The sequence below is a fragment of the Litorilinea aerophila genome (assembly GCF_006569185.2).
GTDB lineage: Bacteria > Chloroflexota > Anaerolineae > Caldilineales > Caldilineaceae > Litorilinea > Litorilinea aerophila.
This window is the reverse complement of record NZ_VIGC02000001.1, coordinates 1-341,248: the sequence shown is the minus strand read 5'-3', so window position 1 is coordinate 341,248 and position 341,248 is coordinate 1. Positions and strand designations below refer to the sequence as shown.

Here is a 341,248-nt window from a genome sequence, read left to right as displayed (position 1 = left end):
TCTGGCGTAAATAGCACGGCAGAGCGGCACTACCTCTGGTGGAGACGATCGGCGAAGCCGCGGGCCAGAGGCCCGATCGGCGAAGCCGCAGGCCAGAGGCCTGATCGGCGAATTTCTGCCGGGATTTTCTAGATCGGCTGTTGGATACCAACGTATGGATAGCGACAACTCCGTTTTCGGCCATGGTGTAGGTGGTTTGGCCATCGCTAGCTGCCGGCAATTTGCGAGCCGTCGGATCGCAAATTGTGAACGGCACTCAACCGACAACGCAGGGGACGCCTGGCCCTGTGCCGGTGCTTCCCTGCCCGTCTATCGAGCTGGCATGGAACCACAAGCCCTGATTCTCAAAGGCCAGGGAGGCCAACCACCTTATGAACAACCATCTTACCCAATCGATCACGACGCCAGAGACCCCGTCTCTGTTAGTACAAAACGGGACCCATTCCACCCGATGGAACAACCGCCTGAGCAAACGGGTCCAGGCGGTCCCGCCATCGGGAATTCGCCGCTACTTCGACATTGCGGCCACCATGGACGACGTCATCAGCCTGGGCATCGGCGAGCCGGACTTTGTGACGCCGGCGCCCATCCTGCAGGGGGGCATCGCCAGCCTGCAGAAGGGGCACACGGCCTATACCTCCAACGCCGGCATGCTGGAACTGCGGGAGGCCATCGTCCGCAAGCTGGGCGCGCTCTACGGCGCACCGGCCTATGACCCCGAACGGGAGGTGCTGATCACCGTCGGCGTCAGCGAGGCCATGTCCCTGATCATGCAGGCCATCCTGGACCCCGGCGACGAAGTGATCGTGCCCCAGCCCTGCTTTGTGAGCTACACCGCCAGCGTGCTGCTGGCCGGCGGCACCGTCGTCGACATCCCCACCTGTGCAGCCGACGATTTTCAGGTCCGGCCCGAGGCCATCGAGGCAGCCATCACGCCCCGCACCAAGGCCCTGCTGATCGGCTTCCCCAACAACCCCACCGGCGCGGTGATGGATCGGGAAGGGCTGCTGGCCATCGCCCGCATCGCCGAGCGCCACGACCTGATCGTTATCTCCGACGAGATTTACGACCGGCTGGTCTATAGCGGCCACCAGCACGTCATGTTCGCCACCCTCCCCGGCATGGCCGAACGCACCGTCCACCTGGGTGGCATGAGCAAGGACTACGCCATGACCGGCTGGCGCATCGGCTACGCCCTGGGACCGGCGGACCTGATCGGCGCCATGCGCAAGATCCACCAATATCTCATCATGTCGGCCCCCACCATGGGGCAGGAGGCGGCCCTGGTGGCCCTGACTGACCCCCGGGTGGAGGAGTACGTGCAGGAGATGGTGGCCAGTTACGACGCCCGGCGGCGCTTCATCGTCCAGGGGCTCAACGAAATTGGGCTGGATTGTTTCGAGCCCAAGGGAGCGTTCTACGCGTTTCCCAGCGTGAAGCGGACGGGGATGGACGAGTACGAATTTGCCGAGCGGCTGCTGCTGGAGGAGCACGTGGCCGTCATTCCGGGCAGCGCCTTTGGCGTAGGCGGCGAGGGACATGTGCGCTGCGCCTACGCGGCCAGCATGGAAAACATCGAAAAAGCCCTGGAGCGGATGTATCGCTTCATGCGGCGCCACGGCTGAGGCCACGGCGGCGGGTCACCCGGGAACTCCGCTGGCGGCGTGCTTCCTCAGGAAAAAGTATGCCGGGACACGCCCAGGCGGGCCAGCTCTTCATCCAGGATTAGCTTGAAGACCTCCAGATGGGCGACAGGCTGCTGCAAATTGAGGGTGGTGATGCGCCGGTTTAGCTCCAGAATCTCCGCTTCCCAGATGGCGACCTGTCGTTCCCACCGCTGCCGGAGGTAGGTCCGCTCTGCGCCGCCTGGCCGGGCCTCGGCCTGCACTTCCGCCACCTGCTGGCGCAGTTGGACGCGCCAGGATTCAATTTTGCGCAGAACTTCCTGGCGCTCGCCGATCCAGGCGGGCGCCAGGTTGTTGTTTTGCAACAACTGATAGGCCAGCTGCTGATCTTCCGGCACGAAGGGATTGCGGCGCAGATTCAGGCGTTTGCCCCGACCGGGCAGGTTGTCGAAGGCGCCGTCCCGCATGGCCTCTTCGATGCGCTGCCCCACCAGATCCTGCCATTCGCCCAGGGGACGCACGGCCCGCTGCCGTCCGCCGGTCGTGGCCGGCTCTTCGGGCTGCTCCTGGCGCTTCTCCAGATATTCGGAGGCCTTTTCCCGGGCCTTCCGCAGGCGTTCTTCCACCCGTTCCGGACGCTCTTGTTTCGGGTTGGGGAGCATCGGGTCTAGCGGTTTTTTCATCCTACCCCCTCATCTGGCAATGGCAACTTTTCCCCGCCCTGGCGAATTTCTGGCGCGGTATTTGCGCTTGTGCCAAACCTTCGTTGGCCATTGTAGCAGGCCCCCTGCCGCTTGCCAATGGCTGAACGGCTGAGGCACAGGGTTTCCCCGGGTAGACCGCCTACTTTTCATGTGACCCATTCAAGGCTACAATATGCCCGATTTCGGTGTACCAAACCCGATTGAGGTCACTTTCAATGAACTGGCTGGTCAGGCCACTTTGGAACAGCAAGGAAGGGCGTCTGCGTGCCGGCTGGCGGGTCCTCCTCTACATCGCCCTCTGGCTTGTGGGGCCTGCCCTGGCCCATCTCTGGGTGGGGCGCCCCCTGGCGGAATGGCTTTGGTGGCTCTTCCCCCAACTGACCATCTTTCCGGAGCGGGTACTCTTTTCCCTGCTGACCCTCGCCACCATGCTGGTGGGCACCTGGCTGATGGTCCGCTATGTGGACCATCGCCCCCTGCGGGACTTGGGACTGGGCCTGGACCGGCACTGGTGGTGCGATCTCTGCTTTGGCCTGATCCTGGGGGCGGGGCTGATGCTGTTTGTCTTTACCGTGGAGTGGCTGGCCGGGTGGGTTACCGTCCGGGCCCTTTTCTGGTCGGCGCCGGGGTCTGGCCCCTTTTTGCTGGCCATCTTCGGCCCCCTGGTGGTGTTCGTGGTGGTGGGCATCAGCGAAGAGTTGTTGACCCGGGGATACCAGATGCGGAATCTGGCAGAAGGGCTCTACCTTCCCCCGCTCTCGCCCCGGCTGGCGTTGCTGGCCGCCTGGCTGCTCTCTTCCCTCTTCTTCGGCCTGCTCCACATTCGCAACCCCAACAGCTCCTGGATCAGCACCTCCTACCTGGTGCTGGCCGGCCTGCTCTTCGGTCTGGGCACCATGCTCACGGGCCGGCTGGGTTTGCCCATCGGGCTCCACATCACCTGGAACTTCTTTCAGGGCAACGTCTTCGGCTTTCCAGTGAGCGGCAACAACTATGCCAGCGTGACCTTCATCGCCATCGAACAGCAGGGGCCCATCCTGTGGACGGGCGGCGCCTTCGGCCCAGAGGCCGGTTTGATCGGCATCGTGGCCCTGTTGTTGGGCGGCGTGGCCACCGTGATCTGGGTGCGCCACCGTTACAGGGTGTTACGGCTCTGCGATCACTGGGCGATCTATCGCCCATGGCGCACCCGGCCGGTGGCGCTGGATCCCCTGCGCCCCACGCCCTGAGGCTGCCATGGCCCTGGTCAACCCAGGCAGAACTCAGCCAGAGCGAACTGGTGGAGAAATAACTCAATGGTTTTCGGCAGGTTTTCGGTGTGGCGGGGGCCATCGCCCCCTCAACCGGAAACAGCCCAAACCCGCTAGAAAGCACATGGGACGATGACAAGCAAACTTTGGGGAGGACGTTTTACTGGCTCAACCGATCCGCTGATGGAAGCGTTCAACGCCTCCATCCCCTTCGACCGGCGCCTGTGGCGGGCGGACATCCAGGGCAGCCAGGCCTATGCCCGGGCCCTGGCCCGGGCCGGGCTCATCACGGAGGACGAGGCCCGGCAGATCGTAGCGGGCCTGGACCAGGTGGCGTCCGAGTGGGCCGAGGGCCGGTTCCAGCTCCAGCCCACCGATGAAGACATCCACACGGCCAACGAGCGACGCCTGACGGAGCTCATCGGCCCGGTGGCGGGCAAACTGCACACCGGCCGCAGCCGCAACGATCAGGTGGCCACCGATGTGCGCCTGTGGCTACGGGAGGAGATCGACCGGCTCCAGGAGCATCTGCGCGCGCTGATCGCCGTCACCGTGGAGCGGGCCGCCGCCGAAATCGACTGGCTGATGCCCGGCTACACCCATCTCCAGCCGGCTCAGCCGGTGCGCTGGAGCCACTGGCTCCTGAGCCATGCCTGGGCCTGGCAGCGGGACGCGTCCCGCCTGGCCGACCTGGCCGTTCGGGTCAATCTGTTGCCCCTGGGCAGCGGTGCCCTGGCCGGCAACCCCTTTTCCATCGACCGCCGCCAGCTCGCCGAGGACTTGGGCTTCGCGGGGATCACGCCCAACAGCCTGGACGGTGTGAGCGACCGGGACTTCATCGTGGAGTTTTTGAGTTGGGCCGCCCTGACCATGGTCCACCTGAGCCGCCTGGCCGAGGACCTGATCATCTACAGCAGCCGGGAATTCGGCTTCGTCACCCTGGCGGACGCCTACAGCACGGGCAGCAGCCTCATGCCCCAAAAGAAGAACCCCGACGCCCTGGAGCTTCTGCGGGGCAAGACAGGGCGGGTGGTGGGCGCCCTGAACAGCCTGCTGGTGGTGCTCAAAGGCCTCCCCAGCACCTACAACAAAGATCTACAGGAGGACAAAGAGCCCCTTTTCGACACGGTGGACACGTTGCAAGCCTGCCTGCAGATCGCCTGTGGCGTCCTCTCGACCCTGGAAGCCCACCCAGAGCGTATGGCTGCGGCGCTGGTGCCGGAGATGCTGGCCACCGACCTGGCCGAGTACCTGGTTCGCCGGGGTGTTCCCTTCCGGGAGACCCACCACATCGCGGGAGCAGCCGTGCAGCTGGCCGAGCAACGGGGAGTGCCCCTTTCCGCACTGACCGTGGAGGACCTGAAGGGCCTGCACCCCGCCTTCCAGGAGGACGTGGCCCAGGTGTGGGACTATGAGGCCAGTGTGGAGCGCCGGGATGTGGAAGGAGGCACCAGCCGGCGGGCTGTCCAGGCCCAGATCCAGCAGTTGCGGCAGTGGCTGCAGGGGTAGGGCAGACGGCGGTGCCGGCTGTCTCCCGCTCTGGGACTGGATGAGGCGCCATGGGCAACTGAGGAAGCATGCCGAGATTTTGGCAAAATGGTTTGACAAGCCCTTTAAACTTTGCTAGGATTGCGTTCTAGTGGATCCCGGCAGCGATCTGCCGGCTGTTCAGAGAGCAACTCACAGAATCTGCTTCTGACCGGTTTGAACACGCCCAGATTACCCCGCGTGGTTCTTACCAGCCTGCAGGCGATTCAACCGCTTCGCTTGGACGTGGCTACGGAAGCGCAGTATTTACGATACTTGCCTCAAGATCGTCTACCTGCTGGATATCGGCTTGATTGAAGAGGGCTTCTTCCCCCAACGCCGGTCGCCGGCCGACCCTTTCCCATGGCCAGCAATGACTGGGTGGCGGGAATCCGGTGAACCGGCCTCTGTCGCCGCCCGAGGCAGACACTGGATCCATCGACAACTTTTGCGGAGGAGCGTAACTTCATGGCAACGTTGCTAGAAGTGAAGAACCTGAAGACCCAGTTCTTCACCCAGGATGGCGTCGTCCACGCGGTCAACGGCATCTCCTACACAGTGAACAAAGGGGAGACCGTGGCCATCGTGGGCGAGTCCGGGAGTGGCAAAAGCGTGGGGGTGATGTCCCTGATTCGCCTCATCCCCCAGCCGCCGGGCAAAATCGTCGACGGCGAGGTCTGGTTTGATGGCCAGGACCTGCTGAAGCTGAGCGAAGAAGAGCTGCGCCAGATCCGCGGCAATCGCATTGCCATGATCTTCCAGGACCCCATGACCTCTCTGAACCCGGTGCTGACCATTGGTCGTCAGATTACCGAGGCCCTGGAACTGCATCTGCGCATGAGCCGGGAGCAGGCCCGTCGGCGGGCTGTGGAGCTGCTGGAAATGGTGGGCATCCCTGGGGCGGAGTCTCGATTGGATGACTACCCCCACCAGTTCTCGGGCGGTATGCGGCAGCGGGTGATGATCGCCATGGGGCTGAGCTGCAACCCCCAACTCCTCATCGCCGACGAGCCCACCACCGCGCTGGATGTGACCATCCAGGCCCAAATCGTGGATCTGGTCACCCGCCTGAAGAAGGAACTGGGCATGGCCATCATCTGGATCACCCACGATCTGGGCGTGGTGGCTGGCATGGCAGAACGGGTCATCGTCATGTATTCGGGCTTCATCATTGAGGAAGCCCCGGTAGACGAGATCTACACCAGGCCCCGCCATCCCTACACCCTCGGGCTCCTGCGCTCCATCCCCCGCCTGGACCTGGGCCGCCAAAAGAGATTGATACCCATCGAAGGGCTTCCCCCGGACCTGTTGGAGCTGCCCAACCAGTGCCCGTTCGCACCTCGTTGTTCTTTTGTCATGGACAAATGCTGGCAGGAAAATCCTCCGCTGGAAGAGGTGGGACCGGGCCACAAGGCAGCCTGTTGGGCCGACATCTCAGATGTGAAAGTGCAAGTCATCGAAAATGAGGAGACGGCGTAAATGAGCAACGGCAACGGCGTCGGTAAAGGCGAGCCTTTGTTGACCGTCAAAGACTTAAAAATGCACTTCCCCATCACCCGGGGGATTATCTTTCAGCGTCAGGTCGGTGCCATCAAGGCCGTGGATGGCATCAGCTTCCAGATGTATCGGGGTGAAACCCTGGGCCTGGTGGGCGAATCGGGCTGTGGCAAATCCACCACTGGCCGGGCCATTCTCCAGCTCTACCGGCCCACGGGCGGCCAGGTCATCTTCGAGGGCAAAGACTTGACCGCCACCAAGGGCGAAGAATTGCGCCGCATGCGACGCCGCATGCAAATGATCTTCCAGGATCCCTACGCCTCGCTGAACCCCCGCATGACCGTGGGCAGCATCGTCGGTGAACCCCTGGAGGTCCACGGCATTGGCAGCTCCAGGAAAGAACGCCAGGAACGGGTCCAGGAGCTGTTGAAGATCGTGGGGCTAAACCCCTATTTCGTCAACCGCTATCCCCACGAGTTCTCCGGCGGCCAGCGCCAGCGCATCGGCGTGGCCCGGGCCCTGGCGGTCAACCCGGCGTTCATCGTCTGCGATGAGCCCATCTCGGCGCTGGATGTTTCCATCCAGGCCCAGATCATCAACCTGCTGGAAGATCTGCAGGATGAACTGAACCTGACCTACCTCTTCATCGCCCACGACCTGTCGGTGGTACGCCACATCTCCGACCGGATCGCGGTGATGTACCTGGGCAAAATTGTGGAGCTGGCGGACCGGGACGAGCTGTACGAGAACCCCTTGCATCCCTACACCCAGGCACTCCTGTCGGCCGTCCCTATTCCTGACCCGGCCATCGAACGGCGGCGCAAGCGCATCATCCTGGAGGGGGATGTACCCAGCCCGGCCAATCCGCCTAAGGGCTGCAACTTCTGCACCCGTTGTCCCCGGGTGATGGACATCTGCCGGGAAAAAGAGCCTGCCTTCACTGATCTGGGCAACAACCACTACGTGGCCTGCTTCCTCTATGACGAAGTAAAACCGGTCGAAGAAGCAGCCTGATCCCAACCAGATCTTGAATCAGGCACAATGAATGGGCATTGTGCCGCCAGCGTCACAGCGTCGTGTCGGACTGGATAACGTTTTACGGGAAAAGTGCAACTTGTATCCGCTCACGAACATGTACTGCGTTCCTGCGCAGACAGCGAAGGAGAACAAGCTGCGCTTTTCTTTTGGAAAATTTTTTCTCGTTGATACCGGGGCCAGGGGCCGGTCGACGGATCTGGCCGGCCGTTGTCCCAGACAGACGGCGTGGCAAGTGCGCCCCCCCATGCACCTGTCTTGACAATCCCGGGACATCTGTCACTGGCATCACCTGGCCCGTTGGCGTACTTTCTGTTCTATCTGTTTTGTTAGACTGACCCATAAGGAGACAGCGTATGTATCCAAGATACAGAATTTGGCTCTGGTTCAGCCTGCTGGCACTGGTGACCCTGGTCGCCGGGGCCTGTGTGGCGCCCCAGACGACAGCACCACCTGCCGAGGCACCGGCCCAGGAAGCCCCGGCCGCCCCAGCCGATGAGGAAATCGTCCTGGACACCGTCTTCGGCACAGAGCCCCCCACCCTGGACCCGGCCCTGGCCACCGACAGCCAATCCATCTGGTCCATCCGTCAGATGTTCGTCGGCCTGACCGGCTTCGACGAGCAGGCCCAGGTGGTACCGTCCCTGGCTACCGAGTGGAGCGCCTCCGAGGATGGCCTGGTCTGGACCTATACCATGCGGGATGACGTCCACTGGGTGCGGCTCAACCCGGACACAGGCGAATTCGAGGACCTGGGGCCGGTCACTGCCCATGACGTGGAATACGGCGTCAAGCGGACCCTGGACCCCAACACGGCGTCGGATTATGCCTACGTACTCTACATCATCCAGGGGGCGGAAGAGTTCAACACGGCGGATCCCAACGCCGAGAACTTTGAAGAGCTGCGGGATGCCGTCGGCGTGCGGGCCATCGACGACACCACGGTGGAATTCACCCTGACGGCGCCTGCCGGCTACTTCCCCTCCATCACCGGCCTGTGGGTCACTTTCCCGCAGCCCCAGGAAGCCATCGAGGCCAACCCGGATGGCTGGGCCGACGCCGGCAGCATCGTCACCAATGGCCCGTACACCCTGGCCCAGTGGGACCATGGCGCCTACATTCGTCTGGTGAAGAACCCCCTGTGGGTGGATGCCGACAACGTTCAGATCGAGGCCATCCAGGGCCCCATCATCGAGTCCGCCTCCACGGCCATGGCCATGTACGAGGCCAACGAGATCGACATGATGGCCGATCCGGGCTGGCCCCCGCCGCTGCCGGACATGGACCGCATCAAGGCGGACCCGGAACTGAGCCAGCAGCTCTTCATTGCGCCTCGCCTGTGCACCTACTACTACGGCTTCGTCAACACCAAGCCGCCCTTCGACAATCCCCTGGTGCGCAAGGCCTTCGCCGCGGCCATCGACCGCAAGAGCCTGATCAACAACCTGACCAAGGGTGAAGAGCGTCCCGCCCACAGCTTTGCCCCGCCGGGCGTCTTCGGCAACGTGGCTGACGACATGAGCATTGGCGGCTGGATGGTCCAGGATGACTACGCGGCCCAGCTGGCGCAGGCCCAGGAGTGGCTGGCCGAGGCCGGCTATCCAGAAGGAGCGGGCATCAACGTCACCCTGATGCACAACACCTCGGAAGCCCATGCCCAGATCGCCCAGGCCATCCAGGCCATGTGGGCCGAGGCATTCCCCCAGGCCACCGTCACCATCGAGAACCAGGAGTGGCAGGTCTACCTGAAGACCCTGGTCCCGGATGCTCCGGACGAGGAAAAGCCGGAGATCTATCGCCTGGGCTGGTGCGCCGACTACCCGGACCAGAACAACTGGGTCAACGAGGTCTTTAACTCCAAGTCCGGCCAGAACTACGCCAAGTACAACAACCCCGAGTTCGACGCAGTGGTGGAGCAGGCGGCGCGGGAGAGCGATCCAGCGGTTCGCCAGGAGCTCTACAAAGAGGCCGAGCGGCTGCTGATCGATCAAGACACAGCCATCTCCCCCATCTACTACTACACCTATGTCCGGCTCTACAAGCCGTGGCTGACCAAGGTGGTCATCAGCCCGGTAACCGGTGATCCGGTAGCCGAGTGGGAAATCGACTGGGAGGCCAAGAAGGCCGCACGAGGCCAGTAAGTCTTTCCACCAAATCGGGTGGTGCCGGGCATACCCGGTACCACCCGATTCCCATTGGCCCTCCCGTAGTAGGGCGATCTGCGGGTCGCCCACCCGGGTCCATGTGATTGAATCTGGCGAGTGAGATTTCGACCATGTACCGTTACATTATCCGGCGCATTATCTGGTCCATCCCGGTGCTACTGCTGTTGACTTTCACCGTTTTTGCGCTGATGCGCATCATCCCGGGTGGTCCCTTTGACTTTGCCGGCGACAAAGCATTACCGAGAGCTGTTACCGAAAATCTGGAGCGACGCCACCACCTGGACTGGCCACTTTTGTGGCAGTTTACGTCCTACCTGCTGGGCGACGATGTGGCCGGCTTCATCTGCGAAGGCATGCCCGTCATCCCCGGCTGCGACGCCGTGTTGCAAAGCTACCAGCTGGGTGTATCCCGGGGCCTGATCCGGGGCGACCTGGGTATCTCCATGCGACAGCGGGGGCGAAGCATCAACGAAATCGTGGGGGAATCCTTCCCCATTTCCCTCCAGTTGGGCATCCTCTCCATGGGGCTGGCCTTGATCATCGGCATCCCTCTGGGAACGCTGGCCGCGCTGCGTCAGAACACGTGGCTGGACTACACCAGCAGTTTCTTCGCCATTATCGGCCTGTCCATTCCCAACCTGGTCTTGGGCCCCCTGCTGATCTGGATCTTCGCGCTGAAGCTGAACTGGTTCCCCGTCTCCACCTGGGGCGCCAAGCCGCCCTTCCTGCTGGGCTTCATACCCATCCCCGACCTGAAGTTCTGGGCCCATGCCACCCTGCCCACCATTGCCCTGGGCACTGCCCTCTCAGCCAGCATCGCCCGGCTGACCCGGGCCAGTCTGCTCCAGGTGATCCGGGAAGATTACATCCGCACGGCCCGGGCCAAAGGGCTGGCGGAGAACGTGGTGGTGGTCCGCCACGCCCTGAAAAACAGCCTGATCCCGGTGGTGACCATCCTGGGGCCGCTGACCATCGCCGTGGTGACGGGTTCCTTTGTCACCGAATTCATCTTTGGGATTCCGGGCATGGGCAAGCACTTCATCACCAGCATCGGCAACCGGGATTACCCGCTGATCACCGGCGTCACAGTGGTCTATGCCACCTTGTTGGTGGTAGCCAACCTGGTGGTGGACATTCTGTACGCCTGGCTGGATCCTCGCATCCGGTACGATTGACGGTTCGCCCTATGAGCCTTTGACGCGCAAGAGGAGCAAGTCTTTTGGCTGTCGCAGAACAGAGCTTAAAACCGAACGTGGCTGCGCTGCAGGGCAAGTCCCGCAGCCCATGGAGCGATGCCTGGCGCAGCCTTCTCCATAACCGGGCGGCCACCATCGCAGGGGCCTTCATCATCCTGTTGACCCTGCTGGCCCTGCTGGCCGACTACATCAACCCCTACACCCTGCAAGGCTTCAGCGCCGAGCTGGCCCGCACCAACCAGCCCGCCTACGCCAAACAGACCCTGCAGGACAACAACGCGCCACCGGGCGCGCTTTCCAAGAACCCGAACCTGGAAGGATTTGTCTACGTCCTGGGGGCTGACCAGCTGGGCCGGGATCTTCTGACCCGCACCTTGTATGGGACCCGCATCTCCCTGGCGGTGGCTGTGGTGGCTGCCACGGTGAGCCTGGTCATCGGCCTCACCTACGGCCTCATCTCTGGCTATGCCGGGGGACGCATCGACGAATTGATGATGCGCATCGTGGACTTTCTCTACGGTCTGCCCATCATCATCGTCGTGATCCTGATGCAGGTCTACTTCAAGGCGGTGGCCCGCCGTGGGGATGCCACGGGCTTCGTGGGCTTTATCCTGGACATCAACCAGGCCCTGGGCGGGTTGCTCTTCGTCTTCATCGCCATCGGCGCGCTGAACTGGATCGGCATGGCCCGGATCGCCCGGGGGCAGACCCTGGCCTACAAGGAAAAGGAATTTGTGGAAGCAGCCCGGGCCATCGGCGACCGGCCGCACCACATCCTTTTCCGCCACCTCCTGCCCAACATTTTGGGTCCCTGTATCGTCCAGGAAACCCTGCAGATCCCGGGCTACATTCTGACCGAGGCGTTTCTGAGCTTCATTGGCCTGGGCGTGGACGCGCCCACACCTAGCTGGGGCATCATGCTCAACGAGGGGTATCAGTCCATCCGCTCGTCACCCCACATCACCTTTGTGCCGGCGGTGGCGCTGACGCTGACGGTCCTGGCTTTTAACTTCCTGGGAGATGGGCTGCGGGATGCGTTCGATCCCCGACAGCGGAGTGAATGAGGCAGAAGCCTCGTGACTGAGCACGCCCGGAGGGATTCGAACCCCCGACACCTGGTTCCGAAGACCAGTGCTCTATCCGCTGAGCTACGGGCGCATAGATGATCAGCCTCAAGTGTAGCACCATTGGCTTTTTTCGTCCAGAAAAATGGGCGGCTGGATACATTCCGTGTAGGTCCAGTTCCGTCAGCTTCCATGGCGCTGGCGGAACTGGACCAGGTAGGTGCGCAGGGCATCCTCTGGGTTGATGCCATGTTGGCGGGCAAAGGCCACCAGCGCCCACAGCCGCTCGCCCACCGCCTGGGCGTCGGGATTGGGGCTGAAGAGGGCTGCCACTTCGGATGCCACCGTGTCCGGGGCCAGTAGCCCGGCCCGCTCGGCCCGGGACTGGAGCTTGCGGGCCTTTTCCAGGGCGGGCAGGTGGGCCGGGATGCCGTCCAGGGGCCCGCTGCGGATTTCGCCCCTGGCGGCCCGCTCCGCCGCCTTGATCTGCTCCCAGTTGGTCAACACCTGATCCACCGCATCCACCCCGGCGTCGCCCAGGACGGTGTCGCCGAAGACGTGGGGATGGCGGCGAATCAGCTTCTCCAGCAGGGGACGGATCACGTCGGCCATCTTAAAGCGGCCCTCCTCTGTAGCGATCTGCACCATCATGGTGGCCACCAGCAGCACATCGCCCAACTCCTCGGCGATATGGGCGCCATTCTCCTCGCCCGCTGCCTCCATGTCGATGGCCTCCAATACCTCGGCACATTCCCCCAACAGGTCCTGGCGCAGGCTCTCCAGGGTCTGTTCCTGATCCCAGGGGCAGCCCTCCGGCGCCCGCAGGTGGGCCACGATCTCCTGCAGGGCGGTAAAACTCCCGTGATGGAGAGGCGGCAGGTAGAGGCTGGTCAGATGGTCGAAATCCTCGTGCTGGTCCAGGGCATGGAGGGGCATGGTGGCGGTCCGCTGCTCCCGGGTGCCGGCCCGGTAGATCAGGGTCACCGGATGATCGTCGGGGTAGGCATTCATCAGGGTCAGCTTCACGTCGGAAGCCAGCCAGCGGGCATAGATCTGCCCCACCAGGAGCGGCAGGCCTACCTCCACCTGGGGATGGTGCTGCCGGGCCAAGATCATGGCATCCACCACCTGGCCGCCATCCATGATGTCCACGCCGACGGCCGCCAGGGAGGGGACGACGAAACTTTCCGCGCCCAGAACCTGGACCGAGCGTCCCTGTTCCTGGGCCGCAGCCAGAATGCGGGGCGTGGTGGCTTCACCAACCCAGGGATGGCCCGGCACCGCGTAGACCACGCGCTCGCCCGGACGGGCTGCGGACAGCACCCGTTCCACGATGGCCGAGTAAATGTCCGCAAAGTCCTCGTGGGTCTCGTAGAGGTCGTCGCAGCTTTCCAAAGAAAAGTGGGCTGCCAGGAAATCGACACAGGGATGCTGACGGGTCCGCAGCAGGATCCGGGCGGCCTGCTGCAGGGCCTGCCACCCTGCCAGGGTGAGACCACCTGGATCACCGGGGCCCAGCCCCAGGATGGTGATCTCAGCCTGGGTGAATTCCGGCAACGCCGGGCCAGTTGGTGAGGTGAATGGTGACGGCATTGACTGCTCCTTTCCGCCTGTACTAGGATCTCCCTGAATTTTTACCCCATCCCCAGCCCTTTGCCAATTTCCAGCCTTAGCCAGGTCCGCTTTCCCCTTCCACTCCCTTTGCAGATCCGAGCCACAGATTTCGCGGCTGGCGACAGCGGGCCTCCGTGCCCGCCTGCTGTCGCTGTCGATCCAGCTACCCACGGCGGGCCAGAGACCCGCCCTACACACGTATTGCACCCAATCCGGACAGGTGAGGGACGGCGACGCCTGCGCAGTATGTAGGGGCGAATCATGATTCGCCTTGCCTACGACAGGGTACCGGTTTCGTAGGGGCGGGCCGCCGTGCCCGCCCGCTGTCGCCAGCCGCGAAAGGACCCGGTTTGTAGGTCCTTGCTATCTGTGAAATCTGTGTCATATGAGACAGTCCGGCCCCGTGGAATTTGGACATTCCATCAATTGCCAGTACTCTACTACGGCAGCGGCGCGCTGTCGCCGGGACGTATCCCGATGGAAGATGAACAGACAAGTGAGTGGCGGACTGACGTGACAACCCGGTTGCCCCAGTGGTATCATCAGGCCACCCGGCCCCGAGAAGTGCAGCGTATCGGGCCGGACGGCAAACACTACACCATTTCAGTCATCGTGCCCACCCGCAATGAAGCGGCCAACCTCCTGCCGGTGCTGGTGCGGGCAGCCCCCCACGCCGACGAGCTGCTGGTGGTGGACGGCCACAGCAGCGATGGAACCCGGGAAATCGCCCAGGCCTGCGGCGCCCGGGTCATCCTGGACGACGGACGGGGCAAAGGGGCGGCCATCCGCTGTGGCATTCGGGAAGCCCGGGGAGATATCCTGGTCTTCATGGACGCGGACGGCTCCCACAACCCGGATGACATTCCAGCCCTGATCCAGCCCATTGTCGAAGGCCGGGCCGACCACGTCTCTGGCTCACGCATGCTGGGCGGCAGCGATGAACTTCACGCCACTATCCACCAATTTGTCCGCCTCTTTGGCAGCCAGGTCATCACCCTGAGCATCAACTACACCCAGAACGTGCGCCTGACCGACTGTCAGAACGGGTTTCGGGCCCTGCGCCGGGAAGTCGCCCTGGACCTGGATCTGCAGGAGGACATCACCACCATCGAGCAGGAGATGATCATCAAAACCCTGCGCCGGGGCTATCGCCTGGTGGAGGTGGCCACCCACGAGTATGTGCGCGCCAACGGCGAATCCAACTTCCGGGTCATCGACGTGTGGCAGCGCTATCTCTACAGCCTGTTCTACTACCTCTTCGTGTGGCGTCCGCCCAAGCACAACGGACGGGCACCCGCGCCCCGCTCCCAGCCATAAACCACCATGGCCGGTTCCCAATCCATGCGTCCAACCATGCCGCCCACGCCACCCCAATCTGGCCGGGGGATCGGTGTGCTCCTGGCGATCTTTGTGCTGCTGGCCGGCTGGACCAGTGTGGTGGTTCCCCCCTTTGAGACGCCAGATGAGATCTGGCATTTCGCCTTCATCCACCACCTGGCCACTGGCCAGGGGCTGCCCGTTTCCGAGCCCAACACCCAGGCCCTCTGGCGACAACAGGGCGTCCAGGCGCCGGGGTACTACCTGGTGGCCGCGGCCTTGACCAGTTGGATAGACCAGAGCGACTTCCCCGCGATCTATCGGCGGGCCAATCCCCACGCCGCCATCGGCCGGCCGGACGCAGAGGCCAATCGCAATTACCTGATTCACCACCGGGATGAGGAATGGCCCTGGCGAGGGGCCATCCTGGCCCTGCATCTGGCTCGATTTTTCTCGGTGGCCCTGGGCGCGGTCACCATATGGGCCGTCTATCGAACCCTTGCCCTGCTCCTGGATGGCCGGCAGGCTCTGTTGGGTGCCGCCCTGGTGGCTTTCATCCCCCAGTTTGTTTTCATCAGCGCCGCTGCCAGCAACGACGGGGCCGTTAACGCGCTGGCAGCCCTGGTCCTTTGGCGGCTGACCAGCCTCATCATCGCTCCCATTCCCGGCGGAGAAAGGGCCATCCCCCGTCGAGAGCTGGCCGTCCTGGGCGTTCTGCTGGGGCTGGCCGTGCTCAGCAAGTTGAGCGTGTTGGGCCTGTTGGGGTTGACGGCCCTGGCCGTGATCGGCCTGAGCTGGCGGGCGCGCTCCTGGCGTCTCTTTTGGGAAGGCGCCTGGTGGACGGCGGCGCCAGCCCTGGCCATCGGCGGCTGGTGGTATGTGCGCAACTGGCAACTCTACGGCGATCCCCTGGCCTGGAACATTTGGCAGGCCAACATCCTGCTCCGGGTGGAGCCGGCCGACTGGCGCACCATCTTCGGGGAGCTGGAAAGCCTGGAACGTTCCTTCTGGGGCCTGTTCGGCTGGTTCAATGTCCCCTACCCGGCGCCGGTCTATCTGCTGTTCCGAGGGCTGGAACTGCTGATCGCTGGTGGACTCCTGTGGGCGGCTATCGGGCGCTGGCGACGGGGCATCCGGCTAAGGGAGCGGGATTGGGCCATGCTCCTGCTGGGGCTGTGGGGGGTGGTACTCCTGATCTCCTGGCTGCGCTTCATGCGCATTGCGCCAGCGGCCCAGGGGCGGTACTTCTTTCCCGCAGCGCCGACCCTGGCCCTGGGCATGGTCATCGGTCTGGGACGCTGGCCGCTCCCGGGACTGGGCTGGGGAGTGGCGACGCTCCTGGCCGGCTTGAGCCTGCTCACGCCGCCACTGGTCATCGCGCCGGCCTACCGGCCGCCTCCTGCCCAGGCGCACCTGGCCGCAGAGTTGACGCCCATCACGGCACGGCTGGGGGATGCCTTCATCGTACAGGGCGTGGCCACCCAGCCCGACCGGCTCCTGCCGGGCCAGACCGCGACGGTGACCGTGGCGTGGAAGGCCCGCCAGGTCCCCGCCGAGGATTACTCCATTTTTGTTCATCTGGTGGATGAGGACGGCCTGATCGTGGCCCAGTATGACACCATGCCCGGCGGCGGCCTCTACCCCACCAGCCAGTGGCATCCAGGGGAACTCCGGGTGGAGCGATACCTGGTCCGGATCCCCCCCACGGCCTACACGCCCAACCAGGCCCACTGGGCCATCGGCATGTACCTTCCGGGGGATTCGGCCACGGGCGTCACAGCCGGCCATCGTCTGCCAGTGCAGGTGGAGGCCGCTTCACCCGACCTGCAGGCGACAGCCGTTGATGATGCGCTCCGTTTTGGCCGGGTGGAAATCGCCACGCCGCCTGGCCTCACGCCCAATCCCCTGGAGATTGCCTTCGATGACAACATCACCCTGGCGGGCTACACCCTATCCCGGCGTCGCCTGCGCCCTGGTGAGCCCCTGACCGTGACCCTGTACTGGCGGGCCCGGGGGCCCATCCACGGCGACTACACCACCTTCGTCCATCTGCTGGATGTCGGCGGCCAGATGCACGGCGGCCACGACGGCCGTCCGGTGTCCCCCACCCAGGCGTGGTCGCCGGGCCAGGTGGTGGAGGATATCCATGAGCTGGTGGTCTCTCCCCAGGCGCCGCCCGGCATCTACCAGTTGGAGCTGGGCCTGTACACCTGGCCGGATCTGGACCGCCTTTCTTTGCTGGCCAGTCCTGGGGCCGAAGGGGCCGACCGCTTCCTGCTGGGCCCCATCCAGGTGGAAGAAGCCCGAAGGGATTAGCTTTTCTATCGCCCCCGGCTCTGCAGGAAGGCCTCCAGAAGCCCCACCAGGAGAAATGTCACCAGGACGAAAACCACGTCCAGAAACTGGAAGAAGGCCAGGAGGGCCAGCGCCAAAACGGCCACGGCCAGCAACACGCCCTGACGCAACGCCACGCCCGGTGCCGGCCTGGCACGCCTGCTGCGGACGCCGGCCAGGGTGGGCCAGCGGCTGTGGAGCGCCAGCGCGATGAGGCTGGCCAGGCCGCCACTGAGCAGAAAAAGGCCCAGGAAGAAGAGGGTCACAGCCGGGATATTCAAGCGATTGTCGGCCAGGGTAGGCGGCACCGACCCCAGCAGATAGGCGAGCAGGCTGCCGCCGACCATCAAAGCCAGGGCCGCCCAGGCCACAGCAGCCAGACGCGAAGGAACCATGCCCCCAGTGTATCACCGGTGTTCCCATGGACCAAGCAGAGAGCTCACTTTGGAGGCGTACTGCCTGTTGGAGCCCACAGCGGCGAGTCAGCTTTGCGCCGCCGTCCGCCGGTAGCGGGGACGTATGGTATAATCCCTTCTGGCTGGCGCTCTCCGCGCGTTCTGGCGTAGCTTCGATGGCCCCGAATGGCAGAGGGAATGGGAGCGTCCGGCCGTTCCAATTGACCATTCACAGAGGAGTTTTCAGGCAACCATGAGTCCCAAAAAACGTTACAGCCGCAACGAAAAGATCTTTTACGCGTTGAGCCTGCTGATCGTCATCAGCATGGTGCTCAGCCTCATCTACGTGGCCATCACCCCCGGCAGCTTCTAAACCGTCGTGGGCACGCGACTTTCCGGCATCCAATCCCAGCGTGGCCACCGGGCTCTCACCGCCGACGAGCGGCAGGGCATCCTCTACGTGGTCATCGCCGTCTTCTTCTTCAGCACCAGCCCGGTGTTGGTCCGCTGGGCGGCGGCCAGCCTGAGCAGCTATGAGATCACGGCTGGCCGCATGCTCTGCGCAGGCGGGGTGGTGTTGCTGTTGGCCTGGCGCCTCCGCCAGCGGTTGCCCGGCCGCCAGGACTGGCCCCGCTTCGCCGGGTACGGCCTGATCGCCGCGCTGCACTTTGGCTTTTACATTGCCTCCCTGGAATACACCACCATCGCCCACAGCCTGGCCATCGTCTACACGGCGCCCATCTTTGTAGCCCTCTTTTCCTGGCTCTTTCTCAACGAACGCCTCAACCGGCGCCAATGGGGCGGGACGTTGCTCACCGTGGCAGGTGTGGCCTTTCTGACCGGCTTCGAGCCCACCTTCGATCGCCGCATGTGGATCGGCGATCTGCTGGCCCTGGGCAGCGCCATCTGCTTCGGGCTATACAGCGTGGCCGGCCGCAGCCAGCGGGATCGCTATCCCCTCTTTGCCTATGCCGGCACGGTCTACGCCCTGGCCGGACTGTGGTTGCTGCCGGCGGCCACCCTCCACTTCACGCCCGGTGGCTATACCTGGCAGGCGGTGGCCAGTGTGGTGGCCCTGGGCCTCTTCCCCCTGGGGCTGGGCCATACCCTGTACAACGCGGCCCTGCGTCGAGTGCCGGCCACGGCCGCCAACCTCATCGCCACCCAGGAGGTCACCGGCGGGATCTTGCTGGGCGTTCTCCTGCTCCACGAGATCCCCAGCATGACGAGCATCTTGGGCGTGCTGATCACCCTGGCGGGCATTGTGCTGGTGATCCTATGAACCACCGACGCCTGGAGCTTTTTCCGGAAACGACCACGGTCATCACCCCGGACGATGGCCTGCCCACCCTGGCCGTCGCCGGCTGTAATCTGGCAGAGCTGGCCGACCGCTACGGCACACCCCTCTACGTGTTGGACCAGACCACCATGGATCGAGCGGCCGCCGCTTATGGGGCAGCCCTGAAGGCCCACTACCCCGGCCCCAGCGGCATCACCTTTGCCGGAAAGGCGTTGCTCTGCCTGGCGGTGGCCCAGTGGGTGCAGCGCCAGGGCCTCTGGCTGGATTGTACGGGCGCGGGCGAGTTACACATCGCCGGGGCGGCCGGCGTGGCACGGGAGCGTCTGCTGGTTCACGGCGTCAACAAGAGCCAGGAGGACCTGGCCATGGCCCTGGCCCGGGCGGGTGTGGTGGTGGTGGACAACCTGACCGAGCTGACCCGCATTGTCACCCTGGCCCGGCAGGCTACGTCCCCCCTGCCCGACCTGTGGCTGCGGGTTCGCCCGGGCGTGGCGGTGGAGACCCATGCCTATCGCCAGACCGGACAGGAAGACAGCAAATTTGGCATGGACGGCGATGAGGTGATGGAGGCGGTGGCGCTGTGCCAGCGCCATGGCCTTCCCCTGACGGGCATCCACTTTCACCAGGGTTCCCAATTCCGGGATCCGGCCCCCATTGGCCCGGCCCTGGAGCGGGTGCTGGATCTGGTGGACCTGCTCCGAGAGCGACAGGGGTGGACGCCCCAGGTGATCTGTCCGGGGGGCGGTTGGGGCGTGGCCTACCACGAGGACGAGCTGCCCCATCCGGCCATCGTTGATTACGTGGCCTTCATCGCCCAGGCGCTGGTCCATGGCTGTCAGAAGCGTTCCCTGCCACTGCCCCGGCTTCACCTGGAGCCAGGCCGCAGTCTGGTGGCCCGGGCCGGCGTGGCCGTCTATCGGGTGGGAACGGTCAAGCGAACGGCCCACCGCCGCTGGCTGCTCCTGGACGGCGGCATGGCCGACAATCCCCGGCCCGCCCTTTACGGCGCGCGCTACTCGGCGCTGCCGGTCCAGGAGCCCTGGCGGCCGCCGGCGGACCTCGCCTGGCTGGCCGGCCCCTATTGCGAGAGCGGGGATGTCCTGATTGAAGGCTTGCCCCTGCCAGAGCTGGCCCCGGGCGAGCTGGTGGCGGTGCCGGTCAGCGGCGCCTACCACCTGGCCATGGGCAGCAACTACAACGGCGCCCGGCGCCCGGCCGTGGTGTGGGTGCACCAGGGCCAGGCCCATTTGATCCAGCGGCGTGAAAGCCTGGAGGATCTACTCCGCAGGGATCTTCCCCTCCCGTAGACGACTGGGGGAGGGGACAGCCTTGGGAAAAGGGTACTTTGAACGCAAAGGCGCAAGGAGGCAACAGCGGTTGGGGCCGAGTCTTTCCGGGCAGGGCTGGCGAGGAGACAGGCCCACTTGTTCCCAAATGATGAGGAGGGAATATATGGCAACCCGATCCCGCACCATTTCCTATGGCAAATGCTTCCTATGCGGCAAACCATTTGCCAAAAACACCATCTCCCGCCATTTGAAGAAGTGTGTCCACGAGCATGACAGCAGCCCGGACCGCCCGGTACGTCTCTTCCATCTTTCCGTCCAGGGGCGCTATGCCCCCGCGTACTGGATGCATCTGGAGATCCCGGCCAGTACGACTCTGGCGAAGCTGGACAACTTCTTACGGGCCACCTGGCTGGAATGCTGCGGCCATTTGAGTGCCTTCACCATCGATAACGTCTCCTATGAATTGGACACCGGCATGGTGGATGCCATGTGGAAGGACATCTTTGGCGCCGCCCGCCCCACCGCAAGCATGAAAACCAGGCTGGACAGGGTGCTCTCGGTGGGCAAGACCTTTCTCTATGAATACGACTTCGGCACCACTACAGAACTACAGCTCAAGGTCGTGGGTGAACGGAAGGGCAGCCCGCCCCAGAAAGAGGTGCGGGTGTTGGCCCGCAATTATGCGCCGGTCTACCCCTGCATCAAGTGCCAGCAGCCGGGAAGGTGGTTGAACGTCTGGAGTGGAGGATACGAGACCTACTGCGATACCCATGCAAAGAAGCACAAAGATTGGGACGAGGCTTTTCTACCGGTGGTCAACTCACCCCGGGTGGGGGAGTGTGGTTACATCGGCCCTCGGGACGAGTCGCTCTTGTTTGAAGAGATCGCACCTGAACGCTGAGGATACGTCCGGCATTTACATTTAAAGGTTTGAGGGAGAGCCCCAGGATCCCATCTGAAGAGAGGCAGCATCCATGGATGCCCGCCCTGGGGCAAAATGGGGTGGGATATGAAATGACAAGAGGAGAGCCGGTCCTGGACATCCCTGGACCGGCCGGGCAGATCTTTACTTGGTCACGATGCGGTCATCGTTGACCCGTAACAGCTCCCGAACCACGTCGTCGATGCGCCGTTTGTACCGCAGGAGCTCCCGGCGACACTCCACTTCGGCCGGTGTTTCGGCCTTGAAGGAGCGCAGCGCCTCTTCCAACTCCGTATCAATGACCAGCTTGTGGCGGTTGATGGGATTGCCGCGCAAATACTCGCGCATTTGGTTGGCAATGACCGTGTCGTAGTGAATCAAATCGTTGTGCAAATCGACCAGGCGATCCGATGCGATGGCAGGCACCGGCATGGACCGCAATGTTTCCCAGGCTCGGTTTAGCTTACGTCGATACACGTTTCTCTAATCCAGTGGTTGCTGATCCAGTGGTATGACAACCCCGAGTCAATCCTGACAAAAATCCATCGATAGTCTCGGCTGGGGAGAAAGCTGCTGGATTTCTGCCAGGGTACTTACGCCAGAGTGTGCGAGGCATCAACGACGGATGGGCCTTGGCGTGAGTGTAAAGCAGTCGGCCTTGCGAAGAGCTCCTCTTTTAAAGTGCCAGACAAATTCTGCATCGGACGGATCAACACCAACGTCCGAAAGCACTTTCATGAAACAGCCTTCGACCTTCATTATAACAGGCGAGGGCCCCAACCTTAAAATGGCCGGGGCCCTCGAAAGCGCCCTTGACATTCAACTACAGATGACACAGATAGGGGCGAAAAAATCTGTGTTCATCTGTGAAACCCATGGCTCCCCATTCACGCCCCTTCTGCCAGCTGCAAGAAACGACCGAAGGCCTCCTCCCAGCCGGCGACCGGCCCCGGCTCGAAGCGTTCCTGGGCCACCGAGGCCGCAATGGCGCTCCGCCCTTCGGCCACGTTGGCCAGGTGACCGGCGGCGATGGCCTGGACCATAACGTTGCCCAACGCCGTGGCCTCCACCGGCCCCGTCACCACCGGCCGCTGGCAGGCATCCGCGGCAAACTGGCTGAGCAGCCGGTTCTGGCTGCCGCCTCCCACGATGCGTACTACCTCCAGACGACGTCCCGTCAACTGCTCCAGGGCGTCCAACACCCAGCGATAGCGCAGGGCCAGGCTTTCCAGGCAACAGCGCACCACGCTGCCCACATCCTCGGGTACCGGCTGCCCGCTGCGCCGGCAGTAGCGCCGGATGGCCTCCACCATGTTGTCCGGGTTCAGGAAGTCGGGCGCATCCGGATCCACCAGGGAGCGGAAGGGGGGCGCCTGTTCGGCCAGGGCCAGGAGCTCCTCCCAACTGTACTCCCGGCCTTCCCGCTGCCACTGACGGCGACACTCCTGCAACAGCCACAGGCCGGCGATATTCTTGAGCAGGCGGATGGTGCCAGCCACGCCGCCCTCGTTGGTGAAGTTGAGCGCCCGGGCGGTGGGGGTGATGATGGGCTCTGGGATCTCCACCCCCATCAGGCTCCAGGTGCCGCTGCTGATGTAGACGCTGCGCTCGTCCAGGCCGGGGATGGCCGCCACCGCGCTGGCCGTGTCGTGGCTGCCGGGCGCAATGACCGGCACCGGTCCCTGCAGGCCTGTCTCTGCCAGCACGTCCGGCACCACCGAACCCAGCACGGTACCCGGCTCTACGATGGGGGGCAGGATCTGGGTGGGCAGGCGCAGCCGCGCGGCCAGCCCGGTGGCCCAACGCCGCTCCACCGCGTGGAGGAGCTGGCTGGTGGAGGCGATGGTGTACTCGGCCACCCGCTCTCCCGTCAGCCAGTAGTGGAACAGATCCGGCATCATCAGGAGGGTCTCCGCCTGGTCCAGCAGAGGGTCCCCGTGGTGCCGCATGCTGAAGAGCTGGAAGAGGGTGTTGATCTGCATGAACTGGATGCCGGTCTGCTGGAAAATTTCGTCGCTGGGGACCGTGGCGAAGGCCACTTCGGGGATGCCGTTGGTGCGGGCATCCCGGTAGTGGACCGGATTGCCCAGCAGATGGCCGTGGGCATCCAACAGCGCGAAGTCCACGCCCCAGGTGTCGATCCCCACGCCGGCCGGCGCCTCATGGAAGCGGGCGGCATAGCGGGCCAGACCCTGCTGGATCTCCTGCCATAGGCCCAGGGCATTCCAGTACTGGCGGCCTCGAACCTGAACCGGCCCGTTGGCGAAGCGATGTAACTCCTGCAGGTGAAATCGGCGGCCATCCCATTCGGCCAGCAAGACCCGTCCGTTGGATGCACCCAGATCTACAGCCAGAAATTTCGCCGTCGCAGCCATGTCTCCTTCTCGCTTTCTGTGTTGCACAGGGTGCGTGCCCTGCTACACCAGTTCCAGGGGAATGCCGGCCGCCTCCAGCGCGGCCTGATCCTCCGGGGCCAGTCCACTGTCCACCAGCAGGCAATCGATCTCCTCCGGCAGGACCGAACTGGCGATATAGACGTTGCCGAATTTGGAGTGATCCACCAGGGCGATCACCTTCTGCGCGGCCTGGGCCATGGCCCGTTTCAACTGGGCCTCCCGCAGGTCCGACTCCATCAACCCGTGCTCCAGGGTAAAGCCCCGGCAACTCAAAAAGGCCAGGTCCACATGCAGCCGGCGCAGCAGTTCCGGCGTGAGCAGATCCACCAGGCTGCTGGACTGCCGGCGCAGGATGCCGCCCACCACAATCGTGGTGACATCGGGGGCGAAGCTCAGCTCCAGGGCAGCGTAGAGCCCGTTGGTGACTACGGTCAGCCCCTGCACCTGGCGCAGCAGGCGGGTCATCTGAAAGACGGTGCTGCTGCCATCCAGGAAGATGGTGGCGCCGGGGCGGATGAACTGGGCCGCCCGGGCAGCTATGCGCCGCTTCTCCTCCAGGCAGATCTGCTGGCGGGCAGCAAAACGGAGCTCCAGCTGCCCTCTCCCGGAAAAGACCGCGCCGCCCCGTACCCGGGTCAGGTAGCCCTGGTCCTCCAGTTGCTGCAAATCCTTGCGGATGGTGACATCCGAGACCCCCAGCCGCGCGCTCAGGTCGGCAACGGTCACCTCATCCTGCTGGCGCAGCTCCTGGATGATCCGTTCCCGCCGGGCTTCGCTGGAGAGGGTACCGGCTGAGCCGCCATCCGCCTCATTTTTACTCCGCTGCTGTTCCGCCATGGGCTGTTTCCCCTTCTTGCCCCTCATTGTGCTCCAGAGAGCCCTGTGTTGGTGAGCTGACGACGGCGGTAATGCTCATCCAACCGGTTGTCGATCCGCTCGGCCTGGTGATCCGGCAGGAAATTCGGCCCCCCCAGGGCATAGGTTCCCACGATGATGCGGGCCCATTTGTCGGCCATCAGGGTGATGTTCAGCGCCTCCTGGGCAGTCTGACCCAGGGCCACCAACCCATGGTTGACCATGAGCAGCAGCTTGGGAGGATGCCCATGCTCGTCCTGGTAGCGCCGCAGTTCGGCGCGCACCGCGTGGGCCAGTTGGAACCCCGGGTCCACGTAGGGAACCACGGCCGGGTGGCGGCCACAGACCACGATGCCATCCGGAAAGAGATGGTGCAAAAAGGGCGCAGCGCCCTGCTGGCTACACAGGATCTGGTTGACGGCCACCGCATGGGTATGGGCCACCCAGCGGGCTCCCCCTTCGGCCAGACAGAGGGCATGGAGAAAGGTCTCCACCGAAGGCCGCCGATACTTGGGGTCCACCCGGGCGGCCTGCAGCCCCTCGTTGACGGCCACGTCATCCATCTGGGGCGCATCCAACAGGGACAACACCGCATCCAGTCGCACCCGGCTGAACCCCTCCTCGGTGATGTTGGCCAGCTGGCTGCCAGAAGCTTTCACCCAAAAGGTGCCGTCGCCACAGCTTGCGCCGGTGTTGCCTTCCCCTAGGATCACCAGTTGTCGTTCTTCTCGCCCCAGTTCATGGGAGAGCCAGATCAGTTGTTGCAAAATCGATTCATCCGCCATGATCACCCATTCGCTTCCTCGATTTGAAACATCGTTTCCAGGTCCGAAAAGCCCTGGGCCCGCCAACGGGCCAGTTGCTGTTGTCCTTCCCCAATCAGGTCCAGGATGGGTCGGACCTGATCCGCCGGCGCAACATCCCCCCACAGGGTCGACAGCGCCGTGGCAGCCGCTGCCCCGGGTGCCCACAGGGCCAGGGCGGCGGCCGCGCCCAGGGCATAGCGCCGGGGCATGATGCCGGCGGCCAACGCCCGGCGCATGGTGCCGATCAGCCGGTCGTCCCAGCCCAGCTTGCGGGCCGGATCCCGGGCCACCCGGGCCACACTATCCCGCAGATGGGGGTTCAGGATGCGCTCCAGCAAATCCTCTGTCGCTGCGGCCCAATCGTCCGGCGCCAGAAGCCCCGGCACCGGGCCATGTCGGGCCCGCAGAGCCGGCCCCGACTCATGCAGCAGGGCGGCCCGCAAAAAGGGTACCATGCCAGGCCGTTCCCGCAATTCTGCCATGCGGGTCAGGCCACAGGCGGCGCCGAGATAGGCCGCCAGCGCGTGGACCGCATTGTGGCCGTACAGCTTGGCCTCCTGGTAGGGGATGAGGTTCGCCTGCTCTTCAAATGCCGCCAGCCCCCGCACAAAAGGCTGGCCGTCCCCAAAGTCAACCGGGGAGATGTAGATCCGGTTGAACGCCTCCACCAGGAAAGCCTGCGGGCTGTTGGGCGTGACGGGCGCCAACCCGGCCAGATCCCCGGTGACGCCACACATCTTGCCGATGACCGTGTCCACGAAGCGGACCGGCCGGCAGAGGGCGGCCTGTTCCAGGGGCAACACGGCCGAGCGAACCCGGGCTTCCAACAGGGAGGCCGCCCCTTGGGGGTGGTTCTCCGCGGCGTAGATCACCGCCCGGGGCCCACCCTGCCGCGCCTTGCGTCGCAGGCCCAAGGCCAGCAGTCGATGGGGGCTGGCCGGGCCGGCGCCGGCGTAGTAGGCCACGCCGGGCAACGCGGTGGCCAGCTCTTCCGCCCCGGCGATGGCCTCCACCAGGGCTTCCCGGTGGGCGGGCAGCTGCGGGTTGTAGATCTCCACCGGCCCCACCTGGACCTGCTCGATGCCGTGGGCGTGGGCGATGTTGAGGTGGTAGTATCCACCTGCTTCCCGCACGGCAGCCACCAACTCCGGCCGAATCTCTGCCACCACCAGGCGGCCAAAGGCGCCGGAGGCCCAGGCCTCGTAGAGGAAGAGGCCGGCCTGGATGGCCCCAAAGCCCAAGCCGACGAAGGTTCGGGCACCGCGCAGGGACATGGCACGCCCTCCCGTCTGTGGACCTCAGTGCATCTCCTGGCCACCGGTGACGTTGATGGCCTGGCCGGTCATGTAGCTGGACTGATCCGAGGCCAGGAAGACCACCACGTTGCACACGTCCTGGTAGGTGCAGGGACGCTTCATGGGCACCTGGTCGATGTAGCGCTGGCGCACTTCCTCTTCGCTGATGCCCAGCCGCTCCGCGTACTGCTTGTACAGGGAGTTCACCCATAAGGGCGAATCCAGCAGGTTGCCCGGGCAGACCGCGTTGACCCGCACGCCAAATTCGGCCAGCTCCAGGGCGATGCTCTGGGTCAGGCCGATGCCGCCGAATTTACTGGCGGCGTAGGCCGAGTTCTTGAAGCTGCCCCGCTTGCCGGACTTGGAGTTGATCTGGATGATGACGCCGCTGCGCTGGGCCTTCATGACCCGGGCGGCGTGCTTGGCACAGAGGAAATAGCCCACCAGGTTCACGTCGATCACCTTGCGCCAGCGCTCCAGCTCGAATTCCTCCACCGGGCCGGACAAGACGATGCCCGCGTTGGCCACCAAAATGTCCAGGCGGCCGAATTCCTCCAGCGTGCGGTCGATCATGCGGGCGACCTGCTCCTCATCGGTGACGTCCACGGCCACGGCCAGGGTGCGGCGGTCGGTCTCGGCCTGGATCTGGTCGGCCAGGGCCTGGGCACCTTCCAGGTTCAGGTCGGCCACCACCACGTGCGCGCCCTCCTGGGCCAGGCGCTGGCAGATGGCGGCTCCCAATCCCTGGGCGCCGCCGGTGACTACGGCAATGCGATCAAGTAAAGGTTTCGGATCCATGGACTCCACTCACAGCAATTGGCGGAACAATTCTTCCTCGGCTTTCACAGTCCAGGTTTCGCCTTCGGCCAGCCTGGCATAGACTGTGGGCAGACTCTCCTTCAGGGCAGGCAGGGGCGTCAGGGGCAGGGGCTTGTTCAGGTTGGGATAGATGACCACCTTGCCGGGGAAGCGCCCCTCGGCCACGGCCCGCAGCCCGTCGGCCACCCCCTCCAGCCCGGCAATGGCCGCCACCGCTCCGTTGGGCGAGAGGACCCGGCGCTCGGTCAGATCCAGCATGTGGCGCAGGTCTTCGATGGAGGAGCCGCTGGTTCCGGTGAAACGGACGCCCCGGCGGACGATGTCGTTCATGTCGAAGCGGGCCATGGTGCCCCGGGGCAGGCCGGCGAAGACGTTCATCACGCCGCTATCGGCCAGGTGGGGCATGGCCATTTCAATCGCGGCCACGCTGGGCGCCATGACCACAATATCGTCGAAGCCCTGGCCCTGGGTGTCGGCCCGGAGCTGGTCGGCCAGGGCCTCTTCCGAGCCGAAGCTCTCCTGGGAATGGCAGATCAGGGTCACGCCGGCCTTGTGCGCCGGACCGCGGAACTTTTCTTCCACCGCGCGCAGCCGGGCCAGGTGCAGGTTGGTGGCCACGATGGTGGCCGGGCGTTCGGCTATTTCCAGCGCCCGCTGCAGGTGCATGTGGCCCATGGGGCCGCCGGCGCCTAAAACCCAGAGCCGGCCGCCCGGTTTGAGCTGGGTGCGGATGGGCGTGTAGGCGGCGGAGAGGTCCGGGGTTGGGGTGCCGACCACGGCCAGGTGGTCGTAGTGAAGGCGGCCGATGTCCAGGGAGACAGGCCGGGGGATGGGCTCCGACGCCACCACGTTGAAGACGCCGCCCCGGGCCAGCCGGGCGAAGGCCCGCTCGATCAGCTCCGGATCGGGGCCCAGGACCACAATGTCGTCAAAGGCTTCGGCCGCATCGGCCTCGATGATGGCCACGCCGTTCGCTTCAGCCCACTGGCGCGCCTGCGCGGCGAACTCGGGATCCCGGACGTCCACAGCCACCTGGGCCGGTCGCCAGTCGGCAGCCCGTCCCAGGCGGACTCCGCGCCCGTCGCCCACCAGCCAGACCCGGCCGCCCTCCTGCCATTGGGTGCGGTAGACCACGTTGTAGGAGGCCTCCACGCAGGCCCACGGCTCGTTGAGCGCAGCCTCTGCGTAGCCGGTGGTAGGCTTCACCGGGATCAGGTAGTTGCCGCCGTCGCCGTTGAGCACCCGCTGGTCAATGACGTTGTACTGGGAAAAGCCGCCCTGGATCTCGTAGCCGTAGGCATAGCCCACGCCGTTGACGTAAATGTCGGCCTGGACGATGAAGCGATCCCCCACGTGGTACTCGTCCTGCAACGCCTCGCCCACGCCTACCACGGTCAGGCTGACCTCGTGGCCCAACACCACCGGATCCTCGGCCATGTTGCGGTAGATGCGGGGATGGTTCTGGCCGGCCCGGATCACTTTGATGTCGGAGAAGCAGATGCCGCAGGCGTCGTGGCGTACCAGCAGTTCATCTGGTCCGGGCACGGGCATGGGCACTTCGATCATCTGGCCATTGCGCCCCAGGTTCTCGAAGCCGGCGCCATAGAGGGGCCAGAGACGGTTGCGATCCGGCAGAGGCCCGCTGGCCCGCTTGTATGCGTTCAATTTGTCAGACATTCGCCGTTACTCCTGAAAAGGTTGACTCGTGTTGCCCGAAGCGCCAGATGACGCCGGCGGGTCCAGGTCAGGTGGCCAGCTGCTGCAACAGCTCTCGGGGGGTCATTTCCGGCGTGATCCCTGCCAGCTGGCGTCGTCCGGCCTCGCCAGGCTCGACGGCGCGCCCGACCTGGGTGTAAAAGGCGTTGCGCTCCCGGCGGCCGGGGAGCTGATCCCGGGCCCAGGCACTCTGATAGCCCAGGCCCAGCAGGCGCTGCAGCACCGTGTGGCCATAGATGAAATAGGCGCCGTCCAGGAAGGCCTGGCGCACCGGTGCCAGGGCCGGTGCGTCAAAATCGTCCACCAGCTTTTGGCCGTAGCTATTCATTTCCGTGCCCACGTTTAGGGGCAGATCCATTTCCTGGGCCAGTTCCACCACCCGGTAGAGGTTTTGCACCTTCACCTGGCGTTCGTCCGGATCCGCGATGTTCCAGTTGCGGTCGGGGATGATGTTCAGGGCCACCGCCCCCTTGTCCACCAGCAAGGCCAGGAGCTCGTCCATGCGCTGCTCGCCAGAGGTGGTGCCGTCCAGCCAGGCGGCGCAGGGCAGGGCGTCACAGGCCAGGATCAGCCGGTGGAGCTTGTCGATGGGCGGGAAGGTGTCGTGGCCCGGCTGGACATAGCCGACGCCACCCCGCTTCATGAGTTTGGAGCGGATCTGATTCTGAAAGGCTGGGGCATCTGCCATCAGACGGGCCACTCGTTCGGCAGGCAGATCCAGCCGATCCGCCCAGAAGCGCTGGCGGGCTGCCTCGTCGGGGTAGTGCCGTTCCGCCTGGCGGACATAAGCCACCACGATGTGACGCTCGGTGGCGTTGCCCTTGGGCGTGAGGGGCAGTACATCCCGCTCGTAGTCCACCTGGACCGGATCCAGGTAGGCGTTGACCCGCTGGATGAGGCCCTGGTTACGCTGGGCCGACTGGGTGCGCAGCTCGTCCAGGATGGCCGCGGCTTCCGGAGAGACGTCGGTGGTGGTGAAGCCGATGCCCATGTGGTAGAGGACACCAGGCTCTCCGGGCGAGTTCATCTCATGTTGGGCAAATTCGGGCAGGTAGACCCGGGTTTCGATGCCGGCGCTCCCCCGCACGCCAGTCAGGGCGCAGGCGTCCAGGAATTCATCCACGCCGTCGAGCACGTCGAAGTCCACAATGCCCATCAGCTTGAAGCCCTGCTGGCGGCCCAGCCAGGCCAGGGAAGTGGGCGAGTGGCCGTAGGCGTTGAAGGAGAAAAAGGTGTGGCAGTGCATGTTGGCCACTTCAGCCGGCGGCCGGGGCGGTTGGGGCTGCAGGGCCAGGAGTCGCTCCAGGGCCTGGCGTCGCACGGCCGGATCGAAGTCGTTGAGCTGTTCTTGCAGGAGGTCAAGTTCTGTCGTCTGGGTCATCACCAACCCCTATCGCTAGCTGCACGTTGGAGGCGAGCAGCAGCTACTGATAGCCACCACTGGTGGCTGTAATTCCCCGCTCCTTGCGGATTTTTTCTTCATACCCGCTGGCCCAGTAGGCGGCCAGGGGGTCTACGGGCACGCCCATCTCCTCCCGCACCTGGGCCAGCAGGGGCCGCACATCGGTGCGGTAGGCCTCGGTCAAGAGGTGGTGCGCGGCCAGGACATCGCCGGCGGCCCGGGCTTCGGCCAGTTGCTGTCGGGGCACCAGCTGCGCCTTGGCGTAGGCCTCCTGGCAGTTGAGCACCGACAGGATCATGGGTGCCATCTTTCCTTCCACGTTGTGGGACTGGTCGATCATGTAGGCCACGTTGCGGGCGGTCTCCCGCAGGTGGGGCTCACTGCTCTGCTCCGCATCCACCAGCTCGTTGTAAATCAGGAAGAGCTCGTAGGGGTTGACGCTCCCCACAATCAGGTCGTCGTCCGCGTACTTGCGATTGTTGAAGTGGAAGCCGCCCAGCTTCCCTTCGTCCAGCAAGAAGGCCACGATCTGCTCGATGTTGACGCCCTGGGCGTGGTGGCCCAGATCCACCAACACCTGGGCCTGGTCGCCCAGCTTGAGGGACCAGGCGTAGGCTGTGCCCCAGTCCGGAATGTCGGTGCTGTAGAAGGCGGGCTCGAAAAACTTGTACTCAATGAGCATACGGCCGCCGGCGGGCAGGTGCTGGTACACCGTTTCCAGGGCCTGCTCAAAGCGGCGCTTGCGCTCCCGCAGGCTGTCCTGCCCTGCGTAGTTGGTGCCGTCGGCGAACCAGAGGCTGAGGATGTCGCTGTGGACCTTGGTCATGATCTCACAGCATTCCAGGACGTGGTCCAGCGCCTGCTCCCGGACGGCCGGGTCCGGGTTGCCGAAGGAGCCCAGGCGGTACTCGTCGTCCTGGAAGACGTTGGGGTTGACGGCGCCGATGCGGATGCCCTGCTCTTCCGCGTACTGGCGCATGGCGTCGTAGTCGCCGTCCTCGGGCTTGTCCCAGGGGATGTGGATGGCCACCGTGGGCGCGATGCCGGTCATCTTGTGGACCATGGCGGCGTCATCCAGCTTCTGGCGGGTGGTCACCGCGGCGCCTGGCCAGGGAAAGGCCTTGAAACGGGTACCGCTGTTGGCGTAGCCCCAGCTAGGGGTCTCGATGTGGTGGTTCTTGATGGCCTCTTTGACGCGCTCCACGTCGATGCCCTGGGCCGTGAGCCGCTCGGCCAGCAGCTCGTAGGCAGCATGATGGTCTTGCATAGGGTGCTCTCCTCCTCAGAGCAGCCGGCGGGATCTCCCGCCGGCTGCCGTCCATCGGTGGTTAGAAGTTGAAGTCGTCGATGTTTTCCGCGGTGTAGATGAAGGGATCGCCCAGCAGAATCTGGCTGCCCTGGACCTGCAGGGTGCCCAGGCGGCCGGCCTCGAACTCGGTGTCACCCGGCTTGAGGGTCCCGTCGATCACGGCACGCACGGCGTAGATGGTGGCGTAGCCCAGATCCACCGGGTTCCACAGAACCACATCCTTGACACACCCCTCCTTGACGTAGGAGCGCATGACGTTGGGGGTGCTCAGGCCCACCACCGCCACCTGGCCACATTTCCCCGCCTGCTTGACGGCCTCGGCCGCGCCGGGGAAGGCCACCGAGCTCAGGCCGAAGACACCGGCCAGATCCGGATAGGCCAGCAGCAGGTCATTGGTCACGGAGAAGGCCAGGTTCTGGTCTTCCTCGCTGGGGCGGATGTCCACGAACTCCAGGTTGGGATAGTTGGCATCCCGATACTTGGTCATCTCCTCGATCCAGGCGTTCTGGTTGGGCGCGGTCAGGCTGCTGGTGACGATGGCCACCTGGGCGTCCTCACCCACCTGGGCCACCATGGACTCCACCAGCGCCTTGCCGATGGCCTCGAAGGTGGCCTGGTTCACGAAGAACTGGCGGGCCTGGGGCTCGGCGTCCGCGTCATAGCCGATGACCCGGATACCCTGGGAGAGGGCCTTCTCCAGGACGGGTGCAATGGCGACGGGGTCATTGCTGGCGAAGACGATGGCATCCGCGCCCTGGGTGATGAAGTTCTCGATAAACTCAATCTGGCGGTCCACCCGCCCCTCGGTGGGGCCATCCTGGGTTACGGTGACGTTGCCCAGCTCTTCGGCCGCCTCCTGCATGCCCTTGTAAGTGGCGTTGAAGTAGTCGATGCCGATGAGCTTGGGAATGTCGTAGACCTGGATGGGCTGGCCGGCCAGGTCCGGCGCGTTCACCGTCCAGCCGCCGTCCCAACCTTCCGGCAGCTCCACGTCGGTGACCACAGTGGCCTCTTCCGCGTGCTCCTCGGCGGTCGGTTCAGCGGTGGCCTCCTCGTGGGCTTCCTCGGTGGCGGCCGGTTCCGGCTGGGATGGTGCCGCGCCCGGCTGGGCCGGCGCCGGACAGGCAGTCAGTACCAGGGCCAGTGCCAGAAGCAGGCCCACCAGGGCGTACAGTTTGGTGTGTCGCATTGTTAACCTCCTCGTTGAACTCGTTCACGACAGGCGAAAAATATCCATCAGCGGCAGCGGGCGCCTGCCGAGCAGGCTCGCTGCCAACCGAAGGCATCCCTAACGAGCGTCCCCCTTCTCCCCCCGCAAGACCCGGTTCAGGAAGACGGCCAGGATCAGGGTGGCACCGATGACCACCACGGTGGCATCCCCCCGCACGCCAGCCAGGCTCAGGCCGTTGCGCAAGAGAGCGATGATAACCAGCCCCAGGATGGTGCCCAGGATGGACCCCTGGCCACCATAGATGCTGGTGCCGCCCAGCACCACCGCGGCGATGACATCCAGCTCCAGGCCGGTGCCGGCGTCGGCCCGGGTGGTAGTCACCCGGCTGACGAAGATGAAGGCGGCCAGGCTGGCCATGAAGCCGCTGAAGGTGTAGATGGCCATCAACATCCGGGCCACGGGGATACCGGAAAAGAGGGACGCCTCGGCGTTGTGGCCGATGGCGTAGATGTAGCGTCCCCAGGGCGTGCGGGCCAGAAAAATGGCCACCACCACGGTAAAGAGGATCAGCACCACAAACTGGGTGGGCAGAGGGCCGATGCTGCCCTGGCCGAAGAACTCGAACCAGTCCGGATAGCCGCTGATGGGGCGGGCCTGGCTGATGCCCAGGGCCATGCCCCGGTAGATGGCCAGGGTGGCCAGGGTGGCAATGAGGGGGGGCACCTTGATGTGGGCCACCAGCCAGCCGTTCAACAGGCCGGCCACCACGCCGGTCACCAGGCAGATGACGATGGCCACAGGCAGGGGAAAGCCCCAGACCTGCCAGGCAAATCCCAGCATGACCGCGCTCCAGCCAAAGATGCTCCCCACCGAGAGGTCGATCCCGGCGCTGATGATGATGAGGGTCATGGGCAGGGCCATCAGGCCAATCTCAGCGAAGAACCGGGTCAGGTTGAGGAGATTGCCCGCGGTCAGGAAGCGGTCGCTGAGCCGGGAAAGGACCAGCACAATGACCAGCAGAATGACCAGCAGGATACTCTCCTGGCTGATCCAGGTGCGGGAAAGTTTCCCCGGCCTGGCGGTGGGCAGGGCCGTTTCGGCCATGGCAGGTTCTTTGACCATTGGATCGCTCATAGTTCACCCAGACGTCGTTTGCGCACAATATCAAAGACCACGGCCAACAGGATCAAGGTCCCCTGCACCGCCTGGAACCAGTAGGCGCTCACCCGCAAGAAGACCAGCCCGCTGCCGATGACATTGAGCAGGAGCACGCCCAGCAGCGCGCCCCACACCGTGCCGCTGCCGCCCATGATGCTAACGCCTCCCACCACCGCCGCGGTGATGACCAGAAGCTCGAAGCCGACGCCGCTGTTGGTCTGGATGGCGCTGAAGCGTGTGGCAAAGATGAGGGCGGCCACGCCGATGAGGGTCCCGTTGAGGATGAAGCTGGCCATCTGAATCCGCTTCACCGGAATGCCGGTCAGGCGGGCGGCTTCCCGGTTGGCCCCCACGGCATAGAAGTAGCGCCCCAAGGGGGCATAGCGCAGCCAGAGGGCGGCAGCCAATACCACCACCGCCGCCACCAGGATGGGCACCGGAATTCCAGCCAGCCGCGCCTGGCCGATGTAGAATCCTGGCGGCAGATTGCGGATCCAGGATCCGCCGGTGACCAGCACCACCGCGCCCCGCAGGATGCTCAGCATGCCCAGGGTGACGATGATGGAGGGAATCCCGCCCCACACCACCAGCGCGCCGTTGATAAAGCCGATCACCGTCCCACTCAGGACAATGGCAGCCAGGGCCACCGGGATGGGCACACCCGCCTGGGCCAGCAGCCCGCCCACCACCGCGCATACGGCCAGCATGGAGCCCACCGAAATGTCGATTCCGCCGGCCACGATGACCAGGGTCATGCCCACCACGGCCACGGCCACGTGGCTGCTGTCCAACAGGATGGAGAGCACATTCCGCGACTGTAGGAAGTCGGGGCGAATGAATGATAAAACAGCGATCAGGACTATCAGAAAGATGGCCAACACCGTTTCCTGGGTGAATCGTTCCAGGGAAAACCAGCCCACGGTGTCCGGCCGGACATCTGCACGTTGTCGAATCATGGCGCACTACCTGCACTCTCGGCTACCGGGCGATCCGAAATCGCCCAGGCAATGATTTTCTCCTGGGTAGCTTCGGCCCGGGGGAACTCGGCCACGATGCGGCCCCGGCGCATGACCAGCACCCGGTCGCTCATGCCCAAAATTTCCGGCAGCTCGCTGGAGATCATGATGATGCCGATCCCCTGGCTGGCCAGCTCGCTCATCAGACGGTGGATCTCGGCCTTGGCGCCCACGTCGATGCCCCGGGTGGGCTCATCCAGGATCAGCACCTGGGGCCGACAGAGAAGCCATTTGGCCAGCACCACCTTCTGTTGATTCCCGCCCGACAGATTGGCGACCCGTTGGTGAATGCTGGGCGTACGCACCTGGAGCTTCTCCACCACCTCCTGCACCAGACGCTCTTCCTGGCGCACCCGCACGAAGCCAAAACGGGCCAGCTGGGTGAGGATGGCCAGGCTGCTGTTCTCCTTGACCGTCATGGGCAAAATCAGGCCCAGGCGCTGCCGGTCTTCGGAGACATAGGCGATGCCCATCTGCATGGCGGCCTGGGGCGAGCCGATGCGCACCGGCCGGCCATTGATCCGGATCTCGCCGGCATCCGGTGGGTGGACGCCAAAGAGGATCTGGGCCAGGTCGCTGCGCCCGGACCCCACCAGACCACTCAACCCCAGGATCTCTCCCTGATGGAGCGTCAGGTTGATGTCCTCCACCACGCCTGCCCGGGTCAACCCCTGCACCTCCAGGATGGGTTCGCCCCTGGGAACCTCCACCTTGGGGAAGAGGGTGTCCAGGCTACGGCCCACCATCATGCTGATCAACCGGGCCGGGGTGGCATCAGCCACATCCAGGGTGTCCACATACTTGCCGTCCCGCAGTACCGTGACCCGGTCGGCCAGCTCGAAGACCTCCTCCAGGCGGTGGCTGATGTAGATGATCCCCACCCCCTGCTCCCGCAGTCGCCGCACGATCTGGAAGAGGGTCTCGACGTCCCGGGCGGTGAGGGCGGCGGTGGGCTCGTCCATGATGAGGACCCGAGCCTGTTGACTCAGGGCCTTGGCAATTTCCACCCGCTGCCGGTTGCCCACGGTCAGTTGCCCCACCTTGCGCCCCACGTCGATCTCCACCTCCATGGCCTGGAAGATGGCTTCGGCCTCCCGGGCCATGCGCTTCCAGTCCACCCTGCCCAGGGCCCCCCGTGGGTGGCGCCCCATGAAGATGTTCTCGGCCACGGTCAGCTCGGGGTAGAGGCTGGTTTCCTGATAGATCACCGCCACGCCCAGCTCGGCCGCGGTGCGCGGGCTGTCGATGGTCACCGGGCGGCCCTGGAAGAAGATTTCTCCCTGGTCGGGCTGGTAGGCGCCGGCGATGAGCTTGATCAGGGTGGATTTGCCGGCACCGTTTTCGCCCAACAGGGCGTGGACCTCGCCGGCGCGCACATCGAACTGGACATGGTCCAGGGCCACCACGCCAGGAAAGGTCTTGGTAATGTTGCGCAGGCTGAGGAGTGGCTGCGAACGAGAATCGTTCATCCGATAGCAAACCCCAATGTTGTTTTAGAAAGCGATTGCAGGTTGAAGAGATGTTACAGAGACAACACGTGGACCTGGGGCAGCAGTGTCTCCACCTGTTGTCGTGTGCAGACGGCGGTGCCTTCGTTCATCACCACGGCAGCGGCAGCAGCCGTGCCCAGCGCCAGGGCTTCATCCCACGGCTTCCCCTGGCTGCGAGCCAACAGGATGCCCGCGCTGACGGCATCCCCGGCGCCGGCCGGGCTGACCACCGGCACATCCAGCGCCGGCACGTGGTAGCGGCCCTGGTGGGTGAAGGCCACCAAACCCTGGCTCCCCAGGGTCACCACCAGGGCCTGGGTGGCCAGGATGGGCCACTGCCCCGCCAGCAAACGGGCTAGTGCCTCCAGGCGAGCAGGAAAATCGGCGGCCTGCTCCTTCGTCATCAGCGCCTGACGCCATGCCCCCACCTCCGGCACAAGCTCGGCCAGCTCCCGCAGGTTGACCTTGAGGATATCCGGCTGGCTGGCGACGCCGGCCCGAAGCCCTGGCCCGGACGCGTCCAGCAGGGTCACCAGGCCATGGCGGCGACCAGCGAGGATCAACGTCCTGTAGCTGTCCGCCGGGAGGCCCGGCGGGATGCTGCCGGCGCAGGCCACCCCCCAGGCGGCGGGCGCCAGTGCCTCCAGGCGGGCCACCACCTGGGTCAGATGGGCCGGCTCGCCCACCAGCGTGGGCGCCAGAATGGTGGACTGGCGGCCGGTGGCCTGCTCCGTCAGGAGGCAGGCCATCCGGGTGTGGCCATGAGCCGGCACGAAGTCGCAGGGAAGTTGCCGCTCTGCCAACAGGGCGGCCAAAATCTGGCCGCTGTAGCCGGCGTTGAGGGCGATGGCCCGGGTCACGCCGCCCAACTCCTGAACGATCAGGGAGACGTCGATCCCCTTGCCGCTGGGCGAAACCACTTCCCGCTCCGCCCGGACCACATCCCCCAGGGCAAAATCCTGGATGAACAGAACCCGGTCGATGGTGGGGTTCAGGGTGACCGTCAGAATCATGGACCGCTACGGCCTCAACTCCAGGTTGCAGGCCCGGGCCCACAGCAACGTCTGGGCGCTCCACTCCAGCCGCTCCAGGGTGTCGTAGGCGTCGTCCAGGTCTCGGCCTACGGTTACCACCCCGTGCCAGGCCAGGATCAGGCCCAGGCCATTTTTGGCCAGGGTTTCTGCCCGGGGCTGAAGCTTGGCCACCACGGCATCCGCCAGCTCCTGGCTGTGGGAGGGCAGGTTGGGGACCACCTCGACCGGGTCGAATTTTTCCGTGTACTGGTTGGTGGGCGTGACCGGTTTGCCCGCCGCCGCGAAGACATTCAGGTAGCGGGGGTGGGCGTGGATCACGCCGTTGATCTGGGGAAAGTGGCGGTAACAGCCGAAATGCATCCGACTTTCCCGGCTCACCAGGGCCGGATCCCCCTCCAAAATATTGAAATCCCGGTCGAAGACCAGGATCATCTCCTCCCGCAGCTTCCAGCGGTGCTTGCTGCCTAGATACCGGGGTGTGATATAGATGTGATCGCCCACACGACAGCTCAAGTTGCCGCCTGCACTGTTGGTCAGGTGGCGCTCGTAGAGAAGGCCGGCAATCTCGACCATCTTGCTGCGGGGATCGACAGAATCATGCATGGTTTAGCCTCTTGTCGGCGTACAGTTTGTGGGCGCGCGTCAGGCGCACGTAGGAGGTTAATGCTGTACATGGCGCACGCGGATGTCGGTGCACGCAGGCTACTGGAGCCGTCTGGACGTATCCCGGTCGCAATTCGGTCCCGTCGTGGGCCCAAAGCTGCACGCCCACCCGAAACCGATCCAGCGGGGGAAACATGGATTTCCAGCCGGGAACCGGGCAGATAATGGAAGATTCGATATCGGAAGTAAATCGTAAGACATTAGTAAATTTATCACAATATTACATCTTTTGCAACCCACCTGAGTTTCAACTTTGCCTTAATTTCAAAAGCCTTCGACAAGAAATCTGTCCGATCGTTTGCCATTGGTTTGGGGCAATGTTATACTCAAGCCAGCTTCACCGCACCAGACAGGACCGGACGTGCAGAGGAGTCGCGGTTTCGGCTGCCTGAGGTTGGGCCCTCGCGGGGCCACTCGTTGATCGACCCTTTCCCGGAACCAACGGCACCTCAAGACAGATTGACCCGTACCGATTTACCAGACAGATTTACCAGGCAAATTTACGAAGAGATTGCAAAAGGACCATGGTTGAAAAGCGGCTGATCCTGGCCCATGACCTGGGCACTACCGGCAACAAAGCCAGTCTCTTCGACAGGGACGGCTCTCTGCTGGGTAGTGCCTTCCATGCTTATCCCACCGCCTATCCTCGCCCCAACTGGGCTGAACAAGATCCGCAGGAGTGGTGGCAGGCCCTCTGCCAGACCACCCAACGCCTGCTGGCCGAGGCGGGTGCAAAGCCCGAAGCGGTGGCCGCCGTCAGCTTCAGCGGCCACATGATGGGCTGCCTGCCGGTGGATCAGGCCGGCCATCCCCTCCGCTCCTGCATCATCTGGGCCGATCAACGGGCCCAGGATGAGGCCCACCACATGGCCGCGCTCCTGGGCGCGGACACCATCTATCAGGTCACCGGCCATCGGGTCAGCCCGGCCTATACCGGGGCCAAAATCTTGTGGATTCGGCACCACCAGCCCGAGATCTTTCAGGCCACGGCGACCTTCCTGCAGCCCAAGGATTACCTGGCCTTTCGCCTGACAGGACAGCGGGCGACAGACTACTCGGACGCTTCGGGAACGTTGCTCTTCGACCTGGAAGAGCGCTGCTGGAACGAAGCCTGGCTGGCACAGTTGGAGATCCCGCCCGACACCTTGCCTCCCCTCTACCCGTCTACCGCCATCATCGGCCATGTCACCCCGGAGGCAGCCCAAGCCACGGGCCTGGCCGAGGGCACGCCGGTGGTCATCGGCGGCGGCGATGGCGCCTGTGCGGGCGTGGGCGCAGGGGTGGTGGAGCCCGGGGCCGCCTATGCCTACATCGGCTCGTCGGCCTGGATCAGCGTCAGCACCCCACGCCCCATCCTGGATCCTCAACAGCGCACCTTTACCTTTCACCATCTCCACCCGGAACGCTACTGCCCCATGGGCACCATGCAGGCCGCGGGCGGCGCCCGGGACTGGGCCTGGCAGCGACTTGCGGGAGAGTCGGATCAGCTGGACAGGTTGGCAGCCCAAGCCCCTGTCGGCGCCGATGGAGTTCTTTTCCTTCCCCACCTGTTGGGCGAACGCAGCCCCTTTTGGAACCCCCAGGCCCGGGGCGCCTTTGTGGGCCTGACCATGGGCCACGGGGAGGCTGAGATGGCCCGGGCCGTCCTGGAGGGCGTCGCCTTCAACCTGCGCCTGATTTTTGATGCGCTGCGGCCCCAGCTTCCCCACGTTTCAGCCCTCCGCCTCATTGGCGGGGGCAGCCGGAGTGGGCTGTGGTGCCAAATCCTGGCCAACTGCCTGAACTTGCCCGTTCAGACCCTGTCCCTCAAGAGTGAGGCCACCAGTTGGGGGGCAGCCGTGGCCGGGGGCGTGGCTGTGGGCCTGTTTGACTGGTCCATGGCGGCGGCCCATAGCCAGGTGGTGGAGACCTTCCATCCACAGCCAGAAGCGGTGCCGCTCTATGACGGGCTGGTCCAAATCTACACAGATGCCTACAGGGCATTGGCGCCCATTCACGCCCGGCTCGCCGCCTTCCAGAAGGACCGACCAGAATAGGACACGATATCAACACGGCGACCCATCGTCGAACCATCGCCGGGAGATAGGCGGACGTCAACAGGACTTGATAGAAAACAGACGAGGTTAGCTCCCATGCCACCCTATAAAAACGTACTGATGGACATGGACGGCGTACTGGTCAAAGGGCGCACGGCCATCCCAGGTGCCGGCGATTTCATCGCCCATCTGAACGAGACGGGCATCCCCTACCTGGTGCTCACCAACAACCCCCTCTACACGCCCCGGGACCTGGCCCATCGCCTCCACACCGCGGGCCTGGAAGTCCCCGCCGAACGAATCTTTACCTCGGCCATGGCGACGGCCCGCTTTCTCCATGCCCAGCGTCCCAGGGGAAAGGCCTTTGTCATCGGCGAAAGTGGCCTCACCCAGGCCCTCCACGACATCGAGTATGTGCTCACCGACTACGAGCCGGACTACGTGGTGCTGGGAGAGACCCACAGCTACAACCTCAACCACATCACCAAGGCCATCCGCCTGATTCTGGACGGCGCCCGCTTTGTGGCCACCAACCCCGATCCGGCCGGCCCGTCAGAGCAAGGCATCGTGCCTGCCTGTGGCGCCATGGCTGCGCTTATCGAGAAGGTAACAGGTGTCAGCCCGTTTTTCATCGGCAAGCCCAACCCCTTGATGATGCGTACGGCTTTGAATTACCTGGGCGCCCATTCCGAGGAGACGGTCATGATCGGCGACCGGATGGACACTGACATCGTGGCGGGCCTCAGCAGCGGCATGGACACCATCCTGGTGCTAACAGGGGTCACCCAAAGGGAAGACGTAGACCGCTTTCCCTATCAGCCATCCCGGGTGGTGGCGTCGATCGCCGGGGTCGACCTGGCGGCTTTTCAAGGGGCATGACAGGGACATCACATCGGACACGACAGGATTCTAGGCCCAAGGGAAACGTAGAGAAACGGCTGAAAGGTCCACGGCCAGCCCCACCACCCCGGAAAAGATAAGCCTTCAACAGAACGTAGGAGCGATAAAGATACCATGGCAACTCCAGTAGTGATGCCCAAACAGGGGCAATCGGTGGAAAGCTGCATTATTGTCGAGTGGAAAAAAGAAGAAGGCGATCCTGTCCAGGAAGGCGACGTGCTCTGCGAAGTGGAGACAGACAAGGCGGTGATGGAGGTGGAAAGCCCCGTTTCCGGGACGCTCCTGGCCCGTTTCTACCCGGAAGGAGAATTGGTTCCTGTCCTGACCAACATCGCAGCCATCGGCACACCTGGCGAAGACATCAGCCACCTGCGCCCCCAGGAAGGGGGTTCGGCAAGCCAGACAGAGGCCGCCCCTCCTGCCCCTTCAGAAGAAGCACCAGTTCAAGAAGCCCCGGCGGAAGGGATGGATCAGGCATCCGCCGCTCCCGCTGCCCCTCCCCAAGCCATCTCGCCCCGGGCTCGCAACCTGGCCGCCCGGCGCCAGATTGACCTGACCGGCGTGCAGGGTACCGGCCCTGGCGGGCGCATCATCGAACGGGATGTGGAAGCGGCCCTGGCCGCCCAGCCCCGCCTGAGCCCCGTGGCCAAGGCCATGGTGGAGACGGGCGGCTACCGAGCGCCTGGCCGGGGTACCGGTCCCGGCGGCAGGGTGATGTCCAGGGACCTGGAGGCCGTGGTGTCCCCCGCACCGTCCCCGGCAGCGGCCGGTGCCGAGGACGACGTGCTGGAACGGATCCCGGTACGGGGCATTCGCAAAGTGATTGCCGAGCGGATGCTCCACTCCCTGCAGAGCACCGCCCAGTTGACCCTCCATGCCTCAGCCGATGCCCGGGCCCTGCTGGCCTATCGGCGACGGCTCAAGGAGAGCGAACCGGCGTTGGAACTGCAAGGGGTGACCATCAACGATCTGGTCCTCTTCGCCGTTTCCCGGGTTTTGCTCCAATTCCCCGACCTCAACGCCTGGTACGATGGCGAGACCATCACCCGCTACCGGGCTGTGCACCTGGGTTTCGCCGTGGATACGCCCCGAGGGCTCATGGTGCCGGTCATTCGTCGGGCCCATGTTCTCTCCCTGCGAGAGCTGAGCCGGGCCAGCAAGCGCCTCTCCACCGCCTGCCAGGAAGGTTCCATCACGCCGGATGAGCTGAACGGCGGGACCTTCACGGTGACCAATCTGGGCAGTTTGGGCATCGAACGCTTCACCCCCATCCTCAATCCCCCCCAGGTGGCCATTCTGGGCGTCGGCAGTATCGAGCTGAAAGCGGTGGAAGTGGAGGGCGAGGTCCAGTTCATTCCCCATCTGGGCCTGTCGTTAACGTTGAACCACCAGGCCGTGGACGGGGCCCCGGGCGCCCGCTTCCTGCAGGCACTGGCTCGAGGCATCGCCGGGCTGGAAACCTTGCTGGCCCTGTAGGAGCAGCATCCTTTCTGCTGGAGGACCATCTGGGACTTCTCTGCAAAAAGGGCATTTTTTAACGCAAAGGCGCAAGGACACAAAGAAACACAGGAGAGCATGGTCGAATCGGCGTTCATCTGCGTGGGTCAGCGTCCTATTTGGCCTTTTCGCAGCAGAACCATCTGTGGTTTCGACAGCAGGAAATTGGAAATCAAACAGGCACGCGAAGTGATTTGTGGGCAGAAATTACGAGTAGAGGGAACCCATGACCAAAGCAATTACCATTGATCCGGCCGAAGTGCGTAAACCAGGCGTCCTCCGTGCACCGGAGATACCGATCAACGCCTACGTGTCCGACCCCAAAGCTGAGGCCGAGAAGTATGGCTCTGAAAACCTGGTACGCATGTACCGGGACATGGTCTTCATCCGCGAGTTCGAGACCATGTTGGATCGCATCAAACGGGAAGGCAACTACCACGGCATCGAGTACAATCACCGGGGGCCTGCCCACCTATCCATCGGCCAGGAGTCGGCGGCGGTTGGCCAATGCTACCACCTCACGCCGGACGATTTCATCTTTGGTTCCCATCGCAGCCATGGGGAGATCCTGGCCAAGAGCTTCTCGGCCATCCAGAAGCTGGACGAGGTGGAGCTGCTGAGCATCATGGAGTCGTACATGGGCGGCGCCGCCCTGCGGGTGGTGGAGGGCCTGGGCAACGGCCACGGCGATGTCAGGGATTTGGCCATCAACTACGTCCTCTACGGCGCCATGGCCGAGATCTTCGGCCGGGAAAACGGCTTCAACAAGGGGATGGGCGGCTCCATGCACGCCTTTTTCCCACCCTTCGGCGTGATGCCCAATAACGCCATCGTAGGCGGTTCGGCCGACATCGCCACCGGCGCCGCCCTCTTCAAGCGCATCAACCGGCGCCCCGGCATCGTGATCGCCAACATCGGGGACGCCTCCATGGGCTGTGGGCCCGTCTGGGAGGCCATGATGCTGGCGGCCATGGACCAGTATCGTACCCTGTGGGATCCGGAAATCGGGGGTGCGCCGCCCATGCTCTTCAACTTTGTCAACAACTTCTACGGCATGGGTGGCCAGCCCAAGGGCGAAACCATGGGCTTTGAAATCCTGGCCCGGGTGGGCCTGGGCGTCAACCCGGAAGCCATGCACGCCGAACGGATCGACGGCTACAATCCGCTGGCTGTGGCCGACGCCATCGAGCGCAAGCGCAAGATCCTGGAGGAAGGGCGTGGCCCGGTGCTGTTGGATACGGTCACCTACCGTTTCTCCGGCCATTCTCCTTCAGATGCCTCCGCGTACCGTACCAAGGAAGAGATCGATCTCTGGATGCAGCAGGACGCGCTTCAGGGCTTTCGGCACTACCTGTTGGAGTATGGCCACGCCGACGAGGGCCAGCTGGATGCCTACCACGAAGAGATCGTGGAACGGCTGGTGCACATCCTGCCAGCGGCCATTTCGGACGAGATTTCTCCCCGCATCAGCGTACAAAGTGACGCTATCGGCGAGCTCATGTTCTCGAACCAGGTGCGGGACCGGTTGGCAGAGGGCACACCGGAGGTACTGCTGCCCAAGGAGGAGACCCGGCTCAAGGTGTTGCAGGCCAAAAGCCGTTTTGGCCTGGATGAGAACGGCCGGCCCCTGCCCAAGCTGCGCTGCCTCACCTACGCTGAAGCCCTCTTCGAGGCCATGATCCACCGCTTCTACGAGGACCCCACCATGATCGCCTTTGGCGAGGAAAACCGGGATTGGGGCGGCGCCTTTGGCGTGTACCGGGGCCTGACCGAATGTCTGCCCTACCATCGTCTCTTCAACACCCCCATCTCTGAGGCGGCTATCGTGGGGGCAGCGGTGGGCTATGCCATCAGCGGCGGCCGGGTGGTGGCCGAGCTCATGTACTGTGACTTCATGGGGCGGGCTGGCGATGAGATCTTCAACCAGATGGCCAAATGGCAGGGCATGTCCGGTGGGCTGCTGACCATGCCCATGGTGCTGCGGGTCTCGGTGGGCTCCAAATATGGCGCCCAGCACTCCCAGGATTGGAGCTCCCTGGTGGCCCACATTCCAGGGCTCAAGGTCATGTTCCCGGCTACCCCGTACGACGCCAAGGGCATGTTAAACCTGGCCCTGCGAGGCACCGATCCGGTGGTCTTCTTCGAGAGCCAGCGCCTCTACCCGGAGCCGGAAATCCTGGTGCCGGGCGGTGTACCGGTGGAGTATTACGAGGTGGAGATGGGTGAGCCGGCCATCCGGCGAGAGGGTACCGACCTCACCATTGTGACCATCGGCGCTACCCTCTACCGGGCCCTGGAGGCGGCCGATGAGCTGGCCGAGCGCTACGATCTCTCAGCGGAGGTGATTGACGCCCGCTTCATCAATCCGTTGAACTACGAGAAAATCGTGGACTCGGTCAAGAAGACGGGGAAGGTGGTGCTGGCCTCTGACGCCTGTGAACGGGGATCGTTCCTGCACACCATGGCCTCCAACATCAGCCAACTGGCCTTTGACTATCTGGATGGGCCGGTGGCTGTGGTGGGCGCCCGGAATTGGATCACGCCGCCGGCCGAGCTGGAGGAAGCTTTCTTTCCCCAGAAGGAGTGGATCATCGACACCATCCACGAGCGCATCCTGCCCCTGCCCGGCCACCAGGTCACCACGGCCCAGGCCACGGCGGAAATCCTCCGGCGCAACCGGCTGGGCATCTGACCCCAATCACCCACAGTTGCACCCAATAAAAACAGAGGGGGCGGCCCGTATCGGGCCGCCCCCTCTGTTTCACGTGAAACATTGGTCAGGCACGAATTAGAGATAGTCCCGCAGTTTGCGGCTGCGGCTGGGATGGCGCAGCCGGCTCAAGGCCTGGGCTTCAATCTGGCGGATGCGCTCTCGGGTGACACCGAACTTCTTACCCACCTCTTCCAGGGTGTAGCAGTAGCCATCCACCAGGCCGAAGCGAAGCTGGAGGATGCGCACCTCCCGGGGGGTGAGGCTCTGGAAGATTTCGTCGATCACCTCCCGCAGGAGCTGCTGGCCGGCAGCCTCGCCGGGCGCATCGGCGTCCTCATCCTCAATGAAGTCGCCCAGATAGCTGTCCTCTTCCTCACCCACGGGCATCTCCAGGCTCAAGGGGCGCTGGCTCACCCGCATGATGTGTTCCACCTTGCGGGGCGTCACACCCAGCTCGTCGGCGATCTCCTCAGTGGTAGGATCCCGGCCCAGCTCCTGGACCAGCTGCCGGCTGGTACGGGTCAGACGGTTGATCTGCTCGTACATGTGTACCGGCACCCGGATGGTGCGCCCCTGATCGGCGATGGCCCGGGTTACCGCCTGGCGGATCCACCAGGTGGCATAGGTGCTGAACTTATAGCCCCGGCGATAGTCGAACTTCTTGACCGCCCGGATGAGGCCGATGTTGCCCTCCTGGATCAGGTCCAGGAAGGGGACACCACGGCCCACATATTTCTTGGCCACGCTGACCACCAGACGGCTGTTGGCCTTGATCAGGTGCTCCTGGGCCGCCTGCCCATCCCGGACATACCAGAGCAGCCGCTCCCGCTCCTCCCAGTCGTCGACGCCCTGGGCCAGGGCCTTGCGTGCCTCCCGGCCCTTTTCCATGCGCTTGGCCAGGGCCACTTCTTCCTCCGCGGTGAGCAGGGGGACCCGGCCAATCTCCTTGAGGTAGAGGCTGATGGAATCGTCGATCTCGATCTGGCTCAGGTCAAACGCGTCATCCTCACCGGCATCGCCATCGCCATCGCTCAGGTCGTCCGGCTCATCCTCGCGCGCCTGACCCACTTCGATCCCCTGCTCAAAGAGGGCCGCGAAGATATCCTCCAGCTGATCCATGTTGTTCTCGGCCTCGGGCATGACCTGCAGGACATCGTCATAGGTGACGTATCCCTGGGTGCGCCCCAGATTGAGCAAATACTCCAGGGCTGCCTCGGGGCTGAGCGCAGAAAGCTCCTCACCGGCCTCCGCCACGTCGTCCAGCCCCAGGTCCGCTTCGTCGCCCAGGCGCCTGACCTCCTCATCGGCGTCCAGATCCGCCTCCGAGGTCAGCGCGGAGTCCAGCTCCATCTCGTCATCTACAGAGACATTGAGTCGTCTTTGCTTGGCCATTGCTGTTTTTATTTCCCCCATTTAGCAATCAGACAGGTCGTTGCACAAGCCACAATTCAAGCCCCGAACAAGAGATAATAAAGGGATTCCAACGAAAATGTGGTGGCAACAATTCCAAACAGAGTACGATGATGATTTTTCGCAGTAAATACAGCTATCCACTTCCCACTAACATCCCCTAAAGGGGGCACCTCCTACTTGAAGAACGAATCTGAGCCGAAATAGTTTCCCTCTCCAACCGACTGGATTGCCATCCGATCTGGCTCGTACAGTCTGGCGTAAATACCACGGCAGAACTTCGGCGGCGCTACCGCTGGTAGAAACCATCGGCGAATTTCTACCGGGATTTACTAAAGAGAATCTACCGGCTCCTTGAAATCCCAGATGCCATCCCGCCGGGCATAGCCGGTTCCACAGGAACGGCAGAAAAGGCGATCCTCCTGGGTCAGGACAAAGTTCCCTTCCATGCCACAGAATGGGCAGGCCAGGAGGTCGTTGACGGCCTGGACGCCAGCATACCGGGGGGCTTCGGCCCCCTGGGGACGCACCTGGACGAAGACACTGGGCGACAGGGGATAACGCCCACCTACGGTAAAAAGCAGCCGATCCAGACGGGCCAGGGACCTGGCAGGCACCCAGCGTTTGAGCCAGGGAACCCGGAAATGGGAGACAGCCAGCTGACGCGCCGGAACCAGCCGGGCGCGCGCAAATTGCTCCCACATCCAGGCAGGATGAAAGTCGAAATTCAGCTTTACAAACTCCACCGGGCTGGGGTCCATGGGTGACCAGCGCTGTCGGCCGGTCAGCCAGCGCAACAGGGCCTTCAGATGACGCTTGTTGGCATACTCCAGGACGGCCACACTCTCCCGATGGAGTACCCGGTAAATCTGGGCCAGGGCACGGGGCACATCGGCCAGGTGGTGCATGACCCGAACCATCACCAGGGCATCAGCCACCCCGCTGGCCAGCGGCAGCTGGTACAGGTTGCCGGCCACGAAGAGAAAGCGGGGATCGTGTCCCCACCGCCGAACCGCCTCCTGTAGCAAGGTACGGCTGTAATCGAACAGGATCACCTGGTCATAGCCCAGGTAGAGGTCCGCAAGCCGGCCAAACCCGGCCCCCACCTCCACCAACCGGCCACCCGACGATGGTAGGAGGGCCTGGAGGGCGAGGCGCTCAACCGCGTCCTCGTATTCCCGCCCCTGGCCTTCCCAAAACTCAGTCCGATAGGGGCTGCCCTCATAATCCATCACGGGGGGATTGACCTGGGCCCCGGCGCCCGATCCCTCAAACACGCCCATCATCCTCACCGGTAACGTTACCAGTCCCTGGGGCCACCACTTCCCCATGGTCATCAGCCGCGCCCCTGCTTGCCGGGGATGTTTCACGTGAAACACCCCACAGCATCCTGGTGCCGGCACAACCCCTGCCGTCCCTCGCTATCACCGAATGCATCCATCCTGTGGCAGGCAGGACACACCTGGGGAGTGGCCCTGGCTGATAAAAAAAGGGCGGGAGGGAGCCTCCCACCTCGGCAACTTTCAGTCGTATTATATCAGCTTCAACCATCAATTTCAACACCCAATTTAGCTTCAATCAACATGTTTTGTTGACAGACTGACCTTTGGTCGTCCTGTTCCCAGGGAACAGCGCCTGCCGCCACCTTAATGGTACCGTCACCATCCAGCGGGCTTTGCCCACGGGATTGGGGCGTACGCGGCCGTAAAAGGAAGGCTTCAGCCCGGCTGATGAAGCGTTGAAGTCCCTACACCGTGAGGCAAGTGGCCGGTAGGGTGTCGGCGAGCGACGCTCAGCGGAATTCATCGCCGTTGATGGTAAACTCATCGTCGATGGCTTCCGGCGGGAGATGCCCAATGTCGTTGACAAAGACAGCCTTCCAGATGTCTCCCTCCCGCACCAACATGGTGATGGCGCAGTTGTGGGGATCCCAGCGCCGCCAATCCTCAGGACCATCCCCGATCCAGTTGGCCAGGGCGTTGCAGATGATGCCGCCATGGGTCACCACCAGGATCACCTGGCCTGGATGACGCTTAGCCAGGCGCTCCACCACGGCTGTGGCCCGTCGGTTGAAGGAACGGGGGGATTCCCCTTGGGGCGGAGCAAAGTCTGGATCCTGCGCCCACCGCCCCCAGAGATCCTCAACCTCCCGTAACTCCTGGAAGCTGCGTCCTTCCCACGCCCCCAGATCAAACTCCCGTAAATCCGCCTCCACCTCCGGATCCTGCCCTAACGCCCGGGCAATGGCGGCCGCGGTGCTCTGGGCCCGGGGCAGGGGAGACACATAAAAAGCCTGGATGGGATAGCGGCGGGCCAACTCCACCACGCGCCGGGCCGTGGCAGCCACCTGCATCTCGCCCCGCGGGGTCAACGGCGCGTCCATGGAGCCGTGCCACACCCGCTGCACATTCCCTTCCGTCTCCCCATGCCGAACCAGAAAGACGATGGTTCGGCGCCGATGGGCCCCTGGGCCCTGGGCTACCTGTTGATCTGCCATGACCTTCCCTTCTATGCGCGTTTGAAGATGGATTGCCAATCGATGAATTCTAAACCATCAAACAAAATGGCCGGTTATTGACACCGACCCGGCGACATGTTAAACTTCCAAAATCATGAAGACTGGCATGATTGGGTCCAAAACCACTCAAAAACAGCTTCGCTCCAGGCGCCGCCTGTCTGTTGCCGGATGAATAATCTGGAACTTTGCGCGCGGACGTCCACGGTACACCAAAGCAAAGCTCTCCAGATGGAGAGCTTTTTTATTTGAAGGCAGAGCTCCCTCTCTGCTGCCAGCGACATGGAGGAACAACGCCCAACATGTACAGAGCAGGAATCGCCGGTGCCACCGGGTACACCGGCATCGAACTGGTTCAACTGATCCACCGCCATCCCCAGATGGAAGTGGGCTGGATCACCAGCCAGAGCAGCCCCGGCAAGCGCCTTTCCGACGTCCATGCCGTCCCCTGGGATTACCCCCTGATCACCCTGGAGGAAGCGCTGGAGCGGGCCGACGAGGTGGATGTGGTCTTCCTGTGTCTGCCCCACGCCGCCTCCATTGAGCCGGTACGCGCGGTCAAGGCCACTGGGGTGCGGGTGATCGATCTGAGCGCCGACTTCCGCCTGAAAGATGCCCGGGCCTATGAACGCTGGTATGGCGTCCCCCACACCGCGCCGGACCTGCTGACGGAGTTCGTCTACGGCCTGTGCGAGATCAACCGCGCCCAGATCCGGAACGCCCAGCTCATCGCCAACCCCGGCTGCTACCCCACCAGCGTCAACCTGGCCCTCTATCCCCTGGCCAAGGCTGGCTGGCTGAGCCCCCTGGTCATTGTGGACAGCAAGAGCGGCGTCAGCGGCGCAGGGCGGCAGACCAAGCTTCTGTACAGCTTCACAGAAGCCAACGAGAACATGACACCCTACAACATCGGCCATCGCCACCGTCACATCGCCGAAATGGAGCTGATCCTGAACGGCGCTCGCGCCAATGGCCAGCCCTATCGCTTCCTCTTCTCGCCCCACCTGTTGCCCGTAAATCGAGGCATCCTCAGCACCATCTACGTAACGGTGCCAGAAGGGGTGACCGAGGCAGATATCCGCCAGCTCTACCACGAGACCTACGCCGGCGAACCGTTCATCCACCTGCTGCCGCCCGGCCAGATTGCCACCCTGCGCCATACGGTCCACAGCAACCGCTGCGCCATCAGCATTACGCCGGCCGACCCAGACCGACCCGATGGTACAGAATACATCATCGTGGCCACTCTGGACAACCTGGTGAAGGGGGCGAGCGGACAGGCCATCCAGAATTTCAACATCGCCGTGGGCCTGGACGAGACGTTGGGGTTGCTCTGAGGCCCGGCCGTAACGGTTGGCATGGGTCTGGCTCTCGGACCGGCTCGGGCAGAAACAGGCCGGCGTAGATGAAAGCGGGATTGAAGCGAATGAAACCCTTGGTGCACAACAGCAACGCAAACCCAGAGGATGTGGACGAGAAGTACATCGTCGTGGTCAAGGTGGGGGGCAACGAACTGGACGACGACGCCTTCCTGGAGGGGCTGGTCCTGGCCGTGCGCCGCATCCTGGAGGCCGGCCATTTCCCGGTGATCGTCCACGGCGGCGGCAAGACCATTGCCCAGTACCAGCAGCGCCTGGGGCTGGAACCCCGCTTCCTGGAAGGCCTGCGGATCACCGACGAAGCCAGCATGGACGTGGCTGAAATGGTGCTCAGCGGACTCATGAACAAGCGGGTGGTCCGGGCTCTGGTGAACGCAGGCATCCGCGCGGCGGGCATCAGCGGCGTGGACGATGGCACCATCTACGTGGAAAAGATGTGGCACCCCCTGGGCGATTTGGGTCGGGTGGGCGACATTCAGGACGTGGATCCCTACCTGCTCCGCAGCCTGATCGCGGCCAACATCGTCCCGGTGGTGAGCCCCATCAGCTTTGGTGCGCTGGACGGCCTGAGCTACAACGTCAACGCGGATCACGCGGCCACGGCCATTGCCGCCAAACTGGGCGCCATCAAGCTGATCTTCGTGAGCAACGTGCCCGGCGTTCTGGTGGCGGGCCGGGTGGTCCGGGCCATCACCGCGGATCAGGCCGAGCAGTGGATCGCGGAGGGCATCATCACAGGCGGCATGATCCCCAAAGTGCGCAGCGCCATCGGCGCGGTCCACGGCGGAGTGGCCCAGGCGGTCATCACCAACCTGGCCGGCATCCAGGAGGACGGCGGCACAGGCATCATCGGGGCCCAGTAGGTGGGCCGGCCAACCCAAAGGTCCTGCGGCCGCTGCCCGGCCGTGGGGTCCAACTCGACCAAAGGAGAAGGTCATGGATAAGCAAGAAATCATCGAGATGGAACAATCCTACGTCCTCGGCGTCTACAGCCGGCCCCCTTTTGTGCTGGAACGGGGGGAGGGCTGCACCCTGTACGACACCGACGGCAAGGCCTACCTGGATTGCGTCTCCGGGATCGCGGTGAACGCCCTGGGCTACGGGGATGCCGGGATCAACCAGGCCATCGCCGAGGCCGCGGCCACGGGCATCCTGCACGTGAGTAACCTCTACCACACGGCACCCCACGCCCGGCTGGCCAAGCTCCTCTGCGAGACCAGCTTTGCGGATAAGGTGCACTTCAGCCTGAGCGGGGCTGATGCCAACGAAGGAGCCTTCAAGTTTGCCCGCCGCTACGCCCGGGAGAAGGGGCACCAGGACAAGTATCACATCCTGGCCTTCAGCAACGCCTTCCATGGCCGACTGTTCGGCAGCCTGGCGGCGACCCCTCGTCCCAAATACCAGGAGCCCTTCGAGCCCCTGATGCCAGGCGTCCGCTTTGCCGAATTCAACAACCTGGAGAGCGCCCGAGCCCAGATGGACGAACAGGTCTGCGCTATCATCGTGGAGCCCATCCAGGGCGAGGGGGGCATCCACCCGGCCACGCCGGAATTTCTGCGGGGATTGCGGGCCCTGGCGGATGAGTACGACGCACTGCTCATCTACGACGAGGTCCAGTGCGGCGTGGGGCGCACCGGCACCCTCTGGGCCTACCAGGGCTACGCCGACGGCGACGAGGCGGCCGTGGCGCCGGACATCCTGACGGCGGCCAAGCCCCTGGCTGGCGGCCTGCCCATTGGCGCCATCCTCATGCGCCAAAAGGTGGCCGATGCCATGCACAAGGGGGACCACGCCAGCACCTTTGCCGGCAACCCCTTCACCACCCACGTGGCCCACCACGTGGTCAGCCGCATCGCCGATCCCCAATTCCTGGCTGGGGTGCAGCGCAAGGGGAAACTGTTCGTGGACCTGCTGGAAGAGCTGAACAGCCCCCACATCCAGGAGATCCGGGGCAAAGGGCTCCTCATCGGCGTGGAGATGGACATGGATGTGACGCCCCTCATCAGTCAGGCCTATGAAGAAGGGTTGATCCTGGTCAACGCCGGCCCCACCGTCCTCCGCTTCATCCCGCCCCTGATCATCAGCGAAGCCGAGATCCAGCGGGCAGTGGAGACAGTGGGCAAGCTGTTACAGCGCCTGTAGGCAGGCGCTACCCCGGTGGAGGAGAAGGCTGGCCCGGTGGCCGGTCTGGATGGTCGGAGGAAGAACCTCCAGAGGACAGCGGGAGAAATGCCCATCACTGTGCGCCCTGCACAAGAACATGAAGTGGAAGCCATTGCCGCGCTGGTCAATCACTTTGCCGCGCGCAATCTGATGTTGCCCCGGAGCGAAGCCGCCATCCGCCATACTCTGGCAGACTGGCTGGTGGCCGTGGATGAAGCGCAGAGGGACCGGGTGGTGGGCTGCGGCTCCCTGGTCCCCCTCACCGAAACATTGGTGGAGATCCGCTCCCTGGCCATCCATGAGGAGTACCAGGGGCAGGGCATCGGCGCACAGTTGGTCAACCGGCTCATCGCCCTGGCCCGGGAGCGGGAATACGAACAGATCTGTGCATTGACCTTGCAGGAGAAATTTTTCCTGCGGCTGGGCTTTCAACTGGTGGACCGCTGGAGCATCAGTCCGAAAGTGTGGCAGGCCTGTATCTACTGCCCCAAATTCCACCGCTGCGACGAGGTCGCCGTCTTAATGGACCTGGTCCAGCCCCGTGCGCCGGCTAAAGAGCCGCCCCAACGATTGCCGGCCTGGAACAACCTGCTTAAGTGGGGGGAGTGGCAGCCCCTGCGGCTGGCATATCAGCAAAAGTCAGGGGAGAGCCGGGAACAGGAGCAGGAAGTGCGCAGAGGCTAACGGGAGAAAACCACAGATGGCACAGATGAACATAGATTTTTATCCAACCCCATCTGTGTCCCCCATCTGTGTCCTCTGTGGACCGAATCAAAATTGCAGGTCATAGTGCCTAGAGGCTATGAGTCTATTTTCGGTCGGAATTGGTTGGAATCGGAATTGGTTGGAAAAAGGAGTTACAACATCGTGAATGCACTGCTTGTCCTGGAAGATGGCACCATTTTTCAAGGGCAGGGTTTTGGCGCCGCGACCACAGTTGTGGGCGAGGTCGTCTTCAATACCAGCCTCACCGGCTATCAGGAGGTGATCACCGATCCCTCCTACCGGGGGCAGATGGTCTGTATGACCGTCTCCCACGTGGGCAATACCGGGATCAACCCGGAAGATGTGGAAAGCGACCGCCCTCAGATCACGGCCTTCATCGTGCGGGAGGTGAGCCCCGTAGTCTCCAACTGGCGAGCCAATGAGACTCTGCCAGATTACCTGGCCCGCCACGGGATCCCGGGGATCAGCCAGGTGGACACCCGGGCCCTCACCCGCCGCATCCGAGAAAAAGGTGTGCTCCACGCCGCCCTCAGCACCGACGGCCAGCATTCGGCGGAAGAGTTGCTGGCCATGGCCCGAAGCTGGGAAGGGCTGGACGGCCGGGATCTGGTGCAGGAGGTCACCTGCCAGGAGCCGTACAACTGGGTGGATGGCACCCGCTCCGAGTGGACACCGGTGCCCGCCGGCAAGGAGATCGCGGATCCCCGCCACGGCCAGGCCAGCAGCGATGCGCCCCTGGTGGTGGCCTACGATTTCGGCATCAAGCACAACATTCTGCGCCGCCTGACCAGCCACGGCCTGCGGGTCACGGTGGTACCGGCCCACACACCAGCCAGTACGGTCCTGGCCATGAAGCCCGACGGCATCTTCCTGAGCAATGGGCCCGGCGATCCGGCGGCTGTGACCTACGCGGCCCAGGCGGTGAAGGAGCTGCTGGAGAGCAACCTGCCCACCTTCGGCATCTGCCTGGGACACCAGATCATCGGCCTGGCCCTGGGAGGCCAGACCTACAAGCTCAAGTTTGGCCACCACGGAAGCAACCAACCCGTGAGTGACGTGGATTCCACCAACGTCCAAATCACGGCCCAGAACCACAACTACGCCCTGCAGGAGGAAGGTCTGCCGGAGAACGTGGAGATCACCCACCGCAATCTGAACGATCAGACGGTGGAAGGGTTGCGGCTGAAAGACAAACCCGTCTTCTGCGTCCAGTACCATCCCGAGGCAAGCCCCGGACCCCATGATGCGGACCTGCTCTTTGCTCGCTTTGCCCGGCTGGTGAAAGAACACGCCGGCAAGGCGTAAAGGATGACCATGCACGTGGATTTGGGCCTGATTGGCCTGGGCCATGTGGGCCAACAGGTGTTGCGCATCCTGGAGACGCGGGGAGATCGCCTGCAGCGCCGCTACGGGGTGCACTTGCGGGTGGTCTGTGTGGCCGACAGCAGCGGGGTGGCGGTTAACCCGGCCGGCTACGACCCGGCCGAAGTACGGCATTGGAAAGAAGCTGGCGGCCAGGTGGCCGGGCTGACCGGGTTCCGACCCGGTCAGCGCCCGGCCCAGGCGCTGGTCGAAGGTCCATGCCAGATGGTGCTGGAAGCCACGCCGGTCAACTTGCAGGACGGCGAACCAGGCCTGGGCGTGGTCCGGAGTGCCCTGGCCCAGGGCATCCATGTGGTGCTGGCCAACAAGGGGCCGCTGGTCCTGGCCTACCAGGAATTGCACCGGCTGGCCGCGGCCCACGGCGCCGGCCTGGCCTTCAGCGCCACGGTGTGTGGCGGCCTGCCGGTCATCAACACCGGCCAGCGGGACCTGATCGGGGCCGAGATTCTCGCCCTGCGGGGCATCTTCAACAGCACCAGCAACTTCATCTTGAGCGAGATGGCCGCCGGGCGAGCCTTCGACGAAGCCCTGGCAGAGGCACAACGCCGTGGCATCGCCGAGGCGGATCCGTCCCTGGATGTGGAGGGCTGGGACACGGCCAACAAGCTGGTCATCCTCGCCAACAGCGTCTTGGGGATTCCGGCCACCCTCCAGGAAATCTCGGTCACGGGGATCACCGGCATCACCACTCAGGACCTGGAGCAAAGCCAACGTCGGGATCGAACCATCAAACTGGTGGCCCAGGCAATTCGGGAAGAAACTGGATACCGCCTGTCGGTGATGCCCATGGAGCTGGACCAGGATGAGTTCCTGGCCCAGTGCCAAAGCTGGGAGATGGGCATTGAGATCCAGACTGATCTGTACGGCACCCTCTACCAGAAGATCTGGGAGCAAGATCCCCTGCCCACGGCGGCTGCCATGATCCGGGACGCGGTTCACCTGAGCCAGCAATTCATTTCCAGGGCGTAACAGGCTGGTTATCCCGGTTCCTCCGCCAGGGTGACGTCCAGGGTCAACCGCTCCCCGTCCCGCAGCAGCTCCACCCTCACCGTGTCGCCCACCTGAAACTGCTCTTCCAACAAGATTTCCAGCTCTTCCAGGCGGCTGATGGGCTGGCCGGCCACCGCAACCAGGATGTCACCGCCCACGTAAATCCGCTGGTTGCCCAGGATAACCTCCCGCTGGGCCCCGCGCACGCCTGCCCGCTCCAGGGGCGATCCCGGGTAGAGCTGGACGATGAGGAGCCCCTGATTGACGGGAAGGCCCAGCCGCTCGGCCAGCCCTGGGGTGAGGGCATAGGCGTAGCGGATCCCCAGCCAGGGGTGCCGATAGCGCCCCAAGGTAAGCAGATCTGGCAGCAGCCGCCGTATAGTGTCAATGGGCACGGCAAAGCCTACGCCGGCGTTAGTACCGGTGGGGCTGAAAATGGCCGTGTTGATGCCGATGACCCGCCCGCTGCTGTCCAGCAGGGGCCCACCGGAATTGCCCCGGTTGATGGCTGCGTCTGTCTGGATGATGCCGGAAATGGTGCGGCCATCCTGGCCTTCCAGAGTGCGCCCCAGCGCGCTGATGACACCAGTGGTTAGCGTGCGCTCGAATTGGCCGAAGGGGTTGCCGATGGCTATGGCTCGCTGGCCCACCTTCAGGTTGGCCGATGTGCCCAGCTCCACGGGCACCAGCAGCTCAGGCGCCACGTCCACCTGGAGCACGGCGATGTCGTTGCGGGGATCGACACCTACTACTTGGGCCGACACCACCGCGTCGTTGCCAAAGCTGACCTCGATATGTTCCGCGCCGCTGATGACGTGATAGTTGGTCAGGATGTGCCCCTCGGTGTCCAGGACAAAGCCGGAGCCCGCCCCTTCCTCGGGGATGACGTTGAAGAAAAAGCCCCGACGCAGCACCCGGGTGGTGATGTTCACCACCGACGGGGCCACCCGGGCGTAGACGTCGATGACCCGGCGTTCCGCGATGTCAAAGCCTTCGGCGTCGATCAGGGGAATTGCGCCTGCCGGGCTGGCCACGGAAAGGGGGGTCGGCGTGGGCGGTGGCAAGGTGGGTGTGGGGGGTGGCGTGGGCGTGGGGAACAGGGGCAAGCCCTGACAGGCGGCCATCAGCAGTGCTGCTCCTCCCCACAGCCACCACCGTCGTTGCCAAAAGCTCAAGATTCTACCAGCCATCCAGAACCGGGATTTCATTGTTCGCTCCCCCGTACATACTGACCCACCATGTCCCATGGGGCGTTTGAAGACAGAGACTTGCCGCCCCTTGTTACACCGGCATTTTAGCACAGAAGGAGCACATGGGAACCAACGCGGTCGGGCCGAACCCGGTCAGGTTCGGCCCGATTTGGGGATAAGTTGGGGAAAAATGAGGAATTTTGGGTAAAAGTCAAACAAAGTGCAGCTCGACGCTGCTGTTGTGTCAGCTCTGCCGTATCCGCTTACGAGGGCGACGGCAACCGCAGCGGGCGTCGGCGGGAATCGTCGCCCAGGCTGGCCCGGGACGTTGGCCGCAATTCCTGTCCCCGTCGGCGGCTGCCCGCCTGGTAGCTTCCAGATGTCAGGGGACCAGGTGCCGGGGGGGCATGGACGCAGAACTTATAGCCCACGCCTCGTACGGTGACCAGCCGCTGGGGTTGAGAGGGATCTTCCTCTAATTTCTTCCGCAGGCGTCGAATGGCCAGCTCCACCAGGTTGGAGTTGATCCCATCGGCGGATTCGTATCCCCAGACGTTCTCCAACAGATCTTGCTTGCTGACGGGCCGGTTGGCGTTGGCCATCAGGTACTGGAGAAGCCGAAATTCGGTGCGGGTCAGCGAAATCATTCGGCCGGCCACCGAGACCGTGCGTTGTTCGCTGTTGAGACGCACATCGCCAAGCTCAATGACCTGGAAGGCCTGCTCATCCAGCTTGTTGCTGGTACGCCGCAGGATGGCCCGGATGCGGGCTTCCACCTCCTTGAAGGTAAAGGGCTTGGTCACATAGTTGTCGGCCCCCAACTCCAACCCCCGCACGATGTCATCGGGGCGGTTGAGGGCGGTCAGCATCAGGATGGGGACTGCCGATATCTTGCGCAACTGCTTGCAAACGGCAAAGCCATCCAGGTCGGGCATGATCACATCGAGCAGCACCAGATCAAAGTCATGCTGTTCGAACAATTCCAGGGCCTCTCGCCCATTTGCAGCCATCACTACCTGGTACCCCAGACGCTGCAGGGAAATACTCAGCAGGCTGCGTACCATTTTTTCGTCGTCGACGACCAGAACCCGTACCACATCTTCCGTATCTAGACTGCTGGAAGGGAGTTCCGCGTCCTCCTGCACTGGGGGCGGGGCCTGATCCCGCTCACTGCCCTGCGCCTTCTGTCCCATCAGATTCCACTCCCAAACTGTCTTCCAAAGCGCCGCCATATTCTTGTCTGCATGTTTCTGTCTATTCGTGAACCCCAGGTGCAGATATCTATTTCACGCCAGATTGTGGGGCTTCAAGGGGAAATGCACCGTCAAATGGTTCAATCATCGATATTAGCACACTCCGACATTGGACACATCATGCAAAAGCTGTAGATTGGTCACCGATTTGCAGAAGGATTCCGGTGACGCGACTGCAATAAAGAGGCTATCTGCCCAGAGGCCACCGAAAGGCTCCAGGGCAAAGAGGGGAATCTGGATCATCGGTAGATGAAAACTCGGCAGATAAAAACTAAAAACAAAGTGCGAAACGGGTGTATAACGCGTGGTTTGTGCACGAGCGCAGCACGCCTCGCCAGAATCCATGGGGCCATGTTCGTGGGACTGTGGAGCGCCGGTAGATCGAGAAGGCTCCTGGAAATTCGCTCGGAGTTCCAGGAGCCTTCTCAACCGTTTGCTTGTGCCCTTTGTCCAGATGGCTCCAGTATCGTGGGCCATGTGCGCCCGGTGTGGTGTGTCGACCTCATGAGCCAATGTCGTCCAGGGTAGTCAAGCCTTCTTTCAGGGCGTAGAGGGCTGCCTGGGTCCGATTGGCCAGGTGAAGCTTACTGAGGATGTTGCTCACGTGGGTACGCACCGTGCGCTCGCTGATCACCAGCCTGTCGGCGATGTCCTGGTTGGACAGGCCGCGTGCCACCAGGACCAGCACTTCGGCTTCCCGTTCCGTCAACGGCTCATCCGAAGGAGGCAAGGTGGTGGGCCTGTTCAGCTCGCGGATCAACTTGCGGGCAATGGCCGGATGCAGCGAAGATTCCCCATGGTAGACATCCCGGATGGCGTGCACCAGATCGTCCGGCGATGTTTCCTTCAACAGGTAGCCCAGGGCCCCGGCCTTGATGGCGGAGAAGACCTTGTCGTCGTCGGAGAAACTGGTCAGGACGAGGATGCGGGCCTGGGGATTTTCACGTTTGATCTCTTCGATGGCCTCGATGCCCGTCTTGCGGGGCATCATTAAATCCATCAGGATAACATCTGGTTTCATGGCGCGCACCTTCAGCACGGCCTCCACACCATCGGCAGCTTCCGCCACCACCTCGATGTCCGGCACGTCCTCCAGCAGGGCGCATAGCCCCCCGCGCACCACTGTATGATCGTCGGCGATTAACACACGTATAGTCTCAGTCACAACTCCCTCCCAAACCGGCACTTTTCAACAATTTGCCGAAGTTATCCACAGCTTATCCCAACCCCAAACTGTCTGAATGTGGTACCATCCTGTCTGAATCTGCCTTGCACCCATCTGATGACTCCATGGGCAAGCCCCAGTTCTCATAGATGGGCAGTGCCTTTCGGGTTTTCTCTCCGGCAATTCGCGCTGCAGGCCGGGTTTCTGTGGTGCATTCCCCCTTTACTGTGGAAATATCTGGGGATTTTCTATGGATAACCCCTGGCATAAGTATGCGGATAAATCGGGGATAAATTATCCCCACCATTGGCAAGTTATCAACACAATTGGGCTTGGATCATAAGCAGACACTACCTGTAGGGGGTCTCGGTAGTACCGCCGGAAAGTTATCCGTCTTATTCGCGAGTTACTCCCCAAGTTTTCCCCAATAGGGTGGGAGTCTTTACCGACAACCTTCTACTATATCTAGGGGATTTCAGTCCAGCCAGCGCAGATGTAGGGGGGAGAGTGCCTGGCATGTTTACTTATCCCCGTTATCCCCAGCCCATACTATGAATACTAATTCTGATAAGTATTTTTCACAAGAAAAATATGCGATCAACCTTCCCGCTCTTGATGCGTTTTGTCTCCATAACGGAATACATCAAGGACGTCGCATGCCCGGTTCCTCTACGGCCATGGGATGAAGCACATCCAACACAACCGGTTCTTCGTCCAGGGTGTCGACCGCTGCTGGATCCAGGAAGGGCAGGGGATCGGTGAAGCCTCCCCACCCGTCGAAGCGGTTGTAGGGTTGAATCCGAATGGCAAAGTGAAAGAGCACATGGGCCTCCGATTCGGATTCAGCCGCATGGGCCAGGAGCTGCCCACACGGGACTCGCTGGCCGGCTTCAACCACGATTTCCCCCAGCAGGGCGTACAGGGATTCTCCCCACCGGTGTTCCAGCTTCAGGTACCGCCCCAACCCCTCCGCTTCGTAGCTAATCTCGGTCACCCGCCCATCGTCCACAGCCAGCAGGGCCAGCCCGCCGGCCACCGCAAAATCGACGCCCGGGTGTCCCTTGAGGGGGACGCCGTTGTAGCGGTATTGGCCGTAGAACGACGCTGCCTCTCCCCAGCGCTGAACCAATCGCTGGGGATGGGGAAATGGTGAGCTCAAATAGATGCCTTCTGGCTCATAGAGGCCAGACACTAGAGGTTGCTTAATGAATTGGTATGTCATTGGTATGGAACGACCGGCTAGAACGGGCTGGTTCCGTGTCGGTTGGATTTTTTTACACGTCTATTGAAAAATTCGACAAGGTGTTCGTGGATGATTATACTGCTAAAGTTGTAATTTGGATAGCCCTGGGAAGAAGCCTGGAGAGGTACCTGTTTAGTATAGTCGGTTGCGGCATGAAGCGCAAGCAGGCTTTTCTTCCCGGGGGGCAGTGGTAAGTGGTCACGTGGAGCCATGTTCACGGAGGTTGTGGAAGTTTAGCAGCGTTGAATGTCGTGGATATGGAGTGGCGTAACATTTCCGGTGTCGTCTGTTCATGGAGTTCGTGAAGGAGCAGGTAGCCGTGCCAATCTACGAATTTGTCTGTCAAGAATGCGGTTACGAATTTGAACGCATCCAGTCCTTCTCCGACAACAGCCTGCCACGCTGTGGCCAGTGCGACAGCGAGCACGTGCAACGGCGGCTGAGTCCGCCCGCCATCCATTTTAAGGGGAGCGGCTGGTACATCACCGACAGCAAGAACGACAATAAGCGGGCAGACAAGTCCACCGCCAGGGCAAACGGTTCGGGTACCTCCAGCGAAAACGGGACAGGCAGCGACAAGGCCAAGCAGGAGAGCAGCGCCAAGGTGACCGAGCGTTCTGATTCCTGATTTATCCAACGTTTATTCCATGACATGCCCGGGGAGCACACCCTCGTGGATGCATCGGGCTGGCCCGCCGGATTCGCCGGCGGGTTTTTTATTGGTGGCCCAGGCGCACCCGCCTCTGCTCACCCGGCCCTGGCGAATGTGGATATAGGGCGGCCGCCATATGGTAGGCGCAGCTCGTCCCTGCGCATCGGTCGCTGTCCCTTCACTGGCCTGGGGTTGCCCATCGGACGCCCCTGTCCAATGGGCCAACGCCGAAGAGGATGAACGATGCCCGACTATCGTGACTGTGGTCAGCACCTAGTCGGAATCGACTATTTCGTGTACAATGACAGCGTTTGGCCGGGTCAACACGACTCCCGGAGGCGCCTGTCAGTAGATCCCGGCAGAAACTCGCCCATGGCTCCCACCAGAGGGTGCGCGCCCAGAGGGCGTCCAGAATTTCTGCCGTGGCATTGACGCCAGACTGTACCAGTTCCATCATCGAATCGATACATTCAAATTCTTCATCGCCATCATACAAGGAGGGGAGCATGACTGTACCCAAACGTTTTGGCGTGCTGCGCTTTTTCGGCACTCTGCTCAAGGTGTTGGCCTGGATCGTCCTGGTGCTGTCGGTGTTGGGCGCGATTGGGGTCGCCGTGGCCGGCAATATGATGACCAACCTGATAGGAGGTGCAGCCACCGGAGATGCGGGAAATCTGCTCACGGCCGGCGGCGGCATTGTGGGCGGGCTGCTATTGCTGGTCGGAGGCTTGTTCTACTTTCTGGTCTTGTACGTGAGCGGAGAGAGCATCCATCTGCAGCTGGCGGTGGAGGAAAATACCCGTCTCACAGCCGCCCTTTTGCTCAAGATGCACCAGGAAGGCCAGACCGAGTCCACTTCCACCTACGGGGGCGGTGCCGGCTTCGCCAACGAACCGTACGAAAGCTGACGGTTCGCCCGCCGGCCTCATCCATCTGGCCAGCCGGCAACCGAACCAGCTCCCCGATGGTCACCACACAAATGGATGGGCAGTTCAGCGGGGAACGGCCTCCAGCTTGTCGCGCACCAGCGCGACGAGGAACGTTCGTTCCTGTTCCGCATCGAAGAGGATGGTGACCGTGGCCTCCTCTCCATCCCCCTGGAGTCCTGTGATGATCCCTTCGCCGTAGCGTTCGTGGCGGACTCGCTGGTGAAGGGATAGATTCTCCAGGCCCGGACCGGAGGGGGAAGGGACGGGTCTGGTAGACGCTTGGAGGGTCGAGGCCAGTCCAGCCTCCCGATCCCGCCAGCTTTCAGCCAGGTTGGCCATCATCTGCTCCGGTGCCCTGGCCACGCGGCTGCGCAGCTCCGCGGCGCGGGAGCGGGCCTCGGCCAGACGCGGCATCCACCTGGCCTTCTCCGCCTCTTCCCGGTCGCCCTGGGCCATCTGACGGCTCGCCCGGGCCAGGATGCGCAGCAAGTTGTCCATCTGTTTGACCGGATCCTGGGTTGGATCGATGCGGGCCAGGGCGACACCGTGGAGGCGGCAGAGTTCATCCCGGGTCTGGTCCCGTTGCTCATCCTCGAGAACTTCCCAGTCGCTGCGTCGGCGCTGGCCTTTGGCCGTCAAGCCGACAAAACGAATGGCGATCCCGATCTCCGGGTAATATCGATCCAGTTTCAGACGGCGGCGGGTGGCGGGATTGACCAGCCAGTCCGGGCTGATGTTGTCCTCCCCGTGGAAGCCCTCGAACACGCGGGCCAGGATCTCCCGCCAGCCGTTCATGGCCAGGTATAGGTTGTTCATCGATCCCCTTCTACATCCGTTGTATACTGGCGTTTTTGTGCTGGCATGTACTGGGCTCGTGGGCCACATGCCCCGTGCAATTTAGCACACCTGTTCCGTTTTGGCAATCATTTGGCAATCAAAGGCCTCGCTCCGGTGGGGCACCCCTCGTTTCGTCGCCGCCTGGTATCTCCATTCGGTGGGGGGCTGTGCTATAATCCCCGGCCATGAATGGGGAATTGCCAGAGCACGGCGGAACGTCCGCCACAGTGGAAGCAGGGGGGCACTCCTCCCCCGGGACGGCTGTGCGCCGGGGAGGGCAATTGGCCAGCGCCGCGCTGGTGGTGATGGTCTTTTTTGTCCTCAGTCGGGTGGCCGGGTTGGCCCGGGAAATGGTGATCGGTGCCCGTTTCGGCACCAGCGCTGACCTGGACGCATACCTGGCGGCTTTTCGAGTGCCAGACCTCCTTTTTCAGCTGGTCGCCGGGGGGGCGCTGGGCAGCGCCTTCATCCCCACCTTTGCCAGCTACTGGGTTCAAGGTGATGAGGGCGGCGCCTGGCTCCTCTTCAGTCGGGTCCTGAACCTGCTGGTGCTTTGTCTGAGTCTCCTCTCGGCGCTGGCAGCCCTCTTTGCCCTCCCCCTGATGACCCATGTGATCGCTCCTGGTTTTTCCCCCGCCCAACAACAGATGGCGGCCCAGCTCATGCGCTGGATGCTGGTGAGCACCGTGGTGTTCGGCGTCAGCGGACTGGTGATGGGCACCCTGAATGCCACCCAACATTTTCTCCTGCCGGCAGCCGCGCCGCTGTTTTACAACCTGGCCATCATCGCCGGGGCCTGGTGGCTGGCTCCCCATTGGGGGGTCTATGGCCTGGTGGCTGGGGTGGTGGCCGGTGCCTTTGCCCATCTGCTGGTACAGCTGCCGGGCCTCTGGCGGTATCAGGCCCGGTATCGGTGGAGCCTGGGCCTGGCTGATGCCGGGGTCCGGGAGGTCCTGCGGTTGATGGGGCCCCGGGTGTTGGGCTTGCTTTTTGTACAGCTACATTTCCTGGTCAATACCATTCTGGCCAGCAACCTCCAGGCGGGCAGCTTAAGCGCCTTGAACTATGCCTGGTTGCTCATGCTTCTGCCCCAGGGGATCTTTGCCCAGGCCCTGGCCACGGCTGCCTTTCCCACGTTCTCGGCCCAGGTGGCTGCTGGCCGCCGAGATGAGTTGCGGGAAACCTTTGGCCAGATTTTGCGGGTGGTCCTCTTTCTCACCATTCCGGCGGCGGCCGGGCTCTACGTGCTGCGGCAGCCTCTCATCCAGCTGCTGTTGGAGCGGCGGGAGTTTGATGCCCGGAGCACGGCCATGGTGGCCTATGCCCTGCAGTTTTACGCCCTGGGGCTGGTGGCCCACGCGGGCGTGGAGATCGCGGTGCGGGCCTTTTATGCCCTCCACGACACGGCCACGCCCGTCTGGATAGGCGTGGCCGCCATGGTTCTGAACATCGTGTTGAGCCTGTGGTGGGTTCGGTATCTCTCCTACGGGGGCCTGGCCCTGGCCAACAGCACCGCCACGACGCTGGAGTTTCTCTGCCTGCTGGGGCTGCTGCGACGCCGGCTGGGCGGGCTGGCGCTGCGATCTGTGGTGGCTACCCTGGGCCGTTGCGGCGGTGCAACCTTGATCATGGCCGCGGCGGTGGTCGGCTGGCTACGGCTGATGAACAGCCTGGGGCCGGTACTGGGCGTGGGTGTTGCCGGCTGGCTGCCGGCCGTGGGCGGTATGGTGCTGGCCGCGGCGGTCTACCTGGGTGGCAGCCTGGCCCTGGGGAGCGCGGAGCTTTCTCCCCTGTTGCGAATGGTACAGCGCCGCCGTCTGGGGGCCCTGTAGCCTGGGCAGATGCTAACAGAAAACTAATCATCTGCTAACCCCCATCTGGTGCAACTTGTGGTACAGTAGGCACGTATAATTAGGAAAGTTAACTGGGAAAATTGCAGCACCTTTAGGTGACTGATTTTAGGTGACTGATTTCAGCAAGTTCCGGGGGAACAGGAGAAAGAAGTATGTTTTTCTTCGATCCACTTTACCTGCTCTTTGCATTGCCGGCCCTGATTCTGGGCCTCTATGCCCAGATGAAGGTCCAATCCGCCTTTGGGCGCTATTCCCGGGTTCGGGTATCCACCGGGATAACCGGTGCCCGGGCGGCCCGTCGTATTTTGGATGCCAACGGGCTGACCCATGTGACCGTGGAACGGGTCGGCGGGTTCCTGTCGGACCACTATGATCCGCGCACCCGAACCCTGCGGCTGAGCCCGGACGTCTACGACGGTCCGACCCTGGCGGCGGTGGGGGTGGCCGCCCACGAAGCCGGCCATGCCCTGCAGCATCAGCAGAACTACGCGCCGCTCCAGCTGCGCACGGCCATGGTGCCCAGCGTCCAGATCGGGAGCTGGCTGGGGCCCATCCTCTTCGTCATCGGCCTGATCATGTCCGGTGCGGTGGGCCAGAGCATTGCCTGGTTCGGCCTGTTGCTCTTTGGCGCGACAGCCCTGTTCGCCCTGGTGACCCTGCCGGTGGAGTTTGACGCCAGCCGGCGGGCCAAGCAGTTGCTGGTCTCCCAGGGGATTCTGACACCCCAGGAGCTGCAAGGGGTTAACAGCGTGCTGGATGCAGCCGCGCTGACCTACGTGGCGGCGGCGCTGCAGGCCATCATGACCCTGCTCTACTACGCCTCCCTGTTGATGGGGCGTCGGGAGTAAGGTGACATTCAGGAGAAAAACCATGTTTACCCGTTCACCCATTTTCATTCGATTCCAGCACTACGGCCGCCAGATCGCCGACCGGAGCTGGTGGCTGGTGATGGCTCCTGGCCTGGCCCTCATGGCACTGGCCCTGGCCATTCTGATCTGGCCGGAGCTTCTGGCCTATCTGGTTGCCTTTGGCCTGCTCTTCGTGGGCACCAGCCTGACCCTTTGGGGCTGGACCCTGCGCCAGGCCGAACGCCGGGCCCGGCGCTACCGGGAGGAATTCCGGGAACAGCGGACCGTCTACTATGACGTCTACTGATACTGATGATATTGATATGATGTCTCCTGTGGAGAGCCTTTTTCGCTGATACGGCGCCCTGGCATGCGGGGCGCCGTACCCACAACCGCAGAGTCGGCCTGAATCCCACGGGTGGCCCGTCCCTTTGGCGGCCACCCGTCTTTTGTTGGGCTGGTGTTTGCTCTGCCAGGGCAGGCCTGCTTTTTGGGGCGGGGGCTGGGGGTCCGTTTATAATGAACATGTTGTCGTCACGACAGAATGGAGGTGTGCATGACCCAAGTGACCACACAGCTGCAAAAGTTGGCCCAACAGCGCATCTTGTTGCTGGATGGCGCCATGGGGACCATGATCCAGCGCTACCAGTTGGATGAGGCGGCCTTCCGCGGGGACCGTTTTCAGGATCATCCGGTCAGCCTCAAGGGCAACAACGACTTGCTTTGCCTCACCCAGCCGGATATCATCGCCGAGATCCACCACGCCTACCTGGCGGCCGGGGCCGACATCATCGAAACCAACACGTTCAACGCCAACGCCATCTCCCAGGCCGACTATCGAACCGAGGGGCTGGCCTACGAAATTAACCGGGCCGCGGCCGCCATCGCCCGCCAGGTGGCGGACGAATGGACCGCCAGAACGCCCGATAAACCCCGCTTTGTGGCCGGGGCCCTGGGACCCACCAACCGGACCGCCTCCCTCTCCCCGGACGTGAACAATCCCGGCGCCCGGAACGTCACCTTCGACCAGCTCAAGGAGGCGTACCAGGAGCAGGCCCGGGGTCTGCTGGACGGCGGCGTGGATCTGCTGCTGGTGGAGACCATCTTCGACACCCTCAACGCCAAGGCGGCCATCTACGCCATCGATGAGCTGTGCGCGCAGCGGGGCATTCAGGTGCCCATCATGCTCTCGGGCACCATCACCGATGCCAGCGGGCGGACCCTCTCCGGTCAGACCACGGAAGCTTTCTGGTACTCGGTCATGCACGCCAGGCCTTTCAGCGTGGGGCTCAACTGTGCCCTGGGCGCCAAGGAGATGCGCCCGTACATGGAGATCCTCTCCAACATCGCCGACACCCTGGTCAGTTGCTACCCCAACGCGGGGCTGCCCAATGAATTTGGCGAATACGACCAGACGCCCGAGGAGATCGCCGCCTACCTGCGGGAATTCGCCCAGAGTGGATTCATCAACATCGTGGGCGGCTGCTGCGGCACCACGCCGGACCACATTCGGGCCATCGCCGCCGCCGTCTCGGATCTCCCCCCGCGCCAGATCCCGGAGATCGAGCGTTATTCCTGCTTCAGCGGCCTGGAGCCCCTGGTGATCACGCCCTACACCAATTTTGTCAACATCGGCGAGCGCACCAACGTCACCGGCTCGGCCCGCTTCCGCCGCCTCATCATGGAAGGTAACTTCGAGGAGGCCGTGCGGGTGGCTGCCCAGCAGGTGGAAAACGGCGCCCAGATGATCGACGTGAACTTCGATGACGGCATGCTGGACGGCGAGGCCAGCATGGTGCGCTTCCTCAACCTGATCGCCAGCGAGCCCGACATTGCCCGGGTGCCTGTGGTCATTGATTCGTCCAAATGGTCGGTGATCGAGGCCGGCTTGAAGTGTGTCCAGGGCAAGTCGGTGGTCAACTCCATCAGCCTGAAGGAGGGCGAGGAGGTCTTCAAGGAGCAGGCCCGCCAGATCCGGCGCTACGGCGCCGCCGTCATCGTCATGGCCTTCGACGAGCAGGGCCAGGCCGACACGGTGGAGCGCAAGGTGGAGATCTGCACCCGGGCCTACAAGATCCTCACTGAGGAGGTGGGCTTCCCGCCGGAAGATATCATCTTCGACCCCAATATCCTGGCCATCGCCACCGGCATCGAAGAGCACAACGACTACGCCATCAACTTCATCGAGGCCACCCGCATCATCAAGCAGACCCTGCCCGGCTGCAAGGTGAGCGGCGGCGTTAGCAACCTCTCCTTCTCCTTCCGGGGCAACAACGTGGTGCGGGAGGCTATGCATTCCGCCTTCCTCTATCACGCCATCCAGGCCGGCATGGACATGGGCATCGTCAACGCCGGACAACTGGTGGTCTATGAGGAGATTCCCAAAGACTTGTTGGAGATGGTGGAGGATGTGATCTTCAACCGCCGGCCGGACGCCACCGAGCGCCTGGTGGCCTTTGCCGAGACGGTCAAGGGGAATGGCAAGAAGAAGACCGAGGACCTGGCCTGGCGACAACAGCCGGTGGAGAAGCGCCTGGCCCATGCCCTGGTCAAGGGCATCGCCGACTACGTGGAAGAGGACGTGGAAGAGGCCCGGCAACAGTATCCCGACCCCATCCAGGTTATCGAAGGTCCCCTGATGGACGGCATGAACATCGTGGGCGACCTCTTCGGGGCCGGCAAGATGTTCCTGCCCCAGGTGGTCAAGAGCGCCCGGGTCATGAAGAAGGCCGTGGCCTACCTGCTCCCGTACATTGAGGCTTCCCGCCGCCAGAACGGCGACAGCCGGACGGCCGGCAAGGTGGTGCTGGCCACGGTCAAGGGGGATGTCCACGACATCGGCAAGAACATCGTGGGCGTGGTCCTGGCCTGCAACAACTACGAGATCATCGACCTGGGCGTCATGGTACCCGCGGAGAAGATCCTCCAGACGGCCATCGAGCAGAATGCCGACATCGTGGGCCTCAGCGGCCTCATCACCCCGTCCCTGGATGAGATGGTCCACGTGGCCAAGGAGATGACCCGCCTGGGCATGGACAAGCCCCTGCTCATCGGCGGCGCCACCACCTCCCGCATCCACTCCGCGGTCAAGATCGACCCGGCCTACACCGGGCCGGTCATCCACGTGCAGGATGCCTCCCGCAGCGTGGGCGTAGTGGAAAAGCTGCTCAACCCCCAAAGCCGGGACCAGTTCATCCAGGAGATCCAGGCCGAATACGAGCAGTTACGCCGTCACCACCGGAATCGCCAGGCCGGCAAATCTCTCCTGGATCTGGCCACGGCTCGGGCCCGGCGCTTTGCCCCAGATTGGGCCGAGGCCGACATTGTGCGGCCAGCCCAGTTGGGTACCCAGGTCTTTGACTCCATCAACCTGGGCACCCTGGCCGAGAAGATCGACTGGACGCCCTTCTTCCATACCTGGGAGATGAAAGGCGCCTATCCGGCCATCCTCAACGACCCGGCCAAGGGGGCGGAGGCCCGCAAGCTCTTTGCCGATGCCCAGGCCATGCTGGACGACATCATCGCCCACGAGCGTCTGATCGCCCGGGCCGTCATCGGCCTCTTCCCGGCCAACAGTCGGGGCGACGACGTGGTGCTGTATCGCGACGATAGCCGCACCCAGGAGCTAACCACTTTCCACATGCTGCGCCAGCAGACCGACCGGGGCGCCGATCGTCCTTGTTACTGCCTGGCCGACTTTGTGGCACCGGAGGAAGGCGGCGTCCACGACTACATGGGCACCTTTGCCGTGACGGCGGGCATCGGCGTGGACGAGCTGGTGGCCCACTATGAGCGACGCCACGACGACTACAATAGCATCATGGTCAAGGCCCTGGCTGACCGCCTGGCCGAGGCCCTGGCCGAGTGGATGCACGAGGAGGTGCGCAAGCACTTCTGGGGCTACGCGCCGGATGAGAACCTGAGCAACGAGGAGCTCATCAAGGAAAAATATCGGGGCATCCGGCCGGCGCCGGGCTACCCGGCCTGCCCCGACCACACCGAAAAGCGCATCCTCTTCGACCTGCTCCAGGTGGAAGAGCGCATCGACCTGCACCTGACCGAGCACTTCGCCATGATGCCCACGGCCGCGGTCAGCGGCTACTATTTCGCCCACCCCCAGTCCACCTACTTCACCGTGGGCAAGATTGGCAAAGATCAGGTGGAGGATTATGCCCGGCGCAAGGGGATGACGGTGGAAGAGGTGGAGCGCTGGCTCCGCCCCAACCTGGCCTATGAATAATTGTCCTTTTGGAACAGGGGGCCTTTCTGAACTGGCCTTGTGCCGGCAGCGGAAAGGCCCTCAGAAGAGCCCTACCACCCGGCCGGTCTCCAGGTCGATGTCTACCCGCTCGGCCGCGGGGTGGCTGGGCAGGCCGGGCATGGTGCGCATTTCGCCCACCAACGGATAGATGAACCCCGCGCCCACGCTGGCCCGCACCTCCCGGATGGGCAGGGTGAAGCCAGTGGGCGCCCCCTTGACGCTCGGATCCGCGGTCAGGCTCAGGTGGGTCTTGGCCATGCAAATGGGCAGATGGCCGAAGCCGTTGCGCTCATATTCCCGGATCTGCCGCTCTGCCACCCGGTCGTAGGTGACCTCGCCCGCCCCGTAGATCTCCCGGGCGATGGTTTCGATCTTCTCCTTGATGGGCCGCTCCAGCTCATACAAAAAGTGAAAGTCCGACGGCTCGTCCGCCGCTTCGGCCACGGCCCGGGCCAAATCCACCGCGCCGGCGCCCCCTTCGGCCCAGTGGTTGGAGAGCGCACAGCGCACCCCCAGCTCCCGGGCCACGGTGAAGATGGCTTCCACCTCGCTTTCATAGTCGGTGGCGAAGTGGTTGATGCAGATCACCGGCGTCACCCCATGTTTGCGCACGTTTTCAACCTGTTTGCGCAGGTTGGACGCGCCCTGGTAGACATCGTCCGGATTCTCCTGCAGCATCTCCTCGGGCAGGGGGCGGCCCGGCGTCACCCGATACTTGCCCGTGTGCAGCTTCAACGCCCGCACGGTGGCCACCACCACGGCGGCGTCCGGGCGCAGGCCGCTGGTCCGGCACTTGATGTTGAAGAACTTTTCGGCGCCGATGTCCGCGCCAAAGCCGGCTTCGGTGACCAGGAAGTCGGCTGCTTTGATGCCGATCCGATCGGCCAGGACGGAGCTGTTGCCGTGGGCGATGTTGGCAAAGGGGCCCGCGTGGACCAGGGCCGGAGTCCTTTCCAGGGTCTGCAGGAGGTTGGGCTTGATGGCTTCCTTCATGAGTACGGTCATGGCGCCAGCAGCCCGCAGCTCCTCTGCTGTGACCGGTTTTTTGTCGTAGGTATGGCCGATCACAATGCGCCCGAAGCGCTCCCGCATGTCCCGCAGGCTGGTAGTCAGGGCCAGGATGGCCATCACTTCGCTGGCCACGGTGATGTCGAAGCCGGTCTGGCGGGGGCGTCCGTCGCTGCGGGCGCCCAGGCCAGCCACGATGTTGCGCAGCTCCCGGTCGCTCACATCCAGCACCCGCCGCCAGGTGATGCTGTAGGGGTCGATGCCCAGGGCGTTGCCGTGATAGATGTGGTTGTCGATCATGGCGGCCAGCAGGTTGTTGGCCGCGGTGATGGCATGGATGTCGCCGGTCAGGTGGAGGTTGAACTGCTCCATGGGGACCACCTGGCTGTAGCCCCCACCGGCGGCGCCTCCCTTGATGCCGAAGGTCGGCCCTTGGGAAGGCTGGCGGATGGCGATGACGGCCGTCTTGCCCATGTGGTGGAACGCCTGTCCCAGGCCGACCGTCGTGGTGGACTTGCCCTCTCCCAGGGGCGTGGGCGTGACCGCGGTGACCACCACGTAGCGGGCGTTGGGACGATCCTGCAGGCGCTCAATGGCTTCCAGTTTGATCTTGGCCATGTAGTCGCCGTAGAGCTCGATGTCGTCCCGGCCCAGGCCCATCTTTTCAGCGATGGCTTCGATGGGTTCCAGTCTGGCAGCCTGGGCAATTTCAATGTCACTGGGGATGGTTTTTTCAACGGCCATGATGGGTGGATCCTATCTTCTTGGATGGTTTCTGTGGTCGTGTTTTGCTGTTGTCTTTTGAACGGGTTTTGAACAAGGCGCGCCCGGGATCGCCCATGTCGCCCTAAAAATAGGAGACCAGATCCTGGTGGAGATGGGCCAGGTAGGTGCGGGCCAGGGCAGCGGCTTCCTGGGGCATCCTCTCCTGGACGGCCTGGAGAAGCCGGGCCAGCTCAGCCGTCCGGGCATCCAGGGAAGCCTGGAGGGTGTCAGCGGCCAGGTTGGACAGCCGTATGGTGTGGCCGAACTGCCAGGACAGGGTTTCTGCCAGGAACTCGTTGTGGCTGGCTGCGGTCAACAGCTCGTGGAGCTGTTGCTGGTGCCAGAGCCAGTCGGCGATCTGGTCGGTTTTCTCCTGCATGGCCTGGCAGATCTGGACCATGCGTTGAATTTCGGTCGGCGTGGCCCGCTGGGCGGCCAGGCTGGCAGCCAGGCTGAAGAGCTCCAATTGCATCTCAAAGAGCTTGCGCAGGTCGGAGAGGTTGACGTCGGCCACCATGGTGCCCCGGCGGGGCATGATCACCACCAGCTTCTCCCAGGCCAGCCGGCGCAGGGCGTGGCGCACCGGGGTCAGGCCGATGCCCAGGGCGGTGGCCAGGTCCGTCTCGTCCAGCAGGGAAGCGGGGGGCAGTTCCAGGTGGAGGATCTGGTGGCGGATCTGTCGATAGGCCAGTTCGTTCAGGGATTCGTTGGTGCCGCGTTGGCGAGTCGAAGCCGCCAGCAGAGTAGTTGGGAGCATCTGTCCAAATGATTTGAAAGATCCTGGTGTGTGTGACCCTGACATTGGCGTTCACTATATCAAATCCACCTGGAAAGTCAACACGGCTACAATCCGTCACAAACGGGGATTTTTCGATTTTCTTTGCCCCAATGCTACAAATATGGTATACTTTGTTTCGTCATGTTTGAATTGTGCCGTACAACACCTCAACAATCATCGCGACGCCTGTCGGAAATCAGTAGTTTGCTCTGGCACCTGGACATGTGGTGACCAGGTAGATCAGGCACGGTCCTGCTCGGGATCCGCTGTTGCCCGCTGGCCCACGGCCAACACTCCTGCGGGCTTTGTCTCTGCCCATGATTCCGTCCACCATGGTAGTGGTGGATTACCCAGATTCCTGTTCCCGGCAGTGTTACAGGTTGCTGTCCCTGGCTGCTCGTCGTGGCCCTGGTTTCTGGCACTCTGTAAAATTTTATTAATATTTCAGTAACAATCCTGTGCCAATATCAGTAGATGCCAGAGCCGTGCGAAGCGTGGGTCGTGCAAAGCGTGTAAAAGCGTGTAAAGAGGTGGGCAACGAAAAACGCGGAAGCAACGCGAGAAGTCAGGTAGTGAGATTGGATTAGTAAACAAGGAGGTTGACAGACAGATGAAGAAACAGCCAAGAATTCATCCCGCGGTTCTGGATGCGGCCAGCGATCTGCAGAAGGGGAAATTCACCCGCCGCGAGTTTTTGCGCTTTGCGACCCTGCTGGGCACTTCGGTCCCCATGGCCTACGCCCTGGCCGCCTGTGGTCCCGATGCCCAGCCCGGCGCTGCGGGCCCGGCTGCGCCGGCGGCCACCGAGGCGGGCCAGGAAGCGGCCGCCGCCACCGGTGCCATCAAACGGGGCGGCACCCTGCGCAAGGCCATGCAGCTACAGCGCCTGGACCACCCGGCCCGCCTCTCCTGGATCGAGGGCGCCAACGTGGTACGCCAGGTCTGCGAGTATCTGACTGAAACCGGCCCGGACAACATCACCCGCCCCTACCTCCTGGAGCGCTGGGAGGCCAACGACGACGTCACCGAGTGGACCCTCTACCTGCGCCAGGGTGTCACCTTCAACAACGGCGACGAGCTCACTGCGGACGATGTGCTCTTTACCTTCAGCCAGTGGCTGGACCCCGAGGTGGGCTCCTCCATGTTGGGGCTGCTGACCTACCTGGACGGCATGGAGAGCGTGGAGAAGGTGGACGACTACACCATCAAGCTGCACTTGAACTCGCCCAACATCGGTGTGCCGGAGCACCTCTTCCACTATCCCGCCGTGATCCTGCACCGCAATTTCGAGGGCGACATTGTCCGACAGCCGGTGGGGACCGGGGCCTTCCTGCTGGAAGAGTATGCCGAAGGCGAACGGGCTGTCCTGCGGCGGCGGGAAGATTACTGGCGCAACGGCGAGGACGGTCAGCCCCTCCCCTACCTGGACGAGATCATCTACGTCTCCATTGACAAGGACGCGGCTGTGGCCGCCCTCCAGAGTGGCCAGGTGGACTCCATGTACCAGCCCCGTCCCAGCGACTGGCAGGCGTTGCGGGATGTGCCGGGGCTCAGCGTCTACGATGCCAGCACTTCCCAGTGTTATCTGGTGCGCATGCGGGTGGACCTGGAGCCCTGGAACGACAATCGGGTGCGCACTGCCCTCAAACTCTGCCAGGATCGGGAGAAGATCCTCCAGCTCTCCTACTACGGCGAGGGAGATCTCTCCATCGACGCCCATGTGGCGCCAGTGCATCCAGCCTACGCGCCCAAGCCCATTCCCGAATATGACCCGGAAACGGCCCGCTCCCTGTTGGAAGAGTACGCCGCCGAGAAGGGCATTGAACTGCCCCTGCGGGTGACCCTGGCCACCAAGAACGACGAAGCCGAGCCAGAGATCGCCCAGGCGTTGAAGGAGCTGGCCGCGCCTGCCGGCTTCGACATCAGCCTGGACATCACCGAACCCAGCGGCTATTGGGATCGCTGGACCGAGGTAGACCTGGGCATTACTGCCTGGACCCACCGGCCCCTGGCCACCATGGTCCTTCCCCTGGCCTACATCGCCGACGAAGAGGGCAACCCGGTCCCCTGGAACGAGACCCGCTGGACCGATGAGGAGTTCACCCAGCTCCTGCGCCAGGCGGAGGCCACCCTGGATGTGGAGGCTCGCCGGGAGATCATGAGCCAGATCGAGGACATCATGCAGGAGCGAGGCCCCATCGGCAACAGCTACTGGAAGAAGGTCTGGAACATTACCCGGTCGGAGTTCAAAAACGTAACCGCTCACCCCACCAGCTACGACCTGCTCTACGAGGTCTGGAAGGACGCTTAAGGCCTCGCCAGCCGTTTGTCTTGCCCTGGATCCGAGGTCGGCTCCGAGCTGGTCAGGCTCATGCAGGGGGGACAGGGCAGATCCTGTCCCCCCTTCTCTATGGATGGCCATGGAAGCGGATGGCTGCGTCTCCTGGGGAGATGCTGGCCGACCACCCCGGATCGAAGGTTCAGGTTGACGAGACTGTTGGGGTGCTGAAGGAGTAAACATGACACGGTTCATTTTACGGAGCGTGCTGTCGACCATCGTCACCATGTTGTTGGTTTCGATCGTCCTGTTCATGCTCCTGGAAGTGGGCAGCGGTGACATCACCGTCAAGATCCTGGGCGTCTTCGCCACGCCGGAGCAGCGGGCCTCCTACCGCCTGCAGTTGGGCCTGGATCAGCCGGCCTGGCTGCGCTATCTGGACTGGTTGATCGGCAACGACTGGCGCGCCGAGCGGCTGGTGGGCCATGATCTGGTGGCCGTGCCCAACCCCCAGAGCGGCGAGAAGGAGTGGTGGGCCCGGGTGGACGGGGAACTGCTGCGCTGGCGCATGCAGGAGGGCGAGCTGGTGGAGCTGGTGCGCCAGCCGGATGGCTCCAGCGTCCAGCGTCCTGCGCCCGAAGAACGCTGGCAGACCGATGAAGAGGGGCGCCAGATCTTCTGGGGCGTGGACACCAACAACAACGCGGTCAAGTGGGTACGCGGGGAAGGGGCCGTGGTCTACATCCTCACCAAGGCCGGCATGCGCCGGGAAGGGGATGGCCCCCAGCGCTACATCCCCCTGCGCAAGGGGTTGCTGCGGGGCGACCCGGGCATCTCCTTGCAGACGGGGCGACCGGTGGCCGTCACCCTGGGACCCCGGGTGCGGAACACCCTGGTGTTGGCCGGCGTGGCCTTCGTGGTGATCATGCCCCTGGCCCTCTTTTTGGGGATCCTGGCCGGCATCAACGAAGGGAAGCCCCTGGACCGCGTCATCTCCATCGTCAGCCTGGGCGCCACGGCCACCCCAGAGTTCGTCAGCGGCATCTTCCTGATCCTGATCTTCGGCGTGTGGCTGAAAGTCTTGCCCGCGGTGGCCATCTTCCTCAGCCCGGACGCCGTTTTCGAAGATCCCAAGTTGCTGATCCTGCCGGTGCTCACCCTCACGGCCGTGGAGCTGGGCTACGTGATCCGCATGACCCGGGCCAGCATGGTGGAGGTGATGGACTCCCCCTACATCCGGACGGCCATCATCAAAGGGCTGCCCTACTGGCGGGTGGTCCTGCGCCATGCCGTGCGCAACGCGTTGATGGCCCCCATCACGGTCATCATGCTCCACGTCAACTGGCTGGTAGGGGGCCTGGTGGTGGTGGAAGTGATCTTCGGGTACCCGGGGCTGGGCAAGTACATCTACGACGCGGCCATCTTTGGCGATTTCAACGCCGTGGAAGCGGCCGCCATGTTGACCGTGGCCATCGCCGTCGCCACCCGGCTGATAGGCGACCTGGCGTATACCTTCTTGAACCCTCGCATTCGCTACTCGTAGTAAATTCCGGCAGAAGTTCGCCGATGGTTTCCACCAGAGGGAGTGCGCCCAGAGGGCACCCGGAATTTCTGCCGGGATATTGACGCCAGACTGTACCCGGTCTTCTATCGGGACTGGTTCCAGCTGGTGCGGGTGGCGGGATGGGCCCAGGTGGGTGGTCACAGCGAGGCAATGGGTGGAGATAAGACAAAGGGAGAAATTGCAAACGATGTTGGCCGAATCGGGTCTCTGCTATCAACATGCCGTGCAGCGGGGAGACTACAATCGCTACGTCGGCAATTTATTCGGCAAGTACGACAACGTCCGTCTATATTGGGAAGATCAGTTGACGCGCAAGATGTTGCGGCCCCACCTGGCGGAGCTGGTGCAACAGCGCCGCAGCCAGGGCCGCCGCATCCGCATTGTGGATCTGGGCTGTGGCGCGGGTCAGGGCTACGACCTGTTGACCCGCATCAGCCAGAACGAGCAGGATCTGAGCCTGGCCCACCACCGGGTTCTGGAAGAGCAGGATATCGAGTGCTACCTGGGGCTGGACATCAACCCGGCCATGGTAGAAAAGGGGAGCGAGCTCTACGCGGATGTGCCCCACGTCCACTTTCGCCAGGCAGACCTGCGGGAAGGGCTGCCCATCGAGCAGGTGGGAGAGGAGCCGTATGACCTGTACTTTTCCTCTTACGCCTCCCTGTCCCACCTGGATCGCCCCCATCTGCAGCGGCTGCTGGCGGAGATCGCCCGCCACGGGCGGCCCGGCAGCCTGGTGGTCATGGACCTGTTGGGCCGCAATTCTGTGGAGTGGCCCTGCTATTGGGCTGCCCGCAGCGACGCAGAAAAGTTCCAGAATTACACCATGAACTACCTGGCGGATCCCCAGGCCGATGGCGATGAGGGCGCGGTGGTGGAGCATTTCCCCATGCGCTACTGGAACGGCCAGGAGGTGCGGGCGTTGGGCGAGGAGGTGACCCGCCGGACGGGGCGTGGGCTTCAGGTGGTGGGGCTCTTCGATCGCTCCATCCTGGTGGGGCGCCATGTGGACACCCGCCAGTACAACCCCCGCCTGAAACCCCTGCGCCGGGCCGTCAACCGGCTCCACGAGGACTGCATGCGCACCGATCTGGAGGAGCTGATCATCCCGGACGGAAGCTGGCCGACCCATCCTGAGCCGGCGGTGGACGCTTTCCTCAACGAGCTGGCCAGGAGCTGGAATGCCCTGGTGCGCTTCTGCCAGCAGCGCCTCCAGACCCGCCTCTCCCTGGGCGAGCTGGAAGGCTGGGATGAATTCTCGGCCCCGCTCCAGCTGGCCCTGGTGACCATGGACCGGGTCATCAGCAGCGCGGAAGGGCTCTGGCACAGCGATCCCCGGGCCAATATCATCGAGCCCCAGTTGGGCTTCGCCCTGCGCAGCCTGGAATTCGGCCTGCAGAAGGGCATGGGCTGCGGTCACGGGTTGGTGGCCATTCTGAGGTTGACCTGATCAAGGTAGTATAGACTGTCGGCATGACTCAAACAGTCAGGGAGCGCGATTTTTTATGTGTGGCATTGCAGGCATGTGGGGAGACGTGGACGAAACGCTCCTCCAGGCCATGTTGAGCAAGATCGCCCACCGGGGGCCGGATGGCCAGGGAATCGCCCTGGAGTCGAGCCAGGGCGCCCTGGCCCACTGTCGGCTGGCCATTATGGACCCCGCCGGTGGGGATCAGCCCATTTACAACGAAGATCGATCCCGGGTCCTGGTGGCCAACGGCGAGATCTACAACTTTCCTGCCCTGCGGACGGCCCTGTCCAACCGGCATCGCTTCCGCAGCCGCAGCGACAGCGAGGCCATCGTCCACCTGTGGGAAGACGAACGGTCTGACGCGGTGCGGGCACTGGACGGAATGTTCGCCTTCGTGGCCATGGATGACCGGTCCCTCTTCCTGGCCCGGGATCCCATCGGCATCAAGCCCCTGTACTGGGGCATCCATCAGCCAGGGGCGGGCCGGGAGATCCTCTGCTTCGCTTCGGAGGTGAAGTCCCTGGCCAACTGGGTGGACGAAGTGGCGGAAGTGCCGCCGGGCACCTACTACGACTCCGAGACTGGATGGGGCGAATATTATCAGATCCCGGAACCCTCTCCCCTGGAGGACCTCTCTCCAGAGGAGCACGCAGGGCGGCTGCGCGCGGCCCTGGAGCGGGCGGTGACCAAGCGCCTCATGAGCGACGTCCCCGTGGGCGCGTTCCTTTCCGGCGGGTTGGACAGCAGCATCATCGCCGCCCTGGCCCGGCAGCAGGTGGAGGAACTTCACACCTTCTCCGTGGGCATCGAGGGTTCCCCGGATATCGAGGCGGCCCGGCGGGTGGCTCGCCATATCGGCTCCATCCACCACGAATACCTCTACACCGGGGAGGAAGTGCTGGCGCACCTGCCCGCCATCCTCTACCACCTGGAATCTTTCGACCAGGACCTGGTGCGGAGCGCCATCCCCTGCTACTTCTGTGCCCGCCTGGCCTCCGACTATGTCAAGGTGATCCTGACTGGGGAAGGGGCAGATGAACTCTTCGCCGGCTATCGCTACTACAAAGAGATCCAGGATCCAGACCTGTTGCAGGAAGAACTGCGCCGCTCCGTCTCTTCCCTGCACAACATCAACCTGCAGCGGGTAGACCGCATGACCATGTGTCACGGCATCGAAGGCCGGGTACCCTTCCTGGACACGGACCTGATCGCGCTGGCCCAGACCATTCCGCCCCAGCTCAAGCTGAAGACGCTGGCGGATGGCCGCCAGGTGGAGAAGTGGATTTTGCGCCTGGCCTGCCAGGACCTGCTGCCGGACGACATCGTCTGGCGGGACAAGGAGCAGTTCGACGAGGGCAGCGGCACGGTGGATCTGCTCGCCGACCTGCTGCAGCCCCTGCTGGCGGGGCTGGACGTGCCCGCCTATCGAGCCGCCCACGCCGACCTGCCCCTGCGCTCCGCGGAAGAGTGTCTCTATCACAAGTTGCTGGCCGAGGCCTTCCCTCGACCTGAGCCGGTTATGCGGACCGTCGCCCACTGGACGGCGGACCGGCTGGCCGGATAAGGAGGTACGGCGGCTGGCATGTTGAAGTCATCTGGAGTGTAAGCCCATGGCCGTTGCACAACCGGCCGCCGGCAGGATGGCCCGTCCATCCCGCCTGCGGCGTCTTTGGGACAACCTGTCCATCGTCTTCGAATCCCGGGTAGCCACCGTTGGCCTGTCCATCGTGATGTTCTGGCTGCTGGTTGGGGTGGTCTCCCTGTTTTGGACCCCCTACCCGCCCAACGCCACCGAATTCCAGCAGAACCTGCCGCCCAATTCGGTGAACTGGCTGGGCACGGACCACCTGGGGCGGGACATCCTCTCCCGCCTCATGCAGGGGACCCAGGTCATTCTGCTGAAGACCCGTCTGCCGGGTGACACCGACCTGGTCCTGCCGGGTGGGGTCGCCATCTGGGGCGTGTTGGGTTCGCTGGTGGTGGGCTCCATCCTGGGCCTGAACGCGGGCTACCGGGGAGGCTGGTGGGATCAGGGCATCATGCAGGTGTTGGACGCCCTGATCGCCTTCCCCCGCATCGTCCTCTACCTGGTGGCCATCGCCGCCCTGGGCCAGGGCGACCTGGTGGTCATCCTGGCCATCACCGTCACCGGCGCGCCGGGCGTGGCCCGCCTGGTGCGCAGCCTGACCCTGGACATCAAGACCCGGGACTACATTCGCGCTGCCGAAACCCGGGGTGAAAGTCCCTGGTACATCATGTTCCGGGAGATCCTGCCCAACGCGCGGGGGCCCCTGCTGGTGGATGCCATGTTGCGGGTGGGCTATGCCATCTTCGCCATCGGGACCCTGGGCTTCCTGGGGATCGGCCTCCCACCGCCCGACCCGGACTGGGGGAACATGGTCAACGAAGCCCGGCGCAACATCTTTGTAAACCAGTGGGGGGTGATCTGGCCGTCGGTGGCCATCGCCAGCCTGGTGATCGGCCTCAACCTGTTTGCCGACGGCCTGCGGGAAGAGTTGAGCCGCTATCAAAAATAGCATCAAAACGAAGGAGAAGAGATGGCAAATGAACTCGTCAGGCGCGAGAAAAGAGATTCCAAAGCACGTGGGGGCACATCGGCGCCCGTCCTGAAAGTGGAAGATCTGGCCGTGGCCTACAAAGTGCGCCGCGGCGAGGTGGAAGCGGTGCAAAACGTTTCCTTTGAAATTTACCGGGGCGAGTCCTACGGCATTGTCGGCGAGTCCGGCTGTGGCAAGAGCACCGTGGCCTGGTCCATCGTCAACTTCCTGGGCGCCAACGGCTACGTCAAGCGGGGCAGCATCAAGTTCATGGGCCAGGACCTGGTGGGCAAGAGCGGCGAAGAGCTGCGTCGCCTCCGGGGCGACCAGATCGCCATGGTCTACCAGGATCCCATGCAGGCCCTGAACCCGTCCATGCGCATCGGCGACCAGATGACGGAAGTGCTGACCGTCCACCGGAACATGGGCAAAGAGGAGGCCGAGGAGCGCTGCATCCAGATGTTGAAGCGGGTCTATATGCCCGACCCGGAAAACGTGATGCGCCGCTACCCCCACCAGATTTCCGGCGGCCAGCAGCAGCGGGTGGTCATCGGCATGGCCTTGCTCAACAACCCGGCCCTGCTGATCATGGACGAGCCCACCACCGCGCTGGACGTGACGGTGGAGGCGGCTGTGCTGGACCTGATCGCCGAATTGCGCCGGGAATTCGACACGGCCATCATGTACATCACCCACAATTTGGGCGTGGTGGCCCGGGTCTGTGACCGGGTGGGCGTCATGTACGCCGGCGAGATGGTGGAGCGGGCCACGGTGGAAGATCTCTTCGAGGATCCCCAACATCCCTACACCCAGGGGCTGCTCCGCTGTGTACCCAAGCTGGGCACCACCAAGGCCAGCAGCGTCCTCTACCCCATTCCGGGTCGGGTGCCCGCGCCCAACAATCGGCCGGCGGGGTGTGTCTTCGCCCCCCGCTGCGACTACGTCCGGGAGCGCTGTTGGGAAGAGCGGCCCTTGCTGCGGGAGCTGCCCGGTGGCACCTGGGTCCGCTGCCATTTTGCCGAAGAGATCGACCCCAGCACCTGGACACCCCCCGAAGAGATGGAGCTGCCCGCCCTCCGATCCAATGGCGAACCCGGCGAGCCCATCCTGGAAGTGGAAAATTTGAAAAAATATTACCCCGTTCAAGGCCAGTCCTTGAAGGAGATCTTGGGTTTTGGCGAGAAAAAGTATGTGAAAGCCGTGGAAGACGCCACCTTCAACGTGCGGCGAGGCAGCACCCTGGGCATCGTGGGCGAGTCCGGCTGTGGCAAGAGCACCCTGGTGAAGACCCTCATCGGCCTGGAGGAGGCCACCTCGGGCCGGGCGGAGTTCCTGGGCTTCGACCTGACCCAGGATCTGTCCAAACGGGATGAGGCCCTGATCAAAGAGCTCCAGATGGTCTTCCAAAACCCCGACTCCACCATGAACCCGGCCTATACTGTGGGCCAGCAGATCGCCCGGCCCATGCAGCGTTTCAAGACGGTGCCCAAGGAGCAGATCCGGGAGGAGGTGATCCGGCTGCTGAAAGCCATGCGCCTGGACGAATCCTACTACGACCGCCTGCCCCGGCAGCTCAGCGGCGGGGAGAAGCAGCGGGTGGGCATCGCCCGGGCCCTGGCCAGCCGGCCGGACCTGGTCCTGTGCGACGAGCCGGTGAGCGCGCTGGACGTTTCAGTCCAGGCGGCCATTCTCAACCTGCTCCTCAACGTCCAGCAGGAGTATGGCACCACCCTCATCTTCATCGCCCACGACCTGAGCGTGGTCCGCTTCTTCTCGGATTACGTGGCGGTGATGTACCTGGGCCAGGTGATGGAGATCGGCCCGGCCGAGGCCATCTACGCGCCGCCCTACCATCCCTACACGGAAGCGTTGCTCTCGGCGGTGCCCATTCCGGATCCCAAGGCCAAGCAGAAGCACATCCGCCTGGAAGGGTCGGTGCCCAGCGCCATGAACCCGCCTTCCGGCTGCCGCTTCCACACCCGTTGTCCCCGCCGCCACCTCCTGCCGGATGGCGGGAAAATCTGCGAGACGGAGATTCCGCCGTGGCGGGAAACCGAGGACGGCCACCGGATCTTCTGCCACATTCCGCTGGAGACCCTGAGCACGTTTGAACCTGTCATCGAGCCGGCGGCAACAGACAGGCCGGCCCTGGCCACCGAAGGACAATAGCCATGCTTGTGAAAGACTGTATGACCCGGCACCCGGTGATGGTGTCGCCCACCACCTCGGCGGCGGAGGCCCAGCGCATCATGGCCGAGAACCAGATTCGGCATTTGCCTGTGGTGGGCGATGGGAAGCGCTTTTTGGGCCTGATCACCCGGCAGCGCCTGGCACTGAAAACCGACGCCATCGGCAGCCTGAACATCTGGGAGATCAGCCGCTACCTGAGCGACCTCAAGGTGCGCCAGGTGATGCTCAAAGCGCCACAGGTGTACACGGTGACGCCCGACGTCAGCGTGGAGCGGGCCGCGGCCATCATGAGCGAGCACAAGATCGGCTGTCTGCCTGTGCTGGAGGACGACGTGGTGGTGGGCATCGCCACCCAGATGGACATCCTCCGCAGTTTCCAGGAGATGCTGGGGCTGCCCCACGAGGGGGTGCGGGTCACCGTGCGCTTCCCCGACCAGCCGGGCCAGTTCATCAAGCTGATGAACGTCCTGGCCGAGCACCGCTGGGGGGTGATGGGCATTGGCACCTTTCCCAGCCGCCGTCGTCCCGGCTTTTATGACGCGGTGCTCAAAATTCCCCATGTCACACCCCAGGAAGTGGAAACCGCCTTCCGTGCCATCCCGGAGCATGAGATCGTGGACATCCGCACCGAGGTATGAGCGGGGGATAGGCAGGCCGGCCAGGGGCTCACGCCCCGTCCATCCCCAGTTTACATTCTCCCCTTCTACCGCTATACTTACCCCAGTTGAGCGGGATCGACCCATCCCGCTCAACTGTTCCATTTGCGCCACCGGATCGTCCGGGTTTGCAGGCATTTTCTGGCTGGCGATGCCCCATGGGCGCGCCGGTGTCAGTTTCCTTTCCCGCAGAAGGGCATAGAACACCTCCATGGACGATACAAGCCGGGCCCAGCCCAATGGGACGCCCGAACGCCCCCTTACCGATGCGGGCGACCCTCGGGGGAGGCCCGACCAAGGGGATGATCGGCAACGCCCCGCAGGGAAACGTCGGACGACCACCTCCTCCTTTGGCACCGGCCGGCGTGAATCCCACGACGCGACCCCTTTTTACAGCCGCAACCTGCACCGCGGTCCAGCCGCGCCCGGACGAATCCTTCTCCAGGCGCTGATGGCTGCATCCTCCGGCGTGCCCCCGGGAGGCGGCCCCGATGGCTCGGCCCAGGCCTGTCCTGCTGCAAGCGAGCTCCCCCTGGATGGCTCCCCCTGGGTGGATCGCATCTACTGCCACTCGGCCGAGGACATGAGCGTTATCCCAGACGGGGAGGTGGGCCTGGCCTTCACATCGCCGCCCTACAACGTGGGCAAGGAGTACGACGACGATTTGCACCTGGCCGCTTACCTGGATCTCATCCAGGCCGTGGGTCAGGAGGTCTACCGGGTATTGCGGCCGGGGGGGCGCTACGTCATCAACATTGCCAACCTGGGGCGCAAGCCCTACATTCCGCTCCACATGTTCTTCTACGAGCTCCACATGCGCATTGGCTTCCTGCCCATGGGCGAGATCATCTGGCGCAAGGCCCGGGGGGCCAGCGGAAGCTGCGCCTGGGGAAGCTGGATGAGTGCCAAGGCGCCGCGGCTGCGAGACGTCCACGAGTATCTGCTGGTCTTCGCCAAGGGCGATTATAGCCGGCCGGATAAAGGCATTTCGGACATCAGCCGGGATGAATTCCTGGAAAGCACCCTCTCGGTCTGGGAGATCCTGCCAGAGTCGGCGAAACGGGTGGGCCATCCGGCGCCCTTTCCTGTGGAACTGGCTGAACGGGTGATCCGTCTGTACTCCTATGTGGGCGACGTGGTGCTGGATCCTTTCATGGGGTCGGGCACCACCTGTGTCGCGGCCCTGCGCACCGGCCGCCACTACGTGGGGTTCGACGTGGAGCCGGACTACTGCGCCCTGGCCGAAGCGCGGCTGGCCGAGGCGTCCCGCCAGGGGGATCCTGGAGCGTCTTCGACAACGGACCCGCGGCAATAGGTCCAAAATTTTTCATCGATTGCATCTGGAAAGAGGTTGACTATGCCGACTGTCGTCGCCGACAAGCCGGCGTCGATGGTGGCGCCGCCGGCCGTGGGGAGGGCAACGCCTGGACAAAGCCCCATCTCCCAGCAAGCCCGCAACCGTGGCTGGGTCTTGGCCCTCTTCGCCACCCTCTGTTTCAGCGTGGCGGCGCCGGTGGCCCGGGCGGCCATCCTGGCGGGTTTTGACGCCACCTCCCTGCTGGCTGCGCGCATGGTGCTGGCCACTTTTCTCCTGGCGGCCGCCATTGCCGCGGTCAATCCCGCCCGGTTGAAGATCGACGGGCCGGGCCTGCGCATGGCCTTCCTGGTGGGGCTCCTCAACGGCGTGGGGATGCTCTGCTTCTTTTGGGCGCTCAATTTTGTGGAAGCATCCCTCATCTCCATGATCATTTCCCTGAGCCCCCTGTTCGTGCTCAGCCTCCTGGCCCTGCGCGGGGAGCGGGTCACCTACCGCCATGGCGTGCGGCTGGTGCTGGCCCTGAGCGGCGTTTACCTGCTCATCGGTCCCAGCGGCCATATCCATTGGACTGGCTTTGGCCTGGCTTTCTTTGCCGTCATGCTCTTTTCCCTCCAGATGGCCCTGATCCAGTGGTATCTGCCGGCCTACGACTCCCGCACCGTCGTCTTCTACGTCACCGGCTCCATGACCCTGGTGGTGCTGGCCGGCTGGTGGCTCATGGGAGCCCATTGGGCCGCGCCGGGATGGGGCGGATGGCTGGCGGTGGCGGTGCTGGCAGTGGTCAGCACCTTCCTCTCCCGGCTGGCCTACTTTGCGGCCGTGGCCATCCTGGGCAGCGGCCAGTTGGCGCTCTTGGGCCCCCTGGAGACGCTACTGACCATCGTGTGGTCCACCCTGTTTCTCCACGAACAGTTGACCTGGCTCCAGATGGTGGGGGGCCTCCTTATCCTGCTGAGCGCGGCCCTGGCCATCCAGCGGCTGGGCCGGGCCCGGCAACGCCCCCGCTGGCGCCTCCGCCCCCGGCCATAGGGCGCTGGGCAGATCCGCGGACGATGGGACAAGAGGTTTGAGCTTCAGCCTCGAAGTAGTACAATGGCTGTAGCAGTATCTTGTTTTGGGGAGCCACGGGCGGACTGTGGATGCCCGGCGCTGGGTGAGGCCGAGCCGGCAGCTGCGGAGCTGGTGGCATTTATCCAGCGGGTCTGTCCCATGGCGGAGGAGGCTTCCTGAAAGTAGCCTTCAGGCCGCCGGGGCATCCCCTCCAACGGGGCATGGGCCCCATCAGGACAAAGATGGCTGAGCCATGACCGAGCAGCGTCTGCGGGTGGAGATCCATGGGGCGGTGCAGGGCGTCGGCTTTCGCCCCTACGTGTATCGCCTGGCCGTGGCAATGGGCCTGCGCGGTTGGGTCATCAACGACACCCAGGGCGTGTTCATCGAAGTGGAAGGGAACCGGTCCACCCTGGAGGACTTCCTGGCACGCCTGTCGGCCGATAAGCCGCCACGGGCCCGGATCGACAGCCTGGACGCTGTCTGGCTGGCGCCCGTGGGCTATGGGGACTTCGAAATTCGCCACAGCCAGGAACAGGGCGTCAAGACGGTCCTGGTATTGCCGGACATCGCCACCTGCGCCGACTGTCTGGCCGAGGTGGCCGATCCTGCCGATCGGCGCTACCGCTATCCCTTCACCAACTGCACCAACTGTGGACCCCGGTTTACCATCATTCAGGCCCTTCCCTACGACCGGCCCCACACCACCATGGCCCATTTCGCCATGTGCCCCCAGTGCCGGGCCGAGTATGAAAACCCGCTGGATCGGCGCTTCCATGCCCAGCCCATCGCCTGCCCGGCCTGTGGCCCCCAGCTGGCCCTGTACGGCGCCTCGGCCGGGGCTGTCTTCGGGGACGTCTCCGGAGGCCGGCCCGGGACGACTGCCCGGGAAAGTGGCCGCTGGCCCCGGTCGGCGGGCGGATGGCACCTGATGGCGGAAGGGGAGGGTGCCCTGCGGAGTGCTGCGGACGCCCTGAAGGCGGGGGCCATCGTGGCGGTGAAAGGGCTCGGCGGCTTTCACCTGATGGTGGACGCCGGCAACCCCCAGGCCGTCGCCCGGCTGCGGGAACGCAAACCCCGGCGGGATAAACCCTTCGCCCTGATGGCCCGGGACCTGGACCAGGCGCGGACCCTTTGCCGGGTCTCTCCCCAGGCGGCCGAAGCCCTCACCGGCCCCGAGGCGCCCATCCTGCTTCTGCCCCGCCGCGCCGGGGCACCCGTGGCCGACAACGTGGCCCCCGGCAGCCCCAATCTGGGGGTGATGTTGCCCTACACACCCCTGCATCACCTGTTGCTGCAGGAGCTGGACTTTCCCGTGGTGGCCACCAGCGGTAACCTGACCGATGAGCCCATCTGCACCGACGAGTGGGAGGCCATGGAGCGCCTGGGCCATGTGGCCGGCTGCTTCCTGATTCATGACCGGCCCATCGCCCGCCACGTGGACGACAGCGTGGCCTGGATCCTGGACGGGGAGGTGCGCCTGCTTCGGCGAGCCCGGGGGTACGCTCCCCTGCCGGTGCGCATGGCCCGCCCGCTGCCCACCCTGTTAGGTGTGGGGGCCCATTTGAAGAACACCGTCGCCCTGAGCGTGGGCGAGCAGGTCTTCATCAGCCAGCACATCGGCGACCTGGAGACCGCCGAGGCCCTGGCCGCCTTCGAACGGGTCATCGCCGACTTCCTGCGCCTGTACGAAGCCAGGCCGGTGGCCATTGCCCACGACCTGCATCCTGACTACCTCTCCACCCGCTGGGCCCAACAGCAGCTGGAACAGAGCGGGCCGGGCGCAGGGCTGACCCTGATTCCGGTGCAACATCACCATGCCCACCTGGCTGCCTGCCTGGCCGAAAATCAGGCGGAAGGCCCAGCCCTGGGCGTGACCTGGGATGGCACCGGCTATGGGCCCGATGGTACCGTGTGGGGTGGGGAGTTTCTCCTGGGCGACGCCACCGGCTTTACCCGGGTGGCCCATTTGCGCCCCTTCCGCCTGCCGGGGGGCGAGGCGGCCATCCAGGAGCCCAGGCGGGTGGCCCTGGCGTTGCTGTGGGAACTCGATGGAGAGAGGGCACTGCTGCGGGAGGATCTGGTGCCGGTGCAGGCCCTGAGCCCCACCGAGCGCCGGGTGTTGGCCCAGATGCTCGACCGGGGCATCCACGCGCCGTGGACCACCAGCGCCGGCCGCCTCTTTGACGGCGTAGCCGCCTTGCTCGGCCTCCATCCCCGGGTGACCTTTGAAGGGCAGGCGGCCATGGCCCTGGAGTTTGTGGCCGATCCCGATGTGCGCGATGCCTATCCCGTGGCCCTGGTGGCGCAGCCCTGTGGCGACCCCTCGGCGAACCATGCTCCGTGGGCCGGGGTCTGGGACTGGGGCCCCCTGGTGGAGGCGCTGCTGGACGACCTGGCCCGGGGCACAGAGGTGGGCGTCATGGCGGCCCGTTTTCACAACGCTGCCGCGGCGGCCATCCTGGCCATTGCCCAGGCTGTGGGTGAGCCCCGGGTAGCTCTCACCGGGGGCTGTTTCCAGAACCGGCTGTTGACCGAGAGGGCAGTGGTACAGCTGCGACAGGCCGGTTTTCAGGTCCTGCTGCACCGTCAGGTTCCCCCCAACGATGGGGGCATCAGCCTGGGGCAGGTGGCAGTGGCCGCCGCACGCTGGGCCGGAGGAGGGTAGCCATGGGCATGCATTTTGTAACCGGCAGGGTGATGGCTCTCTACCAGGAGAACGGCCTCTCCATGGGCAAGGTCTGGGTGGATGGGGCTATCACCCGGATCTCACTGGACCTCCTCCCGGGGGTGGCGGTGGGCGACGTGGTGTTGATTCATGCCGGGGTGGCCCTGAGCAAGGTGGAGCCGTCGGCGCCATCCTCAACAGGCCAGCCAGCGAACCAAACGACAAGCGGGAGGTAAGATCATGTGTCTCGGTGTTCCGGGCCAGGTAGTACGAATCGAGGAATCCGCCCAGGGCATCCCCATGGGCAAGGTCAGTTTCGGCGGCATCACCAAGGACGTCTGCCTGGCCTATGTCCCCGATGCCCAGGTGGGGGATTTCGTGGTGGTCCACGTGGGCTTTGCCATCAGCAAGCTGGATGAAGAGGAGGCCAGGCAGGTTTTCGAGTTCCTGCGCCAGATGGAAGAGCTGGCCGAGCTGGAGATCCCCCAGCCCGAATATGCCTCCGAGGACGGACCACCGGCGGGAACAGACCCTGGCCATCCATCGGAAGAGGGGAAGCAGATATGAAATTTGTGGATGAATATCGCAATGAGGCGGACGCCCAAAAGCTGGTCCAGGCCATCCGCCGGGTGGTGACCCGCCCCTGGACCCTCATGGAGATCTGTGGGGGCCAGACCCATACCCTGATCAAGTTCGGCATTGACCACATGCTGCCGCCGGAGGTGACCCTGGTCCATGGCCCCGGCTGCCCGGTGTGCGTCACCCCGCTGGAACTGATCGACAAGGCCATGGCCATCGCCCGACGTCCAGAGGTCATTTTCACGTCCTTTGGGGATATGCTGCGGGTGCCGGGTTCCCAGGCGGACCTGCTCAGCGTCAAGGCGGAGGGGGGCGACGTGCGCATGGTCTATTCCCCCCTGGACGCCGTCAAGCTGGCCCAGAAGCACCCGGACCGGGAGGTGGTCTTCTTCGCCGTGGGCTTCGAGACCACCGCGCCCGCCAACGCCATGGCCGTCTGGCAGGCCAGGCAACTGGGGCTGACCAACTTCTCCATCCTCTGTTCCCATGTACTGGTGCCGCCGGCCATGGAGGCCATCCTGGGCTCACCCAGCAATCAGGTGCAGGGCTTTCTGGCGGCCGGCCACGTCTGCACGGTGATGGGCTACTGGGAATACGAGCCCATCGCCGAGAAATATCGGGTGCCCATTGTGGTGACCGGCTTCGAGCCGCTGGATCTGCTCCAGGGCATTTACATGACCCTCAAAGCCCTGGAAGAGGGCCGCTGGGGCGTGGAGAACCAGTACACCCGTTCCGTCTCGCGTTCGGGCAATGAGGTGGCCCAACGCCTTTTGCAGCAGGTTTTTCAGCCCTGTGACCGCCAGTGGCGCGGCATCGGCCTGATTCCCAACAGCGGCTACTGCCTGCGCCCGGAGTTCGCCGCCTTCGACGCCGAGAAGCGGTTCCAGGTGGAGGATGTCACCGCCCAGGAGTCGCCCCTGTGCATCGCGGGGCAGATCATGCAGGGGCTGAAGAAACCCCACGAGTGCAGCGTCTTCGGCACCCGGTGCACGCCGGAACATCCCCTGGGCGCCCCCATGGTCTCTTCCGAAGGCGCCTGCGCCGCCTACTACCAGTATGGGAGGGTCACCGTATGACGGCAGACACACACCCCGATTTTCTGGCCAATCTCCAGTGCCCCATCCCCATCAGCGACTACCCCGCGGTCTCCCTGGCCCACGGCGGCGGCGGACGGCTGATGCAAATGCTCATTGAGAAGATGTTCCTGCCCGCCTTTGCCAACCCGACCCTGGAGCTCCTCCACGATGGCGCAGTGCTGGCCGTGAACGGCGCGCGGCTGGCCTTCTCCACCGATTCCTTTGTGGTCAGTCCCCTCTTCTTCCCTGGCGGTGACATCGGTTCGCTGGCTGTGCACGGCACAGTCAACGACCTGGCCATGTGTGGCGCCCGGCCCCTGGCCCTCTCCATGGGCTTCATCCTGGAGGAAGGGCTGCCCATGGAGGAGCTCTGGCGGGTGGTGCAATCCATCCAACAGGCGGCCCAGGCTGTGGGCGTGCCCATCGCCACCGGGGATACCAAGGTGGTGGACCGGGGGAAGGGCGACGGTATTTTCATCAACACCACGGGGATTGGGCTGATCCCGGCGGGGGTGGAGATTTCGCCCCGGCGGGCGCAGCCTGGAGACGTGGTGTTGATCAGTGGGGCCATCGCCGTCCATGGCATTGCCATCATGTCCGTGCGGGAGGGGCTGGAGTTCGAGACCGCGCTGGAGAGCGACAGCGCGCCCCTGCACGAATTGGTCGCGCAGATCCTGGAGGCGGGCCAGGATCGGATCCACGTGTTGCGGGATCCCACCCGGGGCGGCGTGGCCAGCGCCCTGAACGAAATTGCCGCCGGGGCTCGGGTGGGCATCCGCCTGGAGGAAAGCCGCATCCCCATCTGGGAAGAAGTCCGGGGCGCCTGTGAGATTCTGGGGCTGGATCCCCTCTACGTGGCCAACGAGGGGAAGTGCCTGGCCATCGTGGCCCCGGACGTGGCCGAAGAGGTGCTGGCGGCCATGCGGGAGCATCCCCTGGGCCGGGAGGCCGCCATCATCGGCCAGGTGGTGGCAGAGCACCCGGGCAAGGTGTTCCTGCGCAGCCGCATCGGCGGCATGCGGGTGGTGGACATGCTCAGCGGCGAGCAGTTGCCGCGCATCTGTTGAACGAGGGCTACGGAACAGATGCGTCCTAAGGAGGAAACCATGTCCACCCCAACCCTGCGCACGGTGATGGCGACCCGCTACATCCAGCCCCTGCGGGAGGGCGGTTCCTTGCCTGCCCTGGTGGAGGCCGACGACGGTGAGCTCTATGTCATGAAGTTCCGGGGAGCCGGCCAGGGGGTGCGCGCCCTGATCGCGGAATTGGTGGCCGGGGAGATCGCCCGCCTGTTGGGGCTGCGGGTGCCGGAGATTGTGTTCATCCACCTGGAGCCGGGCTTCGGCCGTTCGGAGCCAGATCCCGAGATCCAGGATCTGCTGCAGGCCAGCTATGGCCTCAACCTGGGCATGCGCTATCTACCCAGCGCCTTCGCTTTCAACCAGCTGCTGAAGCCACCCCCGTCCACGGAACTGGCATCGGCGATCGTCTGGTTCGACGCCCTGGTGACCAACGTGGATCGGACGCCCCGCAACGTCAACCTGCTCATCTGGCAGAAACAGCTCTGGCTCATCGACCACGGGGCTTCCCTCTACTTCCACCACGACTGGAACAACTATCTGGAGCGCAGCCAGACGCCCTTCCCCCTGATCCGCCAGCATACGCTGCTGCCCTTTGCCGCCAGCATCCCAGAGGCGGATGCCCGGCTGCGCCCCATCCTGACCGAGGAGCGGCTGTTGGCCATCCTCTCCCTGATTCCGGAGGAATGGTTGGGGGACGAGCCCCAGTTCCGCTCCCCGGCGGAGCATCGGCACGCCTATCTGGCCTACCTGATGAGCCGGCTCAACGCATCCACCCGTTTCGTGGAGGAGGCCGTCCATGCCCACGCTCAGCTCCTATGACTACGCCTTCATCCGCGTGGTGCCCCGCCTGGAACGGGACGAATTTCTGACCGTGGGCGTGATCCTCTTCTGCCGCACCCGTCGCTTTCTGGGCGCCTGCATCGAGCTGGACCGGGCGCGGCTGCGGGCCATGGCCCCCGATCTGGATGCGGATGAAGTCCAGGCCCACCTGGATCTGATCCTCCGTATCTGTGCTGGCGAGGGGCCCATCGGCGCGCTGGGGCAGGCGGAGAGTTTCCACTGGTTGGTGGCGCCCCACAACACCGTCATTCAGACCTCGCCGGTTCACTGTGGCCTGTGCCACGACCCGGCCCAGGCGCTGGAGGCGCTCATGGCCCGGTGGGTGCGGCGCGAGCACCGTCCTACCTGAATTCACCAGCGGGAAGGAATGGCCATCCCGGGTACATCCCGGGCCGTCCGGATTCAAATCTGGTCGATGAGTCGCTGTTGACGGGGGGCGTAGTAGTGGGTGCCGCTGCTCAGCACGTGGGCAATAGGGTCGTCCCGCTGGATTCGATAGGTGGAGATGCCGGCGGCCTCCAGCTCGCTGAGCAGTTCCCCATAGCTGGTTTCCCGACCAAATGAAGATCCATCGATCACCACAGCCACGCTGTTGACGCCCCGGCGCTGGATGTGCTGCAACGCCACGGCCCAGTCTGGGCTGGGGTCCGCGCTGACGGCCAGCACCGTGTCATGGCGGTTGAGGCGAATGCCGTCGCTGGCGATGAGGTGGGCAAAGGGCATGTTGCCGCCTGCAGATACGACGGCCAGGGCCTCCAGGATCTTGTTGAGCTGCCGTTCTCCCCGGTCCGGCTGGAGATAGTGCCGGGTTCGCCCCTGGCAGCTCAGCCCCACAGCTCGATTGCGCATGAGGAAATAGCGGGCCAGGCTGGCCACCACCGTGATGCTGTATTCGGTGGTCACCGGCGGCAACTCCGGCTGCTCGGCCCGTCGCCTGCGGCTGTGGAGGGCGAAGATGGGCGGCTCGGGCGGTTCGGGCGTCCACGGCAGCCCTACCTCCGTATTCCGGTGCAGATCCAGAAAGAGCCAGATGTCCGCGGTGGGATCCAGCTCGAACTCCTTGGCCATGAGGCGGCGGGCCCGGGCGGTGGTGGGCCAGTGGATGCGGTTGAAGCTGTCGCCCGCCACATACTCCCGGACGCCGGCCACGTTGGTGGTGATCTGGTTGGTGCGCCGGTAGCGGGCTTCGCCGCCGGAGAGGTTGGCCACCGACGGCTCGAACGAGGCCAGGTCGACGGTCAGGGGATAGACAATGAGGTAGCTGGTGGTCTCGATGGGTTGGACCACGTGGAAGATGCCCAGGGGATCGCCGCTGTGCAGCTCCATGGGGCCCAGGCGAAAACGTCCCCGTTGGGTGCAGAGGGTTTTCACCTGCCAGCGCTGGCTGCTGCCCCGGCCCAGGTTGCTGACCACCCGGCTGGCTTCGTGCCAGGGCAGGGTGGAGTAATCCTTGACCTCCAGCCAGAGCTTGGGCCAGCGGCTGCGGTTGGTGATCTCGAACTGCTCTTCCGCATACTGACCCACCTGGCTGCGGCGGGCCCGGGTCACCCGGCGCAGGGTGATGGCCCGCAGGCTATGCCAGGCCCAGGCGGCGCTGAAGAGCAGGACGCTGGACAGCAGGTAGGCCAGGTTATAGGCCAGCTCCCGGCCGCTGTTGAAGGCCAGCACCCAGGCCACGATGGTGGCAATGATCAGGAAAATCGCGCGCGACGACATGATCTACCCAGACAGGGCCGGTAGGGTCACCATCGGTGCCATTATCGAACTCGGGCCCGGGCACCGGGCACCGGTGTGTGGCGCAGGGCGTCCTCGATCACCTGGCGGGGCGTGACGTTTTTGATGCGAGCCGATGGGCTGATGATCAGGCGATGGGCCAGGGTCGCCTCGGCCAGCCGCTTGACGTCATCCGGCAAAACAAAGTCCCGACCTTCCAGGGCAGCCCAGGCCCGGGCAGCCATGAACAGGGCCAGGCTCCCCCGGGGACTGGCCCCCAGGTAGACGTCCGGATGATCCCGGGTGGTGGTCACCAGGTCGACGATGTAGGCTTTGACCAGGTCATCCACGTAGACCTCGCGGATGGCTTGTTGAGCCTCCAGCAGCTCGTCGGCGGAGACCACCTGTTCCAGATCCTGGATGGGGTGATGGTCCGTCTGGCGGGTCAGCACGTCGATTTCGTGGTTCCGGTTGGGGTAACCCAGCCGGATGCGCATCATGAAGCGGTCCACCTGGGCTTCAGGCAGGGGGAAGGTCCCTTCGTACTCGATGGGGTTTTGGGTGGCCAGGACCATGAACGGCCGCTCCATGGGGTAGGTCTGGCCGTCAACGGTGACCTGGCGTTCCTCCATGGCTTCCAGTAGCGCCGACTGGGTCTTGGGGGTGGCCCGGTTGATCTCGTCGGTGAGGACGATCTGGGCCATGATGGGGCCGGGCCGGAACTCAAACTCCATGGTTTTTTGGTTAAAAATACTGACGCCGGTCACATCGCTGGGGAGCATGTCCGGCGTAAACTGGATCCGGCGGAACGAACAGCCGATACTTCGGGCGATGGAGCGCGCCAGCATGGTCTTGCCCACGCCCGGCACGTCCTCGATAAGGAGGTGACCTTCGCAAAGGAGGCTGACCAGCGTCAGGCGGATCTCCTCGTCTTTGCCCACGATCACCTTTTGAACATTGCGTAATACGCGGTCACCGATGGTTTGTACAATCTGCATCCTGGTACCCTATGGCAAAGTGGATCACTGTATCTTTAAGCTTCAATATCCAAATGGGCGCCCCTGTTGACGCCCAGCCGCGCTGAATTTTCACTGCTGGATTTTCACAATAGAGGATTTTTCACCAAATTGGTGTACGCTCTCGTACATAGTGGGCAAACTGGGCCGGGATCGCGCCCGGCCAGGGTAACCCCGGGCAGGAACTGCCCACAAGCTGCTGGTACAGGTGGAGTGCCGGCGGCGGGTTCGATGTCAGTGGGCAAGGTGTACCCCAATGGGCCATACCGCTGTGCAGCCGTGGCCTTGCCGCCAGCCAACCTGATGTTCGCAACGGAGCAGCCAATGATTTCAGGGGGAACTGGGGGCTGGCTGGAACGGCTTACCATAACAATACCGTATTTATCGCCGGTAGGCAAACTCCTGTGCTACAATGGTGTTGTGAGTTCCGGAGCAGCAAGAGGCGCAACGAAGGGCGAACTCATGCGTATTCCCTTGCAGGGGGTCGGCCCATGTCGCGCCGTCCAGACGTCTAGCCGGAGTCGCCGGCCAGCCGGGTAGTAAATCCCGGCAGAAATTCGCCGATAGTGCTCACCAGAGGGAGCGCGCCCAGAGGGACCCGGAATTTCTGCCGTGGTATTTACGCCAGACTGTAGTAGAGGCTGGCGCTCCAGTCCAGGGTGGAGAACGGCTTTGCAGCGGATATTGAACCAGGAATACGACCAGTTGATCCGGCGGGAGCGCGCGCTGTTGGAAAACCTGCGCGTCCTGCTGGCCCGCATTGACGCGCCCGACGAGGATCTGGACCTCCTGAAACGCAGCCTCCAGCAACTGGAAGAGCTCTTCCTGCTGGTGGTCGTGGGCGAGTTCAACGCCGGCAAGACGGCGTTCATCAACGCTTTGTTGGGCAAACGCCTGTTGGAGGAAGGCGTCACGCCCACCACCAGCCGCATCCATCTGCTGCGCTACGGCGATCCCCCCGGACAGGAGCCTTCGGGCGACGATTACCTGATCGTCCACGTGCCGGTGGAATGGCTGCGGGAGATCAACGTGGTGGACACGCCGGGCACCAATGCCGTCATCCAGCGCCACCAACAGATCACCGAGCACTTCATCCCCCGCAGCGACCTGGTGCTCTTCGTCACCAGCGCCGACCGCCCCTTCAGCGAGAGCGAGCGGCTCTTCCTGGAGCGGATCCGCCAGTGGGGCAAGAAGGTGGTCATCGTCGTCAACAAGATCGACCTGATCGAGGAGCCGGCCGACCGGGAGCAGATCCTGGCCTTCGTCCGGGAAAATGCCCGGGAACTGTTGGGGACAGAGCCCGAGATCTTTGCCGTCAGTGCCAGGCTGGCCCTCCAGGCCCGGAATGGCGCCGACGCTCCCGACCCCCGGCTCTGGCAGGCCAGCCAGTTCGGCCCGTTGGAGGAGTACATCCTGCGGCGCCTGGATGCCGGCGAGCGGCTACGCCTGAAGCTGGAAAACCCCATCGGCGTCGCCGCACACCTCATCGACCGCTACAGCGAGCTGGTACGCCGGCGCCAGGAGCTCCTCCGGGGCGATTTTGAAACGCTGGATGTCATCGAAGAGCAACTGGCCGCCTACCAGGAGGACATGCGCCGGGATTTCAAGTACCAGTCCAGCCGGGTGGACAATGTGCTGTACGCCATGGCGGAACGGGGCGACCGCTTCTTCGACGAAACCCTGCGGCTGGGCCGCATCCTGGATTTGGTGAATGCCGAAAAGGTCCGGGGCGAGTTCGAGCGCCAGGTGGTGGGCGACACTAGCCGGGAGATCGAGCGCCACGTCAACGAGCTGATCGACTGGCTGGTGGACCGGGACTACCGCCAGTGGCGGGACATCATGGAGTACCTCAACCGCCGCGCCACCCAGCACGCGGATCGTATTGTGGGGCAGATGGGCAGCGATTTTGAGTTCAACCGACAGGCCATGATCGCCAGCGTGGGTCGGGCTGCCCAACAGGTGGTGGAAGGCTACGACCGGGAAGCCGAGTCCCTCAAGCTGGCCCAGGAGGTGCAACGAGCCATCATCCAGACGGCCGCGGTGGAGGCCGGGGCTCTCGGGTTGGGCGCGCTCCTGGTGGCTCTGCTCCAGACCACCCTGCTGGACATCACCGGCATCCTGGGGGCCAGCGCGGTGGCGGCCCTGGGCCTCTATGTCCTGCCCTACCGTCGCTCCAAGGTGAAGGCGGCCCTGCGGGAGCGCATCAACGAGCTGCGGGCCCAGTTGAACGCCGCCCTTACCCGCCAGTTCGAGGATGAACTGGGGCGCAGCGTCCAGCGCATCCGGGAGGCCATCGCCCCCTACACCCGCTTCGTGCGGGTCGAGCGGGAAAAACTGGAACGCCTGGAGCGGGACCTGCAGGCGGCCCGTCAAGAACTGGCCGAGATCCGGCGGCTGCTCCAGGCTGCGGCGCCGGCTTCCGCTTCGTCAGCACCCCGTTGAGCCCTGGAACCATGGCTGACAAGCGCATCACCCCATCGCCCATTTCCCTCCTCCCCCTGAGCCTGGAGCACCATGCAGCGGCGTTGCAGCAGGTCTACCGGGCCACGCCAGGATACTGGCAGATGTATGGGTTGCCCAGCAGCCCTGCCGGCCAGGCCGAGCACGACCTGCGGGAGGCGGCGGAGATGCCCGACCGCTATCTGCTGGGGATCGTCCGCCGCCTGGTGGCCGACGATCCCCAGGCCGGGGGCGAGCTCATCGGGCTGGTGGATTTTCGTCTCCACTGGCCCCGCCCGAAGACGGTCTACCTGGGCATGATCATGGTGGCCGAGCCCTATCAGCGCCAGGGCATTGGCACCCAGGCATGGCTGCTGCTGCGGCCCTGGCTGGTAGAGACGGCCCACATGAGCCGGGCCCGGGTAGGCGTTGCCCAGTTTAACATCCCCGCTTTGAAGTTTTTCCAAAGCCTGGGATTCACCCTCACCGGCGAGAGCAACCGTATCCGCTCGGGTACCAAATGGGTGCGCCTGCTCTACATGGAGCAGGCGCTGGAGGAAGAAAGCGGGGGAGAGTCAGGGGGCCTGTAGGCTGGTCCTTCAGGAATCGGCCCTTCAAGAATCGGTGTGCCAGCGGTATTTCGGCTGCCAGCCGAGCACGGCTTTGGCCCGGCTATTGTCCACCAGCGCCTTGAACGGATTCTCCTCGTATTCTGCCCCACCCCGCCAGGGCACATCCGGATGTAGCCGGGCTGCTATCTCCCGGCTGGGCGTGTCCGAGTTGATGTCATCCGCGCAAAGCAGCAAGGTCACGTGGCCTGGATCCGGACAGGTGAGGCCACAGACAGCCGCGGCGGCCACATCCCGCACATCGCAGAAGGCGCCGTATTCCCAGATGGGCCGCCACTCGTTTTCCGGGTTTTCCTGACGACGGGCCCGCACCCACTGGTAGGTCTGGGGCATCCAGACGGCAGGCGGCCGCAGGCAGATGGTGGCGATGCCAGTCTCCGCGGTGAAATGGCGGCACATCTCTTCGGCCAGCCGCTTGGCGATCCCGTAGGGACTGCCGGGTCGGGCCGGATGGTCGTCGTCGATGGGGAAGTAGTCCGGCGGTTTCTGGCCCATGAAGATGCCCAGGGCGTTGACGCTGCTGAAGTAGACGACCCGGTCCATGCCCGCTTCCCGGGCAGCCATGAGCACATGCCAGGTGCCCTGGAGGCCAATGGCCATGGTCTCGTCGGGATCATCGTCTGGGCGGCCCAACAGGGAGGCCAGGTGGATGGCGGCGTCGCAGCCTCGGGCGGCAGCCCGCACGGCCTGGCCGTCCAGGATGTCCTGCCCGTCGGCCCGGTCATAGCCCACTACCTGGTGGCCGGCTGCTTCCAACTGGGCCATAATTTCTGAACCAATTCGGCCCCGATGGCCGGTGACAAAGACGCGCATGGGTGGATTGCTCCTTTGCTGTGTGAGCTGCTGTGTGGGTGGTTGATGCATGCAGCCTTCAGTGTATGCCCAGGGCCGTCGGGGCGCAAAATATGCCTGGTTCTACTGTCCAGCGGCGGTCACGGGCCATGAGACCGTCTACGAATGGCGCTGTACCGATGGCAGCCCCACCATCGTCCGCCAGGTCCTGGAGGTGGACGAAGAGGGCTACCCGGTGAACTTCTGGTACGAAATCCAGCCGAACTGACCGGCTCCAGCAGCTTTGTGGCGCTGACTACGAACGGGCGACGTGGAAATTTCCACGTCGCCCGTTTTTTACAGGGCCGAGCCCAGGCGCCAAAGCGTTCCCCGTGCCCCACCGATCCTTTTGGCGCAACAGAGCGCGTTTAGATTCGCCACAAGGTGGCGGCGATGTAGCGCTCCTGATCTGGCCTGTCGTTCCAGTAGTAGACCGTCACCAGGGTGCCGTCCGGCCGCTGGACCGTGCGCGGGTAGCCGATGTCGTGGTTGCCGGCGCCGCTGCGCAAGGTGATGGCCGGCCCCCAACTGCGCCCCCCGTCCTCGCTGAGGACCGCCTGCATGGCGAAGGGGGGGGTGCGGAAGCCGTAGGTCAGGCAGAGGTGCGTCCCGGCGGCTTCCCCCTGGAGCAGGGTCAGGGTGGGCGGGTTGCCACCGCGCCCGGCATCTGGCACCGGCGTGCTCAACCGATGCCAGCTGACGCCGTCATCGTCGGACGCGTACAGGTCGATCCAGCAGTGGGGCGAGGTGGTGGTGCTGGACCCTTCGCTGCAGCGCACCGCGGTCAGGATGCGGCCCGAGGGGAGGCGCACACTGGCCGGCATGATGGTGTAGCCCTTCGGCTCGGGCGTCACCCACGAAACGAAGGAGAAGGTGCGGCCGCCGTCCGTGGTGCGGGCACAGAAGACCCGTCCCTCCTGGCCGTCGGGCTTGGCTGCGGTTAGAAAGAGGGTGCAGCGCTCGGGGCCGTCCACCAGATAGTCGGTGCGGGCGGCGATGCCGGTCTGGCCGAAGTCGGGCAGCCAGTAGGGTCCCTGCCAGCTTCGGCAACGGTCGTACGAGATGTAGAACCAGGAGCGGGCGCCGGCCCGCAGGCCGGTGCGGGCGCACATGAGCGCAAAGTCCGGATGGGTGAATTGGATGCCGCCGGGGCAGTCCACGGGTGCGTCCGGCCCATCCAGGGCGTTGGCCACCCAGAGGTCCGGGTTCATGTGTTCGTCGGCCGACAGCCCCCGCCCCCCTGGCGTAGTCCCTGGGAACGGCTGCACCGTCCATGTCGCGCCGCCGTCCAGGCTGCGGGCCTGCAGGGGGTCGAAGGGCCGATCCCGGTCCCGCGCGTGGAAGTGGGCGCTCTCCTGGTAGTAGCCCCGGGTGAAGCCCACCACAATTTCATCACCCCAATGCCAGATGCCGTAGTTGGCCGGCCAGCCGGCGTAACGGCCCGCTTCCCGGTATACGGTCACGTGTTCCATGGTTTTCTCCTGGGTAAGCATGGTTGTGCAAATCGGTAGGACCACATTTCACCGTGGTACGTCCATCGGCCCGATGACGAAGCATGGAGATGCCTCGCTGGGGCAGGAAATCCGTTGGAAACGGATTCAAGCCGGGTGCCATCTGCCCCGTGGAGTGCGTTTCAACGCACTTGGGGAGTGTCAGCCGATGATTGAAATCATCGGCCCAAGGCCGGCCACGGGCTCATGGCAGCGCTACCCCCTCTGCTCTTTGACAGGGGGGTCAAGACCCGGTCGGATGGGAATCCAGCCCCATGGCTCATGGGCCCTGGAGGAAAGCCTCCAGGGGGATGGGCTGGCCCGTCTCCGCGGAACGCTGGCAGGCCAGGGTAACGGCCAGGGTGCGCAGCGCGTCGTCGTAGGGGCTGCGGATGCCGGCCTGGTTCCCAGTGCCCACGGCCTGGATGAAGGTGCGGTTCATCTCCAGGTTGTCGTCCACCTGGGACTGAATCTCCTCGCTTTCGCCGTCGGCGTGGCGGATCACGGTGCGGCTCTCGTTGACGCTGAGGACCATCTCCCGGGCCACCACATGGACCAGGTGGGGCGGAAAGACGGCCGCGCCCGCCGGCGCCGCACAGGAGTTGCCGATGATGCCCGGCGCGCCGTTGACGAAACGGACGGTGCAGGCGTTGACGTCGAAGATATCCAGGTTGGGCACCTCCCGAGAAAGCTGGATCCCGCCCACGGCGTAGACGTGCTCGATTTCGCCGCACAGGTAACGCATGAGATCCACCGCGTGGGTGTGCTGCTCGGTGAGCATGCCGCCGGACTGGGCCTGGACCCGCCACCAGGGCTGGCCGGGCAGGCCGCTCAGGCGGATGGAGATGACCATGCCGATGTCGACGCCGTGCAGCCGTCCCACCGCGTGCTGGACGGCCGGGCTGTAGCGCTTCTGGTAGCCCACGGCGTTGACGATGCTCTGCTCCCGGATGTGGGCGGCAATTTCCCGGGCCAGGCCCATGTCCAGGGCGATGGGCTTTTCGATGAGCATGGGACGCCCGTAGTCGATGAGGTCATGGTCGATCTGGCCGTGGGCAAAGGGCGGCAGGCAGAGGTAGAGGCAGTCCGGCGTCACGGCGTCCAGCATGGCCCGGTAGTCGGTGAAGATGGCCGCCTGGATGGGCCGCGATCCCGGCGGGCGGCGGTCGTTGGCCCGGGCCTGGGCGGCCTGGGCCCGGGCCGGATCCAGGTCTACCAGGGCGGCAATCTCCACCTCTTCCATCTGGCTGAGCGCGGTCATGTGGGAGACGGAACGCTGGCCGGCGCCGATCAGGGCAACGCGGATCATGCTGTGCCTCCCTTCGGAAGCTGGCCGAGGAGGGCCTGGAGGCTGGCGAAGGTCTGGCGGGTATTCTCGGCCCGGTCCTGGCCTTCGGGGTGCCAGTGGGTTTCGATGGTGTAGGTCTCCACTGGTTCCTGGGCCAGCAGGGCCAGCTGTTGGGGCCAGTTGGTGCCGCCAGCGCCGATGCGCGCCCACGCGGTGAGGCCGGTGGCCTCGTCCACCACCACCGCGTCCTTGCAGTGGACATCCACGATGTGGCCACGGACGGCCTGGAAGCCCTGGGCCGGGTCCTCGCCGGCCACGAAGGCGTTGGCCGGGTCCCAGATGATCTTCAAGTTGGGATGGTCCACGGCATCCAGCACCCGGCGCAGGTTGCCGCCGGTGTTGGCGTAGAGGGAACGGGCATTTTCCAGCGCCAGGGTCAGCCCTTCTTGCGCCACCCGCTGGCAGGCGATGCGCAGCCCCTTGGCGATCTTGGCCAGGGTCTCCTCATCCACGCCGCCGCCGTCCGGCGAACGGGGCGAGGGGTTGGCGCCGCCCACATCCCGGGTGAAGCCGAAGGTGCGGATGTAGGGGGCCTGCAGCCGGTGGGCGAGCTGGATGAAACGCTCGAGCTTGACCAGGTGGGCCTGGAAGCGGGGATGCTCCTCCAGGGTGGCCAGCTCCACATCGGCCAGGGAGAAGGGGCGGAAGAGCAGGCCACAGATCAGGTGGGTGCCCAGGCCATGTTCCTCCAGGATCTGGGCCACCTGCTCCACTTCCTCGTCGCTGAGCTCGTCCACATTTTTGCCCCACAGGGTGTGGATCTCCACATAGCTCATGCCCAGCTCCCGGGCCACCTGGCAGGCCCGGGCAAAGTCCTGGTCGATCTCGTCGGTGATCACACCGAAGCGATAGGGTTTGGTCGATGTCATAGGGATCCTTCCCGGTTGTGGTTGTACTTTCTTGGCATTGTTGTACAGCCCGGCAGAAATAGGCCAATGGATGCGGAATGGTGCGTAGTACGTAGGTCACGAATCCTTGCGTGACAGAGGTACAGGGACCCCTGTCCGGCCAGGAGGCCGGACCTACGACGTGGTGCGTGACCCCGTTTACGCGTCAATGTGTAGGACGGGCCTCCTGGCCCGTCGAGGGGGGCTAGCTCTGCGGGAATCCCGGCGTCCGTGTGGGTCCGGCGAAACCGTGCGGCCGGAGGCCACGTCTACGGCTGAATTATCCCCTGTCCCCCAGCCCGAAGAGCGTGGCCGCGGTGCCCCCGCAGATCTGGGCCTTTTCCTCGTCGGAGAGGTAGGGGTTGTCAGTGACCTCGGCTACCGGGTTGGCCGGCCCCATGTCGAAGGGGTAGTCGCTGCCGATGAGCACATGGTCCGCGCCCACCAGATCCACCAGGAAGCGCAGGGTGCGGGGCTGGAAGGTGATGCAGTCGAAGTAGAGCTGGCGCATGTAGGTGCTGGGCGGCCGGGGAATGGCTGCGGTGCATTCCCGGGTGCGCACCCGGTAGCCATGATCCATGCGCCCGTGGATGTAGGGGAAGACGCCGCCGGCATGGGCGAAGATGAGCTTGAGGTTGGGCCAGCGCTCCAGGACGCCCCCGTAGATGAGGGTGGCGATGGCCAGGCCGGTCTCGCTCACCATGCCCAGCAGGTTGTGCAGGTAGTAGTCCTGCATGCGTTCTTCGCCGGCCGGAATGTAGGGGTGGACGAAGATGGGCACGTCCAGTTCGGCCAGGGTGGCGAAGAGGGGCGCGAAGTCCGGGTGATCCAGATGCTTGCCGTTGACGTGGGAGCCGATCTGAAAGCCGGCCAGGCCCAGCTGATGGATGGCCCGCCGCGCCTCCCGCACAGAAGCCTCCACATCCTGCAGGGGCAGGGTGGCCAGGCCCACGAAGCGGTCCGGATGGGCGCGCACCCGTTGGGCGATGCTCTCGTTCATGCTGGCGGCCAGCTCCACCGCAGCGGCCGGATCGGCCCAGTAGGAGAGGGTAGGCGGCGCGGCCGAGATGGCCGCCATCTCCATGCCCACCGCGTCCATGTCCTGCAGCATCTGCTCCGCGGTGTAGAAGTCCGGCGTCAGCGGGTGGTCGAAGTTGCCCGCGCAGACCAGGTGTTCCTGACCATCGGCCCGCCGCTGGATGGAAGCCTGAAAGGAATTGCCCGGCTGGCGGGCAATGTCGAGGAACGCCTGGGGAAAGAAGTGGCAGTGAATGTCAAAGGTTAACATGTTATGATCTTCATCATTCGGTTTGTATCTGTCGGCGCAGGAAGGCCAGGCTCTCCTGGGCCAGGGCTTCCGGGCTTTCGGCCAGGGGTCGCCAGATGCAGGTGGCGCCGGCCAGCTCCGGGATAACAGCGTTGAAGGACTCCACCACCACCCAGCCCCCGTAGTCGATTTCTGCCAGCGCGCGGAACACTTCCGCCCACGCCACCTGGCCCGTGCCCACCGTCCCCCGGTCGTTTTCGCTGGCGTGGAAGTGGTACAGGCGGGGGCCGGCCAGGCGGATGGCCGCGGGCGTGGACTTTTCTTCGATGTGCATGTGGAAGGTGTCCAGCAGGAGGCCCACCGCCGGGTGGTCCACCTCCGCCACCAGGCGTACGCCATCGGCGACGGTGTTGAGAAAGAAGGTCTCGAAGCGATTGAGGGGCTCGAAAGCCAGGCGCACGCCCAGCTCTCCGGCCACGTCGCCCACGGCCCGCAGGGCCTGGACCGCGTTCTCCCATTCGGACGCGGTGTAGCCCCGGCCCCGCAGGGCGCCCACCGGCACGGCCAGGGGACCGCAGAGCACCGACGCCCCCAGCGCGGCCGCACAGCGCACCACCCCCTGCAGCCAGGCCACGCTTTCGGCGCGGCGGGGCGAGTCGATGAGGCTGACCTCCGCCGGCAGCGCGGTGGAGGCGGTACAGCGGAGGCCGGCTGCCTCCACCCCGGCCCGGACCCGGCTGGGGTCCAGGGCATCCGGCGCGAAGATGGGGATCTCCACGCCGTCGTAGCCCATCTTCCGGATGGCCGGCAGCAGGGCCAGCTCGGCCTCCCCTACCTGGCCACCCCACACCATGAGATGCACACCCAGGCCTGTGATCATGGACAACTCCTCTTCATCCCTTGAGCCCTGTCAACACGATCCCCTCCACAAAGGCCCGTTGGGCCAGGAAATAGACCACCACCACCGGCAGCACCATGAAGGTCGCCATCACCATGACGTAGTGGGTCCAGTCCAGGCCGCCCTCGAAGTACTGGAGGGCGTTCAGGCCCAGGGCCAGGGTGTACAGGTCCCGCTTCTGCAGATAGATCAGGGGCGCCAGGAAATCGTTCCAGTTGTGCAGGAAGGCGAGGACCACCACTACCGTCAGCGCGGGGCGAGCCAGGGGCAGGATGATGGTGAAGAAGATGCGGGGCCGGCTGGCCCCGTCGATGCGGGCTGCGTCCTCCAGCTCCATGGGGATGGTGCGGAAGAACTGGCGCAACAGGAAGATGGTGATGGGGCCGCCGAACCAGGCCGGCACGATCAGGGGCAGGAAGGTCCCCACCCAGCCCAGCTTGGTGAACAGGATGTAGACCGGGATCATGGTGGCGGCAAAGGGCAACATCACCGTGGACAGGATGATGCTGAAGACCAGGTCCCGCCCTTTGAAGCGCAGGCGGGCGAAGCTGTAGGCGGCCATGGAGGAGCTGATGACGATGCCCAGGGTGGCAAAGAAGGTGATGATCATCGTGTTCAGGGTGTAGCGGAAGACCGGCACCACCTGGAACACCTCGGCGTAGTTCTCCCAGCGGGGTGGATCGGGGATCCACTTGGGCGGGAAGACGTAGATCTCGTACGGCGCCTTGAGGGACGACGAGATGAGCCAGAAGAAGGGCATGAGCATCAGCACGCCGCCCCCCATGAGGACCAGGTGGGTGAAGGCCCGGCCCAGGAAGCGGGGCCAGGGGGCCCTCGCCGGCCGTCGCGACAGGGATCCGGCACTCATTCCCCCCCTCCTTCCGTCTCGTAGTAGACCCAATGCTTCTGGGAATAGAAGAGCAGCCAGGTCAGCAGCATGATGACCACGAAGAGTACCCAGGCCATGGCCGAGGCGTAGCCGTTGCGGAAGTAGCCGAAGGCGTTACGGAACATGTAGAGCACATAGAAGAGCGCGGCGTTGTCCGGCCCGGCCGAGGAGGCCGAAGGCTGGGTCACGAAGAGGACGTAGGCCACGCCGAAGACCTGGAAGCTGCTGATCACGTTGACGATGAGCTGGTAGAAGATGATGGACGACGTCATGGGAATGGTGATGTGGCGGAAGCGGGCCCAGCTGTTGGCGCCGTCCACCTCGGCAGCCTCGTAGAGGCTGCGGGGCACGCCGGTGATGGCCGCCAGGAAGATGAGCACCGTGTTGCCCAGGCCCCACAGGCTGATGAAGACGATGGACGGGATGATCCAGTCCGGGTCGGTCAGCCAGCGGGGCGCGGGCAACCCCAGCACCTTCAGAGGATAGTTGATGGGGCCGAACTCGGGGTTCAGGCCCCATCGCCAGATGACCGCGCTGGCCACCACCGGCACCACCGAGGGCAGGTACCAGATGGTGCGGTAGAGGGCGATGCCCCGGATGTTCCGGCTCATCAACAGGGCGATGGCATAGGCCGTGACCAGGGCACTGGGCACGAAGAGGATCACGTACTTCAGGGTCACCTGGACCGACTTGAACCAGAGGTCGTCGGAGAGGAGACGCTGGTAGTTGTCCAGCCCGATCCAGCGGGGCGGCGTGATGATCTCATAGCGGGTGAAGCTGAGCACCAGGCTGGCCAGGACCGGCCCCAGGTGAAACAGCAGGAATCCCAGCACCGCAGGGGTGATGAAGAGCCAGCCGAACAGGGTTTCCTCGAAGTTCAGCCGCTGCCAGAAGCGCCGCCGCGGGGCCGAGGCCGCTGTGCCGGAAACTGCTTGGGTCTGCATGGGGATATCCTTACGGCATTTCGCCTGTCTGCAGGATGTGCTCCGAGCCCTGGCGCACCTCGGTGGCCACGTCCTCCCAGCGCACCTGGCCCAGCCACAACTGATCCAGGTACGGTCCCCAGAAGTCGATCAGGGTCTGGTACCAGCCGCCGTAGTAGGAGCCGATGGTGTCGCCCGGCCAGCGGAAGGTCTCCTGGTTTTCGAAGGCGTCATAGAAGACCTGGCGATATTCCTTGGCCGGCGGCGCCTCGTTGTTCAGGAAATCCTCCCGCAGGTCCTTGCGGATGGGCTGCTGCATGCCCATGTCCACCAGGATCTTCTCCCCTTCCCGGCTGCAGCAGGCAAAGAAGACGAAGTCGTACGCCTCCTGGGGGTGCTCCGTCTGGCGGTAGATGCAGAGGGGCGAGTAGTGGCCGTAGGAGACCCGGGTCTTGCTGTAGGGAACCTGGAAGGTGCCCCAGTTGATGCCCGCCTGGTTGATCCGCCCCAACAGCCAGACGCCGATGTGCTGCATGGCCACCGTCTGGGCCTGGAGGCTCACCTCGCCGGCGGCTTCATAGGCGGGCGACGGGCTGACGAAGTGTTTGAGGCCCAGGTCCGCCAGCCAGTTCATGGCCTCGATGAACTCGGGCGTGTCCATGGGCATGGTGCCGTCCGCGGCGATGATCTCCGCGTTGTTGGACCAGATGTAGGTCGGGCGGCCGTGGCCTGTGTCGGCCATCAGGCCGTATTGCTTGACCCGGGCGGGGTCGAAGCCCGGATCGTTGGGCGTGTTGCCGTCCAGGTCGAAGGTGAGCTGCTTGGCCAGCTCGATGATTTCGTCCCAGGTCATCCAGCGTTGGGGATCGGGGTACTCCAGGCCGACCTGGTCGAACAGGTCCATGTTGAAGGCCATGCACATGGCGCCGCTGTCCCAGGGCAACCCCCAGCGGGCGCCGTCGTAGGTCTGGGCGATCCAGACGTTTTCCACGTAGTCGTCTTCGTTGAAGTTCGGGTCTGCCTCCAGGAAGGGTTCCAGGTTGAGGGTGAGCCCTTTGCGGGTCAGGGGGCCGGTGGTCCGGTTGGCGTCAAACCAGATGTCCGGCGCCGTGCCGGAGGAGACCATGAGCAGGAGCTGTTCCTGATGGTTGGCGCCGGCCACGGCGTTGATCTCGAATTCGATCTCCGGGTGGCTTTCCCGGTACAGGGACATCTGCTTGTTCATCACGTCTTCGATGAACTGGCCACCCCGGTTGAAGAAGCTGAGTTTGACCGTCTCGCCGGCCGGGGCGCCGGCCTGGCCGGCTTCGCCGGAGCCCGTGGGTTGGACCGCGCAGGCGGCCAGGGCGGTCATGGTGGCGGTGCTGGCGGCCATCTGCAGGAAGCGCCGACGGCTCAGGTGGGTTGCAGCCATGGTGGTTCTCTCCTTTGTACGTGAAAACTTTTGTACGTGAAACGTTGGGTGCTGATGGAATTCGGGTGTACGTGCCATTTCCAGCAAGCATTCAGGGGGAGCGCAGGGTGAATCGAATCTGGTGGGCCTCCTTTCCTCGGGCCTTGGGGCGTCGATGCCCGATTTTTACTCTCGACAGGTTGGATCGGAGAACGTATGTTCCGGACGGCTGAACGATAAACGGAGCTGCCGAAAACTCAGGCACCCAGGGGGCCGTGGTTGGTGTGGATCATAGCGCTGCGGGAGGGCAGATAGCCCTGGTAGCGGCCGATTTCCTGGGCCACGTAGAGGACCCGGGCCGCCAGGTCAGGCAGCCGCTCCCCCAGGATGGCCGGATCCGTGCCGGAGACGCTGCAAGCCGCGATCACCTGGCCCCGGCGGTCGAAGATAGGCGCCCCCACGCAGTAGTTGTGGGCTTCATGCTCGCCCCGGTCCAGTGCGAAGCCCCGCTGCCGGGTCTCGGCCAGCTCCTGCAGCAGCGCCTCCGGGTCGGTCAGGGTGCGGTCGGTGAAGCGGGGCAGGCCCACCTCCCGGATGATCGCCCGGACCTGTGCTTCGGGCAGGGCGCTGAGCATGGCCTTGCCCACCGAGGTGCAATGCAGGTGGGCCCGGTCGCCCACCGCGGTGCGGGCCCGCAGCCGGGCCGACGACTCCACCGCGTAGATGTACAGGGCGAAGGTGCCGTCCAGCACGGCCAGATAGACCGACTCCCGGGCGGTTTCGGCCAGCTCCCGCAGGAGGGGCGCGGCCACATCCCGCAGCTCCACGTTGATGCGCACGGCCTGGGTCAGCGCGATGATCGCCGGCCCCAGGGCATAACGTCCGTCCTCCTGCTGTTCGATGAAATGGCGTGCAGCCAGGGTGTTGACCAGGTTGTGGGCCGTGCTTTTGGGCAGGTTCAGGCGCCGGCTGATCTCGCCCAGGGAGAGGCGGGGTTCATCCGGGCTGAAAAGATGCAGGATGTCGATGGCCTTGAGAACAGACTGGATGACGGTGCCCATGGGTTGAGCCCTTGCTGCCGGGACGGAACCGGATGGGGGAGCAAATGAAATTCCAGTATATGGAAAGGGATTCCATTCATCATCATACCTGGTTTTGCAGATCCCGTCAACCCCTTTTTTGGGGCCCGGACACGCCCCCGATTGGGCATCTTTTCGGCCTTCTGCTGGCGTCCGGGGCCTCCTTGAACCCCCATGGCTTGCATGCTATACTGCCCGTAAATCAGGCGCCGGCCCGACACCCCAACCCTGGGGCACTGCGCACCGTCCACGCCGTGGCCATGGATCGCCGTCGGGACCCACCCGGTGAGAAGGTAGCGGCATCGGCTGAAGGCGAGCTTCCGAACAGGTTGATTGGAATGGAATCGAGGGAGCCCATGCAACCCTATCGTAGTAAAGTGAACGCGCCAGAATTTCCGGCCCACCTGGATTGGATCAACGTGGAGCAGCCCCTCACCCTGCGGGCACTGCGGGGCAAGTTCGTGTTGCTGGAGTTCTGGACCTTCTGTTGAATTAATTGCCATCACAACGTCGCGCAGTTGCGTCGACTTCAAGCCCGTTATCCCGAGGAGCTGGTGGTGATCGGCGTCCACTCGGCCAAGTTCCCCGCGGAGAAACAGACGGAAAACATCCGCCAGGCGGTCCAGCGCCACGGCATCCACCACCCGGTGGTCAACGATGCCGACTTCCAGATCTGGAGCCGCTACGGCGTGCGCGCCTGGCCTACCCTGATCCTCATCGACCCGGCCGGCAAGGTGGTGGCCCAGCACGCCGGCGAGGTGGAGGCGTCCGACCTCTACCCCCTGCTGGATGAGCTCATCGCGGAGGCGGAGAGCCAGGGCCTGCTGGATCGCACCCCCGTGCCCGGGCTGCGCCGGGAGCTGGCGACAGAGCCCAGGCCGCTCCATTACCCATCCAAGGTGCTGTACGCGGCGGGCGACCGCCTCTTCGTGGCCGACACAGGCCACCACCGGATCCTGGAGGTGCAGCTGGACCTGGAGGGCCGGTCCGGCGAAATCGTGCGGGTGTTCGGCCGGGGGGAACCAGGCCTGGCGGATGGACCCATCGCCCAGGCCGCCCTCCACGATCCCCACGGCCTGGCCCTGCGAGGCACCACCCTCTACGTGGCCGATACCGAAAACCACGCCATCCGGGCCATCGACCTGGTGCGGGAAACGGTGCGCACCGTGGCCGGCACCGGTCGGAAGGGGCGGGGGCCCCAGCCCCAAACCACCGAGCCCACGGCCATCGACCTGCGCTCGCCCTGGGCCCTGGCCCCGCTGGAGAACGTCCTCTTCATCGCCATGGCCGGCTCCCACCAGATCTGGGTGCTCATCGACGAGGAGCGGCTGGGCGTCTTTGCCGGCAACGGCCGGGAAGCCCTGGTGGATGGCCCCCGGGATCGGGCCAGCTTCAACCAGCCCAGCGACCTGGCCCTGGCCATGGGCCACCTCTTCGTGGCCGACGCCGAGGCCAGCGCCATCCGGGCCATCACCCTGGATGAGCAGATGCAGGTGATGACCCTGGTGGGGCAGGGGCTGTTTGAATTCGGCGACGTGGACGGCGTGGGCGCGGCCGTGCGCCTGCAACATCCCACCGGCCTGGCCACCGACGGCGAGCTGCTCTACATCGCCGACAGCTACAACCACAAGATCAAGACCCTGGATCCCACCACCGGCAAGGTAGCCACCCTCGTGGGCACAGGTACAGCCGGTGCCGTGGACGGCCCCTTTGCCCAGGCCCAACTCTACGAGCCCGAAGGCGTGGCCGTGGCCAACGGCCGCCTCTACATGGCGGATACCAACAACCACTGCATCCGGGTGGGCGACCTGGCCCGCCGGGAGCTGTGGACCCTGGCACTATGAAGCGGGGAAGGTGACCGATATGGCGATTTTGCAAGAATATCATCGACCCAAGACCCTGCAGGAGGCCCTGGCCCTGTTGCAGGAGCCGGGGCGGCGGGTGCCCCTGGCCGGCGGTACCGACCTGGTCGGCCGGCTGGAGACCCGGGCGATCCGGGATGTGGACGGCGTGGTGGATCTGCGCGCCCTGGGCTTAAACTACGTCCAGGGCGACGAGTCCGTTCTGCGCCTGGGCGCCATGGCCACCCTGAGCGACGTCTGCGAACACCCGGTGGCCGGCAGCCTGGCCCATGGCCTGTTGCGTCGGGCCGCCCGGGGCGAAGGACCCATCAACCTGCGCAACGCCGCCACCGTGGGCGGCGTGGTGGCCGTCGCTGCTTACGACAGCGAATTCTACGCCGGGCTGCTGGCCCTGGGCGCCACGGTGGTGCTCCACGAAGCCGACGGCGTCGTCGAGATCCCCCTGGAGCAGCTCACCCAGATCCACGGTCTGATCACCGAAGTGCGGATTCCCCTGCCCGGTCCCCCACGGGGCGGACTGGCCCGGGTGGCCCGCACCCCGTCGGACCGGCCCATCGTGGCCGCGGTGGCCGTGGTGGACGACGAGGGGCGCTCCCGGGTGGCCCTCTGCGGCGTGGCGGCCCGGCCCGTGCTCCAGGGCTCGCCCCTGGACCCACCCGATAACTTCAAGGGCAGCGCCGACTACCGCCGGGCCATGGTGCCAGTGTTGACCAGGCGCGCATTGGCAGAAGCACAGGGGGGATTGGGGATCGGGTGATTCGGTGATTGGGCAGTTAGGTGAGGAGGACCGGATGGTGATGACGGCAACCAGAATGGCGTATGGAAAGCAGGACGCTGTGCCGGGCCTGGAGAACGGCGACCACCTGACCCAGGTGGAGTTCCATCGACGCTACGCAGCCCTGGGAGAGGAAATCAAAGCTGAACTCGTGGAAGGGATCGTGCATATGCCCTCACCGACTCGTATGAACCATGCCCGCGCGCATGCAGCGATCATCGGCTGGCTGAGTTTCTACTCGGCGTACACTTCCGGAACGGAATTGGCCGACAACGCCACGGTCATTTTGGACGGGGACAACGAGGTGCAGCCGGATGTGTTGCTGCGCAAGGTGGAGGGCGGCTCTTCCCGGGTAAACGACGAAGACTACGTGGTGGGGCCGCCGGAGCTGATCGTGGAAATCGCGAGCAGCAGCGCGGCATACGATCTCTATGAGAAGCGCAACGCCTACCGGCGCAACGGCGTGCAGGAATACATGGTGTGGACCTTGCACGAGAATGCAATCCACTGGTTTCGCCTTCATGAGGGCCGCTATGTCCAGGTGGAACCGGACGATACAGGCGTCATCCGCAGCCAGGTCTTCCCGGGCCTGTGGCTGAACGTCCCAGCCCTGCTGCGCCATGACTTGCCCACGGTGCTGGCCACGCTGCAGGCCGGAATGGACGCCCAACAGCGCCCTGGGCCGGGCGGGCCCGGCGCCGCGGCTGCCTCAACCGAGGACGCGGCAGAATAGCGGAACCCGGCAATCCTCTGCGCCTTTGCGTCTTTGCGTTGAAAAATGTCCTTCTTGCAGGGAAGTCATTTCGATTGCGATTTCAACCGGCGATGGCCGCCGATCGTAGCGACGACTGGAAGGAGCAAGCCATGCAGATTGCCCTGACCGTCAACGGCACTTTCCACCAGGTGGACGTCCACCCTGGGGAGCTGTTGCGCACCGCCCTGCGCCGCCTGCGCTACTACAGCGTCAAACACGGCGACGAGACTGGCGAGAGCGGCGCGGACGCGGTCCTGCTCACCTGGACGCCGGAGCAGCCCACTTCCTACCGGCTGGTCAACAGCGGGGTGATGCTGGCCGCCCAGGCCGACGGCGCATCCATTATCACGGTGGAGGGCCTGGGGGACAAAGGGACCAGCGCCCCAATCTCCCAATCCCCCAATCTTCCCCTCCACCCCCTCCAGGAGCAATTCATCCGCTGTGGGGCCATCCAGTGTGGCTACTGTACCCCGGCCCAGCTCCTGGCCGCCAAGAAACTCCTGGACGAGAACCCCGCGCCCACCGAAGCCCAGGTGCGGGAGGCCATCGCCGGCGTCCTCTGCCGCTGCACCGGCTACCTGAAGCCCGTCCAGGCCATCCTGCGGGCCGCGGCCCAATTGCGGGGCGAGGAGCCGCCCCCCCTGGACGTGGCCATCGTCGATGCGGTGGAGGAAGGCGAGTGGCCCACCGGCGATGGCGACGCCGGCATCGACCCTGGCCCGGATCCCTCGGGCGTGGACACCCAGACCCGCACCCGCACCGTGCCGGCTAAGGTCGCGCCGCCCCAGACCGCGGTGGTCAACAAGCCCGAACCCAAGGTGGATGCGGTCAAGCTGGCCAAAGGCCGGCCCGTCTTCGCCGACGACCTGGAGATGCCCGGCATGCTTTACGGCGGCCTCCTCACCAGCCCCCACGCCCACGCCCGCATCGTCCGCATCGACAAATCCAGGGCCCTGGCCCTGCCGGGCGTCCACGCAGTGCTCACCTACGAGGATGTGCCCCGGGTGGTCTACGCCTCCGGCGGCCAGAGCTACCCCAACCCACCGCCCTACGACCAGGTGAGCCTGGACAACAAGGTGCGCCATGTGGGCGACCGGGTGGCCGTCGTCGCGGCGGAAACGCCGGAGCTGGTGCAGCAGGCCCTGGAGCTGATCGAAGTGGAATACGAGCCCCTGCCTGCGGTCTTCGACCCGGAGGAAGCCATGCGAGAGGGTGCGCCGGTCATCCACGATGAGCCCGACGCAGTGGACATCCACGATCCCCAGCGCAACATCGCGGTCCACATCCACGTGGAGCACGGCGACGTGGACCGGGCCCTGGCCCAGGCCGCCCACGTCTACGAGAGCGAGTACCGGGTCCACCAGGTGCAGCAGGCCAGCATCGAGCCCCACGTGGTCTGGACCTGGTGGGATGAAGACGACCGGCTGGTGATCCGGACCAGCACCCAGGTGCCCTTCCACGTGCGGCGCATGGTCGCGCCCCTCATCGGCCTGCCCGTGCGGCGCATCCGGGTGGTCAAGCCCCGCATCGGCGGCGGTTTCGGCGGCAAGCAGGAGATGCTCATCGAGGATCTCTGCGCCCACCTGACCCTTGCCACCGGCCGGCCGGTGCGCTTCGAGTACACCCGCGCCCAGGAATTCACCAGCGCGCGCACCCGCCACCCCCAGATTTTGCGCTTCCGCTCTGGCGTGGACGAGCGGGGCAAGCTGGTGGCTATGGACGTGCGGGTGGTGGGGGACACGGGCGCGTACGGCACCCACGGCCTGACGGTGCAGATGGTCACCGGCTTCCGGGCCCTGAGCACCTACTGGCTGCCCAACGCCCGCTACGACTGTGACGTGGTCTACACCAACAAGCCGGTGCCGGGTGCATTTCGGGGCTACGGCGCGCCCCAGGCCCTCTTCGCCCTGGAACAGCACATGGAGGAGTTCGCCGAAGCCATCGGCATGGATCAGGTGGAATTCAAGCGGCTCAACTGGATCAAGGTAGGCCAGGAGTTGCCCATGGCCGAGGCCATGGGAGAGGGCCGGGAAGGCTTTGCCCAGACGGTGCGCAGCAGCGGCCTGGAGGAGTGCGTCCAGCAGGGGGCCCAGGCCATCGGCTGGGAGCGGCGCAACGACCCGGCCTGGCGCCAGGATCCGACGCGACCCCACATTCGGCGGGGGCTGGGGCTGGCCATCTGCATGCACGGCACCGGCATCGCCGGGTTGGACATGGGTGCAGCCAGCATCAAGCTTAACGACGACGGCAGCTTCAACCTCCTGGTGGGCGCCACCGACCTGGGCACCGGCTCCGACACGGTCCTGGCCCAGATTGCGGCCGAGACCCTGGGCGTCCCACTGGAGCAGATCATCATCTACTCCAGTGACACCGACTTCACCCCCTTCGACACCGGCGCCTACGCCAGCAGCACCACCTACATCTCCGGCGGCGCGGTGATGAAGGCCGCGGAGGAGGTGGCCCGCCAGATCCGGGAGCATGCGGCCCGCCACTTCTTCGACGGCATGGATCCGGACCGGCTGCGCCTGGAGGAGAGCCAGGTCAAGGCGCCAGATGGCCGCGCCGTCTCCCTGGCCCAGGTGGCCCTCCACGCCACCCACCAGGCCGACCAGCACCAGATCATGGCCACGGCCAGCCACATGAGCTATCTGAGTCCGCCGCCTTTTGCCGCCCAGTACGCAGAAGTGGAGGTGGATACCGAGACGGGCCAGGTGACGGTGAAGAAGCTGGTCATGGCGGTGGACTGTGGCATCGCCATCAACCCCATCACCGCCACCGGGCAGGTGGAAGGCGGCATGGTTCAGGCGTTGGGCTATGCCGTGAGCGAGGAGATGGCCTACGACCCGGCGGGTCGGGTGGTCAACCCCCGTTTTGGCGACTACCGCATCTTCGCCGCAGACGAGACGCCGGAGCTCCAGGCCATCCTGGTGCAGACCTACGAGCCGTCGGGGCCCTATGGGGCCAAAGCCATTGCGGAAATCCCCATGGACGGGGTGGCGCCGGCGGTGGCCTCGGCCATCCACCACGCGGTGGGCGTGCGCATCCGCCAGATCCCCTTCACGCCCGAGCGGGTGTGGCGGGCGCTGCGGGGGTGAGGGGGGGCTTGCTGCATCAGCGGGTCTTCGATCTCCTCCACCCGCACGCCACAGATCACCCCTTGTACTGACCTGGAGCTACCGGGACGGTTGGCGATGGTTGGCGCACATGCTCGAACCATCGACGCCCAGTGGGCACTGAATTCGGGTGCGCGGCCACGAGTTGTGCGAATGGAAAGGGGCTTTGACCTACCCACTGCCCAGTCTCTAGTGCAGTTTGGCGTAAATCCCCCGGCAGAAATCCGGCGGCACCACCTCTGGTGGAAACGATCGGCTAAGCCGCGGGCCAGAGGCCTGATCGGCGAATTTCTGCCGGGATTTACGCGTAGATGCGCTAGATCATTGACTCCTCAGCCAGCGCCGCCCGGGCCGCGTGGAAGCCGCACATGCCGTGCACACCGCCGCCGGGGGGCGTGGAGGAGGAGCAGAGGAAGACGCCGGGGAGGGGCGTGGCGTAGGGCGGCCAGCGCAGCACAGGCCGGGTCCACAGTTGGCGGATGTCCTGGACGCCGCCGTTGATGTCGCCACCCACGTAGTTGGGGTTGTAACGCTCGTAGTCCGCGCTGTTGTGCACGGCCCGGGCCAGGATCACGTCCCGGAAGCCGGGGGCGAAACGCTCGATCTGGCCCTCGATGGCCTCGGTCCGGTCTGCGGTGGAGCCGTGGGGAACGTGGCAGTAGGCCCACAGGGTATGCTGGCCCGCAGGCGCCCGGGTCTCGTCGAAGAGGCTCTGCTGGGCGACTAACACGAAGGGCCGCTCACTCAGCTTCCCCCGGTTGACGTCCCGCTCGGACGCTGCGATCTCCGCCAACGTCCCGCCCACGTGGACCGTCCCGGCCCGGCGGCAGGCTCCAGACCGCCAGGGGACAGGCTCACTCAGGGCGTAGTCGATCTTGAAGACCCCCGGCCCGTAGCGGTAGCGCTCCAGTTTGCGCCGGTAGCCCGCGGGGAGTTTTTCCCCGGCCAGCTTCAGGAATTGCCGGGGGGTCACGTCCAGCAACTGGATCCGGCTCTCCGGCAATTCGTCCAGGGACTCCACCTCCCAGCCGCAGACCATGTCCCCGCCCAGGGATTGCAGGTAGCGGGCCATGCCGTCCACGATGGCCTGGGAGCCCCCCCGGGGAATCGGCCAGCCCACCGCATGGCCCAGCAGCCCCAGGGTCAACCCGAAGGCGCTGGAGAAGGGCTGATTGAAGTCCAGGAAGGAGTGGGCGGCCAGCCCCGCGAAGAGGGCCCGGGCCCGCTCCCCCCGAAAGGCCAGCCGGGGAAGCAGGTTCGCGGGCATGGCCGCGGGAATGCCGAAGCGGGCCAGCAGGTCCACCCGGGGCGAAAGGGGGTGGGGCCCCAGGAGGATCGGCCCCAACCGCTCCCAGTGGGCGGCCAGCGGCTCGAAGAGCCGACGCCAGGCCGGGCCGTCCCGGCCGAGGGATGCGGCCGTCTCCTCGGGCGAACGGTGCAGCGCGGCCGCGCCGTCATCCAGGGGATGGGCCAGGGGAATGTCCGGCTGAATCCATTCCACGCCCAACTCTTTCCAGGGCAGGGTGCGCATGAAGGGCGAGCCCAGCCCCAGGGGATGGATGGCGGAACAGATGTCGTGGCGGAAGCCGGGCAGGGTCAGTTCACCGGTGCGGGCGCCCCCGCCGATGGTCCCCCTGGCTTCGATGACCAGGACGGAGCGGCCGGCTCGGGCCAGGGTGATGGCCGCAGCCAGTCCGTTGGGTCCTGCGCCGACGACCACTGCGTCGTAGTTGCCCAATCTTTCAGCCTCCAGTCCCCATCTCTACTCTGTAAGCCTCACCGCAAAGACGTAGAGAACGCAAAGAAAAGAAAAGAAGGAATCTGCTCGATAAATCCAACGCAAAGACGCAAGGCCGCCAAGACGCCAAGAAATCTGCGTGCGAAAGCCTGCGTGCATCTGCGTCCCGATCTTTGTGCCTGGATGTGCACTCCGTTCAGGAAGTCTGTGAGATGAGCGCTCAATGACTCAATATCTGTCGTACCCAGCGCCCCGGGAGGGCCAAGGCGGTGCGAATGACCGCGTTGTGCCAGATGTTCTTGGCCTGGCTCCACTGGAGTCTTGGATCCACACAGATTTTCTGCACGGTGACTTCCCCGGCCCCATGAAAGTGGCTGGCCAGGCCGGTGAGCACGTGGCGCCAGATGCGTTCCTGCTGCGCGCCGCCCCCCATCCAGCGAAAGCCGAACTCGTAGATGGGATCGTTGGCCCGAGCCAGGGACTGGATCTGGCAGACGGTGACACCGCCGTCGTCGTAGCTGCTGAAGGTGTTGAAGCCCGACTCCGGATGGCCGTCCGGCGTCATCACCGAGAAGGACTCATCGTCCGCGTAGAGGATCAGCACGCCGGTGGATACGGGCATACCGCCGGGGATGCCGGGCAGGGTGGCGTTGATCAGCAGCACCTCGCCGGGCGCGACGCCGCTCAGGGATGGATAGAAGCGGCTGTCGTCGGGCATGAGTTCGGGGAGATGGGCCTTCCACCAGGACACAACCGTCTCCGGCGCCACCTCGACGCCTTCCAGCCGCACCCGGTACGTCTTCTGCCAGAGCTGGCCAAAGCCCTGCACCGGACCGGTCAGTCGACGTCCATCCACGTTCAGGTTCAGCGCGTCCCCAGAGACCTCATTCACATTCAGCCGCTCGACCGATCTGGCCCAGTGAGCTGTGTCATCTCTCGACTTCCGCGTTCCTTGTTCCATTTCCCCCTCCTCCTTTCCCGAAAGTTGTCGACTGCCCGGGCTAAATGCCCCCAATCATCCCCCTCACACAGCCCCCAGGGCTTCTCCTTCACTGGCGTAGATCCCAATTGCCTCATCCAGCCGGGTCAGTTGAAAGATCTGCCGGTAGTGGTCGCTCAGGCCGCAGGCCAACAGCTTCTGCTTCTGGCGCTGGGCGCGAATGAGCAGGGTGACCAGCAGGCCAATGCCGGAGCTGTTCATATACTCCAGCCCACTGAAGTTGAGGATGACCGCCTGGACGCCGGTGCTGGCGTCGGCAAAGGCCGCGGCCAGGGCGTCCTCGCTCTTGGCGGTCACCTCGCCGTTGATGTCGATGACTGCGGTCCGGCCATTCAGCCGACGCACGGGAAGGGAAGGGGTGGTCATGGCAATTCTCCTGGAATCATCCGGTGGTTTTGGTTGTCTGGCGGTCCGGCGACTGGATGATTGGGCGGGCCAGCAACCCAATTACCCAGCCACCGAGTCACCTGTCCCGCTGCAACGCGCTTGCCTCATCCGCATACATCCCCATGAAGTCCGACAGGCGGGTGATGCGAAAGATCTCCTGGTAGTGGTCGCTCAGACCGTAGGTGACCAGCTGGCGATGGCGTTTGCGGGCCTGGGCCAGCAGACCGACGATGAGGGCGATGCCTGTGCTGTTGATGTAGCCGACATCGCTGAAATTCAGCAGCACCGGGTCCGCGCCGGCGGCCTCTGCCTGGGCGTAGGCCGCGTTCAGGGCCTCCTCGGCCGCGGCGTCGATGTCGCCCGACAAGTCGATGATGACGCTGTCACCCATTGGGCGCAGGTTTGCACCGAATGTTTTGTGTTCCATTTCGCTCTCCTGCTGTGAACATAAAGACGGAAGACGAAGGACGGAAGCCAGCTCTGCCCACAAGAACAGCCGCCGCGGCGTCAACCCAGTTACGGATTACGCATCACGAATGAAACAGATTGCATCCGCAGGAATCCGCCCAATCTGCGTCATCTGCGTTCTATGTCTTATCCAAATTGACCACCAATTCGACGGTGTGATGTTCATCGTCGGTGTGCACGTTCATCTCGTCCACCATGCTTTTGATGAGAAAGAGTCCCCAGCCTCGGGGCGATTCCAGCCCGGCCAGCTTCAGGTCGATGTCGGGCGTGGTCGCTTCGGGAATCTGTGCGCCGCCCCCGTGATCGGTGATCGACACCCGCAGCCGCGTCCCCTCCACTTCCGCCCGGATGTGAACGGGCAGATCTTCCCGATACTGGTTGCCGTGCTCCATGGCGTTCATGGTGGCTTCGGCCACGGCGGTCTTCAGCTTTTCCAGGCAGTCCGGCGGTAGATCCAGGGAGGCCACGGCTTCGGCAATCTGGTTCATGGCCCGGCGTTCGTTGCCCGGCGCACTGGGTACTTCGAAATTCGCCAACAAGGCGACCTCCCCTTTCTGGACAGGATCTTCTCTCTGCACACTCGACGGGCCATCGTAGCGTACGGTGACCAGGGTCACATCGTCCTCCTGCTCCCAGCCGGGACCGGTGAACGCGTGCAGGGTGTCCAGCAGGTAGGTCACCAGGTCGTCGCCCTCGAATCCGGCCAGCTCCTCCCGCAGTTTGGGAAAACCGTACATCTCCCGCTCGGGATCGTGGGCCTCCACCAACCCGTCGCTGTAAAAGAGCACGGTGTCGCCGGGCGCCAGGGTGACTTCCTTCTCCTCGTAGTGCATCCCAGGCATCAACCCCAGGGGCATGCCTCGGGCTTCCAGTTCAATCACGCCGCTGGGTCCGGTGGTGTAGGGCAGATCGTGACCGGCGTTGGCGTAGACCAGATGACCTGTGGCCGGGTCCAGCACTGCGTAGAGGCAGGTGACGAACATGCGGGCCGGGATGTCCGGGTGGAGCAGGTCGTTGACTCGTTCCAACACAGCGCCGGGGGAGACCAGCCGTTCCGATGCGGCCCGGAGCAGGGTGCGGGTGGTGGCCATCACCAGGGCGGCGGGCACGCCTTTGTCGGTCACGTCGCCGATGATGATCGCCAGGCGGCCGTCGGGCAGGGTGCGGAAGTCGTAGAAGTCGCCGCCCACGGCCCGGGCTGGCTGGTAGTAGGCGGCCACCTGCCAACCGTCGATTTCCGGCAGGCTCTGGGGCAGGAGCGTCTGTTGGATCAGCCGGGCCACCTTCAGTTCCTGGGCGACCCGCTCCCGCTCTGCGGCTTCGAGCTTCTGTTGGCGCACCAGTTGGGCAACCCGGACGGCCGGCGCGGCCTGGGTGGCCAGGTCTGCCAGCAGCTTGCGGTCGTCGCTGGAATACTCCTGGTCGCTGCGCCGGGAGCCCAGGTTGAGGACGCCGATCAGTTCTCCCTGGCTTACCAAAGGGACAAGCAAGCGTGTGCCCGCAGCCTTCAGGCTCTCCAGGGCAGGGGAGTCCAGCTTCAAACGCTCCACCTCCACCGGCCCGTTGACGTGAAGTAGATAGGCCAGGAGCGGGTCGTTGGGCGCAATGTCCACAGGGGGCAGCACGGCAGCCGGCGGCGTCGAGTCGGAAGTTGCCACCACCGGCTCGCCGGCCTGCTCGCTGTTGTTGGTCGTAAATCGTTGCCAAAGGGCTGTTATCTGAGCTATCATCGTCATTGTCTCCTGGTTCCAGGATACACATGTTGCGTCACGGGATCGTTACGGCGCGGCGTTACGGTCTCTTCAACCATACCCCCACACCCTCCGGCTGCAAGGTCTCCCCCACCACCCGTTCCAACTCGGCCAGCAGCGCGTCCAGGTCGGTCTCATCCCGGGCCGGGGCGTTTTTCAAACGCTCGGCGAAGGCGGCCAGCACCTGCTGGGCGTCGTACTTCTGGCGGAAAAAACGGCGGTCGATGCCATCCTGCACACGACGGCGCAGGGGCGTGAACAGGGCGGCGATGAGCAGGGTGGAGATCACGATGACCACCGGGGATTGTTCGCCGGTCAGCGAGCCGAAGATGGCCTGCAGCAGGACCACACTGCCGAAATAGACCAGCGCCAGCAGCCCGGTGACCACCGTGTACTGTAACGTCTTGCGGATGATGATGTCAATGTCATACAGCCGGTAGCGCAGGATGGCGACCGCGAAACCGACGCCGATGACCCCGAAACCCAGACTGCTCAACCCGCTGAGCAGAGCGACCAGGATTGGCTCGGTGATGAGGCGAAAGGCCAGGGGAAAGACCAGCAGGAAGAGCGCCAGACCCAGCACAAACCCGCCGATGGCCCAGCGCAACTGGGCCCGGCTCACCGCATCTCGCTGGGTAAAGCCAGAATGGACAAAACTGATGATGGTGGCCAGGACCATGGACAGGGTGGCGAACCAGCCCCAGATGGCCTGGCGGAGCAGGACAACCGCCACGAACACCAGCACGCTCAACAGCGCCGGCGTCAGGCCGAGGAGAGGCCGGCGCTGAATCGCCCGTTTGGGCCGCGGAAAGAGCAGCGAAAAAGCCAGCAGGGAGGGTCCAAGCACGATGCCCCAGATGGCATAGCTGAAGAAGTAGGTCAGGGCGAAGGCGATGGCGCTGAACTGCACGGATAGACCGTCGGGAAGCAGGCCGCTGATGGCAGAAGCGCCAATGGCTGTGCCCAGAAACAGCAGCGCCTGGGCGCTGGGCGTGGCCGGACGCCGCCAGAAGGTGAACCAGGCCAGGGCCAGGAAGAGCAGATTGCTCAGCAGATCGAAGACCCTGGCCAGTGGTCTGGTGTTGTACCGCCAAAGAGCCGTCGGCGTCCAATGCACGACCGGCACACGCACGTCCAGCGTTTGCCCGGCTCGCACCACAGTCATGGTCACCTGGTTGCCCGCCAGCCAGCCGGGAGGCGGCTCCACGTGCGCGGTAGTGGCCGTGTCGCGCACAGAGCGCCCATCCACAGACGCCAGTTCATCGCCCACCAGCAGCCCGGACTCGGCTCCGACCAGGTTGATGGCGTACACCCAATTGCCGATCGGTCCCCCGCTGGTGTCCACCGCCCAGCCGTCCGTGGGCAGGGTGGCGCGATAGACCAGGTTGGCGGCGCTCAGCAGCAGGAGGACGGCCGCTGCAGCCAGCACGGCCCATCCGCTGCGGTTGAGTCGTTCTCGCTCAGGCTCCGCGCTCATGGAACCTCTCTCCTTTCTTCTCGCGGTCGGCCTTCCAGGACGGCGCTCCAGTCACCCCAGGGCACCTTGGGACGGGGCAGGCCCCGGGCCGCCAGGTAGCGGCGAGTGTTGCGCCGGCCTGTGAGCACGAACCGTACATAGCCCCACAGACCGCCGATGCCCATGCCGGGGATAAACTTCTCCGGCGTGAACGCCCACCCCTCCTTATCATGGAGCAGCCGTCCCCGCACCACGAAGCTCTTCAGGTTCCACAGGCGCTCGTCGTGCCGGTGGCAGAGGAGGCAGGCCGGGCCAGGCTCCAGCCCCAGATCATCAGGCGGCGCGGGGATCCACAGCACCCGGCGCCCGGCATCCAACGTGGGACGGCAACGGAAGCTGGCCGGGCGTCCCGCAGCGTCCACAGCGGAGAGTACCGCGCTGTTGAACTCGGGTAGATGGCGCTCGATCTGATTCCACATAGGTTGCCTCCAAGAGGTGGGCGGGGCGGGAGAAGTCTCCCTCGTCCCAACAGTGTATGCGCTGGGGCGTGATGGTGATGATCAGCCGCATGAAATACCAGTCCATGAGATAGCGGGTGACGGGGTTGCGCATGTACAGCCCCATGGCAGGCTGCTTCTGCACCAATTTCAGCGCCTGGGCGGTCATGGCTTCGATGATTTCCGGCTCCGCGTCCTCCTGGCCCACGATCACCTGCTCCCCCACCTGGGCCTGGCCCTGCACCAGCACGGCCGGCGAACTGCTCAATTCGCTGCCGGTGGGCTCCGAGTAGAGCAGAGAGACCTGGGGATTGCGCCGGATGTTGAACGCCTTTTGGGGCAGACCAATGGAAGTGGCCACGATGAACAGGCCCCGCTTCTCCCAGAAGATGGGCAGCACCGGCCAGGTGACCGGTGCGCCGCCCCGCCCCAGGGTGGTCAGCTCTGCGGTGTAGAAGCAGCGGAAGACCGCGGTCACGTGGGCTGGCAATTTTTCCATGAGCGACCTGTTCACAGTGCCCCCTTTCGCGCCAGGAGCGCTTCGATCTCGTCTGAAGGGTTGACGTAGCCGTGGCCGGGGACATTGAAGAAAAGGGCTTTGGGAGTCATGGCATCATCCGCGTTTTGCATCACTTTGGGTGGGTTTCAACCATACGTTCACGCCCTCCGGCTGCAACGTGTCCCCCACCACCCGTTCCAGCTCGGCCAGCAGTTCGTCCAGGTCGGTCTCATCCCGGGCCGGGGCGTTTTTCAAGCGCTCGGCGAAACCGGCCAACACCTGCTGGGCGTCGTACTTCTGGCGGAAGAAGTGGCGGTCGATGCCCTCCTGCACCCGGCGGCGCAGGGGCGTGAACAGGGCGGCGATGAGCAGGGTTGAGATCACGATGACCACCGGGGATTGTTCGCCGGTCAGCGAGCCGAAGATGGTCTGCAGCAGGACCACACTGCCGAAATAGACCAGCGCCAGCAGCCCGGTGACCACCGCGTATTGCACCGTCTTGCGGATGATGATGTCGATGTCGTAGAGCCGGTAGCGCAGGATGGCGATGGCGATGGCGAACGGCAGCCCCAAAATGGCGAAGGTGAGCGCCAGATTTCCCCAGGCGTCGCTGCTGGCGCCGGCGGGGGTGAGAAAGAAGGTCAGGCCGTAGGCCACGGCGAAGAACGCGCCGGCATAGAGCAGCCATTTGATCTGCTCCCGCTCCACCGACGCGGCCCGGCGATAGCGCACGAACAGGGAAGCGACGCTGCCCAGAACAACGGTCATCAACCCGATGCCCCAGAAGATCAGAAAGGGCCCGTTGACCAGCTCCATGGGGACGAATCCGATCGGATTGGGCAACTGCCAGGACTCATCGAAGGGGCCGACGGTGGTGGTCAAGGAAATGAGAAGGATGAAGAACAGTCCCAGTCCCAGGGCCAGCCAGTTCACCCAGCGCCAGCCCGGCGAGGGCGGCCGGCCTGTGGGAAAGTGGAGGGGGATCAGAAAAACGGCGAAGATCAGCGGAACCCACTCCCAGTTGTTGATCACCGCCAACAGCCACAGGCCTGGCGTCAGGGTTGACGGCGTTGACAGTAACCACAGAACAACGTCGGTGGGGCTGACGCTGGCCAGGGCCGTGATCATCAGCAGCCAGCCCACGCGGTTGCCCGGCCGCCGGTGCACGATCAGCGCCCCCAGCACGGCGAAGACTGCCGGGATCGCCAGCCCCCAGATCAGATCGGAAATCCAGCCGGCCAAGGAAGCCGGCGGCGCCTGCCGCAAATCCAGGGGCAGGACAATCAGGGCCAGGACGACGACCAGCCCGGCCAGCAGCCAAGCGACGCGTCCAAGTCTCTGCTCAGAAAATGACAGGTTCATGGGTTTGGTTCCTCTGGGCAGTCGTCCCCGCGAGACTCGGCCTGGTTGGGCGCTGCCATGGCGTACAGTTGAAACGGCCCCACATCGTCTTCCCCGTTTTTCTCGAAAGCCATTCCAATCTTCTCCGCCACACGGATGGAAGCCTGGTTCTGTTCATCGATCAGACAGACCAGGCGCGTCAGGCCCAGGCGACCAAAGGCGTAGTCTCGATACAAGGCGAACAGGTCGTTCAAGTCGGCCGCTTCCAGATGTCGGAAGGTCAAGCGTCGTGTTTGCAAGATTTCCATCGTGACGGTCTTTCTCCCTGTTCAGGTGTCGTTGCTGCGCCTGTGGCGAAACCCGATGCCGAGAAAGCATCGGGCCTCGCCGCAGGTCGGGTCGAAACGGCGTACCTTACTCTTTCACGGTAAACATGCGGATCATCCCGTGCTCGTAGTGGGGCAGGGGCGGTCCGCCGGCGGCGATGGCCTCCATGTCGGGCAGGGGGCAGGCCGCCACGTACTCGCCCGGCTCCAGGGAAGCTTTCACCCACACCCGCTCCCCTTCGCTGATGGGCGCCAGGCCGCCGTTCTCCACGAATTCGAAGGGCGGAGGACCGTTTAGCTCGCCACTTTCCATGGCCGCAAACGCCGTCTTCAGCTCATCGAGGGTGACGCCGGGGTTGGGTTTCACCAGTATCATCATGTGGAACTGGTCGCCCTCGTTCTTGAACTCCCACAATTGTTCGCCGGCCTTGATTTCGTCGGGCATGGCATAGGCGAAGTCGTGCAGGCCCACCACCACATCCGCCTGGGGCTCGACAGTGCCCACCAGCTCCTTGGCCGCAAATGAGCCGAAACGATAGGACGCTCCGGGAATGGGAGGTCCGTCGGAATGTTCGGTCGCATATATCAGGAACCTGCCGGTGCGGAAGTCCATGACCAGATCCTGTTCACCGCCGGCCGGCAGCGGATTGAAGCTGCCCATGTCCGAGAGCATCTGGCCCAGGGCGTCGAAGTTCGTCGTGACATCCTCCAACAAGGGTGCGGCGTCGGCTTCCGTAACGCCCTCACGCAGGCGCTCGAAACCCACATCCAGGTCCTGGCTGTCGTTGTTCTTCACGGTCACGGAGACGATGCCGCCGGGGAAATCTGCGGGCACGACGATCCCGTCGGCGTTGATCTCGATGCGGGCCTCTGGAATGGCCGGCGCCGCAGCAGCGGGAGCAGATGGCGGCGGCAGGGTCTGGCAAGCGGCCAGTACGAATCCAACCAGAACAAAAAGAAACGGAGTCACCATTTGCCATGTTGGCTGATATTTGATTTGCATAAGAGATTTCCCTTGTTGGGTAGTGTACATCAATGAACCGGTTCACGAAACAGATGAAAAACATGTCAGTGCATCCTCATCCCCCTCTCTGCTTGGCCAACCCCAAGGTCAACCCATAGACGCCATGTGCGATCAGAAACTGCATGGGGGGGATCCCGGCCAGCGGCGTGGGCGCGGTCAAAAGGAGACCCTGGGCCACCAGGTAGAGCAGCAGACCGTAGGCCAGCCCCAGCAACCAGGCTGGCGCGGGCAAAAAACGGCGCATGATATGGATGAGAATGCCCCAGACCAGGCCGTAGATGCCCGACACGGCCAGGTGCGTGAGCAGACCGGCCACAGGCATCGCGCCCTCCCCAGCCCCGAAGCGGGCCAGCACGTCGGCCACGGAGCTGCCCCCGGCAAAGCCCGCCGCGGCCAGAAACGCCACCATCACCACCCCGGCCAAAATGCCTGCCAACAACCCGCTCACCGCAGCGTCGCTTCTCGTCTCCTTGTTTGCCACTTCCGTATTGCCGTTCATAGGCTTCCCATCCTTCTCGCTAGTACAGCTTGGCGGAACTACCCCAATCGTTCCTGGCGTAGTGTGTAATGTGTGTACTGGTTCACGAACCACGCATAACAATATCCGCAGACTTATTCACGCCGCAGCGTACCAGATATTTCCAATCCGCCGCGTCCAAAGTCAGCATACGCGCCCGGCGTCACGGATCCGTCACGAGGAGCGTTACGAAGATTCATCCGTGGCGCAACTCGTTGCGCCGAGCCAATCCAGGATGTATAATCGCCCCATGCGTTTACTTCTATTTGGCCCGCCCCGTCTGGAGACCAGTGCAGGACAACCTGTGGCCGTGGACACGCGCAAGGCCGTCGCTCTGGCCGCTTACCTGGCCGCGGCAGAAACACCCCACAGCCGGGACCACCTGGCCACGCTCTTTTGGCCGGAATCCGACGGCAGCCGGGCCAAGGGCGCGCTGCGCCGCACCCTCTCCACGCTGAAACAGGCCCTGGGCGGGCGCGGGCTGGAAGCCGACAGCGAGACGATTATCCTTCGCCCTGACGATGACCTGTGGGTGGATCTGTGGGCCTTCCGCGCCGCACTGGCTGCCTGCGCCGGCCACGGCCACCCGCAGGATCAGCCTTGCCCCCTCTGCGTGGAACCCTTGCGCCAGGCCGTGACCCTCTACACCGGCGACTTTCTGGCCGGTTTCAGCCTGAAGGACAGCGCCGAGTTCGACGACTGGCACTACTTTCAGGCGGAATCCCTGCGCCGGGCCTTCGTGAGCGCGCTGGACCGACTGGTGACCTGGGAGAGCAGCCAGCAGCGTTGGGACGCGGCCATCGCCCACGCCCGCCGTCGCCTGGCTGTGGACACCCTGCACGAACCGGCTCACCGGACGCTCATGCGCCTCTACGCCCTGGCCGGTCAGCCCGCCGCGGCTCTGCGCCAGTACCGGGAATGTGTGCGCATTTTGGACGCAGAGCTGGGCGTACCGCCCCTGGACGAGACCACCGCGCTCTATGACGCCTTGCTCGCCAACCGGTTTGCGCCCGCCGACGCGCCGGATGTCCTGTCCCAGCCACCGTCCCCACCGCCTTCGTTGTCGTCTTCACCACCGCCGGATCTGCGCCTGCCGCTGGTGGGCCGAGATAAAAGCTGGAGAACGATCCAGTCCACCTGGCGGCAGGCGAACCGGGGCGGGCTGGTCGCGCTCAGTGGCGAAGCCGGCGCAGGCAAGAGTCGCCTGCTGGACGAGTTGCAGACCTGCGCCCGATCCCAGGGGGCAACCACGGCCCTGGCCCGTTGCTTTCCCGGCGAAGAAGGCCTGGCCTTTGGTCCCCTGCTGGAGGCCTTGCAGCCCCTGCTGGGGACCAAACAGGGGCGCGAGGCCGTGGCTGCATTGCCCGTCTGGCAACGGAAAGAGGTCGCCCGCCTCTTCCCCACCGTGTTGGCGGATGCAAGCGATCTGTCCCCCACACCCCCCCTGGATAGTCCGGGCGGTCAGGCCCGTTTCTTTCAGGCTCTGGCCGATCTGCTGGCCGCCCTGCTGCGCGGTCCCGCGCCGGGCGTCCTGGCCTTCGATGACCTGCACTGGGCCGACAGCGCGACAATGGAGCTGCTCGCCTGGCTGGTCCGTCGCCTGCAGGGCCTACCCTTCTGCCTGGCCCTGACCTGGCGCAGCGGGGAAAGCGACCGGGAGCCTCTGCTGCACCAACTTGTCCAGTCCGCCCAGCGCAACGGCCAGGGGGTCCTGCTCACCCTGGAGCGGCTGGAATTGGCCGACGTGGCGCAACTGCTTCAGGCCGGCCCCTGGGATGAGTCCCTGGTCCCGCGGCTCTACGCAGAGACCGAGGGCATCCCTTTTCTGCTGGCCGAGCAACTGGCCGCCCTGCCCGAGACGCTGGACGCTGCGCAGGAGGTTCACCTGGCCCCGGCCAGTGTGCGCGAGCTCTTCGCCACCCGGCTGGAAAGCCTGGACGGCATGGCGGGCCAGGTGCTTTCCGCGGCCGCGGTCATCGGGCGTTCCTTCGATCTGGAAACAGTGCAGGCCGCTGCTGGACGCAGCGAGGAAGAGACCGTCCAGGGCTTGGAGACGCTGGTGCGGCGTCGCCTGGTGGTGGAGCAAGCCGGAAACGGCCCGGGGGGCCAGCCTCGTTACGATTTCAGCCACGAGAAGCTGCGGGAGCTGGTCTACGCCGAGACTGCCCTGGCTCGACGGCGTCTGCTGCACCGGCGGGTGGGCGAAAGTCTGGCCCGGCGGCGGGGATTGGGCTTCGCGGGCCAGGCGGCCTTCCACTTCCGCTGGGCCGGCCTGGAGGAGGAAGCAGCCCAGCTCTACGCCCAGGCCGGCGACGAGGCCCGCCAGCTCTACGCCAACGCCCAGGCCCTGGCCCACTACCGGTTGGCCCTGGCCTTGGGACACCCAGACACAATCCGGTTGCGCGCAGCCGAGGGTGAGCTGTTGACCCGACAAGGGAACTATGGGGCCGCGTTGCTGGCTCTACAACAGGCCGCAGCGGGCGCGGAAGGGCGGGCCCTGGCCCAGGTGGAAGAACAGATTGCCGGGGTGCACCAGCGATTAGGAGAATGGAAGCTGGCCGCGGTCCATGGGCAAGCCGGGCTGGCTGCGCTGGCCGGGAACGAGCATTCGGAACTGCGGGCCCGTTTGCTGGCTGGGTTGAGCCTGTCCATGCACCGTTTGAACGACGACGATCGGTCCCTGGCCCTGGCAGAGGAGGCGGCCCAGGCGGCAGAGGTGGCCGGCGACACCCAGGCCCAGGCCGAGGTGTGGAATCTATTGGGGCTGCTGGCCCGCAGTCGAGGCGACCAGGAATCCGCTCTTCGCTACCTGCAAAAGAGCCTGGCCGCAGCTGCCACTCTACCCGATCCCGGCGCGGAGATCGCGGCGCGCAACAATCTGGCCCTGGCCCTGGCGGATCAGGGTGACTTCGCCGCCGCGCAGGCGCATCTGCTCTCCGCGCGGGAACGCTGCGCCGCCTGGGGCGACCGCCACCGGGAAGCTGCGATCCAGAACAACCTGGCCGATCTCCTACACCGGGCCGGGGACGACGAGCAAGCCATGGCTCATCTCAAACAGGCGGTGATCCTTTTCGCCGAGATCGGCGAGCCGGGCGCCTTGCCCACCAACCCGGAGATCTGGAAGCTGGCGGAGTGGTGAGGCGGGGAGACAAGGTGGCGAAACAACAAGGCGGCGCCCCACCCTGTCTTCAGGGATTTTCTGCAGTTGCTTTAAAGTGAGGCACGCCCAACACCGGTCGCAGCGGACAGCGGCGATGCTGCTCGCGAACCTGGGCGCGATTTGCCTGCGATGGTGCTGGTTGGCAAACGGGACAGCAACTCCTAATGCTGAACCGTCCCCAGGCGCCAGGGTATCTTTGCCGTCTCCCTGGCGGGCGTAGCCGCCTCATTCCTCCTCGAAGCCGTAGTTGTTGAACTTCAAGGTGCGGGCGTTCTCCGTGACCGTACGGACGACGTGTTCCGGTGCGCCATCCGGAATGTGGGCCTGGATCTCCAGGGTGACCCGGATCTCGGCATCGGGCAGGGCGGCCAGGTGGCGGAGGATCTCGTCGACGAGGGTGGCCGCATCCCGACTTGCCCGGAGGGGGTCCAGATCCACGCTGCCGTAGAAACGTCGGGCCTTTCGCTCCCGGGTGACGGTCCCCGTTCCGGGCATCGGTTGGAGGCCGGGCGCGCCATGTCCATCCCCTTCGCGGAGCACCTCCCCCCTTGGGTAGGGCCCGCCTTCCAGCGGACGAGGCGAGGGCAGCGGCGCTGCAGCTTGCTCTGCCTCCATCTGGCGCTGGGCCGCCTCGGGCTTCACCAGCAGCCCGTCCAGATAGATCGACGCAGTGGACCCGGCCTGGAGACCCAGATAACGTCCCCTGGCTTCGTCCCATCCTTCTGCGTAGGCGAAGAAGTCGTTCCAGGTGTGGCTTCGTCGGCCAGACGGCGCAGGCCGTCGCCGAAGGTGGCCACTGTCTCGCCGGGCTGGACGTCGACACGGGGGCGGTCCCTACCGGGATGGGGATGCGATGTGGCCGGGGACATCTGGCTGACGAAGGGATACCGCCCTGCCCCATGATTTTTTCCTTGACCAGCCGTAGATACGGCTGTATATTGGCGGCAAGCTGGTTGGGCCATATGGCGCACACCCTGCACAAGACCTCAGCCGACAAGCGGACCGCCCAACTATCGATTTCACGCCGCCCCCCATATCCGTGGCGTCCGCTCTGCGCGGATGGCGGCTCCTGTCGTAGGTGCGGTCTCCGGCCGCACGGTGGTGCCCGGAAGGGCGCCCGTTCCCGTAGGGGCGGGCCGCCGTGCCCGCCCGCTGTCGCGGTCGAACCAGCCACCCACGGCGGGCCAGAGACCCGCCCTACGCACGTGTTGCACCCAATCCGGACAGGTGCAGGGACGGCAACGGCTGCGCAGCGACTGGGTCGGCATCTGAGGATGCCAACTCCGCGTGGCGGTGGTGATCCTTTCGAGGAGTGCGCATCCTCAGATGCGCACTCGCCCCATGCGGCGTTGTCTGTGTAATCCGTGTTATCTGTGCAATCTGTGGCTGAAAATACAGTGCAAAGATAGTGGGAAGAAGTGATGGTGCAGGACATCGACAAGAAAAATTCATAGGAGGAAACCCATGCATCCCATCCGTGATCCAGAGCTGGCGGCCGGACTGGCCGCGTTTGAACAACTGGTGCCCGGTGGCATCAACCTGGATGACATCCCTGCCGCTCGGCGCTTTCTGGCCGAGATGAACGCAGCCATGGCGGCCGAAGCGCCACCTATCCCCGGCGTGGTGAGCCGCGATGAACACGCCCCTGGCCCGGCGGGCGCGCCCGATGTGATGGTCCGGGTCTACGAGCCGGAAGACCGGCCCGAAATCTTGCCTGCCCTGCTGTGGATCCACGGGGGCGGTTATGTGCTGGGCAGCGTCGAACAGGATGACCTCAAGGCAAAGAGCCTGGCCCTTTCGTTGAACTGCGTGGTAGCTTCAGTGGAGTATCGTTTGGCGCCGGAACATCCGTTCCCCGCGCCCCTGGAAGATTGCTACGCCGCCCTCAAATGGCTGGCTGCCAGTGCGGATCAACTTGGCGTCAACCCGAAGCGCATTGCCATCGGCGGGGCCAGCGCCGGCGGCGGACTGGCCGCGGGGCTGGGGCTGCTGGCCCGGGATCGGGGCGAGGTAGACGTCTGCTACCAGCTGCTCATCTACCCCATGCTCGATGACACCAATGTGAAACCGGCCGGGCCGGGGACGCCCGACGCCCCCCTCTGGACCCGGGCCAACAACCTGATCGGATGGCGTTCGTACCTGGGGCAGGAGCCCGGCAGTGAGGGGATTTCGACATACGCTGCGCCCTTCCGTGCCCAGGATGTGAGCGGCCTGCCGCCCACCTTCGTCGGCGTGGGCACACCCGACCTCTTCCGGGACGAGGATATCGCGTACGCCCAGCGGCTGATGCAGGCCGGCGTCCCCACCGAGCTTCACGTCTATGCAGACGGCTTTCACGCCTTTGACCTCTTTGCCCCCGAGTCCGACGCCGCCCAGCGCTTTACCGCGGAGTACACCCGGCTTCTCAAGCGCGCGCTGCACAGCTAGTACAGCCCGGCAGAAATCGGGCGGCACTCCCTCTGGTGGATACTATCGGCGAATTTCTGCCGTGGTATTGACGCCAGACTGTACTGGTGCAGCCCGACAGATGGAGAGAATTTCACCTGTTCGTCATGATCACTGTTCGACTCTTTCATCCTGTGGACTGGCCCGACGTCTGGCGTATCCTGGAGCCGGTCTTCCGCGCCGGCGAAACCTACAGCTTTGCCAGGGATATTTCTGAGGAAGAAGCGCACAGGCACTGGGTAGAGATCCCTGCTGCCACCTTTGTGGCCCAAGATGAAGACGGCCAGATTCTTGGCACCTACTACATCAAACCCAATCAACCAGGACAGGGATCCCACGTCTGCAACTGTGGCTATGTGGTAGGTCAGCATGCCCGGGGTCGGGGCATCGCGTCCACCATGTGTCAGCATTCGCAGGAGGAAGCCCGTCGCCGTGGCTTTCGGGCCATGCAGTTCAACCTGGTTGTGTCCACCAACCAGGGCGCTGTGCGTCTCTGGCAAAAGCTCGGTTTCGAGATCGTCGGTACCCTGCCGGAAGCTTTCCGGCACCCAACATATGGCTATGTAGATGCCTATGTCATGTACAAGCTGCTTGTCCCCTCAGTACGCAGGTCACACAAGGATATGTGACAACGGGCAAGCAGCCCTGTCCGGCCGGGGAGCGAGGCGTCCCCATCCATCGGAATCAATTCATGCAGGGCGGGCTACCAGCCCGCCCTGTCGGTTTCAAACAGGCATCATATCGCGCGACGGGGATCATTCCAACCGTTGGGGGAAAACAGATATCGGGCTGTACGCTCCGAACCTGTGCACTCACGGGTTCGGGGTGCGTCTGCCTTCGTGCACAAAGGCGATAATCTCGTCGGCGTTGAGATTCAGCTCTATTCCCTCCACATCCAGGGGCGAATTCTGTGGGCTTTGGGGTTTTACGACGAAAACCTGTCCGTCCTTGCGCTTGATGAGAACCGCCCCTTCCTGCAAGGCTTTGTCCAGCAGGGTGGCCAATTTCTGACGAGCTTCGCTGTACGTGTAGACATTCATGGCTCCACCTCTATCACGTTCACTCCTTGCATCTGTGCCAGTCGAACCAAATTTTGATCCAGAGAAAGTAGGGGAGCGTTGTATTTCAAGGCACAGCAGATCAAGTAAGCATCGTAAGCATAGATGTTCAACTCAGCAGCGATTTTTAGCGATTTCTCCAATTCGATTTCGGCAAAACGTATCGGGATGTTTTGGTAGATCGCAATGGCCCGAATCGCTTGATGCAAGGTGATTCGTCCCTTCTTGAGGATTGCGGAGAACGCATTCCCGATTTCCCAATGGATTGAAAAAGGGGCGATTAAGTCTGCGCCAGTGGTGAGAGTGATAAGTCTTTGTTTTTGAGGTTCATTGGCGATAACGGCGATGATGACTGATGCGTCGACCACGACTTCCATAACTGGCGCCCCCTTTTCACTCCATTATGTACAATTGTGGCTCTACTGCACAAAGGTCAAGTCAGGACGCGGACCCACGCAGATGAACGCTGATTCGGGTTACTCTTTCCTGCGTTTCTTTGCGCCTCTGCGCCTTTGCGTTTAAAAATGCCCTTTTTGCAGGGGAGTCATGTACAATTGTACCACTATTGTGCATGTACATAAATGTTGCTGCAAATCCGGCACAGCCGACGTGACGTAGCTGCCTGATCCTTTCCCTCCCTATTTCCGCTCCTCCAACAGAACCCGCCTGGGCACGTGGACGCATCCACACAGTGCGCCACTATGGAGGACGGCTGTCAAAGGATTCGTGGGAAATGTCACAGCGCCGACCTTTTAGGTCGGCGCTGTGTTTGTGGCCGGTGATTTGATGGCGGTCCGTCAGGCGGAGCGTCCTTTGCCGGAGTCGTTCAGATCCACCAGCGGGGTGGGGAAGGGGTGAAAGAGGGCCTGGCCGGCCAGGTAGGGATCCTGAAAGCGGACCACCCAGGCCCGCAACACCCCCACCGGCGTGCTCAGGGGCAACCGCCCCTCCCGATATTCGTTCAACATCTCCAAAAAGTAGCCTTTTTCCCTGGGGTGGAGCTGGCGAGAGAAGTAGCCCAGGGCGTGCATCAGTACATTCACCATGGCCGGGCGGGCCGGTGGCTGCTGAAACGCCCATTGCAGGGCCGTGCGATAGCGGGCCACCACCACAGGGAAGGAGAGGCGAGCGTGGTTGGCTACGATGCGGCCCAATTCCCGCGTCCGGAGCTGGTCCAGCCCCATGAGGAGCAGCTTGTAGCGGCTGTGGAACTCCACCAGCGCGGCCATCTTCCCGCTTGCCTCCACCTGGCGCAGGCGGGCCAGGGCGAAGATGACGGTGAAGAAATGCTCCCGGATGGCCCGGTTGGTCAGCCGGCCTTCATCCTCCACCGGCAGCAGAGGGAAGCGTGCCAGCACCGCGGCGCCGAAGAGCCCCGGGCGTCGGCCTGGGGCGCCACCCCTGGCCCCTGCTTCCACATGGACCCGGGCGTCCTGAATGGCGCAGGAGGGCGAGCGGTTCTTCAGGATGAAACCATCCACCGGCGGCAGGCTGCCCAGGAAGGTGGTGCTGAACTCCGCCATGGCCTGGGTCAGATCCCGGCCGGTGTCGGGCTGGACCAGCCGGATCTCCCCTTCGCCTTGCACCAGGCGGACGGGCGGCCGGGGCACACCCAGGCCGATCTCCACCTCCGGGCAGATGGGCACGAACTCCACATAGTCCTGCAGGGATGCGATGATGCTGTTGGGAATGAGGCTGCCGTCGTAGCGGCAGTGGTGAAAATTCAGGCAGCGGCTGACCACCAGCCTGGGACGGGGGAAGGACCAGGCCGTACTCTCGGTTGTGGCTGCCGGCCTGGGGCGGCCGGATACCGGGGAAGCAGGGGGCAACGTCTCCGGCGGCTGGGACTCGGGACGTGGGTCGGTTTGCATGGGATTTCCCTATTTGTGAAGAAGCCAGAGACGGGCCACCCGCCGCACCTTGGCCCATGTGCCGATGTGGGCGCGACGGCTGAACACGTCGTAATCGTGGGCCTCGATGTCGTCCAGGATGGCCCGGTAGAGGTCGGCGGCCGCAGCTATGGCCAGGCGTCCATCGGGGTTCAGCAGGCGAATCCCCGGCCAGGCCTCGGCGTAGAGGCGACGGTTGCGGGCAATCTGCATCTGCATGAAGGCCCGCCAGGCTGGCGTCACCACCCCCCGGGCCAGGTCGGTTTCATCCAGGCCAAAGGCCGCCAGTTCTGCCTGGGGCAGGTAAATCCGGCCGTTGCGGTAGTCCTCGGCCACATCCCGCAGGATGTTGGTGAGCTGGAGGGCCACCCCCAGCTTCACCGCGTAGGGGACAGCTTCGGGGCCGGCGAAGCCGACGATGTGCATGCTCATCAACCCCACGGTGGATGCCACCCCATAGCAGTAGACGGCCAGGTCGGCGAAGGTCTCGTAGCGGTGCTGGTAGAGATCCCGGGAGACGCCGTGGATGAGCTGGCGGGCGTAGGCGTCCGGCACGGCGTGGCGCACCCGGGTATCGGCCCAGGCCCAGGGCACGGGGTCGTCGGGATCGGGGTGGGCCAGGCGCTGTTCCCAGGCTTCCAGTTGCCGGGTGGGCTCGCCCTGGGGCCGGTCCACCAGGTCGTCGGTGGTGCGACAGAAGGCGTAGAGGGCGCGGATGGCCTGCCGCTTCGCCGGGGGCAGGAGGGCCGAAGCCCAGGTAAAGGAGCGGCTGTGTCGGGCGGCGATCCGGGCACAGTGGCGGTAGGCCCGGCGCAGGGTCGGGTCCGACGGGATGGGCTGGCTCGACCGGGGCAGGTGAAGGGCCAGGTGGGGCAGGGCCTGCTGGAGCAGACGCTCCTCCCAGGCGGAAGTTTGGGCAGTCACGGTTTCCCCCTGCTTTGAAGAGAACGTGGAACTTGACGGCAAGGATCGGCAACTGTTTCCCGTGGGGGCATCCCATGGCGGACTGGAAACTCCCTGTACCTGCTGCATCTTGGGGTGCCATGGCGGATCTGGCCGTCGAGTTCCGTGATTCGGTCACGTGGCCCTATCTTAGCACGTTGTTATGGTTTTGTCAATGTTTTGAAATGGTTTTGGGTGAGCCCTGCCAAACTGGACCATGGAGAGCGTGGCATGGGCCCTGATGGCCGAAAGCAGGCGCCCGCTTGACGGGCCGCTGCGTAGGCAAATGGTCTGAATTTGGTCCAACATGCCGGGGAGGCCTTCCTATAATGGTTGCAGGCATCTGCATGCCCGTGGATCGCCATGCCCCATCGGTCTCCCACCGCTTATCCCTCTGCGTTTCTTTTTCCCTGAAGGAGGAAAAAACATGGTACGTCGAATGAGGGGTGCCGTGTTGCTCGCCCTGATTTTCTTGATCTGTCAGGTGGGGAGACCTGTCTCTGCCCAGGAGGATATCCACCTGCCCGCTTTCGTCACCAATGCCTACCTGGACCCAGGCTGGCCGGAACCGCGGCGCCCGAAGCTGTACGTCACCTTCGACCGGCCCATGGATCCGGCCAGCGTGGCGGCTGCCCTGGGCACGGAGCCGGCCTCGACCCTGTCCCTGCACTGGCAAAATCTCACCCTGATCGCGTCGGTGGATTCTCCCCTCATCCCCGGCGTGGAGTACCATTTCCGTTTAGCCGGTACGGCTGCTGACCTCCAGGGGGATCGCATGGGCGATGGTCTGGCGCTCTCGTACACCCCGCCAGAGGTTCTCTCCTACGCCAGCTATCCCACCCTGTTGGCCCGGGATGCGCCCGTGGTCCTGGTCTTTAACTACGCCATGGATCCCGAGAGCGTCCGGCAGAGCCTGTCCACCGAGCCGCCCATGGACTTCGACTGGAGCTGGAGCGACGACGGCCACATGCTCACTCTGACGCCGGTGGCGCCCCTTCCGCCTGAGCTGGATTTTGTTCTCCGCTTTCAACACGGCCTCCAGGACAGCCAGGGGGAGCCCATGCCCGCTCCGCCGGCCATCTCCTTTACCACACCGCCCCCCATCCTGCGCACCTACCCACTGGATGGCGAATGGGTTCACCCGGCTGCGGCGGTGGAAATGGAGTTCGAGGGAGCCATGGATCCCGCCAGCACCGAAGCGGCTTTTCATATTACTCCTGCTGTCCCCGGCGGCTTCTCCTGGCAGGACAATACCTTGATCTTCCGCCCTGAACAGGACTATCTGGCCGAACACACCACCTACACCGTCACCCTGGCCACGACGGCCCTGACAGCAGACAGCCAGCCCCTCCTGCGCCGCCCCTTTTCCTGGTCGTTCAACACCACCGGGCGGGACAATGTGGCCCATTTTGGCTGGGGCGCCAATGCCCAGGTGGTGGATGCAGATGGCCGTCGGGCGATCCAGTTCTCTGTGCTCAATCAACTGCCTATCCCTGTTCAGTTCGAGCTGTACCGGTTGGAGCTTCCCCAATTCCTGGATCGCTACGCTTCCGGGTTTCGGGGCGTGGCCGGATACGAAGATCTCCTGATCGATTTCGCAGATCTGCCCCTGGAAACCCGTTGGGAGCAATCTGTCGCCCGCCGGTCCACCGCCCAGTACGCAGACTTCGCCCAGGAAACCCAGATCCCGCCCACTGTGGCGCCCGGCCTGTACCTCCTGAACCTGACGGCTGGCCAGGTGAACGATCAGCTCCTGGTGATCCTGAGCCGGCATGTCCTGGTGATCAAACAGGCCGAAGGCCAGATGGTGGCTTGGGTGACGGATATCAACGGGGCGCCAGCGGCAAACGCCGACGTGGAAATCTACGCCCGGGATGGGTCCCGGCTGGCCCAGGGCAGGGCCGACGCCCACGGCCTCTATCGGACGGCCCTGGCGCAAGATCCCCAGCCCCTCATGGTGATTGCCCGGGTGGCCGATGACGTGACCGCCATCGGCCTGAGCCCCGAGTGGCAGAGCCGAGGGGATCTGGGGTGGGGATGGTGGGAGCCGGCACCGGCCGCGCAGCGCTACGCTGTCCATACCTACACCGAGCGCCCCATCTATCGCCCGGGACAGACGGTGTTTTTTAAGACCATTGTCCGACAGGATGACGACGCGGTCATCGGCCTGCCACCTGGCGGCACGCCCCTCATCGCCCGCCTGCGGGACGCCCGCAACAACCTGGTCCAGAGCCTGGAGCTGACCACAAATGGCTTCGGGACTGCCCATGGCGCCTTCCAGCTGGCCGAGGGGGCCATGCTGGGCGACTACCAGGTGGAGATCGCCCTGGATGGCGAAAACCACCGCCAGACATTCAAGGTCCAGGATTACCGCAAGCCGGACTACGCCGTGGCGGTGGAAACCCATGCCGGCCAGCTGGTGGTGGGTGAGATGGTTACGGTGACCCTCTCCGCGGCCTATCTGTTTGGCGAGCCGGTGGCCGATGCTCAGGTGGTCCTCCACCAGTTTGAGCTGGCCCCTCGCCAGTGGTGGGACCCGGACACCCGGGAAGCGTACACGTGGTATGAGTCGTCCCAGCCGCCCGTGCACGCGCGTACCGATGCCCAGGGCCGTCTCACCATCACCTTCACTGCCCAGATGGGCAACACAGGGCATCCTGTCTCCTGGCAGGCAGACCTGCTCCAGACCATCTGGGGCGTGGAAGCCAGCGTGGATGACGGCAGCCATCAGACCGGGAGCAGTCTGGCCGTTTTCCATGTCTACAGCGCTGCCGAAGCCCTGACGTTGGAGACGGATGGCTACTTCAAGCAACCCGGCGTGCCCTTCACGGTTACCCTGACGGCGGCAGGCATTGACGGAACGCCGGTGAGCGACCGTGGGGTGGAACTCGCGCTGATCCCCTACGGCCGACCTGGCGCGGAACAGAGGGCATTGACGCCCCAGGCTGGCCTCAATACCGACGGCGAGGGCAAGGTCCAGTTGCCACTGACGGTGGATGAGCCGGGCTATTACGAGTTGCGAGCAGACGCCACCGACAGCCTGGGGAACGCCATCGGCTACAGCACCTGGCTCTATGTCTTCGACCAGACCAGCCCGTGGATCACGTCGAACCAGGGCGACCTGCGCATCCGGGCCCAGCAGGATACCTTCGCACCGGGTGATGTGGCCCGCCTGGTGGTGGAGTCCGCTACCGACGGTCCCGCCCTCTTGACCGTGGAAAGGGGCACCACCCGTCGGGAGCAACTGGTCCAGCTCCACAGCCCGCTCACCGTCGTCGAACTGCCCGTTCAGGCCGACGACGCCCCCAACATCTTTGTCACCATCAGCACCTGGGAGGCCCAGGATACCCGCCTCACCGACGCCACCTGGACCAACTTGCCCGACAGCCGGCTACGCCAGGACCAGGTGGAGCTGCATGTGCCGGTCACCGACAAGACGCTGCGCGTGGCCATCCTGTCCGACGGGGAGCGTTACGGGCCCCGGGAGGAGGCCACCTTCGCTGTCCAGGTGACGGACGAGGCCGGCCAGCCTGTGGTAGCAGAGCTCTCCCTGGCGCTGGTGGATGAGGCCATCTTTGCCCTGAGTGAGGATCTGGCGGGGCCAATTTTCGATGCCTTCTACGCAGAGCGGGAACATGGGGTGCGCACCTACGACGGCATGGCGCTGATACGCTGGCTGGGCGGTGGGGGCGGCGGCGGCGGGGACGGCGGGCTGCTGGCCTCGCCTCGGCGGGATTTCGCCGACACGGCCCTGTGGCTGCCGGCGATTCAGACCGACGCCACAGGCAGGGCCACGGTGACCGTGACCCTGCCGGACAATCTGACCCGCTGGCGCATGACGGTCAAAGCCACGACCGGCCCGGAGACCCAGGTCGGTGAGGCGTACACCCACATCACCACCTGGCAGCCCATTGTGGTCCGCCCCTTGTTGCCTCGTGGGCTGACTGCCGGCGACGAGCTGGCCATCTCCGCCCTCGTCCAGAACCATGACGACCAGGTGCGCCAACTGGCCGTGGGCCTCCAGGGCGACGATGCCCTCCTGGCTCTCCAGGACGCCGTCACCCAGACCCTCCGCCTGGAGCCGGGGGAGGTGAAGGTGGTGGGCTGGCCTGCCCAAGCGCTCATACCCGGCCAGGTGGAGCTGACGGTCTGGGCTGTGGACGAGGCCTCCACCTTGGGCGACAGCGTCGAGCTGCCGCTGGAGATTCGCCCCCTGGCCGTGCCCGAGGTCATCAACCAGGTGGGCCTGGTCGAGGGGGCATTCACGGCGACCGTGCAGCTTCCGCCAGGGGCCCTTGCCATGAGCCAGGTCCGGATCGAGCTGAGTCGCTCCATCGCCGGGAGCATGCTCCAGGGCCTGGAATATCTGACGGGCTTTCCCTATGGCTGTGTCGAACAGACCATGAGCCGGGCCTTGCCGAATGCGGTGGTCGGCCGGGCCCTTCACCAGATCGGCATCGACCATTCAACCCTGGCGGTCGATCTGCCTCTGCTCATCGACGCCGGCGTGCAGCGGCTGTACGGCTACCAGCACAACGACGGCGGTTGGGGCTGGTGGTATGACGACAGCAGCCAGGACTATCAGACGGCCTGGGTGGTCTTTGGGCTGGCCGTCACGGCCGAGGCGGGGTATCCGGTAGATCCCCAGGTGATCGACCGGGGTGTGTCTTGGCTGGCTGCCCATCTGGCGGAAATGGATCTGCGCACCCGTGCCTTTGCCCTGTACAGCATGGCCATGGCCGGCCAGGGGGATCTGGAAGCCACCCGGTCCCTGGCGGCGGAGATGGAACAGCCTGGCTCGCCCCAGGATGCCTTCAGCCAGGCCGCGCTGGCCCTTTCCCTGTATCGACTGGGCCTGGAACCCCTGGCCCAGGAGTGGTTGGATGCCCTCGCGGCGGCCGCCACGGTGGAGGAAGACCATGTCTACTGGTTGAATCCGGCGGAGGACGGCCACTACTACCAGAAGAACATGGCCTCCAGCGTACGCAGCACTGCCCTGGCCCTCAGCGCCTTCGTCCAGATTCGGCCGGGTCATCCCCTGGAAGCTGGCATCGTGCGCTGGCTGATGGCCCAACGCCGGGGCGAGGGATGGGGCAGCACCAATGAGACGGCTTTCACCCTCCTGGCGCTGACGGATCATCTGCTGGCCAATCAGGAAGCGATCCCGGATGCCGGCTACACGGTTCAGTTGAATGGGGAGTCCATAGCCGGCGGGGCGTTGGGGCTCGGTGAACTGACCGGCACGGTGATCATCCCGGCTGGACAGATGGCACCTGGCGACAATCAGGTGGTCCTCCTGGCCACGGCCGGCCCCCTGTACTACACCATTCAGCAGCGCCTGTATCTGCCCCAGGCCGAGATTGGGCCGGCGGGCAATGTGGAAATCCGCCGTCTTTACCTGGACCCGGTCAGCGGTCAGGAAGTGGCGTGGGTGGCCGCGGGGCAGTTGGTGCAGGTTCTGTTAAGTGTGCGGGTGTCGGAGCGGGCCTTTTACCTTCTGGTAGAGGATCGGCTGCCCGGTGGGCTGGAGGCACTGAATGAAGGGCTCAACACAACCAGCCACGTGGCTGCTGATTTCTTGGAGCCGGTTCTGTACTGGCAGGAATATGGGTACAACCACAAGGAGATTTGGGGCGATCGGGTGAGCTTCTTCATCACAGAGCTGAGCCCGGGGTTACACACCTACTCCTACCTGGCCCGGGCCACCCAGGAGGGGCACTTCCTGTCCCTGCCGGCAGAGGCGGCCGCCATGTACGACACGACGACCTGGGGCCGTTCTGCCAGTTCGGTCCTCCGCATCGGGGCCAGCGAGTAGGTCGGAGGGCCCTGCGGGGGATGTTGTTGCGGGGCAATGAATGAGGTTGTTGATCGACGTCGTGAAGGGGCAATACATGGGTGGTGCAGGGAGCGTTCGAAAGGGAACGCTCCCTGCGTCGTTTGTGGGGAAATCTAGCTCTGTCTAGAACGCAAAGTGGATAGCCTGGCTGGCGACTACAATCCAGGTGATGAGCACAGCACTCAGAAAAGCGCCCACGTAAATATGGCCCGTCTTGCGGAAGAAATAGGTTTTGACCAATGCTACGATGGTCATCAATGGCAAGAACTGAAAGGCAATGATCGTCCACAACGGCTCTGCCGGGTTTGCCAATGTGTGACCAGCCAGGAGCGGGATGTACTGGTAGAGCAAGAGGCCGATATAGCCGATCACCATCAACACCCAATTTAGCAGCATCTCCCGACCCATCCCCATATGTTCACGGCGTAATTGACCATGGAGAATCGTACCGGCGACCAAAAAGAAAAATATGAACGGAATCAGATACGAGAGGGAAATGCGAAATTGCAGGGCATTCATCGGTTTAACGGCAAAGACCCAGAACCGATAATCTGTTTTGAAGAAGAAGGCCACCAGCAGTAAAGAGACATACCCGGCCAGCGCAACCAAAAAGGCCAGCAGGAAAGACTTACCGACCTTACGCCACAGAATTTTCCTCCCCCAAGTTATCCCGTAATGGTCTCCGTTGGGGTTTGTAGCGCGGTTTAGGGCGAAATGCCACAACAGGAATAGTACCAGGGAAATAACCCCCAAAAGCGTGGTCCAAATGATAACTTGGGTGGTGATGTTCTGTGGAAAGAGGGCACTGGCCTGCCACCCCAGCACTTCAAACAACCCCTTAAACGGAAACAGGGTCAAGGGCGGCAGAATGACAAAGATGAGCGCGGCTACCCACCAGCCAATCCCCTTGGCGGCTTTGGCGGGCGCCGGCTGCTCGAGCAGTTCGGAAAAGAAACGTGTTTGGAGCAAGATCATGCCGGCGGCGAACAACAGCAGGACCATACCTATCAGGGCCACCAGGTTGCCGATTTCTTTCCAGTACCAGATTTGGTTGGAAGGGGGAATAGGCTGGCCTCCGTCCAGCGTCCTCTGAAACCAGTCAATGGCATGGCCAATGGCCTGAGTCGATAGATGGTCGCCAGGGTGGGTAACCGGTGGTTGATACAGGATACGCGCGGTGCCATCTTCAATGGAGCCGTAAAGTTGGCCTGGAACAACGTTTTCGTCGGTGCCAAAGAGGGTCTTCAGCTTGTCCGTGGCAACAATATCGACCGGAACTGGAGCGCCCCACATCAAGGCCGAAAATTCGTCATATTTGGAGAAGACCACGGCCAAATTGCGGGGAAAGGTCGGCGTACCGTCCGGGGCGCCAAAGGTGCCGGTGGACGAACCTTCCAACACGATGGATTTGTATCCATCTGGATAGGTTGCTGCGGCAATGAGCGACGCCCAACCACCCATGGAGTGCCCTTCCAGGCCAATGTTGTTTTGATCGACAATGTCAAGGGTATGCATGAACGCGAGAGCCGGTGGCCCGCCAAACCCATTGGCGAAAGCAGGCGGATCTGAGTATCCATGACCAGTTTGATCCACTGCCAGGACCACATAACCACGTCGTGCAAATTCGATGGCGAATCCAGCTTGGGTCTCATTGGTGTTAATGTAGCCATGGATGGCAACGATGCCGGGAGCCGGATTCTCTTTCGTGACACCCTTGGGAATGTACAGGGTCGCGTTTTGTACGATGCCGTTCGACCCGGCAAAACGAACATTTTTGATTGCTACCTGACCTCCGTTTGTTTGAACCAGCCAGGCCGTTGTACTGCCGATCAGGATCAAAGCCAAAGCAAGAATCAAGATCTTGGTACTGAGCTTCACAAGGCCTTTCCTTTCGCGTCATGATTTCCATATTGGCATCAGCGTGGACAGAGCAACTGCTCCTCTTCGGGTATTTGCCAGGGGGCAAGAATTTCAGCAGTCCCAACGAGCAGCCGTCTTGCCCGAAATTTTATCATAGCCCTGCCACAGGTGGCGGAGCAAGTGTCGAATATGATGATGAAATAATGAAATTGCCGGTCAACTAGTTGGGGCAGGATGTGGTAAACTGGTAGCCATGGGCTCCATGAACGCGATGATGCTCCTGGCAGGGATTCTGCTTCTTCTTGGTATCGCGTCCAGCAAGTTCTCGGCGCGGCTGGGGATGCCCATGCTGGTGTTGTTTCTAGCCGTGGGGATGTTGGCCGGCTCCGAGGGGCTGGGTGGAATTCCGTTCGAAGATTACAGCCTTGCCAACAGCGTAGGAAGCGTGGCGCTTGCGCTCATCCTTTTCGACGGTGGGCTCCGCACGTCGCTGGCCTCCCTCCGTTTAGCATGGCGCCCGGCCCTCTCGCTGGCCACAGTGGGTGTCCTCCTGACCTCGGTGTTAACGGGCCTCGCGGCCATGTGGATATTAGATGTGCCGCTGCTCTATGGGATGCTCCTGGGCGGCATCATCAGCTCCACCGACGCTGCGGCGGTCTTCTCCATCCTCCGCACAAGTGGGGTCAAGTTGCCGGAGCGGTTGGCGGCCACCCTCGAAGTGGAGAGCGGCTCCAATGACCCCATGGCCATTTTTCTGACCCTGGGCCTGGTGGGAATTATCACCGGCACGGCCAGTTCGGCAGCGGCCCTCTTTCTCTTGTTTCTCCTCCAGTTTGGTGTTGGCGCGGCTGTAGGAATCGGCATGGGCCGTGTCGCAGCATGGGCCATCAACTACATGAATCTCGACTACCCGGGACTCTATCCGCTCCTCGCGCTGGCTTTCAGCTTGCTCGTCTTTGGCCTGGCGGCCGTGCTGGGCGGAAGTGGCTTTCTCGCCGTATACCTGGCCGGGATCGTGCTGGGCAATAGCCCTATCGTATTTCGGCGTGGCATTCGGTTTTTCCACGACGCAGCCGCGTGGTTGGGGCAGATTGTGCTGTTCGTGATGTTGGGGCTGCTGAGCTTTCCGAGCCGTTTGCTCGCCGTCGCAGGCAGTGGGTTGCTGATCGCCCTCGTGCTGATCCTGGTTGCCCGCCCCCTGGCCGTGACCATCTCTGTCTTCCCCTTCGGCTTCCGGCTGCGCGAACTGGCTTTTATCTCGTGGGTAGGTTTGAAAGGGGCCGTCCCCATCACCCTGGCCACCTTCCCCCTCATGGCAGGCATACCGGGGAGCGAAGCCCTTTTCAATGTCGTCTTCTTCGTCGTGCTCGTCTCTGCCATCACCCAGGGGTGGTCGCTGACCCTCGTGGCGCGCTGGCTCAAGCTCGCCCGCCCGGCAGATCCGGCACCGCCGGTTTCCGTGGAGATCAACGCACTGCGGCACGTGGACGGCGAGATTGTAGAATACACGGTGGCCCCTACGGCGCGCGTGGCTGGTCAACTCCTCCGCAACCTGGCCCTGCCAGACGAGGTCGTCGTCACCCTCATCGTCCGGGGCGAAAAGGTGATCATCCCGCGTGGAGCCACGGTCCTTCAACCGGGCGACCACGTGTTCGTCGCCATGCGGACCCGGATCAAGCCGCTGATGGATCAACTCTTCGACCCCGAAGCCGGGGCGTTGTCCTTCGCCCCTGACCTCCAGCTCAGCTTCCATGCCGAGAGCACGGTCGGGCAGATCTGCCGCTTTTTCGGCTTGCCCTGCCCCATGGAATCCACCGTGCCGGTGGGTTCGCTGTTGCCGCCAGACGGCACAGGCCGCCGTGCCCGGCTGGGCCCCTTCCTGATCGCACCGGGCGATGAGCCGGACCGCGTGACCCTCATCTACGCCCCCGATGCGGAGACTGTCGGTGCCGGAAATTCCCACTCGCCGGCATTGCCGGGAGACATCGGGGCGACCCTTCGGTAGGTACTGTCCCCTACCGATGGCCGGTTATGGATTCACCCCAACGGTGTGGACCCCTTCCCCACTCTTGCATCGACTCAAGACGCCTCTTCCTGCAGGGCCGCGCGCACCCGCTCCGGCGTGAAGGGCATGTGACGCAACCGGACTCCCACCGCATGGAAGACCGCGTTGGCGATGGCCGCGGCCGTCGGCCCCACGGTGGCTTCCCCGGCCCCCAGGGGGGGCTCCCCAGGCCGGTCGATGAGGAGTACGTCCACCTCGGGCGCTTCGTCAAAGGTCAGGATGGGATAGGTCTGCCAGTCGCGGCTGGCCAGCCCCTCGGGGCCAAAGCGGACTGCCTCTTTCAGCGCCCAGCTGGCGGCCTGGATGGCGCCGCCTTCGAGCTGGTTGCGCAAGCCATCCGGGTTGATGATCTGGCCCGCGTCCGCGGCGATGGTGATGCGCTGAAGCCGGATCGCCCCGCTCTCCCGCTCCACCTCCAGATCCACCACCACCGCGGCGTAACACTTTTCGTTCTTGTACTGGGCAAAGGCAATGCCCCGGCCGCGGCCCTGGCCTTCGCCGCCGGCCCGGACGCCCGGCTGCCAGCCCACCCGTTCCGCGGCCGCCTGGAGCACCTGCCCGGCTCGGGAGTCGCCCAGATGACGCAGGCGGAACGCCACCGGATCCGCCTGCGCGGCCCGCGCGAGCTCATCCATGAACGATTCAATGGCGAACACGTTGGCGAAGGCCCCCAGACTACGCAGGGAGGAGGTGCGCAGGGGGCTATCCGCCACAAAGTGCTTGACGATGCGCCGCCGGGGGAAGGTGTAGAGCGGGTCGGCGTTGCGGTGGCTGCCGCCATGACGGCCCCGGCCCGGCCGGGGCGGCGGCGGCAGGATGGGCCGGGCCAGATGCCGGGCTGCCAACAGGGTAGAGCCATCGGCGCGGGGCCTGGGGCGGCCTGAATGGGAGTAGCTCCAGACGTCGTGGTTCCAGTCCACGACCCTCCCCTGGGCGTCCAGGCTGGCCTGGATCTGAATGGCCATGGCCGGTCCGTAAGGCTCCCAGCGATGTTCATCCTCCCGGCTCCACTTGAGCAGGACCGGCCGTCCCGGGGTGGCCCGGGCCAGCAGCGCGGCGTCCAGCGCGGCGTCGTCGGCGCCGTTGTGGCCATAGCAGCCTGGGCCCTCCACGTGGATCACCCGAATGTCCTCCGGCGCCATCTCCAGAACCTGGGCCAGCGCCCCCCGCAGCGGGTAGACGCCCTGGCTGTGGGTCCAGATGGTGAGGCGGCCGTCCTGCCACTGGGCCAGGGCCGAGGAGGGCCCCAGCGCGGCATGCATGAGGAAAGGCCGGTAGTACGTGGCCGTCAGGGTTTGGGCAGCCTCCGCCGGCGGCACTACCGGTGGGATGGGATCGTCCACCGGCGTGCCGTCCACCACCAGCAGGCTCTGGGCCGGCGCGGCGCGGAGGTGGTCGAAGATCTCCTCGTGGGAAGGCAGGACGGTCTCCCCCTGCCAGCGGGCTGCCTGCCGCAGAGCCTCCGCAGCCCGCACGGCCTGTTCCTCCCGGCGGGCCACCACGCCCAGGAAGCTGCCATCCTGGACCACAGCCAGCACCCCCGGCAGCCGTTCCACCCCGGTCCGGTCCACGGCTGCCAGGGTGGCGTTGACGGCTGGTGGCCGCACCACCCGGCCGTGCACCATGCCGGGTAGCTCCATGTCATCCACGAAGACAGGCTGGCCCACCACCTTGGCCGGGATGTCCAGGCGGGGGATGGGCTGGCCCACCAGGGTGTACTGGCCGGGATCTTTGGGACGGGTGCGGCCGGTGACCTGGCGGCGGAAGGGACGTCCCCCCATGAGCTCCCAGTAGCTTACGTAGTTTTCGGTCACCGGATCCACGATGATGCCGTCGTGGACAGTCAGGCGCTCCAGGGGCGCGGCCAGATGTTCCGCCGCCAGTTCCAGGAGCACCTGGCGGGCCTCAGCCGCGGCAAAGCGTACGGCCCCGCCGCTGCCCTGGGTGGAATTGCTGCCGGCGGTGTAGCCTTCGTCCGGGGTGCGCCCGGTGTCGGCCAGCACCACCTGGATGCGTTCCAGGGAGACGTCCAGCTCCTCGGCGGCTATCTGGGCGATGACCGTGCGGATGCCCTGGCCGATTTCCACTTTCCCGCTGAACACGACGATGGTGCCATCCTCCTGGATCTGGATCCAGGCGTCCAGTTCCGGGTAGCGGCGGAGGGCATCGGGCAGGTCAACGGTGGGTGCGTTCATGGGTTCACCTCCTGGGCTGCCCGGCGGATGGCCCGGCGGATCCGGTCATAGCTGCCACAGCGGCAGAGGTGCCGGGCCATGGCCGCACGGATGGTCGCGTCGTCGGGGTGGGGATGTTCGTCCAGCAGGGCAATGGCCGCCAGCACCATGCCCGCGGTGCAGTAGCCGCATTGGGCGGCCTGCTCCGCGATGAAGGCCCGCTGGACCGGGTGCAGTTTTCCCGGCGGGTTGATGCCTTCCAGGGTGACGATCTGGCTGTGGGCCACCTGGACAACGGGGAGCCGGCAGGACGGAACGGCCCGGCCGTCCACCAGCACCTTGCAGGCGCCGCACTGCTCCAGGCCACAGGCCAGCTTGGCGGCCTTCAGTCCCAGGTCGTTGCGCAGGACGAAGAGCAGGGGCGTTTCAGGCTCCGTCTCCACCCGGTGGGTGCGACCGTTAACGTGCAGATTGTAGCGTGGCATGGTGGTCCCTCATCGTTCGTCCGGGCATTCAGGCTGTGGTTCCCACCTTGAACACCGTGGTCTCCTGGTAGACCTGGCCCGGTTCCAGCACGGTAGACGGGAAGTTGGGGTGGTTGGGCGAGTCTGGGAAGTGCTGGGTTTCCAGACAGAGGCCCGACCGTTTGGTGTAGACCTGGCCGCCCCGGCCGGGCAGGGAGTCGGGCATCATGTTGCCACTGTAGAACTGCATGCCGGGCTGGGTGGTGTGGACCTCCAGGCGGCGGCCGCTGGTGGGCTCTGTCAGCACGGCCGCGGGGCGCAGGGTGCCCGCCGGTCCGTTGATCACCCAGTTGTGGTCATAGCCGCCGCCGTAGCGGAGCTGTTCGTCGTCCTGGTCGATGCGCTCTCCGATGCGGGTGGGCTGGCGGAAGTCCAGGGGAGTGCCCGCCACCGAGCGGATTTCCCCGGTGGGGATCAGGGTGGCGTCGATGGGCGTGAAGTGGTCGGCGAAGATCTGGAGCACATGGTCCAGGATGGTGCCGTGGCCGGCCAGGTTGAAATAGGCGTGGTTGGTGAGGTTCAGAATGGTGGCCTGGTCGGTGGTGGCCCGGTAGTCGATGCGCAGTTCGTCCTGGGGAGTGAGGGTGTAGGTGACGGTGACCGAGAGGTTGCCGGGATAGCCTTCCTCGCCGTCGGGGCTGAGGTAGTCCAGCCGTACACCGACACCGGCGTCGTTCTGGAAGGGCTGCGCCTGCCAGACGACCTTGTCGAATCCCTTCACCCCGCCGTGGAGATGATGTTCGCCGTCGTTTTGGGCCAGCCGGTACTCCTTGCCGTGGAGCTGGAAGCGGGCTTTGGCGATGCGGTTGCCGAAGCGCCCCACGATACAGCCAAAGTAGGGGCTCCGGGTCAGGTAGTCCTCCAGCCTGTCGAAGCCCAGGTTGATTTCGCCCAGTTCGCCCCGGGCATCCGGCGCCAGGAAGGAGGTGATGGTGCCGCCGTAGTTGGTCAACTGGACCTGGACCCCATGGTCGTTGGTGAGGGTGAAGAGGTCCACCCCGATGCCATCGCTGGTGGTGCCGAAGGGAACTTGTGTCAGGTTCATGGTCAATCACTCCATTGGTGGTACGGTTGGTTGGTAGTTCATGTTGGGGATACGCCCCCGCTCGCGCTTGCCGTTGCGCGGCCCTCACAGGGCGATGTCCTGCCCTACGCCCTGGGCCAGGGCCAACTGGTAGACCCGGGCGACGGTCACCGCGTCCTGGACGGCCAGGCCCACCGACTTGAAGAGGGTGATCTCGTTATCATCCGTGCGGCCAGGGACGCGCCCCAGCAGGACGTCCCCCAGTTCGCCAGCCACGTGGTCGTAGCCGATCTCGCCGTTGGCCACCGGGATCATGATGTCGCCGGCTTCCGCCTGGGCGGCGGGGTGGTGATCCACGAAGACCCGGCTGCGGCGCACCGTGGTGGTGTCCAGCTCCCGCATGGCGGTGGTGTAGGCGCCCACCGCGTTGATGTGGGTACCGTTGACCAGCCAGTTGCCGTTGAAGAGGGGGATGGCGGAGTTGGTGGCGGTGCAGATGATGTCGGCCGATTCCACCGCGGCCCGGGCATCGTGACAGGGTAACACCTCGATGCCCAGCCGCCGGGCCATGCGGGTGCAAAACGCCGCGTTGCGCCGGCCGGTGCGGGTGATGACGAAGGCCCGCTCGATGGGCCGCACCGCGCACATGGCTTCCAGCTGGGCTGCGGCCTGGGGCCCGGCGCCGAAGATGGCCACGTGGCGCGCATCCTGGCGGGCCAGGTAACGGGTGGCCACCCCGCTGGCCGCGCCGGTGCGCATGGCGGTCAGATGCTCCGCGTCCACCAGGGCCAGGATCTGGCCTGTGTGGGCGTCGTGGAGCAGGATCACGCCCTGGATGGTGGGCAGGCCGAAGCGGGCCGGATTTTCCGGGTAGACGGTGACGAGCTTGACGCTCAACGCGTCCACCGGGCCGCCCACGTAGGCCGGCATGGAGAGGTGCAGGCCCTGGTGTGGCTCCACGGGCGTGGCCGCGCGTTGGGGCATGGTCACCTGTCCCAGGGCCAGCTGTCGGAACCCTTCTTCCACGGCAGCGATGGCCTCCTCCATGGACAGGAGGGCTTCCACATGGGAACGCGAGAGGATTAGCATGGTGTGCTCCCCCGGATAGGAACCTGAATCGGCATGGATATCCTGGCTACGCGGCGGTCCAGCCCAGGTCCACGGTCCAGGCGGCGCCGGTGATCGCGCCGGCCTGCTCCGAACAGAGGTAGGCGACCAAAGATGCCACTTCGTGGGGCTCAATGAGGCGCTTGATGGCAGCTGGTGCCAGCATCACTTCCTCCACCACTGCGTCCGGCGGGATGCCGTGGATGCGGGCCTGGTCAACGATCTGGCGCTCCACCAGGGGCGTGCGCACATAGGCGGGCAAAATCGCGTTGACGGTAATGCCATATGGGCCACCTTCCCGGGCCGCAGTCCGGGTCAGGCCCAACAAACCATGTTTGGCCGTGATATAGCCGACCTTGAAGGGGGATGCCACGACGCTGTGGATGGAGCCAATATTGACGATCCGTCCCCAGTTTCGCTCCTTCATGGATGGCCAGACGGCCTGGGTCAAAAGAAACGGCGCGGTCAGCATGACGTCCAGCATGGTGCGCCAGACCGTCTCTGGAAATTCGTCGATAGGCGCCACGTGCTGGAAGCCGGCGTTGTTGACGAGAATGTCTGCTCGGCCGAAGTGGGCGAGCGTTTTCTCCACCAGGCGCCGACAGGCAGCTCCGTCGGCCAGGTCCACGGCCAGGAAGAGCCCCTTCACGGCGTTGGCCACGGCCTCACCGGCGTCGACGTCCCTGTCGGCCAATACAACCTGGTGACCGACCTGGGCTAAACCCTCGGCGATCGCCCTGCCGATGCCGCTGGCCGCACCGGTGACAATAGCCACACGCGCCTCCATGGCATCCTCCCATGAACACACAAATCGTTTAAGTATGGGTTTTGTTTCACGTTGACAGCATTGTACATCCGGGATCCCACGGGAGCAAGCACTCTATCTGGCTTTGGCTCATCTACCACAAATGTGCGCTACCCACCCCGGTTTCGCAGCGAACCCAACAGGTTCGCACACATTTGGGAGATGAGCCTTGGCTTTAAACCGACGATCTCGAACGATATCTCCGGCCCTGCAACACCTTGTCGGCGCCTGATTTGTTCTGCTATACTCACCCAGGTCGCTTTGGCAGCGTGGCAGGTGCGTGGGACGTAACGTACCGGGTGGCATGGCGGAATGATCCGAAAAACACAGTGTAGATTACCGTGGCGGATGGACAAGGACCGCCGATTGGGACAGGCGTGGAGCCGTTATGGCCCAACGTGGCGGGGCATTCTGGTGCTGGTGGGGCTGGCACTCTTGACCGGCTGTGCCGCGACGGCCAGGCCAGACGCGCCACAGAACCTCCCGCCCTCCCTGTCCCCCTGGCCCGTCTCGCTGCCCACAGTCACCCCCGCGCCCACGGCGACGCCCCTGGCGTTGGATGGGCCGCTGACGGTGGCCCTGGCCCCCAACCTGCCGGACTCCTTCGCCGCCCCCCTCCGCCAGGCCCTGAGCCAGCCCATGACCGTGACCACCAGCAGCGGCGCCGTGCTCCCGGTCGCCCTGGGGCCCTCCATGACAGAGGCCCACGCGCGGGTGGAGCTGACGCCCTGGTGGCTGGCCGGCACCCACCTGGCCGTGCGGATCTATGCCGCTGTGGTGCCCTTCGCCACCCTGCGGGATGAGATCTCCCTGGACGCCCTGCAACAGGGGTGGCAAGGGCAGGGCGAGGTGCCCGTCCTGGCCGCCCCAGAGACCGTGGCCATGCTGACGCCCCTGCTGGGTCCCTATGCCGGGCCGTTCCTGGCGCCGGAAGAGTTAATGGCCGCGCTGGAGGCACAGCCGGCCGCGGTGGGGATCCTGCCCTTCGACCGGCTCCACCCCCGCTGGAAGGTGCTGCGGGTGAACGGCGCCAACCCCCTGGACAACCGCTTTGATCCGGCCACATACCCCCTGACCGTGGTCCTCAGCGTACGGGGTGCGGCCGCGGCTCCCCTGGCCGAGGCGCTGCAGCCGGCCATCCAGCCCCGCACCAATCGCCAGGCCGACCGGCTGACCACCCTGCTCATGACCGGCGTCACGGCCATGAGCAGGGGCACGGCCGCAGTCATGGAGCGCCGGGGCGTCCTCTTCCCCACCGTGCACATCTCGGACACCCTGGCTGCAGCCGACATCACCCACATCAGCAACGAGGTGCCCTTCCTGGACGATTGCGTGGTCAACAACACCGAAAACAATCTGATCCTCTGCAGCCACACCAGCTACTGGGCGGCGCTGGAGGCCCTGGGTACGGACATCGTGGGGCTGAGCGGCAACCACGTCAACGACTTCGGCCGGGAGGGCGCGCGGCGCTCCCTCCAGTTCTACCGGGAAAGGGGTATCCCCATCTACGGCAGCGGGCTGAATGTGGAAGAGGCCTGTGCCCCCCTCCTCTGGGAGCACAACGGCAACACCTTCGCCTTCCTGGCGGTGCTGGCCTTCGGGCCGGACACGGCCTGGGCCACCGAGGACGAGCCCGGCGCCTGTTACTACTACGACCACAAAGGGGAGATCCTGGAGCGGGTGGCCCAGCTCTCCCAGCAGGTGGATATCGTGTCGGTGGAGCTCCAGTACCTGGAGATCTACGAGCCCACGCCTACCCGCCAGCAGGTGGAGGAATTTCGGGAGCTGCGCGCGGCCGGTGCGGACATCGTCACCGGCGTCCAGAGCCATGTGCCCCAGGCCCTGGAGCCCTACGGCCCAGACGATCCCCACGGGCCGGGCATCATTGTCTACGGGCTGGGCAACCTCTTTTTCGACCAGATGTGGAGCTGGGAGACCCGCACGGAGCTGATGGTCCGCCACACCATCTACGAGGGGCGCCTGCTGGGCACCGAGATCCTCACCGCGGTGCTGGAGGACTACGCCCAGCCCCGCTGGGCCACGCCGGAGGAGCGGGCCGAGATCCTGGGCCGCATCTTCGCGGCTGCCCCGCCCCGGCCCACTCCCCCCACGCCCACCCCCTGAACCCGGCCGGTAGGTCACGCATCCCTGCGTGACATGGGCTCCTGTCCCGTTGGGTGCGGATGTCCGGCCAGGAGACCGGACCTACCCATCCGTGTTCCATTTTTTCTGGGCATCCTCCCATGCGGCGGCGCCCTATTTGTCCCAACGCCGGTCCGGCTGCCAGAAGCCCAGCTTGGGCGTGTTCCATTCGTCGGTGGGCTCGAAGAGGCCCGGGAAGCGCAGGTTGGCCTCGATGCCCTCGTAGTTGAGGTCAACGCCCAGGCCGGGTTTGTCCGGCACCTCCACGTAGCCATCTTGCAGATAGTTCTCCGGCAGGCCCGTGACCAGGTCCGTCCAGAAAGGCAGGTCCAGGCCATGGTGCTCCAGGGCCACGAAGCTGGGGATGGCCGCGGCGCAGTGGACGTTGGCCATGAAGGCGATGGGGGAGCCGGCGAAGTGGAGCGCGGTGGGCAGGCCGTACCGTTCGGCGTAGTCCGCGATCTTCTTGGTCTCCAACATGCCACCGGAGGTAAGCAGGTCCGGGTGGATGATGTCCACCGCCCGCTTTTCAATCATTTCCCGGAAGCCATCCCACAGGTAGAGTTCCTCGCCGGCCGCGGTGGGGATGTTGATGGCGTCGGTCACCGCCTTGTGGCCGTCGATGTCCCACCAGGGCATGGGATCCTCGAACCAGGCCAGGCGGAAGGGCTCCAGGGCCTTGCCCAGCCGGATCACGTCCTTGAGGGTCATGTGGCCGTGGCCGAAGTGATCGGTGCACAGCTCCACGTCCCAGCCCACGGCCTCGCGGATGGCGGCGACCACCTCCACCGCCCGGGCAATGCCCTGGTCGGTGACCTTGATGCTGGCGCCGGTGCCGGGTGCCCGCCAGCGCCGCCCCATGGGATACTCGCCCTCCACCGGGCGCCCCACCAGGCCATTTTCCACCTCGCCGAAGAGCTGGGGGCGGATGTCGAACTTGATGAAGGTCAGCCCCAGCTCCTTGCGCCCCTTGACCCGGGCCGCGTAGCCTTCCGGCGTGGGTTCCTCGGGCGCGGGGGTGTCGGCGTAGATGCGTACCTTGTCCCGGTACTTCCCGCCCAGGAACTGGTAGCAGGGCACGCCGTACACCTTGCCGATCAGGTCCCAGAGGGCGATCTCGATGCCCGAGACGCCGCCGCCCTCCCGGCCCCAGTTGCCGAAGTGCTTGATGTGTCGGAAGATCATGTCGATGTTGCAGGGGTTCTGGCCCAGGAGCATGCTCTTGAACTGGAGCGCGTTCTCCTTGTGGCCGGCGTCCCGGACCTCGCCGATGCCGTAGACGCCCTGGTTGGTGTCGATGCGGATGATGGGGTAGTCGTAGTTGCTGCAGACCACCGCCACCCGCATGTCCGTGATTTTGAGCTGGGATGGGCGGGAGTAGGTGTTGATGGCATCCTCCACCTTGCCCAGGGCTTCTTCATCCTGCTTCTGGTGGGCCATGGCTGTTTCCTCCTTTTGCGAAACTTCAGATTTGGCGGAAATGGTGGGAAAATAGAAAAGGTGGAGCCATCCTCCAGTGTATCACGGACAACAGACAGGACAAAAAGGGTGCGCTGTCGGCCAACCCGGTGGCGGGGACCGATTGAACGCGACAGACAGGAGGTTCTATGCACAAGGGTGTTTCAGCCTGGGCCGAAACCATCACCATCCCCACCTACCCCGTCGGTGAGCCGGAGAAGAACCCCCTCTTCCTGGAAAAACGGGTCTATCAGGGGAGCAGCGGCGCGGTCTACCCCTACCCGGTCATCGAGCGGGTCTTTGACGAGAAGGTGGACAAGACCTACACCGCGCTCTTTCTGGAAAACGAGTACCTCAAGATCATGATCCTGCCCGAGTTGGGCGGCCGGGTTCAGATGGCCCTGGACAAGACCAACGGTTACCACTTCGTCTACTACAACCGGGTGATCAAGCCCGCCCTGGTGGGCCTGGCCGGCCCGTGGATCTCCGGCGGCATCGAGTTCAACTGGCCCCAACACCACCGCCCCACCACCTTCTCCCCGGTGGACTGGCGCATCGTGGCCAACCCCGACGGCAGCCGGACCATCTGGTGTGCCGAGATCGAGCCCATGTACAACACCAAGGGCATGCACGGCTTCACCCTCTACCCGGAGCGGGCCTACCTGGAGATCTCGGTCCAGCTCGCCAACCGCACCGGCGAACCCCAGACCTTCCTCTGGTGGGCCAACCCGGCGGTCCACGTCAACGACGACTACCAGTCGGTCTTCCCGCCGGACGTCCACGCGGTGATGGACCACGGCAAGCGGGATGTGTCCGATTTCCCCATCGCCACCGGCGTCTACTACAAAGTGAACTACGCGCCGGGCACCGACATCTCCCGCTACAAGAACATCCCGAAAGTGAACTACGCGCCGGGCACCGACATCTCCCGCTACAAGAACATCCCGGTGCCCACCTCTTTCATGGCCTACCACTCGGACTTCGACTTCATCGGCTGCTACGACCACGGCCGCCAGGCGGGCATGATGCACGTGGCCAATCACCACGTGGTGCCGGGCAAGAAGCAGTGGACCTGGGGCAACGGCGATTTCGGCCAGGCGTGGGACCGCCAGCTCACCGACGAGGATGGGCCGTACATCGAGCTCATGTGCGGCGCGTACACCGACAACCAGCCCGATTTCTCCTGGCTCCAGCCAGGCGAAGAGAAGCGCTTCACCCAGATCTTCATGCCCTACAAGGGCATCGGTCCGGCCAAGAACGCCTCCAAGGAGGTGGTGCTTAACCTGGAGGTGGCAGGCCAGGAGGCCTGTATCGGCGTCTATGTCACCTGGCCCCGCACCGTGCGGGTGGAGCTCCTGCACCAGGGTATGCCCCTCTTTGACCGGGAGGAAGCCCTGTCGCCCACCCGGGTCCTCCGGGAACGGGTGCCCCTGCCCGCCACGCCCCAGGGGCCGCCGGCGCCCCAGTCCCTGACCCTGCGGGTGCTGGACGGCGACCGGGAGCTGCTCTCCTTCACGCCCCTGCCCGATGAGAAGCCGGAGATCCCGCCTCCGGCCACGCCGGCGCGGCCGCCGGCCGACATCGAGTCCAACGAGGAGCTCTACCTGAACGGCCTGCACCTGGAGCAGTATCGCCACGCCACCTACGCGCCCGAGCCCTACTATCAGGAAGCCCTGCGCCGGGATCCCCTGGACAGCCGCTGCAACAACGCCATGGGGCTGCTCCTCTATCGCCGGGGCCAATTCGCGGCAGCCGAGCCCTACTTCCGCCGAGCCATCGAGAGCCTCACCCGCCGCAATCCCAACCCCTACGACGGCGAGCCCTTCTACAACCTGGGCCTCTGCCTGAAGATGCAGGGCCGCTACCGGGAGGCCTTCGACGCCTTCTACAAGGCCGTCTGGAACGCGGCCTGGCAGGATGCCGGCTACTTCGAGCTGGCCCGGCTGGCTGCCCGCCAGGGAGATCTGGAGGAGGCCCTGGATCTGGCCACCCGCGCCCTGGACCGCAACTGGCGCCACCACCAGGCCCGCCACCTCAAGACGGCCATCCTGCGCCGGCTGGACCGGGCCGAGGAGGCGATCCAGGAGACGGAGCTGGCCCTCGCCCTGGACGCCATGGAGTACGGCGCGCTGTGGGAGCGCCACCTGCTGCTGGACGACCGGGCCTTCTTCCAGCACGCCCGGCAGACGGCCACCACTTACATCGCCCTGGCCCTGGACTATGCCCACGCCGGTTTCTTCGCCGAGGCCCTGGCGCTGCTCCAGCATGTCCCCCAGGAGGATCCCATGGGCCACTATTACGCGGGCTGGTGTCGCCTGCAGATGGGGGACTCCACGGGCGCCCTGGCCGACTTCCAGGCCGCAGCTGCCGCGCCGCCCGACTTCTGCTTCCCCAACCGGCTGGAGAGTGTGCTGGCCCTGGAGGCGGCCATGGCCCACAACCCGACCGACGCCCGGGCCCCCTACTACCTGGGCAACTTCTGGTACGCCCACCGTCGCTACGAAGAGGCCATCCAGTGCTGGGAACGCTCTCGAGAGCTGGACGACGCCTTCCCCACCGTCCACCGCAACCTGGGCCTGGCCTACTTCAACAAGCGCCACGACCCGGTCCAGGCCCGGGCCGCGTACGAGCGGGCCTTCGCCCTGGATCCCACCGACGCCCGGGTCTTCTTCGAGCTGGACCAGCTCTACAAGCGGCTCAACCGTCCGCCGGCGGAGCGCCTGGCCCTGTTGGAGGAGCACGCCGAACTGGTCGCCGCGCGGGATGACCTGACCCTGGAGCGCATCAGCCTGCTCAACCTGCTGGGACGCCACCGGGAGGCTTACGACCTGCTGATGCAGCGCACCTTCCACCCCTGGGAGGGGGGCGAGGGCAAGGTCACCGGCCAGTACGTGTGGAGCCTGGTGGAGCAGGCCCGGGAGCTGCTGGCCCAGGGCGCTTACGCCGAGGCCATCGATTGCCTCACCCGGGCCCAGACCTACCCGCCCAACCTGGGCGAGGGCAAGCTTTTCGGCACCCAGGAGAACCACATCTTCTACTACCTGGGCTGCGCCTACGAGGGCCTGGGGGATGGCGAGCAAGCTCAGGCGTACTGGCGCCAGGCGGCCACCGGCCTCAGCGAGCCCACCTCGCCCATGTACTACAACGACCAGCCGCCGGAGATGATCTTCTACCAGGGGCTGGCCCAGCGGAAACTGGGCCGGGAAGAGCAGGCCCAGAACATCTTCCACAGGCTGGTGGACTACGGGCGCACCCACCTGGACGACCAGGTGCAGATGGACTACTTCGCCGTCTCCCTGCCCGATTTCCTGGTCTTCGACGATGACCTGAACCGGCGCAACCGCATCCACTGTCACTTCATGATGGCCCTGGGCTACCTGGGCCTGGGCGAGGTCGACGCGGCCCAGGAGCACTTCGACCAGGTGCTTGCCCTGGATGCCAGCCACGTGGGCGCCGCCATCCACCGCCGGCTGCTGGCCGAGACCGCGACCCTGTGAATCACGAACTGCCACCAGAAAGCGACATCAACCATGACCGCTTCCCACATGGATCTGGCCGGTCCCTGGGCCTTCCGCCTGGATCCGGAAGATCGGGGCCTGGATGAGGGGTGGTACGCCCACCCCCTGCCCCACTCGCTTCAGCTGCCCGGTTCCCTCCAGGCCCAGGGCTACGGCAACGACATCACCGTGGATACCCCCTGGACCGGCGATATCTTCGACCGTTCCTGGTTCGAAAGCCCCCGCTATGCGCCCTACCGCCAGCCGGGCAACATCAAGGTCCCTTTCTGGCTGCAGCCGGAGAAACACTATGTGGGGCCGGCCTGGTATCAGCGCATGGTGGAGATCCCGCCCCACTGGCAGGGGCAGCGGGTGCGTCTCTTCCTAGAGCGTCCCCACTGGGAGACCCGGGTCTGGTTGGACGACGTGGAGCTGGGCGCACAGCAGAGCCTGTCCACCCCCCACTGCTACGAGCTGGGCACCCACCTCGCCCCCGGCCCCCATCGACTCACCATCCGGGTGGACAATCGTCTCATCGTCAACGTGGGACCCAACGCCCACAGCGTGTCGGACCACACCCAGGGCAACTGGAACGGCATCGTGGGCCGGCTGGCCCTGGAGGCCGCCAGCCCGGTCTGGATCGAAGAGGTCCAGGTCTTTCCCAACGTGGCCCGCCGGACGGCTCTGGTGCGGGTGCATGTGGGCAACGCCCTGGGGCGGCCCGGCACCGGGCAGATCCGCCTGCAGGCCAGCGCCTACAACACCCCGACGCCCCACACGCCGCCTCCCGTCGCGGCGGATTTCGTCCTGACCGGCCCGGAGACCGTCGTCCATCTGGAGTATCCCCTGGGCGAGGAGGCCCAACCCTGGGACGAGTTTTCACCGGCCCTCTACCGTCTGGCGGCGGACCTGACTTGCCGGCTTTCGGGCGCCCAGGGCGAGCCCCTCACCCATGGCTTCACCACCAGCTTTGGCCTGCGGGAGGTGGCGGTGGCGGGCACCCAACTGGCCGTCAACGGGCGGCGGATCTTCCTGCGGGGCACCCTGGAGTGCTGCATCTTCCCCCGGACGGGCTATCCGCCCACCGACGTGGATTCCTGGCGGCGCATCATCCAGATCTGCCAGGCCCACGGCCTCAACCACATCCGCTTCCATTCCTGGTGCCCGCCGGAGGCCGCCTTTGTGGCCGCGGATGAGCTGGGCTTCTACTTCCAGGTGGAGTGTGCAGCCTGGGCCAACCAGGGCGCCACCATCGGCGAAGGAAAGCCCCTGGACTCGTGGCTCTACGCCGAGGGGGAGCGCATTGTGGCCGCCTACGGCAACCACCCTTCCTTCCTCATGATGGCCTATGGCAACGAGCCGGCCGGCCGCCACGAAGAATACCTGGGCACCTGGCTCACTTACTGGAAGGGGCGAGATGGCCGGCGGGTCTACACCGGCGGCGCCGGCTGGCCTGCCATCCCCGAAAACCACTACCACAACATCCCCCAGCCCCGCATCCAGGCCTGGGGTGAAGGGCTGAATTCTCGCATCAACGCCCGGCCACCCGAGACCCGCACCGACTACCGGGAACACGTGGCCCGGCTGCAGAAACCCATCGTCAGCCATGAGATCGGCCAGTGGTGCGTCTACCCCAATTTCCAGGAGATCGAGAAGTACACCGGCCACCTCAAGGCCCGCAACTTCGAGATCTTCCGGGACTTCCTGGTGGCCAACCACATGGGCGACCAGGCCCAGGACTTCCTCATGGCATCCGGCAAGCTCCAGGCCCTCTGCTACAAAGAGGAGATTGAGTCGGCCCTGCGCACCCCGGGCTTCGCCGGCTTCCAGCTCCTGGATCTGCACGATTTTCCCGGCCAGGGCACCGCGCTGGTGGGAGTGCTGGATGCCTTTTGGGACGAGAAGGGATACATTACCGCGGCGGAGTTCCGGCGCTTCTGCAACAGCACCGTGCCCCTGGCCCGCATGGATCGGCGTATCTGGCACACAGGGGAGACCTTCCTGGCCGACGTCGAGCTGGCCCACTTCGGCCCCACGCCCCTGGCCGACGCGGTGGTGTCCTGGCGGCTGATGGAAGCCGACGGCCAGACAGTGGCCCAGGGGCAGATGGGACCCCTGGCCGTGCCCACCGGTGGACTCACCCCGTGCGGCACTGTCCAGGTGGAGCTGGCCGCGGCAGCACCGGCTCGCAAGTATCGCCTGGTGGCAGGCGTGGATGGGACAGCCTTTGAGAACGACTGGGAGATCTGGGTCTTTCCCCAGCACCTGGAGACACCCCTGCCTGCCGACCTTCACGTTGCTGAAGAACTGGACGAGGCCGCGCTGGATCACCTGGCGGGCGGGGGCACGGTGTTGCTCATGCCCCAGCAGCCTGCCGCGTCTGTGCGCGGGGATGTGGCCCTGGGCTTCTCCAGCGTCTTCTGGAACACCGCGTGGACCAACGGTCAGCCGCCCCACACCCTGGGCATCCTCTGCGATCCGGCGCACCCGGTCTTTGCCCACTTCCCCACCGAATACCACAGCAACTGGCAATGGTGGGAGCTGATCCACGGCGCGGGAGCCATGGTGCTGGACGGCCTGCCGCCGGCGCTGCGCCCCCTGATCCAGCCCATCGACACCTGGTTCGAAGCCCGGCGCCTGGGGCTGCTCTTCGAGGCCCGGGTCCACGGCGGCCGGCTCATGGTCTGCTCCATGGACCTGCGCCACGACCTGGAGAAGCGGCTGGTGGCCCGCCAGATGTGGCACAGCCTGGTGGTCTACCTGGGCAGCCCGGCCTTCGACCCGCAGGTGGAGGTCCCGGCAGACGCCATCCGCGGCCTGTTCCGGGAGCCGCCGGCGGGTTGAGCGCCCGCCCCCTGGAGCCTGCTCCGGGTGTAGGAAAGGGCGCGTCGGTGCGGTTCTCATACCGCACCGGTGCTGGACCCAGGCGGTCCCGTATGGAAACGGGACCTGCGAATGACCCTCTGTTGAAATTTACTGCCGAATCAGGTATGAGCTGCCCGTGTAGCCTCCCAGGCGCACGGGCAGCCTGCCCTGGGGATCCAACTGGCCGATGGACTGGCCGCTCAGCATGTCCGTTACCTCGCCAGCCTGGACGCTGGCCAGGGGAACGGCTTCCTCCAGGGGGCGGCTGCCAAAGTTGAGCGCGGTCACCTGGATGGCCGGGTCGTCGGGCAGCTCGTGGACCATCACCAGCAGGGAGGGATGCTGCACCTCCGGGATCTCCACCTGGCGGGCGGCGAAGAGGCGATACTGCTGGCGTACGGCCAGCAACCGCTGAAGCTGGCTGGCGAATGAATCCGGCCTCTGGAGCTGCTCGGGCAGGGAGCCGTAGAGGGCAGGCGCCTTGGGCAGGCCGGCCGACGAATGGATGGCCCCGGGATTGGCGTCCATGAGGTCATAGGCGCCCCGGTTGATCCAGCGGGTGTCGCCATCGGCCAGGAGAGGGGCCACTGCCTCTCGGGGCAGGGGCAACGCGCCCACCAGATCCCAGCCGGAGAGGGCGAAGACCCCCGGCTGGAAGGCGTTGTACATGGCCAGCAACAGGTGGGCCTGCTGGATCTGTCGCTGCTGGGCCGGGGTGAGCCGGGTGAGGTCCCGGATGCCCAGGGCGGCCGCGATCACGCTGGCCGTAGTAGAGGCGACGCCGTTGGTCACAAAGGGCAGGTTGTAGGGGGCCTGTTCGCCGGTCAGCCGCCGGTACATCTCCTGCCGGATCGCCTCCCGCAGCTCGCCGCCGCGCCATTCACGACCCTGCAGGGTGTACCGGTCGTCCCGGTGACGGGTCCAGAAGTGGACCAGCTCCAGGGTGAGCTCGTCGTGGTTCTGCAGGGCGTGGATGAGGGAGGCCGGGTCGATGGCGTACTGGTGCATGGTGTGGAGCATCAGGCGCAGGAAGCCGATGTCGCCGGTGACCAGGGCGTGGTGATAGGCGGGCCGGGTGATGAAGTCGTAGGAGAGGTCGGCGCCGCCCTGGGACATGGCCGCGATGTCGTCCACGGTCAGGTTCAGCTCCTGGAAGGTGAAGCCACCCATCTTGCGCACCAGGCCGGCGATGAGCTGATTGGCGATGATGGAGAGGGGATGTCCCTCGGACCAGGCGGGGCCATCGGGCCGCCGTTCAATGCCCAGGAAGCCATTGGCGTCCAGCCGCAGCATGGACGCGCCCAGCACGCCCAGGGAGTGGAGGGCGTCCCCCAGAACCAGGCGGGGCGCGGCGAAGGAGGGATCCAGCCAGTTGAGGGTGGGCTGGCCCTCTTTGAAGTAGTGCAGGTAGACCCAGCGTCGCTCCACACCGTCCACGCCCCGGACCACGTCGGTGGCGCTCCAGTTGGTCTCTTTGACGCCTGGCTCGTAGAAGATCACCCGGGGCAGGCGGCCCACGATGTACCCCCGCTCCTGGAGCCGGTCCACCGTTTCCGGACGCAGGTTGACCGAGTCCCGGCCCGCCGGCACCGGAGGCAGGAGCGCCCAATCTGCCGGCTCGATCTCCACCATGTGGTAGAGGCCCGGGTAGTCCTGGTAGCGGCGTTCGGCCAGGCGGAAGTCTGGCCCCTTGCCCGTATGGCCGGGGATGATGTCATCCACGATGACGGCGCCGTGGGCCTGGGCCGTCTGGGCCATGGCGATGAACTCCTCCTGGGTGCCGAAGACCGGGTCGATGGCCAGGCCGATGCGGTCGAAGTGGCCGTCCACCGTGGGGGTAAACTCCCGGCCCCGCAGGCCGCCGGCCTGTTTCATGGGGCCCGTGTGGAGGGCCTGGATGCCGATGGCCTGGAAGGTGGCCCAGAGGGCTTCGTCCCCCAGGGTCCGGAGGACACTTTCGCCCTCTCGGGTGATGATGGCGGGTGGGTAGGCGGTGAACCAGACCGAAGCCAGGGAGGCGGCTGCTCGGGGACGGGCCTGGGCATAGGGATGCCGCCACAGCGCTCCCCGACCGCTGTAGCGGGTGGCCAGCTCTCCGGCCTGGCGCAGCATGGAATGCTGAAGAAGCCAATCAACGTCCGGGTCCATGGCTTCCTGTGGGCGCGTGGACATGGTTCCCCCTTTCTCTGGCACATGGGTACCGCGAGGGCCGGCCTGGAACCGGCCCATTTGACAGCCTTGGAACGCATTATCGACCAGGGGTGGGGGCGTGTCAACCGTCCCCGTACGAAAACCGTCGCCATGTCGTAGGCGCAGCTCGCAGCTGCGCATCCGTCCAGGGCCTGGTGACACCGTGCGGCCAGAGACCACACCTGTGGCAAGGGCTGCCATCTGCGCGGATCGGGCGCGATGGCACGTAGGGCGGGCCTCTGGCCCGCCGAAGGCGGCCAGATCGACGGGGTACCGGCGTCCGTGTAGGTTTGACGACAGCGGGCGGGCACGGGGGCCCGCCCCTACAAGAACGGGTACGCCGTTGTAGGCGCAGCTCGCAGCTGCGCATCCGCCCAGGGCCTGGCGACACCGTGCGGCCAGAGACCGCACCTACCGCAAGGGCTGCCATCCGCCGCACCACGGCGCACCGGAAATTATTTGTAAATTGGTATGATCTTTTGATATGATCAATACAGTTCTCTAAAAATTCGCGTATGAGATGACATGGCCGCCCAGTTGCCCGGAGTGCGGGGCAATTGGGCGTGTTCTTTGCCCGGATTTTCGGTTGACAGGAATGGGAGTGTAAAGGAGGAACCTTGCAAAAGACAGGCTTACGTTTCCTACTCCCCTACATGCGCCCCTACCGTCGCGCGCTGATCATCGGCACCCTGTATGCCTTCATCGGTGCGGGCGCGAGCGCGTACAGCCCCACCTGGCTGGGGCAGGCGGTGGACGCGCTGAACCGGGGCGCGCCCCCCCGCACCCTGGCCCTCTACGCCCTGGGGCTGCTGGGCCTTTCGGCGACCCTGGCGCTCTTCCGCTACCTGCTGCGGATGCTCACCGGGAACATCGCAGCCGGCATCACCTACCGCATGAGCCAGGATCTCTTCCACCGGCTCCTGCTCTTCGACCGGGAGACTCGTCAGCGCTACGGCACCGGCGACCTGCTGGCCCGCAGCACCAACGACTTCATCTACATCTGGCGCTTCTACAGTGCCGGCTTCCAGATGTTCATGCACGCCCTCTTTCTGCTCCTCATCGGCTGTCTGCTCATGAGCCGCACCAGCCCTGCCCTGGCGGTGATGGTGGTGGTGATGCTGACCGTGAGCATCGCCGTGCAGGTGCGTTTGGGACGCATCCTGGAGCGTTCCTTTGTCCAGGTTCAGCAGGAGATCGCGAAGCTCTCTGCCTTTGCCCAGGAGCATCTGAACGCAGCCCGCATGTTGACCGCCTATGTGCAGGAGAGCGCGGTGGGTGAGGCCTTCCGCAAGGCCAACCAGCGCTACGTGGAGCGCAACCTGAAGTTCGTGCTCCAGTCGGGCGCCATCTCCCCCTTTCCCAGCCTGATGGTGCGCATTGCGGCCACGGTGGTGGTCTTCGTGGGCGGCATGATGATCATCCGCCAGCAGCTCACGGTGGGCCAGTATGTCCAGTTCATCGTCTACCTGGGGCTCCTCAACAGCGGCGCCCAGCAGATCACCGGAGCCTTCGAGCGGCTGCAGCAGGGGAGCGCCGCGGCCGCCCGCATCGGCGAACTGTTGCAGCGCTGGCCCAAGATCACCGACTCACCCAACGCCAAAGATGTGGAACTCCAGGGCCATATCCGCCTGGAGGATGTGGGCGTCTGGGCCGAGGATCAAAAGCGGTGGGTCTTGCGCCACATCAACCTGGACATCCCCGCCGGTTCCAGCCTGGGCATCGTGGGGCCCACCGGCTCCGGCAAGAGCATGCTCATCAGCCTGCTGGGCCGCATCTACGACCCGGACGAAGGCCGGGTCCTCATCGATGGCTACGACCTGCGGGAGCTGAAGCTTTCCACCCTGCGGCGCACGGTGGTCTACGTGCCCCAGGAGTCCCTCCTCTTCAGCATGCCCCTGCGCAACAACATTGCCCTGGGCATTCCCTACGTGCCCGACGCCCGCATCTACCAGGCCATGGAGCAGGCCCGCCTCTCCAACGACCTTTCCCAGTTGCCCCGGGGGCTGGACAGCATGGTGGGCGAGCGGGGAGCCACCCTCTCCGGCGGGCAGAAGCAGCGGGCGGCCATCGCCCGGGCCCTGGTGCGCAACCCCAAGGTGCTGCTGCTGGATGACGCCCTGGCCAGCGTGGATATGAAGACCGCGGCCGAGATCCTGCACGAGCTGCGCCACAGCCAGACCCAATGCACCCGGATCATCGTCTCCCAGCGGCTGGCCGCAGTTCAGGACGCCGACCAGATCATCGTGTTGGATCACGGCCGGATTGTGGAGCAGGGAACCCACGAAAGTCTGCTGGCCCAAGGTGGCTTCTACGCGGAGATGTACCGCCGAGAGGTGGAACAGGCGAGTGAGGAGAGAGCCCATGCCAAAGCCTAAACCCGATTCAAACGGACGTGCCCGGGAAAACGAACCGCCCGACGACCGATTCCAGGTGGAAGACCCGGCGGCCGAGGAGCTGGAACAGCGCTCCTTGACCGAAGTGGCCGACCAGGATTCGGCCCTGTTCAAGCTGTTGGGCAGCTCTCTGGCGCCCTACAAGCGCTGGCTGATCATGGCCCTGGTCCTCATGCTGGGGACGTCGGCCTTGAACGTGGTGCCGCCCTACCTGCTCCAGCAGGCCATCGACGGCCCCATCGCCCGGGGCGAGATGCGCTCCCTGTGGTGGATCACCGCGCTCTACGGCGCCACAGCCCTGGGGCTCTACGGCCTCACCTTCGCCTTCACCTATTTCCTGCAGCAGGCCGGGCAGCGGGCCCTGGCCGACCTGCGCAGCCGCCTTTTCGACCACATCCTGCGCCAGGACCACGGCTTCCTGACCCAGACCTCCACCGGTGAGCTGGTCTCTCGCCTGACCAACGACATCGACCAGCTCAACGCGGTGCTCTCCCGCAGCATCGTCATCGTCCTGGTGGAGGGGGTCACCCTGATCGTTGTCGTGGTGGTCATGTTTATGGTGAACTGGCGGCTGGCGCTCCTCTCCCTGGCTGTCCTGCCGGTGGTGGCCGTGGTGACCCGCTACTTCCGGGCCCGCATCCGCAGGTCCTCCAGCGGCGAGCGTTCGGCCCAGGCCCGCATCAGCGCCTTTTTGAACGAGCACCTCCATGGCATGACAGTGGTGCAGCTCTTCAACCGGGAGGATGAGAGCGAGCGGGAATTCGAGGCCTACAACAAGCGCTACCGGGAGGCCCTCATCGAGCTGCGCTGGCACAGCGCCCTCTTCCTCTCGGTGCAGGAGATCCTCTCCTCGGTGGGGCTGGGGCTGATCCTCTACGGCGGCGGGCAGGGGGTGCTGGCCGGCTGGGCCACCCTGGGGACGCTGGTGGCCTTTGTCCAGTACACCGAGCGGGCCTTCCAGCCGGTCCTGCGCCTCTCCCAGGAGTACAACACCGTCCAGGTGGCCCTGGGCGCGGCGGAGCGCATCTACGCCATGTTGAACACCAGGCCCAAGGTGCAGGACCCGCCCGACCCGGTGCCCCTGACCCGGGTGCGGGGAGAGATCGAGTTCCGCAACGTTCACTTTTGGTACGTCCCCGACGAGCCGGTCCTGCGGGGGATCGACCTCCACATTCCGCCTGGCCAGTCGGTGGCGGTGGTGGGCCCCACCGGCGCCGGCAAGTCCAGCCTGGTCAGCCTGCTGGCCCGCCACTATGACCCCCGCCGGGGGCAGATCCTGCTGGACGGCGTAGACCTGCGGCGCTATCGCCTCACCGACCTGCGCCGGGCCGTGGCGGTGGTGCCCCAGGATCCCGTCTGCCTGGCCGGCACCATCGCCTTCAACATTCGCCTCTACCGGGACGACCTGAGCGACGAGGACGTGCGGCGGGCGGCCGAGTTCAGCAACGCGGCCCGCTTCATCGAGGAACTGCCCGGCGGCTACGACTTCCAGGTCCTGCCCAACGGCGAAAATCTCTCCCAGGGGCAGCGCCAGCTCCTGGCCCTGGCCCGGGCATTGGCCCTGAACCCAGAGGGGGTCCTGGTGCTGGATGAGGCCACCAGCAGCATCGACACCGCCACCGAGGCCCTGATCCAGGAGGCATTGGAGCGCATCCTGCGCACCCGGACCAGCCTGGTCATCGCCCACCGCTTGAGTACCATCCGCAACGCCGACCGCATCATCGTCATGGAGCGGGGGCGCATCGTGGAGGACGGCGACCATGCCTCCCTGCTGGCCCGGGGTGGCCACTACGCCCGCCTCCACCAACATCAGCTCATGGGGGTGGAGACGAAGCTGGCGGGTTGAGCCTGCCCGTAAACCGGCGTCCCCAACCGCGCCACCGTTCGATGGCCTTCACTGCTCGAGGATGGGGCAGGAGCAGGCAGGACGGGTGCGCGGCGCCGTCAACTTCGCACATTGGTCATCGTCCAGTTCAGTTGTGCCCGACGACAGGGTGGGGGATGTAGGGCTCTTCCAGATACGCGATCTCTTCCGGAGTCAGCTCGATGGAGACCGCTCCCACCGCGGTTTCCACATGGGACACCTTGGTGGCGCCGATGACGGGCGCGACCACCGGCTTCTTGTGCAGGAGCCAGGCCAGGGCGATCTGGGCCCGGGGCACGCCGTGCTTCCCGGCCACCTCCGCCAGCCGTTCCACCACCCGGCGGTCCGCCTCGGCCATGGCGTCGTACTTCTGTTTGGCGATGGGATCCGTCTCGTAGCGCGTGGTGGTCTCGCTCCAATCTCGGGCCAGCCGCCCCGACGCCAGGGGGCTGTAGGGCGTGGAGGCGATCCCTTCAGCCCGGCACAGGGGCATCATCTCCCGCTCCTCTTCCCGGTAGATGAGGTTGTAGTGGTTCTGCATGGAGACGAAGCGGGTCCAGCCATGTTTTTCGGCCACGTACAACGCTTTCTGGAATTGCCATGTCCACATGGCCGATGCGCCGATGTAGCGGACCTTACCGGCCTTGACCACGTCGTGGAGCGCCTCCATGGTCTCCTCGATGGGCGTGTTGTAGTCCCAGCGATGGATGATGTAGAGGTCCACGTAGTCCATGTCCAGCCGCTGCAGGCTCTTGTCCAGCTGGCTCAGGATGGCCTTGCGGGAGAGCCCCTCGCCGTTGGGGCCCTCGTGCATGCGCCCACGCACCTTGGTGGCGATGACCACTTCATCCCGGTTGGCGAAGTCCCGGATGGCCCGGCCCAGGATCTCCTCGCTGACGCCCCGGGCATAGACGTTGGCCGTGTCGAAGAAGTTGATGCCCAGCTCCAGCGCGCGCTTGATGATAGTGCGGCTCTCCTCCTCGTTCAGGGCCCAGGGGTTGTGGACCCACCCCTCCGCCGAGCCGAAGCTCATGCAGCCCAGGCAGATGGGGGAGACGTCCAGGCCGGTGTTGCCGAGTTTGACGTAGTTCATTTCAATCCTCCTGAATGATCAATGATCAGCGGGGCGCCAACTTGAGCGTAGTCGCCCGCACTTCGGGCGTCACCATGGGCGCCACGTACTGGGGATAGCGTCCGTATTTGGCCCGGTAGGCGGCGTCGATCTGGTCGTTGAGCCCGGGGTCGGTCTCCTCCACGAAGACCACGTCCTTTTCCACGCCGCCGGCCCGGATGCGACCTTCGTGGGTCGCCAGCGCGGCGCGGTACCAGGCGCCGGCACGCCCGCGATAGGAGCGCACATAGAGGTCGTCCCCCACGCGCACCACCCAGATGGGCAGTGGCGTGCGCAGCTGGCCGTTGGGACGCCGCGGCGCGATTTCGAGCTCCTCGGCATTACCGATCCGGTTCAGTTCTTCGTCTGTCCATGGGGTCATCGTTCCCTCCGCATGAATGCAAACTCTCCTGTAGGCGCAGTTTATGGCTGTATATCTGTCGCTCTTCCTTCATCCGCCGGGGCGTGGCGCCAGCGGGCGGGCACGGCGACTGGAAGCCGATCTACGCCGGCAACGGGACCCCTGTGAGCGTTTCGCAAATATCCAGAAATCGCTCCTGCAGGGGGACGTCGCCGGCCTGGGGATTGTAGGCCCGCTCCTGCTGGTGGTAGAAGTACTTGCCGCTCACTTTTGCGGCAGGATCGTCGCTGACCGCCAGCCACACCTGGGTCTCGTAGCCCTTCTGCAGGTCATCCGGCGCGCCGGGGCCGCCCATCCTGGTGGGCACCCAGCCCGGATCCACGGCGTTGGTGTAGACGTCCCGCCATTTGCGGGCCACGGCCATGCAGAGCATGGTGACGTACAGCTTCGAATCGGAATAGCTGACCCGGCTTTGGTCCCTGGCGAGCTCTTCAAGGTTGGCACGTCCTTGCAGATGCATGTCGGAACTCAGGTAGATCAGGCGCTTGGGCCGTTGTATCAGGCAGGTGAGCAGATAGGGCGCCAGGGCGTTGACCACGAAGACCTCCCGCGAGGGAGAGCGGTAGATGCCGGCATTGTGGATCACCGCATCAAAGGTGCCCCACCGGTTGGCCGCCTCGGCCACATGCTTGATTTCTTCCACGCTGGACAGATCGCCCGGGATGGCGCCCACGGCGCCCGGTGTCCGACCAAGGGCGTCCTGGACCCGGTCCGGGTTGCGTGCGTGAAGGACGACTTCGTGTCCCTGGGCGACCAGGGCCTGGGCCGCCAGTTGGCCCAGGCCGTCCGCCGAGCCGGTGATGAAGATTTTTGCCATGGTCCACAAGCCTCAAGAATCAGTTCGCAAGTTCAATCGTTGCGACGAAGTCGCTGCTCTGGCTGATGAGGGCGTTGATGGCATCCGCGCCGCCGTCGAACTGGCCGAGCCGCACGGTGCCGTAGAGACGCAGAGCACGTTGAGTTTTCTCTGAGCTCTCTGGGCTTCCTCCGCGCCCTCTCTGTCTCGGCGGTGATGAACCCCTTTTTGCTGACGGATGATCAATACCGGTCGCCCACCACCTGGATCTGACTCATCGCCTCGCGGATCTCATCCAGGTCTTGTGCCGTCAACTGCACATTCAACGCGCCCAGGTTCTCCTCCAGCCGTTCCAGCTTGCGGGTGCCGGGGATGGGCACGATCCAGGGCTTCTGGGCCAGGAGCCAGGCCAGGGCAATCTGGGCCGGCGTGGCGTCCTTTTCCTTGCCGATGCGCTCCAGCAATTCCACCACCACCCGGTTGGCCCGGATGGCTTCTTTGGTGAAGCGGGGGTTACGGCTGCGGATGTCGTTGGGCGCAAAGGTGGTGTTTTCGTCGATCTTGCCGGTCAGGTAGCCGCGGCCCAAGGGGCTGTAGGGTACCAGGCCGATGCCCAGCTCCTCGCAGGTGGCAAGCACGCCGTTCTCTTCGATGGCCCGCCACCAGATGGAGTACTCGCTTTGCAGGGCCGTCACCGGCTGCACTGCATGGGCCCGGCGGATCTGCTCCGCGTTGGCTTCGGAGAGGCCAAAATGCTTGACCTTGCCTTCCCGGATCAAGTCCTGCACCGCGCCGGCCACATCTTCCATGGGCACATTCGGGTCGGGACGGTGCTGGTAGAAGAGGTCGATGGCCTCCACCCGCAGCCGCTTGAGGGAGGCCTCGGCCACCCGCTTGATCTGCTCCGGCCGGCTGTCCAGCCCCACCGTCGGGTGTGGACCGTTGGGGCCATGCTTGAAGCCGAACTTGGTCGCGATCACCACCTGCCCCTTGAAGGGCTCCAGGGCTTCGCCCACCAGCTCCTCGTTGGTGAAGGGGCCGTAGACCTCCGCCGTGTCGAAAAAGGTGATGCCCCGGTCGACCGCCGCGTGGATCAGCTCGATCATCTCCTGTTTGTCGGTGGGCGTGTCGCCGAAGCTCATCCGCATACAGCCCAGGCCCAGGGCCGAAACCTGCAAGCCGCTCTTACCTAGCACGCGCATTTGCATGGGTCTCCTCCTTTCCCAAACCGTTCGCTGTTCAGCTGATGAGCAGCGAACTTGATTCTCGTTTCATACTGGATTCTAGCGGATTGCTCCACGAAAAGGTATGCTATTTCTCCAGTATTTTTGTCTAATCCTCCAAACTTGACCGATGACGGAGGCATTGGCGCTACAGCTCCTGGCGTGTGGGGCGGAACAGAATCTCATTCACATCCACTTCCTCCGGCTGGCTGATGGCAAAGGCCACCATCCGGGCGAAAGAGTCGGCGGGAATGGCAAATTCTGCATAGAGGCGTCGCACGTTCTCTGCCACATCCGGCTCGGTCACACTTTCCGGCAGTTCCGTGGCGACGGCGCCGGGTGAGATGACGGTGGTGCGAATATTGTAGGGCTTGACTTCCATGCGCAGCCCTTCCGAGATCACGCGCACCGCCGTCTTGGTGGCGGCGTAGACCACCGCACCTGGGCGCACCTTGTGTCCCGCCACCGACGACACGTTGATGATGTGGCCGGATTTCTGTTGCTGCATGTACGGCAATACAGCGGCGATGCCATAGAGCACGCCTTTGATATTCACATCGATCATCCGGTCCCAATCGTTGACCTTGAGCCGCTCTAGAGAAGAATGGGGCATCACCCCGGCGTTGTTGATCATGACGTCAAGCCGTCCGAAGGTTTGCACGGCGGCGTCAACCAGTCGCTTGACCTGGCCGTAGTCGGTGACGTCGGTTGGGATGGCGAGTGCCTTGCCGCCGTTAGCAACCAGCTCCTCCGCCAACGCCTGGATGCGCTCTGCGCGCCGTGCCCCCAACACAACGCACGCTCCCTCTGCAGCCAGCAGGCGGGCGGTCGCTTCGCCCAGCCCGCTGCTTGCCCCTGTGATCACAGTGACTTTCCCTTGAATGTTATTACTCATGGTGAGATGATCCTTATCGGTTGAAGACCTCGCGCGCCACCCGGACGGCCGACATCGCCCGGGGCCAACCGGCATAGAAGGCCAGGTGAATGATGACCTCGGCCAGCTCGCTTTCCGTGAGACCGTTCTCCCTGGCTCGGAGCAGGTGGCCGGAGAGCTGCTCGGTGTTGCCGTTGGCGATCAGCGCGGCCACGGTCACCAGGCTGCGGTCGCGGGGGGAAAGCTCCGGCCGCGCCCACACGTCGCCAAACAACACTTCATCGGTCAATTCCGCCAACTTGGGCGCAAAATCGCCCACCAACTGCTGCGCACGGGAAGGTTGCTTTGGTTCAGACATTTCTTGCTCCTTGAGATGCGCCTGAATACTCAGCGCCTGACTGCCATGCAAAGCCTTACGTAGACCGTTTCAGCTCGCACAGCCGCTTCACGACCGCCGGGTCCCGGTGGTCGAAGAATGCGCTGGTCTTCGTGTCCAGCGTCGCAATGGCTGCCATGTCCTCGGCATCCAGCTCAAAGTCGAACACGTTGAAGTTCTCCTCCATGCGCTCCCTGCGCACCGTCTTAGGGATCGCTACGACCCGGCGCTGGATCAGCCAGCGCAAGATGACCTGCGCCACAGTCTTGTGGTGCTTCTCCCCAATCGAACGCAGCACGTCGTTTTGGAAGATGTTGTTTCTGCCTTCGGCAAACGGCCCCCACGATTCGATCTGTACGTTGTTTTCCGACAGGAAAGCCTGGGTCTCGATCTGTTGATGGAAGGGATGACATTCGATCTGGTTCACTGCCGGGACCACTTCGTTGTACATGATGAGATCCATCACCCGGTCGGGATAAAAGTTGCTGACGCCGATGGCGCGGATGCGTCCCTCCCGGTACAGCTCCTCCATGGCGCGCCAGGAGCCGTGGACATCGCCGTAGGGCTGGTGGATCAGATAGAGATCGAGGTAGTCCAGTTGCAGCCGTTGCATCGACCGCTCGAACGCCCGTTTGGTCTTTTCGTAGCCGGTGTCCTGAAGCCAGAGCTTGGTTGTCACGAAAATCTCCTCGCGGGGCACGCCGCTGCGCTTGATGGCAGCGCCGACTGCCGCTTCATTGCCATACGACGCGGCGGTGTCGATCAGCCGATAGCCGACCTCCAGCGCATCCAGCACGCAACGTTCACATTCTGCGAGATCGGGAATTTGAAAGACCCCATAGCCCAAAATCGGCATTTTGACGCCGTTGTTGAGGGTTACAGTTGGAATAATCGACACTCTTATGCTCCTCTTCGATGTCCAATAGGTTTAACCGTTCGTGATTCCACCTGAAATCTGAGTCAGACAAGGCGAAGTGGGATATACGATTCCCGATGGATACGCTTATCCGAGGTACTCCTCATCGCTGACTTGTTCCATCCACTCCACCGTCTTGCCCTCCAGCGCCTCTTGAATAGCGATATGCGCCATCGCCGTCGTCGGTGACGCACCGTGCCAGTGCTTCTCCCCCGGCTCGAACCAGACCACATCGCCGGCGCGGATCTCCTCCACCGGGCCGCCCCAGCGCTGCACCCGGCCGCGGCCGGCCGTCACGATCAGGGTTTGCCCCAGTGGATGGGTATGCCAGGCGGTGCGCGCGCCCGGCTCGAAGGTGACGCTGGCACAGCGCACCCGGGCCGGCTCCGGTGCCTGGAAGAGCGGGTCGACGCGCACCGCGCCGGTGAACCACTCGGCGGATCCCCGGGCTGAGGGCTGTGAACCGTTGCGGATGATTTGCATGGGAGTCTCCTTCCTGTTGGTTTCCATCTGGGCTAACACAAAGCGGTGTAAATACATCGATGGATTGCGTGGTGCGTAGTGCGTGAACGACTGCACGGACTACGCACCGCGTACCACGCAGGAATCACTGGTTGATTGACGCTGTCGTTTTCATCATTTCACAGGTATTATAGAGCGCTGGGATGGAAGGGGATAGGACAATCATCCAGAATGATTGGACGATCCTGCAAGGTTTGCTTCCGGATCTACAATGGCTCCATTCCCGAAGCCACAGATTTCATAGATGAATACAGATGGATGTCCTGGTTACGTAGGGCGGGCACGGCGGCCCGCCCCTACGGAAATGGGCATCCCATCTGGATTTGGTGAAATCGTGCGGCCGGAGACCGCACCTACGGCAAGTGCCCCTATTCCCCCGGATTGGGTGCCCTGGGTACGTAGGGGGGCTGGAGGCCCGCCGAAGGTGGCCAGCTCTATGGGGGGCCGGGATCTGTGTGGGCTTGGTGACATGGGGCGGCTGGGAGCCGTGCTCAGAGCGCCCTTTTGAGCCCGCTCCCAGGTCTGTTTCTTGAACCTTCTCTCTTGACTTTTACGAGAGAATCTACGGCAAACCGGCGCCCTTTCTTGTAGGCGCAGCTACGAGCTGCGCCTACAGGGGGGAAACAAGCTGTGGAGGATGGGACTTCCAGTCGTCCATACCTGGGGGCGTGCATCCATAGGGTACATGGAACGGCTATAGAACAAACTGATATGACCGCATCCCTGTGGTTTTGGCGTCAAGCGCTTTCAGGGCGATTTTATCCTGATCGCGACACGCTCAACAATTCGCAGTCGACACCCAACCGGTTGGCGTTGCGCGCCAATTGCCGATCTGCCGTAACCAGTGGGGCCTGGGCCAACGCGGCAGCTGCCAGGTGCAGCGCATCGGGTGCTTTGAGAGCCAGATCGAAGCGCCTGATGTAAGTTTGCGCCTCCTGATAGACAACGCTGTGCAGATGAAGAGGAATGTACAGTCCCTGGGCCAGATGACTGGCAAAGAGTGTGGTAACTTGCTGCGCGGCTGTCCATGATAGATCGCCGAGTCGTAGCCGCTGTGCCAAAGCTCTGACAAATTCGATCTGGGCCAGCTCACTCACTATGACAGCCGAAGCGGCCATCAATCGTTGTTGCGCCAGGTCGCTCAGGGGTTCCGGCACATAATAGGCAACCAGAACGCTGGTGTCAAGGTAAATCATGCATTAATAGCGCGCATCTTGACGTTCGGCGATGATGGTTTCGCTCATGGCTTCCCCGCGCAGCGCGATGCTGGCTCGAAACTCGGTTAGATCGGGGAACTGTGGCCGTGGACGTACCGGCGCCGTCAGTCTGGCAACAGCTTTTCCATGCCGGGTAACGACGATTTCTTCACCTGCTTCCGCACGGGCAATATATGCGGCCAGTTGTTTTCGTAGCTCTCTAATGTTCACTTCTACCATGGATGATTCTCATTCTTGGATTGATTTCAGCTATCACCCCTTCATGTACACATCAAGTGTACATGAAGGGGCAACACTTCGCAAGTGTTTGGATCCTCCACAGGTGGTTACTGCACCTTTGTCATTGTCCGGATCCCCTAATCTCTACCTTTGCAGATTCGACCCGCAGGTTTCACAGATAGACATAGATTTCACCCAATTGCTCTCTGGAAGCCCTCTGCGCCTTTGTAGTGATACGACCCGTTTTGCCGGGAAATCTGCTATGCCACGGGCACGCCCACGGTGAGTCGGGCCAGGAAGCCCTCCTCCACCGAGCCGGTTACCGCCGCCATTTGGGACTCCCATCCGTCCCGGAAGATGCCGTCCTGGTCCAGGGAGAGCCGGGACAGGTTGTTCATGCTGCTGCCGTAGCGGTCATCGGCGTAGACCGACCGGCACACGTCCTCCGGCAGGGCAATCTGGGACGTGTGGACCACGTTTCCGGCGCCGGTGGCCTCCTCCACCGAGGCATAGACTTCGAAATGAAAATGGGGCCAGCGGCCAGAGTAGCAGCCGGGGAAAACGGTGAGGAAGGAGACCACGCCGTTCTCGTCCGCCGCCTGGACGCCCCGCAGGTAGTCCTCGGCTTCGGCGCCGGGGCTGTACATGGAATAGCGGCCCTGGGCGTCGCAGTGCCACAGATAGATGGCGTAACCGGGCAGGGGGGCGCAGTCGCCGCCGGCCTGGACCAGCGTCAGCTCCAGGCGAAGGGGAACCCCTGCCGCGGTGTTGCCGGTGCCCAGGCTGGTGCGGATGTCGGGCCGCACCACGCCGGACTGGATCAACACGTTGAGATTGGGGCCCTGGGAGCCATTGCCCGGGAAGGGGCCGGCCGTCTCCCGGGGGATGGGCGAGACACATTCTGCCGCTGTGGCCTCCTCCGGGGTGCTGGGCTGGCCGCCGGTGGCCGCCGGCGTGGGTGTCCCAATGGGCGCGCATCCCGCCAGCAGCGCGCCAATGCCCATGAGGCCCATGCTGAGCACCCGGCGCCGGGTCATGGGCGACTGGCTCAGCATCACCAGGTCGGTCTTCAGGCCCAGGTCGTAGAGGTCCTGGGGCGAATCTGGGTGAAGATGGGTTTGGGGATGCATGGGTTGTTCCTCCGTTATCTCTCCGTCCTTCACGATTGTTGCCCATGGGCGGCGTGAGCATCCTGAGATGAAGCTCCCTCCCGCTGGGACCATCCTATCATCCTGGGATAAAATTCTGATGTAAGGATTGTTTAAAAGAGATGAAGGGAGCAACCCAATGAGACGCATCCGCTACCAGGTGGCCTGCAGCCTGGACGGCTACATCGCCGGCCCCAACGGCGAAGTGGATTGGATTCCCCCGGAGCCGGATATCGACTTCGAGGCCTTCTTTGCCCAGTTCGATACCCTGCTCATGGGGCGCAAGACCTATGAAATCCTGTCGCTGGATGATCCCACCTACGGCCACCTCTACGCAGACAAGGCCCTCATCGTAGCCTCCCGTACCCTGCGGCCCGAGGCGCACCCCCGTGCCACGGTGGTCGCCGAGCTCACGCCGGCCTATCTGGAGCAACTGCGCCGCCAGCCCGGGAAGGACATCTGGCTGTTTGGCGGGGGCGAACTGTTCAGGACGCTGCTGGCCATGGGCCATGTGGATACCGTGGAGCTGGCAATGGTGCCCATACTCCTGGGAAGCGGCGTGCCCTTCCTGCCACCACCTGCGTCCCGGCACCGCCTTAAGCCGCTTGACCAGCAGCTCTTCCCCCAATCCGGCATCATCCTCTTGAACTATGCGGTAGCGCCGAACGGTGCGCCGTCTTCAGAATGAGGATCTAGGAGGAATCAAAATGGCGCACCGGCAGCTCATCTCCAGCGGCAGCCCCTATGAGCCCCGCATCGGCTTTTCCCGGGCCGTGCGGGTAGGCCCCCATGTCTTCGTCTCCGGCACGGCGCCCATCGCACCCGACGGCACGCCCGCTGCGCCCGGCGATCCGGCCGGCCAGGCCCGGCGTTGTTTCGAGATTATCCAGGCCGCGCTGGAAGAGGCGGGCGCCTCCCTGGCCCATGTGGTGCGCACCCGCATTTTCCTCAGACGCATTGAAGACTGGGCGCAGGTGGCTCAGGTTCACGGGGAGTTCTTCGGCGCTGTGCGGCCTGCATCCACTGTGGTCGAGGTGAGCCGTTTCATCGATCCGGCCTGGCTGATCGAGGTGGAGGCCGACGCCTTCATCGACCTGGAAAGCTGAAGGCTGGCCGGGACCTACTACCACCCGGCTTTGCGGCGCCAGGCGGTGGAACGGAAGGCCTTTTCGTCGTCCACCTGACCCGGCGGGGCCAACCCGAGGGGGGCAGGGAGAATCGGGTAGGAAAAATCGAAGGGGGCGCACAGTCTGTGCGCCCCCTTTTGGGCTGTCGTCTATGGTTGTGGCAATGGTTGATGGCGACCGTCTGAACGCCTGACGGGGCTCAGGCCGCCTGCTGCTGCAGCCCCTTGGCCTGGAGCTTGGCCTCCAGGCGCTGCCGGGCCAGGTCGAAGCGGTCCAGGCTCATCACCTTGTGCCAGGCCGCCACGAAGTCGTGGACGAACTTTTCGGCGGCGTCGTCGCAGGCGTAGACCTCGGCGATGGCCCGGAGCTGGGAGTTGGCGCCGAAGATGAGGTCGAAGCGGCTGGCGATCCACTTGTGCTCGCCGGTGGCGCGATCGCGGCCCTCAAAGAGCTGCCCATCCTCGGAAAGGGCCTTCCACTCCGTGCCCATGTCCAGCAGGTTCACGAAGAAATCGTTGGTGAGCAGGCCGGGACGATTGGTCAGAATGCCCAGGTTGGAGCCGTCGTAGTTGGCATTCAGGGCCCGCATGCCACCCACCAGCACCGTCATCTCGGGCGCGGTCAGGTTCAGCAGCTGGGCCTTGTCCACCAGCAGCTCCTCGGCTGGCCGGCTCGCCTTTTGGCTCAGGTAGTTGCGGAAGCCGTCGGCCTTGGGCTCCAGCCACTGGAAGGACTCCACGTCCGTCTGCTCCTGGGAGGCGTCCGTCCGGCCTGGCTCGAAGGGGACGGTGACGTCATAGCCGGCATCCCGGGCCGCCTTTTCCACGGCCGCGCAGCCACCCAACACGATCAGGTCGGCCAGGGAGACCCGGACGTTGTCGGTGCGGGAGCGGTTGAACTCCTGCTGGATCTGCTCCAACACGCCCAGGACGTGGGCCAGCTCCGCCGGGTTGTTGACGGGCCAGTCCTTCTGGGGCGCCAGGCGGATGCGGGCACCGTTGGCCCCACCCCGCTTGTCACTGTGCCGGTAGGTCGAGGCCGAGGCCCAGGCCGTGCGGACGAGCTGGGGCACGGTCAGGCCGGAAGCCAGGATGCGCTGCTTCAGCTCGGCGATCTCCGCGGGGCCGATCAGCTCGTGGTCCACCTCTGGGATGGGGTCCTGCCACAGGAGCTCTTCCTCGGGCACCTCGGGGCCGAGCAGGCGGACGCGCGGGCCCATGTCGCGATGGGTCAGCTTGTACCAGGCCTTGGCGAAGGCTTTCTGGAACTCCTCCGGGTTTTCATGGAAGCGCTTGGAGATCTCCCGGTAGATGGGATCTTCCTTCAGGGCCAGGTCGGTGGTGAGCATCACCGGGGCGTGCCGCTTGGACGGGTCATGGGCATCGGGCACGGTGTTCTGGGCTTCGGGATTCTTGGCCCGCCACTGCCAGGCACCGCCCGGGCTCTTTTCCAGCTCCCACTCGTAGTTGAAGAGATTGTCGAAGAAACTGTTGTCCCACTGGGTCGGCGTGGCCGTCCAGGCGCCCTCCAGGCCGCTGGTGATGGTGTCGTTGCCCTTGCCGGTGCCGAAGCTGTTCTGCCAGCCCAGGCCCTGGGCCTCGATGGGCGCGGCCTCGGGGTCCGGGCCGAGGTAGCTGGAAGGCGCGGCCCCGTGGGTCTTGCCGAAGGTGTGGCCGCCGGCGATGAGGGCCACCGTCTCCTCGTCGTTCATGGCCATGCGGGCGAAGGACTGGCGGATGAAGCGGGCGGCCGCTTTGGGATCCGGCTTGCCGCCGGGCCCTTCGGGATTGACGTAGATGAGGCCCATATGATCCGCGGCCAGGTCCTCTCGCAGGAGGCCCTCCTCGTCATGGCGCTCGTCGCCCAGCCACTCGCCTTCCGGCCCCCAGTCGACGGACTCATCCGGCTCCCAGACGTCTTCCCGGCCGCCGCCGAAGCCAAAGGTCTGGAAGCCCATGGATTCCAGCGCCACGTTGCCGGCCAGGATCATCAGGTCGGCCCAGGAGAGCTTGCGGCCGTACTTCTTCTTGACGGGCCAGAGGAGGCGGCGGGCTCGATCCAGGTTGATGTTATCGGGCCAGCTGTTGAGGGGGGCGAAGCGCTGGGTGCCGTCGGAGGCGCCGCCCCGACCGTCGCTGACCCGGTAGGTGCCGGCGCTGTGCCACGCCATGCGGATGATGAGGGGGCCATAGTGGCCGTAGTCGGCCGGCCACCAGTCCTGGGAGGTGGTCAGCACCTGTTCGATGTCCTTCTTGACGGCCGCCAGGTCCAGGGTCGAGAAGGCCTCGGCGTAGTCGAAGTCTTCGCCCAGGGGATTGCCGGCGGGCGGGTTCTGGTGGAGGACCTTCAGGTTCAACTGATTCGGCCACCAGTCCCGGTTGGTCCGGCGCTGGGTGCGATAGGCCTGGGTGTCGTGTACCGGGCATTTGCCGTTTTCGCTCATACTGTATTCCTCCGTATGCGATAGATGTGAAACGGTGACATGAAGCGTATGTGGTGTGAAATAGATACCGGAAATCGCAGGTAGTGTGAAAGGGTGCTGGGCAAGGTACCGCCGCTCATCCAGGGGGGTGGGACTCGCCTTCGGGCTGCGCCCGGCATGAGGGGCAGCGACCCCAGTAGATGACCTCGGCCTCGTCGATCTCGTAACCCATGGTGTCGGAGGGCGTGAGGCACGGGGCCAGGCCGACCGCGCACTCCACATCCACCACACGGCCACAGTTGCGGCAGATCAGGTGGTGGTGGTTGTCGCCCACCCGGTCCTCGTAGCGGGCCGGTGAGCCCATGGGCTGGATGCGCCGGATGAGCCCTTTGTCGGCCAGGGTGTTGAGGGCGTCGTAGATGGCCTGGCGGGAGATAGCCCCCAGCTCGGCCTGGGCCAATTCCAGGACGCGGTCGGCGGTGATATGGGGATGCGCCGCTACCGCCCGCAGGACGGCCAGGCGCTGGGCGGTGACGTGGAGGCCATGTTGGCGCAGGAGAGCTGCCGGATCGTTCTTCATGGCCGGAGCATACCAAATATTCTGGATTAAATCAAGATTTGGATGGTGTATGGATATAGTTCAAGATCGTCGGGGTTCGCCCATCGGACGCCGCTGTAGGGGCGCTGCTTGCTGCGCCTGCCTACGACGGACAGGGCGGCGCCCAAAGGCGCGCCCGGGGGGCACTCGCCTAGGCGCGCCTTCGCCTTTTGCCCCCCCTTGCTGGGCAGGCTCTGTTAGGGCATAATATCTGGGTGGAGTCCATAGCATGCCTCTTCGTAGATACCTACCGTCCCAGGGGGCGTTGCGATAAGCCCCCACATGGGGTACGCGCCCCTCGCTCTATCGATTTGGTCAAGTGCAAAGGGAGTGAGATGGACATCACCGTACGCCTCAGCGCTGGCCTGGCCCAGGAGATCGGGCAGGCGCGCCTGCAGCTGACCCTCCCGGAAACGGCCACCGTGGCCGATCTCTACGCCTCTGGCTGCGGACCCGTTATCCGGCCCAGAGCGCCCAGATCGACACGGCCATCCCTGTTATTGCCGGCCGCCATGTCCCTATGACTGCCCCCTTGACCGCCAACGCAGAAGTCGCCCTGTTGCTGCCTGTGTCTGGCGGCCTGTGACACCCCCCCTGGCCACATTCATCCATCAGCATCCATCAAGTCACGTGTAGCGGTTTCTTTATGTACTTCAGGAAGGATGGTTTCTATGGCAACCCAATATCAGGTTGAACCGACTTCGTCTACTGCCAACGGGGAAACGACAGGCTACGAGACGGTCTTCGTCAACGAATTCACCAACGGCATCCTGGACCCCAATCAGCCCATGCTCGGCCCGGTGCGGGACGGTGGCCACATCGTGGCCAATACCGCGCCCGGCTGCTGGGGGCCCATGATTACGCCGGAGATCCGGGGCGGCCACGAGGTGACCCGGCCGGTGGCCGTGGCCGGCGCCGAACCCGGCGACGCCATCGTGCTGCGCATCCAGGACATCACCGTCACCTCCCTGGCCACGGCCTCGGGCAACGACCAGCACATGCAGGGACGCTTCCTGGGCGATCCGTACGTGGCCGGTCGCTGCCCGGAATGTGGCACCCTCTATCCCAAGACGGTGATCCGGGGCATCGGCCAGGAGGCCGTGCGCTGTGCCAACTGCGGCGCCGATGCCACCCCCTTCACCTTCACCAACGGCTACACCATCGCCTTCGACGGCAATCATCAGGTCGGCGTGACCCTCCACCAGGAGGCCGCCGAGGAGATCGCCCGCCAGGCAAAGCGCTACGCCGCCCTGCCGGACAACTCCATCCAGAACCCCATCCTGACCTTCGCCCCCCACGACCTGGTGGGGCTGGTGGCCCGGCTGCGGCCTTTCATGGGACAACTGGGCACCACGCCCTCCATGCCCATCCCCGATTCCCACAACGCAGGGGACTTCGGCGCCTTCCTCATCGGCGCGCCCCACGAATACGCCATCACCAGCGAGCAGCTGGAGGAGCACCGGACCGACGGCCACATGGACATCGACGCGGTGCGGGCCGGCGCCATCCTCATCTGTCCGGTGAAGGCGCCGGGTGGGGGCGTCTACCTGGGCGACATGCACGCCCTCCAGGGCGACGGTGAGATCGCCGGCCACACCTGTGACGTCTCCGGTACGGTGACCCTGCAGGTTCACCTGCTCAAGGGGTTGCACATCGATGGCCCCATCCTGCTGCCGGTGCTGGAGGATCTCCCCTTCCTGGCCCGGCCATTGACGGCCGAGGAGCGGGAGCGGGCCCTGCAGGTGGCCCGGGCCTGGGGCGTGGAGCGCCTGGAAGAGTCGGCCCCCATTTCGGTCATCGGGACGGGTCCCGACCTGAACGCGGCAACCGACAACGGCCTGGCCCGGGCGGCGAAGCTCCTGGGCATGACCGTGCCGGAGGTGAAGAACCGGGCCACCATCACCGGCGCCATCGAAATCGGCCGCCATCCGGGCGTGGTGCAGGTGACCTTCCGGGCGCCCCTGGAGCGGCTGGAACCCCTGGGGCTGCTGCCCTTCATCCGCGACCAATACGGCATCGGGTAAGGCCCTGGGAAAGGGCGCGCGGCCAGGTGCGGATGAGCCTGCGCTTCCCCTGCCGTGGCCAGCACCGCCGCCAGAAGGCCAATACCACGAAACCAGCACAGAAGCCGGGGAAACTTCCCCGGCTTCTGTGCTTTGTTCCTCGTTCGCCTCTCCAGCGCTGTGGGCCTGGGATAGGCTCAGACGGCCAGCTCCAGTTCCCGGGCCCGGTGACAGCTCACCAGTCGGCCGGGCGCGATCTCTTCCAGTTGGGGCGTCTCCTGCCGGCACCGTTCCACGGCGAAGGGGCAGCGGGGGTGGAAGTAGCAGCCGGACGGCGGGTTGGCCGGGTTGGCCACTTCGCCTTCGGGGATGATGCGCTCCTTGCGCTGGAACGGGTCGGGCCTGGGGACCGAGGCGATCAGGGCGGCGGTGTAGGGGTGCTTGGGCGCCTTGAAGAGCTCCTGGGGTGGTCCCACCTCCACCACCCGGCCCACGTACATCACCAACACCTTGTTGCTGATCTGGTTCACCACGCTGAGGTCGTGGGCCACGAACAGGTAGGTCAACTTGAACTCGTCCTGCAGGTCCATCATCAGGTTGAGCACCTGGGCCTGGACCGACACATCCAGCGCGGAGACGGGTTCGTCGGCCACGATCAGGCGGGGGTTGGCGGCCAGGGCCCGGGCAATGCCGATGCGCTGGCGTTGCCCGCCGCTGAAGGCATGGGGAAAGCGGCGCATGTACTCGGCCCGCAGGCCCACCCGGCGCAGCAGGTCGGCCACCCGCTCCTCCCGCTCTTGGCGGGTGCCGATATTGTGCACCCGCAAGGGCTCGCTGACGATCTCGTAGATGGTCATCCGGGGATTGAGGGAGGAGAAAGGATCCTGGAAGACCATCTGGATCCCCCGGCGCAGGGGGCGAATCTCGGCCTGGCTCATCCGGGCCAGGTCCACCACGTTGCCCTCATAGGTCCGGTAGAGGATTTCGCCGTCGGTCGGGTCCAGGGCCCGGACGATACAGCGGGAAGTGGTGGTCTTGCCACAGCCACTCTCGCCCACCAGGCTGACCGTCTCCCCTTCCCGGATGGTAAAGCTCACATCGTCCACGGCCCGCACTACGCCCACCCTGCGCCGAAAGAAGCCACTTTCCAGGGGGAAGTATTTCTTGAGATGGCGGACCTGGAGCACGATCTCGGGGTTCTGGTAGATATCGTCCGGCTGGGTGGCTCCAGCGGTGACCGGCTGACTCAAACGTTCTGTCATGGCTGGCTAGCATCCTGGGTAGAGAAAGCAACTGGCTTCGTGATGATCGCCCACGGCAGCGAGCCGGGGCTCCCGCTGGTCGCAGACGCCGGGCATAAAGTCCGGGCAGCGGGGATGGAATGGGCAGCCCGGCGGCCGGTTCTGGGGGTGGGGGATGGAGCCCTCGATGGAGGGCAGCCGCTCCCGGGGCCGGGCATCCAGGCGGGGGATGGACTGGAGCAGGGCCCGGGTGTAGGGGTGTTTGGGGTTGCGGAAGAGTTCGTAGACCGGTGCCCGCTCCACCACCCGGCCCAGGTACATCACCGCCACCTCGTCGGCCAGCTCGGCAATGACCCCCAGGTCGTGGGTGATGAAGATCATGGCCATGCCCTGTTCGGCCTGGAGGCGGCGAAGCAGGTTCAGGATCTGGGCCTGGGTGGTGACGTCCAGCGCAGTGGTGGGCTCGTCGGCGATGAGGATGCGGGGGTTGGTGGCCAGGGCCATGGCGATCATGGCCCGCTGGCATTGGCCGCCGCTGAGCCGGTAGGGGTATTCGTGCATGCGCTGGCTCGGGTTGGGGATGCCCACATGGTGGAGCCATTCCCGAGCCGTTTCCCAGGCCGTGGCCTTGTCCACCCGGTTGTGGAGCCGGATGGCCTCCACAATCTGGTCGCCCACGGTATGGACGGGGCTGAAGGAAGACATGGGCTCCTGGAAGATCATGGAGATTTCCCCGCCCCGGATGGCGCGCATCTCCGGGCTGTCCGCGGGGAAGGAAAGCAGGTTGACCTGGCGGATCTGCCCGGGGCCCGCCGGGTAGTTGTACAGGATCTCTCCCCCCACGATGCGGCCCGGCCGGTCGACGATCTGGAGGATGGACTTGGCGGCCACGCTTTTGCCGCAGCCGCTTTCCCCCACAATCCCCAGGGTTCTCCCCGGCAATACGTCAAAGCTGGCGCCGTCCACCGCGTGGACGACCCCTTCCTCGGTGAAAAAGTAGGTCTGCAGGTTCCTGACCTGGAGCAGGGGTTCTGCCTGGGTCGTGGGGGGCGGTTTGGGTTGGGTGAGGGTGCGTTGGGTCATAGGGTCAGACTTTCCCGGGTTACCAGCCTTTAGCTGTACGGATCTGCTGCATCCCGCAGGCCGTCGCCCATGAAGTTCAGGGCCAGGATGGCCACAATCACCGGGACGGCCGGAAACATGAGCCAGGGGGTGAGGGCGATGGCCTGGACATTTTGGGTGGCCTGCAAGAGGACGCCCCAGCTGATGGCCGGCGGCCGCAGGCCCAGCCCCAGGAAGCTCAGGGCTGTCTCGCTGATGATCATGAACGGAATGGCCAGGGTGGCCGAGGCGATGAGGTGGCTGTAGAAGGAGGGCACCATGTGGCGGAAGATGATGGCCTGCCAGGTGGCGCCGGTCACCAGGGCGGCGGTGACGAAGTCCTCTTCGCGCATGGCCAGAAAACGGCCCCGCACCACCCGGGCCAGGTCCGTCCAGGCAAACAGGGAGACGATGATGGTGATGGCAAAGTAGATCTGCAGCACCGACCAGTCGGGCGGCAGGGCGGCGGCCAGCCCCATCCACAGGGGGATGGTGGGGATGGAGCGGATGATCTCGATGGTCCGCTGGATGATGTTGTCGATGACACCCCCAAAGAAGCCTGAAATACCGCCCAGGACAATCCCCAGGGCCAGGCTCAAGGCCACCCCGATGAGGCCGATGGTCATGGAGGTGCGGGTCCCGTAGATGATGCGGGAGTAGAGGTCGCGTCCCTGGATGTCGGTGCCCAACAGGAAGAGGGTCTCCTCGGCCGTGTAGGTCTCTGGATCTCGGACGCCCAACAGGTGAATGTTGGCCGGGATCAGGCCCAGGAATTTGTACTCGAATCCCCGGGCGAAGAATTTCAAGTCGATTTTGCGGGAGCAATCTCGCTTGTAAATTTTCTGCATGGTGTAGGGATCCCGGCTGCCTTCCACGCCACAGACGTGGAGGCGAAACCGGCCGTTGTCGAAGAGGTAGATGGGCTGGGGCGGGACGACCGCCCGGGCGGAGCGGCCCAGGGTGGGATCGCTGGTGGCCAGAAATTCAGCCCCCAGCGCTGCCAGGTAGAACAGCAGGACGATCACAGTGGCCACCAACGCCAGACGATGGCGCTTAAAGCGCATCCACATCAACTGGCGCTGGGACGCCACGCTGAGGCGTTCCTCCAGCTCGTTGGCCTGGTCGCGCTCCGCCTGCTGGACGGGGGGCTTCTGGATGGGGGGCAGAACGGTGCTTTCTTGACTCATCCTTCCAAACCTTTGTCCATCTTCTTTCTTATCTCGACAGATTTTCGGTGCCTACTGGAGCCGGACCCGGGGGTCGATGAGGGCCAGCAGGATGTCCGACAGCAGGGTGCCGATGACCGTCATGACCCCGATGAGCAGGATGATGGCCCCGGCCAGGAACATGTCCTGGGAAAGGAGGGAGCGCAGCAACACCGGCCCGACGGTGGGCAGGCTCAACACCACCGAGACGATGACGCTGCCCGAGACCAAAAACGGCAGAATGTAGGCCGTCAGGCTGATGATGGGGTTGAGGGCCAGGCGTACCGGATATTTGAGGATGAGCTGCCATTCGGACAGTCCCTTGGCCCGGGCCGCCACCACGTAGGGCTTGCGCAATTCGTCCAACAGGTTGGCCCGGGTGATGCGGATCAGGGAGGCCGTCCCCGAGGTGCCCAGCACAATCACCGGGATGATCATGTGCTTCAGCAGGTCGATCACCCGGTCGACGCCCCATGGCGCCGTCACGTACTCGGGCGAGAAGAGGCCGCCGATGCTGAAATCGTACAGATCCCAGGCGAAGTACATGAGCACCAGGGCCAGCAGAAAATCCGGCACGGCCAGGCCCGTGAAGCCCAGGAATGTGGCCAGATAGTCAGGGATGGAATATTGACGCACGGCCGAGTAGATGCCGATGGGAATGGCCACCACCCAGATGAAGACCACCGTCCCCAGGGCCAGGAGCACCGTGAGCAAGAGCCGCTCGCCGATCACCTCAGTGACCGGCACCCGATACTGGAAGGACATGCCGAAGTTTCCATGCAGGATCTGCCAGATCCACTTGCCATATTGGACATAGGCCGGCTGCCCCAGCCCGAAATATTCCCGCAGGGCAGCGGCCTCTTCGGCCGAAACTTCATCGCCCTGGGCCTCCAGGGAGGCGATGTAGGAGGTCACATAGTCGCCGGGGGGAAGTTGGATGATGAGGAAAGAGAGGACCGACACGGCAAAAATGGTCAACAGCCCATAGAAGACACGCCGGATCAGATAGGCTACCATCGGGTTTCCTCTTGGGTATCAGCCAGTTTCACTACTTCACGATTGTTGCCCGTTTACGGAGAGTTGCCCGTTTGCGGAGAGAGGATGCCGACTCCGCGGCGTAATTGGGAACGACCGGGTTTGTCTGTGTGGGCCGGGATGGGATACCCACTGGCAGGCCCCATCCCGGCTAAAAATCTCTGGGGGCTCTCCGCTCTGCGCGGTTCTTGCCGCAGCGTCACTCCTGGATCATGAAGAACTGTTCGGGGTACCCGTTACCGGGGGTCTGGGCATAGACCACCCACTCCATGGGCTTGGGCACGTTGCGCACGTTCTTCTTGATCAGGGTGGTGTAGACGGGGACGTTGACGACGACGCCCAACAAGGGCTGGTTGTCACACATGATCTCCGTGCCTTCGATGTAGAGGGCCCGCCGCTTTTCCGGATCCGGCTCCTGGATGGCCTCCCAGTGTTTCAGGATCTGGGCCTTGATCCATTCTGGCCCGTCATACTCGGCCGGATCGGGGTTGGGTGTATTGCCCCAGGCTGTGGCCAGGGGTGCCCAGCGAGTGCCCGGGATCAGGCGCGGGAGTACCTCTGGATTCCATTCGCCCGTCTCGAAGAGGCTCATCATGGGCTCGTTGGCTTCCGACCGCTCGATCCAGAGGCTGCGCTCTACGGGGTTGATCAGAAGCTGAATGCCGATGTTCTGGGCCCACATCTGGGCGATCCGCTCGCCGATCTCCGGGTAGGGCAGGAAGGCGCCACTCACCGCGTCGATGCGCAGGGTCAGCCGCTTGCCGCTGGGCAACAGGCGGAAGCCCTCGCTGTCCCGCTGATCCAGGCCGATGCTGTCCAGGATCTGGTTGGCCTCATCCGGATCAAAGCGGCCGAACTCCCGATCCCAGCGGTCGCTGTTGAAGAAAGGTGGGGTGTTGGCCGGGCAGAGGGAGGCCTCGGTGCCCACGCCCAGGAAGAAGGTCTCGTTGAGCTCCGAGCGCTCGATGGCCAGGGAGAGGGCCTTGCGGAACTCCAGGCTGCCCACCGTGTATTCGGCAATCTCCGGATCGCCTTGCCAGTCCATGTTAATGTAGACAGCCACGGGATGGCGGGTGCTGCTGCCCCAGAAGTCCACGAAGTAGCCGCCGGCTTCCTCGTTTTCCCGGATCACGGGCAACTTGGCGAAGTCGATATGGCGGCCCTGCACCGTGTAGTTGCCGGCGATGGCCCGCAGATTCAACACCTCCAGCTCCTCCACCAGTTCCAGGGAGATGCGGTCGAAGTAGGGAAGCTGGTTGCCTTCCGTGTCCACGCCGATGTAGTAGGGGTTCCGTTCCAGGATGTACTCGCTGTCGGCGATGCGGGTGACCGGCTTCCAGGGGGTGATGACCGGCAGCTCGGGGTTCATGGCCGCGTCATTTTTGGCCAGGAAGTGGAGGTGCCAGTTCTCGTAGCCGGCGTCCTGGGCAATCTGGTTGGCTTCCTCTTCGCCCACAAAATCGGGGTGGAACTGCTCCAGGTAGTGGCGGGGCGCCACCAGGCCGCCGCCGTTTCGACCCTGGTGGAAGTGGCCGGCCACGCTGGAGGTGGACATGGTCTCCAGCCACGAGGGGAAGGGCTGGGCGAACTTGATCTTAAAGGTGTAACCGTCCACCTTCTCGAAGACGGCCGTCTCCCCGCCCCAGCGCATGTACCAGGGCTGGGTGGGGACCAACAGCTCGTTGGTCAGAATGTGTTCATACCAGAACAGGTAGTCGTCGGCGGTGTACGGGGCACCGTCGGACCACTTCATGCCTTCCCGCAGGTAGAAGGTCCACTCGCTGGCATCTTCATTGGCCTCCCAGGATTTGATGACCCGGGGCCGCAGTTCATTGGCGCCGGTATTCCAGAAGATGCCATAGTCATTGACCCAGCGCTCCACATTCTGGCGGTCGCCCGGGCCGGTGAAGGCGCGGCGCAGGGTGCCGCCGTATTGGCCGATCATCTCTGCCGGCTGGATGACCAGGGGCTCCTTGGGCAGGCGCTCCTCCACTGGCGGCAGCTCGCCGGCCTGGACCCGCTCGGCCAGCATGGGCGCTTCCTGGAAGGAGGTGGGGATGGTGTCCACAATTTCAGGCCAGCAGGGGGTATCCCAGGTACACTGTTCCCGTTGGGCCAGGTAGTCGTCCACGCTGGCCGGCTGCTGGGCTGCCTGGGGCTCTGCCGCTGCGGGGGCAGCCGGCGCTTCGGCCGCAGGCGCCTCTGCCGGCGCAGGTTCGGAAGAAGGCTCCGAAGACGAGTCACAGGCCGTGAACAGCAAGGTCAAGACGAGCAGAACAGGGGGGAGAAATCGGTACCAGGTCTTGGACGAAGGCCAGCTGGGCCACGTCCGGTGCGCATACGACATGGGGTTCCTCCTCAGGTCAATCTTGCGGAATGGGATGGACGGGAATGATTGTGTAACAGACGTCTGGCCGGTTTTGCTGGCCCTGCCTTGCGGAGGGGGCGCGCAGGTGCCAGTATCGTCGGCCAGGGTCAGCCGTTACCGTGCGGCAGATGGCCATGGGCAAACCCAGGCACCAGGTCGGATGAAAACGTTTTACTGCGCTGTGAAGACCAACGAAAAGCCAGTTTCCCGTAGGGCGGCCAGGATAGCCGTGTGAAAAATGCGCACCCAATTTTTCACGGCATTTTTCACGGGAGGGGAGCTGACTCACCCGGGCGCCGATCCAACAGGGTCAGTGTGTCATCGCCAGGAGTGCCCGACATGGTTCGATAACACCCTTTGCGAGTGAACGGAGCAGGCTGTAATGGAAGCTGGTAAACGGGTAAAAAGGGCTGGAAAATTTGGATGGAAAGGCGAGGAAATCCCCCCTTTCACGCTCCATGGTATCAAATCGTATTGGCCCTGTCAAACAAGATTTTCGAGGTGCAGGTTCTGCGCACCTTCTTGTTCAGACCCGCACGACAGGGTATACTTGGCTTGACTGCCACGCCCATGTGTACCCCATCTACGTCCCTATCTACGGCGTTATCGCCCTGTTGCAGAAAGGGACGCTGCATCCTATCTCGCACCTTATCATGTACCACGACTCATGTACCACGACATGGACCACATGTACTGCGGAATTCACCAAGGAGGCATCATGTACCAGACGGACATGTATGAAGGCATGTTGGCAGAGACCGTGACCATCCACGGCGCCAACGGCGATGTCATCAACGCCTACTTTGCCCGTCCCCTGGGGCCAGGACCTTTCCCCGGCATGGTGGTCATCCACCACATGCCCGGCTGGGACGAATGGTACCGGGAGGCGACCCGTAAATTCGCCCACCACGGCTACGCCGCCATCTCCCCCAACCTCTACTACCGGGCCGGCCATGGCACGCCCGAGGACGTGGCTGCCCGGGTGCGGGCCGAGGGGGGCGTCCCCGACGACCAGGCCGTGGGCGACATCGAGGGCGCGATGAAGTTCCTGCGCTCCCTGCCCTACATCAACGGCAAGGTCGGCGTCTTCGGAACCTGCTCCGGCGGCCGCCATGCCTATCTGGCTGCCTGCCGCACCCAGGGCTTCGACGCGGCGGTGGATTGCTGGGGCGGCCGGGTGGTCATGTCCCCAGAGGAATTGACCCCCAAACAGCCTGTTGCGCCCATCGACTATACGCCGAACCTCTCCTGTCCCCTGTTGGGCCTCTTCGGGGAGGAAGACCGGAATCCCACGCCGGAACAGGTGGCCCGGCACGAGGAGGAGCTGAAAAAATACAACAAGGTCTACGAGTTTCACATGTACCCCGGCGCGGGCCACGGCTTCTTCTACTACGACCGCCCCAACTATCGGCAGGCCCAGGCGGTGGACGGCTGGAAGAAGATCTTTGCCTTCCTGGAGAAGTACCTGAGCACGCCGACTTCGTCTGCCTGATGGGGAGCGGCATGGCAGGCCATCGGTGTAAACCCGGGGGCCGTCCCTACGGGGCCTGGCCGCTCCTTCGTAGGCGCAGCTCGCAGCTGCGCATGCGTCGCCGCCCTTTTATCCGCCCGGGTGTGGCGGCATCGGGCGGGCACGGGGGCCCGCCCCTACGAGGACTGGCAAAATCTGTGTTCATCTGTGGAATCTGTGGATCGAATCCGCCGGGGCAGCGGTATTGCCGTCAAACCGGCATCATGAGAAAGAGAGAGATGGCTATGTGCACCATGATCGCCGAGCAGATCCAGATCGCAGGCAGCGGCAAGGGCCGGCAGGACTGGTTTGAACTGGCCCAGGCCTACGTCTCCTACGACCATCCCTTCCATGCGCCCCTGGAGCACGCCCTGAACATCGACTTTGTGAACGAAGCGCAGGGACCGGGCGCCCGGGTGGCGGTGGAGCTCAGCGTGGCGTCCGCCCGGGCGCTGGTGGACGCCATCCAGCGGGTGCTGGCCCAGGCCGAGGCCCGGGGACACCTGGAGGAGGAAGATGTGACCGGGGAAGCGACGGTACCGCTCTCTTCTAGCGCAGGGTGAACACGCGAACCTGTCCGTAGAGCGCCTCCACGGATGCACGGCTGCCCACGCCCACGCCTGGCTCCTGGGCGGCAGCCGTGCCCGCGGCGACTCCCCACCGCGCCACATCGGCCAAGGTTGCCCCTCGCACCAGGGCCCAGAGGATGCCGGCCAGCAGGGCATCCCCCACGCCGACCACCGTCTGCACTGTCACGGCCGGCGGCACCGCCTGCACCACCTCGCTCCGGCTCCCCAACACCAGCCCCTCCGCGCCCAGGGACAGGGCCACCAACTCTACACCCTGCTCCAGAAAAAACGCCACCGTGTCCAGCCGGTCGGCCTGGGTGCGGAGCGGCCGCCCCAGCAATTCGGCGGCCTCTTCCTGGTTGGGCTTGACCAGAAACGGCCCCGCAGCACAGCCCAGGCGCAGGGCCTCACCGCTGGTATCCAACATGGGCCGTGCTCCCCGTTCCCGCAGCACAGCGATCAGCTCCCCGTAGCAGGTGGACGGGACGCCCGGCGGTAGGCTGCCCGCCAGTACCCAATAGCTCCCCGGCGTGGCCAGGTCCATCAACCGGGCCCGCAGCCCGGCCAGCTCGGCCGGCGTCACCGTGGGGCCGGCCTCGTTCACCTTGATGTAGCGGCCGCTGTGGGCTTCCGCAATGACCGTGTTGGTGCGGGTTTCCCCCTGGATGTGCACAAAATCGGTGGCGATGCCCAGACCTGACAGGCCCCGCTCCAGCAGCTGGCCGGTGGCGCCGCCCACAAAACCCAGGGCCGTGCTGGGTACCCCCAAGGCCTGCAGGGCCCGGGAGACATTGAAGCCCTTTCCGCCCCAGTCCAGGCGACTCTCCACGGCCCGCAAGACCACATTCTCCTGAAGCCGGGGAACCACCAAGGTGCGGTCCAGGCCCGGGTTCAGGGTGACGGTGAACACAGGCAGCAATGGTTCCGTCATGATCTGCCTCTCCACAGAAGATAAGGAGGGATCCACAGATTTCACAGCTTTACACAGATTTTTACCTGGCACTATCTTTGCCGATCCGATCCACAGAACCCAGGCGGATGAAAGGATGACGACGCCTACGACCTGGTGCCCGTTTCCGTAGGGGCGGGCCTCCGTGCCCACCCACTGTCGCCAATCGCGAAAGGGCGCCGGTTTGCTTGCCGTAGGGACGGCTCCCAGCCGCCCCATGGTGCCGGACCCAGGCGGATGAAAGGATGACGACGGCTGCGCAGCGACTGGGTCGGCATCTGAGGATGCCCACGCCGCAGATGGATCGCCATCGGGAAGGACTACATCCGTGCTCATCTGTGGAATCTGTGGCTCAAATCTGTAAAGGTAGTGTATCTGTGCAAATCTGTGGAATCCGTTGATCCTGTTGAATGTGTGTCTGTGTGTGAAATTTGTGGTTTCTGTAAGTGGATCCGCGTGTGAATTCCACAAAAATTGGTGTGAATCTGTGTTGTCTGTGGATCAAAACCGACTACGATGACCTACTGCTCCGGATCGTGTCCAGGGCGTGGTGCAGGGGGCGCAGTGTCTCGTAGACATGGCTGTAGACTTCCCGGTAGATCCGGCTGTAGAGGCGGGCTTCCTCTGGCACGGGATGAACCGGCGTGGCTGTGAGGGCCAGCCGGGCCAGGGCATCGGCCACGTCGGCGTAGACGCCGGCCCCCATGCCGGCCAGCACGGCCGCGCCCAGGGCGGTGGATTCGGCCACGCTGACCACATGGACGGGCCGGTCCAGGACGCCCGCCTTGATGCGTATCCAGAGCTCATTGCGGGTGCCGCCGCCGGTAGCCATGACCCGTTGCAGGGTGGCCTGCGCGTGGCCCAATAGCGGCTCCAGGGTGCTGCGCATCTCCAAGGACAGGCCCTCCAGCAGCGCCCGAAAGAGGACGCCCCGCCGGGCTTCGGTGCTGAGGCCGATGAAGGCGCCCCGGGAGCGGGGATCCAGATGGGGCGGATTGGCCAGCCGCAGATGGGGCAGGAAGCAGACGCCCAGGCTGCCCGGGGGAACGTCGGCCGCCTCCTGGATCAGGGTGGCGTAGGGGGCGCCATCGGCGATGGCCTCGCGAAACCACTCCACGCTGGCGCCGGACGTGTAGAGCCCACCCAGCGCGTAATAGTGGCGCCCATCCACGTGGGTTCCCTGGGAATAGCCCTGCTGGCCGAAGGCCGGGTCGGTGAGGGGGCGGGTGACAGGCAAGAAGACCGCTTCCGCCGTGCCCAGGGAATTGAGCACGGTGCCCGGGTCGGTTACTCCCAGGGCCAGGGCCCCACAGACGTGGTCATGGCCGCCCACGGCCACCTGGGCATGGGATGGCAGGCCGGTGGCCGCAGCCACCTCCGGCAGGACGGGGCCCAGGGGCGTGCCGCTGGCCGTCAGCGGGGCAAACAGGTCCGGGGGAAGGCCCAGCTCGGCCAGGAGTTCGGTGGCCCAGCGCAGGCGGTGTAGATCCAGGGCCAGGGTGCGGGAGGCCAGGGAGAAGTCGGTGGCCATCTGGCCGCTCAGGCGATAGGCGATGTAGTCGGCCACGTTGAGCCAGCGGGCCGTGCGCGCCCAGGCCTCGGGCTCATGCTGGCGCAGCCAGAGCACTTTGCACAGGCCGAAGATGGGCTGCAAGGCCAGGCCGGAAATGGCAAACAGCCGCTCCCAGCCGATCTGGGCATCCAGCCAGGCGGCCTGCTCGGTGGTGCGCCGGTCGAACCAGGCGATGGCTTCCCCGGTGGGGCGACCTGCCCGGTCCAGGGGGATGCCGGTCTCCCCCACGCTGGCCACGGCCACCCCCACCACCCGTCCGGGCTCTGTCAGGCCGGCGGTTACCTGGCGCAGGGCTCGGGCCGTCGTTTCCCACAGCTCCTCGGGATGGTAGTAGGCCCAACCCTGGCGGCTGGGCTCTGGGTGGTAGTGGGTTGGCGTGGGGACAGTGGCCTGGGCCACGGCCTGGCCTGCAGGGTCAAATGCAATGGCTTTGATGTTGGTGGTGCCCACATCCAGGCCCACCAGCAGCGGTGTCGATTCCATGGTGCCTCTGGGATCTGAAGATGCCCGGGTTGGCGGTGACGGGCCCCGGGGGCGGGCCCGGGGTGAAGGTCATCCTTTGACGGCGCCCAGGGTGAGGCCGCGGATAATGTAGCGCTGGGCCAGCAGGGCCAGGATGGTGGGCGGCAACATGGTGAGCATGACCCGCACGCCCACAAACCAGAACTGGACCCCTCGGGTGTGTTCGGCGCCGGCGATGATGACGGGCATGGGGATGGCGTTCTTGGTGGTCAGCGCCAGGGCGAAGAGGAACTCGTTCCAACTGAAGGCCATGCAGATGATCCAGGTGGCCACCAATCCAGGGACGACCAGAGGCAGCGCCACCCGATAGAAGGCCTGGAAGCGGGAGGCGCCGTCCACCAGGGCCGCTTCCTCCAGCTCCACCGGCAGCTCCCGGAACATCTGGCTCAGGATGATGACGGGGAAGGGCAGGGTGAAGGTGGCGTTGAGCATCACCAGCGCCCAGACGGAGTCCAGCAGACGGAGTTGCCGCATGAGCAGGAAGAAGGGGATGACCACCACCACCGGCGGCAACACCCGCTGAGAGAGGAACCAGGTGGTGATGGTGCCGTTCTGGGGGCGGTGGAAGCGGAAGCGGGCCAGGGCGTAGGCGGCCAGGGTCCCCAGGGCCACGGCCAGGGTCGCCGCGCCGATGGAGATGACGGTGCTGTTCCAGAGGGCCCGGCGAATTTCCCGGATGGCCAACTCGGCGCGCCAGTGTTCCAGGGTGGGCTGGAACTGGAGGAACGGGATCCAGCTGTTCTCGAAGGTGTCCGCCGGATGTTTGATGGAGTTGAGGAACGCCCAGTAGAACGGGAAGAGCACCCAGAGCACCATGATGACCAGGACGGCGGCCAGGATCAGGTTGGTGAGCAGCTGGCGTGTGCGAAGGGTCATGGGTTACCTGCCTTCCTCATACAGCTCGCGGATCTGGCCGAAGAGCAGGGAGACGATTAACATCACGATGAAGAGCAGCAGAAACCCCTGGGCCGCGGCATAGCCATGGTCGAAGAAGCGCAGCGCGGTGCGATAGGTGAAGAGGCTGTACACCTCGGTGGCGCGGCCAGGGCCGCCCAGGGTCAGGCTGGTGGGAATGTCGAAGACCTTGAAGGCCTCCACCAGGCGCAGCAACAGGATCAGCCAGAGGGTGGGCGCCATCAGGGGGAGGGTGATGTGGCGGAAGAGCTGCCAGCCCGACGCCCCGTCCACTTCAGCCGCCTCGTAGAGATCGGGCGAAAGACTCTGGAGTGCGGCCAGCGAAACCAGGAAGACGAAGGGCGTCCACTGCCAGACGTCCAGGATGATGACCGCGATCAGCGCCCAGCGGGGGCTGGAGAGCCAGGGGATACCCTGGCCGCCCAGGAAGCGAATGAATTCGTTGATGGGGCCGTTTTGCTCGTAGTAGAGGGTGATGCCCAGGTAGCCCATGGCCACCGGCGTGGCAAAGAGGGGCAGGGTCATGAGCGCACGCAGGATATTTTTGCCCCGCAGCTCCCGGTTGAGCAGGAGGGCCAACAGGAAGCCCAGGATCATCTCCACGGTCACCGTGGCGACCACGAAGATCAGGGTCACCCGCAGGCCGGAGTGGAGGTTTTGGTCGATGAAGAGGCGCTCGAAATTGGCCAGCCCCACAAATTGATTCCGCTGGCCGAAGCGGAAGCTGTAAAAGCTGGTAAACAGGGCGTAGAGCAGCGGGAAGAGGGTGAAGAGCAGGATCCAGACCACGGCAGGCAACAAAAAGAAAAGCGACGTCCGGTCCCGTCGCCTGCGGCGGGCTGGCAGGGCTGCGGTTTTGGATAGTTGACCGGTCACCTGTGTCAACGCTTATCTCCTTTACGCCAGGTTGCATACCGGGCTCTGCCCGTGGAACACCCAGGATGGTCGCGGAAGCGGTGGAGCCAGGCGCGCAAGGGGACAGGGAAGGTCGGCGGGTCGGGAGTTCGCACCGCCCCGGCCCGCCGACCTTGGACATGTGTTACTCAAGCCCCAGGGAGGTCCGGTAGATCTCCAGTTGCGTCTCCCGGCCCAGCCGGTCGGTGATCTGTTCGAAGTCGGCTGCAGTGGCCCGCAGGGCCTCTTCGGGCGTCACCTGACCGGTAGCCGCCTCGGACAGGTGGATGTCCAGGGCCGTCCAGTATTCGAAGGTGCCCGGAATGCGGAGGTATGGGAACTGCAACGGCGCGTTGAAGTTCTCGAAGTAGGCGTTGGTGTAGTCCCGGATGTCCGCCTCATCCCAGCCGGCCGCCAGGTAGTCGTCGATGGTGGCGGTGCCGTTGGGCTCCAGGAAATGACTGTACCGGCCCGGATCCACGCCATCCCAGCCGCGGGCGGCATAGATCAGGGACTTCTCCTTGGTGGCCATCAGGGCCAGCAGGTAGTAGGTGGCCTCCGGCGCGTCGGAGAATTTGGAGATCACGCCGGCCCAGGAGCCGCCGGTGGTGTTGCCCACCATGTTGGGCTCCTCGGTCTGCACCCATTCGCCGGTTTGGATGTTGTAGTACTCGTGGGTGCCGGGAATGGGCGCGGCGCCGGTCTTGCCCTTGACCTGACTGCCCTCCTGCTGGGCCAGCGCGCCCAGGTCACCCCAGGTGAAGGTGAGCGCGGCCTCGCCCCGCAGGAAGTGATCCCAGCTCTCGCCCAGGCTCCAGGCTAGCATGGCCTCGGGACCGAACTGGAGCAGGTCGATGAGGGTTTCCATGGCCCGCAGGTGGCCGGGGCTGTCGATCAGGGGCTCCATGGTCTCAGGGTCGAACCAGTAGAGCTTGGGGTTTTCCGGCCCGATGACGAAGGGCGCGGAGAAGGACATGAAGTGGAACATGCCCTGGCCGCCCACCTTCAGGTGGAGGGTCAGGCCATTGTCCGGCGTCCCATCCCCGTTGAGATCCTTGCCGTTGAAGTACTCGGCCACATCCCGGAACTGGTCCCAGGTCTGGGGGACGCCCAGGTCATAGCCGTATTGCTCCCGGAAGGCGGCCTGGTGCTCGGGATCTTCCAGCAGGTCCCGCCGGTAGTACATGACCTGGCCGTCGTGGTCGTTGGCCACCATGTACTTCTTGCCGCCGTACATGAGCAGCTCCCGGGGGCCGGGCAGGACGTCCTCGATGTCCCACTGGGGGAAGCGGGGATCGTTGTACCAGTCGTCGTAGGGGAGGATGAAGTCGCCGCCCACCAGGTCGCCCAGCCACCAGGCGCCGGCGATGGAGGTGTCATATTGGCCGGTGCCGGTGGTGAGGTCAGTCATCAGCTTGGGGAAGTGTTCGGCGAAGGGCACTTCCACGATCTCCAGGGTGGCGCCGGTGGCCTGTTCGAACTCATCCCGCACCTCGTAGAAGGGGCCGGAGATGGGGCCCTTTTCGCCGGCGGTGTTGACGATGACCGTCACCGTCTGGCCTTCAAAGGGGCAGGAGCCGGGCTCGCAGGGGGTGGCCACCACGGGCGGCGCCAGTTCGCCGGCTTCCACCACTGTGGCCGCCTGGCCCTCCTCCACCACGGGGCCTACCGTCCCTTCCTCTTCCTGAGCAGCCTCTGGCGTTGGTGTGGCTGCGGCCTCGGCGGGCGCTTCCGCAGGGGCTTCCGCCCCGCCACCGCCACCACCGCCACAGGCAGCCAGGAGCAACAGGGCGGCCAGTAGGGTTACCATCAGCCGCCAGGATTTCCAGGATGTCCTTGTCTTTTGCATCGGTGTCGTTCTCCTTCCCTTTCACAAAAGAAAGTTCCTTGAATAAAGCTGGACTTCGGCTGTCAGCTGTCCCGGCTCCGTTGAGATGTTCAAGGATGGGGCGCTGCCTGGCAGCCGAAGAGAACTCACAGAAACGAAAAGGGCGTGTTGGACCCAACAGGAGCGGGCGATGGAGGTGGTGGCTATTGCCCCTCCAGCATAGCCAGGGCAGAGGCCACATCGCCCCCGTCGTGGATGATGTGGCGAAGGGCGCCCACCACCGCGGCCGGGTCCGGATGTTGCCAGATGTTGCGTCCAAAGACCACGCCAGCCGCACCGGCTGTCACCGCGCCATGGACCACCTGCAACATGGCTTCGCTGCTGTCCATGCGGGGGCCGCCAGCGATCAGGGTGGGGACAGGGCAGTTGGTCACCACCTGTCGAAACGATTCGGGCGTGCCGGTGTAGTACGTCTTGATGTAGTCCGCGCCATGTTCAAAGGCCAGCCGCGCGGCCGAAGCCATGGCATCCGCCGCCAGGGGATCGGGGATCCGCTCGCTGCGGCAGGGGAGGGCCTCCACCATCAGGGGCAGGTTGGCCTGCAGACATTCGCCGGCCACCCGGGCGACGATGCGGTAGGTTTCCAGTTCCACGGGGATACCGACGAAGGTCATGAGCACCACGCCGTCCACGCCCAGGTTGAGGGCATCCTCCACCGAATGCAACAGGCTCCACTCGGTGTAGGCCAGCCAGTCCTCCCGATAAATGCTGGGGCCGCCATCCAGGCGCAGCAAGGTGGGGATGCGGCCGATCAATCGTTCCCGATATCGCTTAACCACCCCGAAGGTGGTCATGATGCCATCGGCGCCCGCCTCTGCGACGGCGTCGATGACCCGGCCTGGATCCTCCAGGCCCTGGATGACGCCGTTGGTGCGTCCATGATCCATGGCAACGATGAGGGCGCGGTTGTCTGGTTTTAAAATTGCCATCGATGATCCTGTCCGTTTTGGTGTGATTGGCTATTTGGGCCGGGTATTTCAACCGGGTTTGATCCATTGTGCCCGGGGCAAAGGCTATGGCCGCGTGGCCTGGCTGTCGTGGAAAGGGTACCCGGGCAATCAACCTTGCTGAACGCTCCAAAGCAGGACCGGTACAGTCTGGCGTCAATACCACGGCAGAAATTCCGGGTGCCCTCTGGGCGCGCTCCCTCTGGTGGAAACGCTCGGCTAAGCCGCGGGCCAGAGGCCTGATCGGCTATGCCGCAGGCCAGAGGCCTGATCGGCGAATTTCTGCCGGGATTTACTAGACGTAGGCGATGTTGGTCACTGCCGAACGAGAAGAGGAGCTGGTTGTCTGACCTCAGGAAAACGTTTTTCTGCTTGCAATGTAGCAGAATCCAGGGGCTTTGTCAACGTGAAGAAAAGTTTGGTCCTGGGCGCACCTTGACAATCCCTGGGACATCCTCTATACACCCTATGCACCCTTTTCCATTTATCATTCCACAGGGAGCCACTATGTCACTACCGAACGACTACACGGAACGGGTCTACGCCGGCGTGCTGGGCAAGATCATCGGGGTCTACCTGGGCCGCCCCTTTGAAGGCTGGACCTACGACCGCATCATGGCCGAGCTGGGCGAAATCTGGTACTACGTTCATGAACGGCGCAATGTCCCCCTGATCGTCACCGACGACGACATCTCGGGCACCTTCACTTTCGTGCGGGCCCTGGCCGACTACGGCTACCGCCGGGACCTGACGCCGGCCCAGATCGGCCAGACCTGGCTCAACTACATCATCGAAGAGCGGACCATCCTCTGGTGGGGCGGCCTGGGCAATTCGACGGAGCACACCGCCTTCCTGCGCCTGAAGCAGGGCATCCCCGCGCCCCAGAGCGGTTCCATGGCCCTCAACGGCAAGGTCGTCGCCGAGCAGATCGGCGCCCAGATTTTCATCGACGGCTGGGCCATGGTGGCGCCGGGGGATCCCGAACTGGCCGCGGAGCTGGCCCGTCGGGCCGCCAGCGTCAGCCACGACGGGGAGGCCATTTACGGCGCCCAGGTGGTGGCGGCCATGGAAGCCCAGGCCTTCGTGGAGTCCGACATCAACCGCCTGATCGACACCGCCGTCTCCCTGATCCCCCGCGATTCCATCATCTACCGCCTGATCCAGGACATCCGGGAGTGGCATGCCCAGGAGAAGGACTGGCGCAAGACCCGGGAGCGCATCGCCGCCCACTACGGCTACGACAAGTACGGCGGCAATTGTCACATGGTGCCCAACCACGCCCTCATCATCCATGCCCTCCTCCACGGCGAGGATGACTTCCAGAAGACCCTCATGATCGCCAACACCTCGGGCTGGGACACCGATTGTAATTCCGGCAACGTGGGCTGCCTGATGGGCATCAAAAACGGGCTGGCCGGCATCGACGCGGGCCCGGATTGGCGTGGTCCTGTGGCCGACCGTCTGTACCTGCCCACCGCGGACGGCGGCCGCGCCATCACCGACGCGGTGACCGAGGCCATCCACCTGGTCAACAGTGGTCGCGCCCTGGCCGGCCTGGCGCCCATCACGCCCAAGGGTGGCGCCCGTTTCCATTTCTCCCTGCCTGGCTCGGTGCAGGGCTTCCAGCCGGAAACGGAGGTGGAAAGCCGGGACACTGTGACGGTGGAAAACGTGCTCCTGCCCCAGGAGTTGGCCGACGAGCCGGGGCGGCGGGGTCTGGCCCTGCGCTATCGGCACCTGGCCCCAGGGCGGGTCGCCCGGGTCTCCACACCCACCTTCATCCCCTCCCTGGCCGTTGCCGAGTATTTTGAACGCCGAGGCTATGCCCTCCTGGCCTCGCCCACCCTCTACCCCGGTCAGACGGTGCGGGCTGCGGTGGCTGCCGATGCCGGGAATGCCACGCCGGTCCGCTGTGCCCTGTACCTGCGCTACTATGGTCCCCAGGATGAGCTGGTCCTGCGCCGGGGGCCGTGGGTCGAGCTGGCGCCGGGTGCTCGCCATGAATTCGCCTGGCCGGTGGAAGAGACCGACGGCGCGCCCATCGCGGCCATCGGCGTGGAGCTGAGCCAGGACTACCGGGCCGATGGCACAGTCTATCTGGATTTCTTGACGTGGGAGGGTACCCCCCGGGTGACCTTCCGGCGGCCGGATTTCGAGGGTAGCATGTGGCGTCGGGCATGGGTTAATGCCATCAGCGTATACGGCCAGCGCTGGCCCGAGGCCTACCGCCTGATCCAAAACCAGGGCCGGGGCCTGCTGATCCAGGGCACCCGGGAATGGCAGGACTACCGGGTGACCGCCCCCCTTACTCCCCACATGGTCAAAGCGACGGGCATTGCCGCGCGTGTCCAGGGCCTGCAGCGCTACTACGCCTTGCTGCTGGCCCCGGAGAACAAAGCGCGCCTGGTCAAAGTATTGGACGGCGAGACCGTGTTGGCGGAAGTGGACTTCCCATGGCGCTATCAGCGCACCTACGAACTCAGCCTGACGGTGCAAGGCTCCCGCCTGGAGGCGTCTATCGACGGGCAGCTCCTCTTCCAGGTACAGGATCCAGATCCTTCCCTGGCTAGCGGTGGAGTGGCCTTTGTCTGTGAGGAAGGCCGGGTCGCCAGCGAGTGGATGCGGGTGGAGGGGATGGACGTAAAATCCTCCAGCGCCCATGGCGGATGAGACTATTCGTCTTGGGCAGAGATATCCCCCTCACGGTCCTTCCGCCTGCACCGTGAAGGTGATGGGAATGGCCGGCCCCACGTAGCGGTTGTCCATCCACACCCGCCAGGTACTGGTGTAGGTATGGCTAGCCTCGCCGCTGGGCAGTGCCGGCGCTACGAAAAGGTTGTCGTAGTCTGTGAAGGTGAAGGGTTGTCCCGGCTCCACCACCCCGCGCACGGCCATGTGGGGGTAGGCGCCAAAGCGTAGTTCGTCCGCTTCGTCCATGTGGGCCAGGAAATCCCCCTCCTCCAGCCGGTAGGGCGCACGGGGAACCACCGTGATCGCCGGTCGGAAGGCCTGGCCGGGCCGCACCACCCGGGGCACCTGGACCGCCACCACGTCGATGGCCGGCTCCGGCAGGGGAAGGCCGGAATGGGTCAGACCGCTGCCGCTGGCCGCCGTCCAGACATCATCGTCGTCAAAGGGGCAGGCGCTGCAGGGGGGACCCATGGCCACCGCCTGGGCCGGCAGGGTGGTGTACGGCTGCCAGGCCTGCCCATCGAAGACGGCTATACCCCGCTGTTCCATCCCCACCCAGACCCGCCCCTGGGGATCGATGGCCAGGGCGTTGACCCGCTCCACCGGGAAACCGGCCCCGGCCGTGCAGTCCGCCCATCCCTCTTTGTCATAGAATCCCACCCCGCCCGGCTCCGTAAAATAGCCGATCCACAGCCCTCTGGCGTCGATGGCCAGGGTCCGAACCCCGTTACTGCGCAGGCCCCCCTCCGTGTTCTCCGCTGAATAGAGACTGACGCCCTGGGCGCGCATAAAACGATTCCAGGTCTGTTTGCATGCAACGCAAAGGATTGTTGCGCAGGTTGCAACAACCCCATGTTAGCCTGGATGTTAGAAGCTGCGCAGACTTCTGTACGTTCAGGGATGCACGTTCACCACCCGTAGAACGCGCACGGCTTTCACGTTGAGGGGAGCACGCGTGCCGCCCCCAGGCGGGAGATCTCCTCACCTCAACGTGTCCTTCCTGCCCGAAAGGAGGCACGTTGAGGATGAAAGCACCAGTCTATCGCAAGCGTTGGCGTGGTTGGATCGCCGCCATCCTGGTGGCGGCCGCGCTGGTCGGTCTGGGAATCGTTCCGGACGCCACTGCTGAGCCCGGCCTGCCGCCGTCCGCACCCTACCTGGCGGATGGTGGCGGCGGCCAACACGGCGGTTAGGCCAGTGACATGACCGGGGAAGTACAGGGAGCCCGAGACGCATGACAGTCTGGCGTAAATACCACGGCAGAAATTCGGCGGTATTACTTCTGGTGGAAACTATCGACGAAATTTCTGCCGGGATTTACTCATGGGAACGCTCTGGGGTTTCCTGTGCCTCCCCGGCATGGAGGCCTTCCTGGGCACGGTGCCACTTTTCGGTCACCGTCCGTTTGAGATCCGGGTAGGCCGGGTCGTCGGCCATCTGGGGCAGCCGGTCCAGCGCCTCCTGCAGAACTTCCAGCGCTTCCTGGTGGCGTCCCTGGGCGCTCAAGACAAAGCCCAGGTTGTCCAGGGTGTTGACCAGCCCGGCCAGGTGATCCACCTGGGACCAGCAGGAGAGGCTGAGTCGGTAGGCGGCTTCGGCCTCTTCCCAGTGTTGCTGGTATCGGTAGACTTCGCCCACGTTGTTGTAGATGCGGGCCAGGCGCAGGCTGTCGTTCAGCCGTTGAAAGACCTGCTCTGCCCGGCGGTAGCAGGTCAGGGCTTCTCGATAGCGGGCCTGATTGGCATGGAGCAGGCCCAGATTCAACTGGGCCGTGGCCCAGCCGGCGATATCCCCCAGGGCCTGAAAGCGGTCCAGGGCCTGCTGGTATACGGAGATCGCCACCTCGGGCTGGCCCATGTGTTGCAGGATCAGGGCCTGGTTCATCAGGGCCATGGTCGCCAGGCGAGAGGTGCCGGTCTGTTCCCAAAGGGTGTAGGCGGCCACCTCTTCCCGGTAGGCTTCTTCCCATTCCTGCCGCTCGTAGGCCACCGCTGCCCGCACCAGGTGGCAATAGGCCAGGGTCTCGTCGTCGGGAGAGTGGGCCAGCTCGGCCTGGGCCTCGGCCACCAGTTGAAGGGCGCGGGTAAACTCGCGCCGTTCCCAGGCCAGATAGGCGTGGTGGGCCCGAACCCGGGCCCAGCCCCGGCGGTCGCCCAGGGCTTCGTAGCGGGCCGCGCTGGCCTGGAAGGCCGCTTCCGATTCCTGGTGGCGGACCTGCATGCGCAAAATCACGGCCAGATGGAAGAGGATCAGGGCCTCGGTGGCCCCGTCGGCTTCTGTCTGGCAGCGGACCAGGGCTATCTGGAGGAGCTCCAGCCACTCCTGGCGATGGCCGCTGCGCTCCATGACCGGCGCCCAGCGGGCGATAAAGGCGCGCACCATGGGCCAGGCCTGGGGCAGGCGCAGGGCATATTGCAGGCTGTGGAGCGCGCGGGCACAGGTCTCCTCGGAGAAGCCGGCCTGTTCCAGTTGGGGGAGCAGATGGGCGAGGCTTCGTCGCGCGCAGAGGCTCAACCAGTCATGGCTGTTGGCGGTGTCGATTCGGTCCATTGCAGGATCTGGGTATGCAGGAAGTTGCGGGTGAGGCTGTGGATGCTGTAGACGCTTTGGTCCAGCGCGTTGCGCCGATGCTCCACCAGGCTCAGGTCAACCAGATGGAACAGCCCGGCGCGCACGGCAGACTCCGGCAGCTCGCTGATCACCGCAATGTACTCCAGATCGGCACCGGCGGGGGGAACCAGCACCATTGACAACAGAAGTTTTCGCTCCAGGGTTTCCAGGTGTTCCCAGGCCTGGGCGTACAGGTATTCGTACAGCTGTTCGGCTGCCTCTCCCTGGACATCGGCCAGGCCTTGAAGGACAGCCTCCAGGTGTTGGTAGCGACATTGGCCCACCAGCAGGCGCAGAGCCAGGGGATTGCCCCCCACCACGGCATAGATGGGCTCAAAATGGCTGGGGGAGAGGTCGGCCAGTTCGGGGATGCCGGCCACTCTGGCCTGGTAGCGCACCAGGGCCAGCGCATCCCGGGACCCCAACTCGGTCAGGTGCAGCACGTGGTACGGGGTGTCCGTGGGGGGGTGGAAGCGGCTGGTGAGGAGGATGCGGGTGGGGCCTGCCAGGGCTCGCAGCACCGGCAGGAGGCTCTGCACCTCGTCGATGGTCTCCAGATTGTCCACCACTACCACGCCGGGGTTCTCGTCCAACCGGGCCCGGAGCGGGGCCAGGGCCCGTTCCAGGGTGAAGGGCACGGGATGCTCGTCGGGTGGCAGGAGTTGATCCACCAGCGCGGCCATCACGGCCTCCACCGTCACAGTGGGGTTGGGAACCGTCTCCAGATGCCCATCCAGGCGCAGGCGCTGCTGTTGAGCCGTCACCCAGGCCAGCATCTGCAGGTGGCCGTCGGCCAGGAGTTGGCGCACCGCCGCCGCGGCCAGGGCCGTCTTGCCGATGCCACCGATGCCCTCGATGAGGTAGAGGTAGGGGGGATCCGGCTGTTGCAGTTGCCGAAGCAGGGTGCGGAGGGGCACCTCCACCCCAAAGAGCCGTTCTCGGCCCACGATCAGGTCCAGGCGCAATTGGGCCATGGTTCGCACGTCCTCTGGTGCGGCGCGGGGTAGATCCGGCTGCCGGGCCAACTGTTCCCGTTCCATCTCCTCGGCCAGCATTACCAGCTTTTCGATGGCCTGACGCTGGAGCCGATCCAGGTGAGAGAGGGAGAGGGTGTAGCGGCGGCTCAGGATTTGTCGCGATAGGCCTTTCTGGAAGCGATCTCGGATGAGCCGGGCGGCCCGTCCATCCACCCGTTCCAGCCGCTGCAAGAGCTGCTCCAGCAGGTGGTCGGTCACTTCCCTGGCGGCCGTGCCCGGGGCCAGGCTGGCCTGGATCTGGCCATAGAGGGGCCAGTCCTGGAGAGGGGAGTCGTGGTACAGGTTCCCCTGCCATCCGCGCAGGGCTACCAACAACTGCTGGTATCGGTTTCCGGGGCTGAACGTGGACATGGTGGCAGGTGTCAACGGGTGGTTTTCAGATTTGAACTTGTATCTCCACTATAGCAGACTAGCTCATCTATCACAAATGTGTGCTATCCACCCCCGGTTTCGCAGGGAACCAAACAGATTCGCACACATTTGGGAGATGAGCCAACAGGTTTTGCCTGGGATAGCAACGGGATAGGACATGGAGGGGAAGGGGATAGGCCGGGGATAGCAGGGCTATGATAGGCTGTCCCTGGACCCGAGTGGCCGCAAGCGGGCTTCGGGCCGGACACGAGGGGGTGTCCCGGACCGAATGATATGGACTCAGGACGCCACACGGCGAGCCACCGGGTCCGCATAGGCCCTTTTCGGGGCCGGTGGGTGAATCGTTTCCACAGTTGGGGCTGGAATGGTTCGCCCACAGACCGATGCAGGATCCGCCCCCGTCCCCCCGAGGGGCGGATCCTGCGCGTTTGGGCTCGGTTGGATGGAAAAGTCGGTTTGACAGCCGGCCATCGACATCCTATAATGGGCTCGCCAGCCACGTATGGCTCACAACGCTGCCTCTTCCAGAAAACTTAAAGTCAAAATTCATCTTAATCGGCAACCGCTTATAGCGGCTCCCCTCGATCCTACGCTGGATAACCGTCTTGGCGAGCGGAGTGCTGCTGAGGTCGTGTCCACCCTTTCCCCCTGTCCGCTGAGGCGGGCATGGCCATGAGGGCGGGTACACGTGTGCCATATTAATCTGTCACCCCCGGATCCAGCCCCCATCGACCTGCCTGCTGCCTAACTAGGTGGCGAAAGAGCGATGGGCAAGGGTCCGTTCTGGTGAATTGTTGTGCACGCAGCCTGCGCCCTTTGGGGTGCAGAATGCACCTTTCTATCTATGACTCACCTTTCGAAGGAGGAAGCCAATGGGTAAGATGCGATTGTCCTGGATATTTGCCCTGCTTGTGATACTCTCCCTGGTGCTGGCGGCCTGTCCAGCACAGCAGCCGGCGCCGGCTGCCCCGGCCCAGGAGCAGGCTGCCGCTCCGGCGGAGGCCGAGTCGGCCTCCGGCGCCACCGAAGCCGCGACGGAAGAAGCCCCCGCGGCCAGCCCGGAAGACTACATCAATGCCTCGCGAGAGGAGACGGTGATTTTCGACATCGACGGTGGCCGGGTTACCGATCCCGAGCTGTGGAATCCCTTTGTGCCTGGCAACCGGCGGGATCACGGCTACCATCAGGCCATCCTGGAGCCCCTTTTCATCCTCAACTACCAGACGGGCGAGTTCATCCCCTGGCTGGGGGAGAGCTTCGAAGCCAACGAGACCAACGACGTCTGGGTGTTGAAGCTCCGGGAAGGGGTGGAGTGGAGCGACGGCACCCCCTTCACCGCGGACGATGTGGTCTTTACCATCCAGATGCTGATCGACAACGCGCCCGAGTTGGGCGATTCGGCGGCCATGAAGGACTGGGTGGCCAGCATCGAGAAAGTCGACGATCTCACGGTCCAGTTCAATCTGACCCGACCGAACCCTCGCTTCCAGCTTGACTATTTCTCGGTCAAGATCTGGGGCAGTGTGAACATCATGCCCAAACACATCTGGGAAGGGCAGGATCCACTGACCTTCAAGTTCTACGATCCCGAGAAAGGATGGCCGGTGGGCACCGGTCCCTACACCCTGGCCAGCGTGAGCCAGACCGAGTTCGTCTACGTGCGCAATGACAACTGGTGGGGGGCCAAGACTGGCTGGAAGCCCCTCCCTGCGCCCAAGAAGTTGGTCTGGACCTGGGCCGGGCCAGAGGAGACCCGGGCTGCGCTCATGGCCGACCGGCAGTTGGACAGCCTGATGGACATCACCCTGGGTGCGCTGCAGGCCCTTCAGGCCCGCAATCCCAACGTCATCACCTGGTTCCGGGAAATGCCCAAGGCGTGGGTGCCGGATCCCTGCTCCCGCACCTTCGAGCTGAACCACGCGGTGGAGCCGTGGAACGATCCGGATATGCGCTGGGCCTTGAACTACGCCATCGACCGGGATCAGATCGTCCAGATCGCCTACGAGGGTACGACGCTGAAGTCGCGGCACTTCTTCCCGGCCTATCCACCCCTGGATGCCCTGGTGGATAAGGCCATCGAGGCCGGTGTCTACGACCTGGATCAGCTCTGGACCCACGACCCAGATCGGGCCCGGGAGATCATCGAATCCAAGGGGTATACCCTGAACAGCAACGGCTACTACGAAAAGGATGGCCAGGAACTGCGTCTGGACATCACCACCCACGAGGCCTTCATCGAGAAGCAGCGCATCGCCCAGGTGATTGTGGAGCAGTTGCAGGCCGTGGGCATCAACGCCACCACCCGCAACGAAGCCGGCGGCACCTGGGGTGAGAACTTCGCCTTTGGCCGCTTCGAGGCCCGGGTGGGCTGGCAGACCTGCGGCTCTGTGAATGAGCCCTGGGCTTCCCTGGATACCTTCAACGTCCGCTGGCTCAAACCCGTGGGCGAGCGAGCCGACAACGACGAATGGCGCTGGCAGGGTGAACAGGCCACCCTCTACAGCAACCTGGTGGATGAGATGGGCACCCTGCCCCTGGGCGATCCCAAGGTGGAGGAGCTCTTCATCCAGGCCATGGATATCTGGTTTGACGAGCTGCCGGTCATCCCCATCACCCAGGCTAAGAAGATCATCCCCTTCGATACCACCTACTGGACCGGTTGGCCCACCGCTGACAACGACTATATCCATCCGCCCACGTGGTGGCAGCACACCCATGTGATCATTCACAACCTGCAGCCGGCAGGTCAGTGAAGTCGCTGAGGTGGCAGGGAAGTGGGCGCCGATGCAACCGGCGCCCACACCCTGCCCCTTCCAGATAGAAAGGAACGTGTGCATGGCTGGGCTGACGCCCGCATATGTTCTCCGCCGGGTGGGGATGTGGCTGCTCACCATCTGGCTGGGGGCGACCATCATCTTCGTCATTCCGCGGCTGGCGCCCGGTGACCCGGTGGCGGCCATGGTCAGCCGCCTCTCTGCCCAGTCGGGCTACATTGAAAACAGCGCGGAGATGATTGAGGCCTGGCGAGAGCGATTTGGCCTCAATGGCCCCTGGTATGTCCAATATCTCAGCTACCTGCGCAGTGTCCTCACCTTTGATTTGGGCTATTCCCTGGCCTCCTTCCCCAGCCAGGTCCGGGACATGATCGCCCAGGCGGTGCCATGGACCATCGGCCTGTTGACCCTGGCCACCCTGATCTCCTTCGTTCTGGGCAATCTCATCGGCGCCCTGATGGCCTGGCGCCGTACCCCCCGCCTGGTCCGGTCCCTGCTGCCGGTGACCCTGACTTTCACGTCCATCCCCTTCTTCATGCTGGGGATTCTGCTCATCTATGTCTTTGCTTTTGGGCTGCGCTGGTTTCCACCCTCGGGCGCCTACGACAGCACCCTCACCGTGGGCTGGAACTGGGAGTTCATCGTGGACGTCATCCACCACGGCACCCTGCCGGCTCTCTCCATCGTGGTCACCTCCATGGGCTTTTGGGCCCTGGGCATGCGGGGGATGATGATCACCAACGAAGGCGAGGATTACATGATCCTGGCCGATGCCAAAGGGCTGTCCCCCCGGCGAGTCTTCTGGTTCTACGGCGTGCGTAACTCGGTGTTGCCCCAGGTCACGGCCCTGGCCCTGAACCTGGGTGGTATCGCCGGCGGCTCGACGCTGGTGGAGTATATTTTTGCCTACCCCGGGATGGGCTATTTGCTCTACCTGGGCATTGTGAACACCGATTACACCCTCATCCAGGGCATCGTCTTCATGTTGATCGTGGGGACGGCCACGGCTGTGTTGATTTTGGATCTGCTTTATCCCCTGATCGATCCGCGGATTACCTACGAAAAAGGATAGACGATGACTGCATCCACCGTCGATACCGTGGAAAGCACCCCTTCCCTGCGCCGGACGGGCCTCAATCGGTGGGATTCTCCCTGGTTGAATGGGAAGTTTTTGGTGGGGCTGGCCATGGTAACCCTGGTTGCCCTGATGGGCATCATCGGTCCCCTCTTTTGGGATACCAGCCTGGCCCGGGTAGCCAGCTCTCCCCAAAACCTACCGCCCCCGTGGGCACCCGGCTACCGGCATCTGGTGCAGGAAAGCCCACCGCCTGCTGCGGATGCTTCCCCCGCCCAACAGGCCGGTCCAGAGGGAGAGCGGTCGTCTGGCGGCTCCATCACCGGTGGCAATCCCCTGGCCCGGGCTACGCCGGCCTCCTCGGGAGGCTCCATCACCGGCGGCAATCCCCTGGCCACGGCCCAGCCGGGCGGCTCGTCGGTCACCGGCGGCAATCCCTTCCAGTCCCAGACCCAGGCTGAGGTCACACCCCAGCCCCAGACCACGAACCCCTACGGCTTCGGGGTGCCCACCTGGAAGCACCCCCTGGGGACGGAGAGCAACGGCCGGGACATGTTGGCCGTGCTCATTGTCGGTGCGCCCCGCTCCCTTCGGGTCGGGTTGATTGCCGCGGGCATCGGCATGTTGGTGGGCATTGCCCTGGGCTTCACCGCCGGCTTCCTGGGCGGCTGGGTGGACAACGTGATCCGAACCATCTCCGACGCGGTGATCACGATCCCGTCCCTGGCCGTGCTCATCGTGATCTCCGCCTATGTGCGCACCGTCAGCGTGGAGAACATGGCTCTGCTGCTGGCCCTGTTCGCCTGGCCGGGCCCCACCCGGCTGATCCGTGCCCAGGTGCTCACCTTGCGAGAGCGGGGCTATGTACAGATGGCCCGCCTCTCTGGTGCATCCACATTCGACATCATGTTCAAGGAGATGATGCCCAACCTGTTGCCGTATCTGGCCGCCAGCTTCACGGGGAATGTTTCCGGGGCGATCCTGGCGGCTACCGGCCTGGAGGCCCTGGGCTTGGGTCCCACCCGTATCCCGACCCTGGGCATGACCATCTTCTACGCCATTCGGGCCGCCGCTATCCTGCGGGGGATGTGGTGGTGGTGGGGCCTGCCCATCGCCCTGCTGGTGATCATCTTCACCGGCCTTTTCCTGATGACCATCGGCCTGGATGAAATTGCCAATCCCCGCCTGAGAGGAGCCCAGTCCCAATGATGGTTTCTGTCATGCATACGGTCCAGGAGCAGGAGAAGCAGAGCTCCAATCGCGTGGTACTGGACGTGCGCAATCTGCGGGTCTATTATGCCACGCCCCTGGGAGATGTGCGGGCCGTGGACGATGTGAGCTTCCAGGTGTACGACGGTGAAATCGTGGGGCTGGTGGGGGAGTCTGGCTGTGGCAAGACCACCACCGCCATGGCCATCCTACGCCTGGTGCAGCCGCCCGGCCGCATCGTGGGCGGCCAGATCATCCTGGACGGCATCGATCTGGCCACCCTCCACGGCCAGGCGCTGCGGGACATCCGCTGGCGGAAGCTGGCCCTGATTCCCCAGGGGGCCATGAACTCCCTGAATCCGGTGATGAAGATTCACCGCCAGATCGCCGACGCCATCGAAACCCACGAGGGACGTCAGCCCCGGGGCGAACTTAAGGAGCGCATCCTGAACCTGCTGAGCACCGTCGGCCTGCCCTCCCGGGTCTATGACATGTATCCCCACGAGCTGAGTGGCGGCATGAAACAGCGGGTCTGTATCGCCATGGCCATTGCCCTGCACCCGGACCTGGTGATTGCCGACGAGCCCACCAGCGCTCTGGACGTGGTGGTGCAGCGCAAGGTGGGCGAGACCCTGCTGGACGTCAAAGAGCGTCTGGGTGTCTCCATGATCATCATTGGCCATGACATGGGTCTGATGGCCCAACTGGTCGATCGCCTGGCCGTGATGTATGCCGGGCGCATGGTGGAGATTGCGCCGGTAGAGACGGTCTTCGAGGAGCCACTGCATCCGTACACCCAGCTGCTCATCGAGTCCATCCCCTCTATCAAAGAGCGAAAACCCCTGAAACTCACCGAAGGGTTGACCCACGATCTGCGCAACCCGCTGCCGGGCTGTATCTTCCAGTTCCGCTGCCCCCATGTGACCGATCATTGTCGGGCGGTAAATCCGCCCCTGCGGGAAGTGCGTCCCCGCCATCAGGTGGCCTGCCATCTGTATGAATGATGCGAGATCGCTATCCGAGGACAGAAGACATGAGCACACCGCTTCTTGAGATTCGAAATGCGACGAAAATTTATGGCGGCGGCTTCCTGAAACAGGGGCGGGTCACCGTCGCCCTGCAGGACTTCAACATGACCATCGAGGAGTCCCCGGCGACCATCACCACCATCGCCGGGGAGAGCGGCAGCGGCAAGACAACCCTGGCCAACCTGGTGTTGGGCTTCGTCAAGTTGACTTCGGGGCAGATCCTCTACAGGGGCGTGGACATTGGCGCCATGAACCGGCAGCAGTTGATGGCCTATCGCCGGGAAGTGCAGGCCGTGTTTCAGGATCCCTACGCCGTTTACAACCCGTTCTACCGGGTCAAACACGTTTTCGATCTGGTGATCAAAAACTTCAAGCTGGCCTCCAACAAGCGGGAAGCCCGAGAGCTGATCGAAGAGGCCTTGAACGTGGTCGGCATGCGGGGTGAGGAGGTGTTGGAAAAGTATCCCCACCAGCTCAGCGGTGGCCAGCGCCAGCGCATGATGGTGGCCCGGGCCTACCTGCTCAAGCCCCGGCTGATCGTGGCCGACGAGCCCGTCTCCATGGTGGATGCCTCCCTGCGGGCCATGATCCTGGACATCATGTTGCGCCTGCGGGATGAACACGGCATCTCGTTCCTGTACATCACCCACGACCTGAGCACCGCCTACCAGATCGGCGACCGCATCTACCTGCTCTACCAGGGAACCATTGCCGAGCGAGGTGACACGGTCCAGGTGATCGAGAACCCGAAACATCCCTACGTCCAGTTGCTCATCCACTCTATCCCTGTGCCTGATCCGAAGGTCAAGTGGGGCGGCGATATGGACGCCACCACCATCGACGATGAAGAGATGCGGGCCAGTGTCCTCAGCGGTTGCCGCTTCTATCCCCGCTGCAACCAGCGCATGCCCCGCTGCCTGGAAAAGCGGCCGCCCCTCTACGAGGTGGGTCCTGGGGGGCATCAGGCCGCCTGCTACCTGTACGAGGATCCGTCGTCCCTGGAGGTCGCCTCGCCGGTCGGCGCCCAGGTAAGCCACAAGGCCCCCTGAGCAGAATCGTCTGGCTCACCGTCGGAAAACATCCCCCTCGTGCAGGTCAAAGGGAGTCCATTATGCGAAAACCCATCTTTCGGGGCTTTCGGCCGGAGCTTTATCGGTTTTGACAAAGAATAAACCAACGATTGATCCTACTGAAGGAGCCTACCATGTTGGCCCAGTCCCAACTTGACTTCTACCAGGAGAACGGATACCTGCTGGTGGAAGGGATGTTCACGTCTGAAGAAGCAGCCCGCTTCCGCCAGGAGGCCCATGACCTCATCGCCCGGCTCCAGGCGGTCACCAACGTGGAAGCCACCTGGGGCAGCGCACGCAAGGTGGCCATGGCGCCCACATCGCTGCTCCACTGCCACAATGTCCAGTTCCAGTCTGCCCTGTTCACCCGCCTGTTGGTGGACGAGCGACTTACCGAAGCGGCCGCCCAGATCATCGGCTCGCCCAATGTTCAGCTCCATCACAACAAATTGTTCATCAAGCCGCCGGAAAAGGGTTCGCCTTTTCCCATGCACCAGGACTATCCCTTCTTCCCCCACACCCGCCATACCATGATTGCGGCCATCATCCATTTCGATGACGCGCCGGAGGAGAAAGGCTGTGTGCGGGTGGTACCGGGCAGCCACAAGTTGGGGCCCATCGAACATGAGCGGGAAGGGGGCTGGCACCTGCCCCTGGAGCAGTACCCCCTGGAGGCGGCCGTGGCGTGCCCCGCCCGGGCTGGGGATGTCCTCTTCTTCAGCTACCTGACCATCCACGGATCTGGAGTCAACGTAAGCCACGAACCCCGGACAACGTTGCTGGTGCAAATGCGAGACCCCACCGATCCACCCACCGAGCTGGTTCATCTATCCCGGGGGCAAGGGATGATGCTCCGGGGTGTGGACCCCAGTGCGGGCACGGCGACGCCGCCAGGGCAGGGTTAGTTCAGGTGACGGCACGCCGGCTCATATCGGCGTGTCGTCCAGAAAGCGTACGGCAGCCGCGCAGTTCCCCGCGGCACTTCCGGGTTATACTGAGCTACCCGCTTCCACAGAGAGGCAGCGCGGGGTCTGGTTCCGGCGGCAGGCGACCCGGCCATGAACGCCCATCGCCAGGACGGCGCCCGCGCCCATGCCTGCCGATTGTGTCAACCGGGGAGGGATGTCGCCGGCGGGTCAGGCGGCGCCCTTCCCCCCGCCACAGGAAGTTGCCCGGTGCCCTATCGAACCCTTGCTTTATCACTGGCATTTCTGGCCTTGGGACTGTTTTGTAGCCTCGCGCCGTCCATGGTCCTCTCCCATGGATCCATGTCCTATCCCCTCAGCCGGATCTACGCCTGTTACCTGGAAGGGCCCGAATCGCCCGATACCCTGGCCTGTCGGGATGCCATCGCCGCAGGCGGCACCCAGCCCCTCTACGATTGGAACGAGGTGAATCTGCCCGATGTGAATGGCCAGCACCGGGATCGGATCCCCGACGGTCGGCTCTGCAGCGCGGGGCGGGACAAATACGCCGCCTTTGACCAGCCCCGGACAGATTGGTATCGTACGGTGCTCTCGCCGGCCTCCAGCTACACCTTCCGCTATGCGGCCACCGCGCCCCATAACCAGGGGTATTTCGAGATTTATCTGACCCGGCCAGGCTATGACCCCACCCAGCCCTTGACCTGGACCGACCTGGAGCAAATCGCCCGCATCGACGAACCGCCCCTGGTGGCAGGTTACTACCTCCTGGAGGGTGTTACCCTGCCGGCTGATCGGGTGGGCCATCACCTCCTGTACACCATCTGGCAGCGTACCGACAGCCCGGAGGCCTTCTACGCCTGCTCCGACGTCTGGCTGGGCACCGAGCCAACCCCCACGCCCACGCCGGCGCCTCCCTGCAGCGAACCGGCCTGGCAGCCGGGCCAGCTGTATGAGGCCGGCAGCCGGGTCAGCCACCAGGGCCGCGTCTGGCAGGCCCGCTGGACGAACCTGGATGTGGAGCCGGACAGCGAGCCCGCATCAGGGCCGTGGGAGATAGTGGGCTATTGCACGGCAGGGGAAGCCGGGACTCCGACCCCGCCTCCTGCGACGCCTGCCGCCACGCCGACACCCACGCCGACGGCGGAGGCCTCCCCGGCCCCGTCCCAGGGCTACACAGTGCAGGGCAACCAGATCCTGGATCCTGCCGGAACACCTCTGCTCCTGCGGGGGGTGAGTTGGTTCGGCTTCGAGACCCACGAGCACGTGGTGCACGGCCTGTGGGCTCGCAACTGGCAGGCGATGATCACCCAGATGGCCGATTTGGGCTTCAACGCGGTGCGCATTCCCGTCTGTCCCGCCACCCTGCAGGACAGCTCGGTCAGCAGCATCGGCTACAGCCGGAACCCAGACCTCCAGGGGCTGACCAGCCTGGCCATCCTGGATCGGCTGCTCCAGGCGTTCGACCAACAGGGGTTTTACATCCTCCTGGACCATCACCGGCCGGACTGCAACGCCATCTCTGAGCTCTGGTACACGGAGAGCTACAGCGAAGAGCAGTGGATCGACGACCTGGTCTTCATGGCCCAGCGCTACAGCCACCTGGCGCACTTTCTGGGCATCGACCTCAAAAACGAGCCCCACGGTGCTGCCACCTGGGGCACGGGAAATCCGGCCACGGATTGGGACCTGGCCGCGGCCCGGGCTGCTGCGGCCGTTTTGGCGGCCAACCCCAATCTGCTGATTTTCGTGGAGGGCATTCAAGAGAATCCCACCTGCAGTGGCGACCAGAACCACTGGTGGGGCGGCAACCTGGAGCCGCTGGCCTGCACGCCCCTGGCCATCCCCCGGGAGAAGCTGGTCCTCAGTCCCCATGTCTACGGGCCCGACGTCTACGTCCAGCCCTACTTCAACCACGCCGACTTCCCGGCCAACCTGCCTGCCATCTGGGAGGCCCACTTTGGCCAATTCGCGGACGACTACCCGGTGGTGATCGGGGAATTCGGCGGGCGATATGGCCACGGCGGCGATCCGCGGGATCGAACCTGGCAGGATGCGCTGGTGGACTACCTGGTGCAGAAGGGGATACGGAGCAGCTTCTACTGGTCCTGGAACGCCAACAGCGGCGATACGGGAGGAATTCTCCAGGACGATTGGAACCAGGTGTGGTCCGACAAGGTGGCGTTGCTGCACCGGCTGTGGGGGCTGGACGGAACGCCGCTGCCCTCGCCGAGCCCCTCGCCTTCAGCGACGGCTTCTCCACCGGCGAGTACGGCTACCCCCGTTCCCCCGTCTACGCCCACAGGGGCACCGCCGGCCCTCTGCCGGGTGCACTATCAGGTGGAAAGTGTCTGGGAAGGTGGTTTCGTGGCCAACGTGGCCTGGACCTACCTGGGGAGCCAGCGGCTCTCGGGGTGGGAGCTCGCCTGGACCTTCCCCGCCGGGCAGCGGATTTCTCAGATCTGGAATGGGGTGGTCAGCCAGGAGGGGGACCAGGTGCGGGTCCGCCATGCGGACTGGAACGCCGCGGTGGAGCCCAATGGCCAGGTGACCTTCGGCTTTTTGGGGACATGGGCCGGGGAGAATCCAGCACCCACCCAATTTCGCCTCAACGGCCAGCCGTGTCTGGCCAACGCGGCCCAGGCGGATGCCCCGCGACTCTTTCTCCCGGCCGTGATGGGCGGCACCGACGACTCCTCATGAAGCCAACACGTTGGCAATCTCCTCCACGATCTGGAGCGTCGAACGGGGGTTGCCCAGTTCCCGGGCCCGGGCGGCCATGGCCGCCAGCTCTTCCCGCTCCTCTCCGAACCAGCGGGTGACCAGGCGTGCGATCTCCTCCGGGTCGGTGCTGAAGGCGCCCACCCGATTGTCCACCACGTAGGGGATGTTCCCTTCCTCCTGACCCGGGATGAACCCGCTCAGGATCACCGGCAGCCCCCGGATCATGGCTTCGGCGATAGTGCCGGGGCCCGCCTTGGTGATCACGCAGTCGCAGGCGGCCATCCAGTCGGACATGTTATGGACGAAGCCATTGACGATGGTGGGCACCGGCCAGCGGCGGTTTTTCAGCCGGGTGAGGAGGATGCGGTTGCGGCCACAGACGATCACCAGCTGGCCGATGGGCGTCCCCTGTCCATGGAGCCCCTCGGCCACACAGCGGGCGATGCGCGCCACCGGCCCGATGCCCTCGCCGCCGCCCAACAGGAGCGCGGCAGGCAACTCGGGATCCATGCCTAGCTCCCGGCGTAGAACCTCCCGGGCCCGGGGCGTCTCGGCGAAGGCTGGCCGGATGGGCAGCCCAAATTGGCGCAACTGTTCGGGACGCATGCCGGCCCGCAGGGCGCGCCGGCGGGCTTCCTCGCTGGCCACAAAGCAGAGCCGGGCGTCCGGGTGAAACCAGAGGGGGTGGGCCGTGGAGAGATCGGTCACCACGATCACGTAGGGGCGCTGCCGCCCCTCCTGGTTCAGCGCGTACAGCGTCATCTCCTGGACCAGGGGATGGACCGAGATGATCAGGTCGGGCTCATAGGTGCGCAGGACGCGTCGGATGGAAGGTGCCGCCCAGCGGGCCGCCAGGGTCATCAGGGGGCTGGCGATGATCTGCCGTTCGCCCGTCTTCCAGAGGAGGCGCCACAGCCAGGGCAGGTAGTTGGCCAGCAGGGCATAGCTCTTAGGCAGTTGGTTGAGGGGCCAGGGCAGGTGGTCGATGAGCAGGTCGATGATCTCCACCTGAAAGCGGTCGCCGAAACGCCGGGCAAAGCCGGCCTGGAGGGCTTCGGCGCTGGCCCGATGGCCGCCCCCGGTGTTGCTCATGAGGATCAGAATTTTTTGGGAAGTCATGCGCGCTGTTGGTGGCGAGGGTCGGTCATGTCGTCTGGTCTGGGCCATCAATAGGCGCCACGGGCGCGTACAATGGCCGGCAGTGAGCGGAGCATAATGGCCAGATCCAGGGTCAGGCTCCAGTTTTCCACGTAGTAGATGTCCAGCAGCACCATCTCGTCGAAGGTGAGGTCGCTGCGGCCACTCACCTGCCAGAGACCGGTGATGCCCGGACTTACGGTGAGCCGCTTTTTGTGCCACTCTTCGTACTGTTCCACTTCCTCCGGCAGGTTGGGGCGAGGGCCAACGATGCTCATTTCGCCCCGCAGCACGTTGATGAGCTGGGGCAGTTCGTCCAGGCTCCAGCGGCGCAGGAAGCGGCCCACCCGGGTTCGGCGCGGGTCGTTGCGGATCTTGAAGAGGGGCCCGCTGGACTCGTTTTGGGCTCGGAGCTCCTGTCGCAGTTCCTCTGCGCCCACCACCATGGAGCGGAATTTGTAGCAGCGGAAGGGCTGGCCGTTGCGGCCGATGCGGGTCTGGGAATAGATCACCGGCCCGGGGGAATCCAGCTTGATGGCCACGGCGATCAGCGCCGCCAGGGGGAGCGCCACCAGGCTTCCCACGCCCGCCAACACCAGATCCGACGCCCGCTTCACGACTCGATTCCAGCCCCGGATGGAGACGTCCCGGGTGCTGATCAGGGGAATGCCGTTGAGCTCCTCCACCTCCATCTGGTTCTTGGTGAGCTGAAAGAGATCTGGCACCACCTGAGCCCGGACGCCGTGGCGTTCACAAGTGCGCAGTAGCCGCTGGATCATGCGGTGGCTCTGCCAGGGCAGGCAGATGATGACCCGGTCCACCGGCCTGTAGGTGTCCAGCACCTGGTGGAGGTTGTCCACCGGCCCCAAGGCTTTGAAGGGGCCGATGTCGGTCTTGCCCTTCAGGGGGTTGTCGTCCAGGAAGCCAACCAGGTGATAGCCCAGGTCGGGCCGGGCGGCCACCGTGCGCATGACCATACGCCCCACGTCACCGGCGCCCACCAGCAACATGCGCTCCACGCCCACCCCGTAGGCCCGCAGATGGCTCCGCAACAGGGCGATGGTAAAGCGGCTCAGGCCCAGGAAGAGGGTGACCAGGAGGGCAGTGTACAGGAAGATCAGGCGGCTGTAGAGGAGGGGGCTGAAGAACAGGCTGGCGGTGATCAGGACCACCACGCCGCCGGTGGTGGCCGTGCCGATGGTGTAGACCTCTTCCAGCAGGCTGCGGCCCCGCCGGTAGGGGTAGACGCCGGAAAAGCGGAAAGCCAGGGGCAGGACGACGACCAGGGCCAGGGCAAAGGGTACGTAGGTCCACAGATCCACCTGGAAGGCCGGATCCACAGCCCGGAACCACTGCAAGTGGTAGCGCACATAGTAGGCGCCGCCGAAGGCCAGCAGGATCAACAACATGTCGGAGGCAACCAGCAGATAGGGCCACCACGAGGCAGGGACGCGGCGCACAAGGGCTGCCAGCCTGCTGGGCCGGGGGCGGGATCGATGGAGATGGGTGTTGAATCCCGGTTCCGTTATGTTCACCCTGTCGATCGTTGCCATCGGGCTTCGCTTCATCCACTCCGTGCCGGTTGCCAGATGTTGTCCCGGCGGCTCTCTCCGAAGGTCACGCTGCCAGATTGGGCCATGACCGGCCAGATATCGCACCCGAACGTGAAAAGTCGTAAATGCCGGCAGCTCTTCGCTGATGGTGTCCACCAGAGGTAGTGTCACCGGACTTCTGCCGTGATGTTTGGCTCATCTACCCCAAATGGGCGCTACTTACCCCGGTTTCGTAAGGAACCAAACAGGTTGGTACCCATTTGGGGGACGAGCCCCATGTTTATGTCAGACGGCCATAGTGTATCACAAATCGGGGCGATCTGCCCCACTTTGAACCTGCTCTCCACATACGCAGCCCCTCAGCGCCCGTGTACGGCCTGATAGACCTCCAGGGTGGCCAGGGCTGTAGCCTCCCAGCTGAACTTCTGGGCCTGGGCCAGGCCACGGCGTGACAGCTCCTGCCGTAGTTGGGGCTGCCGGGCCAGGAGCGCCATGGCCGCCATCCACCCATCCTCCGCCGTGGGAGGGACGGTCAAGGCGGCCTCCCCCACAATTTCTGTCAGGCTGCCGATGCGGCTGCACAGGACCGGGGTGCCACAGGCCATGGCTTCCAGCACGGGCAATCCAAATCCTTCAAACAGGCTGGGGTAGACGAAGGCCTCGGCCGCCTGGTACCACAGGGGCAGCTCGGCATCGGGCACGAAACCCGGGAAGAGCACCCTGTCCTGCAGCCCCAGCTCCGATACCAGCCGGAAGATCTCGGCATAAAACCAGCCCTGGGCCCCGGCCAGAACCAGCTTCACCTGGTGTGCTTCCGGATCTCCGCTGGCGCGCCAGCGGGCAAAGGCCCGGATGAGGGTCGGCAGATTTTTGCGTGGTTCCAGGGTGCCCACATACAAAAAGTAGCGAGAAGGCAGGCCACAGCCTGCCCGAAAGGCTTCGATGTCTGCCGGGTTGCCCGGCGAAAAAACTCTGTCGACGCCGTTGTGGATCACGGTGATCCTGGCGGCCGCCGTGCCAAAGAAGCGCATCAGATCCTCGGCAGTCTGCCGGCTGACGGCGATGACGTGTCGTGCTCGGTCCACGCTGGCCTGGCAGAGTCGGGTCAGGTAGAGGCGCTTGGCCCGGGGGAATTTCCGGGGCAGGCGCAGGAAACTCAGGTCGTGGACGGTGACCACACCGGGTGTGGACGTGGCCAGGGGCAGCACGTTGACCAGGCCGTGCACCAGGTCGACCTGACGCCGCCGGAGCTCTCGGGGCAGGAGCAGTTGCTCCCAGGCGATGCGCACGGGCGGGCGGGCCAGCAGCCCGGGACCCACCGCCAGCTCCACGCCCGGCGCGACAAAATCGGCCGCGTTGACGAACGCGGTGAAACGGGGACTTCCGTCGGCCGTTGCCAGCTGCCCCAGGGCCTGCAGAAGGTGACGGCAGTAATGGCTCACACCGGCCCCCCGGTACGAAGATTGGGTGCTGAGGAGCTGGGCATTCAGGGCGACGTGCATGGTGCCTCGTTGGAAGCCCGGGCCGGAGCCAACAGGGCCGCGTAGTGGGCCACCGTCCGGGCTGCGATCTGGGCCATGGTGAACCGCTCCAGGACCCGCTGTCGTCCCGCCTCGGCCAGCTCCCGGCGCCGCTGGGGCGCGTCCAGGAGGGTTTGAAGGCAGTCCCGCAGGCCGGCCACATCACCTTCGGGGAAGATCAGCCCGGCATCGCCGATCACGTGGGGGATCTCGCCGCAGTCGCTGCCGATGACGGCCACGCCGCAGGCCATGGCCTCGATCAGAACCCGGCCGAACTGCTCCTTCCAGGTGGGGGTGGAGCGGCTGGGCAACACGAACAGATCCAGCCGACGGTAGTACTGCGGCATGGCGCTGCTGGCCAGCCGGGACTCGAAATGGACCCGGCCGTCGATGCCCAGGCGGCGAGCCAGGGCCTGAAGACCGGGCTGTGCGTGGCCCTCGCCCACCAGGAACAGCTCCCAGGCGCCCCGCAGCCCGGCGCAGGCATGGAGCAGCAGGTCCACGCCCTTTTCGGGGAGCAGGCCGCCGGCGTAGCCGATGCGTAGTGGCCGGTTGCCTGTCGGCTGTGTCGGGCCAGGGGCCGGCCGGAACAGCTCCGGGTCCACGCCGAACTGGGGGATGATGGAGATGGCGCCCTGGTAACCCTTACGGCGCAGGACCTCAGCAGCTTCCTGGTTGCCGGCGATGGCGGCTGGCGTGCGGCGGTAGTTGGCCTGTTCGAACCATCGAAAAGGCGGGGGATAACGACGATAGAGATTTTGCCAGGTAAAAAAAGTGCCGACGCCGCCCTGACGGTGGGCGGCCCGCAAGCCCAGCCAGGTGGCCAGGTTGTAGGGTTCTTCGTCCATATGCAACAACTGGGGACGGATCGCGGCCAGCTCCCGGGCCAGGGTGGGGTAGAAGTGCAGGTGGAAGTTTCCGTTGAAGCGGAGGGGGACCACTTTCAGTCGATAGCCGGCCACGTATTGGAACTCCACCGGTTGTCGGCCCCGGCGATCGGCCCAAAACGGGGGGACCAGGACGGTCAAATCCACCCCGAGACGGGCCATCTCTTCCGCCTTACGCTGATAGGCACCCATCACCAGTGCCTTGCTGACCATCATCACACGCATTGCGGCTATTATAGTCGGATGGAGAATCTTCTGACAAACGGATCGGCCATTGGGTGCCCTGCCCCAGGACAGATTTCACGTTTATCCGTCAGACCTCCCTGGCTGCGTTATGCTGTTATGGTATAGGATGTAGGGACAGGGCTTGCCCTGTCCGTGCCTGCCCTGTCCGTGGCGGGCACAGCAAGCAACGTCCCGACGGCAGCGGCGTCCGCTGGGTGGATTCCGTTTTACCCCGGGGGCTAGGTCGTCGTTGTGGCTCCCGTGTGTTACGATACCAGGCTGGAAAGATGGGGCTGTTGAAATTAAGAGCGAATGAACTAATTCCGGGGCCGGAATGGCCCCTTGTTGCCATGGGGAGTCAATGGACTTGAGTGGAGAAGTTGCCAAGATGCGAGAAGAATATCGCGGTGTCCGCCTGCTGGAGGAGGAGGCGGGAACGGATCCGCTGGCGCTCTTTGCCCGCTGGCTGGCCGATGCCATGGCGGCGGAGCTCCATGAACCCAATGCCATGACCCTGGCCACGGCCAGTGCGGACGGCCGTCCCTCGGCGCGCATGGTGCTGTTGAAAGGGTTTGACGGGCGAGGTTTCTGTTTCTACACCAATTACGAAAGCCGCAAGGGGCAGGAGCTGGCCGAAAACCCGTGGGCAGCCCTGGTCTTCTGGTGGGGGCCACTGGCCCGCCAGGTGCGGGTGGAAGGCCGGGTGGAGAAACTGACCGCCGAGGAGTCCGACGCCTACTTTCGGACCCGCCCATTGGGCAGTCGCCTCAGCGCGTGGGCATCGCCCCAGAGCCGGGTGATCCCGGATCGGGCGACATTGGAGGCCTGGCTGCGGGAGGTGGAAGAGCGTTTTGCCGGGCAAGAGCCGCCCCGTCCACCTTACTGGGGCGGCTACCGGGTCATCCCCCAGTCGATTGAGTTCTGGCAGGGCGGTCCCGACCGTCTACATGACCGGCTGCGCTACACCCGGGAGGGAGATACCTGGCGTCTGGAGCGGCTGGCACCGTGAGGAGGGGGATCCCGTTTGGGGAGAAGGTGTTTCGCACCCGGCAAGGGATGCAGAAAAGCGCTGGCCCCGCTTGCCAGGCGGGGCCAGCACCGCACAGCGCCAACACACAGAAAGGAGAAACCCAAAGGAGGACGATCCTCAACCGCCGCTTCTGGTATTTTCAAGCCAAATCTAGCTATAGGATAGCCGTCGCCAGGGTCAAATGGCAGGGTCGGATGTCCCTGGCTGCGGGGGACAGATGACCCTTGGTCGCTCTTCCTTTGGCTCCAGCCCCTGGAACCTGATCATGGCCGTCTCCATCGGCGCGGCTATTCCGCCCATTCTGCTCTTCTTTTTCGGCCAACGCTACCTGTTAGAGGGGATTGTGGTCACCGAAAAGTAGTACCATTCCAACCCACCAGCTTTCTCGAGGAAGCCCATCATGCCATCACGTCCCAATATCCTCATCTTCATGACCGACCAGGAACAGGCCGATGTGGTCCATCCGGATCACCCCTGCCTCACCCCCCACGCGCAACGGCTGGCCCAGGATGGGATTCGCTTTACCCGGGCCTACTGCCCCACGGCCCACTGTTGCCCCTCCCGGGCCACCTTCATGACCGGCCTCTACCCTAGCCGCCACGGTATCTTCAACAACGTCCGCACCCGCACGGCTATCCACACCGGTCTGAACCCCGGGGTGATCACCTTCTCCGAGCAGCTGCGGGATGCTGGCTATCGCCTCACCCTCTGCGGCAAGTGGCACGTTACCGCCGAGGAGGAACCGGCCGACCGGGGCTGGGAAGAACGGGAAGTCACGGCTGCCGGCAACACCTTCCACTCCCGGACCATCGACCAGTGGCGCCAGGGGACCCGGGAGCCCGATACCAGCGCCAGCGGCATCCGACCCCGGGGCCACCTGCATCGCCCGGGCTGGGGAGATTACCTGGTCTATGAAACCGTGCCCGATGGCGGGCCCAAGGGCTACGAAGAGCTCCACGACTACCGGGTCATTCAGGCTGCCTGCCAGGCCCTCCAGGATTTCGCCGCCCAGGACGAGCCCTGGTGCCTCTTTGTCGGCCCCATCGGCCCCCATGATCCCTATGTGGTGCCCGAGAAGTTTGTCCGCATGTACGACCCGGCTCAGATTGACCTGCCGGCCAGCTATCGGGATACCCTGGAGGACAAGCCCCGCATCTACCAGCGCCATCGTCGCCAGCTCTGGGACCAGCTTAGCGAGGAGGAGGTGCGGGAGTCCATCGCCCACTACTGGGCCTACTGTACTCTGGAAGATGCCCTCCTGGGCGAGGTGCTGGACGCCCTGGACGCCACCGGCCAGGCCGACAATACCCTGGTCATCTTCCTCTCCGACCACGGCGACTACGTGGGCGCCCATGGGCTCTATCTCAAAGGCGTGCCCGCCTTCCGGGAGGCCTACCACGTCCCCTGCATCATGCGCTGGCCCCAGGGCATCCGGCACCCCGGCCGGGTGGTGGATGAGTTCATCACCCTGGCCGACTTCGCGCCCACTTTCCTGGAGCTGGCCGGCGTCCAGCCAGCCCAGCCCATGACCGGGCGCAGCCTGCTGCCGTTTCTCCACGGGGAGACACCGGTGGATTGGCCCGATGCGGTGTTCAGCCAGTTCAACGGGGTGGAACTCTACTACACCCAGCGCGCCGTGACCACCCGGGAATACAAATACGTGTACAACGGCTTCGATTTCGACGAACTTTACGACCTGCGCCAGGACCCCCTGGAGCTGGTCAACCGGGCCGATGACCCTGCCTATCGGGAGATTAAACATGACCTGGTGCGGCGCATGTGGCGTTTTGCCGCCCAGGAAGAGGACATCATCTTTAACCCCTACGGCACGGTGGCCCTGGCCCCCTGGGGACCAGCCGATGCTTTAGCGACGCCAGGATGATGGTGCCTTCAGGATCTACCTGGCTCCCCGGGCCGTCTCCGCTCATCCAGGCTGTTGAGCAGGGCCACCAGCTGCCCTTCGGGGAGTGCATCATGCTCCTGGCGATAGGCGCGTGGGGAGCGCCCGCAGATCTTCTTGAAGGCTGCGTAGAAGCGGCTCGACGAAGCGAAGCCACAGGCCAGCACAATCTCCAGCACCGACAGGTGGGTGGTGATCGGCGGGCGCTGAGCATGGGCCACCCGATATGGGGTCAGGTAATCCAGGATGGTCATGTGGAGGTACCGACGGAAGATATGGTATGCTGAGGGCGTTCCGTCAACATTCAACCCAGATCCCGGCGTCCTCCAGGGGGGGCGCCGCCACGCCCATGCAAAGGAGTTCTGACCCATGAAGATCGCCATGATCGGTGCCGGCTCCATCGGCTTTACCCGCAAGCTGATGTACGACATCCTGGCCGTTCCCGAGTTCGCGGACACCCACTTCGCACTGATGGACATCTCCCAGCGCAACCTGGACATGGTCACCCAGTTGGTGAAGCGGGACATTGCCGCCAACGGCCTGCCCGCCACCATCACGGCCACCACCAACCGGCGAGAGGCCATCGAGGGGGCCGACTACATCATCTGCATGATCCGGCAGGGTGGGCTGGAGGCCTTCCAGCTGGACATCGACATCCCTCTCAAGTACGGGGTGGATCAATGTGTAGGGGATACCCTCTGTGCCGGGGGGATCATGTACGGCCAGCGCACCATCCCCGCCATGCTGGAAATCTGCCAGGACATCCGGGAGGTGGCCCAGCCCGACGCGCTCTTCCTGAACTATTCCAACCCCATGGCTATGAACGTCTGGGCTTGCAACAAATATGGCGGCGTCAACACCGTCGGCCTTTGTCACGGCGTCCAGGGCGGACACTGGCAGATCACCCGCTGCATCGAGCTGTGGGCGAAGAAGGAGGGCCTTTTGGCCGAGGACGAAACCCTCCATCGCCGGGATGTGGACATCGTCTGCGCCGGGATCAACCACCAGACCTGGTACATCAAGGTCCAGTGGCGGGGCATGGACATGATCCCGCGCATGCTGGAGCTGTTCGAAGCTCATCCCGAGTACAGCCGGACGGAGAAGGTGCGCATCGACATCCTGCGGCGGTTCGGCTACTACACCACCGAGTCCAACGGCCATGTGAGCGAGTACGTGCCCTGGTACCGCAAACGGCCGGAGGAAATTCCCCAGTGGATCGACCTTTCCCGCTGGATCCACGGCGAGACCGGCGGCTACCTGCGGGTCTGCACCGAGGGGCGCAACTGGTTCGAGACCGACTTCCCCAACTGGCTCAAGGAAGAGCCGCCCACCATCGGTCCGGAGCGGCGCAGCGAGGAGCACGGTTCGTACATCATCGAGGCGCTGGAGACCGGACGCCTCTATCGGGGCCATTTCAACGTCATCAATCGGGGCCACATCACCAACCTGCCCGACGGCTGCGTGGTGGAGATCCCCGGCTACGTGGATCGCAACGGCATCAACATGCCCGTGGTGGGCGATCTGCCCCTGGCCTGTGCTGCCACCTGTGCCGCCAGCGTCCGGGTGCAGGAGATGGCCGTGGAGGCCGCGGTCCACGGCGACGTCATGCTGCTGAAGCAGGCCATGCTCCACGATCCCCTGGTGAGCGCGGTCTGCAACCCGGAAGAGGTGTGGCAGATGGTGGACGAGATGCTGGTGGCCCAGGCCCGCTGGCTGCCCCAATATCGAGATGAGATCCCCAGGGCGGCCGAACGCCTGGCCCAGGCCGAACGCAACGGCACCCGGGTCAAGTTGCGGGAGGGGTGGCAGGGAGCGGCCCGGCTCCACACCAAGACCGTGGAGGAGATGGCCCGGGACAAGGCGGCTGCCCGCGCCAACGCCGCCGCAGCCGACAAAGGCCAGATGACCCAGGAGCCGGCCTGATCCCAGGATTCTTGCCGAAGACTCAGGCTCCCACTTTAGTGCGGTACAGATCCTCGCGTCTCAACGATAGATCCTCAGGCCATGGGCCTGGATCGTCGATGGGGAAGTTATCCAGCGATGGAGAGCCGTTGTGGGTGGTTTCCTCGATCATGAGGATGACCCGATGTTCGCCCGGCGGTACATCCAGCGGGGCTTTCAGGACCATGGTGCCATCTGCCTGAACCGTGGCCGTTGTGTGAATGGTTTTCATGCCGTTGCCTCCTGCCTCTTTTGCAGCATACGCCAGTTCTTCCTATTGTATCTCCAGACGCCATGCTGCTCAAGCCAGGCCAGGATGGTCTTCGGACATAAACTTACCCATGAGTCCGTTAGTGAAGTCACCCATTTCCTGAAAAGGAGCCAGACGTGACTAACACCAGATCCAACATTCTCTGGATCTCCTTCGAAGATACCAACCCGTTCTATGGTTGTTACGGAGACCCGGTGGCCCGCACGCCCCACGTGGATCGGCTGGCCGCAGAGGGATGCCGCTGGCCCAACGCCTTCTCCACCGCCGGCGTCTGCGCCCCGGCCCGTTCGGCCATCATCACCGGCATGTACGCCATCTCCATCGGCACCCACCACATGCGCACCACCCACAGCAACCGCTACACGGCCGGCATGCCCACCCCCTACGACGCGGTGCCACCCCACTATGTGAAGTGCTTCACCGAGTACCTGCGTGCGGCGGGGTACTACTGCACCAACAACGTCAAGACCGACTACCAGTTCACCCCGCCCCGAACCGCCTGGGACGAGCTCAGCACCGAGGCCCACTGGCGCAACCGGCCAGATCCAGATCAGCCCTTCTTCGCCGTCTTCAACCTGACCCGCAGCCACGAGAGCGGCATGTGGCCGGAAAACTGTCCCGAAATCACCGTCGATCCCGCGGCCATCCAGCTCCCCCCCTACTTCCCCGACACGCCCAAGGTGCGGGAGGCCATGGCCCGCATGTACACCCACATCGAGTACAATGATCGGATCCTGGGGGAGCTGCTCCAACAGCTGGAGGAGGACGGCCTGGCCGACAACACGGTGGTCTTCCACTGGAGCGATCACGGACCCCTGCCCCGGGGCAAGCGCTGGCCCTACGATTCCGGCATCCACGTCCCCCTGATCGTGCGCTGGCCGGGGGTGCTGGCGCCGGGCAGCGTGAACGAGCAGCTGGTCAGCACCATCGACCTGGGGCCCACTGCGCTTTCCGTGGCCGGCGTGGCCATTCCGGGCCACATGCAGGGGCAGGCCTTCCTGGGAGATCAGGCGGCGCCCCCGCGCGAGTACATCTACGCCAGCCGGGATCGCCACGATGAGGCCTACGACATGGTGCGGGCCGTGCGGGACAAGCGCTTCAAGTACATCCGCCACTTCTGCCCGGAAAAGCCCTACCTCCTCTGGATTCCCTACCGCAACCATCACCCTATTCTCCAGGAGATGTGGCGGCTCCACCGGGAAGGGGCACTCACCGACCCGCAGCAGCTGCTCTTCCAGTCCAGCCGCCCCGTGGAAGAGCTCTACGACACCCAGGCCGATCCCTGGGAGATTCACAACCTGGCAGATGACCTCGCCTACCGGCCGGAGCTGGAACGGCTGCGGGCCGCGCTGGAACGCTGGCGTCAGGAGGTGGGCGATCTGGGGGAGGTGGACGAGGCGGAGATGGTGCGGCGCTGGTATCCGGACGGTGTCCAGCCCCAGACGGCGCCTCCTCTCTTCATCCCCATCGACGAGGCCAATCCAGGCCAGGAGCCGGTGGAGGGCACCGTCAACCTGACCGGGCCGTCCCTTTTGCAGATCCACTGCGCCACCCAGGGCGCGTCCATCGCCTACACCCTGGAGGCTGGGGCAGATGTCCGCTGGCGACTCTACACCGGTCCCATCGCCTTGCCGCCGGGCCAGAGCACCGTCCGCGCCAGGGCTGTGCGCATCGGCTACGCCGAGAGCGAGGAACGATCTGTGAGGGTGACGGTGACTGCGGGAGATTAACCGAGCAGGCGGCGCCCCTCGTCGCAGGCGTGGAGGTAGCCACAGCCCCGGCAGCGGGCCGGTTCATCGTGCTGCTGGTGGACATCCGGCGCGGAACGGGCCCGGCGGATGGCGTCGCTGGCGGCCAGGACCTGCCGGCGCAGTTCGTCGGTGAAGGGGATCTGGAAGGTGCGGTCGGCGTAGTGGAGCAGACCGTGGGGTGGCCGCTGGCCGTAGACGTCCTCCACCAGGAGGCAGTAGGCGGCCAGCTGAAGGACGTGGCTGGGGTAGGGGGTGTCCGGGCAGGCGCGGCTTTTGACCTCCACCGGAATGACCGTGGTCCGCCCCCCTACCCGATGCTGGACCAGGTAATCGGGCCGGCCCACCAGCCCATGGCGGCGGCTGACCAGCGGCGCCGTCACCGCTTCCCAGGCGCCGGTGTCGCTGTAGATGACCTGCCCGGGGGGAAGGCCGGCCTGCTCCCGGGTGCGGCGCCCCAGCCAGAGTAGCGCCCCACCCAACATCAGGAGCAGAAGGGCGAATCCAAAGAGATAAGCCATAAGACAGCTGCAGGTCCCGTTCCCATACGGGACAGCCCCGGTCCAGCACCTGTGCGGTCTGGAAACCGCACTGCCCCTTCCTGTTCAAAATCCGGGAGACATCCTCAAGACGGCCGCGCCTTGACCAGCATTTCCCAGGTCCCCCGCTGGCAGACTTCATCCCGCTGGTTGAGGACTTCCACCTTGAAATTGACCAGCCCACCCCCCAGGCGGGGCATGGCCTTGGTCTCCTCAACGGTCAGGCGCACGTGAATCGTGTCGCCGATGAAAACGGGCCGCTGCATCCGCCATTCGCTGATGCTGCGGAAGGCCAGGGTCGTCTCCTCCAGAAAGCCCAGGCGCACGGCCAGGCCGCTGGCCACACTCAGGATCAGCAGCCCGTGGGCCACCCGTTGCCCAAACATCTGCCCCTGGCTGTATTCGGCGTCGGTGTGGATCAGGTTCCAGTCGCCGGAGAGGGCCGCAAAGTTCACCACGTCGGTCTCGGTGATGGTGCGGCCGACGCTCTCCACCTGGTCACCCACGGCGAATTCTTCGAAATAGAGCCCCCGGGAACGTGTCAATTTTCGTTCGTTCATGAATGGCTTGCCTTTCCAGATGGTTGGATCTGGGCCGGATTGGATCGGGACGGAGCAGGGCCAAGGCTGCCCCGGCTCCCGGGCTATCATACCCCAAGGCCTGCAGAATGGACAACAATCTGTGGACTCATCCGAGATCTGGCGGCGAGTTTGTGGATTGGGGCTTTGGGGGTACAATGCCAACTAGTAAATCCCGGCAGAAATTCGCCGATGGTTTCCACCAGAGGTAATACCGCCGAATTTCTGCCGTGGTATTTACGCCAGACTGTACTAGCAGGGTTTGCCTGCTTATCCTCACCCAGCCTCCCCCAACTTGGGGAGAGCCGTGAACGGGGCTTGGTGTCCTCGGTTCTCTCCCGGGGAGCGTCGGACGCAGGAGGGTGGGGGAATGGCTATCGTCTCTTCTTTCGCCCTGGTGCAGGGCATCCTTGCCATCATGCAGTGGGAGCAGGAGAACTACCATGCAGACCGATCTACGTGGCCGTGACTTCATTTCAGACATGGACTTCAGCAAGGAAGAGGTGGAAACTGTCCTGGACGTGGCCTTCAAGCTGAAGCGGGACAGGGCCCTGGGCAATCCCCACCCGTTGCTGCGGGATAAGACGCTGGCGTTGCTCTTCTTCTTCACCAGCACCCGTACCCGTTCCAGCTTCGAGGTGGGGATGGCCCAGCTGGGCGGCCACGCGGCCTTCATCGACTCCACCACCACCCAGATTAGCCACGGCGACACGGCCAAGGAGATCGGCCAGATCTACGGCCGCTACTACGACGGCATCGCCATCCGCCAGTGTGACTGGGGCGTGGGCAACCGCTACATCAACGACGTGGCCGCGGCCAGCCGGGTGCCGGTGCTCAACATGCAGTGTGACATCTATCACCCCTTCCAGATCCTGGCCGACCTCATGACCATCATCGAAAAAGTGGGCGACCCCCGGGGCAAGACCATCAACGTCAGCTGGGCCTACGCCAGCAGCTACCAGAAGCCCATCTCCGTGCCCCAGAGCCTGATCCTGCAGATGACCCGCTTCGGCATGAACGTGCGCCTGACCCACCCGCCGGAGTACAAGCTGATGCCCGACATCGTGCAGCAGGCCAAGGACAACGCCCGGCGCTCCGGCGGCAGCTTCGAGATCCTGGACGACTTTGACGCCGGCTTCAAAGACGCGGACATCGTCTACCCCAAGAGCTGGGGCGCGCTGCTGACCACCTCCGACAACGAGGAGAGCGCCCGCATCGGCCAGAAGTACACCGACTGGATCACCGACGAGCGGCGGATGGCCCTGGCCAAACCGGACGCCATCTACATGCACTGCCTGCCCGCCGACCGGGGCATCGAGGTGACCGACGCCGTCATCGACGGCCCCCAGTCCGTGGTCTACGACGAGGCGGAGAACCGGCTCCACGTCCAGAAGGCGGTGATGGCCCTCACCATGCGTTGAGATGTTGTTCGTGGTGCGTGGATTCGATACACGCACCACGAACCACCATCTGGTTTACGTCGACGGGACGGTTCCCGAGGGATCGTCCATTGCCCGAGGAGGCGATGATGCGCCTGGAAAATCCCTTCAAAAAAGTGGAACGGCTGAAGCGGGTCACCAATGTACCCAAGACCGGCCAGGGCGAGCGGGTGCCGCCCGGCCAGTTCTTGACCGACCGCTTCCCCGTCCTGACTTACGGTCCCACACCCCACTACGACAGCCTGGACCAGTGGGACCTGCGGGTCTTCGGCCTGGTGGGCGAAGAGAAAACCTTCTCCTGGGCCGACCTGATGGCCATGCCAACCCAGACCCAGACGGTAGACATCCACTGCGTGACCCGCTGGAGCAAGCTGGATACCACCTGGACGGGCATCCCCTGGCGGGAGTTCCTGCGCCACATCGACGTCCGGCCGGAGGCCACCCACGTCCTGGTCCACTGCGAACATGGCTACACCACCAACATCGGGCTGGACGTGCTGGACGACGACGACACCATGTTGGCCTACCTCTACGAGGGCAAGCCCCTGACGCCGGAACACGGCTACCCCATGCGCCTGCTGGTGCCCAAGAAATATTTTTGGAAGAGTGCCAAGTGGATCCGGGGCTTCGAGTTCATGGCGGGCGACCGACCTGGTTTCTGGGAGCGCTACGGATACCACATGGAGGGGGATCCGTGGAAGGAAGAGCGCTTCGGCTGACCGGTGTCACCCGTTTTGTCGGCCCAATTGGCCGTCTCGGGCCGGCCGTGCTACAATCTGCCCTTCGGGTAAACGAGGGCTGAATTCATGCCCACAGTCAACGGGGCTATGGAAGCGGTGAGCGAATCCATTCGCCAGTGGACCGACCCGGTCGCGACAGAGATCGCACTGACGGTGGTCATCCCAACCTACAACGAAGCTGACAACCTCCCCGCCATGGCCGAGGCGCTCTTCGCCCTGCCGTTTCGCCGGCTCCAGCTCCTGGTGGTGGACGATAACTCGCCCGACGGGACCGGCGCGGTGGCAGACCAGCTGGCTGCCCGCTACAATGCGCCGGAGAACAACCCCGGCCTCGAGGCGGGGGGCAACCAGCCTGGGGAACGGCGGCCGCGCATGGTGGTCTTGCACCGCCGGCGCAAAGCCGGCCTGGGCACTGCCTACGTGGTCGGCATGCAACGAGCCCTGGCCGACGGCGCCGAGTACGTGGTGCAAATGGACGCGGATTTCAGCCATTCGCCTCGCTACATCCCCCAGATGGTCGGCGTTATGCTGGCCACCGGCGCCGACGTGGTCATCGGCAGCCGCTACGTCCCCGGCGGTACCCTGGACGAGGGATGGGGCTGGTGGCGGCGCTTCATGAGCTGGTGGGCCAACCTCTACAGCCGCATGATCCTGGGGCTGCGCATCCGGGACATGACCGCGGGCTTCAAACTGTGGCGGCGGGAGGCCCTCCTGGGCATCGGCCTGGAGAACATCCGCAGCAACGGCTACAGCTTCCAGGTGGAGATGGCCTACCTCTGTGAGAAGCTGGGCTACCGCATCATCGAGATTCCCATCCACTTTGAAGACCGGCGGATCGGCCAGAGCAAGCTGGACGTGCCCGTCAAGCTGGAATCTGCCTGGCGCACGTGGCAGATCCGCTGGCGCTACCGTCACATCCAGCGGGAGCCCCTCCCGCTTCTGGAATCCGTCCCGGGCGCTGTGGCCGACCCGGCCCAGCCCCTGTCCGATTCCCGCACGCCCTTTGCCTCCCGTTGATCGCCATGGCTCGTCTTCGCCCCTATCGCCGGGATCTGTGGGCCTGGATGGCGCTGTTTGGCCTGGCCCTGCTCTGGTTTGGGCCGGTCCTGCTGCCCGCCGTCAGCGGCGTTACCCTGTTGCCCTACGACAACCTGGCGGGCTTTGAGCCCTGGCGCTCCATGCACCCGGGGCTGGTGCCCCACAACGAACTCCTCAGCGACCTGATCCTGGAAAACGCAGTCTGGAAGCTGCACATCCGGCGCACCCTGGCCGACGGCCAACTGCCCCTGTGGAATCCCCAAATCTTGACCGGGTTGCCCTTTTTTGCCGCCGGCCAGGCCAGCACCTTCTACCCCCTGAGCCTGCTCTTCTATCTGTTGCCCCTGGAGGCCGCGTACGGTTGGTTCACCGCCCTGCAGATCGGGCTGGCCGGCGCCAACATGTATGTCCTGGCCCGCACCCTGCGCCTGGGGAGGTGGGCAGCCTTTTTCAGCGGGCTCGTCTACATGTTCAGCGGCTTCCTCATCGTCAGCGTGGTCTTCACCATGTTCGTTGCTGCGGTGGCCTGGCTGCCCCTGTTGCTGGCCGTCATCGAGATCATCGTCCACAAGCAGGAGCAAAAGGGCGTTGCCGGCTACAGCCCCATCCCCTATGTGGTGGCCGGCGCGGTCGCCGTGGGATTCGTGGTGTTGGCCGGCCATCCGGAGTTGATCTACTACACCCTGCTGGTGGCGGGCCTCTATACGCTGGTGCGGCTGGGTGTGGCCTGGCGCTGGGTTCGTCATGGACCGGCATTTCCCCCCGCGGCGGGCACCCGCTGGCTGCGGCGGCTCTTCCGGCTGGCCCTCTGGCTGCTCTCCCTGGCGATCCTGGGTGTGGGCCTGGGCGCGGTCCAGCTCATTCCCCTGGTTGAGCTTCTGCCCCTGAACTTCCGGGAGGGATCGGCCACCTTTGCCCAGGTGGTGGGCTGGGCCTGGCCTACCCGCCATGTGCTGACCTTCTTCCTGCCCAACGTCTTCGGCAACCCCAGCCATCACGCCTGGTTTGACATCTGGCGCTGGACATGGGTGCCCGCCACCACCAACGCCCTGGGCGAGGAAACCCACACCATCTTCTGGGGTATCAAAAATTACGTGGAGGGGGGCAACTACCTGGGCGTGGTCACCTGGCTGCTGGCCGCAGTGGCCCTCCTCCACGCGGGAATGGGACGCCGGCGCGCCGATTCCCTGGAGCAGCCCCGCCCCTTCGTCACCTGGTTTTTTGCCGCGCTGGCCCTCCTTTCTCTGCTCTTTGCCTTCGGCACGCCCCTCTACGCTCTGCTCTTCTACGGCCTGCCCGGCTGGAACCAGCTCCATAGCCCTTTCCGCTGGGTCTTTCCCTTCACCTTGAGCATGGCCCTGTTGGGAGGCGTGGGGTTACAGCACTTGCTGGATGGAGGCCGGCTGACCCTGGTCGGGCGGCCCTGGCCGATTCGGATCAGCGCCTGGCTTTCCCTGGCCGCGGCGCTGGTTGGGCTCGGCACGCTGCTGACGGTGGCGGTGAGCGTGGCCATGCCGGGGCCCTTCGTGGCCCTGGGCGAACGGGTGTTGGCCGCCAGCGACCTGGCCCGGATGGCCTTCGCCGACGGCCGCATGTTCTGGAGCTACCAGAGCATGAACCTGATCCACTTCGGCGTCTTCTCGCTCCTCAGTGGCGCCGTCCTGTGGATCTTGACCCGTCCCCACTCTTCTCATCATCGGCTCCTCCGCTCGCCCCATCTCGCCCTCCTCCTGGTCCTCATCGTCTTCCTGGACCTCTACGTGGCCCACGGCCGCTTCAACCCCGCGACCGACGTGGCGCTGTCTCCGCTGGCGCCGGGCAATCGGCCACCGGTGGTGGACTTTATCGAGCAGCGGGAGGCGGAGCGGGCGGCGCAGGAAGGGGTGCCGGCCACCTACTGGCGCTTCACCACCTTCAACCTGCCCGGCGAAAAGACCTTCAACGCCAATGTGGGCATGTACTACGGCTGGCACGACATCCGGGGCTACGACTCCATCATCCTGCGCCAGTACGTGGCCTTCATGGAGCGCATCGCGCCCCAGGCCAACGAGCTGCTCTACAACCGCATCGCGCCTCTGTACAGCAACGTGACGCCGGATCCCTACGCAGTGGTGGACAACCCACTCCTGGACCTGCTCAACGTGCGCTACATCCTCACCCAGCATCACCTGCCCAACCCAGGCTGGCAGGAGATCTACCGGGACGACGCCATCGCCGTCTACGAGAACACCGAGGCCATGCCCCGGGCCTTCATCGCGGCCGAGGCTCGGGTGGCCCCGCCCGAGGAGCAGCCCCTGCTGGAAACGGACCTGCGTCGGGTGGTCTTTGTGGAGACGACACCCACCGAGTCCCATGCCCTGGTGCCGGCAGGGCCCCAGGTGGCAGAGGCCCGCATCAGCCGCTACACGGCCAACGACGTCTTCGTGGACGTCAACCTGAGCGACCGGGGCTGGCTGGTGTTGACGGATGCCTATTTCCCCGGCTGGAAGGCCTTCCTGCGTCCCTTCGGCGGCGATGAGAGCCAGGAGCAGGAGCTCACCCTCTATCGGGCTGACGGCGCCTTTCGGGCCGTCTACCTGCCCCAGGCCGGCCAGTGGACGGTGCGCTTTGTCTATTCGCCCATGAGCTTCAAGCTGGGACTCTACGTCTCCTTTCTGGCGGCCATGGCCCTGCTGATGCTCCTCCTCTACTGGGCGTGGGGGCGCTACTACCGGCCGGAAAGCAGCGAGGGCGAGGTGCGCACCGTGGCCAAGAACTCCCTGGTGCCCATGATGCTGAGCCTCATGAACAAGGGCATCGACTTCGCCTTCGCCATGCTCTACGTGCGCCTGCTTGGCCCGGAGGGCACGGGCAAGTATGCCTTCGTGGTGGCCATCTACGGCTTTTTCGAGATCATCAGCCGCTATGGGCTGGGTACCCTCTTGACCCGGGATGTGGCCGCGGACAAGAACCAGTCCAGCCGCTACCTGACCAACGTGCTGGCCCTGCGCACCCTCCTCTGGCTGGCCAGCCTGCCCCTGCTGGCCCTGGTGACCTGGGGCTTCTGGGTGGTAGGTCGGGTGGATTTCCTGGACGCCAGCGGCATTGGCCCCCAGGAGATCCAGGCCATCGCCATCTTTGCCCTCTCCATGCTTTTCGCCAACTGGGCCGACGCCCTGAGCAGCATGTTCTACGCCTTCGAAAAGATGGAGTATCCGGCCGGCCTGACCAACGCGGTTGCCCTGTTGAAGGTGACCCTGGGCGCCCTGGTCCTGCTGTTGGGCTGGGGCTTTGTGGGCCTGGCCGCGGTCAGCCTGGTCATCAACGTGCTCCAGCTGTTCTGGCTCTACGGCCTGCTGCGTAGCACCCTCTTTCCGCCGGAATGGCACTGGGACTGGCCGCTCCAGAAGTGGATGTTCCGTACCAGCGGCCCCCTGATGATCAACCACCTGCTGGCCACCATCTTCTGGCGCATCGACCTCTGGATCCTGCGGCCTCTGGCTGGCGCTGCCAGCGTGGGGCTCTACAGCGTGGGGCTGAAGTACCTGGACGGCCTCAATATCGTCCCCAGCGTCTTCACCATGGCCGTCTTTCCCCTGATGAGTCGCTACGCCCGCCACAACGGCAGCAACCTGCTGCGCTCCTATGTGCTCAGCCTGCGCCTGCTGGTCATGGTCAGCCTGCCCATCGCCATGAGCGTCACCTTCCTGGCCGAACCCCTGGTCTATCTGGTGGGCGGCGTCCAATACCTGCGGGTGCCGGAGACCATCACCCTGCTGGGCCGGGAGATCTCCTTCCTGGGCGGCTCGGCCCTGGCGCTGCAGGTCATCATCTGGAGCATCCCCATCGGCTTTGTGAACAGCGTCACCCAGTACGTGCTCATCGCGGTGGATCAACAGCGCTATCTCACCAAAGCCTTCATCATCGGCGTGGTCTTCAATGTGGTCGGGAACCTGTTGGCCATCCCCAGTTTTGGCTACCTGGGCGCGGCGGTGGTGACCATTTTGAGCGAGTTCAGTCTGCTTTTCCCGTTCTACTACAGTGTCAAACGGAATGTGGGGACGGTACCGTGGCTCTCCATCTTTGCCGGGCCGGTGGCCGCGGTGACGGTGATGGGCGGCGGGACCGCGGCGCTGATGGCCGGCGGCCTCAACCCGTGGATCGCCGTGGCCCTGGGCTGGGTGCTCTATCTGGTGGTCCTGGTGGGAGCCGGCGTCTTCCGCCACGACGACATGGCCGTCCTCCTGCGGGCACTGCCCGTCGGCCCCTGGCGTTCCCGCCTTCCCGCTGCTTGAGTAAATCCCGGCAGAAATTCGCCGATGGTTTCCACAAGAGGTAGGGCCGCCGAATTTCTGCCGTGGTATTTACGCCAGACTGTATTGAGGCCATTGGGGCAGTCGTCCTGTCTGTCTGAAAATGCGTAGACTCACTTTCCTTGCCATCGCCGTGGCCCTGGCCTGGCTGGGCCACCACATCCTGGCCACATCCCAGGGGCTCCCGACACCGGGCGCGGGGGAGGTGGCGCCGGGAGCACTGGCCGCGCGCCTGCGGGATGGCCTCCTGCTCCTGGCCGCGGCTGCGGTGCTGGCCGGCCTGGTGGCGGCCCCATATTTCCCGCCGATCTCCCCCGGCGTGCTTCGACGGTGGGCCGGCAGGGGCGCCCTCTGGCCCCGGACCCTGCTGGCGGCCGGGCTCTGCTCGCTGGCCGTGGCCGGAGCTGCCCATGGCTGGGCCGGAATGCCCGGCTGGCTGCGGGTCGGCCTGCTGGACGTCCTCTGGTGGCTGGGTCTACTCTTCCTGGTGGTGGCCACGGCATGGCCTGGCGAGATCGCCGCCTACCCCCGGCCCGCCTATCGCTGGACCGTGGACGCCGCCGGGCGCTTTGTCCGCACCGCCCTGGGCGCCCGGAACACCCAGGCCATTGCTCTGTCCCACGAATCGGATCGCCCGGCCCTGGGCTGGGTGGGACTCGTCACCCTGGGGCTCCTGGCGGGGGCTGTGGCCCTGCGCTTCTGGCGGCTGGCTTCCCTGCCGCCCGGCTGTGGGGATGGCCCGGGCCTGGCCGAATGTGACCTGGCGCTGCAACTGGCAGCCGGACAGCCCCTGGGGCCTGCCCCGGAGCTGCCCGGGGACCTCTTCGCCCTGCTGGCCCGCCTGTTCTGGCGTGCCCAGGGGGCTCCCGGCCAGGAGAGCCTCTGGAGCCTGCGCCTGGCCGCTGCCACCATCGGCAGCCTCACCCTGCCCGCCTTCTGGCTGGCCGCCCGCCGCTACGTGGGCGGGGCGAGCGCAACCCTGGCCACCCTCCTGCTGGCCTTCAGCCCCTGGCACTTGGGCGTCAGCCGCCTGGCCGCGACCCAGGCGGTTGCCTGGCCCCTCTGGATCTGCCTGGGCCTCTGGGCCTGGCCTCGCTGCCGGGACATCCGCTGGGCGGTGTGGTCCGGCGTGGCCTGGGGGCTTCTGCTCCAGGTGGCCGGCGGCCTGGGACCCGCCCTGGTCCTCTGGGTGCTGGCCCTGGCCCTGCTGGGGGGCGGTCGGATTCTCCCCTGGCGGCAGGAGAGCAACGAGCCCGAAGGCAACATGGGCTTCTGGCTGATGGCCCTGGTGGCCCTGGCCGTGGGCCTGCCTGGCTGGACCTCGGGCCACTGGCAGGGGGCGGCGGAGGGCGCCGGATGGTTCCCGCTGCTTACCGCGCTGTTGGCCTGGGGCGGGATGCCCGCCCTCCCCTACTTCACGGAGGCGCCCCTGCTGGATGGAATCAGCCTGGTGCTGGCCACCGTGGGCCTGGGTGTTCTGGCCCGCTATGGCACCCACCCGCCGGCAGCCGGCCTCCTGATTGGGTTGACCCTGTTGGCCCTGTGGACACCCTTCGCCCCGGCGTCGGCCGCGCCGGCGGGTGGGTTACTGGCCTGGCTGCCCCTTCTGGTCCTGGCTGCAGCCGTCGGGCTGGAGCAGATCCTGGTCACCGGCATCCAGACCTGGCGTCCCGTCTTTCGCCCCCAGTCCGTCCTGGCCGCGGCCCTGGTCGTGCTGGTGCTGGCCGCGGTGCCCGGCAGCCTGCGCCTGGTGGGCCAGCTGGAACAGGTGGGCCGGTCGGGCTCCGACTCGGTGGCGGTGGCCATGGCCCGTTATGTGGCTGACTGTCTGCAGGGGGAAGCGGCCCCTGGCCGCGGTAACCCCTGCAGACCCCAGGGCGGACAGGACGCCGCGGACGAATCCTTTGTGCTGCTGGTGCCCCCTTCCCTCCTGGCGGGGGAGTCCCAGGCTGCAACCCTGCATCTCATGGCCGCCCATGCCCTGGACGATCCCCGGGTGCGTCCCCTGGACCCGGCGGAGGTGTTGCCCTTCCCTGGCGTGCCCGAGGGGGACCTGATCTACCTGGTGGCCATGGAGGATCAGCCCCTCATCGATCTGCTCCGGCTCTTTTACCCGGGCGGCGAGATCCAGGCCGAACCCGGGGCGTCCAACCAGGAGGTCGCCGGCCCCAGCCTCTTCGTTACCTACCGGGTGCCACGGGACCTTCTCGACCGCCGTCAGGGGCTCCAGGGCTTTTACTTTTCTGGACCGGCGGTGGGCCTGCCCGAAGAGGCCGCTTTGGTCCATCAGGATGGCCCCCTGGCCTTTCCCTGGGGTGAGGAGCCGCCGCTGCCGCCGCCCTTCAGCGTCCAGTGGGAGGGGAGCCTGCGGGTGCCGGTGGACGGCGTCTACCGCTTCGTCGTGGACCTGGGCGCGGTGGGCAGTCCGGCTCTCTTCAGCCTGCAGCTGGACCGAACCATCGTGTTGGATACGTCCCTGGGCCTGACGGAACAGCGGATCTCCCTGGCCCGGGGCCTCTACCACCTGACCATGCGCTACCGTTCCGGCGACCAGCCTGCCGACCTGGCCCTCCGCTGGGAGCCGCCCGGCGGCAGCCTGACTGCCATTCCCCGGCCCTTCCTTTATGGGCCGCCCTTCCCCAACGTGGGCCTGGTGGGCAGCTACTTCGCCGGCAGCCGACTGGAAGGCCCGCTCCTCAGCCTGCGCAAAGATCCCCTGCCCGGCCTCCCCGTGGAGCTGCCCCAGCCCTACAGCGTGCGGTGGGAAGGCAAGCTGGCTGCGCCCCGGGCTGGTGAGTACCTGCTGGCCAGCGTGAGCGACGGTTTTGTCCAGGTGCTGGTGGACGGCCAGACGGTGGTGGATAGCCAGTTCGCCCAGGATGACGCCCCAGCCTACGCACAGGGCAGCATCTACCTGGAGCCGGGCTGGCATCCCCTGGAGATCCGCCACGTGCCCGATCCACGGGCGCCGGGGCTCCGGTTGCTCTGGCAGCCCCCGGGCAGCAGTCCGGCGCCCCTGTCCAGCCGCTACCTCTCGCCCGTGTTGGCCCAAGTGCAGCCAGGGGACCTGGCCCTGCCCGACGCTCCAACGCTCCTGGATCCTCGTCTGGGGGAGCCTTCCGGGCGCGGCGACTTCGCCCTTTCCTACACCTTTGACCTCTACCAGCCCCGGCTGGCCATCCCGCCGGGGGACCTGCCGACCCTGTTGGCGGAGCCCCTGTGGCAGGTAGGGGGTAACTGTGGCGCCGCGCCCGTGCTGACGCCCCGGGGGGTGGCCCTGGACCTGGCCCGGGGGCAGCTCTATGTGGCCGACAGCGGGAACCAGGATGTGGCCCTCTTTGACCTGGCCGGCAACCTGGTGCGCCGCTTCTCGAGTGAACTGTTCCAGGAGCCGGTGGACCTGGCCGTGGCCGACGGGGTGGTCTGGGTGCTGGACGCCGGCAGCCAGCAGGTGATCCGGCTGGATCCCGCCACCGGGCAGGTCCAGGCCCTGGCCGGGCAGGTCGGCTTCTACCGGCCCCGGGGCATCGCCGTGGATGCCGCCGGCCATCTCCTGGTGGCGGATACGGGCGGCGCGCGGGTGGCGCTGCTGGATGCCGCCGGAAATCTGCTGGGCCAGTACGGAGGCCGGGATACACAGCTGGGGCGAGGGCAGCCGGTGGATACCCTGGCCGTGGGCGAGACCGCCTGGGCGGTGACCGCCGAGGATGGGCGGCTCTGGCGTCTGGACGATCTGGCCAGCGTGGTGGCCCTGCCCCGCAGCACCACCCTGGATGGGCCCCACCTGGCCGGCCTGCCGGATGGTAGCTTCTTTCTTTCCGACCCGGTGCGCCACCGGATCCAGTACCACACGGCGGGGGGGCGACCCTGGCGCCAGTTGGTGGATCCGGCCCTGTTGCACACGCCGGTGGGGGTGGATGCGGCCCTCCAGGGGGATGAGGTGCTTCTGGCCGTGGCCGACAGCGGTGCCTGTCGGCTCACCCTCTGGCGGCTACCGGCCGCGGGGCTGGTGCCATGAGCCCGGAGGCGCATCCGTGGCCCTGTCTGGACTTGGTCCTGGCGGGATTGTCTGGTTAAATAGCGGCTGTATCGTGTGGCGATGGCAGGCGGAGGGAAGTGGATGGTGAACGTGAAACGACGACTCCTGGGGCTGGTGGTGGGCCTGTTGTGGCTCCCCCTGTTGGCCTGCTCTTTTAGCTGGCAGGTGGGGGAGATCCCCCGGCGCGCAGAGCGACCTTCTGCCACGTCCACGCCGGCGCCTGCTCCCCAGCCTGGCAAGCGCCCCGCCGGCCTGCTGGCCCTGACGCCGGAACCGGCGCCCCCCCTCAGCACCGAGGCGCAGCTGGCCCAGGTCATCGTCCCCACCCGCGATCTGCGGGATCTGGCCATGCGTTTCAAGCCGGAGGTGGGCGAAATTCCCCTGGTGGCCGTGGAGACGCCCGTGACTTACCAGGTGGGGGATCACCTGGCGTTCTGGGTGCACGACGTCACTGCGAATCGCAACTTTCAGATTACCGCGGAATTGGTGGCTCGAACCGATGTGGCCTACGCCTGGGTGGAGGTGGGCCGTCCGGTGGAGCGGCTGGACCTGATCCGGTCTGTGGAGCATTTCAGCACCGACATCTATCCCAAGCTGGTGGAATTCTTCGGCCCCGAGTGGAACCCTGGCGTGGATGGGGATCCCCGTCTCCACATCCTCCACGCCTACGGGCTGGGCGACGGCATTGCCGGCTATTTCAGCAGCATCGACGAGTACAGCCGGCTGGCCCACCCCTTCTCCAACGAGAAGGAGATGTTCTACATCAGCCTGGAATGGCTGAACCGGACCCGAGACTTCGAGTACTACGAGACGGTGCTGGCCCACGAGTTCCAGCACATGATCCACTGGTACAACGACCGCAACGAGGAGACCTGGGTCAACGAGGGCCTCAGCGAGTATGCCCAGGAAGTGGTGGGCTATGCGCCCGACCTGGGCTTTGTGCGTAGTTTTGCCAACAACCCGGACACCCAGCTCACCACCTGGAGCCCGGACATGGGTTTCAACGATGCCCATTACGGCGCCGCCTATCTGTTTATCTCCTATTTTGCCCAGCGCTTTGGCGCCGAGGTGACCCAGGCAGTGGTGGCCAACCCCGCCAACGGTACCCGCGGCTTTGACGCCGCCCTGGCTCCCCTGGGCCTGAACTTCGATGCCGTCTTTGCCGATTGGGTGGTGGCCAACTACCTGGACGACCCCAATGCCCTGGACGGCCAGGGACGCCTGGGGTACTTCGAGATCCAGCCGCCCGCCCCGGTGCTGGACCAGGTGCACAGCGAGTACCCCACGGAACTGCGCCGCTCCACCGTCCACAACTACGCGACCGACTACATCCTGCTGGAAGGCCAGGGCGACGTGACCCTCTACTTCCAGGGGCAGACCGAGACCCGCCTGGCTCGCGCAGAGCCCTTCAGTGGCCACTACGCCTGGTGGAGCAACCGGGGCGACGACACCAACAGCCGCCTGACCCGCCGTTTCGACCTGAGCGCCCTGGCCGCCGGCACGCCGGTGGAGATGCAGGTGGCCATGTGGTGGGATATCGAGAAGGACTACGACTACGGCTATGTGAGCGTCAGCCGGGATGGACACCACTGGGAGCTCCTCTCCGGCCAGTACACCCAGCCGCCCGATGCCGACCACAACGCCCTGGGCCCGGCCTACACGGGCACCAGCCCCGGGGAAGGGGACGCGCCCGGCTGGGTGCAGGAAACCTTTGACCTGAGCCCCTATGCGGGCCAGGAAATTTGGGTGCGCTTCGAATACATCACCGATGACGCGGTCAACAACAGCGGCTGGCTGATCGATGACGTCCAGATTCCGGCCCTGGACTACACCGCCGATTTTGAGAACGGCGCCGACGGCTGGGAAAGCGAGGGGTGGCTGTTGACCGACGGCCGCCTGCGTCAGCGCTGGCTCCTCCAGATCCTCCATCTGCAGGACAATCGGCTCCAGGAGCTGGAGCGCTTTACCGTGGATGAAGCCGGCCGCGCCACCATCCCGGTGGACGGCCTGGGCGGGGGCAGAACCGCGGTGCTGGCCATCAGCGCCCTGGCGCCCATCACTACCGAGCCGGCCGCCTACGAGTACAGGATAGAACCTCGTGATGAACCATCAGACCATCGCCGTCCTTGACTACGGCAGCCAGTACAGCCAACTCATCTGTCGTCGCGTGCGAGAGGCCCAGGTCTACGCCGAGCTGATCTCGTGGGACCAGGCCGCCGAGCGCCTGCCCCAGCTGCGCCCGGCCGGGATCATCCTCTCCGGCGGCCCCAACAGCGTCTACGAACCGGGCGCGCCCACCCTGCCGGAGGTGGTGTTGGAGCTGGGCGTGCCGGTGTTGGGCATTTGCTACGGCCTGCAGCTTCTGGCCCACACCCTGGGCGGCCGGGTGTCGCCCAGCCGGGAGCGGGAATACGGCCCGGCCACCCTCACCGTGGCGGGCGGGGAAGCGGGAACCCGTAGCCCCCTCTTTGCCGGATTGCCCTCCACCCTGCAGGTCTGGATGAGCCACGGCGACCGGGTGGAGCAGCTTCCGCCGGGCTTCGTCGCCATCGGCCGCAGCGACAACTCCCCCTTTGCCGCCATCGCCCATGAAGGCCGGCGCATCTACGGCCTGCAGTTCCACCCCGAAGTGCGCCACACCCCCCAGGGCATGGCCATTCTGACCAATTTCGTCAAGGGAATCTGCGGCTGCACCGGCGACTGGACGCCCGGGAACTTCATCCAGGAGACGGTGGCCCAGATCCAGGAGCGGGTGGGCCCAGAGGGGCACGTCATCTGTGGCCTGAGCGGCGGCGTGGACAGCGCCGTGGCCGCAACCCTGGTCCACCGGGCCATCGGCGATCGCCTGACCTGCGTCTTCGTGGATCACGGCCTCCTGCGCCAGGGGGAAGCGGAGCAGGTGGTGGAGACCTTCCAGCGCCATCAGGGCATGCGCCTGGTGGCCGTGGACGCCAAGGAGGAGTTCCTCAGCGACCTGGCCGGTGTCACCGATCCCGAGGAGAAGCGCAAACGCATCGGCGCTCGCTTCATCCGGGTCTTCGAGGCCGAGGCCGCCCGCCTGGCCGCCCAGTGGGGAACCGACACGCCCGCCTTCCTGGCCCAGGGGACCCTCTACCCGGACGTGATTGAGTCGGCCAGCAACGACGACACCCGCAACGCCCGCACCATCAAGACCCACCACAACGTGGGGGGGCTGCCCGCGGACATGACCTTCCAGCTCATCGAGCCCCTGCGCATGCTCTTCAAGGACGAGGTGCGCGCCGTGGGCGAGGTGCTGGGCCTGCCCGAGGAGATCGTCTGGCGGCATCCCTTCCCGGGGCCAGGGTTGGCCATCCGCATCCTGGGCGAGGTCACCTGGGAGCGGCTGGAGACCCTGCGTCAGGCCGACGCCATCTTCCTGGAAGAGCTGCGCCGGGCCGGCCTCTACCGCCAGACCAGCCAGGTCTTTGCCGTGCTCCTGCCGGTGCGCAGTGTGGGCGTCATGGGGGACGGCCGCACCTATGCCCACGTGGTGGCCCTGCGGGCCGTCACCACCGACGACTTCATGACGGCCGATTGGGCCCGCCTGCCCTATGAGCTGCTGGCCCGGGTCAGCAACCGCATTGTCAATGAGGTGGACGGCGTCAACCGGGTGGTGTATGATATCAGCAGCAAGCCACCGGCCACCATTGAGTGGGAGTGACTGAGTGGAAGTGACTGAGGGGGAATGACTGCGTGGGAATGACGAATGCGTAGATTTATCACGTTCGTCGCAGTTCTCGTCGCCGTACTCGCCATCTTTCCCGTTTATACTCGCTTCAAAGTTTCTGCCGCGCCCATCCCCCCTGGGGTCTACCTGGGCGGGCTGGATCTGAGCGGGCTCAAGGATACCCAGGAGATCCGGCAGCATCTGGAGTACGTCTACCGCCAGCCCATCGCCGTTTACTTCGCCGGGGAGCGGCTGGTGCTGCGGCCCGAGACCATCGACTTCCACGTGGACGTGGAGCAGATGGTGGCCGAAGCCAGCCAGTATCTGGAGGGGCCGACCTTCGTGGACATTGCCGTGCGGGCGGCTTTGGGGTTGGAACAGCGGCGGCGGGATGTGCCCGTGCGCTTCACCCTCAACGGCGAGAAGCTGCGGGCGTGGCTGGCTACGGTGGCCGCCGACTACAACCGGGGCCCCCAGCCGGCCCGGGTCCTGCCCCCCACCAGCCGCTGGAGTGAAGGCGGTACCGGAGAGGCCGATCTGCCCGGCGGCTACGTGGGTACCTACAGCCGAGACTGGACCTGGATCCCCGGCACACCCGGCTACCAACTGGATGTGGAAGCCAGCGTCCCCCGGGTGGTGGCAGCCCTCACCGATGATCGCACCCGCACGGCCGAGCTGGCCCTGACCGAGATCCCGCCGCCGGCGCCCTCCCTGGCGGACCTGGCCCGGGAGCTGGATCGCTATCTCTCCAATTTCCCCGGCTTTGCCGCGGTCTACGTCCAGGATCTGACCAGCGGCCAGGAAGGAGCGGTGGACGCGGATGTCTCCTTCTCCGGCATGTCCACCCTGAAGATTGCCATCGCCGCGGCCGTGATGCACAAGTTGGACAACGGCATCGACGGGGATGACGCCACAGCCGTGCAGGTGGGGCAGTGGATAGACTACGCGCTGGGCGAAAGCAACAACTACGCAGCCAACATGCTGCTCCAGTTCCTGGGGGACGGCGATGTGACGACCGGTGCCCGGCGCTTCACCGAGTTCATGCGCTCCCTGGGCTTCGTCAACACCTACATGCAGTCCGGCTACGACGCCCAGGTTGCCCTGCCGGAGATCCCCACGCCGGGCAATCAGCGGACCGACTGGAACACCAACCCGGATCCCAACCTCCAGTCCACGCCCGCGGAGATGGGGCGCATCCTGGCGGCCATTTACGACTGTACCCAGGGCCGGGGCCTCCTGCTGGAAGTGTACCCCGACCGCTTTACCCCTGAGGAGTGCCTCTCCATCCTCTTTTACATGACCCACGACGAGTTCCAGGAGATGGTGTGGGCCGGGCTGCCCCGTCCCAACGCCACCTGGATCATCCACAAGCATGGCTTTGCCTTCGAAAGCCACAGCGATGTGGCGCTGGTGTGGGGGCCGGCTGGCCCGTATGTCATCAGCATCTTCCTCTATCGCCGGGGGTGGATGGACTGGGCCACCAGCAACGGCACCATGAAAGTGGTGAGCCGCATCACCTGGAATTTCTTCGACTTTCTGCAGCGCCAGGAAGCCCGTACGCCAGCGCCGCCTCTGCTGCTGACACCCCCCTCGGGTTACATCAAGATCAAGGACTACATCCCCACGGTGGCCACCGAAGGCCAGCGCTGACCGGCCCGCAGGCGCCTGTCTACAGGCTGCGCAGGAGGACCAGCCCGCTCTCGTCGTCGTACAGGGCGTAGCGAAGCTGGGGGCCGTCCTGGGGCTGTCCGGCGCTGCCCACGCCGATCAGGTAGCGGGTTGGTCCCTGCGCATCCAGCGTCAGTTCGGCCGGGCCGGCGATGGAACGCAGCCGCTGGCGGCCATTGCGCTCCCAGATCCAGGCCTGTTGGATGTGGGTGTGGCCGTGGAAGGCTGCACACCAGCCACCCTCCTCCAGGGCGGCGAAGGCCCGCCAGCGGGCCTCCTCGTCCCGGTGCAGCCGTGGGAAGAGCTGGCTCCAGCCCACGCCGCCGGCCATGTAGCGGGCAGCGGCTGCGGTGGTGGTGGCTTCCTCGGGCATGTCCGGCGTGGCGTGGCAACAGACCACCTGGCCCAGGGGGAGGCGGGCCGGCCAATCCCGCACCCAGGTGGCCACGTCGGCCGGCAACCGCCGCAGACCGCTCACCTCCCAGTTGCCAAAGGTGCACCGGCTGCAGCGGCCCTGGAGTTCCCGGTAGAGGGCCGGGTTGTGGCCCACATCGCCCAGGCAGATCCAGGCGTCGGCCTGTTGCCGCTCTGCATCCCGGAGGACCCGGGTGAGGGCCGGCCCGTTATCGTGGAGATCTGAGAAGATGGCAAAACGCATGGGTATGGCTCCTGGGGGACAGCTTCGGAGGGTTTTTGACAGGTTTCTGACAGGTTCGCTCCCCGCCGTCCGTGTTATGATACAGGCGTGGTCAGAGATTGACCCCCTGCCCACAAGGGCAGATTCCAGCTTGCTATTTTACCTCCCTCCATACCAAACTGTCTGTCTTGTCTGCAGAGAACCCGCCACCTGGCGGGTTCTCTGCATTGGTCATAAATGGACAGATGCACGACGCGTGACAGGTTCCCCTCGCGCTGGGATCCCCTACGCCTGCTGGGCGGCCAGCATGGCCTGGAGCGGCGAGTCGTCGATGGTCAGGGGGAGATCCACCCGGCCGCGGCGGCGGCTGGATTCATAGGTGGCGAAGATGAGCTCGGTGGCCCGCAGAGCTCGCCGGGCCGACAGCTCCGGCTCCCGGCCTGTCTTGAGCGCGTCGATGAGATCCAGCACGCCCCGCTGGACGAACTCCTGGCCGTGGAGCCCTTCGGACACGGGCACCGGCTGCCAGCCCCGGCTTTCCGGGTTGAAGTAGCGGAGGGGGACCTCCTGGCTGTGTCCCACTTCGATCAGGCCTTCGCTGCCCACCAGGCGGTTGGTGAGCCCGTTGGTATCGTGGCCGGTGATGAGCTGGCCAAAGACGCCATTCTGGGCCTTAAAGTAGCTGAGCCCCTGGCCCTCTACCTTCACCCCGAAGATCTCCCGGCTGTCCCGGGTGTCCACCTGGCCGATGACCCACTCCACCGGCGTTTCGTCGTTGTAGAAGAAAAGCATGTCGAACCAATGGGTGCCCCAGTCGAACAGGTTGGGGCAGGTCGCCTCCATGCGCTCCAGGGTGCCGATGGCGCCGCTCTTGAGTAGCTCCTTGGCCTTGCGATAGGGTTCGCCGAAACGCCGCTGGTGGTTGAAGGTGAGCTGGACGCCATGGCGCTCGCAGACTTCCACCATGCGCCGGGATTCGCCGTAGGTGGGCGCCATGGGCTTTTCGCAGTGGATGGCCTTGACGCCGGCCTCGGCCGCCGCGATGACCATCTCCGCGTGGAGGTGGGGCCAGGTGCTGATGCTGACAATGTCCAGAGCCTCTTTCTCCAGCATCTCCCGGTAGTCGGTGTAGATGCGCTCGCCGCCATGTTGCTCCTGGAAGGCGCGGGCATTCTCCAGGTTAATGTCGGCCAGGGCCACGATTTCTGCGTCGGGCGATGCCTTGTAGCCCAGCGCATGGGCGTGGGACATGCCGAAGCCCGTGGCTCCCTCGGAACGCCAGGGACGTCCGCAGCCGATGATGCCTACTCGAAACAGTGCCATGGTTTTCACTCCATTCGTACAGTGGGATGGGTCAGCTCCTGAGGGCGTGGCTTCGCCCGCGTGAAGTCTTGTTGATGAGGGCTTGTTGATGAGGTCTCGTTGGCATCCCCGCCGGGTCACAGCCCCAGGCTGCGCAGGTAGGCCCGGCTGACCTGGGCGCTCTCCAGGGGCGTGGGGAGCTGGGTGACGTCGGTTTCCACGATCAGCCAGCCCTGGAAGCCGGCCTCTTCCAGGATTTGGAATACGGCGGGGAAGTCCACAAAGCCCTGTCCCAGCTCGGTGAAGATGCCATGTTGCACAAAGGTCATGTAATCCCACTCCTGGCGTCGTCCCTCTTCCAGGACGTGGGGATTGATGTCTTTGATGTGCATGGTTTTGATGCGGTCGGCGTAGTCCCGGCAGAAGGCCACCACATCCGCGCCGCCCCACGCCAGGTGTCCCGTGTCCGGCCCCAGGAAGATCAGGTTGGGATCCACCATGGACAGGAGGCGGTCGATCTCTTCCCGGGTCTCGATGACGCTGCCCACGTGGTTGTGAAAGCAGCTGTAGACTCCCTCGTTCAGGGTGATCTCGCCCACCTGGTTAAGCACCTGGGCAAATTGCTCATACTCGGCGTCGGTCATGGCATCCTCCGGGCGGACATGCCCCGCGACCTGCATGCGGGTCAGGCCCCGGCGGGTGACGTAGCTGTTGAATCCGCCCGGCGCTACGTACAGTTCGGTACAGCCCACTGCCTGGGCAAACCGGGCGTACGCCCTGGCCCGCTCCAGGATCTGGGCTTCTTCCTCCTTGTTCCAGAAGTCGGCGCCCAGGTAGCCCGGCGCCGGCTTCAGCCCGTGTCGGGAGAATTCTTCCAGGGCTTCCTGGGCCGATCGGCCGCCGTGGGGGCCGGCCGGTGCTCCGGCATAACCGGCCTGGGCAATTTCAGCCAGCACCTGTGCTTCGGGCACATTTCTCCAGGTGATCTGGCCACATCCGATGAGTACATTTTTCATGGGCCTATCCATCCTTTTCTGCTCTGGGTGGGTTTGACCTGGCTTCCCTGCGCGGCCGCTCCAGCCATCCCATGGGCTGCGACGCCCGGGGTCCCCTGTGGGCGGCGGCCGGATGTGCTGAATCGGCGGGGAGGGTGAAGGGTTGAGGTTGTTCTTCTGCAGTATACATCGATGGGGAAGCGCCCTCAAGTTAGCCAGGGGAGGGGTAATCGTTTGGGATGGCCAGCATTCGCCCATTGAAGGATGCTGTCGGGGGGCTGCTTGCTGCACCCACCTGGTGCGCCATGTTTATTGAGATCTGATCTCAAACTGAACTTGGCGCCGGCCGTCCCTGTGGTACAATGAACCATCATGGCCCAGGCGTTCGGCGGCTCCATCGAACTGGCCTGGACGGAGACAGGCCTGGTAAATCCCGGCAGAAATTTGCCGCTCGTATCCCCCAGAGGTCGCGCGCCCAGAGGGCACCCGGAATTTCTGTCGTGGTATTGACGCCAGACTGTACTAGTAAATCCCGACAGAAATTCGCCGAGGGTTCCCACTAGAGGTCGTGCGCCCAGAGGGCACCCGGAATTTCTGTCGTGGTATTTACGCCAGACTATACGAGTGTAAAGGATCAGAACATGAACGGCGTGGCGGAACAGTCTACCTGGCTCCCGCAGGACCAGGCGCCTCTCTTGTTGGAACTGATCGGGGTGAGCGCCCACTATGATGGGGTGTTGGCCCTGGAAGATGTGACCTTTCAGGTGCGGCGCGGGGATCGGGTGGCGATTGTCGGGCCCAACGGCGCCGGCAAGAGCACCCTCTTCAACGTGATCGCCGGTATTTTGAAGCCGGCCCAGGGCCAGGTGGTGATGCACGGCAGCGGGCCCAATGGACGCCTCAACGTGGGCTATGTACCCCAGCGCAACCGCATCGACTGGCGTTTCCCCGTCACCGTGGCCGATGTGGTGATGATGGGACGGGTGGGCCGGATTGGGCTCCTGCGTCGGCCCGGGCGCCGGGACCGAGAGGCAGTGGCCAGCGCCCTGGAACAGGTCGACATGGCCCACCTGGCCCATCGCCAGATCGGCGAGCTCTCCGGCGGCCAGCAGCAGCGGGTCTTCCTGGCCCGGGCCCTGGCCCAGGAGGCAGAGCTTCTGCTCCTGGACGAGCCGTTCACCGGGTTGGACCTGCCCAGCCAGGAGGCCCTGCTGGAGATTCTGGAGCGCCTGCACGGGCAGGGCATCACCATGCTGGTGGCCACCCATGATCTGACCCAGGCGGCCCAGTTTTTCCCCCAGATTTTGCTCCTCAACCGCCGGGTGATTGCCTATGGCACGCCGGAACAGGTGTTAACCTCGGAGATGCTGGGGCAGGCCTACGGCAGCCAGATGCATGCGGTCTCCAGCCATGCCGGCGAACTCTTACTGGCCGATACCTGCTGTGGTGGCGGACTGCCGCCGGTGGAAAAGTTGCTGGGCACCCGGGAACGCCCTCAGCGGGTATGGCCCATCCGAACGGGGAGGGACTGATGGGTTGGCTGGACTGGATCCTGGATCCCCTGGCGTATGGTTTCATGTGGCGCGGCCTGCTGGCAGCGCTCATGGTGGGTGTTCTCTGTTCGGTGCTGGGCACCTACGTGATCTTGCAGGGGATGGCCTTTTTCGGAGACGCCCTGGCCCATGCCATCCTGCCGGGCGTGGTCATCGCCTACCTGGCCGGCTGGCCCCTGGCCCTGGGGGCCCTGGTCTTCGGTGTGATCACGGCGGTGGGCATTGGGGCGCTGAGCCACCGGGGGCAGATCCGGGAGGATACGGCCATCGGCATCATCTTTGCGGGCAGTTTTGCCCTGGGGGTAGCCCTGCTTAGCACTGTGCGTAGCTACGCGGTGGACCTGGCCCACATTCTCTTCGGGGATGTGTTGGGCGTTTCACCTACGGACCTCTGGTTCACCTTTGGCCTGGGCGCTCTGGTGTTGTTGATCGTCTTTGCCCTATACAAAGAAATTTTGGTGCTGGCCTTCGACCCCACCCTGGCCGTGGTCTTGCGGCTGCCCGCCACATTCCTGCGCTATCTCATGCTGGTCCTGATCGCGGTCACCATCGTGGTCTCTTTGCAGACGGTGGGGGTGGCCCTGGTGCTGGCCATGCTGGTGACGCCGGCGGCCGCGGCCCAGCTCCTCACCCGCCGCCTGCCCTCCATGATGGCGGTAGCTGCCCTCATTGGGGCCTTTTCCAACGTCACGGGCCTCTACCTGAGCTACTACGTCAACGTGGCTTCCGGGCCGGCCATGGTGCTGGTGGCCACGGCTATTTTCCTCCTGGCCTTCACCTTCGCACCCCGGCGGGGTCTCCTCTGGCAGATGGCGCGCAGGCGGAGAGCCCTTGGTACGGCCCTCTCTTCTCAATCGTCGTGACCCTCCGGGTAGATCCAAAACAGGAAAAATCTACGGAAAACAGAAATGTCCATCAAACCGGATCATTGGATTCGCCGCATGGCGCTGGAACACCGGATGATCGAACCCTTTGTGGACCGTCAGGTCAGCGAGGGGACCATTTCCTACGGCCTGAGCAGCTTCGGGTATGACATCCGGGTTGCGGACGAGTTTCGCATCTTCACGCCCACCACAGGCCAGTTGACGGTCGTCGATCCCAAGGCCATCGACGAAAGCGCTATGGTCCCCTATCGCGGGGACGTCTGCATCATTCCGCCCAATAGCTTTGCCCTGGCCCGCACGGTGGAATACTTCCGCATCCCCCGCAACGTGCTCACCATCTGCCTGGGCAAGTCCACCTATGCCCGCTGTGGCATCATCGTGAACGTGACCCCATTCGAGCCCGAGTGGGAAGGCTATGTCACCATCGAAATTTCCAATACCACGCCCCTGCCGGCCAAAATCTACGCCAACGAAGGCATCGCCCAGGTGATCTTCTTTGAAGGCGAGCCGCCTGAGATCTCCTATGCCGATCGCAAGGGGAAGTACCAGGGGCAGGTGGGCATCACTTTGCCGCGCCTGAAGGGACCCCGATAGGCGCCTGGTCCAGCCGGGCGTGAATTCCGTTCAGCCATTCACGATTTCGACGCGGAGTCGGCATCGTCAGATGCCAACTCCGCCCGAACTTTTACCCCAATTTACCAGGCATCCCCGCCTCCGTCCGGGGGAAACCCGCCGGGGATAGGGCTAGGAGTGGGTGCGACGAGTGGTGGCGCTGGAGGCGAGCCAGTGGCGATGCCCGGGGGTGTCGGCGTTGCCGGTTCTGGCGTCGCCGTGGCCGTGGGTGTCCAGGTTGGCGTGGCCGTCGCCGTCGCCGTAGCCGTAGCCGTGGCTGTCGCCGTGGGTGGCATGGGCGTTGCCGTGGCAGTGGCTGTAGCGGTCGCCGGAACCGTGGCTGTCTCCGTCGCTGTTTCCGTCGCGGTGGCCGTGGCTGTTCCGGTGACGGTTGGCGTCAGGGTAGCTGTGGGCGTCAGGGTGGGCAAGGCCGGCACTTCCGGCGTCACCAGGGTGAGGACCACTTCCGGCACACCCGGCAGGGCGATGGGCGGCGCCGAAGTGATGGGCGTATCGGTTGCCACCACCGGCATCTGTTCCACCACGGTGTCATCTTCCAGGTCTTCCGTGTCGGGGCGGGCCTCTGGCGTGCCTTCACCCTGAACGGTCGGCGCCGTCAGGGGCGCGCTTCCCCCAGGGGCGGCAGGGGCCGCTGTGGCCTGCTCGGCCACCGATTCTGCCGTTTCCACGGGGCCCCTGGTGGGTGTCGTGGGCGAGGCCGGGGGGCTAGCCGGTTCCCCCTGGGCAGGGCGGGGCGTCCAGGTGGGCGTATGGCTGGCCGTGGGCTCTGGCAGGCTGGACGGCGTGTCTGAGGCGGCATCGGGCTCGACGGCGCTGGGCGGTCGAGGCGTCGCTGTGGGGGGTGGGGGCATCGCCTGGGCGATGACCGGGGTGGGTGTGGCCGTGGCTCCACGCTGGGTGGGCCGGAGCGTGGAGACCGGTTGGGTGGGCCCGACGAGCGAAGGCGCGTCCGCGGGCAGCAGGGAGGTGGCGGTGGGCGTGGGACGGGGGACTGCCGGCGTGCTCCCTGGGGATTCCTGCTGGCCGGGAGCCATGCCCGGCAACCCGGTGAAGGGCTCGGTAGGCGTCGGGCCAGGGGTCGCCGTGGGGGGCAGGGCTGCCACGGCCGTCGGCGCCAGGATGCCGTCCACGGTGGCCATCAGGTCATTCACGGCCTGGGCCAGGGGGGCGGCCGTCTCCTGGGTAGGGTCAAACCGGGTCCGGAAGGCCAGGAGGTTTTCCTGCCATGCAGCCAGCAGCCGATGACGTTCAGCCTGAGGCAGGGATGCCGCGGCATCCAGGGCGGCCTGGGCTTCTCGTTCCATCTCCCGCAGCAGTGTAGCCGGGATGGGCCGTGCCTGGCGTTGGAGGGTCAGGGCTTCCTGCAGGCGGCGGTTGGCCAGGACCATGTGCCAGGCGGCTTCTTCGCCGGCAGCGGCCATCAAGAGGCCCTGGGCTGCTTCCACCTGTAATTTGAGGCCATAGAGGGAACTTCCCGGCAGGCTGGCGTTGGCCTGGCTGGCCAGGAAGAGGAGGCCCAAGATCAGGCTGGCGGCCACCAGGGGCAGGCACCAGCGGGGCCATCGGCTCGTGGCGCGTCGGGCTCGGCGGCCGTTGGACCCCAGGTCCTGGGACTTTCCAAGTACCGGAGCCGGCGTCGCCGGTGCCAGCAGCGCCTCTGGGAGAAGTTCGGCGTTGTGGTGGCCGGCTACCTGGCGGGCGTGGGCTGCCTCCAGGAGCTGTTGGCGCCCCCGTTGAAAGGCGACGTCGGAGAGGGACGGAGGAGGCATGTCACGTAATTCCACGGCCAGGCGAAGCAGGGGGGCCAGTTCGGCCGCCTGCTGTGGGTACTGCGCCAGACATGCTTCAACCGTCTCGCCCCGCTCAATGGCTTCCAGACAGTCGGCAAGAATTTCTTCGAAAGACATGCCGTCCTAACTTTGTAAGTAGCGCCGGAGGGTCTCCAGCGCCCGATGTTGGAGTGCCTTCACGGCGCCTTCACTCTTCTGCATCACCTGCGCCGTTTCGGCAATGCTTAGCTCTTCCACGAAGCGCAGTACCAGCACCTCTCGCTGCTGTTCGTTCAAAAGCTGGAGCTTCTCCAGCAGCCATTCGAAGTCCAGGCGGGCGTGGACCCGCTCCAACAGGTGGCCGGTGGTCACGTGGGCCGCCTTCTCCAGGGCTACCCGGTGCAGACGGCGCTCCTGGCGGTAGACGTCGATCAGCTTGTTGTATGCCATCCGGTAGAGCCAGGCCGAGAAGATGGCCACGTTGTCCCTGGGGCCGATGCGATACATGTCGATTTTTTCGATCAGGCGCAGGAAAACCTGGGATGTCACTTCCTCGGCCAGATCGGCATCCCCCACCCGCGCCAGCAGATACCGAAACACGCGGTCGGCGAACAGCAGATACAGGCCATCGAAAGCCTCCGGGTCGGAGTCGCGCTGGGCCCGCTGAATGAGTTCGACGAGCACATTCTCTTCAACGGGAGCACCACGTTGGATTGGTTTCATGCGCCGGTTAAAAACGACATAAAGGATACGCAGCGACGGATGGTCAGGATACGCACTCCTGGCCCAGGGAGACCGCCCTGTGGGGAAAGGCGCGCCGCCGGCGTTATCCGCTGCGGCCCCGCAGACGCGCCTTCAGGCTCTGCCACGGCGTGGTCTGGAGCGCCTCTGGGGGAATCTCTTCCTCTTCCTCGGCCTGGAAGAGGATGTTCAGCCGGTCGGCCTCGTAGCGGGCACCGGCCACCTCCAATTTGGCCAGGCCGTAGGGAAGCGCGATATTGCGCTTCCAGTTGCCGATGCGGATCACCAGTTCGTCAAAAATGCTGCGATGGAGGTGGACCTCCTCCCGCTCGACCAGGGGAAGCGGGATGCTGAGGATGTAGTAGCCGTCCTGGCGAAAGATTTCCTGGGGCTTGCCCATGTAAAAGTGCCGGGTTGGATCCCCATCGCCACCCCGGACGGCCTTCTCGCCGAAGAGGGTGGTGGCCATGCGCTGGAGCATCTCCACGCCGGCCACCTCCTGGGGGAAGAAGGGAATTTCGAAAATGGGCAGGGGGTGGAAGCATTCCCGCACCAGTTCCATGTTGGCCTGTTGGGCTTTCTTCCAGGTATCGAAGTATTGGTCGGTGATGGACGGGGGAAAGAGGCGGTTGGCAATGACGCTGTCCACCGAGTAGCCGTAGAGATTCAGGTAGGTGTAGGCCCGCTGAGCTTCCTTGACCACCATCTTTTCCGGGTTGAGAACCACCCGCACGCTGCTGACCTGGGGGTCACTCAGGAGGCCGCTCATCCGCTCCAGGTAACTGACCAGCTCTTCGATACTGTCGAAGACATCGTCGTCGGGCAGGGGCATGTCGCTGAGCCGGCGCATCACCGGGCGGGCAATCTGGATGGTTTTGCGCTGGAAGGGGAAGATCTTTTCGATGTACCAGCGGGCCATGTCCGGGAAGCTCAGGAGCTGGAGGGTGGCGCCGGTGGGTGCAGCGTCGATGACAATGACGTCGAAGTCGCCTGTGTCGGCCAGGTAGGTGATCTGCATCAGGCTGGCCAGCTCCTCCATGCCCGGCAACACCGAGGCCTCTTCGGCGACCAGCTCGTCCATCCCCTGCCAGGCGAACAGGGCGTTGAGGTACGCCTGGACCCGGCCCCAGTACTTGTCCATCTGGTTGAGGAGGTCGATCTCCTGGCCCCAGAGGTTGGGGGCCAGCTGGGTCAACTCGTTGCCGATGGGGGTCTCGAAGCTATCCCCCAGGCTGTGGGCCGGGTCTGTGCTGAGGACAGCCGTCCGATACCCCAGTTCGGCGCAGCGCAGGGCGGTGGCGCCGCTGACGCTGGTCTTGCCTACTCCGCCTTTGCCTGTGTACAGTAAGATGCGCATCTTTACCTCACCTTACCTTGACCTGACACACCTTGACCTGACACTTTGCCTTGACCTGACTTCATCGTTATCGTTGCACCGTGCATGCGCCCATGGATGACAACCACGGGTGACAACCGCGTAGCTTCATGAACTCCACCGGGGCGAGACGGGTTCCCGCAGGGTATGGTGTTGTTCATGGCCCAGAGGGGCCGTCCGGGGGGCGGGCATCAGGATGACCTGCCCTTGTGAAGGTCCACCGCATGAGTATACCATAGCGCAGCTACGGAGGCTGGAAGCAGGCGCCCCCGGGGACCGGTGCGCCCGGTGGAGGGAGCAAGTCGAAGACCTGCCGTGGAGGAAACGGCAGGTCTTCGACCGGATGAAATGGAGTTGCAGAGGGCCCCTCTCAGAGGGCGGCCAACGCCTTGGGCGCGCTTTCCTGCGGCTTGACGTTGTACTGGGCATCCACAATGCGGCCCTCTTCGTCGATCACGAAATGGCTGCGGATCACGCCCATGTACTTCCGGCCGTACATGGACTTCTCGCCCCAGACGCCATAGGCTTCGGCGATGGCGTGATCTTCATCCACCAGAAGGGTGAAGGGCAGGTTGTACTTGGTCTTAAAATTCTGGTGGGAGGCGACGCCATCCGGGCTGACGCCCAGCACCACCGCGTTCTTCTCCTCGATGGTGGGATAGTGATCCCGAAAGCTGCACGCCTGGGTGGTACAGCCGCTGGTGTCGTCCTTGGGGTAGAAGTACAGGATCACCCGTTTGCCACGGTAATCGCTCAGTTTCACGGTTTGGCCCTGATCGGTGGTCGCGGTAAAATCAGGCGCCAAATCGCCGGCTTTGAGTTGGGACATGGTGGGAAGCTCCTCTTCTATTGATTCCAAAACTCATTCGGCCCAATCTTACCGCAGCTTTGGCCGGGGAACAACTGGTAGCCGGCCCCAAGGGTTCGCCATCTACGCTTCGCCATTCGCTATGCAACACTGGTATCGCTGTCTCCTGGGCTTCTGCCTGTTCTTGAACCTCTTCCTTTCCGGTGCGAGGCCTGTGTACGGCCAGGCGGGAAGTCCGGGGCCGGCTGGAGCCGCCGTCAGTCCCCACCTCCAGGAGCGACTGGCTGCGGCCGATGATCCCATCTCCTTTCTGGTGCTCCTGGAAGAGCAGGTGGATGCCACGAGCCTGGCCGTCGGCGCATCCGGAGCGCAATTCGTAGGCCAGGATGGCGACCCGGTGGGCCGGCGGATTGCCCTGTACAAAGCGCTCACGGCCACCGCGCGGCGCAGCCAGGCGCCCCTGCGGGCCTGGCTGGAAGCCCACCACATTCCCTACCGCGCCTTTTATCTGGTCAACATGCTGGAAATCTGGGGAACGGCGGAGACGGTCGCTGCCCTGCAGACCTTCCCGGGGGTGGCCCGCATCGTCGACAACCCGGCCCTGCGCCAGCCTCGGCCCATGCCGGCGGCAGGCGATGGCACCCTGCTCCCGCTCTCTATCCGGGGCCAGACCCTGGGCGCGACGGACGTTCTTACCGATGTCATGGTACCCTACGGTGTTGCCTACACCCACGCGCCCCAGGTGTGGGAGCAGGGCTATCGAGGGCAAAGCGTGGTGGTGGCCAGCGCAGACACGGGCGTCCAGTGGGATCATCCGGCCCTGTTGAGCCAGTATCGCGGCTGGGATAGCGTAACCGGCCAGGTGGACCATACCTACAACTGGCATACGGCAAGCTGGCCGGCAGACTGGCCGCTCTCCATCTGCGACAACGATCCGGCCGTGCCCTGTGACGATAACGGCCACGGTACCCACACGGTGGGCACCATGCTGGGCCAGGCGCCGGACGGGCTCACGGTATGGGGCATGGCGCCGGACGCCCGCTGGATGGGCTGCCGCAACATGCAGAACGGCGTGGGGTATCCGGCTTCCTACATCGACTGCTTCCAGTTTTTCCTGGCGCCCTATCCGCCCGGCGGCGATCCCATGGTGGACGGCCGGCCGGAGCTGGCGCCCCACATCGTCAACAACTCCTGGGCCTGCCCACCCAGCGAAGGATGCGATGTGGACAGCCTCCGTCAGGCTGTGGAGACCCTGCGGGCGGCGGGCATCTTTGTGGTGTCATCCGCCGGCAACTCCGGCCCCGACTGTAAGAGCGTCAGTAACCCCATCGCCATCTACGACGCCGCGTTCACCGTGGGGGCCCACGATGCCGTCGGCAGCCTGGCCAGCTTCAGCAGCCGGGGGCCGGTCATCGTGGACGGCAGCGGCCGCCTGAAGCCGGAGATCACCGCGCCGGGCGTGGGGGTCATGTCCACCTATCGGGGCAACAGCTACCGCTCCCTCTCGGGCACCAGCATGGCGGCCCCCCACGTGGCAGGCGCCGTGGCCCTCCTCTGGTCCGCGCAGCCGGCGCTGGTTGGGGATGTGGACCGCACCCAGGACGTGCTCCTGAAGAGCGCGGATCCGGTGGCCCTGGGAGAATGCGGCGATGCGTCGTCGCCCACCGTTCCCAATCCCAGCTACGGCTACGGCCGTCTGGACGTGGCCGCCGCGGTGGAGATGGCCCGACACCCGGCCACGGTGGTGATCACGGTCACCGATCGCTTTGAGACACCCCTACCCGGCCTCCAGGTGATCCTGGAGGATGGCTTTACCGGCGTCCGCTACCGGGCCCAGAGCCAGGCAGATGGCCAGGCCGTGGTGACCCATGTCTACCCGGGGGATTATCGTATTACGGTGGACGCCGGAACTCGCATCTTCCCCATCCAGTGGCTGCGGGTAGAAGCGGATGGCGAACACCATCTCCTGTTGGCTGAGGCCCGCACCTATTTCTTCCCGCTGGTGCTCGTGGGCTCCCTGGAGGTTTGTGAAGCGCCGTGTCCCACTCCGTGAACCCGGGCAGACCGTTGCCCACGGCCTCCAGCTGGGGTGAGGCCGCGGTGGTGACCGTGATGGTGCCCGGCTTTGCCGATGACGAGCGTTGCCTGACCGCGCTGCAGGCCGCGCTGGCGCAGGCCGGCCTGCCCGCCGTGGCCATCTCCCCCCAGCCCAGCACCGGCGAGGTGGCCCTTGAACAGCTGGCCGGGCAGCTGGCCGAGGCCATCGTCGCCCGTTTTGGGGAAAGCCGCCCCCTGAACCTGTTTGGCTTCAGCATGGGCGGCCTCATCGTCCGCTACTACCTGCAGATTCTGGGCGGTGTGGAGCGGGTGCAGCGGCTGGTCACCCTGGCCACGCCCCATCGAGGCACCTGGTTGGGCTGGCTCTTTCGCCGGGAGGCCTCCCGACAGATGCGGCCGGGCAGCGCCTTCCTCCAGGAACTAAACCGGGACCTCTCTCCGCTGGAGCGAGTCCAGTTCACCTCCATCTGGACACCCCTGGACCTGACCATCGTGCCGGCCTGGAGCTCCCGGCTTCCTGTGGGACGCAGCCAGATCGTCTGGGCGCCTTTCCACGGCACTTTGTTGCAAAATCCCCGGGTCCATCGGGCCGTGGTCCAGGCCCTCGGGGGAAGGGGTTGATGGGCTCCACAGATACAGCTGTTACACAGAGACAGCTATGGCCGTGCTGCATGAAACCGTGGCCAGCCTTGGGCCGATGATTTCAATCATCGGCTGGCACACCCCAAGTCATTCGTGGACGATGACCAGCGTCCCCGGATTGTCCTTGCTGCTGTTCATCCAGATGGACTTCCCATCCCAGACCGGGCCGGCCCAATCGAAGAGCCACTTGGCGTCGGCATTGGTCATGTTGATGCAGCCGTGGCTCATGGGCTGGCCGAAATTGTTGTGCCAGTAGGTACCGTGGAATGCGTACTCGGCATAGAAATATTGGACCCACTCCACATTGGGCAGACTGTAGTAAGTCCCCAGCTCTGGGCTGCCGCCGGACATGGTCTGGGAGCGCACCTTGGTGCGGATGCGGAAGGTGCCGGTGACGGTGGGGGTACGGGGCAAGCCGGATGAAATGATGAATCCCCGGACCGGCTTGCGGCCTTCGTAGGCAATCACCGTCTGTTCGCTGAGATCCACCCGGATCCACTTTTCATCCGTGTCCGGCATTTCAATCGGGGTTAGATGATCTAATGAGCGCGGAATAAAAGCCGTGGTGCGCCGATCCACATCGTCCTGGAAGCCCCGCTTGATGACCGGTCCAATCTGCGGGCGGGAGAAGGGAAGCGGCGGCAACAGTGCCTGGGGCGCAACCGATTGGCTGGCCCGCTCCAGGGGGGGCTGGCTGGCCTGGGCCTGGACCACTGGCTCCGGAAAGAGCCAGCAAAGGCCCGTCAGGGTGATGACCAAAATGGCCGTCCGCCGATACCAGGCGGCCAGATGGCGTATGACGTGTCGATCGTTCAAATTCTGCTCCTCTCTATGACTGGCAATCCACACACCCGATCCCTCCGTTGTCTGCCGCGACGCTGAATCGCGGCCAGCACCTGGGTCGCTGTCGCGTGCTATTCTACTCCATGGGCTCTGCCAGAGGCAAAGGGATTGCCACTGAAGGCGCTATTCCAGGTGCCGCCGCATCGGGCGGGCACGGCGGTCCGCTCCGACGGGAACCGACGCCCTTTCGCGGCTGGCGCTATCGGGCGGCACGGAGGCCCGCCACGACGGGCCTGTTGGCCGCGTCGCTCCACGCGGCCAGATGCACAAGGGGAAAAAATCGGGTACAATGCTCCCATCCCTACAGACGAAGAAGATTGGCGTCGGTTACGCCCGTTTGGCTTCCTGGATCCGCGGCCATAGACACCATGCCTTGTATCTCAACCCCACGTAATTTTTCAGGGAGGATCGGACCGTGACGCACCTATTGGGAATCGACGTTTCCACCACCGCTACCAAGGCCCTGCTCATCGACCCGGCAGGGGAAGTGGTGGGGGTAGCGGCCACCGAGTATGACTTTGACACGCCCCAGCCCCTCTGGAGCGAACAGGATCCCGCCGTCTGGTGGTATGCCACCGCCCAAAGCATTCGCACCCTCTTGAAACAGACCGGCATCTCCGGCGCCGACGTGGCAGCCGTCGGCCTGACCGGGCAGATGCATGGCCTGGTCCTGGTCGATCAAGAAGGCCACGTGCTCCGGCCGGCCATTCTCTGGAACGACCAGCGCACAGGCCGCCAGTGCGACGAAATCCGGGAGCGGGTGGGCAAGCAGCGGCTGATCGAGATCACCGGCAACGACGCGCTGACCGGCTTCACGGCGCCCAAGATCCTCTGGGTGCGGGAACACGAGCCGGAGATCTACCGGCAGGCCCACCAGATCCTGCTGCCCAAGGATTACATCCGCTTCCGCCTGACCGGGCGCTACGCCACCGACAAGGCCGGCGCAGCCGGTACCCTGCTCATGGATCTGCGCCGCCGGGACTGGTCGCCGGAGATCCTGGCCGCCCTGGAGATCGACCCGGATCTGCTGCCCCCCACCCACGAAGGACCCCAGGTCACCGGTACCATCCAGGAGTCCGTCGCGGAACAGCTGGGCCTCCAGGCCGGCACTCCCGTGGTGGCCGGTGGCGGGGATCAGGCCGCCCAGGCGGTCGGCGTCGGCGCCGTCCAGGAAGGGATCGTGGCCCTCACCCTGGGCACCTCCGGCGTGGTCTTTGCCACCGCCAACCAGCCCTACTACGAGCCGGAAGGCCGCCTGCACGCCTTCTGCCATTCCGTCCCGGGGCGCTGGCACCTGATGGGCGTCATGCTCAGCGCTGCCGGTAGCCTGCGCTGGTACCGGGACACCCTGGCGCCGGGCACGGACTACGACACCCTCCTGGCGCCCGCGGCCGACATCCCGGCGGGCAGCGAAGGCCTCCTCTTCTTGCCCTACCTCACCGGCGAGCGCACGCCCCACCCCGATCCCCTGGCCCGGGGCGCTTTCGTGGGGCTGACTGTCCGCCACAGCCAGCCCCACATGACCCGAGCCGTGCTGGAAGGAGTAGCCTTTGGCCTGCGGGACAGCTTCGAGCTGATGAAGGGCGCGGGCCTGCCGCCCATCCAGCAGGTGCGGGTCTCGGGCGGCGGCGCCCGCAGCGCCCTCTGGCGTCAGATCCTGGCTGATGTCCTGGACACAGAGCTGGTCACCGTGAACACCACGGAAGGTGCCGCCTACGGGGCTGCCCTCCTGGCCGGGGTGGGGGCTGGCGTGTGGCCGGATGTGGACGCCGCCTGTGGGGCCGCCATCCAGGTCACCGGCTCCACCACGCCGAACCCGCAGACGGTGGCCCAATACGGCCGCTACTACCAGGCCTACCGAGACCTCTATCCCGCGCTCAAGGCCACCTTCACCGCCCTGGCGCCCCAATCCTGAGGCTTCCCGCGCAGTTCATGCCGGCATCCTGATTTCCCCACCAGCAACAGGATGCCGGCACCCTTCACCTGCCCTGCCACCACCCAATCGATCCATCGATCCATTTTCCCCGTTGACGGCCATTTGAGATTCTGCTAAAATAGGCCCAGCCAGAACATTTGTTCTGATTGAGCCGGCACCAATCGTATGATCTGGCGTGTGCCGGTGGATACGGCAGCCCGCCCTGCGCGTCCCCCGCTGCCGTTGAACGCCAATCCGATGACGACAACCCGTGTGTGATGCAGGCATGCCCGTTGGCATTCCCCAGGAGGTGGTTCCATGGCCTATCGGAAGCGGACCCTGGACATGCAGGCCGACCGCATCGAGGCGGTCCTGGCCAGGCACAAAGTCGCTGCCCGAGTGCAAGGCGGCGCGGTAACCCCCCGGTACGTCCAATTCGAGCTGGTGACAGGTCTGGGCACCAAGGTCAGCAAAGTGGCCTCCCTGGCCGAGGAGATCGCCCTGGCCCTGGGCAAGCGAGAGGCCCGGGTCTACCGCCGGGATGGCTGCATCCGGGTGGAGGTCCCCCGCCAGGGGGCCGATCCCATCCGGCTCCTGAAGCTCTGCAGCCGGCTGGCTACCGTGCCGCCAGGGACCGCCGTCTTGGGCGTGGACGAGGCTGGCGTACCCCTTCTCCTCCGTTTGCCCGCTCCGGACGTGGCCCACGTGCTCATCGCCGGCACCACCGGCTCCGGCAAGACGGCCCTGGCCCGGAGCCTGCTCACCTCCCTGGCCATGTACAACCGTCAGGCGGAGGTACAGCTGGTGCTCATCGATCCCAAAGGCCGGGGCTTCGGTCCGTTACAGCGGCTTCCCCACGTGTTGGGTGGGATGGCTGCCACGTCAGAGGAGGCCCTGGCTCGGCTCCGCTGGCTGGTGGAGGAGATGGAACGGCGGGATCGGTTGGGCCAGCGCCGGCCCCTCCTGGTGGTAGCCATCGACGAACTGGCGGACCTGATCCAGACGGCCGGGCGCAGCGCGGAGGCCATGATCACCCGTATCAGCCAGCGGGGCCGGGAGGCGGGCATTCACCTGGTCGCGTGCACTCAAAAGCCCACGGCCAGCCTCATCGGCAGCGCGGTCAAGGCCAATTTCCCGGTGCGGCTGGTGGGTGCGGTGGCCAGCCGGGATGAGGCCCGCTACGCCACCGGCCTGAGCGATTCGGGCGCGGAGAAGCTGGAAGGTAAGGGGGATTTCCTGCTGGTGGCCAAGGCGGAGACAGTGCGCTTCCAGGCGGCCTGGCTGGGGCCCCAGGACCTGGAGACGGTGCTGCAGGCATTGGCCGCAGGACCTCGCCCCGGCAGTCGCTGGCGCACTGCAGGCGAGGCTTGCCAGGAGCCGCCCGCCCCGGAAGGACTTATCCGGCGCCTGGTGAAGCGACTGCCCGGGCCCAAACAGGATGGGCGCTAAGGGCAGCTGGCGGGCCCCGTGGGCCGGGTCACGGGCGCGGCGGCAGGATCGCGGCCCGAGCTGCCTGGAGCAGTACTTCATGCAGACGTTCCTCCTGCCCGGCCGGCGTCGCAGCGGTCAGGAGCAGCAGTTCCTCCCCGATGGGCACCGTGAGCTGGAGGGCCACCATCCCGTGAGACTGGACCGGATAGGTGAGGAGGAGCACGGGCTGTCGGTCGAGGGGCCCGGTGTAGGTCAGGGTGCTGGTGGGCTGGATCTCGGGAGTGGTACGGCCCAGTTGCTCCTGGATCTGGCCCACGTATGTTTCCGGGGTCAGGCCGGCGGACGGCACCCGGGCGATGGCCAGTGGATAGGTGGCTCCGTCTTCCGGGCCGATCAGCCAGCCGGCGTTATCCAGCTGGCTGTGGGGAAGGGGCAGCTGCGGCCCGATGGGCGCCGGCTGGAAGGACCAGCCCTCCGGCAGGGGCAGGTGATAGCTGCCATCTGGCCCGTTGAGGAAGGGCTGGGGTGGACTCTGGGGCTCAGGGGGGCGGGTGGTCGCTGCCTGGGTGCGGGTGGGTGTGGGGCTGGGCTCGGCGGGGCGTGCGGCATCGCGGTTGCCCCGGCAGGATGCGGCCATGGCCAGGAGCAGGCACAGGGCCAGCAGCCAGGGTCGGATGGGGCGGCGGGTCTCGGGGGATGGGAACACGGGATCGCCTCCGGTTTTGGGACAGGACGTTCGGTTGGTTGACGCCTCCGGGCGTGTGGCCAGTACAGTCTGGCGTCAATACCGCGGCAGAAATTGCGGGTGCCCTCTGGGCGCGCTCCCTCTGGTGCAAACCATCGGCTAAGCCGCGGGCCAGAGGCCTGATCGGCTATGCCGCAGGCCAGAGGCCTGATCGGCGAATTTCTGCCGGGGTTTACTAGACCTGGGCGGATGGACAGAGGTCGTTCAGGACGCAGGCCGCGCAGCGAGGCTTGCGGGCACTGCAGACCTGCCGGCCGTGGAAGATGAGCAGGTGCGAGATGTCGATCCACTCCTCCCGGGGGACCAGGGCTTGCAGGTCCCGCTCGATTTTTTCTGGGTTGGACTCCTGGGTCAGGCCCAGGCGGTTGGCCAGGCGTTTCACGTGGGTATCTACCACGATGCCGTCGGCAATGCCGAAGGCGGTTCCCAGGACCACGTTGGCCGTCTTGCGGGCCACGCCGGGCAGGGTGAGGAGCTCTTCCATGGTGTCCGGTACCTGGCCGCCGTACTCGGCCACAATGCGCCGGCAGGCCTGCTGGATGTTGCGGGCCTTGTTGCGGTAGAAGCCAGTGGAACGGACGGCCTGCTCCAGTTCTTCCAGGTCGGCCTGGGCGAAGGCCTCCGCGGTGGGATAGCGGGCGAAGAGCTCGGGCGTCACCTGGTTGACCCGTTCGTCGGTGCACTGGGCCGAGAGGATGGTGGCCACCAGGAGCTGCAGGGGATTCTCGTGGTGGAGCGCGCAGCGCGCGTCGGGGTACTCCTGATGCAGTCGCTCCAGGATCACGGGGATCCGGTCGGCGGCGGGAGCGTCGGGCGTAAGGTTGGCTGCTGAAGTCATGCTATCTTTCTTGGTGATGTTCCAGGCGTTGATCCGGGCGATGGCGGTCGGGTGTTGACTCAGGACAGGGGCATGATGGGGTGGGCCCGGATGCGGTAGTCCGAGTCGTCGATCCGCTGCCATGGATAGTGGATGAAGTCTTCGGTGATCTCCGCGTAGTAGTCGGGCTGCTCGTCCGGGAAGTAGCTGCTCTGTTTCTTCCAATGGATGACGGCCAGCTCCGGGTAGCCGCCGGCCGTCTCAATGCGCCCTTTGACGGCCATGATGGTGCGTCCCTGGTACCAGAGGTTGTCCACCACCAGGATCTTGCGCCCGGAGAGGAGCGTGTCCGTCGGGAATTGCTGGAAGCGGGGCCAGCTCAGCTTGCTGCGCTGGCTGGGATCTTCTGGGAAGTAGACGGCTGCCGTCAGGACGTCCTTCATGCCCAGGGCCTCGGCGATCATCCCGCCGGGGATGATGCCACCCCGGGTGATGACCAGGATGGCGTCGTAGGGGGTGTTCAGTTTGAAGATCAGCTTGCTGACCAGTTCTTCCAGGTCATGCCAGGTCAGGTAGACGTGTTTCATGGGCGAGTCCTTGATTAGCCTGCGGTTGCCAGGGACGGTCTTTGCACTGGGGATATCATACCACGTTCAGTGGGGTTTTATCCATCCCCTGATGAACCACCGCGGGCGTTCATTTTTATCTGGATATTCCTTGGATTTCGGCGCGCGCATTCAGACTCCACAGGAGCAGTGTCGCGGCTGTCTCGATGGCCTGGTGGCGCACCTGGGCCGGTGGGGCTTGCTGAAAGCCTACCGTCAGCGCCACCGGTTGGTCCGGCGGCGTCACCTGGATGCCAGCCGGTGGCGCATACGCCAGGGTGTAGGTGCCCGGCTGCAGGTTCCAGAAGCGAAAATCCCCATCGGCGTCTGTCCGGGCGGTGGCCAGAACATCCCCGTCTTCATTCCTCAAAGTGATGCCAATGTCCGGGTAGATCAGGTTGCCGGCCAGGTTGGCTGCCCCGCCCGGCCGCAGCCGTAGCAGCACGGGGTCATGGTCGCTGACGTGGCGGAGATCGTCCGGGCGCTCCTGGGCCGGAGTTGGGTAGTCGGCATTCATGTGAATGACCTGGATGCCGGCGAAGTCCTCCAGCAGGGAAGGGGAGATGAGAATGTGGTCCAGCACCTGGCTGGCGCCGTTGTAAATGTAGGTGTATCGGTCCTGGCGCGGCAAAAAGTCATAGGCATGGACCAGCGATGGGCGACTTTCCGCCTGGACCAGGCGAACGGGGGCGCTGTCGTAGTAGTCGTTGAGATCCCCCAGGACGACTACCCGGGCTCCAGGCTCGTCCGCCGTGATTTCCTGGACCAGCCGGGCCACGTGGCGGGCCTGCTCCAGCCGCCAGGCCGCGTTCAGGGTCTCATCCCCTGCTTTACTCTTCCAGTGGTTGTTGATGACATAGAGTTCATATGGCTCCGGCCACTGGCCATGGATGGCCAGGTGGACCACCAGGGGCGGTCGGCTGAAGAGTGGGTAGAGGCCGGCCGGGCAGGGCGAGTCCACCGTCGAGACCTGGAAGTCTGTGGGTGAGCAGCCCTGGGCCGAACGGGCAGCCTGCACCGACACCCGGCTCTGGCGGGTCAGGAAGCCCAGGGTCAGGGGAAACTCGGGGTCGCTGCTGTCGGGGCCGGGGAGGGCGGTGGCCTGATAGTCCAGCCCGTGGGCCACGGCCAGCAGCTCTGTCAGCCGCCGGCCATCCTCCGGGTTGCCCAGCTCCTGCAGCCCGATGACCGTGCACCCCTGCAAGCCTTCGGCGATGGCCAGGGCCCGGCGTCGCAGCTGCCGCACATAGCTGGCCTCGTCTGGATACTGGGCAGTTCCCTGGCCGAAGCCGTAGAGGTTGAACGTGCAGAGGGAGATCTCGTCCGCCGTGGTGGGAGTGGCCCGACCCGGCGGACGGGGATTGGCTTCCACGGCAAAAGATTGGCCGGGCAGGGGCAGGAACTGGTACTTGCCGAAATTGTAGTCGACGATGGCCGCGACCATGGCTGTGGCCTGGCCGGGGACGGGGATGATGCGGTCGCCCCAGGCGGCGTCTGGCAGCGGTGTACCCAGGATGCCGCTCCAGTACAGGAGGGGCGGGTGGATTTCCCCCTGGAAGGCGCGGCGAGGCGCGCCAAACGCCACCATCCATGCCGGGCTCCATGCAATTTCCACATCCCCGTTGCGGAAGCGTTTGGTCGGCCCGTGGACCACCCCCGGCTGACCGGGAATGGCTACCAGCATGCCTTCATATGGCTCCAGCCAGGAGGGGTGGTCCATGCCGGGTAGTAGCTCCGGCAGGGGCACCGGGGTCACGGTGGTGGTCTGGCAGTGGGTGGAGGGACGCACGGCCCGGATGCGGGAGAGTTCGGTTTTGTCGTAAAATTCGTCCACATAGCCCCGCTGGACCCAAACGCACTGGCCGGGGACGACAGGGGGGCGATCCCGGGTGTAGACAAAGATGCCGTCGCTGGTTTGCAGGTTGCCGTCGCCGGTGGGGTCCTGCAGGTAGAAGCCGGTGGGGGTAATGCCCGTCACAACGCCATGGGTGTCGTGCCATTCGCCTTGATGGGGCGAGGTGAACCCCGTGCCCTGGAGCTCGTAGATGGGGGTCCAGTCGGCTGGCGACGCACCGGTCTCCTGGGCGCGGACAATAGCGGGGGATGCCAACCATCCCCAGAGGAGGATCAGGCTGCTCAATCGGAGGAGATGAAACAGCGTCTGATGCATAGAGGGCGCTCCCTGAAGCATGTTTTTTTACGGCGGTGCGCATTTGCGATGCCGTGCAGCATCTGTTATACTCTAGACAGTTGTTGTCGGGGCGTAGCGCAGCTTGGTAGCGCGCTTCAATGGGGTTGAAGAGGTCGGAGGTTCAAATCCTCTCGCCCCGACCAGGAACCGCACCACGAGAAAGTGGTGCGGTTCTTCGTTTTCTAGAAATCACGCCGCAGGTTGCTGGCATTATACCATACCCCGGCCATGCATCTCCCTTGGTCGATTGCCTGCAGCAATGGTACTATTTAGCCGGGAAAGCACTTCCACAGGAACGCCCGTGTCCTCCTGGCTTTCTGCTCCGCCTCCCCCGCTGTGGCCTGTTTCTGGAAAGCCGTCGATGGCTGACACTTCCTGCAAGTGCGTCTGGTGAGACGGTAATTTTATCTGACAAGGAATGGTTTATGCGTAAACGACTGTATACCCTGACCCTTTTCCTGCTCGTCGTCGCCCTGGCCGTTGGTGGCTGTGTCCAGCCGGAGCCCATCGTGCCGGAGTCGGCGGGCGAGAGCGCAGCCTCGGAGGCGGCGCCGGCTGCCGAGGCTGAAGCGGCCGCCCCGGAGACCATCGTGCCCGGCGGCGTCTGGACCCGGGCCACCTCGGCCGATGCCTCCATCCTCAACCCCATCCTCTCGTCCGATTCCGCCAGCTCCGATGTGATCACCATGCTCTTCCCGGGCCTGATCAACGCCGACCCCTTCACCGGCGCGCCCACCTCCCAGGGCGCCATGGCGGAAAGCTGGGAGGTTTCGGAAGATGGGCTGGTCTGGACCTTCCACCTGCGGGATGGCGTGACCTGGAGCGACGGCGAGCCGGTGGATGCCTACGATTTCCAGTACACCTACCAGGCCATCGCCAGTGACCTGGTGGAGACCCCCCGCAAGAGCAACGTGGAGAACATCGCCAGCATCGAGGTGGTGGACCCGCTGACCCTCCGGGTCACCTTTAGCACCGTCAAGTGTGACGGTCTGTTTGACCTGGGGTTGGGCTGGCTGCCCAGCCACCGCTTCGCCGAGGATTTTAGCGACATCATGACCAGCGCCGAAAACGAGGCCCCCAGCGTCAGCGCCGGACCCTTCCGTTTCCAGAGCTGGACTCGAGACGACAACACGGTCCTGGTGCGCAATGAAACCTACTGGGAGGGTGCCCCCTACATGGAGGGCATGATCTACAAGGTCATCCCCGATCCCGGCACCCGGCTGGCCCAGCTCCAGAGCGGCGAGGTGGATGTGATCCCGGTACAGCCCGAGCAGATCGCTGCGGTGGATGCCGACGCCAACCTGAAGCGGTACCGCTTCCAGGATGACGGCTATTCCTACATCGGCCTCAACCTGGCCAATCCGGCCAATCCCCAGCCGGGCCGGGATGAAGCCGGTAACCTGATCCCGCAGGATCCCCATCCCATCCTGAGCGACCGGGCGGTGCGCCTGGCCATGGCCCACGCCCTGGACTACCAGACCATCATCGACAACGTCTACCTGGGCCAGGGCTACCCCATTGCAGCCAACGTGCTGCCGGCCATTGAGTGGGCCCACGACGACACCCTGGAACCCTACGCCTACGACCCGGAGTTGGCCCAGCAGATCCTGGATGAAGCCGGCTGGGTGGACAGCGACGGCGACGGCGTGCGGGAGAAGGACGGCCAGCGCCTTTCCCTCTCCCTGAAGACCAACGCCGGCAATACCACCCGAGAAGACCTGGGCGTGCTGGTGCAGGATCAGCTCAACGCCATTGGTTTCGACATTCAGTTTGAGGCCATTGACTTCGGGACCCTGGTGGATCAGTTGTTGGGCCAGACCTTCGACATGGTGATCATCGGCTGGACGGGCCTGGGCACCGATCCCAACGACGACGCTTTCTGGTCCAGCCGGTTCGACACGCCGGGCAGCGGCTTCAACTTTGTCAGCTATCAGAACCCCCGCGTCGACGAGTTGCTGGAGGCGGGCTACTCGGTGCCTGGCTGTGCGCCAGAGGATCGGGCGCCCATCTACAAGGAGATCCAGCAGATCATCCACGATGACATCCCGTACATCTTCATCAGCGGCGGCGTCGGCAATGTGGGCTACAACGCCAAATGGGCCGGACTGAACCCTGGCCCCTGGTCCTTCTACTGGAACGTCCACCAGTGGTATGACACCAGCCTGCAGCCCTGAGCGGTCCCTGCAGTTCTGACGTGTTTTTCGGGCAATGCTCCTGTGGTGACGCAAGACGTGGCCAGGTGAGACGGGACGAGGTCGACCTTCCCTGTGGGCTGGGTATCTGCACCGGATACCCAGCCCAGATGTCCGGCGTCGAGGGCCGGCGGGAGGTCGACTTCGTCGCGCCGGGCGCCATGTTGTTCCGGCTCCTGCTCGGCTGGCCTTTGTGTACATGGAGTGACCTCTTCCACCATGACCCGCTACATCATCCGACGCCTGTTGCAGGCCATCCCCACCCTCCTGGGTGTCAGCCTGATCAGCTTCTTCCTGGTGAATGCTGCCCCGGGCGATCCCATCCTGATCCGCACCTTCGATCCCAATATCGATGAGGAGGCGCGGGCCACCCTCCGACGTCAGCTGGGTCTAGACCAGTCCTTGCCCATCCAGTACATCCGCTGGTTAACGGGTCTCTCCCTGCGCCAGGGGGATGTGGTGGACGAACTGAGCGGAGACGGCGTGCGCTGCTGGTATCTGGCCTGGCCCGGCTATACCCTCTGTGACAGCGGCGGCGGGATTCTGCGGGGGGACCTGGGGACCAGCCTCCAGACGAATCAGCCGGTCTGGGATCGTCTGGTGGAGCGGATGCCGGCCACCCTGGAGCTGGGCATCACCAGCCTGTTGCTCTCCCTGCTGATCGGCGTGCCCCTGGGCGTGTTGAGCGCCGCCTATCGGGGCTCCTGGCTGGACAACCTGGTCCGCTTCTTTGCCGTGATCTTCCAGGCGGTGCCCGCGTTCTGGATGGCCCTGCTGTTGATCTTCTTCTTCGGCGTCTACCTGGGCTGGCTGCCCACCGGTGGCCGTCAGACGGTGACCCTGACCGGGGAGTTTGACCTGATGGATCGGCTGGAACATCTGGTGCTGCCGGCCTTTGTCCTGGCCTTCGGCGGCATCGCCCTTTTTAGCCGCATCATGCGGACCGAGACGCTGGAGGTAATCCACACCGATTACATCCGCACCGCCCATGCCAAGGGCCTGGCGCCGGCCCGGATCTGGTTCCTCCATGCCTTTCGCAATGCCTTGATCCCGCTGATGACCGTGCTGGGGCCGGCCATCCTGGGCGTCCTGACCGGCGCGGTGGTGACGGAAACGGTCTTTGCCTGGCCGGGCATGGGGCGTCTGACCCTCAACGCCGCGTTTCAGCGGGACTACCCCATGGTGTTGGGGGCCGTGATGTTCTTCTCGGTGCTGGTGGTGTTGGGCAACTTGCTGTCCGACATCCTCTACGGGATCGTGGATCCCCGGGTCCGGTTATCCTGACTGGCTGGAAGTCGAGGCGTTTTCATGGGTATCAAGCTGGCTGGCGCGACGGCCGACCAAACCAAACACCGCAGCCAGGAGGACCTTCTCCTCCGTAAACCCCAAACTTACTGGCGCATGGCCGTGCAGAGCCTGGCCCGGGATCGGCTGACCCTGGCGGCCATGGCCTTTGTGACCCTGTTGGCCGTGTTGGCAATGTTGGCCGAGCCCATCACGGAGACGCTGGTGGGCGTGGGGCCCAACCAGACCAATCCGGCCAACGCCTTTCAGCAGCCCTATCTGATCCCCTACATCCAGTGGCGCCTGGGGCTGGATCCCATGACCGCCCCCTTGATGTTGGGGCAGTCCGGCGGCATTCCCCACTGGTTGGGGACCGATCAGTTGGGGCGAGATCAGCTGGCTCGCCTGCTCTACGGCGGACGGGTGAGCCTGACCGTGGCCTTTTCGGCTGCGGCCATTGCCCTGGTGTTGGGGGTCTTCATCGGTGCGGTGGCGGGCTACTTTGGTGGCGTGGTGGACGACGTGGTCATGTGGATAATCAACACCCTGGTATCCATCCCCGGCATCTACCTGCTCATTATCGTCTCCGCCATCTTCAAGCCCAACCCCACCACCCTGACCCTCTTCCTGGGCTTTCTGGGCTGGTTCGGCACTGCCCGTTTCGTGCGGGGCAATGTCTTCAAGATCAAGGCGCTGGACTTTGTGCTGGCCGCCCGGGCCCTGGGCGCCAGGGACAGCCGTATCCTGTGGCAGCACCTGATCCCCAACAGCATTCCGGTCATCATCGTGGTCACTGCCATCGACATCGGTACCCTGATCCTGGTGGAGTCCTCCCTGAGCTTTTTGGGGCTGGGCATTCAGCCGCCCACCGCCACCTGGGGCAGCATGCTGACCCGGGCCAACAACTTTGTCTTCCTCCGGGACCCGGCCACGGGTCAATTCACGGCTTTGCACCTGCTGGTGGCGCCCGGCCTGTTGATCACGTTGACGGTGCTGGCGTTTTACCTGATCGGCGACGGCCTGCGGGACGCGTTGGACCCGCGCCTGAAGCGGTGAACGGGCTGTGAGATCTTTCCACGTCTTCCTGGCAATCGGCCTGGCCGCCATGTTGGTGGTCGGGGCGATCTGGTGGCTCCGCCCCCTCTTCTCCGACGAGCCGGCGACCCCGGCGAGCGAGACCCCGCCGGCGCTGGCGCCCACTTTCACGCCGACCGCCCTGGCGGCTCCTGCGCCCACTCCGGCGCCCCAGCCTGCCCACACCCTGATTCAGGCCGTCCACCAGGATGCAGACAGCTTCAATCCGGTGCTGACCACCAACGAGACCAGCCTGGCGGTCATCGACAAGCTCTTTCCCCGCCTGCTGGCCCAAGACCCCCAGACCGGCCTGGCGCCTGTCTCCGGGGGAGGCCTGGCCGTGGACTGGCGCATCGGCGAGGGCGGACAGGTGCTGACCTTCACCCTGCGCACGGACCTGCAATGGAGCGATGGCCAGCCGGTCACGGCTCGGGATGTCCAGTTCACCTACCAGGCCCTGGTCAGCCCTGCCGTGGCCAGCCCGTATCGCACCCTGGCCGCCGCCATTGCCGGGCTGTCGGTGCCCCGGCCCGACACCCTGGTCGTGCGGCTGCAACAGCCCGGCTGCCCCTTCCTGCAACTCTTGCGCCACCCGGTGTTGCCCGCCCATGCCTATGGGGACGATTTCAGCGGTTTGCGGGATCATCCTTTAAACCAGGCGCCCACCGTGAGCGCCGGCCCCTTTGAATTCGTGAGCTGGACGCCGGGGCAGGAGATCGTCCTGGCCCGGCGAGCATCCACCGCCACGCCGTCGGGCGCTGCCGCCGTCGCGCCGGCGCTGCAGCGCTGGATCTTCCGGGTGGTGCCCGATGCGGCGGAGCGCCGACGCCTGCTGGCTGCCGGCGAGCTGGATCTGGTGCGCCTGGCTCCGGGGGAGCGCCAGCAAGTGGCTGCCCTGCCCGGCGTGGTGGCTGCTACCTTCCCGGAGAATGGATACACCTTCCTGGCCCTCAACCTGGCCGACCCCGCGGATCCCCGTCCAGGGCGGGATGATCAGGACCAGCCCGTGCCCCAGCCGCCCCATCCCATCCTGGGCGATCTGCGGGTGCGCCAGGCCATTGCCCACGCCATCCACATCCAGCGGATCGACCAGGCGATCTACCAGGGAGAGCTGGTGCCCATGGCCAGCTACGTGCTGCCCACCGTGGGTTGGGCCTACGCCCCTGGGCTCACCCCCTACGCCTATGACCCTGCCGCGGCCGCTCAGCTTCTGGAGGAAGCCGGTTGGGTGGACAGGGATGGCGATGGCGTGCGGGAGAAGGACGGCCAGGTGCTTCACCTGACCCTGCTAACCAACGAGGACAACCCCCGGCGGGTCCAGATGGGGGAGTTCATTCAGGCCGATCTGGCGGCTGTGGGCATGGCAGTGACCTTCCAGCCCCTTCCCTTTGACCGCCTGGCTCAGGAGTTGTTGGGGCAGCGCTTCGATCTGGCCCTGGCGGGGTGGGATCATGTGGCTCCGGACCCAGGGCTGAGCACCTTCTGGCACAGCCGGGAAGACAGGCCGGGCACGGGCTACAACTTCACCAGTTTCCACGACGCCGGGGTAGATACCTGGCTGGATCAGGCGCGGCTGGCGTCCGAGTGTGATCCCGAGGTCCGGGCGGCCGCCTATCGGGCCGTGCAGGAAGAGATCCACGCCCGGCTCCCGTACGTCCTGATCGGCAGCCAGACGACGGGCTGGGCCTACAGCTCAGGCTGGCAGGGAGTGTTGGAGCCGGCGCCCTGGGGGTTTGTGCTGGAGCGACGCCTCTGGCAGGAAACTCTGCCCTGACACCCCGGAACCATCCGGGACTCCGCTGTCGAAACTACAGTTTTCGCAGATTAGAAGGAGGTTTCCTTGACTGTCCTGACCCAGCCGTTGGATGCCGAAGAACTGGCGCACCTGACCCGCCGGTGGGGGGCGGCGCCCGTGGAGCATTGCCATCTCGAGGTGGACACGCCCTTCCTCACCCGGGAGCATCAGCGCCTGCTGAGCGATGGCCGCCGGGCCGAGATCTGCTATGTGATGATTCAAGAAGAGATTTCCGCCGGCCTGCTGTTACACACCAAGCACATCTACCCGCCGGGCGCCTATCGTCTGCCCACCGGCGGCGTGCATCCCGGCCATACGGTCCTGGAAACCCTGGCCCGGGAGGTGTATGAGGAGACGGGGCTGGTGTTTGGGGATGCCCAGGAGCAGCTTCGGCTGGAAGGCTTCCTGGGCGTGGTGGCGTACGAGTTTCACCACAAGACCTTGGGCCAGCGTTTCCCGTTTGCCACCTACCACTTCCTGGTGCGGATGCCGTCGGGCGCGGTTCTGCAGGTTCAGGATCCTTCGGAAGAGATCAGCGATTGGCGTTGGTGCCCCCTGACGGAACTGCCCGCCGTGGCCGAGAGTCTGGCCAGCCTGGGCGAGCGAGTGCCGGCCTGGGGGGACTGGGGGCGCTTCCGGGCCCTCAGCCACCATTTTGTGGCCCGGCACCTGCGCCCCTGAAGCTCAGGCTGGGCCTCAGCGTTCCCCTTCTGCCTGGCGTACGGCCGGATCCTCGGGCGTGCCGGTCCTCCGACTTCGGGCCCAGAGCCGTTGCCCCTGACGGGACTGTCCCCGGTAATTGTGGGTGAAGAAGAGCTCGCAAAGTTCCACGATGTCGTCGGGCGCGGCCAGCCATCGCCAGTCCAGCACGGTGCTCATCTCCGTGTCGATGACGCCGGGCGTCGTCCGCACCCAGCTCATCACGTAGCCGGTCAGCGCGGCGATGTTTTTGCCCAAAAGCAGCAACGTCAGATCCGCGTTGGCGCTGTGGTAGCAGTTCAGCAGCCAGACCGGGCGTACGTCGGGGTGGGGCGGCAACTCCAGCAGCGCCTGGAAGCAGCGCCGGTCCAGGCCGGGCTGCACGTCGATCATGACGTTGCTGGCCACGGTGGGGCTGTTGGGGCTCACCTCCATCTCCAGCTCCAGCAGCATGTCGATGTCGGCGCGCCCCCCAAAGCTGAGGATGGTGCGGGTTTCCCGGACCCCTTCGGCGCTGCGTACCACGTCCAGGATGAAATCGTTGAATTCCGAAAGATCCCGCACCAGGCAGACGAAGCGCAGGTCGGCCCGCTGACGCAGCCAGTTCACCCAGAGGGGGGCCACGCCGGTGGAGCGGTAGCGCCCCACGTTGGTGAGCAGCTGCTCCCGGGCGAGCTCGTCCTTGCCGCTGACGATGTCACAGTCGATAAAAGCCAGGACCGGCTGATGATACCGCCGACGGTCCTCGAGGGGGGAGGTGGACTCAGGGTGGGTGTTCATGGCTCACTTTCCGGTCTCAACGGCGGTGCCTGCGTCTTCCGGCCCATGCCATCAACGGACGATTGGCGCCGCCATGGTTAGCGTTGGCCCTATTGTACCGGCTTTGCTTTGAAATGCAACCAGATGGCAGCCGCGGGGTGCTCTCCCGTGGGGCGGCCACGAAGAGGGGGCGATCCATCGGATCGTCCCCTGATGACGTCGCTTCACGAGGTCACTTCTTCACGGTGGGTTCACTGCACGCCGGACTACGGGCGGCCGATCAATTGGACCGCGTCGATTTCATTCCAGCCGGGCACCACGTCTGTGTCCAGGGTGAGGCGCAGCCGGTCGGTGGCGAAGTCGGTCGGGGTGATGGGGGGACTGAAGGCCGCGGGCGCCTCCTGGCTGGGATCCTGGCCGGACCACAGGGTGACCCATTCGTCCGCTTCCCCGTTGTACGCCTCCACTGCCACGACGGCTCCCGGATTGTAGGTTTCATAAATCCGGATGGCTGTCGGGAACACCGGGTGGGCGTAGCGCAGCTCCAGGGTTTGCAGGCCGTCGTCCGGGTTCTCGGGGGCCCAGGCCGTGGGGAAGTCGCCGGGGACGGGGGTGTCCGGTGCGCCGGTAGCCTGGGTGGCCGAATAGCTGGTCTCGCCATATTGGCTGCTGGCCGTGGCCTCGATGGCCCACTGGCTGCCCAGCAGTGAGGGATCCTCCAGGCGGACCATCAACAGGTATGGCCCGCCCACCGCGCCGGCCTGCACGGCCACCTGGTAGATGCCTGGCACCGTTCGGCTCTGGCTGACCACTTCCACCGAGCCTTCGCCCGTCGAGGAGGCCGTCTGGAGCTGGCCCGTGTCCGGGTCCACCCACGTGACCGCCAGGTCCAGCTCTGCGGCAGGGTTGCCCACCAGGATGACGGTGAGGAGCTGGTCAGGCGCATCCACCGTCAGGCGGTAGAAGGCAGTTTCCCCTGGGCCGATCTGGTCCCAGGTAGGCGCGGCCGGATCCAGGGCTACGACCGGATCAGCCACCTCAGCCAGGAGGGTGTAGGGGCCGGGGGTGCCGTTGCTGAGCACGTCCACCAGGTAGGTGCCTGGCCGGGGCGCCACAAAGCGCAGGGGAGCGTCGTCCTCTCCACGCCAGAGGGGCGCACCGGGCTGGAGACCCGCCTGGATCGTGTAATTCACGTCCGGGCTTTCCACCTGGAGGGACAGGGTGATCAGGCTGCCTGCCTGGGGAACCGACAGCCAGTAGGTGTGTTGCTCCTCGCCCTCGGCAAATTCACCTGGGGCGGCCGCCTGGTTCTCCAGCCGCGGGATGGGGTCGCCGGCCGCGCCGGTCACAGTCAGGGTGAAGGGCTGGGCACTATCCACCGCGGTCGGGGCCTGGACCCACAGGTAATAGGTGCCCGGCAGGAGCTCCGTCAGGGTGAGCTGGCCACTGCCGCCGGCGTTGACTGCTCCGTCCACCAACCGGTCCAACAGGGTCAGGTTCCAGCTATCGCCCGGCGCGTCCAGCGTGGCGGTCAACACCGTGTAGATGCTGTCCAGGGAAATCTGGTAGAGGGCTTCGGATGTGCCGGCCCGAACCTCAGCGGCCAGGGGCGTATCCAGCGGGACAGCCGGGGGCGGTCCGCCGAGGAAGGGGACTACCAACAGGCGGCTGCCGGGGGAATCCTCTGGCGTCAGCGCCAGGGGATACTCCCCGCCCTGGCTCCAGAAGCGGAGCAGGTTTTCCTGGGCCGTGTTGAGCTGAAACGTCCCCAGCGCGCCACCGTCGACGGTGATCTGCCAGCTGGTCCCTTCGTCCACCCCCACGTAGAGCAGAACCTCCTGGGGATAGTCTGTGGCGGGGATGACCAGGGTGCCGTAGCGGGGGCCATCCGGTTCATTTTCGGCGTAGAACGAACCGGCCGTCAGGACGTTCGGCTGGGCCGGATCCGGGCTCAGGGCGCCCATGGGGCCCAGAACCACGAAGGCCAGCAGCCCATCTTGATTGGCAGTAAATTCCAGAGTCAGGGGGCCAGCTTCGGCGGCCAGCTCCGCGTTGGCCAGGGGGGCGCTGTAGATCTCGGTACCGGTGGCGTCCGTGGCCAGCAGGTCAAAAACGGGGACCTCTGCCTCCTCCACCGGCGTGACCAGATAGGTTCCGGCCTCAGGGAGGTCGACTACATAGCGGGTGCTGGTTCCGGCGGTCATTTCGGCAAAGACGTACTGTCCCGGCAGAATGGCCTGGGGCGGAGGGGGGGGCTCCTGGGGTGCCGGGGCTGCCCGGAGCGATGGCGTGTGCATCAGGCTGCCCAACAGAAAGAACAGGCCCACGCCCAGCCATGCCAGGAGCGTCTGGCGTACATTTCGGCGCGAGAATCCTGGGGGTTGCTCGCTGCCGGCATGGACAGGCGTTGAAAATGGGAATACATTCATGGGGATAGATTCTCCTCCAAATGGGATGGGTTTGGCTGCACCGGACCTGTGGTTAGGTGGCCCTTTGGGCGATGAAATCTTCTTGCGACCCATGGACAGTATACACGATCTGATGGAAATCTTCCCATCGGGGCGTTTAAATTGACACAACCTCTCTTTCGGTGGACAATATCTCGTTATGGAATCGAGCGGGACCATCCGCCCATCCATGGCACGAGTAAATCCCGGCAGGAATTCGCCGATCAGGCCTCTGGCCTGCGGCATAGCCGATCGGGCCTTTGGCCCGCGGCTTCGCCGATTAGGCCTCTGGCCTGCGGCATAGCCGATCAGGCCTCTGGCCTGCGGCATAGCCGATCGGGCCTCTGGCCTGCGGCTTCGCCGATTAGGCCTCTGGCCTGCGGCATAGCCGATCAGGCCTCTGGCCTGCGGCATAGCCGATCAGGCCTTTGGCCTGCGGCTTCGCCGATCAGGCCTCTGGCCTGCGGCTTCGCCGATCAGGCCTCTGGCCTGCGGCTTCGCCGATCAGGCCTCTGGCCTGCGGCTTCGCCGATCGGTTCCACCAGAGGCAGTGCGCCCAGAGGGCATCCGGAATTTCTGCCGTGGTATTTATGCCAGACTGTACGAGTCTGCTGCGACAGGGCGACTGTCGCGGAAATGGAGAGGTGAACGTTGTTTGATTATACTGTGGCCGGCCCGGTGCCCGGCAATCAGGAAACTGTCTGGTGGCAGCTGCCCGTGGAGCCCCTCTCTGCTGGGGTTCTCACCCCCTTCAGCTTCAGCGTGTTGGCCGAGATCTGGAGCCGCGCCTGGTATCTGTACTATGACCGGGTGGGCGGCGAGCCTGCCCCTCGGACGACTGTCCTGCGTCAGCATTTGGGCCGGGCATACTTGAACCTATCGGTCTGCTGCCAGATGGATGTGGAACAACTGGGGATGGATCCCCTGACCTTTCGCATCAATGGGACGTCCTACCCCGTCTGCCCCCGAGAAAAATCAGGCCTGTGGGGGGGGATCAAGCGGGGCCGCCAGCAGCGGCGTCTGAACACCGCCCTGGCGGAAATGGCCACCGAGCTGGACCGGGTCACTGACCGGGCCCGGGAGTGGTATGACAAAGCCCGGGAACTGAGGTGGACCCAGGCCGAAATCTTGCAGGTGATGGAAGAGATCGAGCGCATCGGCCCGGATAGCCTGGCTATCTTCTTCGCTGCCCGCCATTTGCTGGCCTATCGCTACAACCAGTTGCTCTGGGCGACCGTGGCGCAGGTGCCCTTCCCGCGCAACGTGCTGTTGATCAACAACGCCATCTGCGACCTGGACGGCCTGGTGGAGTCGGAGCTGGCCCAGCAAATGCTGGAGCTCTGCCACCAGACCAGCGAATTCCCGGATACGGTGGCGTGGCTGCGCAAGAAGGACTTTGCCGACTGGGTGCAGAAACTCCCGGACCCCGCCGTGCGGGAGTCCATCCAGGCATTTCTGGCTACCTTTGGCCATCGGGGCTCCCATGAGGGAGAACTGGCCCATCCTCGCTGGCAGGAGGAGGCCTGGCCCATCTTCCGCAACCTGCTGGCCTGTGTGACCCACCAGCCCAAGATGCCGCCCAGGCTGCCCGCCACGCAGCACACCCAACGGCTGCTGGAGGTCACCGATCCAGGGGTGCGCAAGCAGGTTCCCCAGTGGCTCACCCAGATTCGGGAGCTCCACCGCCTGCAGAGCCGTGCCCTCCACGCCTTCGCCTACATCCTGGCCGGAACACGGTGCTGGGCGCTGGCTGCAGGCCGGGAGGCCCTGGCCGATGGCCGTCTGGCTGCCCTGGACGATGTCTTCTTCTACGAGCTGGAAGAGCTCAAGCAGATGATGACCGGGGAGTGGAACGTCAGCGACACCCATGGGATCCAGGCTACAGCCCGGAGCCGGAAAGAGGCGTATGATGCCTGGCAAGGGCAGGAGGCGCCGGAGATGTTGCTGGGCGATGTGGCGGCGATGCCGGCCCACCAGGGGCTTCCCGGGGTGGCCGGACATGTCACCGGACCCCTGCGCCACTGGGAAGGTCGCCAGGTGCGGGGGTGCAATGCGGCGATCCTCTGTGTGCAGCAACTGGACAGCAGCTGCTCGTTGGCCCTGCCCGTGGCCGAGGGCTTTGTGTCCGCCACAGGCACACCCATGGATCCCTTCGTCGTCGCCGCCCGGGCCTGGCATCGGCCCATGGTGCTGGGTTTGGGGAGCCGGTGCCAGTCTTTGATGGAAGGTGCCCAGACCACCGTGGATGGCGACGAAATTTTGGTCGATCAGTAACGTAACCGTTCCCATAATGGTGAAATGCAGATGACCGATTCAACCAGGCAGGCACAGGCTGAAGACCCGGCTGCTGATCTCACCCGGCCGCCGGCGCCGGCGATCTCGGTGGTGATTCCCCTCTACAACGAAGAGGAAAGCATCCCCCACCTCTACGAGGCCCTGACCCAGGCTTTGCGGGACTACGGCAAATCCTATGAAATCATCATTGTGGATGATGGCTCCAGGGATCGAAGTTTTGAGCTCCTGCGGGAACTGGCCGAGAAAGATCCCGCGCTCAAGGTGATCCGTCTGCGGCGAAACTTTGGCCAGACGGCGGCCTTTTCCGCCGGCTTTGACTACGCCCTGGGCGAAGTGATCATCACCATGGACGCCGACCTGCAGAACGATCCCCGGGACATCCCCCTCCTGATGGCCAAGATCGAGGAGGGGTACGACATCGTCAGCGGATGGCGCAAGAACCGCCAGGACCGCTTCTGGGATCGCAAGCTGCCCTCCATGATCGCCAACCGGCTGATCTCCAACGTGACCGATGTCCGCCTGCATGACTATGGCTGTTCCCTCAAGGCCTACCGCCGGGACCTGCTGCAGCATGTGCGCCTCTACGGTGAGCTCCACCGCTTCATCCCGGCCCTGGCCAGCCAGGTGGGCGGAACTGTGGCCGAGGTGCCGGTGAACCACCATGCCCGCCAGTTCGGCAAGTCCAAATATGGCCTGAGCCGGGCCGTGCGGGTGGCCCTGGACCTGATCACCGTGTGGTTCCTGGGGGGCTACGCCACCCGGCCCATTCACGTTTTCGGTTCCATTGGGTTGGTGTTGGGCGGCTTCGGCTTCCTGATCGGCCTCTATCTTTCCTATGTGAAGTTGTTCTTGGGGCAGAATATCGGCGGGCGGCCCATGTTGTTGCTCGCGGTGTTATTGGTGGTCATCGGCGTGCAGTTGATCACCATGGGCCTGTTGGGTGAGCTGATCATCCGTACCTATCACGAAAGCCAGAACAAACCCATCTATTTTGTGCGCGAAGTGGTTTCCCAGGATTCCTACCACTGAGCCGCTGACTGAATCCCATGTCTACCCAATCTCCCCCGGTCCGTGTGCCACCCCGGTGGCTGTGGTTCCTGGGGCTTGCCGTGTTGGCCATTTCCCCCTGGACATTGGCCACGACCCAGGCACTGTGGCCCCGCTGGCTGGCCATGATGGCCCTGGCCTGGTGGCTGCCAGGCGTGTTGTTGGTCCTGTTGTGGCGTCTTCCCCGTACCGATCTACCCACCGTGACAGTTTTAGCCCTGGCCTTGGGCCTTTGCTGGATGGTGTTGCTGGCCCTGCTGGCCCATTGGTTCCCGGGCCCCATCGGGCTCTGGCCCCTGGTGGCCCTCTACGCGTTCGGTGCGCTGGCGCTGTTGTTAGCCCTGGCCAGGCGGCCGCTGCTGTCGCCGGTGCCGCTGTCACTGCCGGTCCTGGTGAGCCTGTGCGGGCTGGTGTTGGTGGCCGCGACCCTGCGCCTGCCCGGGCTGGGCTACCACGAGTTTCACGCCGACGAGGTGGTGCTGTTGCGCCAGTCTCGACGGGCCATCGAAGGAGACGACGCGGCCCTGGCCGAACACACCAAGGGGCCCGGGGAGATTGCTGTAGCCCTGGTGGTGTACCGGGCGCTGGGCACGGCCGACGAAGCCACCGCCCGTCTGCCCTTTGCCCTGGCCAGCGTGGCGAGTGTCCTGGCCCTGGCGTTGCTGGGGGGGCGCCTCTTCAACCCGACGGTCGGCTGGGTGGCGGGGTTGCTGCTGGCGGTCAACGGCTTTGCCTTGGGCCTCTCTCGCATCGCTCAATATCAGGCCGTGATCCTGCTCCTCTCGGCGCTGTCCATGTTGGCGGCCTGGGAGTTTTCCCGGGGACGAGAGCGGCGATGGCTGCTGCTCCTGAGCACCCTGACGGCCTTTGGGCTCATCTTCCACTACGAGTTCGGCCTGCTGGCGCCGGCGCTGGCCTGTCTGGTGGTGCTTGGATGGCGTCGCGCCCGGCGTGCAGAGCGGGGTTGTCTGGTGAACGCGGCCCTGTGGGGGGGGACGGCCGGCGGGGCGCTGGTGGCGGCGGCCTACGTGCCGGCCATTGTCAATCCCTACTTCGCCACCACCCAGGGCTACCTGGCCAACCGCCTGGGTGAGATCGGGACCTTCAACCTGCCCTTCCTGGTGGAGATGGGCACGTTCTACAACTCCACCTACTTTTTCGCAGGCCTGGTATTGCTGGCCGGGCTGGGAAGCTGGCTGGGCTGGCGTCGGGCGCGGTTGCCGCTGGTGGTACTCTGGCTCTGGTGGCTGCCCTTTTTCCTCCTGTACATTTTTGTGGTGCGCTACCCCGGCACCCACTTTTACCTGCTCATGGAGAGCTGGTCGCTGCTGGCCGCCTTGCCCCTGGCGGCTCTGGCTACCGATCTGCAGGGAATGCTCACCTGGCGACGGGTGGCTGCTGTCGCGGTGGCCGCCTGGTTGGTGGTCTCCGTCTACTACCTGTACCTGGTCTTCTTCCGCCAGGCGCCGGAGTATGTGATGCATTACGACACAGAGCGGCTCCCTTTCTACTGGGCTCCATACGGGGAACGCATTCCCGAAAAGCCCCGTTTTGGCTTTCCCATCCAGGTGGGCTGGAAGGTTGCCGGCGTCTTGGGCCAGTGGGGATACCTGCCGGCCACCTACGCCAGCAACGACGGGGCCTGGGAGCTGCGGCGCTGGTACCTGACCCCCTACGACAAGCGGGATCCCGACCAGTCGCCCGGCGTCTTCTTCATCGCCACCCTCCTCCACGAGCCCAACCCGGAATACGACGACGTCTACCTCCAGGGCTACCTCCACGTGGGCGACATCTTCGTGCGGGGCGAGCCGCGCCTGCAGATCTGGACCTGGCGTCCTTTGCCGGTGCCCTACGTGGCCTTCGACGCGGAGCAGTTTGCCCCTCTTTTCGAGCGGGAAGTCAACCGCCTGGAACCCCTTCCCGATCCGCCTGCTCTGGTGGAATCGGTCCCCCTGGATGAGCATGTCCGGCTGGTGTCTGCCCACCTGGAGCGGCGGACGTATCGCATCGGCGAGACCTTGCACCTGCTCCTGGTCTGGCAGACCAATCGCCGCCTGCAGGACGACTACAAGGTCTTCGTCCACGTGGCGGATGAGAGCGGACGGCCGGTGGCCCAGTGGGATGGTTATCCGGGGCTGAACACCTCCTACACCAGCCGCTGGCCGGTGGGCTGGCCTTTTCGGGATCACGTGCTGCTCACCCTGGGGCCGGATCTGACCCCTGGCACCTATACCCTGCTGGTGGGGATGTATCACCCGGAGACCGGACAGCGGGTGGGGGATCGGGCGATCCCTATCACGACCCTGTCGATTTCTTCGTGAGGGTGGGAGCAGACCCGTGAGCCGCAATCCTCTGATGGGACCACCTGAGCGCCTTCTGCCGCTGATCCTTCTGGTTCTGGCCGTTGTGGGCCATGGGCTGCTGTGGTTGCCGGTGCCTCTTCTCTGGCAGGCTCTGGCTGCTCTGGCTGTGGTTGTGGTGCTTCCCGGGCTTCTGCTGGCCCTGGCCCTCCTGCCCCTTCCCCAGCCTGCAGCCTCCTCCGACATGGGGGGCAATGCCGGGCCGGAATGGCCGGGCCGCTGGTTGGGAGAGCTGCTGGTCTACGGGATCGCCCTGGGGTATGGGCTCCTGGTGGTGGGGATGACCCTGCTGAGCTACTGGCCAGGTGGGGTGACGGCCATCTCAGTGTTGCTCCTGTTCGACGGCCTGACCGTCTGTCTGGCGGCGTGGGCCTGGCGACGCTGGAAGGGGACCGTCGGGGCGGGGTTGCTGCTGCCAGGCCGACAGGGCCTCTGGCTCTGGGGCGGGCTGCTGGTGGTGGCGGCGTTCCTGCGCATGGGCCACCTGGGCTACGCCGAGTATCACGGCGATGAGGCCCGGGCTGTCCTGCGGGCGGCGGCCGTGCTCCAGGGATACGAGGATGTGCTCTTCCTCCACAAAAAAGGGCCGGCCGAAATTGTGATTCCTGCTGCCCTGTTTGCCCTGACGGGACGTCTGACCGAAGCGGCGGCCCGCCTGCCCTTTGCGTTGGCCGGCCTGGCCGCGCTGGGCGCCGTCTGGCTGCTGGGGCGGCAGCTTTTCAACCCCCGGACGGCCTGGATCGCAACCTGGCTGCTGGCTGTGGACGGCTACCTGATCGGCTTCTCCCGCATCGTCCAGTATCAGAGCCTGATCCTCTTGACCACACCGCTGGTGCTCCTCTCCCTCCATCGCCTGGTGGTAGAGCCCCGGGCGCCCGCCCGCCGCCTGACCCTGGCGGCCCTGATGCTGGCTACAGGGTTGCTGGCCCACTATGAGGCGGTCTGGGCAGCCATTCCGGCCGCCTTTCTGCTGGCCCATCTCCTCTGGCCCGCTGCTGGGCAGAGCTCCATCCCCCTCCGGATCTGGGTTCGGGCCCTGGCGGTGGCCGTTGCCATGGGGGGCGCGGTGGCCGCCAGCTTCTATGTGCCCTTCATCTTCCATCCCCGCTTCACCGGCACCATCACCTACCTGTTGGATCGGCGCATCGGCGGGGACAGCCTGCCCTACAACAACCTGGCCGACTTCTTCGGCCGCACCACCGTTTACAGCTCCACCTACTACCTGATCCTGCTGGTGGGGCTGGCCCTGATCGCCCTGCTCGGGCTCTACCGGCGCAGCCTGGGCAGGGCCGGTAGCCTCCTGGCTGGCGGGCTGGCGGTGGCGGCTCTGCTGGCCACCTTCCACCGGGCCGACTGGCTGACGGTGGGGGGCGTGGACTGGACCTTCGCGCCCTTCCTGATCTTCCTGGCCCTGGCCTGGACGTTGCCCCGGGTCAGCGTGGCCGAGCGCACCCTCTGGCTCTGGTTGGGTGTGCCGTTCGTGGTGACCCTCTTTTTCATGGCCAAGCCCCGCACCCACGTCTACGTGTTCTTCCCACCATGGGCGCTGCTGGCGGCCTATGCCGCCGGGCAGGGCTGGCAGCAGTTGCGCGGGGCCGGCAGGGCCGGTCAACTGCTGCGGCAGTTGGGGGCCGTTGCCGGGGCCGGCCTGTTGCTGGCCTTTGTTAACTACGCCTACTGGTACTTCGTCCACACCGACGTGGAGATCCTGCGCACCTGGCAGGAGAATCGCCCCCAGGGCTACTGGACGGCCTACGACGTGCCAGACAACCGGGCGCTCTTCGGATTTCCCTTGAACAACGGCTGGAAGGTGGTGGGCATGCTCTATCGGGAAGGCATCCTCCAGGGCGACTACGCCACCAATGAGGTGGAGTTCTGGACGCCTGCCTGGTACACCCGGGGGCAGCGGCGCTGTGAGGATCAGGCGACCTGGTTCTTTCGCATCCAGAACTTCCAGCCGGACCCAGAAGGATACGACGCCGCGTTGGATCACTTCCTGGAAAAAGACTTTCGCCCCTGGGCCAGGGTGACGGTGAAGGAACGCCCGGCCATGACGATCTACCGCCGCAGCGCCGAATCCTTCCCGCTGCGCACCTATCGCCTGGAGGAGTACGAGCCCCTCTTCGACGCCCAGGCCACGCCGGACCTGCCCCTGGGCTACCCCGTGGTGGAGCCGCCCATCGGCCATCCCCTCCACGTGAACCTGGGCAACCGCATCTGGCTGGAGGGCTACGACCTGGACTACACGCCCCCCCTGGAGCCGGGCGAGGTTTTCCACCTGACCCTCTACTGGCGGGCCCAGCAGTCCATGGATCAGTCCTACAAGGTCTTCAACCAGTCCTACTACGGCGACGGGGTGATGGTCGCCCAGCAGGATGGCTATCCGGTTTGCGGCAGCCGGGGCACGTGGCTATGGGATCCTGGGGAGCTGGTGGTGGATGTGCACGACATCCAGGTCAAGGCCGACGCCCCTCCGGGCCTCTACCCCCTGTACACCGGCCTCTACATCGAGGAAACCCTGGATCGCCTGCCCGTTCTGGACGAGGCAGGTAACCCCGTGGCCGACCGCGTCCACCTGACCGACATCCGCATCGAGGCGGGGACGCCCTAGTACACTCTGGCGTAAATACCACGGCAGAAATTCGGCGGCACCCCCTCTGCTGGATACCATCGGCGAATTCCTGCCGGGATTTACTGGCGGCCTTCGAGATGCCTCGATTTCCCATCCTTGCGTGGCGGGGCGCTGGGAGCTCTGGCACGTCTGTCCGACCGGGAGACTGAACCTGCGGAATGGTGCGTCCGCGCCGTAGGTCCCGCATCCATTCTCTCCTGGGTTTCTTTGCGCCTTTACGCCTTTACGCCTTTGCGCCTTTGCGTTAAAAAAAAACTTTTTGCAGGAGCATCATCCCTGCGCGACAGGGCGCTGGTTACCACCTCAGGGGAGTGGCACCGGGTAGGTGCCCAGTGGCACACACGGGCCGGACGCCGCTGCGAACACGGGTGTTGCTTCGCCTTCCCGGGCTTCGCTACACAGGGTGAGGACGTAGGTCCCATCCGGCAGGGCCAGATCTGCGGACATCTTCTGGATTATGCCCGGCTCCCACTGGCCCGCCTCCTCGGCCGCTTCCGGGGTCGCTATGACCTGGGGCGGTTCGCCCGGGGAAGCAGCCTCCAGGCGCAGCCGCACGGGAAAAGGCGGCCGGTTCAACACTTCGAAGTACAGGTCCACCTCCAGCCCTTCCTCCTCGCCGTCCACGCCATGGCCCAGGTAACGCAGCGCCGGATCCTGGCCTGGCACGCCCAATAGATCCGCCGTGGGCAGATGGGCCAGGGTCAGGGCCTGGATGGTGGGCACGGGGATGCCCAGCAGCGCCACCAACTTGCGGACAGGTACCTCCTCCCAGCTTGTGGCCGGGAAAGCCTGCAATCGGGCTTCCAACGCGGCCAGCCGCTCCCCGCGCGTCGCCTCCACATTCCGATAATAGGTGAAGAAGTAGAGATCCAGCACCTGCTCCAGCGCCAGGGGCCGGCTGCCATCCTCGGCCACCAGATCCAGCCAGCGCAAGGCAGGACCCCGGCAGGAGACGGGCAGAAGGTGGATCCGCCGGATGCCGGCGGCGCGCACCGGCTCCGGCACGGGGACTGCCATCAGCTTCTCCACCCCGAATTGCAGGGTGGGCGTGTTCACCCGCTGCAGTTGGCTCTGGCCGGTGCCGTCGGTGTAGCGGAGCAGCACCGCCTGGCAGTCGATGCCCATGAGCACCGTGGTGGCGTGGACCGGCTCCTCCGTGGTCAGGGCGATGCCGCTGGCTCCCAGGGGGCGAGGCTCGCCCGGCCGTTCGCCGCCCGGCAGGCGACGGGACACCTGATCCACTGCCAGGGTGAGCAGATCGGGATAGCGGTAGCGCTCCCAGTCGATGAGCGCCTGGTTCTGCCCGGTCTGGAAGCGCCAGATCTCGGCCCACCGCGCCGGGCTGAAGATGGGCCCCTGGGTGACCAGCCGCAGCCGGTCGTAATACGCGGCCAGGCCCGGGTCGGTGAGGAGGTTACGGCCGGTGCGCAGGGAGCCCAGGTAGCCCTCCGGGATGGTGCGTTCGAAGTGGCCGATGCGCCAGCCCGGCGTGTACGCGGCCGGCAGCCGGGCCAGCAGGGGATCGGTCAGGCCGCAGCTATCCACCACGTGGGTGAAGGGGCTGGCCGTGAACCCCCGCAGCCCGATGCCGCCACAGTCCACCCGCAACACCGGGTCGGTGACCCCCTGGACGATCCCACGCTCCGGCAGCCGGTTCCCACGCGTGGCCGCCAGCAGCCCCGTCTGGCCCAGGTAGTAGCGCCGCTCGTCCACGATGCCGCTTTCGCTGACCTGGGCCGGGTTGGAGTCGGCGCCGAAGATGGCCAGCAGGGGCGATTGGGACGGGTTGGCCAGGGCCATGGCCACCAGCACGGCTGCGCCGGCCAGGAGAAAGCGCCGGGGCAGGTGGGCTACCTGCTCCGCCAGGAGCAACAGGGCCATGAGGAAGGGGGCCGAGAGGAAACGGCCGGCCATGAAGTCTCCGCCAATGCGCACCACATAGGCCAGGTAGAGGGCCAGGGCGACGCCCGACCAGCGCAGGGCAGGCCGCCGGCTCCCCAGGCTCAACAGGAGCCCCGACAGGATCACGGCCACGGTCACCGGATCGGTGGCCAGGGCGTTTAGCAGGTAGAGCAGTCCCTGGTGCGTCAGCTCCCCCTGGCCGATGCCGGTGTTGAGCTTGGCGTAGGCGGTGTTGGGAAAGAGGAAGCCGTAGTAGGCCAGGGCGAAGCCTTCCCACGCCAGCCAGGGCAGGAAGCCCGCGGCCACAGCCAGCAGATCGCCCAGACGCCCTCGGCCGGGGGCCCCGGCTGACGTGCCACGCCACCACGCGTAGAGCAGGGGCGGCCCGAAGAGGAGCAGGGTATCCATCCGGTTGAGGACGCCCAGCCCGGCCAGCAGGGAGAGGAGGAAAAGGCGTTTCCGGCTGAGTTGAGGCCGGAGCGCCAGGCCCATGAACAGGGCCAGCAGCAGGTGGGTGAGGGGGTTCTCCAGGCCCGAGGTAGAATATTCCACAAACGCCTTGGACAGACTCAATGCCAGCAGGAGCAGCCAGGCCAGTACAGGCTGGCGTAAATACCACGGCCGAAATTCGCCGATAGTTTCCACCAGAGGGAATGCCGCTGAATTTCTGCCGGGATTTACTGGGGTGGCGCGTTCACCGGCCCAGCGCACCACGGCCCAGGCCGTGGCCAGGGTTAGCCCCAGGGAGAGGGCCAGGGTGGTGTAGTAGACTTCGCCCGTCAGGCCAAAGGCCGGCGTCAGCAGCAGAAGCCACAAGGGGTGGGTGTAGGACTGGACCCGCTCGCCCACATTCCAGACCGGGCCGAAGCCGTGGATCCAGTTGTAGGCGGTGCGGAAGGTGATGTAGGCGTCGTCGCTGAGCCACCCATGGCGGATGACCACCGTCATCAGCTGGATGCCCAACAGGAGCGTGACAAAGGCGCTGCCCCGGAAACGATTCAGGGTCGAAGGTTCGTGGCTCTTCATCATGGATGGATCCGCACCAACAGCGCGTCATCGGCCAGGGGCTGCCCCTGGCTATCCACCGCCGGCCAGCGGCGTCCGGAGCCCAATTCGTACACGCCCAGGGCGATGGCCGCCGTGCGGGCCACGTCCACATGGGGCAGGGCGCGCACATCCTCGACCACCTGGCCGGGCCACCAGGCATCGGGCGGGTAGAGGTTCTGGTAGGGCACACCGTCTGCCTGCCCCAGGACCACCCCCTGATCGTCAAGCAGGTGCACGAAGATGCTGAGGCCATCCGGCACCGGTCCTTCCCGGCGCCAGTACAGGACCAGGGCCGACAGTTCCAGATCATATTTCACATCCACCAGCTGGATGGCCTCGCCGAAGCGGGCCCAGAGGCCGGCCGACGGTTCGGAGCCATGGGCCGGCATCACCCACAGCTGGCCTACCGACGCGCCCCATTGGCTGCCAGGGGAGGCGGCCAGGTTGCGGCCCTGCACGGGATCGTAGACGCCCAGGTGCAGGTCATAGCGAATGGGCCAGGCCTCGGCGGGGATGGCCAGACGAAAGGGGCTGCGGACGTAGAGGCCCGTGGCCCAGTCGCTGGTGGGAATGTCGCCCGGATGGCGCAGATCCGTCGTGGCCACCGTCTGGCCGTCGGGAGCGTCCAGGTGGAGGTAGACGGCATAGTCGGTCTCCAGGGGCTGCAAGGCCCGCCAGTAGGCGACCAGGGAGATGGCTTCCCCCGGCCAGGCCGTCTCTGGCGCCGGGTCAACGCCCAGCAGCCGGATCTGATCTTCGAAGTCTGCACGCAGGGGACGGGAGGCAGGCAGGGCCTGGTCCGGCGGAGATTCCAGGCGGAAGCGGTCTGGGAAAGCCGCCCGCACCCCCAGGATGAGCAGCACACAGCCCAAAAGGGACGCCACCTGTCCCCAGGTGGGACCCTGGATCTGGAGCCGACGTCGGGGCCAGCTCAGGGGCCGGCGTTGCATCAGCGCCAGGCCCACCCAGAACGCCAGCAGCAGCCAGGCCGCGGCTGAGGCCAGATCGGCCATCCAGCGCAGGGGCGTGTCGATGAAGCGAAGCCACAGCTCGTGTTCGCCAGCCGGCACCTCCACGGCCAGCAGACCTGTGCCCGGCTGGGGCCGCACCGCCACCGGCTCGCCGTCCACCCAGGCTACCCAGCCGGGAAAGTAAAGCAGTTGCAGGGTCACCGTCGCCGGTTGGGGCAGGCGAAGCCGGAAGCGGTGCTCCTGGGCCCGGTTCAAGAGCTGCTCGCCCTCCGCGCCGTCCGGCAACGCACCGGCCAGTCGGTCCACCGGCCTGCCGGCCAGGTAGTCCTGGACCAGGGGAGAGTCCTGCAACGCCCCTTCGATCCAGATGGGGTTGAATTCGCCCAGGCTGGTGGTACCCACGGCCCCGGTGCGGACCTCAAAACGCACCACATCCGCCGGGGTCACTTCCTGGCGATTGGGTGCCAGTTTGTGGGGGTACAGGTTGACCAGCGCCGAGCCCATGAGCAGCAGCACGCACAGCATGGTAGCGCCTTCGATGGCCGCAGCCGGTAGGCGCAGGAGGCGGCTCCACCCGACCAGGGCAAGGCCACAGAGCCAGCTCAGGCCCAGGGCGGTAAAGCCGTGCCAGCGGAAGGGCCATTCGAAGAACTCCAAGAAGGGCAGGAGATCCCAGAGGGGTTCGGACCAGGCCAGGGCCATGAAGCCACAGAAGAGGCTGAAGGCCACAAAAAAGAGGCCGCTTCCCCCGTCCAGCTTCTCCAGGCGGATGCCCGTCCAGGAGGAGCCCGGCCGAAGCAGCCGCCCCACCCCCCACGCGAGCAACACACCGGCGCCCAGCGCAGCCATCCACACCTGCACCGCGCCCAGGGTCAGGGGAAAGTAGGGGTTGATGGCGCCGGTGTCCAGCGGGGGGGAAAGGGCCACCAGCTCCTCCAGTGGGATGAAGCGTTGGCGAAAATCGCTGGCCACGATCTTGTCCAGGTGCACATACTGGCCCTCCAACAGGGCGGGCACCCAGAACCAGGCGCTGAGGAGCAGCCCCAGGACGCTGCCCCCCACGCTGAGCCAGAGGCCCCGCAGGGAGCGGGTGACCCCACTGAGGGTCAGGCCCAAAACAGCCACCATGCCCATGGCCAGGAGGGCAGCGGCGTTGTGGCTCAGCAGGGTTCCGGTCAGGGCCAGCGCCAGGGTGAGGGCGTACCGTCTGCGCCCCGTCTCAAAGATCCGGATCAGGCTCCAGGCGGCCCACGGCGCAAAGGCCCACGCCAGGTATTGGGCCTGGTTCCCCTGGATGAAGAGCTCCCGCAGCTGGATGGGGGCGTAGGCGAAGGCCGTTGCCGCCACCACGCCTGCCCGCCAGCCCAACCGGCTGCGGCCCAGGTGGTAGGCGCCGGCCGTGCCTGTCCACAGACCCAGCAGCCAGGTCCCCTTGAAGGCCGTTTCCAGGTCCAGCCCGGCCAGGTGGAGGAGGCCGGTCAGGAAGTAGGGCAGGGGCGGCGCGTAGACGAAAAGGGGAATGCCCAGGCCGAAGCCCAGATTCTCTGCCCAGCGGGGAAGCCATACCCCATCCTGCCAGGTGTGGATCATCTCGGCGGCACGGATGAAGTGGACCCGGCCGTCGGCTGTGTTGGGCAGGCCGCCAGGCCAGAGGGCCCACGCGATGGGCAGGGCAATGAGCCAGGGCAGCCAGGCATCAGGCCAACGAAGGCGGACACGTCCGGCTGCTGTGGGGCGTGTGGGGCTGAACCATGAAGGACGCATCGGACACCATCTTTCCCAGGCCGGATGAGCGGCCGGCGTGGCTGTTTTTACTGCACCATGAAGGTCACCAGGTCTACCGAATCGCCGCGAGGCTCGTCCCCCATGCGGACGGGCAGCCGCTGGAGCGTCGCCAGTTCGTACAGGCCCAGGCGCAGGTGGTACGGGCCGGAGGGGGCGTCGGCCGGGATCTGGATGACGTGGGGATCGATGATGATTTCACCGTCGTGCCACAGGCTGGTGGGGACAAAGCCCCCCAGGGGCTGGCTGTCGAACTGGGCCACCGTCTGGCCGTCGGGCCCAATCAAATGGATGAACACGGTGTAGTCTACCTGGTTGTAGGAACGTTGCTTCCAGAAGAGGACCACCTTCAGGCTGGTTCCTGGCGCGGGCGTCTCCGGCCCTTCCACGTCGGCGCCCACCAGGCGGATGGTCTCGCCCAAATCGGCGGGCGGACGCAGCATGAGGGTGGGGCTGTAGGGAAGTTTCCCCACGGACAGGTAGTCGATGGGCAGAAAAGTGGGGCGGGGTGTGTCCGTGCCCGCCACCGTGGGCGTCAACAGCTCCTGGCTGTCCGGCTCGTAGAAGGCCACCTCGATCCGGTAGTAGCCGGGGGGGGCCTCATCCGGCAGGCGGAATTTGTGCCCATCCACGTAGACCTCGCCCGACTGCCAGGTGGAGGTGGGCGAACCGTAGGGCCAGCCTTCGCTGCGGGCCACCTCGTTGCCGGCCTGATCCACCAGGCGCACCACCACGCTTAGATTCTCGGCCAGGGGGGCCAGGGTGTAGAGACGCAGGCGGACCACAAAGTCCTGGCCCGGTTGAACCGGCCCTTCCAGAATTTCATGGTCCACCAGGCGGATGGCATGGCCCCAGTCGGTGAAGTAGGTCGGCGGCGGCACGGTGTGCAGGTTGTAGATGCGCACATACTCGGTGCCGTGCAGGGTGATGACCCGTTCCGGCGGCAGGCCGGCGAAGTAGTCCAGCAGGCGTCTGTCCGGCACCTGGCGCTGCCACTGGTGGGCGTAGAGTACCGCATAGTCAGCCCGGTAGAACTCTTCGATATCCACGCTGCGGTACGGGAAGATGTAGGAGAAGGAGCCGCCCCGGTACCACGAGGCCACCGTGAGCCGTTCGGCCTGGGGCTTCTCCATCAGGTAGCGGGCCGCCTGGTCCAATCCTTCCCCCAGCCCGATCATCATCACTTCCGGCGCTTTGGCGCTGCCGCCCAACAGCGGGTTGTAGTAGGTGAAATAGTAGGGGAAGTGGGGCAGGGCCAGGGCTGCCTGCAGGGCCACGGCCAGCGCCGGCAGGCCTGCGGCGATCCATCGGCGACGGATCGTGGGCAGCCGCTCCTGAAGCCAGGCAGCCAGCCCCACCCATCCCAGGGCCGCCAGCAGGTCCAGGGGCAGGTAGGCCGGGATCAGGTAGCGGGGGAATTTTTTGGAGCCCAGGGTCATGAAGGCGGTGAAGGCCAGCACGTAGAGGGCCAGCAGCCCCGCCGTGCGCCGGCGCCCAGGAACAGCGAAAGGACTGCGCCCAGCAGGCTCGCGACGCACAGCCGTCCATAGGGCCAGGATCAGGCCTATCATGACGACCGGTGTGGTCCGCCACAGGTAGGTCAGGGGATAGAAGAGGGGCCCCGGATCGCCGTCGATGACGCGACCGTTGAAGTAGATGGCTTTGCTATGCCCCTCGGCGGCCGACTCCCCGGCGGCGCTCAAGATGTCTCGGATGGCGGCCAGGGGCTGAACCCACATGGCCGGCCACAGGAGAAAGAAGACGCCCACGCCCAGTCCCCCCCAGATGCCCAGCTCCATGGCCAGTTTCCGGAGCACAGGGAGGCGAAATCGCTCCCGGGCAGCCTGGGTCAGGGCCAACAGGCCCACAAACGGGATCAGGAAAAATGCCGGCGATTTGGTCAGCCAGGCCAGGCCGGCCACCACGCCGGAGAGGATCAGGTCGCCCCGTCTCCCCCGCTGTTGATAGCGGAGAAAAGCCAGCAGGGAAAGGAACATAAAGGTGCTGCTCAGCCCGTCCACGTGGAGCATGCGGGAGAGGCCCAGGAAGAAGGGTTCCAGGGCGATGAGCAGAAAGCCCACCGCCGCGGTCGCCAGGCCCACCAGATCCACGGCCAGCCAGAAGGCTACCACCAGCGCCAGGGCAATGACGGTCACCACGGCCAGGCGGCCTGCCGCCAGCAGCGCCATGGGGTCCCGGCCGTGGGCACGCAGGAAGTCCTCCACCCCTTCGCTCATGCTCTCGATCTGTTCGGGCGCCTCCGCCGCGTAGTCTGGATAGCGCCAGAGGTAGCCGGCCATTCCCAGCCACATGGTGGTGACGCCGGGGTGGTAGCGCTGGTAGGTGCCGGCCCAATCGCCCCGACTCAAGGCCAGGTAGAAGTTGCCGGCCCGGGTCAGCCAGGAACGCTCGTCCACCGCGACGAAGTGATCCAATTGAAGGCTTCGGGGCAGCCAGAGGCAGAGGAAGAGCAGCAGGGAGGCAAGGGCTTTTTGACGGGTTGACATGGGTCCATTCACGACAACGCAGGCGCCTCCCGGAACGTCGCCCTGCCCCGGGAGACGCGCCAGAACAATCCGGCGTCAATACTCCGGCAGAAACTCGGCAGCATCACCTCTGCGGGTAACTCTCGGCGAATTTCTGCCGGGATCGACCAGGCATCAGCGAACGCCGATGGGGATTTCGGCCACGGTGACCGCGTCGCCGGCTGGCTCGCCATCTCGGGTGACGGGCAGGCGCGCCATGGTCGCCAGGTCGTACAGGCCGACCCGGAGGGTGTAGGTGCCGGCTGGCGCGTCGGCCGGGATGGGCACGGTGTAGTCGTCCGCGATGATCTGCCGGGGCGGCCAGTAGGAAGTGGGAATGAAGCCATCCAGGGGTTGCTTATCCTGCTGGCCGATCAGGGTGCCGTCCGGGCCGACCAGGTGGACGAACGCGGTGTAGTCGGTGTACATGAAGTCCAGGGCACGCCAGAAGAGGCGCAGCCGGATCGCTTCGCCCGGCCCGTAGGTGGCCTGCTTGTTCGCCCGCGCCTGGCCGTTCTCGTCCAGAAGATCCGCTCCGAAGAGCCGAATCTGTCCGCCCAGATCGGCCGGTGGCTCCAGGGGGTGGCGAGGCGTCTCCGGGAGGTCGCCCACGATCAGGTAGTCCAGCACGTAGGGCTCCGGCAGCAGCTCGCCCGTGTTGACCGAGGTGACCGGCAGGTGCTCCAGGGTGGCCGGGTCGTAGAAGCTCACCTCGATGCGATAGAGCCCGGGTGGTGTGTCCGGTGGGATGTCCACCTTGTAGTCGTTGCTGCGCAGCACCTCCCCGATGGGCCATTTGGCCGTGGCCATCCCCTCGGGCCAGCCGTCCACCCGCATCAGCTCGTGGCCGTCGGCGTTGACCAGCCGCACCAGGATGTTCAGGTTCTTGTCCAGGGGCGCCACCTTGACCAGGTACATGGTCATGTCGAAGCGCATGCCCGGGTACATGGCCCCGGAGAAGGTGTCGTAGTAGACCAGGCGGATGGCGTTGCCCCATTCCACGGTGTAATCCGCGGCCGGCGCCTGGCGCATGTCGTAAATGCGCACATATTCGATGCCGTTGAGGGAAATGGTCTTGACGGGCGTCAGGGTGTTGAAATAGGCCATCATGCGCCGGGAGGGCAACTCACGCTGCCACTGGTGATGGTAGATGACGTCGTAGTCCGCCTCCCAAAAGGCCCGGTTGGAGTCGGTGACGCCCTTGTAGAAGTAGCTGAAGGGCCCGCGCGGGTACCACGAGGAGACGGTGGTGGTGTTGGGATCCACCGTCTCGTTGAGGTAGCGGGCCGCTTCGTCCAACCCCTCTCCCCAGCCGATGAGCATGACTTCCGGCGCTTTGGCCGGACCGCCCATCAGCGGGTTGTAGTAAGTGATGTAGTAGGGATAGGTGGGCAGGGAGAGGCCGGCCTGGCCCAGCACCACGCCGCCAGCCAGCAGGGCAGGTGCCCAGCGGGCCAGGTTCGGGCGGGGAAGGCGGGCCAGCCAGAGGGTCGCCGCGCCCCAGCCCAGGCCCGCCACGATGTCCAGGGGCATGTAGACGGGCAACAGATAGCGGTCGAACTTCTTGGCGCCCAGGTCCATGAAGATGGTGAAGAACAGAGCAATAGCCAACATGCCCCAGCCGGTCTGGCGCGCGCCCCGCTCCCGTCCCGGGCCCCAGCCGGCCGCCAGGACCACCAGGCCCAACAGCAGGCCCAACAGGACCGGGGGGGTGCTGCGCCACAGGTAGGTGACCGGGTAGAAGAGGGAGCCCGGATCGCCGTTGATAATGCGGCCGTCGAAGAAGATGGGGCTGGAGTGGCCCTGGAGCGCGTAGTCGCCGGAGATGTCCAGCACCTCCCGCAGGGTGTCCACCGGTGCGACCCAGAGGGCCGGCCACATGAGGAAGTAGAACAGGGCAAAGATGAGTACCCAGACGGCCAGGGGGGCCACAAAACGCACCAGCGTCCGTCCCCACACCAGGTCCCGCCAGCGCCAGCCTGGCGTACCCACTACCTGAACCACATGGTCCACCAGGCCATAGAGGCCCAGGAGGGGAAAGAGAAAGATCCCCGGTGTCTTGGTCAGGATGGTCAGCGCTGCACCCAGGCCGGCGATCAGCAGGTCCAGCGGCCGGCGTCCCCGGTGGAGGTAGTGGAGGTAGGCCAGCGCGGTGAAGAGCAAAAAGGTGCTCAGCAGACTGTCCGGGTGCATGAGCCGGGAAAGGGCGGAATGGAAGGGCGAAAAGGCGATGAGGGCAAAGCCCAAGGTGGCCGGCAACAGGCCCAGCAGCCGCCACGCATACCAAAAGGCCAGGGCCAGCACCAGGGCATTGGCCAGCACGATGAAGGTGCGGCCGGCGGCCAGCATCTCCAGGGCTGTCAGCCCATGCTGGTTCAAAAAGTCGGTAAACGCGTCGTCAGTCCAGGCGAATTGCCCCGGCGCCAGACGGGCGTAGGCCGGAAATTTCCAGAGAAAGCCGGCCGTTCCCGCCCACATGATGGTCACGCCGGGGTGGCCATGCTGAAAGGTGTGCTGGTAGTGGCCGTTGACCAGGGCTTCGTAGAAGTTGGCCGAGCGAACCAGCCACTTGCTCTCGTCCACCGTGACGTATTGGTCCAGCTGAAAGCCCCGGGGCAGCCAGATGGCCAGGGCGACCAGGAGGACGGCCAGCAGTTGTCGCTGGCCCAACGCCGCCCGGAGGCGGCTCCAGATCTGGGGTTGGGCTGGCCGTGCACCGGCCAGGGCCGTGGACTCTGCGGTAAGACTCTGCCAGAATCGAATCATTGCTGAAGTACCTTTGCTGACAAAACGGTCAGCTGAACCGAATCGCCACCTGTACCCGTTGGCCCCTGCACCGGCAGCCGCTGGCCTGTGGCGCCATCGTACATCCCCACGAAGACGGTGAAAGCACCGGCCCCGGGCAACTGCAATCGATAAGTATCGGCAACCACTACGCCCGGAAACCAGCGGTCGGTGGGGAAGAACCCCTGCAGGGGCTGGTGGTCATCCTGGGCGACCATGTGGCCGTTGCCATCGACCACATGGACAAAGACCGTGTACGGCAGGCTGGGACGGGCGGCTGCCTGCCAGTATAGCTGCAAGGTCAGTGGCTCGCCAGCCGCCACCTCCGTCCTGGCCGGGTCGAAGGCAGCGCCGCGGCTATCCAGCCACTGGGCTCCGATCAGGCGAACTTCTCCACCCAGCTCGACCGGCGTAGCCAGCCGGGCCGACCGGGGCGGCGCTACCGTGCCCACCTGGATGTAGTCCAGGGCCACCAGGTCCCCTCGGGGGGTGCCATCCTGCGCCCCAGTGGCGGGCAACAGCGTCTGGTCGGCGGGGTCATAGAAGCCCAACTCCACCCGGTAGATGCCCGGCGGCGTCCCGGGCGGAATGGTCAGATCGTGGCCATCGGGCCACACGTCGCCCTCGCGCCAGGTGGAGGTGGGGGCACCCCAGGGCCATCCTTCGCTGCGGGCCACTTCCACCCCATCCGCACCTACCACCCGGACCAACACGTTCCAGTTGGTCGGGATGGGGGCGCGGTTCACGAGGTAGAATATAGCACGGAAGGTATCCCCCGGTGAAATTGTTCCCGCCGGTAACTGATAGGTCACCAGCCGGATGGCATCCGCCCAATCGGTGACGTAGTCGGGCAGGGGCATGTTGTGCAGGTCGTAGATGTAGGCGTAGTCCAGCCCGTTGATGCGCACCACGTGGACGGGTGTCTGCCGGCTGAAGGTAGTGATGAAGGCGCGCGACGGTAGCTGGCGTTGGAAGTCCTGGGCGTAGAGCACCGCGTAGTCCGCCTGGTGCCAGAAGTAGATGGGCAGGGTGCGCCCCTGGAAAAAATAGGAGAAGGGGCCGTTGGTGTAGCCCGAAGCCACCACCAGTTCCCGGGCATTGGGCAGGCTGTTGAGGTATCGGGCTGCCTGGTCCGCGCCCTCGCCCCAGCCGATCATCATCACCTCGGGGGCCCGCCGGCTGCCCCCCAAAAGCGGGTTGTAGTAGCTCAGGTAGTACGGCGCCGTGGGCAGGGTGAACCCGGCCTGGAGCCCCAGGACCACCACGCCGACCATGGCGGCGACGCAGCTCCTGGACCTCGGCCAGTGCCGGCCCAGCCATGCCGCCAGGGCATACCAGCCCCCGCCGGCCAGCAGGTCCAGGGGCAGGTAGCTGGGCAGGACGTAGCGGTCAAATTTTTTAGCGCCCACATTCATGAAGAGCATGAAGAGCCCCGCGTACAGGGCCAGGTAGACGGCTGTGGCGCGCGCGGGGCGTTCGCCAAAGGGCATCCCTCGCCGGACGAACGCCACCGCTGCCAGCAGCAGGCCCACCAGCACCGGCGGCGTACTCCGCCACAGGTAGGTGATGGGGTAGAAGAAGAACCCCGGGTCGCCGCCGTACACCTGCCCGGCAAAAAAGGTGGGTTTGAGGTGTCCCTCTGCCGCGTAGGTCTCCGCCGCCTCCAGGATCTGGCGCACACTCTCCACAGGGTGGACCCACATGGCGGGCCAGAGCAACACGAATAGCCCCGCCGCCACCCCACCCCAGAGGAGCAGCCGCCAGGCCCAACGCCTGAGCACCCGGCTGGAAAGGGCCATGGGGCCGGGCCATATTCGTAAATCCCGGCCGAAATTCGCCAATGGTTTCCGCCGGAAGGAGCGCGCCCAGGGGGCCCCCGGAATTTCTGCCGTGGTATTGACGCCAGACTGGACTAAGTGCAGGGCAGTGAACAGACCGGCCAGGGGCGCCAGGAAGAGGGCCGGTGAACGGGTCAGCCAGGCCAGGGATGTGGCCACGGCTGAGAGGAGCAGGGAGCGCAGGTCGCCGTTCAGCAGGTGGTGGATAAAGGCCACCACCGCCAGCAGCATGAAGCTGCTCACCAGCCCGTCCAGGTGTAAGAGCCGGGAGTGGGCCACGTGGAATGGATCCAGCGCGATGAGACCAAAGCCCAGCAGTGCCGGCCCCAGCCCCAGCAGGCGTACCGTCACCCCAAAGGCCACCAGGAGCACGGCCGTGATAAGGAGCACCGCCACACTTCGGCCGGCGGCCAGTAAGGCCACCGGGTCGTGGCCTTGCTCCCGCAGGAAGGGCTCGATCTCCTCGGTGAGCCAGCCGAACTGGCCCGGCGCATCCTGGGCGTAGGCCGGATAGCGCATCAAGAAACCCAGGGCCCCTGCCCAGGTCACGGTCACCCCCGGGTGATGGCGCTGAAAGGTGTTGGCCCAGTCATGGCGGACCAGGGCCTGGTAAAAATTGCCGGACCGGGTCAGCCAGGCATGTTCGTCTGCAGTGACGAAGCGATCCAGCACCAGTCCCCGGGGCAGCCAGATGAGCAGCGCCAGGATCAGGGCCCAGAAGCCGGGATGCCGGGCAAGGGCGGTGGGTCTCATGGGGCAGGGAGAACCTGGATCTCAGTCAAACCCAGCGCGTCACCGATGGGCTGGCCTTCCCCATCGAAGATGGGCAGCCGTTCCCCGGTGTCACCGTCGTACATGCCGATGAGGAGGGTGTAGGTGCCGGGACGCGCGTCCGCGTAGACGGGGATGAAGTAGCGGTCCGCGATGGTGTCGCCGGGCCGCCAGAAGGTGGTGGGAAACTCGTTGCAGCCGGGTTCGCCGTCCCGCTGGCCCACCTTGTGGAAGTCGCCCATGTCGATGATTTGGGTGAAGACACTGTACTTGGTCTCCACTGGCTGGGTGGCCTGCCAGTACAGGGTCAGGGACAGGGCACCGTCCGGGGTCGCCTGGGTGCTGTTCAGCCGGTAGCCCTGCAGGCGGATGGCATCGCCAAAGCGGTAGTCCAGCGGGTGCTGGATGGCCGGCTCCGCCACCGGGCCGCTCAACTCGAAGTGGGGTCCGCTCAGATTTTCGTCGAAGCGGGTCTCGAAGTCATCCACCTGGAAGACCTGGGGCGTGATGGGCTCGTCGGCCATTTTGTAGATGGTCAGGCGCTCTTCACCGTTCACCATCACCACGCCATACTTCTGATAGCCCTGTTCCTCCACCTGCTGGCGAATGACGGTGAGGTAGCCCTTGTCCGCCGGTTCCACCGACTGGGTGAAGATGTAGTAGACATGGTCCCGGGGGCAGCGGCCCTGGCCCCGGGTGTACCAGTCGGCCACCGGCTCCTTGCCGTTCAGGTCAAAGGGCGCATCCAACACGCCCTCGGCGTAGAGGCTCCCCACTACCTTCCAGCCGTTGCGCAGGGGAAACCCGAAGATGGACATGCGGGTGGGCATGTCGTAGCTAAACCAGTAGCCCCAGGGACGGTTTTCTCGCCAGGTGCGCAGCACCTCCACGCCCGTGTGGACGAAGTACCAGTATTCGTAGTTGCCAAAGAGGGCGATGGCCAGGGCCATGGTGGGGACGGCCACCCGCCGCGCGGCCGGGATGGTCAGCCGGTTGCGCAGCCAGGCCCAGGCCCGGGCCAGGACCATGCCGGCCACCAGCCCCCAGGGGATGACAAAGCCGTAGACGTGGGTGTTGGGCGTGAGGGTGAAGAAGAGCATCAACACCATGGGCGCGCCAAACCAGAGCCAGACCAGTCGCTCTTCCATGGGGAAGCGGGGTAGAAACCAGGCCGCAGCCAGGACGGCGGCAAAGAAGAGCCAGGTATGATCCTGGCCGGCCACGGTCAGCCAGTTGGGCACCCAGAAGGTCAGGGTCACCCCGCCCACCAGCAGGGCTGTGGCCAGCCAGCCCCGCCAGTCCGGCCAGTTGCGCCGGTACAGGTGGGCCAGGCCCAGGGTGGCCAGCCCGGCCATCAGCACGAAGTAGTAGGTGGAGCTGTAGAGGGTGGACCGTTCGAAGAAGTCCACCAGGTTGTTGTACGGAAAGGAGGTGCCGATGCGGTTGACCGTGATATAGGCGTAGGTGATGCGAAAGCTGGGGTTCAGGACAAACGGCACGTAGAAGATGGCCAGCACGGTTCCGCCCACCAGGACCGGCACCCCCAGGGAGCGGACCAGCCGCGGCAGGGGCTGCCCCTGCCGCCAGAGGGTGTAGAGCAGGTAGAGGCCGGGCAGCGCCGCCAGGGCCGCCTCGTAGTGGGCCAGTAGCCCCGTGGCCAGGAAGAGCGCGGCCAGGGTGAGGTAGCGGCCCAGCCCGGCCGGGTGGCGCACCAACCGGTGGAGCACCAGGACGGTGAGCACCACCATGAAGAAGACCAGGCTCTGGTACTGGACGATGCGGGAAAAGCCGATCAGGTAGCCGTCCAGCGCCAGCAGGATGGCCGCGGTCCACCCTCCCACGGGCCCGAAGAGCCGCCACCCCAACAGGAAGATGGCAAACAGGGCGGCGAAGTTGGCGATGGCAAAGGGCAGCCGGGCACTGGCTTCGTTGAGGCGGTCCGTCAGGGAGTAGATGGCCGTGGGCACCAGGATTTCCGCCGGCCCCTTCTTGTGGGTGAGCAGCGCCTCGGTATAGCCCTGGATGTTCTGCGCGGCGATGAGTACTGCCCGGGCTTCATCCCCCTGGAACTCGGAATAGGAGAGGTTGGGGAAGCGGAAGAAGCCGGCCACCAGGGCCAGGGAGAGCAGCCCCGCCACCAGCCAGCGGCGATCCACGTCCCGTGTCTGTGTCACGCCTGGTACGCCGGGGGCACTTTGGGGGAGGGTACGCCCCTGGCGCCAGATGAGGAAGGCCAGGCTCGCGTTCAACAGGTCGAAGGCAACCAGGGTCTGCCAGCGGTGGAGGGGGCCGGGCCAATAGCTCAGGAGCAGGAGCACCACCACCATCAGGGCGTAGCCGGCGCCCACCCCATAGAGAACCCGCTCCCACAGCTCTGGCTGGCGTTCCGCGTCGTCCCCCAGCAGCCATTCCACCAGGAGCATCCCCGGCGTCAGCCCGGTGATGATCAGCGCGGCCCCGGCTCGCCAGATGAGGGGCAGGTCGAGCATCAGCCCCACATGGGCCAGCACTGCCAGAGCCAGGAGCGGCACGAGATAGAAGCGCTGTGTCAGTATCTGTCGCATCATGTCAAATCCCGAGTATAGCATGGGGCGGCCCGTTCGGCCTAACGGATGAAGAGTTGGCCAACAGAGAACTGTGCAGCCGGTTCATACCCTCGGGATTGGGCGTACTCCAGCAGGGGTGTTTCCAGCTCCCCCTCCTCGGTGATGAGAATGGCCGCAGGCGGGTCGCTGTCCAAAAGTTGGTGCAGGGTGGAGAGGGAGGTGGCCAAATAGCGCTCTCGCTCTGCCGGGCTCAGCAGATCCCCGATGCGATAGACGAAGGAGCCGGTGGCCAGCTCCGGGTAGATGTCCAACCTGGCCTCGATGGCGTAGACCGGCGACAGGGTGGCCACCTTGGGCGAGGCTTCCCCGTCCAGGTGACCCGCCTGCACCAGATGGCCGCGGATGGCGTAGGCGATGTCGTGGGCGGCCACGCCGGACCAGGCTTTCTCTGGATCCAGGGCATTGTGGAGCGCGCCCGTGTGCCGGGGCAGAATGATGAGGACCGAAATGGCTGCCACCACCAGGGCCAGGCGGCGCAGGATGCCCTGCTGCGAAGGGAGCAGCTGGCCCTGCAGCGCGGCCAGGGTCAGCAGCAGGAAGGGCACGGGCATGGCGAAATATTGGGGAAACAGGGGGCTCGGCGTGAACGCGGTCACCGTCGCGGTGAGGGCCATCAGACCGGCCACAGCCACGGGGAGGGTCAGACGTTCACGGCCGTCGCCTCGGGGCATCTCCGGCCACCGATCCAGTAAAAGCCAGCCAGCCAGGGCCAGCCACAGCACCAGGGGCAGCACGTTGGAATTGGCCAGCACGTCCCGGGCGATGCTCAGCTTCCCCCACAGGGAGGCGTCCTCCAGGAAGCCGCTCTGCACCCGCCAAAGGGTGTTGGTGGTGTGGTAGCCCAGGTTGTTAAACAGAAAGCGATCCGGATCCCGCAGCAGGTAGTACCACACGGGCCCCAGGCCCACCGCCAGGCCCACCGCCAGGGGAAGCGCGCCCCAGCGCAGCCGTGTCCACCCAGCCGCCTGTCGCGGGTAGAGGAGGGTCAACAGGCCGCAGGGCACGACCAGCGAGGCGTAGTAGAGCTTGCCGCCGATGGCGCCGCCCAGGGCCACCCCAGCCAGCAACAGTCTTCCACTCTGGATGGCACCGCGTCGGTAGGCCCCCGCCATGAGCAGCCCCCCCAGCAGGCTCAGGGCCATGGGCAGGGTGTAGTTGGAGGCCTCCATGGTGGCCCGGGTGATGTAGTAGTTGGACAGGAAGACCACCACCAGGGTCAGGCTGAAGAGGGAATCCCGGGTCCAGCGCCGGCCGGCCATGTACAACAGCAGCGCGGTAAGGCCGGTCCAGGCGTAGTTGATCAGCTTGGCGGTCAGCAGAAAATATCCGCCGGTCAGCCGAAAGAAGGGGGCGTACAGCAGGGGCACGTAGGGCATCTGGACGAAGGCGAAGTCCTGATACAGTCGCTTCCCCTGGGCGACCAGGTAACCCGCGGTCACGTACATTTGCTCGTTGTGGCTGTCGTTGTAAACGGTCTGCCCAAAGAGCCCCACGGCCAATCCCACCGCCACCAGGGCAACGGCTGTAACCCCACCCTTCTGCCTGCTCCAGGTCATCCAGATACTCCTGTCCCGTCGATGAGCTGCATCATCCTGTACCGGCGTCACTGTAGAAAGTACAGATTCCACAGATTACCGCAGATAACGCCAGAAGAAAATCTCACGATCCCTTCGCTTTCGTTTTCATCCACAGATGACAGGGCTTTTGCACTTTAGGGATAGCGGGTGGGCACGGAGGCCCGCCCTACGGAAATCGGTGCCTCGTCGTAGGCGGGGCGAATCATGATTCGCCCCTACATGCTGCGCAGCCGTCGCCGCCCCTTCACCCGCCGGGGGAGGCTGGGAAATCTGTGGCTTCTACAGTGAACTACAGTGAACCCATCCGTACATCTGTGGATCGCACCCAAGGGGGGAGCGTCAACCCACGGACAGGGGCAGCGTCGCCGGGGCTGCCTCCGCTTCCCCCGCACCGGCCACGCGCCGCAGGATGCGGCGCAACGTGGCCACTTCTTCAGGCGTCAACCCGGCCAGGGGCCTGGTGTCGTCTCCCTGGAGGATGGCCTGGCCCAGCCGGCTGCGGGCCAGCATGCGCAGGTCTTCCTCCAGGGGGTCGGTGAGGCGATGGTCCTCGACGATGCGCCCGTCCTTCATGCGGACGATGCGCTGGGTCGCCTGGGCCACCCGGCGGTCGTGGGTGACGATCACCACCGTGGCGCCCTGGCTCTGGTTCAGCCGGGCCAACAGGGCCAGGATCTCCTCGCCGCTCTGGCTGTCCAGGGAGCCGGTGGGCTCGTCGGCCAGGATCAGGGCGGGCTCGTTGGCCAGGGCCCGGGCAATGGCGATGCGCTGGCGTTGCCCGCCGGAGAGCTGGTTGGGCAGGTGGTCGGCCCGGTCGGCCAATCCCACCAGCTCCAGCAGGTGCATGGCCCGCCGGGACCGCTCCCGGGCGCTGGCTACGTGGCCCACCATGGGCACCTCCACGTTTTCCCGCGCGTTGAGGGTGGGCAGCAGGTTGTGGAGCTGGAAGACGAAGCCCACCGTCCGGGCGCGGAAGGTGTCCACATCCTTCAGGCGCGCCAGGTTTTCGCCCGCCACCCAGACTTCCCCCTCGCTGGGCTGATCCAGGGCGCCCAGCATGTTGAGCAGGGTGCTCTTGCCACAGCCGCTGGGCCCCATCACCGCCAGCAGCTCACCCCGCTCCACCGTCAGGTTGACGTCGTCCAGGGCGCGGACCGCGGTCTCGCCGCTGCCGTAAACCTTGCTCAGATGTCGGGTCTCGATTAACCGTTCTGTCATGGCATACTCGGCAGACCAGGTTATTGGCCTGTATAAATATTGACGAACGCCGTCATGCCCCAGCGCAGGCTGGGATCCAGCTCGGCCACGTCCACGAAGAGCCGATAGTTGGTGCTTCCCTGTTCGGTGGTGCTCACGGGCGCGATCCAGGTGATGGTCCCGGTGAAGATCTGGTCCGGCAGGGCATCGAAGGTGACCTCCACAGGCATGCCCACTTCCACCTTGACCACGTCCGTTTCCCGCAGGTCGGTGGTGACTACATGCATGGTGCGGGTGTCGCCCAAGAGGACCAGGGGCTGGCCGGGCATGCCGGGCTCGCCCACCCGCACGTTGATCTGGCCCACCTGGCCGGCAAAGGGGGCCACGATCTGGCTTTGGCGCAGCCGGGCCCGGGCACTGTTCACCGCGGCCTGGGCCGACTGTACCCGGGCTTCGGCCATGGCGATGTCCTCGGGCGTGGCCCCGGCCAGGAGCTTTTCCAGGGCCGCTTCGGCGCTGGCCTGGCTGGCCAGCGCAGCTTTCACGTTGGCCTCGGCGCCTGGGATGCGGCTCTGGGCGATCTTGACCTGGGCCTCCGCCGCCTGGATGTTGGCCTGGGCCACGGCCAGCTGTTGGGGCGTGGGCCCCTGCTCGGTGAGGGCGGCTTTGGCCCTGGCCGCTTCCAGGGCTGCCGTGGCCTGGGCCAGGGTCATGGATTCCGGCCGGGCGGCGATGTTAGGGTCGCCCCGCACCAGGTTGTAGGCCGCCTGGGCCTGGATGACCGCCGCTTCGGCCACGGCCACCTCCGCCCGGGCCACCTGCAGCTCTGCCGGGGTAGGATGGCTGGCCATTTCTTCATACTGGCGGCGTGCCACCTCGACGGCCGCTTCGGCCGCCTCAATGGCGGCCTGGGTCTCCAGCATCTGCCCGGCTGCCTGGGCGACGCTGGCCTTGGCTGCATCCACCGCGGCCTGGGCAGCTGCGATCTCCGCGGAGGTGGCCCCGGCCCGGAGCTTGTCCAACGCGGCCTGGGCCTCCGCCAGGGCGGCCTCCGCCTCCTGGAGCTGACTCTCCAGCACCATCGTGTCCAGCTCCAGGAGTACATCGCCGGCTTCCACCCAATCCCCTTCCTGGACGTGGATGGCCTCCACGATGCCCTGGTTGACGGAACTGAGCTCGGACCAGCGGAGCGGTTCCAGCTTGCCCGACGCCCAGATGACGCTTTCCAGATCGGCGGCCTGGGCATCCTGGGCTTCGGCCGCCTGTTGTTGGGCCAGCTGTTGCGCCTGATAGCGTTGATAGCCCAGCCAGCCGCCCACGGCTACGATCAGAAGGACAGCGATGAGGATCCAGCGTTTCATAGCACACCTCGCACCGCGTGGTCTGGTGGTCCTGAAACGGGCTGCCGGCTACTCATAGCGCAGCGCCTCCACCGGCTGAAGCCGGCTGGCCCGCCAGGCCGGGTAAAAGCCGCCAATGACACCCAGCGCCAGGGCCACGGCAATGGCTACCACGAAGGTCTGCAGGGACCAGGCCACCTCGATGAACTGGCTGGCCACCGGGATCACGCTGATGCCGGTCAGCAGGGCCACGCCCAGGATCGATCCCAGGATGGCGGCCAGTCCACAGAGGTAGACGCTCTCCTGGAGGATCTGGAGCAGGATGCGCCGCTGGGACCAGCCCACAGCCCGCAAGGTGCCGATCTCCCGGGTTCGTTCATAGATGGACATGATCATGGTATTGGCCACCACAATGCCGCCCACGATCAGGGCCAGGAGGCGGATGGCTGTGGTCATGGCCTGGGTGGTCTGGATGTCGTTGGTGTTCTGGGCAAATTCGCTGCTCAGGCTGGCCCGTACCTCCGGGAAGCGACGGTTGATGGCTTCGGCCACGGCCCGCGCCTGGGACGGATCGTAGACGTCCACAAAGATGAAGCTGACGGCCCGGGGACGTCCCAGGAGCCGCTGCGCCTCCCGCAAGGCCAGGATGCCGCCCCCATCCTCGTAGGCGATGCCGGTCTCGTAGATGCCCACGATTTTGTAGCGGTTGTTGTAGAGGGTGATGGTGTCCCCCACGCCCAGCTTGTAGGTCTCGGCAGCGATTTTGCCCAGCACAATTTCGTTGGGGCGCTGCATGTAGCGCCCTTCCAGCAGTTTGTAGTGTCGAATGGCTGGCGTGTTGGGATCCAGCCCGCCGAAGATGAAGAGGGGCAGGTCCGGGGTGCTGACCACGCCCAGGACATAGGGGCTGGCTGACTTCACCTGGGGCATGGCGCGAATGAGATTGACCAGCCGCTCATCCAGGCTGCTCAGGCTCATGTCGGCCACGTCCCGCTGCATCACGGTGATGCTGCCGGTGCCGCCGCTGCCGGCCAGGCCGTTGAGCTGCCCGATGATGCCGTCGATCAGGCCGCCCAACATGACCAGGGTGGCCACGCCGATGCCGATGCCGGCGGTGGAGATGAGGGTGCGGGTGCGCCGGCGCCAGAGGTTGCGGAAGCTCTGGTCGCCGATGCGGGCCAGGAAGCCGGTGCTGGCCGTGGCGCCGCCCCCCTCGTACCGCAGAGCCTCCACCGGCCGCAGGTTGGCGGCCGTCCATGCCGGGTAGGCGCCGCCCACCAGGCCCAGCCCCAAGGCCGTGGCCAGCCCCTGGCCGATGATGCCGGGCGAGATGCTGCCCTCCAGGAAGGCGCCCGCGCCGGGGATGCGCCCGGCCAGCCAGGCCAGGAGTACGCCCAGCCCCACGCCGATGGCGCCGCCCGCCAGGCTCAAGACCACCGCTTCGCCCAGAATGAGCTGCACGATGCGCCCCCGAGACCAGCCCACGGCCCGCAGGGTGCCGATCTCCCGGGTGCGCTCCAGCACGCTCATGACCATGGCGCTCATCATGCCCAGGCCGCCGATGAGGATGGCGATGGCCGCGATGCCCCAGGCCAGCCCCTGCAGGGAGGCGGTCCATTGTTCGCTGCCCTCGTAGTCGCTGGCCTTGCTCACCACGATGTTGCGGTCCAGCTTTTCGATGCGCTGGCGCACCAGCTCGATGTCGGCCCCCCGGCGTACCCCCACCTGGAAGAGGCTCACCTGGCGCTGCTTCTGTGCGATCTCCTGGGCATCGTCCAGGGTCACCACCCCGCCGGATTCCTCCATGCCCTGACCGGTTTCGTAGATGCCCACAATGCGATAGGGGACGCCGTTGATGCGCAGGGTGTCCCCCACCTGTTTCTTCAGGGCATCCGCCGCGCGCCGGCCGATGGCGATCTCCTTGGCAGCCATCACCGGCTTCCCCTCCACAATGCGGTAGTGTTGCATGGCCACGCTGTTGGGCTCGTAGCCGAAGATGAGGAAGTAGGGCACGTCCCCCACCGCGATCCAGGTGAAGACGCCCGGATCCACGTTGGTCACATCCGGGATGGCGGCGATGCGCCGGCCCAGGTCTTCGTCCAGGTTGCTGAAGACCACGTCGTAGGCGTTGGCCTGGGTCACCAACAGGTCGTTGCTGAGCCCCAGGGCGTTGCCGTAGTTGATGGCGATGCCCCGGGCCATGGCGCCCAGGGCCACCACCGCCGCCACGCCGATGGCGATGCCCAGCACCGTCAACAGGCTCCGGGTACCTCGACGCCATAGATTCCTGAGTACCATGGCTGCATCCGCCTGTTTGGCTCACAACCGCGACTCAAAACATGGGCGCCCTTAAGAAGACAGGGCCGCCGTCGAAGATGTTGCGGTGTCCGCCGATGTCGCCCGGAAAGCCCGCTCTAGCAGGGTCAGGGCATAATGGGCCATGGCGGGCAGGTCGATCTGCTCCGGGTCAATCATCCACAGGAGGATGAGCCCCTCAAACTGGGCCATGAAGGCCAGGGCCGCGGCCTGGGCGGACAGGTCGCCAAACTCGCCCCGTTCAATGCCTTGCTGGATCAGGGCTTCCAGCAACGCCCGGTACTGGCGGAGGTAGCCCCGCAGCTCCTGTCGGACCGGCTCCTGGAAGAGGGCCGCGGCGTAGAAACTGACCGACAGGGCCTGTAGATCCGCCAGCCGCCTGACATCCTCCAGGGCGAAGTCCAGAAGCCGGCGCAGGCGCTCCATGACCGGCTCCCCATCCCCCTGTACGGCTGCCAGGCGAGCCAGATCCTGCTGGAAGAGCTGGTCCAGGATGGCCAGGATCATCTCTTCCTTGCTCTTGAAGTGCCAGTAGACGCCGCCCTTGCTCAGGCCGGCTTCCGTGGCGATGTCATCCATGCTGGCCTGGTCGAAGCCCTTGCGGGCGAAGACGGCCATGGCCGCGGCCAGGATCTGCTCCCGGCGAGTTCCCCTCTCCTCAGGCTGGCTCATGGTCTCCCCCTCTCCCCTGATGGATGGCTTCCCTGTAAGAACACCGCAGAGGCCCAGTGCACGCTGTTTTCTCTCTGGGCTTCCCTTCGTGTCTCAGCGGTGTGAACTCCCTTTTGGCAGTGGAGCCATAGATGACTCTACTGCACAAAGGTCAAATGAGGACGCTGACCCACGCAGATGAACGCTGATTCGGGTTACTGTCTCCTGCGTTTCTTTGCGCCTTTGCGCCCTTGCGCCTTTGCGTTCAAAAATGCCCTTTTTGCAGCGGAGTCATGGATCAGACAGCTGGATCAAATGGACCGTGTAATACCGTGTGATACGGGGCCTCATATCGGGCGTTGACCCCCATCCCGGACTGACCGACCGGTCGGTACGGCTAGATGAATTATACCACAAAGGAAACAAAACCAGCCGCCTGTCTCCGGGCAGAGGCGGCTGGCGGCTGGTATGGGGCGGTGGGGCCAGGCGTGGGGTAGCCCCCTCAGCCGGGGTGGACCGTCTCCGGCAGGGCTGCCGGCTGGCCACAGTGGGCGCAGAAGCGGTGATCGGCTTCCAGGGGATGGCCGCAGTGGGTACAGTAGCGGGCAGAGATGGTGGCCGGAGCGGATGCCTCGTCGGCTCGGGTTCGGCGCAGGCGGGCGATCTCCGCCTCCAGCCGTTCGTCCAGGCTGGTTACCTGGGGCGCTTCCTGCTCGATCTGCTGGATCAGACGGATGGCCTGCCGGCGCAGCTCCTGGTTGAAGCGGTGGAAATCTTCCTCGCTCACTTTGCCCACCTGGTAGTCGAACTCCAGGTCTTTGATGGCCCGCAGGACCGCGTCCTTGCGGCCCAGCAGTTCGGTCAGGCGGTCGTTTTCCAGCAGCATGGGCGGAGCCTCCCGGCGAAGGAGGGGCCAAAGCACATAGGCCAGCGCTGCGGCGGAGAGCAGGAGGGCCACAAGCAGGGTGAGCCAGGACATGGCGCCTCCTATGCCCCGACGCCCACGTGGGCGCCGGCCTGGGCCGCTTCAACCCGGCGACGGGCGGGATGGGGCCAGATGGCGATAAGGGTGCCCAGGATCAGCACCCCGCCGCCAATCCACATCCAGATGGTCAGGGGATTCACGTAGATGCTGAAGGTGGCTGTGGTGCCGCCGGCCTCCCAGCCGTTCAACACCACGTAGACATCCTCCAGCGGCGATATGTAGAGGCCCACTTCACTGGTGGGCATCTCGGGATTCTTGTCGTAGATGTTGCGACGGGGCAGGATGGAGCCCAGCAGTTTGCCGTTCTGCTGGCGGAAGACCATCAGCCGGGCGCCGTACTCGGTCAGGTTGGACTGACGCCGCTGCTCCATGCCGCTGTAGACCAGCTCATAGCCGCCCAGGGTGACCCCTTCCCCCTGGGCCAGGGTGACGTGGGTGGTCTGCTGGTAGAATTCGTTGCCGATGATGGCCACGCCGATGAGGACGATGCCCAGGTGCACGATGTAGCCGCCGTAGCGGCGGCCGTTCCGCCGCAGCAGGGACGCCAGGGCCACCGGGATGGCCTCCCCGGTGGCGGTGCGCCGGGCCTGGAGGCCCCGCACGTATTCCTGGACAATGGTCGCTGCCACGAAGACACAGGTGGCCAGGCCCACCACTGGGAAGAGGTTGGGGCTGAACCAGGCGAAAACCAGGGCAAAGACGGCTGCAACGGCCAGGGGCACGGTGAACTGCCGGCGCAGGGCCTGCGCACTGGTGCGCCGCCACCCCAGCAGCGGCCCAATACCCATGAGCAAAAAGAGCAGGAGGAAGAGGGGGCCATTCACCTTGTTGAAGAAGGGCGCGGCCACGCTGATCCGCTCGCCGGTGAGCAGCTCGCTGAACATGGGGAAAAAGGTCCCCCACAGGGTGGCGAAGGCGATGGCCGTGAAGAGCCAGTTGTTGCCCAAAAAGGCTGCTTCCCGGCTGGCGTACGAGTCGATGGGCTGTTCATCCCGCAGCAGTGGCAGGCGGTCGAACAGCAGCCAGAGGAAGCTGACCACCACCAGAACCAGGAAAACCAGGAAATAGGCGCCCACGTCGCTCTGGGCAAAGCTGTGGACGCTTTCCAACACACCGCTGCGGGTGGTGAAGGTCCCCAGGATGACCAGGAAGTAGGTCAACCAGATGAGCACCATGTTCCAGACTTTGAGGATACCCCGCTGCTCCTGGATGATGATGCTGTGGAGGAAGGCGGTGCCCGTCAACCAGGGCAGGAAGCTGGCATTCTCCACCGGGTCCCAGGCCCAGTAGCCACCCCAGCCCAGCTCCATGTAGGCCCACTGGCTCCCCATGAGGATGCCGGCGGAGAGAAACATCCACGCGATCAGGGTCCAGCGTCGTACCGTGCGCACCCACTGGTTGTCCAGGCGACGGCTGAGCAGCGCGCCCATGGCAAAGGCGAAGGGGATGGCCATGCCCACATAGCCCAGGTAGAGCATGACCGGGTGGATCACCATCCAGTAATTTTGGAGCAGAGGGTTGAGCCCCTGGCCATCCGGCGGGACGAAGTCCACCTGTTTGAAGGGGTTGGCGGCAAAGACCAGCAGCACCAGGAAGAAGGCCGACGTGGCCAGGAGCACCCCGTTGGCATAGGGCATAAGGGCCTGGAGCCGGTGGCGGTTCACCGTCACCGCCATCACGCTGTAGGCAGAGAGGATCATGCTCCAGAAGAGCAGGCTGCCGGCCTGCCCTCCCCACAGGGCGGCAAATTTGTAGAAGGTGGGGAGGGCCCGCTCCGAATGGTTCCAGACATAGGTGAGCTGGAACTGGTCGGTGAGGAGCCCATACCAGAGGATGATCCCGGCCAGGCCCACCAATACCGCCACCGCGTAGATGGCATGGAAGCTACTCTGGACCAGCCGGGGATCCCGGCGGCGGCCACCCAAAAAGCCGGCGGCCATTCCGAAGAGGGCCAGCAGCAGGGCGGTGATCAGGATCAGATAGCCGATGTGAAAGATCATGGGTGCTGTTTCCAAATCATGGGCGAAAGTTGCCAGCATTTACTCGCGGCGGGGGCGAATCTGATTCAAGTACTGATCCATCTGGGCCTGGCTCTGGATGGGGCCAATGACGATGCCGATGATGCGTCCCTCGGGATCAATGAAAAACGTCTCGGGGACGCCCTTGATGCCGTAGCGGCGGGCGGCCTGACTGCGCAGGTCGGGGCCATTGGGGTAGGTGATGTCGTACTCGGCCAGGTAGGCCCGGGCCGCCGGCTCCTGGTCCAGATAGTCCAGCCCGATGAAGATGATGCCGTTGTCCCGTTCCCGGCGCCAGGTCTGTTCCAGCAGAGGGGCCTCCTCCCGGCACGGGTCGCACCAACTGGCCCAAAAATTGAGCACTACCCCCTTCCCCCGCAGATCCTCCAGGGAGATGGTCTCACCGTCGAAAGTGGTGACGGTGAAGGGAGGCGCCAGCCCCGCTGCCCGGTGCTCGGACGCCTTGGTCTGCCACAGCCGCAGGGCCAGGACAGCCACAAAGATCAGGAAAATGCCAATGATGACCAGCCGCCACAGGGTCACAGAACGGGGATGCCCCGCCGTTGTCGTAGAAGGCAGGGAGGCCACGCCGTCGTCTTCCGGGCCGGGATCATGCCGGGTCAGCTCAGCCATAGCGGGCCAGCTCCTCTTCCAGCTTGCGGGCGTACTCGTCTTCATCCGCCGTCCCATCTCCTGGCCGGTTGTCGGCTGTGGAGGTGGGCAACGGCGCCGTGACAGTCGCCGGGCGGACCATTTGGCGGGCTTTCCGCCAGACGAAGAGGCCGCCTCCCACCGCCGCCACTACGGGCAGGATCCAGGCCAGCCAGTTGAAGCCCTGGCGCGGCGGCTCCCCCAACACCTGGGGGCCATATTGTTCCACAAAATAGGCTTTGATGGATTCGGGATCCTCACCAGCGGCCAGCTTGAGCGCGATCACGTCTCGCATCTGTTCGCAGGCCTTCAGCTCACAGGAATCCAGGCGGACCCCGCTGCACAGGGGACACCAGAGCTCCCGGGCCACCGCGTTGATCTGGTTCGGGTCCACATCGGGCGGGGTGGCATCCTGGGCCCAGGCTGGCGTGGCCAGCCCCAGCCAGATCAGGCCCAGAAAGAGCGCCCAGGCCAGCGCGACCCAGGGGCGTCCCCACGGGGACAGCGAAACCGGGCCGGATGGGGATAGCCGGCCGGGGGAGGGATCTGAAAATGCAGGTGGATATGTTTGCACAGCTCGCTACCTGTCTGTCGCCGCGGGCGGGTTGCCCGGCGGCCAACCCTCAGTCAACCGTCACGATCTCTTCGGTCGATTATAACATAATCCGGCCAGATGCGAGCTTAGAATTGCCTTAAGGGGTGGAGTGGTCTGGCAGGGAATTCTGTTCCAGGGCGGTCGCCACCGCCAGGAGCTCCGCCTTGAGCCGGGCCCGCTGCTGCTGCCATGTCTGCTGATCCAGCTCGCCCAGGGCATAGCGGTCATCCAGCCGGGCAATGTGCTGCAGCAATGCCATCTGACGTTGGCGCAGTTCGTCTGGCTGGGGAGGAGCGCCGAGCCGGCCCCGACGCCACGACCACAGGAGCACACCGGCCAGCAGGATGCCCACCAACCCGCCCGTGGCCCAGGGCATCCAGGGAGCCAGGACTGGTACGGTGCCGACAGGCCCCATGCCGGTGTTGCCCTGGGGCTGCCGGGGATCCACTGCGCCGGGCGGCAGCAATCCTTGAAAGTCCAGCTCAAGCCGGGTGGCCGGCAAGTTGTCCGCCTGCCACATGCGGTACGTCCGGCCCTGGAACTCCTGGCTGCCGACCCCGGTGAGCCCTTCCACCTGGACTTCCAGCTGGGGAAGGTCCGCCACCAGCAGGTTCAACGCTGTGACGGGGTAGGCAAATTCCTGGGGGAGGGTCAGGCTGGTGCCCTGGTAGGGGAGGCGATAGCGCAGGACCAGCTGACGGGTGCCGGTACCGGGGACGATGGGAACCGTGTCGTAGATCTGGTTGCCCACCTGGCGGAAACGGCCGCCCAGCACGCCATTCTCCAGGCTGATCTCTTCGGCGCCCGGCGGCACGAACAGGGAGGCCGTCACCGGCACATCCACGCCGTCCACCCGCCTGCCCAGGAAGGTGCGGTTGTTTTCGCTGCCGAAAGTGATCAACTGGCCCACCAACAAAGCCCCAGGTTGGAAGTCGATGATCCAGTGGGCCCGGTCGATGCGCACACCAGTGGGGTCATCCGTGGTGGCGTAGAGGGTAATGGTGGTCTCCTGGGCCGGTTGTTCCTCGGTCAGGGCCAGGACAGGGCTGCTGTAGGTGATGCCGGCTGTGGATGCCGAGGCCAGGTAGACCACCTCCGGCCCTACGGCCAGGTCGCTGAAGGCAAAGCGGCCCTGGTCATCCACCGTGGTGGTGAAAGTGGCCACCGGCTCGAAGCCCAGGAACGCGCGCAGGGTCACGGTCAGGTTGGGGGACAGGGTCAGGTCCGGGGTGCCGGCAACCACCTGCCCCTGGATGACGCCTGGGCCTGGGCGATAGGGGCTTTCCCAGGCAGGGCCGTAGCTGAAGGTGCGGATGTATTCCAAAACCTGCTGCTGTTGGGCCTGGCTCCAACCGGCACCCACCTCTGGGTGGGCCGATTGCCAGCCGGCCAGCCACTCTGCCTGGCTGCGGGCCATGGCGTAGGCCGGATCGGCGAAATCGGGCAGGTCCACCGACGCCTGGGGGCCATCTCCCCGGCCCTGTTCGCCGTGGCATTGGGCGCAGCTCTGGGCATAGAGTTCGGCGCCGGCAGCGACCTCTGCCTGGCTGGTGTGAAGGCTCCATGCGTAGGCCACCACCTGCCAGATCTGTTCGTCGGTCAGGCGGTTCTCCCAGGGCGGCATGAGCTTATCGATGCGGCCGAACTTGGTGGTGAAGAAGAGCTCGGCGGGCGAAAGGGACCAGATGGCCTGGGGATCGGCAAAGCGGGTGGGCGGGGTGGGCAAGTCGGCGGCGGTAGGGCCGTCGCCGTTGCCCTGCTCCCCGTGGCAGGGCGCACAGCTTTCCAGGTACAGGGTCTGTCCCAGGCGTGCCATGGGGCGGTCGACCGGGGGCGGTACCTGGGCCAGATCGAACTGGGGCGAAGGGGGCAGCTCCTGCCCGGCTGTGGGGCGGATCAGGCTCACCATCGCTGCGATGGCGATGATGAGGGGCAACAGATGGATGCGCAGCAGGCGAACGTGACGTAGGCCGACGCGCCGACAGATGTGTCGACAGATGGAATCTAGACGAATATGAAGAAGAGGAGACGGCATTCAGTTTAATCCAGCTCGTTCAGCCCGGGAGCCACAGCTACCCGGCCCAGAAGGTCACGGTTGGACCCTTTCCGCCGGAGTCGTCTGGGCGATTGGGGACCTCAGCGTTCCGCGCGGACGAAAATTTCCTCGGGCTCCTCTTCGTAGCGGCTGGGGCATTTCAGCAGGAGGGTGTCGGCCTTGAAGGTGCCGTCGGGCCTCAGCTCCCCTTCCACGATGGCCGAGGCTGCCCGTTGGAAGTTGTCTGGTCGGGGGCCTTCAAAGACAATGAGCAACTGGGCGTTGTTTTCGTCCTGGATGGCAAAGCGCAGGGTGATCTCCTGGGGATTCCAATCCTCGCTGCCTTCCACCACCGTGCCGCTTACCCGGACCCGTTCGCCGTAGATGGCGGGTATCCGCTCCTGCAGCTCGCTCACGGTGAGGTAGTAAGCGCCGGTGGAAAGGGTAGCCTGGACAATGAGGCCAACCACCAACCCGATGATCAAAAAGCCACCGAGGATGAATTTATAGTTGTTGCCGGCCGCTTTGCGCTGGCCCAGTTCTGCCGGAATCACCTGAGCCCGATCGACCAGTTGGGTCATCTTCTGTGCTCTCCTGACTTTCGCCCCATCTACTTCGCCAGGCCTGAAGACATGCCAGGCATTTTCCGAATGAATTGACCGGCTCCAATGTACAACAACATGGGCCAGGCGTCAAAGGCGGTAGGCTGATGGTCGGATGGGCCAAGGACCTCTATCGTTGACATTGTTTCCAGGCAAATCTATAATCAAGGTGGACCTCCAGCGTTCACGGATATCTGCTTCGTTGGGAGGGGTCGCCAGATTCCTCAGCGATGCATGATCGAAAACCCAGGCCGGCCTATCCCCACGGCCAGGCCTGGCCACACCACCATGGGAGCGCCATCATGACGGAATCCGGCCCAACCGCTTCTACCCCTGGCCCTGCCATGCAGGCCTGGCAGTCCATTGTCCAGACCCCCGAGCTGGTCGACTACTTTGCCGGGCTCTTTGAAACGGTGGGCATCACCGTGGCGGAAACGGGGGAGACATTCACCGTGATCCATCACGGCGACCGAATCACCTTCGAGCCGGGGATTCGACGCCAGGTGGACTTTCGCCTGACCCTTCAGCAGCGCCATGTGGAAGGGCTGGTGATCGATGCATCGGACGGCGCCATCGGCCCGGAAGAGTCCTGGCGGATCGTGCAGGTGCTCTTCACCCCATTCACCGAGGCCACCCTGCGGACGCCTGTGCTGGCCGGCCGCTGGCTGCGTCGCCTGGCCGGTGTGGAAGATCTCATCCACGTGCACCTTCTCAGCCCCACCAACCAGGAAGCAGCGCGTCACACGTTGATTTATGCCGCCCATCAGTGGCTGGTGGTGCCTGGGCTCTATGGCCGGCCACGGCGGGTGTACCACCTGCAGCCGGACGATGCCCTCACCTTCCAACGGCAGATTTTCCGGGCCATGAAGGAGGACAGTGTGTCCGGCTGGTGGCGTTTTGCCAACTGGTATCGCCGCTGGCGCGAGCGGGTCTCGGTCTCGTCGCCCGGGATAGAACCCTAAACAGTCATCCAAATTCCATACTCATCCGTGGACTCATCCCTTGACCTTCAGACAACTGACACGAAGGAGTCAATCATGGCTGAAAATTTGCCCGATGGTGTCCAAATTGTCGGCCCCATCACGCCGGCCGTCCAGGAAGTGTTGACGGCCGAGGCTCTGGCCTTTGTGGCCGACCTCCATCGCCGTTTCAACCCCACCCGGCAGCGTCTCCTGGCCCGCCGCGCCGAGCGCCAGGCCGCGCTGGATGCCGGCGAGATGCCCGGCTTCCTGCCGGAGACAGCGGAGATTCGTACCGGCGAGTGGCAGGTGGCCCCCGCGCCCGCGGACCTCAACGATCGCCGGGTGGAGATCACCGGGCCCACCGACCGCAAGATGATGATCAACGCCCTCAATTCCGGCGCCAGCGTCTTCATGGCCGACTTCGAGGATGCCCTCTCGCCCACCTGGGATAACGTTATCCAGGGGCAGATCAACTGCAGCGATGCGGTGCGCCGGACCATCGAGTTCCTCAATCCCGACGGCCGCGTCTACAAGCTGAAGGACCAGATCGCCACCCTCTTGATTCGCCCCCGGGGCTGGCATCTGGGCGAAAAGCACGTGCTGGTGGACGGGGAGCCCATCTCCGGCAGCCTGTTCGACTTCGGCCTGTACATGTTCCGCAACGCCCGGGAGCTGGTGGAGCGGGGCAGCGGCCCCTATTTTTACCTGCCCAAACTGGAAAGCCACCTGGAAGCTCGCCTCTGGAATGATGTCTTCAACTACACCCAGGACGCGCTGGGCATTCCCCGGGGCACCATCCGCGCCACCGTGCTGATCGAGACCATCCTGGCTGCCCTGGAGATGGAGGAGATCCTCTATGAGCTTCGGGAACACGCGGCGGGCCTGAACGCCGGGCGCTGGGACTACATCTTCAGCGTGATCAAAAAATTTGCACGGCGGCCGGACATGATCCTGCCCGACCGCAGCCAGGTGACCATGACGGTGCCCTTCATGCGGGCCTACACCGAGCTGCTGGTGCGTACCTGCCACAAGCGGGGCGCCCACGCCATCGGCGGCATGGCCGCCTTCATCCCCAACCGGCGGGATCCGGAAGTGACCGAAAAGGCCCTGGCCAAGGTCCGGGAGGACAAGGAGCGGGAGTCCAGTGACGGCTTCGACGGCACCTGGGTGGCCCACCCCGATCTGGTGCCGGTGGCCCGGGAAGTCTTCGACCGAGTCCTGGGTGACCGGCCCCACCAGAAGCACCGGCTGCGGGAGGATGTCCACGTGACCGCGGAGGAGATCCTGGACATCCGGGTGCCCGGCGGCCAGATCACGGAGGATGGGGTACGCCTGAACGTGAGCGTTGCCCTCCAGTACCTGAACTCCTGGCTCAACGGCAATGGCGCCGCGGCCATCTTCAACCTGATGGAAGACGCGGCCACGGCGGAAATTTCCCGCTCCCAGCTCTGGCAGTGGCTCCACCACGGCGCCAAACTGGCCGATGGCCGTCCCCTCACCCTGGAGATGTACACCCAGATCCGGGAGGAAGAGCTGGCCAAGCTAGGCGGGAGCGGCGTGGGCCGCTACGAAGAGGCCACTGAGCTGCTGGACGGCCTGGTCCTGAGCCAGGAATTTGTGGAGTTTCTGACCTATCCCGCCTACGAGCTCCTGGACTGAACCAGATACAGGCTGGCGTCAACTGGCCGGGAGTTGCTGAGCCCAGTCTGCCGGCGGGATAGGGGCCTGGGGAGAGGAGGAGATCATGGCGACCAGCTATGTGGTTGCGGCCGTCCGCACACCCATCGGCAAGTTCGGCGGAAATTTTCTGTCGGTTTCGCCGGTGGATCTGGCGGCCCATGTGATGCGGGCTGCCCTGGCCCAGGCCGGGGTACAGCCAGGTGACCTGGACCTTTACATCTTCGGGAATATCCTCAAGCATGGCCATGGCCAGCTCCTTCCCCGACATGCAGCCATCAAGGCCGGCATCCCCGAAGGGGTGGACGGTTACGCCGTCGATATGCTCTGCTCTTCAGGAATGATGAGCGTGCTCAACGGCGACATGACCATCCGAGCCGGGGATGCCGACCTGGTGCTGGTGGGCGGGGTGGAGTCCATGTCCCAGACAGGCTTCCACCTGAGCTACAAGGCACGCTGGGGCTACAAGTTGCTGACGGGCCCGCCGGAGACGTTAGCCGATGAGCTGCTGGATGACGGCCTGCGGGATCCCATGACCGGTGAGCTCATGGGTGAGGAGACGGAGCGACTGGCTCGGGAACATGGCGTCTCGCGCACGGAGTTGGACGAGGTGGCCTACCTTTCCCATCAGCGAGCCGCCGCCGCCCGGGAGGCGGGCAAGTTCACCCCGGAGATCACGCCGGTTCCGGTGAAAAAGCGGGGGCAGGAGCAGTCCATTGAGCAGGACGAGGGGATCCGGCCGGATACCACGCCCGAAGCCCTGGCCGCGCTGCCGCCCGTCTTCGCAGAAGGCGGCCTTCTGACCGCCGGCAATTCCAGCCAGATCTCCGACGGCGCGGCGGCGTTGGTGCTGGCCAGCCAGCGGGCCGTGGAGCGTCATGGCCTGCGGCCCCTGGCCCGGATTCTGGGAGGAACCTGGGCTGCGGTGACGCCCTGGCGCTTCGTGGAGGCGCCCATCCCGGCCATCCAGCGGCTGCTGGATCGGCTGGGCATGACGCTGGACGACTTCGACCTCTTTGAGAACAACGAGGCCTTCGCCCTCAACAGCGTGTTGATGCGGCGGCAACTGGAGATATCCTACGAGCGGCTGAACGTGTACGGCGGTGCCATCGCCCTGGGGCATCCCGTGGGGGCCTCGGGCGCGCGCATCATCGTGACGCTGCTCAACGCCCTGCGACAGGAAGGGAAGGAACGGGGCATCGCTTCCCTGTGCCATGGCACCGGCGGTGGCACCGCCCTGGCCCTGGAACTGGTGTAGGGGATGGCCAGGGGTGGTCTAGAAGACCTTGACCACCACGTTGGCCTTGTTCCAGAGTTCTTCCAGCTTGTAATATTGGCGGGCTTCCTCGGTGAAGAGGTGGACGATCACGTCGCCGTAGTCGAGCAAGATCCAGCCGCTGCCTCGTTCCTGGCTGCCCTCGATGCCCAGCGGCCGGATGTTCTGTTCGACTTTCAGCTTTTCCAGCAGGTCACTTTCGATGGCCTGGGCCTGCCGTTCGTTGTCCACAGTGGCAATGACGAAATAGTCCGCGATGGTGGTCTGGTCGTGGATGTCCAGCAGGACAATATCGGTGGCCTGCTTCTCCTCCACCAGGTCCACGATCCATCGAGCAAGGGCGTTGCTATCCAGAGCTACCTCCTGTCGGTGATGTTTTGATCACAATCTGTCCACTTCACGCTCTCTTTTTCACGTTCTCTTTGCGGATTCTATTCGAGCCCGAGGGACCGAAGATGAAGGCGGATTTTTCCCCCAACGCCATCGGTGGATGAAGTCCCATCCGCAGAGAGAGTCACAGATGGCGTGATCTAATCTACAGGTGTGATTCTGCGTCCAGTTTAGCACAGTTGAGGGTACATCTCAAGATATCCGGCCGATCTCTTTCCGGGCGGCTACAAGTTCATTTCCCGACGGGAAGGCTTCAAAAGGCGATGTCGTCGGTGGGAGCCGGTCCCCGGGGATGAACCTGGTCGGTACGTAGCACCTGAAGCAGGGCGCGGGCCAGGGTTTTGGTCGGCAGCCAGACCTGCCCCTGTTCCAACACGGGCCCTACGCAGGCAGGGCAGCCGTGCAGGCAGGGGCAGCGTTCGATCTGCTCCTGGGCGGCGGCCAGCAAGCGGTCGTGGAGCTCATAGAGCCGGCTGCTGAAGCCCAGGCCCGCCTGGGCCCGCTCGTAGATGAAGATGGTGGGGCGATCCAGGGCGGCCACGGCGGTCTCAGCGCCCGTCCCGGGTGACAGGCCGGGGGCGCCGCGCAACCCACCCCGGGAAACGTGCACATCCAGGTCCTGCCGGTCACACATGAGGTAGAGGGGCGCGAGCTGGCCCAGGACGTAGGCCAGGCCGTCCAGCCCACCTCGTACCCGAACGCCCATCTCCAGGCGGCGATGACAGGTCCGGCAGACCAGCAGCAGGTTTTCCAACTGGTTGGCCTCCTTGTAGCGCTCGTTGCGGCCGGGCACGTAGCCAAAGGTGCGGAAGGGGATCAGGTGGTGTACATCGTGCTGGCGGCCGGGTGGCTCCGGCGCGCCGCAGCGGGCGCAGCGATAGCCATCCCGTGCCCGGACCCGCTGGCGCTGTTCTTCCCAGTTGGGGCCGTAGTCGTTCGGTGAGTCGAACCAGTGCCCCGCCTCTTCCAGCAAAGACTGGGCCTCCGGCGAGACGCTCAGCCAATAGCCGCTGGTCTCCAGGAGCATGGGGGGGAAGTCCAGAGGAAAGACGCCCAGGGTTTCATGGGTGAAGCGTCGGATGCGGCGGAAGCCGACCACCTGGGAACTTACCTGGAGCTCGCCGTGGGCCGTCAAGGCGCCGCCCATGGGCCGGCGCTCCAGCTCGGCCAGAATGGTGACGTTGGTTTCGGTGCTGACCTCGGTGTAATACTCTACATCCACCGGGGTGACCTGGGCCAGGTGGGCTTCCAGATCCAGCTTCTCCACCCGATAACTTTGCCCCTCGTGGAGGTAAATGGCCCCTTCGTGGAGCAACCGGGGCGCGCTGATTTGGTCGATCTCTCCGATGATGGTGCTGTCGGCCCCGCTGCCGGCCTGGATGGCCACCGTTTCGCTGCCGGCGCTGCGCAGGCTCACCTGGCGGGCAGGGTAGGCCGGGCCGCTCCAGAACCATTGGTGTCCGTGGTGTTGTACCTGGCCCTGTTCGGCCAGCAGATGCAGCACATCCTGCCCGAAGGGGCTGGCGCCCAACGACTCCCCGTCCTGGAAGGGCAGTTCAAAGGCACTGCAGCGCATCTGATCCACCAGCAGCATGAGGTTGTCCGGGTGGATCAGGGCCTGCTCTGGGGAGTTGTCGAAGAGGAACTCGGGGTGCTGCACCACGTATTGATCCAGCGGGCCGGCCGTGGCCACCAACACAGCCAGGGAGCTTTCCAGGGTACGGCCGGCTCGCCCCATCTGTTGCCAGGTGCTGGCGATGGTACCGGGATAGCCACACAGGATGGCCGCCTGGAGCTGACCGATATCGATGCCCAGCTCCAGGGCATTGGTGGCCACCACTCCTCGAACCTGGCCCTGGCGCAGCCCGGCCTCGATGCGCCGCCGTTCTTCCGGCAGATAACCGCCCCGGTAGCCGCGGATGGCCTGCCGGGGATCGCCCACGGCGCCACGGCGTCGGTCCCGGCCCACCCGCTCTCGGAGGTAGGTCAGGAGGACCTCGGTGGTCAGGCGAGAGCGGCCGAAGACGATGGTCTGTACGCCGTGCAGGATGCAGCGTGCGGCCAGGGCCTGGGCTTCCAGCACGCTGCTGCGCCGCAGCCCCCGTTCTGGGTCGTAGAGGGGTGGGTTGTAGAGGATCAGGTGTTTTTCGCCCCAGGGCGCGCCGTTGTCGTCCACCACCGCCACCGGCCGTTCCAGCAGGCGGCCGGCTAGCTCGCCAGGGTTGGCAATGGTCGCGCTGGTGCAGATGAACTGGGGGCGGCTGCCGTAGTGGGCGCAGACCCGTTGTAGCCGCCGCAGGACATTGGCCACGTGGCTGCCGAAGACACCCCGGTAGGTGTGCATTTCGTCGATGACCACATAGCGCAGGCCGGCGAAGAAGTCCGCCCAGTGGGGATGATAGGGCAGGATGCCTGTATGGAGCATGTCGGGGTTGGTGAGCAAGGCCCGGGCTGTGCGCCGGATCTGAGCCCGCTCTGCGCCGGGCGTATCGCCGTCGTAGGTGGCGATGCCCAGGTCCCTGGCCAGGGTGGCCTGCCAGCGGTGCAGCTCCGCGAGCTGGTCCTGGGCCAGGGCCTTGGTGGGAAAAAGGAAGAGGGCTCGGGCCGTTGGGTCCGCCAGCAGCGCATGAAGAACGGGCCCGTTGTAGCAGAGGGTTTTGCCGCTGGCCGTTGGTGTGACCACGGCCAGATCCTGGCCAGCCAGGGCCAGCTCGATGGCCTGGGCCTGGTGGGTGTACAGCTGGCGGATCCCCCGCCGATGCAGGGCCTCCTGGACGGCCGGGTGGAGGCTTTCGGGCATGGGGGCGTAGCGGGCCGGCTGGCGGGGACGAGTCTGCCAGGCGGTCACGCCGGCCATGAAGTGGGCATCGGCCCGGAGTTCGGTTAGCACATCAGAGAGGGCCATTGATTCGATCCATGACGAAATCTATTCCGGAAACCATCGATTTCAGAGATCAACGCCGATTTTGCGTCGCCATTCGCTGATTTTGCTGCAAAAAGCACCGATTCCCAAATAAGGAACCCAAATAAGGAAAACGCCATGGACTTCAGCATACCGCCCCGAGTCGAACCCATAGTCCGTCGGGTTCGGGCCTTTGTGGACGAAGCCCTCATCCCCCTGGAACCCCGCTTCCTCAACGGGTCTTTTCGCTCCTTGCTGCCGGTGTTGGCCGAACTTCGCGCCCAGGTGAAGGCTGCCGGGCTGTGGGCGCCCCATCTGCCCCAGGCTTACGGCGGCCTGGGGCTTTCCCTGACCGAATTTGCCCATGTCAGCGAGGAGCTGGGCCGCAGCCCGTTGGGCCACTACGTTTTCAACTGCCAGGCGCCCGACGTGGGGAACATGGAACTCCTGATGCACTACGGAACGGAGGCGCAGAAGCGGACCTATCTGGAACCCCTGGCCCGGGGGGAGATCCGAAGCTGCTTCGCCATGACCGAGCCCGAGTATCCAGGCTCGAACCCGGTTTTGATGGGGACCACAGCCGTCAAGGATGGCGACGACTACGTCTTGAACGGCCACAAATGGTTCGCCACCGGAGCCGACGGGGCCCACTTCGCCATCGTCATGGCGGTGACCAATCCCGAGGCCGAGGACCGCCATCGTCGGGCCAGCCAGATTATCGTTCCGTGTGACACGCCAGGATTCACGTTGGTGCGCAACATTTCCATCATGGGGGAGCCGGGCAGCGATCACGCCAGCCACGGCGAGATCCGGCTGGAGAACTGTCGGGTGCCCCAGGAGAATCGGCTGGGCGCCGAAGGAGAGGGGTTTCGCCTGGCCCAGATACGCCTGGGGCCGGGGCGCATCCACCACTGCATGCGCTGGATTGGCATCTGTGAGCGGGCGTTCGACCTCATGTGTACCCGCGCGGCGAGCCGCAAGATGTCCAGCTCGGCCTGGCTGGCCGATCAGCAGGCGGTGCAGCATTGGATTGCGGAAAGTCGGGCTGCCATCGATGGTGCCCGGCTATTGGTCCTGCATGCAGCCTGGAAGATGGAGCAGGAGGGGGCCTATGCAGCCCGGGTCGAGATTTCCACCATCAAATTTGTGGTGGCCAATGTGCTGCAACAGGTACTGGACCGGGCCATTCAAGTCCACGGTGCGCTAGGCATGACCGACGACACGCCCCTGGCCTACTGGTACCGCCATGAACGCGCTGGCCGGATCTACGACGGGCCGGACGAAGTGCATAAGTGGGTGGTGGCCCGGCACGTCCTGGGGAAATATCGGGACGCCGGGGCAGCGTGATGGGGCAGGAAGCCTGATGCAGGGCGTATCCGCAGGCACGCATCCGTGCGTGATCCAGGTGCAGAAAACGCTGATTGGTGCCCCTCTGATTTCGAGGCGAGTGATGACTCCACTGCAAGAACGCCGCAGAGACGCAGAGCACGTTGCGTGTTCTCTGAGCGCTCTCGGGCCTTCCGCTGCGCCCGCTGCGTCCCAGTGGGGATAGACCCCCTTTGTGCAGGGAAGTCAGGGATTTTAAACGCGAGCGCCCCCTCCAGGACTCGAACCTGGGCACATGGTTTAGGAAACCACTGCTCTGTCCTCTGAGCTAAGGGGGCATATCGGGCCACAGCGGTAAAGATAAAATAGCATATCGCTCCTGGAACGTCAAAGTCCTACCGTCCAAAACAGCCTGCTATTTCCCCTGTCAGAACAGCACTGCAACACCCCTGAGACGCCAGGAAGGCGCAGGGAATTTCCCTGCGCCTTCCTTTCTCTATGCCCTCTGGGGTGATGGGCTCTTTACCTGGGGCAAAACCCCGCTCAACGGGGGTGGAACTCAGGCAGTCCGCCGCCGCTGGGCCACCACCACGCTGCCGGCCAGACCCACGAACAGCAGGGCCACGATGCCCACGATCAGGGGCAGGGATGTGCTGCCGCCGGTCTCCGGCATGGCGGCAGGCGCCATGGGGGCCTCTTCGGCCTTCGCTTCTGCCTCTTTCATCTCGGCCTCTTCCACCACAGGCGCGGCCGAGAAGCGGGCCATCACGATGTTGTCATTCACCCGCACGGGCACATCCGGCCCGGGGAACTCGTAGGTGCCCACTTCGCCTTCGTCCACGTGCAACATGGCAAACAGCAAGGGCGTAGCCGCTTCGGCATCGATTTCCACCGCCACGTCCAGGTTTTCCCCTTCCTGCAGCGGCGCGTGGCCAATGACCGGGCCCGGGCTTCCGTCGGCGTCGGTGTGGATCACCACCCAGCCGGGCCCATCCATGGTGGCCCGGGTGATGATCACCTTGCCGTCTACGATGCCCATGTCGGAAACCTGGACGTCTGGTGTGTACTCTTCATCCTGGGCCATGGCCAGCCCGCTGAACGCCAACAAGAGCAGCAGGGCAAGCCCCAGGCTGAACCAACGGGATAACAGATGGGATGAACGCTGAAGTTGTGTCGAATTCATAGGTGACTCCTTTGTTTGGTCATGTTTTGCCGACGATCTAATAAACGTTTGGTCGGGCATGAAAGGTTTGCTGAAGCAGGATTCAGTGGGGAGGGTTCAGGGCCTGCCACAGGCCAGGCCACTGTCGACCTCCACCCTGTAGATCATACCATATTCCTGGGAAGGACAAAACCGACGAAAAGGCCAACTGGTGGACGCGCCCCCATCCAACACCGGGCGCGCCGGGTTTGTGGGTGGCTTACTGGCCTGGGATCGGTTAGAATAGAATCATCAATCCACACCCATGAGATCGGAGGAAAAGTTGGCCGTTGAGGAGATCCAGCGCTTTGCCCAGAAGGTGAGCGCCAATGTGGAACGGGTCATTGTGGGCAAGCAGGATGTGGTGGAAGTCCTGATCATTGCCCTGTTGTGTGAAGGACATGTGCTGTTGGAGGATGTCCCCGGCGTCGGCAAGACCATGCTGGCCCGGGCGCTTGCCCTGAGCCTGGACGCCGATTTTCGCCGTTTGCAGTGTACGCCCGATCTGTTGCCCAGCGATATCACCGGCGTCAGCGTCTTCAACCAGGAAACTCGCCAGTTTCAATTTGTGCCCGGCCCGGCTTTCACCCACATCTTGCTGGCCGATGAAATTAACCGGGCTACGCCCCGGGCTCAGGCGGCCCTGCTGGAGTGTATGGGGGAACGCCAGGTCACCGTGGACGGGGTCACCCGCCCCTTGCCCAGGCCCTTTCTGGTCCTGGCCACCCAAAACCCCATCGAATACGAAGGCACCTTTCCCCTGCCTGAAGCCCAGTTGGACCGCTTCCTATTCAAGCTGAGCGTGGGTTATCTGTCGCCGGAGCAGGAAAGTCAGATGCTGGTCAACCTGGGCCAGCGGCATCCCATCGAGACCCTGGAGAAGGTGGTGGACGGGGCCGAGATTCCCCGTCTGGCCGAGCAGGTCTGGCAGGTGCGGGTGGATGAGAGCCTGCGTAACTACATCGTGGCCCTGACCCAGGCCACCCGGCGTCATCCCGACCTGACCCTGGGGGCCAGCCCTCGGGGGGCGCTGGCCTTGTATCGGGGCGCCCAGGCCCGGGCAGCCCTCCACGGGCGAGACTATGTGCTCCCCGACGACATTCAGGCCCTGGTGCCCCTGGCTCTCCCCCACCGCTGCATCGTCAACCCGGAGAGCGCCCTGCGCGGGCGGACGGCCCAGGCGATCCTGGCCGAAATTATGGAACAGACGCCGCTGGATCTGGGCGACGTCGACTGACGAATGCCAAAATCGCCATGCACAACCTTTTCTGGTCGGTCCTGATTCTCTTCCTCATCGCCACCCTGTTGCGCCTGGACTGGATCTACTACCTGGTCTACGTGGTGGGGGGCGTCTGGGTCTTCAGCCACTGGTGGATCCGTCGGAGCCTGAACAGGCTTTCCATCCGCCGCCAGATGCTGCACCATGCCTTCGTGGGTGAAAAAATTCCGGTGAAGCTCACCATCGACAACCGGAGCTGGCTGCCCCTGCCCTGGCTGATGGTGGAGGAGCGGGTCCCTCTGGATCTCAAGGAAATTCTCAACTACCGTTGGGTGCTGGCCGTGGGCGCGCGGGGCCACGTGGAACATGAGTACCTGTTGGCCTGTAAACGCCGGGGCTACTACCCGGTGGGTCCCCTCTCCCTGAACACAGGGGACCTCTTCGGCTTTGCCGAGGCGAGCTGGCAGGAGCAGGCGCCTGTCTACGTCACCGTCTACCCCCAGGTGGTTCCCCTGCACCAGTTGGGGCTGCCCAGCCGCTCGCCCTTCGGGGCTCTGCCCAGCCGTCAACGTCTCTTCGAGGACCCCAACCGGCTGGCCGGTGTGCGGGATTACATGAGCGGCGACAGCCTGCGCCGGATCCACTGGAAGGCCAGCGCCCACGAGGACACCCTGCTGGTCAAGAAGTTTTTGCCGGCCATAGCCCTGAACGTGGCCATCGTCCTGGACTTGAACCGGCACGCCTACCCCCTCAACGGCGCGATTGGAAGCAGCGAGTGGGCCATCGTGGTGGCGGCTTCCATCGCCAGCTACGTGACCGATCAGCGGCAGCCGGTGGGGCTCATCAGCAACGGCCTGGATTCCCTCACCGGGCAGGTGGCCGTGCCCATCCCCACCCGTAACGGGCAGGGACATCTGCGCACCATCCTCAGCACCCTGGCCCGCATCCAGATGCACGAGTTCGAGCCCCGGCTGGAGGAGTGGCTGCCCAGGCAGATTGCCGACCTGGAGTGGGGCACTACCCTGGTGGTGGTCACACCGCGCCTGGATGAAGCAGGCCTGTGGATGCTCCACCACGCCTATCGCCGGGGCTCCAACGTGGTGGTCCTGGTCTGCGCGCCTCAGCCGAATCTGAACCAGATTCGGGCCCAGGCGGAGCAACTGGGCGTGACCGTCCATCGAACTATCTGGGAGAAGGATCTGGCCCAGGTGTAGCCGGCGGGCGTCCTCTGCGCGACTGCCGGCGATGGTGGCCCCATGCTGAGAAAACCCTTGTCGGGAAGAAAAGTGGTTGGGAAGGAAAGGATCAACGTGGCCACGGAAGAACGGCTCCAGGAATCGGAAGCAGCGCTGGCCGAAGGGACGCCGGCGGACGAACCATCTCCATCCGACAGCGAGGAGCCCATGCCGGAGCCGGGCTCCTCGGTCCAGTATGATCAGCCCTGGTTGACCTCCCTGCTGCGGCCGGTGCTGATCGCCCTGATGGCGGCTTCCCTGGAGCTGGCTCTGCTGGCCTTCCTCCGTCGCTTTGTCATCGGCCTGGCGCCTGCCTACACCCAGTGGCTGGTGCTCTTAGGGGTGGCAGCCGCCATCATCGGCTCGGTCTCCACTTCCTGGCTGGCTCAGCCCGGGCAGCGCAGCCGGCGCACCGCGGGCTACCGGGCAGCCGAACTCTCCCTGCTTCTCCTGATCACCCGGCTGGGGATCTGGGCCACCACGGCCACCTGGCCGACTGTAGACCAGTTTTTCCTGCGGCCCATGGAAACCCTCTTCGACGGCTACTTCATCCTGGGGGCGATCCTGGTGGGCCTGGCCTGGGTTCTGGCCAGCGGCATGACCGCCGATCTCATGGCCATGGCCCTCCAGCCGGACGACCTCTACCTGGCGCGGACTTTCAACGACCGCTGGCAGGACACGGCCCGCCCGGTCTACACGGACCGGCCGGCCATCCTGCGGCGTTTCGTGGCCCGCTGGGTGGTGGGCGGGATCCTCCTGGTGATGCTGGCTGCAGGTTCTCGGCTGGAGGCGCCGGAGCAGGGATTTTTCGCCGTGCTGCGGCAGCATATCGACCCTGTAGTGGTGGCCGGGATCCTGATCTACTTTTTCTGCGGCCTGGTGCTGATCAGCCAGGGACAGCTCGCCCTGCTCCGTGCCCGCTGGACGCTGCAGAAGACGCCCAGTTCGGAGAGCATCCTGCGCAACTGGCCCATCTACTCCCTGCTCCTGATCCTGGCGGTGGGCGTGGTGGCGGCCCTGATGCCCCTGGGGGGAACCTTCCGGCTGGCCCAGATTTTGACCTTCCTGATCCAGGCCATCTATTTCGGGCTCCTGGAGCTGTTTCGCTTCCTGTTCGGTCTTTTCCTCCTCTTGCTGGCCCTGTTGACCGGCGAACAGCCTCCCGAGGCCCCGCCACCGGCCCAGCCCATCCAACCCATCCAGCCGACGCCGCCCCCGCCCATGGATTCACCCCTGCCGGCCTGGACCGGCGGCCTCCTCTTCTGGCTGCTGACGGCGGCCCTGTTGGGATACATGGCCTACATCTACCTCAGCGGCCGGGGTGTAAATTTCCAGTGGCTGCAGCGCCTCTGGCACATGCTGCGGGAGCGCTGGTCTCAACTGTTCGGGGCCTACCGGGAGTGGCAGTTGACCCGCATCCGGGCCCGGGAGGAAGCTGACCGGACGGAAAGCCAGGGCAAGGAGCGCCGCAGCCTCTGGGATTGGCTGCCCTGGCGCAGGCTGGCCCCAGAGCAGCAGGTGCGCTATTTCTACCTCTCCCTGCTGGAACGGGCCCAGGAAGCCGGCGTGGCCCGGCGTCCGGCCGAAACACCCTTCCGCTATGCGCCCCGGCTGGCTGAGCGCGTGGGGGAGGCACCAGAAGATCGGGAGGCTGTCCAGGAGCTGACGGCCGCGTTCGTGGAAGTGCGCTATGCTGGCCGCCCGGTTGAACCGTCCCGGGTGCAGCAGCTGCGTTCCCTGTGGCAACGCCTGCGGGATCGCCTGCGCCGGCCGTGAGCGTTCCAGGTTGATATTCCCGATTCTTTCGACTCTTTTTGACAAAGGGTAGATCTCCCCTTATACTTGCACCCAACCTGTTTGCGGTGTTGGTTCTGGCGTTCATGGCACCGCCAGGTGACCAGGAAAGTTGGGCGATGAACGTGGGCCAAAGGCGCAGTAAATCCCGGCAGAAATCTGTCGATAGCATCCACCCGAGGGAGCGCGCCCAGAGGGCCCCCGGAATTTCTGCCGTGGTATTTACGCCAGACTGTAGTAGTGAGGTGCTACCATGAATCTAGCAGCATCCTTGCGGATGAGCCTTCATCCGCCCCTTCCTCCTTTACGTACCGGCTTCTTCCGGGCCGCTTTGTATCCTGACTTACCGGCCGCTGCTGTCCGGTTCTGGCCCCAGCCGACTGAATTTCTCTTCCAGTACACCTCCTGCACCTGTACCTCCTGCTGTTCCTCTGGCTGTACCTGCGCCTGTCGCTAGGCACTTCTACGCAGGCTCCGTCTTGGCTCGCAAGCCGGGCCTGCCTGCGAACGACGACGAAGTCCGGTTCGCCGTAGAAGTGCACATCCCTGTCTGATCGTTTTCACGACACGTTTTTCACAACACATTGTGCCACAAGCAAATTGGCCCATTCGCCCGCGTGACGGCAGCCTGTTATCTGGCTGTCACCGGTATCAACAGCGGGGCCCCTCTGTTGCTTGTTGCAGCCCGGCAACGGCGCCGGCCATTCAGCCTATGGCCGGTTGGCTGCCGTAGGGGCATGAGCGCGATGGAACGAATATGGACACAACGCCGGGCCGGCTCCTGGCGGACCGGGAATTCCCAGGGACGGGGAATGCTTCGGCCAGGCAGAGGGGGCTGGAAAACTGGCCCGGTAATCGCTTTGGGGAAGGAGCAACGACCATGCAAGCAGTTATCCTGATCGGCCACGGTAGCCTTCGCAGCGCCAGCGGCGCATCCATGATCCGGATCGCCGCCCGGCTTCGGGAGCGGGGGGTGGCTCCCCTGGTGGAGGCCAGCTTTCTCAACTATAGCCGGCCCACCCTGGCCGAAATGGTGGAAAAGTGTCACGCCCAGGGGGCGACCACGGTCATCGTGCAGCCGTACTTTCTGATCGAAGGCACCTACGTCCAGCAGGATCTTCCGGCCCTCCTGCAGGATGTGGCCCGGGCCTACCCGGATCTGGATTTTCATGTGGCCCCGGTGCTGGGTGATCACCCGGCCATGGTGGCCCTGGCCCGCCGACGGGTCCAGGAGGCCGAGGCGGATGCCCCTCGACGCCGGCCGGCCGGCCTGCTCTTCCTGGCCCACGGCACCCCCCTGCCCGCGGCCAATCGCCCGGTCTACAGCGTGATGCAGCAGGTACAGGTCCAGATGGGCTTTACCTACGGACAGGTGGGCTTCCTGGACTGCAACGAACCGGAGATTTCCCAGGCTGTCCAGCAGCTGGTGGAAGATGGCGCCCGCTACATCCTGGCCCTGCCCTATTTTTTGCACATGGGCCGCCATGTGCGGGAAGATCTGCCCGGCATCCTGGCAGAGGTCCGCCGGCGCTATCCGGCGGTGACCATTCACCTGGCCCGGCATTTGGACTACGATCTGCTCCTGGCCGATGTCATCGCCCACCGGGCCGCTGCGGTCCAGGAGCAACTGGCGGCGATGCCCTGTCGGCCGGCAGGGGTCGGGCGGGAAGCTGCCTGCAGGGCTGGCCGCGCCCAGGTGGTGATGGCCCACTGGCTCGCCCCATCGCCGAAAGCTCAGCTTGCCGGTTCCCTGGAGTCGGTGGAAACGGCGGGTACACTTCTGGAAAGGATTGGAGGATGAAGACGATTTCGTTCGCCGCTCGACGATACGGCGGCAAGGCCTATATCGTCGGCGCCGGCCCTGGCCGCGCGGATCTCATCACCGTGCGGGGGCTGCGCCTGTTGCAGCAGGCCGACGTGGTCATCTACGACCGCCTGATCGCCCAGGAATTGTTGGATGAAATCCGCCCGGACGCGGAGCGTATCTTCGTGGGCAAAGGGCCCGATCATCACACCCTGGAGCAGGATGCCATCAACGCCCTGCTGGTGGAGCGGGTACGGGCCGGATACCAGGTGGTCCGGCTGAAGGGGGGCGATCCCTTCGTCTTTGGCCGGGGCGGCGAAGAGGCCCTGGCCCTCCAGCAGGCCGGGCTCCCCTACGAAGTGGTCCCCGGCATCACCTCTGCGGTGGCGGTCCCCGCCTATGCCGGCATTCCGGTCACCCACCGGGGCATCTCCACCTCCTTTGCCGTGGTCACCGGCCACGAGTGCCGGGGGCGGGAGCAGAGCATGACCGACTGGGAGGCCCTGGCCCGGATACCCACCCTGGTGGTGCTGATGGGCGTCCGCCAGATCGAGCAGATCGCGGCGCGACTCATGGCGGCCGGACGCGGGGGGGACACGCCGGCGGCGGCCATCAGCTGGGGGACCACCGATGAACAGCAGGTGGTGCGTTCGACGCTGGCTCAGCTGGCCGGGGCCATGGCCGAGGCGGGGCTCACCTCGCCGGCGGTCATCGTCATCGGCGAAGTGGCGGCCCTGCACGACGAGCTGGCCTGGTTCCGGGCCCAGGGAGACGCGGCGGGCTTTCTCCCGCTGGCAGACGCTGAAGCCCGGCCCATGCTGGCGGCCCTGGGAACCTGACGTGGACACCGATGGCTGCTTCGGTCTATCCCATCTATCTGACCCAGGTTGACGGCGCCCTGGCCGTGGTGGTCGGGGGCGGCCGGGTGGCGACGCGGAAAGTCCAGGGTCTGCTGGCAGTCGGCGCCCGGGTTCGGGTGGTCAGCCCGGCGCTGACGGAGGCCCTGCAGGCATGGGCGGCGGCGGACCGGGTGGAATGGGTGGCCCGGCCTTATACCTCTGGTGATTTGAAAGGAGCCTTGCTGGCTTTTGCCGCCACCGACCAGCGGGCTGTTAACGCCCAGGTCGCCCGGGATGCAGCCCGGCTGGGCATCCTCTGCAACGTGGCGGACGCGCCCGAAGAGGGGACCTTCCACGTGCCGGCTGTGGCTCGCCATGAGGGGTTGGTGGTGGCTGTGGGCAGTGGTGGGGTGGACCCGGGCCGCTCCAGGCGGATCCGGGATGAGATCCTCCGGTGGCTGCGGGAGCGAATCAGCGCATAGGGGCATCCGCCGCCTGAGAAGCAGGCCCTGACGGGCAAAAAGAAGCCAGGGGGATGGCCCTTGTACGCTATCCCCCTGGCTTTGTGGTCATAGGCTGCAGGCGTGCCCATCCAGGGCCGCCTCCCCCGTGCCGTGCTGCTGTTAGCCCTCCTGCGTGGAGGCCTGGGGGGCGTCGCTGGTCTGCTGGGCGCCGGCCCCATCCTGGCGAATCAGGCTGGGGTCCCGATATTTTTTGCCCTCCTCGATCAGCATCACGGGGATGCCGTTGCGAATGGGATATTTGTAGCCATTGCGCGGGTTCAGCAGGAATTTGCCATCGTCCACCAGCTCCAGGGGGCCTTTGTCTTCCGGGCAGACCAGGATTTTGAGCAGCTCCTCGCTGATCTGGCCGCCCAGGGGCGCCTCATCCAGCGACTTGACCGGCTCTGTGGGCGGCAGCACGCCGCTTCCGGCCTGGTTGGAGCTTCCTTCCGGTGGCGCCAGCACCTTTTTCACGGCATAGACCACGCCGGCAACAAAGGCAGCAAAAAGGACGAACTTGAACAGTTTCTTCATGGTTTGTCTCTCCCCTCAACCTGTTCGAAACCCCGCGGCACCGGCCTACCCAGGCGCCTTGCGCCGCAGGAGATGACTTCATCGTTGTCTTTCATCTTAGCACAGGTTCTAGGGTTGGCGTAATTCCCGGCCTGGGATGGGGGCATCTGGCCGGAAGGACGTCTGCTCATGTGCGGTTGCGGTAGAGGTTCGGGTCGACAATGGCGGCCATCTTCTCTTCGTCCAGGATGCCGCCCAAAAAGGTGTTGATGGCCCGGATCTGGGGGCGGGGATCGGCCAACATGGCGTTGTAGTTCACATCCAGCACGGCAAAGTGGGGTTGGCTGCGCAGCCAGCCCTGCACTTTGGCCAGGTGCTTCTCGAACAGCCGGGCCAGCTCCTCGTCGCTTACCTGGTTGTTGGCTTCCCCGCGATGTTCCAGCATTTTGCGCTGGGAGGCCAGCACCTCCTCCATGGCTCGATGCATGAAGATGACCCGGTACTGGTAGCCGGGGGGCAGGTGCTCCAGCAGGGCGGAGATCACCTTGACCGCCTTGCCCTGGGCTTCTGCCACCCAGGCCTTGTCCCCTTTGTCCAGCTGTTTGACCCGTTCGAACTCGTAGTAGCCCTTGGGATTGTCTGCATCGGCCTGGCGCAGGTGATCCACCAGCACCGGCAGACCGCCGGCCTCCAACATTTTCATCATCATGGATGTGCCGGAGCGTGGCAACCCGGACACCACGACGACGGGCCGGGATGGGGTCGGGGGGCTGTCCTGATGGCGCCCGCCCCGGAGCTTCTGCCAGAGTCTCATACGTCCTCCCTACCTTTTTCGTTGGCGGGCTCTTGTTCTTCAGGGGGTGCTAGATGGTGCTCGGGCGGCTGTGCTGCCGACTGTTCTGCCGGGGGTGCTTCGGCCACGGTCACCAACAGGCGCTGGGCCATCTCGTGGGCCAGCGCGTGGTGGGTGCCGTCCACGTCGATCAGGAGGGGGCCTTCAAAGGGGGCCCGTTCCAGCAGGGTGACGATAGCGTTGATGTACAGGCCCAGGCTGCCCAGGTAACGCAGCCGTTCCTCATCTTGCATCAGCACCCGCACCAGGCGATAGGGCACGTGGAGCTCGGCCTGGCTCAGGGGAATCCCTTCCACCTCGGTAATCTTGCCCTTTTTGGAGGGGATGGGATCCCCGTGGGGATCCACCGTGGGGTTGCCCAGGGCCAGGGAAATGGCATCCTCCAGGGCTTCGCTGATGACATGTTCCAGCCGCTCGGCCTCGGCATGCACCTGGTCCCACGGCAGTTTCAGCTCCTGGTGCAGGTAGAGTTCCAGCAGGCGATGATGGCGCAGCACTTCCAGGGCCACCTGTTCCCCGGCCGGCGTGAGGCTGATGCTCTGGTAGGGGGTGTATTCCACCAGTTTGAGCTCGGCCAGCTTCTTGATCATGTTGGTGGCGGAAGCCGGCGAGATCTCCAGGTGGTTGGCCAGCGCCGAGTTGGTGACCTCCTTGCCCTGGGATTGCAGCAGATAGACCGCTTTGAGGTAATCCTCGTGGGCAGACGTCAGGGTTTTTGGTCTGTCTAAAAATTGATTTTTAGTCATGGTGAAAATATAGCAGCGGCACCAGGGCTTGTCAAGCAAAATCGCGCCGGGGGGATCCCCTACCCGGACAGTCCATAAGGCGGCATCGGATTCTGGGCAATGTCCTGGCAGATCTTTTCACAGAGGGCCAGGAACCGGGGCTTCCAGCGGCTGTGCAGCTCCAGGGGATCGATCCAGTCCACCCGGTAAGGCTCCCGGGCAATGGCTTCCAGGTCCGCCTCCATGGTGTTCGCCACTTTGAGCAGCAACTCCCGCTGGGGTCGGTGGCCGTAGTGGCTGTGGAGGACCACCAGGGGTGGGATCCGGTGGACCATGCCGTTGTACCAGCGCTGCACTTCGCTGAAGAAGAGCCGCAAGGGATGGTAGCGCCGGTGGACGCTGGGTTCCTGGATCACCAGCTGGTGCCAGTAGTCGCTGTTGCTGAAGCTGCGTTCGTGATTGCTCAGGGGCAGCTGATAGAGGATGGCCAGGACCACCGCGCAGCTATCCAGCAGGGCTTTGCACGCGGCCAGATAGCCCAACAAGAACGAGCGGGTCAGGATGGCCGCCTTTTCATCTTCCCCCGGCTCCATGGACTGGCGGCGCCGCGCGTCCTCCATCAGAAAGGCGTACATCTCCACGTCGGCCATGCGGCTGCAGACGCTCTCGGCCAGGAGGATATCCCGGTGGTTGGCGGCTTCCTGGGGGCTGGCCACCAGGGCGTCGAAGTGCTCATCTAGCTCCAGAAAGCAGGCCGGGATGGGCTCCGCCGATAGTTTGTAAGCTGTTCGCAGATAGAAATAGGTCTTCATGCCATGGGCAACGTGGTGCATCGGGCCGGGGCGCGGTATAATGGGCGCACCTCAGGATTCCCCGGCCGGGAATCGAGCCAGATTTCTGTTCATCCAATCCCGACCAACATTCAACTGGAAGCTGAAGATGGAATCCCCCGAATACAATCCCCTGATCCGAGATCTGCCTGTCGATCTGCGGCCCCGGGAGCGGATGCTCTATGCCGGGCCTTCCGCCCTGAGCACGGCAGAGCTGCTGGCCATCATTTTGCGGGTGGGTGGCCGCGGTGAAAATGTCATCCGCATGGCCGAACGGGTCCTTTCCCACTTCGGCGGGCTGGCCGGGCTGGCCCAGGCCAACTTCGACGAGTTGTGCCGGGTCCACGGCGTGGGCGAGGCCAAGGCGACCCAGATCAAGGCGGCCCTGGAGCTGGGTCGCCGGCTGCTGGTCTCCTCGCCCGAGGAGCGCCCCCAGATCCGGGGGCCGGCGGATGTGGCCAATCTGCTGATGCTGGAGATGGGGCTGCTGGAGCAGGAACATCTGCGCACCGTGCTCCTGGACACCAAAAACCGCGTGCTGCGGGTGGTGAACGTCTATGCCGGCAGCCTGAACACAGCCGTGGTCCGTATCGGCGAGATCTTCCGGGAGGCCATCCGCGCCAACAGCGCATCCCTGATCGTGGTGCACAACCATCCCAGCGGGGACCCCACCCCCAGCCCAGAGGATGTGCGGGTGACGGAGATGATCGTGGAAGCCGGCGCCCTGCTGGACATCGACGTGCTGGATCACCTGATCATCGGCCGCAACCGCTATGTGAGCCTGAAGGAGCGGGGCCTGGGCTTCAAAAACGGGTGAAGGCTATTTCCGCGCCTTCTCCGACTTTTCCCGGCTTCCCTCTCTGCTCTTCTCGCCGTCGCCGTCCTGGTAGGTGCTCTGCTCCTGCAGATAGGCCAGCATGGCCCGGTGCCGCTCCGACGACAGCCGCACCTCCCGGGCACGGCGGCGGAGGAATTCCTTGACCTGGTCCACCCGCAGCACGGGGATGGAGGGGTTCTCCAACTCCAGTTGGACCTGCTGGTTGAGGAAGACGGCCGCGCCCTCGATGGGGATATCGGCCAGGGAGCCCTGCTGCGGGTCGCCGTTGGTGTGCTTTTCCAGCAGCGCCCGCAGTTTGCGGATCTGCTCCTGGAGCTCTGCCGTGGGATCGCCCACCCCTTCCCGGGCGAAGACGGTGAACAGGCGCCCGATGCTGAAGGGTTCCCGCCACTTGTCGCCCTGGACCTTGACCCGCCCCCGGTCGCCCCGGACGGCGAAGACCACCAGGCCACAGGGGCCGGCCACCACGTAGTTAGCGGGCAGGCTCCAGGCAAAGTAGGCGTACTTATCGTCGAAGCCCTTCATGCTTCGCTCCAGCACTTCGTCCGGGCGAGCGATGAGGCCGCTGCCGGGCCAGCGACGGCGCGCGAAGCGATTGATGAAGTAGCTGCCCACGCTGGCGGCGATGAAGCCCAAGGGGAGGGCCGCAAAGCTGATCCAGGCCCAGTTCTCCTGCAGGAAGCGCGCGAATGCGTTGGGGGCCTCCTGATCTGGTGGATACCAGTTGGGCACAAAGCTGGCCATCAGGCCAATAAACAGGATGCCCAGCCCCAGCAGGCTCAGGCGGCGGCCCAGGGTTTCCTTACGTTTGATTTCCCGGAGATTGCGGTATGATCTCATGCCGTTTCTTTCTTAAGCGTTGAGGTTTGATTGAACATATCCATGGACTCTGATCCGGCCAGATCCGTGCCTTCAGCCATTTGTCGGCTCACCTCCCGCTGGATCTTGGCCAGGATATCCTGCTCGATGCCCTGCTTGGCCACCCGGATGGCGTGGCGGATGGCGTTGGCCTTGCTGCGGCCGTGGGCCACCACCACCAGCCCGCTCAGGCCCAACAGCACCGCGCCGCCGTATTCACTGTCGTCCACCCGGCGGCGAACCCGGCGCAGAGCGGCCTGGGCCAGAAAGGCCCCCACGCTGCTGATGGGGCCGGCCGTGAGCTCTTCAATCATCACCTGCTGGAGCAGCTTGGCCGTAGCTTCGGCCGTCTTGACGAAGATGTTCCCCGTGAAGCCGTCCGTCACCACCACGTCGGTCAGCCCCTCCATGATCTCCTTGCTCTCCACATTGCCCTGAAAGTTGATGCCGGGCGTCTGTTCCAGCAGCCGGAAGGCTTCCACTACCAGATGGTTGCCTTTGCCGGCCTCTTCGCCGTTGCTCAGGATGCGGACACTGGGGTTGACGATGCCCAGGATGTGGCGGGCATAGAGGCTGCCCATGACCGCAAACTGCTGGAGGTGTTCCGGGCGTACATCCGCGTTGGCGCCGATGTCCAGGACGACGCAGAAGCCCCGATGGGTGGGGAAGGGGGAGATCAGGGCAGGCCGCAGGATGCCCCGCATGCGCCCGATCTGGAGGATGCCCGCGGCCAGGGCGCCGCCGGTGTTGCCTGCGGTCACGAAGGCCTGAGCCGTGCCGTTGCGCACCAGGCGGCTGGCAACGACCATGGAGCTGTCCGGCTTGGCTCGCACGGCCGCAGCCGGCTTCTCGCCCATTTCGATGACTTCGCTGGCCGGGACAATGGGCAGGTTGAGCCCTGTGGCGTTCTGCCTTGCCAGCTCGGCCTGGATGACTTCCGGCTTACCCACCAGGGAAATGGTCACATTTTTGTAGGCCCGGGCTGCTTCGATGGCGCCGGCGATGATCTCCGCCGGTCCATGGTCACCGCCCATGACGTCCAGTGCTATGTTCATATTGGTCTGATTTCTTTCCACCCTGCTTGCTTTCCACCCGATCGCTCGTTGTTGCCAAATGACTGGTACCATCTGGCGTAAATGTCACGGCAGAAATTCCGGGTGCCCTCTGGGCGCGCTCCCTCTGGTGGAAACGTTCGGCGAATTTCTACCGGAATTTACTAGATGGGAAGAAGTATAGCATAGCTTGAGTCGGATGGTGAGACAACAAACGGCGACAGATAAAAATTTCCGCTTAGATCCATAGATTTCACAGCTCACTATCTTTGCACTGTATTTTCAGCCACAGATCTCACGGATTACAACGCGTCTGAGGATGCTCACTCCGCCACTGGCCAACCATCACGACGCGGGGTCGGGATTCTCAAATGCCGACCCAGTCGCTGCGCAGCCGTTGCCGTCCCTGCACCTGTCCGGATTGGGTGCAACACGTGCGTAGGGCGGGTCTCTGGCCCGCCGTGGGTGGCTGGTTCGACAGCGGGCGGGCACGGCGGC

258 protein-coding genes, 3 tRNA genes and 3 pseudogenes are annotated in these 341,248 nt (G+C 64.9%); 121 read left to right on the top strand and 143 right to left on the bottom strand.

Annotated elements, in window-relative coordinates; translation table 11 throughout:
• The first annotated feature begins 371 nt into the window (after positions 1-371).
• Complete coding sequence (locus tag FKZ61_RS01315; RefSeq protein WP_141608254.1) at positions 372-1,625, top strand: pyridoxal phosphate-dependent aminotransferase; 1,254 nt, start codon at positions 372-374, stop codon at positions 1,623-1,625.
• 47 nt (positions 1,626-1,672) lie between these two features.
• On the opposite strand, the gene FKZ61_RS01310 is transcribed toward FKZ61_RS01315, so the two are convergent.
• The gene (locus FKZ61_RS01310) at positions 1,673-2,308 is read right to left on the bottom strand and encodes a DnaJ family domain-containing protein (protein ID WP_141608253.1); all 636 of its coding nucleotides are present in this window, start codon (positions 2,306-2,308) and stop codon (positions 1,673-1,675) included.
• Between the two features lie 236 nt (positions 2,309-2,544).
• Between FKZ61_RS01310 and FKZ61_RS01305 the strand changes: the two genes are divergently transcribed.
• The 7 genes from FKZ61_RS01305 (at position 2,545) to FKZ61_RS01275 (ending at position 12,063) form a co-directional block, all read left to right on the top strand.
• Complete coding sequence (locus FKZ61_RS01305; protein ID WP_141608252.1) at positions 2,545-3,558, top strand: CPBP family intramembrane glutamic endopeptidase; 1,014 nt, start codon at positions 2,545-2,547, stop codon at positions 3,556-3,558.
• A 153-nt stretch (positions 3,559-3,711) separates the two neighbouring features.
• Positions 3,712-5,088, top strand: coding sequence for an argininosuccinate lyase (gene argH, locus FKZ61_RS01300; protein ID WP_141608251.1), 1,377 nt, complete (start codon positions 3,712-3,714; stop codon positions 5,086-5,088).
• A gap of 486 nt (positions 5,089-5,574) precedes the next feature.
• The gene (locus FKZ61_RS01295; RefSeq protein WP_141608250.1) at positions 5,575-6,585 is read left to right on the top strand and encodes an ABC transporter ATP-binding protein; all 1,011 of its coding nucleotides are present in this window, start codon (positions 5,575-5,577) and stop codon (positions 6,583-6,585) included.
• Complete coding sequence (locus FKZ61_RS01290; RefSeq protein WP_141608249.1) at positions 6,586-7,617, top strand: ABC transporter ATP-binding protein; 1,032 nt, start codon at positions 6,586-6,588, stop codon at positions 7,615-7,617.
• Positions 7,618-7,994: 377 nt separating this feature from the next.
• The gene (locus FKZ61_RS01285) at positions 7,995-9,779 is read left to right on the top strand and encodes a peptide ABC transporter substrate-binding protein (protein WP_141608248.1); all 1,785 of its coding nucleotides are present in this window, start codon (positions 7,995-7,997) and stop codon (positions 9,777-9,779) included.
• Between the two features lie 134 nt (positions 9,780-9,913).
• The gene (locus FKZ61_RS01280) at positions 9,914-10,978 is read left to right on the top strand and encodes an ABC transporter permease (RefSeq protein WP_141608247.1); all 1,065 of its coding nucleotides are present in this window, start codon (positions 9,914-9,916) and stop codon (positions 10,976-10,978) included.
• 44 nt (positions 10,979-11,022) lie between these two features.
• A complete protein-coding gene (locus FKZ61_RS01275; RefSeq protein ID WP_211358348.1) occupies positions 11,023-12,063 on the top strand; it encodes an ABC transporter permease in 1,041 nt (346 codons plus the stop codon).
• 21 nt (positions 12,064-12,084) lie between these two features.
• Here FKZ61_RS01275 and FKZ61_RS01270 read toward each other — a convergent pair.
• Together FKZ61_RS01270 and FKZ61_RS01265 are read right to left on the bottom strand one after the other, a co-directional pair.
• A tRNA-Arg gene (locus tag FKZ61_RS01270) sits at positions 12,085-12,157 on the bottom strand.
• Positions 12,158-12,246: 89 nt separating this feature from the next.
• Positions 12,247-13,656: a MazG family protein gene (locus FKZ61_RS01265; RefSeq protein ID WP_141608246.1), complete on the bottom strand. Its 1,410-nt coding sequence runs from the start codon at positions 13,654-13,656 to the stop codon at positions 12,247-12,249.
• A gap of 534 nt (positions 13,657-14,190) precedes the next feature.
• Here FKZ61_RS01265 and FKZ61_RS01260 point away from each other — a divergent pair.
• On the top strand, positions 14,191-14,994 hold the full coding sequence (locus FKZ61_RS01260; protein WP_170199046.1) for a glycosyltransferase family 2 protein: 804 nt from the start codon (positions 14,191-14,193) through the stop codon (positions 14,992-14,994).
• 24 nt (positions 14,995-15,018) lie between these two features.
• On the top strand, positions 15,019-17,310 hold the full coding sequence (locus FKZ61_RS01255) for a glycosyltransferase family 39 protein (RefSeq protein WP_170199044.1): 2,292 nt from the start codon (positions 15,019-15,021) through the stop codon (positions 17,308-17,310).
• Between the two features lie 5 nt (positions 17,311-17,315).
• Here FKZ61_RS01255 and FKZ61_RS01250 read toward each other — a convergent pair whose 3' ends face one another.
• Positions 17,316-17,723, bottom strand: a complete 408-nt coding sequence (locus FKZ61_RS01250) for a hypothetical protein (protein WP_141608243.1) — start codon at positions 17,721-17,723, stop codon at positions 17,316-17,318.
• A 379-nt stretch (positions 17,724-18,102) separates the two neighbouring features.
• On the opposite strand from FKZ61_RS01250, the gene FKZ61_RS24215 reads away from it, so the two are divergent.
• From FKZ61_RS24215 to FKZ61_RS01235, 3 genes are all read left to right on the top strand, one after another.
• Positions 18,103-19,005, top strand: a complete 903-nt coding sequence (locus tag FKZ61_RS24215) for a DMT family transporter (RefSeq protein ID WP_141608242.1) — start codon at positions 18,103-18,105, stop codon at positions 19,003-19,005.
• Positions 19,002-20,330, top strand: coding sequence for a diaminopimelate decarboxylase (lysA, locus tag FKZ61_RS01240; RefSeq protein WP_141608241.1), 1,329 nt, complete (start codon positions 19,002-19,004; stop codon positions 20,328-20,330). The genes FKZ61_RS24215 and lysA overlap by 4 nt, the downstream gene beginning before the upstream one ends.
• A gap of 145 nt (positions 20,331-20,475) precedes the next feature.
• Positions 20,476-21,213 carry an IS1096 element passenger TnpR family protein gene (locus FKZ61_RS01235; protein WP_170199042.1) on the top strand — a complete coding sequence of 246 codons (738 nt, stop codon included), beginning with the start codon at positions 20,476-20,478 and terminating at the stop codon, positions 21,211-21,213.
• Positions 21,214-21,378: 165 nt separating this feature from the next.
• On the opposite strand, the gene FKZ61_RS01230 is transcribed toward FKZ61_RS01235, so the two are convergent.
• The 15 genes from FKZ61_RS01230 to FKZ61_RS01160 form a co-directional block, all read right to left on the bottom strand.
• Positions 21,379-21,666, bottom strand: a complete 288-nt coding sequence (locus tag FKZ61_RS01230) for a hypothetical protein (protein ID WP_141608239.1) — start codon at positions 21,664-21,666, stop codon at positions 21,379-21,381.
• 455 nt (positions 21,667-22,121) lie between these two features.
• A complete protein-coding gene (locus FKZ61_RS01225) occupies positions 22,122-23,609 on the bottom strand; it encodes a rhamnulokinase (protein ID WP_141608238.1) in 1,488 nt (495 codons plus the stop codon).
• Positions 23,610-23,651: 42 nt separating this feature from the next.
• On the bottom strand, positions 23,652-24,467 hold the full coding sequence (locus tag FKZ61_RS01220; RefSeq protein ID WP_170199040.1) for a DeoR/GlpR family DNA-binding transcription regulator: 816 nt from the start codon (positions 24,465-24,467) through the stop codon (positions 23,652-23,654).
• Positions 24,468-24,490: 23 nt separating this feature from the next.
• Positions 24,491-25,270 (bottom strand): class II aldolase/adducin family protein, encoded by a 780-nt coding sequence (locus tag FKZ61_RS01215; RefSeq protein WP_141608236.1) that lies wholly within the window; start codon positions 25,268-25,270, stop codon positions 24,491-24,493.
• A 2-nt stretch (positions 25,271-25,272) separates the two neighbouring features.
• Positions 25,273-26,565, bottom strand: coding sequence for a mannitol dehydrogenase family protein (locus FKZ61_RS01210; RefSeq protein WP_141608235.1), 1,293 nt, complete (start codon positions 26,563-26,565; stop codon positions 25,273-25,275).
• A gap of 24 nt (positions 26,566-26,589) precedes the next feature.
• On the bottom strand, positions 26,590-27,384 hold the full coding sequence (gene srlD, locus FKZ61_RS01205; RefSeq protein WP_141608234.1) for a sorbitol-6-phosphate dehydrogenase: 795 nt from the start codon (positions 27,382-27,384) through the stop codon (positions 26,590-26,592).
• 9 nt (positions 27,385-27,393) lie between these two features.
• Positions 27,394-29,082, bottom strand: a complete 1,689-nt coding sequence (locus FKZ61_RS01200; RefSeq protein WP_141608233.1) for a zinc-binding dehydrogenase — start codon at positions 29,080-29,082, stop codon at positions 27,394-27,396.
• A gap of 67 nt (positions 29,083-29,149) precedes the next feature.
• Positions 29,150-30,502 carry a PHP domain-containing protein gene (locus FKZ61_RS01195; RefSeq protein ID WP_141608232.1) on the bottom strand — a complete coding sequence of 451 codons (1,353 nt, stop codon included), beginning with the start codon at positions 30,500-30,502 and terminating at the stop codon, positions 29,150-29,152.
• A 43-nt stretch (positions 30,503-30,545) separates the two neighbouring features.
• Entirely contained in the window at positions 30,546-31,790 is a 1,245-nt protein-coding gene (rhaI, locus tag FKZ61_RS01190; RefSeq protein WP_141608231.1) for an L-rhamnose isomerase, read from the bottom strand.
• A 61-nt stretch (positions 31,791-31,851) separates the two neighbouring features.
• Positions 31,852-33,021: an autoinducer 2 ABC transporter substrate-binding protein gene (locus tag FKZ61_RS01185; protein WP_141608230.1), complete on the bottom strand. Its 1,170-nt coding sequence runs from the start codon at positions 33,019-33,021 to the stop codon at positions 31,852-31,854.
• Positions 33,022-33,120: 99 nt separating this feature from the next.
• Entirely contained in the window at positions 33,121-34,125 is a 1,005-nt protein-coding gene (locus FKZ61_RS01180; protein ID WP_211358347.1) for an ABC transporter permease, read from the bottom strand.
• A gap of 8 nt (positions 34,126-34,133) precedes the next feature.
• A complete protein-coding gene (locus FKZ61_RS01175) occupies positions 34,134-35,117 on the bottom strand; it encodes an ABC transporter permease (protein ID WP_141608229.1) in 984 nt (327 codons plus the stop codon).
• Positions 35,114-36,646, bottom strand: a complete 1,533-nt coding sequence (locus FKZ61_RS01170) for a sugar ABC transporter ATP-binding protein (protein WP_141608228.1) — start codon at positions 36,644-36,646, stop codon at positions 35,114-35,116. Before FKZ61_RS01170 ends, FKZ61_RS01175 begins: the two co-directional genes overlap by 4 nt.
• Before the next feature lie 53 nt (positions 36,647-36,699).
• A complete protein-coding gene (locus FKZ61_RS01165; protein ID WP_141608227.1) occupies positions 36,700-37,680 on the bottom strand; it encodes a 1-phosphofructokinase family hexose kinase in 981 nt (326 codons plus the stop codon).
• A gap of 6 nt (positions 37,681-37,686) precedes the next feature.
• On the bottom strand, positions 37,687-38,304 hold the full coding sequence (locus tag FKZ61_RS01160; RefSeq protein WP_141608226.1) for a class II aldolase/adducin family protein: 618 nt from the start codon (positions 38,302-38,304) through the stop codon (positions 37,687-37,689).
• A gap of 584 nt (positions 38,305-38,888) precedes the next feature.
• Here FKZ61_RS01160 and xylB (FKZ61_RS01155) point away from each other — a divergent pair.
• The 4 genes from xylB (FKZ61_RS01155) (at position 38,889) to FKZ61_RS01140 (ending at position 45,489) form a co-directional block, all read left to right on the top strand.
• Positions 38,889-40,400, top strand: a complete 1,512-nt coding sequence (gene xylB / locus FKZ61_RS01155; RefSeq protein ID WP_141608225.1) for a xylulokinase — start codon at positions 38,889-38,891, stop codon at positions 40,398-40,400.
• A gap of 96 nt (positions 40,401-40,496) precedes the next feature.
• Positions 40,497-41,279, top strand: coding sequence for an HAD-IIA family hydrolase (locus FKZ61_RS01150; RefSeq protein ID WP_141608224.1), 783 nt, complete (start codon positions 40,497-40,499; stop codon positions 41,277-41,279).
• Between the two features lie 135 nt (positions 41,280-41,414).
• Positions 41,415-42,776, top strand: coding sequence for a dihydrolipoamide acetyltransferase family protein (locus tag FKZ61_RS01145; protein WP_141608223.1), 1,362 nt, complete (start codon positions 41,415-41,417; stop codon positions 42,774-42,776).
• A 247-nt stretch (positions 42,777-43,023) separates the two neighbouring features.
• Complete coding sequence (locus FKZ61_RS01140; RefSeq protein ID WP_141608222.1) at positions 43,024-45,489, top strand: alpha-ketoacid dehydrogenase subunit alpha/beta; 2,466 nt, start codon at positions 43,024-43,026, stop codon at positions 45,487-45,489.
• A 96-nt stretch (positions 45,490-45,585) separates the two neighbouring features.
• Here FKZ61_RS01140 and rpoD read toward each other — a convergent pair whose 3' ends face one another.
• From rpoD to FKZ61_RS01125, 3 genes are all read right to left on the bottom strand, one after another.
• Positions 45,586-46,764, bottom strand: coding sequence for an RNA polymerase sigma factor RpoD (gene rpoD, locus FKZ61_RS01135; protein WP_141608267.1), 1,179 nt, complete (start codon positions 46,762-46,764; stop codon positions 45,586-45,588).
• A gap of 488 nt (positions 46,765-47,252) precedes the next feature.
• Complete coding sequence (locus tag FKZ61_RS01130; protein WP_170199038.1) at positions 47,253-48,197, bottom strand: methyltransferase domain-containing protein; 945 nt, start codon at positions 48,195-48,197, stop codon at positions 47,253-47,255.
• A 515-nt stretch (positions 48,198-48,712) separates the two neighbouring features.
• On the bottom strand, positions 48,713-49,417 hold the full coding sequence (locus FKZ61_RS01125) for a histidine phosphatase family protein (protein ID WP_141608220.1): 705 nt from the start codon (positions 49,415-49,417) through the stop codon (positions 48,713-48,715).
• Positions 49,418-49,737: 320 nt separating this feature from the next.
• Between FKZ61_RS01125 and argC the strand changes: the two genes are divergently transcribed.
• The 6 genes from argC (at position 49,738) to FKZ61_RS01095 (ending at position 56,055) form a co-directional block, all read left to right on the top strand.
• Positions 49,738-50,772 (top strand): N-acetyl-gamma-glutamyl-phosphate reductase, encoded by a 1,035-nt coding sequence (gene argC / locus FKZ61_RS01120; RefSeq protein ID WP_141608219.1) that lies wholly within the window; start codon positions 49,738-49,740, stop codon positions 50,770-50,772.
• An 89-nt stretch (positions 50,773-50,861) separates the two neighbouring features.
• On the top strand, positions 50,862-51,677 hold the full coding sequence (argB, locus tag FKZ61_RS01115; protein ID WP_141608218.1) for an acetylglutamate kinase: 816 nt from the start codon (positions 50,862-50,864) through the stop codon (positions 51,675-51,677).
• A 73-nt stretch (positions 51,678-51,750) separates the two neighbouring features.
• Positions 51,751-52,956 carry an aspartate aminotransferase family protein gene (locus tag FKZ61_RS01110; RefSeq protein ID WP_141608217.1) on the top strand — a complete coding sequence of 402 codons (1,206 nt, stop codon included), beginning with the start codon at positions 51,751-51,753 and terminating at the stop codon, positions 52,954-52,956.
• An 87-nt stretch (positions 52,957-53,043) separates the two neighbouring features.
• The gene (locus FKZ61_RS01105) at positions 53,044-53,661 is read left to right on the top strand and encodes a GNAT family N-acetyltransferase (protein ID WP_141608216.1); all 618 of its coding nucleotides are present in this window, start codon (positions 53,044-53,046) and stop codon (positions 53,659-53,661) included.
• 183 nt (positions 53,662-53,844) lie between these two features.
• The gene (gene carA / locus FKZ61_RS01100; protein ID WP_141608215.1) at positions 53,845-55,008 is read left to right on the top strand and encodes a glutamine-hydrolyzing carbamoyl-phosphate synthase small subunit; all 1,164 of its coding nucleotides are present in this window, start codon (positions 53,845-53,847) and stop codon (positions 55,006-55,008) included.
• A 9-nt stretch (positions 55,009-55,017) separates the two neighbouring features.
• Positions 55,018-56,055, top strand: a complete 1,038-nt coding sequence (locus tag FKZ61_RS01095) for a homoserine dehydrogenase (RefSeq protein WP_141608214.1) — start codon at positions 55,018-55,020, stop codon at positions 56,053-56,055.
• Between the two features lie 8 nt (positions 56,056-56,063).
• On the opposite strand, the gene FKZ61_RS01090 is transcribed toward FKZ61_RS01095, so the two are convergent.
• The 4 genes from FKZ61_RS01090 to FKZ61_RS01075 all read right to left on the bottom strand — a co-directional run bounded on the left by FKZ61_RS01090 (position 56,064) and on the right by FKZ61_RS01075 (position 60,843).
• Positions 56,064-57,200, bottom strand: a complete 1,137-nt coding sequence (locus tag FKZ61_RS01090; RefSeq protein ID WP_141608213.1) for a S1C family serine protease — start codon at positions 57,198-57,200, stop codon at positions 56,064-56,066.
• Positions 57,201-57,529: 329 nt separating this feature from the next.
• Complete coding sequence (locus tag FKZ61_RS01085; RefSeq protein WP_170199036.1) at positions 57,530-58,459, bottom strand: response regulator transcription factor; 930 nt, start codon at positions 58,457-58,459, stop codon at positions 57,530-57,532.
• 562 nt (positions 58,460-59,021) lie between these two features.
• Positions 59,022-59,684 carry a response regulator gene (locus FKZ61_RS24210; protein ID WP_141608211.1) on the bottom strand — a complete coding sequence of 221 codons (663 nt, stop codon included), beginning with the start codon at positions 59,682-59,684 and terminating at the stop codon, positions 59,022-59,024.
• 643 nt (positions 59,685-60,327) lie between these two features.
• Complete coding sequence (locus FKZ61_RS01075) at positions 60,328-60,843, bottom strand: M23 family metallopeptidase (protein ID WP_229964083.1); 516 nt, start codon at positions 60,841-60,843, stop codon at positions 60,328-60,330.
• A gap of 376 nt (positions 60,844-61,219) precedes the next feature.
• On the opposite strand from FKZ61_RS01075, the gene FKZ61_RS01070 reads away from it, so the two are divergent.
• Together FKZ61_RS01070 and FKZ61_RS01065 are read left to right on the top strand one after the other, a co-directional pair.
• A complete protein-coding gene (locus FKZ61_RS01070; RefSeq protein WP_141608209.1) occupies positions 61,220-61,555 on the top strand; it encodes an FmdB family zinc ribbon protein in 336 nt (111 codons plus the stop codon).
• A gap of 530 nt (positions 61,556-62,085) precedes the next feature.
• The gene (locus tag FKZ61_RS01065; protein WP_141608208.1) at positions 62,086-62,487 is read left to right on the top strand and encodes a hypothetical protein; all 402 of its coding nucleotides are present in this window, start codon (positions 62,086-62,088) and stop codon (positions 62,485-62,487) included.
• Between the two features lie 84 nt (positions 62,488-62,571).
• Here the strand turns inward: FKZ61_RS01065 and FKZ61_RS01060 are convergent, their stop codons facing one another.
• Positions 62,572-63,324, bottom strand: a complete 753-nt coding sequence (locus tag FKZ61_RS01060) for a hypothetical protein (RefSeq protein WP_141608207.1) — start codon at positions 63,322-63,324, stop codon at positions 62,572-62,574.
• A gap of 206 nt (positions 63,325-63,530) precedes the next feature.
• Between FKZ61_RS01060 and murJ the strand changes: the two genes are divergently transcribed.
• The 4 genes from murJ (at position 63,531) to metH (ending at position 70,286) form a co-directional block, all read left to right on the top strand.
• Positions 63,531-65,177, top strand: a complete 1,647-nt coding sequence (gene murJ, locus FKZ61_RS01055) for a murein biosynthesis integral membrane protein MurJ (protein WP_141608206.1) — start codon at positions 63,531-63,533, stop codon at positions 65,175-65,177.
• A gap of 173 nt (positions 65,178-65,350) precedes the next feature.
• Entirely contained in the window at positions 65,351-66,046 is a 696-nt protein-coding gene (locus FKZ61_RS01050) for a zinc metallopeptidase (RefSeq protein ID WP_141608205.1), read from the top strand.
• Positions 66,047-66,068: 22 nt separating this feature from the next.
• Complete coding sequence (locus FKZ61_RS01045; RefSeq protein ID WP_141608204.1) at positions 66,069-66,353, top strand: hypothetical protein; 285 nt, start codon at positions 66,069-66,071, stop codon at positions 66,351-66,353.
• A gap of 249 nt (positions 66,354-66,602) precedes the next feature.
• Positions 66,603-70,286 (top strand): methionine synthase, encoded by a 3,684-nt coding sequence (gene metH, locus FKZ61_RS01040; RefSeq protein WP_141608203.1) that lies wholly within the window; start codon positions 66,603-66,605, stop codon positions 70,284-70,286.
• A 60-nt stretch (positions 70,287-70,346) separates the two neighbouring features.
• Here the strand turns inward: metH and FKZ61_RS01035 are convergent, their stop codons facing one another.
• Both FKZ61_RS01035 and FKZ61_RS01030 read right to left on the bottom strand, forming a co-directional pair.
• Positions 70,347-72,059: a formate--tetrahydrofolate ligase gene (locus tag FKZ61_RS01035; protein WP_211358345.1), complete on the bottom strand. Its 1,713-nt coding sequence runs from the start codon at positions 72,057-72,059 to the stop codon at positions 70,347-70,349.
• A gap of 103 nt (positions 72,060-72,162) precedes the next feature.
• On the bottom strand, positions 72,163-72,837 hold the full coding sequence (locus FKZ61_RS01030) for a GntR family transcriptional regulator (protein WP_170199028.1): 675 nt from the start codon (positions 72,835-72,837) through the stop codon (positions 72,163-72,165).
• 631 nt (positions 72,838-73,468) lie between these two features.
• On the opposite strand from FKZ61_RS01030, the gene FKZ61_RS01025 reads away from it, so the two are divergent.
• From FKZ61_RS01025 to FKZ61_RS00950, 16 genes are all read left to right on the top strand, one after another.
• Complete coding sequence (locus FKZ61_RS01025; RefSeq protein WP_141608201.1) at positions 73,469-75,169, top strand: ABC transporter substrate-binding protein; 1,701 nt, start codon at positions 73,469-73,471, stop codon at positions 75,167-75,169.
• 208 nt (positions 75,170-75,377) lie between these two features.
• Positions 75,378-76,679 carry an ABC transporter permease gene (locus FKZ61_RS01020; protein ID WP_229964082.1) on the top strand — a complete coding sequence of 434 codons (1,302 nt, stop codon included), beginning with the start codon at positions 75,378-75,380 and terminating at the stop codon, positions 76,677-76,679.
• A gap of 208 nt (positions 76,680-76,887) precedes the next feature.
• Positions 76,888-78,150: a class I SAM-dependent methyltransferase gene (locus FKZ61_RS01015; protein WP_141608200.1), complete on the top strand. Its 1,263-nt coding sequence runs from the start codon at positions 76,888-76,890 to the stop codon at positions 78,148-78,150.
• A 55-nt stretch (positions 78,151-78,205) separates the two neighbouring features.
• Positions 78,206-79,735, top strand: coding sequence for an asparagine synthase B (gene asnB, locus FKZ61_RS01010; protein WP_141608199.1), 1,530 nt, complete (start codon positions 78,206-78,208; stop codon positions 79,733-79,735).
• Positions 79,736-79,781: 46 nt separating this feature from the next.
• Positions 79,782-80,708 (top strand): ABC transporter permease, encoded by a 927-nt coding sequence (locus FKZ61_RS01005; RefSeq protein ID WP_141608198.1) that lies wholly within the window; start codon positions 79,782-79,784, stop codon positions 80,706-80,708.
• A 21-nt stretch (positions 80,709-80,729) separates the two neighbouring features.
• Positions 80,730-82,898, top strand: a complete 2,169-nt coding sequence (locus FKZ61_RS01000; protein WP_141608197.1) for a dipeptide ABC transporter ATP-binding protein — start codon at positions 80,730-80,732, stop codon at positions 82,896-82,898.
• A 2-nt stretch (positions 82,899-82,900) separates the two neighbouring features.
• On the top strand, positions 82,901-83,557 hold the full coding sequence (locus FKZ61_RS00995; RefSeq protein WP_141608196.1) for a CBS domain-containing protein: 657 nt from the start codon (positions 82,901-82,903) through the stop codon (positions 83,555-83,557).
• A 229-nt stretch (positions 83,558-83,786) separates the two neighbouring features.
• Positions 83,787-84,890 carry a DNA-methyltransferase gene (locus FKZ61_RS00990; protein WP_141608195.1) on the top strand — a complete coding sequence of 368 codons (1,104 nt, stop codon included), beginning with the start codon at positions 83,787-83,789 and terminating at the stop codon, positions 84,888-84,890.
• 42 nt (positions 84,891-84,932) lie between these two features.
• Entirely contained in the window at positions 84,933-85,922 is a 990-nt protein-coding gene (locus FKZ61_RS00985) for a DMT family transporter (RefSeq protein WP_141608194.1), read from the top strand.
• Between the two features lie 274 nt (positions 85,923-86,196).
• Positions 86,197-88,611, top strand: coding sequence for a carbamoyltransferase HypF (gene hypF, locus FKZ61_RS00980; RefSeq protein WP_141608193.1), 2,415 nt, complete (start codon positions 86,197-86,199; stop codon positions 88,609-88,611).
• Positions 88,612-88,613: 2 nt separating this feature from the next.
• Positions 88,614-88,847, top strand: coding sequence for a HypC/HybG/HupF family hydrogenase formation chaperone (locus tag FKZ61_RS00975; protein ID WP_141608192.1), 234 nt, complete (start codon positions 88,614-88,616; stop codon positions 88,845-88,847).
• 4 nt (positions 88,848-88,851) lie between these two features.
• Positions 88,852-89,178: a HypC/HybG/HupF family hydrogenase formation chaperone gene (locus FKZ61_RS00970; protein WP_141608191.1), complete on the top strand. Its 327-nt coding sequence runs from the start codon at positions 88,852-88,854 to the stop codon at positions 89,176-89,178.
• Positions 89,175-90,266: a hydrogenase formation protein HypD gene (gene hypD / locus FKZ61_RS00965; protein WP_141608190.1), complete on the top strand. Its 1,092-nt coding sequence runs from the start codon at positions 89,175-89,177 to the stop codon at positions 90,264-90,266. The genes FKZ61_RS00970 and hypD overlap by 4 nt, the downstream gene beginning before the upstream one ends.
• Positions 90,263-91,333 carry a hydrogenase expression/formation protein HypE gene (gene hypE / locus FKZ61_RS00960; RefSeq protein ID WP_141608189.1) on the top strand — a complete coding sequence of 357 codons (1,071 nt, stop codon included), beginning with the start codon at positions 90,263-90,265 and terminating at the stop codon, positions 91,331-91,333. Before hypD ends, hypE begins: the two co-directional genes overlap by 4 nt.
• Positions 91,334-91,372: 39 nt before the next feature.
• On the top strand, positions 91,373-92,167 hold the full coding sequence (locus FKZ61_RS00955) for a HipA family kinase (RefSeq protein ID WP_141608188.1): 795 nt from the start codon (positions 91,373-91,375) through the stop codon (positions 92,165-92,167).
• Positions 92,145-92,537: a DUF3037 domain-containing protein gene (locus FKZ61_RS00950; RefSeq protein WP_141608187.1), complete on the top strand. Its 393-nt coding sequence runs from the start codon at positions 92,145-92,147 to the stop codon at positions 92,535-92,537. Before FKZ61_RS00955 ends, FKZ61_RS00950 begins: the two co-directional genes overlap by 23 nt.
• A 53-nt stretch (positions 92,538-92,590) precedes the next feature.
• Here the strand turns inward: FKZ61_RS00950 and FKZ61_RS00945 are convergent, their stop codons facing one another.
• The gene (locus FKZ61_RS00945; RefSeq protein WP_141608186.1) at positions 92,591-93,904 is read right to left on the bottom strand and encodes a DUF58 domain-containing protein; all 1,314 of its coding nucleotides are present in this window, start codon (positions 93,902-93,904) and stop codon (positions 92,591-92,593) included.
• Positions 93,905-93,945: 41 nt separating this feature from the next.
• Complete coding sequence (locus tag FKZ61_RS00940) at positions 93,946-94,899, bottom strand: AAA family ATPase (RefSeq protein ID WP_141608185.1); 954 nt, start codon at positions 94,897-94,899, stop codon at positions 93,946-93,948.
• 690 nt (positions 94,900-95,589) lie between these two features.
• Between FKZ61_RS00940 and FKZ61_RS00935 the strand changes: the two genes are divergently transcribed.
• Positions 95,590-97,359, top strand: coding sequence for a dynamin family protein (locus FKZ61_RS00935; RefSeq protein ID WP_170199026.1), 1,770 nt, complete (start codon positions 95,590-95,592; stop codon positions 97,357-97,359).
• 11 nt (positions 97,360-97,370) lie between these two features.
• Entirely contained in the window at positions 97,371-97,946 is a 576-nt protein-coding gene (locus FKZ61_RS00930) for a GNAT family N-acetyltransferase (RefSeq protein WP_141608183.1), read from the top strand.
• A 24-nt stretch (positions 97,947-97,970) separates the two neighbouring features.
• On the opposite strand, the gene FKZ61_RS00925 is transcribed toward FKZ61_RS00930, so the two are convergent.
• The gene (locus FKZ61_RS00925) at positions 97,971-98,798 is read right to left on the bottom strand and encodes an NAD-dependent epimerase/dehydratase family protein (protein ID WP_141608182.1); all 828 of its coding nucleotides are present in this window, start codon (positions 98,796-98,798) and stop codon (positions 97,971-97,973) included.
• 49 nt (positions 98,799-98,847) lie between these two features.
• Here FKZ61_RS00925 and FKZ61_RS00920 point away from each other — a divergent pair, with 49 nt between their 5' ends.
• Complete coding sequence (locus tag FKZ61_RS00920; protein WP_141608181.1) at positions 98,848-99,045, top strand: hypothetical protein; 198 nt, start codon at positions 98,848-98,850, stop codon at positions 99,043-99,045.
• A 139-nt stretch (positions 99,046-99,184) separates the two neighbouring features.
• On the opposite strand, the gene FKZ61_RS00915 is transcribed toward FKZ61_RS00920, so the two are convergent.
• The 9 genes from FKZ61_RS00915 to FKZ61_RS00875 form a co-directional block, all read right to left on the bottom strand.
• Positions 99,185-100,288, bottom strand: a complete 1,104-nt coding sequence (locus FKZ61_RS00915) for a sialidase family protein (protein WP_211358344.1) — start codon at positions 100,286-100,288, stop codon at positions 99,185-99,187.
• Between the two features lie 298 nt (positions 100,289-100,586).
• Positions 100,587-101,615 carry a Gfo/Idh/MocA family protein gene (locus FKZ61_RS00910; protein ID WP_141608179.1) on the bottom strand — a complete coding sequence of 343 codons (1,029 nt, stop codon included), beginning with the start codon at positions 101,613-101,615 and terminating at the stop codon, positions 100,587-100,589.
• Positions 101,612-102,523, bottom strand: a complete 912-nt coding sequence (locus tag FKZ61_RS00905; RefSeq protein ID WP_141608178.1) for a sugar phosphate isomerase/epimerase family protein — start codon at positions 102,521-102,523, stop codon at positions 101,612-101,614. The genes FKZ61_RS00910 and FKZ61_RS00905 overlap by 4 nt, the downstream gene beginning before the upstream one ends.
• Before the next feature lie 298 nt (positions 102,524-102,821).
• The gene (locus tag FKZ61_RS00900; protein ID WP_141608177.1) at positions 102,822-103,829 is read right to left on the bottom strand and encodes an amidohydrolase family protein; all 1,008 of its coding nucleotides are present in this window, start codon (positions 103,827-103,829) and stop codon (positions 102,822-102,824) included.
• A gap of 13 nt (positions 103,830-103,842) precedes the next feature.
• Positions 103,843-104,688, bottom strand: a complete 846-nt coding sequence (locus tag FKZ61_RS00895; RefSeq protein ID WP_141608176.1) for a sugar phosphate isomerase/epimerase family protein — start codon at positions 104,686-104,688, stop codon at positions 103,843-103,845.
• Between the two features lie 13 nt (positions 104,689-104,701).
• Complete coding sequence (locus tag FKZ61_RS00890) at positions 104,702-105,574, bottom strand: carbohydrate ABC transporter permease (RefSeq protein WP_141608175.1); 873 nt, start codon at positions 105,572-105,574, stop codon at positions 104,702-104,704.
• Complete coding sequence (locus FKZ61_RS00885; RefSeq protein ID WP_141608174.1) at positions 105,571-106,539, bottom strand: carbohydrate ABC transporter permease; 969 nt, start codon at positions 106,537-106,539, stop codon at positions 105,571-105,573. The genes FKZ61_RS00890 and FKZ61_RS00885 overlap by 4 nt, the downstream gene beginning before the upstream one ends.
• Positions 106,540-106,549: 10 nt before the next feature.
• Positions 106,550-107,932 (bottom strand): ABC transporter substrate-binding protein, encoded by a 1,383-nt coding sequence (locus FKZ61_RS00880; RefSeq protein ID WP_141608173.1) that lies wholly within the window; start codon positions 107,930-107,932, stop codon positions 106,550-106,552.
• A gap of 236 nt (positions 107,933-108,168) precedes the next feature.
• Positions 108,169-108,972, bottom strand: coding sequence for an IclR family transcriptional regulator (locus FKZ61_RS00875; RefSeq protein WP_141608172.1), 804 nt, complete (start codon positions 108,970-108,972; stop codon positions 108,169-108,171).
• 374 nt (positions 108,973-109,346) lie between these two features.
• On the opposite strand from FKZ61_RS00875, the gene FKZ61_RS23790 reads away from it, so the two are divergent.
• The 5 genes from FKZ61_RS23790 to FKZ61_RS00855 all read left to right on the top strand — a co-directional run bounded on the left by FKZ61_RS23790 (position 109,347) and on the right by FKZ61_RS00855 (position 115,476).
• Positions 109,347-109,481, top strand: coding sequence for a thioredoxin domain-containing protein (locus FKZ61_RS23790; RefSeq protein ID WP_268251820.1), 135 nt, complete (start codon positions 109,347-109,349; stop codon positions 109,479-109,481).
• Positions 109,482-110,834 carry a thioredoxin-like domain-containing protein gene (locus tag FKZ61_RS00870; protein ID WP_141608171.1) on the top strand — a complete coding sequence of 451 codons (1,353 nt, stop codon included), beginning with the start codon at positions 109,482-109,484 and terminating at the stop codon, positions 110,832-110,834.
• A 19-nt stretch (positions 110,835-110,853) separates the two neighbouring features.
• On the top strand, positions 110,854-111,609 hold the full coding sequence (locus FKZ61_RS00865) for an FAD binding domain-containing protein (protein WP_141608170.1): 756 nt from the start codon (positions 110,854-110,856) through the stop codon (positions 111,607-111,609).
• 40 nt (positions 111,610-111,649) lie between these two features.
• Positions 111,650-112,360 (top strand): Uma2 family endonuclease, encoded by a 711-nt coding sequence (locus FKZ61_RS00860; RefSeq protein ID WP_211358342.1) that lies wholly within the window; start codon positions 111,650-111,652, stop codon positions 112,358-112,360.
• A gap of 131 nt (positions 112,361-112,491) precedes the next feature.
• Complete coding sequence (locus FKZ61_RS00855) at positions 112,492-115,476, top strand: molybdopterin-dependent oxidoreductase (RefSeq protein ID WP_141608169.1); 2,985 nt, start codon at positions 112,492-112,494, stop codon at positions 115,474-115,476.
• 17 nt (positions 115,477-115,493) lie between these two features.
• Here FKZ61_RS00855 and FKZ61_RS24395 read toward each other — a convergent pair.
• The 13 genes and pseudogenes from FKZ61_RS24395 to FKZ61_RS00795 all read right to left on the bottom strand — a co-directional run.
• Positions 115,494-115,598, bottom strand: a pseudogene (locus FKZ61_RS24395) (DUF2200 family protein); the annotation flags it as partial.
• Positions 115,599-115,810: 212 nt separating this feature from the next.
• On the bottom strand, positions 115,811-117,232 hold the full coding sequence (locus FKZ61_RS00850; protein ID WP_141608167.1) for a phytoene desaturase family protein: 1,422 nt from the start codon (positions 117,230-117,232) through the stop codon (positions 115,811-115,813).
• A gap of 220 nt (positions 117,233-117,452) precedes the next feature.
• Positions 117,453-118,193 (bottom strand): hypothetical protein, encoded by a 741-nt coding sequence (locus FKZ61_RS00845; RefSeq protein ID WP_141608166.1) that lies wholly within the window; start codon positions 118,191-118,193, stop codon positions 117,453-117,455.
• Positions 118,194-118,256: 63 nt separating this feature from the next.
• Complete coding sequence (locus tag FKZ61_RS00840; protein ID WP_141608165.1) at positions 118,257-118,598, bottom strand: STAS domain-containing protein; 342 nt, start codon at positions 118,596-118,598, stop codon at positions 118,257-118,259.
• Positions 118,599-118,695: 97 nt separating this feature from the next.
• Positions 118,696-119,046 carry an STAS domain-containing protein gene (locus tag FKZ61_RS00835; protein WP_141608164.1) on the bottom strand — a complete coding sequence of 117 codons (351 nt, stop codon included), beginning with the start codon at positions 119,044-119,046 and terminating at the stop codon, positions 118,696-118,698.
• A gap of 160 nt (positions 119,047-119,206) precedes the next feature.
• Positions 119,207-120,817, bottom strand: a complete 1,611-nt coding sequence (locus tag FKZ61_RS00830; RefSeq protein WP_170199023.1) for an ATP-binding SpoIIE family protein phosphatase — start codon at positions 120,815-120,817, stop codon at positions 119,207-119,209.
• Between the two features lie 61 nt (positions 120,818-120,878).
• Positions 120,879-122,315, bottom strand: a complete 1,437-nt coding sequence (locus FKZ61_RS00825) for a hypothetical protein (protein WP_141608162.1) — start codon at positions 122,313-122,315, stop codon at positions 120,879-120,881.
• Positions 122,312-122,653: a hypothetical protein gene (locus FKZ61_RS00820; protein ID WP_141608161.1), complete on the bottom strand. Its 342-nt coding sequence runs from the start codon at positions 122,651-122,653 to the stop codon at positions 122,312-122,314. The genes FKZ61_RS00825 and FKZ61_RS00820 overlap by 4 nt, the downstream gene beginning before the upstream one ends.
• Positions 122,628-123,290, bottom strand: coding sequence for a pyridoxamine 5'-phosphate oxidase family protein (locus FKZ61_RS00815; RefSeq protein ID WP_141608160.1), 663 nt, complete (start codon positions 123,288-123,290; stop codon positions 122,628-122,630). The genes FKZ61_RS00820 and FKZ61_RS00815 overlap by 26 nt, the downstream gene beginning before the upstream one ends.
• 114 nt (positions 123,291-123,404) lie before the next feature.
• Positions 123,405-124,652 carry a hypothetical protein gene (locus tag FKZ61_RS00810; protein ID WP_141608159.1) on the bottom strand — a complete coding sequence of 416 codons (1,248 nt, stop codon included), beginning with the start codon at positions 124,650-124,652 and terminating at the stop codon, positions 123,405-123,407.
• Positions 124,649-124,930: a GNAT family N-acetyltransferase gene (locus FKZ61_RS00805; RefSeq protein WP_211358341.1), complete on the bottom strand. Its 282-nt coding sequence runs from the start codon at positions 124,928-124,930 to the stop codon at positions 124,649-124,651. Before FKZ61_RS00805 ends, FKZ61_RS00810 begins: the two co-directional genes overlap by 4 nt.
• Positions 124,931-125,045: 115 nt before the next feature.
• A complete protein-coding gene (locus FKZ61_RS00800) occupies positions 125,046-125,960 on the bottom strand; it encodes a hypothetical protein (RefSeq protein ID WP_141608157.1) in 915 nt (304 codons plus the stop codon).
• A 76-nt stretch (positions 125,961-126,036) separates the two neighbouring features.
• Positions 126,037-126,480, bottom strand: coding sequence for a DUF6789 family protein (locus tag FKZ61_RS00795; protein ID WP_170199021.1), 444 nt, complete (start codon positions 126,478-126,480; stop codon positions 126,037-126,039).
• Between the two features lie 268 nt (positions 126,481-126,748).
• Here FKZ61_RS00795 and FKZ61_RS00790 point away from each other — a divergent pair, with 268 nt between their 5' ends.
• On the top strand, positions 126,749-129,637 hold the full coding sequence (locus tag FKZ61_RS00790; RefSeq protein WP_170199019.1) for an ATP-binding protein: 2,889 nt from the start codon (positions 126,749-126,751) through the stop codon (positions 129,635-129,637).
• A gap of 246 nt (positions 129,638-129,883) precedes the next feature.
• On the opposite strand, the gene FKZ61_RS00785 is transcribed toward FKZ61_RS00790, so the two are convergent.
• Positions 129,884-130,300 carry a hypothetical protein gene (locus FKZ61_RS00785; protein WP_141608154.1) on the bottom strand — a complete coding sequence of 139 codons (417 nt, stop codon included), beginning with the start codon at positions 130,298-130,300 and terminating at the stop codon, positions 129,884-129,886.
• 822 nt (positions 130,301-131,122) lie between these two features.
• On the opposite strand from FKZ61_RS00785, the gene FKZ61_RS00780 reads away from it, so the two are divergent.
• Positions 131,123-132,085: an alpha/beta hydrolase gene (locus FKZ61_RS00780; protein WP_141608153.1), complete on the top strand. Its 963-nt coding sequence runs from the start codon at positions 131,123-131,125 to the stop codon at positions 132,083-132,085.
• A 125-nt stretch (positions 132,086-132,210) separates the two neighbouring features.
• Positions 132,211-132,732, top strand: coding sequence for a GNAT family N-acetyltransferase (locus tag FKZ61_RS00775; RefSeq protein WP_141608152.1), 522 nt, complete (start codon positions 132,211-132,213; stop codon positions 132,730-132,732).
• A gap of 183 nt (positions 132,733-132,915) precedes the next feature.
• On the opposite strand, the gene FKZ61_RS00770 is transcribed toward FKZ61_RS00775, so the two are convergent.
• From FKZ61_RS00770 to FKZ61_RS00755, 4 genes are all read right to left on the bottom strand, one after another.
• A complete protein-coding gene (locus tag FKZ61_RS00770; protein ID WP_141608151.1) occupies positions 132,916-133,143 on the bottom strand; it encodes a type II toxin-antitoxin system Phd/YefM family antitoxin in 228 nt (75 codons plus the stop codon).
• Positions 133,140-133,538, bottom strand: coding sequence for a type II toxin-antitoxin system VapC family toxin (locus tag FKZ61_RS00765; protein WP_141608150.1), 399 nt, complete (start codon positions 133,536-133,538; stop codon positions 133,140-133,142). Before FKZ61_RS00765 ends, FKZ61_RS00770 begins: the two co-directional genes overlap by 4 nt.
• A 420-nt stretch (positions 133,539-133,958) precedes the next feature.
• Entirely contained in the window at positions 133,959-135,032 is a 1,074-nt protein-coding gene (locus FKZ61_RS00760) for a YbgA family protein (RefSeq protein ID WP_141608149.1), read from the bottom strand.
• Between the two features lie 9 nt (positions 135,033-135,041).
• Complete coding sequence (locus FKZ61_RS00755) at positions 135,042-135,974, bottom strand: phytoene/squalene synthase family protein (RefSeq protein ID WP_141608148.1); 933 nt, start codon at positions 135,972-135,974, stop codon at positions 135,042-135,044.
• 445 nt (positions 135,975-136,419) lie between these two features.
• Between FKZ61_RS00755 and FKZ61_RS00750 the strand changes: the two genes are divergently transcribed.
• A complete protein-coding gene (locus FKZ61_RS00750; RefSeq protein WP_170199017.1) occupies positions 136,420-141,807 on the top strand; it encodes an Ig-like domain-containing protein in 5,388 nt (1,795 codons plus the stop codon).
• A gap of 144 nt (positions 141,808-141,951) precedes the next feature.
• Here the strand turns inward: FKZ61_RS00750 and FKZ61_RS00745 are convergent, their stop codons facing one another.
• Complete coding sequence (locus FKZ61_RS00745; protein WP_141608146.1) at positions 141,952-143,706, bottom strand: alpha/beta hydrolase family protein; 1,755 nt, start codon at positions 143,704-143,706, stop codon at positions 141,952-141,954.
• Between the two features lie 244 nt (positions 143,707-143,950).
• On the opposite strand from FKZ61_RS00745, the gene FKZ61_RS00740 reads away from it, so the two are divergent.
• Positions 143,951-145,693: a potassium/proton antiporter gene (locus tag FKZ61_RS00740; protein ID WP_211358340.1), complete on the top strand. Its 1,743-nt coding sequence runs from the start codon at positions 143,951-143,953 to the stop codon at positions 145,691-145,693.
• Positions 145,694-145,767: 74 nt separating this feature from the next.
• On the opposite strand, the gene FKZ61_RS00735 is transcribed toward FKZ61_RS00740, so the two are convergent.
• The 5 genes from FKZ61_RS00735 to FKZ61_RS00715 form a co-directional block, all read right to left on the bottom strand.
• Positions 145,768-147,948 (bottom strand): xanthine dehydrogenase family protein molybdopterin-binding subunit, encoded by a 2,181-nt coding sequence (locus tag FKZ61_RS00735; RefSeq protein ID WP_141608144.1) that lies wholly within the window; start codon positions 147,946-147,948, stop codon positions 145,768-145,770.
• A complete protein-coding gene (locus FKZ61_RS00730; protein ID WP_141608143.1) occupies positions 147,945-148,412 on the bottom strand; it encodes a (2Fe-2S)-binding protein in 468 nt (155 codons plus the stop codon). The genes FKZ61_RS00735 and FKZ61_RS00730 overlap by 4 nt, the downstream gene beginning before the upstream one ends.
• Positions 148,413-148,440: 28 nt before the next feature.
• The gene (locus FKZ61_RS00725) at positions 148,441-149,496 is read right to left on the bottom strand and encodes an aldose epimerase family protein (RefSeq protein WP_141608142.1); all 1,056 of its coding nucleotides are present in this window, start codon (positions 149,494-149,496) and stop codon (positions 148,441-148,443) included.
• A gap of 84 nt (positions 149,497-149,580) precedes the next feature.
• Positions 149,581-150,564, bottom strand: coding sequence for an ornithine cyclodeaminase family protein (locus FKZ61_RS00720; RefSeq protein ID WP_141608141.1), 984 nt, complete (start codon positions 150,562-150,564; stop codon positions 149,581-149,583).
• 46 nt (positions 150,565-150,610) lie between these two features.
• The gene (locus tag FKZ61_RS00715) at positions 150,611-151,369 is read right to left on the bottom strand and encodes a 3-hydroxybutyrate dehydrogenase (RefSeq protein WP_141608140.1); all 759 of its coding nucleotides are present in this window, start codon (positions 151,367-151,369) and stop codon (positions 150,611-150,613) included.
• 366 nt (positions 151,370-151,735) lie between these two features.
• Here FKZ61_RS00715 and FKZ61_RS00710 point away from each other — a divergent pair, with 366 nt between their 5' ends.
• Positions 151,736-153,511 (top strand): CapA family protein, encoded by a 1,776-nt coding sequence (locus FKZ61_RS00710; protein WP_229964079.1) that lies wholly within the window; start codon positions 151,736-151,738, stop codon positions 153,509-153,511.
• Positions 153,512-153,643: 132 nt separating this feature from the next.
• Here FKZ61_RS00710 and FKZ61_RS00705 read toward each other — a convergent pair whose 3' ends face one another.
• Positions 153,644-154,969, bottom strand: coding sequence for a mandelate racemase/muconate lactonizing enzyme family protein (locus tag FKZ61_RS00705; protein WP_141608138.1), 1,326 nt, complete (start codon positions 154,967-154,969; stop codon positions 153,644-153,646).
• 167 nt (positions 154,970-155,136) lie between these two features.
• Here FKZ61_RS00705 and FKZ61_RS00700 point away from each other — a divergent pair, with 167 nt between their 5' ends.
• A complete protein-coding gene (locus FKZ61_RS00700; RefSeq protein ID WP_141608137.1) occupies positions 155,137-158,484 on the top strand; it encodes a DUF5107 domain-containing protein in 3,348 nt (1,115 codons plus the stop codon).
• Between the two features lie 33 nt (positions 158,485-158,517).
• Complete coding sequence (locus FKZ61_RS00695; protein WP_229964078.1) at positions 158,518-161,328, top strand: sugar-binding domain-containing protein; 2,811 nt, start codon at positions 158,518-158,520, stop codon at positions 161,326-161,328.
• A 129-nt stretch (positions 161,329-161,457) separates the two neighbouring features.
• Here FKZ61_RS00695 and treS read toward each other — a convergent pair whose 3' ends face one another.
• Entirely contained in the window at positions 161,458-163,521 is a 2,064-nt protein-coding gene (gene treS, locus FKZ61_RS00690) for a maltose alpha-D-glucosyltransferase (RefSeq protein WP_141608136.1), read from the bottom strand.
• Positions 163,522-164,156: 635 nt separating this feature from the next.
• Between treS and FKZ61_RS00685 the strand changes: the two genes are divergently transcribed.
• Positions 164,157-165,914: an ABC transporter ATP-binding protein gene (locus FKZ61_RS00685; RefSeq protein WP_141608135.1), complete on the top strand. Its 1,758-nt coding sequence runs from the start codon at positions 164,157-164,159 to the stop codon at positions 165,912-165,914.
• Positions 165,901-167,778 carry an ABC transporter ATP-binding protein gene (locus FKZ61_RS00680; RefSeq protein ID WP_141608134.1) on the top strand — a complete coding sequence of 626 codons (1,878 nt, stop codon included), beginning with the start codon at positions 165,901-165,903 and terminating at the stop codon, positions 167,776-167,778. The genes FKZ61_RS00685 and FKZ61_RS00680 overlap by 14 nt, the downstream gene beginning before the upstream one ends.
• A gap of 127 nt (positions 167,779-167,905) precedes the next feature.
• Here the strand turns inward: FKZ61_RS00680 and FKZ61_RS00675 are convergent, their stop codons facing one another.
• From FKZ61_RS00675 to FKZ61_RS00665, 3 genes are all read right to left on the bottom strand, one after another.
• Positions 167,906-168,889 (bottom strand): aldo/keto reductase, encoded by a 984-nt coding sequence (locus FKZ61_RS00675; protein ID WP_141608133.1) that lies wholly within the window; start codon positions 168,887-168,889, stop codon positions 167,906-167,908.
• Positions 168,890-168,914: 25 nt separating this feature from the next.
• On the bottom strand, positions 168,915-169,289 hold the full coding sequence (locus FKZ61_RS00670) for a DUF2255 family protein (protein ID WP_141608132.1): 375 nt from the start codon (positions 169,287-169,289) through the stop codon (positions 168,915-168,917).
• A gap of 121 nt (positions 169,290-169,410) precedes the next feature.
• Complete coding sequence (locus FKZ61_RS00665) at positions 169,411-170,145, bottom strand: SDR family NAD(P)-dependent oxidoreductase (protein ID WP_141608131.1); 735 nt, start codon at positions 170,143-170,145, stop codon at positions 169,411-169,413.
• Between FKZ61_RS00665 and FKZ61_RS00660 the strand changes: the two genes are divergently transcribed.
• Positions 170,129-170,299: a hypothetical protein gene (locus tag FKZ61_RS00660; RefSeq protein ID WP_170199016.1), complete on the top strand. Its 171-nt coding sequence runs from the start codon at positions 170,129-170,131 to the stop codon at positions 170,297-170,299. The genes FKZ61_RS00665 and FKZ61_RS00660 overlap by 17 nt on opposite strands.
• Before the next feature lie 67 nt (positions 170,300-170,366).
• On the opposite strand, the gene FKZ61_RS00655 is transcribed toward FKZ61_RS00660, so the two are convergent.
• From FKZ61_RS00655 to FKZ61_RS00620, 8 genes are all read right to left on the bottom strand, one after another.
• Positions 170,367-171,332 (bottom strand): aldo/keto reductase, encoded by a 966-nt coding sequence (locus FKZ61_RS00655; RefSeq protein ID WP_141608130.1) that lies wholly within the window; start codon positions 171,330-171,332, stop codon positions 170,367-170,369.
• Positions 171,333-171,495: 163 nt separating this feature from the next.
• On the bottom strand, positions 171,496-172,242 hold the full coding sequence (locus FKZ61_RS00650) for an SDR family oxidoreductase (protein WP_141608129.1): 747 nt from the start codon (positions 172,240-172,242) through the stop codon (positions 171,496-171,498).
• A gap of 13 nt (positions 172,243-172,255) precedes the next feature.
• On the bottom strand, positions 172,256-172,579 hold the full coding sequence (locus FKZ61_RS00645; RefSeq protein WP_141608128.1) for a carboxymuconolactone decarboxylase family protein: 324 nt from the start codon (positions 172,577-172,579) through the stop codon (positions 172,256-172,258).
• 55 nt (positions 172,580-172,634) lie between these two features.
• A complete protein-coding gene (locus FKZ61_RS00640) occupies positions 172,635-173,495 on the bottom strand; it encodes an aldo/keto reductase (RefSeq protein ID WP_211358338.1) in 861 nt (286 codons plus the stop codon).
• A gap of 105 nt (positions 173,496-173,600) precedes the next feature.
• Positions 173,601-173,996 carry a (R)-mandelonitrile lyase gene (locus FKZ61_RS00635; RefSeq protein ID WP_141608127.1) on the bottom strand — a complete coding sequence of 132 codons (396 nt, stop codon included), beginning with the start codon at positions 173,994-173,996 and terminating at the stop codon, positions 173,601-173,603.
• A gap of 797 nt (positions 173,997-174,793) precedes the next feature.
• A complete protein-coding gene (locus tag FKZ61_RS00630) occupies positions 174,794-175,231 on the bottom strand; it encodes a type II toxin-antitoxin system VapC family toxin (protein ID WP_141608126.1) in 438 nt (145 codons plus the stop codon).
• A 3-nt stretch (positions 175,232-175,234) separates the two neighbouring features.
• On the bottom strand, positions 175,235-175,471 hold the full coding sequence (locus tag FKZ61_RS00625) for a type II toxin-antitoxin system Phd/YefM family antitoxin (protein WP_141608125.1): 237 nt from the start codon (positions 175,469-175,471) through the stop codon (positions 175,235-175,237).
• A gap of 260 nt (positions 175,472-175,731) precedes the next feature.
• Entirely contained in the window at positions 175,732-176,601 is an 870-nt protein-coding gene (locus FKZ61_RS00620; RefSeq protein WP_141608124.1) for an intradiol ring-cleavage dioxygenase, read from the bottom strand.
• A gap of 157 nt (positions 176,602-176,758) precedes the next feature.
• Here FKZ61_RS00620 and FKZ61_RS00615 point away from each other — a divergent pair, with 157 nt between their 5' ends.
• Together FKZ61_RS00615 and FKZ61_RS00610 are read left to right on the top strand one after the other, a co-directional pair.
• Complete coding sequence (locus tag FKZ61_RS00615; RefSeq protein WP_141608123.1) at positions 176,759-177,307, top strand: dihydrofolate reductase family protein; 549 nt, start codon at positions 176,759-176,761, stop codon at positions 177,305-177,307.
• Between the two features lie 19 nt (positions 177,308-177,326).
• Positions 177,327-177,725 carry a RidA family protein gene (locus FKZ61_RS00610; RefSeq protein ID WP_141608122.1) on the top strand — a complete coding sequence of 133 codons (399 nt, stop codon included), beginning with the start codon at positions 177,327-177,329 and terminating at the stop codon, positions 177,723-177,725.
• A gap of 220 nt (positions 177,726-177,945) precedes the next feature.
• Here the strand turns inward: FKZ61_RS00610 and katG are convergent, their stop codons facing one another.
• Together katG and FKZ61_RS00600 are read right to left on the bottom strand one after the other, a co-directional pair.
• A complete protein-coding gene (gene katG, locus FKZ61_RS00605) occupies positions 177,946-180,189 on the bottom strand; it encodes a catalase/peroxidase HPI (protein ID WP_141608121.1) in 2,244 nt (747 codons plus the stop codon).
• 115 nt (positions 180,190-180,304) lie between these two features.
• A complete protein-coding gene (locus FKZ61_RS00600) occupies positions 180,305-180,748 on the bottom strand; it encodes a Fur family transcriptional regulator (RefSeq protein ID WP_141608120.1) in 444 nt (147 codons plus the stop codon).
• Positions 180,749-181,101: 353 nt separating this feature from the next.
• Between FKZ61_RS00600 and FKZ61_RS00595 the strand changes: the two genes are divergently transcribed.
• Entirely contained in the window at positions 181,102-181,290 is a 189-nt protein-coding gene (locus tag FKZ61_RS00595; protein WP_141608119.1) for a MoaD/ThiS family protein, read from the top strand.
• A 147-nt stretch (positions 181,291-181,437) separates the two neighbouring features.
• Positions 181,438-182,790: an acetamidase/formamidase family protein gene (locus tag FKZ61_RS00590; protein WP_141608118.1), complete on the top strand. Its 1,353-nt coding sequence runs from the start codon at positions 181,438-181,440 to the stop codon at positions 182,788-182,790.
• Positions 182,791-182,966: 176 nt separating this feature from the next.
• Here the strand turns inward: FKZ61_RS00590 and FKZ61_RS00585 are convergent, their stop codons facing one another.
• From FKZ61_RS00585 to FKZ61_RS00565, 5 genes are all read right to left on the bottom strand, one after another.
• Positions 182,967-184,031, bottom strand: coding sequence for an ABC transporter ATP-binding protein (locus tag FKZ61_RS00585; RefSeq protein WP_141608117.1), 1,065 nt, complete (start codon positions 184,029-184,031; stop codon positions 182,967-182,969).
• 6 nt (positions 184,032-184,037) lie between these two features.
• Entirely contained in the window at positions 184,038-185,093 is a 1,056-nt protein-coding gene (locus FKZ61_RS00580; protein WP_141608116.1) for an ABC transporter ATP-binding protein, read from the bottom strand.
• A gap of 29 nt (positions 185,094-185,122) precedes the next feature.
• Positions 185,123-186,298 (bottom strand): ABC transporter permease, encoded by a 1,176-nt coding sequence (locus FKZ61_RS00575; RefSeq protein WP_141608115.1) that lies wholly within the window; start codon positions 186,296-186,298, stop codon positions 185,123-185,125.
• 51 nt (positions 186,299-186,349) lie between these two features.
• Positions 186,350-187,333 carry an ABC transporter permease gene (locus FKZ61_RS00570; RefSeq protein WP_141608114.1) on the bottom strand — a complete coding sequence of 328 codons (984 nt, stop codon included), beginning with the start codon at positions 187,331-187,333 and terminating at the stop codon, positions 186,350-186,352.
• Positions 187,334-187,550: 217 nt separating this feature from the next.
• Positions 187,551-189,698, bottom strand: a complete 2,148-nt coding sequence (locus FKZ61_RS00565; protein ID WP_141608113.1) for an ABC transporter substrate-binding protein — start codon at positions 189,696-189,698, stop codon at positions 187,551-187,553.
• A gap of 739 nt (positions 189,699-190,437) precedes the next feature.
• Here FKZ61_RS00565 and FKZ61_RS00560 point away from each other — a divergent pair.
• Positions 190,438-191,211 carry a dienelactone hydrolase family protein gene (locus tag FKZ61_RS00560; RefSeq protein WP_141608112.1) on the top strand — a complete coding sequence of 258 codons (774 nt, stop codon included), beginning with the start codon at positions 190,438-190,440 and terminating at the stop codon, positions 191,209-191,211.
• Positions 191,212-191,468: 257 nt separating this feature from the next.
• Positions 191,469-191,792 (top strand): DUF6295 family protein, encoded by a 324-nt coding sequence (locus FKZ61_RS00555; RefSeq protein ID WP_211358337.1) that lies wholly within the window; start codon positions 191,469-191,471, stop codon positions 191,790-191,792.
• Here FKZ61_RS00555 and pfkB read toward each other — a convergent pair.
• The 6 genes from pfkB to FKZ61_RS00525 form a co-directional block, all read right to left on the bottom strand.
• Complete coding sequence (gene pfkB, locus FKZ61_RS00550; protein ID WP_170199015.1) at positions 191,779-192,729, bottom strand: 1-phosphofructokinase; 951 nt, start codon at positions 192,727-192,729, stop codon at positions 191,779-191,781. The two genes, FKZ61_RS00555 and pfkB, sit on opposite strands and share 14 nt — an antisense overlap.
• Before the next feature lie 529 nt (positions 192,730-193,258).
• Positions 193,259-194,803, bottom strand: coding sequence for an FGGY-family carbohydrate kinase (locus tag FKZ61_RS00545; protein WP_141608110.1), 1,545 nt, complete (start codon positions 194,801-194,803; stop codon positions 193,259-193,261).
• A 69-nt stretch (positions 194,804-194,872) separates the two neighbouring features.
• Positions 194,873-195,718, bottom strand: a complete 846-nt coding sequence (locus FKZ61_RS00540) for a carbohydrate ABC transporter permease (protein ID WP_141608109.1) — start codon at positions 195,716-195,718, stop codon at positions 194,873-194,875.
• Between the two features lie 3 nt (positions 195,719-195,721).
• Positions 195,722-196,633 carry a carbohydrate ABC transporter permease gene (locus FKZ61_RS00535; protein ID WP_229964086.1) on the bottom strand — a complete coding sequence of 304 codons (912 nt, stop codon included), beginning with the start codon at positions 196,631-196,633 and terminating at the stop codon, positions 195,722-195,724.
• Between the two features lie 163 nt (positions 196,634-196,796).
• A complete protein-coding gene (locus tag FKZ61_RS00530; protein ID WP_141608260.1) occupies positions 196,797-198,461 on the bottom strand; it encodes an ABC transporter substrate-binding protein in 1,665 nt (554 codons plus the stop codon).
• A gap of 221 nt (positions 198,462-198,682) precedes the next feature.
• Complete coding sequence (locus tag FKZ61_RS00525; RefSeq protein ID WP_141608108.1) at positions 198,683-199,468, bottom strand: class I fructose-bisphosphate aldolase; 786 nt, start codon at positions 199,466-199,468, stop codon at positions 198,683-198,685.
• A gap of 525 nt (positions 199,469-199,993) precedes the next feature.
• On the opposite strand from FKZ61_RS00525, the gene FKZ61_RS00520 reads away from it, so the two are divergent.
• Positions 199,994-202,156, top strand: coding sequence for an ADP-ribosylglycohydrolase family protein (locus tag FKZ61_RS00520; protein ID WP_141608107.1), 2,163 nt, complete (start codon positions 199,994-199,996; stop codon positions 202,154-202,156).
• A 30-nt stretch (positions 202,157-202,186) separates the two neighbouring features.
• On the opposite strand, the gene FKZ61_RS00515 is transcribed toward FKZ61_RS00520, so the two are convergent.
• Positions 202,187-202,966: a two-component regulator propeller domain-containing protein gene (locus FKZ61_RS00515; RefSeq protein WP_141608106.1), complete on the bottom strand. Its 780-nt coding sequence runs from the start codon at positions 202,964-202,966 to the stop codon at positions 202,187-202,189.
• Between the two features lie 236 nt (positions 202,967-203,202).
• Between FKZ61_RS00515 and FKZ61_RS00510 the strand changes: the two genes are divergently transcribed.
• Complete coding sequence (locus tag FKZ61_RS00510) at positions 203,203-203,370, top strand: hypothetical protein (protein ID WP_170199014.1); 168 nt, start codon at positions 203,203-203,205, stop codon at positions 203,368-203,370.
• Positions 203,371-203,494: 124 nt separating this feature from the next.
• Here the strand turns inward: FKZ61_RS00510 and FKZ61_RS00505 are convergent, their stop codons facing one another.
• Both FKZ61_RS00505 and FKZ61_RS00500 read right to left on the bottom strand, forming a co-directional pair.
• Positions 203,495-204,727: a tetratricopeptide repeat protein gene (locus FKZ61_RS00505; protein ID WP_141608105.1), complete on the bottom strand. Its 1,233-nt coding sequence runs from the start codon at positions 204,725-204,727 to the stop codon at positions 203,495-203,497.
• Positions 204,688-206,175 carry an ATP-binding protein gene (locus FKZ61_RS00500; RefSeq protein ID WP_141608104.1) on the bottom strand — a complete coding sequence of 496 codons (1,488 nt, stop codon included), beginning with the start codon at positions 206,173-206,175 and terminating at the stop codon, positions 204,688-204,690. The genes FKZ61_RS00505 and FKZ61_RS00500 overlap by 40 nt, the downstream gene beginning before the upstream one ends.
• Positions 206,176-207,068: 893 nt before the next feature.
• Between FKZ61_RS00500 and FKZ61_RS00495 the strand changes: the two genes are divergently transcribed.
• From FKZ61_RS00495 to FKZ61_RS24385, 8 genes and pseudogenes are all read left to right on the top strand, one after another.
• The gene (locus FKZ61_RS00495) at positions 207,069-208,949 is read left to right on the top strand and encodes an ABC transporter substrate-binding protein (RefSeq protein WP_141608103.1); all 1,881 of its coding nucleotides are present in this window, start codon (positions 207,069-207,071) and stop codon (positions 208,947-208,949) included.
• Between the two features lie 82 nt (positions 208,950-209,031).
• Complete coding sequence (locus tag FKZ61_RS00490) at positions 209,032-210,042, top strand: ABC transporter permease (protein ID WP_141608102.1); 1,011 nt, start codon at positions 209,032-209,034, stop codon at positions 210,040-210,042.
• A gap of 3 nt (positions 210,043-210,045) precedes the next feature.
• On the top strand, positions 210,046-211,254 hold the full coding sequence (locus tag FKZ61_RS00485) for an ABC transporter permease (RefSeq protein ID WP_211358336.1): 1,209 nt from the start codon (positions 210,046-210,048) through the stop codon (positions 211,252-211,254).
• A complete protein-coding gene (locus tag FKZ61_RS00480) occupies positions 211,251-212,258 on the top strand; it encodes an ABC transporter ATP-binding protein (protein ID WP_211358335.1) in 1,008 nt (335 codons plus the stop codon). Before FKZ61_RS00485 ends, FKZ61_RS00480 begins: the two co-directional genes overlap by 4 nt.
• Before the next feature lie 29 nt (positions 212,259-212,287).
• Entirely contained in the window at positions 212,288-213,331 is a 1,044-nt protein-coding gene (locus tag FKZ61_RS00475; protein WP_141608101.1) for an ABC transporter ATP-binding protein, read from the top strand.
• 155 nt (positions 213,332-213,486) lie between these two features.
• Positions 213,487-214,257: a phytanoyl-CoA dioxygenase family protein gene (locus FKZ61_RS00470; protein WP_141608100.1), complete on the top strand. Its 771-nt coding sequence runs from the start codon at positions 213,487-213,489 to the stop codon at positions 214,255-214,257.
• A 153-nt stretch (positions 214,258-214,410) separates the two neighbouring features.
• A pseudogene (locus FKZ61_RS24390) lies at positions 214,411-215,316 on the top strand (lytic polysaccharide monooxygenase); the annotation flags it as partial.
• A gap of 138 nt (positions 215,317-215,454) precedes the next feature.
• A pseudogene (locus FKZ61_RS24385) lies at positions 215,455-216,915 on the top strand (cellulase family glycosylhydrolase); the annotation flags it as partial.
• Between the two features lie 57 nt (positions 216,916-216,972).
• Here FKZ61_RS24385 and FKZ61_RS00460 read toward each other — a convergent pair.
• From FKZ61_RS00460 to FKZ61_RS00445, 4 genes are all read right to left on the bottom strand, one after another.
• A complete protein-coding gene (locus FKZ61_RS00460; protein ID WP_170199012.1) occupies positions 216,973-218,118 on the bottom strand; it encodes an MGDG synthase family glycosyltransferase in 1,146 nt (381 codons plus the stop codon).
• 47 nt (positions 218,119-218,165) lie between these two features.
• The gene (locus FKZ61_RS00455) at positions 218,166-219,596 is read right to left on the bottom strand and encodes a sugar transferase (protein ID WP_170199011.1); all 1,431 of its coding nucleotides are present in this window, start codon (positions 219,594-219,596) and stop codon (positions 218,166-218,168) included.
• A 452-nt stretch (positions 219,597-220,048) separates the two neighbouring features.
• Positions 220,049-221,191 (bottom strand): glycosyltransferase family 4 protein, encoded by a 1,143-nt coding sequence (locus tag FKZ61_RS00450; protein ID WP_141608096.1) that lies wholly within the window; start codon positions 221,189-221,191, stop codon positions 220,049-220,051.
• Positions 221,176-222,312 (bottom strand): glycosyltransferase, encoded by a 1,137-nt coding sequence (locus FKZ61_RS00445; protein WP_229964077.1) that lies wholly within the window; start codon positions 222,310-222,312, stop codon positions 221,176-221,178. The genes FKZ61_RS00450 and FKZ61_RS00445 overlap by 16 nt, the downstream gene beginning before the upstream one ends.
• A 397-nt stretch (positions 222,313-222,709) precedes the next feature.
• On the opposite strand from FKZ61_RS00445, the gene pdxH reads away from it, so the two are divergent.
• The 3 genes from pdxH to FKZ61_RS00430 all read left to right on the top strand — a co-directional run bounded on the left by pdxH (position 222,710) and on the right by FKZ61_RS00430 (position 225,233).
• The gene (gene pdxH / locus FKZ61_RS00440) at positions 222,710-223,330 is read left to right on the top strand and encodes a pyridoxamine 5'-phosphate oxidase (RefSeq protein WP_229964076.1); all 621 of its coding nucleotides are present in this window, start codon (positions 222,710-222,712) and stop codon (positions 223,328-223,330) included.
• A gap of 238 nt (positions 223,331-223,568) precedes the next feature.
• A complete protein-coding gene (locus FKZ61_RS00435) occupies positions 223,569-223,712 on the top strand; it encodes a hypothetical protein (RefSeq protein ID WP_170199010.1) in 144 nt (47 codons plus the stop codon).
• Positions 223,713-223,751: 39 nt separating this feature from the next.
• Positions 223,752-225,233 (top strand): sulfatase-like hydrolase/transferase, encoded by a 1,482-nt coding sequence (locus FKZ61_RS00430; protein ID WP_141608093.1) that lies wholly within the window; start codon positions 223,752-223,754, stop codon positions 225,231-225,233.
• Positions 225,234-225,241: 8 nt separating this feature from the next.
• Here the strand turns inward: FKZ61_RS00430 and FKZ61_RS00425 are convergent, their stop codons facing one another.
• On the bottom strand, positions 225,242-225,622 hold the full coding sequence (locus FKZ61_RS00425) for a helix-turn-helix transcriptional regulator (RefSeq protein WP_268251830.1): 381 nt from the start codon (positions 225,620-225,622) through the stop codon (positions 225,242-225,244).
• On the opposite strand from FKZ61_RS00425, the gene melA reads away from it, so the two are divergent.
• Positions 225,621-227,174 (top strand): alpha-glucosidase/alpha-galactosidase, encoded by a 1,554-nt coding sequence (gene melA, locus FKZ61_RS00420; protein ID WP_141608091.1) that lies wholly within the window; start codon positions 225,621-225,623, stop codon positions 227,172-227,174. The genes FKZ61_RS00425 and melA overlap by 2 nt on opposite strands.
• A 22-nt stretch (positions 227,175-227,196) precedes the next feature.
• On the opposite strand, the gene FKZ61_RS00415 is transcribed toward melA, so the two are convergent.
• Complete coding sequence (locus tag FKZ61_RS00415) at positions 227,197-227,424, bottom strand: hypothetical protein (RefSeq protein ID WP_141608090.1); 228 nt, start codon at positions 227,422-227,424, stop codon at positions 227,197-227,199.
• Positions 227,425-227,579: 155 nt separating this feature from the next.
• Here FKZ61_RS00415 and FKZ61_RS24205 point away from each other — a divergent pair, with 155 nt between their 5' ends.
• Entirely contained in the window at positions 227,580-229,193 is a 1,614-nt protein-coding gene (locus FKZ61_RS24205; RefSeq protein ID WP_141608089.1) for a sulfatase-like hydrolase/transferase, read from the top strand.
• On the opposite strand, the gene FKZ61_RS00405 is transcribed toward FKZ61_RS24205, so the two are convergent.
• The gene (locus FKZ61_RS00405; RefSeq protein ID WP_141608088.1) at positions 229,190-229,732 is read right to left on the bottom strand and encodes a CRISPR-associated protein Cas4; all 543 of its coding nucleotides are present in this window, start codon (positions 229,730-229,732) and stop codon (positions 229,190-229,192) included. The genes FKZ61_RS24205 and FKZ61_RS00405 overlap by 4 nt on opposite strands.
• A gap of 104 nt (positions 229,733-229,836) precedes the next feature.
• Positions 229,837-230,310 carry a MaoC/PaaZ C-terminal domain-containing protein gene (locus FKZ61_RS00400; RefSeq protein WP_141608087.1) on the bottom strand — a complete coding sequence of 158 codons (474 nt, stop codon included), beginning with the start codon at positions 230,308-230,310 and terminating at the stop codon, positions 229,837-229,839.
• Positions 230,311-230,771: 461 nt separating this feature from the next.
• Here FKZ61_RS00400 and FKZ61_RS00395 point away from each other — a divergent pair, with 461 nt between their 5' ends.
• From FKZ61_RS00395 to FKZ61_RS00355, 8 genes are all read left to right on the top strand, one after another.
• On the top strand, positions 230,772-231,749 hold the full coding sequence (locus FKZ61_RS00395; protein WP_141608086.1) for an ornithine carbamoyltransferase: 978 nt from the start codon (positions 230,772-230,774) through the stop codon (positions 231,747-231,749).
• A 107-nt stretch (positions 231,750-231,856) separates the two neighbouring features.
• The gene (locus FKZ61_RS00390) at positions 231,857-232,486 is read left to right on the top strand and encodes a sulfite oxidase-like oxidoreductase (protein WP_141608085.1); all 630 of its coding nucleotides are present in this window, start codon (positions 231,857-231,859) and stop codon (positions 232,484-232,486) included.
• Between the two features lie 108 nt (positions 232,487-232,594).
• Positions 232,595-233,524 (top strand): polyprenol monophosphomannose synthase, encoded by a 930-nt coding sequence (locus FKZ61_RS00385; RefSeq protein WP_141608257.1) that lies wholly within the window; start codon positions 232,595-232,597, stop codon positions 233,522-233,524.
• 5 nt (positions 233,525-233,529) lie between these two features.
• The gene (locus FKZ61_RS00380; RefSeq protein ID WP_141608084.1) at positions 233,530-237,819 is read left to right on the top strand and encodes a flippase; all 4,290 of its coding nucleotides are present in this window, start codon (positions 233,530-233,532) and stop codon (positions 237,817-237,819) included.
• 121 nt (positions 237,820-237,940) lie between these two features.
• A complete protein-coding gene (locus tag FKZ61_RS23775; RefSeq protein ID WP_141608083.1) occupies positions 237,941-241,855 on the top strand; it encodes a PA14 domain-containing protein in 3,915 nt (1,304 codons plus the stop codon).
• A 111-nt stretch (positions 241,856-241,966) separates the two neighbouring features.
• Positions 241,967-244,006, top strand: a complete 2,040-nt coding sequence (locus FKZ61_RS24200) for an immune inhibitor A domain-containing protein (RefSeq protein WP_170199008.1) — start codon at positions 241,967-241,969, stop codon at positions 244,004-244,006.
• Positions 243,978-245,558, top strand: a complete 1,581-nt coding sequence (guaA, locus tag FKZ61_RS00360) for a glutamine-hydrolyzing GMP synthase (RefSeq protein WP_141608081.1) — start codon at positions 243,978-243,980, stop codon at positions 245,556-245,558. Before FKZ61_RS24200 ends, guaA begins: the two co-directional genes overlap by 29 nt.
• 45 nt (positions 245,559-245,603) lie before the next feature.
• Positions 245,604-247,214 carry a serine hydrolase gene (locus FKZ61_RS00355; protein ID WP_141608080.1) on the top strand — a complete coding sequence of 537 codons (1,611 nt, stop codon included), beginning with the start codon at positions 245,604-245,606 and terminating at the stop codon, positions 247,212-247,214.
• Between the two features lie 19 nt (positions 247,215-247,233).
• Here the strand turns inward: FKZ61_RS00355 and FKZ61_RS00350 are convergent, their stop codons facing one another.
• The 3 genes from FKZ61_RS00350 to FKZ61_RS00340 form a co-directional block, all read right to left on the bottom strand.
• Positions 247,234-247,890 carry a metallophosphoesterase family protein gene (locus tag FKZ61_RS00350; protein ID WP_141608079.1) on the bottom strand — a complete coding sequence of 219 codons (657 nt, stop codon included), beginning with the start codon at positions 247,888-247,890 and terminating at the stop codon, positions 247,234-247,236.
• A gap of 264 nt (positions 247,891-248,154) precedes the next feature.
• Positions 248,155-249,192 (bottom strand): Gfo/Idh/MocA family protein, encoded by a 1,038-nt coding sequence (locus FKZ61_RS00345; protein ID WP_211358333.1) that lies wholly within the window; start codon positions 249,190-249,192, stop codon positions 248,155-248,157.
• Positions 249,193-249,308: 116 nt separating this feature from the next.
• Positions 249,309-250,187 carry a sugar phosphate isomerase/epimerase family protein gene (locus FKZ61_RS00340; protein ID WP_170199007.1) on the bottom strand — a complete coding sequence of 293 codons (879 nt, stop codon included), beginning with the start codon at positions 250,185-250,187 and terminating at the stop codon, positions 249,309-249,311.
• 620 nt (positions 250,188-250,807) lie between these two features.
• On the opposite strand from FKZ61_RS00340, the gene aztA reads away from it, so the two are divergent.
• The 3 genes from aztA to dcd are packed head-to-tail and all read left to right on the top strand — an operon-like array spanning position 250,808 to position 253,197.
• Positions 250,808-251,698, top strand: coding sequence for a zinc ABC transporter ATP-binding protein AztA (gene aztA, locus FKZ61_RS00335; protein ID WP_141608077.1), 891 nt, complete (start codon positions 250,808-250,810; stop codon positions 251,696-251,698).
• A complete protein-coding gene (locus FKZ61_RS00330; protein WP_141608076.1) occupies positions 251,698-252,582 on the top strand; it encodes a metal ABC transporter permease in 885 nt (294 codons plus the stop codon). Before aztA ends, FKZ61_RS00330 begins: the two co-directional genes overlap by 1 nt.
• Before the next feature lie 45 nt (positions 252,583-252,627).
• A complete protein-coding gene (gene dcd / locus FKZ61_RS00325; protein ID WP_141608075.1) occupies positions 252,628-253,197 on the top strand; it encodes a dCTP deaminase in 570 nt (189 codons plus the stop codon).
• A gap of 101 nt (positions 253,198-253,298) precedes the next feature.
• Here dcd and FKZ61_RS00320 read toward each other — a convergent pair whose 3' ends face one another.
• From FKZ61_RS00320 to bcp, 4 genes are all read right to left on the bottom strand, one after another.
• A complete protein-coding gene (locus FKZ61_RS00320; protein ID WP_170199006.1) occupies positions 253,299-255,143 on the bottom strand; it encodes a hypothetical protein in 1,845 nt (614 codons plus the stop codon).
• Between the two features lie 6 nt (positions 255,144-255,149).
• Positions 255,150-255,689, bottom strand: coding sequence for an RNA polymerase sigma factor (locus tag FKZ61_RS00315; RefSeq protein ID WP_170199005.1), 540 nt, complete (start codon positions 255,687-255,689; stop codon positions 255,150-255,152).
• A 142-nt stretch (positions 255,690-255,831) separates the two neighbouring features.
• Positions 255,832-257,103: an ArsA family ATPase gene (locus FKZ61_RS00310; RefSeq protein ID WP_141608072.1), complete on the bottom strand. Its 1,272-nt coding sequence runs from the start codon at positions 257,101-257,103 to the stop codon at positions 255,832-255,834.
• A gap of 388 nt (positions 257,104-257,491) precedes the next feature.
• Positions 257,492-257,950, bottom strand: a complete 459-nt coding sequence (bcp, locus tag FKZ61_RS00305; protein WP_141608070.1) for a thioredoxin-dependent thiol peroxidase — start codon at positions 257,948-257,950, stop codon at positions 257,492-257,494.
• Between the two features lie 121 nt (positions 257,951-258,071).
• Between bcp and FKZ61_RS24195 the strand changes: the two genes are divergently transcribed.
• A complete protein-coding gene (locus tag FKZ61_RS24195; RefSeq protein WP_170199004.1) occupies positions 258,072-259,982 on the top strand; it encodes a S8 family serine peptidase in 1,911 nt (636 codons plus the stop codon).
• The gene (locus tag FKZ61_RS00290) at positions 259,967-260,608 is read left to right on the top strand and encodes an esterase/lipase family protein (protein ID WP_141608067.1); all 642 of its coding nucleotides are present in this window, start codon (positions 259,967-259,969) and stop codon (positions 260,606-260,608) included. Before FKZ61_RS24195 ends, FKZ61_RS00290 begins: the two co-directional genes overlap by 16 nt.
• 108 nt (positions 260,609-260,716) lie before the next feature.
• Here the strand turns inward: FKZ61_RS00290 and FKZ61_RS00285 are convergent, their stop codons facing one another.
• A complete protein-coding gene (locus FKZ61_RS00285; RefSeq protein WP_141608066.1) occupies positions 260,717-261,445 on the bottom strand; it encodes a L,D-transpeptidase in 729 nt (242 codons plus the stop codon).
• Between the two features lie 442 nt (positions 261,446-261,887).
• Between FKZ61_RS00285 and xylB (FKZ61_RS00280) the strand changes: the two genes are divergently transcribed.
• Positions 261,888-263,387, top strand: coding sequence for a xylulokinase (gene xylB, locus FKZ61_RS00280; protein WP_141608065.1), 1,500 nt, complete (start codon positions 261,888-261,890; stop codon positions 263,385-263,387).
• A gap of 318 nt (positions 263,388-263,705) precedes the next feature.
• Entirely contained in the window at positions 263,706-264,836 is a 1,131-nt protein-coding gene (locus tag FKZ61_RS00275; protein WP_141608063.1) for a DNA translocase FtsK, read from the top strand.
• 28 nt (positions 264,837-264,864) lie between these two features.
• Here the strand turns inward: FKZ61_RS00275 and FKZ61_RS00270 are convergent, their stop codons facing one another.
• The 4 genes from FKZ61_RS00270 to FKZ61_RS00255 form a co-directional block, all read right to left on the bottom strand.
• A complete protein-coding gene (locus FKZ61_RS00270) occupies positions 264,865-265,524 on the bottom strand; it encodes a hypothetical protein (RefSeq protein WP_141608062.1) in 660 nt (219 codons plus the stop codon).
• Positions 265,525-265,738: 214 nt separating this feature from the next.
• Entirely contained in the window at positions 265,739-266,401 is a 663-nt protein-coding gene (nth, locus tag FKZ61_RS00265; protein WP_141608061.1) for an endonuclease III, read from the bottom strand.
• A 59-nt stretch (positions 266,402-266,460) separates the two neighbouring features.
• A complete protein-coding gene (locus tag FKZ61_RS00260) occupies positions 266,461-266,967 on the bottom strand; it encodes a phosphoribosyltransferase (protein WP_141608060.1) in 507 nt (168 codons plus the stop codon).
• Between the two features lie 115 nt (positions 266,968-267,082).
• A complete protein-coding gene (locus FKZ61_RS00255) occupies positions 267,083-269,155 on the bottom strand; it encodes an endonuclease/exonuclease/phosphatase family protein (protein ID WP_170199003.1) in 2,073 nt (690 codons plus the stop codon).
• A gap of 87 nt (positions 269,156-269,242) precedes the next feature.
• Here FKZ61_RS00255 and FKZ61_RS00250 point away from each other — a divergent pair.
• The 6 genes from FKZ61_RS00250 (at position 269,243) to FKZ61_RS00225 (ending at position 276,202) form a co-directional block, all read left to right on the top strand.
• Positions 269,243-269,319 (top strand) — tRNA-Pro (locus FKZ61_RS00250).
• 282 nt (positions 269,320-269,601) lie between these two features.
• Positions 269,602-271,350 (top strand): ABC transporter substrate-binding protein, encoded by a 1,749-nt coding sequence (locus FKZ61_RS00245; protein WP_170199002.1) that lies wholly within the window; start codon positions 269,602-269,604, stop codon positions 271,348-271,350.
• A gap of 237 nt (positions 271,351-271,587) precedes the next feature.
• Positions 271,588-272,652, top strand: a complete 1,065-nt coding sequence (locus tag FKZ61_RS00240) for an ABC transporter permease (RefSeq protein WP_141608058.1) — start codon at positions 271,588-271,590, stop codon at positions 272,650-272,652.
• A 24-nt stretch (positions 272,653-272,676) separates the two neighbouring features.
• Entirely contained in the window at positions 272,677-273,708 is a 1,032-nt protein-coding gene (locus FKZ61_RS00235; RefSeq protein ID WP_141608057.1) for an ABC transporter permease, read from the top strand.
• A gap of 7 nt (positions 273,709-273,715) precedes the next feature.
• Entirely contained in the window at positions 273,716-275,500 is a 1,785-nt protein-coding gene (locus FKZ61_RS00230) for a peptide ABC transporter substrate-binding protein (RefSeq protein WP_141608056.1), read from the top strand.
• 66 nt (positions 275,501-275,566) lie between these two features.
• Positions 275,567-276,202, top strand: a complete 636-nt coding sequence (locus FKZ61_RS00225) for an NUDIX hydrolase (protein WP_141608055.1) — start codon at positions 275,567-275,569, stop codon at positions 276,200-276,202.
• A 15-nt stretch (positions 276,203-276,217) separates the two neighbouring features.
• Here FKZ61_RS00225 and FKZ61_RS00220 read toward each other — a convergent pair whose 3' ends face one another.
• Together FKZ61_RS00220 and FKZ61_RS00215 are read right to left on the bottom strand one after the other, a co-directional pair.
• A complete protein-coding gene (locus tag FKZ61_RS00220; protein WP_141608054.1) occupies positions 276,218-277,000 on the bottom strand; it encodes a hypothetical protein in 783 nt (260 codons plus the stop codon).
• 245 nt (positions 277,001-277,245) lie between these two features.
• Positions 277,246-279,408: a hypothetical protein gene (locus FKZ61_RS00215; RefSeq protein ID WP_141608053.1), complete on the bottom strand. Its 2,163-nt coding sequence runs from the start codon at positions 279,406-279,408 to the stop codon at positions 277,246-277,248.
• Between the two features lie 669 nt (positions 279,409-280,077).
• Between FKZ61_RS00215 and FKZ61_RS00210 the strand changes: the two genes are divergently transcribed.
• Genes FKZ61_RS00210 through FKZ61_RS00195 form a run of 4 tightly spaced genes read left to right on the top strand, consistent with a single transcriptional unit; the run spans position 280,078 to position 287,739 of the window.
• Positions 280,078-281,700 (top strand): PEP-utilizing enzyme, encoded by a 1,623-nt coding sequence (locus tag FKZ61_RS00210; RefSeq protein WP_141608052.1) that lies wholly within the window; start codon positions 280,078-280,080, stop codon positions 281,698-281,700.
• 30 nt (positions 281,701-281,730) lie between these two features.
• Positions 281,731-282,750: a glycosyltransferase family 2 protein gene (locus tag FKZ61_RS00205; protein ID WP_141608051.1), complete on the top strand. Its 1,020-nt coding sequence runs from the start codon at positions 281,731-281,733 to the stop codon at positions 282,748-282,750.
• Positions 282,751-282,767: 17 nt separating this feature from the next.
• Complete coding sequence (locus FKZ61_RS00200) at positions 282,768-285,089, top strand: ArnT family glycosyltransferase (protein ID WP_141608050.1); 2,322 nt, start codon at positions 282,768-282,770, stop codon at positions 285,087-285,089.
• Positions 285,090-285,105: 16 nt separating this feature from the next.
• Positions 285,106-287,739 carry an ArnT family glycosyltransferase gene (locus FKZ61_RS00195; protein WP_141608049.1) on the top strand — a complete coding sequence of 878 codons (2,634 nt, stop codon included), beginning with the start codon at positions 285,106-285,108 and terminating at the stop codon, positions 287,737-287,739.
• Between the two features lie 324 nt (positions 287,740-288,063).
• Here FKZ61_RS00195 and FKZ61_RS23765 read toward each other — a convergent pair whose 3' ends face one another.
• From FKZ61_RS23765 to FKZ61_RS00110, 17 genes are all read right to left on the bottom strand, one after another.
• On the bottom strand, positions 288,064-290,691 hold the full coding sequence (locus FKZ61_RS23765; protein ID WP_141608048.1) for a hypothetical protein: 2,628 nt from the start codon (positions 290,689-290,691) through the stop codon (positions 288,064-288,066).
• A complete protein-coding gene (locus FKZ61_RS00185; protein WP_141608047.1) occupies positions 290,688-293,444 on the bottom strand; it encodes a 6-pyruvoyl-tetrahydropterin synthase-related protein in 2,757 nt (918 codons plus the stop codon). The genes FKZ61_RS23765 and FKZ61_RS00185 overlap by 4 nt, the downstream gene beginning before the upstream one ends.
• A gap of 47 nt (positions 293,445-293,491) precedes the next feature.
• Positions 293,492-295,969 (bottom strand): ArnT family glycosyltransferase, encoded by a 2,478-nt coding sequence (locus FKZ61_RS00180; RefSeq protein ID WP_141608046.1) that lies wholly within the window; start codon positions 295,967-295,969, stop codon positions 293,492-293,494.
• Between the two features lie 153 nt (positions 295,970-296,122).
• The gene (locus FKZ61_RS00175; RefSeq protein WP_141608045.1) at positions 296,123-298,753 is read right to left on the bottom strand and encodes an ArnT family glycosyltransferase; all 2,631 of its coding nucleotides are present in this window, start codon (positions 298,751-298,753) and stop codon (positions 296,123-296,125) included.
• Positions 298,750-301,362 (bottom strand): phospholipid carrier-dependent glycosyltransferase, encoded by a 2,613-nt coding sequence (locus FKZ61_RS00170; protein WP_141608044.1) that lies wholly within the window; start codon positions 301,360-301,362, stop codon positions 298,750-298,752. The genes FKZ61_RS00175 and FKZ61_RS00170 overlap by 4 nt, the downstream gene beginning before the upstream one ends.
• Positions 301,359-303,947: a glycosyltransferase family 39 protein gene (locus FKZ61_RS00165; protein ID WP_170199001.1), complete on the bottom strand. Its 2,589-nt coding sequence runs from the start codon at positions 303,945-303,947 to the stop codon at positions 301,359-301,361. The genes FKZ61_RS00170 and FKZ61_RS00165 overlap by 4 nt, the downstream gene beginning before the upstream one ends.
• Before the next feature lie 38 nt (positions 303,948-303,985).
• Positions 303,986-305,542: a hypothetical protein gene (locus FKZ61_RS00160; protein WP_141608042.1), complete on the bottom strand. Its 1,557-nt coding sequence runs from the start codon at positions 305,540-305,542 to the stop codon at positions 303,986-303,988.
• A gap of 360 nt (positions 305,543-305,902) precedes the next feature.
• Positions 305,903-306,781 (bottom strand): ABC transporter ATP-binding protein, encoded by an 879-nt coding sequence (locus FKZ61_RS00155; protein ID WP_141608041.1) that lies wholly within the window; start codon positions 306,779-306,781, stop codon positions 305,903-305,905.
• A 20-nt stretch (positions 306,782-306,801) separates the two neighbouring features.
• Positions 306,802-308,121, bottom strand: coding sequence for an HlyD family efflux transporter periplasmic adaptor subunit (locus FKZ61_RS00150; protein ID WP_141608040.1), 1,320 nt, complete (start codon positions 308,119-308,121; stop codon positions 306,802-306,804).
• A 48-nt stretch (positions 308,122-308,169) separates the two neighbouring features.
• The gene (locus FKZ61_RS00145) at positions 308,170-310,398 is read right to left on the bottom strand and encodes an ABC transporter permease (protein ID WP_141608039.1); all 2,229 of its coding nucleotides are present in this window, start codon (positions 310,396-310,398) and stop codon (positions 308,170-308,172) included.
• Positions 310,399-310,449: 51 nt separating this feature from the next.
• Complete coding sequence (locus FKZ61_RS00140; protein WP_141608038.1) at positions 310,450-311,088, bottom strand: TetR/AcrR family transcriptional regulator; 639 nt, start codon at positions 311,086-311,088, stop codon at positions 310,450-310,452.
• Between the two features lie 481 nt (positions 311,089-311,569).
• A complete protein-coding gene (locus FKZ61_RS00135; protein ID WP_141608037.1) occupies positions 311,570-312,046 on the bottom strand; it encodes a zinc ribbon domain-containing protein in 477 nt (158 codons plus the stop codon).
• Between the two features lie 8 nt (positions 312,047-312,054).
• A complete protein-coding gene (locus FKZ61_RS00130) occupies positions 312,055-314,052 on the bottom strand; it encodes a heme lyase CcmF/NrfE family subunit (protein ID WP_170199000.1) in 1,998 nt (665 codons plus the stop codon).
• A gap of 39 nt (positions 314,053-314,091) precedes the next feature.
• Positions 314,092-314,703, bottom strand: a complete 612-nt coding sequence (locus FKZ61_RS00125) for a TlpA family protein disulfide reductase (protein WP_170198999.1) — start codon at positions 314,701-314,703, stop codon at positions 314,092-314,094.
• On the bottom strand, positions 314,696-315,295 hold the full coding sequence (locus tag FKZ61_RS00120; RefSeq protein WP_141608034.1) for a cytochrome c-type biogenesis protein: 600 nt from the start codon (positions 315,293-315,295) through the stop codon (positions 314,696-314,698). Before FKZ61_RS00120 ends, FKZ61_RS00125 begins: the two co-directional genes overlap by 8 nt.
• Positions 315,296-315,413: 118 nt before the next feature.
• Positions 315,414-317,252, bottom strand: a complete 1,839-nt coding sequence (locus tag FKZ61_RS00115) for a c-type cytochrome (protein WP_170198998.1) — start codon at positions 317,250-317,252, stop codon at positions 315,414-315,416.
• A gap of 200 nt (positions 317,253-317,452) precedes the next feature.
• Positions 317,453-317,932: a cytochrome c maturation protein CcmE gene (locus FKZ61_RS00110; RefSeq protein ID WP_141608032.1), complete on the bottom strand. Its 480-nt coding sequence runs from the start codon at positions 317,930-317,932 to the stop codon at positions 317,453-317,455.
• 323 nt (positions 317,933-318,255) lie between these two features.
• Here FKZ61_RS00110 and FKZ61_RS00105 point away from each other — a divergent pair, with 323 nt between their 5' ends.
• The 3 genes from FKZ61_RS00105 (at position 318,256) to FKZ61_RS00095 (ending at position 321,850) form a co-directional block, all read left to right on the top strand.
• The gene (locus FKZ61_RS00105) at positions 318,256-318,915 is read left to right on the top strand and encodes a hypothetical protein (RefSeq protein ID WP_141608031.1); all 660 of its coding nucleotides are present in this window, start codon (positions 318,256-318,258) and stop codon (positions 318,913-318,915) included.
• Between the two features lie 75 nt (positions 318,916-318,990).
• On the top strand, positions 318,991-320,574 hold the full coding sequence (gene aceB / locus FKZ61_RS00100; protein ID WP_141608030.1) for a malate synthase A: 1,584 nt from the start codon (positions 318,991-318,993) through the stop codon (positions 320,572-320,574).
• Positions 320,575-320,659: 85 nt separating this feature from the next.
• Positions 320,660-321,850, top strand: coding sequence for a thiolase family protein (locus FKZ61_RS00095; protein ID WP_141608029.1), 1,191 nt, complete (start codon positions 320,660-320,662; stop codon positions 321,848-321,850).
• 18 nt (positions 321,851-321,868) lie between these two features.
• Here the strand turns inward: FKZ61_RS00095 and rsfS are convergent, their stop codons facing one another.
• Complete coding sequence (rsfS, locus tag FKZ61_RS00090; RefSeq protein ID WP_211358332.1) at positions 321,869-322,192, bottom strand: ribosome silencing factor; 324 nt, start codon at positions 322,190-322,192, stop codon at positions 321,869-321,871.
• Positions 322,193-322,511: 319 nt separating this feature from the next.
• Positions 322,512-325,163, bottom strand: coding sequence for a DEAD/DEAH box helicase (locus tag FKZ61_RS00085; protein ID WP_141608027.1), 2,652 nt, complete (start codon positions 325,161-325,163; stop codon positions 322,512-322,514).
• Positions 325,164-325,298: 135 nt separating this feature from the next.
• Between FKZ61_RS00085 and FKZ61_RS00080 the strand changes: the two genes are divergently transcribed.
• A complete protein-coding gene (locus FKZ61_RS00080) occupies positions 325,299-326,507 on the top strand; it encodes an acyl-CoA dehydrogenase family protein (RefSeq protein ID WP_141608026.1) in 1,209 nt (402 codons plus the stop codon).
• 245 nt (positions 326,508-326,752) lie between these two features.
• On the opposite strand, the gene FKZ61_RS00075 is transcribed toward FKZ61_RS00080, so the two are convergent.
• Together FKZ61_RS00075 and FKZ61_RS00070 are read right to left on the bottom strand one after the other, a co-directional pair.
• Positions 326,753-326,824: transfer RNA gene (locus FKZ61_RS00075), tRNA-Arg, on the bottom strand.
• 221 nt (positions 326,825-327,045) lie between these two features.
• Positions 327,046-327,669 carry a DUF7282 domain-containing protein gene (locus FKZ61_RS00070; RefSeq protein WP_141608025.1) on the bottom strand — a complete coding sequence of 208 codons (624 nt, stop codon included), beginning with the start codon at positions 327,667-327,669 and terminating at the stop codon, positions 327,046-327,048.
• A 301-nt stretch (positions 327,670-327,970) separates the two neighbouring features.
• Between FKZ61_RS00070 and FKZ61_RS00065 the strand changes: the two genes are divergently transcribed.
• The 6 genes from FKZ61_RS00065 to FKZ61_RS00040 all read left to right on the top strand — a co-directional run bounded on the left by FKZ61_RS00065 (position 327,971) and on the right by FKZ61_RS00040 (position 335,060).
• Positions 327,971-328,924 carry an AAA family ATPase gene (locus tag FKZ61_RS00065; RefSeq protein WP_229964074.1) on the top strand — a complete coding sequence of 318 codons (954 nt, stop codon included), beginning with the start codon at positions 327,971-327,973 and terminating at the stop codon, positions 328,922-328,924.
• 17 nt (positions 328,925-328,941) lie between these two features.
• Positions 328,942-330,120 carry a DUF58 domain-containing protein gene (locus FKZ61_RS00060; protein ID WP_141608023.1) on the top strand — a complete coding sequence of 393 codons (1,179 nt, stop codon included), beginning with the start codon at positions 328,942-328,944 and terminating at the stop codon, positions 330,118-330,120.
• Positions 330,121-330,216: 96 nt separating this feature from the next.
• On the top strand, positions 330,217-331,917 hold the full coding sequence (locus tag FKZ61_RS24190; protein WP_141608022.1) for a DUF4129 domain-containing protein: 1,701 nt from the start codon (positions 330,217-330,219) through the stop codon (positions 331,915-331,917).
• A gap of 898 nt (positions 331,918-332,815) precedes the next feature.
• Entirely contained in the window at positions 332,816-333,736 is a 921-nt protein-coding gene (locus tag FKZ61_RS00050; protein WP_170198997.1) for a sirohydrochlorin chelatase, read from the top strand.
• A complete protein-coding gene (cobA, locus tag FKZ61_RS00045; RefSeq protein WP_141608020.1) occupies positions 333,733-334,578 on the top strand; it encodes a uroporphyrinogen-III C-methyltransferase in 846 nt (281 codons plus the stop codon). Before FKZ61_RS00050 ends, cobA begins: the two co-directional genes overlap by 4 nt.
• 11 nt (positions 334,579-334,589) lie before the next feature.
• Positions 334,590-335,060: a precorrin-2 dehydrogenase/sirohydrochlorin ferrochelatase family protein gene (locus FKZ61_RS00040; protein ID WP_141608019.1), complete on the top strand. Its 471-nt coding sequence runs from the start codon at positions 334,590-334,592 to the stop codon at positions 335,058-335,060.
• 141 nt (positions 335,061-335,201) lie between these two features.
• Here FKZ61_RS00040 and FKZ61_RS23755 read toward each other — a convergent pair whose 3' ends face one another.
• The 4 genes from FKZ61_RS23755 to FKZ61_RS00020 all read right to left on the bottom strand — a co-directional run bounded on the left by FKZ61_RS23755 (position 335,202) and on the right by FKZ61_RS00020 (position 337,984).
• Entirely contained in the window at positions 335,202-335,615 is a 414-nt protein-coding gene (locus FKZ61_RS23755; RefSeq protein ID WP_141608018.1) for a Trm112 family protein, read from the bottom strand.
• Between the two features lie 166 nt (positions 335,616-335,781).
• Positions 335,782-336,408, bottom strand: coding sequence for a sulfotransferase (locus FKZ61_RS00030; protein ID WP_141608017.1), 627 nt, complete (start codon positions 336,406-336,408; stop codon positions 335,782-335,784).
• Positions 336,405-337,193, bottom strand: a complete 789-nt coding sequence (locus FKZ61_RS00025; protein ID WP_141608016.1) for a metal-dependent transcriptional regulator — start codon at positions 337,191-337,193, stop codon at positions 336,405-336,407. Before FKZ61_RS00025 ends, FKZ61_RS00030 begins: the two co-directional genes overlap by 4 nt.
• A 59-nt stretch (positions 337,194-337,252) precedes the next feature.
• Entirely contained in the window at positions 337,253-337,984 is a 732-nt protein-coding gene (locus FKZ61_RS00020; protein ID WP_141608015.1) for a hypothetical protein, read from the bottom strand.
• 127 nt (positions 337,985-338,111) lie between these two features.
• Between FKZ61_RS00020 and radC the strand changes: the two genes are divergently transcribed.
• Positions 338,112-338,819 carry a RadC family protein gene (gene radC / locus FKZ61_RS00015; RefSeq protein ID WP_141608014.1) on the top strand — a complete coding sequence of 236 codons (708 nt, stop codon included), beginning with the start codon at positions 338,112-338,114 and terminating at the stop codon, positions 338,817-338,819.
• Positions 338,820-338,822: 3 nt separating this feature from the next.
• Here the strand turns inward: radC and FKZ61_RS00010 are convergent, their stop codons facing one another.
• Together FKZ61_RS00010 and plsX are read right to left on the bottom strand one after the other, a co-directional pair.
• Positions 338,823-339,680: a hypothetical protein gene (locus FKZ61_RS00010; protein WP_141608013.1), complete on the bottom strand. Its 858-nt coding sequence runs from the start codon at positions 339,678-339,680 to the stop codon at positions 338,823-338,825.
• Entirely contained in the window at positions 339,677-340,753 is a 1,077-nt protein-coding gene (gene plsX / locus FKZ61_RS00005; protein ID WP_170198996.1) for a phosphate acyltransferase PlsX, read from the bottom strand. Before plsX ends, FKZ61_RS00010 begins: the two co-directional genes overlap by 4 nt.
• Positions 340,754-341,248: the final 495 nt, after the last annotated feature.

Excerpts from the sequence above, each read along its gene's own strand:
- FKZ61_RS00095 (WP_141608029.1), top strand. The coding sequence starts at position 320,660 with ATGGCGACCAGCTATGTGGTTGCGGCCGTCCGCACACCCATCGGCAAG.
- FKZ61_RS00815 (WP_141608160.1), bottom strand. The coding sequence starts at position 123,290 with ATGGAAAAATTGCCAGCCCACGTGACCGCGGTCTTCCGCTGCTTCTAC.
- FKZ61_RS00425 (WP_268251830.1), bottom strand. The coding sequence starts at position 225,622 with ATGGGTCAGAACTCCTTTGCATGGGCGTGGCGGCGCCCCCCCTGGAGG.
- FKZ61_RS00610 (WP_141608122.1), top strand. The coding sequence starts at position 177,327 with ATGGCGCACCGGCAGCTCATCTCCAGCGGCAGCCCCTATGAGCCCCGC.
- FKZ61_RS00740 (WP_211358340.1), top strand. The coding sequence starts at position 143,951 with ATGAACGCGATGATGCTCCTGGCAGGGATTCTGCTTCTTCTTGGTATC.
- FKZ61_RS00510 (WP_170199014.1), top strand. The coding sequence starts at position 203,203 with ATGAAAGCACCAGTCTATCGCAAGCGTTGGCGTGGTTGGATCGCCGCC.
- FKZ61_RS00880 (WP_141608173.1), bottom strand. The coding sequence starts at position 107,932 with ATGGCTGCAACCCACCTGAGCCGTCGGCGCTTCCTGCAGATGGCCGCC.
- FKZ61_RS00395 (WP_141608086.1), top strand. The coding sequence starts at position 230,772 with ATGCAGACCGATCTACGTGGCCGTGACTTCATTTCAGACATGGACTTC.
- FKZ61_RS00150 (WP_141608040.1), bottom strand. The coding sequence starts at position 308,121 with ATGAAACGCTGGATCCTCATCGCTGTCCTTCTGATCGTAGCCGTGGGC.
- FKZ61_RS00630 (WP_141608126.1), bottom strand. The coding sequence starts at position 175,231 with ATGATTTACCTTGACACCAGCGTTCTGGTTGCCTATTATGTGCCGGAA.
- FKZ61_RS01285 (WP_141608248.1), top strand. The coding sequence starts at position 7,995 with ATGTATCCAAGATACAGAATTTGGCTCTGGTTCAGCCTGCTGGCACTG.
- FKZ61_RS00730 (WP_141608143.1), bottom strand. The coding sequence starts at position 148,412 with ATGCCACGCTACAATCTGCACGTTAACGGTCGCACCCACCGGGTGGAG.
- FKZ61_RS00130 (WP_170199000.1), bottom strand. The coding sequence starts at position 314,052 with ATGATCTTTCACATCGGCTATCTGATCCTGATCACCGCCCTGCTGCTG.
- FKZ61_RS00255 (WP_170199003.1), bottom strand. The coding sequence starts at position 269,155 with ATGCATCAGACGCTGTTTCATCTCCTCCGATTGAGCAGCCTGATCCTC.
- FKZ61_RS01065 (WP_141608208.1), top strand. The coding sequence starts at position 62,086 with ATGACTGTACCCAAACGTTTTGGCGTGCTGCGCTTTTTCGGCACTCTG.
- FKZ61_RS00830 (WP_170199023.1), bottom strand. The coding sequence starts at position 120,817 with ATGATAGCTCAGATAACAGCCCTTTGGCAACGATTTACGACCAACAAC.
- FKZ61_RS01150 (WP_141608224.1), top strand. The coding sequence starts at position 40,497 with ATGCCACCCTATAAAAACGTACTGATGGACATGGACGGCGTACTGGTC.
- FKZ61_RS00175 (WP_141608045.1), bottom strand. The coding sequence starts at position 298,753 with ATGATTCGATTCTGGCAGAGTCTTACCGCAGAGTCCACGGCCCTGGCC.
- FKZ61_RS00865 (WP_141608170.1), top strand. The coding sequence starts at position 110,854 with ATGGCGATTTTGCAAGAATATCATCGACCCAAGACCCTGCAGGAGGCC.
- FKZ61_RS23790 (WP_268251820.1), top strand. The coding sequence starts at position 109,347 with ATGCAACCCTATCGTAGTAAAGTGAACGCGCCAGAATTTCCGGCCCAC.
- FKZ61_RS00145 (WP_141608039.1), bottom strand. The coding sequence starts at position 310,398 with ATGGTACTCAGGAATCTATGGCGTCGAGGTACCCGGAGCCTGTTGACG.
- FKZ61_RS00430 (WP_141608093.1), top strand. The coding sequence starts at position 223,752 with ATGCCATCACGTCCCAATATCCTCATCTTCATGACCGACCAGGAACAG.
- FKZ61_RS01265 (WP_141608246.1), bottom strand. The coding sequence starts at position 13,656 with ATGCCGTCACCATTCACCTCACCAACTGGCCCGGCGTTGCCGGAATTC.
- FKZ61_RS00185 (WP_141608047.1), bottom strand. The coding sequence starts at position 293,444 with ATGCGTCCTTCATGGTTCAGCCCCACACGCCCCACAGCAGCCGGACGT.
- FKZ61_RS00330 (WP_141608076.1), top strand. The coding sequence starts at position 251,698 with ATGGGTTGGCTGGACTGGATCCTGGATCCCCTGGCGTATGGTTTCATG.
- FKZ61_RS00385 (WP_141608257.1), top strand. The coding sequence starts at position 232,595 with ATGGAAGCGGTGAGCGAATCCATTCGCCAGTGGACCGACCCGGTCGCG.
- FKZ61_RS00390 (WP_141608085.1), top strand. The coding sequence starts at position 231,857 with ATGCGCCTGGAAAATCCCTTCAAAAAAGTGGAACGGCTGAAGCGGGTC.
- FKZ61_RS00555 (WP_211358337.1), top strand. The coding sequence starts at position 191,469 with ATGGCTATGTGCACCATGATCGCCGAGCAGATCCAGATCGCAGGCAGC.
- FKZ61_RS00910 (WP_141608179.1), bottom strand. The coding sequence starts at position 101,615 with ATGATCCGCGTTGCCCTGATCGGCGCCGGCCAGCGTTCCGTCTCCCAC.
- FKZ61_RS00200 (WP_141608050.1), top strand. The coding sequence starts at position 282,768 with ATGTCTACCCAATCTCCCCCGGTCCGTGTGCCACCCCGGTGGCTGTGG.
- FKZ61_RS00245 (WP_170199002.1), top strand. The coding sequence starts at position 269,602 with ATGCGTAAACGACTGTATACCCTGACCCTTTTCCTGCTCGTCGTCGCC.
- FKZ61_RS00505 (WP_141608105.1), bottom strand. The coding sequence starts at position 204,727 with ATGGACCGAATCGACACCGCCAACAGCCATGACTGGTTGAGCCTCTGC.
- FKZ61_RS01005 (WP_141608198.1), top strand. The coding sequence starts at position 79,782 with ATGGCCGTTGCACAACCGGCCGCCGGCAGGATGGCCCGTCCATCCCGC.
- FKZ61_RS23765 (WP_141608048.1), bottom strand. The coding sequence starts at position 290,691 with ATGATGAAGAGCCACGAACCTTCGACCCTGAATCGTTTCCGGGGCAGC.
- treS (WP_141608136.1), bottom strand. The coding sequence starts at position 163,521 with ATGTCCACGCGCCCACAGGAAGCCATGGACCCGGACGTTGATTGGCTT.
- murJ (WP_141608206.1), top strand. The coding sequence starts at position 63,531 with ATGAATGGGGAATTGCCAGAGCACGGCGGAACGTCCGCCACAGTGGAA.
- FKZ61_RS00105 (WP_141608031.1), top strand. The coding sequence starts at position 318,256 with ATGACGGAATCCGGCCCAACCGCTTCTACCCCTGGCCCTGCCATGCAG.
- FKZ61_RS00340 (WP_170199007.1), bottom strand. The coding sequence starts at position 250,187 with ATGAAAAATGTACTCATCGGATGTGGCCAGATCACCTGGAGAAATGTG.
- FKZ61_RS00320 (WP_170199006.1), bottom strand. The coding sequence starts at position 255,143 with ATGTCTTTCGAAGAAATTCTTGCCGACTGTCTGGAAGCCATTGAGCGG.
- FKZ61_RS00560 (WP_141608112.1), top strand. The coding sequence starts at position 190,438 with ATGTACCAGACGGACATGTATGAAGGCATGTTGGCAGAGACCGTGACC.
- argB (WP_141608218.1), top strand. The coding sequence starts at position 50,862 with ATGAAACCCTTGGTGCACAACAGCAACGCAAACCCAGAGGATGTGGAC.
- FKZ61_RS00920 (WP_141608181.1), top strand. The coding sequence starts at position 98,848 with ATGCAGCCTTCAGTGTATGCCCAGGGCCGTCGGGGCGCAAAATATGCC.
- FKZ61_RS00895 (WP_141608176.1), bottom strand. The coding sequence starts at position 104,688 with ATGATCACAGGCCTGGGTGTGCATCTCATGGTGTGGGGTGGCCAGGTA.
- FKZ61_RS00205 (WP_141608051.1), top strand. The coding sequence starts at position 281,731 with ATGACCGATTCAACCAGGCAGGCACAGGCTGAAGACCCGGCTGCTGAT.
- FKZ61_RS00600 (WP_141608120.1), bottom strand. The coding sequence starts at position 180,748 with ATGAAGAACGATCCGGCAGCTCTCCTGCGCCAACATGGCCTCCACGTC.
- FKZ61_RS00355 (WP_141608080.1), top strand. The coding sequence starts at position 245,604 with ATGCGTAGATTTATCACGTTCGTCGCAGTTCTCGTCGCCGTACTCGCC.
- FKZ61_RS00590 (WP_141608118.1), top strand. The coding sequence starts at position 181,438 with ATGGCAACCCAATATCAGGTTGAACCGACTTCGTCTACTGCCAACGGG.
- FKZ61_RS01185 (WP_141608230.1), bottom strand. The coding sequence starts at position 33,021 with ATGCGACACACCAAACTGTACGCCCTGGTGGGCCTGCTTCTGGCACTG.
- FKZ61_RS00620 (WP_141608124.1), bottom strand. The coding sequence starts at position 176,601 with ATGCATCCCCAAACCCATCTTCACCCAGATTCGCCCCAGGACCTCTAC.
- FKZ61_RS00060 (WP_141608023.1), top strand. The coding sequence starts at position 328,942 with ATGCACAACCTTTTCTGGTCGGTCCTGATTCTCTTCCTCATCGCCACC.
- FKZ61_RS00615 (WP_141608123.1), top strand. The coding sequence starts at position 176,759 with ATGAGACGCATCCGCTACCAGGTGGCCTGCAGCCTGGACGGCTACATC.
- FKZ61_RS00940 (WP_141608185.1), bottom strand. The coding sequence starts at position 94,899 with ATGCAGATTGTACAAACCATCGGTGACCGCGTATTACGCAATGTTCAA.
- FKZ61_RS00180 (WP_141608046.1), bottom strand. The coding sequence starts at position 295,969 with ATGTCAACCCGTCAAAAAGCCCTTGCCTCCCTGCTGCTCTTCCTCTGC.
- FKZ61_RS01095 (WP_141608214.1), top strand. The coding sequence starts at position 55,018 with ATGCACGTGGATTTGGGCCTGATTGGCCTGGGCCATGTGGGCCAACAG.
- FKZ61_RS01125 (WP_141608220.1), bottom strand. The coding sequence starts at position 49,417 with ATGGCAGATCAACAGGTAGCCCAGGGCCCAGGGGCCCATCGGCGCCGA.
- FKZ61_RS01170 (WP_141608228.1), bottom strand. The coding sequence starts at position 36,646 with ATGAACGATTCTCGTTCGCAGCCACTCCTCAGCCTGCGCAACATTACC.
- FKZ61_RS01225 (WP_141608238.1), bottom strand. The coding sequence starts at position 23,609 with ATGGCTGCGACGGCGAAATTTCTGGCTGTAGATCTGGGTGCATCCAAC.
- FKZ61_RS01050 (WP_141608205.1), top strand. The coding sequence starts at position 65,351 with ATGTTTTTCTTCGATCCACTTTACCTGCTCTTTGCATTGCCGGCCCTG.
- FKZ61_RS00970 (WP_141608191.1), top strand. The coding sequence starts at position 88,852 with ATGTGTCTCGGTGTTCCGGGCCAGGTAGTACGAATCGAGGAATCCGCC.
- FKZ61_RS00665 (WP_141608131.1), bottom strand. The coding sequence starts at position 170,145 with ATGGCAAAAATCTTCATCACCGGCTCGGCGGACGGCCTGGGCCAACTG.
- FKZ61_RS01145 (WP_141608223.1), top strand. The coding sequence starts at position 41,415 with ATGGCAACTCCAGTAGTGATGCCCAAACAGGGGCAATCGGTGGAAAGC.
- FKZ61_RS00495 (WP_141608103.1), top strand. The coding sequence starts at position 207,069 with ATGGGTAAGATGCGATTGTCCTGGATATTTGCCCTGCTTGTGATACTC.
- FKZ61_RS00525 (WP_141608108.1), bottom strand. The coding sequence starts at position 199,468 with ATGGCAATTTTAAAACCAGACAACCGCGCCCTCATCGTTGCCATGGAT.
- FKZ61_RS00750 (WP_170199017.1), top strand. The coding sequence starts at position 136,420 with ATGGTACGTCGAATGAGGGGTGCCGTGTTGCTCGCCCTGATTTTCTTG.
- FKZ61_RS00170 (WP_141608044.1), bottom strand. The coding sequence starts at position 301,362 with ATGAGACCCACCGCCCTTGCCCGGCATCCCGGCTTCTGGGCCCTGATC.
- FKZ61_RS00775 (WP_141608152.1), top strand. The coding sequence starts at position 132,211 with ATGATCACTGTTCGACTCTTTCATCCTGTGGACTGGCCCGACGTCTGG.
- FKZ61_RS00010 (WP_141608013.1), bottom strand. The coding sequence starts at position 339,680 with ATGAGATCATACCGCAATCTCCGGGAAATCAAACGTAAGGAAACCCTG.
- FKZ61_RS00890 (WP_141608175.1), bottom strand. The coding sequence starts at position 105,574 with ATGAGTGCCGGATCCCTGTCGCGACGGCCGGCGAGGGCCCCCTGGCCC.
- FKZ61_RS00760 (WP_141608149.1), bottom strand. The coding sequence starts at position 135,032 with ATGCAAACCGACCCACGTCCCGAGTCCCAGCCGCCGGAGACGTTGCCC.
- metH (WP_141608203.1), top strand. The coding sequence starts at position 66,603 with ATGACCCAAGTGACCACACAGCTGCAAAAGTTGGCCCAACAGCGCATC.
- FKZ61_RS00450 (WP_141608096.1), bottom strand. The coding sequence starts at position 221,191 with ATGCACGTCGCCCTGAATGCCCAGCTCCTCAGCACCCAATCTTCGTAC.
- FKZ61_RS00655 (WP_141608130.1), bottom strand. The coding sequence starts at position 171,332 with ATGCAAATGCGCGTGCTAGGTAAGAGCGGCTTGCAGGTTTCGGCCCTG.
- FKZ61_RS01310 (WP_141608253.1), bottom strand. The coding sequence starts at position 2,308 with ATGAAAAAACCGCTAGACCCGATGCTCCCCAACCCGAAACAAGAGCGT.
- FKZ61_RS00645 (WP_141608128.1), bottom strand. The coding sequence starts at position 172,579 with ATGTCTGAACCAAAGCAACCTTCCCGTGCGCAGCAGTTGGTGGGCGAT.
- hypF (WP_141608193.1), top strand. The coding sequence starts at position 86,197 with ATGACCGAGCAGCGTCTGCGGGTGGAGATCCATGGGGCGGTGCAGGGC.
- FKZ61_RS01235 (WP_170199042.1), top strand. The coding sequence starts at position 20,476 with ATGGCAACCCGATCCCGCACCATTTCCTATGGCAAATGCTTCCTATGC.
- FKZ61_RS01070 (WP_141608209.1), top strand. The coding sequence starts at position 61,220 with ATGGAGTTCGTGAAGGAGCAGGTAGCCGTGCCAATCTACGAATTTGTC.
- FKZ61_RS00700 (WP_141608137.1), top strand. The coding sequence starts at position 155,137 with ATGCACAAGGGTGTTTCAGCCTGGGCCGAAACCATCACCATCCCCACC.
- FKZ61_RS00675 (WP_141608133.1), bottom strand. The coding sequence starts at position 168,889 with ATGAACTACGTCAAACTCGGCAACACCGGCCTGGACGTCTCCCCCATC.
- FKZ61_RS00875 (WP_141608172.1), bottom strand. The coding sequence starts at position 108,972 with ATGGGCACCGTCATCCAGTCTGTTCTCAAGGCCATCGACATCCTGCAT.
- FKZ61_RS00260 (WP_141608060.1), bottom strand. The coding sequence starts at position 266,967 with ATGAAACACGTCTACCTGACCTGGCATGACCTGGAAGAACTGGTCAGC.
- FKZ61_RS01315 (WP_141608254.1), top strand. The coding sequence starts at position 372 with ATGAACAACCATCTTACCCAATCGATCACGACGCCAGAGACCCCGTCT.
- FKZ61_RS00570 (WP_141608114.1), bottom strand. The coding sequence starts at position 187,333 with ATGGTAGCCTATCTGATCCGGCGTGTCTTCTATGGGCTGTTGACCATT.
- FKZ61_RS00040 (WP_141608019.1), top strand. The coding sequence starts at position 334,590 with ATGGCTGCTTCGGTCTATCCCATCTATCTGACCCAGGTTGACGGCGCC.
- katG (WP_141608121.1), bottom strand. The coding sequence starts at position 180,189 with ATGAGCGAAAACGGCAAATGCCCGGTACACGACACCCAGGCCTATCGC.
- FKZ61_RS00955 (WP_141608188.1), top strand. The coding sequence starts at position 91,373 with ATGTCCACCCCAACCCTGCGCACGGTGATGGCGACCCGCTACATCCAG.
- FKZ61_RS00530 (WP_141608260.1), bottom strand. The coding sequence starts at position 198,461 with ATGGTAACCCTACTGGCCGCCCTGTTGCTCCTGGCTGCCTGTGGCGGT.
- FKZ61_RS01165 (WP_141608227.1), bottom strand. The coding sequence starts at position 37,680 with ATGATTCTGACGGTCACCCTGAACCCCACCATCGACCGGGTTCTGTTC.
- FKZ61_RS00050 (WP_170198997.1), top strand. The coding sequence starts at position 332,816 with ATGCAAGCAGTTATCCTGATCGGCCACGGTAGCCTTCGCAGCGCCAGC.
- FKZ61_RS00905 (WP_141608178.1), bottom strand. The coding sequence starts at position 102,523 with ATGACATCGACCAAACCCTATCGCTTCGGTGTGATCACCGACGAGATC.
- FKZ61_RS01030 (WP_170199028.1), bottom strand. The coding sequence starts at position 72,837 with ATGCTCCCAACTACTCTGCTGGCGGCTTCGACTCGCCAACGCGGCACC.
- aceB (WP_141608030.1), top strand. The coding sequence starts at position 318,991 with ATGGCTGAAAATTTGCCCGATGGTGTCCAAATTGTCGGCCCCATCACG.
- FKZ61_RS01000 (WP_141608197.1), top strand. The coding sequence starts at position 80,730 with ATGGCAAATGAACTCGTCAGGCGCGAGAAAAGAGATTCCAAAGCACGT.
- FKZ61_RS00800 (WP_141608157.1), bottom strand. The coding sequence starts at position 125,960 with ATGCAAATCAAATATCAGCCAACATGGCAAATGGTGACTCCGTTTCTT.
- FKZ61_RS00405 (WP_141608088.1), bottom strand. The coding sequence starts at position 229,732 with ATGGCTTATCTCTTTGGATTCGCCCTTCTGCTCCTGATGTTGGGTGGG.
- FKZ61_RS01140 (WP_141608222.1), top strand. The coding sequence starts at position 43,024 with ATGACCAAAGCAATTACCATTGATCCGGCCGAAGTGCGTAAACCAGGC.
- FKZ61_RS00930 (WP_141608183.1), top strand. The coding sequence starts at position 97,371 with ATGGCTGACAAGCGCATCACCCCATCGCCCATTTCCCTCCTCCCCCTG.
- FKZ61_RS00985 (WP_141608194.1), top strand. The coding sequence starts at position 84,933 with ATGCCGACTGTCGTCGCCGACAAGCCGGCGTCGATGGTGGCGCCGCCG.
- FKZ61_RS00475 (WP_141608101.1), top strand. The coding sequence starts at position 212,288 with ATGAGCACACCGCTTCTTGAGATTCGAAATGCGACGAAAATTTATGGC.
- FKZ61_RS00845 (WP_141608166.1), bottom strand. The coding sequence starts at position 118,193 with ATGGAACAAGGAACGCGGAAGTCGAGAGATGACACAGCTCACTGGGCC.
- FKZ61_RS01020 (WP_229964082.1), top strand. The coding sequence starts at position 75,378 with ATGACACGGTTCATTTTACGGAGCGTGCTGTCGACCATCGTCACCATG.
- FKZ61_RS00135 (WP_141608037.1), bottom strand. The coding sequence starts at position 312,046 with ATGTCCTGGCTCACCCTGCTTGTGGCCCTCCTGCTCTCCGCCGCAGCG.
- FKZ61_RS00215 (WP_141608053.1), bottom strand. The coding sequence starts at position 279,408 with ATGAATGTATTCCCATTTTCAACGCCTGTCCATGCCGGCAGCGAGCAA.
- FKZ61_RS00950 (WP_141608187.1), top strand. The coding sequence starts at position 92,145 with ATGCCCACGCTCAGCTCCTATGACTACGCCTTCATCCGCGTGGTGCCC.
- FKZ61_RS00500 (WP_141608104.1), bottom strand. The coding sequence starts at position 206,175 with ATGTCCACGTTCAGCCCCGGAAACCGATACCAGCAGTTGTTGGTAGCC.
- FKZ61_RS01180 (WP_211358347.1), bottom strand. The coding sequence starts at position 34,125 with ATGGTCAAAGAACCTGCCATGGCCGAAACGGCCCTGCCCACCGCCAGG.
- FKZ61_RS00595 (WP_141608119.1), top strand. The coding sequence starts at position 181,102 with ATGGACATCACCGTACGCCTCAGCGCTGGCCTGGCCCAGGAGATCGGG.
- FKZ61_RS00715 (WP_141608140.1), bottom strand. The coding sequence starts at position 151,369 with ATGGAGGCGCGTGTGGCTATTGTCACCGGTGCGGCCAGCGGCATCGGC.
- FKZ61_RS01295 (WP_141608250.1), top strand. The coding sequence starts at position 5,575 with ATGGCAACGTTGCTAGAAGTGAAGAACCTGAAGACCCAGTTCTTCACC.
- xylB (WP_141608225.1), top strand. The coding sequence starts at position 38,889 with ATGGTTGAAAAGCGGCTGATCCTGGCCCATGACCTGGGCACTACCGGC.
- FKZ61_RS00705 (WP_141608138.1), bottom strand. The coding sequence starts at position 154,969 with ATGGCCCACCAGAAGCAGGATGAAGAAGCCCTGGGCAAGGTGGAGGAT.
- FKZ61_RS00635 (WP_141608127.1), bottom strand. The coding sequence starts at position 173,996 with ATGCAAATCATCCGCAACGGTTCACAGCCCTCAGCCCGGGGATCCGCC.
- FKZ61_RS00585 (WP_141608117.1), bottom strand. The coding sequence starts at position 184,031 with ATGACAGAACGTTTGAGTCAGCCGGTCACCGCTGGAGCCACCCAGCCG.
- FKZ61_RS00725 (WP_141608142.1), bottom strand. The coding sequence starts at position 149,496 with ATGAACCTGACACAAGTTCCCTTCGGCACCACCAGCGATGGCATCGGG.
- FKZ61_RS01110 (WP_141608217.1), top strand. The coding sequence starts at position 51,751 with ATGGATAAGCAAGAAATCATCGAGATGGAACAATCCTACGTCCTCGGC.
- FKZ61_RS00160 (WP_141608042.1), bottom strand. The coding sequence starts at position 305,542 with ATGACCTGGAGCAGGCAGAAGGGTGGGGTTACAGCCGTTGCCCTGGTG.
- plsX (WP_170198996.1), bottom strand. The coding sequence starts at position 340,753 with ATGAACATAGCACTGGACGTCATGGGCGGTGACCATGGACCGGCGGAG.
- nth (WP_141608061.1), bottom strand. The coding sequence starts at position 266,401 with ATGACTTCAGCAGCCAACCTTACGCCCGACGCTCCCGCCGCCGACCGG.
- argC (WP_141608219.1), top strand. The coding sequence starts at position 49,738 with ATGTACAGAGCAGGAATCGCCGGTGCCACCGGGTACACCGGCATCGAA.
- FKZ61_RS00515 (WP_141608106.1), bottom strand. The coding sequence starts at position 202,966 with ATGCGCGCCCAGGGCGTCAGTCTCTATTCAGCGGAGAACACGGAGGGG.
- FKZ61_RS00165 (WP_170199001.1), bottom strand. The coding sequence starts at position 303,947 with ATGATGCGACAGATACTGACACAGCGCTTCTATCTCGTGCCGCTCCTG.
- FKZ61_RS01015 (WP_141608200.1), top strand. The coding sequence starts at position 76,888 with ATGTTGGCCGAATCGGGTCTCTGCTATCAACATGCCGTGCAGCGGGGA.
- FKZ61_RS00770 (WP_141608151.1), bottom strand. The coding sequence starts at position 133,143 with ATGAATGTCTACACGTACAGCGAAGCTCGTCAGAAATTGGCCACCCTG.
- FKZ61_RS00925 (WP_141608182.1), bottom strand. The coding sequence starts at position 98,798 with ATGCGCGTCTTTGTCACCGGCCATCGGGGCCGAATTGGTTCAGAAATT.
- aztA (WP_141608077.1), top strand. The coding sequence starts at position 250,808 with ATGAACGGCGTGGCGGAACAGTCTACCTGGCTCCCGCAGGACCAGGCG.
- FKZ61_RS00470 (WP_141608100.1), top strand. The coding sequence starts at position 213,487 with ATGTTGGCCCAGTCCCAACTTGACTTCTACCAGGAGAACGGATACCTG.
- FKZ61_RS00795 (WP_170199021.1), bottom strand. The coding sequence starts at position 126,480 with ATGAACGGCAATACGGAAGTGGCAAACAAGGAGACGAGAAGCGACGCT.
- FKZ61_RS00720 (WP_141608141.1), bottom strand. The coding sequence starts at position 150,564 with ATGCTAATCCTCTCGCGTTCCCATGTGGAAGCCCTCCTGTCCATGGAG.
- FKZ61_RS00825 (WP_141608162.1), bottom strand. The coding sequence starts at position 122,315 with ATGAGCGCGGAGCCTGAGCGAGAACGACTCAACCGCAGCGGATGGGCC.
- srlD (WP_141608234.1), bottom strand. The coding sequence starts at position 27,384 with ATGGATCCGAAACCTTTACTTGATCGCATTGCCGTAGTCACCGGCGGC.
- FKZ61_RS01105 (WP_141608216.1), top strand. The coding sequence starts at position 53,044 with ATGCCCATCACTGTGCGCCCTGCACAAGAACATGAAGTGGAAGCCATT.
- FKZ61_RS00680 (WP_141608134.1), top strand. The coding sequence starts at position 165,901 with ATGCCAAAGCCTAAACCCGATTCAAACGGACGTGCCCGGGAAAACGAA.
- FKZ61_RS00545 (WP_141608110.1), bottom strand. The coding sequence starts at position 194,803 with ATGGAATCGACACCGCTGCTGGTGGGCCTGGATGTGGGCACCACCAAC.
- FKZ61_RS00650 (WP_141608129.1), bottom strand. The coding sequence starts at position 172,242 with ATGAGTAATAACATTCAAGGGAAAGTCACTGTGATCACAGGGGCAAGC.
- FKZ61_RS00080 (WP_141608026.1), top strand. The coding sequence starts at position 325,299 with ATGGACTTCAGCATACCGCCCCGAGTCGAACCCATAGTCCGTCGGGTT.
- FKZ61_RS00020 (WP_141608015.1), bottom strand. The coding sequence starts at position 337,984 with ATGAAGACCTATTTCTATCTGCGAACAGCTTACAAACTATCGGCGGAG.
- FKZ61_RS00660 (WP_170199016.1), top strand. The coding sequence starts at position 170,129 with ATGAAGATTTTTGCCATGGTCCACAAGCCTCAAGAATCAGTTCGCAAG.
- FKZ61_RS00480 (WP_211358335.1), top strand. The coding sequence starts at position 211,251 with ATGATGGTTTCTGTCATGCATACGGTCCAGGAGCAGGAGAAGCAGAGC.
- FKZ61_RS24195 (WP_170199004.1), top strand. The coding sequence starts at position 258,072 with ATGCAACACTGGTATCGCTGTCTCCTGGGCTTCTGCCTGTTCTTGAAC.
- FKZ61_RS01160 (WP_141608226.1), bottom strand. The coding sequence starts at position 38,304 with ATGCATGATTCTGTCGATCCCCGCAGCAAGATGGTCGAGATTGCCGGC.
- FKZ61_RS00945 (WP_141608186.1), bottom strand. The coding sequence starts at position 93,904 with ATGTCGTCGCGCGCGATTTTCCTGATCATTGCCACCATCGTGGCCTGG.
- FKZ61_RS00860 (WP_211358342.1), top strand. The coding sequence starts at position 111,650 with ATGACGGCAACCAGAATGGCGTATGGAAAGCAGGACGCTGTGCCGGGC.
- FKZ61_RS00565 (WP_141608113.1), bottom strand. The coding sequence starts at position 189,698 with ATGTCGTATGCGCACCGGACGTGGCCCAGCTGGCCTTCGTCCAAGACC.
- FKZ61_RS01305 (WP_141608252.1), top strand. The coding sequence starts at position 2,545 with ATGAACTGGCTGGTCAGGCCACTTTGGAACAGCAAGGAAGGGCGTCTG.
- FKZ61_RS01255 (WP_170199044.1), top strand. The coding sequence starts at position 15,019 with ATGCGTCCAACCATGCCGCCCACGCCACCCCAATCTGGCCGGGGGATC.
- FKZ61_RS23775 (WP_141608083.1), top strand. The coding sequence starts at position 237,941 with ATGCGTAGACTCACTTTCCTTGCCATCGCCGTGGCCCTGGCCTGGCTG.
- FKZ61_RS00765 (WP_141608150.1), bottom strand. The coding sequence starts at position 133,538 with ATGGAAGTCGTGGTCGACGCATCAGTCATCATCGCCGTTATCGCCAAT.
- FKZ61_RS00070 (WP_141608025.1), bottom strand. The coding sequence starts at position 327,669 with ATGAATTCGACACAACTTCAGCGTTCATCCCATCTGTTATCCCGTTGG.
- argH (WP_141608251.1), top strand. The coding sequence starts at position 3,712 with ATGACAAGCAAACTTTGGGGAGGACGTTTTACTGGCTCAACCGATCCG.
- dcd (WP_141608075.1), top strand. The coding sequence starts at position 252,628 with ATGTCCATCAAACCGGATCATTGGATTCGCCGCATGGCGCTGGAACAC.
- FKZ61_RS00435 (WP_170199010.1), top strand. The coding sequence starts at position 223,569 with ATGACCCTTGGTCGCTCTTCCTTTGGCTCCAGCCCCTGGAACCTGATC.
- FKZ61_RS00485 (WP_211358336.1), top strand. The coding sequence starts at position 210,046 with ATGACTGCATCCACCGTCGATACCGTGGAAAGCACCCCTTCCCTGCGC.
- FKZ61_RS01060 (WP_141608207.1), bottom strand. The coding sequence starts at position 63,324 with ATGAACAACCTATACCTGGCCATGAACGGCTGGCGGGAGATCCTGGCC.
- FKZ61_RS01085 (WP_170199036.1), bottom strand. The coding sequence starts at position 58,459 with ATGGGACAGAAGGCGCAGGGCAGTGAGCGGGATCAGGCCCCGCCCCCA.
- FKZ61_RS00030 (WP_141608017.1), bottom strand. The coding sequence starts at position 336,408 with ATGAGACTCTGGCAGAAGCTCCGGGGCGGGCGCCATCAGGACAGCCCC.
- FKZ61_RS00520 (WP_141608107.1), top strand. The coding sequence starts at position 199,994 with ATGTCACTACCGAACGACTACACGGAACGGGTCTACGCCGGCGTGCTG.
- FKZ61_RS00415 (WP_141608090.1), bottom strand. The coding sequence starts at position 227,424 with ATGAAAACCATTCACACAACGGCCACGGTTCAGGCAGATGGCACCATG.
- FKZ61_RS00140 (WP_141608038.1), bottom strand. The coding sequence starts at position 311,088 with ATGAGCCAGCCTGAGGAGAGGGGAACTCGCCGGGAGCAGATCCTGGCC.
- FKZ61_RS01195 (WP_141608232.1), bottom strand. The coding sequence starts at position 30,502 with ATGACCCAGACGACAGAACTTGACCTCCTGCAAGAACAGCTCAACGAC.
- hypD (WP_141608190.1), top strand. The coding sequence starts at position 89,175 with ATGAAATTTGTGGATGAATATCGCAATGAGGCGGACGCCCAAAAGCTG.
- FKZ61_RS00670 (WP_141608132.1), bottom strand. The coding sequence starts at position 169,289 with ATGACCCCATGGACAGACGAAGAACTGAACCGGATCGGTAATGCCGAG.
- FKZ61_RS00345 (WP_211358333.1), bottom strand. The coding sequence starts at position 249,192 with ATGGCACTGTTTCGAGTAGGCATCATCGGCTGCGGACGTCCCTGGCGT.
- FKZ61_RS00790 (WP_170199019.1), top strand. The coding sequence starts at position 126,749 with ATGCGTTTACTTCTATTTGGCCCGCCCCGTCTGGAGACCAGTGCAGGA.
- FKZ61_RS00110 (WP_141608032.1), bottom strand. The coding sequence starts at position 317,932 with ATGACCCAACTGGTCGATCGGGCTCAGGTGATTCCGGCAGAACTGGGC.
- FKZ61_RS00025 (WP_141608016.1), bottom strand. The coding sequence starts at position 337,193 with ATGACTAAAAATCAATTTTTAGACAGACCAAAAACCCTGACGTCTGCC.
- FKZ61_RS01280 (WP_141608247.1), top strand. The coding sequence starts at position 9,914 with ATGTACCGTTACATTATCCGGCGCATTATCTGGTCCATCCCGGTGCTA.
- asnB (WP_141608199.1), top strand. The coding sequence starts at position 78,206 with ATGTGTGGCATTGCAGGCATGTGGGGAGACGTGGACGAAACGCTCCTC.
- FKZ61_RS00915 (WP_211358344.1), bottom strand. The coding sequence starts at position 100,288 with ATGGAACACGTGACCGTATACCGGGAAGCGGGCCGTTACGCCGGCTGG.
- FKZ61_RS00235 (WP_141608057.1), top strand. The coding sequence starts at position 272,677 with ATGGGTATCAAGCTGGCTGGCGCGACGGCCGACCAAACCAAACACCGC.
- melA (WP_141608091.1), top strand. The coding sequence starts at position 225,621 with ATGAAGATCGCCATGATCGGTGCCGGCTCCATCGGCTTTACCCGCAAG.
- FKZ61_RS01220 (WP_170199040.1), bottom strand. The coding sequence starts at position 24,467 with ATGGCGGAACAGCAGCGGAGTAAAAATGAGGCGGATGGCGGCTCAGCC.
- FKZ61_RS00710 (WP_229964079.1), top strand. The coding sequence starts at position 151,736 with ATGGACAAGGACCGCCGATTGGGACAGGCGTGGAGCCGTTATGGCCCA.
- FKZ61_RS00380 (WP_141608084.1), top strand. The coding sequence starts at position 233,530 with ATGGCTCGTCTTCGCCCCTATCGCCGGGATCTGTGGGCCTGGATGGCG.
- FKZ61_RS01035 (WP_211358345.1), bottom strand. The coding sequence starts at position 72,059 with ATGGCCGTTGAAAAAACCATCCCCAGTGACATTGAAATTGCCCAGGCT.
- FKZ61_RS01210 (WP_141608235.1), bottom strand. The coding sequence starts at position 26,565 with ATGTCCCTGCGCGGTGCCCGAACCTTCGTCGGCTTGGGCTTTGGGGCC.
- FKZ61_RS00460 (WP_170199012.1), bottom strand. The coding sequence starts at position 218,118 with ATGACTTCCCAAAAAATTCTGATCCTCATGAGCAACACCGGGGGCGGC.
- cobA (WP_141608020.1), top strand. The coding sequence starts at position 333,733 with ATGAAGACGATTTCGTTCGCCGCTCGACGATACGGCGGCAAGGCCTAT.
- FKZ61_RS01200 (WP_141608233.1), bottom strand. The coding sequence starts at position 29,082 with ATGTCTGACAAATTGAACGCATACAAGCGGGCCAGCGGGCCTCTGCCG.
- FKZ61_RS00695 (WP_229964078.1), top strand. The coding sequence starts at position 158,518 with ATGACCGCTTCCCACATGGATCTGGCCGGTCCCTGGGCCTTCCGCCTG.
- FKZ61_RS00840 (WP_141608165.1), bottom strand. The coding sequence starts at position 118,598 with ATGACCACCCCTTCCCTTCCCGTGCGTCGGCTGAATGGCCGGACCGCA.
- FKZ61_RS00995 (WP_141608196.1), top strand. The coding sequence starts at position 82,901 with ATGCTTGTGAAAGACTGTATGACCCGGCACCCGGTGATGGTGTCGCCC.
- FKZ61_RS00155 (WP_141608041.1), bottom strand. The coding sequence starts at position 306,781 with ATGACAGAACGGTTAATCGAGACCCGACATCTGAGCAAGGTTTACGGC.
- FKZ61_RS00575 (WP_141608115.1), bottom strand. The coding sequence starts at position 186,298 with ATGAGTCAAGAAAGCACCGTTCTGCCCCCCATCCAGAAGCCCCCCGTC.
- FKZ61_RS00975 (WP_141608192.1), top strand. The coding sequence starts at position 88,614 with ATGGGCATGCATTTTGTAACCGGCAGGGTGATGGCTCTCTACCAGGAG.
- guaA (WP_141608081.1), top strand. The coding sequence starts at position 243,978 with ATGAACCATCAGACCATCGCCGTCCTTGACTACGGCAGCCAGTACAGC.
- FKZ61_RS00990 (WP_141608195.1), top strand. The coding sequence starts at position 83,787 with ATGGACGATACAAGCCGGGCCCAGCCCAATGGGACGCCCGAACGCCCC.
- FKZ61_RS00275 (WP_141608063.1), top strand. The coding sequence starts at position 263,706 with ATGGCCTATCGGAAGCGGACCCTGGACATGCAGGCCGACCGCATCGAG.
- FKZ61_RS00310 (WP_141608072.1), bottom strand. The coding sequence starts at position 257,103 with ATGCGCATCTTACTGTACACAGGCAAAGGCGGAGTAGGCAAGACCAGC.
- FKZ61_RS00125 (WP_170198999.1), bottom strand. The coding sequence starts at position 314,703 with ATGGCTGAGCTGACCCGGCATGATCCCGGCCCGGAAGACGACGGCGTG.
- pdxH (WP_229964076.1), top strand. The coding sequence starts at position 222,710 with ATGCGAGAAGAATATCGCGGTGTCCGCCTGCTGGAGGAGGAGGCGGGA.
- FKZ61_RS01175 (WP_141608229.1), bottom strand. The coding sequence starts at position 35,117 with ATGATTCGACAACGTGCAGATGTCCGGCCGGACACCGTGGGCTGGTTT.
- FKZ61_RS00580 (WP_141608116.1), bottom strand. The coding sequence starts at position 185,093 with ATGACCCAACGCACCCTCACCCAACCCAAACCGCCCCCCACGACCCAG.
- rhaI (WP_141608231.1), bottom strand. The coding sequence starts at position 31,790 with ATGCAAGACCATCATGCTGCCTACGAGCTGCTGGCCGAGCGGCTCACG.
- FKZ61_RS00625 (WP_141608125.1), bottom strand. The coding sequence starts at position 175,471 with ATGGTAGAAGTGAACATTAGAGAGCTACGAAAACAACTGGCCGCATAT.
- FKZ61_RS00835 (WP_141608164.1), bottom strand. The coding sequence starts at position 119,046 with ATGGAACACAAAACATTCGGTGCAAACCTGCGCCCAATGGGTGACAGC.
- pfkB (WP_170199015.1), bottom strand. The coding sequence starts at position 192,729 with ATGACGGAACCATTGCTGCCTGTGTTCACCGTCACCCTGAACCCGGGC.
- FKZ61_RS00810 (WP_141608159.1), bottom strand. The coding sequence starts at position 124,652 with ATGAACCTGTCATTTTCTGAGCAGAGACTTGGACGCGTCGCTTGGCTG.
- FKZ61_RS00490 (WP_141608102.1), top strand. The coding sequence starts at position 209,032 with ATGGCTGGGCTGACGCCCGCATATGTTCTCCGCCGGGTGGGGATGTGG.
- FKZ61_RS01230 (WP_141608239.1), bottom strand. The coding sequence starts at position 21,666 with ATGCCGGTGCCTGCCATCGCATCGGATCGCCTGGTCGATTTGCACAAC.
- FKZ61_RS00855 (WP_141608169.1), top strand. The coding sequence starts at position 112,492 with ATGCAGATTGCCCTGACCGTCAACGGCACTTTCCACCAGGTGGACGTC.
- FKZ61_RS00780 (WP_141608153.1), top strand. The coding sequence starts at position 131,123 with ATGCATCCCATCCGTGATCCAGAGCTGGCGGCCGGACTGGCCGCGTTT.
- FKZ61_RS01045 (WP_141608204.1), top strand. The coding sequence starts at position 66,069 with ATGTTTACCCGTTCACCCATTTTCATTCGATTCCAGCACTACGGCCGC.
- radC (WP_141608014.1), top strand. The coding sequence starts at position 338,112 with ATGGAATCCCCCGAATACAATCCCCTGATCCGAGATCTGCCTGTCGAT.
- FKZ61_RS01215 (WP_141608236.1), bottom strand. The coding sequence starts at position 25,270 with ATGGCGGATGAATCGATTTTGCAACAACTGATCTGGCTCTCCCATGAA.
- FKZ61_RS00445 (WP_229964077.1), bottom strand. The coding sequence starts at position 222,312 with ATGATGGTCAGCAAGGCACTGGTGATGGGTGCCTATCAGCGTAAGGCG.
- FKZ61_RS00220 (WP_141608054.1), bottom strand. The coding sequence starts at position 277,000 with ATGAACACCCACCCTGAGTCCACCTCCCCCCTCGAGGACCGTCGGCGG.
- FKZ61_RS00540 (WP_141608109.1), bottom strand. The coding sequence starts at position 195,718 with ATGACCCTTCGCACACGCCAGCTGCTCACCAACCTGATCCTGGCCGCC.
- FKZ61_RS01090 (WP_141608213.1), bottom strand. The coding sequence starts at position 57,200 with ATGGCCGCCTGTCAGGGCTTGCCCCTGTTCCCCACGCCCACGCCACCC.
- FKZ61_RS01250 (WP_141608243.1), bottom strand. The coding sequence starts at position 17,723 with ATGGTTCCTTCGCGTCTGGCTGCTGTGGCCTGGGCGGCCCTGGCTTTG.
- bcp (WP_141608070.1), bottom strand. The coding sequence starts at position 257,950 with ATGTCCCAACTCAAAGCCGGCGATTTGGCGCCTGATTTTACCGCGACC.
- FKZ61_RS01025 (WP_141608201.1), top strand. The coding sequence starts at position 73,469 with ATGAAGAAACAGCCAAGAATTCATCCCGCGGTTCTGGATGCGGCCAGC.
- FKZ61_RS00885 (WP_141608174.1), bottom strand. The coding sequence starts at position 106,539 with ATGCAGACCCAAGCAGTTTCCGGCACAGCGGCCTCGGCCCCGCGGCGG.
- FKZ61_RS01290 (WP_141608249.1), top strand. The coding sequence starts at position 6,586 with ATGAGCAACGGCAACGGCGTCGGTAAAGGCGAGCCTTTGTTGACCGTC.
- lysA (WP_141608241.1), top strand. The coding sequence starts at position 19,002 with ATGAACCACCGACGCCTGGAGCTTTTTCCGGAAACGACCACGGTCATC.
- FKZ61_RS00400 (WP_141608087.1), bottom strand. The coding sequence starts at position 230,310 with ATGAACGAACGAAAATTGACACGTTCCCGGGGGCTCTATTTCGAAGAA.
- FKZ61_RS00240 (WP_141608058.1), top strand. The coding sequence starts at position 271,588 with ATGACCCGCTACATCATCCGACGCCTGTTGCAGGCCATCCCCACCCTC.
- FKZ61_RS00350 (WP_141608079.1), bottom strand. The coding sequence starts at position 247,890 with ATGCGTTTTGCCATCTTCTCAGATCTCCACGATAACGGGCCGGCCCTC.
- FKZ61_RS00085 (WP_141608027.1), bottom strand. The coding sequence starts at position 325,163 with ATGGCCCTCTCTGATGTGCTAACCGAACTCCGGGCCGATGCCCACTTC.
- hypE (WP_141608189.1), top strand. The coding sequence starts at position 90,263 with ATGACGGCAGACACACACCCCGATTTTCTGGCCAATCTCCAGTGCCCC.
- FKZ61_RS23755 (WP_141608018.1), bottom strand. The coding sequence starts at position 335,615 with ATGAAGAAACTGTTCAAGTTCGTCCTTTTTGCTGCCTTTGTTGCCGGC.
- FKZ61_RS00900 (WP_141608177.1), bottom strand. The coding sequence starts at position 103,829 with ATGTTAACCTTTGACATTCACTGCCACTTCTTTCCCCAGGCGTTCCTC.
- FKZ61_RS00735 (WP_141608144.1), bottom strand. The coding sequence starts at position 147,948 with ATGAACGCACCCACCGTTGACCTGCCCGATGCCCTCCGCCGCTACCCG.